The following is a 461,373-nucleotide window of genomic DNA, read 5'->3' as shown; positions in this document are numbered from 1 at the left end:
GAAGATCAGGTTGCCTTCCGCGTCGGGCGCCCGCTCTTCGAGAAAGAATACGTCGTCGAGGCTCGTGTAGAATCCTTCGGCCAGCAGGTTGAGCTGCACCTTGCCCGTGTTGCGGTAGAGATCGGCCGACAGCGTGAAGCTGTTCGAGTACTCCGGCTTGAGGTCGGGATCAAGAACGATCAGCGATACGTTGCCGCCTACGGCGTTGACGTGCAGGTCCTCGTCGTAGGCCTGCGGAGCCCGGTATCCCGACGTGTATCCCGCTCGGAGAATCACGTTCCTTACGGGCGTATAGCGGATGTTAGCCCGGGGACTGAACACCGGATTGCCGATCCGGTTGTTCTTGTCGATGCGCGCGCCGATCACGAAATTGAGCCGTTCGCTCTCCCACTCGTTCTGCACGTAGCCTCCGTAGGTGCAGCTCATCTGCCGCATGTCGCGGTCGTAACCGAGCATCCGGTCGTGCAGGTTGTTGCGATTGTATTCCATGCCGAATGTCAGGTGGGCCGGCAGGAACAGGAACTTGTGCATCCGGTAGGTATACTGCGCGCCCGCCACAAGCGTGTTGTCGGATGTTTTGCCGTAGGCGTCCGGATTTTTGTCCGTTCCGTAGTAGCTTTCCCTCCGCACGTCCTGATAAGAGGCGTACACTCCTATTTTGTGGCGTTGGTTCGGCGTGTAGAGGTCGAATTGAAGGCCGCCTCCGTTGATCGAGTGGCGGGCCTGCTCGGTGATATCCGATTCGTGGGGCGGCCGTTCGAGGTGGTCTCCTCCCCGGCGGAAATCGTTGATATGGTGGTATTCGAAAGTCAGTTTGGAATAGGCTCCTGTCTTGTAATAGGCGCGGAAGCCGGCAATCTGCGAGGCGACCTTCGGAATATCCGAGAAACCGTCGTCGTTGCGGTCGTAGTTGTCGCGGTTGCGGACCGATGCGAACAGGTAGGCTCCCGCCCGGCGGTCGTCCGACAGCATGGAAGCGTTGAGGGAGGTATTGACGTCGGCCGTGCCCGACTCCGTGAATCCCGTCGTGTTGGCCAGCGAGACCGAGTTGCGGTGCGGTTCCTTGGTGATGATGTTCACGACGCCGGCGATTGCGTTCGATCCGTACAGGGCCGAGCCGCCGCCGCGGATCACCTCGACCCGGTCGACCATGCCGGCCGGCAGTTGTTCGAGACCGTAGACCGCTGCCAGCGAGCTGAATACGGGGCGGCTGTCGAGCAGAATCTGCGAATACTGGCCTTCCAGCCCGTTGATCCGGATCTGCGAAGTTCCGCAATTCGAGCAGGTATATTCCATGCGCAGGCCGGAAACGTATCCGAGCGCGTCGGCTATGTTGCCCGAGGAGGTTTGATCGAACAGTTTCGACGAGAGTACGTTGACGACGGTAGGCGCTTCGGTACGCTTGGTGGCCTGACGGTCTGCCGTGACGACGATCTGTTCCATGATCGCCGTGGAGCGCAGCTTGAAGTCGAGCCGGGTCTGCTGTCCGGCGATGATGGCGACGGTTTGTTTTTGCCGGTCGTAACCGACGGCCGAGGCGACGGCCGTAATCGGTCTGCTTTCGGGCAGACGCGAGAGGGAATAGAATCCGGCTGTGTCGGTCGCCGTTCCCAGCGTGGTTCCTTCGATCTGGATGACCGCATAGGCGATTCCTTGATTCGTTTCGGCATCGACGATCCGTCCCGAAAGTTGGTTCGTACCGTGTTCGGGACCGTGCGCGCGCATGTGTTCCGAAGACAGACAAGAGGCCAGCAGGAGCATGACCTGTAACGTATGTTTCATGTTCTTTTTCGTTTGCGTGAGTATTGTGTAACGATAGCGACACGTCCTATCGGCCGTATGCGATCGCATACGGTCTTCGGATTCGAGCGGCCGCTTGAAAGCCGGGCGAAGTCTTCGTTCGGATGCCGGTTAGGAAAGGAAAGCCGGCCGGGGAGGGCCGCGCAGGAAAAAGGGGTGATTCTCCCATTGTTGCCTTGCGGCGACGAGATGTTCTTGCTGTCGGGCGGAAAGCTGCCGGAAAACTCTCGGGAGAAGCGCGAGCGCCGAAGTGAGGAAAGTCAGTCCGGACAGTAGTTGGATGGTCCGGCACGAGGCTGCCGAATGCGCGTGGTGCTGGGCGTCGCCGGTATACGGATGCGAATGGACGATCTTGACGCCGTCGATCTCGTGCGCATGGTAAAAGAGCGTCGTTCCGCCGTAATACCCTGCAAAGAGCGCGACGAGCGACAGTCCGATTATTTTGCGCGTCCAGTCTTTCATTCCGTCGCAAATTTAGTCAAATCGGTGGAATTTTTTACTCTCGGCGGTTCGGTTCGTTCCCTTTTGCGCTTTTTACCGGGACGGTGACTTACCGGAACGCCGTGAGAAAGCATGCGCTCGTGGAAAAGAGTTAGCATTGACAGATAATGGAGAGCAATTGTATTTCCATGTATCGAGTATGTTCGCACCCGGATTTTTTCTGTTCGCCGATCGCGGTCGGCGAACGCAGGCCGCACGACCGGTCGGTTCCTTGCCCTGAATCGCTTTCGCCGGAGGGGGCCCCGTACCAAAAAGCCGGAAACCAAGGAGAACCCGGAAGCTGGTATAAAGTATGGAATCGGGAATGGACTCGTGTCGTATGGTTCGGTTGCAGATGGTTCTTTGCGGGGAGAGGTCGCCGAGACGGTCCGCACGGCCCCGGTCCGGAATAGCGGTGTGAAAAGCGAAAGCGGCAGCCCGACCGGGCTGCCGCTTTCGTGTTGCCATGGGGAAGCGACGAGGCTTTATTTCGGTTCGACCACCTTGAGCCGGTCGCCCGTTCCGGCGGCCACCGCTCTCTGCCATGCTTCGTTGTAGCCCGGAAAATCGGGCATGGCCGGAATGTGTTGTCCGTTGCCGTTGTCCTCGAACCGTCCGTCTTTCTCTTTCTTGACGTTGCCGTCCATATACTTGACCAGCAGATAACGGTCCAGCTCCGTCCAGCGATCGAACATTTTCTGGGCCGTGCGGACCGAATAGTCCGTCAGGAAGTCGACCGCCAGTTCGGGATTCTGCTTGTAAAGCATTTCCGCCGCCGCATCGACGGCCGGAATCTCGGCCATGTTGCGATCCTCGGTTTCGTGGATCACCCGTTTGATGTCCTCGCTTATGAGGTCGTAGCGCAAATAAGCGAAATTCGTCACGCGGTTGAAAAGCCAAAAAGCCGACGTGGGCGAGTACTCGGTCAAATGGCCGTTGCCTTCGCGGAAGCATTCCGGCACGCGCGTCGAGCTGGTATAGATCGGCGTCAGGCACGATGTGCCCGAGTCGTCGACTCCGAACCACAGCAATCCTCCGATCGCGTCGGGCAGCCAGCTTCGGCTTTGGGAAACGAACCAGAAGCCCGTCTGCTGCGTGGCGATCGCCCGTTCGTTGACGTACTCCTGCCCGTCGACGGTGAAGGTCATCGGGCGCCAGCGGTACGGCAGATTGTGCCCGCCCGCTCCGATATCGTTGCGCATATCCAGCGGCGTATCCTCGTAATGGTCGCGCATCAGCCACATCACTTCCTTGGCCGACAGCTTCTCGACCGGCTTGACGAACAGCGGCATCCGGTTCGAGCGATTATGCCCCATCGCGTAGTCGAGGTATTTTTCCATAGCTCCCCGCGTCACGCGGTTGAACGTGCTCCAGACGCGGGCTTCGCAGGCCCTGAGCGCGCTGAAGTCGGCCGGCGCGAAAGCCTCGGCGAAACTGAACCCTTTGTCGGGCCCTTTGTACAGCCCTTTCGATTTGGCGAACGCGATCAGATCGGGCGAATAGAGGCAGTTCTGCGGATCGTCGAGCGGAAACTGCGTGATGCGGGCCTGGTTGGCGTGCATCGAGATGTATCCGTCGGGCACTTTCACGGCGACCCATACGGCGCCCCGGTTTACGTTAGCTCCGTCCTTCATCTCGACTCCCTTGCCGACCATTTCCATGTGCCACACTTCGTTCGGGTCGGCTATCGAGAACGACTCCCCTTCCGAGCAGTAGCCGTACTTGGTCACCAAATCGTTCATGACGGCGATCGCCTCGCGGGCCGTGCGGGCGCGCTGAAGCGTCGTGTAGATCAGCGTGCCGTAGTCGATCAGCCCGGTCGTGTCGACCAGCTCGTGTCGTCCGCCGAACGTGCTTTCGGCTATGACGAGCTGGTGCTCGTTCATGTTGCCGATGACCGAATAGGTCTCGGCCGCCTGCGGGATTTCGCCCAGATAGCGGCCCGTATCCCATTCGTATATGGGCATCATCGTCCCCGGAGCGTACTTCGCTGCCGGCCGGAAATAGAGGCATCCGTACAACTGGTGGGAGTCGGCCGTATAGGTGACCATCGTCGAGCCGTCGCGGCTCGCGCCCTTCGATACGAGGATATTCGTGCAGGCTTCGGCCTGCCGCAGAGGCAGCAGCGCCGCCGCCAGCAGGAAAATAGCCGTTCGTTTTCTTTTCATGTTTCGCGCTTTTTCGTTAATTTTGGTTGTCGAAAAACAAATGTAGTAATTTCCAGTCATAAAAATGACCCGCCGAGGGGTTTCGTTATGTCCGTAGCCGATAAAATAGCGTCGCTGAAAGCGTCCTTGCCGTCGGGCGTCACGCTCGTGGCCGTTTCCAAAACCTATCCGCCGTCCGCGATCATGGAGGCCTACGAGGCCGGCCAGCGCGTTTTCGGGGAAAACCGTCCGCAGGAGCTGGCGGCCAAGCAAGCCGAGCTGCCCGGCGACATCGAGTGGCATCTGATCGGCGGCCTGCAAACGAACAAGGTGAAGCTCGTCGCCCCGTTCGTCTCGATGATCCACTCGGCCGAGTCGGCCCGCCTGCTTCGGTTCATCGACCGGGAGGCTCGTCGCAACGATAGGGTGATCGACGTACTGCTGGAGGTTCGTATCGCGCGCGAAGAGAGCAAGCACGGTTGGGACGAGGGCGAGCTGGAGCGCTATTTGCGCTCCGGCGAGCACCGCTCGTTGGAGGGCGTGCGCTTCCGCGGGCTGATGGGCGTGGCGACCAATACGGACGAGAAAGAGATCGTGCGTGCGGAATTTACGCGTCTTCGCGACTTGTTCGTCCGGTGGAAAGGCGAATTTTTCGACGAACGGTTCGACACGCTGTCGATGGGCATGTCGGCCGACTATCCTCTGGCCGTCGAATGCGGCAGCACGATGGTCCGCATCGGCAGCGCGATATTCGGCGCGAGGCGGTACTAAAGCCGATTGTTTCCGCCATTCCGCCCGGACGGAGTAGGAAATTGGTGAGTTAACCCGCAATACGTTTGGATAAGGGCTATGATCCATACGTTTGTTGCCCTATTAACGCACAAGCATGAAAGCGGTCATAATAGGATTGTTTATCGTTTTCTGTTCGTTTACCTTAAACGGACAGGTTGTGGGTATATCGTCGGAGAATATGCCATTGGATTCTACCGACTCCCTTTTTTCTTTGCACCCCTCCATGCCGTCGCGAACAAGGGGGGAAGGGTTCGTATTTTCTGTTAAGACGCCTCATGATAATTTTTGTGTTTTATCGTTGTACAAGAATGGGATGTATAAGATTGAGTTTTTCATCGATGCATCACCGGATGTACTGCTTCAAATACCACTCGGAGATGGGCTCTGGCGAGAATATGAGAAGGGAAAGATCGAATTGACAGACCGTTCGACAGGAACTCGAATGAAGGCTATCATGGCGGATACGTTATTGCATTTCATTATGGGACCTGATCATTTTGTCAAATATCCTTTTCGGTGGGATGGGGCCGGTCCGGATCTGCGGAACCCGTGGAGCGAGACCCAACGCGGACTCCTTCTCGATACGGTACGTAACAGACGGGAAGCATATCAACGCAGACCATATGTTCATCTCGATCATCTTGTCGGAGCATACGGCGATCCTTTCGATGTCTCTTCCCTTTATTTGGTGCTGACCAAGATGCATAAATACCGTTTATACATCGGTGCTTATTCGTTCCTTCTCTCTGCCGGTACATGGTGGCGCGATAAGAATCTGATCATTTTGACCGACAGTACGATGAAGCAGAATTTTTACGGTCTGATCGGAGAAAAAGGGATTCAGAGTATGGTTTTCCCGGGCGGTAACAGGGGACAGTATCTGCCCAAATTGGATTGACGATTTGTCTTTTGAAGAATAGAGCCGGCAGACTGCCGGCTCTGTTCTTCTATGATTTGTACGGACCGGTTTCGGCACTGTAAAACCGAAAGAGGGATACGGCACTTAAAAATGCAAAGCTTTCCTCGGGCGTTCGTTTCGCCATTGTTTATTTGATACGGAGCTTCCGGCCCAGCTGCAGGATCGTCGTGCGGCTGATCTTGTTCAGGCGGCAAATCTGGTCGATCGATACGCCGTACTTGATTGCGAGCTTGCCGAGCATGTCGCCCGAGCGGATCGTATGGTAGACGGCCGTGCTTTGCGACAGCGTCGAGCGCTGGCTTTCGGCCTTCTCCTTGTTCTGCGCTTCGGCTATTCTGGCCAGAATATCGGTCGAGGTGGTGGTGCTGTCGCCTTCGGCCGACGCGAGCAGCGGAAAGTCGTCGTCTTCTTCCTCCAATATCTCCGATGCGCGGGAGTGTATGTTGAAAAACGACTTTTCGAGTGCGAAGGTCTGGTACTTGAGGCAGCCCGTCGGAAAGTCGATGATGAATTCCGGATCGAAAGTCTGGTCGCAGTAGCGCATTTCGAAATGAAGATGAGGGCCCCGGCTTCGGCCCGTATTGCCGCTGAATCCGATGACCTGCCCCGTCTTGACGTATTCGTTGACTTGTACGTTCAGCTTCGATAGATGGGCATGCCATGTTTCGAGCCCGTTGGGGTGTCGGACGATCACCAGATTGCCGAAGCCGCCCGTGTTGTACTTGGCGTAGCGTACCCTTCCGTCGAACGCGGCACGGATCGGCTCGCCCACTTTCAGCGGGATATCCACCCCGTTGTGGTTGCGACGACGGCGAGGACCGTACTTCGACAGTACGTTTCCGACGACGGGCGGAGTGAACTCGCTCAGATCCTTGACGATTTTCAAGTCGATTACGGGCGGCAGGTCGGCATACTCGATGCTCTTGTATGCGAAGACCTGAGAGGTGTCCCAGTGCTGGGCATAGACCGGCAGCGAGTCGAGCGTACGCAAGGAAGGTCGGTAGAAGCTCCATGTGTTGTTGCTGTACAGGATCACTTTCGTCTCCGGGTCGTCTGTCGGCAGCGTGTCGAGCGGCCGCTGGGGCAGTTCTTCGAGATGGGGAGCGGCCGGCGGTCCCGCCGGTTTGCGTCGCTGGGCGTCGACGCGGGTCAGGCAAAGAAAAAGACAGACCGTCAGTATAAGGTTTTTGAGCATTCGGTCGGGTTTAGAACGAAAACAAAAGTACGAAATATTTTTTACTTTCGGCCTCGGCGTTCCGTTCGGTAAGGGTGTCGTGTGGGGACAAACGCACTGTCTGTTCTTCATCGTTCAGCCCGGCACGCTGTCGTGTAGCGCGTTTCGGGACGAAACGCCCGGAATGCGAATGTCCGGGGGGCGGTCAAGGCGGGTCGGTTCCTGCCACACCCGAGCAACGGTCGGACGAAGCGGATGCCGTCGGGTTGCATGGCCGGCTTGTGGAGTATTTGACTCGAAATGAGAACGAAACGGGCGGATTTTTAGAATGTTAATAGCTTTTGAAAACTTTGACAGACCATCACCCGGCGAAAAAAGGTAATGGAAACGGGAAACGAAAAAAACGCCGCCCGCTTCGGTGTTCTCTGCCGTCGGGTCGCGGAAAGCAGGTGCATGCTCTGTTCTTCGTTAGCGTTGGGTTTCTATATGGCTCGGTCCGATCGGTTGGTCGGATGATTCGGGATACAAAGAACGCCTGATGCTTTCGCCGGAGCCGCCGTTCCGGCGAGCCGAGGCGGGTCATTTGTCCGGTCCGGTTTCGCTCAGGTAGTGTTCCGCTTCTTCGAGCGCTGCGAAGAACGGTTCGCCGAAGCGGCGGACGATCGGCTCGCGCAGCGTGCGGTAGACCGGCGTGCCGAGTTTGCGTCCCAATCGTCTCGCGCTGTCGCAAACGTCCCATCGGTGGTAGTTGAGGCCGACGGTTCCGTTGCTCAGCGTAATGAGCCGGATCGGATACAGGTGGCACGAAATCGGTTTCTGAAAAGGCGTGCGTCCTTCCTTCCATGCCCGCTCGATCGCGCACATCGTGACGCCGTTCTCCTCGAACGAGTATGCGCACTCGGCTTCGCCGATCAGCGGTGTGGTAAGGTCGCCGTCCTCGTCGAGAACCATGAAGCCCTGCCGCTCGACGGCCTCGATCCCTTCGGGCTTCATATACGGTCTGTACGCTTCCCACTCGTGTTCGAGCACTTCTACCTCGTCGATTTCGAGCGGAGCTCCGGCGTTGCCCTCGACGCAGCAGATGCCCTTGCAGTGCGACAGGTCGCAGCAGAAACGCTCGGTCAGCAGCTCGGAGCTGACGATCTTGTCGTCGATCTGGATCATCATGGCTGCGCCTGCGAGGTTTCCTCGATAATCAGGTCGAACAGTTCGGACATGCTCATGCCCATCGCGGCGGCCTGCTGCGGGATGATGCTGTGCGCGCTCATGCCCGGAATCGTGTTCACTTCGATGAAATACGGCTCGCCGTCGCGCACGATGAAATCGATGCGGACCACGCCCCGGCAGTTCAGCTTCTTGTAGGTCGCCAGCGTCATCGCGTTTACTTTCTTTACCGTTCGTTCGTCCAGATCGGCCGGGGTGATTTCCTTCGAGAATCCCTGATACTTGGCCTTGTAGTCGAAAAACTCGCTCTGGCAGACGAGCTCCGTAATCGGAAACAGATACTCCTTGCCCCCGGCGATCATGACGCCGCAGCTGATTTCGCGTCCGTCGATGCACTCCTCCATCAGCACGTGGTCGCTCTCGGCGAACGCGGCCTCGACGGCGGGAAGCAGCTGTTCCCGCGTTTTGACTTTCGTGACGCCGAAGCTGCTTCCGCTGGCGTTCGGCTTGACGAACAGCGGCAGGCCCAGCCGGCCGATCGCCTCGTCGGGATCGACCTGACTGTGACGGTCGAGCAGAATCTCGCGGGCCATGTTCAGACCCGCTCCGTGCAGGGCGCGTTTGCAGGCCGCCTTGTCGAACGTGATGACCGATGTGACGAAGCCGCAGGACGAGTACGGGATTCTCATCATGTCCAGATATCCTTGCAGCCGTCCGTCCTCGCCCGGCGTGCCGTGAATCAGGATCAGGGCGTATTCGAGACGAATTCTGCGCCCGCCGAGCGTCAGCGTGAAGTCGTTGCGGTCCAGCTCCGTCGTGGCGCCGTCCGGAGCCGTATAGGTCCAGCGGCCGTCGTGAAGAACGATTTTGTATACGTCGTATTTGTCGGTATCGAGTACCTGTTCGATCAGCGCGGCGCCCTCCAGCGCGATTTTCCATTCGGAAGAGTCTCCGCCGGCGATCAGGGCGATTTTTTTCTTCATGGTTCGAGTTATATACGGCCGCAAATTTAATGCTTCCTTTCCGAAAAACGTTACGGGTTGTACAAATCCGTGTAGCGGAAATCGAATATTTCCTGCAGCATCTCGATATAGGCGTCCGCTTCGGCGTTCGTGCCGTCCAGCTCGCGCGCCTTGCGGAAGTCGTTCAGCGCCCGGTGGAACAGTCCTGCCCGGTACAGCAGGCGCCCCCGCCGCATATACAGCGCGCTTTGCTCGGGCGTCCGGCCGATTGCGCGGTCGAGTTCTTCGATCCGGCGGATCGTCTCATCGGGCGTATCCATAGAGTCCGTTTTCCTTGATGTATTCCCACACGCCGGGAGGCAAGTCGTCGGCCGGGTTCTCTCCCCGGCGGATTCTGGCGCGAATATCGGTCGCTACGACGGGAATGGTCGGGACGTCTTTCAGAAACGTGAAGCGTTCGTCGGAAACGCTGTCCGGCTCCGTCCCGCGCGGATAGACCAGAACCTCGAAGCGGTCCAGAATCTCCCCGGACCGGTACCAGCGTCCGAACTCTCCGACAATGTCCGTGCCGACCAGCAGGGCGAACCGGCGCGACGGATATTTCGCTTGCAGTACATCGAGCGTGCGCAGTGTCAGCGACGGCTTGGGCAGCGTGAATTCGACGTCGCAGACGGCCATGCGCTCTCTGAGCGGAGACGAGCCGACGGCTATCCGAGCCATTTGCAGCCGGTGTCGCTCCTCGGCGAGCTCTGAGGGGGATTTCAGCGGATTCTGCGGCGATACGACGAACCACAGCGTAGCCTCGGGCATGGCTCGCAGAACGTTCTCGGCGATACTCAGATGACCTTTGTGAATCGGGTTGAAAGATCCCGGCAGCAGGATGGTCGGCTCGGCTTCCATGCTATCCGATGAATTCGGCGACGGTTTTTTCTGCCTCGGCGACGGCTTCTTCGAGCGAGTCGTTCACGATCACCCGGTCGAACTGCGGGGCATGGGCGATCTCCTGCTCGGCCTTGGCCACCCGCTTTTCGATCGTTTCGGCCGAGTCGGTTCCCCGGCCGACGAGCCGGCGCCGCAGCTCATCGACCGAAGGCGGCATGATGAAGACGGACAGGGCGCTTGCGCCGAACGTTTTCTTGAGATTGACGCCTCCCTTGACGTCCACGTCGAAAACGATTACGCTCCCCTTCTCCCATATCCTGTCCACTTCGCTGCGCAGCGTGCCGTAGCAGGTTCCGGGATAGACCTCCTCCCATTCGACGAACTCCCCTGCCCCCGCGCGCGCTTTGAACTCGTCGTTGCTGAGGAAATAGTACTCGCGTCCGTGAACTTCTTTTCCTCGCGGCGGCCTGCTCGTGCACGATATGGAAAATTCGAGGCGGGGAAATTTTTCGAGCAGGCGGCCGATGATCGTGGACTTTCCCGCTCCGGACGGAGCCGAGAAAATGACGACTTTTCCTTCGGTGATTCGGGACATGGCTGTAGCGTTTGATCGGATGGATTTAATTCGGGAAAGGTGCTTCTACAAGATGTTGAGCACCTGCTCCTTGATCTTTTCGAGCTCGTCCTTCATCTCGACGACCATTTTCTGCATCGTCGCTTCGTTGGACTTCGATCCGAGCGTATTGATCTCGCGCCCGAGCTCCTGCGCGATGAACCCGAGCTTGCGGCCCGCTCCCTGCTCGGCATGCGCCACTTCGCGGAAATAGCGGCAGTGGTTTTGCAGGCGGACTTTCTCCTCGGTGATGTCCAGTTTTTCGATGTAGTAGATCATTTCCTGTTCGAGCCGTCCCGCGTCGTAGGGTATGCCGAGCGATTCGACGTGTTCCCGAATCCGGGCCTTGATCGTTTCGGTGCGTGCTTTCTCGTACGGTTCGATCTCGTTTTTGATCTGCTCGATGCGGTCGATGCGGCGGAGCAGGTCGGCTATCAGCGTGGTTCCTTCCTGAGCGCGGAACTCGTCGATGCGGTCGAGGGCTTCGGCTACGGCGCTGCCAAGTGCTGTCAGTTCTTCGTCGGAAACGGCTTCGGAGTTGTTCTGCACGGTGTCGGGCAGCCTCAGTATGGCCGTCATCGCGGCCGCGTCGGCCGCCGCGCTCCCCCAGCCCAGCCCGCTCGCCTCGGCGAGTTCGCGGAGCTGCCCGGCATAGTGCGCGAAAATGTCCCGGTCGATCGTCACGCCGGTGGCCCGACCTACCGTTTCGTACGATACGAAGACGTCGATTTTCCCTCGTTGGAGCCGTTTGCCTACTCTCTGACGGATCTCGTATTCGCACTGGCGGTATGCGGACGGCAGCTTGACCGCCAGATCGAGCTGCTTGCTGTTGAGCGAGCGGATTTCGACGGTTATCTTCTTGTGCTCCGTCGCGGCTTCGGCCTTGCCGTAGCCTGTCATCGATTTAATCATCACGCTATCATTTGGAAACGCTTGCAAAAGTAAGCCAAAAAACGCGTTAAAAAAAATGGACGGTTTCGGGTTGTTGTATAAAAACGGGAAAATCTTTCGCGGTTCGGAGATTTTTTGGTAAGTTTGAAGCTGTTATTCCCGATTCTTTTAGAGTATTAACCGTATAATTTCTTTTACGACGATGAAAAAACACAATTTCAACGCAGGACCGTCGATTCTGCCGCGCGTAGCCATCGAGAATGCCGCCAAGGCTATTTTGGACTTCGAAGGCATCGGGCTGTCGCTGCTGGAAATATCGCACCGGACGAAAGATTTCGAAGCCGTGAACGACGAAGCCGAGGCGCTTTTCCGCGAATTGCTGCATATTCCCGACAACTACAAAGTTCTTTTCTTGGGCGGCGGCGCCAGCACCCAGTTTTTCGAAGTGCCCTACAATTTTCTCGAAAAGAAAGCCGGTTACGTCAATACGGGCGTATGGGCCAAGAAGGCGATCAAAGAGGCCAAATTGTTCGGCGAGGTCGAGGTGCTCGCTTCCTCGGAAGACAAGAACTTCACCTATATTCCGAAAGGATACGCCATCCCGTCGGATTTGGATTATCTGCACATTACCTCCAACAATACGATTTACGGCACGGAGTACCACACCGACATCGATTCGCCGGTTCCGCTGATCGCCGATATGAGTTCCGACATTCTGAGCCGTCCGGTCGACGTGAGCAAGTACGCGATGATCTACGGCGGCGCGCAGAAGAACATCGGTCCTGCCGGCGTGACGTTCGTCATCGTGCGGGAGGACGCGCTGGGCAAGGTTTCCCGTCCGCTGCCCTCGATGGTCGACTACCGCAATCACATCGCCAGCAAGTCGATGTTCAATACGCCTCCCGTGTTCGCGATCTATGTCGTGAAGGAGACGCTCAAGTGGCTCAAGTCGATCGGGGGCGTACCCGAAATCCAAAAGCGCAACAAGGCGAAAGCCGATCTGCTCTACGCCGAAATCGACCGTAACCCGCTGTTCGTCGGGACGGCCGTCAAGGAGGACCGCTCGCTGATGAACGTCTGCTTCGTGATGAGCGAGCCGTATGCCGATCTGGCACCCGAGTTCCTCGAGTTCGCCAAGGGCAAAGGTATGGTCGGCATCAAGGGGCACCGTCTGGTGGGCGGTTTCCGCGCGTCGATCTACAATGCGCTGCCGATCGAGAGCGTGCAGGCACTGGTCGACTGCATGCGCGAGTTCGAGAAGATCCATGCCAAATAGGCGTTTATGGGAATCCTCGTCATGTACCCCGGACCTTCGCGGGTGAAAAAAGCCATTTCGTTTGAAACCTTAGAGAACGTTACGTTTATGAAAATATTGGTAGCTACCGAGAAACCGTTTGCCAAGGCGGCGGTCGACGGTATACGAGAAATCGTCGAGGGAGCCGGATACGAGCTGGCTCTGCTCGAAAAGTACGCCGATAAGGCGGAACTGCTGGCCGCCGTGGCCGATGCCGACGGACTGATCGTCCGCAGCGATAAGGTCACGCGCGAGGTGATCGATGCGGCCCGGAACCTGAAAATCGTCGTGCGGGCCGGAGCCGGCTACGACAACGTCGATTTGGCGGCCTGCACCGAGAGGGGCATCGTCGTGATGAACACGCCCGGACAGAATTCGAATGCCGTGGCCGAGCTGGTCGTGAGCATGATGATCTTCATCTCGCGCAACCAGTTCACGCCGGGTACGGGAGCCGAAGTAAGCGGCAAGCGTCTCGGAATCCATGCCTACGGCAACGTGGGACGTATCGTGGCGCGCTACGGGCGTGCGCTCGGCATGAGCGTGAAGGCGTTCGATCCGTTCGTCGATCCGAGGCAGCTGGAAGCCGACGGCGTCGAGGCGGTCGGAACGGTCGAGGAGTTGTATGCCTCGTCCGATTACGTTTCGCTGCACATTCCGGCTACGGCCCAGACGCGGGGATCGATCGGTTACGAATTGCTGTCGAGTATGCCCAAGGGCGGCGTACTGATCAATACCGCGCGTAAGGAGGTGATCGACGAGCAGGGATTGATTCGGGCGTTCGAAGAACGCGCCGACCTGAAATATATCACCGACATCGCTGCCGAGGCACAACCTTTGCTGACGGAGAAGTTCGGCAAGCGGGTGTTCGCTACGCCGAAGAAGATGGGGGCCGAGACGGCCGAGGCCAATCTGAATGCGGGTTTGGCAGCTGCCCGTCAGACGGTCGATTTCCTGAAAAACGGCAATCGCAGGTTTCAGGTCAACAAGTAGTTCTTCGCCGAAGAACGGGCCCCCGGAACATCGTTCCGGGGGCTTTGCATCTTCGGTTGTCCGGATAGTATCATTCAAAAAATAGGAAATATGGTAAAGATCAAACCGTTCCGGGGCATCCGCCCGCCGAGGAAATACGCCGCCGAGGTGGCCTCGCGTCCGTACGACGTGCTCAATTCGCAGGAGGCTAAAAAGGAAGCTACCGAAAAATCGCTGCTCCACATCATCAAGCCGGAGATCGATTTCGATCCGATCGCCGACGAGCATTGCGAGGAAGTCTACCGCAAGGCCGTCGAGAACTTCCGGCGCTGGCGCGAGCGCGGGTGGCTCGTGCAGGACGACGAGGAGAAGTACTACGTCTATGCGCAGACGATGGACGGCCGTACGCAGTACGGGCTGGTCGCCGCCTGTCATTTCGACGATTATGTCCGCGGCAGGATCAAGAAGCACGAGCTGACGCGTCCCGACAAGGAGGAGGACCGTATGATTCACGTGCGGAATCAGAACGCCAATATCGAGCCCGTGTTTTTCTCCTATCCGGCCAATGCCGAAATGGATATGATTATTAGCGGTGTCGTCGAGAACAATCCGCCCGAGTACGATTTCACGGCGGCCGACGGTTTCGGACATCGTTTCTGGGTGATCGACGATCAGGAGATTCAGCGGCGCATTACGGAGATATTCGACGAGATTCCGGCGTTGTACGTGGCCGACGGGCATCATCGCACGGCCGCTGCCGCGCGTGTCGCCGAGGAAAAGATGCGAGCTAACGGGGCGCACACAGGTCATGAGGAGTATTGCTATTTCTTGGCCGTCATCTTTCCGGACAGCCAGTTGAAGATCATCGACTACAATCGCGTAGTGAAGGACCTGAACGGCTTGTCGCCCGAGGAGCTGCTCCGGGCGCTCGAGAAGGATTTCATCGTCGAGGACAAGGGCACGGGCATCTATCATCCCGTCGCGCTGCACAATTTCTCGATGTATCTCGACGGGCGCTGGTACAGTCTGACGGCACGCGAAGGGACCTACGACGACAGCGATCCGATCGGGGTACTGGACGTGACGGTCCTTTCGGAGCGCGTGCTGGACCGGTTGCTGGGCATCAAGGACCTGCGCACGGACAAGCGGATCGACTTCGTCGGCGGTATCCGGGGACTCGGCGAGTTGCAGCGCCGGGTCGATAGCGGCGAAATGAAGGTGGCTTTCGCGCTCTATCCGGTTTCGATGAAACAGTTGATCGATATCGCCGACTCGGGCCAGATCATGCCTCCGAAGACCACTTGGTTCGAGCCGAAACTACGCTCGGGGCTGGTCATTCACTCGCTCGATTGACGTGGCGAAGGTTTTGAAGCGAATCGCTTTATAAGAGAAAACGGACGGAATTTGTTCCCGTCCGTTTTTTTGCAGGCATGCCGTCTTGTTTTGCATGTCTGATCGGCCGGGCTTAACCAACCTATACATGGCTTTCCCGCTTGAGAGCCTTTGCAGAAGCGATGCCGGTCGCAGAGCCCATGCCGGAAGGTTTTGCCATGCGGGGAAAAGACCGGCGCGGGAAAATCTCGAAGGACTCCCGCGCCGGTTCAAAGTGTTTTCGACACAGCCGAAAAAGATCGCTTATTTTTCGTTCTGCTTTCCGTTATGTTGTTCGAGATCGCTCGTGACTTTTGCTGCTTTTGCTGCCTCGTAGCTCGAGGAAGGAGCGGACAACCAAGCAGGAGCGGGAGCTGCGCTGGAAGTGTTGTAGCTGTCCCAGTACTGCAGGGGACCCGTATAATCGCTTTGAATGGTGTTCCCCCTGTCGTCGATCAGTTGGAAAGCGACCGTATAGTCGTCGCCGTTTCTGCCGACATTAACCTCGCCGGATACGGCCGGAGCCTGATTGTCTCCCAAGTCGTAGTACCATGTGCCGAAGTTGTAGCCCCAGCCGCCTTGGCCCATATTGGCATGATAAGGTACTTCTTCTTTCGATATGACATAGCGGCCTTCCGGAATTTCGGTCGTATAATGCGAGTCGGTGAATAATTCGATTGTGATATATTCGCCTTCCCCGTTCAGTTCGACGCCCCAGTATTGGTCAGGATGTACGACTATTCCGTCGGTGTAGAGTCGAATACTCCAGCGATTGACTCCCTTGATATTCCACATCGGCGAAGGACCGTTGTACTCGATGTAGCCGAAGCCGGGCGTTTCCATCGTCAGATCCTGCGTCAGGGTTGTTTTCGTGAACTCGTCGCCTTGCCTTACGTTACCGACGTATTTTGAAAGATGCCTCTCTCCGTTGTTGAACAGGATGTTGAATTTGAGAACGTATTGCCCGTCCCCGATCTTTTCGACTTTGGAAACGACCTCGATGGCGAAATGCTCGTTTGTTTCGCCATTGACGATCTGTTTACGCATGGCATAACCGTATATGCTCCAAGGCTGTTCCTCGATGATTTCCGGAGTGGCTACGAGGATCGTCCCCTTCTGGTACTCCGTCGAGCTGTGATAAATGCCCTCGGGAATTTGTGCTTCCCATGCCTTAGGCGCCATTTCGGCATAGTAGCTGAGCGATATGGAGGTTCCTTCGATCAGGCCTTGGCTGTCGTATTCGCCGTCGTATAGGGTGATTAGATATTGTCCGATACCGGGATAGTCATAGTCGTCGTCCCCCCAGTACCATCCGGTCTGAGCGGTGAAGACCGTATGGTAGACCGGTTCGACGTCTATCTTGCCGTTGTATTCGCAGGACACCCATTTGTTTTCCTGCTGGTCGATCTTCAGGTCGGAGATGAAAGCCGCCTGATTGCCGTCCGTTATGACGAAGTAAATCTCGCCTTCGGTTACAGGGAGCTTGGTGACATTGCCGTTTACGTCCGTAGTGTAGTAGTAGGAACCGGTGACCCTTCCCTCGGCTGTCTGTCCGGACTGGATCGTGAATTTGCCCGGAGTCTCCCCTGTCGCGTACCTTCCCGGAGCGATGCTGGCATCCAGCAGATTTTCGGGCGCCACGACGTCCGAATAAAGTTCTATGTGCAGTCCGGAGGCATTCGCAGGGATTGCTTCGTTCTCGCCCGTAGGCTCTGTACAAAAGTCGAAAGTGAAAAAGCCGCATGCGTTTTGTTCGCCGACGTATGTGGCCGTCACGTATTTCATGGCGGTTTCCGTACTTTCTTTTTCCGGTCCCTGGCCCTGGCCTTCGTCGGAATCGTCGCACGCCGTATTCATCCAAAGCAGGCCCGCCATGCATAATAAGATCGGGTAAAATTTCTTCATGATAGTAAATCCGTGTTAGTTAGTAAATTAAGAAACTCGGTAGCCGAGCTTGTAGTACAAACATAAGGATTCCGATCCGATTTGTCAACCGTGTAATATACTGACAGATAATAGGCAAAGTGGCGGTTTTTTAGGTAAATGAAATAAAAAATTGCTATTCGTCGGTTGGGTCGGGATATTCCGATCGATTCGGATGTATTTCGGCTTGAGGAATTTCAATTTGTTTCTTTCGATTTTCTGTGATTTCCCAGCGGCGAGGGATTTTCTTCGCAGGAATGAATTGCTTGCAGAATCGACAGGCACGGTTTCGTCATCGGCTTGCAGGAAAACGGTAGGAAAAGCTGACGCTTTTTGTTTTTTATGTTTTTATGCGGTGAGAATGAGGCGGAAAAAGGAAAGTACATTTTCTTGAATATCGTATTTCGAATGAAAAATTATTACTATTTTTATATGCGGCGGATAAATTTGTAAGAAAATAAACGAAATTCTATGGCAAAGATTAAGGGGACGGTCGTAGTCGACGCCGAACGCTGCAAGGGATGCGAGCTGTGCGTGGTCGCTTGTCCGATGAAGGTTCTCGCGTTGAGCGGCGAGGTCAACGGCAAGGGTTATCGTTTCTCGCGGATGGTTTCGCCCGAGGCTTGTACGGGTTGCGCTTCTTGCGCGAGCGTTTGTCCCGATAGTTGCATTACGGTGTACAGGCAGAAGTTTACGGAGCCCTGACGACGTGAAAAATCATAGCGATATGGAAGAGATCAAATTGATGAAAGGGAACGAGGTGGTCGCCGAAGCCGCCGTGCGGTGCGGCTGCGACGGCTATTTCGGCTATCCGATAACGCCCCAGTCCGAAGTGCTCGAAACGCTGATGGAAATGCGTCCGTGGGAGACTTCGGGCATGACGGTGATTCAGGCCGAGAGCGAGGTCGCTGCGATCAACATGGTGTATGGCGGAGCGGCGACCGGCAAGCGCGTGATGACCTCGTCGTCAAGCCCCGGCATCAGTCTGATGTGCGAGGGGCTGAGCTATCTGGCCGGGGCCGAGCTGCCGTGCGTGGTGGTCAACGTGTCGAGGGGAGGTCCGGGGCTCGGTACGATCCAGCCTTCGCAGGCCGACTATTTTCAGGCCGTCAAGGGCGGCGGGCACGGCGATTACCATCTGATCGTGCTGGCGCCCTATTCCGTGCAGGAGATGTACGATTTCGTGCCGCTGGGATTCGATTTGGCGTTCAAATATCGCAATCCGGTGATGATTCTCTCGGACGGCGTGATCGGCCAGATGATGGAGAAGGTCGTGCTGTCGCCCGCCCGTCCCCGCTGGACCGACGACCGGATTGCCGAGCGGTGCGGCGCGTGGGCCGCCACGGGCAAGCCGTCTTCGCGCGGGCGGAACATCGTTACGTCCGTCGAGCTCGACTCGCTCGTACAGGAGCGTTTCAATCTGAAACTGAAAGCCAAGTACGATGCGATCCGCCGCGACGAGGTTCGCTTCGAGCAGACGCTTTGCGACGATGCCGACTACGTGCTCGTGGCCTACGGGTCTTCGGCCCGTATCGCGCTGAAGGTGGTCGAGATGGCCCGGGCGGACGGCCATCGGGTCGGACTGTTGAGGCCGATCACGCTCTTCCCGTTCCCGACCGAGGCGATCGACGGGCTGTCCCGCCGCGTGAAAGGATTCCTGTCCGTCGAGATGAGCACGGGGCAGATGGTCGAGGACGTGATGCTGGCCTCGCGCTTCCGCGTGCCGGTCCGCCATTACGGCCGCACGGGGGGCGTCGTGCATTCGCCCGGCGAAGTATACGATGCGCTGAAGTCGAACTTTTCATTGCAGTAAAAGGTTATGGCAGAATTTGAAGTGAACATATCGCCCGAAAACCGGGTATACGCCAAGCCGCGCCTGATTACGGACAATACGATGCACTATTGTCCGGGATGCAGTCACGGAGTGATTCACAAGCTGGTCGCCGAGGTGATCGACGAAATGGGGCTGGAGCACGATGCGATCGGGATTTCTCCGGTCGGATGTTCCGTGTTGGCTTACAATTATATCGACATCGACTGGATCGAGGCGGCCCACGGCCGGGCCGCCGCAGTCGCCACGGCCGCCAAGCGCCTCAATCCGTCGAAACTTGTGTTTACCTATCAGGGCGACGGCGATCTGGCCGCGATCGGGACCGGCGAGACGATCCATGCCTGCAATCGGGGCGACCGCATTACGATCATCTACGTCAATAATGCGATTTACGGCATGACCGGCGGCCAAATGGCTCCGACGACGCTCACGGGCATGAGGACGGCCACGACGCCCGACGGCCGCGACCCGAAGCTGCACGGCTATCCGTATAAGATCGCCGACATGCTCGCGCATCTGGACGGCGTGACCTATCTGACGCGTCAGAGCGTTCATACGCCGGCGGCCGTCCGCAAGGCGAAGAAAGCGATCCGCAAGGCGTTCGACAATTCGATGCACGGCGAGGGGCTCTCGTTCGTCGAGTTCGTCGCTACGTGCAATTCGGGCTGGAAGCTGACGCCGGTCGAGGCGAACCGGTGGATGGAGGAGCACATGTTCCCGTTCTATCCGCTCGGGGACATCAAGGGCTGATCCCGCATCGGGGTATTAACGGTTAAAAACGAAAGTATATGTTCAAGGAGGAGCTTATCATAGCCGGATTCGGCGGACAAGGGGTGCTGTCGATGGGAAAGATTCTCGCCTATTCGGGCGTCGTGCAGGGACTCGAAGTGACGTGGATGCCTTCTTACGGCCCCGAGATGCGTGGCGGTACGGCTAATGTGACGGTCATTCTGAGCGACGAGCGGATCAGCTCGCCGATCGCGCACGACTACGACACGGCCGTTATTCTGAACCAGCAGAGCATGGACAAGTTCGAGCCGAAGGTCAAGCCGGGCGGCGTGCTGATCTACGATCCGAACGGGATCGTGCGTCCGCCCTCGCGGAGCGATATTCGCGTCTATTCGATCGACGCGACGGCCGAAGCGGCCCGGCTGGGCAATATCCGGGTTTTCAACACAATGATTCTGGGCGGCTATCTGAAGGTTCGGCCGGTCGTCACGCTCGAAAACGCGTTTGCGGGACTAGCCAAATCGTTGCCCGAACGGATGGCCCGTCTGTTGCCTGCCAACGAAGCGGCCATGCGTCACGGGATGGAGATTATCCGGCTCGCTACGGCCTAACCATAGCCGAAAGCAGTTGTTGCGGAAAGAGGTGCCGATCGATCAGGAAAATCGGCTCCTCTTTTAATTTATGTGACTTAGGGGAAAACCCGGTTATATACTTCGTTGTGCCGGCCCTTGCATTCCCAAGGTTTCCGGTTCCTCGGCATCAAGTTTTCTCCAGCGGATGGACTTAGATGAGGGCTGCATCGGACGTGCGGCTTGTAGTCACAAGCTGCGACTGGCGGATACAAAAACTCCTGTTGCGAACGCACCTGGCATATAGAAGCAATGCCAAGTCGCCTTATGAAAGAAAACTGGGACGGATTTTCTGGCTCAATCACTTGCCGCACCGTGTCGAAATTTTATCGTTTTGTTTGCCCCGACTCGCAGGCTTGCTTCAGAAAGCGTTTTCTCCATACGAGAAAAACGATGCTTCCGAACAAAGGAACGAAAGTAACGATCAGTGCCCATAATAATTTATTGACAGAGCTTACTTTCAGGTTGATCAGTAAAACCAATGCGATGCACCATAGAATCACGATGCCGATCATGAATAGTTGCCAAAGACCTAACATAGAGGTTGAAAATTGGGATTTAATGTTCGTTCAGGTTCAAGAGAAAGTCGCGCATACGGAATAAACTGCCCCGGTTTTCTATATCGCACAGTTATAGAGAAAACTCTCCGTGATGGTATTATTGTTCGATCCGGTTTCCATTCGGGTGAAACTCTCTCCCTGCCGTTCGCTCTTTTCTGCATTCATTTTCTGACAACGCCCCCGGCAAGCGATACAATGCAAAGTGAAACGACGCGAAGCAGGTCAATTTTCCCGTAATCGTTCAACTTAGAGAAATCGGGTTGCGCTGCATATAGGTAAAACAAATATAATCAATCTTTTCCAAAATTCGGCCTTATGTCTAATAAATTGCGAGAAAAAATGGGCAAAACCGCAATGGGCCGAAAATACATCTTTATGAACATGGAAAAGATGTATCGGGGTTTATTCGAGCCGGTCGGGTCATTCGCCGGCTATCGGAAGGCGCAGCTTTCGATCTCCTTGAACCCTCGGAGCAATTCCTCGGTCGTCATGCGCCGGCGTCCGGCGATCTGCAGTTCCTCGATTTGGACATAGCCGTCCGCGCAGGCTACTTTGATTTCCGCCCTGCCGTCCGTTACGATGGCTCCAGGGACCTTTCCCGGCCGGCCCGCTTCGGCTTTCGCACGGAAGATTTTGACTCCGGCCGGTGTTGCGTCCGGACGGCTCAGCTCGCTCCACGCGGCCGGATACGGGCTCAGTCCCCGGATCAGGTTGCATATCCGGGCGGCAGGCTGCCGCCAGTCGATACGGCACGTTTCCTTGAATATTTTCGGAGCGCCCTTCAGGCATTCCGGGTCGACGGTCGGCTGTTCGACGGCCGTCACGGTTCCTTGCGCGATTTTTCCGATCGTTTCGACGACCAGTTCGGTCCCCGCTTCCATCAGACGGTCGTGGAGCGTGCCGGCGTCGTCGTCGGGACCGATCGGCACGCGCGTCTGGCATAGCACGGCTCCTTTGTCGATCTCGCGGTTCAGCAGGAAGGTCGTGACACCGGTCTCGGTCTCGCCGTTGATCAAGGCCCAGTTGATCGGGGCGGCGCCCCGGTACTGCGGCAGCAGCGAGGCATGCAAGTTGAACGTTCCCAGCTTCGGAGCGGCCCAAATGATTTCGGGCAGCATGCGGAACGCGATGACGATGCCCAGATCGGGCCTCATCGAGCGGAATGTTTCGACGAAAGCCGGGTCCCTGAGCTTCTCCGGCTGGTAGACGGGCAGTCCCGCCTGCAATGCGTACCGCTTGACCGCGCTCTGTTGTACGTGCAGTCCCCTGCCCGACGGCTTGTCGGGCATCGTGACGACGCCTACGACGTTATACCCCTCCTCGACGAGCTTGGCGAGCGGGGATACCGCGAAGTCGGGCGTTCCCATGTATACGATGCGCAGTTTTTTTGCTTCCATGCTTTTCAGATTGTGATTTCCACGCGGTTTCCCTCCGGATCGGCCACGACGCTTTCGTAATATCCGTCCCCCGTCGTGCGGGGCTCTCCCAAAACGGCATATCCGTCCCGCCTCAGCCGCTCGGTCAGATCCCGGACCTGCTCGGCGCTGCCTGTCGAAACGGCGATGTGACAGAAGCCTATCCTTTCGTCCTGCTCCGCACGGTCGGCGATCCGCGCGCTTCGCATCAGTTCCAGCGCCGTGTCGCCGAGACGGACCATATACGACTCGAACCCCTTGGCTCGGTTGACGTATTTCTCTCCGCTCCGACCGCCGAAATAGCGCTCGTAGAAAACGCGCATCGTTTCGAGGTCGCGAGTCCAAACGGCGATGTGGACAATTCTCATGGTGCGGGCAACCTATTTTTTGAAGAGGCCCAGCCTGTGGCCCATGACCGTCTCTTTGGTTTTCAGGTATTTCTCGTTGAACGGATTCGGGGCGATCACGATCGGCACGTTCTCGACGATGCGCAGCCCGTATCCCTCCAAACCGGCCCGCTTGAGCGGATTGTTGGTCATCAGGCGCATGTTCTTGATACCGATCTCGCGCAGGATGCCGGCTCCCACCCCGTAGTCGCGCTCGTCCACCTGAAAGCCGAGCTTCAGGTTGGCTTCGGCCGTGTCGTATCCCTGCTCCTGCAGCTTATAGGCTTTGATCTTGTTGCACAGCCCGATTCCCCTGCCTTCTTGGTTCAGGTAGACGACCGCTCCCTTGCCCTCGCGTTCGATCATCTGCATCGCCTCGTGCAGCTGCGGACCGCAGTCGCAGCGGTACGATCCGAGGATGTCGCCCGTCATGCAGGACGAGTGCACGCGCACGAGCACCGGCTCGTCCGGAGCCCATTCTCCTTTGGTCAGCGCGAAATGCTCCAGTCCGTTGCTTTTTTGCCGGAACGGAGTGAGGCGGAAATGTCCCCATTGGGTCGGCATGTCGACCGTCTCGCCCTTTTCGACGATCGACTCGGTCTGCAGGCGGAATGCGATCAGATCGGCGATCGAGACGATTTTCAGACCGTGTTTCTTCGCGATCTCATGCAATTGGGGCAGGCGCGCCATCGTGCCGTCCTCGTTCATGATTTCGACCAGCGCCCCGCCGGGCGTCAGTCCGGCCATGCGGGTCAGGTCGACGACCGCCTCGGTATGGCCGGGACGGCGCAGCACGCCGCGTTCGCGCGCCCGGAGCGGAAATATGTGTCCGGGGCGGCCCAGTTCTTCGGGCTTCGTGGCCGGATCGACCAGCGCGCGGATCGTCTTGGCCCGGTCGGCCACGGAGATTCCGGTCGTGCATCCTTGCGTAGTCAGGTCGACCGAGACGGTGAACGGGGTCTCGTGCAGCGACGTGTTGTGGGTGACCATCATCGGCAGGTTCAGCTCCTCGCAGCGCGATTCGGGCAGCGGAGCGCAGATCAGCCCGCGCCCGTGGGCCGCCATGAAATTGACGATTTCGGGCGTGATCTTTTCGCCGGCGACGATGAAGTCGCCCTCGTTCTCGCGGTCCTCGTCGTCGACCACGATCAGTACCCGGCCTGCCCGGATCTCCTCGATCGCTTCCTCTACGGAACTCAATATTCTCTCTTGAGGTTGTTTGGATGTCATATCGAAAGTCTGTGTTTATTTAGCGTGTTTCGGAACCGGCTGTGCCGGCGGGAGGCAATCCTCCCCGGAGGGCATTCCGCCGGAAAAGGCTCCGGAAGAAAGCACTGATTTTCTTATAGCGCGCAAGATACCACTCGGCGTTGAACAGGTTGGAATCGTTGGTCGCCTTATAAGTCAGGTATACCGAGATCGGAAGCAGAATGAACGTTGCGATCCACATGCCCAGAAACGAGTCCCACGAACCTTCCCGCGCCATCTTTTCGCCGGTGATCGTGATGATGTAGTAGATCACGAAAAAGCCGACCGAGACGACGACCGGCATGCCGAGCCCCCCCTTGCGTATAATGGCTCCGAGCGGAGCCCCGATCAGGAAGAAAATCATGATCGATACGGGCAGCGACATTTTCTTGTGCCACTCGACCTTGTATCGGTACAACTGGTTCAGCGCCTCCTTGGAAGTCGCCTCGTCGAACGAATAGTAACTGCGCGAATTGCGCGCCTTGTTCAGCGCGACGTCGTAGATCGATACTTTCGACCGGACGGGAAGGTTCTCGATCTTTTCGGCTAGTTCGGCCCGGGGCATGTCGACATGGGGAATCGAGTCGCTGGCCAGGCTTTTGTCGAAAGGGAAGATGAACGTATTGAGCAGCGGTTCGTACGAGGCGCTGGCCGACTCGGAGCTGATTTTCTCGAGCGAGTCGATTCCGGCCTGAAGTTCCCTGACGTTCTTGGTTTGGCTGCCGTTGAACATCGACTGGTCGGTTCGCTCGAAGTCGAAGCCGGGCACCTTCATCACCATGTTGTACACGTCGAAGATATTTTGGCGCAGTTCGCTGTTGTCGAACCATTTGTAGCCTCTCGCCTGCTCGTAGCGCTCGCCGCTGTACAGGGTGACCAGCAGATACTTCTTGTCGTCCGACAGGGAGATGTAGCCCGAGTCGGCCAGCGTCGTGGTCATATTGCCGTTCGGATCGCTCGTGTCGTAGATCAGCACGCCGTTCAGAAGTTTCGTTTTGGGGTCCTGACGGTCCACCCGGATGCTGATGTCGTCCATGCCGTTGAAAAACAGCCCGTCCTTGAATTCGATCGACTGTTTCTGCTGACGGATATCGTACAACAGGGCGGAGATTTTTTTCGTAGCGATCGGCACCAGATTATTGGCGACGAAAAAGCTGCCGACGGCTACGAACAGCACCAATATGATCAGCGGACGCATGATTTTCGGCAGGGAGATGCCGGCCGACTTGAGCGCGAGCAGTTCGTAATTCTCGCCCATGTTGCCCATCGTCATCACGGCGGCGAACAGCGTGGCCAGCGGCAGCACCATCGGGATCAGCGTGACGGCCGCGTACATCATCAGTTCCAGAATCACGTCCATGCCGAGCCCTTTGCCGACCAGCTCGTCGATGTAGCGCCACATGAACTGCATGATGAAAACGAAAAGCACTATGAAGAATGTCAGGACCATCGGCCCGGCATAGGACTTCAGTATGAGCTTGTGGACTGTTTTCATCCGTCGGTTTTACGCTTGAGGGTACGCAAAGGTAATAGTTTTACGACAATAAGCGTAAGAGTGAGGACAAATATTGTGACGGCTCCCGAAGGGACGTCGTTCCGGTAGCCGATGTACAGTCCGGCGAAAGAGCCGAGGACGGCGATCAGCGTGGAGACGGGGAGCATGCGGCCGAAAGACTGGGTCAGCTGGTTCGCGACGACGGCCGGTATGGTCAGCAGCGAGATCAGCAGCACGATGCCTGCCACGCGGATCGACATGACGATCGTGACGGCTACGAGAGCCGCCATGGCATAGCTTACGAGCCGGGTCGGCATGTTTTGGCTCCGGGAGTAGTCTCGGTCGAATGCCACGTAGAGAATCGGCCGGTAAAACAGAGCGAAACCGGCGACGATCGCCGCGTCGACCGCCCCCATCCAGAGCAGATCGGCCGACGTGACGCTCAGGATGTTGCCGAACAGAAAGCTCATAAGGTTCGGTGCGTAACCCGGGGTCAGATATATGAAGATGATGCCCAAAGCCATGCCGAGCGACCAGATCAGTCCGATGGCCGAGTCTTCGCGGATACGCTTTCCGGAGGACGTCGCCTCGATGCCCAGCGCCGAGGCGACGGCGAAAAGCAGCGCGCCGGCGATCGGATCGGCGCCGAGGTAGTAGGCCATGCCGATACCTCCGAACGAAGCGTGCGTGATGCCCCCGCTCAGGAACACCAGCCTGCGGCATACGACGTATGTGCCGACAAGGCCGCAGGCGATACCGCACAGCAGACAGGCGAGCGTTGCGTTGGCGAGGAACTTGTATTGGAGAATTTCTGAAAAGAAGCCCATAACGGTCGTTTGAAGAGGGAACCGACGGCAAAACTAACCCTTTTTTCACTAAAACGTTCGGGTCGGAGGATTTTGACCGGTGAAAAATAGACGGCAGTTTCGTACATTTGCAACTCATCAATGGAAATCACGGGTCATGTCGCAAGGGAAAAAGGTCGGATTCTATACGCTGGGCTGCAAGATGAACTTTTCGGAGACATCCACGATCGCGCGCGAGTTCGAAGCCGGCGGGTTCTGTCGCGCGCGACGGGGGGAGCCCGCCGACATCTATGTCGTGAACAGTTGTTCGGTAACCGAGCATGCCGATAAGAAATGCCGCAATCTGGTACGACGGCTGATCCGGGAGAATCCGCGCGCGCTGGTCGCCGTAACCGGATGCTATGCCCAGCTCCGGCCTCGGGAACTGGCCTCGATCGAGGGTGTCGATCTGGTCGTCGGCAACGGCGACAAGGGATCGCTTTTCGAGCGGATCGCTTCGATGCGAAGCAAGGGCGGGACCGTCGTTCACGGCTGCGAGGCTGACGAGCTGACCTCGTTTTTCGCCGCGTTCTCGACCGGGGACAGGACCCGCTCGTTCCTGAAAGTGCAGGACGGCTGCGACTATCGTTGCAGCTATTGCACGATCCCGCTGGCGCGGGGCGCAAGCCGCAACCTGCCGATCGCCGATCTGGTCGCCGAGGCGGAACGTATTGCGGCCGGCGGCCGGCGCGAAATCGTGTTGACGGGGATCAATACGGGCGACTTCGGCAAAACGACCGGCGAGCGGTTCGTCGATTTGCTGCGGGCGCTCGACGGGGTTCGAGGGATCGATCGCTACCGGATCTCGTCGATCGAGCCGAATCTGCTTTCCGACGAAGTCATCGCGTTCACGGCCGCTTCGGAGAAGTTTCAACCTCATTTCCACATTCCGATACAAAGCGGTTGCGACCGGATTCTGGGTCTGATGCGCCGCCGTTACAATACGACGAAATTCGCCGAGAGGATCGGAGCCGTGCGGCGCGCCATGCCCGATGCCTTTCTGGGGATCGACGTGATCGTCGGCTTTCCCGGGGAGACGGACGACGACTTCGCCCGGACCTACGATTTTCTGGAACGGATTGAGCCTGCGTTTCTGCACGTTTTCCCCTACTCCGTCCGTCCCGGTACTCCGGCGGCCGATCTGCCCGGACGTGTTCCGGCTCCGGTAATCGAGCGCCGGGCGGCCGCGCTCGGTGAGTTGTGCGACCGCCTGCACCGGGCGTTCTGCCGCAGCCATGACGGCCGGACGGCGTCGGTGTTGTGGGAAAGCACCCGGCGGGACGGCCGGATGTTCGGCTATAGCGAAAACTATATCAAGGTGCGCGCTCCGTTCGATCGCAGCCGGGTGAATACGATCTCTCCGGTGGTATTGCGTGCTTCGGACGATGGGGCGGCGATGGACGCGACGTTTCTCGCGTGAGGGGTGGCGAAAACGCTGTAAAATGCCTACATTTGTATTTCCGTAAAAACTCGGGCGTATGAAAAACATGGGTATTCGGGAAAAAATCCGGCTGGGATTTCTGGCGCTGGGCCTTTTGCTTTTCTTCTCTGGACTGATCTCTTTTTTCGAGCTCAGCAAGCTGAGCCGCTCGACGCAGAGCATGCTGGGCGCCAGCCTGAAAAACATGGAGTTGTCCAAGACGATGCTCGACGCCGTTCAGGATCAGAACACGGCTCTGCTTCAGATCATCGTTTCGGGCCGGAGCGACCGCGAGAGCGATTCGCTGCTGCATGCCGGACGCGAGAAGTTCGAGGCGGCTATCAGCGACGCGAAAATCTCGATCCGCGACCTGCAGGGATTCGATTCGGTCTATGCGGCCAACATCAGCTACAACGAGACGGTCGGCGCTTACCTGCGAGACAGCCTGCGAAAGGAGAACGTGGACTGGTTCGTCGATATCTACAAGACCTCCTATTCGGACCTGACCTCCTCGATCAAGAATTTCATGGTCTCGTCCCAGAATATGATGGACGCCAAGGCGAGGCGGCTGGAGGACAATGCCTACCGGGCGACGATGCCCGGATTCATCGCGCTGGTGATCGCCATCGTGATCGTGCTGATATTCTACTATTTCGTCAATCTGTACTATATCACTCCCGTGCTGAAAATCGACAGCGCTCTGAAAGCCTATCTCGATTCGAAGATGCCTTTCAAGGTGACTGTCGAGGGAAAAGACGAGGTATACAGACTGAAGGAGCGGATCGAGTCGCTGATCGATCAGAGCAAATAAAGACAGTGGCGCCATGCGGTTGAACGTCGTACTGAGATATGTAGGGTTGATCTTGCTGCTGGACGCAGCTTTTATGTTGCTGTCGGTCGTGGTATCGTTGCTCGGAGGCATGGATACCGGTTTCTACCCGTTGTTACAGAGTTTCGTATTGACGGCCATTTTAGGCGCTTTCCCGCTGATATTCGTTCCGCGCGGCGGACAGATCTCCAGCAAGGAGGGCTATGCGATCGTTGTCGGGGCGTGGCTGATGTCGTGTCTGGCCGGTATGCTCCCCTACGTGCTTTGGGGAGGCGAGTTTTCGGTTTCGGACGCCTGGTTCGAGGCCGTTTCGGGCTTTACTACGACCGGATCGACCAGCCTGAGCAATGTGGAGGCGCTGCCGCGGGGGCTTCTTTTCTGGCGAGCCTCGACCCATTGGTTGGGCGGCGTGGGCGTTGTGATGTTCGTTCTGGTCGTCCTGCCGTCGATGGGATCGACCAAGATGCGCCTGTCGAGCGTCGAGCTTTCGTCCATGGCCAAGGATAATTTCCGCTACCGGACGCAGAAAATCCTGCAGATTCTGCTGGTCGTCTATGTCGGTCTGACGTTGGTCGAGACGGTATTGCTCCGGATGGCGGGAATGAGCTGGTTCGAGGCCGTGTGCAATTCGTTTTCGACGATCGCCACGGGAGGATTCTGTACGAGGAATGCCAGTATCGCGGCGTACGGCAGTCTGTGGATCGAGATGATCGTCGTGTTTTTCATGGCCGTATCGGGGCTTCATTTCGGACTGATTTTCGCTACGCTGACCGGGAAAAGCAACAATATATTCCGTTCCGAGATCAGTCGCTACTATGTTCTGTCGCTGTTGTTCGGAGGTCTGATCGTTTCGGTCAGCCTTTGGGCGAGCGATATGTATCCGACTTTTGCCTCGTCGATGCGCTACGGCTTTTTTCAGGTCGTATCGGTGTCTTCGACGACCGGTTTCGCTACGGCCGATTCGTCAGTTTGGACGCCGTTGGCTATTATAGTGCTGATACTCTTTACGATGCAGTGCGCCTGTGCCGGATCGACTACCGGCGGAATCAAATGCGACCGTGTGCTGCTGGCGTTCAAGACGATCCGGGCGATGATGATTCGCCGGCAGCACCCCAATGCCGTGATTCGCGTCAAGCTCAACGGCGTGATACAGGAACAAAGCGTTGTCGACATGGCCATGCTGTTCATCGTGTTCTACCTGATGCTGCTGGCTTTGGGTACAATCGTTGTAGCTGCGTTCGGCATGGACCTCGAGACGAGTTTCAGCATGACGGCTTCGTGCATGGCCAATGCGGGCGTCGGTTTCGGAAAAGCCGGAAGCATGAGCAATTATCATGATTTTCCCGGAGCGATTAAGTATATTTGTACGGTGTTCATGCTGCTCGGCCGGCTCGAAATTTTCGGTCTGTTGCAATTGTTCGTTACCAATTGGTGGAAATAGGTATATGAATTTTTGAAAGAGATAACGGTATTCAATATTCTTGTAATGAATAGATTCGTTTTTTTTCTGTGTCTTTCGGCGTTTCCGTGCGTGCTTTTCGGGCAAAATGTCTCGGCGCGGGTGGCCGGATTGGAGAACGATCAAAAATACATGGAGTTGCTGGGAAGGGAACAGCAGCTCCACCGCATGGAAGATTCCGTGGTGCGCATTATCGGCGATACCCGCGAGCTGTTCTCTTCGCACTCGTCGCCCGACGAGCGGGAGAAGTACGGGGCCGAAATCTTACGTCTGGAAAAGGAACTGTATGAAATTCGCAATCGTATCGGTGTGACTGCCAATGAAATCGGAACGATCGAGCAAGAGTTCATCGTAAGCAATATGAACGGTTCCGGACCGTCCGGGACTGTCGTCGGACCGAAAGCGGCGGGCGAGCAAGTGCGTAATCTGGTCTACAACGCCTATTTCAGGGACCATTTGTCGGCTGCCGACTACCGCTCGCTGCTCGAGGCGCAGCAGAAGGAGACGTTGCCCGGTCGGCTGATCGCTCGCTACATGTCGAACTATGCCCGTCTGGACTCTTTGGCCGCGCAATACGCCGCTACGTCCGACCGGCAGCAGGCCGACGAGATCTACTCGCGTCTGTCGGTCGTGCGCTCGCTGAACGAGGCGATCGGCGATTCGCTCGCCGGCGTATGGGGATTCATATACGACAACAAAGTATATGCTTACGGTTATTTGCTCGACAAAATGGGCAAAACCGAGCTGCTGGCCGACTTCGAGGCCCGGTTCCGGAAAAACCGGCAGCAGGTCATGGCCGTGCAGGACAGCGTTGCGTCGATGGCGTTGTACGGATATCCGTTGCAGAAGCAGCTCGTGCTTTCTTATGAGAAGACGCTGGCCGATCTGCTCGGCTTTACGGCCGCATCCGATTCGTTGGAAAAATGTATGGCCGAGACGTCCCGCCTTTCGTACGGAATGCCGGAAATCGACCCGGCGCGCAGGGTGTTTATCGTTTACTCCGACATCGAGCGGACGACGCCTTCGGTCTATAATGCCCGCAATCCGATTCCTGAGAACGAGACCGATCAGTACGGCACGGTTTACCGCATACAGCTCGGAGCGTTTCAGCAAAAGCAGCCCGTTTCCATTTTCAAGGGCGTTTCCCCCCTATGCTACGACAGGACCGAGGAGGGGCGTTACCGTTACTGCGCAGGTGCTTTCCGCGAGCTGTCGGAGGCCGAGGCTGCTTGGGCCAAACTGAAGGAAATGGGATTCCGCAAGCCCGAGATCGTCGTTTGGCGCGACGGGGTGTTCGAGATGATCAGAAGCGGATCCGGAACGTCTTCGAAGGACGGAGGCCCCTTGTATCGGATCGAAATATCGGGACAGCAAGAGAATATCAGCGATGAAATACGGGAGATCGTGAGCCGTCAAGCTCCGGGCAAGGAACTGACTCGGGTTGCGACCGGTCAGGGAACCTTTCTCTATTCGGTCGGCAGTTTCGACGACCGTTTGTCCGCCGAGTCGGTTTGCGAGGCGATCAATGCCTCGGCTCCGGGGTGTGCCGCCGTACTCGAGATAGCCGAGTAGCCGGGGGCCGATTTTCAGTGCTTGCCGATTGTTTTTCCCGAAAAATAGACTATCTTGTTGAAAATTCCGGCATTTACTGTCGGGACGCAAAATGCATTTCGATCTATGTGGCTGATTATAACGCTAATCATTGTCGGCATACTGTTGCTGGTGGCCGAGTTGGTCCTGCTGCCGGGCATTAGCGTGGCAGGCATCGGGGCCTTTCTGTCGTTGGCCGTAGCTGCCGTGTACGGCTTTTTCCTGTATGGGATTCTGGGGGGCTCGGTCGTTTTGGCCGCAATTATCATTGTGGCGGTGGCTGCCGTAGTGATTTCTCTGCGTGCCAATACGTGGCAGCGGCTGTCGCTCAAGTCGACGATCGATGCGACGTCTACCCCTACTGCAGAGCAGAACGACATTCGGATCGGCCAGCGCGGGGAGACTCTGACGCGCTTGGCCCCGATGGGCAAGGTGCGGGTCGGGGACGTTACCGTCGAGGCCAAGTCGGTGGACGCCTATATCGATCCCCGGCAGGCCATCGAGGTGATCGGGTATGACAATACGGCGGTGGTCGTCCGCCGGGTTGCGGTGCAGGAAAGAGCGGAGGAGCGACCCGAAGCCTTTCCCGGGAAGAACTCCTAAGGGAGTCTTGTCCGGTTGTGTGAATTGTATTGAACTTTTAATAAATAGATTGTATGGAACTGGGAATTTGGATTGTCGTGGCCTTCGTGGCGCTCGTGCTGCTGTGGTTCATTCTTTACTTTATCCCGATCGGCCTGTGGTTTTCCGCGTTGGTATCGGGCGTGCGGATCAGCCTGATTCAGTTGGTGCTGATGCGTTTCCGCAAGGTCCCCCCCTCGGTGATCGTCAACCAGCTGATCGCGGGAACGAAAGCGGGGCTGCACCTGACCGCGAACGATCTGGAAGCGCACTATCTGGCGGGCGGCAACGTCCCCAATGTGGTAACGGCACTTATTTCGGCCCAGAAAGCGAACATTGCGCTCGATTTCCGCATGGCGGCCGCGATCGATCTGGCCGGCCGTAACGTGGCCGAAGCGGTCCAGATGTCGGTCAATCCGAAAGTGATCAATACGCCTCCCGTGGCTGCCGTGGCCAAGGACGGTATCCAGCTGATCGCCAAGGCCCGCGTAACGGTTCGCGCCAATATCAAGCAATTGGTCGGAGGCGCGGGCGAAGATACCGTGCTGGCGCGTGTCGGCGAGGGAATCGTTTCGTCGATCGGCTCGTCGGATTCGCATAAGACCGTGCTCGAGAATCCCGACTTCATTTCGCGCGTGGTGCTCGAGAAGGGTTTGGATGCCGGTACGGCTTTCGAGATTCTGTCGATCGACATCGCCGACATCGACGTGGGCAAGAATATCGGCGCTTTCCTGCAAATGGATCAGGCCAATGCCGACAAGAACATCGCGCAGGCCAAGGCCGAGGAAAAGCGCGCGATGGCCGTCGCTCTGGAACAGGAGATGATCGCTAAGGCTCAGGAGGCGCGCGCCAGGGTGATCGAAGCGGAGGCGGAGATTCCGATGGCGATCGCCGAAGCTTTCCGCAACGGCAATCTGGGCGTTATGGATTATTACAAGTTTCAGAATATTCAGGCCGACACCCGGATGCGGGAAGGAATAGTCAAGCCTGAAAAGAAATAGTTTTTCGATCTGTCGTACAAAGCGTTCCGGAACCGTCGGCTCCGGAACGCTTTGTTTCTTCGCTCGTATGTCCGCGAAAACCGCTCTCATACATAAGCCGTTCTTTTTTCGGATGTCGGCAGTTTTGATCCGGTGCCGATCGCCACGTAAAAGCCGCTGCCTTGCTGTACGGCGTGGAGCATCGGAAACGGCCGATCGGATACGTGAACGGGTTTTTCGTTTTTCAAAGGGCCCTGCCTTCGTCCGGCGTTTTACCGGGAAGATACGGACCGCTCGGCACGGACGGCTCAGCGGGCTTTCCGGAGTCGGGATTCCCCTACCGGTTTTCGAAGGCATAGGCCGCGGCCCGGTTCAGTCGTTCGTTGAAATCGAAGGTTTTCTTGAAGTCGGCCACCGCCTTCCGCGCTAGGTCGGGCTGCAGCATGTAGTCTTCGTCGACGAATTTCTCGAGATAGAAATCCTTCAGCTTCAAATAGTCCGAATATGCGCCTTCCGCAGTGAATCCTGCGGGGAATTTCTTGAGCTTGTTGCCTTGGTACAGGCGGAATCCTCTGGCTCGCTTGACCGAGGCCTCGAACGCCGCTCCGTTGTCGAGTATTTCCTCCCGTATGCTTTCGAGCACGTCCCGGTCCGGCATATAGATTCCGGCCGACAGCAGATGGCCGCCCGGAGCGTCGCTCTGCGGCTCGACGTGGAAATAATAGCCCGCAAATCCCGACTTTTTGCCTCCCCGGCAAACGTATGCTCCCATGTGGGTCTTGTAAGGGGTCTTGTCGGCGCTGAAGCGTGTGTCGCGATAAATCCGGTAGGTACAATCTTTTGCGGCGAGCCCCTGCACGGAGGAATCGAATCGGGCGATGCCGGCGATCAGCTCCTCGACGAAGGCGGCGAATTGCGATTGCGCGTCACGGTACCACGACTTGTTGGCCTCGAACCAGGTCCGGTCGTTGTGGAGCCGCAGCTGTCTGAGAAATTCTATAACGTCTTGCATGGCGAACCTCGCGTTGTTTTTTACAAACATAGCGATTATTCGTCGGTTGTCATGAATGAAGCAGGGAAACGAGCGATTTTAGAAAAATACTGGGAGAAATTGCGGCAAGTTTTTATACTTTTATATATTCGTTTCACGCGCATTGCGGCGCCCGGATAGGCCGAAGGCTCAGGTTCCGCACAGTCGAAAAACATAGAACACAGATATGAATGTCAGGATAGAAGAAAGCTGGCGCCGCTGCCTGCAGCCCGAGTTCGACAGTCCCTATTTCGCCGAGCTGGCCGAGTTCGTACGGCACGAGTATGCGAGCTGCACGGTTTATCCTCCGGCGCGGCGAATATTCCATGCGTTCGACAGTTGCCCTTTCGACCGCGTCAGGGCGGTTATCATCGGGCAGGACCCCTATCACGAGCCCGGGCAGTATTACGGGCTGTGCTTCTCGGTGCTCGACGGCGTGCCGTTCCCGCCTTCGCTGGTCAACATATTCCGAGAGATCGAGAGCGATCTGGGCAAGCCGTTTCCCTCTTCGGGCCGATTGGAGCGCTGGGCCGATCAGGGTGTTCTGCTGATCAACGCGATTCTGACCGTGCGGGCTCATCAGGCCGGATCGCACCGAGGCCGCGGTTGGGAAAGGTTCACCGATGCTGTGATCCGGGAACTGAACGAGCGTAAGGAGCATCTCGTCTTTATGCTGTGGGGCGCCTACGCCCAGAAAAAGGGCGCGTTTATCGACCGTTCCCGTCATTGCGTGCTGACGGCACCCCACCCTTCGCCTCTGTCTGCCGACCGGGGATTTTTCGGCTGCCGGCACTTCAGCAGGGCGAACGCTTATCTGCGCGATCACGGAATCGCTGAAATCGATTGGTGACGGACAGAACGATCGTAGAGGCGGTCCGGTCTGCGAACGGAAGCGGGCGAGAGAGGCCCGACGGTTTATCTGTGTGCAGCGATTGGGCGAATCGTTCTGTCGATTTGGCTGGGCGGACGGGGGTGCATTGGCAGGGAGGGATGTTCGTTTGTCGTCATATTTCAAAATTTATAAAGTGAATCGATATGAAAGTTGGGATTATCCGGTGTATGCAGACGGAAGATTTTTGCCCGGGAACGACCGATTTCAAAATGATTAGAGAAAGAAAGGGTGTTTTCGAGGGAATAACCGAGGATATAGATATTGTCGGTTTTTGCAATTGCGGGGGATGCCCTGCGAAGAAATCGGTGTTACGGGCAAGGGAGCTTGTCCGGAGAGGCGCCGACACGATCGTTTTCGCTTCGTGCATTCAGAAAGGTACGCCGCTGGGTTATCCGTGTCCCTTTGCCAAGAAAATGAAAACTCTGATCGAACGCGACCTGCCCGAAGGTATCCGTTTTTTGGATTACACTCATGAGGCACCTCCGGAGATGTAGAGGTCTCTGCAGGTTTTCTTGCGTCGTCCATCGCCGAAGTCCTATGGGACGAGTGCGGTACAGCCGATGACCGTATAAAAGATTTCCCCTGCTCTCGACGAACAGGGGAAATCCGTGACGATCGTATCGTCGATCGGAGAAGCTTTACTCCCACTCGATCGTTGCGGGCGGTTTCGAGCTGATATCGTAGACGACGCGGTTGATTCCTTTCACGCGGTTGATGATGTCGTTGGACATTTTCGCGAGGAAATCGTAGGGCAGATGGACCCAGTCGGCCGTCATGCCGTCCGTCGAAGTGACGGCGCGCAGCGCGACGCAACTCTCGTAGGTCCGCTCGTCGCCCATCACGCCTACGGACTGGACCGGCAGCAGCATCACGCCTGCCTGCCATACCTGGTCGTACAGGCCGTATTCTTTCAGTCCGTCGATGAATATCTTGTCGGCTTCCTGCAGGATGCGCACCTTTTCGGCCGTCACTTCGCCCAGAATGCGGATGCCGAGCCCCGGGCCCGGGAACGGGTGGCGGTTCAGAATGTCGGAAGGTATCTCGAGCTGACGGCCTACACGGCGCACCTCGTCCTTGAAAAGCAGTCGGAGCGGCTCGACGATCTTCAGATTCATTTTTTCGGGCAGGCCTCCCACGTTATGGTGCGACTTGATCGTGGCCGACGGACCGTTGACGGACGTCGACTCGATCACGTCGGGATAGATCGTCCCCTGAGCGAGCCAGCGCACGTCGGTCAGCTTCTGCGCCTCGGCGTCGAATACCTCGATGAAGTCCCGCCCGATGATCTTGCGTTTGCGCTCGGGATCGGTCACTCCTTTCAGGTCGGAGAGGAACTTTTCGCCGGCGCGGACGCCGATCACGTTCAGCCCCATCGACTCGTACGATTTGAGTACGTTCTCGAACTCGTCCTTGCGGAGCAGTCCCATATCGACGAAAATGCAGATCAGTTGCCGGCCGACGGCCCGATGCAGCAGCATGGCCGCTACCGACGAGTCGACTCCCCCGGACAACCCGAGCAGCACTTTGTCCGGCCCGATCTTTTCGCGCAGTTCGGCGACGGTCGATTCGACGAACGAGGCGGGAGTCCAGTCCTGACGGCAGCCGCAGATGTCGACGACAAAATGCTTCAGCAACTGCTTGCCCTCGGTCGAGTGGTACACTTCCGGATGGAACTGGATGCCCCATGTCTGCTCTCCGTCGATCTGGAACGCGGCGACCGGCACGTCCTCCGTGCTGGCGATGATCCGGTAGCTTTCCGGAATCCGGACGATCGTATCCCCGTGCGACATCCATACCTGCGTCCGCTCGGAAAGGTCCCTGATCAGCGGATTGTCGCCTTCCGTTTTCGACAGCATGGCCCGTCCGTATTCCCTCGTCGCCGAGGGAGCGACCTCGCCTCCGTAGCAATGCGAGAGGTACTGGGCTCCGTAGCAGACGCCCAACAGCGGTAGCTTGCCCTTGATCGCTGACAGATCGACGCGCGGGGCCTCCTTGTCGCGGACCGAATAGGGGCTTCCGGACAGGATGACGCCTCGTACCGATGCGTCCAGCGCCGGAATGCGGTTGAAAGGGTGGATTTCGCAATATACGTTCAACTCGCGCACGCGGCGGGCGATCAACTGCGTGTACTGCGATCCGAAGTCCAGAATCAGTATTTTTTCCTGCATATTCTCTCGTTTAAGTTTTTTCGGTTCGATTGCGCTCTTTCCGCCGGGAGTTTACGAGCGGATTTCGGCTCCGGCATGCTGCTCGAAAGCGCGGATCAGATTGCTCATCGCGCGGTCGATCGCCGAGTCGGTCAGCGTCTTGGTCGTGTCTTCGAGGATGAAGCTCAGCGCGTAGGATTTCTTGCCTTCGGGCAGCTTGTCGCCTTCGTACACGTCGAACAGCGAGACGCTGCGGAGCAGCTTTTTCTCCGTGCTCCGGGCGATGGAGTACAGCCGGGAGAAGGTTACCTCCTTGTCCACGAGCAGGGCCAGGTCGCGACGGACCTCGGGATATTTCGACAGTTCCGAGACCGTGACCGAGTGGTTCCGCGTGATCCTGACCAGCGTGTCGAAGTCGAGTTCCGCATAGTATACGTCGGCCTTGATGTCGAACAGGCTGCGAATCTTTTTCGACACGATGCCCATTTCGAGAAGTTTCTTTCCGTTCCAGCGGCAGACGATCGCTTCCGAGTAAAGGTCGCTTTCGAGCGGTTCGGTCTCGGCCGCATTCAGGTCCAGTCCGAAACGGAGCATCGCCTTTTCCGCCATGGCCCGCAGCGTGAAGAAGCCGGCGGGCTGCGCGGCGACGTTCCACGAGGGCTGACGGTCGTTTCCCGTGACGGTCATCGACACCTTGGCCCGCTCGGAGTACGGAGCCAGTCCCCCTTCCTCCTTTTTGGCCGGGTCGTAAAAGTAGCAGTTTCCGTATTCGTACAGCTTCAGGTCCGCGTTGCGGTGGTTCACGTTCAGCTGGACGGCTTCCAGCGCGTTGAACAGCAGCGTCTGACGCATGACGCTCAGGTCGTTGCTCAACGGATTCAGTATCCGTACGCAATGCTCGGCCGGATAGCCGGCCAATCCGTCGTAATAGGACGCCTTGGTCAGCGAGTTGCTCATGATCTCGTTGAAACCGTTGGCGGTCAGCATGTCCGACAGCAGGTTGACGAGCCGGTCGCGGTCGGGATGCGGAGCGTACGACAGCGTCGAGTGGACGCGTTGCGGAATCTCTACGTTATTGTAGCCGTATATGCGCAGAATGTCCTCGACCAGGTCGGCCTCGCGCCGCACGTCTACCCGGTAAGGCGGTACGGCGACGCTCAGTATGCCGTCGCGCTCGCTTTCGATCCGCACGTCGAGCGCGACGACGATCCGCCGGATCGTCTCGTCGGGAATCTCCTTGCCGATCAGTCTGCGCACCCGGTCGAGCGATACGTCGAACCGGAACGGCTCGATACGGACGGGATAGAGATCCGTGACCGGAGACGAAATCTCTCCCCCTGCCAGCTCCTTGACCAGCAAGGCCGCGCGCATCAGCGCGTAGGGCGTCATGTCGGGATCGATCCCGCGCTCGAAGCGGAACGAGGAATCGGTGCTCAGCCCGTGGCGCTTGGCCGTTTTACGAACCCAGACCGGGTTGAAATAGGCGCTTTCGATAAAGATGTCGGTCGTCGTTTCCGTGACGCCCGAGTCGAGCCCGCCGAACACGCCGGCTATGCACATCGGCTCGCGGGCGTTGCAGATCATCAGGTCGTCGGCCGAAAGTTTGCGCTCGATCCCGTCCAGCGTCGTGAAAGGGGTTCCTTCGGGACAGGTCCGCACGACGATGCGGCCGCCCTCGATTTTCGCCGCGTCGAACGCGTGCAGGGGCTGTCCCGTTTCGTGCAGAACGAAGTTAGTGATGTCGACCACGTTGTTTTTCGGATTCATTCCGATCGCGCGCAGCCGTCGCTGGAGCCATTCGGGCGAGGGAGCCACCTTCACGCCGGTTATCGTGACGCCCATGTATCGCGGCGCGGCTTCGGCATTCTGCACTTCGACGGTTATTTCTTTCCGGTCGCTGTCCTGTGCGAAGGCTTCCACCGGCGGAAGCTTCAGCTTGCAGGGCAGGCCGTTGGCTTTTAAATAAACGGCCAAATCGCGCGCTACGCCGTAGTGCGACATCGCGTCGGCACGGTTCGGCGTCAGGCCGATCTCGAGCAGGTAGTCGTCTTCCAGTTGGAAATAGTCGCGGGCAGGCGTACCGGCCGGCACGTCCTGCGGCAGCACGATAATTCCGTCGTGGGCCGTGCCGACGCCTATTTCGTCCTCGGCGCAGAGCATGCCCAGCGACTCGACGCCGCGTATCTTGCTTTTCTTGATTTTGAATCCGTTCTGCTCTCCCGTGGGATAAAGCGTCGAATTGATCGTCGCGACGATCACTTTCTCTCCGGCGGCCACGTTCGGGGCGCCGCAGACGATCTGAGTCGGCGTGCCGTCGCCCAGATCGACCGTCGTGACATGCAGCTTATCGGCATCGGGATGCTTCTCGCATGTAAGTACGTGGCCGACGACCACTCCTGCGAGTCCTCCCCGGATCGATTCCGTCTTTTCGAGTGCCTCGACTTCCAGCCCGATGTCGGTCAGAATTCGGGCGGCCTGCTCGGCGTCGAGGTCGGTTTCGATATACTGTTTGAGCCAGTTGAATGATATTTTCATAGCGCTTGATGTTTTTTTGCTCCGTTCCGGTCGCGCGCGTCGTGCGTACAAGGCCGATTGCGGGCGCTGTCGCCGGTTGAAATGTGGCGAAAGTTACGAAAAGTTTGTCAAGTAGCCAACTTCTGGCGCGTTGATTCGCGGCGGGGCGGATTTCATGCGGGACGGGAATACGAAAAGGGGGGAAGATCAACTTCCCCCCCCCCCCTTCGTATTTTACAAGACTTCGGTCGGATATAGGTTTGCGGGCCTCAGTCCGGGGCGAGATTGCATGCCCGGCGGACGGTCATTGCCGTCCGGTCGGAAGCGCGTCGCTGTATACGGCTCCGGGCAGGTCGCGCAGATTGTAGCGCGAAGCCATGGCCATGCCGTAGGCTCCTGCCGTCCGGATCGCCAGCAGATCGCCCCGGGAGGTTTCGGGCAGCTCGATGCCTGTGGCGAACGTGTCGGAAGACTCGCAGATCGGACCGACTACGGTATAGGTGCGCGGCTTGCCCGAGGAGGTCAGATTTTCGATCCGGTGGCGGGCTCCGTACAGGGCCGGGCGGATCAGGTCGGTCATACCGGCGTCCACGATGACGACTTGGGTTCTTGCGGCGGTCGTCTTGCCGTATAATGCGCGCGTCACCAAATCGCCGCATTGTCCGACCAGCGAGCGGCCGAGCTCGAAATGGACGGTTTGTCCCGGCTCGGTTTCGAGGCGGCGGTTGAAGACGGCGAAGTAGGCAGCGAAGTCGGGTATCGGTTCCCGGTCGGGGTTTTCGTAGTCGACGGCCAAACCACCTCCCATGTTCAGGTGGCGCAGGACGATTCCGCGCTCGCGGAACCAGGAGCGGATCGCGTTGACCCGTTCGCACAGGTGCTCGAACACTTCCATGCATCCGATTTGCGATCCGACGTGAAAGTGCAGACCGACGATTTCCAGATGGCTCAGTCGCTTCAACGAGGCGATCACGCGGTCGATCTCGGTGTACGAGATGCCGAATTTGTTATCGGCTTTGCCGGTCGATATGTACCGGTGCGTCATCGGGTCGACGTCGGGATTGATGCGCAGCGCGACGCGAGCTCTGCGTCCCATTCGCTCCGCGACGGCGTTGATCGCTTCCATTTCGGCGGCCGATTCGCAGTTGAACGAGAAGATATCCTGTCCGAGCGCGTATTCGATTTCGCGGTCGGTTTTCCCGACGCCGGCGAAAACGATCCCTTCGGCCGGAAAGCCCGCCTCGATCGCCGCGCGGACCTCGTTCCCGCTGACGCAGTCGGCTCCGAGTCCCGCTTGTCGTATCGTTTCGACGATGCGGGGATCGAAGTTGGCCTTCAGCGCGTAATGTATCCGATAGCCGTAGCGCGAAGCTTCGCTCACGGCCGTCGCGAGCGTACTGCGCAGCAGATCCATGTCGTAGAAGTAGAACGGCGTGGGCAACTCCTGCAGTCGTCCGATATATTTGCGTGCTCCCATATTCAGAACAGTCCGTCGTTAAGGCATTGCAATGTCCGTTTTTTGTGCTCCGTGTCGATCAGTATGGCCAGGCTGCGGTGGCTGGCTCCGTAGGAAATCATCTTGATCGGAACGCCGCGCACGCACTCGAAGACACGGGCGGCCAGACCCGCGTCGCCGTGTTCCATGCGTCCCACGACGCAAACGATCGAGTTGCCGCGCTCGATTTCGATCGAACCCAGCGCGCTCAGGTCGCGAACGATCTCGTCGATGTGGCTGTCGTTGTCGACGGTCAGCGAGACGGCGACTTCCGACGTGGTGATCATGTCGATCGGAGTTCGGTATTGCTCGAAAATTTCGAACACCTTGCGCAGAAAACCGTATGCCATCAGCATGCGCGCCGAGTGGATGCGGATGACCGTGATGCCGTCTTTGGCCGCGACGGCGTGGAACGACTTCGTGTCGTCGTCGCGGTTCGATATCGTCGTGCCGGGAGCCTCGGGGTCCATCGTGTTCTTAAGCAGCACGGCTATCCCGTGATCCTTGCAGGGTTGAATCGTGGCCGGATGCAGGATTTTCGCACCGAAATAAGCCAGCTCGGCCGCCTCGTCGAAACTCATCGTCCGGATCGGACGGGTGTTGTCGACGAAACGGGGATCGTTGTTGTGCATGCCGTCGATGTCGGTCCATATCTGTACCTCGGCCGCCTCGACAGCCGCTCCCATCAGCGCCGCGCTGTAATCGCTCCCCCCTCTGCCGAGATTGTCGATCCGGCCCTGCGAGTCGGAACAAATGAAACCCTGAGCGACGAAAAACGTGCTGTCGTCACCGGCGACGCGGGCCAGTGCCCGGCCGATGCGTTCCGTGTCGACCTTTTCTCCGGGATCCTTGACCATGAAGTCGGGCGAGTACAGGCATTCGGCCTTCAGTCCGGTTTCCTGCAGGTAGGCCGTGAAAATGGCCGAAGTCAGCAACTCGCCCTGTGCTATGATTTTCCGTTCGGACTCATATTCCTCGAAGGCGGCCGCTTCGTCGCGTATCAACCCGAAAGTTGCGTTCATTCGCGCGAGCGCTTGCTGCTTGCGTTCCCTGAGCAGTTCTTCTATGCAGCGCGTGTATTTGTCGGTCAGCATGGCGAGCTGTTCCTCGATGGCGTTCCGATCTCCGGATGCCGCCGCCCGACTGATTCTGACCAGCGAGTCGGTCGTCCCGGACATGGCCGACAGTATCGTGATACGAGCCTGCTCGCGGCGGACGATCTCGGCTACTTTTTTCATGTTTGCGGCCGAACCTACCGACGTCCCGCCGAACTTCAACACCTTAATCATATAAATTCGATCATGAAGTTGTAAAATCAAACAATACTTTTACTTTTGCACAAAAGTATGCTAAATTGTTTGTTTTTGTCCGATATTTTCATTTTTTTTGCAACAAGTTGCACTGGCGTCGAATTTTGCACATGGCGGTGCCGGACATTTTTAATGGCGGTCTCTCTGCCGGCACGTCGGCCGATGAATCGTTAAACCGTATTATATATTACATACCGATATGCTTACAATACCGAACGCGGTGGAGGAGGTCATTAAGAAAAAGCCTTTTCTCGAAGGTGCTCTCGTGGAAGGGCTGATCAATCTTTCGGCGTTGGCACGACAGCTCAAGCCCGAAATCGAAAAGAAGGTGGGCAAGGAGGTCAACGACAGCGCTGTCATTATGGCGCTCAACCGGCTGGTTCCCCGGCTCGAGCTGATGTCGGCGATGAAGTTCAAGAAAGTCGTCGAGAATATAGGCGACATCATCGTCCGGTCGAATTTGGCCGACTATGCCTTCGTGAATTCTCCCACGCTGTACGAGAGGCAGGCCATGCTGCTGGACCGCGTGCGCACGATGAAGGACGTATTTTGTACCTTTTCACAGGGGATATACGAGACGACGCTGGTCGTCAGCAGTACGATCGTCGGGCTGGTCGACGAGATTTTCGCCGATGAGAACAATATCGCCAAAACGGTCGATCTGTCGTCCATTACCGTCAAACTACCCGCCGAGAATACGATCTGTCCGGGCGTCTACTATTACATTTTCAAGGAATTGGCGTGGGATAACATCAATATCACCGAGGTCATCAGCACGACCAACGAATTTACCGTCGTTATCAGCGACAGCGACATTCACCGCGCTTTCACGATTCTGATGGAGGCCAAGCGTCAGGTGAGCATTTAGTTGTCCGAGCGCCCTTTCATTGGCGCAGAACCCCTGCTCTACCGGTACCGAACGAGCAGGTCGGCTATGGCGAAAGCTGCGTAGCATACGCTTGCCAGTCCGTTCATGGTGCCGAACGAGAGACCGATCCGCGACAGGTTCCGAGGCGTGAAGCGCATGTGCTGATAAGTCAGCAGACCGACGAACAGGGCGGCTCCGACCCAATACAGTCCGCCAGCGTCGTAGTAGGTTCCCGCTACGACGACGGCATAGACGCTTATCATATGGAGTGCGATGCTGATCGCGATACCGCCCCGGACTCCCCAGCGAGCCGGCACGGAATGCAGTCCGTGCTCGCGATCGAATTCCACGTCCTGCAATGCATAAACGATGTCGAAACCGCCGCACCATGTGATAACCAGCCCGCAGAGCAGGATCGGGAACACGGCCAACTGTCCCGTTACGGCGACATAGGCCCCGATCGGAGCGATTCCGAGCGCCACGCCCAGAACGATATGGCACCAGGCCGTAAAGCGCTTGGTCAGGCTGTACCCCGTGAGAACCAGCAGGGCGACGGGCGACAGAGCGAGAGCCAGCGGATTGATCCACCATGCTACCAGAACGAACAGCACGGCGTTCAGCACGACGAACCACAACGCGTTGCGCGCGGAGATCGTACCCGAAGGAATCTCGCGGCCGCTCGTGCGCGGGTTCTGCGCGTCGATCTGCCGGTCGGCCCAACGGTTGAATCCCATAGCCGTGTTGCGTGCCAGCACCATGGCCGAAAGCACCTTGACCAGCACCGGCCACTCGAACGGCAGACCGTTGGACTGCAGCGCGTACACGTATCCGACCAATGCGAAAGGAAGCGCGAATATCGTATGGGAAAACTTGACGAGCGACGCGTAGCGCGAGACGGTTGCGAGACAATTCATGGGAACGGCGTTTTTTACGAATTCGCAAAATTAACTAACTTTGCGTACGAATAAAAGGAACGTATGAAGAATATCCGCAATTTCTGTATCATAGCGCATATCGATCACGGCAAGAGTACGCTTGCCGATCGCCTGCTCGAAACGACCAAGACGCTTTCGGAGCGCGAACTGCAGGCTCAGGTGCTGGACGATATGGACCTCGAGCGCGAAAAGGGAATCACGATCAAGAGCCACGCGATCCAGATGGAATATGTCTACAAGGGCGAGAAGTACGTGCTGAACCTGATCGATACTCCGGGGCATGTCGATTTTTCTTACGAGGTATCCCGTGCGATCGCCTCGTGCGAGGGCGCGTTGCTCGTGGTCGACGCGACGCAGGGTATTCAGGCGCAGACTATCTCGAACCTTTATCTGGCGCTGAATCACGATTTGGAGATCGTGCCCGTCATGAACAAGATCGATATGGATTCGGCCATGATCGACGAGGTCAAGGATCAGATCGTCGACCTGCTCGGTTGCGATCCCGACAGCATTCTGGCCGCTTCGGGCAAGACGGGTCAGGGAATCGAGCAGGTGCTCGAAGCGATCATAGAGCGGATTCCGGCCCCGAAAGGCGACGAACAGGCTCCGCTTCAGGCGTTGATTTTCGACTCGGTGTTCAATCCGTTCCGCGGAATTATCGCTTATTACCGAATATTCAACGGCACGCTCCGCAAGGGCGAGCGCGTCAAACTGTTCAATACGGGCAGCGAGTATACGGCCGACGAGGTCGGCGTACTGAAGCTGAAGATGCATCCCCGCGAAGAGCTTCGCGCCGGCGACGTGGGCTACATCATATCGGGCCTGAAGACTTCGGCGGACGTGAAGGTCGGCGATACGATCACTGCGCAGCGGAACCCTTGCAGCGAGGCGATCGCCGGTTTCGAGGACGTCAAGCCGATGGTGTTCGCCGGGCTGTATCCGGTCGAATCGGACCAGTACGAGGATCTGCGCGCTTCGCTCGAGAAGCTTCATCTGAACGACGCCTCGCTTACCTACGAACCCGAGTCGTCGCTGGCGCTGGGCTTCGGGTTCCGTTGCGGGTTTCTCGGACTTCTGCATATGGAGATCATTCAGGAACGGCTGTACCGCGAGTTCGACATGGATGTCATCACGACGGTTCCGAACGTGTCGTACAAGGTCCATACGACCAAGGGCGATGTGCTCGACGTGCACAATCCCTCGGGATTGCCCGAGCCGACGCTGATCTCCTCGATCGAGGAACCCTATATTCTGGCGCAGATCATTACGAAGACCGAATATCTGGGCAATGTCATCAAACTGTGCATCGACAAGCGAGGCACGCTGCTCAATCAGGTATATATCACGCAGGACCGCGTCGAGATCAATTTCGATATGCCGCTGGCCGAAATCGTGTTCGATTTTTACGACAAGCTCAAGAGCATATCGCGCGGCTATGCGTCGTTCGACTACCACCAGACGGGATATAAGCCCAGCAAGCTCGCGAAGCTCGACATTCTGCTCAACGGCGAGCCGGTCGATGCGCTGTCGTCGCTGACTTACGTCGATCATGCCTATGATTTCGGCCGTAAGATGTGCGAGAAGCTCAAGGAACTGATTCCGCGCCAGCAGTTCGATATAGCGATTCAGGCCGCTATCGGCGCCAAGATCATCGCCCGCGAAACGGTGAAGGCCGTTCGCAAGGACGTGACGGCCAAATGCTACGGGGGCGACATCAGTCGTAAGCGCAAGCTGCTCGAAAAACAGAAGAAAGGCAAGAAGCGGATGCGTCAGGTGGGGAATGTCGAGGTTCCGCAGGAAGCGTTTTTGGCTGTGCTGAAGATGGAGTGAGTTGCAGGAGGGCTTGTCGGTTTCTCACGAGACACCCTTTTACGTTTTTGTTCCGTAGTTTGCGGTTTCGTTGCAGGGGCGGGCAGAAATGTCTTTCCGCGTTTGTCTGCTGCCGAACTTCTGCAGGGGGGCCGGTCTTGCCTTGCCTTGCCTTGCCTTGCCTTGCCTTGCCTTGCCTTCCCTTCTACACTCGTACTGCGCGGCGGTGTCTGTCCTGAAAAAAGTTGGAGTTTTTTTGCTATCGTCATTTTTTTGCCCTTTTAAGTGACGAAATAAAGGGAAAAAACCGTATATTTGCCTCTGCATTTGCGGAAATAGCTCAGTTGGTAGAGCATCAGCTTCCCAAGCTGAGGGTCGCGGGTCCGAGTCCCGTTTTCCGCTCTTAAAGCCTTGATAAAGAGGTTGTAAGAGATGGAAAAAATCCTTATGTATCGAGGATATGTAAGGATTTTTTATTTGGGGGCCGCTGAAAGAAAAAGCCAATGGAAAGCAATTTCGCGCGATCTCGTTCGTGACCGCTCGGCCTCGGGTTTCCATTCCCTGCTTCGGCGGTAGTTGAATGAACGAAGGAAGAGGCGCCGGACAATCGTCCGGCGCCTCTTCCTTACGTATCGACGGGTAATACTTCTAATCTACGATCGGAAAGTCGATGGTTTCGCTCTCCTCGTTCCAGTCGTCGTAGTCGAAATCTCCCGGATTGCCGTCCACCAATATCTTGCCCACGTTGATGTTCAGCGTCAGCCGTGTATTGGGTGACAGAGTCGCGTTCAGATTTTCGCTCAGTTTATACTCCGTACCGTCCTGCAGAGTGATGATCAGCTCCAGCGGCGGATTAGCGGCCGAGGGAAACAGCATCACCGTGATGTTGCCGTACGAAAGTCCGTCTTCCGAACGCGATAGCTCGAACTGTACGGTTTTGGTCATGTTTTCCGCCGTGCCGGTATAAAAGTTTATTTTTTCGGCGATATTGCCGATATTGACTTTCACGCTGGCGATTTCGGGAATGAATGCACTGCCGTCGGACTGTTTGATGACCATTTTCAGTCCCGAACTTACGCGCGAAAGCGAGGTTTGCAGGGCATCCGTGCCGATATGAGCCGATTTGACGGCATGTACCAGATCGTATACGGGGGAATAGAGCCCATTGCCTATGCTTCGCAGGCTGAAATAGAGCTTGGAGAGATCGGCGCCCTCGATCAGCCCCGGCGAGACGATCTGCGGCGAGTTGTGGATCGGTTCGTCGTATTTCGGCGTGCCCCAGTACACCATATTGTAATTCCCGACCGGCAGATGCAGCTCGCGATTGTATTGGCCGGATATATCTCCGTTCAGGATAGTATAGTATCCGTAGAACGGGGTCAGTTTCCCGTTGAAGTAATTTCCGTAATAGACGGACGATTCATCGTTGCAGGGGTATATTTCCAAAATACCGGTGAAGGGATGCACGCTGAGAGGTTCGGCCATGCGTACGCTGACATCGGGAGTAACCAGTGCGGGCGTAGGCTGCTCGTCGCTTTTACGGTCGTCGTCGGAACACGATGACGCAAGGAAAATCAGGCTCAGGGCCATAAAAATCAATTTCTTCATAACAATCGTAATTATATAGGTTCTTTGATGCAATTTTCATTCCAGTTATCCGCGAATCGGAAAGTAGCGGCGAGACGAACGGATAACATGCGGGCATTGACAAAAATGCCCGAACCCGTTAACAGACGGACAGAGTGTTCCGATAGCGGGCGAAAGACGTGCATGCCGGGACGGAATCCCGTGCGGACAAAAGATTGCGGGCAAGACGGCCTGATGGTTCGGGGCCTTTCGGCTTCGGGTAGCTATATATGTATTTCGGACGGTCTTATGTTTGAAGTCCGCCTCCCCTATCCGTCTTGTCTGCTGCCGGAAATAAGCCGGAGCGGCTCCGTCAGTCTATTTCCGCATCGTCGGCCGGGCGATAGACGGCACGGATACGCAGTACGGTGGTCCGTAGCGCTTTCCCGTATGGACTGGCCGGTCCCAGGTCCGGATCGTAAAACTGGTCGGAGCCGCTGGGTTTGTGGACAATCTTTCCGTCGACCTGGTGGGCCATGGTGGCGCGGGCGTACGAAGTGGCTTCCATGATGGAAATATCTCCGAGCTGAAAGGGCCTTTGCGCCGGATTGCATGACCAGTAGAACGAGTTTTGGAACTCCGGCGTGGAGGCGTAATAGGTCGTCAGCGTATTTTCCAGCTCTCGGATGGTCGGCAGGTACCATCGCATGTTGTCGTAGGAAATCATCCCGTTCCCGTCGGTTTTGTTCTTGCGGTAACAATACTCTGCCGCCGTGGAGGGTTTGACGTCCAACACCATCGCCTGCAACGGTTGCGTCGGAGAACCGTCGCCGAGAAAACCGTCGTTTTGGCCGTAAATGCCCTGTTCCATCAGGATGGCTATGGTGTTTTTTCTGCCGTTGAAGAAACCTTCTATCGCATCCCGTCGCGGTAAGAATCCGCCAAGTCCGGTATTGATATTTCCCATGTCGGACGGTCCCCATGACAATCCGTCGTATACCTGATCCGTCGTCCACGAGGAGAGAGGATCATAGTAGTCTAGATACTCTTCATAGGCTTCCGCATAGATATAATATTGGTGTACGCCACCATCCTCCACGCTGACTTTCAGCAAGCCGTGCTGTTCGAGCGTGACGGTGTGCGATTCGCCGACCGGCTGCCCGTTCTCCTTGTAGGTCAGCACGAGGTCTGCCTTACGGCTTTTCGTGCTGATATTCTCATCCGCATAAATATAGATTCGGTCGCGGTCGCGCACATCGTCGTATCTCGTATTGTCCGCCAGTTGGTCGGGATCGGTCAGCAGGTTCGTGGTGAAGAACTTGCGCTTGCCCGTTCCGGCGGCGTATGCCTGTCCCGGATGGCTGATCTGGTAGTCTTCCGCATTGCCGCTCGCCATGACGGAAGCCGGGACCCGCTCGATACGTACCCAGTCGTTCTTTTCCGGGTCTTTTACCTCTATGTCCATCGACGGATTGCGCTCCGTATCGTACAGGTAGATGTCCATCGGCGTAATGTTGAAATGAGCGTCCAGATTCTTGTGCCGCAAGAGGGAGATATAGTAAGGGTTGGTCGTCTCTACGTTGATGCGGGCGTCGAAAGTCACGTTGTTGCCGGAATGATCGTCCGTGCGGGTGATGCCCGAGATCGTCACCCGGTTGCGGTACTGGTGGTTACGCCTGACATTGAAGTCGCTCACCGGGTCGCAGCCCAGATAGATCGTACAGGTGGCGGTGTAAGTCAGGTCGTCGGCATCGGTGTAGATACCCCCGATAACCAGACGTGTTGCGGGGATCGTATCGCCGTCCTTTCTGACGGCCAGCAGCGGCTTGTAGCATTGGTAGGCGTCGGAGGCTATGCTGTCGGGATAGGGATACGCCCCTTCGTATCCCGGTTTGCGCAGGTTCTCGAAAACATAGAACGAAAGGGTCGCTTCGCCGCTTTGGTTGTAGATAATGCCGCTGGTCGGGTCCATAACGCCTTCTCTTTCGGTAACCTTTTCGGCGATTCCGTCGCCGTCCCGGTCGAGGTTACTCTCGCTGTCCGGGGCGATGAGAGGGACGGAGGTGGCCATGTTGCTCACCTTGTAGTCGGTGAGGTTCAGCGAGGGTAGCTTGCCGATTTCGCCGCTGCTCGACGACACCTTGAAAGAGAAGTCGATGCGGGCCATCAGCGCTTTCATCTCGATGACCACCTCGCCTTTCGCCTGCGTCAGATCGACCGTCGTGCTCGACTTGCCCACCATAGGCATGCCCGAGGCGGGCAGTTCCAAGAGCGTTTCGTATGAGGTCGGTTCGTAATGGAATGCCTCGAAAGCGGTTTCGTCGGGTATTCTTTCCGGGTATCCTTCCTCGGTCAGATTTCCGAACGTTCCGGGTTCTACGTTCGCCACTACGTATACGGTGGCTCGGGACGCATACGCATTGTCGGCGAATCCTTCGTTATCTATGCGCAGCGTGGAAGTTCCTTTGACGCTCTGGTATCCTTGAAAGGAATGGCCTCCGCCGTCCTGTCGCGCTTGCAGGTATTTGCCATCCGGTCCGAAAAGGAATACGTGCAGCTCCTTGATCTCGCGCTCGGCCTCGGTCTTGGGGTCGGAGGCGCGGGTGACGACCTCTGCGCGCGACATGCTTTTCGTGACTACCGAAAGCCTGAAGCCGCCTCCGTCAGCGGCGCCGCCCGGTGCGGTATACTCCCCTTTCGTGCACCCTGTCATGCTCAACGCCGCGATGGCCACCAGCGGTAAAAACGGGTATTTCCGTATCGTTCTGCCGTTCATCTTCTGTGTGTCTGTCTCCTTATTCAAATTCCAAATCGCTGTCGCCTCCGTTTTCCCATGTCTGGTTGTTATCGACCACGAAACTTATGACGAAAGCGTCGCCGATAAAATTCAGCTCTACGGTATAAATCGTGCCCGACATGGGGAGAAAATTGGCTACGTCGCCTATATATTTATCGGTATGCTCTGTCCCCATAAACGTATAATCGATATAAATTCCCGCATCGCCCAGATAGGGCGATGCAGCCAGATTGGCTACCAGCATCAGCGACTTGCCGCCGATCTTCTCCGCCGGACTGCCGTATGTCACGTTCACGTCGTCCTCCTCGCGGGCTCCGTCGAGGAAAACGAAAGTCCCGGAATAGGTGTCCGCCGGATAGCGCACTTCATCACCGGCCATGTCGATCTCTATCGAGCGGTAGAAAGTCCCTTTCAGGCGCAGGCCGCGAACGACGACGGCGTTCGTTTCGTTATGGTTGCTGACCTTGAAATTCAGGCAGGTCAGCAGATGGTAGAATCGGAGGTTCACATGTCCGTCGCCGCGCGTTACGTCCGTCGAAGCCGCCACCATCGCGTCGGGTATCCGCTCGATTTCGCGCGGGGTATTTTCCGTGCCGCCCTCGAACGGCATGGAGAATCTCATCGTAGGAGCGCCCATGCCCGCCTGTGTTTCCGGGGTGACGGCGAAGCAGTCGTCGCTGTAGGGATAGTAGGCAAAAAAGCTGTATAGGTAATCCTGTCGCTCGTACCAGTGTCGCTGCGTGCCGGTATAGTAACAAGCCGAGCCGTTGTAGGCGACTTCGGTCTTATGAAACAGGTGGGGCGTGCTGCGCGGGGCTTTGGAGTTCCACGGGTCGGGTCCCGTGCTGTAGTCGAGGTCCGTATTGTCGCCTTTCATAGCCAGACAATAGCCCAATACCCCGAACGATCCGCCTTCGGGAAACTCGTTCACGGGTCCCGCGGCGCGCGACAACAGCTCGCCGTCCAGCGCGATACCCGGAGCGCCGAAGCGTATCGGCTCGTCCGAGAGCGTCGCCGGGGCGGTGTATTCCGCTTTCTGGCAGGCGGTCAGCGCGGCCAGCAGGATTGCGACATATAGCGTTTTTTTATTCATATCCGTATCTCGTCTGTCGTCGTTATTCGGGGATCATTCTACCGTGATGTTGCCGCCCGAGGCCGAAGACCAGGGAATGACCTCCGGTTTCTCGAACAGGATGTACTCGCTGCCCACCGTGAAGGTATAGCGGTAGCTGCATCCCGCTTCCCATGTGCCAATGCCTGCGCCGGCGAGGCTGATGCTCTTTGCGAACGTGCCGCTCGTGCCGTTCCCCGCATATTCGTACTCGATCTCCAGCACGAAGCCGTCGCCCACCTGCTGGGGGAACAGCAGCGGATCGTCCGCGAAGACGGAGATTCCTGCGGGCGTCAGTTCCCGAGAGACGGTATCCCGGGCAAAAGGATTGTCGGCATCCGTTGCCTCCCCGAGGCTCCATGTCCCGTTCTCTCCGGGCTGTACGGCGCACTCCCCCGTTCCCGGCATGCCGTAGAGCTTGACCGAGCGTATCGTCGCCGAAACTCCGGAGGCTGCCAGCGCAGGATCGATACGGCCTATGATCTGTACCTGAGAGAGCAGATGACGGAAGGTGAAGGCGACGCGTTGTGCCGGTGGCTGGTATGCGAGCCCTGTTTTCTCGGCCGTCATCAGGTCTACCGACCGCGTGGCGTCGAAATCCCTGATGCGCAAGTACGGAATCTCCCCCGCGACGGTATGATTCTCCAGCTCGGCCTCCTGTCCGGCCGGATAGAGGGCATAGAAATCGTACGTCGCCTCGTCCTGCCAATATTGCAGGTCGTCGTACTGCCACGATCCGCCCGTGCATGTTACGGCCTCGCGCGTCAGAATCAGCCGGGGCGTGCCGCCTGAGGGGGTCTCGCGGGCCCATACGGAAAATGCGTCCCCGTCGTTCCCCAGCGAAGTCACTGCCGACCGCGTAACGGTCGTCGTAAAGCCGATGGCTCGGTGTGGCGCATCCGTGCCGCTCTCCGTCGAGCAGCCCGCCAGCAGCAATGTCCACGAGACCGACATTCCAATAGCCCGGATCGTATCGTTGCGTTTCATCGTTCTGACATTGATTTCCTATGGATTTTGCGGCCGGGAGGGGACAGAGGCAGGCTTCCGGCCTTTCTCCCCGATACCCGGCGGAAGCGATATGCTGTCATATCGTTTCCGCCGGGCTTACCGATCGGTTCAACCCCGCCCGACCCGTTACGATGTTTTCCGACCGTATCGTCGGATAGACCTGAATTCCTGTTTACATCGGAATCTCGACCGGTATGTCGGTCGGCTCGTCCGGCCATTCCGTTACGGTCGGATCGCCGAACTCGATCGGCTTCATTTCCAGATTCTCCCCGTCGATCGTTACGGTATAGTTATAGCACTGCCCGGCAGTCCAGCCGTTTTCCAAAGTCTGTAACCGAACGCTGACGGGCTTGCTTTTCGTTGCCGCTTCGGCGCCGTTTGTCCAGATTTCGGCCGTGAAGGATACGGTCATAGTCTGAGCAGGCACGCTTTGCGGGATGACGAGGTAGTCGTCCGTAACATTTCCTTCGGTTCCCGGAATCTCCAGCTCGCTGTTTGTGAATGCCGTGCCGTCGGTAGCTACGTTGGTATGACCGTTCCAATCCATTTCCATTTCGTTCGTTTGGTAGGAATAGTTACCCTGCAAGCTCATGCCGTAGAATTTGAAGTCCTTGATATGCAGGGTCGTGTTCTTTCCGAAAGCGCTTTTGAAAGTAAAACGGATCATGGAAAGCGCATGGCTGAAGGAGAACTGCACCTTTCGTTCATGCGTCGCATTCGATACGTGAGCGTAGATTAGGTCATGCTGACGGTCCTTGTCCGATACGAAATTCGTGAACGAGATCGCTTTGTTGGCTACGTCCGCAGCTACGGTGGCAACGCCTGTCAAATCCGGGGAATAGGCGGCAAAGTCGTAGGTTTTATCCTCCACCCAGTATCTTACGGGAGAATAAGTCCAAGAGTCTGCGGCCTTCGTTACTTTCGTTCCGATCGCTTGCTCTCCGGCCTCCGCCGTTCCGAATACGTTGTTGAAGCCTTCGTATCCGCCGAATACGAAGAAATGGTCGATTCCCTCGGTGGTAATGTTCGCGTCGTTCTGGGCCTTCGATTCCACGGTATGGCCGATCCATGCTCCTGCGAAGCCGATAGCCGAGCCCTGCGGCCGGTCTGTCGTCTCGGTCTTGCTGCAACTTGCCAGAGCCGCTGCGACTCCGGCGAGTAAAAGAAAACTTTTTTTCATCTTTTCGTTGTTTAAAATGGTTTTACATGATTGTTCGCGTGTATTTCCCGATCTACGCTCGCTTTCAATCGAGCGGCAACTCGATGTCCTCGTACGGGCCCCAGCCGTCTACTTCCACCTCGAAACCGGCATCGCCTCCGGCCTCGTCGTCCGTGACCGCGAGCCCGGCGACCGTAATCACGCCTCCGCGAGGCTGTGCGGCTACCTGCTCCGTTACGTCGAACTCGAAGCTCTTGAGCTTGCCATTGCCGAGTATCACTTCCAAGTTCAGTCCGTAGCGATTGTCCGGCCGCTGCATGGGTGCGTCCGGCGTGTAGCCCGGTGCTCCGAACGAGGCGACACGCGCCTCGACCCCGAATTTCTTCAGCTCGCCCTCGAAAAGGACTGTCGCGGTTTCGTCGCCTGTGCGTCCGTCCTGCAGATAGACCGATTCGGCCATGCCCGAGAGCGCGCCCCGTGCCAGCGCCACATGTTCCAGCCCCTGAGCGAACTCGTAGCGGATCAGGTAGGTATAGACCAGCGGTTGCAGTTTCGCCGGGAGCGTCACGGGTTCTTCCGTCGGTTTCGCTTCGTACCTCTCGATCCATTCGCCGTAAAGCATATCGGGGGCGTTGACCGTGCGCTCGTCCCCGTGCGTTTCGCTGTAAGTGGAACGGGTGCGGGTACGCGTGGTAGCCGAGGCCGAAGCCCATGAGTTCATGTCGCTGAAGACGATAAAGCGGGTATCGTCATTGTGCAGCAGGATCGATTTCCTCCCCTCGCTCATCGGCAGCTCGCCTCCTTCGGCCGACAGGTGGCGCTCGGTACGCGATCCGTCCCCGTCATAGACGAAAGCCGCGATTCCCGTAGCCGGATCGGGACAGAGGTCTTCATATCCGCAGCCGAATCTTTCTTCCGCCCAGTTGTCGTCCCAGTTCATGCCGTGATCGCGCTCCCAAACGCACTCCCATTCAGGCTGCACGACGACGCGCACGTTCAGCCCGTGCATGTCGTGGTCGTAGCACAGTTCCTTGCGGCAACCGCACAGCAGTAACGATACGCCGCACAGACAAAGGAATATTCCGCCGTATCTCCTGTTCATCGCGCACCTCCTTTCCGGTTCGCGTCCCAGAGCCGCCAGACAAAGGCGAATTTGAGCTTGACGGGGCCCAGCCAGTTCGTCCGGCTGGTCTGCTGATAGACATAGTGCCCGTCGATGGGCAGATACTCTTCGTACTTCGTGTGCAGGAAGCCTATGCCGAGTCCCGTCTCCAGGGAGAGGCGGCGGCCAAGGGGAAACATGTAGCCGTAGCTGAGCCCGACCATCCAGAAATCGCCCTTGTAGCCACGGGCGCCGTTCTCCAGGTCGTACCAGCTTCCGCCCACGAAAACTCCCAGGTAGTGGCCGTGCCACGGCTGTCTGGTTTTGAACCAGTATCGCGCTTCGGGGCTGATCGTAGCGATCTGATAGTATCTGTGCCTCGGCTTTTTCGACCACCAGGCCACCTCGCCTTCGAGGTTCACGCTCCAGCGGTCGTCGATGCGGTATTCCGCTTCCAGCGAGGGCATCCCTACCGCGTCGTATAACAGGTTGGTTTTGATCGCCAAGCGGTACAGAGGCTCATGCCGTGCGGAGACGGAAGCCGTTCCGGGAACTTGTTCCGCAATCTGTCCGGGAGCCTGCTTCGGATGCTGTTCGTTCGGAGTAGTACGACCGGCTTCATCCGTCCGGGGCCGGTCTTGTATGGACGCTGCGGGATGCGGCATGGAATCGTGGACCCGAGCTATCTCCTGGCCGGGAGCATTCCCTGTTTTGTAATGCAATTCGATCGTGCAGTTGCGAAGCTCTGCGAAGAAACGCTCCTGCAATAGGCGATAAATCTTTCCGCCGCATAATTCCATGAGTTGTTTCTTGCGTCCGTCGACGATGCGTCCCTGCTTGTCATAAATCCATACGGGCGTATTCTGCAAAATGTTCAGCACTTCGTCCCGATCCGGAACGGAAGGGTCGGACTCCACCGAAGCGGCCAGACCGTCCCAGTCCACGCCCTCGGCAGTCGTGACGATCAGCGAATCGGGAAACGATACGCGCGAACGAATATAGACCAGCACGCTCTCCGTGCGCCGGCGGCTCAAGCGTAGGTTAGCTTCGTTCATCCCGTCCGGAGAGGCATTGCCTTCTACCGAAAATACGATAAGCTTCCGAAGGGTATCGGACGCATAAGCCTTCAGCCGTCCGACAAGGTCGTCGAGAGTCCGGCGGTTATCGCGCAGCGACAGGTCCAGTACGGAATAGCCATGGCGGAAATAGATCCGTACCGGATCTGCGGCAGAGCGGGCCTGTACGTGTGCGCCGTAAAGAAAAATCAGGTATAAAAGAACAGCACAACGCTTCATATTCATCATACGTTCAACTCATACGAAACTGATAATCGGCCGGTTGCCCGCAGGGCGTTCTGATACGGCGACCTGCGGCCGCGCCGAACGGCGCGGCGGATAGCCTGATTATTCGTTGGTTAAAACGGTTGAGCGATAAATACGGAAGTATGAAACAGAATTCCTGCAAAATAAGGTGCAGCCAAACTGTTGATTAGCGGCTTTTTTTTACGAATGTTGGTAAATTCCCTTTTTTTTTCGTACCTTCGTAATTATAAATCAACGTTTTAACCAACGTTTTTGCCAATGCAAATTCCAATCGTGTTCCTGTCGGGACGGAAAGGAAGGGCGGTTCTTACGTTTGTTTTCTCCTACTCCGTCGGGTCCGGATAAATATTCGGAGAACGGAAAGAAACTTTAGCACACAAAAATGCCGGGAAATTGCGGTCGGATCGTTGCCGTTTCGTGAAATTAACTTTGCAATTCGTAAAAAAGAAGCGTGGAAAGGGCTCTTGCAGGATGCGGAGCCGGCGAGAGGATTACTCCTGGGTCGATTGTCTGCGATAGCGGTTCGGAGTAAGGCCGCCGTGACTCTGTACGAAAGCGCGGTGGAAAACCGAAGGGGACGAGAAGCCGCATAGCTCGCCGACCTGTCCCACGGGGATATCCCTGTGGCTGACGAGCATCTCCTCCGCCTCGCGCATGCGGTAACCGCGCACTACGCTGCTGAAGCTATCCCCGAAACCGTCGTTGAATACTCGGGAAAGGTAAGTGCGGTTCAGCGGCAGTACCTCCGATACATCCATAAGCTTGAAATTCCCGTTCAGGTAGGGTTTTTTCTCCGCCATCCAACGGGTCACTTGGTCGCGATACGCGGGCAGTTTTCTGAGGAATATGCTTTCGTCCCCGGGGGAATCGGCATGGTCGGCCGACAGCCGTTCTTCCCGAAGCTCTGCCTCCCGGCGTGCGTCCGTCTCGTCCAGCGTGTGACGGAAGAAATCCTCCGTGTAGGGATTGTCGTGGAAGAGTCCTTTGTAGAGGGTGTAGCAGAAGAAACACTGTACCGTGAGGTTATGTACGATAAGGCAATAGGTGCTCCCGTCGAAAAGCAGCCAGAAATAGGCTACGCCGATCAGCATCACGCCGATGCCGTAACGGCGCAGCCACGAAATATCCATGTCCTTGTCGTCGGAATAGTTGTCGCGGCACCATTGCCGGTAGACCTCCTTGTAGCGCCACGTCAGCCGGAACAGGAACGCGAGATATAGCACGATGGATGCGATCATCAGCAGACGGTACCAGACGTTGAACTCACCTATATGTTCCATGAACTGGCCCGTATCGCGCAGCATCCGCGGCTCTTGGCCGAGCAGATGCAGGCCGGCGTAATAGAGCAGCGACAGTGCGGCATAAGGAAGCAGCAGCATTCCCGCCCGTTTCAGACTGAGCCATCCCGGGCGTACCACCTCCAAAGGATAGAGCAGCAGAACGATCAGGAAAAAGTTGCCGGCTACCAGTACGAGGGTGTCCGCCGCATCGGTATTCGTGAAATTCAGGTCCGAATTTCCCATGAGCGTCCCTGCGACGCGCGTCGCATAGATAAGTCCCCATATCGACATAACGGCTGCCAGCATGCGCCGGGAACGGCTGTCTCTCCCGCGCAGAAGGAGCAGGAGCGCGCCGCCCAGACAGATGACGGCCGCCATCGTTTGCAATATCGGCAGTATATTGGCATATCCGGACATAGTGACGCGCGTCTGTAAAAGACGATGCAAAGTTAAAAAATGTAGAAAAATTCTTAACGGCCGGCTCGTCCGGTTTTCATAGGGCCGGCGCGAAAAGGGGAACGAGAGAAAAGGAACCGCCGAATATGTCCGGTATCCCCACTTCCGGATTCGCCGGCTTCATGCTGAGTTCCGAAATGTATCGGCCTCCTTTCTTTGTGACGGGTATATATTGCGAAATTTCGTGAAGATGCCGCGCGGGATGTGAGCGTCGGTCCGTCATCGACAGGCTCGCGCCTTATTGCCGGTGCGGGAGCGAAAACATGCCTTCGCGGGGGAGGTTGATTTAGCGGCTCATGCGCTTGTCCGTGATCGCCTGCCATGCCGTCGGGCGAAAAATCCGTCGGGAAATCGGTCGCTTCAAAAGTCCTGAACAGCGCTCCTGTATTCGGGCGTCGATGAGCCTCGTGTGAAGGCGCACGTCGCGCGGGGACCATGACGAACGGGTACGGAGAGGAATGCTCGGCTGCGGAGGCTTGTTACGGTTTTCGGATCGGGAGTTTCGGGAACAGTTTCCGAAAGCGTATCATGTAGGTCGTTATGTTGCCGCCGGCGATGATGAGGGTGACGGCCAGAATGATCATCGCTATGCCGCAGCCGATTCTCGGCGTCAGCGGTTCGCCGAAGACGGCGACTCCGAAAAAGACGGCCGTGACGGGCTCCAGCGCCCCGAGAATGGCTGTCGGAGTCGATCCGATGTATTGAATGGCGCCGGTCGTACATAGGAACGAGATGGCCGTCGGGAAGATCGCCAGAGCGAGCAGATTTCCCCACAAGTACCATCGGTCCGGGACGGTTATGTGTTCGCCGAAATCCAGACGGACGAAAAACAGCGTCAGTCCGGACAGCAGGATGTAGAACGTGACTTTGAGCGTTGCCACGTTCTTCAGGACCGTCCGGTTGATTCCGACGATATAAAGAGCGTACGAGAGGGCCGATGCGAATACCATGATCGTTCCGGTCAGGTTCAGCGTCGATCCGTCTCCGTTCCGGTAGAGCAATCCGATGCCGCAGAGCGCCAGTAAGATGCACAATGCGGTTTGCAGCGTCACTTTCTCCTTGAAAGCGACCGCCATGATCAGCGCCACGAGGATCGGATAGACGAACAGCAAGGTCGATGCGATGCCGGCATCCATGTAGTGATAGCTCTGGAACAGGGTCAGGGAGGAAACGGCGACCAGCAGGCCCAGCACGATCAGCGGCAGGATCTCCCGGCGCTGCAGCCTGAAGTCGCGGCCTCTGGCCTTGAGCATGACGCCCAGCAGCGGAAGCGCGAACAGGTATCTGAACAGCAGGACGGAATCCGTGTCCATTCCGTTTTCGTACAGCGGAAGGGCGAACAGCGGGTTCATGCCGTAGGTGGCAGCGGCCACCGCTCCGAGAATGTATCCTTTGGTTTTCGCGTTCATAGTTTTGTCGGTTCGGGGCAAAGATAATCGATTCCTCGCGGCTTGCGAAATTTCCGTTTTGTTCCGTCGCTTGTCTACGGCCAAGTCCGGTCCGTAACCGTACCTTGGCCGCCGGAGGAACAAACGGTTGCGAGTTTTTCCGCCGCCCGTCTCTGTTTTTTTCGGATTTTCGGTATCTTTGCAATCTCCGTATTGGCCGGTGCGATTCCTCGGTCGGCCTTGTTCTCGAACGGACGTTAAACGATCGTAATATGGCGAAGCAATTGGATGGAGCGACGGCCCGGTTGGGCACGGAGCGCGTGGGGCGGTTGCTGCTCGAATACTCGATTCCGTCGATCATCGGGATGGTCATGATGTCGCTGTACAACATCGTGGACCGGATTTTCATCGGACAGGGCGTAGGGCCGCTGGCCATTTCGGGGCTGGCGCTGACTTTCCCGCTGACGGCGCTCGTAACGGCTATCGGTACGCTGATCGGAGTCGGTTCGGCGGCTCGCATATCGATCGTGCTGGGAATGAGGGATATAAAATGGGCTCGTAATATTCTGGGCAATGCTTTCGTGCTGACGTTTCTGCTCTCGGCGGTACTGATCACCTGCTCGATGCTGTATCTGGACGATATTCTGCGCGCTTTCGGGGGCAGCGACCAGACGATTCCCTATGCCAAGGACTATTTGCGGATCGTAATTCCCGGCAGCGTGCTGTCGAATCTGAGCTACAGCTTCAGCAACATCATGCGCGCGAGCGGGTATCCCAGCAAGTCGATGTATACCATTCTGATCGGCGTGGGGCTGAATATCCTGCTCGATCCGCTGTTTATCTTCGGGTTCGGCATGGAGATCAGGGGGGCGGCCGTCGCGACGGTCATTTCGATGTTCGTCAGCTCGTTGTTCGTGCTGAGCCATTTCTTCAATCCGAAGCATCCGGTACATTTCCGCCGCGACTGCTGGGTCCCGAAAAAGAGAATCATCCGCAATATCGTGTCGATCGGCATGGCTCCTTTCCTGATGAATCTGGCGGCGAGTATCGTCAATGTCATCATGAACAATCAGCTGGTCCGCGAGGGAGGCGATCTGGCGATCGGCGCTTTCGGAATCATCAACAGCTACGGCATTCTGATCGTTATGACCGCCATGGGACTCTGTCAGGGCATGCAGCCGATCGTCGGATTCAATTACGGAGCCCAGAAGCTCAAGCGTATGAAAGACGTGCTCAAGTTGACGATCCGGATCGCTACGCTGATCATGGTGGTCGGCTTCGTGGCCTGCGAGCTGATGCCGCGACTCCTCGTCCGCGCTTTCACGACCGATCCCGGATTGATTGATATTTCGGCCCGGGGGCTTCGGCTTGCATATGTCATGCTGCCGGTCGTCGGGTTCCAGATCGTGGTCTCTACTTTTTTCCAGTCCATCAGCAAGGCTTGGAAAGCGATTTTCATGGGGCTCTCCCGGCAGGTGATTTTCTTGATACCGGCCCTTTATTTCTTTTCCCGCTGGTTCGGCCTGACGGGCGTTTGGCTCAGTATTCCGTTCGCGGATTTTCTGGCGTCGGCGGTAGCCGCGCTGTTTCTGCTTTCCGAAAAGAGGGTGTTCTATCCCAAGGCGGCCCGTCGGGTATAATTCTTGCTCGTTCGGGAAAGGTGTGTATTGATTTAAACGGGTAGAATATGAAAAATCTGATGGTCGAGCCCGGGAGCGAAGCGGCTCCCGAGCGCTTTCATATGACGATTACGGCCGGCGGGCCTTACCTCGTGTTCGGACATCCGCCTTTGCGGCAGCAGTTCATGCTTCCGAACCGGGACGGTGAGATTTGGTATTTTCAGGCCGGAGAAAAGTATTCCACCGAGTCCGAGCCTACGGCGCTGTGTCGTTGCGGCCATTCCGGCGACAAGCCTTATTGCGACGGCTCGCACGTGCGAGCCGACTGGGATCCTTCGCTGACGGCTTCCGAAGAACCGCTGCTCGACGGAGCCGAGCGGTACGAAGGGCCGGAAGTCGCCTTGACGGACAATCGCGCGTATTGCGCCTTCGCCCGGTTTTGCGATGCGAAAGGACAAGTGTGGAATTTGGTCGGCATGGAAGGGAAGCAGGCTCGCGACCTGACGGTTCGCGAGGCTGACCATTGCCCTGCCGGCCGGTTGTCGGCGTGGACCGGCGGACAGGAGCCTCACGAACCGCATTTCGAGCCGTCGCTCGGCTTGATCGAGGATCCTCAGCAGGGCAGCAGCGGTCCGCTCTGGGTTCGGGGCGGCATTCCGTTCAGTCGCGAGGACGGATTTACCTACGAAGTGCGGAACCGGGTTACGCTGTGCCGTTGCGGCCGGTCGTCGAACAAGCCTTTCTGCGACGGGTCGCACGCTTCGATCCGTTTTCAGGACGGACTGCCTTCCCGTCCCGATCCCGACGGAGAACGTTGGTAGCCGGAACGAGAGAAACGGGAGCGCATGGGAACGAGGAGAATTTCCCATGCGCTTTTTTATGATGCGCCGGGCAGCAAGGTGCGAATGCAGTATTTACCGGATTTACCGACGAAAAATTTGAAAAGCTCGGAGATTTGTCTATAAATTTTCGATTCCATAATTTAAAGTCAATAGGAGCTTACCTGCTGGTTAATTAAATTGGCTCTCTCATTTTGAAATGTTTCCTTGATATTTATCTGCATTTAACCTGATTCCATCAAAAGCTTCTTGTGTTGATCTTGCTGATATGGAGATAAAAACAAAAAATCGATAGAGTTATAAAAATAGTAGCAGATACTATTAAAAATAAATGCTCAGAATAATATCAGAGAAAAATCTGCAAAGAGCATTATAAACTGGGATGTGGTTGAAATGGTTGTTAAAAAAATGAAGACAGCCTCGTTTATTTACAACAGGCAGCTTTACCGGATATGAATTTTGATTTATCGAAATATTATGGATATTTTTGGTTTAAAGACATAACCTTCCTCGTTGAGATTCAAGATGGTGATGAGATGATTTACGATGAAATATTCAAATATCATAATATGGTAACCATACCTAAAGAGAAAGAATCTTTTACAACCATTATTGAAAATCCGGGTTGGTTATTTCGGTATATAGTTAAAAATAGCCAAGTTGGACGTTTGAACAGTTGGGGTATGGAGTTCTTATAAATTCGACTGTGAATAAAGTTATAGCATTCCGAGAGTTGCCCATTGAGGATATGATTCGTCATGAACATGGTTTGCCCCTCAGAGAGTTTTATCAACGGGGAATAGAAGATAGTCGTTTTATTATTCAAGGGACAACCAGAAGTAAATTTTTTAACAATTACGATTATGAAAAGTCGTATTAAAAAGGGCCTAATAACCTATACATTATTGTCAATAGCTTTGTACAATGTCAGTTGTCAATGTTTAAAACATCGCAAGAATTCTTATGCTGAAGGAAAATATCAAATGATCTGCTTGACAACCATTGATGACAATGTGCCTCATTGGACGTTTTCCCGGGATAATTATTCAAAAGATACGAAGATTATTGACGACGAATCTTTAGAAGTTATCATTCGAAAAGAAGACTTTACTCGACATCAATTCTATCAGGATGTGTTCCCTTTGGATACTACTGCTATGTATTTTCCTGATATGGACCATATGTATGGTCCTCTCTATGTCATTTTGTGGGATCTACTGGAACATGGTAGAGCTGAAGTTTTATTTCAGGAGAGACGCATTGATTCCATTAGACATCGTTTTTACTCTTTTTTAGGTAGTGAACAAGAATGTTTAGAATTTTGGGATAAGAATCATAACATATGGATTCCTTTGCTTGATCGACTGATTAAGATGGGCGAATAACTTATCCTCAAAAAGAGCAAGTGAGAAATCACTTGCTCTTTCTATTATTTTTTCGCAAAGTGAAACTTTGGCTGATTCGACATAGATATTATAATATTCGATCCGGTTACGGATGAATATTATTCCACAATCGAATGACGGGCCCGTTAATTGAGAAAGACTATTTGGTCAGTCCGTATGCTTATTGCAACAATAACCCTTCAAAAAATACCTCGACATGGACGGTCGCTAATTAGGGTCGACAAAAAATGATGCCCTCGCCGAATGAGATATCCGTTTCTCGCACTTGCGCCCGGAAAAACAGATAGGGAATCGAGTCGGATAAATCCGCCGGAAATATTATATTTGTGAACCGGGGCTTGGGTGTGAAGAATCCCGGCAGGTTTCACTTATAATCCGACTTGAACGAATGAACGACCGAAAAATGATTTTCCGGCTGTTGGCCGGAGCGGCTTGCCTGCTGTGGGCGATTCCGGCGACGGCCGCCGCCACGGGCGCGGATATCGTTCCGCGCAAGCTGACATGCGAATACAGGACCGATCCGTCGGTCGTGGATGCCGAGCACCCGCGGCTGTCGTGGATCAACGAAGCGGTATCCGATCGCCGGGGGGCGAGCCAAAAGGCTTGGCAAATCCGGGTGGCGTCGTCCGAGGAGAAATTGCTGTCCGGCGAGGCCGATCTGTGGGACAGCCGCAAGGTGAAGGACGACCGTTCGATCCTGATTCCCTACGGCGGCCGTCCCTTGCGCTCGTGCGAGAGCTGCTGGTGGCAGGTCCGCGTCTGGGACGATCGCGGCCGCGTTTCCGAGTGGAGCGAGCCGGCCGTATGGCATATGGGACTGCTCGACGAGTCCGACTGGCAGTGTCAGTGGATCGGAGCTCCGTGGCAGGGCGACGAGCCGCTGGCGGATACCGGCGGGGACGTTCCGCCGCGCGCCCCGCTGCTGCGCAAGGCATTCCGTGCGGATAAGCCGGTGGCTTCGGCCCGTTTTTACGGGACGGGACTCGGTTATTTCGAATTGTACATGAACGGGGAGAAAGTCGGCGACGACGTGCTCGTCCCCAATCAGACGAATTACGGCAAGCGGACGAACCTGGACCGGGGAGCGGTTCCGCTGGAGGACAATTTCAGGGAATATCGGGTCATGTACCTCGGCTACGACGTGACCGATCGGATACGCCTTGGCGAGAACGCGATCGGCGCGATGCTGGGCAACGGCTTTTACAATGCGAAGATTCACTGGGTGAGGCCGTACGGTACGCCCCGGTTTTTCGGCCAGCTGCATATCGTCTACGAGGACGGGACGCAGCAGGTGATACCGACCGATCCGACATGGAGGGTTTCCGAAGGGCCGCTGACCGATATGGTCTATTCGGGCGAGCATTACGACGCGAGGGCCGAACAACCCGGCTGGTGTTCGCCGGGCTTCGACGATTCGTCGTGGAAACAGGCCGCTCCGCGCCGGGCCCCGGGCGGAAAACTGGTCGCGCAGACCTCCCCTGCCGACCGCGTGATGGAGATTCTCCGGCCCGAGAAAATAGAGAAGCTCGGCGAAGGCCGGTATCGGGTCGATTTCGGCGAGGAGATTTCCGGCTGGGTGCACCTGCACGACGTGACGGGCGAGGCCGGACAGCGGATCGACATCCGCTACCTCTGCGAGTCGCCCAACGGATCGAACAGCTATACGATGCGGGGCGGCGCTCCGGAATCCTATCATACGCGCTTTACGTGGTACGTGTTCCGCGAGGTCGAGATCGACGGCTGGCCCGGCGAGCTGAGTCCGGGGCAAATTACGGCCGAGGCCGTCTACACCGATGTGCCGTCGACGGGCCGTTTCGAATGCTCGAACCCCTTGTTCAACCGAATCAACCGCATATGGCGGCGAAGCCAGACGGACAACATGCACGGCTGTATCGCCAGCGACTGTCCGCATCGCGAGCGGTCGGCCTATACCGGCGACGGGCAGGTGGCCTGCGTGACGGTCATGCACAATTTCGACGCGGCGGCGTTTTACAGCAAGTGGATCCGCGACATCTGGGGCGCCCAGAACGTCGAGACGGGGTACGTGCCCAACGGAGCGCCCTGGCAGCCGGGCTGCGGAGGCGGCGTGGCATGGGGAGCCGCGATGAACATCATGCCGTGGGAATTCTATGTGCATTACGGCGATCTCGACATGCTCGAAGGCTGTTTCGATGCGATGAAGGAGCAGGTACGCTACATGATGCGCTGGGTCGATTCCACAGGCGTCATGTGGATGAACTCGCCTTGCCAGTGGATGAATCTGGGCGATTGGTGTCCGGCTTTCGAATTTCCGCCGACGGAGATGGTGCACACGTTCTATCTGTGGCGATGCGCCGATCTGACGGCCCGTGCGGCCGAGGCGCTGGGCCGCAGGGAGGACGTCGTGCGGTACGACGAATTGGCCGCGCGAACGGCCGAAGCCTTTCACGACCGGTTCTACGACGAACGGAAAGGCTCCTACGGGGCTTACGGGGGCAATGTTTTCGCGCTCCGGATCGGCGTTCCGGCCGATCGGCGCGACCGGGTGATCGCTTCGCTCCGGCAGGACATCCTGTCGAACGGGGGGCATCTCGACACGGGCATATTCGGCACGCAGTTCTTTTTCGAGACGCTCTGCGACAACGGCCTAAACGAGCTGGCCTACGAGGCGATGAACAAGCGCGACTACCCGAGCTTCGGCTGGTGGATCGAGCAGGGCGCCACGACGACCTGGGAGCAGTGGAACGGCGAGAATTCCCGCAATCATCCGATGTTCGGCGGCTCGCTCGTGTGGTTCTACCGGCGGGTGGCGGGTATGAACGCCGATCCCTCTCGTCCCGGTTACCGGCATATCGTGTTCCGTCCGGTGCCGCCGGATAGCCTGACTTTCGCCCGTTACGACAAGGCGACTCCTTACGGCGAGGCGTCGATCGAATGGCGCAGGACGGACGGACGCTTTGAAATGACGGTGCAGGTTCCGGTCGGCTGCACGGCGACCGTTTGGGTGCCCGGAGCCCGGTCTTCCGATTCGGTATCGACCGATGTCGGCCGGGCAGGCAGAGACAAGAATCTTTCGTTCGAGGGCATCCGTGACGGGTATGCGGTGTACGAGGTCCGTTCGGGCCGCTACGGCTTTCGGGTCGAATAGGCCGGTTGCGGTCTTTGAGCGCGGTCCGGCCGGTTCAGGGAGCGTATTTGTCGGATAGGCGGAGTGTCCGTTTGTGCGACGAATGCGGTCAGAACAACGAGTGCTCTCCGTTTCGGAGACTGTGCGCCGGCCGATCTCTGATTACGGAGTCCTCGCACGGCTCTCCGATCATCGTGGGCGAGTTCGGATTGTGCCGCAGGAAATTGTTCGCGACCGCGTTCTCCTTGCTTCTGGTAGCGTAACAATACGTGCATCCGTTCGGGCAACTGTCGTACATGCCGATGTCGATGCTTTCGATACAGCGGCAGGTTTTTCGCTGGTTCCGGTCTTTGGTGGCGGTGATGCGGTAGCCGGCGATCCGCTCGATCAGGTCTTTGTCGATACACGGGCCGCCGGGAATGCCCGCTTGGCTCAGATCGATCTTGACTGTGCATGTTTCCAACCGGATCGGGCTGTCCGCGACCGCGCATCGGAACGAGGCGGCCATCGATTCGATCTCGCCGCGTTCCGGCGGACGGATGTCCTGCCGGTCCAGGGCCGGACGGATATGGCGGTAGTGGTCGATGAAGCCGAGCATGCAGCGTTCGGTGTGGTTGCTCAGCTTGCGGGCGAGGCGGGCGAAAGCTTCGCGGTGGAAGCGCGTGTCGTAGGTTTCGTTGATCAGAATCGGGTCGTAACGCCAGACTACTCTTTCTTTTCCGATCATTTCGGAAAGTTTTCGGAATGTCTCGATCCGCTCTTCGATCGAGGGAAGGTTGCGCTCGATGTCTTTCCCGTACGGGTTCAGCGTGAATTGGAAATAATACTTGAAGCCGTTCAGTTTGCCGAGCCTCGGCAGCATCGGAGCGGGGTTCTTCGTCCAGAAGACGATGCAATCCACTGCGTCCGGACGGAGGCTCACGCGGCTGACCGACCGCGGATTGAACGGATTGGGAACGAGTACGTGTCCTTCCCCGAGGCGGTTAAGGAACCACGGGGCGTAGAAGGCGGGAATGTCCGTCCGACGGCTGGCGCTGATGATCATACGATATGAACGGCGCGGAGGCCCTTCGTATTGCGCGTTTCCTGTTTGCGGATTCGGGAAAGCGGCCGCCGGCGTCGCACGGACAGGAGGTTTCGGAACCGCCCGTTTCCCGCCGAGAAACGTTCCCGCATGCAAGCCCCGCAGTCGCGCGGTTTCGTGAAAGTCGATTTTTTGTTAAATTTGAAGGCTTTTAACCCAAATAATCTCGTTATGAAAAAACTATGGTTGCTTCCCTTGCTGACGGCTGCGCTGATCGGATGCCGGCCCTCGCAAGAAGAACAGTCGGTGCGATGCTGGCCGAAATTACCCTCTGCGGGCGAAATGACGGTTTTGGCATGGTACGGCATTCCGTCCGATTGTACGTCGGTCGAACGTTTCGAAGAGCTCAAGAATGCCGGATTCACGCATCAGTTTACCGGGTATCCCGATGCCGAGGCTATGGCCCGCGCGCTGGATACGGCCGAGCGGGTCGGCATTCGGCTGATCGTTTCGTGTCCCGAGCTGGAAACCGAGCCCGAGGCGACCGTTCGCCGTTTCATGAATCATCCGGCGACGGCGGGCTATTTCCTGCGCGACGAGCCGTCGGCCGACGACTTCGCGGAACTGGGCGCATGGGCCGCGCGGATCCGTGCGACCGATGACGCGCACTATTGCTATCTGAATCTGTTCCCGAACTATGCGCCTGGCGAGACACTGAAGACGGACAGTTACCGGGAATACGTCAATCGTTTCGACCGGGAGGTGCCCCTGCAACTGCTCTCGTTCGATCATTATCCGGTCGTAGGCGACACATGCCGCCCCGAGTGGTACGAGAATCTGGAGATATTCTCCGACGAGGCGCGCAAGGCGGGCAAGCCGTTCTGGGCCTTTGCGCTCGCTACGGCTCACAAACCCTACCCGATTCCCGATCTGGCGCAACTGAGACTTCAGGTCTACAGCGATTTGGCCTATGGCGCTCAGGGAATTCAGTACTTCACTTACTGGACTCCGGAGAAGAATCCGACATGGGATTTCCATCATGCACCCGTCGAGCGGAGCAGCGGCCGTCGGACCGACGTATACGACAAGATCAAGCAGATGAATGCCGAGATTCAGGCTTTGAGCGGCGTGTTCCTCGGCTGCGAGGTGGTGTCGGTCCGTCATACGGGCGAGTCGATTCCCCGAGGAACCGTTCGGCTGACCGAGCTCCCTGCCGGAGTGAAGAAGCTCGAGACGACGGGTGCGGGGGCTGTCGTGTCCGAATTGCGTAACGGGGATAACCGTTTCGTTGTGATCGTGAATCGCGATTTCAAGAATCCGATGACGCTGCAAATCGAGTTGGACGAGACGGCGAGTCGGATTCTCAAGGACGGATCGGTCGTTCCGGCATCGCTTTATCACGAAACTATGGTCGTGGAGCCGGGCGACGCGATGATTTATATGCTTGAATAATCTATGTAGCCGATTGGATATGAGTGTGAAAAGAAAAGTGTGGATTGGTTGCATGGCCTGCATGATAGGCTGTTTCCCGGTATCGGCTCAGCCACGGATCGAGCCGGCCGATTTGCCGATTCTGGCTTGGCACGGTATTCCCGCGCATGAGGCGACCGTGGAGCGTTTCGAAGAGTTGCGGGATGCGGGCTTTACGCTGAACTTCCGTTCCTTCCCGAGCGCCGATGCGGTAGCCAAAGGGCTCGATGCGGCGGAAAAGGCAGGTGTCAAACTGATTATCGGTTGCCCTGAATTGGAAAAAGAACCCGAGAAGACCGTGCGCCGCTTTATGAATCATTCCGCTTTGGCCGGCTATTTCCTTCGGGACGAGCCCCGGAGCAACGAGTTCGCCGAGCTGGGAGAGTGGGCGCGGCGGATTCAGGCGGTGGATAACGAGCATTTCTGCTATCTGAACCTGTTCCCGACCGGCCCGAAGGAGCATCTCGACCAGTTGGGCGTGAAATCCTATCGCGAGTATGTCTCCCGTTTCGACGAGCAGGTGCCGCTGCCCTTTCTGACTTTCGACCACTACCCGATCACGCGGGACGGGCTGAAGGCGGAGTGGTACGAGAATCTGGAAGAGTTCTCCGACGAAGCGCGCAAGGCGGGCAAGCCGTTCTGGGCTTTCGCACTGGCGACCTCGCACGGTCCTTATCCTGTTCCGACCCCGGCCATGTTGCGGCTTCAGGTTTACAGCGATTTGGCTTACGGAGCGCAGGGGATACAGTATTTCACCTATTGGACTCCGCAGGGCGACTCTTTCTGGGACTACCGGTTCGGACCGATCGGCCTGGACGGCAAGCGCACCGTAGCCTACGACCGTGTCCGCGCGATGAATCAGGAGTTGAAGGCCCTGTCGGGCATATTCGTAGGGGCTAAGGTGATTTCTGTCCGTCATACGGGCGACCGGATTCCGCGCGGTACCAAGCGACTGACTGCCTTGCCCGCTCCGGTCAAGGTGCTTGAAACAGAAGGGACCGGAGCCGTCGTTTCGCTGCTCGAGAATAAGGGCGGACTGTATTTGCTGATCGTCAACCGCGATTACGAGCGTCCGATGAGGCTGACGTTCTATGCCGACGAGTCGGTCGGCCGCGTGCTCAAGGACGGTTCCGTTGTGCCGGCACAAGCCTATACGGGCGTTCTGGAGGTCGATCCGGGCGATGCCATGATCTATACGTGGACGAAGAAACGGAAATGAGATTCTCCTTTCGACAGGAAGTCCGCCCCGATCGGGGCGGACTTCTGCGTTTTTATTGCGGTTCGTGTTCTCGGAGGTCCGTTTGCGAACATGGCTTTGATTCGATATGGGCTTTCGATTTTTTACCGTACGGCGTGCAGGATTTTATCGGGCGAGTCGATTCGTTTATCTTTCGATTCGCTATTTTTGCGGACGATTGACAGCAAGAAACATGAAATATCGCAAAAACTTTTGTCGAAGCGTTTCGTCCCTGCTTTGGATCGTGTGGACGGTTTCGCTTCTTGCGGGCTGGGCCCCGGTTCGCGCTCAACGGGTAGACACCGTCAGCGTGTACAGCCCTTCGATGGACAAGCAAGTCAAGAATCTGGTGATTCTTCCCGAAGGATACGAGGCCGATCCGGCCCGCCGCTATCCGGTCGTTTACCTGTTGCACGGCTACAATAACCGTTACGATAGCTGGCTGCGTAAAACCAAACCCGAACTTCCCCGCACGGCTACGGCGTACGGGACGATCGTCGTCTGTCCGGACGGCGCCTCGAGCTGGTATTGGGACAGTCCGGTCGATCCGAAAAGTCGGTATGAAACCTATGTGAGTACGGAGTTGGTGGGCTGTGTGGACTCTCTTTACAGAACGATTCGCTCGCGGTGCGGACGGGCGATCACGGGATACAGTATGGGCGGTCATGGCGCGCTGTGGCTCGCGTTCCGGCATCCCGACGTTTTCGGAGCGTGCGGATCGATGAGCGGCGGCGTCGACATTCGGCCTTTCCCGAACAATTGGAAGATCAGCGAGCAGCTCGGACCCTATTCCGAAAATCCGCGCTTGTGGGACGAGTATACGGTGATCGAGCAGTTGTATCGCGTCGTGCCGTTCACGGACCGTAACCGGGAAGTCGCTTCCAAGGAGGCCCGGCCTGTCGATTACAGCCTGCAGCCCGGACAACTGGCCATCGTGATCGACTGCGGGACGGAGGATTACTTTTTCGAAGTCAATCGGCAGCTGCACGAGCGGATGCTGTACAGACACATATCGCACGAATACATCGTCCGGCCCGGCGGGCATACGCACGATTATTGGCGCGAGGCCGTCGAGTATCACATGCTCTTTTTCCGCCGGTTCTTCGACTCGCAGGAGCGCGAAGACGTTTTAGCCGGGGCCGGGCGACCGTAATCCGGGGACTCCGGCTATCGCGCCGGATCGTCGTACTCGGGGTGGCGGCGGATGTAGGCTCTGGCATAGGAACAGATCGGCCGGACCCGCAGGTTTTCGGCGCGCGCGTATTCGAGGGCGGCCCGGGTGAGAGAGGCCGCGATCCCCTGCCCTTCCAAGGCCGGAGGAACGAAAGTATGCGTCAACTCGATCTCTTCTTCGTTCCGGCGGTATTCGACGACGGCTGTCAGTCCGTTTTCGGTTCGTTCGAACCGTTGTTTTTCCGTATTGTGCGTTATCATGTCTCGTCTGTTTTTACGGTTTCAAGTTAGCGATTTTTCCGTTTGTCCGTGCCGGGAAAAATGATTTACCGGAAACGAAAGCGTCCGGCTCTTCCGAAAAGAGCCGGACGCCATTCAAAAGAAGAAAGGGTCAGAATCGCCAGCCTGCCGTGACAGCGAACACGCTGTTGCGCGTGCAGCCTGCGTCTTTAGCCAGATTCGTTACGCCGATGTTGTAGCGGGCATCGAGGATCAGGCCGAACTTGAAATCGTAGGACAGACCTACCGGAATCGACAAGTCGAACGTCTTGTACATCTCCTTGACATCGACTTTGACGTCGCCTTCCTTCGCTTTGGCCGCCAGCAGGAAGCCGGGCTGAACGCCGGCCTTCAGCGCCATGCCGCGCGTCAGGTAGAAATTGGCGAGAACGGGAATGTTCAGGTAATCCGTACGCAGCTTGACGTCGGAGTCCTTGATCTTGCTGCCTTGACGCGAATAGAGTACGTCGGCCGATACGGCGAACCAGTTGCAGGTACGGTAGTCGACGAATACGCCGCCGGTGAAACCCGCTTTGTACTTGGCTGCGTCGTCCAGCGTCTGGTTCGAGATGTTTACGCCGGCTTTTACACCGAATCCGAAACCGGTTTCCTGTGCCGAGGCGAAAGAAAATGCAGCGCATGCGGCCATAAGGGTCAAGAGAATCTTTTTCATTACAGTTTCTTTTTAAGTTAGATACGTGAACGATCGATCGGTCTTCTGACATATAACGCAGCGGGACCCGTTAGGTTACAACCGGTACGGGATTCTCAGGGAACGGCAATTTTGAAAAATAGCCGTATGGCTCTCTTTATCAGTATGTTTTTTTGTGTGGAATCCGGATATTTTTCCGGAATTCGTTTCCGTATCGCGAACAGGACGACCGGAATCTGACGTGCATCCGGCGGTTTTGCATTCTTTTTGACATACCTTTGCCGGATCGGAAACGGTCGTCCGCAATCATTGGAAATCATGAAATTTTTCAGAGTGAACAGCCGGGTACTTTTGCTTTTTGCCGGGCTCGTTTGGATCACGGCGGGAGCCAATGTCCTGCGGGTCGGTATCGAGGCATGGAGAAGTGGCGGGCCGTCGTGGCCTTTCGGTGCGGCTGCTGCGGCTGCCGTCTTTCTGCTATTCTACCTGTTTGTTTTTAAAAGGCTTTATTTCAGACACGCGAACCGGATCGAGAGCAAGGAAGGACGGAGTTGTCCGTTCTCCTTTTTCGATATCAAAGGATGGATCGTGATGGGAGCGATGATTGCGTTCGGAGCGGCTGCCCGCTCCTTCGGACTGTTTTCCGATTCGTTCGTTTCGGTTTTCTATATCGGCTTGTCTTCCGCCCTGATCGTGACCGGAATCCGATTCTTGTATCGCTGGAAAAGATTTCGCCGCCCCTGACGAGATCGATGCGTAAAATCTCTCGAGGACTCGTCTTCGACCGGTATCTTTTTTGCATGGTCCGAACATACGCCGGATGAGGTTTTCTTTGTGTATAATTATATTTTATTGTAATATAAAAATTATCGATTTGATTTATGTTTATGCTTGTCGTATCTTTGTCTCAACGAAAGAAAAGAATTATTAACAACTAAAAATAACCATTATGAAAACGTTGGATTATCTTCATCTCGATGAGAGCGCAGCCGGTAAGCTGGTTCGGTCGTTACAGCAGTTGCTCGCCGATTTTCAGGTTCATTACATGAATCTCCGCGGCTTTCACTGGAACATTCAGGGACACGGATTTTTCGTGTTGCACAGCAAGTTCGAGGAGATGTACGACGACACGGCCGAAAAGGTCGATCAGATCGCGGAGCGTATTCTGATGCTCGGCGGCGTTCCCTCGAACAAGTTCAGCGAGTACCTGAAGATCGCCAAAGTCCGCGAGATCGACGGCGTATCGTGCGGAGGCGAGGCTCTCGGCCATGTGCTCGATACCTACAAGTATCTGATCGGTCGCGAGCGCGAGTTGCTCGCCCAAGCCTCGGAAGCGGGAGACGAAGTGACCGTCTCGATGATGACCGACTATCTGCAGGAGCAGGAAAAGACGGTATGGATGCTGTGCGCCTTCTCGGCTCACAAGCATGGCGATTCTTGCGCCCGATAGCGTCGGGACTGACCATTGCGGAGGAGCGGCGGAAATGTTCTTTCCGCCGCTTTTTTTCGGGCCTTAGCCGAGGATTTTTTGGTATGCACGACGGGGAGATTTTCGGTACCGTATCTCTCCGCAGAAAACATAGCCCGAGCGCTCCAGCAGGCTGCGCATAGGTCCGTTGGCGGAATGGGTATCCGCCCGTATGTCGAATAAGTGTCTGTCGAGACACAGCCGCTCGGCCTGCTGCAAGAACAGTCCGGCCAGTCCCTTTCGCTCGAACGCTTCGTGTACGGCGAGCCGGTGTACGACCGCATAAGGCCGGTCGTTGAGCCACCGGCCCTCGATCGGCCCGTATGCGGGTTCTTCGTCGAAAAGGATTGCGCCGTAAACGACCGGACGGTTATGCAGGCACAGTACGTAGCCGTTGCCCGCTTCGATGTCGTGCCTGACGTCTTCGTCCGCCGGGTATCCGTCTTGCCATTGCGGGTTGCCTTGCCGCCCCATTCGCTCTCGGGCCAGGCGAATGATCTCCTGCGCTCGGGCGCAGTCGCCGGGTCCGGCTTTTCTGAACAGCATGTCTGCCGAAGTTCCGGTGACCGGGGGGACCGGGAGAGCGGCAGCTCCTGATTTTTCGTTTCGAGTCATAGCGGAATCGGAAAATTTCCTATCGCTTTTGAAAAGCGGAAGAAAGTTTGTAAATTTACGATAATTGTTTCCAAATCGGTTTTCTCGTGTTTCAATATAATGTTTTTACCGTCGTTTACAGCGTTTGATTCTTCTTCCGTTTTTCGCTTTACCTCCAAGTTTATATAAAACAGCCTTATATCATTTGACATAAGGCTGTTTAGATGTTTGAATAGTTAATTCGTTATTCTTCGTAATACAGTTTCAGTGTATGAATCATATCATCGGACATCATGCGTATTTCGGATATGTATTCGCCGTCAAATATATATTCGTATTTTATGGTAAATTGGTCTCCTTCCCAGTCTGTCACGGTCAGTTGCTCCGGTAGGTATTTTGTCCGTGTTCCTCCGATCCCCAGCCAATAAGTCTCGGCGACGCCTTCGTCAATGTCGTCCATGAATTCGTCGAATCCCAACAAGTCTAAATTGAGATTGTTCGGTACGGCGGTATTCGGGGTATAACCGATCGAATAGCCCTCCTCGTCGGAATATTTCTCCAGACAGTCGTTTTTTATGGTCAAAGCGATGGTATGTGTATCTTCTCTGTCTGTTTGAATCTCCGTAATTTCGGCAGTGGTCAAATAACCGTTGTCTCCGTAAAAATACTTGGTTTTGCATTCATAGTCCGATTCGCTATACCTGCTGTTTGTCGCATGTCCGTTTTCCTGATGGAATATGTCTTGAGCAAAATCAGGATCGTCGTGTTTTCCGTATCGTACCGTAACTCTGTTTTGTGCGTATTCTATCGAGGTTGTCGAGGTAGAGTTATAACCGTCGTATTCTTCTGTTTTGTCGATCTGTTTCAGCCTGCCGGCTTCATCGTATGTGTATTCCGTAGTTTGAGTTTCGCTATCGAAGGCAGAGACTATTTTGGTGATTTTCTTCGGTAGAATTGCGGGGAAATATATCTTCCCCAATTCCCATGCATCGCCGTTCTGTTTCAGCACGACGGTTTGCGCTCCGTACACTTCGGGAGCCGTAAACGTAATGGCCAATGCGGTCACGGAAGTTACGGCCGCTTTTACTTCCGCCCCTGCGGCTTTGACCTCTGTAACGCTACGCAGCCAGATTTCACAGCTTTGCGTAAAACCTTTCCCCGAAATGGTAACTTCGGTTCCCGGTCGTACGGGATTTTCTGCACTCGATACAGGCAAGGATACGTCCGTTATGGGGCATTCGGGATCGCCGCCCTCGTTTTTATCGCAGCCGCAAAACAATAAGGCTACGATAATGAAAAATAAGAATTTTTTCATAAATAATTAGTTTCTTTCTTCCCGATACCCCAAAGAAGAAATCACTTAAAAAAGAAGTGTGGGTATCGTGACTTCGTTTTTAGTTGATGGGTTCTGGTAAACCGCGAGCATAAAAACAAGCAACAATCCCACACTATACACGTAGGTATAGAGTAAGGGCTTTGGCTTGTTCTCTGCTCGAAAAATTTACCAGATTTATCAACGAGAACAAACTCAAACACTTCTCATGTTCAAGCAAATATGTCTGTCCGATTTAAACGAACAAAACAAAGATACCCAATTTTCTCGAAAAAGAAGTGTTCATCGCCTCGAATTAGGGATTGTTGCCGTTGCAAATTTACGGCAATATTTCTTATCTTCAAGGTAGAAACGTTAATGACTATTAGGGAGATATGTTGTTCGAAGGATCATCGTTACAAGAATTGGTTAGCGAATACTCTGATGAGTAAAAATGTGTATGTATCGCATTTTTGGAAGAATTCTTTATGGGACGGTAATCCCGTATCTCCGTTCGATCCGATCCCGGATGCATGGGGTAGCGGAGCTGCCGCATGGAGGATGTGCCCGAATATGTTCGCGTCAAGTGTTGTTTCCCTATAGTCGGACACCGTTTAAGCAAGGAATCAAACCCGATATGGAGGTTAAATTTACTATAGACGATTTAATGAAAGGTCGAGACCCTGTTATTGAAAAGGCGGTGGCGTTTTTACAAACAAGGAAAAATGAAACCGCATATTTGACAAGCGACGATAGGTGATATTCGAGATCGATTTATAATCCTGATACGGAAGTCTCGCGTGCTCCGCTCCGTCCGGATCGAAAACGAATAGGCCGAGCAATAAGATTCCTGTCACGGAAATGCGTTGTTCTGTCTTATTGGATCGTATCGATATTGGCCCGTCCTTTGGAGAATTCTCCGGCCGTTGCAGAAAAGCCCCAGCGTGTAATTCCGGTTTTCATACCTCGATAGATGTTTGGCACGCTCCGCCTGTAAACGCCGTGCAGGCTTGCATTTCCGGAGGATTGGATTGTAAATTAATGAAAATGAGGTGTATCTGATTCGGGGCCGATCTGTCCGGATTTTTCAATGCGCTCGGGACGAGCAGAAAGAAAGAGAGGGGATATCAATCACTCTCCCCTCTCTCCCTTCCGGCTGGCCGGAGCGTCAGTCGTGCCCCTGCGTTTTGACCATCTTGTTGTAAAGACCCATAATCAGTATGGGGGCTGCCCATTGGCCGACGAACAAGGCCGAGTGTTTTCTGCCTAAGCATTTGAGCGTCGCGGAGGCGGCCATGGCGGTCAGCCCGGCAGCCAGATAGAAGCCCGACGGAATTTTGGACGTCCGTTTCTCGATTTCGACGGTGCCTTTGCCCTCTTGCGGAGTTTTGTGTCCCATAATCTGCATTTTTATCGGTTTGTTTTGATCCGGATTTTGCAAGAATCAGACCATGCGCGGGGCATTTCGCTCCTTACGCGTGCTGTCGCCCGATATGCTGCGGGCTTTTTGTCTGGCTTCCGTGCCGTTAGAACGGAAGAATTTGTTTTTTGATCTGACCGGCGGCGATCGCTTGATTCGCGACGTCGGTTTACAGGGCCGGCCTGACGAGTATTGTGCGGTTCGGGTGGCCGGGGTCGGTTCCCCATGCGAGACAACGGGTAGAAGAAAAGCGACTGTCAATCGTCAGACCGACAGCCGCCTTGCCGTACTCGGAGCGGGAATTGAACCCGCACAAACCTTTCGGTTTATCGGATTTTAAGTCCGACGCGTCTACCGATTCCGCCATCCGAGCGTGTCCGCCGCTCAGACTGCCGAAGCCTGAGGCGGAGGCGACAAATATAGACCATATCCGGCTGAAATACAAATTTTACATTTTGTCGCGTATTCCGTCGCGCTTCTCTTTCCGGAATGCCAATGCGGATCATTGGATCGCGGGGCCGGCCATGCTTTGCGGATTTGTCTTGCCGTGTCGTCGGCTCTTGTCTTATGAAGGTTGAAAACCGTTACGGCAGGAACGGGCCGGAAGCGTGCGTTCCGGAATGTCGGGCCGCTCTCGGCGGTCACTCAGTATCTATTTGCTTGTCTGATAATAAGGGTGCGGCGGTCATATCGTCCCGCTCAGATAGCCGGCGATTTTTTCGGCGCACCCTTCTTCTGCTTCGAACCATCGCGTGTCCGTATTCCTTGCGAACCAGGTCGTTTGCCGTTTCGCGTAGCGGCGACTGTTGCGCTTGATCAGTTCGATGGCCTGCTCCCGGCTCGTCTCGCCTTCGAAATAGGCGAACAACTCCCTGTAGCCGACCGTTTGCAGCGCATTGTATTCCCGGAGAGGATACAATTCCCGGGCCTCCCGTTCGAGGCCGTCGGCTATCATGCGGTCGACCCGCCGGTCGATCCGGTCGTAGAGTACGTCGCGGGACATCCGGAGCCCGACGCGCAGGATACGAAAAGGGCGCGTTTTCGGTTCGCCTTTCCGCAGGCTGCTGTACGGTCGGCCGCTCTGCAGGCATACTTCCAATGCGCGGATCACTCGTTGAGGGTTGCTGCGGTCCATGACTTCGCAATGCGCCGGATCGAGCTTCCGCAGTTCTTCGAACAGCGACTCGAGTCCTTCGGTCTGCGCCCTGCGGACGAGTGTTTTCCGCAAATGCGGATCGACGGCCGGAAGCTCGTCCATGCCGTAGCAGACCGCGTCGATGTACAGGCCCGACCCGCCGACCAGAAACAGGATATCGTGTTCGCGGAAACGTTCCTCCAGCACCCGGAGCGCATCCTGCTCGTACCGGCCTGCCGAATAGTCCTCGCGGACGCTGCGCGTGCCGATCAGGTGGTGCGGAACGGCCGAGAGCTCCTCTTCGGTCGGCTTGGCCGTTCCGATGCTCATCTCGCGGTAAATCTGCCTCGAGTCGGACGATACGATTTCCGATCCGAACGCCCGAGCCAGCGCGATGCCGACGTCGGTTTTGCCCGTGGCGGTCGCGCCGAGCAGCACGACGAGCGTCTTGCCGCCGTTATTCGTCGTCGCCATACGCATCGTCTCCCTCGAAGTCGTTGTAGTCGCCCATCGCCTCCTCAAAAATCGACCGGTTTCGCGGGGATGCCTCCGGATCGAACTGGTCGGGCGCCTCTCCGTTGGCCAGCAACAGATTGGGGTAACTTTTGCCCGCACCGGCCTCTGCCGTGTCGATCACCTCCAGATAGTAGGCCCGGTCTCCCGGAGGGTCGAAGCGGAAGATCAGCCGGTCATGCATCCGGTGCAGGATGTCCGAGAGTCGGCTTTCGGACATCCTGCGCCGGGAGGCGGAAGAGTCCGATCCCGTTGCGCCGGAGCCGGCATGCGTATATTCGCGCTGTCTGTTCCACTCGCGGTCGGCCTCGAAAAACGATGATTCCGGTATTTTCTCGTATTGCAGATCTTCGCAGATGAAGTCGTGCAATTCCTCCAGCGTCAACTCGTACGGCACCTCGTAGTCGCGCAGGAAGCAGTCGTCCTCGTCGCTGAGCATTCTCAGTTTCAGAATTACGGGCATGGTTTCAGGCGTATTTTGTTTCGTGCGTAAAGATAGCGTGATTGTCCGATTAATCGCTCTCATGTTTCGGAAATATCGATATCGTATCGACCGAGCAGGCCCGGAAGGCCGCTGATCGAGAATCGGGCCCGGCGTATTCGGTTCGTCTCCGGGTCGATCGAATAGTTCCGCGCGGTCGAGAAATCGGCTTTTTCCAGCACGGTGCGGTCGAAAATCGCTCCGTTCAGATCGCAATCGGCAAAAACCGCTCCGCTCAGGTCCGCCGCCGAGAAGTCGGCTTGCCGAAGGCTGCATCCGCAAAACAGGCGCTTGCGGAGTTTCGCGCGGCGGAACGAGGCGTAGTCGAGAAGGCAACGTTCGAAGTCGGGCGAGAACAGGATTTGGTTGCAATCTTCGAACCTCGTGCCCAGCAGCTTGCATTCGTGGAACCGGACCGTCCGCATCGACGTGTTTTCCAGCAAGGCCATGCTCAGGTCGCAACGCTCGAACCGACAATCGGTGAACTCGCAGTCGCGCAGGTCGGCGCTTGAAAACAGGCAGCCGGTGAATAGGCAATCCTCGTAGGATCGGGCGGCGGTCCGGACGCGAAAGTCCTCTTTGTCGAAATGCTCGTGCTCGGTCATAGCTGTCGTCGGTCGGCCGGGGCCGGAGAGCCGGCCAGCAGGAATTCCATTACGTCTATTCCGTCGGGATAATCGGTCAGCGAAGGGTGCTGGGCCTGCCCGAAATCGACCCGCCGGGGATGGTCGAGCGTCGCCGATACGACGCACTGTATTTCCCGGTCGCGTTCGCGGAGCAGTCGCTCGACGCTTCCGACGCTTTCGTAAAACGTGCAGGCGATTTCGCTCAACGGCCCCTCTCCGTCGGCGCCGGGACGCATCAGGAAAAAGCCTCCGTCGATAAACTCCGTTCCGCTCAGAAGCCGCATGGCGCGGGCCTGCCGGTAATTGTTCAGGTAGCCCGTGTGAGTGATCGGCCGGGCGGATAACCGGCGGCAAAGGCTCTGCAGGTCGTATCCGCGCGGGACGAAGATCCGGCTTACGTTGCGGCATCCGAGTCCGAAATACGAAAAGACGTCGTCGTACAGCCCGTCCAGTTGCCTGTCGCTTTCCTGCCCTGAAAGCACGGCTACGCTGTAACGATGCCCCCGGAGCAGGGAGGGCGTGTCGGGATAGGCCGAGGCGAAATGCCTGCGGGCCTCGTCGCTTCCGGAAGCGATAAGGCGGTCGGGCGTCTGCCCTTCGAGCGCTCCGATCGAGAATCGGGGCTCGATTTCGCGCAGCAGATCGACTATGTGACCGATCAGGACGCGGTCCTTGGACGAGGGCTTGATCAGGCAGCGCCGGTCGCAGATCAGGACGCACAGCAGGTCGAAAAAGCCGACCAGAGGGATATTTCCGGCCATGACGATGCCGATCGTTTCGTCGGACGGCCTGCCGGCGGCCGGGTATCGGGCGAGCCATGAGCGAAGATTTCGGCCGTCGAGCATATCGGCGCATACGGCTTGTATGGCCGAGACGACGTTGGCGCGGGAAAACCACGGGTTTTCGGCTTCGCTGCGGCGGATCACAGGTTCGATCGTTCCGTCGAGCAGCTCCTCGGCGAGGCGCTCGCCCAAGCGGATAAAAGGTTCTATCGTACGAATTTCGTTCATATCGGTAGGGCGAAGTTACAAAAAAGTTACCTTTGCGCTACCGCCCGCACCGCGGTTCATGGCGGTTGCGGCGCGGCGCAATCAAACGAACGACTATGAAATTCCTTGCATTGATTCCCGCCCGGTATGCTTCGACCCGTTTTCCCGGCAAGCCGCTGGCCGATTTGGGAGGCAAGCCGATGATCCGACATGTGTATGAGAAGGCCCGAGCGTTTTTCGATACCTGCTATGTGGCTACCGACGACGAGCGGATCGAACGGGCCGTCGCCGGTTTCGGGGGTCGCGCGATCATGACCTCGACCGATCACCGCAGCGGGACGGACCGCTGCCGGGAAGCGCTAGACAAGGCGGAGGTCCTTTGCGGAGAGCGGTTCGACATCGTTGTCAATATTCAGGGCGACGAGCCTTTCGTATCCGGGGAGCAGCTTTCGCTGATCTCCGGGTGTTTCGACGAGCCTTCGACCCAAATCGCCACGTTGGTCAAGGCGTTCGCTCCGCACGAGGATATTTTCAATTCCAACTCTCCGAAGGTGGTCTTGTCGGCCGACGGTCATGCGCTCTATTTCAGCCGTTCGGCGATTCCCTTCCTTCGCGGAGTCGAGCCGTCGCAGTGGCAGAGTTCGCATACCTACTATAAGCATATCGGGCTGTATGCCTACCGCAGCGACGTGCTCCGGAAGATTACCGCCCTGCCTCAGGGCATTCTCGAGCGATGCGAGTCGCTCGAGCAGTTGCGTTGGCTGGAGAACGGCTATCGTATTCGGACGGCCGTCACGATGACTGAAAGCCTGGCGATCGACACGCCGCAGGATTTGCAGGCCGCCGTCGATTATATGCTGGGCCGGACGAAATAGTGGCAATAATTTTGCTGTTTGCTTTTTTTCGGTTACTTTTGTTGCCGTTACGACTCTCGTGTATCCGTTCGGATACGAAAAATCACTGAATTTACGATTAAATAGCAGAACCATATGCAGGATGCCGAAGCATTGAAAGGGAAAAGCCTTGCCGAATTGCGCGAAATAGGCCGGTCCATGGGAATCAAGGCCCAGATGCGCAAACAGGAACTTCTCGACCGTATTTTGGAGTTATCCGCGCGCGGAGACTCTTCTCCGGCCGGCGCGGAAGCGGCACAGCCGGAAGTACCGGTTCCGGAAGGAGAAGAAAATGTGCCCGAGAAAAAGCGGCGGGGCCGTCGTCCGAAGGGATACGTCCGGGTCGAAAGCGTCGAGAATCCGTCGGCGGACGAGGCGGCTCCTGAACAGGAGGCGCCGAAAACGCCGGAAGAAGCTCCCGTTTCCGAAGTCAGGGCCGACGCGCATCCCGAGCAGGTCGTCCGGCAGCGGACTGTTCCCGCTTTCACCGCCAGTCCTGAAAAGGGGAAGCCCGGCCGCCCCAAGAAGCGGGACCGGCTCGCTTTCGCCAAGAGTGCCAAGGCGATCCGGCCGATGTCTTCGGACGGAACGGCGGTTGAACCGGGCGATTCGGGCGCGGTTCCGGAGGATCGTGCCGAAACGCCCGCCGTGCAGGAACCGACCGCTCCCGCTCCGACTTTCGTCAGGGAAACGCAGGAGCGCCCGGAGCCGGTCTCGCGTGCGAATTCCGGTCCGAAGAAAGAGGCGAAGGAAGAGTTTCTCGGTATTGTGGAGGGACAGGGCGTGCTCGAAATCATGCCCGACGGCTATGGCTTTCTGCGTTCGACCGACTATAATTACCTGAACTCGCCGGACGACGTTTATGTCTCTCCGTCTCAGATCAAACTGTTCGGTCTGAAAGTGGGCGATACGGTTCAGGGGGCGATCCGTCCCCCGAAAGAGGGCGAGAAATATTTTCCGCTGGTCAAGGTCAACCGCATCAACGGACTCAGTCCGGAGGAGGTGCGCGACCGTGTGCAGTTCGAGTTTATGACTCCGCTGTTCCCTTCCGAGAAATTCAATCTGACGGGCAACGGGCACAACAATATCCCCTGTCGGGTGATCGACCTGTTCTCGCCGATCGGCAAAGGGCAACGCGGTCTGATCGTAGCCCAACCCAAAACCGGCAAGACGATGCTGCTGCAGTCGGTTGCCAATGCCATTGCCGACAATCATCCGGAGGTGTACCTGATCGTGCTGCTGATCGACGAACGTCCGGAGGAGGTGACCGAGATGGCTCGCAACGTGAAGGCCGAGGTCGTGGCGTCGACTTTCGACGAGCAGGCGTCCCGTCATGTGAAGGTCGCCGAGATGGTACTGGAGAAAGCCAAAAGAATGGTCGAGTGCGGGCACGACGTCGTGATCCTGCTCGATTCGATCACGCGTCTGGCTCGTGCCTACAATACCGTGCAGCCCGCTTCGGGCAAGGTGCTCTCGGGCGGTGTCGACGCGAATGCGCTGCATAAGCCCAAGCGGTTTTTCGGCGCGGCCCGGAATACCGAGGAGCGCGGATCGCTGACGATCATCGCGACGGCGCTGATCGACACCGGCTCGAAAATGGACGAGGTGATATTCGAGGAGTTCAAGGGAACCGGCAACATGGAGCTTCAGCTCGACCGCAAGCTCGCCAACAAACGCGTTTATCCGGCCGTCGACATTATGGCGTCGGGGACCCGCCGCGAGGACCTGCTGCTTCGCAAGGAAGTGCTGCAGAAAATCTGGGTATTGCGCCGCTATCTCTCCGATATGAATTCCGTGGAGGCTATGGAAGTGATCAAGAAGCACATGGAGTCGACCCGTTCCAACGAAGAGCTGCTCGTAACGATGAACCAGTAGGCCGTTTCTCGGGAATATTCTTAAGGCAGGTTGCATGCAGCGCATGCAGCCTGTTTTTCTTATTGATCTGTGTCGTACGGGAGAAACACTTCGGGCTGCTGTTTGTCGGCGGGACCGGTTGCCGGGTTCGGGATGTTTCGGCTGCCGTGCGTTCCGGCCGATAGCGATCGGAACATGGATGGTAATGCTTCGGGAGAGCGGAGGACACGTGTGGCGAATCGTTGTCGCAAGAGACGGCTGCCGGCGATGCGGCAAAAAAAAATCAGGAAAACTCGTCCGGGGAAAAATGATCGATAAGTACGAACCTCAGCGACAACCCTGCTTTACGGCCTCCCATATCTTGGTTCGCAGAGAGGTCGAAAGCAGTTTGTTGTCGACCCGTGTCGGGCATACGGCATTCGACAGGAAAACCATGTACAGGCCGGCGCGGGCGTCGATCCAGAATATCGTGCCGGTAAAGCCCGTGTGTCCGTAGCTGTCCGTGCCTCCCAACGGACTCGAGGCCGGGTCCCGCTTGTCGAATCCGAGTCCGCGCCAGATTTTCCGTTCGGCGAGCGGCGAACCGGTGAACAGTCGGATTGTTTCCTGCGAAAGAATCCGGCGGCCTGCATAGCATCCGTCGTTGAGCATCATTTCGCAGAAACGGGCCATTTCCTTGGCCGTCGAGAATAGCCCGGCATTGCCTCCTACCCCGCCCATCAGAGCGCCCAGTTCGTCATGGACGTAGCCTTGTACGGTGCCTCGGTTCAGAATGTGGTCGTCCTCGGTCGGGACGCAGTGCTCCATGTCGCAGGTTTGCAAGGGATTGTACCCGCTCAACGTGCAGCCCAGCTCCGACAGCAATGCGTGGGTCAGCCGGTCGAGGGATTCTCCTGAGACCTTTTCCGCGATCAGTTTCAGCAGCCAGAAGTTCGTGTCGCTGTACCGGTAGCTCCCCCTGCGCTCCGGCTTGTAATCCTCGATGATCTGCCGCATGATCAGCGTGTCGACGGCCGGGTTGACGTACAGTTTCGAGGTGGCCTCGCGCCAGCCGGCGCGTGGAGTACGCGACAGCAGCAACGTGTCGATGGCTACGTCGCGGGCCACGAAATAGTTTTTTCCGATCCGGTAGGGATATTCGGCCGACAGCTTGCCGCTGAAAAGGCGCCCTCCGTTCGCATTGCGGACCAGAGGCGTATAGAAAGTCTGCGCGCGCATGCCCGAGGTGTGAGTCAGCAGTTCGCCGAGCGTGACGCTTTCGGCCGTCGTGCCGGCGAACTCGGGGAGATATTTCACGAGAGGATCGTCGATTCGCAGCAGGCCCCGGTCGTACAGGCGCATGACGACGAACGTAGTGGACACTACTTTCGTGCATGAGGCCACGTCGTACAGGTCCCGATCGGTCACTTCCCGTTTCCGCGAATAGTCGTGATAGCCGTAGTTGCGGGCATAAAGAACGCCTTCCCTGTCGCCGATGACGAGCTGGGCCCCCGGGAACGCCTTGATTTGCATGGCGTCGAGTATCATCGAGTCGAGCGACCGTTCCAGTCGCTCGGGCAGTCCGCGGTCTTGTCCGTGCATTGCCGCGAGGGCGAAAGCGAACAGCAGAGTGAGCGCGTATTTCTTCACGTTCGGGAAAGTTTCGGAATTCAAATATACGAAACCTTTCGGTAAACCGTATCGGAATGCGGATTTATCTTCCGGCGAAAATCGTTTCCCGGGAAAGACCTTTCTTGCGCTCGGCAGCCTCGGCCAGCTCCGTGTAAAACCCGATTCGCTCGGCGCAGATTCTTTGCGTGAGAACCCGGAGCGCCTCGGTTCCGCGTAGCATGTAACCCAGCCGTTCGCGCGTGTAGCGGAATACGCCGCGCCGCGTTTCTTTCGGAGCGCGGCAAAGCAGTTCATAGCTTTCGGCCTCGAAGTCGTCATGACAGGGGAAAATTTCTGCGAACTCGCGGGAGTAACGCTTGACCAGTCCGCCCAGTTCGTCGAGCGGCAGCGTTCCGGGAGAATGATTCGTATGCACCGTCCATACGGTGCGGTAGAACTTGTCGCAGGCCTCGTGAAGCCGTCGGGCGCTTTGCCGGTAGTTTTCGGCGGGTAGCAGCCGGGTCGTGACGCTGTACAGCAGATTGACCGCATCGGGAAAATATTTCTCGAATCCGGCGACGGCTCCCTCCAGCGCTCGGAGCGGATCGGGCCGCGCGCAATCGCACGGAACGTGCCCGCCGTTGTCGTACAGCAGGATGCCGTTGCGGACGAGGCCGTTGTAGAACAAGTGTCCGCGTTTCGATTGTTCGGTCAGCGTGCCGACGGACTCGACGATGAATCGGGGCGTCGTGTGCCGTCGGAATCTGAAAAGTCCGTCGTAAGTTCCGGCAATTCGGCGGCGGAGTGTCCTGCTTGCTTTCTTCGTTTCGGTTCCTTTGACGAAAACGGCGATTTCGTAGTCGTGACGGTAAAGCGTATGCCGCCCGCGAACGACGCTTTCGCTCCACGAGACATAGTCTTGGCCCGCGTGGCTTCCGCCGAGGATAATCAGGCGGCAGTCGGGAATATGCCGGACCGTGAGCGAGCGCAGTACGCGCAACTCCTCTCTGCAACAGGGCGGCAGATGCTCCGTCGATGTTTTCATAGGGTTTGTCGGTTTACGGATAGGCCGACGGAGCGAATGATCCTCCTTTTGGAAAACGCTCCCTCAGCGCGTGGAAGTAATGCGAAGATCCTGCCAACATACGGCCGTCTCGCCGTTGCTGTCCTCGATCGACACCCGGATAGCGCGGACGGGCTTGTGCGGTTTCCATACGATCTGTCCGCTTTCGTTCAGCGGTCCGGCCTCGATGAAGGAGCGTCCGTCGCTCGACCACGCGACCCTCCCTTTCGTGACGATATAGCGCGTGACGTTCGGAATGCCCGTGCGCAGGTCGACGGACTCGCAATCGACCGGCTCTTCGAACGTGAACAGAATGTAGTCGCCGGCCTTACAAGGCGATGCGACGCGGGTGTAAGTCCCGAAATGGTAGTCGGACGCATTGCGCAACGGAAACCTTTTCGACGGTACGAGCGAGCTGGTGACGCGCACCGGCGGCTCGATATAGGGCGACGGGCGCAGTCCGAGCGTCAGCGTGTCGGAGCGCTGCGAGCGGTTACTCAGCGCGAGGATCAGATCGGCCGTCCGGTTCCGCTCGTCGATGTAAAGCCGCAGGTCGTTGAACGGGTTTGTTTTCTGCCCGTTGCGGATGATCGTGTAGGCCGTGTCGGGACCGTTCACTTCCATCCGGTCGATCTTCGCGTTGTCTTGCTGCTGGGATACGCTCAACAGCCAGAGCCCGTTGCGATCGACGTAGCGTTCCAGCGGAATGCGGACGGTCCGTTCGCTGCCGGCACCCAGCGCGACGGTCGTGTCGGCCGTAGCCGGAACGGCCGGGCTGTGTCCTTCGCCGTAGAAGGTGCGGAACAGATAGCGTTCGGGATTTTTCGTCCGGATCGGACCTTCGTATAAGGCCGACGCGAGCGTCGGCTCGCTCGAGTCGTTCGTATAGCGGACCTCTCCGTCGGGATGGGTGCTGCGCACCGTAATCGTTCCGTCGCGGTAGTCCGCCTCGGGCGGAAACATCCGGAAGCGGATGCCCATGGCGCTCAGGCGGTCCAGATGGCCCGATGTCAGCCGGGCGTAGAAATCGTTCCAGTTGCGTCTTCCCTTTTCGGTCCAGCCCGCCTCGGCCAGCGCGCAGAGGCGGGGATACCCTTGATACTCCACGAAACGTTCGGGACGGTCGAGCAGTTCCGCCCATTGGGCCGCCTCGATGCCGAGGACCAGTTCCGGACGGCAGCCGCCGATTCCCGTATCGTCCGGGTCGAACGAATAGACGCGGCGCGTATCGACCAGCCATGCCCAGGTATGTCCTCTCTCCCACCGGCTCTGCTTCATGTCGATATAGCAGTACTGGGCGGGCATCATCACGACGGGCTGCCCGGCGCGAACGGCTTCGGCGCAGGCCGCTGTGTCTTTCCACGCATAGATGAGTGTGCTCTTGTCCGGTCGGTTGTCCTCGAGCACCTCGTTCCACGCCGCGCAGCTTTTGCCTGTTTCGCGGACGATCGTTTCGAGCCGGCGAACGAAGTAGCTTTGAATTTCGGAGACTTTCCGCATGCCCTCGGTCTGCATCAGGGCCTTGCACCGGGGACAGTTGCTCCAGTATTTCGTGCTGACCTCGTCGCCTCCTATGTGAATGTATTTCGACGGAAACAGGGAGGCCAGCTCGGTCAGGATGTCGCGCAGCATCGCGAAGTTCTCCTCCCGCCCGGCGCACAGCACGTTGCGCATCTCTTCGGGCGGATAGTCTTCGCCGGTCTTAAGGCAGAACGTTTCGGGGTAGACGCTCGTCAGAGTCTGGCTATGGCCCGGCAAGTCGATCTCGGGAATGATCTCCACGGCGCGCGATGCGGCGAAGCGCACGATCTCGCGCACGTCGTCCTGCGTGAAATAGCCGCCGTAGCGCCTCTCGCCCGATCCGTAAGAGGGCGGTAGCGCTTCGCCGGGTCCCCGCCATGCCCCTTTCGACGTGAGTTCGGGATACTTCTTGATCTCGATGCGCCAGCCGTTGTCGTCCGTCAGATGCCAATGCAGCCGGTTGAGCTTGTGGCGGGCCATCCAGTCGATGTACGCGATGACCGTTTCCTTGTCGAAATAGGTGCGCGAAACGTCGAGCATGACGCCCCGGTAGGGAAAGCGCGGCGAGTCTTCGATCAGATAGCCCGGAATCTCGACCGTCTCGGCCCGCCCCGGGGCGGCCGTGTCGTACACTGAGGCGGGCAACAGCTGGAAAAGCGTTTGAAGCGCGTAGAAGGCGCCGGCATAGTCGCGGCCCTCGATCCGGATTTGCGGGATCGTGACGTCGAGCGTATAGCCCTCGGAAGGTAGTTCGCTTTTCCGGCTTATTACGATTTGGCGTACTCCCCGGAGGTGTTCCGTCACAGGCAGCCGGTAGCCGGTCAGGCGTTCGAGGTGGTCGTTCAGGTAGTCGGCCAGCCCGGGAAAGTCGGGGCTTACGATCTCCGTATGGCGCGTGAGCAGGAAGCTCCCGTCTCGCCTATCGGCGCGATTGGGCAAGGGAATCAGGTTCTGGCCGAGGGCCGCGGCGGTCGTCAACAGCCAGACCAAAGTCAGCACGAACTTATTCTTCATACAGCAGGTAGGGCTTTCGGGTTTGTTTGAAGCGTTCCACGTCGTCCGCCCAGCGGGCTTTGATCCGGTCGGCTCCGGCGCCTTGCAGGATCATCTGCCGGACGTAGTCCGTGCCGGTCAGTCTGTCGAACATCGGCGTGAAAAATTTTTCGCCCAGATTCAATTGCCGGTAGCAGTCGATCACGTATCCGAGGTCCACCCCCCTTTCCCATATCCGCTCGTCGGACGGGGCGGTCCGCAGATCGACGCCGTGGCAGAGCTTGTCTTTGAGCGGCGGATTCTTGGCTCCTGCGTTGCTGCGCGGCGTAAACGAGAAATCGCCCTGCAGCTCCGGGTGTCCGTATGCCTGAAACGGGAAATCCGTTCCCCGGCCCAGGCTGACCGGCGTACCCTCGAAAAAGCAGAGCGACGGATACAGGTAGACGGCCCGCATGTTGGGCAGGTTCGGAGACGGCGCCGTCGGCAGCCGGTATCGCGACCGGTGCGTATAGCCCCGGCACGGAATGACGGTCAGTTTGCAGCGCAACCCGTCCCGCAGCCAGCCTTCGCCGTCGATCATGCGGGCCAGTTCGCCGAGCGTCATGCCGTGCACGACCGGAATCGGGTGCATGCCGACGAACGAACGGTGCTTCGCTTCGAGTACCGGGCCGTCCACATAGAATCCGTTCGGATTGGGGCGGTCCAGCACGATCAGCCGCTTGCCGTTCGCCGCGCAGGCTTCCATCAGGTAGTGCATCGAAGAGAGATAGGTGTAATAGCGCAGGCCGACGTCCTGGATGTCGAACAGCAGCACGTCGAGCCGCTGCATGATCGAGTCGGGCGGACGCTTGGTCGAGCCGTATACCGACACGACGTCGATTCCGGTTTTCCGGTCGCGGTAGCTCGCGACGCTTTCTCCCGCATCGGCCTGCCCCCGGAAGCCGTGCTCGGGCGCGAAGACGACCCGAATGTCCACGCCCAGCGAGCGCAGCGTATCGACCAGATGCGTCCGGCCTACGGTTCCGGTGTGATTGGTCATGATTCCGACCCGCCGTCCCTCGAGCAGCGGCAGGTAGCGGCCGGTCTGTTCCGCTCCGGTTTCGATGCGGTCTTGGGCCGGCGCGCCGAGCGAGGCGAGCAGAAGGCCGAACAGCAGGATGATCTTTCGGTTCATTTGGCTTTCGTTCTATGGTTTCGGAACGGACGAAAGTTCGGGCCGGCGAGTTAGACGATCTGCGGCGGACCGCGGCGGAATGGCCGAACAATCTTGACAAAAATAGTATTTTTTGGCCGAATCTTTTATCTTTGTACGTAGTAATGCAAGAAATGCTATGGACCGAAGATTAGTTGCCCTGAAGCGACTGCTCGACGTGATGGACGAGTTGCGGGTCAAGTGCCCGTGGGACCGCAAGCAGACGTTCGAGTCGCTTAGAATGAATACGATAGAGGAAACCTACGAACTGGCCGACGCGATTCTGGACCATGATTTGGATAATGTGAAAAAGGAGCTGGGCGACCTGTTGCTGCATGTCGTCTTCTATTCCAAAATGGGCTCCGAGCAGCAGGCTTTCGACATAGGCGACGTGGCCGATGCGATCTGCGACAAGCTGATTTTCCGCCATCCGCACGTGTTCGGCGAGACGCGGGCCGAGGATGCGGAACAGGTGAAGCAGAACTGGGAAGACCTGAAGCTGAAGGAAAAGGCGCTGGAGCATCGGAAAAAACGGGTGCTTGCCGGCGTGCCGCGCAGCCTGCCGGCTTTGGTCAAGGCTTACCGGATTGGCGAGAAGGCCGCAGCGGCCGGATTCGACTGGGAGAAGCGGGAGGACGTATGGGAAAAGGTCAAGGAGGAGACGGCCGAGGTACAGCGCGAGATCGACCGGAGCGACTCTTCGCGCGCGGAGGAGGAGTTCGGCGATCTGTTTTTCGCGCTGGTCAATGCGGCGCGTTTGTACGGAGTCGATCCCGAGGCGGCGCTCGAGAAAAGCAACCGCAAGTTCATCCGCCGCTTCACGCATATCGAAGACCGGGCCGAGCAGCAGGGCCGTTCGCTCCGCGACATGACGCTCGGGCAGATGGATGCGCTGTGGAACGAGGCCAAGGAGATGGAAAAGAGCGGCGAGAACGAGCGGTAGCCATCGCGCCGAAATTTCTTCGGACAGCGTCCGATAGCCGTTGCCGGGCTTTTCAGAGCCGCTACCCTTGCGTATCGGCGTAGACGTCCGGATTGCGATAGGCGGGCGATTTGTAGGAATTCTTGGCATAATGCCGGGCTGCGGATCGGACGGGAAACAGCGTTTGCGCGCGAAACGGTTCTTATGTGCGGCCGAGTGAGCGGGAGGTGGGCTTTTGCGGCTCTCGGGAAGTCGGGAGGATGGCCGTCGAGCGAAATCGGTCGGGCTGTCATCGGACGGTTTTGGATACATAAACGAAATAGGGATATATATGGCACTTGTCAGACCGCTCCGGGGATTCGTTCCCGTTATCGGAGAAAATACCTTTCTGGCCGATACGGCCGCGATTATCGGCGACGTGACCGTCGGCCGGGACTGCAGTATCTGGTTCGGCGCCGTGCTGCGCGGCGACGTGAACAAGATCACGGTCGGCGACCGGGTCAATATTCAGGACGGCGTGGTCGTCCATACGCTTTATCAGCGCTCTGTCACCGAGATCGGCGACGACGTTTCGATCGGGCACAATGCCAATATTCACGGAGCCCGCATCGAGAGCCGCTGCCTGATCGGCATGGGGGCGACCGTGCTGGACCATGCGGTAGTGGGAACCGGATCGATCGTGGCGGCCAACTCGCTCGTGCTGTCGCGCACGGTGATCGAGCCGGGCAGCGTCTATGCCGGCGTGCCTGCCAAACGGGTGAAGGACGTGACGCCGGAACAGGTTCGGGACATCATCGAACGGACCGCGCGCGACTATATGATGTACGCTTCGTGGTACAAGGAGTAAAAGCCCCGGGTGTCTGAACGGTGGCAGAAGATGCCTGCTCGCCTTCGGAGCGCATATGCGAGGCGGGAGGGCGGGTCGGCCCGGGCGGCATCTACGTTTTCCGGAACCGTAAAGACGAAACGTCGGCCGTAAGCAGAAAAGTCCGATATGAAACGCATGATCCGTTACGGCATGAAGCCGGTCCGCTACAGAATTGTGGTTATCAACGTGCTGCTCGCGCTCGCGCTGACGCTGCTCGTGAATTTTTCGTTCTTTCTGATCGGAGCGGATCCCCGGGGGCGCCGCCCGCCGATCCGGACCGACTACGTCGTCGTGCAGGTCGTCTATTTTTTCGTCGCGTCGTGGGCCGTCGTGTCGCTCAATACGGTCCGTCGTTTTTCTCTGGTGCGCAAGATTTTGCTGAGCGTGGCGGCGACCGTCATTTTTTATCTGCTCGTTCCGGGTCTGAACCGGTCCGGCGAATGGTATGTTCAGCTTTCCGCAGGGCGTCTTTACAATCCGTTTCTGGTCATGAAAGCCTCGTTCATGCTGGTCGTATCGGTCCTGTACGGAAAGATATTCGAGTTGCTCTACCAGAAACAGCATATTACGATCGAGAACGAACGCCTCAAAAACGAGAATCTGCAGACGCAGTACAATATGCTGGCCAATCAGATCAGTCCGCACTTCCTGTTCAATTCGCTCAATTCGCTGTCGATGCTCGTGCGCGAGGGGCAGAACGAGAATGCCCAGCTCTATATCGACCGGCTGGCCGACACGTTCCGCTACATGCTGCGTTCGGGTCGCAGCGAGCTGGCCACCCTTTCGGAGGAGCTCGACTTTATCGAGGCCTACCTTTATCTGCTGACGATCCGTTACCAGAACAAGCTGTTCTGCGATATGAGTATAGACGAGCGGTACCGCAACTGGCGCCTGCCCGTGTTGTCGTTGCAGCCGCTTGTGGAGAACGCCGTCAAGCATAACAGTATTACGCTTGCCCGGCCGTTGCGCATCGCAATCCGTACCGAAGGCGGTATGCTCACGGTTTCCAATCCCGTTATTCCGAAAATCGATACGCCTCCGGGGACCGGAATCGGGTTGAAGAACCTCTCCTCGCGCTACCGGCTGCTGATTTCCCGCGATATACGGGTCGTCAGGGAGAATGAGCTGTTTCGGGTAGAGCTTCCATTGGTGAAACCTTAAACGATATTGAACGATATGTCGATAAAACGATTGACTTTCCTGTTGTGCGGTTTTCTTTTGTCCTGTCCGTGCGCCGGAGCGGCATCCGAGTCCTTTTCTTTGCCTGGAGAGGGAGGAACGCTTCCTGCCGTCGAGTATCCCTATTTCCCGGATCGGCAGCATGCTTTTGTCTGGCGGAACTGGACGTTGGTTCCGGCTGCACGTTTGGCCGAGGTGCTTGCAACGAGCGAGGAGAACGTGAACAGGCTGGCCGCTTCGATGGGACTGCGTCCGCAGCGCGGAATCGAACCGTACTGGAGCGATGCGAGGGGCTATATCACCGTGCTGCGCAGGAACTGGCATCTGTTGCCGTACGATCAGTTGCTTACCCTGCTGGGACTGACGCGCGAGGAATTGGCATGGCGGCTGATCGAGGACGACTTTCTGTTTGTCAAGCTGGGCAATGTCAAGCCCGCTTGCGAGCCGTTGCGTTATCGGGCTCCTGACGAGCGGGCGATGCGAGGAGCGGCCCGCATCGATTCGCTTTTGGGGACGTTCGGCCGAGAAGCTTTTGCCCGGGAAGAACCGCGTTTCTCGTTCATCGAGGAGTTCCGGCGGCCCCGGCCCGTGAAGCGGGCCGGACGGACGGAGACGGAAAGTCCGGAGGAGCGGTTCGACCTGCGTCTGATCTTTTCCTATTTTGCCGCATACGGCGATCCGCTGACCGATCCCGATCTGTCGTCCTATCCGGAGGGGCTTTTGCAGCGTTTGTCGGAAAAAGGGATCAACGGCATATGGATTCATTCGGTGCTGCGGACGCTGGTGGAGCCTGACGGTATTTTTCCGGGGGCCGACGATGCCTCGCGGCGCATCGAGGGGTTGCGCCGGCTCGTCGAGCGGGCTGCCAGATACGGCATAGGAGTATATTTGTATGTGAACGAGCCTCGTGCGATGCCCGGTTCGTTTTTCGAGGCCGATGCCCGGCGAAGATCTCTTTCCGGCACGGCCGAAGGCGATCTGAGGACTTTATGCACGTCGTTGCCGGAGGTCAGAAGCTGGCTGAGCCGTTCGTTGGAGAGCGTGTTCCGGCAGGTCCCCGGACTTGCGGGCGTTTTTTCGATCACGGCTTCCGAAAATCTGACCAACTGCGTTTCGCACGGAAACCGTGCGGGATGCAGTCGCTGTGCGGGGCGTTCCTATGCCGAGCTGATCGCCGAAGTCAATACGGCGATTTCCGAGGGGGTTCTCGCCGGCAATCCGGAAGCGCGGGTGCTGGTTTGGGATTGGGGATGGGACGACTCGCAGGCTCGCGAGATCATCCGCCGCCTTCCGAAATCGTGCTGGCTGATGTCGGTCAGCGAGTGGGCGTTGCCGATCGAGCGTGGCGGAGTCGCCTCGGCCGTGGGCGAGTATTCGCTGTCGGCTGTCGGGCCGGGGCCGAGGGCAATGGCCCATTGGCGCTATGCGAAAGAGGCCGGATTGAAGACGGTCGCCAAGGTCCAAGTCAATGCTTCGTGGGAAATGGCCGTGGTTCCAGCTCTGCCCGTGCTGGATTTGGTGGCCCGTCATGCCGGCAATCTGGCCGCCGCTTCGACGGACGGCGTGATGCTCAGTTGGAGTCTGGGCGGCTATCCGTCTGCCAATCTGGAACTGTTTCAGTCGCACGGGGACGGCGACAGCGAGGCAGCCTTGAGGCAATTGGCCGAAAAGTATTACGGGAAGCGGGCCGCACCCGAAGTGAGAAGGGCGTGGAAAGCTTTCTCGGATGCGTTCGAACAGTTCCCTTATCACGGTCTGACGCTTTACAGCGGCCCCCAGCATATGGGACCGGCCAATCCGCTCTATCTCGAGCCGACGGGTTATCGGGCCAGCATGGTGGGAATTCCCTACGATGCGCTGGACGATTGGCGCTCGGTGTATCCTGCCGAGACGTTTGTCAGGCAGATGGAAAAAGTGGCCGAAGGATTCGCATGCGGATGCGAGGCGCTGCGTTCGGCCGTTGCGCTCGCGTCGGGGAAAAAGCGACTCGCCCTGAAACGTGAGCTGGGGCGTGCCGAAGCGGTCCGTATTCACTGTGCCTCCTCGGCTGCTCAGGCTCGTTTCACGATGGAACGAGACCGTTTTCTCGCATCGTCCGATCGGGACGAAAAGCTCCTCTGCTTGGAGCGTATGCGTCGGGCCGCCGAGTCGGAGGCCGCTCATGCCCGAGAGTTGCTGCCGTTGGTGAAGGCCGATCCGGTTATCGGATACGAGTCGTCGAATCACTATTTCTATGTTCCGCAGGATCTGCTCGAGAAACAGATCAATGTCCGTTTCGTGCTCGACGGAATCGAGGAGCAACGGCGAAATCTTTCCCATTAAACACTTAATACCGAGAAAGCATGAATGTCCTGATTGTCGAAGACGAGACGGCGGCTGCCACCAACCTGAAAGCCCTGCTGCTCCAGATCGATCCTTCGATCCGTATCGAGGCCGTGATCGAGACGGTCGTCGAAACGGTCCGCTGGGTAAAGGACAATCCCCTGCCCGATCTGATTTTTATGGATATTCATCTGGCGGACGGACAGGCTTTCAAGATTTTCGAGCAGATAGACATCGAATGCCCGATCGTTTTCACGACCGCGTACGACCGTTATGCGCTCGATGCTTTCAAGGTCAACAGCATCGACTACATTCTCAAACCGATCAAGAAAGAGGAGCTTCGCCGGGCGTTCGACAAGCTTCGCAGACTGTCGGCGCCGCAGGTGGCCGAGTATGTCGAGCAGACGAACCGCTTCGTGACTTCGCGTTCGCGCGGTTTTTTGATCCCGTTCCGCGACAAGCTGGTGCCGCTGACGCCCGAAGAGATCGCCTATTTCCATACTTCGGACGAGCGGGTTTCGGTAGCGACCCTCGACGGAAGAACGCTGCCGGTGGACAGGTCTTTGGATACGCTGATGGGACAGCTTCCTGCGGCCGATTTCTACCGTGCCAACCGGCAGTTCATCGTATCGCGCCGGGCGATCGCCGATCTGTCGGTCTGGTTCGGCAGCCGCCTGACGTTGAATCTGTGCGTCAAGACTCCCGAGCGGATCGTGATCAGCAAGGCGCGCGTGCCCGAGTTCAAGCGTTGGTTCTTGGAAGGGGTATAGTTCGGGTTGGGACGTCTGCGGAAGTCCGGAGAATATGCGCTTCGATAATTTATTGGTCTGATTTATTTTGTGTCGTTTATGAAATTTATCCGTTATGTATTGGGAACATGCCTTTTTTTAGGCGTCAGTACTTTTGGTTGCGAGAGGCCATGGGCTGGTGAAGAGTATTTCTGGGAACTCCAGAACAATTCAGACAAAAATATTCGATTTTGTGTCAGTCTGAAATGGGAGGGAAAATATTTGAATGTATCGACCCGGTGGCCGGAGGTATATCCCTATTTCCAGTTGGTGAAACCCGGACAAATGAGGTCGTATACAGTTGCTGCACGACAGATGGCTCGTACTCTGAGAGATTCATTCGCCGTTTACGTATTCGATCCGGATACTTTATCTGTGTATACTATGGAAGAGTTGGAGCGGGACAGCAATTATCTGAAACGTTATCTTTTCGGAGATGTAGATGAAAACGGGCAACGTATAGGAAGCAAGAGTAATCCTATCGTTTATCCTTGAGAATGCAGGGGAGGTGCCGAGGCGGTGTCTTTTCCGTTCATTGGGCCGACGACCCGGTTTTTCGCTCTCCGGTCCTTCCCCGAGCGGCTTCCTGCGGCGGTTCACCCGCTATATTTTCCGTTTTACCGGCGCGAAAGGCGAATGGAAAGGAAAATGGGCTTTCTTTGCAGTCGGTTAAATTGTCACGGAAAATAAGTTATGAAATTCAGAGTATCGTTGATATGTTGTGTCGTGTCGCTTTGGGCGTGGGCCCTGCCCTATCCGTCGCTCGCTCAGTCCAAGGGCTCGGGCGTCGTTTCGGGGCAGCTGGTCGACGGGTCGACGGGCGAGCCTGTGATCGGGGCTGTCGTGGAGTGTGCGCCTGCCGACAAGCCCGACCAGAAGAAGTATGCCACGACGGCGGTTTCGGGACAATTCTCGCTTCCGGCTCTCGCTTTCGGGGATTACCTGCTGAAAGTGACCTATCTGGGGATGAAGCCCTATGCCGCGTCGGTGAAGATCGACAAAAAACAGGTGCAGCTCGGTCGGCTTGCGATGCAGCCCGACGTGAAGCAGTTGGGCGAGACCGTCGTGGAGGCGGTAGCGATGCGCACGACCCAGAAGGGCGATACGGTCGTCTATAACGCCGGGTCTTACAAGGTGACGCAGGATGCCAGTACCGACGAACTGCTGGCCAAGATGCCGGGCATCAAGGTCGACGGAGGAACGGTCGAAGCGCACGGTGAAGAGGTGAAGAAAGTGCTTATCGACGGCAAGGAATTTTTCGGCGATGACGTTACTACCGCGATCAAGAATCTACCTGCCGAGGTGATCGATAAGATCGAGGTGTTCGACAAGAAAAGCGATCAGGCCGAATTCAGCGGCGTCGACGACGGCGAGGATTACAAGGCGATCAATATCGTTACCAGAGACGGGGTCGACCGGGCCAAGTTCGGCAAATTCGCAGCCAGCTACGGGTTCGACGACTTGTACAACGTGGGACTGAACCTGAGCCTTTTCAAAGGTTCCCGGCGGCTCACGTTTCTCGGGATGGTCAATAACGTCAACCAGCAGAATTTCGCTATCGACGACCTGCTCGGCGTGATGAACGGCGGAGGCGGCGGACGGGGTGCCGGTAATTTCCTGATCGGCAATCAACGCGGCATATCGACCGTCCGGTCGGTCGGAGTGAACTACTCGAACGAATGGCGGGAGAAACTGAAACTGAGCGCGAGCTATTTTTTCAACTCGTCGGACAATACGACCGAGGCGCTGACGGACCGCGATTATTTCATCGGGCAACAATATCACGATATAGGCGTTTCCCGTACCCGCAACTTCAATCATCGGCTCAACGCGCGCATCGAGTACAAGATCGACTCGAACAATACGCTGATGTTCCGTCCGACGCTTCGCTTCCAGACCCACGACGTGTCGAGCAGCGATACGTCGGCGACACTGGCGGGGGGGGCCGGTGTCGAAGGGACGATCCTGAACTTTCTGAAAAGCCTTTCCAGCAATCGGTCTGCCGGCTACAACCTGTCGGGCAGTCTGATCTGGATGCACCGTTTCGGCGGTCGGCCCGGCCGTGTGCTGGTTGCCTCGTTTCAGGGCGGTCTGTCGAAAAACGATCAAGACAACGATCGCTATTCGCTGACGCGCTATTTCGATCCCGACTCGACGTCCCGACTCGACCAATATATCGCCAACTATTCGAGCGGATACAATCTGAGCGGCCGGTTGTCTTATTCCGAGCCTGTGAGCGACCGCGCTCAGCTGTTGCTGAACTATAGCCTGTCGTACAACTATTCCGACCGCGACAAGCGTTCGTACGAATTGCCCGATTACCTGTTTTTGGACAGTCTGTCGAATACCTATAACAGCGGTTATCTGACCCACCGGGCCGGGCCCGGTTTCCGCTACCGTAGCGAAAAGGCGATGTTCGTGACCAATATCGATTATCAGCATGCTACGCTGACCGGAGATCAGGTTTTCCCGACGGTTTCGCGGTCGAATATGTCGGCGGGGTTCGACAATCTCGTCTATATGGCTATGTTGGATTACAAATTTTCACGGACCAATTCGCTGCGGACGATGCTGAGAAGCTATACGAGCAATCCGTCGGTCAGTCAGTTGCAGGATGTGCTCGATGTGTCGAATCCGCTGTTCGTATCGCAGGGCAATCCGTCGCTTCGTCCGGTCTACAATCATATGCTGCACCTGCGTTATACGAATACGAACGTGACCAAGGGACGGACTTTCGTGGCCATGCTCTGGGGGAATGCCCGGTCGAACTACATTGCCAACTCGATCGAGCGGGCCGACCGTCCCGGTTATGAGGTGAAGAACGATGCGGGCGAGACGGTGGTCGTGCTCGATCAGGGAGCTCAGTATTCCCGCCCGGTCAACCTGAACGGCTATTGGAACGTACGGGGAGCGGTGGATTACGGACTTCCTGTCAAGTGGCTGGCCAGCAATGTGAATTTCAACTTGGGAGTGGGATATACTTCGCTGCCGACTATCTCCAATCTGGTACGCAGCAAGACCAATACGACCTCCTATTCCGGCGGAATCGTCGTGGGCAGCAATATCAGCGAGAAATTCGATTTCACCGTTTCGTACCGGGCTTCCTACAATATTACGCATTCGGCCAACAGCAACGAGTATTTCAACGGCGTCGGAACGGCCCGGGTGAAGTGGGTCGCATGGGCCGGCTTCACGTTGCAGGCGGACGGCAGCTATTCCAAGTATCGGGGCGTGACGGATAAGTTTACCGAAGAGTTCCTGCTGATCAACGCTTCGATCGGCAAGAAGCTGTTCCGGAACCAGCGCGGCGAGGTCAGCGTCCGGGTTTACGACTTGCTGGATCGCAACAAGGGGTTTTCCCGGAACGTGACCGAAAACTATATCGAGAACGTCACTTCCAATGTGCTGGGGCGTTACGTGAGCCTGAATTTCGTATATAACTTGCGCGTTTTTACCGGTAACGGCAAAAAGAAATTCAATATACCCGACGGCGATTCGTTGCCGGGCGGACACAGACGAGGAGGCCCTCCGGGGCCGCCGCCGGGCGGACGTCCTCCGATGTAGCGCTGCACGTCGTGCACACCGTTCGAGATACGCGCCGGACATTCTGTCCGGCGCGTATTCTATTTCGGCGATTTGCCATTCGGACGGCAGTCAAAGAGATGGATGCTTCCCCTTATTGCACGCTTGCGACGTTTTTTTTATGGCTCCGGTTCTATGAAATGGGGGTATCGGTCCCAGTATTTTCTATAAATCCTGTCTTCGCATCCGTCGAGATTGAGCTGGTCCAAGTCATGGCTGTCGTCTCCGCTTACGTGGACATAGCCGATGGGAACGTTATCTTCTTTGAGACAGAGCGCGTAATCGAAGCCTCGCTGTTCCGGGCTGTTTGCGATGTATCTGTTCCGCAGATACGCTTCCGCTTCTTCTATGTCCCTTAGCGGGAACATGGGCAGGAACCTATTCACTTCCTTATCGTTCAGGAGGGAGAACAGGGCGCCCACGTCTTCCTCCGTAAATTGCCGTAGGATCAGCCGGTCCGTTTCTATGTGGGTCATTCTGGCTTATGTTGATTGGAATGGATGTGCAAAATGCATACAACCCCTCCGGCCCTGTCATGGGGTAAGGCCGGTCGTTCCGTTTCCCGCTTTGCCGTCCAGAAGCCGAGCGACGACCGCATCGCAAGGCAGGGATACTGGTTTCGCGGATGTTCCCCGCGCTGCTACTTATCCTGTTTGTTCTTAAGCAGATCGCGGATCTCGGTCAGCAACTGCACGTCGGCGGGGGGAGCTGCCGGTGCGGGCGCTTCCTCTTTCTTTTTCTCTTGCAATTTGCTCAACAGGCGGATCAGCAGGAAGATCGAGAACGAGATGATCAGAAAGTCCAGCGTGGTCTGCAGAAAGTTGCCGTAGTTGATCGAGACGGCCGGCTTTACGACCTCGCCTCCCGGCGAGAGAACCGCTTTTTCAAGGGTGATCTTGAGGTCGGTGAAATTGACTCCCCCGATCAGCAGTCCGATCGGAGGCATGATGACGTCGGCCACCAGCGACGAAACGATTTTGCCGAACGCGCCGCCGATAATGATACCGACGGCCATGTCCACCACATTGCCGCGCATGGCGAATTTCTTGAAGTCTTCGAGGAATTTGCTTTTCATAATTCGATCTTTTAAAATGGTTGCTCGGTTGTTCTGCTCCGGGCGGATGTCGGGCGGTCCGTCCTTGCTTCTGCCTTTGTCTTATAAGCGGATCGTGCTCCCTGTCCGGTCGCTTTCGAACGCCGCTTCGAGGATCTGCATGTCCCACAGCATTTGCTCATGCGTAATGGCCGGAGCCTTCCCCTCGCGCAGCGTATCGCGGACCCGGTCGTAGAAGCGCATGTAGTTGCCCGTTACGGTCGGATAAGCGCGTCGGCCGTGCTCGTCGTGAAGCACTCCCCACTTCGAAGGGTCTTCCGTGCACCAGTCGCCGGGAGCGGGCTTCGCGCCTCTGTGCCTCAGGGCATCTTCTTGGGGATCGAGGCCGTATTTGACGTAGGCTCCGTCCGTGCCGTAGACGGCAAATCTCGGACCGGGTTCGCGGACGAGCATGCCTGCCCGTAATTGTGCGCGTATGCCCGGATATTCGAGCACGATGAGGCTGTAGTCGTCAATCCGGCTGCCGTCGCGTTGCCGGTCGAGCGTTGCCCACACTCCCTCGGGCTTGCCCAGCAGCGCGACGATCTGATCGCACAAGTGGGAGCACAGGTTATACGTGATTCCGACGCGGGTGGCGCCCGGTGTCTCTTTCCATGCGGATTGTCCGAGTCGGGGGCGGTATCGTTGGAAAGAGGACTGTATCTCGACGAGCCTGCCCAGCGAGCCTTGCCGGACGATCTGCTGGAGAGTCAGGAAATCTCCGTCCCATCGTCGGTTTTGGTATGTGATGAGCATGAGGCCTTTCCGGTCGGCTATCTCGATTAGTTCTTTCGCTTCACGAATCGTCGTGACGAACGGTTTTTCGACGATTACGTGTTTCCCGGCTTCCAAGGCGGCCCGGCACAGCGGATAATGGGTTGCGTCGGGCGTGTTGACGACGATCAGTTCGACGTCGCAACGCAGCAATTCCTCGAACGAATCGACCGATTCGACGTCGGGATATGTCGCCTGCGCGCTTTTCTTGCTCCGTTCGGCGACAGCCGTCAGCTCGAAATCGGGATGAGCCTCGATGAACGGGGCGTGGAATATCTGCCCCGACAGGCCGAAAGCGGCCAGTCCTGTCTTTATTTTCATTGCTTATTCGGTTGGTCTTTTTCGGTTCGTATGATTTCGTTCGTGCCTATTTCCCCTTTTCGACCCGGAGCAGTACGCCGCGCATGCCCAGGCAGGCCAGTATGAAGTAGAGTCCCGACAAAATCCACAAGGTCCAGAACTGAACGCTTACTTCGCTCAGCGTCGCGCCCATCGTCCGAATGCGGATGAATCCGTCTACGCCGCTGCTGCTCGGTATGATCCTGCCGAGTTGGAAAAGCCATTGCGGCATCGACTCCTGCGGAATCGACGCGCCGCTGAGCATCAGAAACGGTATGGATGTGAAGAGCAGCAACAACAGGGAATTTTCGCGCCGCCTGAACAGGGACGAGAGCGCGATTCCCAGAAACGTGCACGACAGCAGGTAGGGAATCAGAAACAGTACGACGTCGCCGGCCGCTCCGTTCGACGGATACCCGAAAACCTTGTAGTGGAACCCCATGACGTAGAGCAGCGTCGCGCAGTAGATCGAGAGGTAGGCTGTCGATTTGCCTAAGACGATCGGAATGACCGAGAGTCTCTTTTCCCCCCGCGGAATCAGCGTTTTGTAGAGTCCTCGCTCGCGCCATGTGCCTCCGACCATGCCGATGCCGATGAGCAGCGTCTGTTGTATGATGACGATCAGGATCGCTGGCATGATGAACGTGGCATATCCGCCGTAAGGATTGTACATGTTCTCGATCGTTGTCTGGACCGGATTGCTCAGCGCCGCGGCCTGACCGGGCTGTGCGCCTTTCGCCACGAAGCGGACCCACTCGATCTGGCTGTTCGAGTAGAGCACGCTGCCCATCACGTCGAAAAAGACTTGTCTGTACATCAGAAAATAGCTGGCGTCGGCGTAAATCGAGATGTTGACCCGCTCGTTGCGCATGATTTTTTTCTCGTAGTCGGAAGGAATGACGATGATGCCGTTGATTTTCCGCTCGTGGAACAGCCGCTTGGCCTCTTCGAGACTCGAAGACTTGTATGCGACGCGCAGGTTCGGCGTGGCATCGAGCGCTCTGACGAGTTGACGGCTCTGGGCCGTATGACTGTTGTCGACGACGGCTACCGGAACGTTGCGCAGCACTTCGTTCTTATAGGCCAGCGAATAGGCCGTGGAGTAGATGAAAATAGCTCCTATGACGATCAGTATGACGCCCGCGTCGCGGAATATATGGCGGTATTCGTTTCGCAGAATACTCGAAAATTCCCTGAATTTGGAACGGAACCGGTTTGTCTTCATGATCATAGTCTTCCCCAGTATTTTTCTTCCGTACAGATTTTTCTCAGGCGCAGGATCACCGTCCACGGCAGCAGCAGAAAAGCGGCCAGACCGACCAGATAGATTGCCGAATCGGCTGTCGGCGCTCCGCGCATGCCCTGATCGATGAACAGGTCCATATAGTAGGTCATGGGAAAAAGGTATCCGACGATCCGTACCGGCAAATCCATGGCCAAAAAGGGAAACGTCAGGCCCGAGAACGTGAACGAAAGCACCGAGTATCCTCCTCCGATCGACAGTCCCAGACGCAGATTGCTAAGCAGGATAACGATGAACGCGCCTATGCCCTGCGAGGCCAGTACGAAAAACAGCCCGCTCACGAGCAGCATGGAAACGCTGCCGTTGAGCGGCACGCCGACGTATTTGAACAGCAGTGTGTCCATTAGCAAGCATAGCACGAAGAAAATGACCGTGTATGGCGCCAGCTTGCCTGCCAGAGCGGCCGACGTGTGGCCTCCGGAGGCGGCGAGCCATTCGGAGGCCGTGCCGTTCTTGAGCTCGACTCCGATCGTAAAGACGGCCGTGAGCAAAGCGAAGAGCATCAGCATCAGCGGGAGGAAGCTCGGCAGCAGATAATAGCTGTAATTGGTGTACGGATTGAAAAGGATGTGTTTTTCAAAATAGATCGGCATCATCTGGTTGTAGGCTTCCGTTTCGGACAATCCCTTTTTCATCAGCGTCTGCAGCTGGATGCCGGACGAAAAAGTCGTGGCGACAGTCAGAATATCCTTGTTCAGCAATCCGTTCTTCGTCAGGTTCAGGCCGTTGATATAGGCCATGACCCGGGCCTGCGTGTTGCTGTATATGTTTTTCTCCAGCCCGCTCGGAATCTGGATAATGGCGTCGATTTTTCCCTGCTTCATCATTCGCTCTCCCTCCTTCATATCGGTGATCTGGTAGACGACCCGGGCCGAAGGGGTCGCGTCGATCATCCGGGTCAGCCGGCGTGACAACGGAGAGTTATCCTGATCCAGTACGGCGACCGGCATGTCCCGGGGGACGCCCGTCTGGAACAGCAGAATGAAGAACAGGAACGACAGGATCGGCAGTCCGAGCGACAGCATGTAGAAAAACTTATGGCTGCCGAATGATCTCAGTTCCCGGACAAATGCGTTGCGGAATGCTCTGAAATAACTCATGACTCCAAGCGGTTTAAGTTTTCGGCTCGATGCGTCCGGCGGTGCAGACGCTCGATCCGACCTTTCCGCAAGGCCGGGTTTCGGTTCCGGTGCGGAGGGTCGGCGGGCCGAATTCTCCGTCTATCGGATTTCGTCCCAGTTTACCGTGACGGTCATGCCGGGCCGCAGCCCTTCGATTCTTCCCTCGGGGCGGGCCTTGACCTCGAACGTGCGGATATCGAAGTCGCCTTTGGTTCGGGTGGCGGACCAAGTCGCGTATTCGGCCTGCACGGCCATGTAATAGACCTTCAGTTCGATCGTCCGGCCGATGCCCGGTACGTAAGCCTGCAGTACGCTGCCGATCTTGATTTTCGGCAACAGGTCTTCCTTGATGTTGAAAGTCACCCACAAGTCGTTCATGTCGAGCAGCGTGACGACCGGGTAGCCTGCGCTGATCAGCTCGCCCTGCTGGGCGATGACCGTAGAAATCTCGCCGTCGATCGGCGAGTATTGCATCGCGTCGCTGATGTACGACTCGACTTCCGAGACGGCTCCCGACGCTTGCTTGACCAGTGCTTCGGCCGCTTCGCGGTCTTCCCTGCGGGCTCCCTCGATAGCCATGTCGTACTGAGCTTTCGCTGCCGCTGCGGTCGTTTCCATCGCCTTGAGGTTGGCGGCGGCTTCATCGTATTTCTGTTCGGGTACTACGCCCGATTCGTACAGGTTTTTGACTCGTTCGTAGCTTTTGCGCGCCAGTTCCAGTCCTGCCTCGGCCTTTTTCCATATGTTCATCGCGCCTTCGATCTCCTGCACGCGCGCTCCCTTACGGGCCTTCGTGCTTTGAGCGCTGGCCGCCATGCGCGCGGCTTCGGCCTGTTGGAGCTTGGCTTCCGCTTCGGGCGTGCTCAGTACGAACAGCAGCTGGCCTTTCTTGACGCGCTCGCCTTCCTGTACGTCCATTTGCTCGATACGGCCCGCCAGCTTCGACGAGATTTTGATGTCCGTAGCCTCGACCTCGCCCTGAATGAGCGTCGGTACGGGACGAATGGCGAACCAACTGATCAGCGAGACGGCGACGATCGTAACGACGATGCCGACGGTCAGTCCGATGACATTGCTTTTTTTCATATGATCGAATATTATGTTTTTCGTTAAGAATCGGGTTTAAAAATCGTGTTCGTAGCGGATCGGCATGGCTGCGGCCCGCTTGCCGTAATCGGGGAAAAGCTCGCTTTGGCCGCAAGCTTCGAGCAGGCGTGCGAGCATCATGTCGTAGTAATAGGCCGCCTGAAGCCGTTCGATGCGGATTTTGGCCAGATTGAGCCGCGCGTCCACGACGTCCGACGACGGGGCGGCTCCTTCCTTGAACGCCTCTTCCTTGATTCGCAGGTATTCCTCGGCGAACCGGCCGGATGCGTTGACCGAAGGCAGCTGCTGCGAATAGGTGACCATCTCGTTGTAGAGCTTGTCGATCAGGGTCAGGATGTCGCTCTCGGCCTGATGTCCGACGGCTTCGACCTGACGGATCTGGGACTTGGCCGCGCTGAACTTGTATTCGCGGTTGAGCCCGTCGAAGATCTTCAGCGATACGCCGGCTCCGACGGCCCACTTGGGTATGATCGGCGAAACTTGATAATTATAAAAGGCCGCCATGCCGGTCAGGGCCACCTGCGGTGCGAAATCGGCCCGCTGGAGCCGCATGTTCTCCGTTGCCAGCTGTTTCTTATATCCGACCTGCTTGAGCAGCGGGCTGTGCTGTTTGGCTAAATCTTTGAAATAGCTTACGTTCTCTATATCGCTCAGAATGAACATCGAAGTGGCGGGTATGTATGTCGATTCGTCGCCGCCCAGCGTGTTGGACAATGCGCTGTAAAGCGTTTCGACCGTTTTCTGGGCCTTGAGCAGCTCGCGCTCGGCTTCGGCCGTATGGACTTCGGCGTAGAGACGCTCGCCCTTGGCGATGATACCGTTGGCTTCGAGCGCTTTGGCGTCCGACAGGTGATGCTGCATTCCCTCGAGTACCTGACGGCGCACCTCGACTACCTGAAGGGCCAGAACCAGTCCGTAATAGCGTTCGGTCAGTTCCGACACGAGCGATCCGCGCGTCTGGTTTCCTTTCTCCGCTACCTCCTCGATCTTGATCTTGGCCGCGTTGTTGGCCGCGTTGATTTTTCCTCCCGTATAAAGCGGCAACGTGATGTTGGCGCCCACGTTGGCGAAACTGCGGTCCTGCAGTTTCATCGACCAATCCTTGGCCAGCAGAGAGGATGCCTGCTGCAGGATGGCCGGCGGAATGTTCGGCAGGTTGCCGAGCCCTTCCAAGACGCCGCCGACCGGAGCTTTCAGATCGTTCATGTCGATTGCCATGTCATCGCCCATATAGATATAGGCGCCCGTTACGGATGCTTTGGGCAATCGTAGCCCATAGGCGGCCTTGCGTTCCTTTTCGGCGGTTTCCTTCTCGTAAGAGATGGCTTCGAGCTCGGGATTGCGGGTCATCGTCATTTCGAGCGCCTGATCGAACGTCAGAGCCTGTTTCGGCTGCCCGGTGACGGCCGCCGCCGTACAAGTCGCCAGCCACCATAAGATTAATCGCTTCATATTGTCCTGTAATTACCGTTTTACTTTATCGGATCGCGCTCAGCGATACCCGGGTGATTTTGCGGATCAGTTCCTGCGTGTCGCACGGTCGGCTGTCGAAGTCGAACCGGTACCGCGAGGCGAGGTACTGCATGGGGATTCCGACCAGCGCAATATACAAATCATTGACCGAAATATCGCCCCGGACCGTACGGTTTTTTTGTCCCGTTTCGAGCAGCACTTCGCCGATTTCTATGATTCTTTTCCGGCTTTCGGGTTTGATCTCGACCGAGAAGTCGTTCAGCAACATGATCAGGAACTTGTGCTTGGCCGGATTGTCGGCCGCGCTTTCGATCAGAAAGCCCACGATGCCGCCGACGATTCGCTCGATGTCGTCCGTTTCGCGAATGAGCGCGCGGATCCGGTCCGTGATCGCGTTCAGCGCGTTTTCGAGCAAGTCGTTGATCAGTTCGGTCTTACCCGGGTAGTGCCGGTACAAATACCCTACCGAAACATCGGCCCGCTCGGCGATCGACGCTACCGAACCGCCGAGTATCCCGTGCTCGCTGATGACCTCGACCGAAGCGTCGCGGATCCGTTCGATTTTGGTCCGGTCCACTTTTTTTGCCATAATGAATGAATGTTCATTTATTGCGAATGCAAATATCCGAACAATTATTCGGAATTGCAACCGGGAACGTTTTTTTCCGCTTTCTCAGCACGGATTATTCGTATGCGGGCGGATTGCCCGATCTTTTCGTGAGCCGACGGCTTTATGTCTTTTCTTCTTCTTATTGGGGACATTACGCGCGGCGATCGGCTGCATCGGGGCGCGTGGAGGATTCGGCGGCCGGATTCACGATTGCCCGGAGAGAATGTGGGCATTGGCTTCGAGCGCCTGTTTGGCGAGCGACTCCAGTACGCACACTTCTATCCCGGCGTCGCGGAGCAATTGTTCGCCCCGGCAGCGGACGAAGCGATCGGGCTCGCGTACGGCGAAAACGACGCGCTTCATGCGGCGGTCGATAATCTGTGCGGAGCAGGACCGAGGCTTCGAACGACGGGTCGAACAAGGCTCCATGGAGCTGTATATCGTAGCCCCTTCGAGCGTCGCGCCCGCTTGTTCGGCCTTGAGGATCGTCTCCTCCTCGGCATGGTTGTCGGGGGCCGTCTCGCGGCTGTAGCCCGTGAATACCTGCCCGTCGCGCGTGACGAGTACCGCTCCGACCGAATAGGCCTTGTCGGACGGGGGGCACTTTAAGGACAGGCCGATCGCCTGAAGGAGCCGGGTCCGATCGGTCGCCTGCTGCCCCAAGGCGTAGTCCGTGACGGTCATGTCGCCTACCTTTTTTACGTCCAGTACGGTCATGCGGCGGTCTTTGTCGAACGGAAACTTCGCCCCGATCGTCATTCGGGGGGCCGACGGCTCTCCGACAAAGAACGGGGCTACGGCGACACGCAGGTAATCGATCCGATTTTCTGACAAAAACAGGGTCAGCACCCTACTCCCTCCCTCGATAAAAAGCCGTTCGATTCCTTTCCGACCGAGTTCTCCGATCAGGTAGTCCGCTGTCAGACAGTCGCTTCCCGCATGGATGACGGTCGCTACGCGGCTCAGTGCCGCGGTGCGGTCCTGCGGCGCGCAACGGCCTACGAAAACGATTTTTTCTCCGTCGCCTTCCGTAAAAAAGCGGGAGGTCGGGTCCAGATCGGCGTTACGGCTGAGCGTGACCTTGACCGGATCGGCCGGCAGTCCCTGTTCGGCCCTGAGCTCGCGCAGCCTTTCGTCACGGGTGACTAGAGCCGGATTGTCGCGACGAATGGTTTCGGCGCCGACCAGAATCGCGTCGCTTTCGGCGCGGAGACTGCGGACTTCTTCCCAGTCGGCCGCGTGCGACAGGACGAGCCGACGGTCCGATAGGTCGTCTATATAGCCGTCGACGCTGACGGCGACGGAAGCCTGAACGATCATATTCCGGATAGTTTTTCGAAAGACAAAGTACGCTCGATTTTTCGATATACGCAAATATCGCTATTTTCGCACGATGACATGCGAAATCGGCGGTATGAGCGGAAATATTTTTTCTGAAATTCCGTTATCCATGCAACGAATTACGAACCCCTTTCATCTATAGCTACGGATGAGCGATACGACTGGAACCCGTGACGGAAGAAGAACTGATAAGGCGTTGCAGTAGGAATGACCGGACGGCGCAGCAGAAGCTGTATGAAAAATACGCTCCGAAGATGTACGGCGTGTGTTTCCGCTATGTGTGCCATCGCGAGATCGCTCAGGATCTGCTGCACGACGGCTTTATCACCGTTTTCTCCAAAATCGGGGATTTCCGGGGCGAGGGATCGCTGGAAGGATGGATCAGACGGATTTTCGTCAATACGGCCTTGGGGTATCTGCGCAAGAAAAACGTGCTGCAGGGCAGCGAGCAGATCGATGCGCTCAGGCAGGTCGAAGGAACCGAAGCATCGGCCGTGGAACGTATGGAGACCGCCGAGCTGCTGCGATGTATCGGCAAGCTGCCCGACGGATACCGCGCGGTGCTGAACCTGTTTGCCGTCGAAGGATACTCTCACCGCGAGATCGCCGAGATGCTCGGCGTGAGCGAAGGCACTTCGCGCTCGCAATATCTGAGGGCCAAGGGATGTCTGCTCAAAATACTGAAAGAAGAGGAGGTGATCTGAGATGAAAAGGGATTCGTTGGATGAAGCATTGAGGCGCAAGCTGCACGACGCGGAGGCGGGATTGCCCGTTCCGCCGTGGGCGGAGATGCAGCGCCGCATGCAACTGCATGCGAATGCGCATCCTGCCGAGCGTGTCCCTCTGTTCCGTTCGTGGAGCCGTTATGCCGCCGCCGCGGTCGTCCTGCTCGGCATCGGGTTGGGCGTTTGGCGGGTTCAGCGCACGCACTCGTGGGGTGAGAAATCTATGGCCGAAACGGTGGCGCTGCCGCTTCCCGTTTCCGGTAGCGATTCCGCCTCGGGGACGGCTCCTGCTTTCAACGATACGGCTCTGAACCGAATCATGAAGTCGGCCAGGTCGGTCCGACTGATCGATCCCCGTTCGAAAGCGTCGACTGCGCTCCTCGCCAGTCTGAGCGACGGTGCAGGTGCCCCGTCCGGCAATTCGTCGCCGTCTCGGGATAATACGGACAACGCGTCTGCGACCGGAAGCGATATGTCGTCGCAACCGGATCGGTCCGCAGAGACCGCCCCCAACAGAGAGCTGATAGCCGCTTACGAGCGCAAGTTCGCGCAAACGGATGCGCCTCTCAAGAGGCGAGGCGGCAGGAGCAAGGGTTGGTCCGCCTCTCTGTATGCCAACGCTTCTACGTTTTCAAACGCACTTTCCGCCTCCGGCAGCTCCCCGATGCTGCTGATTCAGAACGCGGGTTTGGCGGATATCGGTTCCATGAGAGTGGAAAGTCCGGTTTTTGAAGACAGCCACATGGATCACAAATTTCCCGTGTCGGTCGGGTTTTCCGTTCACAAGTACCTGACGCCCCGCCTCCATATCGGAACGGGGCTCGTATATACTTATATGAGTTCAAAGGCCGAGATCGAGGGCGCTTTCAATTACCGTTATCGCCAGAGGCTGCACTATCTGGGCATCCCGCTGACGGTCAATTATTCGGTGTTCGACCGGGGACGTTTCGACATCTATTTCTCGGGCGGAGCGATGGCCGAGTTCGCCTTGTCTGCGCGCGGGACGACCGAACTGTACAAGGACCGGGCTTTCGTTTCGTCCGAGACTCGCAAGATCGCGGCCGACGGCGCTTTGTGGTCGGTCAATCTGGGTTTGGGCGTCGGTTTCGATCTGGTGGATCATTTCGGTATTTATGTGGAACCGGCGGTCAGCTATTATTTCGAGAACAAGCGCCAGCCTGCATCCTATCGGACGCAAAATCCTTGGAACGTCAATCTGGGCGTGGGATTCCGCTATAAATTCTGACGTTTCGCCGAGATTTGCCTTGCCTGATGCAACGTTTTGCCCGGGATGCGCATCTTACATAGTGAATTCGGTTTTGTAAAAGCGATTGCGAATGTATCCGAAGTTTCGATTTTATTGAATTATTTATCGCAGGATTTCATTATGAAGCGTATTATGATTAAATTTACAAAATTTTTCACTGCGGCGGCAGTCGTGTCGTTGGTTTTCGCCTCGTGCTTGGACGACAATGACGACGATCGTCTGTACGGCGAGGAATGTTACGGAATGGTCGAGGGAACGGGCAAGAGTTTCAGCGTGAAAACCGACGGGGGAAATACGCTGAACGTAACGGAAAACTTGGACGCGAAGTTTCAGGCGGAGGACGGAATGAGGGTCCGGATGAACTTCACCGTGCTGGAACAGAAGTCGGACAGCGAGTACGACGTGCGGGCCAATGCGATCGGCTCGGTGCTGACCAAGAAACCTGTCCGGTATTCCGAACTGACGCAACAGCAGATAGACAGCATCGGAAACGATCCGATCGAAGTGGGGAGTGCATGGTTCGGAGCAGGGAAATATTTGAACGTGATTTTTTTGATCTGGGGCAGCAATAGCGAGAAGAATCCGCATTATATCAACCTGGCGGTTGACGAGGAAAATTCGACGGACGACCACGTAATCGTGACGTTGAAACATAACAGCTTCGGAGATCCCCGCCTGATGCAGGGGTACGGCCGTGTCAGCTTTGACATTGCCGGGCTGGTGCCTGCCGGAAAGAAGCAGGTGAACGTAACGCTGAAGTGGATAGGCTATGACGGCAGCATGCGCAGCGACTCGGGCGTGTTCGAGTTGAAGGACGAGCAGTCCCCGACGTTCGCCGGTACGGGCGTGCAGTCGCAGGCCGCGAAGGTATTCTATGTACACTGAAACTATTTAAGAAGCTATAGAATATAATTTGTTGGGATTTGATTTGTGAAGGAGAGCGGCGCCGTGAGGTGCCGCTCTCTGATTTCGGACTTCCGCTCCTGTTCGGACTCAGTCCGAGAACAGGGATTGTCCGATATGCGCTCCGGCCGTTATGCGTTTCAACGTATAACGGATAGCGATTTCAATCCGTGGAAACCGGGTCTCCGGTCTCCTGAATTTGCCGATACAATACCCGATTCAAGCGCTGTCCGGGCAATGTAGCGGATATAAAACGAAAATCCGGACTCTGTAATCGAGCCCGGATTTTCGATCGGTTTGCGTCCGTTATTTGTTCCGCTCTTGCTTGGACTTCTCCGGCGTTTTTTTCGCCGCGGTCTGGGGCTGTTCGGCGGCCCTCTCGGAACGTTGCCGGTTCAGGTATTGTACGACGGCGTGCTTCGCCGCGGCGATCGTTTCGCGGTTGACTTTCTCGATCACGCTGCCCTGAGCCAGATCGTCGCTGCTGATGTAACCTTCGAGAATCAGCAACTGGACGATCATGTTGTTGATGTTCGTCTCCTCGCTGTATCCGTCGGCAATGTACAGCCTGTCGAGCTTGGCGGCGAACTCCTCGGCGAATTCCGGATAGTTCGGGAAGCTCATCAGTTCCTCGAACGTTTCGCTGAAGCTGCTCAGCTCGATGTTCAGGTTAGGATTGACGAGCAGCGGGCTGAACTCGTGATCGGGAGCTACCGGATGGAAATCGACCAGATTGGAGATGTCGACCCGCTTGTTGCGGTTGTCCATGCGGCGCAGGTCGGCCTTGCGCATGTTTTCCAACTGATACAGGTAGAAATTATAGCGCCACAGTTCCGAACTGTTCATTTCCCCGCCGAAAATGTGGTAATATTTTTCGTTGATCAGACGCTTGACCTTGATTTTGCCCTCGTTGATCTCCGGCTTGTTGACGCGCACTTCCTGAATGAGCTGCTTCAATGCGGCGGCGGCTTTCTGAGGACCGGTGATTTCGCGGCCTTTCTTGCCGATCTCGGTCGACAGTACGCCGCATTGGATATGGCGTGCTCCGCCGCGGCCGTCCTTGCCGCCTCGCAGGCATTCGATCAGCCGGTGTACGGTCTCGACCTGATCCTCTTCGGCGATGAACGGCTGCCCGCCCGGCGTGCTGGCCAGCGCGTCGAAGATCGAGCTGAAGATGCGGCGATCGAGCACGATGTCGGTATACACTTTCTCCGCTTCGTCCTCGTATACGGTCGATGCGGTAAAGCGGTTCTGGATCATGTCGAACGCGACGTCTTCGATCGTGTAGCGGATACCGTCGCGGGTGAAGCTGTGGCCGACGAAGATCATCCGGACGACTTCTGTGATGTCGATCTTATCGAGCAGCTTGTACGACGAGGCGAGGTAATACTGCCGGTCGATCGGATTGTAGTCCCAGTCGAGGATGTCGTCCAGGTAGTTGCCGTGCCGCGATATGACCTCGACGATGTTCTTGTCGGCCGTGTATCGCTTGAGCGTTCGCTGGAAGTTCGGGCCGTCGCCGCTGGTGGCTTTCTCCTTCCGCTCGCCGTGGGCGTCGATGTAAAGCAGAAAGTTCTCCGGATTGTCCATGCGCGTGATGCCGCCCTCGTCCTTCGAGTAGTTGCTGGCGCTCAGCATGATGTCGACGCGGTACGGCATCGTGATGTCGCACATGCCGCTGACGGTGCTGCGCGCGTTGCGGTCGTCGACGTTGCTGTCGGCGCTGCTTTCGAAAAGGAACTTGTAGTATTTGATGTAATCCGGATCGAAATCCGTCGTGCGCGAGAAGTCGCCCACCTCGGTGCCGATGCCGTACAGGTTGCCGTCGGCATCTTGGAACTCGTGGAACATGTCTCCGGCGATCATCTTGACCGAACGGATGCCCTCGAGGTTGTTGCGCAGCCATTTCAGTACGAAAGCCGCGATCATTTCGCTCTTGCCTACCCCGCTGTCGCCGTTGATTTCGATCACGAATACGCTGCCGTCGTTCTCCTCGACCAGAAACAGCGAGCCGTGACGCGGGATACCGCCGATCTCCTTCACCTTTTCGTTGATGACCGTCAGGCGCGGTTTCTTTACGTCGCCGAAATAGTCGGCTTCCTTTTTCAGCGGAGTGACGATCGTCTTGATATTGCCCGACGGACCCTTGATGTCGAAATAGCCTATCTGCGGGAACGAAATCAGCTTTTCGGGCGCTCCGAGCAGCGAGATCACGTCCGGGACGAAATTCACGATGTCCTTCAGGCTGATATCCTCGGTATAGTTGAGCCGGTAGTTGTCGGTCAGGTACTTTAGGTATCCCTTTTGGAAAATGACCAGCTCCTTGACGATACCGTGCTTGACGACCTTGCAACGGTAGTCGTCCGAGTCCATGTTCCGGACGAAGCGCGACAGCCGGTTCGTGAAGAAAGACGAGTCGGGGCGCGTATCGATGTAGCGGATATACTCGGTAGGATGGTCGTCCGAAGGCAGCGCCTCTGCCCGACGGCTTTCGGTCCGGTCGATCTTATGGAACGGGTATTCGCGCTTCTTCGCATCGGTCACGATCCGCGTGTGTTGCTGTACGGGCTGCTCGGAACTGATCACGCCGCATTTGCTCATCAGTTCGTTGATCCAGGAAATGCGGCCGCCTTCGAATGTCTCGAGCGCCTTGTTCTCCATAGCGAATCCTTTGTAGAGCGATATGCCGTGCTGCACCATTTCGTTGACGCTCGAGTTCTGTTTCTTGAACGCCGTCTCGACGATGCGGACCATCGTGTGCGCGTAACGGTTGTAATAGTCGGTTCCGCGCGTGCGCTTGATCATGCTGATGTAGAACCGGACCACGCGCCGCGTGACGGCATATATCTCGCTCTCGGCGATCTTGATGTCCTTCTTGCGCATGATGTAGTTGCTCAGCTCCTCAAGCTGCATCGGGAGGATTTCCGAAACGAATTCCTCGGTGAACATCCGCAGTTCGGCATCGTCGCAACTCTTGATCTTCTCGTTGAAGTATTGCAGCTTCTTGCAGACCAGCTTGTAGAACGAGTTGTCGTTGTTGAGCAGGTACAGATACAGGATCTTGTCCGTGATTTCCGGCGAGCGGGCGATGCCCTCGGCTACCGTATCCATGATGTAGCCGATGCTTTTCTGCGAGATCAGCAGCCCCTTGAACTCGGGCAGGTCGCGCAGGTTGCGCATGAATTCGTCGACCCAGATATTCAGGTTGAGCTCCGAAAGCTTGATTCCCGTGATCTCCTCGAAGCATTCGCCGGCCGTGCGGATGATCTCCTTGCGGCTGGGTTCCAGACTCTCTTTCTCGAAAGGCAGGTTGAAGTGGAGCAGGATCTCACGGATGTACTTCTTGATGATTGCGTTCAGGCCCTCGAGCTTCGCTTTGTCCAAAGCCGGGTCGCCGGTAGCGTTGATCGCGAGAATTTTCATCTTGCTGTCCGAGAAGAGCAGATTCTCCATTTCGATCAGTATCTCGCGCATCACGTTCTTTTCCTCCGGATTGTCCAGTACGTGATGGTTCGGCTGGAAGGTCTTCTTATTGGTGATGTATTTCAGGATCACGGCCTTGCTGTATCGCGAGCTGACCGTGTTGAAATCCATGTCGGACAAGGCGGGCACTTTCTTGTAGACCTGTGCGAGCAGGTTTTCGTAGATTTTCGTGAAAGCGGAGCTGCGTACGAACTCGAACACGTCCTTGCAGCTGCCGACGATGTCGCCGTGCAGCTCGATCACCGAGTTGGCCGACCGTCCGATCGTCGTGATCGTCACGCCGCTGCGTTCGGGCGACGTATGGTATAGCGAGCGTACGTCGCGGATCTGCAGCGATGGGGCCTTGTCTTTCTTGTACCGGGCCGACAGCTTATAGTCGCGGATCAGGCTGTCGATGAAGTCCTGATCTTTCGGGGAGTAGAACACGCGCTCGAGCAAGTCCTTGCTCTCGACTCCCTTGTTGGCCTCGTCGGCTCGCTCGGCGGCGAACCGGGTCCAGTAGCGGATGAAGATCGAGAAAGCATCCTCGATTTCGGCCGAGAAAATTTTCATGCCTTCCTTGCCGGCGGCGATGTACCCGCCCAGCGAGAAGCGCACGAGCCCCGTCGGATACGGGACCGTGGCGACGCCCCGGTACTTGGCCAGCGCGCGGCAGAACAGCAGTACGTCGGCGTAGGAGAACGGACCGAGAATCCGGAAGTTGAACAGATACGATCCGTCGGACTGTATGTAGCCCAATTCGGTTCCTTCGGGCGCCTCCTCCAACAGGCGGGCGGCGACGCTCTTGGCCATTTTCATCCGCTTGAGCGACTCGCTGCGGAAGTTCTTGTTGATCCGGAACCGGTTCAGGTTCTCGACCAGTTTGGCCTGATAGTAGACGAAGAACGGCTCGCCCTGATACTTGAAGTCGTCGGGGAGTCCCAGCACGTCGAGCTTGTCCAGCGCGATCAGTTCGTCGAGCAGGAACAGATAAAGCGGCGAGCCCTCGAAGCCGGCCGTTTTATGCAGCTGGCGGTTCGTCTTGCTGATTTCGTTCGACTGTTCGGTCTTGTCGATCTGGTTGACGATGAAGCGGACGATCGCTTTCTTGATCTTCGAACGCGAAGCGTTCTTGGGCAGTTCGGCTTCGATCTGATCCTTGATGCTTTTGGCTACCTGTGCCGTTTGCAGCGTGTTGTTGAGCATCAGCAGCGAGTTGTTATTTCCGTGCGCGGCGCTGTTGCAGCTGCGGGCGTACTTGGCGAAGTCCGACGCCTGAGGCGTCAGCGCGACGGCGCCGAGGCGTTCGCCGGTGGCGGCCAGATTTTTGGTCGTGGAAAGCGACGAGACCGCCTTGATGCGCGACTGCGCGTTGATGTTGTTCATGATGTAGCGCGACAGCGTCCGCCACTTGGGCATCGTGCGGTCCTCGATCTTGACGCTTTCGGCGTATGCCTCGTCCAGAAACAGCGTGATCTTGCAACTGTTTAGAAAACGCAGGAAATTGTTGACCGACTCGCTGTTGAAGTCGGAATATCCCGTCGGGTTGTTCGGGTCGTTGACGATGATCGTCGTGTTTTCGCAGAACAGGTCCCACAGGCTGCCGCTGTCGTCGAACAGCGCGAGCGTCGACTTGATACGCAGCAGTTTGTCGACCAGACGGTCGTAAGCCAGACGGCCGTCGGCGTCGTTCTCGATCTCGATGTCGAACGGATTGATGTCGAAACAGTCGTCGGGCAGCAGGTCCTTGTACTCCCATGCCTGCACGGCGTTATAGACGATATAGGGCTTCGGCCGGCCGTTCGGGTTGAACAGCAGGTCGCGGATGATCATCTGTACGGAGTCCGATACCGAGGTCTGGTCCAGATTGCCCAAAGCCGACAGGAAGTTCTTGACGATCTCCTTGTCGTCGTCGCTCAGCGCGAAGTACTTGTCGCGGATGCCCAGATCGATCAGGAACTTCTCGAAGCGTCCCTTGTTGTCGGCGTCGCGGCTCGTCTTGGTGATGTACTCCTGATATTTTTCGAGGAACAGATTGATACCGAAATTCTTGTGGAAATGGTTCTTCAGCGTCCGTTCGTAGCAACTCGGGATGATGTCCAGAATCAACCGGCAGGCATAGCGGATCTTGCTGCTGAGGTTATTGAACGTACGGCTGCGCAGATAGTCGCCGAACGTCTTGATCTGATGCCGTCCGCCGCCCTCGAGGATCGTGATCACGTCGATCAGCTTGTTGCCGGCGTAGAAATAGTTCTTCATCCGGCTCTCGAACTCGTCGATCAGCTCCTGAGTCTGAATCTTCTTGTTTTCCTGCTTGTGGCAGTTTTCCAGAAAGAAAATGAAGTCGCGCAGCTTTTCGAGCGAGTATTTGTCCTGCACGACCTGACGCGAGAAAGAGTCGAGCTTGAACAGCGTGATGCGTTTCTCGATGTCGGTGTCCGACCCGGTCTGCTCGAGCAGCAGCGATTTGATTTCGCGGCCGTACTCCTCGATCTGCATTTCGAGCTTTTCGCGGAATTCCTTCAGGTAGCTCGGGTTGACGTTCTCGAGAATCAGCCGCAGATTCAGTTGCGTGTTGGCCGGCGAGCCGAGCTTTTTCGTATGGACTTTGTTCAACGTGTTGATAATGCCGTTGTGGAAGCAGAACACGAGCGACGTGTTCGAGCTGCGAGACTCTTTCGAGTCGTCGACGATCACCAGTCGGGTCAGCAGCGGGAACCATTTCGGGCCCGAGTAATGGTTGATGCGCGCGTGCTTGACCTTGACGACGAAAATCGAGGTCGTATCGGCCGTCATCTGTTCGTACAGCGTTTCGGGCGCGGGGCTTTCCAGCACGACGACGGCGTCCTTGTGGAACACGTCGCCCTTGAGCAGTTGGACGGCCTTGTCGGCATTGCCCGAGACGACGGTTCGGATCATGCCGTTCATGCCCTTGAAATTGACGGCCCACTGGCTGCGGTGCAGAAAGTCGCTGATCTCGGCCTTGGTCGTGTAGTGCGTACTTTGGCTGATCATCTGCTCGAGCGTGTCCATCAGGTAGTTCCAGTGCGCCTCGTTGATGTCGCCCGTCACGCCGATCACGTCGCGGTACTTGCGCAGGTCGCGCACATGGCCGCCTAGCTGTACCTGAGACATGAAATCGATATGGCGGCTGTTGATCGGAGGCGTGCCGACCGACAGGTCGTGGCTGTCGCGGATATTACGCAGCAACGTCTTGATTTCGGTCGTCGTGCCGTCGGTGTCGAGCAGGGCCGATATTTTCTTGGCGAATTCGCCGCGCTTGCTGCTCAGCTCGAAAGCCTTCGAGTTGTTGTGCGGAATCAGCATCAGCGACACGTGCGTGTATCCCGGGATATCTTCGCGGAACTTCAGCAGATAGCGGTTGATTTCGGCCTGTTGCTTGGCCGGATCGTCGGGCTCCTCCATGCAGAGGCTCACGAAGCTTGTGAGGTTATCGAAGATGTGGCGCGGCAGGAAGATTTCCGCACGCTGTCCCAGTGATTCGTACAGGTTCAGAAGCTGCAGCGCCTCGTTGCTCAGAAACGCTTTCGGTTCGCCTACAATTTTCATCTTTGCGGGTTCTATTGGTTTTTCGTCGGCCTCGCGGGGCGACTTCGTGTTGTTTTATCTTTCTTTCGGAGGGCGTATGTCGCTTATTGACAGTGTATTTTTGTCCTATGTAAACGACCTTTCTCTACCTGTGCAAAGATAGCAATTTTAATTGAGAATCGGAATGTATGTTAAAAAAATATTTGATTTGTTAAAAATGCATATTGTTCGATAGCGAAAGCCGGGCCTCCTTCGTGTTTCTTAAGGAAGCCCGGCATGACCGGTCGGACCTGACGCGGTCTATAGCGAGAAGCTGTACAGGGCGGCTACGGCCGACTGGTAGTCCCGCTCGATCTGGAGCAGCGTTCCGCGGCTTTCGAACAGCAGGTTCGCCTCGGTGAAATAGTCGATCACGCTGATCTGCCCCGCATCGAGCGCCTTGCCGAGAATCTCGAGGCTGTTCTGCGATGCGAGGGCCGACCGCATCGACCGCATCGATTCGGAGAGCGCGACGGCCTGATCGTACAGCATCCGGAACTGGGACGCCGCGTTCGTCCGGGCGCTTTCCAATTGAGCCTGAGACGAGACGGCCGCCGCCTTGGCCGCCTTGACCTTGTTCTTGTTCTCGAAAAGCGGCACCGACATGCCGACCTTGAATCCCGTGGCGCGGCCTTCTCCGTAGTCGTGCCGGTATCCTACCTCGAACTGGGGCAGAGAGAGTCCCCGATTCAGAGCCACGGTCCGGCGATCGATCTCGAGCGTATTTTCCATGCTTTCGAGCAGCGGGTTGCCGCTCATGTATGCCTCGGACAACACGTCGGCCGGCGGCAGCGTTTCGACCGGGGGGTAGGTCACGTCCTCGAACGAGTCGTCGCTGTCTCCGGTCATCGTGTTGAGTTGCTGGATTTTGGCTTGCAGCTCAGCTCGGTTCAGATCGGCGGCCGTACGGGCCGAGATCGACTCGACGGCGATCTTGTTCGCTTCGAGGGAGGTCGCGTCGCCCGTCTCCATTTTTCGCCTGTACGCTTCGCTCAGTCGCTCGGCGTTCGATAACCGTTCGTCGAGCAGGTCCCGCTGACGGTAGAGGTAGACGATTTCGATACAGAGCTGCTTGGCCTGCAGCAGCAGCTGTTGCCTCTGGGATTCCCATTGCTTTTCATACAGGGAGCCTTTGAGCTTGGCGATCCGGTTGCGGGACCCGTAGACGGTCGGGAAATCGATCGTCTGGACGACGGCCAGCTCGGTGTTCTGCCCTGCTCCGGCCGCTCCCCACATCTTTTCCATTTCGACCGTCGGGTTGGCCATGTATTTGCCCGTGGCGGCGTCTTGCTTCTGCGCCGCGGTCAGTTGCCGTTGCGCTTCCAGCTCGCGGCTCGCGTTTTCGACCTGACGGAGCACCTCGTCGATGCTTCGCTGGGCCGAGGCTGCCGGAGCCAGTACGAGGAAGAACAGTATGATCGGTATGCGTTTCATGCTTTCGGTTTTTTACGGTTGACAATCAGGTAGACCGACGGAATGATGAATCCGTTGAGCAGTGTCGAGCTGAGCAGTCCGCCGAGTATGACTTTGGCCATCGGGCTCTGTATTTCGTTGCCGGGCAGGCTGCCTCCCAGCGCGAGCGGAATCAGCGCCAGAGCCGACGACAGCGCGGTCATCAGGATCGGATTCAGCCGGTCCAGCGAGCCCTGCACGACGCTTTCGTGCAGCGGCATGCCCTCGCCGCGCAGGTGGTTGTAGTGCGAAACGAGCAGAATGCCGTTGCGCGTGGCGATGCCCAGCAGCGAGATGAACCCGATGATGGCCGGAATGCTCACTTCGCCCGAAGTGAGCCACAGGCTCGCAACGCCGCCGATCAGGGCCAGCGGCAGGTTCAGCAGGATGACGCCGGCGATCTTCAGGCTGCGGAATTCCTGATACAGCAGCAGGAAAATGACGAGCAGCGCGACGAGCGACGTCAGCGTCAGCGTGCGTGAGGCCGCCTGTTCGCTCTCGAACTGTCCGCCGTATTCCACATGATATCCTTCCGGCATGGGCACTTGCGTCCGGATCGTTTCGCCGATTTCGTTGACGACGCTGCGCAGGTCGCGGTCGGCCACGTTGGCCGATACGACGATCAGGCGCTGGGCGTTCTCGCGACCGATCGCGTTGGGACCCGATGTCGACACGATGTCGGCCACGTAGCTCAGGGGGACTTTCCCGTCGGTTCCGTCGAGCATCAGCTCGCCGATGCGCTCCATGTCGTTCCGGCTGGCATCCGATGCCTTGACCGTCACGTCGAACGAGCGTCCTTCGTCGTATACCTGCGAGACGACCCGTCCGCCGAGCGCCACCTCGACGAATTCGGCGAAAGCGGGCAGCGTGATACCGTAGCGGGCCAGCATTTCGCGTTTGGGCCGGATTTGCAGCTGAGGCCGCTCGATTTGCTGCTCGACGTTCAGGTCGGCTATGCCGTCGATGTCCGCGATAGAGCTTTTGATCCGGTTGCCGAGCGCGAACAGGCGGTTCAGGTCCGGGCCGAACAGCTTGATTGCGATATTGGCCTTGGTGCCCGACAGCATCGCGTCGATCCGGTGCGAAATGGGCTGTCCGATTTCGATGTTGACGCCGTGAAGCACGCCCAGCCGTCTGCGCACGTCGGCCATGAATTCGCTGCGCGATCGGTCCGCGAGTTCGTACGGCGCTTCGATTTCCGATACGCCGACGCCCAGCGCATGCTCGTCCAGCTCGGCGCGGCCCGTTTTGCGGACGACCGTCCGGATTTCGGGTATTTCGAGCAGAATGCTTTCCACTTGGCTGCCGATCTTGTCGGACTCTTCGAGCGAGATGCCCGGCATCGTCGAGGCGTTGATCGTCAGCGAGCCTTCGTTGAATGGGGGCAGGAAGCTGCGGCCCAGCGAGAGGAAAACGGCGAGCGCCCCGGCGAACAGGACGACGGTCGAGCCGAGTACGGCTTTCTTATGGGCGAGCACCCATTCGAGCACGCGGCGGTAGACGCGCTTCAGAAAGCGCGAGACGACGGGTTCCTTTTCGTTGCGGCGGAGTACCCGGTCGCCGGTCAGCAGGTAGCTGCACAGCACGGGCGTCAGCGTGACCGCCACGATCATCGACGCGAACAGCGCGACGATGAACGAGATGCCCAACGGGCGCAGCATGCGCCCTTCCATGCCGTCGAGGAAGAAAAGCGGGACGAAGGCCACGATCGTGATGATCGTCGCGTGGACGACCGACGTACGGATCTCTTTCGACGCCTCGAAAACGATGCTCAGCGTCGGCAGCCGCTGGTCCTTGGGGCGCGCGAAATTCTCGCGCAGCCTTTTGAATACGTTCTCGACGTCGATGATCGCGTCGTCGACGAGCGATCCGATCGCGATGGCCATGCCTCCGAGGCTCATCGTGTTGATCGTGAGCCCCATCCATTTCAACGCCAGAATCGACACGAGCAGCGAGAGCGGCAGCGCGACCAGCGAGATGACCGTCGTGCGGAAGTTCATCAGAAAGACCAGCAGGACGATCACGACGAAGATCGCTCCTTCGAACAGCGATTTCTGAATGTTGTCGATCGAGCCTTCGATGAAACGGGCCTGACGGAACGAGTCGGTCGATACGTGCACGTCCGCAGGCAGCGTCTCGCTCAGTTCGGCGACGGCTCGGTCGAGTTTTTCGGTCAGTTCGAGCGAGTTCGTGTTAGGCTGCTTCGTGACGGTCATCAGCACGGCCGGCTTACCGCGTTCGGATGCCGTGCCCAGCCGGGGCGTCTTGGCTCCGATCCGCACGTCGGCCACCTGTTCGAGCGTAACGGGGAGGCCGTTCTCGATACGGATCACGGCTCGTCCCATTTCGTCCTCGTCGGCCGTCGAGAGCATGCCCCGGATGATGTATTCGTTGCCGTGCTGGTTCAGAATTCCTCCGCTCGAGTTACGGGTCAGGTTCTCGACCACGCCGAGCACTTCGCCCGTCGTGACGCCGAAATGTTTCATCCGGGCAGGGTCCAGCAGGATCTGGTACTCCTTGATATCGCCGCCGATGACGGTCACCTGGGCTACGCCTCCGGTCGAGAGCAGCCGGGGGCGGATCGTCCAGTCGGCCAGTGTCCGCAGTTCTTCGAGCGAAGTGCTGTCCGAGGTCAGGCCGATAATCATCAGCTCGCCCAGAATGGACGACTGCGGTCCGAGCGTCGGCGTCCCGACGTTGTTCGGAAGCGTTTCGTTCAGCGTAGCCAGCTTTTCGGATACGATCTGGCGGGCCAGGTAGATGTCGGTTCCCCAGTCGAACTCGACCCATACGACCGAGAAGCCGGAGGTCGAGCTCGAACGGACGCGACGCACGTCGGTCGCTCCGTTCACGGCCGTTTCGATCGGGAAGGTCACGGTCCGCTCGACTTCTTCGGCCGCCATGCCGCTCGCCTCGGTCATCACGACGACCGTCGGCGCGTTCAGGTCCGGGAAAACGTCCACTTCCATTTTGCGGGCCGTGTACGTGCCTGCGACGAGCAGCACGACGCCCGCGATCATTACCAACATCCGGTTGCGTAATGAGAATTCGATGATTCGGTTCAGCATGTCCGGACGGTTCTAATGGGAATGGGTGTGGCCGGGTATGGCACCTGAGAACGAGGCCATCTTGACTTGGGCGACTCCCCGGCTGACGATCGTCTCGCCGGGCGAGAGGCCTTCGAGGATTTGCACCCGGGTGCCGTCGGACGCGCCCAGCTTGACTTCCCTTTTGACGTATGTTTCCGGATCGAGCTGCACGAAAACCGAGTAGACGCCCTGGTCCTCCGTTACGGCGCTGAGCGGAACGGCCAGCGTTTCGGGCCGGGGCGCCGAGAGCAGAAAGACCTCGACGAAAGAGCCGGGGATCACCTCTCCGCCGTTGTTGAACTCGAACGTGACGGGAATGTAGGCCGACGTCCCGTCCGAGCCCTTGCCGACCGACAGCAGCCGTCCGCCCATCTCGGCGAGCGAATAGACGCGGCCGTCGTAAGGCGTTTCGAAATTGGCGCTCGTCACGGCGCGCAGTCTGCCTGCGTATTTCTGCGACACTTCCGCTCTCAGTACGAGCTTGCGGTTTTGCGAAACGGTTGCAAGCGATTGGCCTACCGTGACGTAGTCTCCTTCGCCGACCGACAGGCTCTTGATGAAGCCGCCGATGGGGGCCGTGGCGCGGGTTCCCTTGGCCGACGATTTGCTTGCGAGCGCATCGTAAGCCGTCTTGGCGTTTTCGTATGCCAGCCGGGCTTGCTCGTATTCGGTCTGCGTGATGATTCGGTCGCCGATCAGCTTTTCGGCTCGCCGGAAAGCGGTTTCTGCCTGCGTGTATGCCGAGCGGATGCGTTGCTCGTAATCGCCTTCGGCGATTTCCTTCGACGAGATGGTGAAAAGGGTTTCGCCCCGGGATACGGCCGCTCCGTCCGAGAGTTTCTTGTCCGCGAACGAGACGATGCCGCTGACGGGCGCCGCTACGGCGGCCTCGTCGCCTTGCGCTGCCAGAATCCGGCCGCTTGTCTCGATCACGTCGCGGAACGGGGCGGGCTCGACGGTCAGCAGCTCGAAATCGGTACGCGCGGCCTGTTCTTTCGTAAACGCGATTTCGCCGGCATGATCGTGCTCCTTTTCCTCGTGGTCGTGGCCCGTGTGATTCTCGCTGGCATGATCGTGCCCTTCCGATTCGTGATCGTGGAGCTCGGTTCCGTGGTCGCGCGCTTCGGCCTCGCGGGAGCTCCCCTGTCCGTCCGGGCCGGAGTGTCCGCAACTCGTCATGAGTGCTGCGGACAGTATGCTGATTATTAGTAATCTGTTCATGGTTTGAAAATTGGATATAATATACGGATGTAGTACGACTTTTCATCGGCGGATGAAAAGTCCGTTTTCCTGAAAGGGAAACAGTCGGGTTAGGCCGGGAAAACGGGAGGAGCCCGTAACGAGAGCGAATGCCCGTTGCCATGCGAGACGAAGGGTTCCGTGAAAGGCGGATAAGAAAGTCGCAGGCCCGAATCTTCCGGACCGGCGAATGTACGGAAGAAGGCAATCGCGAAAGTGTCGGGAGCGATAGGCGGAATCGGTTCGATATGCGATTGATCGTCCCGGCCCGACATGACGAAAATCTGATGGCAGTTGTCGACGTCCTGACTGCGTGCGTGCGTCGGATCGGCGCATCGGTCGCATGCCTGCGACGTCGCGAAGCAGATGCTGTACCCGTGATGGTGGTGGTGATGGGGAACAGCCAGCAAGGCCAGCATCAGCATGCCGGTCGCGATCAGTATGACTTTTGCCGCTTTTCCCCTCATGGTACGCCTGTGAATAACGCGTTTTCGCAAAAGTAGGAAATTTCTCCGAAATCGGAAAATTCGCTACTTTTGCCAATATTGAAACGTTGCATTCATCCGAAACGTATATGGCGTGGTTTTATCTGATTTTAGGCGGCTTTTTCGAAATGGGCTGGACGGTGGGACTGAAACTTTCCCAGTCCATGCAGCCTCGGTGGCTTTATATCGCGATGGCCGTGCTGTCGATGAGCCTGAGTCTGTTTCTGCTCTATCTGGCCCAGCGAACGATCGCCATAGGTACTTCCTATGTGGTCTGGACCGGGATCGGTGCCGTTTCGACGCTGCTCATAGGCATTCTTTTTTTCGGGGACTCGGCCGGCTTGTGGCGTCTTTTCTCGGCCGCGTTGATTATCGGCGGCGTAGTCGGGCTGAAGTTGACGGCCTGAGGGAGTTTACCGTCTTTTCTCCGATTCCAGCGTGATGACCGTGATCGAAGGGTTCGTCCCGATGCGCATCGGGTACATCACGTATCCCATTCCGTCGTTAATGTACAGGTGTTTGCCGTTTTCCGAGTACAGTCCGCTCCAGCGTTCGTAGAGGAATTTGGCGGGCGACCAGCTCCACGGGCCGAGCGTCAGCTTGAACTGCATGGCGTGCACATGGCCCGAGAGGGTCAGATCGGGGTCTCCGGCCGAGCGCGCTTCGTCCCATTGCTCGGGCGTGTGGGCGAGCAACAGGTTGTATGTGTCGGGGGGAACGTTCCGGAATACTTCCTGCATGTCGCATCCGGCCATGCCCGTGTCGCGTCCGTGATTGGTTCCGGTTTCAGGAAAGTTGACGCCCGTTACCAGAATGCTATCCGCTCCCCGGCGGATCGGAGCCGATTCGTTGACCAAAGGTTTCCATCCCATCGCCCGCTGCTTGGCGAGCAGTTCTTCTACGCTTTGGCGGGGCGTGAAATTTTCTTTCGGCCGCATGTAGAAACCCAGGTCGTGGTTGCCGAGAACCGAATAGACCCCGTCCCGGCCGTGCAAGGTCGAGAGTATGCTCATCACCCGGTCGTCCAGCTCGTGCGAATCGATGTTGACCAGATCGCCCGCGTTGACGACCATATCGGGATGTTCGCGGTTGATCAGGGTGACCATCCGCCGGATCAGGCGGCGGTTCCGGGGTTGCGTTCCGGTGTGCAGGTCGGTGAACAGGGCGATGCGGTAGCCGTCGAAAGCGGCGGGGAGCTTGTCCGAGCGCAATGCGATCCGGTGGACGTCTATGTGCGTGCGGCCGAAAGTAGCGCCCCAGATCAGGACGGACAGCGTCAGGGCTGCGGCAGCTAGTCCGATGCGCGAAAAGATACGCGAGGGACGCTTGCGCAACCGGGAAACCGGATAGTCGATCCATGCCAGGGCGGCGTAGACGATCTTGGGAACGATGCTCGCGAAGAAGAGCCAGATGACCCACATGATCAGCCGCATGTACTGTTCCGACTCGGCCTCCGAGGTGCGGCGGTAGAGCGCCAATGCGACGACGATCACCGCATCGATCGTGATCGATGCGGTGAGATACGTTCGCCGGAGCGCTCGGCGGGCAGGGTACTTTCGGGCCAGCCGACGGAACAGCAGCCAGTCGAGCGAGACGGATAGGACGGCCAGCGCAAGGATGAAATACGTGAGCATGCGAAGGTGAATTTCGGTTCTATGCCTCGGCAAATATACGGTTTTTCGATCAGTATATTGCGCAGGAGCGCTAAGCGTTAAGTCGTAATTTTCGCGGATTCTTTCTTCGCGCGGTTTCCGTTTCGTCCCGTTTTGCTATTTTCGCGCGTCGTAAAGGTTCATTAAAATATTGCGCATGACACGTTTTTTCTCCCGATTTCGCAACGAGGACTGGATGGCCACGCTGATCGGTTTGGCTCTGACCGTTCTGATCCTCGCGCTGCCGTCGTTCGTTCCCCGTTTCCCCGCCTCTTTGGCTACGCCCGGCGCATGGGTTGCCTTGGGCGGCATGTTTCTGCTGACGCTGGCAGGTTCGATGCTCGGTATGATTCCCTTGGGCATAGCCGTCAGGCGATTCGTCGTTGCTTTCGTGGCCGTATTCGCTCTGGCTGCCTTGGCCCAGACGGTTTCGGCTTGGAACCCCGTCAAGACATTGGGGCTCGAGTCGGTTTTCTTTTCCGTCCTGTTCGGTCTGCTGATCCGCAATACGGTCGGTCTGCCCCGCTGGCTCGAACCGGCCGTGCGCAGCGAATATTACATCAAGATCGGACTGGTACTGCTTGGCACTTCCGTGCTGTTCGGCGAGATCATGAAAGCCGGCTTTTTCGGGATCGCCCAAAGCGTCGTAGTGGTTTTCTCGGTTTGGTACTTCACGTTCTGGCTGGCTTCCAGAATGAAGCTGGACAAGGAGATGGGCGTCATGCTGGCCAGCGCGGTGTCGATCTGCGGCGTTTCGGCCGCCATCGCCACCTGCGGGGCGATCAAGGGCGACTCGCGGAAACTGTCGTTCGTCGTTTCGCTCGTGCTGGTCGTGGCCGTGCCGATGATGTACCTGATGCCCTGGCTGGCGCGTTCGCTCGGCCTGTCGCAGGAGGTGGCCGGAGCATGGATGGGCGGTACGATCGATACGACCGGCGCCGTCGTCGCCTCGGGCAAGTTCTTGGGCGATGTGGCCGAAACGTACAGCGTGATCGTCAAGTCCTCGCAGAACGTGCTGCTCGGCGTGGCGGCTTTCGCCATATCGATCTACTGGTCGCTCAGGGGGACCAATCAGGCCGAGCGGCCTACCGCGCGCGTGCTGTGGGACCGTTTCCCGAAGTTCGTGATCGGATTCGTGCTGACCTCGCTTCTGTTCAGTTTCTGTCTGGAGCCGGCGCGCGCCAAAGAGCTGGGCGCTTTGGCCAAGGGCGTGCGCGAGGCGCTGTTCTCCGTCGCTTTCGTCTGCATCGGGCTGGAGACCGATTTCAAGATTCTGCTGGGCCGCGAGAACCGTCGGAGCGTTTCGACTTTCCTGATAGCCCAGAGCTTCAATATCGTCGTGACGCTTGTCATGGCTCTGTTGCTTTTCAGCTGGCTGGCCGGGTAGGCCGGGATGCGGAAGTCGCAATAAAAAGCCAGGGCAATACGCCCCGGCTTTTCTTTTCTTAAGAATGACCCGAAATAGCAATCGCTTGCCGGCTATCTGCGCCGGATGACGATTCCGTTGGCGACGGGCCGCTCGCTGCGGAATATGAGCACCTTGTCCGACGGTACGTTGACGAGGTTCCTCGACTTAGTCCATAGCGTCGACGATCCGCCTCCGTCCAGATTGACGGCCTGTTCGAGGCCGAGCAGATGTGCGACGTACGCCAGTTCTTGGAAGCTCATGCCGGCGGCTTTCTCCTTGCGTCCGTCCACGGTCAGCAAAACGACCGTGCCGTCTTTCTTAACGCCGATGCAGGAGCGGGGATGCCTGTCGCGGGACGAGTTTCCGACGATCGTTCGTCCGTTCTCGATCAGCATGGGGCCGGCGACCAGAACGCTGGGAAAGCGGTCGAACCATTCCGGGTCGGTCGACGGTACGTAAGCGAAATGAAGCAGGCCCAGCGAGTCGATGCCCAAGGCGCCCGTGCTGCCGGCCGTATGGCTCTGGCGGGGATATTTCCCGTTGATCTTGATCAGATCTGCGGCTTCGGCCCGGGTAGTTTTCGTTTTGAAGTATCCGCCGTTGATCGCGGCGACCCCGTTGTTCTTGACGCCCATCTGAGAGGTTTTTTCGATCAGGGTATCCTGTACCAGAAGCGGATAATAAAGACTCGGATCGACTTCCACGACGGAAATCCGCTGCAGCGTGTCGAAAACGCGCGTCTGAAGCTTTTTGCACAGGATGCCGTTTTCGTCGATCAGCACCTTCCACGGGCCGTCCGTAATGGCCAAAGAGTCTTCGGCTCTTTGGGCCGAGGCCGCCGCAGCCGTTGCGGACAGCCAGAAAATAAGAAGCGCCTTGAATAATTTCATAATAGATAATTTGATTAGAGTGTTATGATTTTTTTGAGTATAGTTTGCTCAGGTTTTCCTGAACCCGCTCGTCGAACAGATAGTCATCGTACTCCATGTATTTGTCGATCATTCCGTTGGGCGTAATTTCGATGATGCGGTTGGCCACCGTGTTGATGAACTCGTGGTCGTGCGAGGTCATCAGGACGATTCCCTTGAACGAGACGAGCGCATTGTTGAATGCCTGGATCGATTCCAAATCGAGGTGGTTCGTCGGCGAGTCCAGTATCAGCGTGTTGGCTTGCTGGATCATCATGCGCGCGATCATGCAGCGCATCTTCTCGCCTCCGGAAAGCACGTTCACCCGCTTGTGGATCTCGTCGCCGCTGAAAAGCATCTTGCCCAGATAGCCGCGCAGATAGAGTTCGCTCGTGTCGTCCGAGAACTGGGCTATCCAGTCGAGGATACTGAGCTGGTTGTTGAAAAACGACGCATTGTTCAGCGGCAGATAGGCGGGCGTGATCGTGACGCCCCACTCCACCATGCCCGTGTCGGGCTTGTCGTTCCCCGCGATGATTTCCATGAGCGCCGTGACGGCCCGCGGCTCGCGGGACAGGAAAGCCACCTTGTCGCCTTTCTCGACGGCGAAGGAAATATTGCTGAACAGCGTCTCTCCGTTCACCGTCTTGCTCAGCGAGTCGACGGCCAGTATTTTCGTTCCCGCCTCGCGAGAGGGCTGGAAAATGATGCCCGGGTACTTGCGCATCGAGGGTTTGATCTCCTCGATATTGAGCTTTTCGAGCATCTTCTTGCGGCTGGTCGTCTGCTTCGACTTGGCCACGTTCGCGCTGAAACGCTGGATGAACTCGAGCAGTTCTTTCTTCTTCTCCTCGGCTTTCTTGTTCTGGTTCGCCAACTGGCGCGCCGCCAGCTGGCTCGACTCGTACCAGAAGCTGTAGTTGCCCGAGAACAGGTTGATGTCGCTGTAGTCAATGTCGATGATGTGCGTGCTGACCGAGTCCAGAAAGTGACGGTCGTGCGAAACGACCAGCACGGTATTCTCGTAGTTCGACAGGTAGTTCTCGAGCCACATGATCGTATTTACGTCCAAATCGTTTGTCGGCTCGTCGAGCAGCAGATTGTCGGGCTTGCCGAAAAGGGCTTGGGCGAGCAGCACGCGGACTTTCTCCTTGGCGTTCAGACTGCCCATTTTCTCGTAGTGCAGGGCCTCCCGGATGCCCAGTCCGCTCAGCAGCTCCGCCGCGTCGCTCTCGGCGTTCCATCCGTCCATTTCGGCGAACTTCTCCTCCAGCTCGCCGGCCCGGATTCCGTCCTCCTCCGAGAAGTCGGCTTTAGCGTACAGGGCGTTCTTCTCCTGCATCAGCGACCAAAGCGGCTGATGGCCCATGAGCACCGTGTCGAGCACCGTGCACTCGTCGTATTCGAAGTGGTCCTGCTTGAGTACCGAGAGTCTTTCGTGAGGCCCGAAGGCGACCGATCCGCGCGTGGGCGTCACTTCGCCGCTGAGCACCTTGAGGAAGGTCGACTTCCCTGCGCCGTTGGCTCCGATCACGCCATAGCAGTTGCCCGGGGTGAACTTCAGATTGACATCCTTGAACAGGACCCGCTTGCCGTATTGAACTTCCAAGTTCGAAACCGTAATCATCTTTTTGTCGTCGTATTTGATATCCGCGGCAAAAGTACTATTTCCCGAGCGTTATTCCAACCCCGGGCGGCAGGGTACGGGAGCCTCTCAATCGAGCGGAGTGAGGGTGATGTTGCGGAACTGGATGGGGCCTCCTTCGCTTTGCAGGCCGATGAATCCCTGACGGTTCGACAACCCGGTGATCCGGTTCTGGAGCCGGCCGTTGACGTGCACGGTGATCGTGCTGTCCGAGCAGACGATCTCGGCCGTGTTCCATTCTCCGACCGGTTTCTCCGTCGAGGGCTCGAGTTTCGGGAGTATGATCAGCGTCGAGTCGGCCCGCAACTCGGCGCTTTCCGTGCCCGAGGAGTGGATCAGGTCTCCGGCTTTGCCGTTCCATAACTGGCATTCGTAGCAGTTCGGCCAGATGCCGTCGCGCTGGATGTGCAGGAAGATGCCGCTGTTGGTCGCCGAATCGGGCCAGCGCCATTCGGCATTGAGCCGATAGTCGGCGTACGGTATTTCGGTTCGGATGTAGCCGAACTTTCCCGAGAGCGAGATCGCTCCATCCTCGACGGTGAATTCCGTCGAGGGATGGAGCGTAGAATCCTCGAGCACGGCGGTCCATCCGTTCAGGTCTTTGCCGTTGAAAAGCGAGATGGCAGCGGGTTTCGGTCCGCAAGAGATCAGGATCGCAGCGACGGCGACCGCAAGAATCGATTTTTTCATTATGCTGTCTGGTTTGAGCGTTCGTCGGAGGTTTCCCATCGTATGGCGGCTTTGCAGGCGGCGGTCCCGTCTTCGAACCTGATTTCGAAACGGTCCCTGTCGGTCCCGCGTTCGCAGCATACGACCAGTTGCTGTCCGTAGCGGGTTTCGTGCACGAAGTTGACGTCGAGCCGCTTCATCCGGCAGCCGGTCAGTTTTTCGAGCGGCAGCGCGTCGAGCATCCACTGGATGTATTTCATGCTGTTGGTGTGCTGGTTGAAGTCGATGTCGCTGTACCGGACGCGCCGGCTGTCGCACGGTACGCCTTCGATGCGGCCTATTTTGGCCGGTTTGTCGATCGGGCACGGGATAGCGAGCAGCGCTCGGGAATAGTCGACGTTATCTCTCAGATCCAGCGGCTGTCGGGTCTTCACGTCGATCATCGCCCAAAGGGTGGAAGCCGCCGCGATCCGTTGTCCTCCGGCATCCGTGACGATGAAATTGCGGGTAGTCATCAGACGGCCGATCTCGCCGACCCATGTGCCGACCGTATACCGCTCGTATTCGGCCGGCAGCCGGTCGATCTCGACGGCCATGCGCGACAGGACCCAGGTCGAGTCTTTGCTTTGCAGGTTGCGGATTCCGAACCCGATCCGGTCCGCGTCTTCGCCGGCGGTATGCAGAATACTGTCGCCGAGGGTGATGATCGTGGCCCTTTTGGTCAGGTCCACCTCGCGGGGCTGCACCGCATAGTCGTATCTTGCGTATGGAATTTCCTGTTTCATCTGGCATATTGAATCGTACCGCTTCGGAAAACGGTCCGTATGGCGGACCCGCTCCTGCGACCGGTGCGGCGGGATGCAACGGGCTCCCGACCGGTTCACGAAGATAGCAAAAGATTTTTATAATGGAATGCGGATCGTTCGGTTCTTCACTTTTGGAAAATCGAGGTTTGTTCGTATTTGTCTGAATATTATTTTTTTGGCTGTGAGCCCTTCTTCGAGTCGAGGGAGTCGATCGTTTCGAATACGCCTGCCGCCCAAAAGCCATGCTATATGGCAAGATTTATAATCTGCGGTTTGGAATTGTCGCTCTCGGTGCGAGGATTTCCGACCGCGTCAGAATAAGCCGCCGGAGGCCTGTTCCAAGGCCAGCAGACCTTTCTTGGCTTCCAGTCCCCCGCCGTACCCTACCAGTTTACGGTCGCTTCCGATGACCCGATGGCAGGGAACGAAGATCGAAATCGGATTGGCCCCGTTGGCGGCGGCTACTGCGCGCACGGCTTTGGGGCATCCCAGTTTTCGCGCCAGTTCGCCGTAGGAAACGGTTTTGCCGTAAGGGATATTCTGCAATTCTCGCCACACCGAGTTTTGGAAATCCGTTCCGGTAAATATCAGGGGAATGTCGAATGCGGTTCTTTCCCGGGCGAAATATTCGTCGAGCTGGGCGATCGCTCGATCGATCGTATCCGAAGCGCCGTCTTCGTAAACGGCGTGCAGGGCATGTCGTATTCGCCTGTCATTGACGTCTCTGCGTTTCTCGTGCGCCCAATCGCAGATGCACAGCTTGCCATCGAAGGAACCGACGAGCAACTCCCCTACCGGAGAAAGGTAGCGTTTGATCCGGATAGCGTTCATGTTTTCGTTTTTAAATCGTTATATTCTGATTTGAGATAAGTTCCCTCCGGCGTGTCGGACGGTTTAGGGGGCTTGTTTTTCCGTCGGACCTTGTTTTTCAAAGGTTTGCAATCTTTTATTCCGTCCACGGCTCCGCTCGCTACGGCCCAAAGGTATAGGCTGGCGACGGAGGCATAGGGAGAGTATCGCTTCCGGTAACGGTCGAACTTAGTCCGGTCGATGCTGCGGTGACGGTAAGTCATGCGCAGTCCGCGAATGATCGCCAGATCTTGGAAGCTGAATACGTCGGGACGCTGCATGGAGAATATCATCAACATTTCGGCTGTCCATACGCCGACTCCCTCGAGTTCCGTCAGTTTGGCGCAGACTTCTTCGTCCGGCAAGGTCTCGAGGGCTTGGATGTCGAACTCTCCGCTGACGATTTTCTTGGCTGCCGATTTGATATAAGCCGCTTTCCTGAAAGAGATGCCGAACCGTTGCAGTTCTTCTTCCGGCATGCGGTCGATGGCTTGCGGCGTAATTTCCCGCAGCCCGTGCTTCATTCTTGCCCAGATCGTCTCGTGCGCTCTGGTGGATATCTGTTGTCCGACGATGGAATGTACGAGCGCGGCGAACAAGTCGGGAATGACGGTTCTTTCGATTTTCCCGACCTTTTCTATGACCTCTGCCAGCCGTTTGTCCCGCCTTTTCAGGTATTCCGTTTCCTTATCGCCGTATCGGAAAAAATCGTCTCGTTTCATGGCTTTCGGTTCTTTCGTGTGAGGGTCTGGAAAGTATTTTATCGGCTTTTCGTATGAGGGCCGAGACGCGGCGAAACGGCTCGCATCGTTATCCGATGATTTACAAAAATACGGATTTCCACGCGATCTGCACATGAATGCGGTATGAAATCGCCGTATTCTTAAATATTTTTTCGCATTATAAAGCGGTGAGTTCGCGCAGGGGATGATTGGACGGCATGTGCGGGGCGCAGGGTTTATCCGTAGCGTTGAAAAGAATGTGAATTTTCGTCTTATTGTTATGACGGAATGATCGGAATGATTATTATGGCGAGGATTTTCGTATATTTGTGCAGGTGGCGGATAATACGATGAAGCCGTCGGCCGTTCTTATCGTGCGGACCGGCGAGGATCGGGCCGCCTGCGTTTTGATTATTAAAAAAGAAAGGACGATGAGAAAAAAGCTGTTGTTTCTGGTTTCTGTCTTTGTCGTAGCGTTGTTTACGATCTCGATGGCGCAAGGTCCCAAGAAAACGACCGAGCCTAAGACCAAGACTACGACCGAATGCTGCCCTCAAGATTGCGATCATAGCAGAGGCTACTGCGCGGACTGCGCCTGTGGCGACGAGTGCAGGAAAGACCGGTGCGCCGATTGCTCGACGTGCGCCTATGCGGAACACTGCAGAAGCGAATGTCCGTCGGACGCCAAACGCGATTGCCGGCCTGCGCGCCATTGCCGGCCTGCCGGTCATTGCTGCGGCAGAAGGTAGGCCCGCGGAACGGACTATGCCATGACGAAAGCGCGACCGTACGGTCGCGCTTTCGCTTTCAGTTCAACAGGGTTCGCGTTTTCGGACGGAATCATGCCAACGGGACGATTTCTTCGTCCATCGGCGTCAGCTTTTCGAGCCCGCCGGCCGTCACGGCGAAGCTGTTCTCGATGCCGACTGCTCCTACGCCGGGAATGACGAACTTCGGCTCGAGCGCGAAAACCATGCCCTCCGCAAGGATTTCCTTCGAGCGGGGAGCCAGCACGGGCATCTCGTTGATTTCGATGCCGATGCCATGTCCGACGAAGCCTGCCTGCTGGCGGTGCCCCATGAAGTATTCCGATAGTCCGGCCTCGGCGGCCGTATGTACGGCGATGACGTAAAGCTCGGATGCCGGCGTACCGGGCCGTGCGGCCTCGGCGATTCTGCGCTGAATTTCCAGAGAAGCGTCGTGGGCTCTGTATGCCAGATCCGGGAGCTCTCCCACCGAGAATACGCGCGTCATGTCGGTCATGTAACCTGTAAAATTGCCTCCCATATCAACCATGACGCTCATGCCGTCGCTCAGGACCGTGCCGTTCGCCCCGACCGGCAGCGACGTGTCGAGGCCTCCGCCGCCGAGCGCGAAATCGTAAGGCGATGGCGTGTCGGCATTGTCTCCGGCCAGCACGCTCCCGCCGAAGATTTCCATGCTTTGGCCGAATATGCGGAAAATGCCGCGCGAGCCTTTCAGACGGCTCTCCCGCTCGATCTCGACCGACAGTTCCAGATCGGTCATGCCGGGCCGGAACAATTCGGGAATTCTTCGGTAGACCTCGGCATGGAGCCGGCCCGACAGCCGGAGCCGCCCGAGCTCGAAAGGCGTCTTGACGCTTCGCACCGTGCGCAGCAGCCGGGTCCCGTTGCCGATCTGCTCCGGAGAGAAGATTTTTTCGTAGCGGAGGTATTCGCCCATCGGAATAGAGTCGGTTTCCAGCAACAGTTTCCGAGGGAGGGCGATCCCACGCTCCCGGAGGCGATCGCCTATCTCCTCCGGCTTGCGGATGTACAGGACGTTTTCCCCTTTCAGGCCGACAGGCCGGCGGACGAAAAAGAGCGGTTCGCCCTCGCTGGGGATATATGCCATGCCGGCGAATACGCGTCCGCTGACGTAGTACAGGTTGACGTTCGTGGTTACGAGCAGCGCGTCGGCCTGCTGTCGGGCGAGCTCTTCCCGCACGGAGCTCCAGCGTCTTTCCAGTTCGTTCTTCAGTTCGATATCATACATGGCGGTCGGATTTAGCGGGTGGATGCCCGATCGAAAAACGGGTTCTTCGAGGAGACGCTCAGCGGAATGGCGTAGATCGAGTGGCATCCGGCGAGCAGTCCGATGCTCGGGGCCGCCTTGCCTGCCGAGAACATCACGCGGTTGTCGACCCTCAGGTCGGCGGCCTTGGCCGTCATCGAGCCGATGGCGATGCCCAGATCGACCATGTTCAGCGCGCAGGGAGCGGCCGGATGGCCGTTCTTTTTCTCGCAGGTCGGATAACCGCAGTAACCGCAATTGAGCGACAGGGATTGCAGGCGCGTTCCGACCAGAATGACGGCGTCGGCCTGACGGATGTTTTCGGCGTCGCGCAGGAAAAATTTCATGCCGGTCTGCTCCGACGCGAGGCGGGTCGCCTCGGCCAGAGCCTCGATCGTCTCGCCGGTGACCGCGACGATCTCGATCAGGTCGATACCCTTGCCCTTGGGGGCCGTGCGTCCGGCGATCATGATCTGCCGGGCGACTTCCGCAACGGTCTCCTTGCGGCACTCTCTTTCGTCGATAACCATACTTTGCATCTGTTTTTTGATTCCTGTTATGCCTTTCGATGTCCGGGCGACGGAACCCGTTTCGGGACGGCCTGCTCCGTCTGCCCGGCGGCCAGTTCTCTGATTTTGTCTTCGGTCAGGCGGAAAACCGTCCATTCGTCCATCGGCACGGCTCCGAGCGAACGGTAGAAGGCGATCGACGGTGCGTTCCAATCCAGTACGACCCACTCCATCCTCCGGCAGCGCCGCTCGGCGGCGAGCTTGACCAAATGAAGCAGCAGCCTTTTCCCGTATCCGCGCCCTCTGTACTCCTCGTCGACGTATATGTCTTCCAGATAGAGACCGCGTTGTCCCCGGAAAGTCGAGAAGTTATGGAAGAACAGAGCGAACCCTACGGGTCGCCCGTTCAGCTCGCCCAGCACGACTTCCGCCTGTCTTTCTTCAAAAAGGGATTTGCGGAGTGCTTGCTCGGTCGTATCCACTTCGCTCTCGAGCTTTTCGTAGCGGGCCATTTTCATGATGAATCCGTAAATCGTGGCCGAGTCTTCCGGCCCGGCAGGGCGGATGTTCAGTTCGTTCATCGGTGAATCGGTTTTAGTCCTCTGATGCGCCGACCGTTTTCGGCTATGTAAACTCCGCTTAGGATCAGTGCGGCTCCGCCGAGAGCGACGGGCGTGATCCGTTCGTTCAGTACGATGGCCGAACTGATCAGCGCCACCAGAGGTACGAGATAAATATAGTTGCTTGTTTTGACTGTGCCCAAATGCTTGACCGCCGTATTCCAGACTGCGAAACAGAACAGCGAGGCCACAAGTCCCAGAAAGAGCAGGTTGCCCGCCACGACCGGATTGCGGAACAGTGCGGTGTCGAACCGGAGCGGCGTGAAGGCGAAAACGGGCAACAGGGTGACAACGCCGTAGAAGAATACTTTGCGCGTGATCTCGAGCGTCGAGTGGCGTCCGTCCAGCTTTTTCAGGCAGATGTTATAGAGCGCCCATGTCAGTGCGGCAGCCAGCGTGAGCAGATCGCCCGCAGGCTGTATCTTCAGAATGAAGCTCCCGTTGAAGACGACGAGCGCGACACCGGCGAGCGCCAGAACCGATCCGGCGGCAAGCGGGCGTCCGATTCGCTCGCTGCGGCCGAGCCATAGTCTCGAGAGCAGGACCGTCAGAATCGGAGCGGTAGCCAGCAGCAGCGCTACGTTCGAGGCGAGCGTTATTTGCAGGGCCATGTTCTCGGTCAGAAAATAAAGCGAGCCGCCCGTGAGGCCGGCCGCCGCGAATAGCGCTTCGTCCCGCCAGCTTTCGGGCAGTCTGAGAGTCGGCTTGTACAGTTTCAGCGCGAGGTAGGCGATCAGAAAGCGGTAAAACATGATTTCGGCCGGCGTCATCCCCTCGGCCAGCAACAGCTTCGTCGAAACGAAAGTCGTTCCCCATATTGCTACGGCCGTCAGAGCCAGTATGTGATATATTCCCTCTCCCCTGTCCATGAAGCCGACACTGTTTGGAGGCAAAAATAAGAAAAATATCGGTGCGCCTGCCGGCGAGTCCGTTTTCGGACAGTCCTGAAGTATATTCCCGCACGCCATTCCGGGCTGTTTTCCGCATACGGAGATATTTTATAACTTTGCAGAGCCGGCGGTTTCCTTTCCCGCCTTATCGAATCGGTGTGTATTCAAGCAAATATTCGGAATATCTATGAAAAGCGTATTGTCCGTTCCCTCCTTTCTGATCGCTATCTTCGCTTGGGGCGCGCTCTCCTGTTCGAGCACCAAGGATGACATCCGGGTCGTTCCCGACAGCAAGCTGCTCAAACTGATGATCGGTACCTCGAGTTTCGAGAACGATGCCGTGACGGCCGTCATGCGCAACGACTCGATCGTGCCCGATTTGTTGACGCTGAATTCCCCGGCCCATTCGATTGCGAAGGTTCACAGCTGGATATGGGTCGTGTGCGAGGGGTACGTTCGGGTCGTCAAACCTTCCGATTATTCGACGCTCGGTACGATCGCGCATATGTCCGAGGATCTGGATTTTCGGTATATCGTGCCGGTCAAAAGCGGGCAGGTGGCGGTCTCGGACGCTGCTCTGGGGGCCGTCTTCCTGGTCGACGAGAAAGATTTCAAGATCACGAAGGAAATCCTTTTCAACCGTCCGGTCGGACAAATGATCGTAACGGGCAGTAAGCTATACGCCGCAGCCGGCGACCGGATATGCGCTTTCCAGCTGGATAAGACTTACCAGACTTCCGAGCTCGGGATTCCTGCCCGGCCCGATTCCAAGCTCGTGTCCGATAAGTTCGGCGCGCTTTGGGCCCTGTCGGCCGATTATCTGTACTGCGTGTCCGACACGACGATGGCAGCGCATTACTCTTTGTCCGCGTTGGGAATCGATGCGTCGGAGGGCTATCTGGAGATCGACTCCGAACGCGACGAGATGTATTTCAACGCGCTCAAGAACGGCAAACTCTCGGTATTCGAGATTACGGTCGGGGATGAAAAAGGACGGATCGAGTTGAATCCGACTCCCCTTTTCACGCTCGACGCGGTCGAGGATATGACCGGTATGGTCATGTCGCCGCGCAATACGCTTTACATAGGAGATGCGAAGTCGGGAACCGGGAGCGGGGTCGTGTACGAGTACGACCTGTACGGACGGATATTGAATACGTACGCCGTAAACGGTACGCCCGGAGCGCTCTTTGCCGACAGGTAGCGCGTATCCGGAAGGGTCTGCGGCGGGAAACGCCCGGCCGCCTCGGGGATGCTTTTTTAAGCATCCCTTTTTTCATGTTTCGATCGGCCGTTGCATCCCTCGGAAAAGAGCGGATGCCGGTAAGAATGCGCGAGGCGGAGCATAGGCTCCGCTTTTCGCAGACTGTGCAGGTGGCACGGTTTATGGAGTCGTCGAAGGAGAATCTATTCAATCAATTATATCGTATAATCCTAAAAATTAAAGGTATGAACAATGTGAACGAACAAAGGGCCACGATCGAAACGCCGATCTTCGGCTCCGAGAAAATGCGGAATTCTGCGCCGACAGAGACGATTCCGATGCATCCGACCTCGCCCGAGATCGCCTATCAGATGGTCAAGGACGAGACCTTTCCGCAGACCCAGCCGCGCCTGAATCTGGCCACTTTCGTAACGACCTATATGGACGACTACGCTACGAAGCTGATGAACGAGGCCATCGATATCAATTATATCGACGAGACCGAGTACCCGCGCGTGGCCGTAATGGCCGCCCGCTGCATCAACATCATGGCCAATCTGTGGCACTCTCCCGAGCAGGCCAAATGGAAAGCCGGGGCGCTGGCTATCGGTTCTTCGGAAGCCTGCATGTTGGGCGGCGTGGCCGCGTGGCTTCGCTGGCGCGCGAAGCGCAAAGCGCAGGGCAAGCCGTACGACAAGCCGAATTTCGTGATTTCGACCGGTTTCCAGGTCGTGTGGGAAAAGTTCGCGCAGCTGTGGCAGATCGAGATGCGAACGGTTCCCCTGACGCTCGAGAAGACGACGCTCGATCCGCAGCTGGCTCTCTCGATGTGCGACGAAAATACGATCTGCGTCGTGCCGATCGAAGGCGTGACGTGGACGGGTCTGAACGACGACGTCGAGGCGCTCGACCGGGCGCTGGAGGATTACAATGCCCGGACCGGCTACGATATTCCGATTCATGTGGATGCCGCCTCGGGCGGCTATATCCTGCCGTTTCTGGACCCGGACAAGAAATGGGATTTCCGGCTGAAGTGGGTGCTCTCCATCAGCACTTCGGGGCATAAGTTCGGACTCGTATATCCGGGCCTCGGCTGGGTCGTATGGAAGGACAAAAAATACCTGCCCGACGAAATGTCGTTCAGCGTCAACTACCTGGGGGCGAACATTACGCAGGTCGGACTGAATTTCTCGCGTCCGGCCGCGCAGATTCTCGGACAGTATTACCAGTTTATCCGCCTGGGCTTCGAAGGCTACAAGGAGATTCAGTCCAACAGCATGGACATCGCCCGTTACGCTCACGAGCAGATCGGCAAGATGGCTCCGTTCGAGAACTACAGCGACGACGTCGTGAATCCGTTGTTCATTTGGTACATGAAGCCCGAATACGACCGTACGGCCAAGTGGACGCTTTACGATTTGCAGGCGGCTCTTCAGCAGAACGGCTGGATGGTACCTGCCTACACGCTGCCTAACAATCTTCAGAACTATGTCGTGATGCGCATCGTGTTCCGTCAGGGCATGAGCCGCGATATGACCGACATGCTGCTTACGGACATGCAGAATGCGATCACCGAGTTCGAGAAACTCGAGTATCCTACGCAAACTCGCGTAGCCCAGAACAAACAGCAGAGGGTGGTCGGCAAGGTCTTCACGCATACCCATGTCAAGGCGGGTCGTTAGCCTCCGGCGGGAAAATGCAGGGCTATCTGTGCGCATCGTGCGTACGGATAGCCTCTCGTTGTTCGTTATGCACTGTTAATCAAAAGCTTAATAGAATTATCGTATGGCAACAAGTAAAAGTACCACAGCTACGGGTACAGGGTTCAAATTGAGTGTGATGACACTCGCGATTATGAACGTGACGGCCGTCGTAAGCCTTCGGGGACTGCCCTCGGAAGCCGTTTACGGGCCGTCTTCGGCGTTTTACTATCTGTTCGCGGCCATCGTTTTCCTCATTCCGACGGCTCTGGTCGCCGCCGAGCTGGCGGCGATGTTCTCGGACAAGCAGGGAGGCGTGTTCCGCTGGGTCGGCGAGGCGATGGGCGCCCGGACGGGCTTTCTCGCTATTTGGCTCCAGTGGATCGAGAGCACGATCTGGTATCCGACCGTGCTGACGTTCGGGGCCGTGGCGATCGCCTTTATCGGCATTCATCCGCAGCACGACATGATGCTGGCCTCGAACAAGATTTTCACGCTGATCGTCGTGCTCGTCATCTACTGGCTGGCTACGTTCATCGCGCTGAAGGGACTGACGTGGGTCGGCAAGATTTCCAAGATCGGGGGTATGATCGGAACGATCATTCCGGCGGGTCTGCTGATCGTTCTGGGCATCGTCTATCTGAGTACGGGAGGCCACAACAACATGGATATGAGCCAAGGGTTCTTTCCCGATCTGACCAAGTTCGACAACCTGGTGCTGGCTTCCGGAATCTTCCTGTTTTACGCGGGCATGGAGATGATGGGTATTCATGTGATGGACGTCAAGAATCCGAGCAAGAACTATCCGAAGGCCATTTTCATCGGCTCGCTGATTACGGTCTGCATTTTCGTTCTGGGCACTTTCTCGCTGGGCTTCATCATTCCGGCCAAGGACATCAACCTGACGCAAAGCCTGCTGATCGGCTTCGACAATTATTTCCAGTATCTGCATATGAGCTGGGCCTCTCCGATCATTGCCGTTGCGCTGATGTTCGGCGTGCTGGCCGGCGTGCTGACTTGGGTCGCCGGTCCCTCCAAAGGTATTTTCACCGTCGGCAAGGCGGGCTATCTGCCTCCGTTTTTTCAGAAGGCCAACAAGGCCGGCGTGCAGCGTAACATTCTGATTATTCAGGGTTGCGTCGTGACGGTGCTGAGCCTGCTGTTCGTCGTGATGCCTTCGGTCCAGTCTTTCTATCAGATTCTTTCGCAGCTCACCGTGCTGCTCTACCTGATCATGTATCTGCTGATGTTCACGGCGGCGATCATGCTCCGCTACAAGATGCCCAAAGCCGAGCGCCCGTTCCGTGTCGGCAAGGGCAACGGACTGATCTGGTTCATCGCCGGACTGGGCTTCTGCGGCGCTTTGCTGGCATTCATTCTGAGCTTTATTCCGCCCAGCCAGATTTCGACCGGCAGCAATGCCGTATGGTTCTCGGTGCTGATCATCGGGTGCGTCGTAGTCGTCGTGGCGCCTTTCATCATCTACGCTTCGCGCAAGCCCTCGTGGCAGGACCCCGAAGCCGCCAAGGAGTTTCAGCCCTTCCATTGGGAAAAAGGCGCTCAGGACGTACAGCCGGCTGCGGTTCCGGCCGGCACGAGTTCCGCAGGCGTGCCCGTGACTCCGACGGCTACCGGAACGGCTCCGTCCGGTGCAGCCTCTGCCGCCAAGCCGGTATCGCCCACGGCAACCGGTTCGACGGCGACCAACCGGAGCGAAAACGATAAAAAAATTTGATCATGCAACAGTTCGATACTCAACAAATGAACGAGGCCGTCAACGAGGCTTACGAGAAATTCAGAGGAGACGACGGCGGTAAGAATGCCGATTACATACCTTTTCTGGCCAATGTCCCGTCGCAACTTTTCGGCATTTCGGTCTGCCTGCCCGACGGAGAGATCGTCGAGGCCGGCGATACGGATTACGTGTTCGGCGTCGAATCGGTGTCGAAGGTTCCGACGGCTATCCTGGCCATGGAGCAATACGGGCCCGATACGGTGCTCGACCAGATCGGCGCCGATGCGACCGGGTTGCCTTTCAACTCGATCATGGCCATCCTGCTCGAGAACGACCACCCTTCGACTCCGCTCGTCAATGCGGGCGCCATCGCGGCGTGCAGCATGGTGAAGCCGGTGGGCGACGCGAGCGGCAAATGGAAAGCGATCACGGACTTTCTTGAAAAGCTGTGCGGCAGTCCGCTCGTGTTGCAGGACGAGCTTTACAAGTCGGAGTCGGAAACGAACTTCAACAACCGTTCGATCGCATGGCTGCTGAAGAATTACGATCGCATCTACGACGACCCGGACATGTCGCTCGATATTTATACCCGTCAGTGCTCCATGGGCGTGACGGCCCGCCAACTGTCGATCTGCGGCGGCACGATCGCCAACCGCGGGGTCAATCCGGTAACGCACGAGCGGGTGTTCGATGCGGCGATTACGCCGAAGATCGTCTCGATGATCGCTACGGTGGGCTTCTACGAGCATACGGGAGACTGGATCTTCTCGTCCGGCATTCCGGCCAAGACCGGCGTGGGCGGCGGGATCGTCGGCGTGCTGCCCGGCGTGATGGGTATCGCGGCGTTTTCTCCCAAGCTCGACGGCTCGGGCAACTCCGTGCGGGCTCAGCATGCGATCAAGTATATCACGAACAAGCTCGGATTGAACCTGTTCGGCTGATGCCTCTTATCTATCGGCAAGTATTCGGCGGTTCCGGACGGAAGGCGTTTTTCGGAGCGCATTCTTTCCGGAGCCGCTTTTTATGGGGTCTTTCCTCTCCCCCGTCCGGATCGTTTTGACCCTGAGAAATGAATCGTCCGACTCATCCGCACTCATTTTCGGCTCATCTGGCGCTGGTCGTCGCGAACGTGCTGTTCGGGATGAACTTTTCGTTTTTCGTATCGATCATCCGGCACTATATGGCGTTCGAGACCCTTTTTTTCGCAAGAGTCCTTTTTTCGGCGGTTTGTTTCATCCCGCTGACGTTTCTCTATAAGCGCTTCCGGATTACGCGAAGGGATTTCATCGGGATTCTGATTCCGACGGTGCTGGTCATTTACGGGCATGAATTCATGATGCTGTGGGGCGCGAAATACACCAATCCGCTCGATGCCTCGACGCTGGCTACGATGGCGCCGATCGTTACGCTCGTCGTGTCGTCGCTGATTTTCCGGGAACGGCTCCACTGGGCCAAGATCGTCGGTATCGGGATGGGTATAGCAGGCTCGGCCGTACTGATTCTGGGCAACGGATGGCCGAAAATGCAGAGCGAGGAGTTGGGCAACCTGTTCATGCTGGTCAGCGTCGTCGCCGCCGCAACGAACACGGTGTTCATCAAGCCCGAACTCGTGCGGCTCGGCACGATGACCGTCACGGGCTGGTACTACGTGATCGGCGTGCTGATCGCCGGGCCTTTCTTCGGGCGCGACGTTTTCGAGTTCGACTACGGCTCGCTGCCGCCGCTTGCCGTTGCGGAGATCGTTTACGTGCTGGTTCTCGGGACTACGCTGCCCAATTACCTGCTTTATTACGGGACGGAAAAGCTCACGTCCGTCCATACGGGACTGTATGCTTATCTTCAGCCGATAGCGGCTACGGCGCTCGGTCTGTACCGGCATCAGATCGAGCTCGGATATGACAACCTGGTCGCGGCGATTCTGATTTTCGTCGGCATCGTTCTAGTTATCATTACTTACGTGAAATTCAGATTTCCCGCTCCCGGCGCGGGAAAAACGTCCGGCGGAGACCGTTCGGAACCGGTGTCCGTACCCGGAGTTTCCGTCCCGCCGCCGGCAGACGGAGAAAGGGGACGGAGCGATGCTCCGCAGGGTCGTTCGGAACCTCCCGTCCCGTCGCAGGATCGATAAGGGAGGAGGCGGAATTTCGGGGGAAACGACGGGACGTTTGTGTCGTTTCGGATAATCGGAGTATGTTTAGGACGGAAAACCGGCAGCGTTTGCCGGAGCCGTGCATGCGTGGCGCGGGCGGATGTCCGAGGCCGTCGGCGGAATCTCTCGGCGGAGGCCGGGCGGAGAGGCGACGAGCAGTCCGGGTTCCGGTCCGGCGAAGTGCGAAAACGAATCGAATACGCGATGATGTTGAGGGAAAAGGGGATATCGATCAGAGAGGAAAATCCGGAGGATCGCCGGACGATCGGCCGGGTGGTCGAGCGCGCTTTTCGTGCCGAAGAGCGGAGCGATCATCGGGAGTATCTGCTCGTGGAGCGTTTGCGCGGTTCGGAGGCATTCGTCGGTCGGTTTTAAGCGTTGAACGTTCGTGATCCGTCTGCTGCCCTTTCAAAAATTGCGCCTGAACTCCGGAGCGGAAATCCGGTGTTTTTTCTTGGGGGACCGAACGGCGGGGCTCGGCCTGTTCGGTCGGGTCTCCTGAAACAGATATCGTTTGGATATTCGGCCGCAAACGTTTACCTTTAGCGAGAAATGGGCCGGGCCGGACGCGCTCGGCCGACGCATGAAAAATTATAATCGATGAAAAAAGGATTGCTATTTCTGGCGGCGTTTGTTCTGTTGACATTCGGCGCGCAGGCACAGAGTGCCGAATTCAAGGCTTCGGTCCGCAAACTGATGGCGGTTTCGGGCAGCGACGCCACGCTTAAAATGATTCCCGAGCAAATACTCTCGATGATCGAGCAGCAGGCACCCGCACTGCCCGAATCGGTCAAGGCCGAGATACAGGCGATGTTCAGCGAGGAAGCGCTTTTGTCGCTGATGGACCGGATGGTTCCGATCTACGCCAAGTATTATACGCAACAGGATATGGACGATCTGATCGCTTTTTACGATACGCCGCTGGGTAAGAAGCTGTCGACCGTTCAGCCTCAGATTACGCTCGAAAGCATGTCCGTAGCCCAGCAATGGGCCGCCGAGATCGGACAGAAAGTCGCTTCCAAGATCATGCAGAGCAGCACTTCCGAATAGCGGTGGTCTGCGGGAGCGTTTCCGATGCCTTCTCTTTCTTACGGGCCGGGATTTTGGAAAAATTTGATCGGTGTGAAAGCGAGTTTCGGTTGCAGTCGGAATTCGCTTTTGTATTTCCTGCGTTTTAGCAGGCGAATTTTAAAGACATATCGTAACAGAACGATGGGCAAACAAATACCGACATTCGAAAAAGCATTCGGTATTTTGGAACTTCCTGAATATTTGAATGGGTTAGAATGTCGACGGTTACGTCTTATGAAGTCTGATAAGGAGAAACCGATATTGATAGAAACGTGTCGTCGGTTGCAAGATCTGTACGATGAAATATGCGCTGCTCGCTTTGCTCTAATTACCGCTTGTCAATCCAAATATCCCGAATATATATCATCCGAGGATAACGGGGGCGGGCATTTATGGATACAGTCTCAATTTGTCAATACAGCTATCTTATGGTATGATGCCGCTTTTGACATATTGTTGCAGTCAATTTGGATATATTTTAAACTATATGAAAATTTGAAACGGCCGCTCACCCTGAATTCGGAAAATTTCGACTCGATATTGGCGAAATGTAAATTAGAAAATATTGACAAGTCCGTTATAGGTGAGCAATTGCATAACCGGTTGCTTGAATTTTCCCGTAATTATAAACCGACCGTATCGTTTTGGGCAAATACCCTGAAACACCGTAGAATGATTCGATACAGGGAGTTGTCAAATAGGAAACACGTACATTTTCTGACGATTCCGTGTCGTTCGGGTGAAAGTATGTTAGACGCTGTGAAAAGAGGTGCAGTCAGTGAGTACGATTCGATCAAAGCCTTGAATATCTATGATATGGGCGATGTGATAAACGAGCTTATCGACTATCATAAAGATCTGGACGGGTTGGCGAACTGCATGTCGGATTATATCGAAATTTGAAATATAAATCGATTGCCGGTGGTTTTTCCATGGAATCGAACGGTCGTTTCTATGCCAGACCGTTCAATGAATTGCATGTGGGGGAAATTGGGAAAAAGCCGCTAAGCAGTGAGCGCGTAGCGATAGAGGAAAGGCTTATTTTTGTACGGTTTCAGTTACAGCAGAAGCGACCGTCGGGAAAGGGCCTCCATGAAGCGTTCCTTGTACGATTCCGAGACCGGGATATATGTCTTGCCGAAGACGATGCGGTTGCGCTCGATCGTTTTCACCCGGTCGATCTGAACGATATACGAGCGGTGTACCCGCACGAAACGGTCCGGAGGCAGCGACTGCTCGATCGCTTTCATGCTCGTCTGCGTCACGAGGCTGCCTCCCTCGGCCGTATGGATGCGGACGTAGTCTTTCATACCCTCGATATACAGAATGTCGTCGAGCCGGATTTGCTGCATTTTGTAGTCGGTCCGCACGAACAGGTTACGGGCGGCCGGAATCGCCTCGGGCGAGGCCGGAGCAGTACCGGTCGTTCCGGCCTCGAACCAGCGGCGGGCCTTGCCGGCCGCCCGGAGGAACTCGGCGTAGCTGATCGGCTTGAGCAGGTAGTCCAGCGCATCGGCGCGGAACCCTTCGAGCGCGTACTGTTCGAAGGCGGTCGTGAAAATTACGCGCGACCGCTCGCCGAGCGTACGGGACAGTTCAAGGCCGTTCATCTGCGGCATCTGGATGTCGAGGAAAAGCAGGTCTGCCGGGTGCTCCTGCCACATGGAAAACGCTTCGACGGCGCTCGAACAGATGCCTTCGAGCGAGAGAAACGGCGTCTGCCGCACGTAATCGCCCAGCAGTTGCGCTGCCAGAGGCTCGTCGTCGACTACCATCGTGCTGATTCGGTTCATAGGTCGATAATGAGTTGTGCCACGAAACTCCCGTTCAGGTTTTCGGTCCGCAGGATATGGCGGTTCGGATAGAGCAGATTCAGCCGCTTGCGCAAGTTCTGCAGGCCGATGCCCGAACCGTTTCGGTCTGCGTCGGTTTTCGGGAAGTCGCTGTTTTCGATCGTGCAGACCAATGTCCCTTCCTTGACCATGCGGATCGAAATGTGCACGAACGACGGCTGCGACGGGCTGACACCGTGTTTGAACGCATTCTCGACCAGCGTAATGAACAGCAGCGGTGCGATCGTGTACCCGTCCGCCTGTTCGGGCAGATCGACGGTCGTTTCCACGCGATCGGGCAGGCGCAGCTCCATCAATTCGACGTAGTTGCGGACGAACTGAATTTCCTTTTCGAGCGGAATGTAGTTCTGGTTGTTCTCGTAAAGCACATAGCGCAGCATGTGGCTGAGGCTATGCACGGCGAACTGGGCTTTCGTCCGGTCGATGGGAATCAGCGCATAGATATTGTTCAGCGTGTTGAACAGGAAATGGGGATTCAGCTGGCTCTTCAGGTTCTTCAGCTCGGCCTGCGTTCTCTCCTTCTCGATTTGCTGCTTCTCGGCTTCGATGCGATACCAGTTGCCCGTCATCCTGATAGCGACGGCCAGCCCGACCGTCAGGGCCATCAGCATGGCGTTCCATGCGATGAAAAAGTAGACGGGCGGCGGATCGCCCCGGTTCTCGCGCGGCGGTTCGGTCTCGATATAGAAGCGGCACATCTCGTGCCAGATATGCTGTATGAGCAGGACCGTCGCGATCAGCAGCAGATTGGCCAGAATGAAGCGCCCCAGTCGTTTGCGGAACAGCAGTCGCGGGGTCAGTATGCCGTAGTTGACGTAGAAGACCGTCATGAAAGTCAGCGGCATGATGACGAAGCCGACGTACCGTTCGAGCGATACGGACGCGTTGTCGCCGTACGCGAACAGGAACGGGGAGCAGAACAGCAACCCCCATGCGATCGTGTGAATGACGATCCCGAATATTTTCTCTTTGGTCAGACCGGCTACTTCCATGATTGTTCCATGTAAAGATAATGAAAAACGCGATTATATGTTTTTTTTGTGCGACTGTATGCCGGCTTTGCCGTGCGTCCCGAATCGGGATTTATGCGCCGAGGCGGGCGAGGTCCGAGGTTGCGAGTTGCCGTCCGGCGCGAAAAGCGGGGGACGAGGCTCGGCGCGTACCTAAAAACGCTCGCAGGGTGCGCTCGATTGTTTCGGGGCGAAGGCGGTCTGCACGGCTTGCAGGCGCTCTACTCGTAGCGGATCGCTTCGATCGGGTCCAGATTGGAGGCCTTGCGGGCCGGGTACCAGCCGAAAAATATGCCGGTCACGGTACATACGGCGAACGACAGCACGACCGAATACAGCTGGACGTAGACGGGCCATCCGATCCAGTACTTGATGACGGCCGAAGCCGTGATTCCGAGCACGACGCCGATCACTCCTCCGGTCACGCTGATGATGACCGCCTCGATCAGGAATTGCCACAGGATGTGCCGCCCTTTCGCGCCGATCGACATTCTCAGGCCGATTTCGCGCGTGCGCTCGGTTACCGAGACGTACATGATGTTCATGATGCCGATACCGCCCACCAGCAGGGAGATGCCCGCTATGCAGGCCAGCAGCACCGTCATCAGGTCGGTGGTCGAGCTGAGCATCGAACTGAGCTCTTCCTGCGAGCGAATCTCGAAATCGTCCTCGTCGCCGGGCTTGATCTTGTGGTTCTGCCTCAGAATTTCGGCGATTTCGTCGATCGCCTTGTCCGACGCCTCCTCGGTCAGGGCCGAGAGGAAGATGCCGTGCAGGTAGGTGATCGCTAGCACCCGTTTCTGTACGGTCGTGTAGGGTGCGATGATCAGGTCGTCCTGGTCCTGCCCCATCGAATTGTAGCCTTTGGACGACAGCACTCCGACGATTTTCAGCGGGATTTTGTCGAAACGGATCGTCTTGCCGAGCGGGTCCTCGCCCGAAACGAACAGATTGTCGACGACCGTCTTGCCTACGACGCAGACCTTGGCGGCCGTTTTCACGTCGTGATCGGTAAACATCTCGCCTTCGCCGACCGAGTACTTGCGGATCGTCATGTAGTCGCCGTTCACGCCGTACAGCGTGGTCGGCGCGTTGTTGGCGCCGTAGATCGCCTGACCGCTGCTGCTGACCGTGGGCGAGCAGGCGCTGATGTACGATGCCTCGCGCTCGATCGTCCGGTAGTCCTCCAGCTTGAGCGTCTGCATGCTGCTGGCGCTCTGCCGCACTCCGCCGAAGCGGCCGTTGCCGGGGTGTACCATGATCATGTTCGAGCCCATTTCCGAGATCTGCTCGCGGATGCTCCGCTTCGATCCTTGGCCGATGGCCAGCATCGCGATGACCGAAGCGACGCCGATGATGATGCCCAACATCGTCAGGAACCCTCTGAACTTGTTGTTGGCAAGGGCTTTCAGTGCGATTTTTATCAGATTCTTGTAGTTCATCTCCTTGGTCGTTTACATGCCGTTGTCCACCGGAATCGTGTCGAGTACCGCTTGGGCCGACCGGATGTTCCCGTTACGGACGTCGTCGGTAATGTGCCCGTCGCGCAGCACGATATTCCGGCTGCTGAACTGCGCGATCTCCGGGTTGTGCGTGACGAATACGATCGTGCTCCCCTCGGCGTGCAGACGCTGGAACAGCGTCAGAATCTCGAACGAGGTCCGCGTATCGAGGTTGCCGGTCGCTTCGTCGGCCAGAATCATCACCGGATTGTTAACGAGCGCCCGCGCGATCGCCACGCGCTGCTGCTGTCCGCCGGACATCTGGTTCGAGCGGTGGTGGATGCGGTCCGACAGTCCTACCTCTTTCAGGGCTTCGGTCGCCCGTTCGCGCCGCTCGCGGGCCGATACGTCCGGATTGTAGAACAGCGGGAGTTCGACGTTCTCGAGCGCCGTGGTTTTGGGCAGCAGATTGTACGACTGGAACACGAATCCGATTTTGCGGTTGCGGAGCGTCGCGCGGTCGTTGCGCCCCATCTCGCGGACCGAGACGCCGTCGAGCCAGTATTCGCCCGAGGTCGGCGTGTCGAGGCAGCCCAAAATGTTCAGCAACGTCGATTTTCCCGAGCCGCTCGTGCCCATGATCGTCACGAACTCGCCCTTCGCGACCGAGAACGTTACGCCCCGCAGCGCGTGAACCGTCTCGCCGCCGACCTGAAAGTCCCGGCGCAGATTCTCGACTCGTATGATATGATTGTCCATGGTTTTGCGTTGATTCGGTTTCGTGGTTCTGAAACTTTCGTGTGTCCGGCGGCAGGACCGCCGGTGTAGTTGCGCCGTAGCGCGGCGTCTCTGTTCGTGGGTGCCGGAGTCACTCGTCGATACCGGCTCGGTTTGAATGATCGTTCCGGAGAAAAGCGGGGCACGGTTGCCGGCATTCTCTGCCGGGCGGAAGAGGGCCGCCTTTCGGGGGAGACCGGCGCGACTTGCTACTTCTTCTTTTGTCCGGGAGGCGACGGCATGAACGGATTCGACTGGCCGTTCATATCGCCTTCCGCTGCCGGAATTCCCAAACTTTCCGACGTGACGACCCGGTCCCCCTCCTTGATCGGGCCGGTCACTTCGGTATAGATGCCGTCCGTTTCGCCTATCGTCACGCCGACCGGCTCGATTCCGCTGCCCGTTTCGACCCACAGGGTTTTGGAGCGGCGGCTTGAAGAGTCGGACATCGCCGCGGTCGCGCCGTCGGGTGTGAAACGGAGGGCTTTCGAAGGAACGAGCAGCACGCCGTCTTTTTGGAGCGTGTAGATCGTGATGTTGGCTGTCAGACCCGGCTTCAGTTTCAGGTCGGGATTCGGAGCGTTCACGACCACTTCATACGTCACGACGTTCGATTCGGTGGTGGCTTGCAGCCGGACCTGCGTCACGGTCCCTTCGAACACGTCGTCCGGATAGGCGTCTACGGTGAAGGTCGCCCGCTGCCCGTCCTGCACGCTGCCGATGTCGGCCTCGTCCACGTCGGCGATCACGCGCATCCGGCTCAGATCGTTGGCAATCGTGAAGAGCGTCGGGGTCTCGAAGCTCGCCGCCACGGTCTGACCTTCCTCGACCTCGCGGCCGATCACGACTCCGTCGATCGGAGCGGTGATCGTCGCATAGCCCAGGTTCTGCCGTACCTTGAACATATCGGCCTTCGACTTGTCGTAAGCGCTTTTGGCCTTGTTATAGTTGTACTCCGCCGTTTCGAAGTCCGTATCGCTGACCATGCCCTTGTCATGCAGCCCCTTGATCCGGGCGAAGTTTTTCTCCTGATACTCGTATTCGGTCTTGTTCGATTCCAGCGTGGCCGTGCTCGACTCCAGCTCTGCCTCCAGCGTCGAACGGTCTATCTCGGCGATCACTTCGCCCTTCTTGACGATCGAGTTGTAGTCGACGTAAATGCGGTCGATGATGCCCGATACCTGCGTACCTACCTCGACCTGGATGATCGGCTCGATCGTACCGGTGGCGGTCACGCTGTGAACGAGCGTTCCCCGACGCACGGTCGCGCTGTTGTATGCCGTTTGGGGCTTCGAGTCTTTCCGCAAAAGCCGGAAGGCGGCGACGACCGCGACGGCTACGAGCAGAAGGACGATTCCGGTTTTCATTCCTTTTTTCATGGCGATATGCGTGTTTTTTGATTACAATTCGATGGGTACGTTGCGATAGAAGTCGAGCAGGCGGATCGACAGGACGGCCTGATACTTGGCCTGTATCTGCTCCTGCTGGGCCGCCAGATAGTTGTTCTTCTCGGTCAGCAGTTCGACGGTGTTTTTCATGCCGGCTTCGAATTGCCCGAGTACGAGCGAATAGCTCAGGCCCGCCGAGCGGACTTTGTCCGTCGCGGCCCGGTAGCGACTCTGAGCCGAGACGGCATCTTGATAAAGCGACTCGACGGTCGTCAGCAGGCTCTTTTCCGCATCGGCATAATTCAGTTCGGCCTGACGGGTTTCGAGCCTCGCCTTGGCGCGGGACGTGCGGGCTTGGCGGTTGTTGAAGATCGGTACGCTGACGGTGATGCCGGCGCTTTCGTTGAGCTTGTTGTTCAGTTGGTTGTAGAACGAGTAGTTGGTCCCCGAGGTGTTTCCGGTCCCGATGGCCGCGCTGGCGGTAACGGTAGGCAGGCCGTCGGCCTTGGCCACCCGCTCGCCGGCCAGAGCCGACTGGATGTTCAACCGGCCGCTTTCCATTTGCGGCATGACTTCCAGCGCCGTCCGATACACCTCTTCCATGCGGGGAACCTCGGCCAGTACGGTCGAGCTGTCTATTTCGGGAAATACGACGTCGAACGTACTGTCGATTCCCAGCTCGAGCAGCTGCTTGAGCTGCAGCCGTGCTTGCGCCAGATCGTTCTCGCTGACGGTTAGCTGGTAGCAGTCGCTGCTGTACTGAGCCTCCATTTGCGCGTAGTCGCTGCGGGCGATCGAGCCGGCTTCGAGCAGCGCTTTCGACCGTTCCATCTGGGCCGCCGACGACTCGACGGTCTGGGCGTTCGTCTTGACCGTCTCGTTCGCATACAGAATTTCGAGATAGGCCTGCGTGACGGCGATTTCGATGTCGTTGCGGGCGACTTCCACCTCGTATTCCCTGCTGCGGTTGACGATCTGCTGCTGGCGCAGCGAGTGTTTCAGCTTGCCTCCGTTGTAAAGCGTCAGGCCGGCATTGAGCGCGTAGTTGCCCGAGTAGGTGCCGTCGGAACTGAAGTTCTCGTTCTCCTTTTTCTGATGAATGACGTTCTGCGAGGTCGTGAATCCGAGCGTGGGCGTCCGGTCTGCCTTGGCCTGTTGCAGGTCGACCCGGGCGCTTTGCAGCGAAATCTGCGAAGACTGTACCTGAATGTTGTTCTCGCGGGCGTAGTCGATGCACTGTCTGAGCGTCCAGCCCTGTCCGGAGGTCTGCCCTGCGGCGGACAAGGCCGACATCAGGCCGAGCAGGCAGATCAGAGCCGTTCCGATTGTTCGTTTCATAGGGTCTGCAATTTTTCTTGCAGGCAAACTTAAGGCGGCCGTGCTTTCCGGACAATTGAAATAGACGAATCGGCCGATTTTGCCGACCGAGACGGGTTTTCTTCCGACCGGCGCTCGCATGCGGAAGGCGCTTTGCCCCGACGCGCGGAACCGGAGCGCAGCCGGAAGGACGATCCGTTTGTTCCCGTACCGGTCGAGACGTTCGGGAAAGTGCCGGTTCGCTGGCTGCGGTTTTGAAAGGCCGGGCGGCTTCCGTATCTTTGCCGTCGTCAAATGGCAAGGATATGGCAATGAAAACGATCGAATACGTCCCTGTCGGAGGCGTATGTACGAAATCGATCCGCGTGACGGTGAAGGACGGCCGGATCGCCGAAGTCGTCTTTACGGGCGGTTGTCACGGAAATACGCAGGGCGTCGCCTCTCTGGTTCGGGGAATGGACGCCGGCGAGGCGGTCCGGAGACTGAAGGGCATCGATTGCAGGGGCAAGGGCACTTCCTGTCCCGATCAGCTGGCCCGTGCGATCGAGATGCTCGCGGGAAAATGACGGCCTCCTGTGTGCAGGGAGCCCTCACATGTCCGTCGTATGCCTGTCGGGCGAAACGGTCGGCGATTCGCCTGAGGACATTCGGATAGCGCGGCAAGACGGCGTTTACGGTTATTCGTATGATAAAGTGCCTTATAGTTCGGAGGGCGGGAGACGCTTTGCCGGCAGGAGTCGCGCATGTCCGGTTATCCCGGGCTGACCGTTAACGGGCTTTGCCCGCCGTTTTTCGGAGTATTTTCCGCAATTTACTTTTCAGGCGTTCGGGGTATCGGAGTGGCAGAGTTCCGAATCTTTTCGTTCCTCCGATTTCGATGCTCTCGATCCGGTAGCCGCCCGTACGGAGTATTTCGCGTAGGGCGCGGACAGTGCCTCTGCTTTGCTTCATCCAGATGTTGAACGGGTATGGCGTGGTGCAAGCGGCGACGATCAGGGCTCGCTTCCCTTTCTGACGGGCTACGGGAATGCCCCGGGCGCTTTCGCCCATGAAGACGGGAACGTTCCGGTCGAACAGGTTTTTCAGCGGCGCGCTCATGCCTCCCCAATGGGTCGGCGATCCGATGACGAGCAAGTCCGCATTACGGATCTTGTCGGCCAGATCGTGTCCGTCGTCGTGCGGCAGCGAGCACTCGCCCGTTTCGCGGCATCGCATGCAAGCCGTGCAGGGAGCGATCCGGCAGTCGTCGATATGGACCAGCTCGGCGTCCGGCCCGAGAGTTTCCGAAGCGACTCGCATCATCGTGCCGATCGTCCCGTTTCGGCGAGGGCTACCGTTGATTATCAGCGATCTCATCCGATTGCTTTTCTTTTTCGCAGGCCGAACGCCGCGCGCATCCGTCGCATCCTCCGCAGCCGCATGCCCCGCAGCCGCACTGCGATTTTCTGCGACGACCGAACCGTCTGAATATTCGGTAGATCGCCCATGCCGCCGCTGCTCCGATAATGATTTTTGTTATGATTTCCTGCATGTCGTCGCTCCCGTTAGAAAAGGCTTCCTATCTGATAGACGAGCAGAGACAATAACCATGCTAAGGCCGTTGTGTAAAACAGGGTAAACAGCGCCCAACGTCCGCCTGCCTCTCTGCGGATCGCCGCCATGGCGGCGATGCAGGGGAAGTAGAGCAGGATGAAAATCATCAGCGTGTAAGCGACCAGTGGTGTGTAGACATGCTCTCCTGCTTTTGGGCCCGATGCGTAGGTCTGCTTTTGCAGATTCCGCGCGAGCATCGTTTCGTCGTCGCCGCTGTTGTTCAGTACGGCCATCGTACTGACAATGACTTCCTTGGCTGCCAGTCCGCTGGCCAGACTGACTCCGATCCGCCAGTCGAAACCGAGCGGTCGGATAGCCGGCTCGATGAAGTGCCCGATCCGGCCGATGTACGATTTTTCCTGATGTTCGGCGTATTGGCTGTTGTCGAGGTGCTGTATCTGCGCCTGTTTCTCCTCGGCGCTTTGGTCCGAGGCGGCGACCAGAGCTTTCTCGGCCGCGTAGTCGGTCGAGTATTCGACATTTCGCGGGTAGTGTCCCAGCGCCCAGATGATGATCGAGGCGAGCAGGATCACGGTTCCCATCTTTTTCAGGTACTGCGCGCCTTTGTCCCACATATGCCTTACGACGTTGTGTACGGTCGGGATGCGGTACGGCGGAAGCTCCATGACGAACGGAGCTTCTTGCTTGGCGAACAGCAGTTTCTTGAACAGAACGGACGAGAGTACGGCGATCAGGATGCCGATCAGATAGATCGAGAACAGCACGAGTCCCTGATTATGCGGAAAAAAGGCCGAAATCAGCAGTACGTACACGGGCAGACGCGCGCTGCACGACATGAAAGGAATGATCAGCATGGTCATCACGCGGTCCTTCCTGCTTTCGAGCGTCCGCGTGGCCATAATGGCCGGAACGTTGCAGCCGAATCCCATCAGCAGCGGGATGAACGACTTGCCGTGCAAGCCGATCTTGTGCATCAGCTTATCCATGATGAAGGCGGCGCGCGCCATGTAGCCCGTATCCTCCATCAGCGAAATGAAGAAAAAGAGGATCAGTATGTTCGGCAGAAAGACGATGACGCCCCCCACTCCGCTGATGATCCCTCCTACGAGCAATTCGCGCAGGGAACCCTCGGGCATAAGGTCGGTCACCCGGTCGCCGAGCCATTGCACGCCCGCTTCCATCCATTCGGCCGGTATGCCTCCCAGCGAGAACGTGGTCTGGAAAGTGATCCACATCAGCAGCAGAAAAATGGGCAGTCCCCAGATCCGGTGCGTCATCACGCGGTCGATTCGGTCGGCCGGGACATGCTTCTTCCCTGCATTTCGGGAGCGATAGGTTTCTTCGAGGGCGCCGGCGATAAATCCGTACTTGGCATCCGTGATGATCGTTTCGGCGGGTTCTCCGTAGCGGTGCTCGAGCTTTTCGCGGAGCCGGGCGGCCGTGGCGTCTATCTCGTCGGAGTTGGCGGCCCGGGAGGCGACGATCTCGCGAATGTTCTTGTCGTCGCCCAGCAGCCTGATCGCCAGATAGCGAGACGAGTAGCGTGCCACCAGATCCTTGTTTTCCCATATTTTGGCCTGCAGGGTCCGGATGCTTTGCTCTATGTCGGCGCCGTAGTTGATATGGATATGGCGCACGACGGGTTCGTTGTCCTCGAATACGTCGATGACCGTCTTGAACAGGGCGTCGATCCCTTCTTTCCGGTTGGCGACGGTCGGGATAATGGGTATGCCGATCATGCGGCCCAGATCGCGGTAATTCAGCGTATCTCCCGAGCGTTCCAGCTCGTCGTACATGTTCAGCGCGATGACCACTTTCAGGTTCATGTCGATCAGCTGAGTGGTCAGCAGCAGGTTGCGCTCGAGGTTCGATGCGTCGACGACGTTGACTACCACGTCGGGCATTTCGTTCAGCAGATGGGCGCGCACGTACAGTTCCTCGGGCGTGTACTCGGTAATCGAGTAGGTCCCCGGCAGATCGAACAGGCGGATCGTGTAACCGTCCTGTCGGAAATGGGCCTCCTTGGCGTCGACCGTGACGCCGCTGTAATTCCCTACCCGTTCGTGCGAGCCCGAGGCCGTGTTGAACAGCGAGGTCTTGCCGCAGTTGGGGTTGCCTACGAGCGCGACGTTGATCGTTTTCCCTGCTTCATGCAGAAAACGGTTGACCGACTCGTCTCGGAATGTGGCGTCGCCGTGTCGGCTCGAAGGCCCGAAGGCGTTCTCTGCCACCGTGACTTCGATAAGCTCCGCCTCGCTCTTGCGGAGCGCGATGCGGTAGCCCATGATCTCGTATTCGATCGGGTCGAGCAGCGGGGCGTTCTTGATGACCTTGACGGCCTTGCCCCTTACGAATCCCATTTCGGTGATGCGGTTTCGGAACGACCCGTGTCCGAATACCTTCGTAATGACTCCTTGTTCGGAAGTCTTCAGTTCGGACAAGCGTTTATATAGGATCGGTTTTTCCATGCGTGTCAGCTTCCGGTCAGTTTTCGAGGGCAAAGATAGTTCGTCCGCACGCCGGTCGGAATACCTGCATATGGGGAGAGTTCCGTCCGGAAATACCTACAAACGGTTATCTGGTCATTGCCGTGCAAAGATAGAACAGTATCGCGAATCGGCCGCATCCGTCGCAGAAAAAAATGTCCGGCAGATGGACGGTTTCCGTCCGGAAAATTCACGAAGGAGGGGCCGGAATGCGAATTTTTTCCGGAAAAAACCGTATTATTGTATTTTAGAGTTGCTGCGCCTCGAGAGGCGAGACAAGTATTACTTAACCTAAACTTTTAATATTCTATGCGAAGGAAGATTCTTGCCAGCCTGTTGCTGGCGGGTGCGCTGTCGGGTCTGTACAGGCTCGGCGCCCAGACTCCGGAACCGGTCGCATTGACCGTTCGTCCCACCGAATCGAAGGAATTTACATTCAAGCAAGTCGACCGCGATGTCTACGAGGTGACGACCGCGCCCGGCAGCGCGGTCATCCGCTTCGAGCCGGTCAAAGGTTCTTTGGCAGAGGGTATTTCGGTGCTCAGCTTCGACTATTTCTGCGCCAGCGGCATGGAGTTCATGGTCGTGATGGTCAACGACGACCGTTCGCGTATCGAGGAGAACATGATCCGGCTGCCGATAGCCGAAGGATGGAGCACCTTCTCGGTCGACGTGACCGACAAGCTGAAGAGGCTGCAAGGTCCTGACGATTATCTGAGCCTGCTGATCGTTCCGAATGCGGCGCGGCCGACGACGATGCGTATCCGCAATGCCCGGCTGAGAGCCTATACGGAGAAAGAACGGGAGCAGGCCCGGCTGAAGACCGAGCGGGAGCGGCGCGAGAAACAACTCAATGCCGATATCGAGGTCTATCTGAAGAAAAACTACCCGTGCGAGGTGTCTCGCGTCACGGTGAACGACGACCGCGTAGAGGTCAGCGGAGATATCAAGGGAATGTCCGGCGAGGTCTACCTGTGCGAGGTGCCGATGTTCCGCGAACTGACCGAAAAAGACTTTCTGACTGTTCAGCGTGTGAAAGGGCCGAAGAAGTTCAAGGCCGATTTCGACCGCTATGCGGAGGTGGACGGCCAGCGCTACGACCGGCTGTACTCGCGCTGGGTGCTGGCCCAGAAATCGCAGAACGGCATGCTGATCTGCTCGCACGGCCATTATGCCGACGACGTGAAGGCCAAGTACGATCTGCCCCATGAGGTTCCCGCCAGCAAGAAGGGAATCGGCGGTTTCGGAGCGAATCGTTTCGCTTCCGACCTCGACAGTCTGGACATTACCAGCGTCACGGTCAACATGTGGCTCGGCTTCATGAGCCTGACGCCCTCGGACGATGCGATTCCGTTCGACTATAACGGTCGGACGTATTATGCCGACCGCAAGGCGATCGAAGGTTTCGACAAGACGTTGCAGTATACGGCCGCCCGAGACGTAATCGTCAACGCGATCGTTCTGATCGCTCCCGAACGCTCGTTCGCCGACAAAACGGCCGGACGGCTGTTCGAGCATCCCGACTTCGATCCGGCGGGTATCTATACGATGCCGAACATGACGACGCTCGAGTCGCTGAACCTGTATGCCGCCGCGATCGATTTTCTGGCCGAGCGCTACAGCCGTCCCGACAAGAAGTACGGCCGCGTGCATCACTGGATCGCCCACAACGAGGTCGATGCGGGTTGGGTGTGGACCAACGCGGGTATCAAGACGCCGCTGCGCTTCATGGATATTTATATCAAGTCGATGCGCCTGTTGTACTATACGGCCCGCAAGTACAGCCCTCATCCGGAAGTGTTCATCACGCTGACGCACTACTGGCAGTCGCGCCACAACGAGTACTGCTATCCGTCGGCTCAGTTGCTCGAGCTGCTCGTGGACTATACGCAGGCCGAGGGCGATTTCAAATGGGGTGTCGCTCATCACCCCTACCCCCAGTCGTTGTTCGAGCCCAAATCGTGGCTTGACGATCAGGCGACGTTCGATTACGACACGCCTCAGATTACGTTCAAGAATCTGGAGGTGCTCGACGCATGGATCAAGCAGCCCCGCGCGCTGTATCAGGGCAAGATCAAGAGAACGGTTTTCCTTTCCGAGCAGAATCCCAACTCGAAGGACTACTCCGAGGAGGCTCTCCGGGAACAGGCCGCCGGTATGGCCTACGCGATGAAGAAGCTCGAGGCGTGCGACGGAATCGATGCTTACCAGATGCACGGCTGGTTCGACCAGCGGGCCGAGGGCGGCCTGCGGATCGGCGTGCGGCGCTTCATGGACGACGAGACCGATCCGGGCGGACGCAAGCCGGCATGGTTCGTATTTCAGGCTTTCGGGACGGATCGAGAGGACGAAGTATTCGAGTTCGCCAAGGACATTATCGGCATCGACGATTGGGATCAGGTGATCTACAAGGCGCCTATTCCGATGAGGCCCGAACTGAACGATTGAACCGAACTTTTGATAGAGATGAGTAAGTCGAATTTTCTGAAAATAGGCATATTGTCGGTCGCTTGCAGCTTGGGGTCGCTTGCTTTGCGGGCGGTTTCTCCCGAGCCGCTTTCGACACCAGCGAAGGATCTTCGGTCCGATACGTGGACGGCGACCGACGCGCTGGGCCGCGCGTTGCCCGGCTTCGACGAGTGCGGACCGCGCAAGGGGAACCGGGTGGTCGGCATGTTCTATTTCGTTACGCACAATAACAACGGCGCCAAGCAGGGGCCGTTCGACGTGACGAAGATTCTGGCGGCCGATCCGGAGCATCCGAAATGGGGAGGCGGCACGCACTATTGGGGCGAGCCCGAGGCCGGCTACTATATTATGAAAGACGAGTGGATCGTTCGACGTCATGCGCGCCAGTTGTGCGATGCGGGCGTCGATCTGATCGTGCTGGACAATACGAACGACCATATTTACGAGGACGTGTTCTGTTTTATCGCCGACGTGTTCCGGCGGATGCGCGCCGAAGGCGAGCCGACGCCGCAGATCGCGTGTCTGGCCAGTCAGAAATCGGTCGAATTGCTTTGGGACAAAATTTACAGCCGGGGCCTTTACGCCGACTTGTGGTTCCGATGGAAAGGCAAGCCGCTGCTGTTGTTCGGGCAGCATGTCACAGGGAATCGCCAGCAAGTGAACGACGTGCGTTTCCCGAAAGCGATTACCGATTTCTTCACTATTCGCCAAAGCTGGGCATGGACGACGCTCCGCTGGTACGACGACGGTCACGACGAATGGCCTTGGGTCGACCATTATCCTCAGTCGGTCGGCTGGAGCGAGTCGCCCGACCGGGCCGAATACGTACCTGTGGCCGTAGCCGAGCATCCGCTGTCGAACATCGGCCGCAGCTTCCATGACGGCGTGCAGCCCGAAACCGACCGTTACGACGTGACGCCCGATACCGACAAGGGACTCTATTTCGCCGAGCAGTGGAGCCGGGCTTTGGAAGTCGATCCCGAGTTCGTTTTCGTGACGGGCTGGAACGAGTGGACGGCCGGCCAGATGACCCGCCGTCATGAAGACTACGACGAGGAAATGCGTCAATGGGACTTCTTTCCGGGGGCGAACTGCGGCAAGGGGGGACGGAAGATCGAAATGGGCGAATCCTATTTCATCGACCAGTACAATCAGGAGTACAGCCGCGACATCGAGCCGATGAAAGGCGGTCACGGCGACAATTACTACTATCAGCTGATGGCGGCCGTCCGCAGGTACAAGGGTGTAGCCGAGCCGGTCGCGGCGGGACCGGAGCGGACGATCGACCTGAACGGCGGATTCGACCAGTGGAAGCAGGTGGAGAATTCCTATTTCGATCATGTGGGCGACACGTATCACCGCGACAGCCCGGGCAATTTCGCGGCCGGGCCCTATGTGAACCGGACCGGACGCAACGATATCGTCGAATCGAAGGTGGCCCGGGACGACCGCTTCGTCTATTTCTATGTCCGAACGGCCGATCCGCTCACGCCGCATACCGATCCGTTGTGGATGCTGCTGTTCATCGATGCCGACGGCGATCACTCGACCGGTTGGGAAGGCTACGACCTGCTGGTCAACGAGTCGTTGCACGACGGCCGCCGCACGGGCGTGAGAACCTATGGACGCGACGACTGGGGGAAGCCTGCGACGATCGATTATCGCTATGAGGGGAACGAGCTGATGGTGGCCGTGCCGAGAAAATTTTTCGGCTCAGGCAAGCTGTCGTTCGACTTCCACTGGGCCGACGGCATTCAGAAGTTGGGCGATATCGACGAGTTCCTGCTCAACGGCGATCAGGCTCCTTCGCGCCGGGCCAACTACCATTTCGAAGAATAGGATAAACCGAACGAACGATGAAAAAACTGATTATTTCGATAGGACTCGCCTCGCTTTGCGCGGGTCTGTGGGGCGTACGGCAGGTTCGTGCGGCCGACAACGGTTTGGAGCCGAAGTTCAAGCAGAGCAGCTATGTGAACGAGTCGGTTACGCTGAAAAACCGCTACGTTACGCTTCATTTCTTCAAGCGGATTAAGGGCTGGGGCTGGGCCGAGATCGAGACTCCCTCGGGCAAGTTGATGGCCGTGATGGATCATTTGGGCGAGCTGATGATCCGCGATCAGGACATTCCGATGCGCCTCGAGGCCGATTCGGTGTCCCGTGTCAGCACTCCCGAAGGCGAGAGTCTGGTGTTTCGGGTCAAGTCGGTCGTCGTGCGCGACATGCTGAAGGGGACCTCGTTCGACAACTGGATGCACTACCCGCTTGCCGAGCCGGCCATTACCGGCGTCGTGACGATTGCGCTCGAGGACGACTCGCCTTTCGTCAAGTTGAATTACGACCTCACCGCTACGGGCAACTATCATGTGCGCTATCTGCGCGGCCCGTGGCTCAAGGTCGGCGAGTCGTCGTTCGGCACGGCCAAAGACGACGCGATCCTGCCGGGAGTCGACTGGGCCGTAGGCGACGAATGGACGAGCGGAACGGACTTTTTCAAGGACCCGTGGGCATTGCGGGTGGCTCCCCACCCCAACAAGGTTTCCGTACCGGTCATGGCGATCAGCCATGACGGCGACGCGATCGGTCTCTCATGGAATCCGAATGAGGTGGCCGCTCGCTGGTTCAACTATCGTACGCAGCATCCGCAGCCGGTATTCGCCTCGCCGAACTTCGTCGACCGGATGAACAACCAGCTGATGGGCCTGATGATACCCGATGCCTCGACCGAAGGACACGAGAACGAGCTTTGGGCCGAAAATGCGCTCGAACTGCGCATCGGTCAGAAAATTGTTTTCAATGCCGAGCTCTGGCTTACGAAAGGCAACAGCGTCGACGTGGTGACCGAATGGGTGCTGCGCAACGGACTGCCCGAGCCCGCCGCTCCGAGATGGGACTATCGCGATGCGCTCGACCGGATGGCCGAGGCATACAACACGAACCTGTGGCACGAGGGGCGCGGTTTCGGCGTCGTGCAACGCTCGATCGAGGAAGCGGGCCCGAACGTGCCGGGTTTTCTGGTTCGTTACATGCAGGAGAATAAGAAGTCGGAAGTCGTCAAGCAGTTGCAGGCCAAGATCGAGTCCGTGAGACCGAAAGGCGGTTCGCAGCCCGAGACGGACGAGGCTCGGAAGAAACGTCTCGAAAAACAGGGTGACGAGATTCTGGCGATTCAGCGTGCCGACGGCTCGTTCGCATTCGAGCCCGACGGCCGCCATTTCCGTAAGGACGATTTCAAGGTGGCCACGTCGTTCGTCGAGCCGATGGGTCTCGACGGAGCGACGGCGCTCGACATCACGATTCTGCCCGCGATGGATCTGCTCCGCATCGGGCGGGAAACCGGCGAGCGGCGCTTCTTGGATGCCGCGCGCAAGGCGCTCGACTATTGCCTTCCGATGACCCGGCCGGAGGGCGGCGATTTCTGGGAGACCCCTCTCCATGCGGCCAACCTGTTCGCCGCCGGCCATGCCGCCATTGCGAACTATCAGGCTTACGAGCAGTTCGGCGACGAAAAGTACAAGCAAAAAGCCGTCTACTGGATTCGCACGATTCTGCCGTTCACGCACCTGTGGGAGCCCGAGGACATGCCGTCGCTCTATTACACGAAGCCGGTGCTCAGTTCGAGCGACTGGTATTTCGCCAACTGGGTGCGCGACCATGTGCAATGGGAAGTGCTGGGCGTATTCGCCCAGTCGGCCCGCGAGAACATCCGCTGGGACGAGATCGATCCCGAGATCGACTGGCTCAAGTTTCAGCGCGGTATCACGAACGCGGCGCTCCAGTGGATGAGCGTGCACACGGATGACAACTGGCGTCCGCACAACATTCCTGAGACTTACGAGCGTTACCGGCAGGGCGAGTTCGACTATTGCTTCCCCGATACGCACAATTCGGTGACGGGTCTTTTCGGCGGCATGTTCATCGCCCCGGGGCCGATTGCCGACAACATCTACTATCTGCTCGACCGCGAGGCCGAGGCTGCCAAAAGCAGGAAATAATAGCCGTTACGGACCGAAACGGGCGGGGCCTGCCTTGCGGGCGGGCCCCGTTCCTTTGAAACGAGATACCAGTATGGATTACCATAAAATGATTCTGGCGGCTGCGATGCCGCTGTATGCGGCGACGCTTGCCGCCGGGGCGGAGCCCGCTTCCCTCGTCCGTCCGATGATGGGAACCGGGGCGGCCGGCTGCGTCGTGCCGGTGGCGGCTGCTCCGTTCGGGATGGTGCAGCTCGGTCCCGACACCTATTTCACCTCGTCGGGCTACCACTACGACCACGATGTGATCTATGGCTTCAGCCATACGCACAAGTCGGGCGGCGGCGGAACCGATTTTCAGGACATTATGTTTTTCCCGGTGGCGGATAGCGCATGGCAGCGGCTGGAGGTTTATCCCGATCGTGTCGGCAGCCGTTTCTCGCATGAGCAGGAGCATGTCGAGCCCGGGTATTACCGGGTCAGGCTGCTCGACTCGGACATCGAGGCCGAGCTGACGGCGACTTCCCGCTGTGGCATGCACCGGTATGCTTATCCGGACGGCGCGGCGCGGCAGCTGATCGTCGACCTGAAGCACGGTTGTCAGCACTCGACGACGATATTCGCCGACGAGGATTTCGATACGGTGAAGGTCTCGAGGCTCGAGTGGGTCGACGAGCGCACCGTGCGCGGGTTCCGCATCTCGAACGGCTGGGCGCCCGAGCAGCATGTCTATTTCTATGCGGAGTTTTCGGAGCCGATCCGTTCGTGCCGCTTTTTCGACCATGGGCGGTCGGTCGAAGGGATTCGCGAGCTCGAGGGAACGGATGTCCGGGCCGTGCTGAATTTCGGTGGCCGGGACGGACGACCGCTCGTGGCGCGTGTCGGGATTTCTCCGGTCAGCATGGAAGGGGCCCGGGAAAATCTGTCGGCCGAAATCAAAGGCTGGAACTTCGACCGGGTGCGCTCCTCCGCCTATAGTGCGTGGAACGAGCAGCTGTCAGCCGTTCGGATCGAGGGCGGGGAACCGTCCCGCCGGGAAGTTTTCTATACCAGCCTTTATTACGCTATGCTCTACCCTATGCTCTATTCCGACGTGACGGGAGAGTATCGGAGCTCCGACTCGAAAGTGTACCGGGGCGACTTCCGCTATTTCGCAGGCGTGTTGAGTCTGTGGGATACGTTCCGGGCGCAGAATCCGTTGATCGCTATTCTGCGGCCCGACGTCACGCGCGATTTGATGAAAACGATGCTCGAGCACTATCGCCATTGCGGCCAGTTGCCTATCTGGACGCTTGCGGGAGTCGAGAATATGTGCATGATCGGGTACCATTCGATGCCGGTGATAGCCGATGCCTATAGCAAGGGAATCCGCGATTTCGATGTAGAGGCCCTGTACGAGGCGATGAAAGCATCGTCCGACCGCGATACCTTCGGCTATTTCCTGAAAGCGTTCCGCGGCGCGCGTCATTACAACCGCTACGGCTATGTGCCCTGCGATCTGGAGATCACTTCCGTGTCGAAGACGCTCGAATACTGCTACGACGACTGGTGCATCGCGCAGATGGCGCGCATGCTGGGTCGCGAGGAGGATTACGAGCGCTACATCGAGCGCGCCGGCCGTTACCGCAATCTGTTCGACAGTTCGCTGCGCTTCATGCGAGGCAGGCTTTCCGACGGAAGCTGGCGCACGCCGTTCGACCCGTTTCTGTCGAATCATTACCGCGAGGGGGACGACTTCTGCGAGGGGACCTCGTGGCAGTGGACGTTTTTCGTGCCGCACGATGGAAAGGGACTGATCGATTTGTTCGGCGGACGGGAGCTTTTCGTAGCCAAACTCGACTCGCTCTTCACGGTCAGCTCCGAGATACACGGCGACAATCCGGCGCCGGACATTACGGGCCTGATCGGACAGTACGCCCAAGGGAACGAGCCCGGTCACCACACGCTGTACATGTACAATTATGCCGGCGAGCCGTGGAAAGCCCAGCGGCGGATCGCCGACGTGCTTTACACGCTGTACGATGCTTCGCCCGAAGGAATCTGCGGCAATGACGATACGGGGCAGATGTCGGCTTGGTACGTGATGAGCTCGATGGGCTTCTACCCGGTAACGCACGGGCGGGCGGTCTATTTCGTCGGCACGCCCATTTTCCCCGAGGTGAAGCTTCGTCACGGGCGGGGCGTGCTGACGGTCCGAGCGAACGGCGTTTCGCGCGAGAACCGCTATATCCGGTCGGCTTCGCTCAACGGACGGCCCTTCACGAAAAACTGGCTGAGCCACGAGGAGCTTTTCGGCGGCGATGCGACCCTGACTTTCGAAATGGGAGCTCGGCCGAACCGCGATTGGGGAAGCTCGCCCGGCGATCTGCCTCAGTCGATGTGCGACGAGGCTTTTGCGGAATGAGTTCCGGAATCGTCGCCTGTTCGGCGGCCGGAGTTTTCGCGAGGCCCTTTCGGCGTTTTCGCGAACAGAACGTGGATTATCTGAATAAAATGATTCGATGAAAAGGATTAATTGTTTGTTTTTTATTGTATTGGCTTGCGTCGTCTCGCCTCGTGCATGGGCGTTCGCCCGTCCCGATAAGGAGTACAAGGTTTTCCAGTTTCCGCGTACGGCGATTCCGCGCATCGACGGCGATTTCTCGGACTGGGAAATCGTGCCCGACTCTTATTCGGTCGGATTGTCTGAGCTGTACGATACGCACGGCGGGCGGGGAGCTCGACTCGATCCGCGCGAGTTCGACCTGACGGTGAAGGTCGGCTGGGTGGCCGGCGAGAATCGTCTCTATTTCTACGTGGAGGCCTACGACGACTGCTGGGACTTTGCCGATGAGGGGCTGCGGCAGGATATTTTCGAATTGGTGGTCGATGCCGACCTGTCCGGAGGGCCGTTCATCAAGGAGGACAACGGCAATCGGAACAAGCTGCCGGTCTCGGACCTTCATTTCAAAGGACACGGAGCGCATGCGCAGAATTACCATATCTTCACTCCGGTACAGCCCGGCAAGGATTGGGCTATGGTGTGGGGCTCGACTCCGTGGATCAAGGACTTCCCCTATGCGAACGTGGCGTACGATTACGATTTCGCGCAAGGCGAGAGCGGTACGCTTCGCATGGAGTTTTGGATCACCCCGTTCGATTATGCGGCTGTAGAGGGCATTTCGCGTTCGGTCGTGTCGCGGCTGGAAGAGAACGAGCTGATCGGCCTGTCGTGGTGCATGATCGATTTCGATACGGATAAGCCTCAGGCCGACCCGGTCATGTGTCTGTCGCACGATTTCCGCATGATTCGCGACGGGTCGTTTCTGAACGCTTTCCGGCTCATGCCGCTGGAAGATTCGCTGTGTCCCGTGATCGAGGCCGATTGGTCTTTCGAGGAAATCGACCGAGACCGAAGGCTTATCCGTTTCGAGGACCGTTCACGAGGAAAGATCGAGAAGCGGCGCTGGAATTTCGGCGACGGGACCGGAGCCGACGAACCCTGCCCCGTTCACCGCTATCCGAAGGCCGGCGAATGGACCGTTACCTTGTATGTAGAGGGCCCCGACGGCTCGGATCGAAGGATCAAAGTCTGGGAAGTCGTTACCAAGTAGCCGGCTTTTACGATGGGTACGATCATGCCGTGATTCGGCTGCCGACAGAATTTTTTCGTACTCGGCCGGGGTGAGATCCGGCGAAAAACCTAATACAACGAAGCCGGGGAGCTGCTTTTCGGACTCCCCGGCTTTTTCTGTGCGCTGATCCGTGAATATGGCGGACGCGACGGAATCCAGTCGTGCGTATAGGCGTTGATGTATAGCGGTATGGGCAAAAGAGGCTTCGAGCTCGGCCGGCAACTCGGATTGTTGAGAAGCGTTACAGGGTGCGCAGGAAAATGCCGGACGACTCCACGGCTCGATATCGATGCCGCGGTCCGTTCGCGGCGTATTGGGGACAGGGCGTTTGCGGGAATCCGATGCTTGCCATGACTGCTAAAGGCAGAGCTTTCTGATGCGGCGATGCGGTTCTGAAAAGTACCTCCGTCTTTCGAAACGGGGTGATAAAAAAAAGCATGCAGACACGACGCGCGTGTCTGCATGCTTTTTTACGGAGATTCGCTCGTATTATTTTGCAGAGTCTGCGGGTGCAGGGTTCGCTGCCGGCTCTGCGGACGGGAGAGACGAGGGCAGCAGATTCTGATTGCTTTCGATAGCCTGCTCCAATGCCTTCTCTACACCGCTTTTGCTCGAACTGATATTGGCCGACGGCATGGTCATCGTGGCCAGCAGGCTGAGGATGACGATCGCGATGGCCAGTCCCCATGTGAACTTCTCGAGAAAATCCGCCGTCTGACGGACTCCCATCACTTGGTTCGACGCGCCGAAATTAGCCGCCATGCCGCTTTTGGGACTTTGGGCCAAAACCGCAAGTATAATCAGAACACTCGCTATCAGAATCAGTACTATGCAAAAAATATACATCCTGTAAGGTTATTTAAACGTTTGTAATTTTCTTCCCATTCACTTTCCGGACTTTTTCGTGTCCAGCCCGGCAATAATCTCGGCAAAATAAACACTTTTTTCCGGATATAGCAAACTTAATCGGGCATAAATCTCTTTCGCTTTGGCGTAAAGCCCCTGCCGCGCATAGATGTCGGCCAGCTCTTCCGAGATGAGCTCGGGATCTTCGCGGACCGATTCGCGGGCGAGGTCCTCACCCGCCGGGAAAGACGCCGGGTCGGGGACGATGCGGCGGAATTCGCGCGACAGAAACCGGTCGATCACGTCGGCTTCGCTCCGGGCGGTGTCGGGGCGGGCGAGCAGAATTTCCGGCCATCCGGCGATTTGCAGGCGCAAGCGCAGCTGCGGGTCCTCGGCCGTCGTCCTGCTTTGCAATATCAGCCGGGCCGTGTCGAACCAAGGGTAACGCTTCAGGACGTCGGCCAGTTGGTCGTCTGTCAGCCGCTCGAGCCGGGCCGGCTGAACGACAGGGCGTTTCATTATACGTGTTACCATTGAGATACGGCTGCGTTGAATATGTCTTCGACCAGTTGTTCGACGATTTCGGGTATCAGCGTAGGCTCGGCGTTCTGGAGCAACTGATCGCTGTTGTAAGGGGCGAAGGCGGAGAACGTCTTGTCGTAGTTTTGCGACGGATCGATCGTGTTGGTGAAACGGACGCGTACGGTGATCGTCAGGTTGTTCCGGACGGCGTACTCGTTGCCCGATATGGCGGCCGGCGTCGATGTGTAGTTCGTGATCTCGCCTTCGAAGTTCAGGTCTCCGCCTTCGGGAACCAGCGTCAGCCGGGTCTGGCGCGAAAAGCGGTCCTGCAGCGCCTCCGTCAGCGTGGAACTGAGTATGGGTGCGACCAGCAGCGCGTTATTCGGGAAGCGGGGGATGCTGACGGTCTTGACCTCGGGCGAAATGGATGCCCCGGAAAAGGAATAGGTCACCTTGCATCCCGCAAAGAGCAAAGTGCAAGGTATCAACAATATCGATTTCTTTATATTGATCATCGCTTTCGTTTTGTCGAGTGATGGGTTACGACGGAGAAACGTTTTGGAAAGGCCGCTTATTTCATGGCTTGATGCAGGAATCGTCGATTCCCAGCTCTTTCATTTTTCTGTACAGCGTTCTTTCGGATATGAAAAGCTCGCGGGCCGCGTCCCTGCGCTTGCCGCCGTGGTGACGCAACGCGCGGACGATCGCTTCGCGCTGGGCTTTTTCCTTGGTCATTTCCTCGTGCGGAGGCTCGTCGATCACTTCTTCCGTATCGGTGAATATTTCTTCGGCCGGCCTGACAGGCGAGGTTACCGGATAGTTGCTGCGCGGAAGCAGAGCCGCGATGTCGCTTTTCGGGGCCTCGTACTTGCGCTCGGCGATCAGTTCGGCGAGCATCCGCTTGACGTCGTTCATGTCGCTTCGCAAGTCGAAAAGCACTTTATACAGCAGCTCCCGCTCGTCGCTGCGGTCCTTGGCTGCGGACGGCTCCGTCAGCATGGGCACGCCGCTGCGCTCGGTTTCGGCGGGCAGGTAGCGGCGCAGAATCTCTCCGGTGATCGTTCGGGTCGGCTCGATAGCCGAAATCTGCTCGGCTACGTTTTTGAGCTGGCGGATATTGCCGGGCCAACCGTAGCTTTCGAGCATTTCTCTTGCCTGCTCGTCCAGCGAAATGGCCGGCATGCGGTACTGCGTTGCGATATCGACGGCGAACTTTCGGAAAAGCAGATGGATGTCTCCTTTGCGCTCCCGCAGAGGAGGAATGAGTATGGGGACCGTATTGAGCCGATAATAGAGGTCCTCCCTGAAGCGCCCTTCGGCTATGGCATTGCGCAGATTGATGTTGGTCGCCGCGACGACCCGAACGTTGGTCTTCTGCGCTTTCGACGATCCGACGCGGATGAACTCGCCGGTTTGCAGCACGCGCAGCAGCCGGACTTGGGTCGTGTGCGGCAGCTCGGCCACTTCGTCGAGGAAGATCGTGCCTCCGTCCGCTACTTCGAAATAGCCCTTGCGGCTTTCCGTCGCGCCCGTGAACGCTCCCTTCTCGTGTCCGAAAAGCTCCGAGTCGATCGTCCCGTCGGGAATGGCTCCGCAGTTGACCGCGATGTAGTTGCCGTGCTTGCGGCTGCTGTTGGCGTGGATTATTTGAGGGAAAAACTCCTTTCCTACCCCGCTTTCGCCCGTCACGAGGACCGACAAATCGGTAGGAGCCACCCGCAAAGCCACCTCCAGTGCCCTGTTCAGTGCGTCGTTGTTGCCTATGATTCCGAAACGCTGCTTTACTATGGTCAGATCCATGGGTCGTAATCTACGTGTTCGGTACGGTTATTCCGCTATCGGCTGAACCTGCGTCGTGTCGGGCGACGAGGATTCGATCAGCGGCAGGATATCGGGTCCGCCGTGAGTGACCGTCAGCCCGAATATGATGGCGGCCAAAGCCGCTACGGCGGCCAGAATGGCTATGACGATGAATCCGTCGGCTTTGGACTTGGGGGCTTGTCTGCCCACCGGGCGCGACGGACGGTATCCCGTGCCGGCGGGCCGTCCTTGGGGCGGCATAGGCGGCCGGGGCGGCTGGATTCCGGGGCGGACATTCGGCATGGGTGTTCGGAAAGTCTGTTCTTGCCGGTCTGCCGGAGCTTGCATGGGGGTAGGACGGGGATTGCCGTAAAGGGCGTCTTGCACCGACCGGGAAGTGACCGGGTTGCTCGGGCGGGTATCGGGCGGATATTGCGCCTCCGGCTTGCGGGCGGGCGATTGCGGGGAGGCTGCTGCTGCGCCGAGTTTGTCGGTTTTTTCCGTCGGACGCGCCTGCTGCTGAATCTTCGTATGCCGTGCCGGCTCGGCCGATGGTGCCGGGAACGAGGCCGGGCCGACCGGGGATGCCGTATCGGCGGGCCGGACGGCTGCTGCTTGCGCCGGCGCGGCGCCGAGTTCCAAATAGCATATTCCGTTGGAGTCGGTCATCAGCCTGCCGACGCCTTCGATAACGTACGCGCCCCGCGCGGCTATGCTTTCCTTGATCTCTGCGATATATTCGTCTATGACCGCCTGTGCGTCGGCCGAGTCCATACCGTATTCGGAAACGAGCAGTTGTTGGAGCACGCCGTCGTCCTTTTTCAGAAAAGGCACGAACACGATCGCCTCGCTGTTCTCTTTTCGGATGAACGCTCCGAAGTGAGGAACAACCAGTCGCTTGTTGGTTTGCAGGTATTCTGCTATGATTTTGTTGATCATGTTTCGGAGGTATTAAAATTGTTTTCAAAAATATGCTTTTTTCATTACAGTAGCAAACGGCTCTGCAAATTCGGAACGCAAAATCCTTGCGGAAAAAGCGCGAAGCGCGCGGATCGGATTATTTCGGTCGGATTTTCGGTCGGATTGTTGTTTTTGTCGTAAGGAATTATCTTCTTTGCATCATTAATTATATTGTCAATGTAATCGAGTCGGATCGGCTTTTAGTTGGGGATGTAGCTGATCCGGATCGGTTCGAGCAAATCGAATTGACTGATGAAGAACAAGTATATCGATCTGATCGAGCAGACTTTCGAGTTTCCTCAGGATGAGTTTTCGGTGACGGACAACGAACTGAATTTTCACGAGGTTCCGCTGATGGACGTAATCAAGCAATACGGAACGCCGCTGAAGATAACCTATCTGCCGAAGATTACTTCGCAGATTCAACGCGCCAAACGCCTGTTCAATGTGGCGATGGCCAAGGTTGACTATAAAGGCAGCTATAACTATTGCTATTGCACCAAGAGCTCGCACTTCTCGTTCGTGCTGGAGGAGGCGCTCAAGAACGACATCAATCTCGAAACGTCGTCGGCCTACGATATCCATATCATCAATGCGCTGTACGACGGCGGCGTGATCGATAAGGGCATTTACATCGTATGCAACGGATTCAAGCGTCCGCAGTATGTCGAAAACATCGCCTCTTTGGTCAACGGCGGCTTTGAGAATACGATTCCGATCATCGATAATAAGGAGGAGCTCGAGTTGCTCGACGCGGCGATCGATACCCGGTGCAAAATCGGTATCCGGATCGCCTCGGAGGAGGAGCCGAAGTTCGATTTCTATACGTCGCGGCTGGGTATCCGTTATAACGATATCGTCGAGTATTATCGTGCGAAAATCAAGGGGAACAAGAAATTCCGGCTCAAGATGCTGCACTTTTTCATCAATACCGGAATCAAGGATACCGCGTACTACTGGAATGAGCTGAGCAAGTGTCTGAACGTTTATTGCGAGCTGAAGAAAATCTGCCCGGAGCTCGACTCGCTGAATATCGGAGGCGGTTTCCCGATCAAGAACTCGCTCGCTTTCGACTACGACTACGAGTACATTACCGAGGAGATCGTCGCCCAGATCAAGAACATATGCAATCAGGCCGGAATCGACGAGCCGAACATCTTCACCGAGTTCGGATCGTTTACCGTCGGCGAGAGCGGCGCGACGCTTTTCTCGATCATCAACCAGAAGCAGCAGAACGATCGCGAGTGCTGGTATATGATCGACAGCTCGTTCATGACGACGCTGCCCGACATCTGGGGGATAAACCAGCGGTACATTCTGCTCGCCGTCAATAACTGGGACCGCGAGTACCAGCGGGTTTTCCTCGGAGGGCTGACCTGCGACAGCGAGGACTATTACAACGGGGAGTCGCACTCGAATGCGATCTTTTTGCCGAAACTGGGGGGAGGACCGCAGTATATCGGTTTTTTCCACACGGGGGCCTATCAGGAATCCGTCGGCGGCTACGGCGGCATTCAGCATTGCCTGATCCCTGCGCCGAAGCACATCATCATCGACCGCGACAAAGGCGACAACGAGTATTATACCCGGTTGTTCGCCAAAGAGCAGAGCTACCGGTCGATGATGCGGATTTTGGGCTATTGATCCTCCGAGCGGAGACACATGCGTGCGAGGCGGGAATCCCGCCTCGTTTCGTAATCGGGGCTTGCCGGTTTTTCGCGTGACCGGATGCGTCGCGGCCGGCTGGCGCAGGGCTCCTTGTCGTTGGGAAACAGAGGAATCGATGAAAGAACGGTTGCCGGCATGGGGGTAACCGGCCGATTCTGAATAAAGAATGAATATCGTCGTGTGTTGTCGCTAACCGACCGGACGGATGTCGTAATCATGATTCCGTACCAGGCTATGCAATGAGGAACGCTTCCGGGGGATGAAATGTGCCGATCCCGGAATCCCTGTCGGATATGGTAGAGGTTTCGCTCGTGCCGTGTCCTTATTGTTCGTGCAGAGACGAAGCGAGCTTCTCGCGCCAAGGGGCAGGGATTTCGATCGATTCCTGACGTTCGAAATCGAATGCGACTAAGACCGTCGTGCACTCGGTTCTCACTTCGCGAGTGCGGGTGTCGACGATCTGTTGCCTGAGCGTAAAGCTCTTATGACCGATCCGGTCGACGCATGTCGTGACGACGATCGGGTCTTCCATCCGAATCTGTCCCCGGTAATCTGTGCGGGTCGAGACCATGATCAGTCCCTCGGATTTCCATACGGGCTTCATGCCGAGCACGCGGCGGAAAAAGTCGCTTTTGCCCAGGTCGAAATAGTGCTGCTGGTTGACGTTATTGACGTGTCCCAGCATATCGACGTCGGCAAAGCGCATTTGGATTTTCGTTTCGATCATCGCTTACGGGCGGATTACGTTCACTTCGCCGGAGAGGCCTACGCGGATGATCGAGGAGGCTTTGCGCGTAGGATGTCCTTCGAGCGAAGGGTCGACGATCAGGTCTACTCCCTGCCTGATATCTTGCGAAATTTCACTGTACGTGCGCGGAGCGGGCTGGCCCGAGATGTTGGCCGAGGTGGATACCAGCGGCCGGTTCAGCTTGCGGATCAGCTTCTTGCAGAACTCGTGCTCGGGAATCCGGATGCCGAGCGTACCCTCCTCGGGAATCAGATTCTCGGCGACGGCGCAGGCTCCCGGCAGGATCAGCGTCAGCGGCTTGTCGGCCACTTCGTACAACTGCCATGCGATATCGGGGACTTTCCTGATATAAAGCGACACTTTGTCGGGGTGATCCAGCAGTACGAGCATGCTTTTTTTCTCGCCGCTTCGCTTGAGCCGGTAGATGCGCTCGACGGCTTCGTCGTTGGTCGCGTCGCATCCGATGCCCCAGACCGTGTCCGTCGGATAGAGGATGATACCGCCTTTGCGCAACACTTCGAGAGCCTGATAAATCGGTTCGTCAGTCATATTCTCACATCGGTTTGAGCCGCACAAAAGTACGCTTTTTTTTGTCTATTTTTAAAAAAGGGCTTAGCTTTGTACTCCTGAAAAACAAAAAACGAACCGGAACACACTATGGGAAGAGCATTTGAATATCGTAAGGCGCGCAAGTTGAAAAGATGGGGCAACATGGCCCGTACGTTCACCAAACTCGGCAAGGAGATCGCCATAGCCGTCAAGGCGGCCGGTCCCGACCCGGCGGGTAATACGCGCTTGCGGGTTCTGATTCAGAATGCCAAGGCCGCCAACATGCCCAAGGAGAACGTCGAGCGGGCGATCAAGCGGGCCACCTCGAAGGAGATGGGCGACTACAAGGAGATGGTGTACGAAGGGTATGCTCCGTTCGGCATCGCGATGGTGATCGAGACGGCAACCGACAATACGACCCGCACGGTGGCCAACGTGCGGAGCTATTTCAACAAGGCCGGGGGCTCGCTCGGCACGACAGGATCGGTGGATTTTCTGTTCGATCATAAGTGCGTTTTCAAGATGACCAAGCAGGACGGTATCGATCTGGACGAGCTGGAGCTGGAACTGATCGACTGCGGGGTGGACGAAGTGTTCGCCGACGGCGAGGAGATCGTCATATACGGCCCGTTCGAGGCCTACGGCGCGATTCAGAAATACATCGAGGATCACGGTTACGATCTGATCAGCGGTGAGTTCGAGCGCATTCCGCTCGATACGAAGGAAGTGACGCCCGAGCAGCGCGAGTCGATCGAGAAGCTGATCGAGAAGTTCGAGGAAGACGAGGACGTGACCAACGTGTTCCATAATATGAAAGAAGCCGAGAGCGAGGAGTAAGCCCTCGTGTGTGAACTCAAGGAGAGCGGGAGATACGGTCATATCTTCCGCTTCTTGTTTTCCGGCTGTTTTTCGGTTCGTGCCGTGCGTACGTTTGGTCCTGTCGGCGACGTATGTGGGCGTAGGGTTGCGGCGAAAGGCTGTATCGGCTCCGTTTCTCGGCGAAAAATCGCGTGCTGTCGGGCTGTTATTGCCACGTTCCGTTTTTTTGCCAACTTTGTATTGTCGCCGTGCGGAGGAAAAGCCGGCGCTTAACCGATAAATCGAAAGAAAATACCGCATGAGACGGATCGGAGTTCTGTTGTTCGGCTGGCTGACGGCGTCGGTGGCCCTGTTCGAGCCTTTGCGTTTGGAAGGAAAGGTATCGAAGTCTGTGGACGTATGCGTATACGGGGGAACGTCGGCCGGAGTTATTGCCGCGTACGCGGCCCGGCAATCCGGCAAAAGCGTATTGTTGATCGAGCCGGGGAGGCATTTGGGAGGCATGAGTTCCGGCGGGCTCGGCTATACCGATATAGGAAACAAATATGTGGTCCGGGGCCTTGCCCTCGATTTCTATCGTCGTCTGGGCCGGCATTACGGCAAGTTCGAGCAATGGATTTTCGAACCTAAGGCGGCAGAGGCGGTTTTCAACGAGTATATCGAGAGAGCGGGAGTCGAGGTTTGGTACGAGAGCCGGATCCTGAGCGCCGCCGTTACGGACGGGATGATCCGTAGCATCCGGTTGGAGAATTCCGTTTCGCCGAGCCGGCGACTCCGGCGCGAAGTGCGCGCAAAGGTATATATCGATTGCAGTTACGAGGGCGACCTGATGGCCCGGGCAGGAGTCGGCTATTCCGTCGGTCGGGAGGACAACGGGCGTTACGGCGAGACTTACAATGGAGTTCAGCTGATGGACAGACATCAGTTTCCCGACGGAATAGACCCTTATGTGATCGAGGGCGATTCGTCCAGCGGACTGTTGTACGGAATCAGCCCGGAACCGGTCGAAGCCAACGGAACGGCCGACCGGAAAGTGCAGGCGTACAATTACCGTATTACGTTGACCGACCGGCCCGAAAACAGGGTGGAGATCACCAAGCCGGACCATTATGATCCGCAGCGATACGAGTTGCTTCTGCGGCTCAAGCGGCATCAGCCGTGGCAGTCGCTTCGCGATGTTTTCATCTGGAACGAAATGCCGAACGGCAAGACGGACATAAATAACTTCGGAGGGTTCTCGACGGATGTGATCGGCGAGAACTGGAATTATCCCGAGGCCGGATATTCCGAGAGGGAGCGTATCAGGAAGTTTCACGAAGATTACACCAAAGGACTGCTCTATTTTATCGGTCACGATCCGCGTATTCCCGATTCCGTTCGGCACGAAATGCAACGGTGGGGCTATCCGGCCGACGAGTATGCCGACAACGGGTACTGGTCTCATCAGTTGTATGTCCGCGAAGCGCGGCGCATGGTCGGCGAACTCGTCATGACGCAGCATCATTGCGAGGGAAGGCAGGTCGTGCCGGATCCGGTCGGTTGGGCCGCTTACGGAATGGATTCGCACAATTGCGATCGCCATGTGGTCGGCGGTATGGTTAAGAATGAAGGGAACGTGGAGATAGGGCTCACCGCTCCCTACCCCATTTCCTACCGCGCTATCACGCCGAAGCGCGACGAGGTCGGGAATTTGTTGGTTCCCGTGTGCTTGTCCGCATCCCATATCGCGTACGGATCAATCCGGATGGAACCCGTTTTCATGGTTTTGTCTCAGTCCGCTGCCATTGCGGCCTGCCTTGCGATCGACCGGCACGATGGATGCGTTCAGGATGTCGATGTCGCGACCGTCTTGGAAAGATTACTCCGCGATCCTCTCGCAGACGGGAGCCTGCCCGATATTTTCGTCGATAACCGCGATGCGTCGTCGGTTGTCGTGAACGGCGAATGGGAAACGGTCGCGAATCCATGGAGGGCGTACGGTCCCGATTATCTTTCGGACCGATCGGCCGGCGCGCTTCCGAAATCGGTGCGCTACGTACCGGAGATCGTGTCGGAAGGGCTGTACGACGTATACCTGTACGTTCCTAAAATACCGGGCGGCTCTTCCCTGCTTCCTGTCACCGTATACGACGGCAAGGAATCGAGTCGGACATGCATTCGGGCGGGTGAAATCGTCGTGACGGGACAAACCGGAGGCGAATGGGTCCGGGTCGGCCGATACAGATTCTCCGCCGGGAACCGGGGCTATGTGGAGGTGTCCAATAAAGGGGCCGACGGAACGGTGGTGGCCGATGCCGTCTTGTTGGTTCATGCCGATTCGGGCGATCGGTAGGCAGCGGATGCGCGTGCGGTGGCGTGTCGGCTCGGGCCGTCCGTGTGCGACATGCGGAGAGTCGCTCGGTTCCGAAACGCGTTCTTCTTGCGGTAGCGGACGGAAAGCATCCGCTTTCCATTCGGGGCGAACGAGTGTGCGATGCTCCGTGCTGCCGGTTTCTTCGTTATCGGGCGTCGCTTCGTTTGGAGCGCTCGTATGAGCCGATGATCAGCCGGATCGGCAGATCGTGGCCGAGATAATTCCATACCCATCCCCAGAAAACCTTGACCTTGCCTTGTATTCCGAGCAGGAACATGATATGTACGAAACTCCACGTAAGCCATGCGACGAAACCGCCGAACTGAATGTTTTTCCATTCGACGAACGCGCGATTGCGCCCCACCGTCGCCATGACGCCCATGTTGCGATAGCGATACGGTTTCATCTCTTTCCCCCTGAAAGAGGACATCAGGTTTTTGGCCAAGTGCTTTCCTTGCGAGATGGCGACTCTCGCCAGCTGCGGATGTCCGTTTTCGTACGACAGATCGTCGTGCATGATGGACAGATCGCCGATAGCGAAAATATCGTCGTATCCCCTGACCCGGTTGAAGGCATCGACGCCGATGCGGTTTCCTCGCTCGGGCTTCTCTTGATCGATCCCTTCGATCGTACTGCACTTGATGCCGCTGGTCCAGACCAGGTTGCACGTCGGAATGCGCTCGCCGTCGTCGAAAACGGCCTGGCCTTCCCTGTAGTCGGTCATCTTCTTGTTCAGCAGCACTTCGACTCCCTTGCGTTTCAGCGTATCGAGCGCCTCGGTCGAGGTTTTTTCCGACATGGCGGCTAAAATGCGGTCCTGACCTTCCACCAGATAGATGTGCATGTGAGACATATCGAGGCGCGGATAGTCGCGCGGCATGACGTACCGGCGCATTTCGGCCAGCGCCCCGGCGATCTCGACGCCCGAGGCGCCGCCCCCGACGATCACGACGTTGAGTCTCGATACGCGCTCGGCGTCCGTGGCGGCCGTCACGGCCAGCTCGAAATTGCGCAAGACCCGGTTGCGGATGTTCAGCGCGTCGGTGATGTTCGACATGGCCAGCGCTTCCCGCTTGACCGCGTCGATACCGAAAAAGTTCGGCACGCAGCCCGTGGCCAGGATCAGATAGTCGTATTCGACCTCTCCGGCGGTAGTCAGCAGTATTTTGCGGGTCGGATCGACGCTTTCGATGTAGGCCATCCGGAAATAGAAATCCTTCCAGCCGTTGAATATCTTGCGGAACGGAAAGGCGATATCCCCCACATTGAGCTGCGAGCTGGCCACCTGGTAAAGCAGCGGCTTGAACATGTGGTAATTGTGCTTGTCGATCAGTACGACCTGACAGCGGGTACGGCGCAGGGCCCGGATGACCGCGAGACCTGCGAATCCGCCGCCTACGACGACGATGCGTTTTTTGCTTGTGTGCGGAATATTGAGTGCCATGATCGGTGTCATTCGGTTTGCATATCGTCCGTTTCGTGCAAAAAGTCTGCCGGTCGCTCTGCGCGTCGGACCAGTCCGCGCTCGGCGGCGAGGCGTTCCATGAAAGCGAACGCCTCGTCGTAGTCGTTGGCGATCGCGCCGTCGAGGATCGCGTCCTTGATCGCGCTTTTGATCTCCCCTACTTCCCGGCATGGCGGGAGGCCGTATAGCTGCATGATCAGCTCCCCGGTGATCGGCGGCTGGAAGTTGCGTATGCGGTCTTTTTCTTCGATTTCGCGCAGTTTGGTTCGCACGAGCTTGAAATTCCGCAGATAGCGCCTGACTTTGGCGTCGTTGGCCGAAGTGATGTCGGCCTCGCAAAGCGTCATCAGGTCGTCGATGTCGTTTCCGGCTTCGAAAAGCAGTCGCCGGACGGCCGAATCGGTCACGATCTCCTCGGAGAGAATGATCGGTCGCAGATGCAGGAAAACCAGCTTCTGGACGTATTTCATCTTTTCGTTCATCGGCAGCCTCAGCGAGCGGAAGACGGAAGGAACCATTTTGGACCCGACGACCTCGTGGCCGTGAAAGGTCCAGCCGGCCTTGGGGTCGAAAGCTTTCGTACGGGGCTTGCCTATGTCGTGCAACAGGGCGGCCCACCTCAGCCACAGGTCGTCGCTGCGACGGGCGACGTTGTCGAGGACTTTCAGCGTGTGAACGAAATTGTCTTTGTGCGACCGTCCTCCGATTCTCTCGACGCCTTTGAGCCGGGCGAGTTCCGGGAAAATCAGCGGAAGAAGCCCCGTGCGGTCGAACAGATCGAACCCGACGGACGGCACGGGCGAGAGCATGATCTTGTTCAGCTCCGTGGCGATCCGCTCTTTCGATACGATAGCGATCCGCTCCTTGTTGCGCCCGATCGCGTCGAACGTTTCGGAGTGGATGTCGAAGCCAAGCTGGGCGGCGAAACGCACCGCCCGGATCATCCGCAGCGGATCGTCCGAGAACGTGACGTCCGGATCGCAGGGAGTGCGGATCAGCCGGCGCTCCAGATCGCCCGTGCCGTCGAACGGATCTACCAGCTCGCCGAACGTCGCGGCGTTCAGGGAAAAAGCCATCGCGTTGATCGTGAAGTCCCTGCGGAGCTGGTCGTCCTCGATCGTGCCGTCCTCGACGATCGGCTTGCGCGAGTCGGCCCGGTACGACTCCTTGCGCGCTCCGACGAACTCCACTTCCCACGCTCCGCAGCGCAGCATGGCCGTGCCGAAGTTCTTGAACACCGACACGCGGCTGCCCGTACGGCGGCCCATCGCTTCGGCCACTTCGATTCCGCTGCCTGCGACGACGACGTCGATGTCGGTGCACGGCCGGTGCAGGAACCAGTCGCGCACGTAGCCGCCGATGACGAATGCCTGCACGCCTTTCGCATCGGCGATTTCGCCGATGCGGCGGAAAAGCGGGTCTCGGAGGGCTGCGTTCATCGGGCGTCGGCTTTCAGCTGTTTGAGGTAAAGCTGGATCGTGTTCTCGAATCCGAGATAGATCGCGTCGCATATCAGCGCGTGCCCGATCGATACCTCGAGCAGGTTCGGGATTCGCTCGGCGAAAAAGCGCAGATTCTCGAGACTCAGGTCGTGCCCGCCGTTGACTCCCAGCCCGCAGCGTACCGCCTCGCGGGCCGTCTCGACATACGGGGCGATGGCCGCTTCGCGGTCGGCTGCGTAGCCTTTGGCATACGCCTCGGTGTAGAGTTCGATGCGGTCGGCTCCGGTTTCGGCCGCGGCTGCGACCAGCTCGGGACGCGGGTCCAGAAAGACGGATGTCCGGATACCGGCGCTCCGGAACCGGCCGATCACCTCGCGCAGGAAGCTCTTATGCTTCACGGTGTCCCATCCGGCGTTCGACGTGATTGCATCGTGGGCATCGGGTACGAGCGTGACCTGCGTCGGACGGACCTCGAGCACCAGATCGACGAAAGGGCCGATCGGATTTCCCTCGATATTGAGCTCGGTGGCGATCGCGCGCTTGATATTGCGTACGTCCGCGTAGCGGATATGCCGCTCGTCGGGTCTCGGGTGGACCGTAATGCCTTGCGCTCCGAAACGCTCCGCGTCGAGAGCCGCCTTGACGACGTTCGGCAGATCGCCTCCCCGGGAATTGCGCAGCGTGGCGATCTTATTTATGTTCACACTCAGCTTTGTCATATTTTTCCTTAATTTTGCGTGGGTAAAGTTACACACTTTTTAATTAATCGGCGTTTTATGGATATCGTTTTGTACAGTCGTCCGCAGTCCTCCTATACGGCGGAGGATGTCGCCGCGCTTTTCGATGCGCTGGACCGCAGCGGCATGGGCTGGCGGGTCAACAGGGACTTTGCCTCGCTGGCCGAATCGCTCGCCGGCCGGTCGTTCGCTCCGGACGGATTGTATGACGACGCCTCGCAGATCGACGACCGGGCTCAGGTCATGGTCAGCTATGGCGGAGACGGAACGTTTCTCGATTGCGTCCGGATGCTCGGCGGCCGTCCCGTGCCGATCATCGGGATCAACTCAGGACGGTTGGGCTTTTTGGCTAACGTGTCGAAAAGGCATTTGGAGACCGCATTCCGGGACTTGAGGGAGGGGAACTATTCCGTGGTGTCCCGGACGCTGATCCGGGCCGAGGGCGATTTCGGAAGCAGCCCGGAATATCCGTTCGCATTCAACGAGTTGGCTATTCAGCGTCAAAGTCCGAACATGATTTCGACCACGGTTTTCGTCAACGATGAGATGATAGCCACCTACTGGGGCGACGGGGTGCTGGTCTCCACTCCTGCCGGGTCGACGGCTTATTCGCTCAGCGTCGGCGGCCCGGTCGTCGCGCCGGACTGCCGTTGCTTTCTGATCTCGCCGATCGCTCCGCACAATCTGACGATGCGGCCCGTCGTCATTCCCGATACGGCCGTCATCCGAATCTGCGTGGCGACGCGGGGTACCGATTTCTCCGTCTCGCTCGACAATCAGACCTATTCGGCCGCGGACGGGGCTTCCTTTCGCATCGTCAAGGCCGATAAGTCGATTTTTTTGGTCCGTCTTCAAAATATATCGTTCTACGATACGTTAAGGAATAAAATGATGTGGGGAATCGACAGCAGGGAACCGTGTCGAACCGGGAGGTAATCGGACGAATCTCCCGGACGTATAGGATATTTCACGGTAATAATGCTATATTTGCACTTTAATCGAACGTAACCGAATGAATCAGGCAGACCCCGAAAATATTCCCCGACACGTAGCCGTCATCATGGACGGCAACGGCCGATGGGCCAAAGAACGCGGACAGGAAAGGGTCTACGGTCATGTCAACGGGGTGGAGAGCATGCGAAAAGTGATTCGCGCCGCCATGAAGTGGGGAGTGAAGTATCTGACGGCCTATGCCTTCTCGACCGAGAATTGGGGGCGTCCCCGAGAGGAAGTCGATGCGTTGATGGAGTTGCTGTGCAGGACGATTGCCGATGAGACCGACGAGCTGGATGCCAACGGCGTGCGGATACGCTTTATCGGACAGACGGACGTGCTGTCGGACGTCGTGCGGGAGTCGATCTCGCGCAGCGAGCGGAGTACGAAGCACAACGACAAGCTCCACTTGATCATCGCGCTCAATTACAGTTCCCGCTGGGAGATCGTGCGTATGGCGCAGCGTGTCGCGGCGCAGGTGCGCGACGGCGACTTGCAGGTTTGCGACATCGATGCCGAGGTCGTTTCGCGCAATCTCGAGACGGCCGGTATTCCCGATCCCGATCTGCTGATCCGAACGAGCGGAGAATTGCGACTGAGCAATTTCCTGCTGTGGCAGCTTTCGTATAGCGAGCTTTATTTTACGGAGACTTACTGGCCCGATTTCGATGAGGCTCAGTTCGACCGGGCGATCGAGGAGTATCGGAAAAGAGAGCGCCGGTACGGAGTATTAACCAAATAGTGTACATTACATTCAGCGTAGCAAATGAGAAACAGACTAAGGATTCTGACGATCGCTTTGTTTTCACTGGCAAGCGTTCCCGCAGCGGCTCAGATAGACTCGACGGCTCAGGTTCGGAATGCTCCGATGCTCGATTACGAACACCCCAAGCAATATATTATCAATAAGGTGAAAGTCAGTGGGATCAAGTATCTCGATCCGGAGGTCGTGGCTTCGATATCGGGCCTTACCAAGGGCGATACGATCATGATACCGAGCGACTATCTGTCGTCTACGCTGAAAACAATGTGGAACCAGCGGATCTATTCCGACGTGCAGATACTTACGGAGCCCGTAGGCGACAGCGTCAATATCGAGATCGTCCTCAGGGAGAGACCCCGGGTTTACGACTGGAAGATCGAGGGAGTCCGCAAGGGACAGATGAGCGAGTTGCTCGAAACGCTCAAGCTGAAGAAAGGCGGCGAGCTTTCCGATTTTGTCCTGAACAGCTCGAAAGACGCCATTCGCAAGTATTTCGCCGAGAAAGGGTTTTACAATGCGGACGTCAGCGTGCGGCTCGAGAACGATACGACGCTCGAAAACGTCGTGAACGTATTTTTCGTCGTCGACCGCAAGAACAAGGTCAAGATCGGCAAGATCGATTTCGAGGGCAACACGGCGCTCTCCGACCGGCAGTTGCGCCGCTCGTTCAAGAAAACGCACCAAAAGAGCGTCAACATATTCAAAGGGGCCAAATATAAGGAAAAGGACTACGAAGAGGACAAGGAGAACCTGATCGACTTCTACAACTCGCGGGGTTACCGCAATGCGACGATTCTCAGCGACTCCGTGTACCGGATCAACGACAAGCGGCTCGGAATCGCCCTGAAAGTCGACGAGGGGAATAAGTTCTATTACCGGAACGTGTCGTGGACCGGCAACAGCGTCTACGAGACGCGGCAGCTGAACGACATGCTCGGAATCAGCAAGGGCGAGACTTACGACAAGAAGACGCTCCACAAGAGACTGGGTATCGGCAAGCATGCCGATTACGAGGACATGTCCTCGATCAGCTCGCTGTATCAGAACAACGGCTATCTGTTCTCCAGCATCGATCCCGGAGAGGTGGTCGTCGGAGAGGACTCGATCGATATCAACGTGAAGATATTCGAGGGCAAGCAAGCCAAAATCAACGAGGTCAGGATTTCCGGAAATCACCGGGTCAACGACCGGGTGATTCGTCGCGAACTGTACGTGCGGCCCGGCGAATTGTACAACCGTGCGCTGCTGATGCAGACGATCCGTCAGCTGAACCAGATGCAGCACTTCGACCCGGAGAAGACGAGTCCTGGCATCGATTTGGTTCCCAATTCCAACGAGCTGGTCGATATTTCGTTCCCGCTCGAGGAGGTGGCCAGCGACAAGTTCGAGATATCGGGCGGTTGGGGCTCCAACATGTTCGTCGGCTCGGTCGGCGTGCAGCTGAACAACGTGTCGCTGAAAAACTTCTTTAAGGGAAGCGAGTGGCGTCCCTACCCTCACGGGCAGAACCAGCAGCTGGCTATCCGGGGACAGACCAACGGTTCTTACTACAAGGCTATTTCTCTGAACTTCACCGAGCCGTGGCTCGGCGGCAAGAAGCCCAACTCGCTGACCGTCGGCCTGTACTACTCGGACGAGACGGACGCCTATTACGCATGGCAGTCCGGAAACCGGCACTTCCGCACGATCGGCGTGTCGGTGGGTATCGGCCGCCGGCTGTCGTGGCCCGACCGCTATTTCACCATATATAACGAGATCAGTTATCAGGCATACAATCTGAAAGACTGGTCGAGCTTTCTGGTAACCAACGGTACGTCGAACATTTTCGCGCTGAAGACGGTGCTCGCCCGCAATTCGGTCGACTCGCCGATCTATCCGCGTACGGGTTCCGAGTTCTCGCTGTCGCTGACGCTGACGCCGCCCTACTCGCTGTTCCAGAAGAATGTCGACTATGCCGACCCGAACCTTCCGGACTACAAGCGGTACAAGTGGATCGAATATCACAAGTGGCAGTTCAAGGCCCAGTGGTACTACCCGCTGACCAACAACAACAAGCTGGTGCTGATGGCCCGTGCCGAAATGGGATATCTGGGCTCTTACAACAAGAACAAGCCGTCGCCTTTCGAGGGATTCGACGTGGGCGGCGACGGCATGTCGGGATACAATGTATACGGCGTGGAGATCGTCGGCCTGAGAGGCTACGAGAACAGCGCGCTGACTCCCTATACCTATACGGCCGACGGTCGTGCGGACTATGCTCGCGCCTATAACAAGTACACGATGGAGATACGCTACCCGTTTATCCTGAAGCCGTCGTCCACGATCTATGGTCTGGTATTTGCGGAAGGCGGTAACGCATTCAAGTCGTGGAAGGAGTTCGATCCGTTCCTGATCAAGCGGTCGATCGGCGTCGGCGCGCGGATTTATCTGCCGATCGTCGGCATGCTCGGAATCGACTGGGGATACGGGTTCGACAAGGCGGTCGGACAGACCGAACGTAGCGGCAGCCAAGTCCATTTCATTATCGGTACACAGTTCTAACTTAACGGGATACGGCTATGAAAAAGCTCATTGTTTTGTTTGTTTTGGCCGTGGCTGCTACGGGCAGCGCACTGGCACAGAGTAGTTACGTATTCGTCGATTCGGAAGCGATTTTCAAGTCGCTGGACGATTACAACGCGGCTATCAAGCAGCTGGACGACCTGTCGGCCCAATACCAGAAGAATATCGACGAGGCGTATGCTACGCTCGACCAGATGTACGAGACCTACCAGTCTCAGAAGGGCTATCTGTCCGAGATCAACCGTAATGCGCGGGAGGAAGAGATCATCAAGCGCGAGAAGGATATCAAGAAGTATCAGCAGGAAGTTTTCGGTCCCGAAGGCGATTTGATCAAGAAACGCCTCGAGCTGATCAAGCCGATACAGGAGCGCGTCTTCGCCGCCATTAACCAGTATGCCGAGACCAACCAGATCACGATGGTGATCGATAGGGCGAACAATCAAACGCTTCTTTATTACGCTCCGGCCTTGGATAAAACGAATGCAATTATTACCTTGCTGAAACAATAATTAACTTAATGTCATTTATGAAAACACTTTTTAAGCTGACTTTGGCCTTGGCTGTTGTCGCTGTATGCGGTTCGACCGCTTCAGCTCAGAAATTCGGATACATTAACATGGCCGAGTTGGTGACTCTGATGCCGGAGAGCGATTCCGCTTCCGTGAAACTGCAGGCATTGCAGAAAGAGCTGGGCGACCAGCTGGATGCCGTACAGGTAGAGTTCAATACCAAGTATCAGGAATACCAGAAGAATCAGGCGACCTATTCCGAAGCCGTCAATCAGCTCAAGACCAAGGAACTGAACGACCTGCAGAACCGTTATCAGGAATTGCAGCAAGTGGCTTCCCAGCAGTTCCAGAAGACGCAGGGCGATCTGCTCACTCCGATTTACGACAAGGCCCAGAAAGCCGTTGAAAAGGTGAGCAAGGACAATGGCTTTACGCTGGTGTTCAACGTTACCTCCGACCCTCTGGCCTACTACAATTCGGCTACGGTGACGGACGTGCTTCCGCTGGTGAAAAAGGAGCTCAATCTGAAGGATAAGCCGGCTGCCGAGCAGACGACGGCACCCGCTCAGTAGTGCCGATAGTAATCAAGCCGAAAAGACCGGGCGCGTTCGCAAGAACGCGCCCGGTCTTTTCGGTACTGTATATTCCCCCTCGGATCGGAATGCTATCCGACCCAGTCCGTCCATTTTCGGTCCGGATCGGAGCCCGAGCGGACCATGGTTTCGATGAACTGCATGCCTCGGATACCGTCCTCGACGGACGGGAAATCGGTCCATTCGGGCTGCGGCTCCCTACCCTCCCGGCGAGCCCGGACCGTGCGTGCGAAATTGCGGTAGATGTTGGCGAACGCTTCGATGTAGCCTTCGGGGTGACCGCCCGGCGTGCGAGTATTGGCCCGCGCGGCAGCACCCATATAGCCGTTGCCCGTGCGCACGACTTCCATCGGGCGGTCGGGCCATTTGACGTACAGCGAATTGGGCTCTGCCTGATGCCATTCCATGCCGCCTTTTTCTCCGTATAGGCGGATCGAAATGTCGTTTTCTTCGCCGGCAGCCACCTGTGTGGCGATCAGTACGCCGCTTGCACCGCCGTCGAAGCGGAGCAGGGCCGCTCCGTCGTCGTCCAGCGAGCGACCCTCGACAATGGCCGACAGATCGGCGCACAGGCTCGCGCAGCGCTGTCCGGAAACATATTCCGCCAACTGAAGGGCATGCGTGCCGATGTCGCCCATGCAGCCCGCCTTTCCGGCTCTCGCCGGATCGGTCCGCCATCCGGCATTCGAACCGGGTTGCAGTTCCGCTCGGTCGGACAGCCAGCCTTGGGGATATTCTACGTATATTTTCCTGATTTTCCCGAATACGCCGCTTGCAACTCTTTCCCGAGCCTCTTTGACGGCCGGATAGCCCGAGTAGGTATGCGTGAGCGCCAGCGTGCGGCCCGTTTCGCGGATTTTTTCCCGCAACCGATAGGCTTCGTCAAGACTGTATGTCATCGGCTTGTCAAGCACGACGTCGAAACCCCGGTCGAGCGCGGCCATAGCCGGATCGAAATGGAGAAAGTTGGGCGTTACGATCGATACGAAGTCCATTCGCACGCCTTCGGGCAGCGCGGCTTCGCGCTCGATCATCTCGCGGAACGAGGCGTAGATCCGCTCGTCGGATAGAAAGTATTCCCGCCCGGAAGCCAGCGAGACGTCGGGCCTGCTGCTGAAGCAGCCGCAGACCAGCTCGATCTGGTTGTCCATCAGGGCTGCCGCCCGGTGTATGGCTCCGATGAATGCGCCGTTGCCGCCGCCGATCATGCCCATTCTCAGTTTTCTGTCCATCTTCTGAAATATTAATGATTTCTAACAAAGTTAAAAAAAACTTCACAATCCGTTCCTTTCCGTCTCGTTTTGCCGGGAACTTGCACTATCTTTGATTTGAGCCGATAGGATATATTATGGAAGCAAGCATTTTCCGGATACCTTTACCCGATGATTACGAAGGTAGCGTGGCGGCGACTTTGGTCCGCTTTGCGGCCGGGCGCGCTCCGTCGCGGGCCGTATTGTATTTGCACGGATATGTCGACTATTTTTTCCAGACGCACATGGCGCGATGGTTCGTCGCGCGCGGATGGAGCTTCTATGCGCTCGATCTGCGCAAGTACGGCCGCTCGCTGGAGGCCGGCCAGACTCCGTATTATTGCCGCGATCTGCATGAGTATTATCCCGAGATCGACCGTTCGATCGAGCGGATGCGTCAGGACCGGATCGAACGGATCGTTCTGATGGGCCATTCGACCGGAGGATTGCTCGCTTCGCTGTACGCTTCCGACGGCCGGCGTCGTGCCGACATAGAGCGACTGATTCTCAACAGTCCTTTTTTCGAGTTCAACGCGTCATGGTTCAAAAGGCGCGTAGCCGTTCCTGTTGCCGCCGTTCTCGGACGGCTGTGGCCCTATGCTCATAAGAAAAACGAGCTCTCTCCGTTCTATTTCGACAGCGTTTATCGGGGGGCGCGCGGGGAATGGGATTTCGACACGCAGTGGAAACCGCGCGACGGCGTACCGCTCTATTTCATTTGGCTCGGCGCGATCCGCAAGGCGCAGCGACGATTGCGGCGCGGTCTCGGACTGCGTATTCCCGTACTCGTTCTTTCTTCGGCGGATTCGTGTCGCGCCAAAACATGGAACGATTGCTTCCGTTCGGCCGATGCCGTGCTGAACGTTGCGGATATAAGGCGTTATGCAGGTTGTCTGGGCTCCTGCGTGACGAGTGTGACGATCGAGGGAGGATTGCATGATCTGGTGCTTTCGGCCGCTCCGGTCCGGGAAAAAGTCTTGGAAACGATGACATCCTGGCTCGATTGCCCTGAAAGCCGATCAGACCCTTCGTCCGGAGAATCTTCGGCATAAATGCCGTTCACGCAGAAAGAGGCAGCGTTTTTTTTCGGCCAAGCCGGATGATCGTCGTGCTGTTTTCCTGACATTCTCTGTCATGCTTCTGAAATCGATTCGCATAGACGGGTTCGATATGCGGCGGGTACAGACTTGTATCATCGGATATTTTCTAATACCGTTCAGGAAACCGGAGGGTGGACCGAACTCCTTGTTACCCCCGTTGAAAACGACGAACCGCGTGCCGTTTGAAAGGCACGCGGTTCGATGCAGGAAACGGGCCTGCCGTTTCTATTTCCGCTTGTTTCTGGCGGCGGCCTGCTGTCGCGCCAGTTGCTCGCGCTGCTTCATAAGCTCTTCGTAGCGTTGCTGGAACTTGCTCATCTTTTTCGGTTTTCTCGCGTTCTCCTTCATCCGCTGGTGAAGCTTGTCCTCGTTGACGATATAGCGGAATCCGAAGGTCTGCCCCATCGTGATGATATTGCTGACCAGATAGTAGTAGCTCAGGCCGCTCGAGTAGTTATTGAACCAGAAAAGCAGCATCAGCGGCATCAGGTAGAGCATCATGAACTTCATGCCGGCCATCTGCGGACCTGCTTGGGCGGTCTGCGAGTAGCTGATCTTCGAGGTGATGAAAACCGATACGGCCATCAGCAACGCGAACAGGCTGACGTGGTCGCCGTAGAACGGGATGTCGAACGGAAGATGCAGAATGCTGTCGTAGGACGACAGGTCGTCGGCCCAGAGGAACGATTTGCCGCGCAACTCGATCGAGGCCGGGAAGAAACGGAACATCGCGATCAGGATCGGGAACTGGATCAGCAACGGGAGGCACCCGCCCATCGGATTGACGCCGGCGCTCTTGTAAAGCGCCATCATCGCCTGCTGCTTTTTCATCGCGTCCTCCTGCTTCGGGTATTTCTCGTTGATCTTGTCCATCTCGGGTTTCAGTAACCGCATCTTGGCCGTCGAAAGGTAGGACTTGTAGGTCAGCGGCGAGATGATGATCTTGATGAAGATAGTCAGCAGCAGAATGATCAGGCCGTAGTTTGCGATGTACTTACCCAGAAAGTCGAACGTCGGAATCACGAGCCAGCGGTTGACCCAGCCGATAATCCAGCCGCCCAGCGGCACGAGTCGCTGCAAATGCAGGTCGTCGTACTTTTTCAGCGTCGAGTACTTGTTCGGACCGAAGTAGAAACTGAAGCCGTAGCTGTCGGTCTGCGGAGTGTACGGAACCGAAAGCTGGGCATGGAACTGCTTGATATTTCCGCTGCCCGACGCGAATGTTTCGTATTGCAACGTGGCGTTCTGGAAGTCGTTTCCGGCGATCAGGATCGACGAGAAGAACTGCTGCTTGAAGGCCACCCACTTGATCTTCGAGTTGACCGTCTCGTCCTTGGTCTCCTTCGACATGCCCAGTTCCTCGATCGTGTTGTCGCCCGGGAAATTATAGGCGATCGTCGTGTAGTTGTTCTCGTTATCGAAGCCCTTCTCGTTCTGAGGCCCCACGTTCTGCCAGTTGATTTCCAGATCGCCCTGATTCGGCGCCAGCAGGTCGTCCATTCCCACGAACCGGACGTCGAAGTCGATCATGTAGTTGTCCCGACGGATCGTATAGAGGTATTCGACATACGATGCGGAATCGACGTTCAGCCGCATGGCGAAGTTTTTCTGTTCCTCGCCGGACGCGAAAGCCAATCCGTTCGCATCGACCGGTTCGAAATAGTACTCGCTCGTGTTGATCTGGGTGTTGTTGTATCCTTTCTTGATGAAGAAGGAGAGATCGAACACCGAGGTAGAGTCGGCGAACAGCAGGAGCGGAGTTTGACGGTAGGTCTTATAGTCTTTCAGCTCGACCGACGCGACGCGGCCTCCCTTATTCGAGAAGCGGATTTTCAGCAGGTCGTTCTCGATCGTGTAGAATGTTTCAGTGCCTTCGGTCGCCGCGTACAGATAACGGCCCAAATGTTCCTCGCGCTGTTGTTTCTCCCGCAGAGCCGCGCTGTCCGCCGTCGGGGAAGGCGATGCGGGATCGATTTCGGACGCGACCGTCTCGACCGGCAGCGAGGCTCTGGCCGCCGAGTCGATCGAAGCCTGCTGCCTTGCTATTTCCGCCTGCTGCTTGCTGCTATGCCATGTGAATACAAAAAGAATGACGCCTATGATAAGTAGACCCAATAGCGATTTCTTGTCCATGTTCTGTGCGTGAGATTATTTGCTGCCGTTGTTATCTTTACAGTACTGGGTCGACGCTTTGACGAACGATACGAAAAGCGGATGCGGATGCAGGGCCGTGCTCTTGTATTCGGGATGGTATTGTACGCCGATGAACCACGGATGGTCCTGCATTTCGACCACTTCGACCAGATTGGTGTCCGGATTGACGCCGACCGGTTTCAGACCGGCCCGAACGAACTCCTCGAGGTAGTCGTTGTTGAACTCGTAGCGGTGGCGATGACGCTCGACGATGTCCTTGCGGCCGTATGCCGCATAGGCCTTCGATCCTTTCTCGAGGGTGCACGGATAGCCTCCCAAACGCATCGTGCCTCCTTTCTCGGTAACTCCCTTCTGCTCTTCCATCAGGTCGATGACCGGATGCGACGTGCTGGCCATTTCGGTCGAGTTGGCGTCTTCGTAGCCCAACACGTGACGGGCGAACTCGATCACGCAGCACTGCATGCCGAGACAGATGCCGAAAAACGGGATTTTCTTTTCGCGGGCGTACCTTACGGCCAGTATTTTGCCCTCGATGCCCCGGTGTCCGAACCCCGGAGCCACCAAAATGCCGCACATGCCCTTGAGCTGTGAGGCGATATTTTCCTCGGTGATTTTCTCCGAGTTGATGTATTGCAGCTTGACCTTGGTATGATTGGCCGCACCGGCATGAATGAACGACTCGGAGATCGACTTGTAGGCATCCGGAAGCTCGGTATACTTGCCCACCAGAGCGATATTGACCTGAGTCTGCGGGTGCTTGACCTTATCGACGAACTCGATCCATGCTTTCAGGTCGGGTTCTCCGTTGTCGGGTAACTGCAATTTGTTGAGTGCCACGATGTCGAGCTTTTGGTTCAGCATCATCAGCGGGACCTCGTAGATCGTCGGCACGTCGATCGATTCGACTACCGCGTTCACGTCCACGTTGCAGAACAGCGCTACCTTACGGCGGATCTCGTTGGTCAGATGCTTTTCGGTGCGCAGCACCAGAATGTCGGGTTGCAGCCCGTTCTCGAGCAACTGCTTGACCGAGTGCTGCGTAGGTTTCGTCTTCAGCTCGCCCGAGGCTGCCATGTAGGGGATCAGCGTCAGATGCACCACCAGCGAGTTGCTGTACCCCAGCTCGTAGCGCAGCTGGCGGACCGCCTCGATATACGGCAGGGACTCGATGTCGCCGACCGTGCCGCCGATTTCCGTAATGATGACGTCGTAGATTTTCTTCGCGCTGAGCAGCTTGATGCGGCGCTTGATTTCATCCGTAATGTGAGGAATGACCTGCACGGTCTTGCCCAGAAACTCGCCCCGTCGCTCCTTGTTGATTACGCTCTGATAGATGCGGCCCGTGGTCACGTTGTTGGCCTGAGAGGTCGGAATGTTCGTAAACCGCTCGTAATGTCCCAGATCGAGGTCGGTCTCGGCGCCGTCCTCGGTTACGTAGCATTCGCCGTGCTCGTAAGGATTCAGCGTGCCGGGATCGACGTTGATATACGGATCGAGTTTCTGGATGGCCACCTTATAGCCGCGAGCTTGCAGCAGCTTGGCCAGCGAGGCGGAGATGATGCCCTTGCCCAAAGAGGAAGCCACGCCTCCGGTTACAAAAATGAATTTCGTCTTGTTCGTGTTAGCTACAGCCATGATGTTACTCTCCTTGCTTGTCTATCAGATTAATCTTTTCGATGATGGTCGCCATTTCCTGCTTGGCGCGCTCGATCTTGTCGTTCACGTCGCGGATCATTCCCTCCGCGTTCTTGCTTTTCGAGAAAAAGCCGATGTTGTTTTCGAGCAGCGCGATGTCGGCTTCCAGTTGCTTCATCTTGTTGTACAGCCGGTCCCGTTCGTGGCGGATGCGGCGGTCGCCTCCTTCGGACAGGCTCGACAACTTGCCCCGGAAACGCTCCATGTGGCGTTCCCGCTCGCTGCCGCGAAGCCGCGCGAAGATATCGTCCACCAGCGAGCGGTACTCGCTTTGGATCGCGTCCTTCTGTTTGATGGGAACGAACCCGATCTCGGCCCAGCGGCGTTGGAGTTCCTTGATCGCCTCGAAGCCCTTGTCCCGTTCCTCGACCGAGAAATTTTTCAGTTCCTCGAGCAATTCCCGCTTTTTCGACAGGTTTTCCTCGTATTGGGAGTCGATCTCCGAGAAATGGGCCGCCTTGCGCTCGAAGAAATGGTCGCAGGCCGTGCGGAAGCGTTTCCAGACGGCATCGGAATGGCGGCGCGAAACGGGACCGATCTCTTTCCACTTTTTCTGCAGGGCGATCAGCTCGTCGGTCGTCTTTTTCCATTGCTCGCTGTCCATAACGGCTTCTGCCGCCGCACAGATTTCGTTCTTCAGGAGCAGGTTGTTCTCCATCTCGGCCTTAGTCTGCAGGTAGAAGTTCCGCTTGTTCTCGAAAAAGCGGTCGCAGGCCGTGCGGAAGCGCTCGTATATTTTCGTGTTGTCCTTTTTGGGAGCGAAGCCGATCGTTTTCCATACCTTTTGAATTTCGATCAGCTGTTCCGACGCCTTGTTCCACTCCTTGCGGGTCGTCGGCGAAGCCTCCGAGAGTTCCTCGGTGCGGACGCAAAGCTGGGTTTTCAATTCCAGATTGCGCTTCTGCTCCTCCTTGATGTTGTCGAAATACTCCTGATGCCTTTTGTTGATTTTCGAGCTCGCCTCGCGGAAACGGTCCCACAGCGGCTCTTTGTATTCGTTGGCGACCGGTCCGATCTCGCGCCATTGCTCGTGCAGTTTCTGCAATTTGTGGAAAGCCGTGATGACGGAAGTTTCCAGTACGAGCGCATCGGCTTCCTCGCAAAGCTGCAGCTTGGCCTCGTAGTTCTTCTTCAGGTCCAGATCGCGCAGTTCCTTGTTGATCTTGATGAAATTGTAGAAATTCTCAACGTACATGTTGTACGTTTCCCACAAGTCTTTCAGGTGGGTCTGGGGCACGGGGCCCGTCTCCTTCCAGCGACGCTGCAACTCGCGGAAGGAATTGAACGTATGGTTGAGCGTTTCGTTGCTGTCGATCAGTTCTTTGAGCTCCTCGATGATCTGCAGCTTGGTCCGGTAATTGGCTTCTTTCTCCTCGTCCAGACGGGCCATGTACTCGTTCCGCTTGCGGCGGTACTCGGCGAACAGCTCCTTGAGGCGCTGCTCGGCCGCGTCCGTAGGCGGTACGAATTGCTCGATCAGGCCGCCCGACTCGACGAACTGCCGGCGCAACTGTTCCGTCTCGCTCCGGTATATTTTGTAAAAGGCTACCTTGATCGCCTCCGCGTCGTTGCGTATGATCTGTACCGGCTGGGTCGAGAGCAACGTTTCGAATGCCGACAAGAGTTCCTCTTTCGTTTTGCCCGTATAGTCGCCGGATTCTTTTTTCAGGTCGGCGCTCTCCTCCTCGCTGGCTTCGCCCAGATCGAATTCGGGAGCGCTCGCGGCCAGTGCGGCGTCCTCGTCCGAGAAGTCGACTCTTTCCGCGGAAGTATCCGCGTCCGTTTGCGTATCGCCCGGCTCTGCGGCTTCGGACTGCTGTTCGGTTGCAGCCGCGTCCGGCCGTTTTTCGTTTCCGGCTTCAGTGCTCGGCGCCGGATCTTGGGCCGGTTGTTCTTCATCGGCGATCTCGGAGGATGCCGGGGCGGATTGAGGCATATCTTCAATGCCGGGGGCATTGACTTGTTCCACGGGAACAGACGGATCTTTCTTGTCGGTGTCCATCGCTTTGCTGTTTATTGTTGAGTATTCTTTTCGTAGCCTGTGGCTAAAGTGACAAATGTACATGATTTTTCGGGAAAAATCACACGGCGTCTCCAAAAAGTTAAGGGATGGGAGCGAACCCGCGAAATTCGCCGGGATTCTTAACGTTATGTTCACATTAATTGATTAAAATTGCAACGTGAAACCGTATGCGGCTCGATGTGCCGATACTACAAAAACAACCATGGCCTATCGCATCTTGCTTGTCGACGACGAAGCCGACATTCTTGAATTCATACGCTACAATCTGGAAAAGGAGGACTACGAGGTATTTACGGCCTCGAACGGACGCGAGGCGGTCGAGACGGCGCTGCGCGTCGTGCCTCATCTGATTCTGCTCGACGTGATGATGCCCGAGATGGACGGGGTCGAAACCTGCCGCGAGATTCGCTCCCACGACTCGCTGCGCCGGACGCTGATAGCCTTTCTGACGGCTCGGGGCGAGGACTATTCCCAGATTGCCGGGTTCGATGCGGGCGCCGACGACTATATCGCCAAGCCGATCCATGTCAGGGTGCTGCTCAGCCGGATCAGGGCCATGCTCAAACGATTCGACTCAACGGTCCGAGATGCCGACGGGCAGTCGTGCGGCGTCGTGATCGATCGGGAGCGCTATCTGGTCTTTTGCGAGGGCCGTCAGTTGACGCTTCCGCGCAAGGAGTTCGAGCTGTTGAGCCTGCTCTGTTCGAAACCTCAGAAGGTATTCTCGCGGGAGGAAATTTTCGCAAACGTTTGGGGCAGCGACGTGATCGTGGGCGACCGGACGATCGACGTGCATGTCCGCAAACTGCGGGAGAAGCTCGGAGACAGGCATATCGTAACGGTCAAGGGCGTAGGGTACAAGTTCGAGGATTAAGACGCGAAGGCGGGTCGCCGGAGGCGTCCGTAGCGCATATTTGTTATGGAATACATTCATTATCTGATCGATTTCGTTCTGCATATCGACGTGCATCTGGCCGCGCTGGTGGCTCAGTACGGAATATGGGTTTATGCGATTTTGTTCGTCATCGTATTTTGCGAGACCGGGCTGGTCGTTACTCCTTTTTTGCCTGGCGATTCGCTGCTGTTCGTAGCCGGGGCTTTGGCCGCCCTGCCGACCAACGGCCTGAACGTGCATCTTTTGGCGCTCGCGATGGCCTTTGCCGCCGTGCTGGGCGATGCATCCAACTATGAGATCGGGAGATTGTTCGGAACCAAACTTTTCCGTAATCCGAACTCGAAGATTTTCAAGCAGAGCTATCTGGAAAAGACGCATGCCTTCTATGACAAGTACGGCGGGAAGACGATCGTCATCGCCCGCTTCGTGCCCGTCGTCCGGACTTTCGCGCCGTTCGTCGCGGGTATGGGGCGGATGAGCTACCGTCACTTCGCGGCATTCAACGTGACGGGAGGCATTCTGTGGGTGGCGCTGTTCATCTATGCCGGGTATCTGTTCGGGGGACTGGATATCGTACAGCGCAACCTGAAGCTGCTGATCGTGGCGATCATCGTTCTCTCCGTGTTGCCCGCCGTCATCGAGGTATGGCGGGCCCGCAGGGGAAGAAGGAAGACAAAATAGTTAGGAAAACCTTTTTGTTTCGTCGGCAAATCATTACCTTTGTATGATATTGCAGACGAATATGAAAGCTCTTTTGCTGGTCGGTGCCGGCGGCTTCGCCGGAAGCGCGCTGAGATATCTCATTTCGCGGCTGATGCTGCCTTGGGCGGTGTCGTCCGGCTTTCCGTTTTCTACGTTGACGGTCAATGTGGCGGGCTCGCTGCTGATCGGCGCGCTGATGGGTCTCGGATTGTCCGGCGGTTGGGCCTTGCTTTGCATCGTCGGTTTTTGCGGAGGGTTTACGACGTTTTCGACTTTTTCGCTCGAGACCGTCACGTTGCTTCGGGCGGGCAGCTATCTTCCGGCCGCGCTGTATATGTGGTCGAGCATGGTGCTTTCGATTGCGGCCGTCTGCGGCGGCTACTATCTGGGAACTAAATTCAATACCTTTGAATAAATTACAATAGCGATGGAATTTGTTGAAAAAATCAAACAAAAGGCCAAGAGCAATCTCAAGACGATCGTATTGCCCGAGGCCGAGGAAGAGAGAAACCTGAAGGCTGCCGACCGGATTCTCAGCGAAGGCTTCGCGAAGCTGATCCTGATCGGCAATCCCGAGAAGGTGCATCACCTGGCTTCCGAACTGTATCTCGAGAATATCGCCGGCGCGGAGATCGTCGATCCCAACGACAATCCGAAAAAGCAGCAATACGTCGATCTGATGCTGAAGCTGCGCGCCTCGAAAGGCCTGACCGCCGAGCAGGCCGAGAAGCTGATCGTCAATCCGCTCTATCTGGGTGCGCTGATGGTCAAGGCCGGCGATGCCGACGGCGAAGTGGCCGGAGCGAACAATCCGACGGGCGACGTGCTCCGGCCCGCTTTCCAGTACGTGAAGACGCTGCCGGGCATCAGCGTCGTGTCGGGCGCTTTCATCATGATGCTTCCGGATACGATGTTCGGCGAGAACGGCATGATGGTTTTTGCCGACTGCGCCGTGCATCCGAATCCGACGGCCGAGGAGCTGGCTCAGATCGCCGTGATGACCGGACGCACGACCCGCGCGATTGCCGGGTTCGAGCCTCGTATCGCGATGCTGAGCTTTTCGACGAAAGGATCGGCCAAGCACGAAATGGTCGACAAGGTGGTCCGCGCTACCGAACTGGCCAAGCAGATGGACCCGTCGCTCGCGATCGACGGCGAATTGCAGGCCGATGCGGCCATCGTTCCGGGCATCGGGGCCAGCAAGGCACCGGGCAGCAAGATCGCCGGCAAGGCGAACGTGCTCGTCTTCCCTACCCTCGAGGTGGGCAACATCGCCTACAAGCTCGTACAGCGCATGGCGCATGCCGAGGCGATCGGCCCGATCCTGCAGGGAATGGCCGCTCCGATCAACGACCTTTCGCGCGGATGCTCGGTCGACGACATCGTGTCGCTGGTAGCCATTACGGCTTGTCAGGCCGGGGGAATGGAGTGATTTGTTTTTTCCTTGACAGACAGAATTTAATACATGATTATATAAAGCGATGAAAATCCTTGTTCTGAATTGCGGCAGCTCGTCGATCAAGTATCAGGTGATCGACATGAAGAGCGCCGACGATTATACGCTGCTCGTGAAGGGAATCGTCGAGCGAATCGGTCTTTTGGACGCGATACTGACCCATAAGCCGACCGGAAAGTCCAAGTATGAGATCGTGAAGAGCATTCCCGACCATACTTCCGGAATCAGCCTGATTCTCGACGCGCTCGTCGATCCGGAGCACGGCGTGCTGGAAAGCATTTCCGAAATCGCGGCGGTCGGCCACCGGGTGGCCCACGGCGGCGAGTACTTTAAGGATAGCGCGGTGGTGGATAAGGCCGTCAAGCAGAAGATCGAGGCATGTTTCGAACTGGCCCCGCTGCACAATCCGGCCAACCTGAAAGGTATTTTGGCCATGGAGAACATTTTGCCCAATACCCCGCAGGTCGCCGTGTTCGACACCTCGTTCCACCAGACGATGCCGCCCAAGAACTTCATGTACGCGCTTCCCTACAGGTATTACGACCAGTACCGCGTGCGCCGCTACGGATTTCACGGTACGAGCCACAAGTACGTCGCGCAGATGGCCTGCCGGCTGACGGGTGTCGATTACGGACATTCCAAGATCGTGACCTGCCATATCGGCAGCGGCGCGTCCGTTACGGCCATTCTGGACGGCAAGTCCTACGACACGTCGATGGGATTCACTCCGGTCGACGGCCTGATTATGGGGACCCGGTGCGGCAGCACCGATCCCGGAGCGCTGATCTACATCGCCGAGAAGGAGGGACTGAATCTGGATCGTCTGAGCGGCATGATCAACAAGGAGTCGGGTATGTTGGGCATCACGAACGTCTCGTCCGACATGCGCGACATCCGCGCGGCCGCCGAGAACGGGAACGCCCGTGCGCAGCTGGCGATCGAGATGTTCGCCGCGCGGATCAAGAAGTTCGTCGGCTCGTATGCCGCGCTGATGGAGGGAATCGATCTGCTTGTCTTTACCGGGGGGATCGGCGAGAACGATCCGACCACGCGCGAGCTGGTATGCCAAGGCTTGGAATTCATGGGTATCCGGTTCGATTTCCAGTTGAACAAGCAGGTGCACGGCGAGGATACGCTCCTGTCGACGCCCGATTCGAAAGTGAAGGTGGCCGTGATAGCCACCAACGAGGAGCTCGTGATCGCGTCGGACACGTTCCGACTGACGAAAAAGCGCTCCGAGTAGTTTCCCGCCCGCCGTTCCGTTGCGGGGCTGGCAGGGCTTTGCAGATAAGTTTCCGGGCCGGTTCGCTGTCCGGTCATTGTTCTCCGGCCGTTTGGCCGGAGAATTTTTTTCGTTACATTTCGTCCGTTAAACAGGCAAATCATGATAACGAAACTCGATCAGATCGTCCGGGCCGTTCAGGGCCGGGGCAGGAAGAAGCTGGCAGTGGCTTACCCCCAAGATTCGCACACGCTCGAGGCCGTGAACGCCGCTACGGACATGGGTATCGTCGAAGCTATTCTGATCGGCGACAGGGAGCAGATTGTCAAAGTCTGCATGGCCGACGGGATCGACCCGGAGAAGTTTTCGATCGTAGACGAAAAAAATGATGCTGTTTGCGTCGAGACCGCGGTGCGAATGATACGCGATTCGATGGCCGACGTGCTGATGAAAGGGCTCGTGTCGACGGACAAGTACATGCGCGGTATTCTGAACAAAGATTTCGGACTGCTGCCGCCCAAAGGCGTGCTGAGCCATGTCGCCGTACTGGAATTGCCTATGTATCACAAGCTGTTGCTCGTGTCGGACGTGGCGGTGATACCCTGCCCCGATATGAATCAGAAAATCCGTATCGCCAAGTATCTGATCGGAACGTCCCGGACGCTCGGCATCCGGGCTCCGAAATTGGCCGTCATCGCACCGAGCGAGCAGATGTTGCCCGGCATACAGTCGTCGGTCGATGCGGCGATACTCGCCAAAATGGGCGACCGGGGACAGCTGGGCGATGCGTTGGTCGACGGTCCGCTGGCGGTCGACGTCGCGCTCGTTCGCGAAGCGGCCGAGACCAAAAGGCTGACGAGTTCCGTCGCGGGCGATGCCGACTGCCTGCTGTTTCCGAATCTGGATGCGGCCAATGCCTTCTTCAAGGCGGCGACCAAACTGTGCGGCGCCCGGTTGGCCGGTATGGTCGTAGGAACGCGGTGCCCGTGCGTATTGACCTCGCGCGGCGACTCGCCCGAGTCGAAGCTCTATTCGATCGCGCTGGCCGCTTTGTCCGCCGATTAATTACCCGGCAGAAAGAAGCAATGGATAGGCAATATGTCATACTGGTCGTCAATCCGGGGGCCACGTCGACCAAAGTGTCGGTTTACGACGATCTGCGCGAGCGCGTGTCCCGCACGATACGGCACTCGGCCGACGAGCTGAAGCCTTATGCGTGCGTTGCGGACCAGTTCGGCTTTCGGCGCGATCTGGTTCTGGAGGCTCTGCGGGAGGAGGGCGTCGAGTTCGCTTCGCTCTCGGCCGTGATCGGCCGGGGAGGCTTGGTCAAGCCGATCGAGTCGGGAGTCTACGAGGTAAACGACGCGCTGCGGCGCGACTTGGGCCATGCTCCGCAGGGCGAGCATGCCTCGAATCTGGGCGGGTTGATCGCGGCCGATATCGCATCGCGTATTCCCGGAGCGCGGGCATTCATCGCAGACCCGGTCGTCGTCGACGAGCTGGACGACGTGGCGCGCGTGGCCGGCCATCCGCTTTTCCGGCGCGTGTCGATTTTCCATGCGCTGAATCAGAAGGCGACAGGCCGGCGCTATGCACGGGAAAACGGCCGGGCATACGAGGATATGAATCTGATCGTCGCGCACATGGGCGGCGGTATATCGGTCGGCGCTCATCGCCGGGGGCGGGTCGTCGACGTGAACAATGCGCTGGACGGCGACGGCGCACTCTCTCCGGATCGTTCCGGATCGCTTCCCGCCGGACAGTTGGCCGATCTTTGCTTCGGCGGGAAATTTTCGGCCGAAGAGGTGCGCCGAATGATATGCGGTCGGGGAGGATTGTCTGCGTGGGTCGGTTCGAACAGCGTGCGCGAGATCGTCGAGCGGATGAAGGCCGGCGACGACGATTGCCGCCGAGTGATCGAAGCTATGGCCTATCAGGTGGCCAAGCAGATCGGCGCGATGGCTGCCGTGCTCGAAGGCCGGGTCGATGCGGTGCTGCTGACCGGCGGTATCGCTTATAGCGAAACGGTCTGCGATCTGATCCGCCGGCGGACGGCGTTCGTCGCGCCCGTTGTCGTCATGCCGGGCGAGGACGAGATGGGCGCATTGGCCGAGAACGCGCTGCGCGTGCTGCGCGGAGAGGAGCGTCCGAAAATTTATGAATAGAGGGCTCTTTCGGAAATCGGCTTGCCGGTCTGAAGTCGGGCAGTCTCCCGAAGAGTCGCTCCGCTGTTTCGGCTGTCCGATACCGGAACCGCTTATTCCGTATGATTTTCCATAAAAAGCGCGCCTATGCTCGAGGCAGAGGCGCGCTTCGCTCGTATCGCAGAATCTTCCTCCGGCAATCAATCCTTTCTGTAAGCATTGTATTGACTCAGGGCTTTGTGCTCCAGATTCAGCACGTTTCCTATTTCGAGGAAAGACGCGCCTGTAGCCGCTCCGAAGCTGCCGCCCAATACGACGATCAGGTCTTCCTTGGAGAGCCATTTCCGGTCTTCGAGATAGTAGAGTATGTTCAACAAGAAGCCTTCGCGGCTGACGGAAGGCTCGCAATAGATCGCATGGACGCCGTACGAGAGAGCCAGTTGACGCATCGTGCTCTTGCGGTAGCAGACGGCATAGACCGGCATCTGCCCCCGGAACGCCGCTACGTAGCGTCCGGTACGGCCCGACAGCGTGTCGATGACGATCGCCTTGACGCGCAGGTTGATCGAAGCCCGTACGGCGGAGCGCGCGAGCTGAGCCGTGATTTCGTTGTTGATGCGCACCAGATTCATATCGATGTTCGGACCGTTGTTCACTTCGTCGTTCTCGATCTCTCGCGCTACGCGGGCCATCGTGGCGACGGCCTCGACCGGATAGAGCCCGTTGGCCGTTTCACCGCTCAGCATCACGGCGTCCACCCGCTGATAGATCGCATTGGCCACGTCGCTGATTTCGGCCCGGGTCGGCCTCGGATGCTCGATCATCGTATGAAGCATCTGCGTGGCGATGATGACGGGCTTTTTGCTCTCGATGCACTTCTTGACGAGCAGCCGCTGCGTGACCGGAATCCGCTCGGCCGGAATCTCGACGCCCAGATCGCCCCGGGCGACCATAATACCGTACGTCTCGTCGAGTATCTCGTCGATATTGTCTACGCCTTCGCTGTTCTCGATTTTCGAGATGATTTTGATCGAGCTGTTGCGGTCCTTGAGTATCTTCTTGACGGCCAGAACGTCCGACTTTTTCCGGACGAACGAGTGGGCGATGAAGTCGATATCCATGTCGATCGCCCAATTGATGAACTCGTGGTCCTTGTCCGTCACCGAGGGAAGGTCGATCGGTACGCCGGGAATGTTCACGCTCTTGCGGGGTTTGATTACGCCGCCGTTATGCACCTCGCAGACCAGCTCGTCATCGGCTTTGTCGACCACTTGCAGTTCGAGTTCGCCGTCGTCTATCAGGATGATCGATCCGGTCGGAACCGCATCGTATATCGTCGGGTCGTTCAGATATATCGTTTGATCGCTCGACGGACGGTCTTCGGCCGTGCCCTTCATCCGGACAAGCTGTCCCTTTTCGATGGGAATGCCGCTCTCGAAGCCGGCGGCCATGCCGGTCAGGCGGATTTCGGGTCCTTTGGTGTCGATGATGATAGCGATCTTCTCGGAGACGCGGCGGACGTTTTCGACGATCGTCGCCGCGCTGCGGGTCGTGACGTGAGCCGTGTTGATACGCACGGCGTTCATGCCGGCCTCGTACAGGGAGCGGATGAACTCTACCTCGCAGCGCTTGTCCGAGATCGTGGCGATTATTTTGGTTCTTTTATCCATAGCTTTCGATTTCCGTTTGTCTGTTCCGGGCGCGCCGGCGGCCGGAGACGGTTCATTCCATGAAACTGAGCAGACCGAGCCGGTACGAGTCGAGTCCGAAGCCCATGACCGACCCCTTGCATTTGGGCGCGATCAGCGAGACGTGGCGGTACTCCTCCCGGGCCAGAATACAGGAAATGTGCACCTCGACCACCGGCGTGCGGATGCCTCCGATCGCATCGGCGATTGCGATCGAGGTATGGGTATAGGCTCCGGCATTGATCACGACTCCGTCGTAGACGTCCTGCGAGGCGTGGAGCCGGTCGACGATCTCGCCTTCGATGTTGGACTGGTAGCAGTCGATCGTCACCCCGGGGAATCGTCCGCGCAGTTCTTCCAGATAGGACTCGAACGTCCGTTCTCCGTAGATGCCTTTTTCGCGTTGTCCGAGCAGATTCAGATTGGGACCGTTTATGATCAGCAGTTTCATGGGATCTTCTTTTTAGGCGGCCTGAGCCGTTTGCGAAATTCATTGCAAAAATACATCAGCGAATCGAATAATTAGCATATTTTTGCGATAAATTAACCATTTGAAAATACGGGCCCATGCAACTGAACGAATTGGGCGAATTCGGCCTGATCGGCCTGATCCGGGAAAAATTCGCTTCTGTTTCCGCCGCCGGGTACGAGGGTATCGGGGACGACTGCGCGGTGATGCCCTGCGGCGACGGCACGTCGCTGGTCGTGACGACCGACATGCTGATCGAAGAGGTGCATTTCCGCCTGTGCACGACCGATCCCTATCGTTTGGGACGCAAATCCCTTGCCGTAAATCTGAGCGATATAGCGGCCATGGGGGCCGCTCCGGCGGCTTCTTTTCTTTCGATCGCCTTGCCTCCGGACACGGCGGTCGAATGGGTCGAGCGGTTTTTGGACGGCTATCGCAGCCTGTCGTCCGAGTTTTTCGTTCCGTTGCTCGGAGGAGACACGACCGCTTCGCCGGGGCAGCTCGCGATTAGCGTGACGGCTGTCGGGCGCGTGCCCGACAGCGAGATCAAACGCCGCGCTTCGGCTCGTCCCGGAGACCGGATTTTCGTCACGGGTACGCTGGGCGATTCGGCTCAGGGGCTGGCCGATCTTCGGGAAGGCAGGCCCGGGACGGAGTTCGTCGCGGCTCATCTCGACCCGAAACCGTACGTGCGCGAAGGCGTTTGGCTCGGAAAGCAGCGGGCCGTCCGAGCGATGATGGACCTTTCCGACGGGTTGGCTTCGGATCTGGGACATATACTGAAGGCTTCGGGGGCCGGAGCGGAGATTTCCGTCGAGCGCATACCGACCCGTACGACGGTCGAACTGGCCGTAACGGGCGGAGAGGACTACCGTTTGCTGTTGACGACCGATCCCGATGAAGCGGACGCGCTGATCGAGCGGTACGCGCAGAGGTTCGGGACTCCGCTTTACGAGATCGGCCGGATAATCGAAGGTAGCGGTATCCGGTGGAAAGAGAACGGCCGCGCGATCCGTCCGCGTTGGCAGGGATTCCGCCATTTCTGAAAACGACCGCAAATTCGTACATTCGCGCTATGGAACGATTCAAAAGGGTACTTTCGGTCGCCGGCTCGGACAGCGGAGGCGGAGCCGGCATTCAGGCCGATCTGAAAACGATCGCGGCCTGCGGCTGCTACGGCATGACCGCCATAACGGCCGTGACGGTTCAGAATACGCAGGGCGTACGCGGAGTGTATGCCGTTCCGGCAGACGTAGTCGCAGGACAGATCGATGCCGTGCTGGAAGACATAGGGGTCGATGCGGTGAAACTGGGGATGCTTCCCTCGGAGGAGATAATCGCCGAGACGGCCCGCCTGATCCGGAAGTACGGGGTCTGGCATGTCGTGATGGATCCCGTGATGATCGCTACGTCGGGAGATCGCTTGGTCGCCGAGTCGGCCGTCGAGGCGATATTGCGCCATATTTTCCCGCTGGCGGCTCTCGTAACGCCGAATATTCCGGAAGCTGAGTATCTGACCGGACTGAAAATTCGCTCCGAAGACGACTTCCCTCGTGCTGCCGGCCGGCTCGTGGAGAAGGGCGCGCGCGGAGTGCTGCTCAAGGCCGGGCATTTGCAAGGAGCCGAACTGACCGAATACCTGTACACGGCGGACGGCGTCGAACAGCGTTACCGCTACGAGCGGATCGACACGCCGAACACGCACGGCACGGGCTGTACGCTCTCCTCGGCCGTCGCGTCGTTTCTCGCGCAGGGGCACGAGTTGCCGGAGGCCGTCCGTCGTGCGGAGGACTATGTGCATGGGGCGATCATGGCCGGGCGCGAGTATCGGACCGGGTGCGGGCACGGTCCCGTTCATCATTTTTACAGGTTCTGGAAATAGGCTTTTGTCGCATAAACGCTATTTTTGTAAAAACCGCTGACTCGGATGATTCTCGGAAAATTCTTCAAGGACAGGCGCCTGTGGCTGATTACGATCGCCGTGTTCATACTGGTGATAACGGTATTCGACAAGAACAACCTGATCGAGGCATGGCGTCTCAAGCAGAAGATCAACGAGCTGGAGGCGCAAAAGGACTATTATCAGAATAAGATCACCGAGGACAGCACGATTCTGGAGAACCTCAAGGACGACTGGTTTCTGGAGCAGTACGCGCGGGAACACTATCTGATGAAACGCGAGGATGAAACGATCTATTTGCTCAAGTGACGCTCGACCGATGACGATCGGAACATGGATAGGAAAATACGCGATCGTCCGGCATGTGCTGGTCGGAGGCACGGCTACGGTTGTTCATTTCGGAACCTATTATGCGCTGACGGCCCTGAGCGTGAATTATAATCTGGCCTTTACCGCAGGCGTCGCGCTGAGCCTCGCGTTCAATTTCGTCGCCTCGAGCCGGTTTACGTTCCGAACCGGACTTTCCGCCGGTCGCGGGCTTCGTTTCTGCGGAGCTCATGCGGTCAATTATCTGTTGAGCGTCGGTCTGCTCAATCTGTATGTCCGGCTCGGAGTCTCGGAATACGTGGCTCCCCTGCTCGTCTGGCCGGTTGCCGTTCCGATCAACTACCTGATGGTCCGCTATTCGCTGACCGGCGGGGCGGGAAGGCGGTCTGAGGGTTCCGATACCCGTAAACCGATATCCGAATGAAAAAAATCTGCCTGCTGATTCCCTGTTACAACGAGGAGGCGACCGTAGCCAAGGTCGTGTCCGATTTCCGCCGTTGTCTGCCGGAAATGGAAATTTACGTCTACGACAACAATTCGACGGACGGGACGACCCGCGAGGCGCTCGGGGCCGGAGCCCGCGTCGTCGCCGAACCCGCCCAAGGCAAAGGTAACGTCGTCCGCAGCATGTTTCGCGACATCGATGCCGACGCCTATGTCATGGTGGACGGAGACGATACGTATCCGGCCGAGGCACTGATGCGGGTTTTGCAGCCCGTGCTCGACGGCCGGGCGGACATGGTGATCGGCGACCGGCTGTCGAACGGTTCGTACGAGCGGGAGAACCGCCGGAATTTCCATTCGCTGGGGAACAATCTGGTCCGGTCCGCCGTAAACCGCTTCTTCGGGACCTCGCTCTCCGACATCATGACCGGCTACCGGGCGTTCAGCCGCCGCTTCGTGAAAAATTTCCCAGCCTTGAGCGGCGGGTTTCAGCTGGAAACCGAGATGACCATTTTCGCGCTGAGCCATCACATGCGGATCGTCGAGGTGCCGATCGATTTTACCGAGCGCCCCGAAGGGAGCTTCTCGAAGCTCAGCACGTTCCGCGACGGAGCGAAAGTGCTGTTGTGCATTTTCAACATGTACCGTCATTATCGGCCGCTGGCCTTTTTCTCGTGGGCGGCGCTGTTGCTGGCGCTGTTCGCGATCGCGGTCGGCGTGCCGGTAGTGATCGAATACGTCCGCTTCCATTTCGTGTACAAGGTGCCGTCGGCCGTTTTGGCCAGCGGGCTTTTCGGCATCTCCGTAATGGTTTTCCTGTGCGGGGTGATTCTCGACACGATCTCGCACAACGAGCGGGCAGCCTTTGAGCGTCAATTGAAAAATCGGAATACATGACAAGACGGATTCGGACCGGAGAAACCAAGACTTTCCGGGCATTCATCGATTTTATGAAGAAAAAGCCGCAGCGCGTCGAGCTCGGCATATGGGCCGCTGTTCTGCTCGCGCTGGGGGTTGCTCTGCATCTGCTCTATCCCGCCCCTTTCGTTTTTCCCGACTCGGGGTCCTACGTGAACTCGGCCGCGAGCGGTACGTTCAATGTCTACCGTCCGATGGGCTATTCGCAGTATCTCGGCCTGCTGCACGGAATCTCTCCGAGCCTGACTTTCGTTTTTGTCTTTTCCTATGCGATCCACGCGCTTTCGACGCTGTGGCTGCTGTTTTCGGCCAAATACCTGCTGGAAATACGCGACCGGCGGATATTCGGAATCTTTTGCCTTTTCGCCGTCGCGGCGCCCCGGCTGCTGTTCTGCACCAACTTTCTGATGAGCGACAGCCTGTTTCATACGCTGACGGTCCTTTTCGTTACGACGGCTCTTTGGGTCGCCTGCAGCCGGAATCCGATGTGGCTGATATGGCATCTGTCCGTTTTTGCAGTGCTCTACGAGGTGCGTTATGCCGGCATGTTCTATCTGCCGATCACGCTTTTGGCCGTCTGGTCCATGCCGTCCGGCTCGGTCCGGACCCGCGTGGGGTACATGGCCCTTCCGGTGCTGGTCTTCGGATTGCTTTATATGTCGGCCAAGCGCACATACATGCAGCAGACCGGCGTCGACACCTTCTCGGCATTCAGCGGGTGGCAGCTGCTCAACAATGCTTCGGTGCTGATTCCGGAAGCCAATCGGGAGCTCACGCCGGAAAGTTTCGCGTCGCAGGATTTGCAGACGCTGCATGCGTTCATGCGGACTTGTCCCGACTCGGTGTTCAGCGAGCGGAATATGCTCGAAACATTTTGCATGTGGGATAACAAGTTGCCTTACAAGTATTTCCTGTTTCATGTGGTGAAAACGACCGGACGACCCTATGCGAACGCATGGGTCGCCTTGGGCGTGCTGTACGGCGAATACGCTCGCGAGTTGATCCGACGTTACCCCATGTTATATGTCGAGCGTTTCCTTTGGCCGTCGGTCGCCAGTCTGTTCCGGCCGATGGATATTACCGAGGAACGTTTCGCACTGGAGAACGAGCCGATGTACCGCGACTACTACGGGCTGACGGCCGAACGCTACGAACACGCTCATCGGGTTTTCGCAGCGCTGAATCCGGTACGCAGGGCGATGCACTACGTTTATTGGAGCGCGCTGGGCCTTAGTCTGGCTTGTTTGGCGATAGCATGGAAATCGCTCGGAAGAGCGGACCGGAAAAGGAGGCAGCTCCTGTTGATGCTGGCGGCTTTCGTCGTGGTCTATCTGGGAGCTTCTGCTCTGGCTTCGCCCAATACGGCGTGGCGTTACACGATGCCCGTCTTTCTGCCTTCGCTGGCGCTGACGGCCTCGCTGGCGGATTATTTCCTCGATATGCGGCGCAGCAGGCGATCGGCTGTCAAGGAATCCGCATGAATTTGTGGGCCTGTACGGAGATGTTCCATCGGGGATTCGCCTTGGCGTATTCGACGACCGGCCCGACGATCCGGTCGTAACGGCTCCATTCGGGTTGCAGGTACAGTCTGCACCCGGCGGCTACCCGGGCGGCGTTGGTCTCGGCCCATCGGAAGTCTTCCTCGCTTTCGACGATCACTTTCAGTTCGTCGGCTCTCGGATAAATACTGTCTACGGGGGGCTGCTGTCTTTTGGGAGAGAGGCAGATCCAGTCGAAACGGCCTGTCAGTTCGTGCGCACCCGAGGTTTCGAGGAATATTTCGAGACCCCGTTCCGTCAGCCGCTCCGTCAGATAGTCCAGCGGATAGAGCGAGGGCTCCCCTCCCGTAATGACGATGGCCTGCGCCGGATAGCTGCAGGCCCTCTCGACGATCGAATCGACTTCGACCGGCGGGTAGAGCCGGGGATTCCACGTCATTTTGGCGTCGCACCAGCGGCATCCCACGTCGCATCCGCCCAAACGGATGAAATAAGCCGGCTTGCCGGCGTGGAAGCCTTCGCCTTGTATCGTATAGAAATCTTCGACGAGCGGCAGTTTCCTGCCCCCGCAAAACGGATCGTTATTCATCGGTTGCCTCGTAAATATCTTTCAGATTGCGTCCCAACTGATCGTAGTCGAGCCCGAACCCGACCAGGAAGCGGTTGGAAACTTTCAGCGCACAGTAATCGATCCCGATCTCCTTGCGGTACACTTCCGGCTTGAACAGCAGCGTGGCGACGGCGATGCTCGCGGGAGCCTTCGCCTTGAGCAGGTTCACCGTGTGCTCGATGCTGGCGCCCGTATCGACGATGTCCTCGACGATGACGACGTGCCGTCCGCGAATATCGGTGCTCAGCCCGATCAATTCATGTACTTTCCCGGTCGAAGCGGTGCCGCTGTACGAGGCGATTTTGACGAAAGACGCTTCGCAGTCCAGCGTGATGCGTTGCATCAGCTCGGCCATGAACATGAACGAACCGTTGAGTACGCCGACGAAAAGCGGCGTCTCTCGTCCGGCATAATCCTTATTGATACGGTCGGCGACCCGGCCGATCGCATCGCAGATACGCCCGTTGGGTATGGCGAGCCTGAAATTTTTGTCGTGAAGCCGGATCGTTTTCATGGGCGAACGGATTAATGGGAAGATCGTCTGAAAATTTGCGCCGTCCCGTTGCGGTATTCGCGGGTTTCTTCCTTATCTTTGCGCAAAAGTAATACGAATCGCAGAATAATCAAACGCCATAACGCAATGACACCGAAAGTCAGTATCATCATGGGCAGCACTTCCGACATGAAAGTCATGGAGGCTGCCGCCGCTTTTCTCGACGAAATGGAGATTCCCTACGAGATCAACGCCTTGTCGGCGCACCGGGTGCCCGAAATGGTCGCCGATTTCGCCAAGAACGCTCACCGGAGAGGTATCCGGGCGATTATCGCCGGAGCCGGCGGAGCGGCCCACCTGCCCGGCGTGATAGCCGCCCATACGCCGGTTCCCGTAATCGGCGTGCCGATCAAGTCGTCCAACTCGATCGACGGCTGGGACAGCATCCTGTCGATTTTGCAGATGCCCTCGGGTATTCCCGTGGCGACCATGGCGCTGGACGGGGCGCGTAACGCCGCGATTCTGGCCGTTCAGATTCTGGCTGCCGGAGACGAGGCTCTGATGCGCAAACTGATCGCCTTCAAACAGGACCTCGCCCGGAAGATCGAGCGCGCCAATGAGGAGCTTTCGCAGGTCAGCCGGCCTTTCAAGACGAACTAAAGCGCGATGGAAGCGCCTGTGCTATACGCGTTCCTGCTGACGCTCGGGGCCGGTCTGGCTACGGGTATCGGCAGTGCGATCGCGTTTTTCGCGAACCATACGAACCGGAAATTCCTTTCCTTCTCGCTCGGCGTATCGGCCGGGGTGATGATCTACGTGTCGTTCGTCGAAATACTGCACGGTGCCCAGATCTCGCTGGAGGAGATACTGGGCGTGCGCGGAGGCATGTCGGTCTGTGCGCTCGCTTTTTTCGGAGGTATGTTGCTGTCGGCCCTGATCGACCGGATCGTCCCTTCGGCCGAGAACCCGCATGAGTTCAAGAGCGTGGAAAATATGGACGCTCCCGCGCCGCCCCGGCACAGAATGATGCGCACGGGATTGCTGACGGCGCTGGTCGTGGGCATTCACAATTTTCCGGAGGGAATAGCCACATTTATGGCTTCGGTCGATTCGACCGAGATAGGTCTCGCTATCGCCGCCGCCATAGCGATTCACAACATTCCGGAAGGGATCGCCGTCTCTGTCCCCGTCTATTATGCGACCGGCAGCCGCAAGAAGGCGTTCTGGTACTCGTTTCTGTCGGGAATATCCGAGCCGGTCGGCGCGTTGGCAGCCTACCTCGTGCTGATGCCTTTCATGTCTCCCGTGCTGCTGAACTGCGTGTTCGCCGCCGTCGCCGGCATCATGGTCTTCATTTCGCTGGACGAGCTGCTGCCTGCCGCGCGGGAGTACGGCCAGCCTCATATAGCGATTTACGGCTTGTTGAGCGGCATGGCCGTGATGGCCCTCAGTTTGATTCTGCTATCCTGAGAAAGAGCCGGCATCGGCGTATTTCGGCGCTCCCTTCCCGGGAGGGCAATGGCCGTTGCTCTGATTTCCGAAGGGAAGCCGAGCCGTGCGATCGTCGGTCGGATACCGGATTCCCTATCGGTAGTCGACAGGGGCGGCTTGCTCGGGGATGTAACGGAGCGGATCTTTACGCTGCTCGCTGCTGATATGGAAATAGTCGGCCTTCCTGAACCCGTCTCCGCTGAGGGCTATGCCCAACCGGATATTGATCGTGCCGAATACGAGATTTTCGTTCTTGATCCGCACGCCTACCCCTATTGTCGAGAAAAAACGGTTGCCGAACAGATTCATGTCGTTGCCGATCAGGCCCAAATCGGCGAATCCGTACATCGCGAAACGGAATTCGTGAATCTTCCACGGCGTGAAAACGACGGTTTCCGAGGTTCCGACCAGGCGATGACAGCCGTAGACATCCTCTCTCAGTCCGCGCAGGCGCGCCTCGTCGACGAAGCCGATGCTCTCGCGGAACCCGTCGAGCCGGTTCCAGCCTCGGGTGTAATTGAAATTCAGGAACTGCCGGACCTTGTAGCGCCCTGTTCCCAGCAAATTGGAGAAATAGTTGATATTGGAGACCAAGGCCGTGCGGTAGAACTTCCCGTCCCGCGTGTTGATGTAGCTGCCCAATTCGATGCTCCAGCGCATGTAGCCGAACGAGGTGAAGTAACCCGCGCTGAAATCTCCCCCGACGTACCACCGGTTTCCGAATTCGCCCCATGTGTGGCCGCCGGTCAGCGTGAACCGGAATCCGTAGGCGATATCCTCGTTGACGCCGTAGCCGTAGATCAGATTGGACGTACGGAATCGCTCGCGGTACAGTCCGACGCTCAGCAGAACCGACCGCTTGTTGTGAAAGTACGGGTTCAGCGTGTCGGCGACATCCGGTCGCTGGGTAAACCGCAGGTCGTTGTAGCGGCCCGTAAAAAAAAAGCTGCTGTTCAGCCCCCTGATATAGCGGGATTTGCCGAACCATAGGTTCCACTCCCTGTCCCGACTCTGCACGGTGCTGTCGAGCGGATAGATGCCGATAGGCTCTTTTTGGTAGTAGAAGGAGGCTCCGGCTCCGTAGTCGGTCGGCCGGATGAATTCCTTTTTTATCTCGGCTCCGTAGTCCGTATGGTCGAAACCGTGCCCGGCGATCAGGCGGCCGCTGAAAAAGGTTCCCATGATATTCGGATTCTCGTACTCGAATACGTTTCCTCCGTAATGGCCGTTCTTGTAGTTGATATAGGTGCTTATTGCGAACATGTGTCCCCAGCCCAGTATGTTGTCGTCGTACAGTTTCACGAACGAGTTGCCGTTACTGCTGACCTCGGCGTCGAGGCTGATCGTCCATTTGTCGCGCGTGGTGACGATCAGATCGACCGTCGAGGTGTCCGCATCGGCCGGAACGGCTTCGATACTCACGTCCGATATGTAGTCCCGCGAGCGAATCAGTCGCCGGTTCCGTATGATCGTGGCTGCGTCGAAGACATCTCCCGGCCGGATGAACAGGTCCTTGCGTATCTGGCTTTCGCGGGTAAGCCTGTGGATGGCGTTGACTTTCCGCTCGCCCCATCGCTCGGTATCGCGGTCGAAGACGTTGTTGCGGACGATGACGACTTGCCCGATCGTTTTCCCGTCGTACCGACTGAAATACTCCATATCTTTCCGGGCGGCTTCCAGCTCGGCCTGTCGGTCGCGTTTAGGAGCCGAAATCGTGTTTTGTATCAGCCGGGACAATCCGCTCCTTTTCTTTTCGTCGGCGACGGTGTCGGCTGCCGCAGGCATATCCGTCCCGCTGTTCGCCCGGGCGTGCGGGCAAAACAGCAGGATAGCCAATATGATCGGAGCGAGTTTCCCCATCGGACGCAATCTACACTTTAAAGATAACGCAAATTCGACGCAAAATGTTACGGGCACAGGAAGCGATTCGCTTTTGTGCCCGTAACAATATCCGTTCCCTGAATCGAAGCGCTATCTGACCAAGCCGGAAAATCCCATGAACGCCATAGCCAGTATGCCTGCGGTGAGCAAGGCGATCGGCATCCCTTTCATCGCGGCGGGAATATCTTCCATCTCGAGCCGCTCGCGCAAACCGGCGAACAGCACCAGAGCCAGCGAGAATCCGATCGCCGTGGCCGTCGCGAAGACGACCGATTCGCCCAGATCGTACTCTTTTTGGACGAGCAGGATAGCGATGCCCAATACGGCGCAGTTGGTCGTGATCAGCGGCAGGAAAATGCCCAGAGCCTGATAGAGCGCGGGACTGAGCTTCTTGAGGACGATTTCGACCATCTGTACCAGCGCGGCGATCACCAGAATGAAAATAATCGTCTGCATGTACTCGATATGCAGCGGTACGAGCACGTAATATTGGATCAGATAGGCCACTACCGACGAAATGGCCATGACGAACGTGACGGCCGCCCCCATGCCCACGGAGGTACTTACCCTGCTCGACACGCCCAAGAACGGGCAGATGCCCAAAAACTGCGACAGGACGACGTTATTGACGAAAATGGAGGCTATGATTATGACGAAATATTCCATGACTATCCTTGTTTGTGTTTAGCCGTCAGTTTGTTGAAGATCGTCATCAGGTAGGCCAGCGCGATGAACGCTCCGGGAGCCAGAATGAAGACCAGCATGCCGTCGCCCGCGATGAGTTTATGGCCGAAAATCGCTCCGGCTCCCAGCAGTTCTCGGACGGCTCCGAGGAGCGTCAGCGACAGCGTGAAACCCAGGCCGATGCCCAAACCGTCCAATGCCGAGTCGAGCACTCCGTTTTTCGAGGCGAACGCTTCGGCGCGCCCCAGAATGATGCAGTTGACAACGATCAGAGGGATGTAAACGCCCAATGTCTTGTACAGGTCGGGCATGTAAGCCTCCATACAGAGCTGGACCACCGTGACGAACGATGCGATCACGACGATGAAAGCCGGAATGCGTACCTTGTCCGGGACGACGTTTTTGATCATCGATATGACGATGTTCGACAACGTCAGGACGAACAGCGTGGCCGCTCCCATGCCCATGCCGTTCAGGGCCGAAGTGGTCGTGCCGAGCGTCGGGCACATGCCGAGCAGCAGCACGAAAGTCGGATTTTCCCGAATCAGACCCTTGATCAGAATTTGCAGTTTACTCATGGCTCGTTCCCGTTTGATGTATCGACTCGAAAACATGATAGGCGCGCGTCAGCGCGTCGGCATATGCCCGCGATGAGATCGTAGAGGCCGTGATAGCGTCTACATCGCCTCCGTCCTTTCGGACGGCCAGCCGGAACGTTCGGGGATTCTTCCCCTCGAACTGGACCGAGAAGTCCGACTTGCTGCGGTCGATCTTGTCGCCGAGTCCGGGCGTCTCGTTGTGGGACAGCGTTTCGACCCGGTGAATCGTACCGTCGGGAAGGAATCCTACCATCAGGCGGATTTCACCGCCGAATCCGCTGTTGGAAAATGTCTCGATCGCATATCCGACCGTGTCCTGTCCCGACAGGGCCGTATAGACCGTAACGGTCTTGCCGTCCAGCGAGTCGATCGTTTTCGTCTCGTCCGGATTGTTGTCGAACGGCGGCACGACCAGCGCGACCGCACTGCCGATCTTCGCGCTCTTGGCTGCGGCGATGGGCTCTTGGGTGATCTCGTAGATCGTTCCCACGGCCGCCGCCGAAACGAAGGTGATGGCCAGCAGCGTAAGAACCATATTTTTCAACGAACTCTCCATATTCGTATTCTTTGAATGTTACCGGACCGCAGCGGCTCCGAAGCGCTTCGGCTTGACATACTTGTTGATCAGCGGCACGACGGCGTTCATAATCAGAATAGCGAAAGACATGCCTTCCGGATAGGCGCCCCATACGCGGATCAGAATCGTGATGATCCCGATCCCCGCTCCGTAGATCAGCATGCCCCGCGACGTCATCGGCGAGGTTACGTAATCGGTGGCCATGAACAGGGCGCCGAGCAAAGCGCCTCCCGTCAGCAGATGGAAGAGCGGATTCATGTAGTGCAGAGGATCGGCAACCCATAGAATGCCGGAGAAAACGGTCATCGATCCGAGCACGGCTACCGGGATATGCCAGGTGATGACCCGGCGGCAAAGCAAGTAGATGCCGCCGAGCAGCAATGCCAAAGCCGCTATTTCGCCCAGCGACCCGCTGCGGAAGCCCAGCAGCATGTCTCCGTAAGAATTCAGACGGTCCGTCAGATCGGCCGTCGTCTGACCGCCGGCAAGCGCTTCTTTTACATAGCCGAGCAGCGTCGGTCCCGATACGGCATCGACGCTCATCTCGGCGCTGATCTCTACCGGAATCGAAGCTCCGGACAGCGAGTCGACTCCGGACGGAGTCACATAACTGGTCATTTGAGCGGGAAACGAGATCAGCAGGAAAACCCGTCCCACGAGCGCCGGATTGAACGGATTTCTTCCCAACCCCCCGAATGACATTTTTCCTACTCCGACGGCTACCAAAGCGCCGATCAGCACGATCCAGATAGGAAGCGAGTTGGGCAGGTTGAATCCGAGCAACAGGCCCGTCACGACGGCCGAGTAGTCGCCGATGGTGACGGGACCTTTCAGCATGAAGCGTTGGATCAGATACTCGAACGCTACGCAGGCTGCCACCGACACTCCCGTCACGATCAGGGCGCTCGTCCCGTAGACGATCGTAGCGACGATCAGCGCAGGAATCAGCGCGATCACCACGTCCTTCATCAGCCGGCGGGTCGTCATGGCTCCGTGTATATGAGGCGACGGGGATACGATTAGTTTTTTCTCCATGAATATATGCTTGGTTCTTCTTGTTTGCGCAATCCGTTTTTGCCGGTCTCCTAACCTATCGGGCTTTTCGCGCCCGAAGAATTTTGGCCACTTCCGACTTGCCCAGCCGGATATAGTCCAGCAGCGGCAGGTAGGCAGGACAGGTGTACGAACAGCAACCGCACTCTATGCAATCCGTGACATGGGCCGCTTCGAGCTCCTCGTAGCGTAACCGGCGGGCGAACCCGTACATCAAGTAAGGTTCGAGTCCCATGGGGCATATGCCGACGCATTTGGCACACTTGATGCAACTTTGCGGCGTTTTTCTCACGGAGCCCTTACGACGGATCAGCAGAATACCGGACGTTCCTTTGGTGACGGGAGCTTCCGGATTGGCTACGGCCCGGCCCATCATCGGGCCTCCGTTCACGATCTTGCCGGTGTCCTCGGGCATTCCTCCGCCGTATTCGATCAGCGACGAGATCGGCGTGCCGATCCTGACCTTCAGGTTCGCCGTACGGGACATTGCCCGGCCGGTAACGGTCACGACGCGTTCGATCAGCGGCTTGTTCTTCTGCACTGCCTCGTATACGGCCAAGGTCGTACCCGCATTTTGCACGACGGCCCCCACGTCGATCGGCAGGCCTCCTGAAGGTACTTCGCGGCCCAGTACGGCCTCGATCAGTTGTTTTTCTCCCCCCTGCGGATAACGTACTCGCAGCGGGACGACTTCGATATCCGGATAACCGGCGCTCAGTTGTCGCAGATGCTCGATCGCGTCGGGCTTGTTGTTCTCTATGCCTATGTAAGCCTTGTCGACTCCGAGAGCCCGGGACAGAATGTCGGTTCCGACGAGCATTTCGGCTCCCCTCTCCAGCATGACGCGATGGTCCGCCGTCAGGAACGGTTCGCATTCCACTCCGTTGACGATCAGAAATTCGGCTTTTTTCCCTACGGGGACCGAGAGCTTGACATGCGTGGGGAAAGTGGCTCCCCCCATGCCGACGATCCCTGCATTTTTAATGCGCGTTATGATCTCGTCGCGAGTCAGATGACATTCTTTAACTAAAGATTCGCTTCGGTCGATGATGTCGAGCCACTGGTCTCCTTCGACGGCGATCGTAATAGCCGGCCGGCGGACTCCGCCCGCATCGGGAACTTCCCCGACGGCTGTCACGGTGCCCGAAACCGACGAGTGGACGTTGGCCGATACGAATCCGTCGGCCGCAGCGATCAACTGCCCCGTCACGACACGATCCCCCTTGGCTACGCACGGTACGGCCGGAGCTCCGATATGTTGCGATAGCGGAATGACGGCGACCGTAGGCGGCGGTAACTCAACGATGGCCTCCGCTCGGCTTATCTTGAATCCGGGAGGATGAACACCACCTTTGCTGAATCCCTTCAACATACTGTATTTCGTTAAATTTCGGTTTGCAGTCTAAACTGATGGAGCAGATGTGCTTGCCTTTATTTCCGTTCCGCTTGGAGCGGGCCGGGCCGGAAAGTTGACCTGAAGGATCGCTCCGGTCGGACATTCTTCCACGCATTTACGGCATAAGCGACATTTGTCCGCATCGATATATGCTAAATTGTTCTGTAATGTAATCGCATCGAAAGAACATGTTTTCTGACATTTGCCGCATCCGATGCAGGCAGAGGCGCAGGCTTTCCGCGCTATGGCGCCTTTGTCCTTGTTTACGCACCCGACGTAGACCCTGCGGCCTTTCATTCCTTTCTTGCGAAGCTCGATAATTCCTTTGGGACAAGCCTTGACGCACGCGCCGCAGGCAGTGCAAAGCGCTTCGTTCACAACGGGCAACCCGCTTCGCAGGTCGATCGACAAGGCTCCAAAAGCGCAGGCCGACACGCAATCGCCTCCTCCGAGGCAGCCGTACGAGCATCCCGTTTCCCCGCCGTACAGGGTCGCCTCGATCGCGCAGGAGGCGGCTCCGTCGTATATATTGGTCCGGGGACGCTTTTCGCAATTGCCGTTGCAACGAACGACCGCGACTGCCGGTTCTTTTTCCGGGGCGACTTTCCCCAGATATTCGGCGATCTTCCTCATCGTCTCGGCGCCTCCGGCCGTACAATACAGCGACGACAGATCGTCGCTGCCTACCAGCGCGTCGGCCAATCCCCGGCAACCCGGATATCCGCATCCGCCGCAATTGGCTCCGGGCAGCATGCTTTCGACGGCATCGATACGAGGATCTTCGTAGACCTTGAATTTCTGTGCGACGAAATAGAGCACGACCGCCGCGAGAACTCCGACGATACATAGCGTCAAGACAGTGAATAACAGCACTTCACTCATGATGTTTTTCTGACTTTAAACGTAATTTCCTTTTCGAGACGGTGTCGGAGCAGGTAAAGCACGCAATAATACAACGCCAATATCCCCAGCGACGTCAATCCCGAAACCAATTCCCCTGCTCCGGCTTGCAGCAGAACGAGCAAGGCGGTCATGACCGACAGAAAAGGAAGCACATAAGCCCATACGACTGCTTTGATACCCATGGCTTGCTCGGTGACGACCTCGACCGTTTCCCCTTTTTCGAAATAGGAAGCTTGTGCCGAAGGAATAGCCAGCGTTTTATCTTCGCTCTCACCCATGGCGCATTGTTTCCGAACACGGCAACCGCCGCAGGCGCTCTCGCTGCGAATGGTGACTAGTATGGCATCGGGGAAAATCTCCGTTACGACTCCCCTGTGTGTAATGACTCCGCTCACGGTCGACTCGCTCTTTGATATAAACCGTCTAGCATCCGTATTTGTTAGTCAGCGGCATGGTGCGTCCCGTTCTCATCGGACGGGTCGACAGCCGTAACGTGGGACAGCTTTGGTATCGTTTGAACTCGCTTTTGACGACCAGATTGTATACTTTGTACACTTCGTCCTCGTCGAAGCCCGCGTTGATGATTTCTTCCCGGCTCTGGCCCTCTTCGATCATTCGGTACAGTATGGCGTCGAGCACATCGTAGGGCGGCAACGAGTCGGAATCTTTCTGCTCGAGCCGCAACTCGGCGGACGGCGCTTTCATGATCGTGTTCAGCGGGATGATCTCGCGTTGACGATTGATATAGCGGGCCAAATCGTATACCTCGCTTTTATACAGGTCTCCTATGATGCTCAGCGCGCCGACCGTATCGCCGTAAAGCGTGCCGTAGCCGACCGCTATCTCGCTCTTGTTGGAGGTGGCGAGCAGAACGTTGCCGAACTTGTTCGATATGGCCATCATCATCATGCCCCGGATGCGCGCCTGCATATTTTCCTCGGCTACGTTGAAAGGCAGTTCGCCGAAGACCGGACCGAGCGTTGCCGTAAGCGCGGCGAACGTCTCGTTGATCGGAACGATCTGGTATTCGACGCCCAGATTTTCCGCCAGCTCGCGCGCGTCTTCCACCGAATGGTCGGAGGAAAATTGAGAAGGCATCAGTAGAACCCGGATGTTTTCGGGACCCAGCGTTTCGGCAGCCATCGAAAGAACAACGGCCGAATCGATACCTCCCGAGAGGCCGAGACAGGCCGTTTTGAATCCGCTTTTTGCGAAAAAATCGCCGAGGCCGAGCTTAATCGCCCGATAAACATTATAGGTTTTGTTTTGCTCGGGTATCTTTTTCGGCGTTTCGTTGCCGTCCACATCCACTGTCTGAAAGTCCTCCTCGAAACTTTTCAGCAGGGCGATCGCCTCTCCTCGGCTGTTGAAAGCCGCCGAAGAGCCGTCGTAGACAATATCCGTTTGTCCGCCGACGCTATTGACATACAGAATGGTCTTGCCTGTCATGAAAGCCAGTTGTCGGTAAAAATCGTAGCGTTTCTCAACGACTCCGCGCGAATAGGGACTATGGGCCAAATTGACGATCAGGTCTGCGTATTCGCCGTATTCCTGCTCGGTCTTGATATCCTCCCCCACGACGACGGCGATCTTCTTGCCGCGAATCTTAATGTACTCGCAGCCTTTCGACGACGATATATGGCACATTTCGTCGCGTGATTCGATCGTCTTTTTCCCGACGTACCGCTTGATTTTCCGATCCTCGATCAAAGCCGCCACGCTGATCGTCTTGTTCATGCACTGCGCGGGCATGCCGACCAATACGGAAATGCCTTCGCAACAGCGCGCGATCTCTTCGAGAGTCTCCTCGCACAGTTCCAAAAATGTGACTTTATTCAGTAGATCGTATGCCGGAGCGCCGCTGATAGCCTGTTCTGAGAATACGACCAAATCGGCCGATTCGGACTTGGCCTGCTCGATGCATCGGACAATTTTTTCCTTGTTCGACTTGAAGTCCCCAATCGTGTAATTTTGTTGGGCAAGAGCTATTTTCATTGCGTCCGGGTTTTATCATTGGATAGACTACGCAAAGATATAATTTTTAGTCTAGAACTAAAATTTGTTCGGAATATTGTTTAATTGAATTTTATGTATATCTTTGCACCGTCAAACGGAAAAGGTGCCATAGCTCAGTTGGTAGAGCAAAGGACTGAAAATCCTTGTGTCCCTCGTTCGATTCGTGGTGGCACCACTGGAAATCAAGGAGTTGCAGAAATGCGACTCCTTTTTTTGTGCCTTTCCCGAAGCGGTTGTACGGTGGTTTGGGACTCAGAGTTAAACCGAGAGTTAAACCGAGAGTTAAACCGAGAGTTAAACCGAGAGTTAAACCGAGAGTTAAACCGAGAGTTAAACCGAGAGTTAAACCGAGAGTTAAACCAGGCTCCGCAATGGGTACAGGTGTATTAATGTTTTGTGTTACAAATCCAAAACACTCTCAAATAGTGAGCATCCTTTAATGATTTAGGGCGTGCAAAAACGGCAAAAAGAAATATGTCAGCCTTGGCATATCTGTTTTGCCTCAGTATTGGGATTCCGATAAGAATAAGCCCAAACGACACTGTCCTAACAAGAAAAGGTCATAGCTGAGAAAAGCAGGCTGTATTCGGAGCGCGTCATTGAATTGATTAGTGAACACAGGGAGTTTACTGCAACAAGGTTGGTTGAACAAATCGACAGTTATTCGCCCTGTCGGATGGTTGGCGATATGTTTTTGTTGCAAATACAGCGATTGAAAAAACAACATCGTGAAGGTTACGTCCTATCTCATCAGGAAATCCATCATTCATTGCTATCATTCATTGCTAAAATTCAACGGCCACTTGAATCTATTTCTCCGATATTGATACGGCATGGCTGAAGCGTTATGAATCGTGGTTGCGTGGACAGGGATTTTCCGAGAATACGATAGGCCGACGTTTTCGCACGTTGCGGTTGTATATAATGTCGCTATTGAGGGAAAGGTGCCAAGTCGGAACACTACCCTTTCAAGTCTTATAAAGTGTCGAAATTGCACCGAGCGACCGCTAAACGTGCTATCGGCAAAGCGGAAATATTTCGGATCATCAACTATGCCAGCGATCGTCCTTATGTCCGACTGGCCGTCGATTTGTTCGCTTTCAGCTATTATATGGGAGGAATCAATTTCGTAGACATGGCTTATCTTACCCAGCAAAATATAGTGGAAGATAGATTGATCTATATAAGGCGCAAGATGCATAAAATGATAAAATTACCTTTGTTATCTCAAGCAATGGAGATAGTTGTCCGTAACCGTCGAGACCAATCGCCTTATCTGTTTCCGATTTTGTCGTTTTATCACACGACGGAGCAACAGCAACGGAATCGTATTCATAAAGTAATTACTAAAGTAAATTCGTGTTTGAAGTTGATAAACAAATAATTAAATATTGGTGTCAATTTGGCCACCTACGTTGCAAGACATTCATTTGCGACTGCGCTTAAACGTTCGGGTGTTTCAATTACGAATGATCTGCATACGGTTCCGGCAGATTACAAGGCGGAACAGACTTTGTAAAGGGGACTTGAATGATCCCCTTTACAAAAATTTGTCCTTATCGGTTTTTAACGCAACATGGCATAATCACGTTCGATGACTTCTCTAAATGTGGCTACACCAGATTCGGATAATTCAACATTCATGGTTTTTCCTCCAGGCAGATATACCCTGACCGTATTGTCGTCAAGGAAAGTCATAAACTCTACGGGTTTGTTTTTAGCCATTGCGGACCATGTCTTCGTACCTTTGTCATAGATTAAATCGACACTGGTTTTGGTGTTGCGATTAACGATGCGATAGCCGTTACGTTTGTACCGTACCAAATATTCCCCCTTTTTACCGTGAATGGATTTTTCTGTTTCAGTTTCTGCCAGAGGATTGTCGCCGCTCCAAAACTCGATGCTGTTGACGACCAAAACATCGGCGATTGTGGTTACTTCATATACAGGTATTACCCAGAAACAAAAGAAGACGACTTCATTGACGAACTTGCTATTGGAAACTTGTTTGTTCCAACTCAATACTTTATTGCTCAGTTTGAACGATCCGATACAAGAGGTGAAGGCGATACAGGAACAAAGTAAAGTCACCATCATTACCGTAAATGTTTTTCTTTTCATGTTGACAAAATTTAAGTTAATAATGAGTTCTATTCAAAATGCCAGAGCGTAACCGTTTTTGCAGAAAACATATCAAAAATAAGCCAAAAAAGTCTTATGAAGGAAGGATTTATTTTTTCATGGTTTAATTACTTTTATTACAAGGTCTATAAGGATGAATTTGTCACCTAAAACGAACCTTGCTCTATGCTTGTTTTGAAATAGTATGCGTGCCACCTTGGTTTTAAGAGGGGAAGATATAATGAATATTTCGACATAAACGGCTTTATTATTCAGTCCTGAATTTGTTACGCAATTAGACCATATTTAAGTTACCTGAAAAAAATGGAGATACTTGCCAAATTTTTTCGCAATCGATTAAAGAGTATAAAATTGCTGCCGAGAAATATGAAGCGTTACTGAAAAAAGGCTCTTGACAAGTATCACAACCGCAGCGCGAAGCTGTTACTCGAAGAAGCTTTTGCAGAGATGAGATTATGAAAAATGCGACACAACAGACACTTGATATTCTTGCAGGATTAGGATAGAACAAGGATAGTTTCCGCAAATTGGGTTTGACATTTGAAGGAAAAGCTTTCTATGATATTCTTGCGCACCCGTACAACAAACACAATTTCGAGTATGGCGAAGATAAGAATGTAGAAGGTGTGATAAGTGTAAGACTTTTTCCGGGAAAGATCAAGGAGCTTATTGACGTTCAATCATCATATGCAGATTGACTGAACAATTCAAATATTAAGGGCTGAACTGAATCAAAAAATATTCTTCTGTCTCGTTAAACAAAAGTTATCCTCCGCAATATAACGACGGAGTCTTTGACCAAGTTATGGAACATTAAGAAGAACAACAAGTAACAATATACGGCGCAGGGAAAGCATAAATTATCGTTCCACTTATATTCGTTTTGATACCATAAACAAACAATCCACCTCGCAAAATACGAGGCGGATTCGGGTTGTTATCCCTCTTGGCGGGAATTAGCAGGGTGATAATATATTATCTGAATTACTTTCCGCTTTGATATCCTAAGTATCAAAGAATAGAATAGACATAGAAATATCTCCTAAATTATTTTTGAAAGGTAGAATTCGACAGCAAAATCAAATCGGTACGATTGAGTTTTCAAATACGCGATTCTCGAAGGGGTAACGACCCGTCCCGTTTCGTTGCAAACACATTTTCAGTGGTAATCGAAAGATCGGCTCCCCGGGTTCTGCAGAGCTTGCGGCTTCGTAACGATCAGCATGTATGGGACTTTCTGCGGATCGAACCATTGCAGCACCTCGACGGTTTTGCGTCGGGTGACGCTGATGCAGCCGGCCGTACCGCGGTCGAAGCCGCTCTCGATATGGAAGAAGATCGCGCTTCCCTTGTACTTTTCGATCGGGCGCATGTTGTATTCGACCACGGCGGCATAGCGGTATACCTCGTCGTCGCGGCGAAGGTATTCGAAATTGTCGGTCCGGGGCGTCTGTTGCGTCATCTGGTTGTAAAGCGGATCTTCGGGATCGCTGATCCAATAGTGCTGTTTGCTCACGACGACGAACGGCCACGACAGATCGATATCGCGCTCGTATCCGAACGCGAATCCCATCGGATAGGCTCCGCTGGGCGTTCGGCCGTCTCCTTCTCGTTTCTCGCCGTAAGGCGCGATGCCGGCCCGGCCGACGTTCGAGCGAAGCGGATAGGCAGTCTCCCGCCATTGTCCGTTCTTTTTCTCGTAACGGCGGAAAACGCAGGAAACCCGGTCGGGCCGGTCGTTGTATACGAGTATCAGCTGACGGCAACTGTCCGGCAAACGAATCTGCTCGTTCAAGAAACTTTCGACGAACGCGTCGTCGCGGCCGGGCGCCTCTAAAGAGGCGACATAGGTTCCGATCCGGTCGATCCGGCTGCCGAGCGTTTCGGCGAGCCGTCTGTCAGAGCCCGCGAGGCGGCGGTATCGGACAGCGGCAGCGCTCAGGGCGGCCGTATCCTGAATCGCATAGCCGAAGCTCTCGCAGACGATACCCGATACGAGATCCGAGCGCGGATCGGAACAGCCGGAAGCGTTCAGCAATCCGGCATCGTCCGCCGATTCGTACAGACGCATCCGGTTTATTTTCTCCATGTAATCGTCCGCCGGGCAGGGATCGTAATGATCCATAAGCGCAACGGCCGGGTCCAGCGCCGTCCATACGGCGGTTCCTATTTCTTCGAAAAACACGGGCCAGCGACCGAGAGGGAAACGGTCGGCCGTCATGATCGATTCGCCGAGAAAAACGGTACATTGAGCCGTATCGGGAGCATCCTTCCGAAACGTCAGCGTCAAATCGTTCGTTTTCCCGAACCCACGCCGGAGCGACTTCTTCAGCGTTTGCATCCAGTCGGACGAACCGTCGATTCCGATGCGTTCGCCGTGTATCGCGGAAGCCAAAGCCTCCGTATCGAACGGCCGTATTTCCGAAACGGGGATTCGCGCCGGGTCGGAAAGCGCCGCCAGCTTGAGAGCAACGGTATTGCGGCAGTTCATCAAGCCTTCGCGGAGACTGTCTGCAAGGGCGTGGCAACCGGGCAGGCTGTCGGGAAGACCGAGCGTTCGTACGAATGCGATCCGGGCAGGGGCAAGCACGCGTGCGGCCCACAGGACGATCAGAGCCAGCGCAAGGCCGGACGCTATCATGCCGAGACGGCGTACGGAGCGGCTGTGCCGCTTGGGCTCGTTAAGGTTAGTCATGATTGTTCTGTATTCGTGTGAGCGGAAATAACCGTTTCGGCGGATTCGGATCGTTCGCCCCGCGAGACGACGCATGCGGCCATCGCATCGCCCGAGACGTTCACCGCCGTAATCAGCATGTCGAGCGGACGGTCCATCGCGATAATCATGGCGATTCCTTCGGCCGGTATGCCGACCGAGACGAGTACGAGCGTCAGCACGGCCATGCCTCCGCTGGGTATGCCCGGCGTTCCGATCGACGAGACGGTCGTCAGCACGACGATCGAGAGCATCTGAGCGAGCGAAAGCTCGATGCCCATCACCTGCGCGACGAAAACGGTGGCGATGGCGTGGTAACAGCTCGTGCCGTTCATGTTGACCGTCACGCCGGTCGGCAGCACGAACGAGATCACGTTATGCGGGAGTCCCAGCCTGCGCATCTGCTCGATATTGACCGGCAGACAGGCCGCGCTGGAGCAGGACGTAAAGGCGAGCATTTGGACCGGCAATACGGCGCGGACATAGTCCGGGAGCCGAATGTCGGTAAAAAAACGGATGATCAGCGGATAACAGACGAGCAGGATGACGCATAGTCCGATGACGACCGTCAGCGCATAATAGCCCAACGCCAGCAGCAGGTCCGAGTCGCCGGCGAAACCGACGATCAGGTCGGCCATCAGCGCCATGACGCCCAACGGTGCCAGCTTCATCACGTATCCGATGATCTTCAGGATGATTTCGTTGAGCGACTCGACCAATTTTTTGACTGGGGCGGCTCTTTCCCTGCCGACAGCTACCATGGCTATGCCGAAAGCGATGGACAGCAGAACGATCTGAAGCATGGCCGAATTGTCGCCGGCCGAACGGACGACGTTTTCCGGAACCATATCCACGAAAAATTGGAGCGGACTGTCTTCGCGCATGTTCTCGGCTGCGGTAGCCTTTTCCGAAACAGACTGTTCGTAACGGCTTCGGAACTCGGCGGTTTTCTCGCGAGGGAATACTTCTCCGGGACGGATCAGATTGACGACGACCAGACCGATGACAATGGCGAAGACGGTCGTCGACAGATAGATGCCCAGCGTCTTGAGCCCCATGCGCGACAGATGCTTCGTATCGCTCAGATTCGTGATTCCGCTGATCAGGGAAACGACTACCAACGGAACGGCGACCAGTCGCAGCAACCGGATAAAAATTGTTCCCCAAGGCTTGATCCATTCCGTGAGCAGATGCTCCCACCCTCCCGTTACGGCCCAGAAGCCGAGTCCGGTTCCCACGAGCATTCCGATCAGAATCGTAATGTAAAGCGGCAGTTTTTTCATAATAGTCATAGCCGGGAAACGGCCCGGTCCGGAAATACGTTCCGCTTCCCGTCGGGGCCTGTCCGGCGCTCGCAATGCAAAGATGAAACAAAATTCAGGATCAGACAATATCTGCAAGAAATATAACGATTCGTCGCAGAACGACCGAAAATTCAACAACTTTTTCCGAAAATTCGCTGGAAATTACCCGACTTGTCCTGTTCCATCGGCAATAATATTTTCTTTGAAACGTTTATGCTCAGGATTGCCTCGAAAGCCGTACGCATTTTCAACGGAATGTTAAGAAAATATTGCGGAAGCATCTCCGATCCGTAAAATTATTAGCATCTTTGTGCGATTAATTTGATTTCAGATATAATTCAACATGATGAAAATGAGCATTTTGTACAGCTTGTTTGCCGTTTGTTCGCTGGCTTTTTGCCAATGCGACAAAGACGGAGGCTCTGCGAGCGGCGGAAATCTGCCTTTCGAGCTATCCGTCAGTCAATGGAACGTACCCTCTCAGGGGGCGACCGAGGAGGTCGACCTGCAGGCCCCGGGCGAGTGGAAAGTCAAGACCGATTACATCGCCGGAGGAGAGCGGTGGCTCTCTGTCAGCAAGACGTCCGGCGCCGCCGGGCAGCACAAGCTGACGCTTTCGGCAGGCAATAATCCGTCCAACAGTACGGACCGCGAAGCTTTGCTGACGGTTACGTGCGGCAATGAACAGAAGACAATCTCGGTCACTCAGCGCACGCACGAAGAAGTCGTTCCCGAACAAGGGCGCTATGATGTAAAGGCCGGAGATACGCTGCTTACGGTCAACGTATCGGCCAATGTAGCTTATCAATGCTCGATTGTTCAGGAAGGAAACTGGATCGCGCAGGTTCAGAACAAATCGGCAATGGAAACATCTTCGGTGCGGTTCCAAATATCGGCCAATACGGACGAGCAAGAACGTACGGCCGTGGTGAAATTTACGGCTGACAACCTCGCGCCTACGGAAATCACTATCGTACAGGCCGGCCAGACCGCCGGTAAGGAACTGACGCTTTTCCAGCTCAATATCTGGGAGGAATGCGGGCACAACTCGACGGACGGTTACAGCGCGTTCCAGTCGCTCGTGGACCAGATAGTCGCTCTCGAACCCGACTTCGCGACTTTCTGTGAGCTGTACAAAAACGGGGACGACATGGTCATGAAGAAACTCGTGGCAGCCTTGAAGGAGCGGGGGCTGACCTATTACGCCGAGACCGGGTTCGGCAAAGGCGGCGGCGGAGCGCGCGGACTGCTGTCGAAATATCCGATCGAGGAAACGGAGCTGATCAATTCATGGATGTTCAAGGGCGTATGCAACGTGGACGGCAAGCGGATCGCTATTTATCCGTCTCATTCCAACTACGTTTACTATTCATGCTACTATCCGCGCGGATATAACGACGGCGGCGGAAACAGCGGTTGGGAAAAGTTACCCGACGGTCCGAATACCGACGTAAGCGAGATTCTCGAGCGCAATGCGCTTTCGGGACGTCCGGAATCGGCTCGGGAGTTCGTCGAAAATGCGAAAAAAGAGTTGGATAAAGGGGCTATCGTCATTCTGGCAGGCGACCTGAACGAGCCCTCGCATCTGGACTGGGTCGAGTCTACGAAAGATATGTTCGAGCATAACGGTTGCATCGTACCTTGGCAGACCTCGCTGCTGCTGACCGAGAGCGGTTTCATCGATGCTTTCCGGCAGATGTATCCCGATCCGGCAACGCACCCGGGCCTGACGTGGCCGGTCAACAACGAAGGCATTCCCGTATCGGATCTGGCATGGGCCGCCGAAGCGGACGAACGCGACAGGATCGATTACATTTACTACTATCCCGACAGCCGATTCAGTCTGGTGGATATCAAAATGGTAGGTCCTACCGGAACGATCGTCCGGGGCGAACGCGTGGCTGCCGATACGCAGGAGCCCATTATCGATCAGGCCGGCGAGCATTGGCCGAGCGACCACCGGGGACTGCTGATGACGATCCGATGGAACGAATAAGCTCGGGGTAAAACCGATTGCCGAAAGCCTTTCCGACTTCATGACGGAAAGGCTTTCGTTTTTACGCCCGCATCCTTTCCCGGCCGGGCATGCTCTTGCGGACTACGGGCTGAGTCCGAACGTATGCGGATACAGAGCGGGAAAATATCGGGCGATCCGTCGCACGGACCGAACCGAATCCGTTAAAAATCCTTATTTTTGCCTCGTCATCGCACTGAAATGGAAACGGATGTCTTGTCGAAGCTGTCCAAGGAGCAGCTCGAAGAGTTGGTGAGAACGTACGCGCGCAACATGCTGGCTTTGGACGGCGTGTGGTTCCAGTCCGTCGAGCGCGAGCTCGGAATGGACCGGGCCATGAGGCACGACGAGCGGGTGTGGCAAGCCTTCACCCAAACGGAGGCACGGCGCATCAAAGGATTCCTGCAGTTGCCCGACAGGCCGGGACTGGACGGACTGGAGCGGGCGCTTTCGCTCCGCTTCGCGGCATTCGCCAACCGGCAGGTCGAACTGATACGGGAAAGCGATTCCCTGACATTCCGTGTGGTAGATTGCCGGGTACAGTCTGCACGCAAGCGAAAAGGGATGCCGTTGCATCCGTGTCTGTCCGTAGGAATCCGCGAATACGCATTTTTCGCCAAAACGATCGACGATCGCATAGTATGCGAACCGGTAAGCTGTTTCCCTCGGGTGAGCGACCCCGGATGCGCCTGCTCGTGGCGCTTCACGATGGGGAATCCGGGAAACGGACAGGAGGAAGCCCCGGACGACAACGGTCAAGGAAAAGTTTAACCGGCCCGACGCTGTCCGAGAACGAGGACAACAGGGAACGCTTCGGCGGTCCGAACGGGCGTAATATTCGAAGATATGATGAAATACGGTTTGAAATGGATGCTGCTCGCGGCAGCGGGAATCCTGCTGTCCGCACAGCGGTCCGAGGCGCAGACGTACGTAAAGCTCAACGGGCTGTACGCATTGGTCGGGGTGATCAATCCGGCCGTCGAGTTCCGGCTGAGTCCCCATTCCACTTTCCAGTCCGAGTTCGTTTGCTCGCCGTGGAAATCCATCGAGCATAACGGAGCGCACAAGCCGATGCTTTTCGGAATCTTCATGAACGAGTACCGCCGCTATTTCAAGCAACACAATACGGGGTGGTATGTCGGGGCGAATGTCGGCATGATGGCGTTCAAGATGTCGAAGCCCACGTTCGCCGGCGGCAAGCTCGGGCTACAGGATCGCTACAGCAAGGGTTACGGTCTGATGTTCGGCGTCTGCGGCGGATACGAGTACCGTTTTGCCGACCGGTGGCTGCTGGACGTCTATTTCGGGTGGGCTTACATGGCAAGCTGGTACAACGGATACAATCTGGACGGCACGGTCCAGTGGCATCCGCATCGCCGGGACGAGCCCGAGCATCCCGACCCGTTCAACGGCTCGGGCGAGTGGCTGCCCAATAAGATCGGCGTATCGATCGGTCTGATGATTTTCAATCCAGACAAGCACCGAAAGAAACGGTAGCCGGCAAGCGATCGCACGACAATCCGGCCCTCTGCATAAGAAAATGCAGAGGGCCGGATTGTTTTGTACTCGGAATGCTTTTGTCGCGTCGACTACCGGAACCGCCCATATGTGTTTTCCGTTTTCAACTTTTGTAGCGGAAATCGAAGCAAGGTCGGATCCGGAGACAAGTCCGCCGCTTTCCTGTCCGATCGACGCACGGGCCGAAATCGCATATCGAAGCCACGAAGCGGGGGCGAAACATGGCGTGAAAATTGAACGTTCCCCTCGACGACGAAAGAGTCGGAACAAGAATCGAGCACAGCGCATGGAAACAGCAGACATAGGCCTGATCGGACTGGCCGTCATGGGAGAGAATCTCGCTTTGAACTTCGAAAGCAAGGGCTACACCATAGCCGTGTACAACCGTCGCTCGCCGGGACGCGAACATGCCGTAGACCGGTTCGTCGAGGGGCGTGGCCGCGGCAAGCGGCTCGTCGGAACGCATTCGATCCGAGAACTGGTCGAATCGGTGAGACGGCCTCGGCGGATTCTGATGATGATCCGGGCCGGGGAGCCCGTCGACGAGGTGATCGGACAGCTGATGCCTTATCTGGAGCGGGGAGACGTGGTGATCGACGGGGGCAATTCCGACTATCTCGATACGCAGAGACGGGTCGCGCAGGCGGAAAAGGCAGGGCTGTCGTTCGTGGGATGCGGCGTATCGGGAGGCGAACTGGGCGCTTTGCACGGTCCTTCGCTTATGCCGGGCGGATCGGCTGCGGCATGGCCACTGATCAAAGAGCCGTTTCAGGCCATCGCGGCCAAGCTCGACGACGGCTCGCCGTGCTGCGAGTGGATCGGACCGGGCGGATCGGGTCATTTCGTCAAAACGGTCCACAACGGCATCGAATACGGCGACATGCAACTGATAGCCGAGACCTACTCGTTGCTGAGAAATCGGCTCGGCATGGATAACGAGTCCCTCGCCTCGCTGTTCGAATCGTGGAATCGAGGCGAACTGAACAGCTACCTGATCGGCATCACCGCCGAAATTTTCCGCTTCAAGGACGACGACGGGGCATATCTGCTCGATCGTATCCGCGACGTGGCCCGGCAGAAAGGGACGGGCAAATGGAGCGTGTCGGCCGCTCTGGACCGGAACGATCCGCTGACGCTGATTGCCGAGGCGGTATTCGCCCGCATGCTTTCCGCCTTGCCGGACGAGCGCAGGACCGCTGCGGAAAGCTATCCGGACCCTCAGGCCCAGTCCGTAGTCGAGACGCTGACGGCAGGACAGATCCGGGCCGCGCTGTATGCCTCGAAGCTGGTCTCGTATGCGCAGGGATTTTCGCTGATGCGCCGCGTGTCGGAACTTTACGACTGGCGACTGGACTACGGAACGATCGCGAGGATATGGCGCAACGGCTGCATCATCCGCTCGGCCTTTCTCGAAAAAGTGACCGAGGCTTTTCGGACCGATCCCGATCTGCGCAGCCTGTTGTTCGACGATTTTTTCCGGGACAAGATCGGACAGACTCTGCCGGCATGGCGTCGGGTCGTGGCGCACGGTGCGCTGGGTGCCGTCGCCCTACCCTGCATGAGTTCGGCCCTGAGCTATTTCGACGGGTTGCGCACGCTCCGTTCTCCGGCCAATCTGCTTCAGGCCCAGCGCGACTATTTCGGGGCGCACCGCTACGAGAGAATCGACCGGGACGACGGGACGACGTTTCATACCGACTGGACGGGCCGGGGCGGAAATACCAGCGCCGAAAGCTACGAGGCATGAGTGCGAATAAGGAATCATACGACCAATTGCTGGTCATTTTCGGCGCTTCGGGCGATCTGACCTCCCGTAAGCTGCTGCCGGCCTTTTCCGAGCTTTTCTCGCGAGGGCTGCTGCCGGACCGCTTCGCGATTCTGGGTGCCGCGCGAAGCGATTTTTCCGACATCTCGTTCCGACGGTCGCGCCGTCAGGTATTGAAGGGCGACCGCGCGGACGAATTTCTCGGGAAAGTCTATTACCTGCGTTTCGATCCGGCCGATCCGAGGGCCTACCCAAAGCTTGCGAAGCGTATCGTCCGGCTCAGGGGGGAATTGCGTCTGCCGGATCGGATACTCTACTATCTGGCCACGCCGCCCTCCATGTATCCGGTGATCGCGCAGGGTCTTCTCGAAAGCGGACTGAATGTACCGGAAGGGGAAGGCGGATGGCGCCGGATCATCGTCGAAAAACCGTTCGGCAGCGATCTGGAGACGGCGCGCAGACTGAACGGACTGCTCCGAGGAATATTCGCCGAGCGCGAGATATACCGGATCGACCACTATCTGGGGAAGGAAACCGTCCAAAACATTCTGGTACTGCGTTTTTCGAACGGAATCTTCGAGCCGCTGTGGAACCGGAACTACATCGACCGGGTGGAAATACGGGCTACCGAAACCCTCGGCGTAGGAAACCGGGGAAAATACTACGACGGAGCCGGCGCCATGCGCGACATGGTGCAGAATCATCTGATGCAGCTCATGGCCTTTGCCGCTATGGAAGCGCCCGCCGTGTTCGAGCCGGAACCCATGCGGGACGAGATCGTCAAGGTCTTCCGCTCGCTGCGTCCCTATACGGCGCAGCGGATGGATCGCGACATCGTGCGGGCGCAATACCGGGGATACCGCGAGGAAAAGGACGTTTCGCCGGACTCGACGACCGAGACGTTCGTCGCGATGAAATTCTACATCGATAACTGGCGCTGGGGCGGCGTGCCTTTTCTGCTGTACACGGGAAAGAAGCTGGACCGGAAAGAGTCGGAAATCGTCGTCCGCTTCAAATCGACGCCCCAGCGGCTGTTCGCCGGCCAATGCTCGGGCAGCTCGTGCAACAAGCTGACGATCAGAATTCAGCCCGACGAAAGCGTGTCGCTGGGCTTCGGACTGAAAATGCCGGGGGCCGGATTCCGAGTCAAGCAGGTCAGTATGGATTTTCGCTACGATTCGTTGTCGCACAACTATTTGCCCGACGCTTACGAAAGATTGCTTCTCGACGCCATACTGGGCGATTCGACGCTTTATGCGCGAAGCGACGCGCTGGAGGCGAGCTGGAAAATCATCGATCCGGTTCTGCGTCACTGGGCCGAGCATCCGTCCCGCGGACTGCGCTTTTATACGCCGGGTTCGCAGGGACCCGAGGAGGCGCTGGCGCTCGAGAGGCCGGACGACTCGCTATTGTGCGAGGAAAACTGAAAAAATATGCAACTATGAATATTCACTCGTATTCCGTCGCCCACGAGGCGATCGAGGCACTGACCCGGCGAATGGCCGACCGGATGCTCGGCTCCGCCGGAAGCTTCCATGTGGCCTTGTCCGGCGGAGAAACGGCCAAACGGCTATTCCAGTTTTGGAGCGGACCTTTCGCCGACCGGCTCGATTGGGATCGGATTCGCTTTTACTGGGTGGACGAGCGCTGCGTGCCGCCCGACGATCCGCAAAGCAACTTCGGGACCGCCGAACGCCTGCTGTTCTCGCCTCTGACCGTGCCAGCCTCGCATGTGCACCGAATCCGGGGAGAACAGCCTCCCGAAACCGAAGCCGAGCGCTATACGCATCTGATCGGACAGGAGCTGTCCGGCCCGGACGGCATGCCCCGTTTCGACTGCATCGTACTCGGCATAGGCGAAGACATGCACACGGCTTCGATATTTTCGGAAACGTCCTTTCTGCTGACAGCCGAACCCGGCTATCGGGTGTCGATCCATCCCCGTTCTGCTCAAATGCGCATCACGATGACCGGGTCTCTGATTCTCGCCGCCCGCCTGCTGCTGGTCCCGATGTTGGGAGAGCGTAAGATTGCAACGGCCCGCCATCTGGCCGAAAGACCGAACGACCGGTCTCCTGCCGGCTATTTGCTGTCGCGGGCCGAACAAGCGGAGCTTTTCGTCGGCGCATAGAGCGTATGCTTTGCAAAAAACGGGCTCCGGACTGTTGCGGCCGATGCAAATTCGTCTGCCAGAATACGCGTAGCGGCTGCATAAGAAATATGCAGCCGCTACGCGTTCCGAAGATCGGATTCAGAGCAAGTCGAGCAGTTGAGCGGGACAGTCGATGACGAACGTCGCTCCGTTTTGTTCCAGTTCGGCGCGCGGACGAAATCCCCAGCTCACGCCGACCGAGCGCAGACCGCCGTTGCGCGCCGTCTGCATATCGACGCACGAATCGCCGACATAGAGCGTTTCGGCGGGAGCGAAGCCCGTCCTCGAAAGAATATCGCGCACGATCGTCGGGTCGGGTTTCGGCGCGATCCCTTCCCGCTGGCCCAACACGACGCGGAACGTTTCCTCGCCGAAAAAATGAGCGACGAGCTTTTCCGTAGCGGCCTGATACTTGTTCGACGCTACGGCCCGGACGATTCCCCGCCTTCCCAGTTCCGAAACCGTTTCCCTGATACCGGGATAAGGCTTGGTCAGGTCGGCGCTATGTTCCGTGTAATATTCGACGAAGTCGCGGCGCAGCCTTTCGACGTTCTGCGCGCTCCTTTCCGCTTCGGGCAGCGCGCGCTCGATCAGTTTGGCGACGCCGTTGCCGACGAAATAACGGTACGCCGCGAGCTCGTGCTCGGGATAACCGTTCCGGCGCAGCGCATAATTGGTACTCGCCGCCAGATCGTCGATCGTATCGAGCAGCGTGCCGTCCAAGTCGAAGATGACCAGTCGTGTCATGTCTTTGTCGTTTTAGCAGGGCAAAAGTAATCATTTCGGACCGAATTCCCCAACATGCCGTTGCGACGGCAGCGGGTTCGACCGGGAGGCGGAATGCCGGTCCGGAAGTGTCGCACGGCGACCGGTGCCTGCAGGCAGGGCGTCAGAACGGATAGCCTATGGCCAAATGGAATCCCAACCCGTCTTTGAAGCTCGATATGTTGTAGTAATGGGGCTTGTCCGGGTTCGGATAAGGCGTATGGATCGCTATGCCGAGGTCCGCCCTGAGGATGATGAATTTCAGATCGTAGCGCAGTCCGAATCCGGTCCCCAAAGCCACTTCGTTCAGCAGTCCTTTCCACTTGAGCGTTCCCCCGGGACGGTTCGGGTCGTTCTTGAGCAGCCAGATATTGCCTGCATCGACGAACAGCGCGCCGTGCAGGTCCCCCATCAGCGGGAAACGGAACTCGACATTGGCCTCCATCTTGAAGTCGCCGGTCTGATCCAGATAGCTATTCCGGTCGCTTTCTTTCGGATGATAACTGCCGGGGCCCAGCGAGCGGACCGTGAAAGCCCGGATGCTGTTCGCTCCGCCGATATAGAACTGCTCGCTGTAGGGCATGACTTTCGAGTTGCCGTACGCATAGCCCGCGCCTATCAGCAAACGGGTGACCAGCCAGCTTTTCCTGCCTGTCTTGAACGAGTACCGGATTTCGCTGACCCCTTTGATGAACTGGGAAAACTGATTTCCGAACAGGTATTTCGCTCCCCGCTTGCCGAACAGCTCCATGGCCCCGTAGAGCAGGTTGCCGGCCGAAGTAATCGAGTTTTGCCAGAATATGCGCTTGTTCTGCCTCGGCCCGAACGTATTGTCGTAGGTATAGGTGTAATTCATCGAGGGAATGAACTGATCGCGGAAGCTCAGCGCGATGGCCGGGTTCTCGTCCATCGTCCGGTCGAACTCGGCGGTCGTGTGCAGCAGCTTGTTATACACCAACTTCAGGACGGTGAACGAGTGAAAGCTGCGCGGCGATGTCTGGAAATCGTAGCTGGCCGAGCCGCCGAACGAGATCAGCTGAAAGAACTTGGGCCGGTTCATCAGATCGACCCCGATCTGGAACGACGTTTTGGCCGGATACCTCGTTCCGCGCGAGATGAACTGCGGGACGAGCAGGCGCTTGATGTCGAGCATCGCGTTGAGTCCGAACTCGTAGGAGTTGAGCAGCGACGACTTCTCGTCGCCCCGCTTGCTGTTGCCCGTCTGCCACTCGTAGGCTCCGTTCAGGGCTACGGTGAACACCTCCCCGCCGTGAAAGAAATTGTTGTTGCTGACCTTGAACGAGGCTCCGGGCCCCAGAAAGCTGTTCGACTTCGACGACACGTTGACCTCCAGCTCGGCCTCGAGCGGATAATCGAAGCCCGCGTCGATCGTCACGTCCAGTCTGTCGCCGCCCTGAAGCGAGTCGAGAGGAGTCACGCTCAGGTTGACGTACCGGAAAATGCCGAGCTTGTTCAGATTGGTCTGGGTCGCGTTCTGAGCGTCGACCGTAAAAAGCTCTCCCGGACGCAGGTTCACGTTGCGGGCGAGCACTTTCGGGCGGATTTTCCGGGGCGTGTCGAAAAAGACCCGCATGTCCCGCACGCGCATCGAATCGCGCGATTTCGGACGGATATTCTGCAGGTTGACCGTGATATCCCCTATCCGGTAAGATCGGGTCGCCTGAGCAGGGATGCCAGGTTTGAGCAGCAGACGCAGGTCCACTTCGCGGCGTTTCCGGGTCGTATCGGCCTGATATTCGAAATATTCGGGACGGAAATAGTAGTAGCCTCTGTTGCGAAGAATCCGGGAAAGCCGGGTGCGCTCCGCAGCCAGCGTATCGATATTGTACTGAGCTCCCGTTTTCAGCAGCGACGAACTCTGCAGGCTGTCGACCAGCGCGGTCAGCGGTCCCCGGACGGCCGGATAGGCGATCCGGCTGTAGCGCCACGGCGGCGCTGCGTAGACACGGTAACTGAGCCGGGCTTTCCTGCCGTGCTTCTTATAGCGCGTCTCGTACTCCGCCCGGGAGCCGAAATAGCCGTAGTTGGCCAGAATGTCGCTTACCATTTGGACGCGCAGCTCAGGCTGTACCGAAGAGACCAGCACGGGGTCCTTGGCCAGACGCTCGTAAAGCCAGTGCTTGAATCCCTTCGTCTTTTCGGTATGCAGATAGTTGTACGCCCACAGTCCGACCGGAAGCGGAGTTCGTATGTAGGGACTGTACAGAGGATTGTTCGGTTTGACCGAGAGCGGGTTCTTGACGGCGGATTCGACATAGGAAGGCATATGTACGCCGGAGTCTGCCTCGATCGTGATTTTGCGGACTCCCGTATAGAGCACTTCGTCCTGCCCCAAACGCTTGGTCGTGGAACAGCCGGCAACGAGGGCGGCGGCCGTCAGAAAAGCGATATGCAGTCTGTATCGTTTCATCTGTTTAAGGTTCGTTTGCCGGCGGAACCGGTACGGGTTCTTCGACTCCTGTCGTTTCGTTTCCGGCCGCGTCCGTCTTGCGTACGACATCGCCGGCGGACGCAGCGTCGTTCGTCGCAGGGTTTTCCGTCTCGACGGAATCGGGGGCCTGCACGCGGTTGCGCATGATCCGGAACAGGTCGGAAAGCTTGAGCAGCTTCTTGCGGATCACGAAGCCGAGCCCCGTCTGAGTGACCTCTCCTTCCAGAATGCTTTCGTACCCGGTGTGCCGGAACAGCTTGAGGAACATGTTGTCGCGCTTGGTGAGCCGATATTCCAGCGAAACGTCGTCGATCAGGTTTTCCTTCAGGTTTTCGTCCGGATCGGCATCGGAACTGATTTTGCCTCCGATCACCGCTTTCAGCCGATTGTTGAACAGACTTTTGGACAGCTGATAGGAGTAGTCGGTCCGGTTGCCGCGACCGCCGGTCGCCTCGTCGTCGTAAGAGTCGATTCCGAAGCTCAGATCGACGCCCTTGAGGCTGTTGGCCGCCCATTGGTTCAGCTCTTTCTCGATGAAGTTGTTCAACGGGTTCGACGAGTTGGTCTTGGCGGTCGTTCCGGGACCCGTGTAAGTATTGTATATCAACAGGTTCATTGCCTGAGTAGCCCGCTGTTCGGCCGTCAGGGACGACAGCTCGTTCTGCATGGCCAAATCCTCCGGAGCCGACAGATCGAACGTAATCGATAGATTTTCGAGCGTATTGCGAATGCGGATGCTGATATTGAAGTTGACAGGACGGCTGCTCTGTCCCTCGGTCGATACGTTCGTGCGCATCGTCTCGACAGCCGTGATGTTCAGCATCGGATCCTCCATGTTGCCGGTCCACTCGACGGAACTGCCCTGCGTGATCTTGAAGACGAGTTCCGAGATGACGGGCGGGCTGTAGCGGACGGTTCCGCCGCTGACGACGTATTTGCCCGAAAAGCGCGTGTCGCCGAGGCGGTTCATCGTATAGGTGAGGTCTCCCCCGCCCTGCAAATCGATTCGATTCTGACCGTCGTCGGACAGATCGACGGCCAGCTTGGCCGAACTGTTCACGCTCACGTTGACCAGCATGTCGATGCCTCCGATCCGGATCGGAGCGACCGAATCGGCCGCCTGTACGGCCGTCGTATCCCGGAACGAGACGAACGTGACCAGATCCTGCTTCTTATTCTGCACTTCGAGCGGCGAGTCGCGCATGACATAGGTAATCTCCGTCCCGTTGAGCAGGCTGGCGTCGCCGCGCACGGTCAGCTCGTCCAAAGGCCCCTTGACCGTCGCGTCCAAATCCAGATAGCCCGTGCCGTATACCATCGAACGGCGGTTCTTGCGCACGTCGATCATTTCGAAATCGCGGGCCTTCATGCGCAGGTCGGTCGTGATCTGCGAAAAATCCCCTAAAGAGATCCGGCCGTCGATCGTAAGCGGCTTTTTGTTCGGCGAAACGATCGCGAAATTCGTGAACAGCACTTCGTTGTCGCGGATTACGATCGGCGTTTCGGACAGGCCGAACGAAGTTCCGATCATCGGCACGCCGACGTTCGTTCCGGCGAATGTCAGCTCGCCGTCGATGCGCATGTCGGAAGTTTTTCCCCGAATGCCCGCCTCTCCGCGCAGCATGCCGGCGAGCGAAACGGTTCCGGCCGGCATGAAGGCATTGGCGGCCGCAAGCGGAATCCCCGGAACGGTCACGTCGAAGTCGAGCGGGCTGTCGCTTCCTGCGCGATAGACGCCGTTCGCGGCCAAGGCGCGCTCGCCGTCTATGTCGACGCTCAGACCGGCATTCTGTCCGAGACTGTCCGGTCGGTAGTTCAGCGCGACTTCCAGATCGCCTATCCGTTGCCTGTCATAGGTAAGACTGTCGACCGTCAGCGTACCTCCGATCTGGAATCCGGCCGCTCGGGTCCGGAGATCGAGGTTTGTGCCGAACCGGCCTCCGAGCGGAGGAGCTCCGGGAAAGAGCGCGAGCGTCGAGCCGATATCTATGCCGACGATATTCAGTGTCAGCGCCTGAAGCGTGGAATCCACCGAAGGCAGCGTGCGCAAGCTGAAACGTTGTCCGGGACGGGTCAGAGTCAGGTCGGCCTCGATTTCCCCGCCGGCGCGGTAAGCGATGCGGTTATCCTCGTTGACGCTCCATTTTTCAAAACCGAGCGTCGGATGCTCCGGGAACATGCTGATCGTCAACACACTGTCAATCCATAGCGCGTTCAGTCCGAAATCGAACCCGAGCTCGCCGGAGCGCGTCCGCTGCCTGCAATTCAGGCTGGCCCGGTTGCCCTGAGCCCGGCCGAACAGGGCGATCTGGGCCACGTTATCCATGTTGCCCGGACTGTTGGCCAGTCTCAGGAGATAGTTCAGACCGGAGCCGTTCTGCCATATTCCCGTCGTGATCGTATCCAACACGATGCCTCCGCTCGAGAAACGATCGATCCGGAGAATCATCCGCAGCGGTTTCGGTTCGATCGTGGATGTTTTGACCGACAGCGAGTCGAAATGCATACCCTTGCTTCTCAGAAAATTGTTGACGATATTGTCCGGACCGGCCGTCAGGCTGAGGCGCAGCGACGGCATGCTGTCGCGTATAGGCCGCATATCGAGGCTGCCGATCTGCAATTGCTCGGCCACCCGCTGCGACGTGCGGTTCAGGTTACGAACCAAGGAGTCGGTTCCCTCGGGAGAGAAAAAGTCCATGCGCAAGTCTCCCGAGCGCAACGCGGCCTCTACCCGATCCCGGCCTGCATAGGCTTCCAGCGATATGGGACGAATCTTGTCGAGCTGCCACTTGTTGCGCACCTCGATCCGATCCGTGGCCAGACCGAGCGTATAGCTCCCGCTGTCCGTAGCCGAAGCGGTCAGATCGAGCGACAGGGCACAGGAGAGTCTGTCCCGGGTCAGATTCATCCGGTGCAGATCGCAACTGTCTATACGACCGTTGATACGGACCTGTCGGAATCGTTCGGTCAGACGACCGCTCAGATCCAGTCCCAGTTGCAGAGCCTCGTTCGAAGCGGAGATTCGCCCGGTCAGGTCGTTGTTCCGGAGAGCCGCTTTCAGACCGATTCCCCTGTAGTCGAATCCGTTGTAGTCGAATTGCCCGATCTCCAGCGAAGCATCGGCTGCGGTCGACGCCGCTAGCGGTTCGAACCCGCGGCCGTCCGCCTCGAGGCGCATGCCGAGCAAGCCGAGAGAGTCTTTCGGCAGGAAACGTCCGACCGGGAATCGCTCGGCGGTCAGTTCGGCTCGGTATCGCTCCGTCCGGCGATCGAGCATGCCCTTGACAGCCAGCAGGCCGGAATCGACGGCCAACTCGACGGCGGGGTACAGGGTTCCGGCATCGGCTTTCAATGTCCCCGAGAGCCGGATGTCCTTCGGTATGGAGACTCGGTTCCTCAGCGAGGTGTCGGACAGCAGGACCGTTACGAAGCCGAGATCGTCGAATAAGCCCTTCAGCCGGAGGTTTCCGGAAAGCCGCTCGGGCTCGGTCGGCGAAACAAGCGTTCCGTCGAGCGAAAGGGAAGCGATCCCGGGAACGGCCACTTCCGCCGGAGCGATGCGAAGCCGTCCGAGCGTACCCGAAAAATCGGCTCCGGCACGAAGCGTTTTGCCGGCAGCCAGATTTCTCAAAGTGTCGCCGACCGGAAACAGATGCGCGATTTCGGGCAAATCGACGTCGGCTTTCAGACTCAGGCGAAGCCGTGCCTGCGGAGACCGATCGAGAACGGATGCGTCGGCCGAAGCATCGGCACGGACGGAGGAGGAGGCGGTCCGAAGCCGGAAATCCGTTAGGAACAACCGGGCGCTGTCCATTCCGAAACGTCCTTTCATGGAACGGACTGTCAAGCCGCTGCGCTCCTCGAGAGACAACCGGTCGACGTCGATCCGGACAGCGCTGCCTCGATTGTAGATCGAATCGGCAGCCAAATTCAATCGGGAAACGGCCACATGGCTGAAGTCAAGTCCGGCTTTAGGTGCCCTGTATAAAGATCCGTATTTCAGAGAATTGTCGGTTATCTGTACGTGATCGACACGAATGATCCAAGGCAAAGTATCGGAAGTTTCGGGCGTAACGGTATCCCCCGTAGCCGGGGAAACACGAGTCGTATCGGTCAGAAAAACGTAGTCTCCCTGTCGCAGATAGACGGTCCCGACCGCCACTTGTTGCGTGCCCAGATCGACGGCGGCCTGTGCTATGCGGCCCGACTGCAACGCGACGCCGAGCCGCATCGAATCGGGAGAGGATCCGCTCATCGAAAAACGGATGTCGGTCAGCTTCAGTCGTCCCGCCAGCAGTTTCCATGGAAGCGAGGTCGTATCGGCGGCGACCGTGTCGGCCGGAGTTTCCGGTTTGCCGAGCATAATGGCGATATCGCCGCCGGTCAGCTCGGCCGAGGCGATGTCGGCCAGCCGCTCCCCCAAATCGACCCGGTTCGTCCGTAACAAAAATGCGTCCAGACGCGCCCTCAGATCGAAAGCGGAGGCCGTGTCCCTATAATGCACCTGCGTACTGTCGAGCACGAAGCGGCGGATGACGACCTCCTTACGCAGTAGCGGCCATAGCGCGACATGCGCGTCCAGCCGCTCGCAGCGAAGCAGCGTGTCGCCGTCGGGCCGGACGGCATATGCCCGATCGACGACCAGTTTCAGCGGAAAGGAAAGCCGTATGCGCTCGGCCGAGAGGTGCATCTGCGTTTTTCGCTGGATGTAGTCGAATCCCTCGCTTTTGACGAAATCCTGCACGAAAGGCATGTAGAGCAACAGCAGGATGAGGAGAACGATCGCCACGAGGACCGAGACGACTTTCAGCGTATATTTCAGAATCTTTCCAATCATGATCGACGGCTCGCTGGCAGACACCGGACTGCTGAAGGCCTTGCCAATTTTCAGGCCAAAGTAACTCTTTTTCATCGATTTTTACAATCCGTCTTGCACGGAGTGCGCAAACGGCTGCCGTCGTATGCGCCGCGCTTAAAAAAATTGCGGACGAATTCGAATCGTAAATCGAGCCTGTCTGTGAAAAAATCGCTACTTTTGCAAAAAATCGAACGTTTTATGCCGATAAAGAGCGAGGTGGCGCAGTTGCTGCTGCATTGTCCCGACAAGCCGGGAATTCTAGCCGAGGTGACCGACTTCATCACGGTCAACAAAGGCAACATCGTTTATCTGGACCAATATGTCGACCATGCGGAAAACGTGTTTTTCATGCGGATCGCCTGGGAGCTGGACGGTTTTTTGATTCCCAAGGAAAAGATCGAGGACTACTTCCAAACGCTTTACGGCCGCAAGTACCAAATGATTTTCCGGCTCTACTTTTCGGACGTCAAACCGCGCATGGCGGTCTTCGTTTCGCGCATGTCGCACTGCCTGTACGATATGCTGGCCCGGTATACCGCCGGAGAATGGAACGTGGAGATTCCCCTGATCGTCAGCAACCACCCCGATCTGGAACATGTGGCCCGCCGTTTCGATATTCCGTTTTACCTGTTCCCGATCACCAAGCAGAACAAGGAGCGGCAGGAAGCCGAAGAGATGCGTCTGCTGGCGGAGAACCGAATCAATTTCATCGTGCTGGCCCGCTACATGCAGATCGTTTCGGAGAAGATGATCGAGGCGTATCCCAACCGGATCATCAATATTCATCATTCGTTTCTGCCCGCATTCGTCGGCGCGCGCCCTTACCATGCGGCCTACGAGCGGGGCGTGAAAATCATCGGCGCTACGAGCCACTACGTGACCACCGAGCTGGACGCCGGACCGATCATCGAGCAGGAAATCGTCCGGATTACGCACAAGGACACGATCGAGGATCTGGTCAACAAGGGAAAGGATCTGGAAAAGATCGTGCTGTCGAGAGCCGTCCAAAAGCACATCGAGCGAAAGGTACTGGTGTACAAAAACAAGACGGTCATTTTCAACTGACGACCGTTACGGCTCGGGACGGCATAGCATGAAACCGTTCTGAAATCAGTCGGGATAGGCAGTGACTTCCGTAAAAAGAGTTATGACCGTCCCTTCCTTGCTCCATGCTCCCAGCGCGCGGTCTCGGCTCACCAGCGTATATTTCGACAAAGGCGCGACGGTAATCGGAAATTCGAGTCCCCGGAAGGCGGACTCGCCCTGTTTTCCGTCCAGAAAAGTCATCGTCACGGCAAAGTCTCCCGCCTTCACGTGCACGGGACATTCGCTCAGGTCGAGATCGACCCAGCCCGTATAGCCGTCGGGCAGATCGAAACGAATGTCCTTATCTCCCAGAATATCTTTCGGCAAGCCGTTTTCCGCAGAATAGAAAGTCAGCCTGAAAGAGGCGCTTTCAAAACCGTTCTTTCTGACGAAAAAGGACAGCCTGTTCACCGTGCAGTCGTACCGACTGCTGAGCAGCATGCCGCACTCTTCACCGAGAGGCTCCGGAGAGCTGAAACAGACGGTCGCGGCCGACAGCAGATCGGTCCCGATCTTGCTTCGTCCTATTTTCATACGTCGGCTTCGGGAAGTACGGACTACGGTTTCGGGAATCGGGCTGTCGTTCCGCTTCAAAGCGAAGGAGAATTCCCGAGAAAAATCGATCTCCGATACGGGAATTTTCCGGGGAGCGTATCCGACGCAGGAGAACAGCAGCGTATCGGCATTGCCCGCCGCATCCGCTACAGGCAGCACGAAATTCCCCTCGGCATCCGACATCGTTCCGACATTTTTCCCTTCGATGCCGATACTGACGTAGGGCACGGCCGAACGATCCGCCGAATCGAGTACGCGACCGCGCAACAGGTCCTGCGAACGTGCGGAGGAAAGACAACACGCCAGCACGGAAATACAAATGCAAATTCTCATACCGTATCGGGTTTACACCGAGAACGATACGGCATGAGAATTTATTGTGAATCAGAACGGATATTTACTCCGGTTGCGTTTCGCGGTCGAATACGTTGACTTGCAGTTTGGCGTAGGCGCGCGCCGTCTTTTCTCTCGCCTGTTCGACGCTCTCGGCGCGCGCGAGCAGAACGGCCATGCGCCGGTGGCCTTCGATCTCGGGCTTACCGAAAATCCGAATCTGCGTATCGGGTTCCGAAAGCACGTTCTCGAGGTTGGCGAATTCCATCCGGTTTGTGTCTCCCTCGACCACGACGGCCCGCGACGCTGAAGGGCCGTGAAAGGCGATGTTGGGAATCGGCAGTCCCAGCACGGCGCGTACGTGAAGCGCGAACTCCGACAAATCCTGCGAGATCATCGTCACCATGCCCGTGTCGTGCGGACGCGGAGAGACCTCGCTGAAAATAACCCGATCGCCCCGGACGAACAGCTCCACGCCGAACAGTCCCCAGCCACCGAGCGCCTCGGTAATCCGGCGGGCGATCTCCTCGGCCTGCGCACGAACGGCCGGATTCATCGGCTGCGGCTGCCACGACTCGCGGTAGTCTCCGTCCTGCTGATAATGGCCGATCGGCTCGAGGAACGAAGTCCCGCCGCAATGACGTACCGTGAGAAGCGTGATTTCATAGTCGAAATCGACGAACCCTTCGACGATCACGCGTCCGGCTCCCGCCCGACCTCCTTTCTGCGAATTCTCCCAGGCCAGGTCGATCTCTTCGGAAGAACGGACGACGCTTTGCCCGTGCCCCGACGAGCTCATTACCGGCTTCACGACGCAAGGCGTCCCGATTTGCCCGACGGCTTCGACGAACTCCTCGTAGTCGGAAGCGAAACGGTACGGCGAAGTCGGGATGCCGAGTTCCTCGGCAGCCAGCCGGCGGATGCCTTCGCGATTCATCGTGAGGCGGGTGGCCCGGGCCGTCGGGATCACGTTGTAGCCTTCCTTTTCCAATTCCAGCAGCGTATCCGTGGCGATCGCCTCGATCTCGGGAATGATGTAGTCGGGCTTTTCCTTCTCGATGACGGCGCGCAACTGCGCCCCGTCGAGCATCGAAAGCACGTAAGAGCGATGAGCTACCTGCATGGCGGGAGCGTTCGCGTAACGGTCCAGCGCGACGACTTCGACGCCGTACCGCTGCAACTCGATGGCGACCTCCTTGCCCAGTTCGCCGGAGCCGCAAAGGACGGCTTTCTTTCCCAGCGGGGATAATGTTGTTCCTATTTTGACCATAGTGACGTATTGTTTAGGGCAGACAAAGTTAGCAATAAACGACATAATCCGTCTTTTTTCGGCGGATAAATATCCCGGAGGCCGTTTCTATCCGGAAAAATAATCGGTATATTTGTACGCTCATCAAAAAGCGAACGTCATGGAGGATACCCGTCAAAGCGTCTCGAACGCGGAAGAGATCGATTTGCTCAAACTTGCCAAGTCCGTTTGGCGCAAACGCGCGTTCATTCTGAAGATTGCGGCCGCCGGTGCCGTTGTCGGGCTCGTGGTCGCGTTCAGCATACCCCGGGAATACACTACGACGGTCAAGATGGCTCCAGAGGGCGTGAAGACCTCCGCTGCCGGCGGCATGGCCGATCTGGCCGCTATGGCCGGCATCAATCTGGGCGGCCAGAACCAGTCGGGAGACGGCATCAACCTGATGCTCTATCCCGATATCGTGAGCAGCACGCCCTTCATCGTGGAGATGAGTCAGATTCCGGTCCGGGGAAAAGAGATGCCCTCGCCGGTTTCGCTGTACGACTATGTGGACCAAGAGTTGTCGGCGCCTTGGTGGAGTCATGTCATCGGGGCTCCGATGCGTCTGATCGGCTGGATTTTCTCCTCCGAGGACGACGATACGGCCGAAGCGCTGAATCCCTATGCGCTGTCCCGCAGACAAAGCCTTGTCCTGAACGCGTTGCAGCACAGAATAGCCATCTCCGTAGACAAGAAAACCGGCGTCATTACCGCGACGGCCACGATGCAGGATCCGCTCGTAGCTGCTCAGACAGCCGACTCGATGGTCGGCAAGCTGGAAGCGTACATGTCCGAGTACCGCACCGAAAAGGCCAAACGCGATCTGGCCTTTACCCAAAACCTGTTCGACGAGGCGCGGCAACAATACTACGAAGCCCAGCAGCACTATGCCCGGGCCGTGGACGCTAACCGCAACATTGCGCGCCAGTCGGCGCAAGTCGAATTGGACCGGTTGCAGAACGAGCAGCAGCTGGCATTCGGCGTTTACAGCCAACTGGCGCAACAGCTCGAAAATGCGAAAATCAAAGTGCAGGAGCAAATGCCCTGCGTCACGATCATCGAGCCGGCATCGGTACCTGTCAACCGCTCCAATATGGGAAAACCGACCATACTCTTTATCTTCGTTTTCCTCGGCTTGATGGCGGGGATAGGCTATGTCGTCATCAAAGAATTGTTTTTCCAGCCCGCCGATTCCGAATAGAGCCGCGCCCGACCGCACGCCAGCCGTCAGTTGAAAAGCAGCATGAAAGTCGTCTTGCCTGCCAGCGAATGCTTCAGCATGATGCTGCCGTTGTGCATGCGCATGATTTGCCTCGATACGCTCAGGCCGATGCCCGAACCGTTCGGCTTGGTCGTAAAGAAAGGAACGAAAATATTGGCCGCCACATCGGCCGGTATGCCGCAGCCGTTGTCGGTCACGTCGACGGCCACCTGCTCGGCCTCGGTACAATAGGCGGTTACGACGATCTCCCCGTCCGGTTTTCCGGCCACGGCATGAGCGGCGTTTTTCAGCAGATTCAGCACCACCTGTCCGATCAGGTCCTCGTCGGCATAGACCAGCAGATCGCTCGGAGTAACACGAAGCCGAACGGAAGCATTTTCCTTTTGCATGTACGGTTCGGCCAGTTTCGCCATGCGCTCGAGAAACGGTTTTACATAAAACGACGTGGGCCGGGGAGTCGGAATGCGGGTTACCTTGCGATAGGCTTCCACGAAGCGGATCAGGCTCCTGCCGGTCGAATTGATCGCTTCCAGTCCCTCGCGAACCTCTCCCTCCACTTTGTTTTCCATTCCCAGCAGCGTATCGCTGAGCGACGTGATCGGAGTGATCGAATTCATGATCTCGTGCGTCAGCACGCGGATCAGGCGAATCCACGACTCGGTCTCCCGCTCGTCGAGCTCGTTGTTGATGTCGTTGACCGCCAGAATGCGCAGCCTCTTCCCCCGGATCGTGATTTCCGACGCGTTGACCGCCAGATAGACCGTACCGCGCTCGTTCGAGTAGGAAGCCTGTTTTCTCTCCCCTCCCCGGATCGCGAAGAAAAGTTCCCGCAGCGAGCGATCTATCGTGGCCAGTTGATTGATATGGGTAAACCGGGGAAGTCCGATCAGCCGCCGGGCTTCGTTGTTGATCTGGTACACGTTTCCGGTCTCGTTGAGAACAATCACGCCCGTATGAACGCTATTGAGAATCAGTTCGTAGTACCTTTCCTTGTCGATAACTTCGTTCTTAGCCTTGACCAACAGATCCTTGATGCGGTTCAGCGTCAGATTCAGCAGGTTGTCGCTGACCGGAGCGTCGTACTCGGTGAACTTGAACGAATAGTCTCCGTTTTCTATCGAGTTGAACATGAAAGTCATCTTGCGGATATTCTGGAAATGCAGCCTGAACAAGGCCGAAAACAGAAATATAAGCGCCGGAACGGCCACGAGCAGCAGCATCCATTGGCGATAGACGACCGACAGCGTCGTGCCGACTATCGCGGCAGTCAGCAAAAGCAGCAGTCTGGCCAACCGGTATGTCGATCCCTTGAACATAACAAATGCTACAACCCGTATTTCTTGATCTTGTTATAAAGCGTCTGCCGTGTAATTCCCAACTGGGCGGCCACTGCGGACATATTGCTTTCGTGGAGCCGGATGGCTTGGCGAATCATGTTTCGCTCCATTTCCTCCAACGTGGAAACGCCGCCGGCATTCGGCTCTTCCTGCTGAGGCGTCATCAGCAGGCTCTCCTGACCGATGGTCATCGAGTCGCAGATGATGACGGCTTTCTCGACGGTATGCTGCAATTCCCGGATATTGCCGTACCAGTCGTATTCTTGCAGTTTCCGGCAGGCTTCCCCATCGATCCTTATTCCCTGCTTGCCGTATTTGGCCGCGTATTTTTCCAGAAACAGGCGGGTGAGCGGAACGATGTCCTCGCGCCTCTGCCGCAGAGGCGGAATCTCGATATGAATCGTGTTGATACGGTAAAGCAAATCCCGGCGGAATCGCTCCTGAGCGACCATCGCCTGCAAATTCTGGTTCGTGGCGCAGATCAGTCGCACATCGGTCTCGACGGGCCGGTTGCTGCCCACTCTCACGATCGTACGGCTCTGAATGGCCGATAGCAATTTGGCTTGCAAATGATAAGACAGGTTGCCTATCTCGTCGAGGAAAAGCGTCCCGCCCTGAGCGATCTCGAACTTTCCGATCCGGTCGGTATGAGCGTCCGTAAAAGCGCCCTTGCAGTGTCCGAACAGCTCGCTTTCGAACAGCGACTCGGGCAACGCTCCCATATCGACGGCCACCATCAGCTCGTCCCTGCGCAGCGAGCGACGGTGTATTTCCCGGGCCATCACTTCTTTTCCGGTCCCGTTCTCGCCGGTAATCAACACATTGGCATCGGTCTCCGCTACTTTCTCGACCAGCCTGCGGATACGGCGCATTGCTTCCGACTCGCCCCAGAACATCGCCTCGGAAGACGAAAGCCCTTGACTGACTTCCGTCAGATACTTGACTTTCCGTTTCGACTGGCCCAGATTGTAGACCGACAGCAAAGTGGAAATCAGCTTGTCGTTGTTCCACGGCTTGACGATAAAATCGGCGGCCCCGTCCTTGATGGCATTGACGGCCAGATCGATGTCGGCATAGGCGGTAAACAGCACGACCGGAAGCGACGGATTGGTTTTCTTGATCCGGGACAGCCAGAACAGACCTTCGTTTCCGTTGTTGATTCCTGCCGAGAAATTCATGTCGAGCAGCACCAGATCGATCCTCTCTTCGCGCAGAATCGTCGGAATCCGGTTCGGAGAGGAAATCATGACCGTTCGGGCGAAATATTTTTCCAGCAATAGCTCGAGAGCTTTCAGAATGCTTTTATTGTCGTCGACTACCAGAATGGTTCCCTGCCTGCCCATATGCGTTCCGTTTTCAACTCTCGTAAAGGTAAGCATTATTACCGGAATACGGCTTCCCCTGTCAAAAAACAGGACACGCCTGTCTAAAAAATTGACAACAAAGAATTTGCAAAATCAGCATATAGTCCTAACAAACAATAAGATACGCACACAGGCACGATATTGGCACCGATATCGAATCATAAATTAAAAAAACAAATATCGGTATGAGAAAAACCGTCCTCGTCATCGTATGGTCTGTTTTACTTATCGGCGGACTACAGGCTCAATCCGCAGAGAAAGTCTGGACGCTGGAAGAATGTATGCGCTACGCGATCGAAAATAGTCACGAAGTCAAAAAGCAGCAATATACTAACGCCAACTACCGCCAAGACTACATCTCGGCCGTGGCTCAAATGATGCCGTCGGTCAGCGGCAGCGTAGACGTTTCGTCGAATTTCGGCCGTTCGCTGGACCCTGCGACCAATACCTATGCCTCGAATGTCAATTTCAACAACTCGTACGGAGTCGGCGCTTCGATCGGAGTATTCGGCGGATTCACCGCGATCAACAATCTTCGATTGACCAAGGTCGCCCGCCGGCAGGGAGAGGACGAGCTGCAAAAGGCTTCCGACGACATATCGCTCAGCGTCATGGAGAACTATTTTCTGGTGGTCTACTACGAAGGCGTCGTCCGCATGTCCGAGGAGCAATTGGAGGAAAGTCGCCTGAAACTGCGCCAGACCGTGGAACAGGAGGCTTTGGGACTGAAGAGCCGGGCGGACGTGGTGCAGGTGGAGGCCGAGGTGGCGACCAACGACGCCGCACTGACCAGTGGCCAGAATAATCTGACCAATTACCTGACCCTGTTGAAAACGAAAATGAACTACCCTTTGAACGACACGCTTCGGATCGACACGCAGGTCGATCTGCTTGCTCAAGAAATGTCCGAAACGGCGGAAAGTATCTATTTCGACGCCCGGAGGCAAAATCCCACGGCCAAGATCGCCGACTTCAACCTTCGGCAAAGCCGATTGAGATATTCGATCGCCAAAGGCAATTACTATCCTTCCTTATCCATATCGGGCGGATACCAGACCAACTATTTCATCGCGGACATGGATCATACCGATCAGTCGCCCTCGTTCAAAAATCAGTTCCGCGATAACCGGGGGGAATATATCCAGGCCTCGCTCAGCATTCCGATTTTCAACTCGCTTTCGCGCCGCACGAACGTCAACCGCTCACGCAACAACATGCTGATTCAGGAACAGAACAGAAACCAGACCCTGCAACAGTTGCAAAGCGACATCCGCAAGGCCGTCGACGACTGCCAAGGCTATGCCAAGCAGTACGAGCAGATGAAAAAACGCGTCGAGGCGAACCAACTGGCATACGACGTCATGCGTCGCAAGTACGAAGAAGGGCTGGTCAGTCCGCTCGATTTGCAGACGAGCGCCAACCTGCTGCTGTCGGCCAAGGCCGACCAACTGAAAACGAAACTCGACTACATCATCCAGTGCCGTCTGGTAAAATATTACAAGGGAATTCCCCTGATCGAGCAATTGCAATAGCAAACCGAACCTAACATAACGAAATAAAACGCATATCATGGACATCGCTATCGAAAAGAAAAAAGGATTCAAAAAGAAGCATATTCCGTACGTATTGGGAGCCCTGTTGCTGGCATTCGTCGTCTGGCTGATTGCCAGCGACCACTCGTCCACGCTGAAGGTGGACAGTCGCTCGGTCACGATCGGGAAGGCCGAGAAAGGCCCGTTCAAGGACTATATTCGCATCAACGCGCAAGTACAGCCGATGACGACGATTCACCTCAGCACGACCGAAGGCGGAGTCGTCGAGATGCGCAACGTGGAGGAAGGAGCCGTCGTCCGGAAGGGAGACGTGATCGTCACACTGAGCAACCTTTCGCTCCGCGTGTCCATTCTCCGCTCGGAGGCCGAGCTGGCCGAAAAGGAAAATATTCTGCGCGATACCAAACTGAAGCTCGAGCAGGACAAGCTCGACCTGCAACAGCAGCGACTGGATGCAGAGGTGAAATTCAGACAGGACAAGCGCAAATTCGAGCAATACGAAAAACTTTTCGAGGAACGACTGATCTCCAAAGAGGAATACCTACAAGCCAAAGAGGCTTACTCGCTCGCCGAACTGAGGCTCGAGATCCTTATCAACAGACAGAGGCAGGATTCGCTTCAGAGAGAAGTGCAGATCGAGCAGCTGGAAAACAGTCTCGACAACATGCGCGAAAATATGGTGCTCGTACGCCAGCAACTGGAAAATCTGAGCGTCAAGTCTCCGATCGACGGCCAGGTAGGCCGGCTCGACGCAGAGCTCGGACAGTGGATCTCGGCCGGCACGAAGATCGCCCAAATCAACGACCTGACCGATTTCAAGCTGCAGGCTCAGGTCGACGAGCATTACATCGACAAGGTACAGACGGGACTCAGCGCAAGCTACGAGGAAACCGGCGGCACGAAATATTCCCTGCTCGTCAAGAAAGTCTATCCCGAAGTGCAGAACGGCCAGTTCAAGACCGACCTCCATTTCGTGGGCGATCGGCCCGAAAACATCCGCACGGGCAAAAGCTACTATATCAATATCGAGCTGGGCGAGCCGACCGAAGCGGTGATGATTCCGCGCGGGACGTTCTACCAGAAAACGGGAGGCAACTGGATCTACGTGCTCTCGCCGGAAGGCGACCGGGCTTTCAAGCGGCCGATCAGGATCGGTCGCCAGAACCCGCAGTCCTACGAGGTAATCGAAGGACTCGATCCGGGCGAGAAAGTCATCGTTTCGAGCTACGAAACCTACGGGGATAACGACATTCTCGTACTGAAATAGGAAAGGAACGAGCGTCCCGCGCAGCATCCGAAATCTCCATGCGTATTCGAAATATGAAAATTCATTCCGACATACCGGCTCCCGTTGCAGCGGCAGGTTCTACGGCTTCCGGACCGCCGCTGCGATGCAGCCGCATGTTATCCGCGAATCAACGGCGCCGTATTCTTCGCATGCGGACCGAATTAAACGCACCCCGAACGACATGAACTTTCTTCCTCTTTTTCTCAAGCAACTTCGCAATTCCCGGGCCTCGACTTTATTGAACCTGTTGGGTCTGACAATCGCCCTGAGCTCTTTTATCATTCTGATCGCTCAGGTACGGTATGAACTGACCTACGACACGCATTTTCGAGATGCCGACCGGATTTTCCGGATCGAAATAGACGTGCCGACCGAACTCGGCGTTTATTCGCCGCTGTTATGCCGGCCGCTCGGCGAACGGATGCTCGCTTCGTCGCCCGACATAGAGGCCGGCGGCGTCATGGCTATCCCGCGACGCGTTTCCGTTCACGATTTCGCCAAAGGAGAGGAAGACGGAGCAGGACTTACCCTATACCGAATATCCCGCTCCATGTTCGACGTCCTCGGAACGGAAATCGTTGCGGGCGACATCGACCGGTTCGACGACCCGCAAAGAACGGTCATTCTGTCTCAGAGCGCCGCCCGCTCGATTTTCGGCTCGGCCGATCCCATCGGGAAATCCGTAGTCGTCAACGGCGACGAAACCCATCCCGGAGAAGTAATCGCCGTTTGCAGGGATTGTCCGGACAATTCGAGTTTCCGAACCAACAGCTTGTTCACGAATATTTTCGACGAGTCGATAGAAGACTACGGAGAGTTCAGCTATATTTATTTCATCAAAGCCGTGCGCACCGGCAATCCCGCTCGGATCGCAGCCGATCTCGGGCAAAGCGTCGAATCCCTGAGCGCCCGCTCTCAAGACGAAAGCGCCTTTCGAGTCCGATGCACACCCGTGTCGCAGATGCACTTCATGCGCGATATCCGTTTCGATTTCGTAGACAAGAGCAACCCGGCTACGGTCTATACGCTGCTGACGATCGCCGTACTGATCCTGCTGATCGCAATCATCAATTTCGTCAACTTCGCTACGGCCCGGCTACCGATGCGAATCAGACAGATCAATACGCGCAAAGTACTGGGCGAGTCGAACGGATCGCTTCGTCGGGGATTGCTTGCCGAGTCGGTTCTGACGGTCTTCGTCGCCTATCTGTCAGCCCTGATACTGACCGAATATCTTTCCACGACCGCCGTCGCTTCTTTGGTCAATGCGCCGATCAATCTGGCCGAAAATGCGGACGTGGCGCTGGGCACGGGGCTCGTCGCGATTGTCCTCGGAACGCTGGCCGGCTTGTATCCTGCCGCTTACAGCACTTCGTTCCCGCCCGCGATGATTCTGAAAGGCTCGTTCGGCCTTTCGGTCCGGGGGCGCAGGCTGCGGACGACGCTGATCTCGTTCCAGTACGTCGTCTCGATCGTCCTGATCGTAGCAGCCTTGTCGGTGTGGAAACAGAATCGTTTCATGCTGGCTTACGATATGGGGGTCCCCCGCGAAAACATACTGGTCGCCGAACTCGGCCGACCGGCGGCTAACTCGGCGGAAACACTCGCTCAAAAGCTGAAAACCGATCCGAGAATCGTCGACGTGACATTCGCCAACGGTCCGCTGATAGCGCCTTCGCGCATGAATTGGAGTATGCAGTACCGAAACAAGCACATCTCATTCGACTGCTATCCGGTCGCCCCGAATTTTCCGAAATTCATGGGAATCGATATAATCGAAGGGCGCGATTTTACGGCGAACGACGAACAGAAAGAGAACGCGAGTCTGATTTTCAACCGAACGGCTCAGCTGCGCGACGGCATAACCGTCGGAGACCGGATATGGGGCGACGAAATCGTCGGCATCGCCCGCGATTTCAACTTTATGCCCTTGCAGTACGCGATCGATCCGTTCGCATTCATGGTACGCGGAAAATCGTACGCATTCAAGTCCATGAATTATCTGTTCGTCAAAACCCGGACGGCGGACTATCCCGAGCTTTTCCGACATATTCGGGAGACGATCCGGCAATTCGACGGAGGATGGAACGACGACGTGCGTTTTCTGGACGAACACATCGGCTCGCTCTACCAGAAAGAAAAAGCCACCGCCCGGCAAATCACGCTGTTCTGTCTGTTGTCGGTATTCATCTCGCTCGTCGGAATTTTCGGCCTGATCCTTTTCGAAACGGAATTCAGGCGCAAGGAGATCGGACTGCGCAAGGTTTACGGCGCAACGACAGGCGAAATTCTCGGAATGATCAACATGCCCTATATCCGTCTGGTACTGATATGTTTCGCCCTCGGAGCCCCTATCGGCTATTTCGTCTCGCGCAACTGGATCGACAACTTCGCGTACCGGACCACGATCGGCCCGTGGATATTCGTGTCGACGGCCGCTATCGTACTGCTGCTTACCGTTGCGACGATCACCGTCCGAAGTTACCGGACGGCCGCCGAGAATCCCATCAAGTCAATTAAAACGGAATAAATTATGTGTGAGAACCTCTTGCGCTACTACAAGCAGAACAAGTTGGCCGTATCGCTCAGCATAGCGGGCCTGACACTCGCTCTGACCTCGTTTATCGTAATCATTGCTCAAGTCAGCTATGAACTGACTTTCGATGCGCATTACGAAAATGCCGACCGGATTTTCCGGGCGGAATATACGGACGGTACGCTCGAAGGATTGTACGAATCCGGACTCAAGCGCATGCGCGGCGACGTACTGCTTGCCTCCTCTCCCCATATCGAATCGGGAGGTATCGTATATAGCTATGGCAATACGCGAGTTTACGACGAACAGGAAGGAAAAACCGGATCGCTCGGTATCGACTTTTATCTCGTCTCGCCTTCGCTGCCCGATCTTTTTGAATTTGAAACAGTCCAAGGCGACCTGAAGCGTATCGGAGAACCGCAAGCGGCCGCTTTGTCCCAAAGCGCTGCGACTGCGCTGTACGGCCATAGAAATCCGATAGGACGCCGTTTGGTAATCGACGATGAGACTAAGGAGATCGTAGCCATATATCGGGATTTTCCGAAAAACTCCAGTTTCGTTCCCTGCAGCATCATCGGAGCTTTAGGAGATCACGGAATCGAAAACGGATATGGAGCCTACGAATATTATATCCGGGTTGATGACCCGGAGCATTTGGAAACGATACGAAAAGCGGTTAATCCGCTTTGGATCGAACAGGAACAAGACGAAACGCTGAAATTGCGTTTCACGGCTCTGCCGAAAATTCACTTCACGCACGACATGCTCTATGTCAGCCAACAGACGGCAAGCTATGCGACCGTATATTCCCTGTTGACGATCGCCGTATTGATCATACTGATCGCGATGATCAATTTCGTCAATTTCACCGTGTCCCGAATCCCGTCCCGCATTCGTCATATCAATACCCAAAAGATTCTCGGCGAAACCAATGCGAGGCTCCGACTGCGTTCTATCGCCGAGTCGGTCGTTTTATCGCTCGTTTCATTATTCCTCGCTCTGCTGCTCGCCCGATATTTGTCGACGACCCGGGTAGCTTCGCTGGTCGACGCGTCGATTGATCCGCTATCGAATCTCCGACTGATTTTCTATGGCATACTAGCCTCGCTCGGTGCGGGGATCATCGCAGCCCTGTACCCTGCCTTTTACAGCACGTCGTTCCCTCCGATTTTCGCACTCAACGGATCGTTCGGCCTTTCACGCAAAGGAAAGATCATGCGAATCATGCTGATATCGTTTCAGTACGTCGTTTCGATCGCGCTGATCATAATCTCTCTCTCGATCGGCGAGCAAAACCGATACATAAGGAATTTCGATATGGGATTCAGACGGGACAATATTCTGACGACCCGACTGTCGTTTCAATTCGACCGGCAAGACGCTCTTGTAGAAAAGCTGAAGAGCAATCCCGATATCCTCGACGTCACTTTCGCTTGGGCCCAACCGGTACTCGAGTCCCGACCGTATTGGTCCATAGATTACAAAGGGGAAAACTTTCGCTTTGACTGGTATCCCGTTGCGCCGAATTTTCTGTCGTTCATGGGCATTCCGATACGGGAGGGGCGCAATTTCAGCGATTCGGACAAGAAACACCCGAATGGACATTTCATCTTTAACCGAACGGCCCAGTTGCAACGAAACGTGTCGGTAGGCGACCGTATTTCGGACATCGAAGTGATTGGAATAGCGGAAAACGTTCATTATCAGCCATTGCAATATGCGGTTAGTCCTCTTGTCTACTATGTCAGCGGAAATATGAAATTGACACACATGTTCGTCAAAGTCCGAACGACGGATATCCCCGAAATTTCGGCCTTCATACGCGAAACGGTCCGCTCGTTCGATCCCGATGCCGACGCGGACATACGCTTCCTCGACGAAAATATCGGCGCCCTCTATCAGAAGGAGGACCGACTCGCCGCGATGCTCACGCTGTTCAGCCTGCTGTCGGTCGGCATCTCGATCGTCGGCGTTTTCGGGCTGATCCTGTTCGAGACGCAGTTCCGCCGCAAGGAGATCGGACTGCGCAAAGTCTACGGCGCGACCATCGGAGAAATTCTGCGCATGTTCAATAAGCGCTACATGAGAATCGTGCTGGCATGCTCCGTCGTGGCGATTCCGGCCGGCTGGTACGTCGTCGACCGCTGGCTCGAAAGCTTCGCGTACCGGACACCCGTAAAGTGGTGGATTTTCGCCGTTGCGGTGGGAAGCGTCGCGCTCGTCACCGTGCTGACCATTACGCTGCAAAGCTATCGGACCGCTACTGAGAATCCGGTCAGGTCGATCAAGACCGAATAGCAGCCTACCCTGCCGATATGAAAACTACGATCAAACGACCTAAAACCGAATAACTCTCTGTCTTATGAGACACACATTCAATCTCAAGTTTTTTCTGCGCTTTCTGAACCGTCACCGACTCTATACGGCGATCAACGTGTTCGGATTCTCCGTGTCGCTGATGTTCGTGATTCTGATCGCGGCCTATGTAGCCAAAGAACTGTCGGCCGACCGTCATCACGTCAACGGCGACCGGATCTACCGGTTCGAGCATCAAGACTTCGCCTACAGCGCTTATGCGGCAGGGCGAGTGCTTCAGGATCGTTTCCCGGAAATCGAAAGTTACTGCGTCGTCTCTTACGAAAACAAGACGTTACGTATCGGCGAGGAATATATGCAAGTAGCGGTCGACTGCGTCGACTCGTCGTTCTTCCATATGTTCACGATCGAACTGGAGCAAGGCGATCCCCGTCACGTGTTGGCGACCCGGGACGGCGTCGTCATCAACAGCAAGTTCGCCAAAACGCTCTTCGGCGAAGAATCGCCGATGGGCAAGGTGCTCGACATCGACGACCGGCAACTGACCGTCACAGGCGTATTCGCCGACTTCCCGTACGGCATATTCCGCACTCCGCAATTGATTACAAGCATTTTCAATACGGATAACCTTTGGTGCATAGAATCTTATATGGATTGCCATTCATGGGAATTGTTCCTGATGGCACGCCGGAACGCCGACTTGCCGGCCAAAACCGAACCGATCCGGCAATGTATCAAGGAAACCGGCGACTACGCTTTCTCGCACGATGAAAAAGCGATACTCCGGCCGATGAAGGATATTTTCTTCGACGGTTTCCATTTTCAGAACGGAGGCAATAAGAAGTTCGTCCTGATTCTGGCGGTCGTCGGACTGCTGATCCTCGTTTTCGCCGTCATCAACTATATCAACCTGTCGGTGGCCCAAACCGGTTTCAGAGCCCGCGAGATGGCCATGCGGCGCATGCTGGGCGGAACGCGACGGCAACTGTACTCGAGCATCGTGGCCGAATCGATTCTGCTGTGTCTGTTTTCGTTCTTGCTGGCTTTGCTGTTCTCTGTGGCTGCGGAAAATGCCTTTGGCTGGCTGGTCCGTACGGACGTTTCCGTCCGGGAAGCGATCGATCCGTACACGGCGGCGGGCGGTCTGCTGTTCATCCTGTTGCTGGGGATCGTTTCCGGAAGCATTCCAGCCGCGCTGATCTCAAGCTACCGGCCGATCGAAGTGATGAAAGGAACGTTCCGGCAGAAAACCAAAATGGTTTACAGCAAGATTCTGATCGTGTTCCAGTATTTCATCACGATCGCGCTGATCGGCTGCACGCTCGTGATGATCCGCCAAATCCGGTTCATGCTCCGCTTCGATATGGGCTACGGGACCGAAGCGCTCATTCAGGCCGACGTTCCCGGCAATCTGATGTCGAGCTACGCTCCGCTGAGAAACGATCTGATGACAATCGGCGGAGTGGAGAGCGTGTCGCTGGCGACTTTCACTCCTTCGTCGGGCGGTAACAACGACACGGATCCGTCGGACCCGGACCATCCGATCAGTTATCAGGTTTTCATGGGCGATACCGCGTTCATTCGCACCTGCGGATTCGAGATCGTCCGGGACAACGACGCGCGAACCGACCAGGGGACATGGCTGAACGAAGAAGCGATCCGAGCGAACGGACTGACCGTCGATGCGGATGAGTTCAGCAAAAATCACATCCCGATCGCCGGCGTCCTGCGCGATTTCCGCTTCAGGGACCTGAGCCAACCGGTAGGCCCCGCAAAGGTGTATGTCGTTGGCGACGACAATTATTGCATGAACGTTCTGGTACGCATCAGCACGGCCAACGATCCGGCGCTCACGTTCCAGCAGGTCAGCCAAACGATCGAAAAGCATACGGACGGACGGCCTTTCTCGTGTCACTTTACCGATCAACTGATACGCGACTGGTATGAAAACCAGTTGAGAACAGCCAACGCCGTCGGTTACCTGACTCTGATCGCTATTCTGATCGCCGCGCTGGGACTGCTGGCCATGTCGACCTACTATATCCGTCAACGCTCGCAGGAAATCGCCATGCGGAAGGTGTACGGCTCGACGAACGCCGAGGTGCTGCGGCTGCTGATCGCGGGTTTCATGAAAATGGTCGCCGTGGGATTCGTATTGGCCGTGCCTGTCACATGGTATATCATGCGCGAGTGGCTCAGCGCCTACACCGAACGCATCGCTATCGGCTGGCTCACGTTCGCCGCCGCCGGACTGACTGCCGCCGCGATCGCGCTTCTGACCGTCTACTGGCAGAGCTGCCGGGCCGCCAACGCCAATCCGGTCGACTCGGTGAAAAAATAATGGGCAAAGAACTATCCGATAGTTTACACCAATAAATTATATTCAATTAACCTCAAAAAAATCGTACCATGTTAAAAGTCGAAGAACTGAGCAAAAGTTTCCGTACGGAAGAGATCGAAACGATCGCGCTGAACAAAGTGTCGTTCGAGGTGCAACAAGGCGAGTTCGTCGCTGTCATGGGTCCCTCGGGCTGCGGCAAATCTACTCTGTTGAATATTCTGGGCCTGCTGGACAATCCGACTTCGGGCAAGTATTTCCTGCTCGGCAAGGAAGTCGGTACGCTGAAGGAGCGCGACCGGACGCTCTACCGCAAGGGAAAGATCGGTTTCGTGTTTCAGAGCTTCAACCTGATCGACGAACTGAACGTCTACGAAAACGTGGAACTTCCGCTGATCTACCTGAGAGTCAAGGCTGCCGAAAGAAAAAAAATGGTCAATGCCATTTTGAACCGAATGAACATCAGTCACCGTGCGCGCCATTTTCCTCAGCAACTGTCGGGAGGCCAACAGCAGCGAGTCGCCATCGCCCGGGCCGTCGTATCGAACCCGAAACTGATTCTGGCCGACGAGCCGACCGGTAATCTGGACTCGAAAAACGGCAAAGAGGTCATGGCTCTGCTGACCGAGCTGAATAAAGAAGGTACGACGATCGTCATGGTGACTCACTCCCAGCACGATTCGACGTTCGCCCACCGAGTGCTGAACCTATTCGACGGCGAACTCGTTACCGACGTGAAGGCTTTCATGTAAGCTCTCCGCCGGTGGATTTTTCCCAAACAGGCCGCAGCGAAAACTGCGGCCTGTTTGGGAGTTGTCCTGCCGAAACGGCTTACATCGATTTTTTCACTATCTTTATCGTTCGAATCAAACATTTCACAACCCGAACGATCATGAAAAAACAACTGCTGACCGCCGCGATCCTTTGCTGTCTTGTTATCGCCGGATCGACGGCCGCCCCGAAATCCGCGAAGAAAAAACCGAAAATTCCCGTTTCGCGGGTACAAACGCATATGGACGGCTATCTGGGCGATCGGATCGACGCTTGTATCCGGGTCCGCGTATGCAGCGAAGACCCCGATCTGCTGGTCGCTCCGATGCGCCGGCAAACGGAAACCAGCCTGTGGCAGTCCGAATTCTGGGGTAAATGGACTCTCGGAGCCATCGCATCCTACCGTTACAACAAAGATCCCGAGCTGTTGCGCAAAATAGAGGGCGGAGTCGAATCGCTGCTCGCCGCCCAGCAACCCGACGGATACATCGGCAACTACGCGCCGGAGGCCCAACTGACCAACTGGGACGTGTGGGGCCGCAAGTACACCATGCTCGGTCTGCTCGCCTACTACGACCTGACGGGCGACAAGAAAGCGCTCGACGGGGCGGTACGTCTGGCCGATCATCTGCTGACGCAAATTCCGGCCGTCAGGCAAATCGAGCGGACAGGCATTTACCGGGGCATGTCGTCGTGCTCGATTCTGGAACCGATCATGCTGTTGTACAACCGCACGCTGGACGAAAAGTATCTCGACTTCGCGCGGTATATCGTCGATCGTATGGAATCGGCCGACGGACCGCAACTGATAGCCAAGGCGCTCGACGGCGTTCCCGTGTCGGAACGCTTCCCGCTCGACGATCCGTCTCGGGGATGGTTCGTTTGGGAGAACGGACAGAAAGCCTACGAGATGATGTCGTGCTACGACGGACTGCTCGAACTGTATAAGGTTACGAACGATCCCCGCTATCTGAAAGCGGTCGAGGCGACCGTGACGAGCATCATCGCCGACGAGATCAACATTGCCGGATCGGGGAGTTCGTTCGAATGCTTTTACAAGGGAAAGGCTCTCCAGACGGAACCGGCCTATCATACGATGGAGACCTGCGTCACGATGACATGGATGAAACTGTGCTACGATCTGCTCCGACTGACCCGCAATCCGCTTTATGCCGACCAGATCGAGCGAAGCGCCTACAACGCGCTGGCCGCCTCGATGAAGGAGGACGCCTCGCAAATAGCCAAGTACAGCCCGCTCGAAGGCGCGCGGTCGGCCGGCGAAGAGCAGTGCGGCATGCACGTCAACTGCTGCAATATGAACGGGCCCCGCGCTTTCGCTTTGCTGCCCGAGGCTGCCGTAACCGACTACGGCGACGAACTGTTCGTTAACCTGTATGGTCCCATGTCGTCGACCGTCAGACTCGACGGAGGCGAGGTGCTGCTCGAACAAGCGACGAGCTATCCCGAACAAGGCGATATCGAGATCATGATCGACCCGCGCAAAAGCTTCGAGTTCACCGTTTCCCTGCGCATACCGGCATGGAGCGCCGTCTCGATGGTCACGGTCAACGGCCAGTCCGTGGACGGCGCGACTCCCGGCGAATACCTCCGCCTCAAGCGGAGATGGGAAGCCGGCGACCGAATCGGGGTGAAGCTCGATATGCGCGGCCGGCTGATCCGTCGGGGAGGATTTCAGGCGATCGAGCGCGGACCGGTCGTATTGGCCCGGGACACGCGTTTCGGGGACGGTTTCGTCGATGAGACAGTCGTCGTTCAGGCAACGGACGGTTTCGTGACGCTGCTGCCTGTCGAGGAAAAACCCGAGAAAATGTGGATGGCGTTCACCGCCCCGATGATCTTGGGGACCGACCTCGAAGGCGAGCTGGCTGAGCCGCGCCAGATCATGCTGTGCGATTTCGCCTCGGCAGGCAATACTTGGAACCGAAATATCCGTTACCGGGTATGGCTCCGCCGGACGCTTAACCTGATGAAACCCGACGGCAACGAACGATAAACGCTCTCGTATTCAGTTCCCGCAGAATGCTTTCGTAGAGACAAGACCGTTATTTGTCATAGAGATGCCGGACCGTACGAGTCCGGCATCTTTATGTTTCTTCATGCGATTGAACGTAAAATGCACATATAGCCGTTAGGAACGACATATCGACTGACGATAAAATCAATCGATACGTCGCCTCCGCAGACGGGATCGGTACGAGTCGCCTCGCTTCCTGTCGTGAATGCGAACCACAGACAGGACAATACTGTCCGGTCGCGGCTAAAAGGAGAAAACCATTTTCCGGCTCAGACTCAGCCGATCGCAAAGCGCCATTTCCCCGTTTCGACAAGAAAAAGGCCCCGATTTCAGTCGGGGCCTTCCAATCTAAATATCTCCTTATACAGACCTATATTTGAGACAGCGTCCCTTCGAACTCACCCGAAACAGTATGAGGCGTTTCGGCATTATCTTTCAACTCGAAACGCAAATGAATCGCATTCGTTTCGGCATCGAAAGAAAGAACTTCCACCTCTCCGTCCACCAGAGGATTATTGGTCGCATAATTGGTCACGTACCAGCAACCGTAGCGGATCATCGGATTCGTATCGGTCTTGATGGCAAATGCGGCGACTGATGCTTTGCTCAGCGAAGCAAATTCGCTCGGATAACGGTTCATCATGGGATACTTCCCTACCGGCAGTGTCTCTCCGTCAGACTTCGTTTTGTCGACGATAAGGCCGAGATCGATGCAATTCATGTAGTTATTATCGCTATAAAGCTGGATATATACGTAATCGAAATCGGGATATTCATAGAAGAACGAAGGCCAGAAAGTCAGGTATCCCTCGGTAGGCAAAAGCGTAACCGTCACATCCTCGGCCAGCTCGCTCTGAGGAAGTTCCAACTCGTCGGCCGGCCGGCCTTCCGAGGAAAGATTGTCGACGACGAGCGCTCCCGAATATGAAAACTCGAGTTCCGTACCGTCCTGAAGCTCCAACCTGCCATTCACGTCGAACATTTTGTTCTCCTTTTCCTCGACGGTAAACTCTCCGCCCGTTACAAGCGAAATTTCCTGATTCTGAGCATCGGACAGTTTCATAACGATCGAACCGCTCAAATTCTCGCCGTCAATTTCACCGGGATAAAACTTGCCTGCGACGAATTCCCCGTCAGCGGCCATGGTATAAGTTCCCGCTTCGATCTCCAACGACGCCAAATCGGTCACGGGCGAACCGCTCAGCATGAGATACAGATACTCGACAGGAGGATTTTCATCCATCACGCCTTTCGTCGAAAAACGTATCTGATAGGATGCGATCTGTAGTTCGCTGTCGGTTCCGTAATAACTGCCCACAGCACTCTGATAGGAAATCGTTTGCGGAGGAATCGGCACTAAATTCTCGATCTCGATAACACCGCTGTAGCGCACTTCCACCTGTGAGCCGTCCGAAAGCGTAAAAGAGCCTAAAAGCGTATAGCTCGAACCCGAGCGCACGACAGTCAGTTGACCGGTGCTGATCAACAGAGCGGCCGAACCGCTTCCGAAATAGGAACCGCTGGGCGTATCCCCTGCTTTTGCACCCTGGGCTATTTGGCCCGCCGTCAATGTCGATGACTGAACTACGGAATAAGTCCCTGCAGCGATCGTCAGATCGTTCACATCACTGACCGCTCCGGTCGCAAGCGTAATGACCAGCGGCTCATAACTCGCCGAAGAGGCAGAGCTAAGGCTTATGCGAAACAGAGCCATCTGCTCCGTACCTTCCAGATAACTGCCGGAAGCATTCTGATAAGCCACTTCGACAGGCAAAGCAGGTCCTTTCTCATCGTCGTCGCATGATACTGAAAAAAGCGCGCAGCCGATCAGCAATGCCCCATAGATAAACTTTTTCATAACGTCATAAATTTGATGAATAGTAAGATAATACAAATATAACAAAATTTCAAATTTTAAAAAGCCGATCAAACTTTCTCAACCCAGTAAAACGTTCTGTTCTCCCCATATTCGGACGAACCGAACGGAGCACGGGCTACCTCCCCTCCCCTCGCAAAACGGCCGGCAGACCGTTATGAGCATTTCACTTTACCGTTATTTCGTTATGTCATTCTTTTCGGCTACGAACAACAACGGGGAAATACCCCGGCGCTTTCCGGGAAATGCTCGGGGAAGGAACCGATTGCATGCGGAACATCGGAAAACGCGCCTCGACCCACACGCATTGATCGGGAAGGAACAATATTGTTACAGCCGAACGCACATAGACTGCCGTTGCCAAAACTCCGATATCACCAACATCTTTATCATGACTATTTTCCATTTCTCCGCCCTGAATTGCACGGGATTTTTCTCTCAACCGTCAAGTTTCCGCCGGAGATTCTGCCCGAGAAAAAATAGCAACCGCACTTCGAGAAACACATATGCCTCAATTTTACATATCGGATCAAATACGGTCTTCTTATATCAACATATGCATATTGACGAAAGCATACTCGTAGTAACACTGTGAACAAAGACAAAGACAAACACAGATTACAATTTGAAACAGCAAACCGCATATCCTCAATTTTGTAATATAACCAAAATAGAAACAATAAGAGAATATTTTCTACAAACAGCGGATCATTGGCATACGTACTTTGAGTTCAAAATCAATCGGTTAATACTGAAATGCAAATCCTTTCCAAACAGAATACATCAAGATTTATCCTCCGTTTTTCCTCTATTTTTTCAGACGATATCTTTTTTTTAGAAAATCGTGCACAGGCTAAAAATCGGGGGAAGAAGCCTCGAAATCGGCATTTCGACTCGCCGAACGGTATGTTTTTTGACGAATCGGCAGAACAAAATTCGATTCCATGAAAAATGTCCGTACCATTTTCTTATTTCCGATTATCTCCGCTGTCATGATCTGGGGATGCCGTCAAGAAAAAAGCGTATCTTCTCCTCCGCTCCGCTTGCCGGTCGCCGAAGTCATCGCCGGGGACGTCCCGGTTACGATGAGTTTCGTGGGGCAGACTTACGGACGCAACGACATTTCGATTCAAGCGCGGGTCAGCGGCTTCCTCCGCAGCATCCATTTCAAGGAAGGCTCGTTCGTCCGCAAGGGCGAGTTGCTGTACGTGATCGAGCCGCAGCCTTACGAAGCGCAAACGGCCCGCAGCACGGCCGCAGTCCGGCAAGCCGAAGCGGAAATGATCGCCGCCAGACAGAACTACGACCGGGTCAAACCGCTGGCAGAGACCAGCGCCGCCAGCAAAAGCGATCTGGACCAGGCCGTAGCTCGCCTCTCGGCCGCCCGCGCCTCGCTCAACGCAGCCCAAGCCTCGCTCGACTACACACGCATAGAGCAGGGCTATACGCGCATCTCCTCTCCGCTCAACGGCATTATCGGCCGAACGCTGGCCCGCGTGGGAGACTATGTGGGCGAAGGGTCTCAGTACACCGTTCTGAACACTGTCTCGCAGGTCGATTCCATACGCGTTCTCTTTTACATACCGGAACAGACCTATTACGACATGCTCAGCCGGGACAGAACCCGGATGTACGATATTACGCTACGTATCGCAGGCAATGTCGTCTATCCGCAGAAAGGCCGTTTCGACTTCATCGGCCGGGCCGTCCAACAACAAACCGGATCGCTGGATGCGCAGGTCACGTTTCCCAATCCCGACACGCTGCTCCGGCCGGGACAGTTCGCCCGGATCGAGGTCGTGGCCGACACGGTTTACGGAGCGCTCCTGATTCCACAGACGGCCGTCGTCCAGACGCAGAACGTATATAGCGTCTACGTGCTCGACAAAGACAACCGCGCACGGCAGCGGATCGTCACGCTCGGAGGGACGTACGGCGACCGACGGATCGTCACTTCCGGAGTGAACGCCGGCGAACGGATCGTCACCTCCGGATTCCATAAACTGCGCGAAGGGGCTGTCGTCGAGCCGGATCCGACGGCCGATTCAACCGTAAAGCATTGAAAAATATGGGAAATATCTTCGTCAGACGTCCGATCTTCGCAATGGTCATAGCCATTATGATCGTCGTGCTCGGACTGATCGCCATACGGAACATGCCGATCGAGCAGTATCCGGACATCACCCCGCCCGTGGTCGAGGTATCGGCCGAGTATCTCGGAGCCGACGCGCTGACGATCGAACAGAGCGTCGCCACGCCGCTCGAAGAAAGCGTCAACGGCGTGAGCGACATGATCTACATGCAATCGACCAACTCGAACAACGGCAGCATGTCGCTGCAGGTGTCGTTCGCCGTCGGCACGGATCCCGACATGAATACGATCTTCACGCAGAACCGCGTATCGTCGGCCACGCCCATGCTCCCGCAGGTCGTCATCAAGCAAGGAGTCACGACCGAGAAAACGATGAGCAGTTTCATTCAGGTACTGTCGCTCTACTCGGACGGCAGATACGACGAAAACTTCTTGGGCAATTACGCGATCCTGCATATCAAGGACCGGCTGGCGCGGATCAACGGTGTGGGAAGCGTCCAGGTCATGGGCGGAGGCGCCTATGCGATGCGCATTTGGGTCAAGCCCGACCGAATGGACTATCTGGGAGTGACCGTCGCCGACATCGCTTCGGCCATCGAACAGCAGAGCGAGGTGATACCCGGCGGCCAGCTCGGCGCCGAGCCTAACGACGGCTCGGTCCAGTTCACCTATACGGTACGCATGCCGGCCCAGTACAACACGGTCGAGCAATTCGAGCGGATCGTTCTGCGCGCCGAGCCGGACGGGTCGCTCGTGTATCTGAAAGACGTGGCCGACGTCGAGTTGGGCTCGCAGACTTACGACGTCTACTCGACCTACCAGCAACAGCCCTCCAGCATGATCATGATCAACCAGTCGCCGGGCAGCAATGCCGTCGAGGTAGGTAAGGAGGTCAACGCCGCGATGCGGGAGCTCTCGCAGTCGTTCCCCGAGGGAATGCACTATCACACGATCGTCGACTCGACCCGGACGATCCTGCTCGGCATCCACGATATCGTCGTCACGCTCGCTCTGGCACTGCTGCTGGTCGTCTTGGTCATCTACCTGTTCCTGCAGAACATTCGGGCCACGATCGTGCCGATCATCGCGATTCCGGTCTCGCTGGTCGGGGCATTCATGGTCTTTCCGCTGTTCGGCTTTTCGATCAACGTCTTCTCGCTGCTCGGTCTGGTGCTTGCCATCGGCCTGGTCGTCGACGACGCGATCGTCGTCGTGGAAGCGGTGCAGGTCAACATCGAAAAAGGCATGAACGGGAAAGACGCGACGATCGCCGCGATGAAAACGGTAGCCTCCCCGATCATTGCGACGACCACGGTACTGATGGCCGTCTTTCTGCCCGTCGGCCTGATGCCCGGAGCGGCCGGCAAGCTGTACGGACAGTTCGCCATCACGATTGCCATCAGCGTCGCGCTGTCGGGTATCAATGCCCTGTCGCTGAGCCCTGCGCTCTGTTCGATCCTGCTGCGACCTCAGAGCGGGAAAAAAAACAAAGGATTTTTCGGCTGGTTCAACCGCCGTTTCGGCCGGAGCGTAGACAGCTACCTGAAAACCAGCAAAATCATGGTTCGACACAGCGCCCGAACACTGATTTTCATCGCGATATCCGTCATAGCCGTGCTGCTTCTGCTGAAAACGGTTCCCACCGGATTCCTGCCCAACGAGGATCAGGGCTATCTGATGGCGGACGTACAGCTGCCGGAAGCCGCCTCGCTGAACCGGACCAAGGAGGCGATCGACCGGATCAACTCCATCCTGCGCCGGAACGACAACGTTCAATCGGTGACCTCCGTTGCCGGATTCAGCGTTCTGTCGGGCAACCAATCGCCGAACAGCGGCCTGATTTTCATCCGACTGAAAGACTGGAGCCAGCGCAAGATGACGGCCGGGCAGATCACGACCCGGCTCAACGAGCAGCTCTACTATGAGATCAACTCGGCTCAGGTATACACGTTCGGACCTCCCTCGATACCGGGACTGGGCCCCGGCTCCGGCTTCACGATCATGATCCAGGACAAAGGCGGCAACACGCCCGGCTATCTGGCCGACTATACCGATCGCTTCATAGCCGCCGCCCGGCAGCGGCCCGAAATAGCGACTATCAGCACGACCTTTCAGGCCGACGAGCCCCAGAAGGCCATCTCGATCGACAACGAGAAAGTGCTCAAGGCCGGCATCTCGCTCGACGAGCTGCACTCGCAGATCAGCTCGTATCTGGGCGGCATGTACGTCAATAACTTCAACCGTTTCGGCCGCATGTACCAGACTTACATTCAGGCCGAGGACGAGTACCGGCTCAACGAGTCGAAGCTGGACATGTTCTATCTGACCAACGACCGAGGCGAAAGCGTGCCGCTGTCGGCCTTCATTACCGTGAGGGACACGACGGGACCGCAGTTTACGAATCGCTTCAACCTGTACCGGGCCGCCGGCGTGACGGGACTCCCGGCGTCCGAATATTCGACGGCTCAGGCCATGAAGGCACTGGAAGAAGTCGCCGAGGAGGTGCTTCCCTCGGACATGGGCTACGCTTGGAGCAACATGTCGTATCAGGAAGCGCAGAAAAGCGGAGCAGGCACGGTATTCCTGTACGCGGTCGTCTTCGTTTTCCTGATCCTCGCAGCGCTGTACGAAAGCTGGACGCTTCCGCTCAGCATTCTGCTGGGTATTCCTTTCGCGGTATTCGGGGCTCTGGCGTTCACTTATCTGGGACACCTGTTCAATCCGGTCTACATCAACGACATCTTTCTGCAAGTATCGCTCATCATGCTGATCGGACTAGCAGCCAAGAATGCGATTCTGATCGTCGAATACGCGCGCGACAAGTTCGACGAGGGAATGGACCTGCAACAAGCCGCGCTGGAAGGAGCCAAGCTGCGTGTCCGCCCCGTCGTCATGACGGCCGTAGCCTTCCTGATGGGCGTGCTTCCGCTGATACTGGCCACGGGAAGCAATGCCGTCGCCCGCAACATCATGGGCCTCGCGCTTTTCGGAGGCATGCTGGTCGCTACGGTCATCGGGCTGTACGCCTACCCGGCCCTGTTCGTACTCGTCGGCCGCATGAGCCGATACGAGCAGAAACGAAAAACGAAAAACGAAAAACGAAAAGTCATGAGAAATCCGAAATACCTTCCTCTGCTCCTCGCCTCGGCAGCCCTGTTCGGCTGCACGGTAGGCCCGCGGTTCGAGCCCCCTGCGGTCGCAATTCCGCAGCGCTACATCGGTCAGGCATCCGATGCGGCCTCGGACCTCGGGTGGTGGGAACTGTTCAACGACACGACGCTCGTCAGGCTGGTCTCGACCGCCCTCAGAAATAACCGCAACATAGCCGTAGCCCTGTCGCGCGTCGAGCAGGCCCGGCTCACGCTCAAGGCCACGAAAGCGAGTCTCGGACCTTCGGTCGGATACGGTCTCGATGCCCAGTACGGCACCGAGTCGTACGTGGGCCTGACCACCGACAAGCCGGAACAGAGCTACATGATCAAGCCGACGATCAGCTGGGAGGTGGATCTGTTCGGCAAAATCCGCCGGATGAGCGAAGCCGACCGCGCTCAGATGCTTGCAACCGACCGGGCAGCACAGGGCGTGATGGTTTCGCTGGCGGCCGAGGTGGCGACGACTTATTTCGACTACCTGCAGTACGAATATGCCGAATACATTTCACGCTCCACGCTGCGATCCCGCGAAGATACCTACCGGCTGATGGAATCGAGCTACCGAGCCGGCACGATCAACGAAATGGAGCTGAGCCAAAGCAGAGCGGCCGTCGCAACGGCACAAGCCGCCATCCCCCGGTTCGAGCGAGCCCGGCAACAAGCGCTCCACGCGCTCAGTCTGCTGCTCGGGCAAAACCCGTCCGACGATCTGATCGGAAGACACGCGTCGCTCGCCGAGCTGGATATGCCGGAGGAAATTCCGGCGGGCCTGCCGTCCGATCTGCTCGAGCGAAGGCCGGACATGCAGGAAGCCTACTATCAGGTCATGGCCGCGAACGCCGAGATCGGAGTGGCCCAAGCCATGCGCTTCCCGAGCATCGCGCTGACAGCCAACGGAGGAACGCTCAGCGACGACGTCTCCCGGCTGTTCGGCAGCAAGTCGTACCTATGGTCGGTAGCCGGAAACCTGACCGGCCCCGTCTTTCAGTTCGGAGCCAACAAAAGGCGCGTGCAGATCGCAAGGGAAAAGCACAGGGAAAGCGTGCTCAATTACGAGCAATGCTACTTGCAGGCGCTTCGCGAGGTAGAGGATGCGCTGACAGCCGTCAACACCTACCGCGCCCAGATCGAAGCGATGAAAACGCTCGTCCGGTCGGCCGAGCGCGCCGATACGGTAGCCATGCAGCGGTACCGAGGCGGACTGACCGATTATCTGGACGTGCTCGACGCCGAGCGCACGCTGTTCGAAGCGCAAACCGACTATGCCGATGCGGTCGGCAGCGCGATGAGCAGCTACGTAACGCTATACAAAGCTCTGGGCGGGGGAATTACCATGCCTGCGACGGAGGCGAACTGACCCGCGGTTCATTGCCCTCCTGCGCCCATCGCCCGGGCCCAAGCCGTCGAGCGATACGCTTCGTTATGCGAAGGCAACCCTGGTTGCGGGATATAAGTGGACAAGCCGCAACACGTCCGCACGTCGAAGAACCCGTAACTGCCGTATTCGACCGCGCTGTATATCCGGTCCGTATAGTCCGAGAAAAGCACCGTCCGGGACAGTTGCTCATCGAAGTCCGTGTACTGAGGAACCGGCACCAGACGGGAATAATAGTCGGCCAGATCGAAAAATTTGTGCGTATGCATCCTCTCGAACGGCTGCACCTCTCCGGCGCTCACATCAGCGAGATTCCCTGCCGACCATACATCGCGGGCAGCGGCGGCCAGTCCATCGAGCTGATCGGCCCGAATCAGGGTAATACTTCCCGACCGGTTGTAGCCCGACTGCGCGCGGTAATAGGCCATAAACTGCCGGCAGACTTCCTCCAGCTGCAACCGCTCGGAGAAAATAAGAGGAATGATTCGGTCATAGGGAAACCCGCTGCCGAGGATTTCGGCCGGCGAGGCGATCAGATAGTGCGCGGCATGGCGCATCTCGTACAAGACTTCCACCCCGCCCATGAAACAGGCATCGAACAGAATGAAATCGAAAGTGAGGCCGTCGGGCAGCGCGGCTACCAGGTCCGGAATTTCCATATGCACGGACGAACCGTTCTCCGTGTCCGCGCCGAAATGCTTCGTCACAGGGTATGCTTCGGTGTCTCTCGGACAGCACAGACCGCTGCTCGTACCGGTCTCCTCTATCCCGGCCGGAATCCACCCCATGCCATGAGACCAAAGAATCAGACCGTACGACTCGGCCGGATATAGCGTCAGCGCACGGTCGACCACCCGTCGGAGCACGGCGGCCGAAGCGGAATTTTCCTTTCCGTAGGTTTCGATCACGCGCTCCGTCCCGTCGCTCTCGATCTTCGACAGACGGGAAGTTCCGTTCGCCTCGTCGATATAGACGAGCAAGTTACCGTCCAATCCCTTCATGGCCGACTTCATATCGTTCAGGTTTTGCAGGGCAAAACGGTACAGATTGTTGTCGGACGCCAGATAAACCAGCACCGTGCGATCTACGTCGGGAGCCGGAAAGTCGTCGTCTTTCTCGCAGGCAAACGTGAAAAAGGCGAGCGTCAGAAGCAACAGGCAACGGTATATTTTTCCCATGACAGTTTCATTACAGCCGAGTGCCGTCGCGCGCCTCCGCGCTTCGGCATACCGATCCTCCGGAGAGATGGTTTCATCCGCAAATATACGAAAATCTTTCCAAGGAAGAGGGCGAAAGGCGCTACCACGAACGACCGGCTCCTCCGCCACCGGAAAGGCCTCCTCCGAACCCGCCGAAACCTCCCGGCCCGAAGCCGCCTCCTCCTCGGTGCGATCCGCCGCCGAGAATGATCGGAGGAATCCAGCCTCCGCCCCGGCTGCCGCTCGATCCTCCCCCGCGACCGCCTCTGCGGCCGGCAAGAATCATAAAAAGAATCAGAGGTATCAGGACGAACAGCACCGCGGCATCGGCTCCGTCCCCGCTCCGTTCGTCGTATTGCTCGGCCGTGAACTCCCCGCGAGAAAGCTGCATCAGCACATCGGCCGTCCGGTCGATCCCTCCGTAGATATCCCCCTCCCGGAACCGGGGAATCATTTCGTTGTCGAGTATCCGTCCCGCCGTAATATCGGGAATGACCCCTTCGAGACCGTATCCGACCGAAATATAGGCCTCGCCTCTCGAACCGGGAACAGACGGTTTGACCAATACCAGAATGCCGTTGTTCTTACCTTCCCGACCGACGCCCCATTTGTCGTGCAACCGTTGCGCGAAATCGGAAGGGGCATAGTCCCCCAGATCGTCGACGGTCACGACGGCGATTTGCGTGGAAGTCTCGCGGTCGAAATCGACCAGTTTCCGCTCGAGCGCCTGCCGTTGGGAGTCGCTCAGCAAGCCTGCGAAATCGTTGACCAACCGGCGCGGAGACATCGGCTCGGGCAAATCCTGAGCCGAAATACCGGCGGGCGCAAGCGCGGCCCAGAACAAGAACATCCGCAAAAAACGCAATATCGGTCGCATCATGCCTTTCGATTAGAATTGCACTTCCGGAGCCTTTTCCGCTCCTTGCTGCGCTTCGAAATAGTTCAGCGAAGCAAAACCGAACATGCCGGCGAGCAAATTGCGCGGGAACATTTTGACATAGGTATTGAACAACTGGGCAGCCTCGTTATACTTGCGGCGCTCGACGGCAATCCGGTTTTCGGTTCCCTCCAGCTGCGTCTGCAAATCGCGGAAGTTCTGACTGGCCTTCAGATCGGGATAGCTTTCCGAAATGGCCATCAGACGGCTCAGTGCCGAGGAAAGCTCGCCCTGAGCCTGAGCGAACCGGGCCATCGCGGCCGCGTCGTTCACGTCGATACGGGTCTGAGTCGCCTGCGCCCGGGCTTCGACAACCTCGCTCAATGTATTTTGCTCGTGAGAGGCGTAGCCTCTCACGGTATTGACCAGATTCGGGATCAGGTCCATTCGGCGCTGATACTGGTTCTCGACATTTCCCAATTGAGCCGTCGCAGCTTCGCGGCGCAACACCATGTCGTTGTAACTGCTCTTGAGCCACGAGTACGTGCCGATGACAAGCACCGCCGCGACAGCCAGGATAATCCACCCTTTTCGTTTCATATGATTTCCGTATTAGTTCGTTGCTTTGCCATTCACTCGACCGTGCGGACTTCGGGAACCACCCTCCTTTTCAGCGGGATTCCGTTGATTTCCCAGCCGTTGCTACGCTTCTCGGGCAATTTGTCGGGTTTGTGCCAATAGATGCGGCCGAAATCGAAATAGTATCCCTTGACGCCTTTCTGCTTGACAAGCGGGGGCATCCATGCCACCGTACGGCTGATCACTTTCTCCTTGCCGGCCGCCAGATTCATGCTGGCAAGCAAGTCTCGGGCATGAGAAAAGTAGAGAACATGCCAGGGCGACTGTTCGCTGAGCCCGCCGCCCGATGACTCGATAGCCGCCAAAATCCCTTTCAGACGGCTGTAATTGATCCGCTCGTTGACCGAGTCCCCGACGGCACCGTAAGCATATACCAGAAAATTAAGCGTGCTCGGATCATACGGTTCGCTGCGCATCACTTCGCGGCCGTACTCGACGATCTTCAGATAATCGGCCTCCGCCAGCGAATCTTTGGCCAGAATGTTCAGTATACGGTCTTTGGCAGCCGGAGTCTCGAAAGGCTTATAACCCGGCTGCCAGGCATAACCGTAGTACAGATGGCGGTAATCCTCGAGCGTCAACGTCGTATCGCCCGACATATAGCGCATATAGATCGCCGGATAGTAATAGGGCGAGCCCTTGTCGATCGTTTCGCGCAGAATCGCGTCGTTGTCCGGCGCTTGCTGAGCGGCGAGCGGAAGGGCGGCGAAAGCCAGCAGGACTCCATACAGTAAGGCCGTACGCTTCATATTTTCCGTGTTTTACTGTTCAAACGGCAAAAGTATAAAAATATTTGACGACGGCGAAACAAAACCCGGAGCCGGGGATTCAGGCTCAGGCCAGCTCGTTCTCCTCGATCAGCCGCGACATTTTCCGTTCGAGCGACTCGGACGCACGGACCAAAGGCAGACGGAGCCGGTTACGAATCAGGCCCATGCAAGAAAGGGCGCACTTGATTCCGACCGGATTTCCCTCCTCGAACAGCGCGTCGATCGCTTCGATCATCTGCATATGCAGCGCGGAAGCCTCGTCGAAGCGACCGTCGAGCGCCTCATGGGCCATCCGGCAGAATTTGCCGGTAAACGCGTTTGCCGCCACCGAAATAATGCCGTCGCCTCCCAGCGCCGCCATCGGAACGGTCAAACTGTCGTCGCCGGAGATCACGGCAAATCCCTCGGGACGGTCTTTCAAAATGTATGCCGCCTGCGACAGGTTGCCGCTCGCCTCCTTGACGCCGATGATGTTTCCGCAATCGTGCGCGAGCCGCAGCACGGTCTGGGCAGTCATGTTCACGCCGGTACGGCCCGGCACGTTATAAAGTACGATCCCGCAAGGCGAGGCTTCGGCCAACGCCTTGTAGTGACGGTAGATTCCTTCCTGCGAAGGCTTATTGTAATAAGGTGTCACCGACAGCACGGCATCGACCCCGTCGAGATTCGCCGAACGGAGGGCCGAAACGACATCGGCCGTCGAATTGCCTCCGAGGCCCGCTATCACGGGCACACGCCCTGCGCTTCTCTCGACGACGAAGCGTAGGATCGCTTCTTTCTCGCTTCCGCTCAGCGCGGGAGTCTCGGCCGTCGTGCCGAGCGCCACCAAATAATCGGCTCCGCCGCCTATCACACGCTCGATCAGTTTGTCCAATGCCGCGAAATCGACCCCGTCTTCGTCGGTAAAGGGCGTGACCAAAGCTACTCCGACCCCCCGAATGTTAGTTTTCATCGTAAAATGTTAATTTTACAGCAAAAATACATATTTTATCAAAACAATGTGCCTTGCTTCACATTATTTTGATCGGAAGCCGCCATTTTATCGACCGATTCTTCCGGAGGCTCCGGGCCCGGCGGGTTTTCTTTGTCTCCGGGAGCGACCGCCGCATCCGGCATATCGCCCGAGAGCATCCGCACGAAGTCTTCCTCGCCGATAATCCGCACGCCCAGTTTGCGCGCCTTGTTCAACTTCGCCGGACCGATACGGTCCCCGGCGAGCAGATAGTCCGTATTGGCTGAAACTCCACTCTGATTTCGGCCGCCGTGCGATTCGATCAATTCCTTGAGCTGATCGCGCGAATGCTCGGAAAAAGTTCCCGAAATGACGAATTTCAGTCCGTCGAGCGCATTGGAAAGCAGTTGCTTCTCCCCGATCTCGAACCGCAAGCCGCTTTCACGCAAGCGGGCCACGATCTTCCGGTTCGCTTCGTCGCGAAAATAATCGACGATGCTGAGCGCGATTTTGTCGCCCACCTCGTCCGCCGCAGCCAGCTCTTCAGGCGTAGCGTTCATCAGTGCATCCATGCTGCGGAAATGCAAGGCGAGATTTTTGGCCGTCGTCTCTCCGACGAACCGGATGCCGATCGCGAACAACACCCGCTGAAAGGGCACATCGCGCGAGGCGTCTATGCTGCGCAGAATGTTATCGGCCGACTTGTCGCCCAATCGGGGCAGATCGACCAGATCCTCGCGCCTGAGCCGGTACAGGTCGGCCACGTCGGAAATCAGCCCCGCGTCATAAAGCAACTGGACGGTTTCGTCTCCCAATCCGTCGATGTTCATCGCCTTGCGGGAAATGAAATGGACCATGCGGCCGACGATCTGCGGAGGACAATGGCTCTGATTCGGACAATAGTGGCGGGCCTCGCCCTCGTACTTGACCAGTTCGGTCCCGCAGCACGGGCAATGCGTGATAAATCGGAAAGGCTCGCTTTGCATCGGGCGCGACGAAAGATCGACTCCCGTTATCTTAGGGATGATCTCGCCCCCCTTTTCCACATACACATGGTCGCCCAGCCGGATATCGAGCAGCGCGATCTGTTCGGCATTGTGCAGCGAGGCGCGCTTGACGACCGTACCGGCCAACAGAACCGGCTCCAGATTGGCTACGGGCGTAATCGCTCCGGTCCTTCCGACCTGAAAATCGACCGACAGCAGCCGAGTCAGCGCCTGCTCGGCCTTGAACTTGTAGGCGACGGCCCAACGCGGCGCCTTGGCCGTATAGCCGAGGCGGTGCTGAAGCGCGAAACTGTCGACCTTGATCACGACGCCGTCGGTTGCGAACGGCAGCTCCTTCCGGGCCTTATCCCAACGACGGATGTACTCGTCGATTTCGTTCATGTCACGGCACAGGGCGATCTGGTCCGAGATTTTGAATCCCCACTCACGGGCCGCCATCAGGCTGTCGTAATGCGTTCCGAACGGCAAGTCGTCGCCGACGAGCGAATAGAGCGTACAGTCGAGCTCGCGCCGGGCCGTCTCGGCCGAGCTCTGCTGCTTGAGCGAACCGGCGGCCGCATTGCGGGGATTGGCGAAAGGCGTCTCGCCTATATCCTCCCGCTCGCGATTCAGTCGCTCGAACGAACGGAAGGGCATCAATATCTCGCCCCGTATCTCGAAATAGGCAGGATAGCCCGCCCCCCGCAACTGCAACGGAACGGAACGTATCGTCCGGACATTGGCCGTCACGTCATCCCCGCGCGTACCGTCGCCGCGCGTCACGGCCCGCAACAGACGGCCGTTCTCGTAAGTCAGGCTGATTGCGGTTCCGTCGAACTTCAGTTCGCATACGTACTCGGCCTCGCCGACCTCCTTGCGAACCCGCGCGTCGAACTCCCTGATCTCGTCGAGCGAGTAGGTGTTGGAAAGCGACAGCATCGGATAGCGGTGCTCGACCGTAGCGAATTCGTTGGTGGAGTCGCTCCCCACGCGCCGGGTCGGCGAGTTGGGATCGTCGAACTCGGGATGGGCCGCCTCCAGCTCCTGCAACTCGCGCAGCAGGGCGTCGAACTCATAGTCTCCGATCAGCGGATCGTTCAGCACGTAGTACCGGTAATTATGCTCGTTGATCTGTCTTCTCAACAGCTCTATTTTCTCGCGCATTTTTTCAACAATTAGGTAGTAAAGGTATTCATTTTGCTCCGAATTCAAAGCCGACCGGCCGATCGAAATCGGCCGTCCGTCCCGCTGCACGCCGCATTTTCGCAAGCCAAATGCCGGATTACGACAAATTTGAGTTTTTTTCCGGGGTTGCTGTTTTGATTACCAAATTTTGCTTATACTTGCAAAAAATTTTTTTGAAGCAATGATTTCCGAAAAGAAGCAAAAGAGAAGGGTAGTAGTCAGTTATAAGAACCTCTCTGCTGAACTTCGCGAAGAAGTGAGGAAAAAATATCCTTTCGGCTACACCGACCATATGATCCGGATCGACAAAGGACCGGGCGACTTTTTTTATGCCATCGTACTCGAGACGGAAGACACCAGCTACCTGATCAAAGTGGATGTGAAAGTCGACGATCAAGTCGAAGAGGAGGAAGACAAGGATTTCTTCGGCGATGAGGAAATTAAGGACGACGAAGGTATCATGGAAAGCGACGTAGCTGACGACAGCGACGAATAGATAGCAATCGGCACAGGCATAGCAAAAGGCGGGTAAGTTTTACCCGCCTTGCTTATTTCGCTTCGCCGGCCATATCCGATCCGCACGAGCCGAGAACCGGCTACCTCGCCCTTCTGTCCCGTCTGCCGGAATCTGCCGCTGCGCCAGCGGGCCCGGAGACACGGAACGCAAGCAGAAACCGGCAGCCCGCCCTCGGCATTTTTCGGCCGTCCGCTCTCCGAACCGACCGGAAACGGCCTACTTCTGAAACACCTTGGTCGACCGGATCACCAGATCGTGCACGGGCCGGTCGCTCGGATCGGTCTCCACGCGAGCCATTCTGTCGATCACGTCGAACCCGTCGACTACTTCGCCGAAAACCGTCAGCGAACCGTCGAGATGGGGCGCTCCGCCGATCGTCCGATACGCTTCGCGCCTCTCTTCCGGAATCCTGTAACGGCCCAGCAGGCTCAACGTATCTTCCACCATGCGCCACGCGCGACGCTCCAGTTCGCCTTCTTCGGCGGCAACCGTCGTCGAACGGCCGCTCAAGCGCTTCTTGAACAGATGAAAAAGCCAATTCCTCCGAATCTCGTTGATCTGCTTTTCTGCTTCGTCCAGCTCCTCGTCCGTCATTCTACGTCCCTGAACGAAGCAGAACTGGGTTCCGGCCGAGGCTCGTTCCGGATTCGTCTCGTCGCCGGCCTTCGCATCGATCAACGCTCCCCGCTTGTTGAAATGCCCGGAACGTATTTCGGCCGGAACCGTATATCCCCCGTCGTTGCCTCCGTAAAGCACGCCGGGTTCCCGTTTCCGACTGTCGGGATCGCCGCCTTGCACGACGAACCCTTCGATCACGCGGTGGAAAAGCACTCCGTCGTAGGCGCCCGAACGGCACAGTCTGATAAAATTGTCCCTGTGAAGCGGCGTATCGCCATACAGCTCTACGGTCACGTCCCCCATTGCGGTGGAGACCGTCACGTACACAGGCTTCGACATATCCAGCGGCTTGTCCGCACAAGCCGCAAAAAGCGGTCCGATCAGCAAAGAAAGCCATATCGTTCTCATAAGGATTGTATTTAGTATGAGCGTATATTTCGCTCCGGCGCGGCGGCCGGACCGAGTCCGGATTCAAACAACGGGAGCGGCCTCCCGATGAAGCCGCCCCCGGATCGTTTCTCTCGAAAGATTTATTTATCCCACTCCAGAATCTTACGGAAGTCGTAAACCGCCGGATCGGCCACGTACTTCTTGGCGGCCTCGTAGTCGGCAGGAGTGATATAGTTCAGGATATTGTCTACGACCATCTTGAACTTGTCCGAACGGATGTCGACCAAACGGGGCGGAATCTTGCCCGTCTCGGGGTCCTGCAGATCTTTGAGATAGAGCGGTGAGATTTCCCCGGCCGGATCGGCATAGACCATGCAGCCCGTCTTGCCCTCGCTGAACAACTTGTAGGTTCCCATCCCCAGCAGGGAGCAGTAAACCAGGTCGTAAGCTACCGGCGTCTGGCAACGGACCTCGTATCCGATCTCGACCGGACGCGACTTGACCTTGATTTTCAGCTCGGCGAGCTTCTTCTCGAGCATTTCGTTGAAGATATGCGCCTTGGACACCTTGCCGAGCTCGGGATGCCCGTGATCGTCATAGGAGAAGTGGATACCCGACTTCTTGATCTCGGCATCGCTCAGCGAATGGAATACGCCCTCGGAAATCATCGCGGCACCGTAATCGATTCCCATGATCTTGCGCTTGATGATCGACGATACGACCAAATTGACGATCTTCTCGACGGTGATCTCCGTTTTGTTGAACATTTCGGGAATCACGATCATCGGATAATGGCAGGCCGTGCCGATACCGAAAGCGAGATGTCCGGCCGAACGTCCCATAGCAGCCACGACGAACCAGTTGCCGCTCGTGCGGGCATCGGTATAGACCGTGCGGCCGATGATCGACCCCATGTCCTTGGCCGACTGGTAACCGAACGTAGGCGAGCCGGCCGGAAGCGGCAGGTCGTTGTCGATCGTTTTGGGAACATGAATATTGGCGATCGGATATTTTTTGGCCTCGAGGAACTTGGCGATGCGGTTGGCCGTCGACGCCGTATCGTCGCCCCCGACGGTGACGAGCAGTTTGATGTTATTCTTGACGAACAGGTCCAGATTGAAATCCTCCTCGAAGTTCTTGTCCGTCGGTTTGAAGCGGCTCATCGTCAGGAACGATCCGCCCCGGTTGAAAATATCGTCCGCCAACAGGAAATCGATCTCCGTAATACGCGGATTCTTCGTAAACAGGCTCGAATATCCGCAGTGCAGGCCCAGCACGCGATAGCCCTTCTCGAGGAAAGTCTTCGCCACGCTGCCCACAACGGTATTCATCCCGGGGGCGGGACCGCCGCCCGTCAAAATTGCAATTGCATCCATCTTCGCTTACTTTAAAGTTTAAGTTCGTTAGCACACCCGCGAAAACCGCCGAAACGGCCTCGGGCGATCCAAAAATACGATTTATTTTTAATATTTTTTAACAATCGGCCGCTTTTTTACCCGTTGCTGCGCTAAAAATACCGGCATCCGCAAATCCGGCTACACGTTCGGCGCCACCCACGCATACGGAAACCAAGGGCAGACGGTCATCTATTTTTTCAGCCTGCACGCCATGGCATCGGCCAACGCATCGCATGCCGCGTATTTTTCGCAGGTCGGTCGGCCGAGGATCTCGGCCGACGGAGCGACCGTCTCCCACCCTATCTGTTCGGCGAATGCGTTCAGGTTCTTTACGCCGCCGCCGTTCCAACTATACGTTCCGAACACGCCTAACAGCCTGTCTTTCGGGCCGGCATGCAGCAGATCGCGGGTCAGGTTCTCCATGAGCGGGAACATCTGCGTGTTGTAGGCGCAACTGCCCAGCAGCACGCCCCGGCAGCGCCATATCTCGCTGATAAGATAGGATACGTGCGTCTTCGACACATCGTAAACCCGAATGTCCCGTACTCCGGCCTCGGCGATCCGGCGGGCGACATGATCGGCCATCTGCGCCGTATTGCCGTACATCGACGCATAGATCACGACGGCGGCATCGTCCGCCTCGTAGCGGCTCCAGCGATCGTACAGGCCGATCACGCGGGCCGGATCGCTGCGCCATACCAGTCCGTGAAGCGGACAGATCGCGCCGATCCGCGCCGAGGAAAGCTTCGCGAGCGCCTTCTGAACCATTCCGCTGTACTTCCCGACGATATTCGAGTAATAGCGGCGCATCTCGCTTTCGTAGCGGGCGAAATCGACTTGGTCGTCGAATACGCCGCCGTCCGTCGCGCCGAACATGCCGAAAGCGTCGCCCGAGAAAAGCACGCCGTCGGTCGTATCGTAGCTCATCATCGTCTCGGGCCAGTGCACCCAAGGCGTAAAGACGAACTTCAGATTATGATACCCCAGCGAAAGCGTGTCGCCGTCCTTGACCTCGACCAGATTGGGCAGCTTGCCGAAGTAGGCTTCCAGAACGCGGAAAGTTTTCGCATTGCCCACGATCCGCACGTCGGGATATTGGCGGATCAGGTTCTCGATCTCGCCCGAATGGTCGAGCTCCATGTGATGAATGACCAGATAGTCGAGCGGGCGTCCCTCGAGCGTATCGGCCAGCCAGTCCAGATAGCTGCGGTCGCTACCGCTCTCGACGGTATCCATCAGGGCGCACTTCTCGTCCTTGATCAGGTATGAATTGTACGAGACGCCCTCGGGCAGAGGCCACATGTTCTCGAAAAGATGCTTCCGTCTGTCATAGACTCCGGTCCAGTAAATTCTCTCGCTCAGTTTTTGTCCACAGTACATACGCGATACGTTTTGAATGAATGCCGAGACCGTCAGCGGCCCCGACGACATGGCAAACGCTCAGCGGACTCCCGCCCGCAAGCGAGCAGAAACCGTCCCGCAGAGGCCCGGGAGCCTTCGTCGCAACAATTCTGCCGTCCCGCCCGTTTATAGAACGGCGGACACGGTCTCGCGTCGCCATTTTTAATTACCTTTGCAAAGGTACGAATTATTTGGGAATCGGGTATGAAGAAAGCGATACTCATCGCGATACTCCTGTTGGCCGCCGCACGGCCTTCGTCGGCTCAGGCTCTGACCGAGTACGGGCAGGCGAGGAATGTCGTTATCGACGGTGATACCGTCGTGCTGATACAGCTCAGTCCCTCTTTCGTATTCCGGAAAGCGGTCGACACGCGGCGCTTCGCGCGCCTGATATACAACCTCAAGCGGGTCTACCCGATCGCCAAAGAGGCCAACGCGACGCTCCACGCGATGGAAGCCCATATGGAAACGCTGGCGACCAAGCGGGAGAAGCAGATTTTCGTCAAGGAGATGGAGCGGGCGCTGAAAAAGAAATACACGCCCGTGCTGAAAAAGATGACCCTCTCGCAAGGCAAACTGCTGATCAAGTTGATCGACCGGGAGACGGACCAGACCTCCTACGAACTGGTCAAGGAACTCCGGGGCGGCTTTCGCGCGTTTTTCTGGCAAAGCATCGCACGGCTGTTCGGCGCCAACCTCAAGGACACGTACGACAAGGAAGGCGAAGACATGATGGTCGAGGAACTGATCAGGCTGTACGAGGCCGGGCTTCTCTGAGCAAGAAACTCTCTCTCGAACCGGAGACGGTTTTCGTATAAAGAGGAAAAGCCGACCGGCACGCCTGCAAACCCGGAGCGTACGCGACAACAGACCGGCCGCACGTGTCACGGACAGACACGGACCGACCAGCATATCGCCGGAACACGTATCGGCAGAAACTCCTATTTCTGAAATATATCCGCGTACTTATTGATGAAGTACACCGGCGTACAGCTCCATGCATGGCAATAGCTGTTGACCGGGAAGAAGTTGTAAGGCGACTTGAAATGGTCCGTCGGATCGTATACCTCCCAGAACGTATCGGCACCCAAAGCGGCCATTCCGCCCCAGTATTCCGTCAGTCTCCGCCGGGCTTCGTCGTTCATGCCGCATCGGATCATCGCCTCGATCAGATAATGATAGGCATAAGGCGATCCGGGATAGCACGCATCCGGGTCGGCCAATACGGTACGCAACGCGCGCTCCCCTTCCCGAGGCGACAACGTGCCGGAAAGAATCATCCACACCTGTCCCAGATACGAGCGCTGACGGTCCGGACCCGAAACGACGACGCCTTCGAGACGGTCATAGAAAACTCGACGGGAAGCCGCCTTCATTCGGGATACGATCCGGGGCCAACCGGCCACCTCGCTCTCGCGTCCCAGCAGCTTGGCCAATTCATAGCTCTGCTCTATGGCGAAAGTCATCAGGCCCTGCATCGGAGCATGCCGGTTCAGGTCGTCCTTCCAGTCGAACACCAGCCACCAGGCCGGCTGCTTCTCCATATCGTACACATCGTCCCGCAGATAGGTCATCGCATGCTCCACCTGCCGGACCACGACCGGCCACAACGCCTCGGCCGTCGCCCTGTCGCCCGTAGCATTCAGATACTCGTAAAGCGTCACGCCGTACAGCAGACTGTAATCCATGCAGTGCTGCCCGGTCTGGGGATGCGGCTCCGGATACTCGAATACCGTGGCGTGCAACAACCCCTCCTCGTCGGCCAAAGCGGCGAGCAGATAGAGGCAGCGGCGCGTCAGGCCGTGATTCCGGAACGAATACGTATTGGCCAGCGATTCCAGGTAAAGGTCCCCGATCCAAAGCCGCCGGTCGCGCTTGGGCCCGTCTTCGTACACGGTCTGCATGCACTCGGCGAGCGTGGCCAGCCCGATGCGGTTGATCCGGACGATCGTCGGGTCGGCGGTCGAAGCCAGCGGCTTCGGCTCGCCCGATGCCGAAGTGACGGACCGGAACCGCATGCCGGTCACGGCGAAATCGAACGAGGACCAAGCCAACAACTCGATTTTCACATAGCGGAACGCCACCCGGCGAGAGAGTTCGACCGTCGCAGGCGCGTCCATGACGGTCACCACCTCGTCCTGCAGCCAAGCCCGGCTCAGCCCGCCGGGGTACGGATCGAAAGGCGTGTTCAGCTCCGCAGGAACCTCGGCGAACGTCAGCCGGAAGCGCAGCGGGGCATCCGCATCGGCGCTCAGCCGTCCTATGTCGAAAGAGAAATAGCCGGTCATATGTCGTCCGAAATCGACGATTACTTCCTTACGCTCCTTGAAAGAGTGCCCGTAGAGGGAGTCCATGTCGCCCGCCGGAATCATCCGCCACCCCTGAAAAGCCCCGGTATCCCGAACGCTTTCGACCAGACCGACCGGAGTCTCTATCCGTTCGGTCAAAGGGGGAATGCTTTCCGCAGCCTCACGCAGCCAAGTATCCCGTTCGGAAGCGAACCATGCCCGTTGAGCGCCGGCCGTCGTCGCGACCAGCAGCGCCATCGCCCAAAGCGACTGTCGTATCATGCTCATAATTCTGAATTGTTATGGACAGCAAAGGCCTGTTCCCGAGGGACAGGCCTAACAAAGATAGCTTTTTGACTTCAATTTCCCAACGAGCGGACGAATTCCTCGGCTTCGGGGGTGATCCGGCGGTCCGTGCGATCGTTCCACCCTTCGGAGGAGAGACGCTTGCGCGCCTCATCGATTGCTCCGGTGATCGGATAAGTCGGCTTCGGCATACTTTCGTAGCGCTCGCGCTGGGAAGGCTTCACCGAGCGGTCGAACACATCCTGTTTGGCCGGTCTCCGCACGGCCTCCCACCGGAAGCCCTTCATGACGAGCGGCTGGGTCTCGGGAATCTTGTCCATCGGATAGATCGTATAGGACGGCTTTCCCTTATAGACGATCTGATCGAGTTGCCTGTCGATGAAATGGAATGTGATGTCGGCGCATTCCGCGACGAGAAAACCGTTGACATAACGGTCGGTACTGTCGCCGTCCTCCATGAAATAGTAGGTCTGTCCGTTTCCGTTCACATCCATCTTGTATATTTCGCCCTTTCGGAAATAGGCCTCCATGACCTTTCCCTTCACCTGATTGTAATACCGCTCGGGCTCCACCTCCGAGCACATCAGCGGTTCGCCCGTAAAAACGGCCTTGTCGATCGTCTGATTCTTGGTAAATATGTCGACGACTTGCGAAGTAATCTGATTCTGCTCGCTCCACAGCACCGGATCGACGTACATATGAATGGTCGAGTCGGCCGAAAAGGCGACCAGCGAGTCGCACACGGCCTGAAAGTCGGTACGATAAGTACGGACCTTGTTGTACGCCCTGATAATCCGGACCAGCGAATCGCCGGCCTGCGGCTGTACGGAATCCGAGGCGATCTCTTCCCGGGACGAAAGAGAATCCGCGGCACGCAGGGACGAATCGGCAGCCAGCGCAATCGAGTCCCGTCGGGCCTGAGCGGCCGAATCGAGCGCATGCAAAGCGAGCGTGTCGGCGCTCGTCGATTTGCCCTTGGCAAAGCGCCGGGCCAACTCGCGACGCTGACGCTGTTCCTCCTTCTCCCGGATTTTCTCGGCCTCCAAACGGGCCTTTTCCCTTTGTGCCTTGATTTTTTCTTTGATACGGACCGCGCGCTCCTCCCGTTTCTGTTTCTTGGCCTGCTCTTTTTCATAACGGAGACGGGCCGTCTCCAGTTTCTTGAGCTCTTTCTCCGTCAACGGGCGCCCCACGCTGTCGGCAGGCTGAGCGGACTGAAGCGAGTCGACGGCCATGACCGATCCGGTCGAATCGGCCTCCGAAGAAACTTCGGCCGAAACCTCCGCCTCGTTCTGCTCCTGACGCTTTGCCGCAGGCCCGGTCAAGGGCTCCTGAGGCAGACCCGGACCTGCGCCCAAGCTGTCGCGGGCCCGACCGGAAACGTTTCTGCCGGACCCGGGTCTATGCCGGACCAGCGAGTCGCTCGCCGAAGAATCGGCAGCGGCCGTCAGCGAGTCTTTCGGCGGAGCGAAACGATTGACCGTATAGAGAAAAATCGAATCGGCCCGCATGAAAACCGTATCGGCCTGCTCGCCCTCGTCGTATCCCGCGACTACCGGATCGCGAGTCAGCAGCGCCTTGCGCTCATTACCCCAATATCGGGCGTAATCGCCGAAAGCGAGTGCGCGCTGCTGCTCGTCGACGATCTGCACATTGCTGAGCATCAAGGCATCCTGAGACCCGGGGCGATATACGATCGTATCGGCCCACATCTGCTGGGTCTCGGTCATGATATACGAGCGATCGGTAAACGTATACCGGTCGTCGCGCCGGTCGTAAATGCCCCGGTATGCCGTCAGAAACTCGTTCTGCGCGTTCCAGATATATGAAAGCGTATGAAACGACGCGATCTCGGTATTCATGTTGTATGAAACCGAGTCCGACTCCATCACGTAGTCCGGATTGCGCATCTCGACGTTCCTCACGCCGACCAGATCGCGCGTATCGACGTAATAGTACCCGTCGGAAGACTCCATCAGATTGTCCTTCTGCGACATGGTCCCCCCGCCCCAGTAATGGCCCACGTTGGTCAGCGTATTGAACGAGAAGTGGTAGGTATACAGCGTGGCGTCCTTGTCGATCATCTTGATCAGCGGCGAGTAGATATGCGCCTCGTTCGACAGGCCGTCGTAATCGGCCTTGTCTCCGAAAATGAACGTGCTGTCCTTGTTGACCACGACATTCTTGTAACAGTCCATCCGCCGGTCGTTATAGCGAATTGCGCTGTCGCAGGTAATCACGGCTCCGTTGTGGTGAAAGACTACATGGCCGACCAACAGCAAAGCCGTCGAATCGCCCACCTTGAGGCTCGACATCACGTCGGCGCGGAAATCGACCGCCGCCGGAGACTGGGCCCGAAGAACGAGCATGCCTGCGGCCGCCGCGGCCAACAATAGAATAAGAAGACGGCGAATCATGCGAACTTCCGGCAGGCTATTTCAATAAGAACGAATGCTCGAACTCGCAGTCTTTGAAATCCTCGTCGATCCGGATATACATACCGTCGACCTTCGACTTCAGCCACCGGACGAACTCTCTCTCCTGCTTGACGGCCAGAGCGAGCTTCTCCAACTGTACGTAATCTTCCTTGATATTGGCCGGATGAGCGGGAATAACCTCTTTGAGCTTGACAACCTTGCAAAGCGTCCGTTGCCTGTAGTCCTGCGTGGTGTAAGGTTTCGACACGCCGTCTATCTCCAACTTTTCGAGCGCCCGGAAATCGTCCGGATTCAGGTAGTCCTTGTAAAACTTGACCGAAGCCTCCGTCGGATCGCCGTAGTTCATGATCTCCAGCTGTTCCAGATTCGAGGCGAGCCCCCCGTTCTGCTTGGAATACTTGTCCTGCGAATATTTCATGGCGGCTTCCTCGAACGTGATCGTACCGTCCACGATCTGCCTTTGCACGCTGTCGAGCACGTTGTAGGGCTCTTCCATATCCATGTCGGTATACTGAGGCTTGAGCAGAATATGACGGGCATGGTACTGACTGCCTATCTTTTCTATCAACTGAATCAGGTGAAACCCGTAATCGGTCTCGACAACGCCCGACACCTGCCCCGGCTTGAGTTTCATCATGGCCTCGGCAAACTCGGGAACGAGCATCTCCTTGGTCATTAACCCCAGATCCCCGCCCCGGATCGCCGACTGCGGGTCTTCGGAGTAGGTTCTGGCAAGCATATCGAACTTGTCGCCGTTGATAATCCGCTCCCTAAGTTCCAGCAAACGCTCCTGCGCCCGAAGCTTCGCCTCGTCGGCATTGCTCGGATAACGCACGATCTGCGCAAACACATACTGCTCGGGAATGATAGGCACGCTGTCCTTGGACATGCCTTTGACGAACTTTTCCACCTCGCCGGGCGTGACGTGCACCTTATCCTTGATCGTACGCTCCATTTCGCTGGCATAGGCTCCCTCCTCGATCGTCTCGCGCAACTCTTCTCTGATATTGAATATCGGCTTATGATAGTACATCTCGAGCGCCGCGACCGATCCCCGTTCCAGAATCTGCTCGTCCACGAGCTGCTGCACGCGTTCGGCGACACGGTCCATAGGGACCGTCAGCGAGTCGATCTGAGACTGGTTGTAGAGCAGCTTTTGGATAATCAGGTGCTCCAGTGCCTCGCAACGCGGATCGCGCTGCGAGGTGTAGCCCTGCTGCTTGCTCTGTTCGACCAAAGCCTTACCATATCGCTCCACCTCGGAATAAAGTACCACCGACTGACCGACAACGGCCACCACCTTGTCCGCCGTAAACTTGTCCTGAGCGTTGCTGCCCGAAACCGCGCAGGCGAACAAACCGGCCGTCGCGGCCACCCATTTACTGAATATCATCGCTATCGTCTGTTTTTACATTCACTATTATTTCCTTATTCTCCATCGCGTGCCGGTAGAGGCTGTCTTCATGCGCCCGCACGATCTCTTCCTTTCTCTGATTGAAAATCACCCGGCGGATCAGATCCTGCACGCTCTCCTGAGGAGCCCGGTCTCCGGGCCGCCGGAACACCAGAATCCGCACGTAATATACGTCGGAGGAAGTCTCCATTTCGCTGACCCGGTCGGTTGTCAGCAAATCGTCGTAATTTTCCGTCCTGTCGGTCGGAAGCAGGGAGAGCAACGTGGAAAAATCGGTCCAGCCGTTGAGCTCCGTCAACTCGAAATTGTTCTTGACGCAAAGGTCCACCAGATCCTGATAACGGTCTTCGCCCGAAGCCATCATCAGCTCCTTGATCTTGTTTTTCGGACCGTAGCTGCGGGGGAGCCGCACGACGCGCGCCTTGAGCAGCGTCTTGTCGAGCACGAAGTCGGCCTGATTCTTCCGGTAGTACTCGCCGATCTGAGAATCCGTGAACAGCGTATCGATCAGCTTGTCGACATAATATTGGTCGACTTTATGAGTCAGCAGCGAATTGCGGTACTCCTCGACCATACGGTCGATGTCCTGCTGACTGCTCTCGAACATGCGCTCCGCTTCCTGAATCTTCAACTGCATCTTCACCCAGCGATCGACATAGGAGCCGAGTATCTTCACGCTGTCCTCCGGCGCCATGTCCGGAGTGAAGATGAACGAAAGATCGTGGACGTACAGCTTCTCGCCGCCTACCTCGGCCAGCACCTTGTCGCCTCCGGCGAAAGGATTCGCAAAACGCTTGCACGACACCGGTATCGTCACCATCAGAAGAAGCGCTATTTTCAGGATCGACCTCATATTTTCCGTCGCAAAGATATGATCTTCTGCGTTAACAACGACTAAAGTCCGTTTATATTATCGTCAGACGAGGAAACTTTCTCCCTTCCGGTCGCTTCCTCTCGGTCGGCCGAGCCGACGAAACGCCCCGCCTTGTCCCGGGACAGGGTCCGCACGATCGTAATCAAGGCTACCACGAAAACCGCACAGGCCAAAGCGTACACGATATAATAAATCGTATCGTTACCGATCATCTGGCGGGTCGACACGATCCGCTCCCCGCTCAGCACCCATGAAAAATACGAGATGGCATTGTTGATCATATGGATCAGAATGACCGGCACCAGCGATCCGGAACGATAGTAAATGAACCCGAGCACGATTCCGACGAAAAAAGCATTGATTACCTGCTGCGGTATGATATGCACGATTCCGAAAACGCAGGCCCCGATCAGAATGCCCCGCAGCGGGCCGAGCTTTTCGGTCAGCGAGTCCTGCACGATACCCCGGAAAAGAATTTCCTCCAAAACGGGGGCCAGCACGATCGACGTGAGCATCATCCAGCCGCCGAGTCCCATCTGCCGGTTAAGCAACTCGAGCATTCCCTTGGGCATCCAGTCGACGAGCGGCTCGACCACCAGCGAGGTGGCGATCGTCATCACGAGTCCCCACAAGACGACCGCAGGATCGACCCGTCGGACTCCGAAACGAAGCAGCTTGGTCCCGCGTGCCGTCCGATGGCGCCTGACCCAAAGCGCGTACAATATGGTCACGGCGAATTGAACGCCGTAACAGACAAATGCGCTGAATCCTTCCGAAACGCTCCCCGTGCGCACCAACAAAACGCCCAGCATATTGCACAAAACCGTCGCGGCGACGAAAACGCCCAGCAACGCCAGCATGTCGCTCCACGTCGGATAGATTCCGTATTTGCTTTCAGCCCTCATGTAATCTCACGAATGATTCGACGGAACAGCCAATTCCGTGCCTGTTTGATTTCAGTATTCGCCCCCGAGCGTCGCGACCATCACGGCCTTGATCGTGTGCATCCGGTTCTCGGCCTGATCGAAAACGATCGAGGCATCCGACTCGAAGACCTCCTCGGTCACTTCCATTTCGGTCAGACCGAATTTTTCGAATATGTCCTTGCCGACCTTGGTTTCCAGATTGTGAAACGCCGGAAGGCAATGCATGAATTTGGCTCCGGGATTATGCGTGGCCTCCATCACGGCCCCGTTGACCTGATACGGCCGAAGCAAATCGATCCGACGCTGCCACATTTCGTCGGGCTCCCCCATCGAAACCCATACGTCGGTATAGACGAAATCGCATCCGTCGACGCCGGCGACCAGATCGTCCGTCACGGCGATCTTCCCTCCGCTCTGCCCGGCCAGCGTCCGGCACTGCCTTACCAGCGAAGCATCGGGAGCGCACTCGACGGGCGAGACCGCCCGGAAGTCCATCCCCATCTTGGCCGAGGCCACCATCAGCGAATTGGCCACATTGTTGTGCGCGTCGCCCAAAAAACAGATTTTCCATTCCGAGAGCGGCTTCTGCGTATGCTCGCGCATCGTCATCATATCCGCCAGAGCCTGCGTCGGATGAAATTCGTTGGTCAGGCCGTTCCATACGGGCACGCCCGAGTATTCCGCCAGCGTATGCACGATACGCTGGGCGAACCCTCTGTATTCGATCCCGTCGTACATGCGTCCCAACACCCGGGCCGTATCTTTGATGGACTCCTTCTTGCCTACCTGAGAGCCGGTCGGTCCCAGATAGGTCACTCGCGCGCCCTGATCGTAAGCGGCCACTTCGAAAGAGCATCGCGTACGGGTCGAATCCTTCTCGAACAGCAGCACGATGTTCTTGCCCTGCAGCGTCTTTCTTTCCCGACCGGTATACTTGTCGTTCTTCAGCCGAACGGCCAGCTCCAGCAAATACCCGATCTCTTCGGCGGAGAAATCGAGCAGGGTCAGCAAACTTCTCTTGCTCAGATCAACCATTCCTATGATTTTTTACATTTCTTCTTTTTACTGTGGCGAACCGGTTTCCGCTTTCGTCAGTCGCAGAAAAGCCCGTTCCGGGTTCAAAGATAAAAACTTTAATCCATAAATCATTGCGCGCGGGCACATATCGTACCGATTCGGGGAAAGCGGCGAAACCCGGCCTGAGAAATTGCGAAATTTTACCTATCTTGCACCGGATTTCCCGGTTGCCGGAAACGTCCGCATCTCGGGTCTTTCGAAACGATACGCACTGAAGATCAAGACCGTTAAAGCACAACCTCGCTATGGGAAAAATCGTTGCACTGGCCAATCAGAAAGGAGGCGTCGGGAAAACGACGACAGCCATCAACCTGGCGGCAAGCATGGCCGTACTCGGCAAAAAGATTCTGCTTGTCGATGCCGATCCGCAAGCCAACGCCACGTCGGGCCTCGGACTGGACATCAACGGCCGGAGCATATACGACTGCATCACGGGCGAAGCGCAGCCCGAGGACGTAATCCAAGCTTTCGCCGACATAAAGAAGCTGGACATCCTACCGTCGAGCATCAATCTGGTCGGAGCCGAAACCGAACTGCTCGAAATCGAGGACGGACAAAAGCGGATGCGAAACCTGCTCGCCCCTCTGCGCCAGCGTTACGACTTCATTCTGATCGACTGCTCCCCTTCGCTCGGACTCGTTACGCTCAACGCGCTGGTCGCGGCCGACAGCGTACTGATCCCTGTCCAGTGCGAGTATTTCGCGCTGGAAGGTCTCGGCAAGCTGCTCAACACGATCCGCATGACCCAATCGAAGCTGAATCCCCAGCTGCAGATCGAAGGCTTTCTGCTGACCATGTACGACGCCCGTTTGAGACTGGCCAACCAGGTAGCCGGCGAGGTGCGCGAACACTTCGGCGATCTGGCGTTCCAAACGATCATCCAGCGCAACACGAGACTCTCCGAAGCACCCAGCTTCGGGAAACCGGCGCTATTGTACGACGCATCCTCGTCGGGCAGCGTCAACTATCTGAATCTGGCCAAAGAATTCATCAAGAAAAACCGAAAAAAATAACGGAACCCCACCATGAACGCGAAAACCAAAGGCTTGGGCCGTGGTCTGGGCGCAATTTTTGAAATAGAAGGCTCGGCATTGCCCGAGAAAACGAAGCGCAGCGCTTTCGAGGAGATCGAGATCGACCGGATCGCCCCGAATCCCAAACAACCGCGCACCCATTTCGGCGAACAGGCTTTGGACGAGCTGGCCGAGTCGATCCGCACGCTCGGCGTCATTCAGCCGATCACCGTGCGTAAGGAAGCGGACGGACGATATACGATCATCAGCGGAGAGCGCCGCTGGCGCGCCTCGAAGCTGGCCGGACTGACTTCGATGCCGGCCTATATCCGCGAGGCGGACGAGGAATCCATGCTCGCGATGGCCATCGTCGAGAACATTCAGCGACAGGACCTCAATGCGATCGAAGTCGCGCTGAGCCTTCAGCGGTTGGTCGACGAGTGCCACCTGACGCAAGACTCGCTCGGCGAACGAGTAGGCAAAAAACGCTCGACCGTAGCCAATTACCTCCGGTTGCTTAAACTTCCGGTCGAAGTGCAGCTGGCCGTCCGCGAAGAATTGATCTCGATGGGTCATGCCCGGGCGCTGATCAACCTGGAGTCCGAGCAGCAACAGATCGCCCTGCTCAAGAAAACGATCAAGAAAGGTCTGTCGGTCCGTCAGGTCGAAGAAGCGGTCAAGGAACTCAACTCGGCAAAGCCCCGCAAGGCCGAAGCCGACGAAGAATTCCCCGAAAGCTACTCGCGGCTGGTGGAGCACCTCGAAAGGCTTTTTACGCAGGAAATCAGCATCAAGAAAAACAATAAAGGAGGCGGAAAGATCGTTATCGGATTCGGTTCGGACGACGACATAGAGACGTTTATCGGAAAACTGAATGGTATCGAGAAATAGGAACATATTTCTACGGGGAGCGGCTTTTGCCCGAACAGCGGCCTTTTTGCTCGCATCGGTGCTAGTGTGGACTCACGCCCGAGCCCAAGCCCCGGAGGAACGCTACAAAATCGTCAACGGAGTTCGTACCCGGATCGTCGTATCCGACAGCGCATCGACCGCAAAAGCCGACACGGTAGCCATAACCCAGCAGAGCCTGTCGCCCGTCGAGCTCGACACGACGACGACCGCCCGACAGCGCCGTCAACTGGCTCGCATGGCACGCGACACGTCGAGCGTTCGGTACAGCAAGCTTTTCCGGGACACGATGCCGATTTCGCGCGTATGCTGGATATCGGCGGTCGCCCCCGGCTTCGGCCAACTGTATAACAAACAGGCATGGAAGATACCGATTCTGTACGGGACCGTCGCCACGACAGCCTACTTCGGCTTCCGAGAAAACAGCAAGTTCCGCGACTACAAGCGCCAGTACGACGCGCTGAGACGGGACAATGCGCCTCAAGAAGACGTCGATCCGATACAGAGCGAAATGATCCGCCACAACACGGGGCGCACACTGCTGTGGATAGGCTCGATCGCCTCCTATATCTACTTCATCGGCGATGCCGCGCTGAACTATCAGGGGTCTGTCAACAGCGTGAAAAAAGCTACGACGCTCTCTACTATATGCCCGGGAGCCGGCCAGCTCTACAACCGCAGCTACTGGAAACTGCCGATCGTGCTCGGGGGACTGGCGACGATGGGGTTCGTCATCGACTTCAACAACCGGGGCTATCAGCGGTTCAAGCTCGCCTATGACATACAGGCCGCCGGAGGAACGAACGAATTCAACGGCCGGTACACGCTCGACTATCTGGCCAAAATGCGGAAAAACTACCGCCGTAACCGGGACTTGTGCATCATCATCACGGCCGGACTGTATCTGCTCAATATCGTCGATGCCCATGTGGATGCACAAATGAAAGACTACGACATCAGCGACGATCTCTCCATGACGCTCGAACCTACGCTCATCAACCTGTATACGATGCAGACGAGCAATGTCAACGGACTGGGACTGGCATTCAAACTAACTTTCTGATTCCGAATGAAACCGAAACCGCTGACCCTCCTTTTCGGCATGTTCTGCGGTCTGTGGACGGTTGCCGTCGCAGATGCGCCCGACGCACGGGAGAAACTGCACATCCGGACGACACCGGCAGGTTACGACTCGATCGTCGCCAGCTGGAAAGCCAACGCCGTATCCGAGACGTTCGACAATTATGCCCGCGATTTCATCGGGCTCGACACGTCGCGCTTTCTGCCGGCTCTCTCGACCGTCACGGAAACGGTCTGCCGTCAGCGGCTCAAGACGATCGTCTCGCCGATCCATCTTCCGTACAACGAAATCGTCCGCAAACAGATCGCCGCCTACACGACGACCCACAAGGCGCTTACGCGGCGCATGCTGACCTACTGCCGGTATTATTTCCCGATCTTCGAACGGGAATTGGAGAAAAACGGACTGCCGCTGGAACTCAAATTCCTGCCCGTAATCGAATCGGCGTTGCAACCGACCGCTACATCGCCGGCCGGCGCCGTAGGTTTGTGGCAGTTCACGCTCGTGACAGGCCGCTATTACGGGCTCGAAATCTCTTCGATGGTAGACGCCCGACGCGATCCGGTCGCTTCGACGCAGGCCGCCTGCCGCTATCTGAAAGACCTGTACGACATGTTCGACGACTGGACGCTCGCCCTCGCGTCGTACAACTACGGTCCCGGCAACGTAATCAAGGCACTGAAGCGAGCCGGCGGAAAGGCCTCGACCTACTGGGACATTTACCCTTACTTGCCTCAAGCGACACGGGATTACATCCCGGCGCTGGTCGCCATGACCTATCTGTACCATTATTACCCGGACTACGGTATCACGCCGAACGATCCGCCGATTCCTCTGGCGACCGACACGGTCATGATCGACCGCCATCTGCATCTGGATCAAGTGGCCAAGGCGCTCGGCATCCCCGAAGAAATGATTCGGCTGCTGAACCCCCAGTACAAACAGGGAATCATTCCGGCCACGACCAAGCCCTACCCGCTCGTGCTGCCGCAACGCGAAATCTCCCGGTTCATCGATTGCCAGAGCGCGCTGTTCGCCCGCAACGACGACAGCGACGAGGAGCGTCTGAACGGACAGAAGCAGGCGGAATACGGACAGACCGGCGAGGACTACAAACCGAAAGAACCGGTCGGCACGAAATATAAGGTTAAGAAGGGCGACACGCTCGGGGCCATTGCCAAGCGATACGGTACGACCGTCAAAGGAATCATGCGCCGGAATAACCTGCCGGATACGCGACTGCGAATCGGCCAAATACTATACATCGGCAAATGACCAGCGAGCGAAACGACACGATTGCCGCCGTCGCGACGGGTACAGGCGGCGCCGTCGCGCTGATCCGGATCAGCGGAGAACGGGCCGTGCCGATCGGTGACGTGCTGTTCAGAAACATACAAGGGAAGCCCCTGTCTACGCAGAAAGGATATACGATCCATTACGGGACGATTCGCGACGGCGAAACCGTTATAGACGAAGTGCTGGTCTCTCTTTTCCGCGCTCCGCACTCCTATACGGGCGAGGACATGATCGAAATATCGTGCCACGCCTCCGACTACATTCTTCGCCGCGTGATGGAACTGGCGATCCGGCACGGCGCCCGGACAGCGCGGCCGGGCGAGTTCACGCTACGGGCGTTTCTGGCCGGCAAAATGGACCTGTCGCAGGCCGAAGCCGTCGCAGACGTCATCGCGTCCGACAACCGCGCCGCACACGATTTGGCGTTCAGACAAATGCGAGGAGGCTACTCGGACGAGTTCGGCCAACTCAGGGAAAAACTCGTACACCTCGTATCTCTACTCGAGCTGGAACTGGACTTCGGCGAAGAAGACGTGGAGTTTGCCGATCGGGAACAATTGCTCGAAATATTGACGGCCGTCGAACGGAAAATAACCCGATTGATATCCTCTTTCGCACTGGGCAACTCTGTCAAAAACGGTATTCCCGTAGCCATTGCCGGCGCTCCGAACGTCGGCAAGTCCACCCTGCTGAACGCCTTGCTGAAAGAAGACAGAGCCTTGGTATCCGACATCGCAGGCACGACGCGCGACGTCATCGAAGAGACGCTGAACATAGACGGGCTGCCGTTCCGCTTCATCGATACGGCAGGTATCCGCGAAACCGACGACCCGCTCGAAAGCATGGGTATCGAGCGAACGTACGATCGGATAGGCAAGGCTGCCGTCGTACTGCTGGTAGCCGATGCCCGCGACGACGCGGAAGAAATAAGCGCCCTCTACGCCGGGATTCCGCTCCGGGCCGAACAACGGCTCATCATCGTCCTGAACAAATGCGACCGGCTGGATGCGCAAGAACTCGCATCCAAGCAGGCAACTCTCCGAGAACGGATATCCGTTCCCGTCGAATGGCTGTCGGCCAAGTTCGAAACTCATTTGGACGGACTGCTCCGTTCGCTGCGCGAGAGCGTACGCACGGACGATCTGGACAACGCGGGAGCAACCGTAGTTTTCAACGCCCGCCATCACGAAGCCCTGCTTCATGCCTCCGAATCGCTCGCCCGAGCCCGACAGGGCATAGAGGAAGGCTTGCCGGGCGACCTGCTCTCTCAAGATATCCGCGAGGTACTCCACCATCTCGGCACCATTACAGGAGAAATTACGACGAACGATATTCTCGGTTCGATATTTTCCCGGTTTTGCGTGGGCAAATAACCATATGTAATTAATTGATTATAAATATGTTAAACAATACACAATGGGAAGTAAAAGAAGAAATAATCCAATTTCGATAATATTGATAATCACCACATTAAACACACAGGGATAATAAAGCATTGTATCAATTTTTCCTGATTTTGTCCCCCGTTTGTTCCCTGAACGGATACAAGGGACAAAATTCTGTCCCTCGTGCAATTTAACGGTGGTAAATAGGCAAATTTTATCAGTACCATGTAAAACTTATCCAAGTTACAGATAATATCCCAATAGAACTGAAATTGTTTTCCAGCCATAATTACTTCTAACAATCAAACAGTTAACATATTTGAATATAACAGCAGAAATCATCATCTATGAAATTTCATACAATACATTTGATAAATATTGCAAACCATTATTGCGAAGTATTCGAATCATAGCATATTGGACAGCCTCTTAAGTCTCACATGGTTTTTTAGAGGATGATTTGAAAGATTCAATGAAAATATTTGAAATATTGCAGCATTATTCTATACATTTGCGCCACTTTTGAAAATTTACAATACTGCAAAATAGAATAGACATATTATCCCGAACGACAATTCGAAGCAACAAATGTTTCGAAGTTCGGTCGTATGTTCTTCATGTTTGGAGCATTGAAACGCCTGTAAATATCATAAATACTTTCCGACGAACACATATAGGAAATAAGATGCGATAGATGCTCGTATCCTGATCTTAGAATAAATAACAGAATAGTCGGAGAGTCCCTACCAGCAAATAACGTCATAATTTTCCGCCCTGCCCGTTCCGGTCGATAAATTATCAAAATAAAGATAAACAGCTATCTTTGCAAGTAAAGAATGGTATTATGGCAGTTATGTCGAAAATTCTAATCATAGACGACGAACCGCAACTACGGGGGTTGTTGGCGCGTATCATTTCTCTGGAGGGATACGATGTCTTGCAAGCGGAAAATTGCGCATCGGGACTGAAGATACTACAACGCGAAACTCCCGACGTGGTATTGTGCGATGTGAAATTACCCGACGGTAACGGAGTCGATCTGGTGGCGAAAATCAAAGCGGCGGTACCGGAATCCGAAGTGATTCTTCTGACGGCTTACGGCAACATACCCGACGGAGTACGGGCTATCAAGAACGGCGCGTTCGATTATATCACCAAGGGAGACGACAATAACAAAATCCTTCCGTTGCTGAGCCGTGCGACGGAGAAAGCGCAGATGCAGCGGCGCCTGGCGCGTTTTGAAGCAAAAATGTCCGACGAACATTCGTTCGACCGTATCATCGGTTCCTCCGGAGCGCTCCGTCAGGCCGTGGATCTGGCACGCAAAGTCGCCGCGACGGACACGTCGGTGCTGCTCACGGGCGAAACCGGAACAGGCAAAGAGGTCTTCGCGCAAGCGATCCACCACGCCGGTTCCCGTGCCAAAGAGACATTCGTCGCCGTCAACTGCTCGGCCTTTACGAAAGACCTGCTCGAAAGCGAACTTTTCGGATACCGTGCCGGCAGCTTCACGGGTGCGACAAAAGACAAAAAAGGGCTATTCGAAGAAGCCGACCACGGCACACTGTTTCTCGACGAAATCGGAGAAATGCCTGTCGAACTGCAAGCCAAGCTGTTGCGCGTACTCGAAAGCGGCGAATTCATCAAGATCGGCGAAACCCTACCGACCAAGGTCGATCTGCGTATCATCGCCGCCACGAACCGTAACCTCGAAAAAGAGATCGCCGCCGGCAATTTCCGCGAGGACCTTTATTTCCGGCTGTCCGTGTTCCATATTCACCTGCCCTCTTTGCGCGAACGTCCGGGCGATATAGGCGGCTACATCGACTTTTTCGCCGCACAATTCGCCTCGAAAATGGGCAAGCGCATCAAGACGATCGACAAGGCCTATATCGAGGCCCTCGAACGCCACGCATGGCATGGCAACGTCCGCGAATTGCGCAATGTAGTGGAACGCAGCCTGATTATGGCTGATGGGGATACGCTGACCTCCGACTGCCTTTCGCCGGAATTCCGCATGACTTCCGAAGGCGGCGCCTCGGCCGATTCCCTGACCCTCGAAGAGATCGAGCGCCGCCATATCCTTCGCGTGCTGGAGCACACGCATGGCAACAAAGCCGAAGCCGCGCGACTTTTGGACATCGGTATCGCAACGCTCTACCGCAAACTGGAAAGCTACGGAGTAAAGTGACCTACCTGCAGAAAAGACTGCTCGCTCAAAACGATCAAGCTGTCTTCTCTTAAAACGCGTAAGATAAGGATATAATCTGGAAAGCCCTTTCCTCCCGTCAGAGAGAATATTTAATATTGCTCTTATCTTTGCAATAGCGAGAAAAATAGAAACCGGCGATTCTCGTCTTATCGAAAAAACGACCCATATGCCTGTCAACCGGAAAAAACCGTCGCGCTCACGAATAGACCGGGAAAAACGAACCGTAGAATACATGGTCGGCCTGTACTGCAGGAAAAAGGAGGGACATCCGATACCGTGCGCCGAATGCGCCGCCCTGATCCGGTATGCGCACGACAGGCTGGACCGATGCGTTTTCGGCGAAGCGAAAACGAGTTGCCGCCGCTGTCCCGTTCATTGTTACCGGCCGGCCATGCGGGAAAAGATGAGACGCGTCATGCGTTTCTCGGGGCCACGCATGCTGCTTTACTCTCCCCGGAGGGCGATCGCTCACTGGCTCGGGGAAATCTTCGGACGATGATTGTCTGTCATGGGCCGGCCGACAAACCGTGATCCGGCCCCCGCCCTTTATCTCCCGCATCCGGGCACGAACGCCGAAAATAGCTGCTCACACCGAATCCGGCAGTTCTCGTATTCCGGTTCCGGCAACAAATTTCCACCGCGTCGCTACGGCATGTGTATCCGTTCAATAGAGCCGGAAGCGCTTCCGAAACGAATCGCCGAGAAAACTGTGGTACGAACGTTGTTCCCAGAAACGACGTAAGCCGGCCAAACCGGAACAAATCGAAAAAACGCATTGGGAATGAACAGAAAAAATACGACCGCTCGGACCGACAGTCAGCCGGACTGCTCGGGACCGGAGCATGTCAGCACCAGAACGCAACTGACGCCTTGCGACACGCCTCCGGTTCCGAGGAGAACCGAGCAAAACTCGGACGAGGTCGTCCCCGAACGGACCGTCGAACAGGATGTCACCGCGATCAATCCGGACATCAACAGCATGGACAGCCGAGGATAACCCCTCTCGATCGTTTAACGTAAAAAGCATAGAATCATGAAAAAAGAAGGCCCGTACGAGTATCGCAGCGACAGCTACGAAGACCGGCTGAGCGACCGGATAGACGAATTCGACCGGACGGTCAGAGACACGAAGAAAGAGATAAGGCAGGAAGCCCGCGACGCCAAGCAGGAAGTAAGACAACAAAAACGGGATCAAATCCGAGACCTCAAGGAGCGCGTAGGCGAAGTCAAGGACCATGCCGAGGAGTACTCGAACCGGTATGAAAACCGCGTCGACGATATCGACAAACGCGCCCGCGAGCTGAAAAAAGAAATCCGTCAGGAAGCCAAGCAGGCTAAAAAGGAGATCAAAGAGCGCAAAAATCGTTTCAAGGAAGGCGTAGAAAGCATTCGGGACGACTTGACCGACGAATCGCAGTACCATGACTATCGCACGTCGGGAACGGCTCCTATGAGCTCCGAGGGCAACTATCGGGCAAGAGACGCTTACGGCACCGTAAACAATTACGAGGAACGGATACTGGACCATGCCGACCGAACCGCCGAGCGAATGCAGCAAGACGTAAACGACGTGGCCGAGCGCATACGCAAGAAAGTAGACCGTCTGTAACTCATAAGGTAAGTAGTAGAGGCCGGGGGATTAGCCCGGCCTCTGCTACGTTTCAAAAACGAATAAACGAACGCGCACTTTTCCAAACGTCCCGTCCCGTTTCCGCCATCGGGCCAAAGCGTCGGACCGTAACAGGAAAACGGTATAATTTTCGCAGGACAATCCCGAAAAACGACTTTATGAATTCGCACGAACGAGCCGGAGAACTCCAAGCCGAGCCAAGCGCAGACTCCCATAACGCATGGTGGAAAGAAGCCGTGGTCTATCAGATCTATCCGCGCAGTTTCATGGACAGCGACGGCGACGGCATCGGCGATCTGCAGGGAATCGTTTCCCGCCTGGACTACGTCAAGAATCTGGGCGTCGACGTGATCTGGCTGAATCCGATCTACGATTCGCCGAACGACGACAACGGGTACGACATACGCAACTACCGCCGGATCATGGCCGATTTCGGCACGATGGACGATTTCGACAACCTGCTCGCCGAAGTCCATTTCCGGGGAATGAAACTCGTACTCGATCTGGTCGTCAATCATACGAGCGACGAACATCCGTGGTTCGTCGAAGCCCGCAAATCGCGCCTGAATCCCTTCTACGACTTCTACCACTGGTGGCCGATCGAGAACGGAGAGCCTCCGCGACGCAAAAGCTTTTTCGACGAGGAAGGGAACGCATGGAGGTACAATTTCGCGACGATGTCCTACTACCTGCACTATTTCTCCCGCAAACAGCCCGACCTGAAATGGGAGAATCCCCGGGTTCGGCATGAAATCTACGAACTGATGAGATTCTGGTTCGACAAAGGGATCGACGGCTTCCGGATGGACTCGATCCCCTACATATCGAAAGACATCTCGTACCCGGAAGTCGACTCGCGCAAATATCCCGACATGTTCGACTACTATTCCCAAGGGCCGCATCTGCACGATTACCTACGGGAAATGAACGAGCAGGTCACGAGCCGGTATGCCGTAATGACCGTCGGCGAAGGCTCGGGCGTCAAGCCGCCGGACCTGCACCGTTTCGTCGAGCCGTCGCGGCGAGAGCTGAACATGCTTTACACGTTCGAGATTCCCGACTTGCGCAAGACGACCAAGCCCGACGCACCGGATACCGGGATCGACTATAGCCTGCTGGCGGTCAAGAAGATGTTCGCCGAACTGGACCGAGCGGCCGGCGACGGCTGGCCGGCCGTCTATTTGGGCAACCACGATCAGCCCCGCATGGTCAGCCGCTTCGGAAGCGATGCGCCGGAGCATCGCGAAAACGCGGCCAAGATGCTCGCCACCTTCCTGCTCACGATGCGCGGGACGCCTTTCTGGCTGGCCGGAGACGAAATCGGCATGAGCAACATCCGCTTCGAGAACATCGACGACTACAACGACATCGATACGCGAAACCGTTACTTGCAGATCCGAAAGGAAGGAGGCGACCCGAAAGCCTTTCTCGAGGAGCAGAAGCAAACGGCCCGCGACAATGCCCGAACGCCTTTCCAATGGGACGGCAGCGAACGGGCGGGATTCACCACAGGAGTGCCTTGGCTGAAAATCAACCCGAACCGAAAACGGGTCAACGCGGAGGACGAGCAGAACGACCCCGATTCGGTGCTGAACTATTTCAAAAAGGCGATGCGGCTCCGCAGGTCGAACCGCGAACTGATAATCGGAAGCTTCCGACTGACCGACGCCGACAACAAGCAAGTATTCGCCTACGTGCGCGAAAGCAACCACGAACGGTTCCTCATTCTGCTCAACTTCACGCCGAAAGAAGCCTGCGCCACGGTCGATACCGACACGACGGATGCGGAAGTCCTGCTGAGCAACTACAGCGATCGCACCCGCATCGAGCCGTCCGGCCCGATCGCGCTCCGGCCTTTCGAGGCGATCGTCTGCCGCCTGCCGCCCGATGCGGCTCCCCAAACGGCAACTCTGTAGCGGGCGTACATAGAAAGAAGGGTCGCATCTTGCAATCCGGCGGATCGAATGGTCGTCATAACGCATGCGACAGACGGCAAATATTTCATATATTTGTAACCAGTCGCGGATCGGGAAGAAATGCCCGCCCGACAGTAATATCTCGCATCTTATGCAGAAAGACGATCCATTCCGTACCGCGACGATTCAATGGTTCTCAGAATCGGACATCGACGAGCTGACCGACGTTTGGGAAGCGTCGGTACGCAAGACCCACGATTTTCTGAACGAGCACGAAATCCTTTTATACCGGCAGGCCGTACACGACCGCTATCTTGTCACGCTCTCCCCTTTCGGCATCCGCATAGGGAAAACGATCGCGGCGTTCTGCGCCGTGCAGGACGAAACGATCGAAATGCTTTTCGTCGCACCGGAACATCAGGGACGCGGGTTGGGCTCCCGCCTGCTCGATCGGGCAATCCAAGAACTGAGAGCTACGCGAGTAGACGTGAACGAGCAAAATCGCCCGGCCAAGACATTCTACCTGAAAAGAGGATTCCGGATAACGGGACGCGACGAATTCGATCCGCACGGAATCAGGCATCCGATCCTCCATCTGTCGCTACACGAAAACCTGCCTCCGAGCGGTTCGGAACAAAATGAAACCTGTTAGCCCGTCCCCGGCCGACAAAGCGATTCCGTCTCCACGTAAAGGGAATATATTTTTATACCGGTTTCGGCACGACTTGACAAAAAACAATTATCTTTACAACGTTTTCTTATTAAAAGTCAAGATTATGAAAAAAATCTTATCCCTCGCGCTCGCCGCAGTGTTGACCTCGACCGCGTGTAAGGACAATACGCCGAACCGATTCGACGGGGTGATCGTAGACGCCTCGATGAATACCGTTACGGTGAAGGCCCTCACGGGAGACGACACGCACACGTTCTCGCTCGAAGAAGCGGACAAGACGGATGCGAACGGCCTGCTCATCGGCAACCTGATTTCGGTCACTTATCAGGGGAAAATGTCGGAAGTCACCCCGGCGACCCAGGTCGCCACGGACGCGACCTATGCGAAAGCCATAGGCAAATGGACCATGCCCGATCCGATCGATTCGACGAAGCGGATGGGAGTCGAACTGCAAATCGAAGGCAAGGCCGGCTCCATCAACATGGCGACGCTCCCTATCGAATCGTGGGAGTTGCAGGGCGAGGCAGACAAGGTGATCCTCAAAGGCCGAAGCATCGGCAACGGACAGACCAGCGATTATACCCAAACAGCCACGATCGTCGAGAAAGACGGCAAGACATTCCTGAGCCTCGACGGAACGGAGACCGTGTTGGAAAAAGAAAATTAAGCGGCTGCGAACCCTTAGTCTTCCTCAAGCCCCGTTTTCAGACGGGGCTTTTCCGTGAGCGCTCACCCAAACGGCGGTCCTCTTTGCACCAAAGCTTCTGAACCGGCCCCGGTAATATCGTGCGCATCTCGTTCTTCTGAACGCCCGCTGTCAAACCGAAAACGCCGCGCAACCGGGCAATCGGCTACAGAAGCATATTATAAAGCCACGCTGCCAACGCCGCGCCGCACAGAGGTGCCGCGACCGGAATCCACGCATAGCTCCAGTCGCTTCCGCCCTTGCCTCGGATCGGCAACAGGGCATGGACAACGCGCGGCGCTAAGTCTCTGGCAGGATTGATCGCATAGCCCGTCGGACCGCCCAACGAAAGGCCGATCACCCAGACCGTGAACGCGACCGGCAGGGCGCCGACCGAGCCCAGTCCAACGGGCAACGTGGAGATATTGTCCGACAGCGTGATCTCTCCGACCGTAATGTAAAAGATGATGAACAGCAACGAGAACGTCCCGATCATCTCGGTGAGAAAATTCCAGCCGGTGCGCCGAATTTCCGGAGCCGTACAGAAAACGGCCAGCTTGGTCCGAGGGTCCGGCGTCGCTTCGAAATGAGGCCTGTAGGCCAGCCAAACCAGAACCGCCCCGAGCGCGGCCCCGATCATCTGGGCCGACACGTACGGGAGCACCCGCTCCCAAGGAAACTGTCCCGTCAGCGCAAAAGCGAACGTAACGGCCGGGTTCAGGTGAGCGCCGCTGTAGGGAGCCGCCACGACGACCCCGACGAACACGGCCAACGCCCATGCCGTCGTAACGACCATCCAGCCTCCGGCATGTCCCTTGGTTTTGTCGAGTACCACGTTGGCGACTACGCCGTCGCCCATCAGGATCATAAGCATCGTCCCGAGTAATTCCGCTGTAAAAGGTGTCATAACTCCATTGTATTCGTTTCGTAGGGTTTCTTCCGTTTCGCCCTTTCGCTTTCCTGTCAGGCCCGCAATCCGGGCATAGTACGAGCGACGGGCCGCAGCGTCCGGCGCGCCGAGTCTTCTCATATCAAGGCAGGACCGGCTGTCATCTCCCGCCTATGAGCAGGGTTCAGGGAGCGATTAGGCCCCGTCGCCCGCCGGCCTGAGGGGCCGCAATGAAAAGCGGTACGCCCCGTCAGTCGTCCTTGGCCCAGCCTCCGGCGCGGCCGACGGCTTCATGCCAGCGCTCGATCCTGCGCTCGGCCTCGGACTGCGGCATTTCGGGCTCGAAGCGTCGCTCGACCTCGGCGTAGCGGCCGATCTCCTCCGTATCCTTCCAGAAGCCGACGGCCAGTCCGGCCAGATAGGCCGCTCCCATCGCCGTCGTTTCCAGAATCTTCGGCCGGACGACCCCGCCGCGCGTCAGGTCGGACTGGAACTGCATCAGGAAATTGTTCGCCACGGCACCTCCGTCCACTTTCATTTCCGTCGAGCGCCGCGTCGCGTCGTGCTCCATGGCCCGGATCACGTCGTACACCTCGAAAGCGATGCCCTCGAGCGCCGCACGGACTATATGGGCCCTCGTCGTTCCTCGGGTCAGACCGACCAGAAGTCCCCGCGCGTACTGATCCCAATAGGGCGCGCCCAGGCCCGTCAGGGCCGGAACGAAATAGACTCCGTCGCTGTCGGCGACCGACAGCGCCAACTCTTCGGTCTCGTGCGCCGAGCGGACGATTTCCAAGCCGTCGCGCAGCCATTGAATCGCGGCTCCGCCGACGAAGACGCTCCCCTCGAGCGCATAAGTTATTTGCTCCCCTATCTTCCATGCGATCGTAGTCAGCATCCCGTTTTGGGAAAAAACCGGCCGGTCGCCGGTATTCATCATCACGAAGCAACCCGTTCCGTAGGTCGTCTTGGACATGCCCTGCTCGACGCAAAGCTGTCCGAAAAGAGCGGCCTGCTGGTCGCCGGCAATGCCCGAAATGGGTATCTTCGTCGAAAAGAGCGTCGTGGCCGTATCGCAGTAAACTTCGCTGCTGGCCTTTACTTCGGGCAGAATCGCTCGGGGAATATCGAACAATTCGAGCAGATCGTCGTCCCACTGCTGCGTGTGGATATTGAAGAGCATCGTACGCGACGCATTCGACACGTCGGTCACATGCGCCCCACCCCGCGTAAACCGCCAGACCAGCCAGCTGTCGATCGTTCCGAAGCAGAGCTTGCCCTTCTCCGCGCGCTCGCGCACGCCCTCGATGTTATCGAGAATCCACTTGATCTTGGTCGCCGAGAAATAGGCGTCCAGAATCAGGCCGGTCTTCTGATGAATCGCCTGCTCGTAGCCCTTGCCTTTGAGCTCCTCGCAGTAGGCGGCGGTCCTGCGGTCCTGCCACACGATCGCGTTATAGACCGGCAGCGATGTCTCCCGATCCCAGATCACGGTCGTTTCCCGCTGGTTGGTGATCCCTATGCAGGCGATGTCCAGCCCGGTCAGATTCGCTTTGGCGACCGCCTCGGCGGCAACCGACGACTGGGTGTACCATATTTCCGAGGCATCGTGCTCGACCCATCCGGGACGGGGAAAGATCTGCTCGAAACCGCGCTGAGACGAGGCCACGACCTGCCCCTGCCGATTGACGATAATGGCCCGGGACGAAGTAGTTCCCTGATCCAGGGCGAGTATGTATTTTTCACTGTCCATTTCGATATGATTTTTGAATTGTCAAACTCGTTCCCGTTGCAATACGTACCCGTCGCACAAAGACTGGAAGCTGCGAGTCTCGGACTCGATCCACTCTCCCGGACGACCCAGCTCGCGCGCCATGATCTCCGCCACGGGACGGGCCATTTCCCGCGCGGCCCGGGCATCGAGGAACAGGGCCCGGATACGCCTCGACAGCACATCCTCGACATGCAGCGCCATCTCCTCGCGCACGGCCCACACGACCTGTCCGACGCGGAATCCGAAACGGGGATGCAGTTGCCGGCCGTTTTCCTCCGAACTGCGGATCAGCGCTTCTACCTTTTCCAAATCCGATCCGTAGACATAAAGATAATGATCGAAATCGGTCGTCTCGCGATATCCGTGAATGCGCAGATTCTCGGTCACGCAGCGGGCCCGAGCAACGAGTCCCAGCGAAATGGCCCGGTCGACCGTATCCTGCGCCATCCGGCGATAGGTCGTCCACTTGCCTCCGATGATCGTGATCAGGTTCGACCCGGACACCATAATTTTGTGACTGCGCGAAATTTCCTTCGTACTTTCCCCGCTCGATTTCGGGGCGGCCAGCGGACGAAGTCCGGCGAAGACGGACAGCACGTCCTCGCGCCGGGGACGGCCGCTCAGGTAACGGTCGGCCGTACGGAGAATGAAATCGATCTCCTCCTCCAGCGGACGGGGCTCGAGCGACGGCCGCTCGACCGTCGTGTCGGTCGTGCCGACCACCACGTAGTTATGCCACGGAACGGCGAACAGCACACGGCCGTCATCGGTTTTCGGGATCATCACGGCCTGTTCGCTACGAAGGAACTTTCGGTCGAGCACCAAATGGACTCCCTGACTGGGACGCACCAGATGAATGCCGGTCGGGTCGTCCATCTGAAGGATCGAATCGACGAAAACGCCCGTCGCATTGACAACGGTTTTCGCATCGAGCCGAAAGCGACGGCCGCTTTCGAGATCGACCGCCTCGACGCCCGAAAGCCTGCCGTCGGTCTTGAGCAGCTTTTCGACCCGGACGTAATTGACCGCGACGGCTCCGTGCTCGACAGCGGTCTGAGCCAAATTGACCGCCATGCGCGAATCGTCGAATTGCCCGTCATGATACAGGATACCGCCCCTCAGCTTGTCGGCGGACAGCGCGGGAACCGCTTCCAGCGCGCGTTTGCGGCTCAGATAGCGGGACCGACCGAAGGAAAGGCGGCCGGCCATCAGGTCGTAAAGCGTCAGCCCGATTCCGTAAAAGGGAGCTTCCCACCATCGATAGCAAGGAATGACGAACGACTGGTCCCTGACCAGATGAGGCGCGTTGCGACGCATCAGCCCCCGCTCCTTGAGCGCCTCGAGCACCAGCCTCACGTCGCCCTGAGCCAGATAGCGAACGCCTCCGTGTACGAGCTTCGTACTTTTGCTCGACGTCGATTTGGTAAAATCGGCCTGCTCCAGCAAAGCCACCCGGAATCCGCGCGAAGCCGCATCGACGGCGATTCCCAGCCCGGTAGCGCCCCCTCCGATCACGACGAAATCCCACGAGCGCTCGCGCTCCAGCCTTTCCAACAATTGGTCCCTATTCATACGATTAAGATTTGAACTCTGAACGTCCAACAAATAGAATGCTAAACTCGATCCGGTCGACCAAAGACAAGCGACAGACTGCTTTTTTCCTCCTTCCGCCCCGTTGTTTCTCAGACACTTCTCGCCGCAGGTTCCCCGATTGTCCGCGTCCGCAAGCAACGATATACAAATATAAAATAATCGGCGACATTTCCCAAACGGCATACCATTTTTTGTCCGTTCCGTTCATTTGACTATCTTTGCCCGCATGGAGCCCATACGAATCGAGACGACCGAGCACCCCCTGTTCGCCCAGATTTGGAAACTGTATAACGACAGCTTTCCTCGGGTCGAGCGACGGACGCTCGAGCACCAAAGAACGGCTTTGCGATCGGAACTTTACAGTCTGCTCGCTTATACCGACGAAGGGAAACTCGTCGGACTGGTCGGTTACTGGGAGTTCGACTCTTACGTATATATCGAGCACCTGTGCATCGATCCGTCGCTTCGGAGCGGAGGGTACGGCAGTCGGATCATGAAACATCTGTGCGGATCGACCGACAAGACGGTCATCCTCGAAATCGAGCCCGTAGTCGACGAACCGACTACGCGGCGGCTTCGCTTTTACGAAAAACTCGGGTTCCGGACGAATCCTTACCGCCACACGCAGCATCTCTACCACGAGGACGATCCCCGCGGATTCATGCTGACCGTGCTTTCCTACCCCGGAACGATCACGCAGCCCCAATACGACCGGTTCGACCGCGATCTGCGCAGCATCGTCATGAAGCGGGACTAGATCAAGCGTTCCGTGCATTCGCGCGGATACAACGGTATGGGTATTCCGTCCTTGCGCCGTCGGAAATTCGTTTCCGATCACGAAACACTCAAAAAAACGAAGGGAGGCCCTGCAAAGCCTCCCTTTCCACGATCGCTCGTCTGCGGGTGTTGCCCGCAGACAGTTCGACTATTTCTTGAAGTAACGATTGTAAAGGCCCTCAAAACCTTTGCCGTGACGCGCTTCGTCCTTGCACATTTCATGTACCGTATCGTGAATCGCATCCAGGTTCAGCTTCTTGGCCAGCGTAGCGATACGCTTCTTGTCCTCGCATGCGCCGCACTCGGCCTCCATACGGGCCTTGACATTGGTCTTCGTGTCCCACACGATCTCGCCCAGCAGCTCGGCGAACTTGGCGGCATGCTCGGCTTCCTCCCATGCATAACGCTTGAAAGCCTCGGCAATCTCGGGATATCCCTCGCGGTCGGCCTGACGGCTCATCGCCAGGTACATTCCCACCTCGCTGCACTCGCCCGAGAAATGCGCGCGCAGACCTTCCAGCACTTCCGGATCGACGCCCTTGGCCACGCCGATCACATGTTCGTCGGCCCACGTCATGGCCTCGCCCTCGACCACTTCCTTGAATTTCGAGCGGGGCTGCTTGCACTGCGGGCAAAATTCGGGAGCTTCCTCTCCCTCGTGCACGTAACCGCATACGGTACAGATAAACTTCTTTTTCATAGCCATCTTTCTGTTTAAGTTTGATTTTGTTATTCGTTCAGCCTTCCGACTGCATTCGGCAATTTTCGCAATATCCCTTATAATAAAGCTGCACCTCGTCGACCGTCCCTTCCTCGAACCGGACTGTCAGACTCCGGGAGTCGACCGGCAGCGGCAGGTCGCGCACGGCGCCGCAACCCCGGCAAAGCCAATGGGCATGGGGCCGGATATCTCCGTCGAAACGGGTATTTTTCCCGTCGATGTCGAGAGACAGTACGGCGCCTCGACTTGCCAACAGTCTCAGCGTATTATACACGGTCGTTCTCGACAGAGTCGGCATCGTCGGGCTCAGGGCGGAGAATATCTCGTCGGCCGTCGGATGCGTACAATGCGTTTTCAGGTATTCCATCACGGCCAGACGCTGAACCGACGGCTTGATGCCGTGGCCGAGCAGACAGTCCTGCATATCCCGAGCCTTCATTTGTATCGATTACAATTTTAAAAACAATGCAAATTTATCTCTTTTTTCACAACAGACAAACCTTTTTCGACTATTTTTATTGAAAAAAGTCAGCTCGGTATTCTTCGCAAGAATGGTGGAAGTGCGCTATCCTGCAAATTATTTCCTGAACACGAAGTAAACCGCCAGAACGAGGCAAGCGAATGCCGCGGCATGATTCCAACGGAACGTTTCCGTTTTGAACATCAGCAGGGCGAAAACGGTGAAAACCGTCAGCGAAACGACTTCTTGGATCACCTTGAGCTGGAACAGCGTGAAAGGTCCCCCGTTCTCGCGAAAACCGATCCGGTTCGCCGGTACCTGAAACAGGTATTCCAAGAACGCAATACCCCAGCAGAAGACGACCACCAGCAAAAACGGAAGGTTGTCGAACCACTTATGACCCTTGAGCCGCAGCTGCCCGTACCAGGCGAAAGTCATGAATATATTGGAAATAACGAGCAGGCCGATCGTAAGATAAGGTTTCATTGTACGCAAAAACAGTTTCGGAGCGCCAAATTTACAAACTATTCGTAAATTTACGGAACGCAAACGACAGTACGAATCGAAACGACTATGACGGACCAATATCTGACACGGGACAAGACGCTGGAGGTAACCTGCGTGGGCCACGCCTCGATCATGATGCGCTATGGCGAACGGATCATTCATGTCGATCCTTACGGCGACGTGGCCGACTACGGCCAGCTGCCGGATGCCGATCTGATTCTGATCACGCATCACCACGGCGACCATCTCGACACGCTGGCGATCGCCGAAATCGAGCGGCCGACGACGCAAATCATCGGCAGTCCGACCGTGATCCGCGAGCTGAAGCGGGGGAAAGCGCTTCGCAATGGCTCCCAGACCGTATGGAACGAGATTCCGATACGCGCCGTCCCCGCCTACAATCGCATCTCGATGCGTTCGCCCGGAGTTCCGTTCCATATCCGAGGCGAAGGCAACGGCTATCTGCTCGAAATCGAGAGGCTTCGCATATACATCGCCGGCGATACCGAGCTGATCCCCGAAATGGAGCATCTGGGCCCGATCGACATCGCTTTCCTGCCGAAGAACCTGCCGTACACGATGAGCGACCAGATGTTCATCGAGGCCGCCCGGCTGATCCGCCCGGCCGTACTCTACCCCTACCATTACTTCGAGATAGACCGAACCGCCTTGCAAGAGGCCCTGCCCGACATTAAAATACGGTGACAACGGTTTGCCGAAGCACAAACCGTATGCGACGGGAAGAAGAGAAACGATTCTCACAACACCGTGACGCCGTGCTATAACGCTTGCGCACAAGAGAAACTAAGGGAGCTCGTAAGCACGGTTCTGTTTCCCGGTTTTTGCGGGCATTCCTTCGCCGAGAATGCGGCCCGATTACTCAATCTGCAGCCGGAATCGATCGGCAAACTGTGCAAGACGAAGCAGTCACCGTACGATACGGAGGCTATCGTTCCTAATACCGGCGAAAACCGCTCGATTTCGATATGACCGATTCAAACTTTACCGTATGCGTTGTGCAAGCGCAAACCGTCGGGTACGAAACAAATCCGGGGAAGAATCGCTACCGGGAAGAGTCGGACATTCGTAAGCAGGCAATTTTCAGCCTATTCGGCACCATCGCTACGGCGATAGAGGAGTCGCGCCAGTCCGAACAGATAACGTCGAAATCCCGGGACATAGGCCAGCAGGCGGTCGAACCAACCCAGATGCGGAGCAATGAATTTAATCACGAGTCCGACGTAGATCATCGCGAAAAGCGTTCCGACACCTATGACATTCCATTGCCAACTTCCGAAAAACAGATAGCAACTCGCCACGGCGAGCAGTACGAGGGTCGTATCCACTCCGATCTTGACTTTTGCGAACGGACGGCGCGTCACCTGACTGATGACGATCGAAATTCCTTCGCCCGGCATGGTTACCGAACCGCACCGGACCTCGAAGGCGATGCCGATACCCATGATCGTACAGCCTGCCAACTGGGTGAGCAACTGCGAAGTCAGCGTCGTGCATTCCAGTCCGGATGTCAATGCCATATTCAGGTCGATCAGCCACCCGAAAATAAATCCTATGACCAGCTGGAAAAGCTGCATGGGGTCGAATCTCCTTCGCAGGATAAGAATCTGACAGAGTACCAGGACCGCATTCATCGCAATCGTATATCCGCCGATCGTCCATGCCGGAACACGGCTTATCGGGCCGGCCAGCGAAAAAACGAACGGCAGCGAGGAGATCACGCTGCTGCCCAAACACGATTTTACGCAAAGAACGACTCCCAATGTCATCAGATACAATGAGATCAGGAGCAGAAAATGTTGCCAGAGAAAAGATAAGGTCTTTTCTTTTTTCGTCATAGATGTTGTTAAATATCGTTTCTTCGCCATATGGCGGATCCGGATCGCAGGAATAGGGAACACGCCGTTTCAAAAAACACGAGCAGTTGAAAAGAAGAACGCACCGAGGTCGTCCCTGCCAAACTGGATCGTCCAGAACAGCATAGTCTATTTCAGACCTTCCGGTTCTTCCAAATATCTCGCATATTACGACTGATTATCACTCATTTTCAGGCACTGGAGACATCAGCTTTCTTAAAAACCGCTATCTTATACATTCAGTACATTCAAGCATGCAGATATTTTTTAGAGGAAGTTCATCTTGTTTCCCTCTCACCTCGTCATATCCGTTCGGGGGAAAGATTCTATTCTCTTTTTCCGCGATGTCTGTCTCTATCGGCAAAATGCACGCGGGCTAACCGGCAGCCGTATGTACAGCCCAAACGACACACACAGAAGAAATTGCGGATTCTCCGGCTCAAGACGGCCGAGCAGAGAATTGGTCTGTCCCCATTACGCGCGGGTCTGGCCGTCTCCGTCGATCAGATACTTGTATGTCGTCAGCTCGCGCAGAGCCATCGGTCCCCGGGCGTGCAACTTCTGCGTACTGATACCGATCTCGGCGCCCAAACCGAACTGGGCTCCGTCCGTAAAGGCCGTAGAAACGTTGGCATAAACGCAAGCCGCGTCGACACGCTGCTGGAATTCTCGAATCGTTCCGGCATTCTCGGACACGACCGCCTCGCTGTGACGCGACGAGTAGCGAGCGATATGCTCTACCGCCTCGTCGAGCGACCCGACCGTGCGGATCGACATACGGTACGCGAGGAACTCGGTCCCATAGCTATGCTCGTCGGCATGTCGTAACAACGCTCCGGGATAACGTCCGTCGAGCGCCTCGTAGGCCGGGGAATCGGCAAGAATCACGACCTGTCGCTCCGCCAGCGGGCCGCAAAGCTCCGGCAGATCGGCCAAACGCTCGCGGTGCACGACGAGGCAGTCGAGCGCATTGCACACGCTCACGCGGCGCGTCTTCGCATTGAAGACGATACGGGCACCCTTTTCCAGATCGCCCTCGCGGTCGAAATAGGTATGGCAGACACCGGCCCCGGTCTCGATCACAGGAACCCGCGCATGGTCGCGTACATAGTCGATCAGTCCCTTGCTGCCGCGCGGAATCACCAGATCGATCTGTCCCACGGCCTCCAACAGGGCGGTCGTCGCCTCGCGCCCGGGAGGCATCAGCGTGACGCAATGCTCGTCGAAACCGTTTTCGCGCAATACGTCCCGGATCAGCTCGGCAATGGCGGCATTCGAGTCGCGGGCATCGCTTCCGCCCTTCAGTACGCAAGCGCTTCCGGCCTTCAGGCAAAGCGAGAACACGTCGAAGCCTACGTTCGGCCGGGCCTCGTAAATCACGCCGATCACGCCGAACGGAACGGACACTTTCCGGATTTTCATGCCGTTTGGCCGCATCCGCTCGTCGAGCGTCAGCCCCAGCGGCGAAGGCAGCGAGGCCACGTTGCGCATGTCGGCCGCAATACCGGCAATCCGCTCCGGAGTGAGCTGCAATCGGTCGTACATCGGATCGGAAGGATCCTTGCGCGCCAAATCCTCGCGGTTGGCCGCGAGAATATCGTCCGATCGGCGCTCCGCCGCATCGGCTACGGAGAACAGCACCCGGTCGATCCGTTCCGGCTCGATCCGGTTCAGCCAGCGCGAAGCCTCGACGGCCCGTTCGAAAAGAGATTTCGGTTCCATATGCTTTGTTTCGCTTAATCCATATAAAGATAATCGTAATGCACGAGCGGTCGGCCGCCTTTGCGCCCCGCCACCTGCCGGGCCCGCTCGCTGTCGCATGCGACGCGGCCGACGCCGATCGCGATGCCGTCGGGCGAAACGATCTTCACGATGTCGTCCTTCTCGAATTCGCCCTCGACACGACAAACGCCCACCGGAAGCAGGCTCGTCGCCTCGGGGCGCAACAAAGCCTCGTACGCCCCCTCGTTGATATGCAATTCTCCCTTGGCGAAACCCTCGCTATGAGCGATCCACTTCTTGACCTGCGAAATCGAATGCGAGGCCGGAACGAAACGGGTCGATACGACGTCCGATCCCGGCGACAGCAGGTCGGTCAGTATACCGTCGCGCTTGCCGTTGGCGACCGTCACCTCGATTCCCTCGTCCGCCACCTTGCTCGCCATGCGGTACTTGGTCAGCATCCCTCCCCGCCCGAACTGCGAGCGACCGGTCTGAATATACCCGCTCAGATCGTCGCGGTGCGGCTCGACCGTTCGGATGACGGCCGAAGCGGGATCGGAAGGATCGCCGTTATATATTCCGTCTATATTGCTCAGAATGATCAGGGCCTCGGCATCCATCATCGCCGCGATCAGGCCCGAAAGCTCGTCGTTGTCGGTGAACATCAGCTCGGTTACCGAGACCGTATCGTTCTCGTTGACGATCGGAATCACGCCGTGATCGAGCATGACCGTCATGCAGTGCTGCTGATTCAGGTAATGGCGCCGGGTCGAAAAGCTCTCTTTGGTCGTCAGCACTTGGCCGCAGAGGATGCCGCGGTCGCGCATCAGCTCGTAATAGCGATTGATCAGCTTGACCTGTCCGACGGCCGAGAACAGCTGGCGCGCCGAGACCGAGTCGAGCTTGCGCTCCGTCCCCAACTCGCTACGGCCCGCGGCCACGGCTCCGGACGAAACCAATATGATCTCGACTCCCCCCCTATGCAACTGCGCGATCTGGTCGGAAAGCGCAGACATGCGCGTCGTATCGAGCGTACCGTCATCCCTCGTCAGCACATTGCTGCCCACCTTGACAACCACCCGTCCGAATCGATATCGTTCCATAAAATCTTCTCCTTGCCTCTTTCCGCTTGAATTCCTTTTCGATCTCCCGTCGGTCTCGTCGCGCCGGTTCTACCGGCTTTCGAGCAATCCGGCCCGCACCGCGCCTTCGAAACCGTCCCTCGTCATGGCTTCCAGTCCCTTGAGCGTAATGCCTCCGGGCGTTGTCACTTTATCGATCTCCTGCTGGGGCATCGTGTCGTTGCATTCGAGCAGCGCCAAAGCGCCCCTCATCGTCTGCATCACCACCTCGCGCGACTCGGCCGCCGAGAACCCGAGCTCGACGCCGCCACGTATCGAAGCGTCTATATACTTGAGCGCAAAGGCAATTCCGCAGGAGGCGAGCGACGTACCGGCCGTCATCATTTCCTCGGTCACGACGAATGTTCGGCCCAACTGGTCGAACATCGCCACGACGGCATTCAGCTGCTCGCCGGTCGCGCCGCTATGCGCGATAAAGGTAACGCTGCGTCCCAGCGAAATGGCCGTATTCGGGATGATGCGGTAAAGCACGGGCGCAATCCCGCTGCCGTTATCGAGCATCTCGGTCAGACGCTCGAACGAAACTCCCGCCACGACCGAGGCCACCTGCTGGCGCCGGTAATCGAGCACGTCGCGCACGCCGGCCGCAATTTCCTCCAGCAGCCACGGCTTGACGGCAAACAGGACAAGATCGGCGCTTTCGACGGCCGCCCGATTGTCGGACATCGTAACAATGGCGGAATTACACTCTTTGATTCTGTCCAAAGTCCGGGCGGTTCGGGCCGTTACGGTAATATCGCCGGCCGCTATCATGTTCCCGGCAGCCAGCCCTCCGGCGATCGCACCGCCCATGTTACCGCCGCCGATAATCGTAATTTTCATAGATTCGCTCTTTTGAACGCTCAAAGTTAAGAAAAATATCGGTTAAGCCGAGCCGGCCGGCTCCTCATTCGATATCGGGTCCGTTGGATTTCGTATTTTCCCTGAAAAAATATTTGGCGGCGCTGAAAGCACAGGATAACTTTGATCTCAGTAAGGACATAAACCGAGACAACCATGACAGAGAATATCGGATATAAGCTAAGACGTTTGCGCGAAGACAACAACATGTCGGTCAGCGACATATCGTCGCAATCGGGCGTTCATCCGTCTCAGATCGAATCGATCGAAAAAGGGGAGCTGATTCCCTCGGTCGCTACGCTCGTCAAGCTCTCGCGCTCGCTGGGAGTGCGTCTGGGAACTTTCCTCGACGGAATGGAGTCGACCGAGCCGGCCGTTACCCAAAACGGAAGCCAGGCCCCCCGCCCCACGATCAATCTGGCCGAGGGCAAGGGCAGTGACATGGAACATCTGAAATTCTACGCCTTGGCGCAAAACAAGGCCGACCGGAATATGGAACCGTTCATCGTCAACGTGGAATACACGGTTCCCGACGCGAAGCCGTCGAATCACGAGGGCGAGGAGTTTCTGTACGTACTGAACGGCGACGTGGAACTCGCGTACGGTCAGGAAAAATATCTGCTGCACCCGGGCGACAGCATCTATTTCGACTCGATCGTTCCCCACAGTCTGTCGAGCACGGAGCCCGGCGCCAAAGCCAGGATACTGGCCGTAGTCTACACTCCGTATTAATCCGTTGGCTTTCGTAGAAAAATGGAATTGATCGACTATACGCTGGGCGGCATCCTCGAGAAATGGGTGCGCGAACAGCCGGATCACGAATTCATGATATACCCCGACCGGGGACTGCGCTTCTCGTACAAGGAGTTCGACGAGCGAGTCGATATTTTCGCCAAGGGCCTGCTCGCCATCGGCGTGCGCAAGGGCAGCAAGGTCGGCGTATGGGCCAAGAACGTGCCCGACTGGATGACGCTGATGTTCGCGACGGCCAAGATCGGCGCCGTGCTGGTCACCGTCAATACGAACTACAAGGCCGCCGAGCTCGAGTACATTATGAAGAACGCCGACATTCATACCATGTGTATGGTGAACGGCTACCGCGACAGCGACTACGTGCAGATACTGTACGATCTGGTGCCCGAGCTGAAAACATTGCCCCGGGGCCATCTGCATAGCGAACGTTTTCCCGAACTGCGCAACGTAGTATACATCGGACAGGAAAAGCAGCGGGGCATGTACAACACCTCCGAGCTGATGACGCTCGGATCGCTGACGGACGACGCGATGCTCAGCGAAGCGAAAGCGCAGGTCGGCTGCCACGACGAAATCAACATGCAATACACTTCCGGCACGACCGGCTTCCCGAAAGGGGTCATGCTGACGAGCCACAACATTCTGAACAACGGGCAGACGATCGGCGACTGCATGCACTTCACGTCGGCCGACCGGCTGCTGATCTGCGTGCCGTTGTTCCACTGCTTCGGATGCGTGCTGGGCGTCTGCTCGGTCATCACGCACGGATCGACCATGGTAATGGTCGAGGACTTCGATCCGCTGAAGGTGCTCGCGTCGGTCCACAGAGAGCGCTGCACGGCGCTGCACGGCGTGCCGACGATGTTCATCGCCGAGCTGAACCACCCGATGTTCGACATGTTCGATCTGTCGTCGCTGCGAACGGGCATTATGGCCGGAGCCCCCTGCCCTATCGAGACGATGAAGCAGGTCATGGATAAAATGTACTGCAAAGAGATCATCAGCGTTTACGGCCTGACCGAGGCATCGCCGGGCATGACCGCTTCGCGCGTGACGGACTCGATGGAAATCCGGGCGACGACCGTAGGCTGCGCGTTCCCGAACGTCGAAGTGAAAGTGCTCGACCCCGCGACGAACAAGGAGTGTCCTCCGGGCACGCCGGGCGAGATGTGCTGCAAGGGCTACAATATCATGAAGGGCTACTACAAGAATCCGGAAGCGACGGCGGCCATCATCGACGAGAACGGATTTCTGCACTCGGGCGATCTGGGCGTCATGGACGAGAACGGCTACTTCCGCATTACGGGACGTATCAAGGAGATGATTATCCGGGGCGGCGAGAATATCTATCCGCGCGAGATCGAGAACTTCCTCTATAAGATGCCCCAGATCGAGGCGGTCGAAGTGGCCGGCATTCCGAGCCCGAAATACGGCGAGGAGGTCGGAGCGTTCATCAAGATCAAGGAGGGAAGCTCGCTGACCGAGGAAGAAGTAAGACTGTACTGCCGGGGACAGATCGCACGTTACAAAATCCCGAAATACATCTTCTTCGTCGACGGCTATCCGATGACCGCCAGCGGCAAGATTCAGAAATACAAGCTGAAGGACGTCGGTCTCCGTCTGTTAAAAGAAAAAGGAGTCGAAGTCATTTAATCGAGAACTGCAGGATTTTCCTGCAGTTTTTTGCTTTTTAAATCCGTCCGCCGCTACAGGGACTTTTCCGTCCGTAACATACCCCGTTTCGACTTTTGTCGGCGACGGCTACTTACACTGAGTAGGATTCATCGAAATAACGGAAGCCGTGTGCCCATCAGACAGGAATGAGCACAGCGAAACAATTTCGCGGATAAGGCGGCTTCAGGTCCACTCCGTCCGCGCCGACGACCACCTTCTCCGTCGTCTGTGCACCGGAAGCTGCATCGAACCAGCGCACTTCGAAACTCCGTCCCGAATCCGCCGGACGATAGATCACGGGCACGCCGAGCGAAAAAAACACCACCTCGATCCCATTGGCGGCACGGGACGAATACACACCCTCGCGGACGGCTTTCCGCGGACGGAGGTCCCAAAAGCGGACGCATCGCTCGATCTGGCGGATCGTACCGATACAATGCATCGAAATCTCGCAAAGTCCCAACCCGGCCGGCGGACGATGGAAACGACTCGAGGCCAGTCCTCCCAACACATTTCGGCAGAACGTAGCGACCGCATGTTCCGAATCTCCTCCGTGCGTTCGGGCACCGCTACCGTAGATCTTCACGCTATTCAAGGGCCGGGGCGACTGCCGGACATACTCGCGGACATAAAGGATGCCGTCCCAATTGGCATCGCCTTGAGCATGCGCATTTTGCGAAATATCCACAAAATCATACCGTGCAGGATAATCCAGCGTTTGTTTGTGCATGGCCGAGCGCATATTCCAGTCGTCCCACATTTCGGTCAGGCAGACCGTCCTATCGCCGGCGGCCTCGCGGATGAAAGCGGCCCAATACGCGGACCACTCCTCCCGTCCGCTCGTTTCGTTGTCAATGCAGTAAAGCACATGGGGATATTTCAGCGAAATGTCGAGCAGTTTGCGAACGAACGCCTGCTGATATGCGAGCAGAACGGCATTGTCGTCCAGCGCGGGTACGCTGAAAAAGAACGGTTGCCGATTCAGGCCAGGATGAAACGGATACGACTCGGCGAGCCCGGACTCGGCGGACGTGTAATTCACATTGTTTTTGGGGTTATACGGGTCGCTGTCCCAAAATCGCTGGGAATGATCGAAACGATCCCAAATCTCGATTTGGACGATAACGTCCCGCTTTCGAGTATAACGGAGCAATCGTTCGAACCTTTCCCAATACTCGGGATTCCACCGGTTCAAATCGTACCTGCCGTCGGACATCCTTTCATAGGCCCTTACGTCCCCCGCATCCCGGTCGCTCATCGTATTGCGTACGTAATTGCCCCCTGCGGCAATCAGAGAATCGAGATGGGTTTCAAGATTCGGACTTTGGAACAAATTGTCATTACCGGAAGCTCCCAACAAAAGGACCGGCCGTTTTTTGTACTGCCAGTAAAGAGGATTCTTGCTTCAAGGTTGAATCCGTTTTGACCCGGAAGCGGCCGATACCGACAGAAAGGACAGGAAAAGAAAGATGCACAAACGACCCATGACGAAATGGATTAATACTTACTTTCGCCAAGTTAAGAATTAACAGCGATATTTCCAAGGCCCTCCCTTTCTGCTCGAACCGTTTCAACAGCCCTGATCAACAATGGGTTAAATATCCGATTCCCCGATCAGGTATTTTTTGAAAGTTTCAAAATCGGCCGGTAACTCGACCGACAGCTTCTTCCCTCTCATGAACTCGGCGAGGCGAGCCGGAATTTCGATGCTCCGGCCGATAACCGGCTCCACGCGGTCGCGGAACTTGGCCGGATGCGCCGTTTCGAGAAAGACTCCCGTCTCGTCCTCGCGCAGCCCTTCGCACAAAGCGAGGTAACCGCATGCCCCGTGCGGATCGAGCAAATACCCCGTCCGCTCAAGCGTCTCGGCAATCGCCCGGCAAATCTGCTCGTCGTCGTAGCGGGCAGCGGATATGTCGGCCCGGATCGCTTCGAGAGAACGGCCGTACAAGTCGAGTATGCGGGCGAAATTGCTCGGATCGCCTACGTCCATCGCATTGGCGATCGTAGCGACCGACGGCCGGGGCTCGTAATTTCCCGTCTGCAAATAGTGATAGAAAATATCGTTCCGGTTATTGGCCGCAATGAACCGCTTCACTGGCAATCCCATCCTTTTGGCGAACAGTCCCGCCGTCAGATTGCCGAAATTGCCGCTCGGCACGCTGACGACGATCGGTCCCGACAGGCCGGCCTCGCGCAGCCGGGCATAGGCGTTGAAATAGTAGAACGCCTGCGGCAGAAAGCGCGCGACGTTGATCGAATTAGCCGAGGTCAGCGAAAGGCGCTCGCCGAGCTCCCGGTCCATAAACGCGGCCTTGACCAGCCGCTGACAATCGTCGAACGTGCCGTCGATCTCGAGCGCCGTAATGTTACGACCCAGCGTCGTGAACTGCTTCTCCTGAATCTCGCTGACCTTCCCTTTCGGATAGAGTACGACTACGTCGATACCCTCCACGTCCAGAAACCCGTTGGCTACGGCGCTGCCCGTATCGCCCGACGTGGCGACCAGTACCGTGACGCGGTCTCCCCCGCGCCCGAGAAAATAGGAAAGCATGCGGGCCATGAAACGGCCGCCGACATCCTTGAACGCCAGCGTCGGTCCGTGAAAAAGTTCCAAAGACCAGACGCGGTCCTCGACCCGGACCACCGGCGCGTCGAAACTCAGCGTATCGGTCACTATGCGCTGCAAAGCGTCCGCATCGACATCCTCGCCGAAGAACGCCTCGGCCACGCGGCAGGCGATCTGTACGAAAGAAAGGCCCGGCATCTCGCGGAAAAACGACTCGGGCAAACGCTCGATGCGCCCGGGCATGTAGAGCCCCCTGTCCGGGGCCAGTCCGCGCACGACGGCCTCCTTGAGCGAGGCTTCCGCGGCACGGCGGTTGGTACTGTAGTAATTCATCTGTTTTCTATTGAAATATCCGGACCGTTCCGGCCGGCTATCCGAACGCGCCGAGGCGGCCGGTCGATCCGGCAACCGAGCGTGCGCGCTATCAGTCGCCGTCGATAAACAAATTCATAAACTCGTCGCCCGACAGGTTTCCGTAACTGCCCTCCTGCGCGGACCGCTCGTCGAAACGCTGCACGCCGTCGCCCGACACACCGGTACGGTAAATCGTGAACGGTACCGGCTTGGCCGTATGCGTCCGCAGGGCGCAGGGCGTCGGATGATCGGGCAGAATGGCCATCGACACGGGCTCGTCCCAGCCGGATATCTCATCGAGAATCGTCTTCACGACCCGCGAGTCGAGGTACTCGATCGTCCGGACCTTCAGCTCGGCATCGCCCTCGTGTCCGGCCTCGTCGCTCGCCTCGATATGCAGAAAAACGAAATCGTGCGTGCGCAGCGCATCGAGCGCGGCCCGTGCCTTGCCTTCGTAATTGGTCGTATACAGCCCGGTCGCCCCCTCGACGTCGACCGGCTTCAGGCCGGCATAAACGCCGATACCCTTGATCAGGTCGACGGCCGAAATCACGACTCCGTCACGGATGCCGTAACGCTGCATCAGCGTTTCCATTCGCGGACGGTAACCCGGCGACCAGGGCCAAATGCTGTTGGCAGGCTCCTTGCCGGCCGCCACTCGGGCCCGGTTGACCGGATGATCCTTCAGTAACTCCTGCGAACGCTCGACCAACTCGTTGATGCGGACGGCCGTCGCCTCGGCTTCGGGGACCAAGGCCCGGACCAGCACATCCCGGTACGGAGTCCCCGGCACGTCGTGAGGAGGCGTCGTCGCAATCCGCTTGTCGCCGCCCTTGAGCTTCAGCAGATGACGATAGGACACGCCGGGAAAAAAATTAGCGTCCCCGCCGCCCAGCTCCTTCTGGAGAAAAACGATCAGCTCGGCGGCCTCCTCGCTGGTAATATGCCCGGCCGAATGGTTTTTGATCCGTCCCTGCTCGATCGTCAGCAGATTGCAGCGCATGGCCATCTCGCCGTCCTCGATCCGCACGCCCATGCTGGCCGCTTCGAGCGAACCGCGCCCCTCGAACACTTTCGGCAGGTCGTATCCCAGAACAGAAAGGTTGGCGATCTCGCTGCCGGGAGCGAACCCGGCAGGAACCGTGGCGAGCATTCCGCTCCGCCCCAACGCCGCGACCCGGTCGATCGACGGCTTGCAGGCGGCCTGAAGAGGCGTTCTCCCCCCCAAAGAGCCGATCGGCTCGTCCGCCATGCCGTCTCCCAGAATAATGATGTATTTCATCTGCAACTCGTTTATTGTCTTTTCCAAAGCCTCTCCTCCGACAATGCTCTGCGCCTCATATCGTCCTCGCCCCCGGTCTCACCGTACGCGAAAGACTCCCGTCCCGCAGCGAAGGCCGCCTCCGTCTTCTCTCTTTCCGGCAGTCGGAATCGAAGAATCGTCCGGCCGCAATCACGCCGCCGGAGCAGGAGCTTACCGGATATTGGCGATGCTGATGATATCGGCGAACACGCCGGCAGCAGTCACGCTCGCCCCGGCTCCGTAGCCCTTGATTTGCATCGGGTACTCCTTGTACCGCTCGGTCGTCAGCAGAATCACGTTGTTGCTGCCGGCCAAGTGATAGAAAGGACTCTCGCTATCCACCTCGCGCAGCGATACTTCGGTCCGGCCGTTCTCCATGCAGGCCACGAAACGCCAGCGCAACCCGGCGGCTTCCAGCCTCCGGCGGCGCTGCTCGAAATCGGCGTCCACCTCGGGAATCCGGCGCCAGAACTCCTCGACCGACCCCTCGAAATACTTCTCGGGAATGAACAACTCTTTCTTGACATCGGCCTGCTCGACGCGGTAACCCGCCTCGCGCGACAGGATCACGAGCTTGCGGATCACGTCCGTACCGCTCAGATCGACCCTCGGATCGGGCTCGGCGTATCCGGCCTCCTGCGCCATACGGATCGCCCGGCTCATCGGAACGGTCGCGCTCATCTCGTTGAAAATGAAGTTCAGCGTACCCGACACGACCGCCTCGATCTTGATAATGCGGTCACCGCTGTTGATCAGATCGCTGATCGTGTTGATGATCGGCAGGCCGGCGCCCACGTTCGTTTCGAAAAGAAACTTGACGCCCCGCTTGCGCGCGATCGACTTGAGCTCGGCATAACGCTCGTAGGACGACGAGGCGGCGATCTTGTTGGCCGCCACGACCGACACGTTGTGCTCGAGCAGATCCTTGTAGATTCCGGCCACTTCGGCGCTCGCCGTACAATCGACGAAAACCGAGTTGAAGATGTTCATCCTCAGAATCTCGTCGCGGAAACGCTCGGGCGACGATTCGTTCCGGGAATGCTCCAGCTCCTGCTTGTAAGTCGTCAGGTCGAGTCCGTCGCGGTTGACGACGAAGCGCCGGGAGTTGGTCGCCCCGACGACGCGGATTTGCAGCGAGTTGTTCTTCATCAGTGTCTGCTGCTGCAACCGTATCTGCTCGAGCAGATTGCTGCCCACGAGCCCGACGCCGGCGATGAAAATATTGAGCACCTGATAGTCCGACAGAAAGAACGAATCATGGATCACGTTGAGCGACTTGCGCAAGCTCTCGAGCGAGACGACGAACGAAATGTTGGTCTCCGACGCGCCCTGAGCGCAGGCGATCACATTGATGCCGTTGCGCCCCAGCGTACCGAAAAGCCGTCCCGCGATGCCGGGCGTATGCTTCATGTTCTCGCCCACGATCGCGATCGTGGCCAGATTGGGCTCCTGCTTGATCCGGTTGATCTCTCCCATGGCGATTTCCTGAGCGAACTCGGCCGAGAGCACTTCGACCGCCACCGCAGCGTCGGCGTTGCGGACGCCTATCGACGTCGTATTCTCGGAAGCCGCCTGCGAGACGAAGAACACGCTGATGCCCGATTTGGCCAGCGTCTTGAATATCCTGTAATTGACGCCGATCACGCCGACCATGCCCAGTCCCTGAATCGTAATCAGGCAGGTGTCGTTGATCGACGAAATCCCCTTGATCGCCCGGCTGGGGTCCTTCACATGCTCGCGCGAGATGAACGTGCCGGGCGAATCGAGATTGAACGTATTCCTGATGACGATCGGAATATTCTTGTGGTAGGCGGGGAAAATCGTCGGCGGATAGATCACCTTCGCGCCGAAATTGCACAGCTCCATCGCCTCGACATAGCTCAGACGCTCGATCACGTAGGCGTTGTTGATCACTTTCGGGTCGGCGGTCATGAAACCGTCGACGTCGGTCCAGATTTCGAGCATCGCGGCATCGAGGGTCGAGGCGAGAATCGCCGCCGTATAGTCCGAACCTCCTCGGCCGAGGTTCGTAGCGTCCCCGCTCGCCAGATCGCTCGCGATGAAGCCGGGCACGACCACCGTGTGCGGCATCTGCCGGAACGTCTCGCGGATCAGTTCCTCGGTCGATGCGAAGTCGACGATATGCCGCCCGAAATAGGGCTTCGTCTTGACGAACCGGCGCGCATCGTAACGGACCGCTCCGGGAAGTGCTCCGCAAACGATCACCGATGAAAGCCGCTCGCCATAGCTGACGATCGCGTCGGTCGTTTTCGGCGAAAGGTCCTTGATCAGATAGACTCCTTTGAAAATATTGGAGAGCTCGTCGAGCAGGCGGCCGATTTGCTCGCGAACCGACGGCAGGTTCTCCTTCAGCACGACCGTATCGGCCAACCCGTAATGCCGCGCGACCATTTCCGCCAACGAAGCGGCATAGCCGTCATCGCCCGCAGCGGCCGTCCGGGCCGTCTGCAAAAGCTGGTCGGTTATGCCGCCCAAAGCCGATACGACGACGATCGCGTCCTCCGTACATGCTCCGACCACCTTCTTCACCTGTGACAATCCTTCTGCGGAACCTACGGACGATCCGCCAAACTTCAACACTTTCATCGGTTCTTCTCTCTGTTTTTTTGATTTCGAGCGACCCGACCGCCTCCGCGATCCGCCGCACCTTCTTTACATCAGTGGGTTCGATATTCGTTATGCAGGAAAACTCCCGCCGTCTCCCGGCACGCCATGCGCACACGCCGGTCCGGCCGCTCATTTTCGGACTTTTCCAATTTGCAATTTTAGAAAAAAATACAGAAATTTCCTAATTTTAACGTTTAGATAAAATCTATATAGCATGATCGGACCGGACGGAACAAAAATCGGCCGACACGCAAGCGCCTACGGCATATTTTGCTATATTTGCTCCGGATTTAAACCTTTACGACTATGAAACTGAAAGAGATACTGGCTATTTCGGGACAAAGCGGGCTGTACAAGTTCGTCGCGCAGAGCAAGAACGGCATCATCGTCGAGCAACTCGGCAGCGGCGTCCGCTCCTGCGCCTCGGCATCCGCCAAGGTCAGCTCGCTGGGAGAAATCGCCATTTTCACCGAGAACGACGACGCTCCGCTGGCGCAGGTATTCCAACAGATTTACGACAAGCATGCCGGCCAGCCCGTCCTGAGCCACAAATCCGCTCCGGAAGATTTGAAAAAATTCTTCGCCGAAGCCCTTCCCGAATACGACCGCGACCGCGTGCACGTATCGGATATCAAGAAAGTGGCACTGTGGTACAACCTGCTTTTGGAAGCGGGAATGACCGACTTCAAGGACGACGAGCAAGCGGACGGGAAAACGCAAGACGCGGAATAGAACCGTTGTTTCCGCAGCGAGACGCCCGACGTTCTCCGAAAGTCCAATGGTAAGCGAGCCCCGCGACGGTTATTCTATCCCTCGCGGGGCTCGCTTGCTATACGTTAAAATTCAGGCAGCCGCGTTTATCCCTTACCGCGACACACCTGCCCGATTTCCGGCAAACGCGTATTCCGATTCGGCCCAATGGCATCCGGAGTCGCCGGGACGACGAACGGGTACGATATTTGACAGCGAACAGATCATCGATCTTCGCCGGGATTTTTTCTCCGGCAAGCCAAAACGCCTTGCCATGTCATACATCGATTCGTTTCATACTCCGTCCAAACGCCGCGGCCCGAGCGCCGCAGCCTTTATGATCGCTTTTGCGGCCGCTGCCGGGGCTCTGTTCGTCCCGGCCCGTTCGGAAGCCTGCACGAGAGCCGTATATCTGGGTCCCGACGGCATGATCGTCACCGGCCGCACGATGGATTGGAAGGAAGACCCTCAGTCGAACATCTACCTGTTTCCGCGAGGCATGCATAAAAAGGGCGGTCTCGGCGAGCATTCGGTCCGGTGGACCTCCCGCTACGGCAGCGTCGTCACGGCCGGATACGACATCGGCACTTGCGACGGCATGAACGAGCGGGGACTCGTGGCCAATCTGCTGTTTCTGACCGAGTCGTCGTACACGCGGCCGAACGACGACCGCCCGGTGATGGGCCTGAGCATCTGGACCCAGTATGTGCTCGACAACTTCGCCACGGTCGACGAGGCCGTCGCCGCGCTGAGCCGGGACGAGTTCCGCATCGACGCGCCCGACCTGCCGAACGGGAGCCGGTCGACGCTTCACTTGTCGATATCGGACACGACCGGCAACAGCGCCATCTTCGAATACATCGAGGGAAAGCTGATCGTACATCACGGACGGCAATGTCAGGTGATGACTAACTCGCCCACCTACGACAAACAAATCACGCTGAACGACTATTGGGAGCAGATCGGCGGTCTGGTCATGCTTCCGGGAACGAACCGGGCGACCGACCGTTTCGTCCGGGCCTCGTTCTATATCAATGCCGTAGAGCAGACGGCCGACCCGCGCACGGCCGTAGCCGCCGTTTTCAGCGTAATGCGCAACGTTTCGGTCCCGCTCGGCATATCCCTGCCCGAAAGGCCCTATATCGCCTCCACCCGCTGGAGGACCGTATCGGACCAGAAAAACCGCGTCTACTTTTTCGAATCGACCCTCAGCCCCGATATTTTCTGGATCGACCTGAAAGGACTCGATTTTTCCTCCGGAGCTCCGGTCAAGAAACTGTCGCTCACCGGAGGGGAAATCTACGCAGGGAATGCGGCCGGGGAGTTCCGGGAAAGCGAGCCTTTCCCATTTCTGTTCGGCGTCTGAGCGACTGGGAAACGGTTTCCCTTCCGGATCATGCCCGTCCCGCACACAGCGCTATTCCGACCTACCCGGCCTCGCTCTTTCGCAACAAGGATCAGCGGATGTACCGTTCCGACCTTAGAAGAGCAACCATCCGCCCCTTGCCTTCCGCTAACAGAGGCGAAACTCCCGAGCGGACGGGATTCCATATTACTGCCCGGCGAACGCGCCTCGTCGGAGCTCCCGCACGGAACGCGGTCCGACGCGCAAAAAACAGCGATGCTACGAAAATCGCAGCATCGCCGAAATTACGTATTCCGTACGCAGAGGCCCTCGTCGATCGCTCGATCCGCAAGTCGCCTCTCGTCGCTTTTGCCCCGCCGAGCCTATTTGGCCTGAGCGGCCAGATCGGACGGATCTTTCATCACCATGTTCTTGTCGACCCGGATAGCCACGTTGCTATCGACTTCGACCAGAACGTAAGTCTCCTTCACCTCTTTGATCGTACCGTAGATACCGCCGGCCGTTATGATTTTCTGCCCTTTCTCGAGCGCGTTGCGGAATTTCACCAGCTCTTTCTGACGCTTCTGCTGAGGACGGATCATAAAGAAATACATCACGGCGAAAATCAGCACCATCATAATCAGAAAAGAGGCGCTTCCTCCGCCGGCAGGAGCGGCAGCTTGAAGCATAACTGTCATCAAATCCATATTCATCAAGTATTATAAATTGTTTCTTGCAAAGTTAAGCGATAATTCGGATTTACCAACGCGCAGGAAAGGTAAATTCGGTTTCATTCGTCTGTCCGAAAGATTACCGGGCCACACAGCCCGTTACGACGATCGTGAACGGCTTCGGAGAAGCCGATGTGCGCAGCGTGATATGCTTGATCTGATCGCCCGCGAATCCCTTGCTGTCGAACTCGAACGAAAAATCGGAAAGGGCTCCGGGCTGTACGGGATGTCGGTCGAACTCGGCCGACGTGCAGCCGCAACTCGTCGAGACGGACAGGATCACCATAGGTTCCCGGTATCCGTTCTCGAGCAGCAGACGCTGCCGGACGATCTCGCCTTGACGCATGCGTCCCAGATCGACCGTATCGCGCGACATCGAGTCTGCAAGCAGAATCGTTCTCGATGCAACGGCCTCGCGGGTACCGTCGTTCAGAGACGTGCGGTCCACGCAGCCGACGGCACAAACGACCGCCACGAGAAAAAGAATCGACTTTGTCATCCTACCTTGCGATTTTTACGGAACATCGGCCGGAGAGCAACTTCGGTGCCACTCCGCTACTGCTCGAGCAGGCCGCGTCCGGACTTCCGAATGCGTCCCTCGGCGGTCAGCTCCTCGACGATCTTGTCCAGCACGCCATTGATGAAGACGCTGCTGCCGGGCGTACTGTAATACTTGGCTATCTCGATGTACTCGTCGAGCGTTACCTTGATCGGAATCGAGGGGAACGACAGCAATTCCGCCGTCGCGGCCGCCATGATCAGATTGTCCATGAAAGCGATACGCTCGACATCCCAGTTGCTCGTATACTTGTCGATATAGCCGATGTACTCGCCGTAACCCACCAGCGTCTTGCGAAACAGCTCCTTGACGAAAGCGGCATCGTCTTCGCTCTTGTACTGGGGGAGCAACGGCACATCGGTCTGGGAAGCCCGCATGTCGTCCAACGTACGCAGCACCATGATTACGGCGAAATCGGCATCGTCGGCCCACAGGATCGATTGCTCCTCCAGCGCCTCCTCCAGCGCCTCGCTCTCGCCGACAGTCCGCGTATAAAAACTCTCGACCAGTCTGACATCCTCCTTGAACGAACGCGCAGGAGCATCCATGTACTTTCGGTAATAGTCGCTCTCCACCATGGCATGGTACAGCTTCTTGACAAGCTCCGGCGCCTGCACCCACCCGAGCTTCTTGCGCTGCAGATAGTCGGTGAGCGCATCGCTCTCTCTCAACGCCGCCACCACGCGGTTATCGACGAATTTGGTATTGGGGTTCAGTTCCTCGGGTGTGGGCAGATGCTTGCGGCGGCCCAGTTCGATCCGATTCTCGGCGTAATTTGCGACCTCGACGACAAGCCACAGCATCTGGTGATAGAGCTCGTAGGTCTTGTCGATGCTCAGCATAAGATTCTTTTCCGAAACGATCAGCGAATCCGACTCCGACTTGAAATGAGAATAGAGCGCCTTGACGGCCTTGATTCTGAGTAATCTTCTGCTTAACATCTTCTCTTAGAACTTAGCGGAGCGCAAAGCTAAGGATTTTTTCGGGAAAGCGAAAAAAACGCCTCCGGAATTTTTATCTTTGCTGGAAATTTTCAGCCTTGTGAGACATTACGATCTGATCATAGCGGGCGGCGGCGCGGCAGGAATCATGGCGGCCGGAGTCGCAGCCTCGGCGGGACGGAAAGTCCTGCTGTGCGAGCGGATGGAAAAACCCCAACGCAAGGTCCGCATCTCGGGGAAAGGCCGCTGCAACCTGACCAACATGCGCTCCGAGGCTGAGTTTCTGAAAAAGATCCGCCGTTCGGCCGAATTCTTCGCACCGGCCCTGCGTCGTTTCTCGAACGCCGAGACGGTCGAGTTTTTCCGCCGCATCGGCGTGCCGCTTTCCGTCGAGCGGGGAAAACGGGTTTTTCCCGCGAGCGGGAAAGCGTGGGACGTGGCCGAAGCGCATATCGGCTGGTGCCGCCGGCAGGGAGCGGAGATCGCCTGCCTGACACGCGTCAGGGAAATCCACACGGACGGAGGGCGGATCGCGGGAGCGACCGTGCAAACTCCTCAGGGAACGGAGAGAATCGCAGCGCCGAACGTCCTGCTGGCTACGGGCGGAGCTTCCTATCCGGCTACCGGTTCTTCCGGCGACGGCTATCTGCTCGCTCACAAACTCGGTCACACGATCGTCGAAATCCGGCCCTCGCTGACTCCGCTCGTGTCGGGTCTGCCGGAAACGGACCGACTGAAAGGACTCGCGCTGCGCAATGTAGCGGCGAAACTGGTCGTCGACGGCGAAACGACGCAACAAGAGTTCGGAGAGCTGGAGTTTACCCCCTTTCTGAGCGGACCGATCGTGCTGCGAATGAGCCGCCGGGCGGTCGACGCGCTGATCGAGGAATGCCGTGTCGAGCTGGAGATCGACCTGAAGCCGGCGCTCGACCGGTCCAAGCTCGCGGACCGGATCGCCCGCGAAATCGGGTCGCTGGGACCGCAAGCCGAGATTCGTCAACTCCTGCGCAGGCTCCTGCCTCCGCAACTGATCCCGCTGGCCGCCGCGACATGCCGTCTCTCCCCGTCACAGCTCCTCGCCTCGCTCGACAAACGCGACGGGGAACGCATAGCAAGCATTCTGAAAAGCCTCCGCATCCCCGTATCGGACTACCGTCCTTTTTCGGAAGCGATCGTAACGGCCGGCGGAGTCTCGACCGAAGAAGTCGACCCGGAGACGATGCAGTCGCGTCTGGTCGGGGGACTCTATCTGGCCGGCGAGCTGCTCGACATCGATGCGGACACGGGAGGATACAACCTGCAAATCGCCTATTCCACCGGGCATCTGGCCGGCGAGCTGCTGGCGTCACAACCGATATGACATGGACCTGTTCAAAAAAGCGAAACAACGCATCTTCAGGGGATACTTCCGGCTCGGAGCCCATATCCACGTAAGGCACTGGCGCGGACACGGCATCCATTCTCCCTTCATGTACGGAATCGTCCGCAACGTATTCATGAAAAGCAAGATAACCGGCCCCGACACGCGGCTGTACGACGAGCTGCGGCGCGAGTGCATCGGCCGCAAGCATGCCGTCAAAATACAGAACCTGTACACGCATTGTCGTATGGAAAGCCATACGCTGGTCCCCGGCCTCGGCTCTCAAGCTCGCGCAGGGCGCAATCTTTGCATACTGATGCCCGACGCATCGGCCGAGACGATCGTCGAAAAGGTACGGGAAAGCGCCGGAAAGGACGATTGCCTGATCCTGCTGGCACCTCACCGCAACGCACGCAGATGGCGCATGGCGCAGCAGATCCGCACGCACTACCCTTGCGTGAGCGTCGACCGGCGGGTCATGATGATCTACTTTTTCAATCCCAAGCTGCAACCCCAGCACTACAGAATCTGAAACCCAAAAAACGAACTGCCATGAAAATATACACCAAAACCGGAGACCGGGGAACCACGTCGCTCGTAGGCGGGCAGCGCGTTCCGAAAAACCACCCCCGACTGGAAGCATACGGCACGGTCGACGAACTGATGGCCCAGACGGCCCTGCTCCGCGACAACCTGCCCGACACGGAGGCGATGAAACCGTACCGCGACGACCTACTCCGGATACTCGACCATCTGATGAGGGCGGCCTCCTATCTGGCCACCGAAGGAGACGCGCCCAAATATCTCCCTCCGCTGGGCGACGATCAGGTCGGATTCCTCGAAAGCAGGATCGACGCCATGCAGGCGACGCTCCGGCCGATCTCCACGTTCACGCTGCCGGGCGGCCATCCGGTCGTCTCACTCAGCCACGTCTGCCGGACAGTCTGCCGCCGCTGCGAGCGACGGACGCTGACGCTCGCCGAAGAATACTCCGTTCCTCAAAGCGTTATGCAATACCTAAACAGACTATCGGACTACTTTTACACGTTGGGGCGTAAGCTGACCGACGAATTTCACGTAAAAGAGACATACTGGGTGTACGATAAATGAAAAAATTTCTATTTTTGCACAACTTGAATCCCCAACGCGCGACAACAATTAAAAACTTACCGATATGTACTGGACACTTGAGTTGGCTTCTAAGCTCGAAGATGCGCCGTGGCCGGCCACCAAAGACGAGCTGATCGACTACGCGACCCGCTCGGGCGCTCCGCTCGAAGTCATCGAAAACCTGAACGAAATCGAGGACGAGGGCGAAATCTACGAGAGCATCGAGGACATATGGCCCGATTATCCGAGCAAGGACGATTTCTTCTTCAACGAGGAGGAATATTAGTGTATTTTTAAGCACGAAAAACCGATATTAAGCCTCTGTCAATCAATTAAATTGACAGAGGCTTAGTTTATTAAACAACAGCATTCGCCCTTGTCAGCGGGAGAGAAACGACAGACATGCCGGCACGGTGTGTCACCGTGCCGGCGGCTCGTTGCTCGGAACAGGTGCCTCGGATCCATGCCAGCAGCGTACCCTCTTTCGTAACGATCATCGGCGTACGGTCTGTGCGCCGGTTTGCTGGAAAGCAGTATCTCGTAGTCGCCCCCCCCCCGAGCACGCGGCCGCCCAGCTTCGATCGAGAGATAGCAGCATACTGTGTCGCTTTCCGGTGCGGCGGCGCGGACATGACAACCCGGGCGACGCCGTGCGGCACGAGGTCGTGGTCGAACCGGATTCCTGCAGGAACTTTTTCGCTCCGCAGATTTCCTGTCCGGAGTATCAGCGGGAACAGCAGTCCGAGTCTTCCCCGGATGACTCCTCCCGTCATCGTCCGACAGCGGATTTGAAGGGCGAGCACTCCAGCAGCGTCTCTTCGGGAATCCCGGCCGACTGCGGCCAAAAGAACTCCTGTTTCGAATCGTCGCACCAGAAGATCGGCAGCATCAGGGGCAGATACCGGAACAGGTGGCGGCCGTCGGTCAAGCTTGGGAAGACCGCGATGAAGGCATTCGTGCGCATGCGCTCGTCCCAAGCAAAGCGCCACGAGAGATAAAGATTCTGCATCCGTCCGGGACGGGTTGCCACATCCACGCCCTCATCTTCCTTATCGGGAGTGAAATGGCCCGAGTCGAGTGTCAGTTCGCCCAGTTCCATGATGCCCTCGGGGACTTGAAGAACGCTCATGGCTTTGAAACACTCGCTGCGGCGGATCGAGCGGTGGGGAATCGTCACGCGGACCACCACCCAGGCCGAATCGACGTGCCACACGGCCCGTTCGACCTCGAAACGCACCTGCGGACGTTCGATAGGCTTCAGACGACGGTTCACCACATCGGCATCTTCCGAGCCGTGCAGCCAGGTCGATTCAGTGGCTGCGAAGGTCGGTTCGATCTCCGCAAGGCGGCGGGAGGTTGCACAGCCCGAGGCCGCAAGCAAAAGGACGGATGCGATTAGATGTCGGATTTTCATGGTTTGTAAGATTTTGATTACGTGTATCGGGCCAGCAGCCAGATGGCGAGCCCGATAACGAGTGATACGGCCAGAAAGCGCACGATGTCGCGCCGGACGGAGGGTTCCTCCTCGGGTCGGCAGCGAAACATCCGAGCCAGCTCCTCGAAACTTTGGCAACGGAAGATCGCCCGCCGGAAATCGGAGGTATTGCGCCAGCACGACTCCCCGAACCACTCCGACCGGGGATATTCGCGGACGATCCACGCCTGCAGTTCGCCGAGTGTACAATCGCGAACGGTCTTCTCGAAGTCGGTTTCGTAGCGGATCATGCGTCGGTCGGCCGGGCCGATCTCCCGACAGCGGCGGATGACATACCGCCGTCCGGAAGCGTCGACCGCCTCCTGTCCGGCCCAACCGTCAGCCTCGGCGAGTTGCCGGCGCGTCGTCACGTTCTCCTCCCGCCAGAAGACATAGACCGTATGTTCCGCGGGGTCGAGATAGAAGACCGGGTATTTCAATGCGGCTTTCATGCCTTTTTCGGCTTGTCCGGTCTCCGGCCGTTACCATGAATAGCGCATCCACGGGCTCTTCGGGTCGCTCAGCAAAACGTCGGCCGTCTTCTTCATCACCGAGTTGTAAGCCCGTTTGCCGCCCCACAACGAGCGACCGAGGAGGTAGCTCATCGCCAGTTCGCGCCACGACCCGCACGCTTCGTGCGCCAACGCGTCGGCCCGGCCGATGTAGCGCCACGCCTCCTCCTCGGAGAGGTAGCCCATCTCGCAGCAGGCACGCGCCAGAAAGACGATGCGCCCGGCATCCCAGCCCGTCACGCCGCAGCGCCCGAGCTCCTCTTGCGAGGCGACGACGCCGCACGACATAAGCTCGTCGAAGGTCTCCCGAAGATTTTCGAGTTGCGAAGTTACTTTGTCGTAATCCTCCTGCGTGGCCATCCGCCGCCGGAGCAGGGCATCCTGCCTGTCCCGGTCGTCGAGATTGAAAGCCTCCAGCACCGTGGGCCAGCAGCAACGGAATCCCTTTTCGCAGAGGTAGTCCAACTGCCCGCGAGCCTCCTCGGCGGAGCCGATGCCCCACCAGTCGCCCAGAATTTCGGGTAGCACGTCGACGATTCCCGTTTCCAGCGAATTCTGCCACGCCCCCTGCTGAGAGGCGTACATCGCCCCGACGGCCAGCTGGCGGCACCGTTCGTCATCGAGCGTCGATTTCGGATTGAGACAGATCTCTTTGAAGGCCCGACGCAGCTTGCGCACCGTTGTCCAGATCTTGCTGCTTTTACGGTAGAGCCACGTCAAGGAGCCGACCGCCACGGCGGCCAGCATGATATAGAATTCGAGTCCCCGTTCCATCACTTCGCGAATTTTGCGTTCCTATTCGTTCCACGGGATCTGCCGCCAGGGCGACGCCTCGTTTTCGAACAACTCGGAGACGATCTCCCATGCCGTCTGGCACTCCTCTTCGTCGCCGTGCCAGACGCCGCGACCGAAGGCAAAGCTGCGTCCGTACTCCTCCCACGAAGCGAAGTTCTCGCGGGCGGCGCCGGCGGCCACCTGCATCACCCGCCACATCTCCGATTCGGAGAGGTAACCGCAATGGAAGGCCCAGCGCCCGAGGTTGGCGATGCGCACCAGATCCCAAGCGATGGCCGTCTGCGGCAGCGTATCGGCCGTGCAGCAATCGTTTTCAATCATGCACTCCGCGATGAGTTGCACATCTTCGGCCTTCTCCTCAGTATCCCCAGCTCCGGGCCTGTCACCGCGCATGAGCGCCAGCGCTGCATCGGCATCGGCATGGTGTCCCTCGTGGAGGAGCCATCGTACGATTCCGAGCGTCGAGTCGCGATCCGTAATGTCCCACCAGCTCTGCAACTGCGCGCGATAGGTTTCAGGAGCAACTTCGCTTTCGACGGCATCCACACACTCGCCGTTGTAGACCAGCAAAGGTGCGGCGAAGGCCATCAACCGTTGCTGCTCCGATGTCAGCCGACACTCCTCGGCGCGGCGGATCTCCCAGCCGTTCTCCTCGCCCAGCCAGTCGAGGGCAGCGGCATTCGTCTCGCGCAATTGATTCAACAGGTTGCCGTCCTGCAGCGCCTGCGCCGTCGCGGCGGCCTGTGCCATGTTGCGCCGTGCGGTTTCGGCCACGGTGGCGGCATCCACACCGCCGAGCGTTTCCATCGCGGCCTGCTGCGCCTGAATTTCGGCCAGATCGGGCACGGCGGCCTGCATCTGCGCCATGATCTGCGCCTGCATGTCGTCCATGTCGGGCATCCCCGGAATATGGCCCATCATCGCACGCATCTGCTCCAGAGCTGCCTTCTGTGCCGCCCGGGCAATCTCCTCCGGGCTCCGGGGGTTCATCTTCTCGTTTGCCATTCTCGGTATGTTTTAAGGTGTTCGACAATCTTATCCTTCGGCACCGGCGACGAGCAGCAGTTCGACAATCTCCACGAAGCCTCGCTCGCCGGCATAATAGAGGGCCGTATGCTGGAGATTGTCAGCCACATTGACTTCGGCATTGCATTCCACGAGCAGACGCACAACCTCGTTGTTCCCGGCGCGTGCTGCCAGAAGCAGAGCCGTTTCACCCACTCCGTTGCAGGCGTCAATCGCCGCGCCGGCCTCGAGCAGCGCCTTGGCTAAGAAACGGTTGCCCGCCTGCGCGGCCCGGTGCAGCGGGGATAAGCCACAGGGAAGGGATCGGTTTACGTCGGCACCGGCGGCAAGGAGCATTCGGGCGATGTGAAGATTTCCGCGTCCGCACGCCATCAGCAGCGGCGTTTCGCCCGCGTCGTTCGGCGCATCGAGCTGCGCCTTCGAAGCGGCAAGCAGCGTGCGAACAACCTCTGCCTGATCGTTGCAGACAGCCTGATGCAGCGGCGTGTTGCCCTCGGCATCGCGCACCGCGTCGTCCGGACGGCTCAAACGTGCCACCGCCTCGCGCAATCCGTACACCGTGGCGTAATCCAGCGCCCGGTGTCCCGACCGGTCGGTGACCTCGGTATCGGCCCCGCGGTCGATCAGCCACAACGCGGCATCCGTACGGTGATTCTCCAAGAGCCGCATCAACGGCGTGCAACCCTCGTTGTCAACAGCATCGGGATCGGCCCCGGCATCGATGAGCCGGGCAAGGATCTCACGGTTTCCATTTCGGGCTGCGGCGTGCAGGGGCGTCCCGCCCCGGTTGTTGGTCAACGAGGGATCGGCTCCCCGGTCGAGCAGCAGCACGGCCAGATCGCGGAACCCCTCGCGGCAGACGTAGTGGAGCGCCGTGTTGCCTTCGGCATCGCGCCGGTCAAGGTCGATGCCTCCGCGTTCGATGAAGATCCTGACGATATTTTTCTGCCCGTTGCGACAGGCGTTTAGGAAAGTCTGACAGTGGTCCATTGGATGCGTATCAAAGTTTTTTCAAGAAATATCTGACGAGTGTCTCGTTGTTGCTGCGCATGGCGATGTCGAGCGACGTGAGCCCCCGGTTGTCGGTCGCCGATACATCGGGCCGCCCAAAGTCGAAGAGCAGCTCGGCCGCCTGCCGCGCCGCCGGATGCGAATACCCTTCGGCCACATAATGCAGCACCGTGCGTCCTTCGTTGTCGACGGCACAAGGATCGGCCCCGGCCTCCAGCAGCCGTTCGAGCATCTCGAACTGATATGGCCCGGCGCTCCCCGGGCCAAGAAGGTGCATCAACGTCGTGCGCCCCAGCGCATCGCGGGCATTCACCTCGATCTTTTGTCCCAGCAGGCGCCGCAACGTCCACATGGCCAACTCGCAGTCGTCATGTCGGCACGTGAGCATCAGAGCACTCTCCCCTTGGAGTGCTTGCGGTGCATCGGGATGCCATCCGTTCCGCACGAAAAGCTCCAACAACGGCGCGTAACGCTCCATGCCGTCCGAGCCGCGACACCCCCGCTCAATCCAGAATCCGAAGGGGCTTTCGCCTTTTTCGGTACGACGATTAGGGTCGGCCCCAGCTCGGAGCAGCAGCGCCGCAGCCTCGGTCTCACCCCACATCAGGGCGCAAAGCAGGGGCGTCTTGCCCGTAAAATCGGACATCTCCGGGTCGTCGCATACTTCCTGCCGATCGGCACCCGCCGCAAGCAATTTTTCGAACGTCTTCCAGTCGCGTCGGCGCAGCGCCAGAAAGAGATTCATGCCGCCCGTCTCGAGCGCCCGTTCGTCGTAGGGATCCTCGCCCGAGAGCAGGGCGCTGACCGTATTGGCACCCCACGCCGCAGCAAGATCGAAAGGCGTGCGGCCCACCGCGTTCCGTTCCCCGAGGTCGAACTGCCCGCTGTCGAGCAGCAGCGCAACACTCAGATGGCAGCGCAAAGCCTCCTCGCGCTGCGCCTCCAATTCGCGCTGCGTATCGGCTTTTTGTTTCTCGGAGGTCCACCTTTCGGCGAAACCCTCGATGCGCTGTTCGGCCCGGCGAATATCGTCGGTCGTCTCGGCAACCCGCTGGCAGAGTACATGCAGGGCGTTGTCGCCGTTGCGATCCGTGGAGTCAAGCCGCTGTCCCGAATCGACCAGCGCCGCAATCAATCCATGATAACGGTTGCGGGCCGCCTCAATCAGCGCTGTCGTATTGCGTCCCGAGCGCGGGAGGTTGGCGCCGAGTTCGAGCAATCGCCGTCCGGCATCGGCAATCTCGTCGTCCGGCATCCTCCGTCCCGAACGGCACAGGGCCAGGCAGAGCAACGGGGTGCGTCCCGCAGCGTCGCGCGCATTCACTTCGGCCCCGCGCCCTATGAGGCTCGTGATGGCCTCCCGGTCGGCGAATTCCGCTGCAACATGCAGCGACGTGCGGGCCTCGTTGTCCTCGTCGCGGGCATCGGTCGGAATCCCTGCGAGAAGTTCGCGCCGGCGCGCCTCTTTCGCAACGTCAGGGTAACGGTAGAGTTCATACAGTTCCCGGAGTGGTGTCATGGATCGATTCGTTTCAGCAGATTTTCAATCTGTTCGTATCGGTGTCCGAGGCGGGTGGCTATCGTACGCACCTCCTCGTAACGGCCCAAGCGGAAGGCGGCCTCGGCGCGCAGACGTAGTATCAGCATGAGCGCGTCGTCGCGCGTCGTCTCCGGCAGCAGCGGACAGCGAGACAGTTCGCTCGCGGCCTCCCAGTGACGGAATGCTTCGGGAAGGGGCTGTGGCGTCAGTCCGTATCCGCCCGTGTCGGCACCGCGTGTCGGGATGTCGGCCAGCAGCCGCTCCGCAAGGCAGAGCAGCCGGTAACACTCCTCGTACCAACCCACCATGAAGCAGCACAATGCGCTGTTATAGCGTGCAGTCCCATTCTCCGAACCGCAGCGTTCGAAGCAGCGGTAGGCTGCAGCCCACTCTCCGCAAGCGACATACAAGACTCCCGCCCCGAACAACCGTTCCGCATTCGGAGCCGATCGCCTCGGAACACCTCCGAGCGCTTCCATGTCGTCGGATTTATTCGTCGAGCGAGACTTCGCCCGCAGCATCGGCCGTGAAGGCCACGGTGTAGTAGTTCGTTACCGTGAAGCGTCCCTCGTATTCGGTCGATTCGTTCTCGTTGATATAGTTGAATTCGAACTGCACCTCCAGCTGTTTCGACTCCTCGCGGAACTCCTCGCTGCGGTTCCAGCGATCGACCTCACGCAGCATGACCGGCCAGTTGCGGAAACGGAACATCTCGGCCGACTTCAGAGAGAGACGCTGCCCTTTCTCGTCGGACTGCACGATCGAAACGGCCCCTTCGGTAATCTTCTCGAGGTATTCGAAGTTGATAGCGTCGAGGTTGAGCGGCGTCGAGCATTCGTAGGAATAGGTCCGACGGTCGCTTTTCTTCGGACCGTCGGTCGTGAACTTTCCGCCCGTGAGCAGGAACGAGAGATTGTAGTCGTTGTTCTCGGCATCGATGTAGTACACGTCGATCTGCGTGAGGATATTCTCCAGTTTGCGGTCGTGGCCGTCCTCGTTCCATTCCACCTCATAGATCTTGTACTTCGATGTGTCGACGTTCGTCGTGATGAGCTCTTTGATTTTGGCGATGCCCTCGTCGGAGGTCATCGTGAAAGTCTCGCCCGAGCCGCAGGCGGTGAGAGTCAAGGCGGCGACAGCGGCCACCGCTGCGATTTTCATAAGTCTGGTCATCATGTCCGTATGTTTTTATATATTTTATCCCAGAAGCGTGCGGAAGGTCTCGAACTCCTCCCATGAATCGAAATATTTGGTCTCGAAAACAATATAGTTGTCCGGCAGTTTGACTTTGCACTGGTGCTCCTCCTCGTCGTCTTTCACATACTCGATGTCGGTGGTGAGGAACGAGCGGTATTGGACCTGCCCCTTTTCGACCTCGGGGTAGGTTACACGGTTGCCGTCGATGGTGATCTTCCCACCCTGAGCCTTCAGCGCGCGGGCATTGCGCATCCCCCGCCATGTAAAGAAGAGCAGCAGCACGCCGCCCACAATCAGAATCGTCGAGAAAACGGTCGGGGAAAGGATTCTCAGATGCCGGATGCGAATGCCGAAAGGGAAAAGGGCCGGAATGACGATCATCCCAACCCCGAAGGCCAAGTTCGACCATTGGTTCGTAAAGATGCTCGCAGGAGTGTAGTTGAAGCTCCTTTGGATGCGTTCGAAGGGTTTGTTTTCCATAAAAATTACCGATTGGTCAGTTTTTCACGAAGACAAAGATAGCATAAAAAGCAAAAAACATGACCCACCGGTCATATTTTTGCTTTTAATTATTGAAAAAGGCCGTGCGGAACTTTCTATCTCTTCAACAGCCCGTATATGTAAAGGAAACGGTTATGAAGAATCTTGACATCGAGACCGTCGGCAAACGACATTTGATAGGCAAGCCCGATAAAGACCTGCCGGAACAGGGCGGCGGCCTCCTGGGTGTCCGTATCGGCCCGCAGTTCGCCGTGCTCGATGCCTCTACCTATGACGTCACACCAGAGCAGATACTCCTTTTCCATGCATGCATTAAGTTTGCGCTTGCCGTCAGGATAATAGAAGAGCACCTGCTGGTAGAGGTGGAAATAACCGGCGTTGGCTGACCGCCCGGGCATCTCTTCTCGCCGGATGTTGCCCAGACGCACGATTTCGGCCATCGTGCGCTGCACGCCTTCGACGTATTTGTCGATGAAATCCCGCAACGACCCGTCCGAGGGCGCGAATTTGTTCTCGGGGTCCTGGATATGGAAGAGATAACGGTCGGCCACGGCGATGAACAAGTCAAGTTTTGTGGGGTAATAGTTGAAGATTCCTGTTTTGGTCAGCCCGACGCTTTGGGTAATCATTTGCAGACTGACGCGCTCGTAGTTCATCGACATGAACAGCTGCAGGGCGCTCTGCAGAATTTCCTCCCGGTTGGTTTTCATGACTTGAGAATATTTATCTTTTAAAGATACAATCATTATTCGGGAAAACAGTCATGTTCTTTCATCGAATATCATCTCTTTTTACGATGTCGGTAGTTCCATGTGCAGGGTATCCCCCATTTCATGCCGGTATTATGAAGTTCAACAACGCAGTTACACGACTGTCTCACCTTGCTTTGCAAGGTTTGCCAGAAACAACGATCGCATATTGAAAAATTTGTTTTCCCGACCTTTTTCTCTCATCGCCTCAGACCGTCTCGGATGGTGCAGTTTGTTTGTGCATGCTTCATTGAAGTAAATATGATAAGTCTGACACAATCGATACGAATACGAGAAGGAATATTAAAGACACCCGCGAAAGGCAAGCCTTACGCATTTCATATGATCGTGTCCCGAATACGTAAAAAGGTCTCACGGCTTTCGCACCGCTCTCTTAGGGACATGGATCGGCATAAATACGGACGATATACCGAAGCGGAGGAACATAATCGATCGGCATCCGCCGACAAGTCATGCGTCGAGCTGCTCGAGGAACCGGGATTCGCAGCAATGCCTGACAATCGTCGGGAATGAGGAGTTGTTCTGCAAAAAGTGTTCTTTGGCGACGCACCAGAATGCCCGAAATATAGCTCCGTGTAAGCCACGATTCCCAAATACCTTGCGGCGGGCTGTTCCGGTGACGATCGGGCCGGTCCGGCCGCTACGACTCGAATGCAGCCGCGACCTGCCTGAGATAATCCGTAATCGGCAAGTGCTGCGGACAGATTCTCTCGCATTTGCGGCAAGCGATACACTCGGAAGCCTTTCCACGGGTACCCGCATAAGTCTCGTAATAGGCCCGCTGAATCGAAAAGCCCCGGTTGAGCGACTGCTTTTCGGCATTGAACAGCGCGAAATACTCGGGAATGGCGATCTGCTTCGGACAGCCCGGCACGCAATAGCGGCACGCCGTGCACGGGATGGCTATCGAGCGACGGATAATCCCGACGGCCTCGGTCACGACGGCTCGCTCCCTGTCCGACAGAGGCTCGAAACTCTGCATATAGGACGTATTGTCCAAAAGTTGCTCCAGAGACGACATGCCGCTGAGAACCATCATGACGCCGTCGAGGCTTGCCGCGTAGCGGATGGCCCACGACGCCGGCGAAAGATCGGGCCTCAGGTCGCGGAAAAGCCGCTCGGCCTCGGCCGGAACACGAGCCAGCGCGCCTCCCTTGACGGGCTCCATCACCACGACCTGTTTGCCGTGACGGCGAGCTACCTCGTAGCACATGCGCGACTGAATGCTCTCGTTGTCCCAGTCGAGGTAGTTGATCTGCAATTGCACGAACTCCGTTTCGGGGTGCGCCGTCAGGATCTCGTCCAGCAGTTCGGCCCGGTCGTGGAACGAAAAGCCGACGTGGCGAATGCGGCCCTCGGCCTTCTTGCGGGCGACAAAGGCGAAACTGCCGAGCCGCTCGGCAGTCGCATAGTTCGTGCCGTTGAGACTATGCAGCAGATAGTAGTCGAAATAATCGACTCCGCACTTGACCAGCTGCTCGCCGAAAATACGCTCCTGATCGTCTTCCTTTTTCAGAAACATCGTCGGCAGTTTCGACGCCAGCGTGAACGAATCGCGGGCATGGCGTTTGACAAGCGCCTCGCGCGCCACGCACTCGCTCGTAAAGTCATGATACATGTAGGCCGTATCGAAATAGGTGAAGCCCCACTCGATAAAAGCGTCCACCATCCGTTCGACCTGACGCATATCCACCGCACGGTCGTTCTCGGGCTCGATGAGCGGAAGACGCATCATTCCGAATCCCAGTTTCCCGGCCATGTCTATCTACGGATTAAACGGTTGATAAAAAGCCATCCCCCGAGAATCTGAAGCAGCATGCCGGGAATTCCGATACGGAAATCCTGTACGGCCATATGCCAGCTGCCGGTCAGAGCCCACTCGCCCAGCGTGCCGGCAACCTGATAGAACGCTACCACAGCGGCAAGCAGCCCGAGCGACGCCTTGCGAAAACGAGCGGCAGCGAAACCGGCCGCTCCGGCCAGAAGCACGGATTTAAGCCCGATAGCGGGCAAGGCCGCCGCTGCGGGCATGCCGAAAAGCGCCGAATTCAGCCAAGGCGACGCGACGGCCGTCAGAAGTCCCACGCGCCAGCCGTACTTATAAGCACCGACGAGCGTAAAGAAATAGATCGGCAGCCACCGGACGCCGCCCAGAGGGAACAAATGGCACAACTGCGGAAGAAGCACGTTGCCTGCCACGAAAAGGAATGCGGTCCAATAGGTCTTTGCCTGGCCGTATCCCAACGAATAGAGTCTTACAGTAGTCGTTTGCATATCTGCATATATTTGATTGGTTCGTTCTAAAAACGGATATTCGCTCCGGCCATGACCGTCGCCCGAGGCATCGGAAAGCCGGCGACCGTCTCGTACCTCTGCGCCAGCAGCTTTTCTCCCCGAACCCAAAAGCCGAGCCAATCGGCCGCACGGAACGAGCCTCGCACGTTCCACAATACGAAATTTTCCGTAGCATAGTCGCCCGTGTCACCGAGCTTTACTTCGGTATAAAGATCCGCAACGTATTGAACGCCCGACGAAACATTCCACCGCCCCTTCGAGAACGTCGCCCCGGCATAGAGCTTGTGTTCGGGCGAAGCCAGCACGGGCCGCTGCATGTGCAGATAGCTGTAGTTGGCATCCAGCGACCACGACCTCGAAACGAGGCAGGAAGCCTCGAACTCGACGCCCGCATTCCGGATCCGCCCGGTATTGACGTTCATGGGACGTCCGCCGACCGGCATCCGCACGATCAGGTTCTCGCCGTCGATAAGAAAGACGTTGACTCCGTAAGAGAGACGTCCTCCGAACGGTTGCTGGGAGAAAGAAAGCTCGTAGCTCCACAGCCGCTCGGGCTTCAGGTCGGGATTGGCCGGAGGAAACATATACAACTCGCGGATGGTGGGATAACGAAATCCTTTGGCTGCCGAAAACTTGAGCAGCGCGCGACGCGGCAGGACGAACGACAATCCGGCTTGCGGCACCCACTCCGTACCTACGTGCGAATGATGATCGAGGCGCAGCCCGGCGTCGAAAGTCAGCCAGCGGGTCAGGCTTTGGCGAAAATCGACATACCCCGCCGTTTCATGCTGTATCTTGTCCGCCTGCATCTCGCGCCCGCCGCCCCCGACCGGCTGATTCCACGCCTCGCCGCCGAAACGGAAATAGTCCGCACCCACCGTCAGGCGATTTCCCTCGAACAGCCGGACGCTCTGATACCACGACAGACCCAGCATGTCGTCGCGCGAACGGAAGCGATAGTCCAACGGCTGCTCGTCGGGATGGTACCCGTCGTTGATCCAATGTTTTCCCCAATTATAGAAAAAGCTCAGGGTTCCCGAGGTTTTCGCGTATCGGTTCTCCAGCGCGAGCGAAGTCATGCCGCGGGTTATCCGCTGATCGTTGTCGATCAGCGGATCGAACGTCTCGCCGGGATTCGAAGCGTTGAAACGGGTCACGTTCACGTCCGCCCATGCGTTCCAATGGTCGGAAATTTCATAGCCCAGCTTGGCATAGCCGCCGTACTGCTCGAAGCCCATGTTCGCCCGATGCCCGTCGGTCCGGTTGTAAGAGCCGCTGACGACGCCCGTGAAGCGTCCCTTGCGTATCCGGTTGGTCAGTTCGGACTGCAACGTATTGTAAGAACCGTAGCCGGTATGCAAATAATTCTTAACGCCGTCCTCGCGCATCTTGCGCGTGACGATGTTCACGACTCCGCCCATAGCGTTCGAGCCGTAAAGAACCGATGCCGGACCGCGCAGCACCTCGACCCGCTCGGCCATCAGCGACTGGTATGCGTCCGATATCGGATGGCCGAACAGCCCCATATACTGCGGGTGACCGTCGATCAGCACGAGCATCCCGGTCGTCGGAACGCCCGATTGCGCCGGACCGCCTATGCCGCGCAGCGACATCTGGCCGGCCGCTCCGCCCGAAACGCCGTAACCCATGATGCCGCGTCCGGTGGAGAACAGCCCCGGAATCCGCTCCGAAAGAATCGGCAGCAGCGAAGGCATGTTGGATTGCTCGATCCGCCGCCGGTCCACAACGGAAACGGTCATCGGCAGATGCCGGATATCGGTCTCGCTGCGAGTGCCGGTCACAACCACCTCCCCCAGATCGTGCGCCGGTCCCGGCAGTGCATCGGGCTCCGTCGCCGCCGCACGCGCCAGACCGACGAAAGGAATCAGGCACAGCGTCCAAATGATCGAATGACGTTTTTTCATAGAGCCGTCAACAACTGTCTGCTCAACGGAATTCGGCCCGAACGGGAACGTATCCGGTCTCGGAAACCCTCGTTTCACGCACGCCACGTTTTCCGACCGCCGATTTTCCGGTACAAAAATAAAAAAGACCGACGAAACATCGGTAGACGCATTACAGAAAAATCTACCCCGATTCCTGATTCACAAGCCCTACGCCTCCGATGTCCCGCATCCGGCGCATGCGAATCGGTTCGGAACAGGCCGGCCATCGCGTATCCCGGACCTCCGGTCCCGCATCCTTTTTCCGGGCGCATCGCAATACCCGGCCGTTCCTTTCATCCGCCTCCCTACCCCGGCCTTTGGAATGTCGGACGCAATGTATTATATTGCAAGGAAACGATGTGCCGAACTCTCCTCGAAAGATGAAAAAACTTCCGCTCGCCTGCCTTCTGCTGACGCTCTACGCCGGAATCCCCGGCTGCAACGACCGACCGGACCGGCAATCGCTGCAAAACATCGAAGCCTTCGCCCGCATGTACGGGCTCGTCCGATGGTTCCATCCGTCGGACGAGACGCAGCGGGTCGACTGGAACCGATTCGCGCTGTACGGAGTAGAACGGGTGGCAGCATGCGAATCGACCGAGGAGCTGGAGAGGGAGCTCGAACGTCTGTTCCGGCCGCTCGCTCCCGGAATCGGCTTTTCGGACCACGGGCGGGACGAGGGACTGCCTGCCCGCATAACGCCTCCCGACACCTCCGGCAGGCAAGTCGTGGCATGGCAGCACAAGGGCGTGGATACGGAAACGGCCGTTTTTCTCGACGGACAGATATTCAACGACATCTACACCAGCAAGCGGACGAACCGGCCGCTTGAGTACCGCAACGACAAGCGGCTGGTACTTTTCGGCCAATTGTTTCCGGCGGCCGATTACGGCGACCACGAAATCAAGGTCAGGGCACGCATCCGGAAAAACGCGCCGTCGGACGATCTCCGTCTCTCCTTCAAGGTAGCCACGAGACCGCAGTGGCGGGACGTCGTGCCGTTCGGTCCCGATGCCGACCGGTGGCTCGTTCAAAACGACGGACAGTGGGAAACCTACGAGCGCAGCTTGTCGGTCGCCGCCGAAAATCGAGGAGAGGCCATCCGATGGGGCATATATGCCGACGGAGAAGGCTCCTTCTCGGTCGGGGCGATCGAGATGGAAAACCTAAAAACGGGCAAAAAATCGCCTTCCCCGGTTTACGAAAGCCGTAGCTACCGGTATCGGACCGACTCTTCGGGAAGATACGACATCCGGGTGTACGACCTGCTTCCGGCCCGCATGCAGCTTTTCGAAGGACACGCCTCGTGCGGCGAATACCGATCGGAACGGCTGACCGAGGGGCTGTATGCTCACGTACCGCTGGCCCTGTACGACACACGGAGCGGAACCTATCCGTCGGGCGATCCGGAAACACTGGAGGACCTCCTCCGCGCGACGGAATCCGCCGCACCGTCGGATCGCGCGAAAATGTATGCCGACCTTATCGTGGCATGGAATGCGATAAAATATTTCGGCCCCTATCTTGCGGAAATGCGGCTCGACTGGGACGAGGAGCTGCGCAAGGCGCTGTCGCGGGCTTCCCGCTGCAAGCGATACGACCTGAAACCGCTGCGACTGATGATGGCACAGATCGAAGACGCCCATGTGCGCTACGTCGAGCCTGCCGCCAGCAAAGCTTGGGAGCGCTTTTTACCGCTGCAAGTCCGTAAAATAGGAAAGCAGATTGTCGTGACCGACTCGAAAGACTCTTCGTTGCGAAAGGGCGATATCGTTCGGACGGTCGACGGAGCGGATGCGACGGACGATTTCCGCCGCTGCGAGGAGATGATCTCCGGAGGTCCTCACTTCAAAGCATGGATGGCTGCAAGAGAATGGCAGTGCCGTCCGGGGCAGGGTCGGATTACGCTCGAAATCGAGCGAGAAGGCCGCCGGCAGACGATTACGACGCATTGCCTGAAAACGCCCGAGTACGCCGAATGGCTCCGGTCGCTGCGGCAGCAGCGGCCGAGCCGGTGGATAGACGGTCGCACGCTCTATCTGAATCTGGCCTGTACCGGACTCGACGAGGCAAAAGATCTGTTGAAAAACCGGCAGCCGGGACAGACGGTAATCGCGGATATGCGCAACGGTATCGGATTTCTGTTTCAAGACCTGATCGCCCCGCTCTGCCCCGACGTCCGCCGGTCTTTCCGACAGGGGACTTCGCTGGTTCCCTGCCTCACGCATCCCGAAATTCCCGAGCTGAAAGACACGCTGCCGGACATCGCGCCTCCGGAACCGAACCGGAAAAACATTTTCCTGACCGGTCCCTCCAACCTGAGCCACCACGAAAGCGTGCTGGACTTCGTCCGCTATGCCGGGCTGGGCTATCTCGTCGGAACGAACACCGGAGGCTGCACCGGTCCCATAAACTATCTCCCGTTGCCATCGGGATATGAAGTCGCTTTCACCGGCACGAAGGTTCTGAGCAATCTGGGCCGCAGCCGCTACTTCTACCGGACGGGAATCCGTCCCGACCGCTATGTCGAGGAGACGGCCGACGATATCCGTCTCGGACGGGACGTCGCGCTGGAGGAAGCCTTGCGGATAGCAGGAGCCCCGCCCTCGGCCGGGAATCCGTGACCGTCCGCATCGAGAAACCGATCGGATCAGCGATTGGTCGCAACGACGGACCGGACCGGTCTCAGCCAGTTGCCTCTCCAAAGCCGGAGAAGAAAAATCGCCCCGCGAAAACAAAGCTCGGCACACATGGCGATCCATACGCCGCGCAGCCCCAGCACCGGCGCGAGCAGAGCCGCCAGCGTCAGACGCACCGCCCACATGCTGAAAAAGTTCATGAAACTGGGAACGAGCGTATCGCCCGCTCCCACGAACGCGCCGTAAGCGACGATCGAAGCCGCGAACATGGGTTCCGCAAACGCCTCGATTCGCAGAATGGCCGTGCCCAGCGAACGGATCTCGGCATCCGGAGTCATAACCCCGATCATCTGCGGCGCGGCCAGATACATGACCAGCCCCGTGACAGCCATCACGGCCATGCCGATCCCCACCGTCATGCCTGCCAGTTTCCGGGCCAGTCCCTGTCGGCCTGCCCCCACGCCCTGCCCTACCAGCGTCGTCGCGGCATCGGCTATCCCGTAGCCGGGCATGTAGCAGAGACTCTCGGCCGTAATGGCGAACGCGTTGGCTGCAATGGCGGCGGTTCCGAGAGGCGCGACGATGACCGTAGACATGATCTGGGCTCCGCATATCACGATGTGCTCGCAGCCGACCGGTCCCCCGATACGGAGCGCCTCGGCAAGACAACGTCTCGTAGGACGGAAACTACCCGGCCGGCGAAGGAGCGCGAGCTCGGGCGAGCGCAAGCAGAGGTAGCCCGTCATCAGGCAGGACACGACGACGACGGCCAGCGCCGTCCCCGTCGCCGCTCCGGCCACTCCCATATCCGCTCCGGGCAGGGAAACCGTCCATCCGCCGAAACGCAACTCCCTCGACGGAAAGATAAGCAAGATGTTGAACACGACGTCCAGAACGCACATCAGGATGCTCAGCATGCTCGGAATCCGCATGTTGCCGCTGCAACGGAGCATGCCGCCCGAAAGAAAATTGAGCTGAAGGAACGGCAGGGACAACGAATAGATCAGAAAATAGCGGGCCGCATCAGGCACGATAGAGGCGTTTCCTCCGAGCCAGCCGGGCAACGAGCCGCTCACCGAGCAACCGATCCCCGACAGTAGCAAGCCGAAAAGAGGAACGGCGACGAAGGACTGACGCAGGACGGCCCTCGCCCCTTCCATGTCATCGGCACCGATCCGGTGCGCCGCCTGAACGGAAAAGGCGGTGGCCGCCGCCGCGCACACCCCGTTGAAAAGCCAAGTGGTCGTAGATACGAGACCGATGGACGCCGAGGCTTCGGCACCGAGACTGCCCACCATCGAGGCATCGATGTATAGCATGACGATCGAAGAGAGCTGGGCCAGCATCGACGGAACGCTCAACCGCACGATCAACTCGAGCCGCTGCCTCCAGCTCATCGGCCTGCCGGAACGAATCGACTCCAGCAATACGTACTCTTTTCTTCTCTTCCCGGAGGACATAGCCACTCAACTTGCCGGATTATCCTCTATCTGCCGAGCACTTTTCTCAGCCGCAGCAATCCTTCTTCGAGCAGCGATCTGGGACATGCGATGTTGAGCCGGATAAAATCCTCGCCTCCGGGGCCGTAGATCGTCCCGGGACTGATCATCAGCTTCGCTTCGGCGAGCAGCCTGGCCGCGATCTGCTCGGAGCTCACTCCCGTCGTCCGGCAATCGATCCACACGAGATACGTGCCCTCGAGGGGCAGTACCGGATATTGCGGCAAATACTCGGCGAAGAACCCGCACAGCATGCGATAGTTGTCCGCAAGGTATTCCCTCAACCGGTCGAGCCACTCCTCGCCCCGATCATACGCGGCCATCAGCGCCTCCACGCCGAAAGGATTGACGTCGCACACCTCGTTGTCGTTGATCGCACGATCGATTCCGGTCCGCACGTCGGCATCGGCCGAGACGATATTGGCGATCTGCATTCCGGCCAGGTTGAACGCCTTGCTGGGCGAGTTGCAGGTAACCGAGCCATGCAGGAAATCGTCCGACAGCGAAGCGAACGGGGTATAATCGTGTCCTTCATAGGTCAGTTCGCAGTGGATTTCGTCCGCCACGACGCGCACGCCGTGACGGAGGCATATTTCGCCGAGGCGGCGCAACTCCTCCCGGGTCCACACCCGGCCCACGGGGTTGTGCGGATTGCACAGCAAAAGCAGCTTGGCCTTCGGATCGGAAGCCTTCGTCTCCAGATCGTCGAAGTCGATCGTATACGCTCCGCCTTCGTAGCGCAGCCGATTGGCCAATAGCTCGCATCCGTTGTTGCGGATCGACGAGTAGAAACAATTGTAGGCAGGCGTCTGCACGATCACCCGGTCGCCCGGAACCGTCAGCGCCTTGATAACGGCCGAAAGGGCCGGGACGACTCCGGTCGTATAGAGTATCCAGTGCGGATCGATCCGCCAGCCGTGCCGACGGGCGAACCAGTCCGTTACGGCATCGTAATAAGCGGCGGGCACCCTCGTATATCCGAAAACGCCGTGCGACACGCGTCGCCGCAAAGCCTCGACGATACAGGGAGCCGCACGGAAGTCCATGTCTGCCACCCACATCGGGAGCACGCCCTCCTGCTCGGGCGTGTCCCACTTGTAGGAATTCGTTCCGCGACGCGGAACGACGGTATCGAAATCGTACTTTTCCATCGCCCTCAAGCCGAAAAACAGTTTCTCTCGCCTCCGACCCGTATCTCGCAGTCGGCCGGCGCCTTGACATGCGCATCGAGAATGATCTCGCCGTAGCCGCCGGCCGTGATCGAACCGCTGCGAGGATTTTTCACGCTGCGGACGCAACCTTTGATGTCGGCCCGAAGCGTCGAGTACTCGAACGCCAGATCGCAATCGTCGTCCATCGTGCAGTTCTCCATCACCAGGTCCTGCGCATAGCACAGGGGCTGCGTGCCGGAAATCCGGCAGTTCACCAGCTTCAGCCGCTTCGAGTGCCAGCCGAGGTATTCGCCGTCGAGCACCGAATCGTAAACCGTCACGTCCTCCGAATTCCAAAACGCATCCTTCGAATGAATCTCGGCATCGCGGATCGTCACGTTACGGCAATATTGGAAAGAATAGTTCCCGTTCTGCACGTAATCCTCGATCCGGATATTCTCACCGTGCAGGAAAAGGTAGTCGGCACGGTCCGCCCGAACGTTTTTCAGGTCCACGTTACGGCAATGCCACAGCGTCTCCTGCGCGTTAGGAATCTGCACGTTCTCGAGCCGGACACCGTCCATCTCGCGAAACATCTTCGGCGCCTCGACCCGGGTGTCGCTCATGCGCAGATCGCGCGAATACCACAGCGCAGCGCGGGCTCCCTCCGTAAAAAGACATTTCCTTATGACAAAGCCGTCGTTATGCCAGAAAGGATATTTTCCCTCGAAGCGACACCCCACGGCCTCGATGTTACGACACTCCTTGAGCGCCGACTCGCCCGCATGAACGGTCACGTCCTCCAGACAAAGGTCGCACGAGGCGAAAAGCGGGCGTTCGCCTCCGAATTCGTTACCGACAATCCGTTTCATCTTGTTATATTTTAAACTTTCAATCTGCAATAAACGTGCGTCTCGGCACAGTCCGAACGAGTTCGACTCTGCGCTCGGCCTGCAGTTCCTTTCGCATTCATAACCCACTATGCCGAACGCTTCCGATCCGGCCACCGCCGCCACGCCTCCCTCACCTGAGCGACCGAGCCTCCGTCGCACCGTCCGGACGGCCGCCGGCCATCATAGCCTCGCGAAAAGCGCCGTACAATCCAAACCGCAGGACCGCCGTTCTCCGACGCGGGGCGTCCGGGACCCGACCGGCGTTCAACAGGCCGACGGACCGATCGAAATACGTCATGCGCCATTCCGTTCGTCCGTGCGAACGTTCCCCCGACCATTTTCCCGCACGGGATGCTCCAGTCAAAGAATCTCGCATCCCGTCGTCCGGCCGCCGCAGATATGGCACAAATCGAAAGAACGACCATTCCAATGAATAATCGCCCCATTACCGCACGGAGTCATGCCGACCCGCTCACGGCTCGATCGGCGCTCCGACCTCCTCGTCGGTGGCCTCCAGCTTGAAAAACACGGGACGAAGTCCGTCGTTGCAACAAGCGATAGCCACTCCCGGCTGGCGGATCCAATCGTTGTAATAGAACGACCGCGCTCCGTTAGCCAAAGCGAAGACATACTGGTATATCGTTCGCCAAGCTCCGTCACAGAAGCCGTCCGGCTTAGCATGAGCCGCATAGAACACCTGCCCCTGTTTCATCACGGAGCAGGGCTTGAGGCCGGGCATCCCGTACTCGAGAGCCAAATCCTCGTTGAAAGTCGCGCGCAGCACGGTAATTTTCACCTTCTTCATGATCGTCTCTATTTTCTTTCATGTATTCGTCGAATGGCTCGAACCGAATTCCGCAAGACCGGATCGCCGCCCCGAGTGGCAAACACCGCACGGTCTCCGCATCACTGCCCGGAGCCTGTTCCGCATTCCGTTCCGCCGCCGACATACCGGACAGCGACCTCGCTCCGGTTCAGATCGTCCGAATTACCCGGGCAGGAACGCCTCCCACGATCGCGCGCTCGAGAACATTTTTGGTCACAACCGCTCCTGCCGTCACGACAACGCTCTCGCCGATGGTAACGCCGGAAAGAATCGTCGCGTTCGACACGATCCAAACGTTTTTCTTCAGAACGATAGACGCATAGTCGTTCCTCAAAACGCGGTATCTCGGCCGTATCGAGGAGATTCCGCGCCTCGACATGCTGTAAGAATTCATTCTGTGCCATTGTCGTACCTCATATCTCCAAACTGTTTCGCGACGATATTCCGTGCCATACCGTAAAGCCACGATATCCCGGCGAACGAACCCACCCGTTTCCGTAGCACCGCGCATGAACTCGGTCGCACAGCGTGTCGGAATTTCCGTCGCGACGAGGGCTTGACGAAATGATCGACATATTTCTCGCTCGTACGGTTCGTTATTTATCCGGCACAAAAATAGAAAGACATATGCCTCGATCGTGTAGACAGATTATCGGAAAACGTACCCCGATTACGGATTCGCGTCCGGAGCGGCCGCCGCATGTCCCGATCCGCCATACACGGAATTCCGCGCCATCCTCGCGCGCCGTATACGATTTACGGAGATTCATACCCCGATCACGGTTTCCACGGCCGTCATGAAACCGATTCGGAAGAAATGCACTACATTTGTCTTCGACATAAAATCCGAAGGCCATGCAAACGAACGAGATCATTCAGGTGAACACGATCGACCAGTACAACAAGCTGTTCGGCATCGAGACCCGGCACCCGCTGATCGGAATCGTCGATCTGAACAGACCCGAGCAACTGATTCCCTACAAGATGAACATCGGGTTCTACGCCTTGTTCCTCAAAGAGGAAGTATGCGGCGAACTGACCTACGGACGCGGCAGGTACGACTATCAGGAGGGCACGGTCGTAGCGCTCGCTCCCGGCCAGATCGTCGGTCTGAACAACCCCTCGGGAGTGAAGCCTCCCGCCTCGAAGGGCCTGCTGTTCCATCCCGATCTGATCCGGGGCACGGCGCTCGGGCAGGAGATCAGGAACTATCAGTTCTTTTCCTACGAGGCCAACGAAGCCCTGCATCTGTCGCTGGAGGAACGTCGGATCGTCGCCGACTGTCTGAACAAGATCGCAACGGAACTGGAACATCCGATCGACAAGCACAGCCGCCGCCTGATTACGGCCCATATCGGCGTGCTGCTCGACTATTGTCTGCGTTTCTACGACCGCCAGTTCACGACCCGCAGCGAGCAGAACCGCGACGTCATCGTACGGTTCGAGCGACTGCTGGACGAATATTTCGAAAGCTCGATGCCGCAAAGCGAGGGACTGCCTTCGGTCCGATACTTCGCGGAAAAGGTATTCCTCTCTCCGAACTATTTCGGCGACATGGTACGCAAGCAAACCGGGAAAACGGCCTCGGAGTACATACAGACGAAGATAATCGAACGGGCCAAGGAAAATCTGCTCTCCTCGGACAAAACGACGAGCCAGATCGCACTCGAACTCGGATTCCAGTACCCGCAGCACCTGAGCCGGATGTTCAAGCGCATCGTCGGATGTACGCCCAACGAATTCCGGACCCGGGACTGAATCCGAACACCCAACGAAACAATCCGCCGGGGAACGCGGCTATGCGATATCGCATGAACCCGGACCGGACGGTTGCGCCGGTCCTCCCTGCGGCAGGAATCGCCATGACAAACAAATCGACCGATTCGAAGATTCATATCGCCAGGGAACCGGCCTCCGGAGAGATCGTTCCCTTTATCCGCCTCCGGGGATGGTATACCGTCGTTCTGAGGGATTCTATGCCGGAAAGCGAAACGGCATACGGCCGGAAACTCTACGATTTCGCCGAAGGAACGCTGACATTCGGCAGCCCGGAAACATCGCCGGCAACCATTCATATGAAAACGGACGCTCCCATCAGACGGTTCCTCGCATTCCGTCCCGACCTTCTGTGCCCGGCATACAGGCGACAGGCCATGAAGGATTACTCGTTTTTCGCCTATGACCAGAGCGAGGCGCTGCACCTGTCGCACAGGGAAAAGCAAACGATCGTCCGATGTATGGACGACCTCGGCGAGGAAGCCGGCCATTCGGCAGACACTCACAGCGATTCGCTTCTGTCGGGACTTTTGGAATGCTTGCTGGACTACTGCATGCGCTACTATGAAAGGCAATTCATCACGCGCGGTCCGGCCAACGAACAACTGATGCGGCAATACGAATCGGTTCTGGACGGCTATATCCGGGCCGGGAAACTGAGAACGCGCGGGTTTCCTACGGCCGAATACTGTTCGCAACGGCTCGGACTATCGTCCGCATACTTCTCGGATATGGTGGAGCACGAAACGGGCAAGCGGCCGGAGACATACGTCGAACTCAAGCGCATGCAAATAGCCCGGCAAAGACTCCTGACCACGAAAGCGCCCGTCCGTGCGATCGCCGAGGAGCTGGGATTTCCGTCCTCGCAATTCTTTTGCTCGCTGTTCAAAAAGATCACCGGCCTGACGCCCGACCGTTATCGGACGCTCTGCTGACCGTATATGCCGTAAACATTTTTTCTGCCGTCGGACCTCGCACGGCAGCTTTCGTCGTTTCTCGCTCCGGTACATTCATCGGGTGCGGAACCGAAGCGCCGGTTTACATAGCCGACGACCGCTAACCGCACGACTACATCCAGCCGGTCCAAACGGTTGCGAAGGTTCCGCTCCCCTTCCGCAAACCGAGCCGTCCGGTCCGCCCTCTCCGTAAAAGGCACGGGAAAACCGTCCGGAAGTTCCGTCGCCGGCGACCAACAAGACAAGCGAGTCCATTGCCGGCACGAACGCCGTCATGCTCCGTCCCATCACGGAATCCGTCGACAATATTCCGCCGACCCGTTGACCCGCAGCCCGAAAAGTACGATCTTTGCATATCGCATTCAGTCATCAAAGAAATCGGATTATGAAAAACGCCACATTCAAAAACGGGGACCCGATTCCGCAGCTCGGACTGGGAACCTGGCGATCGGAACCCTCGGAAGCTTACCGGGCCGTCAAGGAGGCTTTGCGCATCGGATACCGTCACATCGACTGCGCGGCGATTTACGGAAACGAAAAAGAAGTGGGACAGGCTCTGCGCGACTCTTTCCGGGAAGGAATCGTCCGGCGGGAGGAACTGTTCGTCACCTCGAAACTGTGGAACAGCCACCACGCTCCTCAGGACGTCGAACCGGCCATCCGGCAGACCTTATCCGATCTGGGGCTCGACTACGTCGACCTGTACCTGATCCATTGGCCGCTCGCCTTCCGGAAAGGAATCGGTATGCCGCAAAGCAAGAACGACCTGATCCCGCTCTCGCAGATTCCGCTCTCGCTGACATGGGAAGCGATGGAAAAACTGGTCGACGGAAAACTGACACGCCACATCGGCGTATCGAACTTCAGCATCGAGGCGATCGAGAAACTCAACGACGGGGCACGCATCCGGCCTGAAATGAACCAAATCGAAATTCATCCGTACATGCAACAGGACCGTCTGGTCGATTACTGCCGCGACACCGGTCTGCTCGTAACGGCCTACTCCCCGCTGGGCAGCCGCGGCAACCGCGTACTGAAAGATCCGGTGGTCGTCGCCGTGGCGCAAAAGCACGACTGCACGCCGGCACAGGCGGTACTGGCATGGCTCATGGCCCGCGACATCGTCGTCATTCCGAAGTCGGTCCACGAGCAGCGCCTGCGCGAAAACTTCGAGGCAACCGACGTCGCTTTGGACGAGGACGATATGCGCCGCATGGCCTCGATCGAACGACACGAACGCATGAGCGACGGCTCGTTCGCCCTGTTCGAGGACGGCCCGTATACGGTCTACGACCTGTGGGGAGCGGAATAACGGCAGACTGTGGCCCGCAAGAGACGATAGGAATCAGTCCGGCCAAGCCGCTCTGCATCGCCAAGGATGCGATCGACCTGTCGCCCTCGGTCCAAAGTCGGCCGGAAAGTCCCGGGCGAACAGTCCGTTCGTACTTTCCGCCCTGCTTTCCCTGCGAACAAGCCTCGGGCGGCCGGACGGAACGGCTCCCGGGCATTTCTCCGTCCGAAGATCGCCGTCGGGAAAATACCCGCGCGGAAGCCGTGTTCCGATTGCGCCCGGTCATACGGTCCCAATCCGCGCCACGCCTTTCCGGGCGAGCTTTCCGCCCATAAAAAGCGGGGCCGGCAGAAAATCTGCCGGCCCCGCATCCGTAACGGGTCCGCTTCCGACCGCCTGCGCCACCCGTCTCCGAACCGACAGACGGCAGCAAGCACGCCGAAGCGAACATGTCCTATTCTATCTCGACCAACTGGCTGTCGACGGCTACCGTTTCGCCCTCGGCTACCAATACCTGCTTGACCGTACCGGCATAGTCGGACATGATGCTGTTTTCCATCTTCATGGCCTCCAGAATCACGACGTCCTGTCCCTTGGACACCGTATCGCCCGGAGCGACGAGCACCTTCAAAATACGGCCCGGCATCGGAGAGGTCACCACGTTGCCCGTAATCGGAGCGGCGGCAGGCTTGGCGGGCTCCGCTTTCGGGGCCTCGGCGGCCGGAGCGGCGGCGGGCGCCGAAGCCTCTTCCTTCGGCTTCGACGCCTGATAACGCGCTTTTTTCACGCCGGTCAGATAATTCTTGGCTACCAATGGGAACAATTCGAGCAACAGCACCTCCTTCTCGTTCTCGGCCAGCTTGACGCCGCCGGCTTCTTCGAGCACGGGATTCGGCTGCATCTTGTACTTCGACGTGTCGTAAGGCGTCTCCTCGCGGACTCCGGCGATCTTCAGCCGGAACTCGGGATCGACCTCGACCGGCGTCTTGCCGTATTCGCCCTTGACCAAATTGACGAACTGGTTCGACACGTTCGAATACATCGGCTTCCCGTTCTTGATGTCCAGCGCACAGTTGACGGCCTGAGCGCCGACGATCTGGCTCGTCGGGGTCACCAGCGGGGGCAGGCCGGCGTCGAGACGCACGCGGGGAATCAGCTTCATAGCGCTCTCGAGGATCGACTCGGACTTGAGCTGCTTGAGCTGCGCCACCATGTTCGTGTACATGCCGCCCGGTATCTCGGCTTTCTGGACCAACTCGTTCGGTTTCGGGAAGTTGAAATAGCGCTCGATCGCGTGGCAGGCGTCGATCAGCTCGGCCTCGTTCCCGCTCTTGGCCGCCGCAACGGCCCGATCGAATTCCTTGTCGATATGTTCGGGCAGCTTGTCGGTCAACGGGTTGAAAGGATTGGGGAAAACCTTCACGGCGTCCACCGCGTCGAGCTCCTTGCGGATGGCATAAAGCTCCTTGTTGATCTTGGCGACCGCCTCCATGTTGATGTCGAGCTCGACGCCCATCTTCTGACAGAAAATCCAAATCAGTTCGATGGCCGGAGCCGCCGGACCGCCCGCGAAGTTCCATATATTCGTATCGACGATATCGGCTCCTGCCTCGATAGCGGCCACGACGGAAGCCAGACCGTAGCCCGGCGTGCAGTGGGTATGGAAGTCGATCGGAATCGACAGGTGCTTCTTGAACAGCTTGATCAGACCCGACACGCGCTTGGGAGGAATCAGCCCGCTCATGTCTTTGATCGTGATCATGTCGGCGCCGAGGGCGGCCATCTGCTGGGCCTTGCTCAGGAAATACTCGTCGGTGAATACGGCCTTGGGCAGCCTTTTGCCCTTGAGCATGGCTTTGAAGCGCTCCATACCGCTGAAATGCGGATCGATCGTATAGCAGACGGCGCAGTCGGCGATGCCGCCGTACTTCTTGATGTATTTGATCGTCGATTTGACGTTGTTCACGTCGTTCAGCGCGTCGAAGATGCGCATGATGCCGAGCCCCGACTCGATCGCATTGCGGCTGAATCCCTCAATGATCTCGTCGGTGTAGGGAGCGTAGCCGAACAGGTTGCGGCCTCGCGAAAGGGCCGTCAGCTTCGACACGTCGCCCACCACGGCGTGAATCTTCTCAAGGCGGTCCCAAGGATTTTCGTTCAGGTAGCGCATCACCGAGTCGGGTACGGCGCCGCCCCACACTTCCATTGCGTAGAAATTGGCGTCCTTATAGAAAGGCAGTACACGGTCGATCTGCTCCTGTTTCATCCGCGTGGCGAACGCCGACTGCTGTCCGTCGCGGAGCGTCAAGTCTCTTATCAAAAGTTTTTGTGCCATAGTGAGAGCTAAGATTTTAGGGTTAAAGATTTTTCATGTTTCCCGAGGGGCGGCACGGACGGATCGCATTCTCCTTTCCGGCTTCCGGCGCGCGGCCACTGTTAGTCCGCTAACAAAAATAGTAAATTTTACGCACATTATATCCGTCGCGCGCAATTTATTTGCTATGGCCAGAATATTTTGCAATTCGTCTGTTTCTTCCTACCTTTAGGGCTCAAATAAAACGAAGGGAGAGATCATGATGGAAAGGAACTACAAGCTGCCGAAGGAAGGCGGCCTCGAACCCGGAGCCGACCCGGCCGACATCATCCGGAAATTCGAAAAAATCTACACGAACATTTACGAGAACGAAGCCAGCGGGGCGGCCTACGTCGCCCGGGAAATCGCCGATTGCATCCGCGAGAAACAATCTATCGGCGAAATGTGCGTGCTGGGCATCACCACCGGCAAGTCGCCCGTAGGCGTATTCCGGGCCTTGGTCGAACTGCACCGTAGCGAGGGTTTGAGTTTCCGGAACGTCGTCGTATTCAGTCTCGACGAGTTTTTCCCGATCACGCCCGAAGAGCTCCAGAGCCGCAACTACTCGATCCACGAGAGCTTGCTCGATTTGGTGGACATCGCCCCCGAGAACATCCATATCCCGGACGGTACGCTGCCGCAGGACGAAGTGGCCGCTTTCTGCCGCGAGTACGAGTCGAAGATCGAGGAGTACGACGGCATCGACCTGATGATTCTCGGCACGGGCGTTCAGGGACAGATCGGCTTCAACGAGCCCGGCTCGTACACCAATACCCGCACCCGGCTGGTAGCTCTCGGCAACGAAAGCCGCAAGTCGGCCGCCTCGATCTTCTACGGTATCGACTACGTACCGCACAAGGCCATCACGATGGGTCTCGGCACGATACTCGGCGCCAAGCGCATCATCCTGATCGCATGGGGCGAGGAGAAGGCGCAGGTCATCAAGGACACCGTCGAGGGTGAGAAGCAGCTGATCGTTCCGGCGACCTGCCTGCAGGATCATCCGAACGTCGAGGTAGTCGTCGACGAAGGAGCGTCCTCGCAACTGACGCGCGTCAAAACGCCGTGGCTCGTAGGTCGCTGCCTGTGGCCGTCCCGTTTCATCCGCACGGCCGTGCTGTGGCTGTGCGAACAGGTCCGCAAACCGATTCTGAAACTGACCTATCAGGACTACGTCGACAACCGGCTCGGACAGTTGCTCGAAATCTCGGGCATGGCCTACGACGAAATCAACATACAGGTATTCAATGACTTGCAGCACACGATCACGGGTTGGCCGGGCGGCAAGCCGAACGCCGACGACTCGACCCGTCCCGAGCGGGCCTTCCCCTACCCCAAGCGCGTGGTGATTTTCAGTCCGCATCCGGACGACGACGTGATCTCGATGGGCGGTACGTTCCGGCGCCTGATCACGCAGGGACACGACGTGCACGTAGCTTACGAGACATCGGGCAACATCGCCGTGCACGACGACGTCGTACTGCAGACGATCGACACGGCCCGCGAATGCGGATTCGAAGACAAATACGACGAAGTGAAGCGCATCATCGCAGGCAAGCGCAAGGGCGAACCGGAACCTTTGGAACTGAGGAAGCTCAAGGGTTCGATCCGCCGCGCCGAGGCCAAGGCCGCCTGCCGCCACATGGGGCTGAACGACCGGACCAACGTCCATTTTCTGAACCTGCCGTTCTATGAAACCGGAGGCGTCAAGAAAGGATTGCTGACCGATCGGGACATTTCGATCGTCGTCGATCTGCTGCGCAAGATACAGCCGCATCAGATTTACGCCGCGGGCGACCTGTCGGACCCGCACGGCACGCACCGTACCTGCATCGAGGCCGTACTGGAGGCGATGCATGTCGTGAAGGACGAGCCGTGGGTCAAGGACTGCCGCTTCTGGCTCTACCGGGGCGCATGGCAGGAGTGGGACCTCGACATGGTCGACATGGCCGTGCCGCTGAGTCCCGACGAGGTGGTCCAGAAGCGTCACGCCATCTATCGCCACCTGTCGCAGAAAGACGTGATGCCTTTCCCCGGCGAAGACAAGCGCGAGTTCTGGCAACGGGCCGAGGAGCGCACGCAGAACACGGCCAAGCTGTACGACCGGCTGGGCATGGCGGAGTATCAGGCCATCGAGGTATTCGTTCAGCTGAAGAATCCGGCGCAACTGTAGCCTCCCGTTCCCGATTTTTCGGCCCGGCGAATCTTCGCGCTCCATTTCAAGAAACGCGACTTTCGCCGGACTCCCCGAGGGCACTCCCCTCGAAAACAGAAAAGAGAAACGAACCAAATAAGCAAACATAAGACATGAGAGTCATCATCGAACCTACCAACGAACAAGGATCGGCCTGGGCCGCCGCCCATATCGCCCGGCGGATCAACGAACATGCGAAATCGACGGACCGCCCGTTCGTACTGGGTCTGCCCACGGGCTCCACTCCGCTGGGGACCTATCGCAAGCTGATCGAAATGTGCAAGGCCGGACAGGTCTCGTTCGCCAACGTCATTACGTTCAACATGGACGAATACGTCGGCATTCCGAAAGACCATCCCGAAAGCTACCACTCGTTCATGTGGAACAACTTTTTCAGCCACATCGACATCAAGCCCGAAAACGTGAACATTCTCAACGGCAACGCGCCCGATCTGGAGAAAGAGTGCGCGGACTACGAGGCGCGGATCGAGAAGGCGGGAGGCATCGATCTGTTCATGGGCGGCATCGGATCGGACGGACATCTGGCCTTCAACGAGCCGTTTTCGTCGCTCGGCTCGCGCACGCGAGTCAAGTCGCTCACGAAGGACACGATCATCGCGAACTCGCGCTTTTTCGGCCATGACGTGAATCTGGTCCCCAAAACGGCGCTGACCGTCGGCGTGGCGACCGTCATGTCGGCCCGCGAGGTGCTGATCCTCGCTTTCGGACACAACAAGGCCCGTGCGTTGGCAGCCGGCATCGAGGGCGGCTACTCCCACCAGTGGACGATCAGCGCGCTGCAGGTTCATCCCAAGGGGATCATCGTATGCGACGAAGACGCGACGGACGAGCTGAAAGTCGGCACGTACAAATATTTCAAGGATATCGAGGCTAAAAATCTCGATCCGGCCTCGCTCGGAGCATAGCCGCGCTCTATCGGAGCCGCCGGTCCGGCGGCTTCGAGTGCGGATGCAGGCAGGCGAGAGACCATTTCCGGACGCGCGTCCGGTCGATTTTTCCGACCGGACGCGCATTTTATTCCTACGCATAACGAAGTACGGCTTGGGGCCGTACTTTTCGGAGCCTTCTGTGTTCGAAAGGCGCCCTGTATTTTTTAATAAAGTCGAGCCCGGACGAAGCGGCCGCCCCGAGGAAAAGGAACGGATCGCGGATATTTCCGCTGTTATATTCCATCTCTTTTGCGTATCTTTGCGATCTACACGAAATTCACCGACAGAAAACCTATGGCGGACGAAAAAATCATATTCTCGATGGTGGGGGTCAGCAAGACTTTCACGAACCAGAAAAAGGTACTGAACAACATTTACCTGTCGTTTTTCTACGGCGCGAAGATCGGCATCATCGGCCTGAACGGGTCGGGCAAGTCGACGCTGATGAAAATCATCGCCGGAATAGACAAGAACTTTCAGGGCGAAGTCGTCTTTTCGCCCGGATACACCGTCGGCTATCTCGAGCAGGAACCGCATTTGGACGACACGAAGACGGTCCGCGAGGTGGTCGAGGAAGGCTGCGCCGACGTGGTCGCGCTGCTCAAGGAGTACGAGCAGGTCAACGCCCGTTTCATGGAGCCGATGGACGACGAGCAGATGGCCAAGCTGATCGAGCGACAGGGCGAGCTGACCGAGCAGATCGACCACAAAAACGGCTGGGAGCTCGATGCGACGCTCGAACGGGCGATGGACGCACTGCGCTGTCCCGACGCTGACGAGCCGGTGAAGCACCTCTCGGGCGGCGAGCGTCGCCGCGTGGCGTTATGCCGGCTCCTGTTGCAGCAACCCGACGTGCTGCTGCTGGACGAGCCGACGAACCATCTCGACGCCGAGAGCATCGACTGGCTCGAGCAGCACCTGCGACAGTACAAGGGAACGGTGATCGCCGTCACGCACGACCGTTACTTCCTCGACAACGTGGCCGGATGGATACTCGAACTCGACCGGGGCGAAGGCATTCCGTGGAAAGGCAACTACAGCGGCTGGCTCGAGCAGAAGTCGCAGCGGCTGGCTCTGGAGGAAAAGCAGGAGAGCAAGCGCCGCAAGACGCTCGAGCGCGAGCTCGAATGGGTCCGCATGGCTCCCGCCGCACGGCACGCCAAGAGCAAGGCGAGGCTGTCGGCCTACGACCGGATGCTGAACGAGGACACCAAGCAGAAGGAGGAAAAACTCGAAATATTCATCCCGAACGGTCCGCGTCTGGGCGACCGGGTGATCGAGGCGCAGGACGTGGCCATGGGCTACGGCGACCGGTTGCTGTACGAGCACCTGAACTTCTCGTTGCCGCCGGCCGGCATCGTCGGCGTGATCGGCCCCAACGGCGTGGGCAAAACCACGCTGTTCCGACTGATTATGGGCATCGAAAAGCCGCTGCACGGAACGTTCAGCGTCGGCGAAACGGTCAAGCTGGCCTACGTCGACCAACAGCATGCGTCGATCGACCCGGAGAAAACCGTCTATCAGGTCATTTCGCAGGACAGCGAGCTGATCCAGCTGGGCGGCCGCAGCATCAATGCGCGTGCCTACGTATCCCGGTTCAACTTCAGCGGAGCCGATCAGGAGAAGAAATGCGGCGTGCTGTCCGGAGGCGAGCGCAACCGGCTGCATCTGGCCCTCGCGCTGAAAGAGGAGGGCAACGTACTGCTGCTGGACGAGCCGACGAACGACATCGACGTGAACACGCTCCGAGCGCTGGAGGAAGGTTTGCAGAACTTCGCAGGCTGCGCCGTCGTCATCTCGCACGACCGCTGGTTTCTGGACCGCATCGCGACCCATATTCTGGCCTTCGAGGGCGACTCGCAAGTCGTATTTTTCGAGGGCGGATACAGCGAGTACGAGGAGAACAAGCGCAAGCGGCTCGGCGACGACCAGCCGCACCGCGTCAAGTACCGCAAGCTGATGGCCGACTGAGTCCCGCAAAACGGGATCGACGTTCCGATGTCTGCCGCACCGTAACGTCGAGAAGGAGAAGCGCCCGACGCGCTCGCACGGAAGACGTGTCCGCAGAAACGATTGCGCGCCGACGAGACGGTACGCCCGCACGGCGGATCGCTTCGGAAAACGGGAAGAAGCATTGCGGGTCTTTTTCGCTTCGTTCGACAGGGTAAAAACCGCCGAACCGACCGAACGCTCGGCGGCACAGATGAACAAGAAACTACGATAAACGACAATATGTGATATGGCACAAAAACCGTCCATTCCGAAAGGCACGCGCGATTTCGGCCCGGAGGAGATGATCCGGAGAAACTACATTTTCGATACGATCAAGGGCGTCTTCCGACTATACGGCTTCCAGCCGCTCGAAACTCCCGCGATGGAAAACCTCTCGACACTGCTGGGCAAATACGGCGACGAGGGCGACAAGCTGCTGTTCAAGATACTGAACTCGGGCGACTTTCTGAGCGGAGTGAGCGACGAGCAGCTGCACGGCAACCCGAACGCCCTCTCGACACGGCTGTGCGAAAAGGGGCTGCGGTATGACCTGACCGTCCCGCTGGCCCGCTATGTCGTACAGCATCAGGGAGAAATATCCTTCCCGTTCAAGCGTTACCAGATCCAGCCCGTCTGGCGGGCCGACCGGCCGCAAAAAGGGCGATACCGCGAGTTCTACCAGTGCGACGTCGACGTGATCGGCAGCCGCAGCCTGCTCTGCGAGGTCGATCTGGTCGAGATCGTCGCCAAAGTTTTCCAGCGGCTCGGCATTCGAGTAACGCTTAAGGTAAATAACCGTAAAATATTGTACGGCATAGCCGAAACGATCGGTCATGCCGACAAGATGATCGATATTACCGTGGCGATTGACAAGCTCGAGAAGATCGGACTCGAGGCCGTGAACGGCGAGCTCCGCGAAAAAGGCATCGACGAACGGGCGATCGAAGCTCTGCAGCCGATCCTGTCGCTCGAAGGCGCGAACGGCGCGAAGCTGGCCCGGCTGAGGGAAATCCTCGCAGACAGTCCGGTCGGACTGGCCGGCGTAACCGAAACGGAAACGATTCTTTCCTATGTCGAAACGCTTGGCACGGAATTGGAAATCGAACTGGACTTGTCTCTGGCACGCGGTCTGAACTACTACACGGGGGCGATCTTCGAGGTCAAGGCCCGCGACTTCGCGATCGGGAGTATCTGCGGCGGAGGCCGGTACGACGATCTGACCGGCATATTCGGCATGCCGAATACCTCGGGCGTAGGCATCTCGTTCGGAGCCGACCGGATCTACGACGTGATGACCGGCCTCGACCTGTTCCCCGACGATACGAAAGGGACGACCCGTGCGCTGATGCTCAATTTCGGAGGCGAGGAGGAGCGCGTATCCCTGAGACTGGCGAAAAACCTGCGCGAGGCGGGCATCGCGTGCGAAGTCTACCCCGAAAGCGCGAAGATGAAAAAGCAGATGGAATACGCCAACCGGCGCGCCGTGCCGTGGGTCGTGATCGTCGGCAGCGACGAGCTGGCCTCGGGCCGCGCTACCGTCAAGAACATGGCCACCGGCGAGCAACAAGCCGTAGCTTTCGACGAACTGATCAACCGCATCGAATAATGAAAACAATCGCTCATAACCTGCTCCTGTTCGCAGCGCTCGCGCTGCCCGCGCTCTGCGCCGCGCAGCCCAAGCCGACGGACGACCCGCAGCGGAACCTGCAGAAGTTCGACAACTTCTACCGCTATCTGAACATGACCTATGTCGATACCGTTCACAACGGGCAGCTGGTCGAGAATGCGATCCGCGAAGTGCTTTTGCAACTGGACCCTCACTCGGCCTACGTATCGCCTGAGGAAATGGTCGAGGTAAACGAGTCTTTCGACGGAAGTTTCAGCGGGATAGGCATCGAGTTCAACGTACTGAACGATACGATTATCGTCGTGAACGTCATATCGGGAGGCCCTTCCGAGAAAGTGGGGCTGTTGCCGAACGACCGGATCGTCGAGGTGAACGGCCAGAATGTCGTGGGAACCAAACGAATCGACGTGCCGAAAATCCTGCGGGGTCCGAAAGGAACCAAAGCGGAAACGAGAGTCGTCCGGCGCGGCGTGGAAGAGCCGCTCGACTTCACGATCGTCCGCGACAATATCCCGATCAATACGGTCGATGCGGCCTACAAGGTCGACCCGTCGACCGGCTACATACGCGTGAACCGGTTCGCGAACAACACGTTCAAAGAATTCGCCGAGGCCATCGACAAAATGGGCCCGATCGATGCGCTGATCCTCGACCTGCGAGGCAACGGAGGCGGCCTGATGGATCAGGCGATCCGGATGAGCAACTACTTCCTGCCGCAAGGCTCGGTGATCGTTTCGACCGAAGGCATGAAGGTCCCGTCCGACCGGATCGTCGCCCCGAGCGACGGGCCGTTCAAAGGCAAGGTGATCGTACTGGTCAACGAAACGTCGGCCTCGGCCAGCGAGATCGTGTCGGGAGCCCTTCAGGACTGGGACCGGGGGCTGCTGATCGGTCGCCGGACGTTCGGCAAAGGGCTTGTCCAGCGCCAGTTCCCTCTGAACGACGGCTCGGCAGTCCGGCTGACCGTAGCCCGCTACCACACTCCTACCGGACGGGTTATCCAGCGGCCTTTCCGTTACGGCGACCGCGAAGGCTATTACGAAGATTTCAACCGCCGGTTCCAAACCGGCGACTCGGCCGTCAAGGAGGAGGTCGATTCGACGCAGGTCTACAAGACCCTCAGGCTCGGGAGGACGGTTTACGGCGGAGGAGGCATCACCCCGGACATCGTTGTCGAGGCCGACACGAGCGGCTATACGGAATACTGGGGCAACCTGATTCGCAAAGGAATCATCAACGAGTTCGTCGTCGAGTATATGGATAAGAACCGGGCCGCCATATTGGCGGAATACCCCACCCCGGATCGCTTCATTCATGAGTATGCGGCCGGTCCCGAAGTAACCGGCGAGCTGATCCGCGCCGCCGAGCAAAAGGGCATTCCGTACGACGAAGAGCAGTTCAGAAAATCGGAAACGGACATCCGGACGCAACTCAAGGCGCTTTTCGCCCAGAAACTGTGGAGCGTCAACGAGTTCTACCGCGTGATCAACGCCGAACAGGACCCCGAGTTCGCCAAGGCGCTCGAAGCGCTGAAAAACTGGGAGAGCTTCAGCCAAGGCATATCCGGATAGCGGAATCCGCTACCTGCCGCACAGCGATCCGTTCGTGAAATTTAGCCGGGGATTTGCTTATCCGTTATATTATGCTTATTTTTATGTTAGTATAACCTACAATACTAACACCTAAAACAGCAAGCATGGAGAATCCCGACTTCAAAAAGGAAAGCGAAGGCGAAGGGGCCGAGGAAGTATATTCCAAAGCCGTCAGGGCAGGTCGCCGAACTTACTTTTTCGACGTAAAAGCGACGAGAAACGACGATTATTACATCACGGTCACCGAAAGCAGGAAGAAAACGGGAAAAGACGGAGGCTTCACGTTCGAGAAGCATAAGATTTACCTGTACAAGGAGGATTTCCGCAAATTCGCCGAAGGGTTTCAGGACGCTGTCGACTACGTCGTGAAAAGCAAGCCCGAGTGTTTCAATCCCGACGGCACGGCTATCGTCCCCGCTCAGAGCACGGACGAACCGTTCGGCAAACCGTAACGGTTTCGGAAAGGTGGCCCCTGCGAGGGCTGCCTTTTTCGTTCGGAACGCACGCGACGGAGACGGAGCTCGACAGCCTGTCCGGACCGAAGAGGCGACCGGCGCAATTCCGCTCGCGGCAAGGCAGCGCAGGAAATCAAGATAAGGGGCCTCCGTATTTTCCGTGCGGACATACGCAAAGCGGAAACGACAAACGCCTTTCCCGATTCCCGGATTCGGCGGCCGGTTTCCTGAACGCTTCTACGAACGAACACATGAAACGAAAAAGGGAAAACAATAGCCGTTATAAGAAAGCGGCGAACTATTACAGTTCAATGAACAGAACGTAACTTTCCAAACGCCTTCACGCCCCGATGGCGTGCGACAGCAAGAGGGGTAACAGGCAGGCGCGAACCATAGGCAACTATCAGAATTCAACGGACAGAACATCTTTCCCAAACTTCCTTACTCCGAAAGCATGGGTTGCGAACGACGGGTACTCCTGGCATTCAGCGGAGGTAACGACAGCTGTGCAGCGGTCGGGATTCTCCGCGCTCATGGCTACGAGCCGATGCTTCTCACGCTGGACATGACCGGCGACCGTTCCCTGCTGGCTCGGGCCCGGAGGGCCGCCGAGGCACTGGATACGCCGCTTCTTACGGCCGACGTGCGGACTTCCTTCACCCGGCAGGTCGTGGACTATTTCGCAAGCGGCTACCTGACCGGAGAAACGCCGGCCCCCTGTACGGAATGCAACTCCCGCATCAAGTGGAACACGCTGCGCGACGTCTCGATCGAACGAGGAATCGGACATATCGCCACAGGCCATTATTTTCGCCTGTCGAGACAGTACGGCAAAGTGTTCGTGCGCCAGGCGGCCGATCCGGCCAAGGATCAATCCTATTACCTTTGGGGCGTCTCGCAATCCTGCCTCGAGCGGGCGATCGCCCCGATGGGAGAAACGCTGAAACGCGAAGCCGGAGAGAGACTTCCTGCCGGGCTGAAATCGCCCGAGAGCATGGGAATCTGTTTCCTGCGAGGGGAAAACTACCGCGAATTCCTGAGACGACGAGCGCCGAACGGAATCCGGCCGGGAGAAATCGTCGACCGGAACGGAAAAAGAATCGGCACGCACGACGGGTGCGCGTTCTATACGGTCGGACAGAAGCGCGGATTGGGCCTTCCCCCTTCGCTGGCCGTCGTGGCCATCGACGCCGCCCGGAATCGGCTGATCGCAGGCGAAGACGAGGAATTGCGGCGGCGCCGTCTGACAATCCGCGCATGGAACGTTCCGGACATGGAACGGCTCTGCCGCTCCCGGGAACTACGCGTCGTGATCCGGGGTATCGGCCGCAATCCGGACGGATTCGCACACGTCCGTCCCGAGCGCGACCGACTGCATGTCGAGCTCGAGTATCCGGCATGGGCGCCTGCGCCCGGACAGCCGGTCGTCTTCTACGAACGGGACATCGTGCTGGGCGGCGGCATTCTGGCGGGCAGCGGATAGACCGTCCCGCTCATTTCAGCCATAAAGGCAACGGAACCGGGTTCCCGACCGACGAAAATATGTGCACGCGGACGCCGGGACAAAGTTCTCGATGCACGCAGGGTTGCGACCCGCATGAAAGGCCGTACCGCAGCATGTCTCGAATGTGCAAAAAACGGAGCCCTATTCTATTTACCGTACCGGCTTTCGAGTCTGTTCCCCCAATATTTCCGGGTTCCCCGTATGCCTCCTCCGACGAGAGAGAGTTCACGGCAGGCCTAACCGGATGCGAACATGCGGCCGCATGCCGCGGCCCAATAATATAATCGGGGGATGGCGAACATGCTTGACACTGTAAAAACAACTCAATTAATTAGCTAAGTACAAATAATTAGCTAAGTACAAACGTACGACATGGAAGCACATAATTTCAAACGGGCACTTCAGGGAAGGACGGGAAAACGGATTGACCGAGACGCCGCACCAGAAACGTCGTCATGACTCACGCCGTTACGTGCCCGCCATCCGCCGGACCGGCGGACGAGCCGGAAGAATTCCGGCCGAATCGCATATTTGCGGTCACGGATTCCGCCGTTTGAAAAATTATTGGTAAACTTGCCGCTGGCAAAACAACGTTTTATCCTGCATGAACCCTCTGAAAAGACTCTACAACTGGATACTCGGCTGGTCGGAAAGCCGTTGGGGCGCCTTGGCGCTGTTCCTGCTGGCCTTCGCCGAATCGAGTTTTTTTCCGATCCCTCCCGACGTGCTGCTGATCGCCCTGTGCCTCGGCTGCGCGGCCAAGGCTTTCCGCTATGCGGCGATCTGCACGGTCGGATCGCTGCTCGGAGCGGTCGCCGGCTATGCGATCGGCTATTTTCTCTGGCAAACCCCGTCGGGCGAATTCACCGCGATAGCCGATTTTTTCTTCCGCATCATTCCGGGATTCACGCATGCCGAATACGATAAGATCAGCAACCTGTACAACGAATACAACTTTTGGGTCGTGTTCACGGCCGGGTTCTCGCCTATTCCCTACAAGCTGATTACGATCACGGCCGGCGTGTTCAGGCTCGATCTGCCGATGTTCGTATTCGCGTCGATCGTCAGCCGGGGGCTGCGCTTCGTGCTGATAAGCTGGCTGATCTGGAAATACGGCGCACCGATCAAGACGTTCATCGACAAGTATTTCAACCTGCTGGCCATAGGTTTCACCGTATTGCTGGTAGGCGGCTTCTTCGCCATCAAATACGCTTTCTGACCATGAAACTGTACGGACTGATAGGCTTTCCGCTCGGACATTCGTTTTCCCGGCGCTACTTCACGGAGAAATTCGACCGGGAGGGAATCGCCGATTGCGAGTACCGCAATTTTCCGATCGAGTCGATCGAAGAGGTGAGCCGATTGCTGAGTCGACCGGAACTGCAGGGATTCAACGTGACGATTCCATACAAGCAGCAAATCATACCCTATCTGAGCGCCCTGAGCGACGAGGCCCGGGCCATCGGAGCGGTCAACTGCGTGCGGCTCGGCCCTGACGGGCCGGTAGGCTACAACACGGACGCTTTCGGATTCCGCCGCTCGCTGCTCTCGCTGCTCGGCGGAGCCCGACCGGAGCGGGCGCTCGTGCTCGGAACCGGCGGAGCCTCGAAGGCGGTCGGTTATGTGCTCGGAGAGCTCGGCATTCCGTTCGACAGCGTGTCGCGCGACAGCAACAAGTGCCGTTTCACGTACGGGACCCTGACTGCGGACGCGGTGTCGGACCGCCGGCTGATCGTCAACGCGACGCCGCTGGGAACCTACCCAGCCACGGAAGGATACCCGCCCATTCCTTACGAGGGAATCGGCCCCGGACACTTTCTGTTCGATCTGGTCTACAATCCGCCGCTCACGGAATTTCTGCGGAGGGGAGCCGAACGGGACGCCGCAACGCGCAACGGCTACGACATGCTCGTCGGGCAAGCCGAACGGGCATGGGAAATCTGGAACGGGAAACCGTGACGGCCCCGGATCGGGAAGCAGCCATGCGCTTTTCCTGAAGCAAATTCCGCAAGCGGCGGATCCCCCGGAACGCATTGCATCTGCTGTACGACGAACGCATGGAATGCGTTTTTGCCGCCGTTTCCGTTCATGCTATGAAATCAAGCGAACCCGAGTCCTCCGTTTCGGGAACACGACGGATTCGTCGCCCTCTCGTCCAGAAAACCGAGAGAAAATCGGCCGAATGCAGAAAACCGACGGAAATAAAATAGCAGGGACGAATTCGAGAATTCGTCCCTGCTATTTTTATCGATCTCGGACGGAACTACTCCATCTCGATCATCAGCGCATGATTGGGAATATTGTCCCCTTCCTTCACGTCGACTTTCTTGACCGTGCCGGCAAAGGGCGCGCGAATATTGTTGTGCATCTTCATCGCCTTGAAGACGACCAGCATATCGCCGGCCTCGACCTTCTGCCCCTCCTTGACGCACACTTCGACGATTGTACCCGGAATCGAGGACTTGATGTGCTTCGGGTTCTCGGGTTGCCACGGCTTGCGCTCCAGATGCTTTTTCGTAAGCGTGGTCCGGAACGTCCCGTGCATGGTTTCCAACGTATCGTAATGCTTCTTTTCCATAGTCTGCGCCGGATTAGAACGGAGGATTGCCGTGCTTTTTGCTCGGCTGCGAGCGATTCTTGTGAGCCGATACCTTCAGCGCGTGCTCGATGAACATGCGCGTCTCGGCGGGAGCGATCACCGAATCGATGTAGCCTTTGGCCGCCGCGACATACGGGTTGGCGAACTTCTCCTTGTACTCCTGAATCTTCAGCTTGCGCATCTCGGCCGGATTCTCGGCTCCGACGATGTCCTTCTTGAAGATGATGTTGGCAGCGCCTTCGGGACCCATCACGGCAATCTCGGCCAAAGGCCAAGCGAACACGAAATCGGCGCGCAGATGACGCGATCCCATGGCGATGTATCCTCCGCCGTAAGCCTTGCGCAGCACGACGGTGATCGACGGAACGGTCGCCTCGCTGTAAGCGTACAGCATCTTGGCTCCGTGACGGATCACGCCGGCATGCTCCTGATCGACGCCCGGCAGATAGCCCGGCAGGTCCTCGAGCGTGACGATCGGAATGTTGAAACAGTCGCAGAAGCGGATAAAGCGCGCGGCCTTGTCCGACGAGTCGCAGTCGAGCACGCCGGCCATCACCAGCGGCTGGTTGGCAATGAAACCGACCGTCTCGCCCGCGATACGGCCGAAGCCGACGACGATGTTGGCGGCGAACAGCTCCATCACCTCGAGGAACTCGCTCTCGTCGACCAGCGCCTTGATCACGTCGCGCACGTCGTAGGGCACGGTCGGATCGCTCGGAACGATCGAAGTGATGTCGTACTGAGGCAGCGGAGCCGCCGGAGCGATCTTCTCGGCCTTGGTCGTATTGTTCATCGGAATCATCGAGATCAGCTTGCGTATCTGCACGAAGCACTCGTCCTCGCTCTGGGCGAAGAAATGCGCGTTGCCGGTCATCTCGCTGTGTACCCGGGCGCCGCCCAGCTCCTCCATCGAGATCTCCTCGCCGAGCACGGTCTTGATGACCTCGGGCCCCGTGATGAACATTTTCGATATGTTCTCGACGACGAACACGAAGTCGGTCAAGGCGGGCGAATAGACGGCTCCGCCGGCGCAGGGACCCAGAATCACCGAAATCTGAGGGATCACGCCGCTCGAAAGCGTATTGCGGAAGAAAATCTCGCCGTAGCCCGCCAGCGCGTTGACCCCTTCCTGAATGCGGGCTCCGCCCGAGTCGTTGATTCCGATCAGCGGAATGCGCATGTTCAGCGCATAATCCATGATCTTCGTGATTTTACGGGCGTGCATGAAGCCGAGCGAGCCGCCGGCCACGGTAAAGTCCTGTGCGAAGATAGCGATGGGCTGACCGCAGATCATGCCCGTGCCGATGATGACGCCGTCTCCCGGAAGCGACTTGTCCTGCATTCCGAAATCGCGGCCGTCATGCTCCACGAACATATCGTATTCGTGGAACGAGCCCTCGTCGAGCAGCGCGATAATACGCTCGCGCGCGGTCATCTTGCCCATGGCCTTCTGCTTCTCGATGGCCTTGGTCCCTCCGCCGAAATAGATCTTCTCCTTTCGTTGCTCGAGTTCGAGAACTTTCTGATCCTCTACTGACATAAAGTAAATTTGGTTAGTTAGTAATTCGTGTTATGTTTCGAACGCTGTAAACACATAACCCGACGCGAATTTACGCTTTTTTTGCCAAATTCGGAAATCCGCCCGATCGACCCGACGGGCAATCAGACCATATCTTCCTGATAGACAAATACATCTCCGAAATCGGAATCGATCGGGGCGCCGCCGTCGAATATTCCGTATACGGCCGCTCCGGAACCGGTCATCGAAGCATAGACGGCCCCCCGGCGATACATCTCGTTGCGGAGCCGCTCCAGCTGCGGATGAGCGCGGAACACGACAGGCTCGAAATCGTTGCGCACCGTCTCCCGCCACCGGCCAACAGGAGCGTTCAGACACTCGAGCAACGGACGGTCCGTACGGCGCGGCGCGATACCGGCATAAGCCTCGGCCGTCGAGACGGACTCGGCCGGCTTCACGATCAGCAAGCGCTTCCCTCTCAACGAGAAATCGACCGGTTCGAGAATCTCTCCGCGACCGGTGGCCAAAGCCGGACGGTTCGCAACAAAGAAAGCCGTATCGCTGCCTATGCCGGCACAAAGCTCCTCCATGCACTTTCGGCTAAGGTTCAGGCCGAACAGTTCGGATAATCCCTTGACTACGAAAGCGGCGTCGGCCGATCCCCCACCCAAACCGGCTCCCATGGGCACGATCTTGTGCAAATGGATGCGTACGCCCCCTATCGGAAAGCGCTCGTGCAGCGCACGATAAGCACGCAGGCAAAGATTTTTCTCGGGAGGACAATCGACGGCGAGCCCCGAGGAGACGAACTCGGCTCCGTCGCCGGGAGCGTGCACGATCTCGACGATGTCGCAAAGCCCCCGCACGGGGACCATCCAGGTCTCGATGTCGTGATAACCGTCCGCACGACGCGCTACGACGCGCAGCCCGATATTGATCTTACAGTTCGGAAAGAACAGCATGCGTATTCGGTTTCGGTAATTTCGGGTAAAAGTAATGAAAAGTCCCGAGAAAGCAGCGAATTTCCAATTTTAAAGCCCTTTTGCTATCTTTGTAGACGCAACCGCACACGCATGGAATTCCGCACGCCAGTCCATATCGCGCCTTTCGGCTTCCGCATCGGCCACTCGCACAAAGGGCTGCTGGTCGGGTCGTGCTTCGCCGACCGAATCGGGCGGATCATGCGAAACCATAAGTTGCCCGTCACGGTCAACCCGTTCGGGACGCTGTTCAATCCGGCCTCGATCGCCGCCACGCTGAAACGGCTCGAGGAACGCCGATCTTACGATGCGGGCGATCTGACACGATACGAAGAGAGGTGGATCAGCTTCGATCATCATGGCGCATTCGACGGAAGCGACTGCGAACAGACGCTACGCCGGATCAACGAGGCTCTCGAAACCGGCGCCGAAGCGCTCCGCACGGCCGACTACGCCATTCTCACGCTGGGTACGGCCTGGGTGTACGAACTGCGCGACACGGGCCGGATCGTGGCGAATTGCCACAAACTGCCCGCAGCGATGTTCCGCCGTCGGAGAATGAGCGCAAGCGAAATCGTCGAAACCCTCGGCGAAGCGATCACCCGGTTCCTGCCCGGCAGAAAAACGATCCTCACCGTCAGTCCGGTACGTCATCTGGGCGACGGAGCGACCGAGAACACGCTGAGCAAGTCGACGCTGATTCTGGCCGCGCACGCGCTGACGGAAAGTCTGCCCGACTGCCGCTACTTCCCGGCTTACGAAATCCTGATGGACGACCTGCGCGACTACCGTTTCTATGAGCGGGACATGGTGCATCCGTCCGAAACGGCCGTCGAATACATTTGGGAGACATTCCGCCGAAACATCCTCGACGAGCGGAACGACAGGCTTTTCGACCGGGCCGAGGCACTGCACCGAGCCATGGAGCACCGTCCGTTCGACCCGTCGGGCGAGGCCCATCGCCGATTCCGAAACCGGCAGGCCGAGGAAGCCCGGGCGCTGCAGCGACAGTATCCTGATTTGGATTTCAGCGAGGAAATCAAATTTTTCGAATCATGAGCGCCACGCTGAACGAACGACGGACGATCGCCTGCCCCCGATGCGGCTCTGCCGTACGCATCCCGTTGTTTTGGATCGCCGGCATCGAAGGGATCTTCCGATGCAAGTCGTGCGGACTGGCTTTCAAGACGGGCTACAAAGCCGGCGCCGCACTGAGCGCTACGGGCCTGGTGCTGAGTCTGTGCACCGTCCAGTTGCTGGTCTATCTGCTCGGTTCCTATTCGCTGTTGCTCGGCTTGGCGCTGATCGTGCCGCTGTGGCTCTTTTACGGGTTCCACCTGCGCAAGCGCTACATGTTGTACCGGGTCCGGCGGCGCATGCGCCGAAATACGGACGACGAGCAGCGTGCGGCATAGCATTTTCCGGCTATTCCGCCCGTAGTCCGTTCCGCGAAGAACGAAGAGGCGCAATATCCAAAACTTTTCATACCTTTGCAGTCAAACGAACCACACCCGATGAAACCTTTCAAATACCTGATAATCTGCGCCACTGCATGGATCGGCTGTCAAGAAGCGCGCGCCCAGCAAGCGATCAAGCCCCGGCTGGTCGTCCAAATCGTCGTGAGCCAAATGCGTTACGACTATCTGGACCGTTTCCGCGACAATTTCTGCGACAATGGATTCCGCGCTTTCATGGAGAAGGGAACTAACTTCACGAACGCCCGCCACAGCTATATGCAGACCAATACCGTAGCCGGGCTGGCTACGATCGTCACGGGGACTCCCCCGTCGGGTCACGGCGTGATCGCGGAAAGCTGGTATAATTTCACGACGGGCGACAGCGTCAATCTGATCGCGGACAGCCGCGCGACGGGACTCGAGTGCGAAGACGGCGAGGGCCGCTACTCGGCTCTGAACCTGACCGCCGCCACGCTGGGCGACCGGCTCAAGGAAAGCGACCCGAAATCGAAATCGATCGCGCTGGCTGCCGATCCCTATTCGGCTATCGTTTGCGGAGGGCCGTCGTCGGACGTCTACTGGATGAACACGGGACACGGCACATGGGTATCGAGCAGTTATTATTTCGAAAAATTGCCCTACTGGGTCAAAAAATACAACGAGACGGCTTTCGCTTCGACGCTGCTCGATCGGGAATGGACACCCGACAAGTCGTTCGAGTCGTACAGGAACACCGACACCACCGTGCTCAGCTTCATTCCCGACACCCAATCGGGCATCGGAAACTTTCTGCGCGGCATCGTCAGGATATTCAAAAAGGACGATCCCCGGACGGACTACGCCATGCTGCAATACATGCCCGCAGGCAATACGCTGGTCAGCAGCTTCGCCCGCGAGACGATCGTGCAGGAAGAACTGGGCAAGGACAACCACACCGACCTGCTGACGATCTGCTACGATACGCCGCGCCTGATCTGCGAACGCTTCGGCCCCCGCTCGATCGAAGTCGAGGACATGTATTACAAGCTCGACCGCGAGATCGGCGAGCTGGTCACTTTCATCCAAGCCCAGTTCGAGCCGGGAGAAGTCGTGATCGCTCTGACCTCGGACCACGGGAGCAGCGACACGTTCCGCGAACAGAGCCGTATCCCGATGGGGCTGTTCAACGCCGAGCAGTTCAAGATCATCATGAACGGCTTTCTCAGCGCGCAGTACGAGCCGGGCGAGTGGGTGCTCGGCTACCGCGACCGACAGCTTTATCTGAACCGCGAGCTGATCTACAAATACGGATTCGATCTGGCCGAGGTACAGACCCGCGCGGCAGCCTTCGCGCTTCAGTTCCGCGGCGTATCGGGCGCGCTCACGTCGACCGATATGCAGAGCGGCTATTTCGGCAAAGGATACGGCGAAAAGATGCAGAACGGCTTCTACCCGAAACGCTCGGGCGACGTGACGATCAACCTGATGCCGGGCTGGATCGAACAGCGCACGGGCATCGTATCGCTGTCGGGCTCGCTGTACGAATACGACACGCACGTTCCGATGATGCTTCTGGGCGGATCCGTTCCGGCAGCCACCGTCGAGCGCGACGTGACGGTCAGCTCGCTGGCCCCGACTCTGGCACATATCATGCGAATCACCGTCCCGAACGCCGCCACGGGCGCAATTCTGGACGAAGCGGTTCCTAACGAAAATAAGCGATGACTATCAACGAAGCACAAGACGAAATCATCGGCGAGTTCTCGGTCTTCGACGAGTGGCTCGACAAATACGAGTACCTGATCGAACTGAGCGGCTCGCTGCCGGCAATCGGCGAGGAGCACAGAAACGAGCAGTTCCTGATCCGGGGATGCCAGTCGCGCGTATGGGTCGACGCCGAGCTGCGCGACGGCAAGATTTACTTTACGGCCGACAGCGACGCGATCATCACCAAAGGGATCATCGCGTTGCTGATCCGCGTGCTCAGCGGCCGCACGCCGCAGGAGATCGTCGACTCGGACCTCTATTTCATCGACCGGATCGGGCTCAGGGAGAACCTCTCGCCCACCCGGGCCAACGGATTGCTCGCGATGATCAAGCAGATGAAACTGTACGCGCTGGCGTACCAAAACAAACAGTAGACGATCCGCCATGACGACACCGGAGGACATTATGCGCATCGAGCAGGACATCGTCCTGACGCTGAGAAACATATACGACCCGGAAATTCCGGTCAACGTGTACGATCTGGGACTGATCTACGAAATAGACGTCGAACCCGGCGGAGAGGCCAATATCCGCATGACGCTGACGGCTCCGAACTGTCCGATGGCCGACCAGTTGCTCGAGCAGATTCACGAGCAGGTGGGCAAGGTCAAGGGCGTCACGTCGGTCAACGTCACGCTGACGTTCGACCCGCCTTGGGACCGCAGCATGATGTCGGAAGAGACGTTGCTCGATCTGGGCCTGATGTAGCCCTTTCACCCCAAAAATCGCCCGATATGCCCGTCAGCCCGAACGAAGCCTTTTTGCGACTTGTGTGGACACACGGTCTGTACACCCGGCTCGATCCGCCCGGAATCGAAGTGATCGACCCCGGGTCGGCCGGTCCGGAAGACGGCATCGACGCGGTGAATGCACGGATCGCCCTCGAGGGAACGGAAATCAGCGGTCCCGTTGCGATCCATGAACGCGCTTCGGACTGGCGCAAGCACCTGCACCACATCGACAGCAAATACGACCGCTGCATCCTGCATGTCGTGGCGCACGACGACGCGGTCGTCTGCCGGACAGACGGATCGGTCGTGCCTACCGTCACGATGAGTTGCCCCCGTGAATTGGAAGAGAGGTATCTCGGACTGCTCGAAGGGAGCGACTCCTACCGGTGCGGCCAGACGCTGGCACAAATGCCGGGAGTCAAGCTGTACGGACTGCTGACCGAGCTGACGGTCGAGCGTCTCGAACGAAAGTACAACGACTTTCTGAGCCTCTACCGCGAAACGGGCAACGACTGGAACGAAACGTTCTACGTCATGCTGTTCCGCACGATGGGCGCCGGATCGAACCGCGAGCCCTACATGAAGCTGGCGCGAACGGTACGCTATACGGACCTGTGCAAAGTGCGCGAGTCCGTCGCGTCGGTCGAGGCCCTGCTGCTGGGAGGCGCCGGCCTATTGCAGCCGATCGAGTTTCCCGACCGCTACACGGCCATGCTACAGCAGGAATTCCGCCATTTGTCCCATCGGTTCGAGATCGCGCCGATGCACCGTAGGGAATGGAATCTCGGCAGTCACAATCCGCGTCACGCCCCGCTGCTGCGTATCGTCGAGCTGGCCGCCCTGCTCTGCTCGCAGGAGTTCATGTTCTCCCGACTGCTCGGCTGCCGCACGCCGGAACAAGTGAGAGAGGTCCTTTCGGTGCAGGCGTCGGAGTACTGGACCACCCATTATCTGCCCGGACGGCGCAGCCGGTACAGCGTCAAGTCGTTCGGCGACATGATGCTCGACAATCTGACGATCAATCTGGTAGCCCCGATGATGTTCACCTACGGCCACGTCACCTCGGACGAGGGACTGAAGGAAGCGGCCGTCGACCTGCTGGAAAAAACCAAGCCGGAAAACAACGTCTACATAAGAGGCTGGAAGTCAAGAGGCGTCGAGGCGGAAAGCGCTTTTTTCACGCAAGGGCTGCTGCAATTGTCGAAAGAATACTGCGAGAAAAAACGCTGCGCCGCATGCAATATAGGCAGGAAGATGCTGTGTTGTCAATAAAAAACACTAAATTTACGCGTTCATTTTCTAAACATTAAATATTACCGATACATGAATTTAGTAGCAAGCCTGATCAAGCTGATGTTCGGAACTAAAAGTGAGAAGGACCGCAAGCTGATCGCTCCCTATGTAGAAAAAATCCTCGCCATATATCCGTCCATCGAGCAACTTTCCAACGACGAGCTACGTGCGCGCAGCGCCGCGCTCAAAGCGGCCGTCGCCGACCATATCCGCGAGGACGAGCAGCAGATCGCCGATCTGAAAGCGCAACTGGAGAACCTCGATACTTCGCTCGAAGACAAGGAACGCATTTCGAAGCAGATCGACTCGCTGACCGAGACGATCGACAAAAAGATCGAAGAGAAGCTCGAGGAGATTCTTCCCGAGGCTTTCGCGATCGTGAAGGATACGGCGCGGCGCTTCAAGGAAAACAGCGAAATCGTCGTGACGGCCTCCGACTTCGACCGCGAGCTGGCCGCATCGAAGGATTTCGTCCGCATCGACGGCGATCGGGCCGTGTACAGCAACACGTGGACGGCCGGAGGCAACAAGATCACATGGGACATGGTGCACTACGACTGCCAGCTTTTCGGCGGCGTCGTACTGCACAAGGGCAACATAGCCGAGATGGCGACCGGCGAGGGCAAGACGCTCGTCGCGACGCTTCCGGTCTTCCTGAACGCGTTGGCGGGCAAGGGCGTCCACGTCGTAACGGTCAACGACTATCTGGCCCGGCGCGACTCGGAATGGATGGGGCCCCTCTACGAATTTCACGGACTGTCGGTCGACTGCATCGACCGGCACCAGCCCAACTCGCCGGCCCGGCGCAAGGCCTACATGGCCGACATCACGTTCGGCACGAACAACGAATTCGGTTTCGACTACCTGCGCGACAATATGTCGAACTCGCCGGAGGATCTCGTGCAGCGCAAGCATCACTACGCGATCGTCGACGAGGTCGACTCGGTGCTGATCGACGACGCCCGGACTCCGCTGATTATTTCCGGTCCCGTCCCCAAAGGCGACGACCAGATGTTCGAGCAGTACCGGGGAGCCGTCGAGAATCTGTTCAACTTGCAGCGCAATCTGGTGACCCAACTGGTCGCCGACGCGAAGAAGCTGATCGCCGAAGGCAAGAACGAGCAGGGCGGCATCCTGCTCTACCGCGCGCATAAGGGACTTCCGAAATATAAGCCGCTGATCAAATACCTGAGCGAGCCGGGAATCAAGTCGCTGATGCAGAAGACCGAGAACATCTACATGCAGGACAACAACCGGCGGATGCCCGAAATCGTCGACGATCTCTACTTCGTCATCGACGAGAAGCTGAACTCGGTCGAACTGCAGGACAAGGGGCAGGAAGTGCTTTCCAAAAACGTCAACGAAGAAAAGTTCTTCGTGCTGCCCGACATGGGGTCGATCGTGGCCGATATCGAGAAAAGCGACATGAGCGCCGAGGAGAAGGCCGCCAAGAAGGACGAGGCGCTGAACGACTACGCGATCAAGTCGGAGCGGCTGCATACGGTCAACCAGTTGCTCAAGGCGTACAGCATGTTCGAGAAGGACGTCGAATATGTCATCATCGACAATAAAATCAAGATCGTCGACGAGCAAACGGGCCGTATCATGGAGGGCCGCCGCTACTCGGACGGACTGCATCAGGCTATCGAGGCCAAAGAGCGGGTGAAAGTCGAAGCCGCTACGCAGACCTTCGCCACGATCACGCTGCAGAACTATTTCCGCATGTACCACAAGCTGGCCGGCATGACCGGTACGGCCGAAACGGAAGCCAGCGAGTTCTGGAATATTTACAAACTCGACGTGATCGTCATTCCGACGAACCGCCCGGTCATCCGGGACGACCGTGACGACCTGATCTACCGGACCAAGCGGGAGAAGTACGCCGCCGTCATCGACCAGATCGTCGAACTGGTCGAGCAGGGTCGGCCGGTGCTGGTCGGCACGACCTCGGTCGAAATTTCGGAACTGCTCAGCCGCATGCTGAAGCTACGCGGAATCAAGCATAACGTACTGAACGCCAAGCAGCACCAGCAGGAGGCCCAGATCGTGGCCGAAGCCGGCAAGCGGGCGCAGGTCACCATCGCGACGAACATGGCCGGACGAGGAACCGACATCAAGCTGTCGGACGAGGTGAAGGCCGCCGGCGGTCTGGCGATCATCGGCACCGAGCGCCACGAGTCGCGGCGCGTCGACCGTCAGCTCCGGGGCCGCGCGGGCCGTCAGGGCGACCCGGGCTCGTCGCAGTTCTTCGTATCGCTCGAGGACAATCTGATGCGGCTGTTCGGCTCGGAAAGGATCGCCCGTCTGATGGACCGCATGGGTCTCAAGGAGGGAGAAGTCATTCAGGCCGGCATGATGTCCAAGGCGATCGAACGCGCGCAGCGCAAGGTCGAGGAGAACAACTTCGGCATCCGCAAGCGGCTGCTCGAATACGACGACGTGATGAACTCCCAGCGCGAGGTGATATATACCCGTCGGCGCCATGCGCTATACGGCGAACGGATCGAGGTCGACCTGAACAATATCATGGTCGATTTCGCAGAAACGTTCGTCGACACTTATTACGACAACGACACCGACTACGAAGACTTCAAGTTCGAGCTGATCCGCCAGGTGGCCGTCCAGCCGTCGTTCGACCAGAACGAGTTCACCGGAGTGAAAAAGGAAGTGCTCGTCGGCATGCTCGTCAAGGACTTTCAGGAGGCTTACGCCCGCCGTATGAGCGCAGTCGCGGCGACGGCCAATCCCGTTATCAAAAACGTATACGAGCAGCACGCCGCCCAATACGAGAATATTTACGTGCCTGTCTCGGACGGGCGCCGCGTATTCCAGATTCCGGTGAATCTGAAGAAAGCCTATGAAAGCCAGAGCAAGGAGGTGTACAAGAGCTTCAGCAAGATCGTCATGCTGCTCACCATCGACGAGAACTGGAAAGAGCACCTGCGCGAAATGGACGATCTGCGCCAAAGCGTGCAGAACGCCTCCTACGAGCAGAAAGACCCGCTGCTGATCTATAAGTTCGAGTCGTACAACCTGTTCAGCAAGATGCTCGACAAGGGCAACCGCGAAGTGCTCTCGACGCTGTTCAAGGCATTCATCCCGGTCAAAGAAAATCCGGAGAGCGCCATGCGCCAGCAGCCGCCCGTCCAGCAGCCCAAGACCGACATGTCGCGCATGCAGACTCTGCGCTCGGAGGCCGCGGCGGCAGCCGGACAAGCCGACCGGGGCAAGCCTTCGCCCGTGCATGTGGAGAAAAAGGTGGGACGCAACGATCCCTGCCCGTGCGGCAGCGGCAAGAAATACAAGCATTGTCACGGAAGAATGGACGCATAGCGTCCGTCGCCCGGACCTTTTTAGAAAGCCGGCCTTGCATACGCAAGGCCGGCTTTCGTTTTCCGGGCAAGCAACCCTTGTCCGCCCCTACACATTTCTGCGACCTGCCAAGCCGGTATCGGCCAAAAGCTGCAGGGCCCCTGCCTGCTCCGAATTCCGAACGTCCAAACAAACGAGACGGCAAGATCCTGACAGACGACACGACGGAAAGAAACACCGTCAAGTGGTCCCAAAAGAAATCGGCCGATGCCCCGAAACAGCATTGCCGAACTCGTTTCAAGCCTTATGCACACCGTGACGCTTTACTATACCTGTCCTCGAGTTTTCGATGTTTCCGGCATGAAGTCTCCCTCCGGCGTAAGGAATTCAAGGCAGGGGCTAACCGAATGCACGACTGTGGACCACAAATCGCGAACGACGGATATAGAAATTCCGAGCGCAAACGCATTTGGCACATGTGAGGTATATCCTTGCCGACATGCGTAGCACGGCCTTGAAATTCATTTCGGAAAACAGGTGATCGCAACCTATCTGCCCGCCGGCCTTCTTCTTCACGATGTTCCCCCTCCGGACCCGCTATCCACGAAATTTCACGGCAGCAAAGCCGCGCCCGCAAAATGGGACAAAAGGCGAAGCAACATTCCCCGACATAAAACCGAAGAAAGAAATTTCAAGCCATATCTCGGTCCCCGCCGAATCATTTATACGAAACAGGCGGAATTCCGGCAAGAACATCTCAATCTGCAAGCAAGGAAGCAGCCGTCGATACCGAAGCGTGCTTTCCGCTAAAACAGCAGCGTATACTCCTTTCCCGCGTCGGTACTCATATCGTACGTATACTTGGCAGGCCGAACGGTCGGAACCGACTCGGCAACGGGCGACACCACAGGCGGCACGGTCGGCTGAAGGGCGAACAGCGGATTCGGATTCTCCGCTCGGGCAACCCGGAAATCGGTTCCTTTGCACGACTTCAGAGCCGTCGCGGTCCGCAGGCGAAAATTTCCGCCTACCGACGACCGGATTACCGCCCGCCTCAGACGACCGCTCTCCCACTCCATCTCCACGATCTCGAAACCGCCCCGGGCCCGCAGTCCGCACACGCGTCCCGTGCGCCACACATCGGGCAAAGCGGGCAGAAGTTCGACGGCCCCGTCGTGGCTTTGGACCAGCATCTCGGCTATACCGGCCGTGCACCCGAAATTCCCGTCGATCTGGAACGGCGGGTGCGCGTCGAAAAGATTCGGATAGGTACCTCCCGACTCGGGGCCTCCGCCTTCGGGCGATATCTGGTCGGTAATCAGCTTATAGGCATGATTTCCATCCATGAAGCGGGCCCACAGGCAGACTTTCCAGCCCATCGACCATCCGGTCGAGGCATCGCCCCTATGTATCAACGAGATGCGCGCCGCATCGAAAAGCTCCGGGGTCCGATAAGGCGAAATCTGGCGTCCGGGATAGAGTCCCCACAAATGGGACACATGACGGTGGCGATCTTCGGGATCGTCCCAATCCTCCATCCACTCCTGCAACTGTCCCCAGCTTCCTACCTGCATCGGCGCGAGCCGAGAGCGGGCCGTCCGGAGCTCGTCGGCCAGAGCCGCATCCCGTCCAAGGGTCCGGGCCGCTTCGATCGTATTGGAAAACAAGTCGAAAACCATCTGGTTATCCATCGTCGCGCCGGCTACGACGGCATGACGGATTCCCGCCTTCGCGGGAGTGTTCTCCGGCGAAATCGAAGGTACGCAGATCAGCCAGCCGTGCCGGGGCTCCTCGGTCAGAAAATCGAGAAAAAACTCGCAGGCTTCCTTCATCATCGGATAGACCTCCGCCAGATAGGCCGTATCGCCGCTGAAAAGGTAACGGTCCCACAGATGCTGGCAGAACCAAGCGTTCGACGTGGGCCACATGCCGCTGAGCGGCGTATCGACCATGCCGCTGATACGCCAGATGTCCGTATTGTGGTGGACCGTCCATCCCCGCGCCCCGTACATCTGCGAGGCCGCCTGCCGGCCCGTAACGCTCAGGTCGCGGATCATGTCGATCAGCGGAGCGTGCAGTTCGGTCAGGTTCGCAGGCTCGGCCGGCCAGTAGTTCATTTCCGTATTGATGTTGATCGTGTACTTGCCGTCCCATGCCGGAAATCTCTGATGATTCCAAATGCCCTGCAAATTGGCTGGCTGACCGCCGGGCTGAGAAGAACAGATCAGCAGATAGCGACCGAACTGAAAATAGAGCGACGCGAGCTGCGGATCGAAACGGGAGGCGAACTCGCGCACCCGCACGTCGGTCGTCTTATCGGCCTGAGCGTTCGTTCCCAAATCGAGCGATACCCGTTCGATCCACGGACGGTAAGCCGCGATGTGGTCGGCTTTCAGCCGGGAATAGCGCTTTTTCCTCGCACCCGACAGATAGGACTCGGCCCGTTCGGCCGGATCGCCGGAAATGTCCCGGTAGTCGTTGAAATTGGTTGCGACCGAGACCAGAATCGTGACGGCATCGGCATCCGTTACCGTAATTCCGACGCTGTCGGCCACCGCTTTCCCTCCCTCAGGCAGGATCTCCGCCACCGTGCGGTACCGTACCATCCCGGGAATCGTCTCGTGTCCGTCGGTCCGGCCGTCGATCAGCAGACGATTGTCGCCCGAGGCGGTTACCCGATAATTATCCATAGGCGTAGCGAACGAAGTCCGAAACGAAATCCGCCGACGCTCGGAAGCGGTCAGGCGGACTACGGCCACCTGATCGGGGAAGGAGGTGAACATCTCCCGCTCGTAACGCACGCCGTCCACGACATAGCGCACGGTCGCTACGGCCGTCTCCAGATTCAAATCCCTATAGAACTCCGAGCAAGCCTGATGTCCCGGAAAATCGAGCAGCAGCGACCCGGCCGTCTGGTACGGCATCCCGTGAGACGCGTGCAACGAAAACTTTTCGTCGCACAGCTCGAAAGCCTCGTCGTACTTTCCCCCGAAAATCAGCCGCCGGACCTCGGGCAGCGCGGCCAAAGCCTCCGGACTGACATTGTTATGGGGACCGCCGGCCCAAATGGTCTCCTCGTTAAGCTGAAGCTCCTCGCGGCCGCTACCGCCGTACACCATGACGCCCAAACGGCCGTTGCCCAACGGAAGCGCCTCCTCCCAGCGGGAAGCAGGCTCGTCGTACCAAAGCTTCAGCGTCCGGGAAGCCGGTCCGGCAGAAAGCATGCACGGAAAAAAGAACGAAACGGAAAGCAAAAAAAGAAATCTCATGGTCGTAAACGATCGATTATTTCACAAACATTTTATTGAAGCCCGTCCTGCGACAGATGCGTGCTGATCGGCCGGGGATCGTCCGAAGCCGGAAAATCCAGCCCGAAGAGCTCTCGGCCCAACGGGCGGACGGCGGAACCGTCCAGTTTGCTCGGATCGTAGCCCGTCTCGCACTCGAAAGGCATCACGTAAGCCAGCACGGACCAGCCCCAGAACCGTTTCAAGCCGAGTCCCTCCCCGCTCTCTCCGTCGTAGAACTCGCGGGTTACCTCATTGCGCTTATAAACCAGATCGACCGTCTTGCGGGCCAGTTCGCGGGCGACGTCCGCATATCCGTAGTCGAGCAGCCCGTGCATAATCATGTAATTGATCGGAATCCACGTCGTACCCCGCCAGTTGCACCCCCAGTCGCGGATATCTCCCTGAACATAATCGGGCTCGGTCTTGGCATAGCAGGCTACCGGAAATTCCGTCCAAAACTCATCGGGGTCGGTCAGATGCTCTCTCACCAGCCGCTCGGCCCGGCGAGGCGGAACGATTCCGGCCCACAGGGGGATGAATCCCGCGGCGGACTTCACCCGGACCGGCTCGCCGGTATGCTCGTCCCGGTCATAGTAAAAGCCGTCCTCCTCGTCCCAGAAGACCGTATTGATCTTGTCGGCCAGCAGGGCGGCACGCACGCGGAACCTTTTCGCGTCCTCCGCCTTGCCGAGCTTCTCGGCCATCAGCTCCATCGCCCGGAGCTCCCGGTAAATATAGCAGGCCAGATCGACCCCTTCGTATCGAAATTCGTCCAGCCGGCCGGCCCGGCTGATCTGGTTGTCCATCCCGCTGTGGTCGGAACTGTTCCAGACGGGCAGCCCGTTGCGGTCGAAATCGCAGTAGCGCATCCAGTAATCGATGCTCAGCATCAATTGTTCGTAATACGAGACCGATTTGAACGCCGGACCTATCTGCATCCGGCCCCGGTCGCCGCGCTCCTCCAGCCAGGCATAGTCGCACGTCTGCCGGGAGCCCAGCTCGGCGATTTGGGCCAGAAAGGGCTTGAAATGCTGCCTTTCCCGTTTCTCTATCAGCGTACGGGATATGAAGCCGTTGACGCACTGCCGGTTCAAAAAGCTTTTCAGATTGGTAAAACAGTAATCCGATATTCCGAAATAGCTCATATAGAGATTCTCGAAATACAGGTCCCAGTCGTACATTTCATGGTAGGCATACCCGGTCAGCAGCTTCCGCCCGTCGGGCTCGTACAGCACGACGCCGCGAGCCGCTATATCCCGGTTCACCTCTTCGATCCGGCGCAGGAAGTCGTCCCCGGCCCCGATTTCATATTGGCTGACGACCTTTCGGAACGTTTTTGCCGGCGTCTGTCCCTGCATATGGGTCAGCAGAAGGGAGCCGAGAACCGGCAGGCAGAAGAATCTGAGCATCGATGTTTTCATAAGCAAGTCCATCTATCACGGCACCGATCAAATTTACGCATTTATTTGGTAAAACGCCATGGGTTTCATGGCCGGAACATTTCTTCCGAAGTTTCGTCTCGCATTTGAAACCCATTTTCAGTCCCTCCCCCGATGCAAAGAACACCGGAGTTTAGAGGAAATATGGCCTCAGGCATGTCAAATAATCAACGAAAGGAAGGCTTCATGGACAAGGGAATTAGAAATCCGCCGGATCGCAACGGCCATGACTGTAGACTACGAGCGAATGACGCCATGAAAATTTTCGCAAGTCGGAAGCCTGTCCTACACCGATACCTCGATTATACGATCGGCACGGACATGCGCAACCGAAACCCGACAGGATTTCACCGATAGGCAGGGAAACGTTTCCATATCGTGAACGCCCAAGAGAGCGCTTCGATACACGGCCCCGCTTGAAAATATCGTTAATTTATCGGCAAAAGGCGGTTTCAAGGCTCGCTTCTTCCGATAATTTTTCTAATTTTATACTGTACACCAAACCTAAATAAACAAGAGATGAAAAAAATTCTGATTCCGGTCTTGCTTTTGGGCTCGCTGTCTCTGAGCGGTCAAATCCGCAACGACGAAGTCTTCGAACTGCCCGAGATGGAAATAAGCGACCTGCGCAACGACATCCGGATTCCGGACGTCGACGGTTTCCATGTGCTCAAATGCGACTTTCACACGCACACGATCTTCTCGGACGGCCGCGTATGGCCGACCATGCGCGTCGACGAGGCATGGAAAGACGGCCTCGACGCCATCGCCATCACGGACCATATCGAAGTCCGCCCGTGGAAACCGTTCGTATCGGGAGGCGATCTGAACTCGTCGTTCGACATCGCCAAGCAGCGGGCCGACCAGATCGGATTCATCGTGATCAAAGGCATCGAGATCACGCGCGCGAAACCGCTGGGGCATATCAACGCGCTGTTCATTACCGATGCCAATCCGATCGAGACGCCCGAACCGCTGGACGCCGTGAACGAGGCTTACCGTCAGGGCGCCTTCATCATGTGGAACCATCCGGGCTGGCCCGACGACCAATGCACGATGTACGACGTGCACGAGCAGCTGATCAAGGAGGGTAAGATCCACGGCGTCGAGGTATTCAACTCGGCCGAATACTATCCGAAAGCGATCGACTGGTGCCGCGACCTGAAACTGGCTTTCCTCGCAAACAGCGATATCCACAGCACGACGGGCGACAGTTACCATCCCAAACCGCTGGGACGCCCGGTGACGCTCGTTCTGGCCAAGGAACGCTCGGAGGCCGGTATCCGCGAAGCGATGTTCGCCGGACGGACGATCGCCCTGTTCAACGACCTGCTGGCCGGCCCCGAGGCGCTGCTGACCGGCTTGGTGAAGGCTTCCATCGACAGGCGTGTCATCAGCAGCGACGAGCAGGGAGAACTGGTCGAACTGACCAACCGCTCGGACATCCCGTTCCGGGGCACGGTCGAGGGAAGATCGATCAGCCTGCCCGCAGGGAAAACGATCCGGACGAGACTCCCGGCCCGGTGCACGATCAAAATGAAAAACTGCTACACGGGGAACGGGCAAGCGCTCGAAATAGCTTATCCGTTCCAATAACTCACGTCCCGGAACAAGCGATCCGGACAATTTCGGAAAGAACGGTCGAACGCTGTCTTCTCAGCGTTCGACCGTTCTTCATGCCACCGACCGGGACGCCTCTGTATAATTCCGCTCGAACACCGGTCGCATGGGCACAGGAAACCCGCCTCGGACACATATCAAAAAATCGCAAGTTATCGCTTCCGTCGTCATTCTTCAGCCGAACCATCTCGAACTTCACCGATCCGATAACTTCGTCGCACATTTCATGCACTTCGACGAATCGTTCCCATGCTCTCGCCGGTCGCTCGCTCCGCCCAAACTTGCAGGCAGGAACCGTCGTAAACGGGATCGTTTCTCTTTCGGGCAGAAAGCGATTCCTCCCGTAACGCCTGCCGCAAGGCGGGCATCCTCATTTCCCTCGAGCTACCATTCCGTAATCCGGTCGGGACCGCCGATCCGATAGCTCCGAACGATTTCATATCTTAGGATTCATACCGAACCATTTCAACAGACCGCACCGCAAGTCGTAAAAGACTCCTTACTCGGAAAACCCGGTATTCGCCGGCGCAACAAGCTGCAGAATCTTTCTTACGTCCGTACCTCTGATCCTTCATTTCCCTGTGCTTAGGATCGCGGACGGTCTGTTGCGTACTCCGCGCGTTCGGAACGCTTGCGGACGACATAGACGATCTCGCTGCGCAACCCGTACAACTTGACCGCCTCGGGCGACAGACTGCGCACGTAGTCGATCTCCTCGACGTCGAAGCCGGCCTCGGAGAGACGCCGGCCGTAGTCGCGGCCGTAATCGCGCAAATGGTCTTTCTGCCCGAAATGCCGCTCCCGCTCCGCGGGGTCGGTGATCGACGGGTCCTCGTAAGTCGTCTCGCGCTCCGTGTTGACCGGCGAGAGCATGATGCCCCATCCGCCCGGTCGCATCACGCGGTACATTTCGCGCATCGCGCGGCGGTCGTCATCGACATGCTCGAGAATATGGTTGCAGAATATCACGTCGAACTCGCCGTCGGGAAAAGGAATCCGCTGAATGTCCATCTTGACCTTCGCCAGCGGGGACTCCAGATCGGCCGTCACGTAATCGAGCGCCGGCAGCTTCTCGAAACGCTTCAGGAAGCAGCGCTCGGGCGCGACATGCAGCAGACGGGCCGGCGTCTCGAAGAAAGCGGTCTCGTTCTTCAGATAGAGCCACATCAGCCGGTGACGCTCGAGCGCCAGACAACGGGGACACAGCGCATTCCCGCGCGGATTCACATAGCCGTACGGCATAAAGCGTCTATAGCGCGCGCCGCAGACCGGACATTCCACGCCGCGCCCCGCATAGGCAAGACCCAGCACCGGCGTGCACAGATGCACCACCCGCTGGATATACCGTCGAGGGACATGCCTCAGTACGAATCGGATCAGTCTTTTCATGGTCGCCGGCGTTATTCTTCCTTCAAGGCTTCGGATACTTCCTGCTCGGCCTTGCGCAGCTTCTCGTGGCATAGTTTGATCAGCTCGGCGGCGCGCTTGACCTGCGCCCCCAACTCGTCTACGCTCATCTGCCCATCGTTGAACTTTTCGAGGATTCGCTCCACTTCCTCGACGGCCTGCGTGTAAGTTAATTTCGGAGGTGTCATATTGGTTTGATTTTATCGATTTGCGCTTCGAACGTGCGGGAATGCGTCTCGATCTCGACCCGGTCGCCCGGATGCAGCGCGAGCGGATCGGCCAGCGCCCCGCCTTTCTGGCGAACCACCGAAAAGCCCATCTCCAGTATCCGCCGGGGATCGCGCGAAGCGACCAGATCGCCCGTCAGCGCAAGTTCGCGGCGACGCACGGATAGGAAATCGAAGCTGCGATGGCGCAGCATCGACGCGAGATTGTCCGCCCGGAGCCCGTGATTCGCCAAAGCGAAACGGGCAGCCTGAGCGACTCCGGAACGCAGCGTTCCGAGCCGATCGCCGCTCCGGCGGACCGCTTCGGTCGCACGGTGTCCTAGCTCCGCGCCTGTCCGCTGCAGACCCAGCGAACACTCATGTACCAGTCGCATGGTCTGCTGCTCCAGGCGCATCGCCCGCTCGCGCAGAAAGGTCGTACAGCCGCCGAGCATCTCTTCCGCCCACTCGGCCAGCCGGCCGCGAAGCGAGTCGAGCAGGGCCTCGAACTCGGCCATCTTGTTTTTCAGATAGACGGCGACGGCCGTCGGAGTCTTGAGCGACACGGCGGCCACCAGATCGGCCACGCTCCGGTCCTTGTCATGGCCGATCCCGGCGATCACCGGCAGCGGGAACTGTGCCAGATGGCAGCACAGCCGATAGCTGTCGAAACTGCCCAGATCGCTTTGCGATCCGCCTCCGCGAATCAGCACGACCGCATCGAAGTCGTCCAGCGCGTCGGCCACGGTCTCCAAAGCCCGGACGATCGACTCCTCGGACTCGGCTCCCTGCATGAAGGCGTCGAACAGCGTCACTTCGAAACGATAAGGGCCGGACGACAGTTCCTTCATGAAGTCCTGGTACCCGGCCGCGTTGCGCGACGAAACGACGGCCAAACGCTGCACGACGGCAGGCATCGGCAACTCGCGGTTCATGTCGAACACTCCGTCCCGCTGCAACTGCTCGATCGTCTGCCGGCGCTGGCGCTCCATATCGCCGAGCGTATAGGAAGGATCGATGTCCGTGATCTGAAGCGACAGTCCGTAAAGCTCATGGTAGGAGACGAGCGCCTTGACGAGCACCTTCAGTCCCGCGCAAAGCGTCTGTCCCCCGGTGGCAGCGCCGAAATAGGAAGCGATCATCCCGTACGTGCTGCGCCAGATCACCGCGCTGATCTTCGCCTTCGGGACATGATTGGCCCCCCCCTTCTCGACCAGTTCCAGATAGCAGTGCCCCGAATAGTTGACTTTCAGCTCGCTGATCTCGGCCGTCACCCAATACGGCAGCGGATGGGCGTCGTCGATGCTTCGCTTGATAAGCGACTGAAGCTCGCTGAGGGTTATATGCTGCGGCATGGCTGGCTATCGTTCGTTTCTCAGTTATTGACCCGGAAAACCTTCTGGACCCCCTTGATCCGCATCAGCGAATAGATCACCGCATCGACGACCTGCGTGCTGGTCACTTCGATGTTGATCAGGCCCGAGAGCGTGCCGCCCGAAGAATTCAGGCTCATCGAGCGGATATTGATCTTCAGGTCGCGGTTGATGACCTCGGCGATCTTGTTCACGAGTCCCGTCAGGTCGTCGGCCTGAATGCGGATCGCGGCACGGAACGCGCCCTTGGCTCCCTCGGCCTGCCAGCGGGCCGGAAGCACGCGATACGGATAGCGCTCCTTGAGCCTCTGGGCGTTCGGGCAATCCTGCCGGTGAATCGTAATGCCGCCGCTGACCGTCGTAAAGCCGAAAATCTCGTCGCCGAAGATCGGATTGCAGCATTTGGCCAGTTTGTACTCGATATTGCTCAGCGACTCGTCGATAATCAGCGCGTCGTCGCTCTCGACGCTCACCTTCGTAACCGGCACCTCGCGGACCGGTCTTTCGTCGAGACTGTCGGACAGATAGCGCGTCAGCACTTCCTTGATGTCGGCCAGCACGATCTTCTGTTGCGCGATCTGGCCGTACAGCTCGGTTCCCGTCTTCAGCTTGTAGTATTTGCAAAGCACCATGACGGCGTCGTCCATCGTGACCGAGAGCTTCCAGTTCTTGATCTTGCGTTCGAGCTCCTCGCGGCCGAGACTGGCCGCCTGAGCCTGCTGCTCGCGCATATAGGCCTTGATCCGACTCCGGGCCTTGGCCGTCGTGACGATATTCAGCCAGTCGGCTTTGGGCTTCTGCTGCTTGGACGTCAGAATCTCGACGATATCGCCGTTGTGCAGCACCTCGCGCAGCGAGACATTGCGGTGATTGACCTTACCCCCGACGCAAGTCATTCCCAGACCGGAATGGATATCGAAAGCGAAATCGAGCACCGTCGCACCCTCGCTGAGCTTGCGCAAGTCGCCGTTGGGAGTGAAAACGAACACCTCGCCCGAAGAGAGCTTCGCATCGAACTTTTCGGCGAGCGACTGCGTCTGCGTCGTCTCCATGATCTCGCGCAGCTTCGAGAACCACTGCTCGGTCCCCAGACCGCCCCCCTTGACACCCTTGTAACGCCAATGGGCGGCCACACCGCGCTCGGCTATCTCGTCCATCCGCTCGCTGCGGATCTGTATTTCGACCCAACGGCCCGTATCGGTGACGACCGTCGTATGCAGCGATTCGTATCCGTTCGACTTCGGAATCGATATCCAATCGCGCATACGGTCCGGATTGGGCGTATAGAAATCGGTCACGATCGAGTAGATACTCCAGCACTGCGCCTTCTCCTGTTCCCGGGGACAATCGATGATGATCCGGATCGCGAACAGGTCGTACACCTCGTCGAAGCCGATGCGCATCCGCTTCATCTTGCGCCAGATCGAGTAGATCGACTTGGTGCGGCTCTTCAGGTGATACCGGATGCCCTGCGCCCGCATCTTCTCCTCGATCGGCCGGACGAAGCCTCGGATGAATTGCTCGCGCTCGGCTGCCGTCTCGGCGATCCGTTTCTCGATATAGGCGTAATCGGCCGGCTCGAGGTACTTCAGCGCGATGTCCTCCAGTTCCGACTTGATATTGTACAATCCCAGCTTATGAGCGATCTGCGCATAAAGGTTCAGGCTCTCCCACGACTTTTTCTTCCGCTTCTGCTCGGGAAATATGTCGAGGATACGCATCACCTCGAGCCGGTCGGCCAGCTTGATCAGAATGACCCGGGGATCGGTCGAGTACGAGACGATCAACTCGCGGAAATTGTCGATCTGATCGTTGGCCACCTTCGGGTCGACGTCCGATATGTTGCACAACCCCTGCAGAATGCCGACGCACTGCTCGCCGAAGCGATTGCCGATCTTGTAGACGTCCATCAGCTGCAGCCGCACGACATCGTGCAGCAGCGTCGAGATCGTCGAGTTGCGTCCCAGCCCGACCTCCCGGATCACGATCATCGCCGTATTGATCGAATGCGCGACCAGCGGCGTGCCGTCGTGGCGGGCCATGCCCTTCAGGCGGTCGACCGCCAGACGCAACGCTTCGTGGACCAAGGCGTACACCTCGTCGTCAAAAATGGAACGGGCCGTTTCCAGAAACGGCCGGTAATACTGCGGCTCGAGATCGATCTCCCTCTCAATTTCTTCCATGTTTCCAACGGATCTTTCCGCGCTAAAGTTAGTAAAAATCTTCCGGACTTTCCGCCGTGCCCGGTTGGGGGCGGTCCCGTTCCGTCTTTCAAACGAAACGGTCGGCCGGCATATTGCCGCGAAAAGTCGTTTTTTGCGTTCTTAAAGTCGGAACCCGTCCTCTGAAAAGACGCGGAAAGCCGCCTGCAGGACGGCTTTCCGCGCGGTTTCCGTCGCACGGCCTACCGTCGCGCGAGCTTGCGCGGTCTGAGCATGTTCTCGGGCGAGAGCACGCTGTCGAGCTCCTCTCGGCTCATCAGCCCCTGCTCGAGCACCAGATCGTATATGCCTTTGCCGGTGCGGAGCGCCGTCTTGGCCAGCTCGGTCGAGGTTTCGTAGCCCAGATAGGGATTGAGAGCCGTCACCACTCCGATACTGTTACGCACCATCCGGCGACAGGTCTCCTCGTTAGCCGTGATGCCCGTGACGCACCGGTCGCGCAGCGTGTTCATGCTGCGGATCAGCATCTCGATGTTCTCGAACAGGCTGTATACGATGATCGGTTCCATGACGTTCAGTTCCAACTGGCCGGCCTCGGAGGCGATCGTAATCGTCAGATCGTTTCCGATTACCCTGAAAGCCACCTGATTGACGACTTCGGGGATCACCGGATTGACCTTGCCGGGCATGATCGACGAGCCGGGCTGCATCGGCGGCAGGTTGATCTCGCCCAGACCGGCCCGGGGGCCGGAAGACAGCAGCCGCAAGTCGTTGCATATCTTCGACATTTTCGTCGCCAGCCGCTTCAAGGCCGACGAATTCATGATGAACGCGCCCGTATCGTTCGTGGCCTCGATCAGGTTCGTCGCCGCGACGACGGGCAGGCCGGTAATCTCGCGCAGATAACGGATGCACAGCGGCGAGTAGTCGGGATCGGCATTGATCCCGGTCCCGATAGCCGTCGCGCCCATGTTCACCTCCAGAAACAGGCGATAGTTCTGCTCGATGCGGTCGATCTCCTCCGACAAATTCGCGGCATAGGCCTCGAACTCCTGCCCGAGCGTCATCGGCACGGCATCCTGTAGCTGGGTGCGTCCCATTTTGATCACATGCGCGAACTCCGCCCCCTTGGCCCGGAACGCATCGACAAGCCAGCGAAGCGTTTCGACCAACTTTTGAAGACTGAATATCAAAGCGATACGCACAGCCGTCGGATAGGCGTCATTCGTAGACTGCGAGCGGTTCACATGATTGTTCGGATGGCAGTAGCCGTACTCGCCCCGCTCGTGCCCGAGCAACTCCAGCGCGCGGTTCGCAATCACCTCGTTGGCATTCATGTTCGTCGACGTACCGGCGCCACCCTGCACCATGTCGACCACGAAATGCTCGTGCAGCCTGCCCTGCTCGATCTCGCGGCAGGCATCGACAATGGCCCGTGCCGTCGGACCGTCCAGCAGTCCCAGATCGCCGTTCGCCCGCGCCGCGGCTTCCTTGACCATCGCCAGCGCGCGAATCAGCTCGGGGTAAAAATGAAGACGCACGCGACCGATGTCGAAATTCTCGATCGCGCGCATAGTCTGTATTCCGAAATAATACTCGACCGGTATGTCTTTCTCGCCGAGCAAATCGTGCTCGCGACGAAACCGGCCGGAAAGCGGACTAATTGTAATATCCATAACGGAATCGGTTTTGATCCGTTACAAATCTAACCATTTAATCGAAAACATGGTAACGGTTTCCCGCAAAAACATACAAGAAAAAAGCCTGTTTTCCGCTCTTCGGATATTCAGGGTCACAAAGACTCAAACCCCTCTTTATCCGGATCGTTCCCGATATTTCCGCACTTTCGGTACGACCAGCGGCAGCGCTGCCGGCATCCCGTTCCGTAGGCGCTTTAAAGAATACGTACGGCAATGGCGTGCCGGACATCCGACACGCCATGATGCTGTTTCGGTCGCGCGATCTTCCCGTCGGCTCTGTCCGTGCATGCAATGGCACGAACTTTCTGCCGGGAAGAGAAAACCGATATTCTGCAATTCCGGTTGACTTTCGTAAACGATCGTATTCGGCAACTCCTATTTCAGATACGAGTCGAGCAAGCCGGCCATCTCGGCGGCCAGTTCGGCCGATTTCTCGGCAGCCGCCTCGGCGAAACGCTCGGTCGAATCGGCATAGATAATGCCGCGAGAGGAATTGACAAGCAATCCGCAGCGGCCGTTCATCCCGTAACGGGCGACCTCTTCGAGACTGCCGCCCTGCGCCCCCACGCCGGGCACCAGCAGGAAATGATCCGGAATCAGGCGACGGATTCCCCTCAGCATTTTGGCCTGCGTGGCTCCGACGACGAACATCAGGTTGTCGGTCGTTCCCCAGCCGCATGCCGTATCGATCACTTTCTCGTACAGATAGCCGCCGTCCTCCATACGCTGCAGCTCGAAATCGGCCGCGCTCGGATTGGACGTAAGCGCCAGAACGACCGCCCATTTCCCCTCGTATTGCAGGAAAGGCCCGACCGTATCGTAACCCATATAGGGAGAGACGGTCACGGCGTCGGCCAGATTTTCGGAGAAAAACGCCCGGGCGTACATCTTCGACGTATTCCCTATGTCGCCCCGCTTCGCGTCGGCGATAATCAGCATATCGGGATAGCGCTCGCGGATATATTCGACCGTCCGGCGGAAGCTCTCCCAGCCCTTCGCGCCGCTCTCCTCGTAAAAGGCCATGTTCGGCTTATAGCAGACGGCATAGGGAGCCGTCGCGTCGACGATCGCCCGGTTGAAAGCGAAAACGGGATCGTCCTGCGAAAGCAGGTGGCGAGGAATCTTGTTCACATCGGTATCGAGCCCCACACAGAGAAAGCTGCGTTTGGAGCGGATTTGCGAAAAAAGCTGTTCGGATGTCATATATATCGTATTAACATGATGCACTTTACACATTCGTTCCTCGTTCCCTTCTCCTGAACGGCCCTGCTGTTTCGGAGCGGGCCCCCACACCCCATGCCGGCAATCCGGACTTTCGCTCCTCGAAACGATTCAATCTGCGCCCCGCGATGCGCAAAACGATGCGGACACCCCTATCGGGCAGCGATTCCGGGCCGGCGAGCCGATCACAGGCAAGAACGGATTATCGCCCGGCAAATATTCGCGCTCTGCAAAATCAGGGGAACTGCGCGCCGTACGACAACAGCGCGATCGTTCGTACCGTTTCCGACCGCCGCAACCGACAGAACGGCCGCTTCTCCGGAAAGCCGACCGGCCTCCCGACTCCAGCTCCGATCTCCGCCGTGACCGCAACGCATGGGGAAACACGAACTAAACTTCGCTCGCCTTCAGACGCTCGGCATTCTCGGCTACCTGCAACTTATCGAGAATCTCCTGCAGATCGCCGTCCATCACGGCGCTCAGATTATAGAGCGTCAGGTTGATCCGATGATCCGTCACGCGGCCTTGCGGATAGTTGTACGTGCGAATCTTGGCGCTGCGGTCGCCCGTCGAAACCATCGTCTTGCGCTTCGAGGCGATTTCGTCCAAGTATTTCTGGTACTCGAGATTGTATATGCGCGTGCGCAACTCTTCGAAAGCCTTGTCGAAGTTCTTGAGCTGCGACTTCTGGTCCTGACACTGCACGACGATTCCCGTCGGGATATGGGTCAACCGGATGGCCGAATAGGTCGTATTGACCGACTGGCCGCCGGGACCCGAAGCGCAGAAAATATCCTTTCGGATATCGTTCATATTGATCTCCAGATCGAACTCCTCGGCCTCGGGCAGCACGGCTACCGAAGCGGCCGACGTGTGCACGCGGCCCTGCGTCTCGGTCTGCGGCACGCGCTGCACGCGGTGCACGCCCGATTCGTACTTCAGCACGCCATAGACGCCCTCGCCCGTAACCTTCATCACGACTTCCTTGAAGCCTCCGGCCGCGCCTTCGTTTGCGCTGTTGATCTCGTACTTCCAACCGCGCTTTTCTACGTATTTGATGTACATGCGCAGCAAGTCGCCGGCGAACAGGGCGGCCTCGTCGCCTCCCGTGCCGCCGCGGATCTCGACGATCGCGTTCTTGCCGTCCTGAGGATCGGCGGGAATCAGCAACAATTTGATCCGTTCCTCGAGCGAGGCGAGCTCGGGCTCGAGTTCGAGCACTTCGGCACGGGCCATTTCGCGCAACTCGTCGTCTTTCTCCGTAGCGAGGATCTCCTTCGCCTCGGAGAGATGGTTCAATGCCGTGCGGTATTTCTCGCTCGCTTCGACTACCGGCTGAAGCTCCTTATACTCCTTGTTGAGGGCGACGAATTTCTTCATGTCGGCAATCACTTCGGGATCGGTCATCTGCTGACCGATCTCCTCGTACTTTATCTTCAGCCCGTCGAGACGGGCAAGCATCGAATTTTCTGGCATAGGAAACGGGGCTTAATCGTATCGCGTCCGCGCCGCATCGTCCGACCGAGGCGCAGGAACCGTCGATTACGCGACCACAAAGGTAATCGTTTTTTTGATTTTTCGTATCTTGCGCGCCACGCGAGAACAACATGAAAAAGAAACTGCTGGAAATCGCCGCATACACGTTCGTCGCTTGGGGACTCGTCGGGGTTTTCGTTCCTCTGATACCGACGACTCCGTTTCTGCTGTTGGCGGCATACTGTTTCGCCCGGAGCAATCCGATGCGCAATCGCTGGCTGTACCGCAACCGGATTTTCGGGCGTTACCTGCTCGATTACCAGCAGGGACGCGGCATACCGAGCGGGGTCAAGGCCTCGGCCCTGATCACGATGTGGAGCTCGATGATGTTCACCGCCATCGTACTGATCGACCGCTGGTGGATCAGAATTCTGCTTTTTGTCGTATCTTTGTTCGTCACGATCCACATACTCCGAATAAAAACCGGCGGCCATGAAGCCCGAAATTCTCCTTCTCGTCCCGACTCTGCCTGAAATCGAGCCCTTTCTCCGTCAGCAGGGAAAGGGCTACGGCCCCGTGGTCACGGGCATAGGCCCTTACCGATGCGCGGCGGCGACGCAGGAGGCCATCATACAGCGGCGGCCGGACATGATGATCTTATGCGGCATCGCAGGGAGATATCCCGCCAGCGCGCTGGCGGTAGGCGATGCCGTGCTCGTCGGAAGCGAGCGGGCGGCGGACATGGGTTCCTTCGAAGGAAAGGGGTTCGTTCCGAAGTTTTCCGAACGGTACGACTGTCCGCATATTCCGGCGGATGCTCCGTTGCCGGTCGTCGCCTCGAACAGCGTGAGCGGAGCGGCCTCGCCTCATGTCGATCGGAGCGCCGCACAGATCGAGAATATGGAAGGGGCCGCTTTTTTCGACGTCTGCCTGCGCGAGCAAATACCTTTCTGGGAGCTCCGCACGATCTCGAATACGGTCGGCGAGCCTTTCGGCCAATGGAATATTCCGCTGGCGACCGACGCGCTGGCCCGAGCGATAGGCCGCCTGCTGCAAACGGCGGAAAATACGTACCGCACCGCGCGGCCTTCCGACGACACATAAGTCTACGGCCGGACGGTATCGCCTCCGGCCGAGCGGCGAAAGCCGCATACTGCGCGGCACCGTCCGCTTACCAAGCGCAGACAAAGCGCATAGAAACGCAATAAACGAAAAGCATGAAACTCAAACTGAGCATATCGACCTGTCCGAACGACACGTTCATGTTCGACGCGATGCTTCACCGGCGGATCGACACCGAAGGACTCGACTTCGATCTGACCATGGCCGACATCGAGCAGCTCAACGCCGCGGCGCTCGCCGGAGAGCCCGACATAACGAAACTGAGCTACGCGAGCTTCCCCCTCGTCGCGGACCGCTACCGGATACTCGGCAGCGGAAGCGCGCTCGGTCGGGGCAACGGGCCACTGCTGGTCAGCCGGCACAAGCTCTACCCGGACGAACTGCGCGACGCCCGCATCGCGATCCCGGGCGAGCACACGACCGCAAACCGGCTGTTGTCGCTGTTTTTCCCCGAAGCGTCCGACAAACGGGTTTACCTGTTCTCCGATATCGCCGACGCCGTTCTGAGCGACGAATGCGACGCCGGCGTACTGATCCACGAAGGCCGATTCACGTACCGCGGGAAGGGATTGCGGCTCGTAGCCGATCTGGGAGAGGAGTGGGAGAAACGCACTTCGCTGCCGTTGCCGCTCGGAGCCATCGTCGTTTCGCGCCGACTGGACGAGCAACTGGCCCGGACGGTCGAGCGCGTACTGCGCCGCAGCGTGGAATACGCCTTTGCTCATCCCGAAGCATCGGCCGGCTTCGTGCGCAGCCATGCCCAAGAACTGAGCGAGGAGGTGACGAAAAGCCATATCGAGCTGTTCGTGAACCGCCATTCGGCCGATCTGGGCGAGGAAGGCCGCCGGGCCGTCGTGCGGCTGCTGGAACTCGAAAACGAGGAGGCATTCCTATGATACGGGAAACGCTCGAACGGCTCCGGGCCGAAGACAACCTGAGAGAACTGCCGAGGATAGAAATCCGAGGAAAATACGTCGTCTGCGACGGCAAGCGATACCTGAACCTGTCGTCGAACGACTATCTGGGACTCGCCTGCAGCGACGCCGACCGGAAATTCATGCAACGGCAGCCCGACGACGGGGCTTTTCTGCTGAGCAACCCCTCGTCGCGGCTCGTCACCGGCAACAGTTCCGACTATGCGCGACTCGAGTCGGCCTTGTCGGAACTCTTCGGCGGCCGCTCGACGCTGGTCGCGGGATCGGGCTATCTGGTCAACGCGGGCGTCCTGCCGGCTCTGACGGGCAAGGGCGACCTGATTCTGGCCGACAAGCTCGTCCATGCGAGCCTGATCGACGGACTGCGGCTCGGCGAAGCCGAGTGGCGGCGGTTCAGGCACAACGACACGGAACATCTGGAATGCCTGCTGGCCAGACACCGCGACGCCTATCGGAACGTATGGATCGTCACCGAGTCGATTTTCAGCATGGACGGCGACTGCGCCCCGCTCCGCAAGCTCGCGGAGCTCAAAGACAAGTACCGCTGCAAGCTATATGTGGACGAGGCGCACGCATTCGGCGCCTATGGCCCCGGCGGCCGGGGACTGGCCGCTCAGGAAAGCGTCGAGGACGCCTGCGACATCCGCATCGCGACGCTCGGCAAAGCCATAGCGTCGCAGGGAGCCTTCGTCATCACGGACCCGCTGACACGCGACTTGCTGGTCAACCGGATGCGGACGCTGATCTTTTCGACCGCGCTGCCGCCGATCTCGCTGCGGTGGTCCGAGCACGTCGTGCGCGCATTGCCTTCGATGGACGACCGGCGCGAGCGGCTCCGCGAATACGCGCGCACGATCACGGGCGACGACCGGCATACGCACATCATTCCGATCATGGCCGGCGAGAACGCCCGGGCCATCGAGATGAGCCGCCGCTTGCGCGAGGCGGGCTTTTGGGTCGTGCCGATCCGCTACCCGACCGTGCCCAAAGGTACAGCCCGGATTCGGGTGTCGCTCAGCGCGGCACTCGAACGAGCAGATATCCTCCAATTCGTCGAAGCATGCAAAAACATTGGCTGAAGCGCATCGGCGCGCCCGATCTGATCGTCGTCGCCCTCGGCTGGGCCTCGGAGCCCCGGCTGGTACAAAACATTCCGACCGAGGGGTACGACGTGCTGGTCCTGTACGACTACCGGACGCTGGAGCCGCTCGCGGCAGCCGATACGGCCTCCTATGGACAGATCACGTTGCTGGCCTGGTCGTTCGGCGTATGGGTAGCCGAGCAGGTTTGCCGGGACATTCCGTTTCGCCGTGCCGTGGCCCTCAACGGCACTCCGCTTCCGGTCGACGCCCGCTACGGCATTCCGCCGCAGGCGATGGCCGTAACGCGGCAAGGCATCCGCCGGACGGGAACCGACCTGTTCGACCGCCGCGCCTACGGCACGTATTATGATCGGTTGTCGGAAACGCTGCACACCCGTCCGCTCGAAGAACTGTGCGACGAGCTCGACGCGTTGAGCGAAGCCGCCGCCGAACCGTACCGCCCGAACATCGAATGGAGCGCGGCCGTCGTAGGAGGCGCCGACAGGATATTTCCTCCGGCCCATATGGCCGCTTACTGGAAAGAACTGGCCATCCCCGTACCCGACATGCCGCACTACCCTTTCGGTGACCGGACCGCAATGGAAAAACTGTTGAAAAGCAACGAACCATGACAACCGACAAACAACTGCTCAAAAGCCGTTTTTCGGCCAGACTGCGCGACTACGACTCGCTGGCCGTCGTGCAAGACGCCATATGCGGCCAGCTGGCCGAAATGACCGGCCGCAACTGCACCCGTCCGGTCGACAGCGCACTCGAGATCGGGTCCGGAACCGGATTCCTGACGCGCCGCATGCTCGAGCTTTATCCACATGCGCTGTGGACGATCAACGATCTGGTCGAACAATCGGCCGATTTTCTCGAGCCCTACGCGGCCGGACACGACGTACGCTATCTGTGGGGAGACGCCGAAACGATCGCCCTGCCCGACAGGTTGGATCTGATCGCTTCGGCCTCGGCCGTTCAGTGGTTCGACGATCTGCCGCGCTTCGCACGGAAAGCGGGGAATCTGCTCGAAACGGGAGGATATATCGTGCTGAGCACGTTCGGGCCCGAAAACTTCCGGGAAATCAAGGCCGTGACGGACGAAGGTCTGGACTATTACACCCGGGAACAACTGCAAGAACTGTTCGAGTCGGCCGGGTTCCTGACGCTCGAGACGCTCGAATACACGCGAAGCCTCGCGTTCGACACGCCCCTCGACGTATTGAGGCACATCCGTGCGACAGGCGTCAACTCGATCCGGCACGCACGCTGGACAAAGCGGGAGCTGAGCGATTTCGAGACCCGATACCGCAACGGCTTCCGGAACGCCGAGGGACAGGTCACGCTGACCTATCACCCGGTACTGCTGATCGCCGAAAAGCTTTGAGCCGGCCGCTTTTCGGAACGGCCGGCTCGTCCGCCGCCGGGAGATAGAAGCCGACGGCTTCGGCCCCCTGTTAAAATACATAAATAGCCGGATTTCAGGAAAAATCGCTATCTTGGTCATAAATCGCATCCGCCCATGAAAAAAGCAGCGTTTCTGATTTCGGCGATTCTGGCAGCCGGCTGCGGCGTACCGGAAAACGCGTTCCTCGTCGAAGGATATGTCCCCACGCTGAAAGACAGTACCCGACTGATCCTGACACGATTCGAAGGCGAAATGCTGATCCCCGTCGACACGGCCCATGCCACGAACGGCCGCTTCTCTTTCCGCTATCCCGCTACGGGCAAGGGCCGGCTCGCCATCCTCACCTTTTCCGACGATGTGTCGGACATGTTCCTGCCCCTGTGGTCGGCCCCCGGAGAGAAAGCCGTCATCACGGGAGACAACAACTACAAGCGCACATGGAGCGTGAAAAGCCGAATCCCCGAACAGAGGGAAGCCGAACGATACAAACAGGCCGCCAAAAAGGAATACGAAAAATTGCAGCAAATTTCCATGGAATACCGCAAACTGTCGAATACGCACGGTGTCTCGGCAGACAGCATCGCCGATAAAAGGCAAGCGCTGAAGCATACGGAAGACAGTCTGCAATATCTGATCTACGACAAGACGCTCGAACAGCTCGACCGCTCGGAACCCGACTCGCCCGTTTTCACGGACGAGCTGAGCGGCATCTGCCTGATGATACGCCATTACGAAGCCTTCGCCGGCCTGAGAGAACGGGCCGAGATTCAATACGACCGGCTGCCGGAAGAAATCAAGCGATCCCAGGCAGGCAAGGAAATGCACTCAACCCTCCATCCGCCGGCAAAGGTCCGTACGGGCGACCGGATGGCCGATGCAGAGTTGGTCGATTCGAACGGGGAAACGCACCGGCTATCGGAATATCTGGGCAAATACGTTTTGCTCGACTTTTGGTCTTTCGGATGCGGTCCCTGCCTCTTGTCGCTGCCGGAATTGAAAGCCGCATCCGAATCGTACCGGGACAGGCTGACCGTTATCAGCATCACCTCCGATCCGAAAGACCTGTGGCAAACGGCCTCCGAGGAGCACGGCATCACATGGGTCAACCTCAACGCCTCGAACGATCCGGCCGTCAGCGCCCGGTACGGGGTCAACGGCATCCCGCATCAGGTAATCATCTCTCCCGCAGGCATCGTCCTCGACTCGTGGGCCGGATACGGGCAAGGGCTCCTCGAGCAACGGCTGAAAACATACCTATCCGATTGAAACGGGAAAGGTCCGGAAGCTGCCGCAGGACAACTTCCAGACCTGATTACGAAACGCACGGGAACCGTGACATTTTCAGGACGCCGGTCCGGCCTCGCATGCCCCTTTCCGCGCCGACCGACGGAGGATTCGGACAACGTACAGGCCGAATCGCCGATGTATCTTAAGAAAAAAGCATAGCAGGGCGTATAAGCCGGGTTCTGTACCCTCTCTTTCGAGGGGCCTCTACCATTTATCTAGGCCGGCGGTCACCCGCACGGCTCGTCAGCAACCTACCCCCCGACATCGGGCGAGCAACCCTACAACTGCCGGTATACATGGTCTTGCAACCCGCGAGACGTACTGGCCGGAACGTGTCGCCACTTCCGCGGTGGGCTCTTACCCCGCCTTTTCACCCTTACCGTCCCATTCGGGACGGCGGTCGTTCTCTGTTACGCTGCTATCCCCTCGCGAGGATCTTCCCGTTAGGAAGCGCGGCGCTCTGCGTTGCCCGGACTTTCCTCCCCTCCCGTTTCACGAATAGGTCTGAATTCCGCTTTTCGGGAGCAGCGGTAGAGCCTCCCTGCTATGCCGACGGCAAAGGTAATCATTCCTGCGGACCTGCGCCAAATTATCCGGCCGTCGGCCGAAAATATTTCCTTTGGAAATTCGGGTTTCCCAAAAGCAATCGTACTTAGGCTTTGCAGCTCTCTCGGGCACAATCGTCCCCGAGTCGGGCAATACGGAAACCCCTCTGCCGCACCGGCAACGATTCTGCAAACTGCCATTACGACGGCATATCGAACGGAATACAAACGCCGCTCTGTCTGTCGCGAGCATTTCGGACGCGCAGGTGCCGGACGGGTTATTTCCGCAGCTCGAACTCGGCGAGCGTCTTACCTTGCAGATCGAGCGCCCGGACACGCATCGTGCGTCCCGAGACGTCGACCCGCACGACGGTCCCCGTACCGTTGACGATCACGGGGAAAAGAATGTCTCCGGCCGAGGGCGGCGCATCGAAAGGCTTTTCGGGCGCATCGACGATCATCGGAACGCGCAGCTTCTCCTCCGTAGGCTGTATCAGCTCGTAGCGGTGCGTATGTCCCGAAACCATCAGATCGATCGAGGCGCGGTTGAAAAGCGGCAGGAACTCGTCGGTGATCTGCTGCACGCCGTGCCGCTCGGGATGATCGGGATCCATGCGGGAAACGGGCGGAAAATGGTTCATCACCACATGCCAGCGGGCCGTACGGTACTCCTTGGAACGGATCAGCTCGGCGAACCAGCGGGCCTGCTCACTCCGGTAGGAATCGAAATCGTTCAGACCGGCATAGACGGGAAAGTCGTCGGGCTTGTCTTCGCCGCAGTCCAGTACGACGAACATCACGTCGCCCTCGCGGAACGCGCCGTAGAAAGTCCCGTTCGTGCTCGGAGCATAACGAGCGTACTCGCGCGCCTTATTGCCGCGCGTCTCATGATTGCCGCGCACGAGCACGAAAGGCCGCTCGGAAGCGAACAGTTCGACGCTCTTGTCGATGAAACCGCGGAACGGAACCGCCTCGTCGTCGTAGTAGTTCATCATGTCGCCCACATAGAAAATCCGATCGGCGCTTTCGACGCCGGCCAAGGCGAGCAGGCGGGCGAGTTTGGCCGAGTCGCCGTGCATGTCGCTCAGAGCGATGAACGAACACTCCTCGGAACGAGGATCGGGCGTACGGAAAGCGTACCAGCGCGAGACGATGCTGTCGCCGAAGGTTACCCGATAGGGTTGGAAGTCGTCGATCCGCTTCGAGCAGAGACGATAGTCGTAAGCCGTCGCCGGCCGCAGCGAGTCGGTCCGGATCGTACAGAACGTGTTGTAAGCATCCCTAAGCCCGTCCTTAACTGCATAATGGCGGGTTATCTCCCCTTCGGGCGAACGGAGCTCGACCCAAGAAAAGCCCTTGTCGGAAGTGGTGAACACGAAAGTCACGCCCGTAGGCGTCAGTTCCTGCAAATAGGGGCCGTGGCTGAAACCGTAGGGAGCGGCGGCCGCAACGGAAACAGTCAGAAGAAAAGACGCCAAGGCGAAGATTCGGATTTTTTTCATCGTGCGAAGGATTAAGAGGTTGATCGTTCAAATTTAAGAATTATTCGGAAACGGACGAGGACAAACCGTCCGTTTTTATTTCCTTTGCAGTAAAATTCCGGTCATCCGGACTGCCCATGGAACGCAACATCCGCATATCCGACTACGACTACCCGCTGCCCGAAGGGCGCATCGCCAAATTTCCGCTCGAGCGGCGCGAGCAGTCGAAGCTGCTCGTCTGCCGCGACGGCCGCATCGCCGAGGACCGCTTCGAGCGGATCGGGCGGTTTCTGCCCGAGGGTTCGATGCTCGTATTCAACAACACGAAAGTGATCCGAGCCCGGCTGATTTTCCACAAGGCGACCGGCGCGCGCATCGAAATATTCTGTCTCGAGCCGCACGCCCCCGCCGATTACGAGCGCGCCTTTGCCGCGCACGGCCGCTGCCGCTGGCAATGCATCGTCGGCAATCTGAAAAAATGGAAAGACGGACCGCTGCAGATCGCATTCGGGCTCGGCGGACGGACCTACCGGCTCGAAGCGACCCGAACCGGGGACGGCGGCGGGCATCAGATCGTCGAGTTCGTCTGGGACGCGCCGCTCGCGTTCGGGCAACTGCTCGAGGAGCTCGGACGGATTCCGATCCCGCCTTACCTCTGCCGCGAGAGCGAGGAGCTGGACAACAGCCGCTACCAGACGGTCTACTCCCGGTTCGAGGGATCGGTCGCCGCTCCGACGGCCGGGCTGCATTTCACGCCGGAGGTGATCGGACGACTCCGGGCCGAAGGCCATCCGACAGCCGAAGTGACCCTGCATGTCGGCGCGGGCACGTTCCTGCCCGTAAAGGCCGGCAACGCGGCCGAGCACCCGATGCACACCGAACACTTCGAAATCACGCTCGACGCGTTGCAAGGCATCCTCGAGCATATCGACCGCATCACGGCCGTCGGCACGACGAGCATGCGCACGCTCGAATCGCTCGCGGCGCTCGGTTGCCGGGTTCTGCTCGACGGAACGCCCGACGAGCGCAGGAGTGTCGGCCAATGGGAAATCTACGACATGCCCGAGCGGATCGGAGGGCGCGAGTCGCTCGAGGCGTTGGCCGGGTACATGGGACACGCCCGGCTGCAAAAGCTGAAAGCCTCGACGCAGATCATGATCGTACCGGGCTATCGCTTCCGCGTCGCGAGCAGCCTGATCACGAACTTTCACCAACCGCAGAGCACGCTGCTGTTGCTCGTATCGGCATTCATCGGCGAACGGTGGAAAGAAGTCTACGACTATGCGCTCGCCCATGATTTCCGTTTCCTGAGTTACGGCGACAGCTCGCTGCTTTTCAGACAGAACGGGCAATAGAAGCAAGACAAACGAACCGGAATCCGACGAGGCCATGAAAGAAAACGCATACAAGCCGTCCGACTGGCTGCCCACGTCCGTCAAGGAAGTCCGCGCACGCGGATGGGACACGCTGGACGTCATTCTGTTCACGGGCGACGCCTATGTCGATCATCCGTCGTTCGGTCCGGCCGTGGTCGGCCGCCTGCTGGAGGCCGAGGGCCTGCGCGTGGCGATCGTGCCGCAGCCCAACTGGCGAGACGACCTGCGCGATTTCCGCAAGCTGGGACGCCCGAGGCTGTTCTTCGGCGTATCGGCAGGCAACATGGACTCGATGGTCAACCATTACACGGCCAACAAAAGGCTGCGCAGCGACGACGCCTACACCGCAGGAGGACAAGCTGGATTCCGGCCCGACTATGCGGCCACGGTCTACACGCGCATCCTGAAGCGGCTGTTCCCCGACACGCCGGTCGTGCTCGGCGGCATCGAGGCCTCGCTGCGGAGGCTCACGCACTACGATTACTGGAGCGACTCGCTGAAGCCGTCGATCCTTATCGACAGCGGAGCCGACCTGCTGGCCTACGGCATGGGCGACCGGGTGATGCCGGAAATCGCCCGAGCCGCGCGCAACGGTTTCAACATGCATCTGCTCAAGAAGCTGCCTCAAGTCGCTTTCGTGGCCGACCGGAAATATGCCGACTCGCTGGGCGACGAGCCGCTGAGGCTCTACCCGTTCGAGCGATGCCTGAAAGACAAGCGCGCCTTCGGCGAAAACTTCCGGCGCATCGAAACCGAGTCGAACCGCATGGAAGCCCGCACGCTCGTCGAAGAGACGGAGGGCCGTTTCGTAGTCGTCAACCCGCCCTACCCCAAACTGTCGGAGCAGGAACTGGACCGCAGCTTCGCACTGCCCTACACCCGGCTGCCGCATCCGCGTTACAACGGCAAAGGCGACATCCCGGCATACGAAATGATCAAGTTCTCGGTCAACCTGCACCGGGGCTGTTTCGGAGGGTGCAGTTTCTGTACGATTTCGGCCCATCAGGGCAAGTTCGTGTCGAGCCGCAGCGAGCGGTCCGTTCTGGACGAGGTCCGCGCGATCACCGCCATGCCCGGATTCAAGGGCTACCTGTCCGATCTGGGCGGCCCGTCGGCCAACATGTACCGGATGGGAGGACGCAACGAGGCGCTCTGCCGGCGGTGCAGCCGCCCGTCCTGCCTGTTTCCCGCCCCCTGCCGCAACCTGCGCAACGACCACCGTCCGCTGATCGAGCTCTACCGCCGGGTAGACCGCGTGCCGGGCATCAAAAAGTCGTTCATCGGCAGCGGCATCCGATACGACCTGTTCGAGAAAGACGACTGGGAATATCTGCGCGAGGTGATTCGCCGCCATGTGTCGGGACGACTGAAAGTCGCTCCCGAGCATACCGAGGACGGCGTGCTGAAGCTGATGCGCAAACCCTCGTTCGCGCTTTTCCGAACGCTGAACGAGCGATTCGGCCGGATATGCCGCGAAGAGGGCCTCAACTACCAACTGATCCCCTACTTCATATCGAGCCATCCGGGATGCACCGAAAGGGACATGCGCCGCCTGAGCGACGAGACCCGGCGCCTGCACTTCCGGCTGGAGCAGGTGCAGGACCTGACCCCCACGCCGATGACTCTCTCGTCGGTGATGTTCTACACGGGCGAGAATCCCTACACCGGAGAGAAAGTCTACGTGGCGCGCTCCCAAGAGGAGAAGCGGCGGCAGAAAAGCTATTTCTTCGAGTGGCAGAAAGACCGCAGGAAAAAATAATTTTACGGACCCGCCCGCGCCGCAAGCGCCAAAATCGCTATCTTTACCCTCTCACCGCACAAGATACGAAAATGGCCAAACGGTACAACCCGAACGAAAACAACGCCGCGGCAGCCGCCGCGCTGACCGATCAGGGCGCGCTGATTCCCCCTCAGGCGATCGAGCTGGAAGAAGCGGTACTCGGCGCGCTGATGCTCGAGAAGGACGCGATCATCGAGATTCAGGGCGTCCTGACGCCCGAGGCGTTCTACAAGGAAGCGCACCAGACGATCTACAAGGCGATCATGGACTTGTCGATGGAGCTCAAGCCGATCGACCTGTACACCGTCAGCGAGAAGCTCAGGCAGACCCGCAAGCTGACCTCGGTCGGAGGCGCGTCCTACCTGGCGCAACTGACCCAGAAGGTCGGCTCGGCCGCCCACATCGAGTTCCATAGCAAAATCATCGCGCAGAAGTATGTCCAGCGCGAACTGATCCGCGCGGCGACCGAAATACAGAAAAAAGCCTACGACGAGTCGATGGACGTCACGGACCTGATCGACCTGGCCGAAGGCGAGATATTCAAGGTGTCGGAAGGACACGTCAAGCGCGACGTGCAGAAGTCGCGCGACATCATTACCAAAACGCTTCAGGTAATCGAGGAGGCGTCGAAGCGCGAAGGCGGATTCAGCGGCGTGCCGACCGGGTTCACTCACCTCGACCGGCTGACGCTCGGCTGGCAGCCGTCGGATCTGATTATCATCGCGGCGCGTCCGTCGATGGGCAAGACGGCCTTCGTGCTGTCGCTGGCGCGCAACGTGGCGGTCGATTTCGAGAAAGGCGTCGCATTCTTCTCGCTCGAAATGAGCGCCGAGCAGTTGATGATGCGCCTGATCGTCGGCGAGAGTGGCCTCGACTCGCGCGACGTGCGCAACGGCCAGCTGACGCCCGACCAGTGGAAGCACCTCGAAACGTCGATCAAGCCGCTGGCCGCGGCTCCGCTGTTCATCGACGACACTCCGGCGCTGTCGATCTACGAGTTCCGCTCGAAAGCGCGGCGGCTCAAGACGCAGTACGATATCCAACTGGTCATCATCGACTACCTGCAGCTGATGACGGCCCAGACCGACTCGCGCGGCAACCGCGAACAGGAAGTGGCGATGATCTCGCGATCGCTGAAGGCGATCGCCAAGGAGCTCAACATCCCGATCATCGCCCTCTCGCAGCTCAACCGATCGGTCGAGTCGCGGGGCGGCAACAAGCGTCCGCAGCTCTCGGACCTGCGCGAATCGGGAGCCATCGAGCAGGACGCCGACCTGGTAGCGTTCATCCACCGCCCCGAATACTACGGGCTGACCGTGGACGAGGACGGCGCGCCCACGCAGGGCATGGCCGAGATCATCGTCGCGAAGCACCGTAACGGAGCCGTCGATACGATCAAGCTGCGTTTCCGGAAGGAGCAGGCCAAGTTCATGGACTACGACGACCTCTCGGGCGAAGGCTACAGCGCGATGGACAGCAGCATGAACACCGAATTCGGCTCGGCCATAGGAGGCGGAGCCGGCTCGCTCGACAAGATCAACGACTTCGGCGGCTACGGCGAATTCGGCATTCCGTCCGGCTCGGGAAGCGGCCCGGGCGGACTGGGAGGCACGTTCGGCGCGGCGCCTCCCGACGACGAGGGCTCGCCGTTCTAATCTTCCTCGCTCGTTTCCGGCGAGTCGACGGGAAACCGGCCATGAAAGCCGGAGTCCGCGCAGAGCGTGAAACTCAGCCGCAGCGGATTCAATTCCGACCGCTCCCCCGGATTTATCCAGGCTCGAACGGCTCGTTCCGGTCGTCTCTGCACAACGCCAAGCCGTCGAGACCGCACGCTATCGGTCGACGAACCGATCGGAACGATCGCCGGAGAAAAACCGGATGCATTGCGGGAAAATCGTCCGCTGCGTTTATTAATGAACCCTCTAACCTATCAAACCTGACCCGACCATGAAAAGAACCTTCGTTTTGACCTCGCTGCTGGCATTCGCCGCGCTCTCGCCGAACGATTCGGGCTACGGAGCCTCTCCGAGTCCGGACGCAGCGGGGCTTTGCGTCCCCGTTCGGGGTTCGTTCTGCGGAGAAAAAGTTCCCGAGTCTCCCGATCCGCTCGTCGCATACCGCTGGGAACGTCCGCTGGCTTCCGACGATCTGGAGCATTACGAGCTGCACCCCCTGTCGATCGAGATGCGGACGGCATCCGGCAAAACGCGGAGCATCCGGCCCGGCCGGCCGATCCGGATCGACGAGCCTTGCACCCTGATGCTCGATTTCGGACAAGTGAACGCCGGATGGCTCGCATTCGACTCCGACGACCTGGCCGGAGAAGTCGAGATGAGTATCAGCGAATATACCGAGCCGGCCGTGCTGAACGCCGGCGCCCAGCATCCCGTCAAAACGGCCGCCGCCGAGCGTCAGGACGGAAATACCTATCTGCTGAGACTGAACGACGAGCTCTACGAGGGCGTCCGCTACGGGTGGATTCATGTCCGGTCGGCAGATCGCCCGTTCACGATCTCTGCGATCCGCCTGACATGCCAGATCAAGCCGACGAACTACGAGGGCAGCTTCGCCTGCAACGATCCCTCGCTGACCCGCATCTGGTACACCGGAGCCTACACCGTCAAGCTGAACCTGCTCAAGGACTACTTCGGCGCCATCCTGATGGAGCGCAGCGACCGGCACTCATGGACGGGCGACGCCCACCCGTCGCAGGCAGCCTCCATGGTGGCCTTCGGAAACTACGATTTCGTAAAGCAAAACCTCTTCTACACCTCGACCCAGTTCAACGGCATCGCGGGCTACTCGCTTTACTGGGTCCTGAGCCTGGTCGACTATTTCGACTATACGGGAGACCGGCAGACGTTCGACCAGCTGAAAGAAAACGCCTGCAACAAACTGGACATCGCCTACGAGCATTACGGCAAGAGTCCCGACCTACAATTTTTCGGCTGGGACGAACGGCTCGGAGCCGGATTCGAGAATCCGAACTGCCCGGAGTCCCAGAATGCGTATAAGATGCTGTCGCTGCGCGCGTGGAACGAATTCAGTCGGGCCGCAGGGGCCGCAGGCTACGCCGACATCGCCGAGAAGTACGCCGCTTACGTCGAACAGAAAAGCCGGGAGCTGCGGGAGCATCCCGATCCGTTCGGATCGTTCGGCCTTTTCGCGGCGTCGGATGCCGTGAACGCCGGCTTCACCACGCCCGCCGAGCAGCAGCGCCTGTGGCAAAACGCCTTCTCGGACCGGCAGCAGCGCCTTTCCTACTCTCCGTTCAACCAATACTTCGTCATTCAGGCGATGGCCCGCATGGGACGGCATGCCGAAGCGCTGACGACGATCGACGACTGCTGGGGCGGCCAGTTGCGATACGGCGGGACCACGTTTTTCGAAGTGTATCGCCCGTCGTGGAACGAGTCGCTCGCTCCGAACGGCGCGCCGGTCAACAACCAATGCGGCTATACGAGCCTGACTCATCCGTGGAGCGCCGGCGTCACGAAATGGCTGTCCGAGGAAATTCTCGGCATCAGGCCCCTTTCGCCGGGATTCGGAAGCTTTCTCGCCGCTCCGCACCTTACGCCCGACGTGCATTCGGTCCGCGGCAGCATGCCGACTCCGCACGGAACCGTCCGCTACTCCTTCGATCTGAAAACGGGCAGGGGACGCCTCGTAGTCCCGGACGGGACACGGGCTACGGTCGGGATTCCGAAGTCGGGCCGAACGGTCCGCTCGGTGCTGCTGGGCAAACGGCCCGCCGAGCAGGCGTCCGACAAGCGCACCGAGGACTCGCTGTTCGTATACTATCACGGGATACGGCCCGGCGAATACGAGATCCGCGCCGCGTATTCCGGCAAGTTGCGCCGCCCCCGGAAAGAGCCTTTCCTGTACGCCTGCCCGCAACCCGCCGTGCAGGACTCGACGACGCGGGGCGACTGGCCGGGCCGATACGGAAGCAAGGGTTACGTCTTCTGCCACTACGAACCGGACGGTTCCCACCGAATCCGACTGCCCGAATTCACCGACTCGATCCGCTTCGCCAAAACGGGCGGGCTGCATATCGCGACGCGAACGGACGACCGCCGGGCCCCGGTATCGGAAGACGGAAGCGGAACGCGGAACGCGGGCACGGTCGTCACGCTCGATCCGGCTCCGTGCAACCAAACCATGACCGTCGATATCCGCAACAAGCACGACGGACCGTACCGGCTGGCGCTCTATTTCGTCGATTGGGAAAAGACGGGTCGCCGGTCGGCGGTAGAAGTATTCGATCTGGACGACAAACGGCTGCTGATGCCCGTCCAGATCGTCCGGGACTATCGCGAAGGACGGTACGTCGTCCTGTCGCTCGAAGGCTCCGTACGGCTGAGGATCAATCAGGTGCGGGGAACGAACGCATCGCTCTGCGCGCTGTTCTTCGACTGATCGCCGACCGGCATACCATCCGCGAGGTCGCATTCGGAAGAGTTCTATGAACGGCCCGAAACCGGCAATGCCGGACGGATCAAGGCCTGCCGCGCCACGACTGGGCGACAAGCGCGGCAGGCCACTTGCTATTTTCGGCAAACTCTCGTATCTTTACCTGTAGCAAATCGCATATACCCAACGATGTATCACAAATCATTTCACCCGTATGTTCGTCAAAAGCCATGGCAGCGCGGTGCTCGGTATCGACGCGCTGCCGATCGCCGCAGAGGTCAATATCACGGCCGGCATCGGCATGTATCTGGTCGGCCTGCCCGATAACGCGGTCCGAGAAAGTCAGGAACGCATCCGGGCCGCATTCGAGAACTGCTCGTACAAAATGAGCGGCAAGAAAGTCGTCGTCAACCTTTCGCCGGCCGACATCCGCAAGGAGGGATCGGCCTACGACCTGACCATTGCGCTGGGTATTCTGGCCGCGACCGAGCAACTGCCCGCCGAAAGGCTCTCGCGGTATATCGTGATGGGCGAGCTGTCGCTCGACGGCTCGGTGCTGCCCGTGCGAGGAGCCCTGCCGATGGCTCTCGCGGCCCGCGACAAGGGATTCGCGGGCGTGATCCTGCCCCGGCAAAACGCCCCGGAAGCGGCCGTCGTGTCGTCGATCGACGTCTATGGCATATCCCACCTGAGGGAAGTCGTCGACTTTCTGCGCGGAGACCGGGAACTCGAGCCCGTGCAAGCCGATACGCAAGCGCTTCTCCGGCAGCAGGGCGGAGCCTACGAAGCCGATTTCAGCGACGTCAAGGGACAGCGGGTCGCCAAGCGAGCGCTCGAAATCGCCGCGGCCGGAGGCCACAACGTGCTGATGATCGGTTCTCCGGGCTCGGGCAAAACGATGCTCGCCCGGCGGCTGCCGTCGATCATGCCGCCGATGACGCTCGACGAGGCGCTCGAGACGACGAAAATCCACTCGGTGGCCGGACGCATCGGAGCAGGCAGCGGACTGATCGGACAACGCCCGTTCCGATCCCCGCACCACCTGACCTCGCGCGTCGCGCTGATCGGCGGCGGAAGCACGCCCCAGCCGGGAGAGATATCTCTCGCGCATAACGGAGTTCTGTTTCTCGACGAGCTGCCCGAGTTCGGCCGCACGCTGATCGAAACGCTGCGCCAGCCGATGGAGGAAGGACGCGTGACCGTATCGCGGGCGAAATACACGGTCGAATATCCGGCCGACTTCATGCTCATAGCCGCGATGAATCCCTGCCCGTGCGGATATTACGGGCACCCTTCGCGGGAATGCGTCTGCTCGAAAAGCGCCGTGTACCAGTACATGAACCGCATCTCGGGTCCGGTGCTCGACCGGATCGACCTGCACGTGCACGTTTCGCCGCTCAGCTTTTCCGAACTCTACGGCGAGCGACCCGAGGAGAGCAGCGCAACGATCCGGCTCCGGGTCATCGCGGCCCGGGCGGCGCAACAGGCCCGATTCGCCGGACTGCCGATTCATTGCAACGCCTCGATGGGAAGCAAGCAAATCCGCGCATTCTGTCCGCTGCCTGCCGAATCGGAAACCATGCTGCGCCGTGCCATGGAACGCATGCACCTTTCGGCCCGGGCTTACGACCGCATCGTCAAAGTAGCCCGAACGATCGCCGATCTGGCCGGAGAGGCCCGGATCGCGCCGGCCCACATCGCCGAAGCGATCCGCTACCGCAGTCTCGACCGCGAATCGGCGAGATAACGCTCCTTCCCGATACGCCGGAAAGAGCCACCCGGACGCGAGCCGCAGGACCCGCGGATCGGACAATGCAATCCAAAGGCGTACCCGGCTCGATAAACAAAGCCATACGCAGCGACAAGAAAACGGAATATCCGCCGTATCCGAAAAGATACGCATGCGAGCCGCCCCGTCTCCCGGTGCGTCAGGGGTAAGAAACCCAAGCTTCGGCCTATAGCACGTTCCGGCCTCCGAGCGGAGCTCTCATGTCGGACAGCGACCGCCGGGACGTAAAAACAGGGCCACCGAGTCATCCCGATTCCGGCGCTTATCGGGTTCGACGACAAGGGACAATGATCGTCAAGACCCATACACGACAAACCGCTTCTTCCGAACGCCGCGGGATAAAAGCCGGCCGAAGCGACCGGGTAAGCCCGACGAAAACGCACCCATGCTACTGAACGACAAAATACGGATCACGCCTTTCGCCCGAATCCTGCCCCCTCTGGCAGCAGGCATCGCCTGCCAGCGGTTCGCAAGCGCGCCGCTATGGGCCGTCGCGCTGATCGCTGCCGCCATTTACGCCGGAGCTTGGCTCACGCGGAAAATTCCGGCAGGCCGCGCCTACGTCTACGCTTCGCTGTTCTGCACGGGTCTCCTGCTCGCCGACCTCTCCTCGACGAAAAGGCCGATGCCCCGAAACGAGCGGCTGGCGATGATCGTCGAAATCGACCGGACGCCGTCCCTCTCCGGACGCTGGGCCGTCACGACCGCACGGGCGGGAATGTATCGCTGCTTCGGCAGACAAGCAGGGACGACGCCAGCCCGCTGGCAGCCGACCGACGAGAAAATCGAACTGCGGTTCGACACGGGATTCCATGTCTCCGTAGGCGAGCAGATGGCCGTCGCGGGCTATCTGAACCCGATCGACACCTCCGGCAGCCGGTATGGAGCCCTGATGCGAAGCCGGGGCCTGACGGCACGGGCCTACGTCACCCGAGGAAACCTGATAGCCCGCATGGACGGCAACGGGCGAACGGCCATGCGGAGCGCCGCGCTGTTCCAACGGGCGGCGGTCGAGCGGCTGTCACGGCTTCGTCTGTCGGAAACCGACCGGAGCATGGTCTGCGCGCTGGTCGCTGGCGAAAGACGCACCATGGACCGGGACCTGCGGGCCGCCTATGCCCGCACGGGCACGGCGCACATACTGGCCGTATCGGGCCTGCACATGGGATTCGTGATGCTGCTCGTCAATCTGGCGCTCGGCTGGGTCGTACTGCTGCGGCACGGCCATCTGATCCGGAACGTTCTGGCGATCCTCGCGCTATGGACCTATGCCGTTATGGCCGGACTGTCGCCGTCGGTCGTCCGCTCGGCCCTGATGCTGTCGGCCGCGCAAGCGGCGCTCGGTGCCTCGGTCAGCGGCAACGGCTACAACGTCGTGCTCGGCACGGCGACGCTGATGCTGGCCGTCCGGCCGAGCTATCTGTCCGACGTAAGCTTTCAACTCTCGTTCGCCGCCGTGCTGTCGATCCTGTTTTTCTATCCCCGCCTTTACCGCAGGCGTCTGAGCCGGCACCGGGCGCTCGACGCGCTGTACAGTTCGCTGCTGCTCGGCGCGGCGGCCCAGATCGGCACGCTGCCCCTGATAGCCTATCACTTCGGAAACGTTCCGCTCGTCTCGCTGGCAATCAATCCGGTCGTAATTTTCGCGGCTTTCGTCGTAATCGGAGCCTCGCTGCTCTGGCTGCTGTGTCCGCTACCGCTGTGGAACCCATTTCTGAGCCGCATCGTCGAAACGGCCCTGACCGTTCAAAACGGCATGGTCGCGCATGCCGCCGCGTCTCCCGCCGCCGCGATCGAGGGCATCGTCCTTCCGGAATGGGCGGTAGTACTTGCGTACGCCCTGCTGGGAATGCTGGCCGTGGCGGTCAAACTGCGCGAAGAGAAACGGACGGACGGCCCGACGAGACGCATTCGGAAGAGAAAAGTTGCGCATTAGCCGTTTTTACCGGATATTTGCCTTATGACAGAACAGGAACTCGACATTCTGGCGCAAGACTCTTCCCGGGAGCTCATCGAACGGCATATCGACGAAGACCCGGCCCGGGCGGCCCTCCGCCTCGGGCCGCATGCCGCTCTGCTGTCGACGCAGATCAAATACCTCCAACGGGCCAAAACGAAACTGCCTTCCTATCACCGGGCCCGCTGCATCATTCCGCCGCTGGCGTTCGAGCAGGCCAGCAGCGAAGCGGCAGCCGAAGCGAAGACTTACGAAGGCGGACTGTGCATCGATCTGACCTGCGGCCTGGGCGTCGACTCGCTGATGCTGTCCCGACGATTCCGGCGCGTCGTCTCTCTAGAGCGCGATCCGGTACTGGCGCTCGTCGCCCGGTACAATTTCGAGCGGCTCGAAGCGCGCAATATCGAGGTAATCTGCACGTCAGCGGAAACGTTCGTCGCGGAATTCGCCGGAACGGCCGACCTGATTTACGCCGATCCGGCCCGACGGGACGGGGCGAACCGCCGGCTGGTCCGGCTGGAGGAGTGCTCGCCCGACGTCCGTTCGCTGATGCCCCGCCTGCGGCAAATAGCCCGACGGATAGTCGTCAAGGCATCCCCGCTGTTCGATACGGACGAGGCTTTCGCCCTGTTCGGAGGCGAGGTGTCGGTCGAGGCCGTGTCGCTGCGCGGCGAGTGCAAGGAGCTGCTGATCGATCTGCCCGGCACGGACCGGCCGGAAGGACCCGGTCTATTGCGAGCCACGGCAATCGGCCGGGGCACCCGGACCTTTCGCCCGGAGCAGCTGCGAGACGGAAAGCCGGACGCCGGATTCGACCCTCCTTACGACTATCTGCTCGTTCCCGACGTCTCGCTCTACAAAATCCGGGCGGCCCGCTGCTACCTGCAATCGGCAGGCGCATTCGCCGCCTCGGAAACCGGCTACGGGTTTGCACGACATTTGCCCGACGACTTTCTCGGACACGCGTATCCGATCGAAGAGATCGTGCCGTACCGTCCCAAGGCTTTGAAAGCTCTGTTCAAAGCACGCGGAATCGAGCGGCTGAATCTGCTGAAAAGGGATTTTCCGCTCGACGCCGAGCAAATCGCCCGGGCGACCGGCATCCGGCAGGGCGGCAACGGCATGGCGGCCTTCACGACAGTGGACGGACGACGGATCGCCGTCATGCTGTCGGAAGAAGGACGCGAAAGGGACAGGCAACTTTGAGAACAATTCATTACATTTGTAGAACGATAGACACGCAATGAGCGAATGGATTAAGAAAATCGTCCAGTACATCACCAAGGACATCTGGGTGAAGAAAGAGCACGAGTACAAGTCGCGCCACACGCGGTGGGCCGTCCAGCAGTTCAAGGTCTTCATCTTCACGGCTCAGGGCATCGGGCAGCACAGCATTCTGGTCCGCTCGGCCGCGCTGACTTTCTATACGCTGATGTCGCTCGTACCGATCGCGGCCCTGGTCTTCAGCGTCATGAAAGGTTTCGGATTCGAGGCCCGACTGAACGAGTACCTGCACGAGCAGTTCCCGCAGTACAGGGTCCTGATAGATCAGGTGCTGACATTCGCCAACGCGATGATCCAGCGGACCAAAGGCGGCGTGATCGCGTCGGTCGGCGTGGTCGTGCTGTTCTGGTCGGTCATCAAGGTATTCAACTACGTCGAAAGCTCGTTCAACAGCATCTGGGAAGTGCGACGCTCGCGCTCGCTGACGCGCAAGTTCAGCGACTACACGACGGTCATCGTCATCGCGCCGATTCTGTGGGTCATCTCGAGCAGCATCGGCATCCAGATACAGCAGCACCTGCTCCATTACACCTCGACCCCGATCGTCAACGTCCTGCTCGGTACGCTGTCGACGCTCGTCATCTGGACGATGTTCACGTTCGTCTACCTGGTCATGCCCAATACGAAAGTGAAACTGCGCAGCGCGTTGACGGCAGGAATCATGGCGGGCACGATCTTCGTCTTGTTCCAACTGGCCTACGTTTTCATCCAGTCGCGACTGACGAACTACAACGCTATTTACGGCAGCTTCGCGGCCGTACCCCTGTTCCTGATCTGGCTTCAGACGAGCTGGCAGATCGTGCTGTTCGGAGCCGAGCTCTCGTTCGCCTATCAGAATATCCGGAAATTCGAGTTCGAGAAAACCGCCGGAGAGATGAGCCTCGAATACAGGAAAAAGGCACTGCTGGTCATCATGCACCAGATCGTCAGGCATTTCATGGCCGGAGGAAGCGCCATGTCATCCGAAGAGATAGCTCGGAACCTGAACCTGCCCGTACGCGTCGTGCGCGACACGGTTTTCGCGCTGGAGAAAGCGGGCCTGATCGTCCCGGTCGTCAGCCCGGACGAAAAGACGGGACTGTACGTGCCGGCGCGCGACATCCATACGATCCGCGTGTACGACGTCATTCACCGGGTCGAAACCTCCGGCCATGCCGCGTTCGAGCCCGAGCAGAGTCCCGAGTTCGAGACCATGGACGCCATCGTGCAGGCGCTGAACCGGGCGGAAAGCGACAGTCCGGCCAACCGCCTGATCATGGATATCGAAATCGGCGGAAAAAAAGAGGAGCGGGCATGAAAACGGTCGTCGTCATCGGAAGCGGGAACGTGGCCGAAGCGCTGGCCGGAGCAATCGCCGCCAGTCCGTACGGACTGGCGCAGCTTTACGCCCGCAACCGCGACCGGGGCGAACGGATCGCCCGCTCGTACGGCTGTCCGTTCGCCAGCGATCCGCAAGAGTTGGCTCCGGCCGACATCTATCTGATCGCCGTAAGCGACCGGGCGGTCGGAGAAGCGGCCGAAGCGCTCGATTTCGGCCGAGCCGTCGTGGCCCATACGGCCGGCAGCGTACCGCTCGACGGGCTGCCGGGAAAAATCCGGAACCGGGGCGTGTTCTATCCTTTGCAAACTTTCACGGCCGGGCGGCATATCTCTCTCGGCGACGTGCCGCTGCTCGTCGAAGGCTCCGATCCGCAGACGACCCGTACCCTGCTTCGTCTGGCACGCGCGCTCAGCTCGAACGCGAGGCAAGCCTCGTCGGAGGAACGGGCGAAGCTGCATCTGGCAGCCGTCTTCGCAAGCAATTTTTCGAACCACATGTACGCGATCGCCCAGCAGTTGCTCGACCGGTACGGACTTCCGGCCGATCTGCTGAAGCCCCTGATGCGCGAGACGGCCGCCAAAGCGCTCGAAAGCGCTTCGGCGGCGGACGTGCAGACCGGTCCGGCCCGCCGAGGCGACATGTTGACGCAAAAACGCCATCTCGACATACTGGACGATTGCCCCGAACTGCAGAACATATACGAAAACATAAGCCGACACATATGGGAAATTTCAAAGAAGACATAGCCCGCATACGGGCCTTCGTATTCGATGTAGACGGCGTGATGACCGACGGCGGCATCACCGTCACGCCCGAAGGCGAGTTTTTGCGCACTTTTTACGCCAAGGACGGTTACGCGCTGTCGCTGGCCCTGAAAAAGGGATACCGCATCGCCATCATCACCGGGGGACGGGGCAAAGCGCTTCAGGTGCGCTTCGACATGATCGGGATCGAACATGTCTACACGAACTGTCACCACAAGCTCAAGGCGTTGCACGAACTGTGCGGCATCTGGAGCATGGAGCCCGACGAGATCATGTACATGGGCGACGACGTGCCCGATCTGGAACCCATGACGCACGTGGGCATGCCGGTTTGCCCGGCCGATGCCGCCATGGAAGTGATCGGCATATCGCGCTACGTCTCCCAGTTCAACGGAGGAGCGGGCTGCGTGCGCGATGTCGTGGAGCAGGTGATGCGCGCGCGAGGCGACTGGTACAAGCTCGGCGACGAGCCGATACCGGTCGCGTCGAGATAACCGATCCGTCGCCCGGGAGAAAGCCATCCCCGCACGAATCCGCGCAAGGCCCTGCTCCGAACGGGGCGAGCCGGGCAGGAAGGTCGTGCCCAAAGACGACTGAACGAAGAAACGGCGGCAACCTCACGAGCGGCCGGATGCAAGGCCAGCGGGCCCCCCGGTTCAATGGGGACACGAACGGCCCGAATCCGATGATCCGAAAGCCCCGGCCGAAACACTACCGGTCCGACAGCGGATGATGCAGATCGACGTTCTTGCCGAGGCTTTCGCCATCGAGGTGGGTGTAAATCTCGGTCGTGACGATCGACTCGTGCCCGAGCATCTGCTGCACCTGACGGATACTCGCGCCGCCCTCGAGCAGATGCGTGGCGAACGAATGGCGCAGCGTGTGCGGGCTGATATGCTTCGTGATACCGGCCGCGCGAGCTGCCTCGCGAATGATATGGTAAATCATCACACGGGTCAGTCCGCGTCCCTTGTTGTTCAGGAACAGCGTCTCGGCATGACGCGGATCGACGCGCATCGTTGGTCGCTGCTCCAAATAGAGCGTAACGAACCGGACTGCCTCGTCACCGACCGGCACCAAGCGCTGCTTGTCGCCCTTGCCGACGACACGGACGTAGCCCTCTTCGAAAAACAAGTCTCCGATGCGGAGCGTCACAAGCTCCGTGACACGCAGTCCGCAACCGTAGAGCATCTCCATGATCGCACGGTTGCGATGGCCGAACGGCAGGCTCAGATCGATCCCGTCGAGCATAGCGTCAACCTCGGCAGCCGACAGCACATCGGGCAGCTTACGGCCGATTTTGGGCGTGTCGATGAACTCGGTCGGAAGGCTGTCGATCCGGTCGTTGATCAGCAGATAGGTGAAAAAGCTCTTGATTCCGCTCAGAACGCGCGCCTGCGTCGTCTTCTCGACCCCCTTGTCGTACAGATACGCCAGAAACGACTCGACATGCTGCTCGCGCACCTGCTCGGGATCGGAAATCGAAAACTCGCTCTCCATGTAGGCGGCCATCTGTCTCAGATCGCGGAGATAGGCCTCGACCGTATTGTCGGACAGTTTTTTCTCGAGCTTGATGTAATAGGTGTATCCCTCGATTTCGTTTTCCCAAGCAACCATGAAGCAAGCGGGTTTTGTTCTCAAAATTACTATTTTTGTTCCGCAATGCAAACCATTCGACAGCGATGAACCATATCGAAGTGACCGTAGAGTGCGCCGACGAGCGGCGACGTGAAATCCTGCTCGCCGAACTGGCGGACTTTCCGTTCGAATCCTTCTGCGAGGAAGCGGACTGCCTGAAAGCCTATATCCGCGAAGCGGACTATCGCCGAACAGTCGCCCGGATTGACGGATATCTGAAGAAAACGGGCTACCGTTACCGATCGGAAACGATCGAGGACCGGAACTGGAACGAGTTGTGGGAATCGAACTTCGAACCGATCGACATCGAGGGCAAGTGCCGCATTCGCGCGCCGTTCCATCCGAAAAACCCGGCTGCCGAATACGAGCTGGTCATCATGCCGAAAATGGCTTTCGGTACCGGTCACCATGCAACGACCTACCTGATGGGGGCCGAAATCATCGACTGCCGGTTCGACGGACAGCGGGGTCTGGACATGGGAAGCGGAACCGGCGTGCTGGCCATGCTGGCCGTACTTCGCGGCGCAGAGCGGATGGATGCGGTCGACATAGACGACTGGGCCTACCGCAATGCGAGCGAAAACATAGCCGACAACGGCATGGCCGACCGTATCCGGCCGCTGCTCGGAGACCGGAGGGCGATCGAAGGCAAGCGCTACGACTTCATACTGGCCAACATCAACCGGAACGTCCTGCTCGCCGACATGGATGCCTATGCGGCTGCGCTGCACTCAGGCGGCATGCTGTTCTTGAGCGGTATCCTCGAGACGGACGTCGACGCCGTGACCGACCGGGCGCAGCAGTTCGGCTTCGAGCGATTGCGGACCCGGACGCGCTCGGGCTGGGCCGTCGTCCGCTTCAAGAAGAAGTAATGTGCGCGGTCGGAAACGGCCCGAGACCGGAGCGCCCCGCAAGAGAAACGAATGCGTGAACGGCTGTCTTTCCGCAATCCCCAAGGCCGCCGTCGAAATACCTCGGCAGAGAGCGATCGGCAGTCGGCGTATCCGATCAGCGGATCAGGTTGTCGTACCCGTCCGGTGGAGCTCCGGAAGCGCTGTATCGCAAGCATTCCGAACGATGCCACATCGATAACGGAAACCGGAAGCCTATCGGTAGCCGCTCTGTCCTCACTCTTCCGAACCGGATATCGACGACAGGCTGCCGCCGGCAGATAGCGGCGCCCCCCCGACAGAACGGTCCGCCGCCTCGAAAGGATAGAAAACCCGAAGCCGCGTCCCGGCTCACCGGAACCGGTATTCCGGGGCGGAGTACGCCTGCGGACTCGTCTCGGGCGCGATCACGGCGACAGATTCGCCCGAATCCTGCCCGAAACTCCGATGTCGGAAAAAGCTGTGTCTCAATTTTCCGAGAAGATCGGCAAGTAAAAAATTCGACATTGTGGCCTACACCCGGGCAATATTGCATCATATTTGCTTCCGGTCAGATCACAAAACAAAAATTTATCTGACTATGAAGAAAATTGCCTTTACCGTTATCGCCCTGCTCGGATTGGGCACGGCATCGTTTGCTCAGAATTCGTATGACGGCGTTCGTCCCACGACGAACCGGAGTCAGGACCTTCCCCGAAACAGAGTGCTCGCCGACAACGGCGTAGACTCTCCTTTCTTGCGCCGCTTCGGCTTCGGCGTCAAAGTCGGCCTGAACGTGTCGAGCATGAGCGATCTGGACGATTCGAACTCGAAACCGGGATTCACGGCCGGCGTATTCGCGGATTATCGGTTCAACGACTGGTTCGCCCTGTCGGCCGACCTGCTCTACTCGCGCGAGGGAACGACAATCAAGAGCGACGGCTACAAACAGACGATGAAGTCGAATTATCTGAATATCCCTATTTTGGCCAACTTCTACGTGCTGGACAAGCTGGCGTTCAAAGTCGGGGTGCAGCCCGGCATTTTCCTGTCGGCCAAAATCAAGGACAACTCGAGCGGTAACGACGAAACCGTGTCCGTCAGCGACCTGTACAAAGGGATGGACTTCTCGTTCCCGATCGGCGTAAGCTACGAATTTTTCAACCGGCTGATCGTCGAAGCGCGCTACACGATCGGCGCGGCCAAAGTGCTCGACTCGGGAAAATTCAACGAAGCATACGATATCGCCCCCAAGTCGCGGAACAACTATTTCACGATTTCGGCCGGCTACCGTTTCTAAACGAATCGGCATAAAAGGCCGGAGCTCCTCATCTGCTGGAGCTCCGGTTTTTTGCACCCGATACGCGCAGAGAAACGCTCTTGAAAACAGCAGTACCCTTCCGGAACATTTCCGGCTCGAGCCGGAATGCCGTCCGGCCGTCTGCAAAACAGAGGAGGCGGCTACACGCACTTCCTGTTTTGCTCGCGGATCAGCCACCGCAAATCGTCGACGGTAAATCCGTCGAGCGAACCCGTGACGACCGTCGCCTCGCGTAACGGGCAGGGATCGCCTACGCCTACGCTTCGCATTCCGGCCTTCAGCGCCGCCTCGATACCGGCCGCTTCGCAGTCGAAAGCGACGCATTCCGAAGGATCGGCCCCGAGCAGCGCCGCTTGTTGTAAAAGCGGTTCCGGATCGGACTTGGCATACGAGACGAGGCTTCCGTCGAATACGCAGTCGAACAGGGAACGGATACCCGTTCGTTCGAGAATCGCCGGCGCATCGCGACCGACCGAGCCGAGTCCGACGGAAATTCCCTCGCGCCGGAGCCCTTCGAGCAGGGAAACCGCACCGGGCAGCACATCGGCCTCGGTCATCCGCTCGACGTATTCCCTGTACCAAGCAGCTTGGCAAGAGGCCATTCTTACCTTCTGTCCGGCATCGAAGCGACCGGTCAGACCGCCCACCCGCAGCAGGATTCCGAGCGCCTCGAAACGGCTGACGCCGCGAAGCGACTCGTTCTGCAACTCCGTAAACTCGAATCCGAGTTCGGCGGCCAGCCTTTTCCATGCGAGGAAACGACAGCGGGCCGTATCGACGATCACGCCGTCCAGACTGAACAAACAGGCTTTTATCATAACTTTACGAAATCAATCGGTTATTCGATTCAAAGCAAGACGGCTTATCGGCGCGAGCGGAGCGACAAGGTCCGCGACCGATCGATACCTTATTTCAAAGCACCGGTCGAAAGAGGGGAAAATCTACGAGGCAAGCGCAGCCCGATTCGTCCGGCCTACCGAACGGACCTTACCGGGAAACCCGATACCGTCCGGGGCGAACTCTCCGAAAACAGGCCCTTCCGCCTCAAGATCAGGGAAGGTAAGCTATCAGGGCCGAAGAAGCCGGCACAGGGACGCTGTCCCCCGAAAAAACAGCCAGCGCCTCGGAGGCGATCCGGCCGTCCAGACATACCGCATGCCAGTCGCCCGGCGGAATCCGCACTCGTTTCTCGGCCCGCGCACCGTTGTACACGACCAGAATCTCCCGCCACGGATCGCCCCCCGCATGATCGACGAGCCTGTAAGCCACCACGTGCGTATCGCCCGTGTCGAGAAACCTCAGATGACGCTCGATCTCCGCCGCGGTAGCCAACCGGAAAGCAGGATGAGTCCTGCGCAGGGCGATCAGCCCCCGGTAATAATCGAACACATCCTTATGGTCCGCCTTGAAGGACCAGTCGATCCGGTTGACCCGGTCGGGAGAGTCGTGGCTGTTGGACACGCCGCCCTTGGTCCGCAACATTTCCTCGCCCGCAAAAAGCGAGGGGATGCCCTGTGCGGTCAGAACGACGGTCTGAGCCAGCTTGTCGAAGCGGACGAGCTCCTCCTCGGTCATGCCTTCGGGTGCCGACGCACGGAGCTTGTCGACGAGCGAGAGGTCGTCGTGACACGAAACGTAGTTGATCGTTTCCGCCGAATGCCCCCCATAGGCGACGGGCGAATCGCCCGAGGAATCGAAACCGACCTGAAAATGGGCCGTGGCTCCGACGACTCCGAAGCGGACATTCCGGTCCAGACCGGATTTCCCCGACACGAAGCCCGGCTCCGTCGAATCCCCCCACCCTCCTCTGAGCGCATCGCGCAGATCGTCGCCGAACACGGCGATCCGGGGCAGCCGCGGCCCGGCGCGCTTGACAGCCCTCAACGACTCGTCCAAAGGCGAGCGGGCCGCCGTCCACCCCTCCCCGTAGAGCAGAATCGACGGATCGATCCGGTCGAGCGCGCGCCTCACCTCGTTCATCGTCCCGATGTCGTGCACACCCATCAGATCGAAGCGGAACCCGTCGACATGATACTCCTCGGCCCAATAGCACACGGCATCGACGATCAGCCGGCGCATCATAGCCCGTTCGGAAGCCGTCTCGTTCCCGCAGCCCGTCGCGTCGGAAAAAGACCCGTCGGCCTCGTGCCGATAGTAGTATCCCGGTACGGTCAGCGAGAAATTCGATTCCTCGGTCCGGTGAGTGTGGTTGTAGACCGCGTCCATCACCACGCGAATCCCGTTGCGGTGCAGACTCCGGACCATTTGCTTGAACTCGCGGATCCGCACGGCGGGGTCGTACGGGTCGGTCGCATAGGAACCCTCCGGGACGAAATAGTTTTTCGGGTCGTAGCCCCAGTTGTATACGCCGTCCTGCAACCGGCTCTCGTCGATCGACCCGAAGTCGAAAGAGGGCAACAGATGGACATGCGTGACGCCTAGCTCCTTCAAGTGGTCCAGCCCCGTAGCGAGGCCTTCGGCCGAGCGCGTGCCTTCCTCGGTCAGCGCCAGATACTTTCCCTTGTGTTTCACGCCCGAATCGGGAGCGATCGACAGGTCGCGGTGGTGCATCTCGTAAATCACGATATCGGTCGGAGAGCTCATCGGCGGACGCAAGTCTTTCTCCCACCCTTCGGGATCGGTCTCGCGCAAATCGACGATCGCGGCACGGTCGCCGTTCACTCCGACGGCCTTTGCCCGGACGCCCGGCGTCTCGGACAGCCATCGCCCGTCATAAAATATACCGAACGTATAGAACAGCCCCTTGCGGTCTCCCGGCAGTTCGGCCGTCCACGTGCCGTCGGACGAAGCATCCATCGGCCAAGTCAGCAACGGACCGCCGCCCTCGCCCGCGCCGTACAGCCTCAGGCGAACCCGCTCGGCCGAAGGCGCCCACAGCCGGAACGAGGAGCCCTCGGGCGAATAGGTCAGCTCGAGGTCGTCGCCCCGGTAGACGGGATAGCGGTCGTATGTCGTTTCGTCTTTCATCGAAAGAGCGTTTTTCATATTATCATGCGGAAAGAGCGGATGTCTTGTCCGGCAGCCGTTCGAGCCGAAAGCGCCGGGAATCTCCGCCAGCCGCTCCGCCGCGATCCGGACCGTGTCCGATGCCGCCGAAACACAACGGCGCGGCGAGCCTTCCGGGAGGATAACGAATCAAATACCGGGCAAAGTATCCGCTTCCTGCCCCTCTCGCGGGTGCGGCCGATACGCCGCCGGAGGTTGTCGTTCAAGCCGAGCGTTTTAAACCGACCGGTATTTTTCGTAATTTTGCCAAAGCGGCTTCAAGCTATTGGGACGGGACGGAAACGTCTGCGGCCCCGTTCGTGCCGCCGAACGTATCCAAACCGATCATGCCATGAAAGAGTCCGTAAAAAAGATCGTAGTCTTCACCGGCGCCGGCGTGAGCGCCGACAGCAGCCTGTCCACCTTCCGCGACGCGGACGGTCTGTGGGACAAATACCGCATCGAGGACGTCTGCACGCCCGAGGCACTGGCCCGCAACCGGGAAAAGGTCGTCGAGTTCTATAACATCCGGCGGCGCGAGCTGCTCGGATGCAGTCCGAACGCAGGTCACGAGGCCATTCGCCGACTGGAAGATCATTTCGACGTGGACGTGATCACGCAGAACATCGACGACTTGCACGAGCGGGCCGGCAGCTCGCGCGTGCTGCATCTGCACGGAGAACTGCGCAAGCTGCGCAGCAGCATCGACGAATCGCTCATCGTACCGATCGACGGCTGGGAGCAGAAACCCGACCAAAGGGCGCCCGACGGATCGCTGCTGCGGCCGTTCGTCGTATTTTTCGGCGAAGGAGTTCCGATGTTCGACCGGGCGGCACGCATCGCCGCAACGGCCGACCTGATGATCGTCGTAGGCACTTCGCTGGCCGTTTATCCGGCCGCATCTCTGGTCCGGTACATCCGGCCGGAAGTGCCCGTATTTCTGGTCGATCCGGGCCTGCCCGACACATCGGGCATCCGCAACCCCGTCGAGCATATCCGGGCCGGAGCCGCGCAGGGCATGCCGCTGCTGGCCGACCGGCTGATCGAAGAGTACGGTGGCCGGACATCGGTCTGACAATCAGCTTGTCACCGGCTCCGGCATACCGCGTACGGAATACAGGGGACGGTCGTGCCGCGTTTTTTCCCAGCCATGATATCCGAGGCTCCGAAGCCGGCGAACAGGACAGGACGCCGGCCGGAACGGCGGACTCTCCGCAACCATTACGCATCGGACCGAAATCCGATGCGGAGCGACGCCGGCAACCGAAAAAAAATCCGTGCGGTAAACCGCTCACGGCAAAACCCATAGCCGCCCATCCGGTCCGAATTTCGCGGCGAGCTCTCCGATTCAGCCCTCGATCGAGTATCTTTGCAGAAAACCCTATTCCACGAAGCATGAGTTTCGGTCACGAAATCAAAAGCCTTCTTTCCGGCTGGAAAGCGACAGCCGTCCTGCTGACGCTGACAGCGGCCGCCATGGCGGCCGCCACGCTGATCGAGGCCCGGATCAATCCGACGGCGGCACGGGCTGTCGTATACCATTCGTGGTGGTTCGGCCTGCTGTTGTTGCTGCTCGCGGTCAATTTCATGCTGACGGCACGCAGAATGCGACTGGCACGCCGCCGCCGATGGGGCGTCTTGCTGCTGCACTACGGACTCGCCGTGACGCTGGCGGGAGCATTCGTCACGCATGCGTGGGGATACGAAGGCTACATGCACATCCGCGAGGGCGAGACCTCGAACCGGATGATGACGACCGACCGCAGCGTGCGCGAAGTACCTTTCGAAATCACGCTGAACCGATTCACGTTGAGCCGCTACCAAGGATCGCAGAGTCCCTCGTCGTACGAAAGCGATGTCACCATCCGCTACAAGGGAAAGGAGCGCAACCGGAAAATCTACATGAACAACATCGCCCGCGTCGGCGGATTCCGCATCTACCAGTCGTCTTACGACCGCGACGAGCGGGGCACGATCCTGTCTGTCAACCACGACCCGGCCGGTACGGCCCTGACCTACGCGGGCTACGCGCTGTTGTTCGCAGGGTTGGTCGCCTCGCTGGCAAGCCGGAAGTCCCGGCTACGGACCTTGTACCGGTCGCTCGGAACGACGGTCCGCCTGCTGGCTGTCGCCGGACTGCTGCTCTCGGCCGGCTGTTCGGCGGATGCCGGGAGCAGAACTTCGGACGACGTTCCCGACCGGGCGATCGCCGCGCGTTTCGGCGCATTGCCCGTACAATCCCTCGACGGACGGATCGAACCGCTCGGCAGCTATGCCTCGGAAGTATTACGCAAACTCTATCACGGAGAACGCTATCGCGGAATGAACGCCGACCAGGTGCTGCTCGGCATCGTGACCGACTCGGCGCGCTGGAGCCGCGAGCCGCTAATCCGCCTCGACTCGAAACCGCTGCGCGAAGCGCTGGGCACGAACCGGACGCACGTCTCGTTCGCCGAGTTGTTCGACGGCGTTCCGCCCGACGGTTACCGGATCGGCAAGCAGGCGGAAGCGGTCTATGCGAAAGCGCCGGCCGAACGGACGAAACTGGACAAGGAGTACCTGAAATTGGACGAAAAGGCGAACATCCTATACGGATTGCTCGGCAGACGAACGTTGCGGATTTTTCCTGTCCCGGACAGCGACCGGTGGCTGGCGCCGGGCGAGCGATCGCAAAATATGACGGCGACCGACTCGGCACGGACCGTCGAGCTGTTCGGCAGACTTGTCCGGGCCTCGGTCTCCCGCGACACAACCGAAATCGGCCGCGCGCTCGACGCCGTCCGCCGCTACCAGACGGAATTTCGACCCGGGCTGCACTCCCGCCGAATCACGGCCGAACTGCTTTACAACCGCCTCTCCCCGTTCCGTTGGGCCATGCGGGGTTACCTGATTCTCGGGGCCGCGCTGCTGGGAGCCGCCCTGTGGGAAATATTCGGCAAAAACCGGCGCCGCGCGACCCGGATCGCCGGTATCGCGGCGGCAGCCGTCGCAGCCGTATTCGCATGGCAGACGTTCGGCCTCGGGCTCCGTTGGTACGTCAGCGGCCATGCGCCATGGTCGAACGCTTACGAAACGATGGTCTATGTCGGCTGGGCGACCGTACTCTCGGGTTTGGTCTTCGCCCGCCGTTCGCGTCTCGCACCGGCCTTGGCCGCGCTGATGGGAGGCGTCGCGCTGTTCGTGTCGAACCTGAACTGGCTCGACCCGCAGATCACGCCGCTGGTTCCGGTGCTCAAATCCTACTGGCTGATGATCCACGTGTCGGTCGTCACGGCCAGCTACGGCTTTTTCGGTATCTGCGCGGCCTGCGGCATCGCCTCGCTCGCGGCAACCGCCTTCGGCCGAAATCTCAGGGAGCTGCGCGCGATCAACGAAATGGCGATGATCGTCGGGCTGGCGTTGCTGACCGCGGGCATTTTCTTCGGCGCCGTCTGGGCCAACGAGTCGTGGGGCCGCTACTGGGGCTGGGACCCGAAAGAGACATGGGCGCTGATCACGATGTTCGCCTACGCGCTGGCGACCCATTCCCGGCATATTCCCCGGCTCGACGGTCCGTTCGCGTTCGACGTGCTGTCGGTCGTTTGTTTCTCGACCGTGCTGATGACCTTTTTCGGCGTAAACTACTACTTGTCCGGACTGCACTCTTACGGACACAGCGGAGGCGTTTCGCTGACCGTTCCGCTGATCGGGGCCTCCGTCGTCATAGCGCTGATCGCGGCGGCGGCCGGCCGATATTTCAAAACCTCGAAAAAAAGATGATTCCGGCATGAAAAAGCTGTTCGCGCTGCTGACCCTGATTCTGACCGCCGCGACGCTCGCCCGCAGCGGACGCGACGGAGAACGGGCCTACCTGTACGATCCGCTGCCGGTCATCCTGCCCGAAGGGATCAACCATCTGCTCGATAACTCGCAGTCCGAACTGGAAGAGATGAAAGGATTCGACCGGGTCGTCGAACGGTTCATGCAACGATGGGAGATCACCGGCGCGTCGATCGCCGTGATGAAAAACGGACGACTGTTGTACAGTAAGGGCTACGGCTGGGCCGACAAGGAACGGAACGTGCGCACCGACGTCAAGCACATTTTCCGCATCGCCTCGCTGTCGAAACTGATCACGGCGACAGGCATCATGAAACTGCAGGAAGACGGCCTGCTATCGCTCGAAGACCGGGTGTTCGGCGAACAGGGCATTCTCTGCGACTCGGCTTTCCGAGAAATCCGCGACCGCCGGATCGAAAAGATCACCGTCGAGCACCTGCTCCGGCATCAGGGCGGCTACTCGATCCGTGCCGGCGATCCGCTGTTCTGCTCGGTGAGCGTCGCCCGACAACTGGGCATCCGTCCTCCGGTCAGCTTCGACGACATGGTGCGCTACGCCGCCCAGACCCGACTGCGCTACGAGCCGGGCAGCAGCAACGTCTACTCGAACCTGGGCTACGTCGTGCTGACCAAGGTGATCGAGAAAGTAAGCGGCATGCCTTATGAAAAGTTCATACAGGACAGCATCCTCTCCCCGATCGGATGCCACGACATGCATATAGGCCACTCGTTCTACGAAATGAGATTCCCCAACGAGGTACGCTACTACGAGCCGGCGGACACGGAGCCGGTCGAGCTCTTCGACGGCAGCGGCCAACTCGTACCCCGGTGCTACGGAGGATGCGACCTGCAGGTACTGAGCGGAGCCGGCGGCTGGGTCGCCTCGCCTACGGAACTGATGAAGTTCATTACGGCCATCGATCCAGACGACTCGAAGCCCGACATTCTGAAGCCCCGGACCATCGCCTACATGACCGAGAAGGACAAAAGAAAGTTCCCGATCGGCTGGATGAAAACCACCGAAAGCGACGACTGGTCGCGCACCGGCTCGCTCTCGGGATCGAGCGCGCTGCTCAAACGGCAGCACGACGGATACAGTTGGGTGTTCATCACGAACACGAGTTCGTGGTCGGGCTCGCGATTCACGCGCAAGATTTCGGCGATGATGAAGCAGGCTATGAGCAAGGTCAGACAATGGCCCGACCGGGACCTGTTCTCCGTCGAACGGCAGCAGCCTTCCGGACCGCAACCCGACACGGTGCGGCTGACGCATACCGCCCGGACGAAAATCGCGTCTCCGCATCCCCGCTCAGGCAGCCGACCGCCCATATAGCGGTTCGCCCGAGACAAGACTAACCGGAACGGCCGACGCGTATTCTGCCGATTGCACGACGGCGCGTAATTTCGAGCGAGCGATCCCCCGACAATCCGTCCGACGATCCGCCCTCATTCTCAGGTGCAGCCGGAAAAAGAGCCGCCGGACGTCCCGCGAAAATCAATACTGCTCCTGTTCGCTCGGGAAATCGCCGCTCTTGACATCCTCGACATAACGACTGACGCCCGTCATCATCTGCGTATAAAGATCGGCGTAGCGACGCAGGAAACGGGGGGAGAACTCGTTGTTGATTCCCAGCATATCGTGAATGACGAGCACTTGTCCGTCGGTACCTCCTCCGGCTCCGATGCCGATCGTAGGAATCTCCAGTTCCTGCGAAACACGCGTTCCGAGCACGGCCGGAATCTTCTCGAGCACCAGACCGAAACAGCCGGCTTCCTCGAGCAGATGAGCGTCGCGGACGAGCTTGTCGGCCTCGGCCTGTTCCTTGGCCCGAACGGCATAGGTTCCGTATTTGTGAATGGATTGAGGAGTCAGGCCCAAATGCCCCATGACCGGAATGCCGGCGCAGAGAATGCGCTGTACCGACTCGAGGATCTCCTCGCCTCCTTCGAGCTTGACGGCATCGGCCTCGGCCTCCTTCATGATACGGACGGCCGACGCGAGCGCTTCGCGCGAGTTGCCCTGATAGGTGCCGAACGGCATATCGACGACCACCAAAGCCCGCTTGACGGCCCTCGTCACGCTGCGCGCATGATAGATCATATGGTCGAGCGTCATCGGAACGGTCGTCTCGAAACCGGCCATCACGTTGGCGGCCGAATCCCCGACCAGCACGACGTCCACCCCGGCGGCATCGACGATACGGGCCATCGAGTAGTCGTAGGCCGTCAGCATCGAAATCTTTTCCCCGCGACTTTTCATCTCCCGCAGGCGATAGGTCGTCACCACCCTCGTTTTGCTGTCTGTCGACATGGCTTCTTCGTTTTTATTCCGGACAAATTTAGAATTATAATCGGCAACGAGCAATCTTTCGCCGATTTATTCGCCCGGCGCCAGCCACCGGCGGTAGGCCTCCCACAGCACGATGCCGGCCGCCACGGAAACGTTGAGCGAGTGCTTGGTTCCGCCCTGAGGTATCTCGACGGCCCCGTCGCACAGATCGGCCACGCGCTGCTGCACTCCGTCGACCTCGTTGCCGAATACCAGCGCGTACCGGATTCCGGATTCCGGAGCCCAGCGCTCGAGCGAAACCGAGCCCTCGGCCTGCTCGACGCACAGTATGCGATACCCGTCGGCCCTCAGTACGGCGACGGCATCGGCCGTATCGGCGAAATACGTCCACGGCACGGTCAGTTCGGCCCCCAGCGCCGTCTTGTGAATATCGCGCGACGGAGGCGTGGCCGTAATGCCGCACAGACAGAGCCGCCCGACGGCAAACGCGTCGCACGTACGAAAAAACGATCCGACGTTATTCATGCTGCGCACGTTGTCAAGCACGACCGCAACCGGACATTTCGGCGCGGCGGCATATTCTTCGGCGGAAAGCCGTCCCAATTCGTCGTTGGTCGTTTTTCTCATATTCGAGCGTTTTTCACCCGCAAATATAGCTTGTATTAAATAAAATAATTTATTAATTTTGGGTGTTTTCGTTTTTTTGCCAAAAGCGAAAGCCGGTCCGACAGCGACGACGCCATGCGCCGGACCGGCTGCGATCTATCGAACCCGAACTCAAGACAACCTAAAACTACCGTCCTATGAACAACACCCCTCTTATCTTCTGGATCGTTCCGCTGGCCTCCCTCGTGGCTCTCGGATTCGCATGGTATTTCTTTCGCGCGATGATGCGCTGCAGCGAGGGAACGGACCGCATGAAAGAGATCGCGGCCCACGTCCGCCAAGGCGCGATGGCCTACCTGCGGCAGCAATATAAGGTCGTAACGGTCGTCTTTCTGATTCTGGCGCTGTTCTTCGCCTTCCTCGCCTACGGACTGGGCGTGCAGAACCCGTGGGTTCCGTTCGCATTCCTCACGGGCGGCCTTTTCTCCGGCTTGGCCGGTTATATCGGCATGCGGACCGCGACTTACGCCTCGGCCCGTACGGCGCATGCCGCGAGCCAGTCGCTGAACCAAGGGCTCAGAGTAGCTTTCCGCAGCGGCGCGGTGATGGGTCTGGTCGTCGTCGGCCTCGGTCTGCTCGACATCTCGGTCTGGTATCTGGTTCTGAACCACTTCATCGACGCGACGGGTCCCCAAAAGCTGATGATCATTACCACGACGATGCTGACTTTCGGCATGGGAGCCTCGACACAGGCGCTCTTCGCGCGGGTCGGCGGAGGTATCTATACGAAAGCGGCCGACGTCGGAGCCGATCTGGTCGGCAAGGTCGAGGCCGGCATCCCCGAGGACGATCCGCGCAACCCGGCGACGATAGCCGATAACGTGGGCGACAACGTAGGCGACGTGGCCGGTATGGGAGCCGACCTTTACGAAAGCTACTGCGGTTCGATTCTGGCGACCGCGGCGCTCGGAGCCGCCGCCTTCGCGGGCGACATGCAGATACAAGCCGTGCTGGCCCCGATGCTGATCGCCGCCGTCGGCATCGTACTGTCGGTCATCGGCATCTTTCTGGTCCGCACGAAGGAGGGCGCCACGATGAAAAACCTGCTCGGCGCGCTCGGCACGGGCGTCAATACGAGCTCGGCGCTGATCGCGGTTTGCACGTTCGGCATTCTCTACGCGCTGCAAATCGAAAACTGGGTCGGCATCTCGTTCTCGGTGATCGTAGGCCTCGTGGCCGGTATCATCATCGGACAGTCGACCGAATACTATACGTCCCATTCTTACAAACCGACGCGGAAAATCGCCAAAAGCGCCGAGACGGGACCTGCGACGGTCATCATCTCCGGTATCGGCATGGGCATGATATCGACGGCCATTCCGGTCGTCACGATCGCAGTAGCCATCGTTCTCGCCTTCCTCTGCGCGACGGGCTTCGACATCCACAACATGATTTCGGCCGGTAACCTGAGCAAGGGGCTGTACGGCATCGGCATCGCTGCCGTCGGCATGCTTTCCACGCTCGGCATCACGCTGGCAACGGACGCCTACGGACCGATCGCCGACAACGCCGGCGGCAATGCCGAAATGAGCGGCCTCGACCCGAAAGTGCGCCAGCGCACCGACGCGCTCGACGCGCTGGGCAATACGACCGCAGCGACCGGCAAGGGATTCGCGATCGGCTCGGCCGCACTCACGGCGCTGGCCCTGCTGGCCTCATACATCGAGGAAGTCAAGATCGGCATGCAGCACGTCGGGCAAAGTTCGCTCGAGTTGGCCGACGGAACGATGAAAGCCGTAGCCGACGCAAACATTCTGGACCTGATGGACTATTTCCAAGTCACGCTGATGAATCCGAACGTTCTGGTGGGAGCCTTCATCGGCGCGATGATGGCATTCCTGTTCTGCGGGCTTACGATGAATGCCGTAGGTCGCGCCGCCCAGAGCATGGTGGAGGAAGTACGGCGACAGTTCCGTGAGATCAAGGGCATACTCGAAGGAAAAGCGACACCGGACTATGCCCGCTGCGTGGCGATCTCGACCAAGGGCGCGCAGCGCGAGATGCTGTTCCCGTCGGTACTCGCGATTCTCGTACCGATCGCGGTCGGCTTTATCTTCGGAGTGGCAGGCGTGATGGGACTGCTGATAGGCAGCCTGAGCGCGGGCTTCGTGCTGGCCGTTTTCATGGCCAACTCGGGCGGAGCCTGGGACAACGCAAAGAAATTCATCGAGGAGGGCAACCTCGGCGGCAAGGGATCGGACAACCACAAGGCTACGGTCGTAGGCGACACGGTGGGCGACCCGTTCAAGGATACGTCGGGCCCGTCGCTGAACATCCTGATCAAGCTGATGAGCATGGTCTCGATCGTCGTAGCCGGACTGACCGTCTCGTTCCATCTGCTGTAAGCCGCTTGCCGGAGCTTTACGAGGCTTTTTTTACTCCCCGCGCATCCGGGCATCTTACTATTGTTTATGTAAAATTTATTATAGCGTAGAACTTCTATTCAAGTTCTACGCTTTTATTGCCTTATGAATAAGTATTTTCTCTGTTTTTTATTCATTTGCTTATCCCCTGAGTTCGTATTGTCCCAAACGGTTGTTGAACGAAATATCAAAACGGGAAACGAAACCGCTACTGTCAGGGTATGGATTCCTCATACGACAGAACGGGATACAATAACAAATGTGTTATATGTTTTTGATGCGGATTATTGTTTCGACATAGTCGCGTCTCATGTCAATTATCTTTTCAATATGTGCCGCACGATACCCCCTGTTTGTGTTGTCGGCGTTTATTACCCGGGACAAAGAGGCCGGGCATGCGTCGGATTGAATCAAGACAACATGACGCTGAATTCTACGGGTGAATCGTTTTTGCATTATATACAGGATGACGTTTTCCCGGCAGTACAGGACATCATAAAATGTTCTTCATGTTACAACATTTTTTTCGGACACTCCTATTTGGCTGATTATGGCTGTTTTTTGATGAAGAATAAGTCTGAAATGTTCGATTCGTATTTGCTTTTGGCTCCTGAAAGTGGCATGGTACCTATTTTTGAGAAAAGCGATGTTGCCGATAAACGAATCTATATTGCTATTGGAAATCAAGATGCCAAAAGGAGAGTCAAGTTCTCCCGACATCTATCGACGGCTGTAAAAAGGGTTGCCGACAATACGAACGTAAAGATGCAGATTTTCAACACTGCTACCCATATGTCAATTATTCCCGTAGCACTTACTTCTGGCATCAACTACCTATACAAGGATTTGGTGAACAAAGATAATATGTCCGAATTTATCAACAGGAAGAAAGGCATTGTAGAAAATTATGAGACATTGTGTTCCTTCAATGCCTTTTATCATTGTAAATTGAGAAATGATGCAAGGACCATATTAGACCTTCTGGAATTGTCCAAACCTTGTTCTGTAGAAGAATTTGAAACGGTTCTGGAACATTTACCGGCAACTAATGGGAATCACCATGAAATAATCGCTTTCGAGTACTTGAATTTAAAATGTTATGATAAAGCTGAAGCGTATTTCAATAAAGCTATTGATTTATATATAAAAGAAGGGGCGAGGAATTTCATGAACAACGCTTATGACGGACTGATTCAATTATATGTAGAGAAGAAAGAACCGTCGTCTAACGTGGACCTGATCTACGAAAAGGCTATGAGTTCAATGCCCGGAGATTTTGATTTATATTTCAAAAGAGGAAGGTTCAATATCGAGAGCGAATTTAATAATGAAAAAGGTATAATTTTTCTGCAAAAATACCTGTCGAATTATAACGAATCGTACAGACTGTATCCTTTGTGCGATGTTTTTTATTATATCGCCTTGGGATATTTTCGATTGGGAGCTTTTCAGGAAGCACAAAGTTGGATTGATAAATCTTTAGAGAAAAATGCGGGTTGTAAAAAATCCAAATTGTTAAAAAATGAAATTTACAGCAAAATCAGGTGAAAATGATTCTTATTTTCAGCATTTCTACAGACTCAACCACAACTGAAGTTTTGATTGGTTAAAAGCCTTTGACCCGAATATATCCATTGTTCGTATTAACAGTGATTTGCAAGATGTTAAATTTAAGCAATGACATATACTCATTGAAAAACTGCACTGATTCCTTGCTTGTACTCGTTTTTACGCAATGACGTCAGTAATAAAAAAACAGGTTAGAAAACTAATCTAACCTGTTGATTTCAGCTCGTCGGGGTGACTGGATTCGAACCAGCGACAACACGCCCCCCAGACGTGTACTCTAACCGGGCTGAGCTACACCCCGCTTCTGAAAAGCAGTGCAAATGTAGAATAAAAAAATCGGTTTTCAAAATTTTGTCCGGACTGTTTTTACTATCCGGCCATTTCCCTTGTTTCAGAAAACCGGGAAACGCGTGCATTACGGGAGAAAAGTCTCTGTCGGAACGGCAGGCGCGAGTTGCACGGCTTGGACTGAACCCGCTCCGGGATGTTACAGGGAGAAGGTCTGACGGGCCGATCCCGTCAGACCGAAACGATGCAACGTCCGGATACCGAACCGAAAAGCGCCATTTCAAACGGACCGGCGCATATCCGGGCTACCGGCCGGTAGCCATTTCGAGTTCGATCGCCCCTTCGCCATCCGGAGAAACGGAGAAAACAGCCCCCTGAAGGTTGGATTCGATAGTTCCCGCCGTACAACGGAAACCGTAGTTGAAGTCCTTGATCCGGGCTCGGATTTCCCGGGATGCGATTTTAGTGAACGGCAGCCGCTTGTCGCGAGCGGTCGTCAGCATCAGCCGGTAGGGAGCGCTCGGAGGCAGTTCGATCCGAATCGAGCGCTCGTTCAGCCGAATGACGCATCGGCCGCCTTCGTCGAGCGGCATCGCGATCCGCAGCTCGCCTTCGGCCGACCGCTCCACCTCGGGCTCGCCCACCCGGGCCCGTACAGGACTCTCCGACAGATTGCCGAACATCAGCCGCAGGCCGGCCGTATCCCGCACGCTGCTCCAGTTCAGTCCGTCGACGACGGGCAGGGTGGTATAGAAGCATTGGGTCGACGGATTGGCCTCGTTCAGGTAGTCCGATTCCAGCCGCTGGTCGAACAGGTGTATGTCGCGGAAACGGAAGGTGCCGTTTTCCCATACCGGATTGGCCCGATAGTTACGACAGTCGTACCAGACGCTGCCGCGGCCGGCTTCCTTGCAGTCGCTGAGAGCGACCACGCTGGTCGGCGGCGTCGTTTCGAAACGCTCCCTGAACCACCGGCCCGTCTCGGCCAGCGTTTGTACGGTCAGCTTGCCGGCTCGTGAAAGCGAGTCGATCACACGCACCTGATACTCGAGTCCGCGTTGCATCCGAGGCCACGTGAACGAGTTCTCTTGACCGGCCTGCACGTACTGGTAGGCCAAGCACTCCCCCTCGGTCATCATGCCGAAAAACCAGTCGATCCACCGGGGATTGCCGCCGCCCGACTCATAGACCGGCTCGAGCGTCTCGACACCCTGCGCAGGCTCGCCTATACCGCTGTCGTACTGGTTGATCGGATCGCTGCCGAGCATGCGGAAAACCGGAACGCCGATTTGTCCGTCGCGAGTCTGGGCCGGCATATAGGCATTCAGTTTGCTCGGATAGTATCCTTGGTTCCAGTATCCTCCCCAAAGCGTGTATCCGTCGGTTCCCACCTGGTCCCGACAGTTGCACGAGGCGACGATGCCGTACCGGTCGGCCATGTATTGCAGCGTGCGGGCATCGATGAACCACGAGCCCACCGAGGCCGGATAACGGCCGAAAACCTCCTTGAACTTGGCCATGTACGTATCGACGAGCTTCTCGCGCTCCTGCGGTTCGTAGCCCGACGAAAAGCCGACATTGGCATGCCAGTCCCACGGGTAGGCTCCCCGCCACTCCATTCCGGCCGCTTCGACATGGGGCTGGGTGATTTCCCACCAGCCGCCCACTTCGGAGCCCTCGGCGAGAGCCTGTTTCATCAGGGCCTGATATTTCGGATTGATCAGCGCGTCGTATTGCAGCAGAAAAGTTCCTTTCAGGCCATGCCTGCGGAGCAGCTCGGTCTGGGCGAGCGTAGTCCGGTACAGCTCCTCGTCGGATATATTCACCGGGCGGGGTTCGGTATTCCGAACGAAATTGATCAGATTGACGATACGGGGCGCGCGTTCCTCGGTCGTCCGTCCGCTCCGGGCGCACGAGAAAAGAAAAACCGTCGCCGAAAGAGCGAGCAGAGCAATGGGCACAAAAAGAGATTTCATAAGACTGAAATTTAGACGATTATACTCGTTCATCTGTTTTTACGCGCTGTAAATCCGGGAACGGAGAACGGCTTGCACAGCCCTACCGTAGCCGAAACACGGATAAGTCAGCCGGACCGTTCCGCTTACAGAACGATTTCTACAGGTACCCAACGGTTCCCGACGCGCTCGATCACTTCGCGGATACCCGCTTCCCTCAGGGCCGCCATCGCTTCGTGCCGGCCATCGTCGATCAGCTCGGGACGGTGCGCATCGGAGTTGACCAGCACGGGGATTCGCAGCTCCCGCAACAGGCCGAAGTGCTCCCGGTTCGGAAAGAAAACTCCGCAGGCGTTATATTTTTTCGTATTGATCTCGACCATCAGCCCTCGGGCGGCGATCCGCTCGAAACACTCCCTTGCTTTGTCCCTGTACCAACCTCGGGAGGTGATCCCCGGTTCGCAGCGTTCGGCGTTGTAGGATATTTTGTCGACGTGACCCACGAAATCGAATCCTCCGGCCTCGACCATCCGGATCAGCTTGTCGAAATAGGCGGTCGTCAGCCGCCGCAGATCGCCGCCGAAACGCCCGCTCAGCATCTCCGCAAAACGTTCCGGCGAGGTATCGATATCGACGATGCCGCCGTCGTCGGCGTGCATCAGGTGGACCGACCCGATCCGATAATTGAGCGGAAGCTGCCGGAAGTAATCGGAGGCAGGATTGTCGCACTCGTCCAAATAATCGATCTCCATGCCGGCGTACAGCTCGATCCGCCCGGCATACGAACGCTTAAGCCGTTCGATTTCGGAAAGATAGGTCGTCACGTCGCCCCGGTCGAGCGTCCAGACGGCCGGGAAAGGCAGCGGCGCGTGCGAGGAGATGCCGTAAGAGGCGAATCCGCGGCGCACGGCCTCGCGCACGAAATCCTCCATCGGTGCTCTCCCGTCGCACAGCGAGCAATGGCTGTGATAGTTGGTAAGATTGCGTGTCATGGCCGCCCTCGTCGCGTCAGGGTTTCTTTTTGAATACGCGGTGCTGCCCCAGATTGACCGTAAAGAGCACTTTCTGCTGCCAGCCCCATTTATGACCGTCGTAATGATGCACGGAGGCGACGCGCAATTTCATCGTTTCGTTGCAGAGCGGCTGCCAATAGAGTTCGAGCCGGTCGTAGATCCGGTTCGTACGATACCAAGGCTCGCCCCAATAGAGACCCGGACCGTAGTCGAGGGACGGGTTGTCGGTCATGTAGTAGGGCATCAGATTCTTGCCGGCATACAGCGTATTGAAAATACCGAACTTCCACTTCTGCGCCTTGATCTCCAGCTGGAATCCGTGCGGCGTGACATACTCCCCGACATACTTGCGGTCGTTCTGGAAAGCCTGAAGCCATCCGGCTTGCACCGACAGTTTCTCCATCCGGGCGACTTCGGCCAGATCGAGTCCCACATGCGGGTGGATCAGCACGTTGTCCACCACTCCGTCTTCGAGATAGGTTCCCGCGTGGTGGTACATCGTCAGATGATAGCCGGCATAGAACAGGCCGTAACGGATACGTCCGGCTGAAAACAGCAGAAATTTTTCGCGTTTTTCATTGGTTATCATACTGTTCCAGTCGCAACCGAATTCGACGTATCCCCGGCCGCCCCGGTATTGCAGCAACAGTCCCGTCAGGTTCGGATCGAAGTACCTGACCGAATCGCTCAGAAAGGCGCTCGGATAGTCGCCTATCTCCTTATAGCGGGGAATCACGCCGGCATAAGCCTTGAACTTGGGCGAATCATACTGATAATAACCGAAGATTTCGTTGTCGGTCTCGAACGGCTTGGCGCCGAAATTGGCCAGCATGCTGTACCCCAGCATGATCGAATGACGTCCGTCCCAGCTCACGCCCAATTCGGGAGCGATCCGGGCGCCGAACAGCGACTGGGGCCAGTTGAGTTCGCTCTTATACTCCCTGTTATCGAAGAAAAAATCGAAGTAGGCGCCCCAGACGAGCTCCTGAGCGACGGCACGCGGCAGAGCGAGACCCATAAGGACCGCCGAGACCGCGGCAATTCGTGCAATGCGTTTCATCATGGATTCATGTAAGTTCGGGCCGTCCGGCGCCCCAGTGCGGCGACGGTTTCCGGCATATGACGGAACAAAGATACACGATAATATCGAAACCGGCGCATCCGGACCGTCCGATTTTCCGGGCCAGAGCGCAAATACGCCGTATTTCGCTCCCGAGAGGAGCTGACCGAGCGCAGAGACGAGAGTCCGCTCGCCTTCGTTTTTTTGCGTCGGACACGGTCCCTTGGCGAATAGTTCCCCGGACAAAGGCCATAGCGCCGCGGGCCATTCTGCAATCGGACAATGACGGGGAAGCTTTATGACGCTCGTTCCGAGGAATCCCCAAAATACCTCGCAGGCAGTTCCTCATACGCATCGGATTCGGATATATGTCCGGGACTGTCCGGCTCGTACCTACGGGAAAGGACTCATCGGGAAGGGAGTCGATTCTCGATCTGCTCAGGTCCGCTTTCCGGCAGGCAAAACGGCCGCTTTCGGGCAGCGGCATACTTCCGTCGCGTCCCCGCACTATCCGGTTCATTCTCTGCCGGCGGGGCAAAAGCCGCCAAACGATGCGCACAGGAAAAACGATCGTCCCGACGCACGCCACCTCCGCTAGGCACGGCCGCACCCCTTCGTCCGTTCGATTCCCGGAAGAGCGGCACGCCCTTATCCGGGCGCTTTCCCGAACACGTCCCGCTAATAGACTTTTCTCAACATGATTCCGTTGAGAACGGCCTCGCCCCGACGGACAGGAAAATCGACACGGATGCCCTGCCCTTCTTCCGAGCATACGTCGTAGCTGATCGACACGGCCCGGTCGACTCCGTAGCGCGCAGCCAGATCGACATCCTCTGCCAACGTCCGGCCATTGACGACGATATCGAAGCTACGGTCGGCCTGCGAGGCGCGGTCGAGCTCGGCAAACAACAATGTCAGCCGGTAGTTGCCGTCCGGCACGTCGAAACGATAGGACTCTACGCCTCGCAACTGGGTCTGGTACAGCGGATCGAGCGCCGTACCCATGATATTATGATCGCTGCCAAGGCGCTTGCCGTCCCGACGATAGACGCGGCCGCCCACATACCCCCAGCTTCCTTCCCTATACGGCTGGTCGGGCAACCACAGGTAATCGTTTTTAGTCGCATCATTGAAAAAACAGGGCGAGCCGCAGTTAACGGCGATCTCTTCGAACGGCATCCGTCCGCTGCGGAAATCATAGGGTTGCATCCGGAAATCGATCTTCAGCACATCGCGCAACTCCCGCCCGTCGTCCGAGCGCGAATGCAGCTCCAGCACGTTCTCGCCGGAACGGTACGGAACGCGAAACTGCGCGCAATGCTCCTCGACGGGCTGCACGCCGAGACTGCGGCCATTTAAGAACAGCTCCACCTGCCGCGTATTGGCAAACACTTCGACCGGCTGCGTGCAGACGCCGGCGTCCGGCGCATCCTCGCGTCCGCCCCGGACCTTCCACTGCTGCGTAGGAATCGATACGAAAGGCTCCTTCGACAGCACGGCCTTATAGTAATAATAGCTCGCCTTCGGCCGGCGGTCGGCCGTGACGAGCGCTTTCTCGTTGATATGCGGAATGGCATCGACGCGCGACTCGGAATTGAAATCGTTGAAGTTCCAGACCGTAGCTCCGGCAACGAAGTCGTTCTCCATCAGCACTTTCAGATGATGCTTGAAATAGAGTATCTGAAACTCCTCGCTGTGGTCGTACAGCGAAGGTTCGAACGAATGGATGCGCACGTCGGCTCCCGCCCCGTACTCCGACAGAAACATCGGCTTGCCGGGCTCGGCGCTCCGGTAGCGATCCAGGAAACCCTGCAAATCGCCGAGCTCGCCCTCGTACCAGCCGATATACTTGTTATAGCCGATCAGCTCGGCCTGATGAAACCCTTTCCGGACGTTCGTCACCGGATCGTAGCACAGCACGATCATCGACTCGCGCGTCGGATCGGCATCCTGAACGAACCGCTCGAGACGGCCCAGAAAAGCCGCCAGATAGGCGTCGTACTCCTCTTTCTGCACGTCGGTCCACTGCCGGCTTTCGGGACGCGGCTGGGTTACCTCGTTACTCGTGTTCCAAGCGACGATACAGGGATGATTGTAATCGCGCCGAATCATCTCGCCGATCTGCGACAGGCTGTTGCGCTCGAATTCCTCGCTGCACGTGATATAGCAGATGACCGGTATCTCCTCGAAACAGATCAGGCCGTATCGGTCGCACATCTCGAGCACCGCCGGATCGTGCGGATAGTGCGAGATGCGCAGGCAGTTCGACCCCATCTCCTTCATCAGTTTCAGGTCGTGGCGGTGCATCTCGGCCGTCAGCGCATTGCCGTAATGCAGATAGTCCTGATGCCGGTTCGTACCGATCAGCTTCAGCGGCTCGCCGTTCAGAACGAATCCCCGCTCGGCGTCGAACGAGAACGTGCGGACTCCGAGCGGATTGGTCACGCGATCCAGCACGCGGCCGTCGGAGCCGACCAGCTCCGAGCGGACGCTGTACAGATACGGATCGTCGGGTCCCCACAGCCGGGGAGAGTCGAGCGTCACGGTCCGGGTCGAAACGGCCTGTCCTCGCTTCAGTTTCTCGGATACGGAAGCCGCGCTCCGTCCGTCGGCATCGAACACCGTGTGGCGCAGCGAAATTCCCCGCATACCTTCCGGCAAACGGAAATCGGAGCGGATCTCGACCGTAGCGCTCCCGGCCGAAACGTCCGGAGTGCTCAGATATACGCCGGTCCCGGCACTCAGCACATCGAAGTGCGCCGGATCGGTGCAGATCAGTTCCACGTCGCGGTAGATACCTCCGTAAAACGTGAAATCGGCCGCGAGCGGCGGAATCTGCTCGTTATACGAATTGTCGACGCGGACGGCGATCCGGTTCGAGGCACCGGCACGAAGCAGTTCGGTCACGTCGTAAGCGAAAGGCGTATATCCTCCTATATGCGGCTCGCCCGCGCTACGGCCGTTCACCCACACGGAGGCGACCGTATTGGCCGCCCCGAACGAGAGGAATATCCGGCGGTCTCCGGCGAGCGAGTCGATCGGCAGGTCGCGCACGTACCAGCCCGCCCCCCGGTACCAACCGTACGGCTCGTCCTCGACGTCGGCCACGTTCCATGTATGAGGCAGATCGACCGTTTCCCAGCGGGAGACATCGTACCCGGGCTCCTCGGCTCCGGGACATTCGCCTTTGAAGAATTTCCAGTGTTCGTTGATCGTGTAGCGGAGCCGGGGACCGGCAAGCGCAGCGCAGGCCGTAAAGAGCAGGCCGGCGAGCATCAGCATCTTTTTCATCGGATTTCAGGTTAGTCGGTTAAGTCGAGTAAAAATAGCGATTTTTTCGCCCGCCGACGCATTTCGCGACTCTTTTCCCGCCGACGGGAAGACACGTTTTCAACAAGGTATTTCCGGTTAATCGTTAAGGCGCGAAACACACGGTTCACAGAGCTGCCATCGGAATCTCTCGCCGATAACGACATGGCACGCCCCCTCATCCGCCCGGTCCGGCCTTGCATGCGGAGCGCACACTCAGGTCCGCCGGCAACGGAATCAACGGCTCATCCTTTTCAGAACCAGAGCCGAACGGGAGAGGTTATAGATCAGGATATGCGGCCGGGTCGCGCCGTCGGGGCATACCTGCGGAAAGCTGAACGCCTTGACCGAATGGTCGATCCGGCCGTACCCGCCGAACTCGCGGTCGTCGGTGCTCATCAGCACGCGGTAGCGCCCCGCCTCCGGCACGGGAACCGGATAATCGGGCAGGCTCCGGTCGGGATGCCAGTTGAACACGAATACGATATCCCGGTGGCTGAAAACGACCGTCTTGTTCTCGGTATCCATCTTGTGATTGTAGGCATAGCCGCTGCTCAGGATCGAGTACCGGCGGACGAGCTTCAGCATCGCGCGGTCGAACTCGCCCAGATAGCTGTATCGTAAAAAACCGTTCTCGGCCAGACTCCACATCCTTCGCGCGTGCGCATAGCTCCAGCCGTTGCCTTCGCGGGGAAAGTCGATCCACTCGGGATGTCCGAACTCGTTGCCCATGAAATTCAGGTAGGCCTGCCCGGCCAGCGAGATCGTGAACAGACGGATCATTTTGTGCAGCGCCATGCCCCGGTCGATCAGCAGGTTTTCGGCCGCGCGGTTCATATCGGTATACATCTGCTTGTTCATCAGTCGGAAAGCAAGCGTCTGATCGCCCACGAGGGCCTGGTCGTGCGATTCGCAATAGGCGACCGTTCCCACGTCCGGCAGGCGGTCGGTCATCGTGTTCCACATCCGCCAGATATCCCAATCCTCGTCGGGCACTTCCTTGAGCAACTTGATCCAGAAGTCGGGAACGGCCATGGCGAGCCGATAGTCGAACCCGACGCCGCCGTCCCGGACCGGGTAGCACATACCGGGCATGCCGCTGACATCTTCCGCGACGGTCACCGCGTGCGGACGCAGCTCATGTATCAGGGCGTTCGCCAACGTCAGATAGCAGATCGCCTCCGGGTCCGTTTCCCTGAAATACTTGGCCGGATCGTCGAACTCCGTGAGCCCGTGATGCGTGTAGATCATCGACGTGACGCCGTCGAAGCGGAAGCCGTCGAAATGGAACTCCTCCATCCAATACTTGACGTTCGACAGCAGGAAATGGCGCACCGGCTCCTTGCCGTAGTCGAACAGCTTGGAATCCCAGAACGGATGATCGCCCGCCGGGCCGGCGGGAGAATAGAGGTGATTCGTCCCGTCGAGCTCGTTGAGCCCTTCGTTCAGGTTCTTGACATAGTGCGAGTGAACCAGATCCATGATAACGCCCAGACCCAAGCCGTGCGCGGTCCGGATCAGCTCCTTGAGCTCCTCGGGCGTGCCGAAGCGCGACGAGGGCGCGAAAAAATTGCTCACATGATAGCCGAAGCTCCCGTAATAGGGATGCTCGGCTATGCCCATCAGCTGAACCGTGTTGTACCCGTCGCGCTTGACGCGCGGCAGCACGTCGCGGGTGAACTCCGCGTAGGTACCTACGCGAGGCTCCTCCTGCGCCATGCCCACATGGCATTCGTAGATCAGCAGGTCGCCCACCGAAGCGATGTCGAAAGCGTCGCCCTGCCAGTCGAACGGAACGGGCGGAGCCCAAAGCTGACCCGTGAAGTTTTTCGACACGGGGTCCTGAACGACGCGCCGGATATAGGACGGTATGCGTTCCAGCCAGCCGTTGGCGCCGTGCACGAGCATCTTGACCAGCGAGCCGTGCACGAGCCGGTCGCCGAAGCTCTCGTCGGGCAGGAAAATGCTCCAGACGCCGTCGGGATCCTTGCGCAACCGCAGTTGCGTACGCTGCCAGCCGTTGAAGTCGCCGAACAGGTAGACGTCCTCGGCCCCGGGCAGCCACTCGCGGAAATGCCAGCCCTTCAGAGCCGGATCGTACTGAAAACCGTAATAGAGGTAGCCGTTGGCATAATCCCGCAGCGAATCGCCTCCCTGCCCGATCTCGTCCCGTCGCCTGCGGTAGAGGTCATAGCGGCTCCGAAGAGCGCTTTCGTAAGTTCTCAGCCACGGGTCGCGCTCGACGATCGGCAGTTCTTCCAGTGCGTTTTCCATAGATGCCTCGCGTTATCGTTATCGGATACTAAAGTTAGGCAAATTTCACAGAACGGGCAATATATACGAAGATTTTATCATATATTTGTCTGATTGAAACAATTCCAAAACTCATAAACCCAATCTGACTATGTTCAAAAACCATCCTAAGGGATTGCTGCCGGCTGCGCTGGCCAACATGGGGGAACGGTTCGGTTTCTACACGATGATGGCGATTCTGACCTTGTTCCTGATGTCCAAATTCGGGCTCGACAAAACCAACGCCGGCATTATCTATTCGGTATTTTACTTTTCGATCTACATTCTCGCGTTCGTGGGCGGCCTGATCGCCGACAAGACCAGAAACTACAAGGGGACGATTCTGACGGGACTGGTAATTATGGCGGCAGGTTATCTGCTGATCGCGATTCCGACGCCCACGCCGGTCCGCAACCTGCCTCTGTATCTGACCGTCACATGCATCGGACTGTTCACGATCGCGTTCGGCAACGGTCTGTTCAAAGGAAATCTTCAGGCGCTCGTAGGACAGATGTACGATAACGAGAAGTACGGCAAGATGCGCGACTCGGGGTTCTCGCTCTTCTACATGTTCATCAACGTAGGGGCCATCTTCGCTCCTATGGTGGCTATCGGAGTGCGGAACTGGTGGCTCTCGACCAAGGGATTCCTCTACAATCCCGACCTGCCGGAGCTGTGCCACGGCTTCCTCGGGGGCAACCTTTCGCCCGAAGCCTCGGAGCGTTTCGCCGCGTTGGCCGCCGAAGTCAGCAGCAACGGCGCGCCGACCGACATGACGGCTTTCGCCGACAGCTATCTGAGCGCTTTCGCCACCGGCTTCCACTATGCCTTCGGGGTAGCCATCGCAGCCATGCTCATATCGCTGGTCATCTTTCTGGCGAATAAGAAAAGCCTGCCCGATCCCCGTCAGGCTCAGGCTGCGGGCACGGGCTCTCGGATCGATCCGGGCGAAGTACGCATGGCGGCCAAGGAGGTCAGGCAGCGTATCTGGGCTTTGATCGCAGTATGCGCCGTCGTGATTTTCTTCTGGTTCTCGTTCCACCAGAACGGATTGACACTGACCTATTTCGCTAAGGATTACACCCGACTCAGCATCGGCTCGCTGGGGCTCTCCGCCGAGATATTCCAGTCGATGAACCCGTTCTTCGTCGTATTTCTCACGCCGCTCGTGCTGGCCTTTTTCGGTATGATGCGGGCCCGGGGCAAAGAGCCTTCGACGCCCGCCAAGATCGCGATCGGAATGGGAATCGCCGCCGTCGCCTACGTAGTGATGATGCTCGGCTCGCTCGGCGTGCCGCCGGCTGCCGAGGTAGAGCGCATGGGAGGCCTTTCGGAGGCTCAGCGCGTGACGCCGTTCCTGCTGATCGGAACCTACCTGATCCTGACCGTTGCCGAACTGTTCATCAGCCCGCTCGGCATCTCGTTCGTGTCGAAGGTCGCTCCTCCCCAATATCAGGGCATCATGCAGGGCGCATGGCTTGGAGCTACGGCGGTCGGCAATCAATTGCTGTTCATCGGAGCGATTTTCTACGAGACGATTCCGATTTGGATGACGTGGGGCGTGTTCGTCGCCGTCTGCCTGATTTCGATGACGGTCATGTTCGCTATGCTCCGCTGGCTCAACCGTATTACGAAATAACGGCTCCCGCCGAGGACTCTTTTTCGTTCTGCGGAACGAACCGGTCTCCATACGGAGAACTTTGATAGAAAAATACGACAGCCCGACCTTTCGGGCTGTCGTATTTTTATGAACGGAACGAGGGATTTTCTTTTCCGTTATCCGCGCCGGATTCACGAAAAACGAAAATCAAACGAGGCAGGAAGCGATGAGAGTTCAGGATTTTCGCCACTTTCTGCCAGCCATCTGCGGTTTGCGGCCGCAAACCACGTTCCGAAGACCGAGGGTTCGCGTGTTCACCCCGGCTGCCGTACTCGCCCCGGTTGCCATACCGTCATTCTTTCCGCCCGAGGTCCTCGATCTCACCCATCCCCTTCCTTTTCCGGTACGATCTGCCTCTCGCCCCGGAAAAACACGCTACGCCGCCGATTTCCCTCATCGGCACGGAAATCCCCCTGCCGTCCCCCAACAGCAGCGCTTCACCGTCCTGCCGGCAGGGCCGGTATCGCTTTCTTCCCGGCAGGTCAGTACCCGAGCTTACCGACCCATTCGCGGATATCGCCGGCGCTCGCCCGATTCAACAGTTTCCCTTCTTTCCAATCGATGTCGGGATATGTCTCTTTCAACGCCGCCGCGCTATTCGCGATGCCGCTGCTCCCCGAGGTGGCGAACGGTATGACCGTTTTGCCGTTCAGATCGTGACTTTCGACGAACGTATTGACGATACGCGGCGCAAGATTCCACCAAACGGGATAACCGAGAAAAATCACGTCGTAGCCGTCCGCGTTCAATGCCTCGCCGCCGATTGCCGGACGCGACGCCGGATCGCTCATCTCTACCGAACTGCGCGACTGCTTGTCGTTCCAATCGAGGTCTGCGCTCGTATAAGACTCTGCGGGCGTAATCGCATAGAGCTCTCCGCCCGTCGCCTGTGCCACTTTGCCGGCCACGCGGGCCGTCGTTCCCGTCGCCGAGAAATAGGCGACCAGGACTCTATGGTTCGGATACCCTCCACTCATGTCCTGTTCCTGCTGCGCATATGACGTCGCAGCCGCTCCTACCATTGCCAATAATGCGAGAATGACCTTATGCATAAGAAAACCTATTTTCATTTTTGAAGCCGATCGTATTCCTCATCCGTAACCGGCTCCAGCCACTCGTTGGAAGCGTTCTCGCCTGCAATCTCGAATGCGAGATGCGCGAACCAGCTGTCGGCTGCCGCACCGTGCCAGTGCTTTACGCCGGCAGGAATGTGGATGACCGTGCCGGGGAGAATCTCTACCGCCGGTTTGCCCTCTTCCTGATACCAGCCGCGCCCGGCCACACCGATAAGCATCTGCCCGCCGCCTTTCGCGGCTTTATGAATATGCCAGTTGTTGCGGCAGCGAGGCTCGAAAGTCACGTTGGAAATATTCACCTGCTCACGCGAAACCGGTGCGAGGTAACTGTTGCCGGTGAAATACTTGGCATACGCCGTGTTGGGTTCGCCGATGGGGAAAATCATTTCACGTTGGAATGCCGCCTTGGCATCCTCGCCGGTCGTCTCTTCCGCCCATACGTCTTTGGCCAGACGGAATGCCGCCCATGCCTTCGGCCAACCCGCGTAAAAACCGATATGCGTGATGATTTCGGCGATTTCGGTGCGGGTGATGCCGTTGTTCTTCGCCGACTGCAAATGATATATTAGCGAGTTGTCTGTGATACCTTGACTGATAAGAGAGGTAATCGTTACCAAGCTGCGGTCGCGAAGACCGAGCTTGTCGGTGCGGCTCCATACCTCGCCGAAAAGAACGTCGTCGTTGAGTTCCGCAAACTTGGGAGCGAACTCGCCTAATTGGTCGCGCCCTGCTGTCTGTACTATCTTTTCCTGTGCCATAACATTGAATGTCAGAATGCTGAATATTGAGATTAAAATGATTCGGTTCATTATTCCTTACTGAATGAAATTATTGATTCGGTTTGCGGGGTTGAGCGGCGTCTGGTCGGACAGCACCAATGACTTGACCATGTGCAGCGTCCCCTGTTTGTATTTTTGGAAATGCTCCGAGGCGATGTGCTTCTCGTATGCTTCACGGCTCGCATAGGTCTCAAGAATGGTTACCTTGCAAGGGTTTTCCTTTTCACTGACTGCGTACATTGTCAATACGCCCGGTTCGGTACGCAGGGAGACTTCGCCCACCTCGGTTGCGTATTTCATGTACTCGTCGAGATGCTGCGGATAAACCTCGATTTTCGACAGGCGCACGATACCGTCGGCCGTCATGGATTCTTTGACGCACATGCCCGGCGCCTTGCCCAGATTCAGACATTTGCCGATCACCTCTCCCGTAGCGAGGTAAGAATAAGTCGGAAACTCGAACAGCACGGGTTTCAACCGCGTATAGTCGAGTCTGCCGGCACTGTCGAGCACTTCGGGAGCGGCATAGGTGTTGGCAACGGAGCAGATGAAATTGTCGAATCCGTCCGTTTCGTAAATATCCACCACATCGCATTCCATCGTCAGCGGCGACGCGTCGATTACGGGCGTGCCGTTCTCGCCCCAATGGTATTCGAATATGTTTGATTTATCGACCGATGCGCCGCTCACGCTGCCCACATAGTCGGCTTTCGGCAGCATTTCTCGACCGACAAGGTTGATAGAAAGTTTTTTGGAATCTTTTATCCCTTGATTGGTATAATGGTTTTTGCTCATGCTCACGAGAATCCGGTCGTGACCGATAATGCCCGTATGCCCCACGACGAGCCAGTTCACCTTGCCCTCGACCTCCGCACCGACGACCGTCATCGGTTTGGGATAGAGAGCAAGCAGGCTTCCGATATTTTTCTTTCCCATTTCCGTGCCGTTTTGTTTGTTTATCTCCTTTGCCGGTTGCGTATTGCACGACAATAAAAGAGAGAGGGACAAGATGGTCGATATCGATTTTCTCATCCTCAAAATTGTATTAAAGACTTTGACGTAACACATCGATCACATCCTCACGAGTAAGGACAACATAACCGGTTTCGTTGATAGGGCATGCATCGGCCATACCTTCGAGTTGCGACGGATCGGCACCGCAGGCCGTGATGTCCATTGCCAGTCCCAGTTCCCGCATCCAGTCCTCCATCCGTGCGAGCCCTTCCGATGCGATTTCCTTGTCCGTCTTTCCGGCGGGAACAATATCCCACACGGAGGTTGCCAGTCGGCGGAATTTTTTCGCCGCATCTTCGGAACGCTCGATGAGCAGACGGTAATAAGCCCCGCTGACAGCCGAGAGCGTGTGTCCGTGCGTTGCGTCGGTATAGGCGGCAACAGCCTGCCCCAGCATGTGTACCATCCAGTCGGTGGGCTTCCCGCAGGCGAGAAGCCCGTTCAAAGCCCATGTCGCGGTCCACATGATGTTGCTGCGCGCTTCGTAATCCTCCGGATTGCCGAGCACTTTCCGGGAACTGACAACAAGGGAGCGTATCAGCCCTTCGGCGATGTAGTCGGTCGTATTGTCGTCCGTCCCCGAAAGGTATTGTTCCTGAATATGCGACATGATGTCGTAAATACCGGCCACCGTATGATGCTTGGGAACGGTATAGGTGTAAACGGGGTTGAGAATGGAGAAATCGGGATTGCGGAAGTAATAGAACTTCTTCCGGTTCTCGCTGTGCTTGGAGATGACGGAACAACTGTCCATTTCCGATCCCGTTCCCGCCATCGTGAGCACGCAGCCGACAGGAATCCAGCGACAGGTCATTTCTCCGAAATTGTTGAAATAATACTCCCACGGGTCCTGTTCGCAGTAGGCGGAACCGGCTACCGCCTTGCCATAGTCGCAGACGGAACCGCCGCCGACGGCAAGGATAAAATCCACCGCCTCTTTCCTGGCAAGTGCCACGCCCTCCATGACCTTTTCGATCGTGGGATTGGGCATGACGCCCGACAATTCGACCGTCTGTTTTCCCGCTTTGCGGAGTTCCGCCTGTACCGCATCGTAAATACCGTTTTTGCGGATGGAACCGCCGCCGTACACCAGCATGACTTTTTCTCCGTACTTGCCCAGTTCTTTACTCAAATTCTCCAATGAATTTTCCCCGAAGTATAGTTTCGTAGGGTTGTGAAAAGTGAAATCGCCTAACATATATCAATTCGTTTTAAAGTTATTTCTTGTCGTCGATATTTTTGATAAACTTTGCCGGAACGCCTCCGACGACAGTATTTGCCATCACATCTTTCGTTACGACCGCTCCTGCCGCAACAACGGCATTGTCACCGATGGTCACGCCTTGCAGAATGGTCGCGTTCGAGCCTACCCATACGTTCTCGCCCAGCACGATGGGTGCGGGATAAGTATGGCTGCGTTCTTCGGGTGCAAGCCCGTGATTGAGCGTGGCAAAGACCACATTATGCCCGATCTGGCAACCGTCGCCTATCGTGACTCCGCCGTGATCCTGAAAATGGCAGCAGGCATTGATGAATACATGCTCGCCTACGGCGATGTTTTTCCCGAAATCCGCATAAAGCGGAGGGAAAACGCGAAGCGATTGCGGTACTTCATAACCGAACAACTCGGAAAGCAATTCGCGCACTTCGTCTGGCGTACGATAAGCCGTATTCAACCGGAACGTAATACGACGCGCCTCGTCGCTCATTTCGTCCATAAAACGATGGATTTCCTCCGTGTCGAGAGCTTGCCCCGTCTTCACGTATTCTTTGAAATCTTTTGTCGTCATATTACTCTCTTTCAAATTTCACTCGGATGTCGCCACCGACATTCAGGACCTCGATACCGTCGCCGTCGATACGGCCTATTTTAATCAGATCGTTACTGTATGACCAGTTCTTGCAGAAAATCGCCACGTTGCCCCACGGCGCATAGATCGTGATGTCTCCGGGCATAGGGGCGCAACCGCGCGTTACGCCTTCAGTCGGAAGGGCCGGAGAAGGATAGAAGATTTTCTCGGTCGTATTGTTGTAACCTTCCAGCGTGGCCTCCAACGGAAGACGGGAAAGGAAATCCCGCGTGGCGACATTATCTTCCAGCGTGGCGGTAATCGTGCGGTCGCCGACCGTGATGTTCACTTTCAGGGAGGTTGCGGCCGGAGTATCGGGTTCTTCCGGTTCTTCCCGGCTCACCCCGATTTCGTCGAGCCATACCGGAACACGTGTCGCCATTTGCGACAGACTCTCAGAAGTCAGCAACAGGGTTCGGTCGATGATCGTCGCATCGGGGCAAAGACTGCGGGCCTCGCTGACCGAAGCGGAAATGCCGCTGCTGCCGCTGGTGGCGAACAATGCGATTCGTTTTCCGGCAAGTTTCGAGGCATGGGTGTGCAGGAACGTCTGCATCGGTGTCGCCATGCTGCCGTACCAGATCGGATAACCGACGAATACGATGTCGTAATCGTCAAAATTCTCCATCGAGGTTTTGACAGGCGGAAAATTGCCCTGACGGATAGCCGCCAGCTCTTCCTGCGCTCGTTCCAGCATAGCGTTATAATCGTTATCGTAAGGCTCCTGCGGCTCCACTTCAAGCATATCGCAATCGAGTGTCGCCTGAATCCGTTGCGCCACACGTTCGGTGTTGCCCGTGCGCGAGGCATAAAGCACCAAATAGCGTCCGCTATCGCCGAGTGCCGGCGTATCGGGTTTATCGCCGTTTTCTTCGTCCGGTCGTTCGGACGCTCCGGACTGTCCCGGCGCAAACGGCTCGCCGCCATCTCCGCCGCAGGCCGCCATAGACAGCAGAGCAACCGACAACAGCGGAATCCACAATAACTTTTTCATCGGTCATCCATTTTACATTCAACATCATACAATCGTTCCACCTCAGAGGAGACACGCCGATCGAGGATCAAGCTACGGCCGGCGTCCATCGCCGCGATAGCAGCCATATCTCTGCCGCAAGCGTAAAATCCCCTATTCCGAAGTTCTCCCCTATTCGCCGCCGATACACCGTCTTGGGAATGGCGACGACTCCGCGCCGCCAATGCCATCGCAGCACGACCTGCGCCGTCGACCGGTCCGTATTTACCGACCGATTCCTGTCAACGTTTCGTCCGCAAACAATCCGTTCCTCGGCCAAAGGTCTCTACGCCTCCATCTGTATCGCGACCCGCACCGCCTCGGTCTGCCGGACTTGGGAATGCTACTTCGAGCTGATCGGCAGTCGAAACGACTCTTTCGTATTCGGCGGCAGGCGGCCGAAATCCGATGCCGTTTTCAGAAAGTTTCTGCGATCCATGTGCGACGGTTTATCTCTTATCCATTAAATATTTCCGGAAAAATTCGTCTATCCTGTCGAACGGTATCGCATCCGGATTGTCGTACAGATCGACATGGTTGGCTCCGGGAACAATCAGCAGTTCCTTGTTGTCTCCGGTCAGCCTCTTGTACGCATCCTCGCTGAAATATCGGGAGTGAGCCTTCTCGCCGTGAACCAGCAGCACGGGGCTGCGGATCTCCCCGATATAGGAAAGAATCGGCATGTTGATGAACGACAGGGCGCTGGTTTCGGTGATTCCTCCGTTGGAGTTCGGAGAGCGGCGGTGATAGCCTCTCGCAGTCTTGTAATAGTCGTGATACTGACGCACGAAAAGCGGAGCGTCCTCGGGAACCGGATCGACTACGCCGCCGTTGAGTTTGTAACTGCCGTTGCGGTAGTCTTCTGTGCGCTGAGCGTTGAGCCGTTCGCGCAGCTCGTAACGGTCATCGGCGCTCATGGCGTCGAAATATCCGTCGGCATTCACGCGGCTCATGTCGTACATGGTAGAGGTTACGGTAGCTTTGACGCGCGGATCGTTGGCCGCGGCATTGAGCGCGAACCCGCCCCAGCCGCAGATGCCTAAGATTCCGATACGTTCCGGATCGACGTCCTCACGGGTCGAGAGATAGTCGACCGCCGCGCTGAAATCCTCCGTACTGATTTCGGGCGACGTGAGATAACGCGGCGTACCGCCGCTTTCGCCATAATAGGAAGGATCGAAAGCGATGGTCAGAAAGCCCTGCTCGGCAAGAGTCTGGGCATAGCGGCCCGACACCTGCTCTTTCACCGCCCCGTAAGGACCGCTGACAGCGACGGCAGCCAAAGGCTCCCGTCCGTTTTTCGGCTTATAAAGGTCTGCGGCAAGCGTAATGCCGTAGCGATTGTGGAACGTGACTTTCGAATGCTCCACCCGATCGCTCTGCGGAAATGTCTTGTCCCACTCCCGCGTCAATTCCAATGCCTCCATATCCGTCGATTTAACAGTTGTTTCTTGCGCCGCGACATGCGTCAAGGTCAGTAATGTCAGCATGACGATTGCTTGTATCCTCATAGTTATCCTATTTAAACATTATTCATACAATATCCTTCGCCCCGCATTTTCAGTTTCAGCCGGTACGAATCGTCCCCGCACAGACACACATTCGAGCGCAGTCATCGTCCGTTCCGCCAACCTCGCACAAGGGTCGCGCTTTTGCAATGCCACACAACACCCATCCGCCCCCGATCGTCCGACCGACAGAAGCCGGCGCGGCCGACACCGGCATCATGCGGCGATAACGCAATACCTTCCGCTATTTTCTTCTATGCAAAGATAAGGGCGCATTCCGTCCGGACGGTAGACCGATTCCGGATAATACTACCCTTTTTACAGATTCTTTAGCAGCCTGCCGCTGCTGCCCGGCATCGTACCGGTCTCCGACGACGGAAATGACAGCGACGGCATCTTCCGGCGCTTTCCATGCCTCCGGACGCAAGAGAAAATTGCGGCGCGAACAGGGCGACCGATTTCTATTAGTACGGAAGTAATCTTCACCACCATCCGTATTTTCTGCTATCTTTTTGCGAATGGCAGCACAAAGAAATGCCGTGAATTTTCGTCCGTCAATTATATTGCCGACGAGATATCAAACGAAGAATCTCAGACTGATACTCTCGCAATTGAACAGTCTATCAATGCCCATAGATTCGGAAGCCATACCGAGAGTGCCGCTTCCGACGCAGAAAATCCGGGGAGGACACCCAACCGGGATAAATTTCCTCGCTCATTGACCAAATTACCTGCAAATCCGTTTGCAGGTATCGAGATATTTTTGAATATTGCATACAGGTCGTGCATACGGAGAACGCCAACGGGTAATATCTGTTTTCAAAATATGAAAAAATCCTTCTTTCTTTATTATTAGGGGTCTTTACGATTCCGATCTACTGTCAACTCCCGGCCGGTTTTGCGATAGTAAAAATAAATAAAAGCATCAAGGACTTCAAGCTAGACTCTATAAATCTGTCCAGCCCGCTTAATAACTATTTATCAAGGACTTGGATTCGCATTAACGGCAAACCAAAATACTGATCAGCCATTTCAACCTTTCAATTTAACCTTTCACAAAACCGTCCAGACGAGGACATTAGCGATCATACCAAACAATATATCTTAAACGAACAGATCAAAGGCATTATAACTTATTGTGATTCCGCAGCATCGGTTATCTCATACAATGAATCGGATAATCTGTTTTTTATCAATTACTGCTGGATTGAAGATGGGAAATGGGTAAATGGCGGTCAAAATCTGGCATCTACCGAAGATGAGGTTTTGGATATAGTTATAAAAGACTTACCCATCCAATATGCCAATATTCCCCGTATAGCTCTGATTAAACAAAAGCCATCCAATGTCAAGCCATTCTATGACTTTATATCTGCAATCAGGCAGTCTCCCGAAGAGTTTCTTCTCCACCAACTCGAATCTCACAAACTCGTGATAAATGGTGAGTATCACAGAAGAAAGGTTTCATGGGATATGCTCAAGCGGCTTATTGCAATGCCTGATTTTGCACATAAAGTGGGAACAGTATTTTTGGAACTTCCTTCGTGGTGTCAGTCCAAAATGGATGAATTTATGGCATCTGAAACGCTTAAGCAAGAAATAATTCTGGAAATATTCAGAGAAGAACAGCCTCTCGGATGGTGGGATAAAGGAGAATTTGAATTTATCTGTGATTTACGGCGTATCAATATGAATCTGCCGGCGACTAAAAAGATTAAAGTCATATTGGCCGATTATCAGTTGCCGTACTCTAAATTAACAAAGTCTGAAGAATGGAAAGAACAGGAAGACAGAAACGCACATATGGCTCATATCATATCCAAGACGATCCTTTCATCGGATGATCATCGTGGCAATTTATTCCTTGTCGGTTGTGGACATGCATACAAATCCGAACAAAAGGGAATCGGTTCTTCTGCTCATAACAAAACCGCTTTCGAATCCGCAGGAGCACAACTTGCGAAAATACTGGGAGATAAGAATGTTTTCTGTGTTTTTCAACATGTTCTTTCCAGTGATAACAATGGCAATAACAAATCTTTGCTTCGAGGAGGTATTTTTGACAAAGCCTTCGAACTAAATGGAAACCGTCCGATTGGATTCGAACTGGAAAATTCTCCTTTCGGTGATGAACCCTTTGACGGGATCCATGAAATCAAATACAATATAATGACCGGCAGTTATGCAGACAATTTTGACGGCTATTTATTTTTGCATCCATTGGACAATGAACCGCAAGCCGCTCCATTGACCGAGGTATTCACCGATGAATTCGTTGATGAAATAAAGAGAAGAGCCAAATTGATGGGTAACGAGAATAACAGAAATTTCTGGTTTGGCCGTAAAGCCACAGAACTTACTAAACAATACATCGTTGAAATTCTATTAAAAGATAATTAAATACACTTATTTCTAATAGCATAAGCATCGCACGCCACCGATAGCCCGCAAGCCGTCGGGGGACGCATGTCCCGAACAAAAAGATCTCGGACACAGGCAAACTTACAGTCTGCGCAGCTCGACCTCGCGGCGATCGACGTAGTTGGGGAACCGGAAAGCCGGCATGCCCATCGCCATGCCGGCATGGATCTTCCCGTCGATTCCGAGCAGCTTCTCGAGACCGTGTCCGGCCTGTCCGGCGGCCGAGCAGACGAAGCCCGTGTAGAACTGGCTGACCCCTAAGCTCTCGGCCATGAGCGAAGCGTTCTGATAGGCCAGATTCGAATCCTGACAGCCGAAGCGCGAGCCGTCGGGCGTATGGATCAGCAGCACCGCCGTAGCACCGCGCAGAATCAGATCGCGCCCCTCGCCGTACTCGCCGATCAGCCGGTGAAAGTTAGGCAGGTACCTGTAAGCTCCGCCGACAAAAACTTTCAACAAAGGCTTCAGCAGCGGATTCTCGAGCTTGCGGACCACCGAAGCGAAAGTCTCGACCGTAAAGGCGGTGATGCGCCTCAGCGTATCCGGATCGGTGACCAGCGTAAACGCCACCTGTTGCAGATTGCTGGCCGTCGGCGCGCGGTGGGCCGCCTCGACGATCATCCCGAGCGCCCGCTCGGGAACGGGAGACGATGTGAACGCGCGGTTCGAGCGCCGGGAGCGGCACAGCGCCAGCATCTGCTCGGGCGAGGGAAGCCCGCCGCGATCCACGGGATGCACTTTTTCCTCGGGAAAGTCGCCGTGCCGGACCGAGCCGGTCGGACAAGCCGCGACGCAATGTCCGCAGACGATGCAGGTGTTCGGGTGCTGCACGCCGATCGGCCGCTTCGGGGCGGCTTGCGTGAAAATGACCGACGGACACACCCGCACGCATCGGCCGCACCGGATACAGGTCGCGTCGTCTATGCTCAAAGATACTTCCATAACGATATTATATCAATCTCAATCCTCGCGAATCAACCGCATGCCGCCGAAATCCGGAACCACGAAGCGCAACCCGTTTCCGACCCGCTCCTCCGAGGTCGAACCGGAAGCCGCTATAAACGGAGGACCGAAACCCGCTGTCGGCTCATAGGATTCCGCGCGAAGACGCTTTCCCCGCACCGACGCAACATCCGGCAGACATCCGACGGGAAACGGCATACCGCGTGCCGATCCGCCCCTGAAGACTAACTTTCGGCGTCTTTCTTTCTCTCCTCCCTGCGGGGTCCCCGGCCATGACGGCGCCCTCGGGAACGTCCGGCGGAACCGCCGCCTTGGTCCGGACGCGACTCGAGTGCGGGACGGGAGTCTCCGCCACGGTCCCGGCCCCGGTTGCGGCCTCCCCGGCCCGAGGCGTTCCGACCGCCGCGTCCCCCGCGACGTTCTCCGGCACCGGGGTCGTAGGCGGGACCCGACCCCAGCTGCTCCGGCAGCGCGGCCTTGGGAATTTCCCGCTCGATGAAGGTCTCGATTCGGTGGAACTTGCCCTGCTCCTTCTCGTTGACAAACGTAATGGCCGTGCCGGTCGCCGCGGCCCGGGCCGTCCGGCCGATGCGGTGAATGTAGTCCTCGGGGTCGTGCGGAACGTCGAAATTAATTACCGTGCCGATGTCCTCGATGTCGATCCCGCGCGCCACGATGTCCGTAGCCACCAGCACGTC

Annotated in this window: 369 protein-coding genes, 4 tRNA genes, 1 other RNA gene and 1 pseudogene (2 of these 375 only partly in view); 172 read left to right on the top strand and 203 right to left on the bottom strand. The window is 57.5% G+C overall.

All coding sequences use genetic code 11. The annotated features are described in order from the left end of the window. The 3 genes from NQ491_RS02370 to NQ491_RS02360 form a co-directional block, all read right to left on the bottom strand. On the bottom strand, window positions 1-1,782 hold the 5' portion of the coding sequence (locus tag NQ491_RS02370) for a TonB-dependent receptor (protein ID WP_019244943.1). The gene continues 519 nt to the left of window position 1, outside the view; the window shows 1,782 of its 2,301 coding nt (coding positions 1-1,782); the start codon lies at window positions 1,780-1,782; its stop codon lies off the left edge, out of view. Window positions 1,783-1,911: 129 nt separating this feature from the next. Next, window positions 1,912-2,262, bottom strand: a complete 351-nt coding sequence (locus NQ491_RS02365; RefSeq protein WP_019244944.1) for a hypothetical protein — start codon at window positions 2,260-2,262, stop codon at window positions 1,912-1,914. 503 nt (window positions 2,263-2,765) lie between these two features. Further along, window positions 2,766-4,448 (bottom strand): dipeptidase, encoded by a 1,683-nt coding sequence (locus NQ491_RS02360; RefSeq protein ID WP_019244945.1) that lies wholly within the window; start codon window positions 4,446-4,448, stop codon window positions 2,766-2,768. A gap of 87 nt (window positions 4,449-4,535) precedes the next feature. On the opposite strand from NQ491_RS02360, the gene NQ491_RS02355 reads away from it, so the two are divergent. Both NQ491_RS02355 and NQ491_RS02350 read left to right on the top strand, forming a co-directional pair. Beyond that, entirely contained in the window at window positions 4,536-5,198 is a 663-nt protein-coding gene (locus NQ491_RS02355; RefSeq protein ID WP_019244946.1) for a YggS family pyridoxal phosphate-dependent enzyme, read from the top strand. A 115-nt stretch (window positions 5,199-5,313) separates the two neighbouring features. Then, window positions 5,314-6,117 carry a hypothetical protein gene (locus NQ491_RS02350; protein WP_147524881.1) on the top strand — a complete coding sequence of 268 codons (804 nt, stop codon included), beginning with the start codon at window positions 5,314-5,316 and terminating at the stop codon, window positions 6,115-6,117. A gap of 148 nt (window positions 6,118-6,265) precedes the next feature. Here NQ491_RS02350 and NQ491_RS02345 read toward each other — a convergent pair whose 3' ends face one another. The 7 genes from NQ491_RS02345 to NQ491_RS02315 form a co-directional block, all read right to left on the bottom strand. Then, window positions 6,266-7,333, bottom strand: coding sequence for a M23 family metallopeptidase (locus NQ491_RS02345; protein ID WP_019244950.1), 1,068 nt, complete (start codon window positions 7,331-7,333; stop codon window positions 6,266-6,268). Between the two features lie 558 nt (window positions 7,334-7,891). Further along, a complete protein-coding gene (locus tag NQ491_RS02340; protein ID WP_026089499.1) occupies window positions 7,892-8,476 on the bottom strand; it encodes a DUF3109 family protein in 585 nt (194 codons plus the stop codon). Beyond that, complete coding sequence (locus tag NQ491_RS02335) at window positions 8,476-9,459, bottom strand: D-alanine--D-alanine ligase (RefSeq protein ID WP_019244952.1); 984 nt, start codon at window positions 9,457-9,459, stop codon at window positions 8,476-8,478. Before NQ491_RS02335 ends, NQ491_RS02340 begins: the two co-directional genes overlap by 1 nt. A gap of 50 nt (window positions 9,460-9,509) precedes the next feature. After that, on the bottom strand, window positions 9,510-9,758 hold the full coding sequence (locus NQ491_RS02330) for a hypothetical protein (protein ID WP_019244953.1): 249 nt from the start codon (window positions 9,756-9,758) through the stop codon (window positions 9,510-9,512). After that, entirely contained in the window at window positions 9,742-10,338 is a 597-nt protein-coding gene (gene nadD, locus NQ491_RS02325) for a nicotinate (nicotinamide) nucleotide adenylyltransferase (protein ID WP_019244954.1), read from the bottom strand. Before nadD ends, NQ491_RS02330 begins: the two co-directional genes overlap by 17 nt. A gap of 1 nt (window position 10,339) precedes the next feature. Then, window positions 10,340-10,915, bottom strand: coding sequence for a guanylate kinase (gmk, locus tag NQ491_RS02320; protein WP_019244955.1), 576 nt, complete (start codon window positions 10,913-10,915; stop codon window positions 10,340-10,342). A 45-nt stretch (window positions 10,916-10,960) separates the two neighbouring features. Next, the gene (locus NQ491_RS02315) at window positions 10,961-11,845 is read right to left on the bottom strand and encodes a YicC/YloC family endoribonuclease (protein WP_019244956.1); all 885 of its coding nucleotides are present in this window, start codon (window positions 11,843-11,845) and stop codon (window positions 10,961-10,963) included. A gap of 181 nt (window positions 11,846-12,026) precedes the next feature. Here NQ491_RS02315 and serC point away from each other — a divergent pair, with 181 nt between their 5' ends. From serC to NQ491_RS02300, 3 genes are all read left to right on the top strand, one after another. Then, window positions 12,027-13,100, top strand: a complete 1,074-nt coding sequence (gene serC / locus NQ491_RS02310) for a 3-phosphoserine/phosphohydroxythreonine transaminase (protein WP_019244957.1) — start codon at window positions 12,027-12,029, stop codon at window positions 13,098-13,100. Window positions 13,101-13,187: 87 nt separating this feature from the next. Next, window positions 13,188-14,108, top strand: coding sequence for an NAD(P)-dependent oxidoreductase (locus tag NQ491_RS02305; RefSeq protein ID WP_019244958.1), 921 nt, complete (start codon window positions 13,188-13,190; stop codon window positions 14,106-14,108). A 90-nt stretch (window positions 14,109-14,198) separates the two neighbouring features. Then, window positions 14,199-15,440: a DUF1015 domain-containing protein gene (locus NQ491_RS02300; protein WP_019244959.1), complete on the top strand. Its 1,242-nt coding sequence runs from the start codon at window positions 14,199-14,201 to the stop codon at window positions 15,438-15,440. A 282-nt stretch (window positions 15,441-15,722) separates the two neighbouring features. On the opposite strand, the gene NQ491_RS02295 is transcribed toward NQ491_RS02300, so the two are convergent. Beyond that, complete coding sequence (locus tag NQ491_RS02295; RefSeq protein WP_147524882.1) at window positions 15,723-17,243, bottom strand: hypothetical protein; 1,521 nt, start codon at window positions 17,241-17,243, stop codon at window positions 15,723-15,725. A 609-nt stretch (window positions 17,244-17,852) separates the two neighbouring features. Between NQ491_RS02295 and NQ491_RS02290 the strand changes: the two genes are divergently transcribed. The 4 genes from NQ491_RS02290 to NQ491_RS02275 are packed head-to-tail and all read left to right on the top strand — an operon-like array spanning window position 17,853 to window position 20,552. Then, window positions 17,853-18,086: a 4Fe-4S binding protein gene (locus tag NQ491_RS02290; protein ID WP_019244961.1), complete on the top strand. Its 234-nt coding sequence runs from the start codon at window positions 17,853-17,855 to the stop codon at window positions 18,084-18,086. 22 nt (window positions 18,087-18,108) lie between these two features. Beyond that, entirely contained in the window at window positions 18,109-19,194 is a 1,086-nt protein-coding gene (locus tag NQ491_RS02285; RefSeq protein WP_019244962.1) for a 3-methyl-2-oxobutanoate dehydrogenase subunit VorB, read from the top strand. Between the two features lie 6 nt (window positions 19,195-19,200). Then, on the top strand, window positions 19,201-19,962 hold the full coding sequence (locus tag NQ491_RS02280) for a thiamine pyrophosphate-dependent enzyme (protein ID WP_019244963.1): 762 nt from the start codon (window positions 19,201-19,203) through the stop codon (window positions 19,960-19,962). A 38-nt stretch (window positions 19,963-20,000) separates the two neighbouring features. Beyond that, window positions 20,001-20,552: a 2-oxoacid:acceptor oxidoreductase family protein gene (locus NQ491_RS02275; RefSeq protein WP_019244964.1), complete on the top strand. Its 552-nt coding sequence runs from the start codon at window positions 20,001-20,003 to the stop codon at window positions 20,550-20,552. Window positions 20,553-20,896: 344 nt separating this feature from the next. On the opposite strand, the gene NQ491_RS02270 is transcribed toward NQ491_RS02275, so the two are convergent. The 6 genes from NQ491_RS02270 to NQ491_RS02245 all read right to left on the bottom strand — a co-directional run bounded on the left by NQ491_RS02270 (window position 20,897) and on the right by NQ491_RS02245 (window position 26,501). Next, window positions 20,897-21,109 carry a PLD nuclease N-terminal domain-containing protein gene (locus tag NQ491_RS02270; protein ID WP_019244965.1) on the bottom strand — a complete coding sequence of 71 codons (213 nt, stop codon included), beginning with the start codon at window positions 21,107-21,109 and terminating at the stop codon, window positions 20,897-20,899. 452 nt (window positions 21,110-21,561) lie between these two features. Further along, window positions 21,562-22,527, bottom strand: coding sequence for a methionyl-tRNA formyltransferase (fmt, locus tag NQ491_RS02265; RefSeq protein ID WP_019244966.1), 966 nt, complete (start codon window positions 22,525-22,527; stop codon window positions 21,562-21,564). Between the two features lie 5 nt (window positions 22,528-22,532). After that, on the bottom strand, window positions 22,533-22,913 hold the full coding sequence (locus tag NQ491_RS02260; RefSeq protein ID WP_026089500.1) for a VOC family protein: 381 nt from the start codon (window positions 22,911-22,913) through the stop codon (window positions 22,533-22,535). 12 nt (window positions 22,914-22,925) lie between these two features. Continuing rightward, window positions 22,926-24,161 carry a bifunctional 3,4-dihydroxy-2-butanone-4-phosphate synthase/GTP cyclohydrolase II gene (locus NQ491_RS02255; protein WP_034282573.1) on the bottom strand — a complete coding sequence of 412 codons (1,236 nt, stop codon included), beginning with the start codon at window positions 24,159-24,161 and terminating at the stop codon, window positions 22,926-22,928. Between the two features lie 19 nt (window positions 24,162-24,180). Then, window positions 24,181-25,674 carry an LptF/LptG family permease gene (locus NQ491_RS02250; RefSeq protein WP_019244969.1) on the bottom strand — a complete coding sequence of 498 codons (1,494 nt, stop codon included), beginning with the start codon at window positions 25,672-25,674 and terminating at the stop codon, window positions 24,181-24,183. Next, window positions 25,671-26,501: a metal ABC transporter permease gene (locus NQ491_RS02245; RefSeq protein WP_019244970.1), complete on the bottom strand. Its 831-nt coding sequence runs from the start codon at window positions 26,499-26,501 to the stop codon at window positions 25,671-25,673. The genes NQ491_RS02250 and NQ491_RS02245 overlap by 4 nt, the downstream gene beginning before the upstream one ends. 136 nt (window positions 26,502-26,637) lie before the next feature. On the opposite strand from NQ491_RS02245, the gene mtaB reads away from it, so the two are divergent. The 6 genes from mtaB (at window position 26,638) to floA (ending at window position 33,439) form a co-directional block, all read left to right on the top strand. Further along, window positions 26,638-27,939: a tRNA (N(6)-L-threonylcarbamoyladenosine(37)-C(2))-methylthiotransferase MtaB gene (gene mtaB, locus NQ491_RS02240; protein WP_019244971.1), complete on the top strand. Its 1,302-nt coding sequence runs from the start codon at window positions 26,638-26,640 to the stop codon at window positions 27,937-27,939. A gap of 58 nt (window positions 27,940-27,997) precedes the next feature. Further along, entirely contained in the window at window positions 27,998-28,750 is a 753-nt protein-coding gene (locus tag NQ491_RS02235) for an MCP four helix bundle domain-containing protein (protein WP_019244972.1), read from the top strand. 13 nt (window positions 28,751-28,763) lie between these two features. Continuing rightward, on the top strand, window positions 28,764-30,209 hold the full coding sequence (locus NQ491_RS02230) for a TrkH family potassium uptake protein (protein ID WP_019244973.1): 1,446 nt from the start codon (window positions 28,764-28,766) through the stop codon (window positions 30,207-30,209). A 150-nt stretch (window positions 30,210-30,359) separates the two neighbouring features. Then, window positions 30,360-31,799, top strand: coding sequence for a hypothetical protein (locus tag NQ491_RS02225; protein WP_147524883.1), 1,440 nt, complete (start codon window positions 30,360-30,362; stop codon window positions 31,797-31,799). 105 nt (window positions 31,800-31,904) lie between these two features. Continuing rightward, window positions 31,905-32,420: an NfeD family protein gene (locus NQ491_RS02220; protein ID WP_019244975.1), complete on the top strand. Its 516-nt coding sequence runs from the start codon at window positions 31,905-31,907 to the stop codon at window positions 32,418-32,420. Between the two features lie 53 nt (window positions 32,421-32,473). Then, a complete protein-coding gene (floA, locus tag NQ491_RS02215) occupies window positions 32,474-33,439 on the top strand; it encodes a flotillin-like protein FloA (RefSeq protein ID WP_019244976.1) in 966 nt (321 codons plus the stop codon). A gap of 316 nt (window positions 33,440-33,755) precedes the next feature. Here floA and NQ491_RS02210 read toward each other — a convergent pair whose 3' ends face one another. Beyond that, a complete protein-coding gene (locus NQ491_RS02210; protein ID WP_026089502.1) occupies window positions 33,756-34,430 on the bottom strand; it encodes a DUF2461 domain-containing protein in 675 nt (224 codons plus the stop codon). A 205-nt stretch (window positions 34,431-34,635) separates the two neighbouring features. Between NQ491_RS02210 and ung the strand changes: the two genes are divergently transcribed. Both ung and NQ491_RS02200 read left to right on the top strand, forming a co-directional pair. Then, window positions 34,636-35,298, top strand: coding sequence for a uracil-DNA glycosylase (ung, locus tag NQ491_RS02205; protein WP_019244979.1), 663 nt, complete (start codon window positions 34,636-34,638; stop codon window positions 35,296-35,298). Between the two features lie 185 nt (window positions 35,299-35,483). Further along, window positions 35,484-35,834 carry a CGGC domain-containing protein gene (locus tag NQ491_RS02200; RefSeq protein ID WP_019244980.1) on the top strand — a complete coding sequence of 117 codons (351 nt, stop codon included), beginning with the start codon at window positions 35,484-35,486 and terminating at the stop codon, window positions 35,832-35,834. A gap of 144 nt (window positions 35,835-35,978) precedes the next feature. On the opposite strand, the gene guaA is transcribed toward NQ491_RS02200, so the two are convergent. The 4 genes from guaA to NQ491_RS02180 all read right to left on the bottom strand — a co-directional run bounded on the left by guaA (window position 35,979) and on the right by NQ491_RS02180 (window position 42,782). Continuing rightward, complete coding sequence (gene guaA, locus NQ491_RS02195; RefSeq protein WP_019244981.1) at window positions 35,979-37,508, bottom strand: glutamine-hydrolyzing GMP synthase; 1,530 nt, start codon at window positions 37,506-37,508, stop codon at window positions 35,979-35,981. Window positions 37,509-37,559: 51 nt separating this feature from the next. Next, a complete protein-coding gene (pheT, locus tag NQ491_RS02190; RefSeq protein ID WP_019244982.1) occupies window positions 37,560-40,022 on the bottom strand; it encodes a phenylalanine--tRNA ligase subunit beta in 2,463 nt (820 codons plus the stop codon). Window positions 40,023-40,305: 283 nt separating this feature from the next. Further along, window positions 40,306-41,478 (bottom strand): diaminopimelate decarboxylase, encoded by a 1,173-nt coding sequence (lysA, locus tag NQ491_RS02185; protein ID WP_019244983.1) that lies wholly within the window; start codon window positions 41,476-41,478, stop codon window positions 40,306-40,308. Window positions 41,479-41,480: 2 nt separating this feature from the next. Next, on the bottom strand, window positions 41,481-42,782 hold the full coding sequence (locus NQ491_RS02180; protein WP_026089503.1) for an aspartate kinase: 1,302 nt from the start codon (window positions 42,780-42,782) through the stop codon (window positions 41,481-41,483). Between the two features lie 223 nt (window positions 42,783-43,005). Between NQ491_RS02180 and NQ491_RS02175 the strand changes: the two genes are divergently transcribed. After that, complete coding sequence (locus NQ491_RS02175; protein ID WP_026089504.1) at window positions 43,006-43,674, top strand: aspartate kinase; 669 nt, start codon at window positions 43,006-43,008, stop codon at window positions 43,672-43,674. Between the two features lie 38 nt (window positions 43,675-43,712). On the opposite strand, the gene NQ491_RS02170 is transcribed toward NQ491_RS02175, so the two are convergent. Further along, window positions 43,713-44,588 (bottom strand): UbiA-like polyprenyltransferase, encoded by an 876-nt coding sequence (locus tag NQ491_RS02170; RefSeq protein WP_019244986.1) that lies wholly within the window; start codon window positions 44,586-44,588, stop codon window positions 43,713-43,715. Window positions 44,589-44,651: 63 nt separating this feature from the next. On the opposite strand from NQ491_RS02170, the gene lepA reads away from it, so the two are divergent. Next, window positions 44,652-46,439, top strand: coding sequence for a translation elongation factor 4 (lepA, locus tag NQ491_RS02165; protein ID WP_019244987.1), 1,788 nt, complete (start codon window positions 44,652-44,654; stop codon window positions 46,437-46,439). A gap of 308 nt (window positions 46,440-46,747) precedes the next feature. Continuing rightward, a tRNA-Gly gene (locus NQ491_RS02160) sits at window positions 46,748-46,820 on the top strand. A gap of 246 nt (window positions 46,821-47,066) precedes the next feature. Here the strand turns inward: NQ491_RS02160 and NQ491_RS02155 are convergent. The 9 genes from NQ491_RS02155 to NQ491_RS02115 all read right to left on the bottom strand — a co-directional run bounded on the left by NQ491_RS02155 (window position 47,067) and on the right by NQ491_RS02115 (window position 59,628). After that, the gene (locus NQ491_RS02155; protein WP_019244988.1) at window positions 47,067-48,026 is read right to left on the bottom strand and encodes a FimB/Mfa2 family fimbrial subunit; all 960 of its coding nucleotides are present in this window, start codon (window positions 48,024-48,026) and stop codon (window positions 47,067-47,069) included. Window positions 48,027-48,357: 331 nt separating this feature from the next. Then, on the bottom strand, window positions 48,358-50,760 hold the full coding sequence (locus NQ491_RS02150) for a fimbrial protein (RefSeq protein ID WP_019244989.1): 2,403 nt from the start codon (window positions 50,758-50,760) through the stop codon (window positions 48,358-48,360). 19 nt (window positions 50,761-50,779) lie between these two features. After that, the gene (locus tag NQ491_RS02145; protein ID WP_019244990.1) at window positions 50,780-51,874 is read right to left on the bottom strand and encodes a fimbrillin family protein; all 1,095 of its coding nucleotides are present in this window, start codon (window positions 51,872-51,874) and stop codon (window positions 50,780-50,782) included. Window positions 51,875-51,907: 33 nt separating this feature from the next. Then, the gene (locus NQ491_RS02140) at window positions 51,908-52,879 is read right to left on the bottom strand and encodes a fimbrillin family protein (RefSeq protein WP_019244991.1); all 972 of its coding nucleotides are present in this window, start codon (window positions 52,877-52,879) and stop codon (window positions 51,908-51,910) included. Window positions 52,880-53,072: 193 nt separating this feature from the next. Then, window positions 53,073-54,080, bottom strand: a complete 1,008-nt coding sequence (locus tag NQ491_RS02135) for a fimbrillin family protein (protein WP_019244992.1) — start codon at window positions 54,078-54,080, stop codon at window positions 53,073-53,075. Between the two features lie 64 nt (window positions 54,081-54,144). Next, complete coding sequence (locus NQ491_RS02130) at window positions 54,145-55,161, bottom strand: DUF5119 domain-containing protein (protein WP_019244993.1); 1,017 nt, start codon at window positions 55,159-55,161, stop codon at window positions 54,145-54,147. Further along, window positions 55,158-56,456: a DUF3575 domain-containing protein gene (locus tag NQ491_RS02125; protein WP_315968571.1), complete on the bottom strand. Its 1,299-nt coding sequence runs from the start codon at window positions 56,454-56,456 to the stop codon at window positions 55,158-55,160. Before NQ491_RS02125 ends, NQ491_RS02130 begins: the two co-directional genes overlap by 4 nt. 518 nt (window positions 56,457-56,974) lie before the next feature. Then, complete coding sequence (locus NQ491_RS02120) at window positions 56,975-58,141, bottom strand: AraC family transcriptional regulator (RefSeq protein ID WP_232423179.1); 1,167 nt, start codon at window positions 58,139-58,141, stop codon at window positions 56,975-56,977. Between the two features lie 557 nt (window positions 58,142-58,698). After that, window positions 58,699-59,628 (bottom strand): DMT family transporter, encoded by a 930-nt coding sequence (locus tag NQ491_RS02115; RefSeq protein ID WP_019244996.1) that lies wholly within the window; start codon window positions 59,626-59,628, stop codon window positions 58,699-58,701. 251 nt (window positions 59,629-59,879) lie between these two features. Here NQ491_RS02115 and NQ491_RS02110 point away from each other — a divergent pair, with 251 nt between their 5' ends. The 5 genes from NQ491_RS02110 (at window position 59,880) to NQ491_RS02090 (ending at window position 66,598) form a co-directional block, all read left to right on the top strand. Further along, the gene (locus NQ491_RS02110; protein ID WP_019244997.1) at window positions 59,880-61,247 is read left to right on the top strand and encodes an MATE family efflux transporter; all 1,368 of its coding nucleotides are present in this window, start codon (window positions 59,880-59,882) and stop codon (window positions 61,245-61,247) included. Window positions 61,248-61,294: 47 nt separating this feature from the next. Then, on the top strand, window positions 61,295-62,047 hold the full coding sequence (locus tag NQ491_RS02105; RefSeq protein WP_019244998.1) for a CDGSH iron-sulfur domain-containing protein: 753 nt from the start codon (window positions 61,295-61,297) through the stop codon (window positions 62,045-62,047). Between the two features lie 470 nt (window positions 62,048-62,517). Beyond that, window positions 62,518-62,763 (top strand): hypothetical protein, encoded by a 246-nt coding sequence (locus tag NQ491_RS02100; protein WP_019244999.1) that lies wholly within the window; start codon window positions 62,518-62,520, stop codon window positions 62,761-62,763. A 165-nt stretch (window positions 62,764-62,928) separates the two neighbouring features. Further along, window positions 62,929-63,450: a hypothetical protein gene (locus NQ491_RS02095; protein WP_147524856.1), complete on the top strand. Its 522-nt coding sequence runs from the start codon at window positions 62,929-62,931 to the stop codon at window positions 63,448-63,450. 409 nt (window positions 63,451-63,859) lie between these two features. Continuing rightward, on the top strand, window positions 63,860-66,598 hold the full coding sequence (locus tag NQ491_RS02090) for a family 78 glycoside hydrolase catalytic domain (protein WP_019245001.1): 2,739 nt from the start codon (window positions 63,860-63,862) through the stop codon (window positions 66,596-66,598). Window positions 66,599-66,686: 88 nt separating this feature from the next. Here NQ491_RS02090 and NQ491_RS02085 read toward each other — a convergent pair whose 3' ends face one another. Then, window positions 66,687-67,622 carry a DUF1848 domain-containing protein gene (locus NQ491_RS02085; RefSeq protein ID WP_019245002.1) on the bottom strand — a complete coding sequence of 312 codons (936 nt, stop codon included), beginning with the start codon at window positions 67,620-67,622 and terminating at the stop codon, window positions 66,687-66,689. A 210-nt stretch (window positions 67,623-67,832) separates the two neighbouring features. On the opposite strand from NQ491_RS02085, the gene NQ491_RS02080 reads away from it, so the two are divergent. From NQ491_RS02080 to NQ491_RS02070, 3 genes are all read left to right on the top strand, one after another. Continuing rightward, entirely contained in the window at window positions 67,833-69,053 is a 1,221-nt protein-coding gene (locus NQ491_RS02080) for a beta-galactosidase (protein ID WP_026089507.1), read from the top strand. A gap of 19 nt (window positions 69,054-69,072) precedes the next feature. After that, the gene (locus NQ491_RS02075; RefSeq protein WP_034282602.1) at window positions 69,073-70,290 is read left to right on the top strand and encodes a beta-galactosidase; all 1,218 of its coding nucleotides are present in this window, start codon (window positions 69,073-69,075) and stop codon (window positions 70,288-70,290) included. Between the two features lie 211 nt (window positions 70,291-70,501). After that, window positions 70,502-71,461, top strand: a complete 960-nt coding sequence (locus NQ491_RS02070) for an alpha/beta hydrolase (RefSeq protein WP_019245006.1) — start codon at window positions 70,502-70,504, stop codon at window positions 71,459-71,461. A gap of 14 nt (window positions 71,462-71,475) precedes the next feature. Here NQ491_RS02070 and NQ491_RS02065 read toward each other — a convergent pair whose 3' ends face one another. Both NQ491_RS02065 and NQ491_RS02060 read right to left on the bottom strand, forming a co-directional pair. Beyond that, window positions 71,476-71,742 (bottom strand): GNAT family N-acetyltransferase, encoded by a 267-nt coding sequence (locus tag NQ491_RS02065; RefSeq protein ID WP_019245007.1) that lies wholly within the window; start codon window positions 71,740-71,742, stop codon window positions 71,476-71,478. 130 nt (window positions 71,743-71,872) lie between these two features. Then, window positions 71,873-72,433: a porin family protein gene (locus NQ491_RS02060; RefSeq protein WP_019245008.1), complete on the bottom strand. Its 561-nt coding sequence runs from the start codon at window positions 72,431-72,433 to the stop codon at window positions 71,873-71,875. Between the two features lie 297 nt (window positions 72,434-72,730). On the opposite strand from NQ491_RS02060, the gene NQ491_RS02055 reads away from it, so the two are divergent. Then, a complete protein-coding gene (locus NQ491_RS02055; RefSeq protein WP_019245009.1) occupies window positions 72,731-73,156 on the top strand; it encodes a hypothetical protein in 426 nt (141 codons plus the stop codon). 205 nt (window positions 73,157-73,361) lie between these two features. Beyond that, the gene (locus tag NQ491_RS02050) at window positions 73,362-73,862 is read left to right on the top strand and encodes a Dps family protein (protein WP_019245010.1); all 501 of its coding nucleotides are present in this window, start codon (window positions 73,362-73,364) and stop codon (window positions 73,860-73,862) included. A 63-nt stretch (window positions 73,863-73,925) separates the two neighbouring features. On the opposite strand, the gene NQ491_RS02045 is transcribed toward NQ491_RS02050, so the two are convergent. From NQ491_RS02045 to NQ491_RS02010, 8 genes are all read right to left on the bottom strand, one after another. After that, a complete protein-coding gene (locus tag NQ491_RS02045; RefSeq protein ID WP_019245011.1) occupies window positions 73,926-74,426 on the bottom strand; it encodes a GNAT family N-acetyltransferase in 501 nt (166 codons plus the stop codon). A gap of 292 nt (window positions 74,427-74,718) precedes the next feature. Continuing rightward, on the bottom strand, window positions 74,719-75,789 hold the full coding sequence (locus NQ491_RS02040) for a DUF4784 family protein (protein WP_019245013.1): 1,071 nt from the start codon (window positions 75,787-75,789) through the stop codon (window positions 74,719-74,721). A gap of 1,165 nt (window positions 75,790-76,954) precedes the next feature. Then, on the bottom strand, window positions 76,955-77,185 hold the full coding sequence (locus NQ491_RS02035; protein WP_026089509.1) for a hypothetical protein: 231 nt from the start codon (window positions 77,183-77,185) through the stop codon (window positions 76,955-76,957). A gap of 308 nt (window positions 77,186-77,493) precedes the next feature. Next, window positions 77,494-77,579, bottom strand: a tRNA-Leu gene (locus NQ491_RS02030). A gap of 312 nt (window positions 77,580-77,891) precedes the next feature. Further along, window positions 77,892-78,815, bottom strand: a complete 924-nt coding sequence (gene miaA, locus NQ491_RS02025) for a tRNA (adenosine(37)-N6)-dimethylallyltransferase MiaA (RefSeq protein ID WP_019245015.1) — start codon at window positions 78,813-78,815, stop codon at window positions 77,892-77,894. Beyond that, complete coding sequence (locus NQ491_RS02020) at window positions 78,799-79,317, bottom strand: IS1096 element passenger TnpR family protein (RefSeq protein WP_019245016.1); 519 nt, start codon at window positions 79,315-79,317, stop codon at window positions 78,799-78,801. Before NQ491_RS02020 ends, miaA begins: the two co-directional genes overlap by 17 nt. Before the next feature lie 59 nt (window positions 79,318-79,376). Continuing rightward, window positions 79,377-79,940, bottom strand: coding sequence for a pentapeptide repeat-containing protein (locus NQ491_RS02015; protein WP_019245017.1), 564 nt, complete (start codon window positions 79,938-79,940; stop codon window positions 79,377-79,379). Then, window positions 79,937-80,971, bottom strand: coding sequence for an aldehyde dehydrogenase family protein (locus tag NQ491_RS02010; protein ID WP_019245018.1), 1,035 nt, complete (start codon window positions 80,969-80,971; stop codon window positions 79,937-79,939). The genes NQ491_RS02015 and NQ491_RS02010 overlap by 4 nt, the downstream gene beginning before the upstream one ends. A 95-nt stretch (window positions 80,972-81,066) precedes the next feature. Between NQ491_RS02010 and kdsB the strand changes: the two genes are divergently transcribed. Together kdsB and rho are read left to right on the top strand one after the other, a co-directional pair. After that, window positions 81,067-81,825, top strand: coding sequence for a 3-deoxy-manno-octulosonate cytidylyltransferase (gene kdsB / locus NQ491_RS02005; RefSeq protein ID WP_019245019.1), 759 nt, complete (start codon window positions 81,067-81,069; stop codon window positions 81,823-81,825). Window positions 81,826-81,939: 114 nt separating this feature from the next. After that, on the top strand, window positions 81,940-83,718 hold the full coding sequence (gene rho, locus NQ491_RS02000; protein WP_019245020.1) for a transcription termination factor Rho: 1,779 nt from the start codon (window positions 81,940-81,942) through the stop codon (window positions 83,716-83,718). Between the two features lie 306 nt (window positions 83,719-84,024). Here the strand turns inward: rho and NQ491_RS01995 are convergent, their stop codons facing one another. The 4 genes from NQ491_RS01995 to NQ491_RS01980 form a co-directional block, all read right to left on the bottom strand. Further along, window positions 84,025-85,350 (bottom strand): serine hydrolase domain-containing protein, encoded by a 1,326-nt coding sequence (locus tag NQ491_RS01995; RefSeq protein ID WP_019245021.1) that lies wholly within the window; start codon window positions 85,348-85,350, stop codon window positions 84,025-84,027. A 40-nt stretch (window positions 85,351-85,390) separates the two neighbouring features. Beyond that, on the bottom strand, window positions 85,391-86,332 hold the full coding sequence (locus tag NQ491_RS01990; protein WP_019245022.1) for a hypothetical protein: 942 nt from the start codon (window positions 86,330-86,332) through the stop codon (window positions 85,391-85,393). A gap of 63 nt (window positions 86,333-86,395) precedes the next feature. Next, on the bottom strand, window positions 86,396-88,885 hold the full coding sequence (locus NQ491_RS01985; protein ID WP_019245023.1) for a beta-N-acetylhexosaminidase: 2,490 nt from the start codon (window positions 88,883-88,885) through the stop codon (window positions 86,396-86,398). Next, entirely contained in the window at window positions 88,875-90,038 is a 1,164-nt protein-coding gene (locus NQ491_RS01980; RefSeq protein ID WP_019245024.1) for an exo-beta-N-acetylmuramidase NamZ family protein, read from the bottom strand. The genes NQ491_RS01985 and NQ491_RS01980 overlap by 11 nt, the downstream gene beginning before the upstream one ends. Window positions 90,039-90,195: 157 nt before the next feature. Here NQ491_RS01980 and mazG point away from each other — a divergent pair, with 157 nt between their 5' ends. The 6 genes from mazG to NQ491_RS01950 all read left to right on the top strand — a co-directional run bounded on the left by mazG (window position 90,196) and on the right by NQ491_RS01950 (window position 99,699). Further along, complete coding sequence (gene mazG, locus NQ491_RS01975) at window positions 90,196-90,999, top strand: nucleoside triphosphate pyrophosphohydrolase (RefSeq protein ID WP_034282606.1); 804 nt, start codon at window positions 90,196-90,198, stop codon at window positions 90,997-90,999. 310 nt (window positions 91,000-91,309) lie between these two features. Further along, a complete protein-coding gene (locus NQ491_RS01970) occupies window positions 91,310-91,825 on the top strand; it encodes a gamma carbonic anhydrase family protein (RefSeq protein ID WP_019245026.1) in 516 nt (171 codons plus the stop codon). A 147-nt stretch (window positions 91,826-91,972) separates the two neighbouring features. Then, complete coding sequence (locus tag NQ491_RS01965) at window positions 91,973-93,007, top strand: sensor histidine kinase (protein WP_019245027.1); 1,035 nt, start codon at window positions 91,973-91,975, stop codon at window positions 93,005-93,007. Window positions 93,008-93,106: 99 nt separating this feature from the next. Next, entirely contained in the window at window positions 93,107-95,347 is a 2,241-nt protein-coding gene (locus NQ491_RS01960) for a hypothetical protein (RefSeq protein ID WP_147524857.1), read from the top strand. 20 nt (window positions 95,348-95,367) lie between these two features. Beyond that, window positions 95,368-96,117, top strand: a complete 750-nt coding sequence (locus NQ491_RS01955) for a LytR/AlgR family response regulator transcription factor (RefSeq protein WP_019245029.1) — start codon at window positions 95,368-95,370, stop codon at window positions 96,115-96,117. A 711-nt stretch (window positions 96,118-96,828) separates the two neighbouring features. After that, complete coding sequence (locus NQ491_RS01950) at window positions 96,829-99,699, top strand: outer membrane beta-barrel protein (RefSeq protein WP_074431104.1); 2,871 nt, start codon at window positions 96,829-96,831, stop codon at window positions 99,697-99,699. Between the two features lie 137 nt (window positions 99,700-99,836). Here the strand turns inward: NQ491_RS01950 and NQ491_RS01945 are convergent, their stop codons facing one another. The 9 genes from NQ491_RS01945 to NQ491_RS01905 form a co-directional block, all read right to left on the bottom strand. Further along, window positions 99,837-100,193, bottom strand: coding sequence for a GNAT family N-acetyltransferase (locus NQ491_RS01945; RefSeq protein WP_019245031.1), 357 nt, complete (start codon window positions 100,191-100,193; stop codon window positions 99,837-99,839). Window positions 100,194-100,357: 164 nt separating this feature from the next. Continuing rightward, the gene (gene mscL, locus NQ491_RS01940; RefSeq protein WP_026089511.1) at window positions 100,358-100,795 is read right to left on the bottom strand and encodes a large-conductance mechanosensitive channel protein MscL; all 438 of its coding nucleotides are present in this window, start codon (window positions 100,793-100,795) and stop codon (window positions 100,358-100,360) included. A gap of 78 nt (window positions 100,796-100,873) precedes the next feature. Then, complete coding sequence (locus NQ491_RS01935; protein ID WP_019245033.1) at window positions 100,874-101,905, bottom strand: Gfo/Idh/MocA family oxidoreductase; 1,032 nt, start codon at window positions 101,903-101,905, stop codon at window positions 100,874-100,876. A gap of 46 nt (window positions 101,906-101,951) precedes the next feature. Further along, the gene (locus tag NQ491_RS01930; RefSeq protein WP_019245034.1) at window positions 101,952-103,154 is read right to left on the bottom strand and encodes an ABC transporter permease; all 1,203 of its coding nucleotides are present in this window, start codon (window positions 103,152-103,154) and stop codon (window positions 101,952-101,954) included. Continuing rightward, window positions 103,151-104,326 carry an ABC transporter permease gene (locus tag NQ491_RS01925; protein WP_019245035.1) on the bottom strand — a complete coding sequence of 392 codons (1,176 nt, stop codon included), beginning with the start codon at window positions 104,324-104,326 and terminating at the stop codon, window positions 103,151-103,153. Before NQ491_RS01925 ends, NQ491_RS01930 begins: the two co-directional genes overlap by 4 nt. A gap of 120 nt (window positions 104,327-104,446) precedes the next feature. After that, window positions 104,447-105,433 carry an HlyD family secretion protein gene (locus tag NQ491_RS01920; RefSeq protein WP_019245036.1) on the bottom strand — a complete coding sequence of 329 codons (987 nt, stop codon included), beginning with the start codon at window positions 105,431-105,433 and terminating at the stop codon, window positions 104,447-104,449. A 36-nt stretch (window positions 105,434-105,469) separates the two neighbouring features. Then, complete coding sequence (locus NQ491_RS01915; protein ID WP_019245037.1) at window positions 105,470-106,906, bottom strand: TolC family protein; 1,437 nt, start codon at window positions 106,904-106,906, stop codon at window positions 105,470-105,472. Between the two features lie 25 nt (window positions 106,907-106,931). Then, on the bottom strand, window positions 106,932-107,516 hold the full coding sequence (locus tag NQ491_RS01910; protein ID WP_019245038.1) for a TetR/AcrR family transcriptional regulator: 585 nt from the start codon (window positions 107,514-107,516) through the stop codon (window positions 106,932-106,934). Between the two features lie 225 nt (window positions 107,517-107,741). Then, window positions 107,742-108,857 carry a dihydrofolate reductase family protein gene (locus NQ491_RS01905; RefSeq protein WP_019245039.1) on the bottom strand — a complete coding sequence of 372 codons (1,116 nt, stop codon included), beginning with the start codon at window positions 108,855-108,857 and terminating at the stop codon, window positions 107,742-107,744. Between the two features lie 191 nt (window positions 108,858-109,048). Here NQ491_RS01905 and NQ491_RS01900 point away from each other — a divergent pair, with 191 nt between their 5' ends. The 3 genes from NQ491_RS01900 (at window position 109,049) to NQ491_RS01890 (ending at window position 111,755) form a co-directional block, all read left to right on the top strand. Continuing rightward, window positions 109,049-109,582: an RNA polymerase sigma factor gene (locus NQ491_RS01900; protein WP_026089512.1), complete on the top strand. Its 534-nt coding sequence runs from the start codon at window positions 109,049-109,051 to the stop codon at window positions 109,580-109,582. A gap of 16 nt (window positions 109,583-109,598) precedes the next feature. Next, window positions 109,599-110,849: a porin family protein gene (locus NQ491_RS01895; RefSeq protein WP_157365656.1), complete on the top strand. Its 1,251-nt coding sequence runs from the start codon at window positions 109,599-109,601 to the stop codon at window positions 110,847-110,849. Between the two features lie 153 nt (window positions 110,850-111,002). Continuing rightward, window positions 111,003-111,755 carry a NigD1/NigD2 family lipoprotein gene (locus tag NQ491_RS01890; protein WP_157365657.1) on the top strand — a complete coding sequence of 251 codons (753 nt, stop codon included), beginning with the start codon at window positions 111,003-111,005 and terminating at the stop codon, window positions 111,753-111,755. 324 nt (window positions 111,756-112,079) lie between these two features. On the opposite strand, the gene NQ491_RS01885 is transcribed toward NQ491_RS01890, so the two are convergent. The 5 genes from NQ491_RS01885 to NQ491_RS01865 all read right to left on the bottom strand — a co-directional run bounded on the left by NQ491_RS01885 (window position 112,080) and on the right by NQ491_RS01865 (window position 125,070). Then, a complete protein-coding gene (locus NQ491_RS01885) occupies window positions 112,080-118,805 on the bottom strand; it encodes an aminotransferase class I/II-fold pyridoxal phosphate-dependent enzyme (RefSeq protein WP_019245043.1) in 6,726 nt (2,241 codons plus the stop codon). Between the two features lie 279 nt (window positions 118,806-119,084). Next, the gene (locus tag NQ491_RS01880) at window positions 119,085-120,257 is read right to left on the bottom strand and encodes a TolC family protein (RefSeq protein WP_019245044.1); all 1,173 of its coding nucleotides are present in this window, start codon (window positions 120,255-120,257) and stop codon (window positions 119,085-119,087) included. Next, window positions 120,254-123,343 carry an efflux RND transporter permease subunit gene (locus NQ491_RS01875; protein WP_019245045.1) on the bottom strand — a complete coding sequence of 1,030 codons (3,090 nt, stop codon included), beginning with the start codon at window positions 123,341-123,343 and terminating at the stop codon, window positions 120,254-120,256. The genes NQ491_RS01880 and NQ491_RS01875 overlap by 4 nt, the downstream gene beginning before the upstream one ends. Before the next feature lie 12 nt (window positions 123,344-123,355). Then, window positions 123,356-124,585: an efflux RND transporter periplasmic adaptor subunit gene (locus NQ491_RS01870; protein WP_026089513.1), complete on the bottom strand. Its 1,230-nt coding sequence runs from the start codon at window positions 124,583-124,585 to the stop codon at window positions 123,356-123,358. An 89-nt stretch (window positions 124,586-124,674) separates the two neighbouring features. Beyond that, window positions 124,675-125,070: a hypothetical protein gene (locus NQ491_RS01865; RefSeq protein WP_019245047.1), complete on the bottom strand. Its 396-nt coding sequence runs from the start codon at window positions 125,068-125,070 to the stop codon at window positions 124,675-124,677. Between the two features lie 107 nt (window positions 125,071-125,177). Here NQ491_RS01865 and NQ491_RS01860 point away from each other — a divergent pair, with 107 nt between their 5' ends. Next, entirely contained in the window at window positions 125,178-125,495 is a 318-nt protein-coding gene (locus tag NQ491_RS01860; protein WP_019245048.1) for a DMT family transporter, read from the top strand. 6 nt (window positions 125,496-125,501) lie between these two features. On the opposite strand, the gene NQ491_RS01855 is transcribed toward NQ491_RS01860, so the two are convergent. Next, the gene (locus tag NQ491_RS01855; protein ID WP_019245049.1) at window positions 125,502-126,722 is read right to left on the bottom strand and encodes a metallophosphoesterase; all 1,221 of its coding nucleotides are present in this window, start codon (window positions 126,720-126,722) and stop codon (window positions 125,502-125,504) included. A gap of 175 nt (window positions 126,723-126,897) precedes the next feature. Between NQ491_RS01855 and NQ491_RS01850 the strand changes: the two genes are divergently transcribed. Continuing rightward, window positions 126,898-128,127 (top strand): YeiH family protein, encoded by a 1,230-nt coding sequence (locus NQ491_RS01850; protein ID WP_019245050.1) that lies wholly within the window; start codon window positions 126,898-126,900, stop codon window positions 128,125-128,127. A 92-nt stretch (window positions 128,128-128,219) separates the two neighbouring features. On the opposite strand, the gene NQ491_RS01845 is transcribed toward NQ491_RS01850, so the two are convergent. From NQ491_RS01845 to NQ491_RS01800, 10 genes are all read right to left on the bottom strand, one after another. Continuing rightward, window positions 128,220-129,038, bottom strand: coding sequence for a phosphodiester glycosidase family protein (locus NQ491_RS01845; protein WP_019245051.1), 819 nt, complete (start codon window positions 129,036-129,038; stop codon window positions 128,220-128,222). A gap of 22 nt (window positions 129,039-129,060) precedes the next feature. Beyond that, window positions 129,061-130,683, bottom strand: a complete 1,623-nt coding sequence (locus NQ491_RS01840; protein ID WP_019245052.1) for an ABC-F family ATP-binding cassette domain-containing protein — start codon at window positions 130,681-130,683, stop codon at window positions 129,061-129,063. Between the two features lie 87 nt (window positions 130,684-130,770). Continuing rightward, window positions 130,771-131,391, bottom strand: coding sequence for a 3-keto-disaccharide hydrolase (locus NQ491_RS01835; protein WP_019245053.1), 621 nt, complete (start codon window positions 131,389-131,391; stop codon window positions 130,771-130,773). Beyond that, window positions 131,391-132,155, bottom strand: coding sequence for an acyl-[acyl-carrier-protein] thioesterase (locus NQ491_RS01830; protein ID WP_019245054.1), 765 nt, complete (start codon window positions 132,153-132,155; stop codon window positions 131,391-131,393). The genes NQ491_RS01835 and NQ491_RS01830 overlap by 1 nt, the downstream gene beginning before the upstream one ends. A gap of 333 nt (window positions 132,156-132,488) precedes the next feature. Then, window positions 132,489-133,007: a methylated-DNA--[protein]-cysteine S-methyltransferase gene (locus NQ491_RS01825; RefSeq protein ID WP_019245055.1), complete on the bottom strand. Its 519-nt coding sequence runs from the start codon at window positions 133,005-133,007 to the stop codon at window positions 132,489-132,491. Further along, window positions 133,004-133,747 (bottom strand): DNA-3-methyladenine glycosylase family protein, encoded by a 744-nt coding sequence (locus tag NQ491_RS01820; protein ID WP_019245056.1) that lies wholly within the window; start codon window positions 133,745-133,747, stop codon window positions 133,004-133,006. Before NQ491_RS01820 ends, NQ491_RS01825 begins: the two co-directional genes overlap by 4 nt. 840 nt (window positions 133,748-134,587) lie before the next feature. Beyond that, complete coding sequence (locus tag NQ491_RS01815; protein ID WP_019245057.1) at window positions 134,588-135,763, bottom strand: M24 family metallopeptidase; 1,176 nt, start codon at window positions 135,761-135,763, stop codon at window positions 134,588-134,590. Between the two features lie 11 nt (window positions 135,764-135,774). After that, a complete protein-coding gene (locus tag NQ491_RS01810; protein ID WP_019245058.1) occupies window positions 135,775-136,311 on the bottom strand; it encodes a ferredoxin domain-containing protein in 537 nt (178 codons plus the stop codon). A gap of 26 nt (window positions 136,312-136,337) precedes the next feature. After that, window positions 136,338-136,871 carry a GNAT family N-acetyltransferase gene (locus tag NQ491_RS01805; protein ID WP_019245059.1) on the bottom strand — a complete coding sequence of 178 codons (534 nt, stop codon included), beginning with the start codon at window positions 136,869-136,871 and terminating at the stop codon, window positions 136,338-136,340. After that, entirely contained in the window at window positions 136,868-137,779 is a 912-nt protein-coding gene (locus tag NQ491_RS01800) for a DMT family transporter (protein WP_019245060.1), read from the bottom strand. Before NQ491_RS01800 ends, NQ491_RS01805 begins: the two co-directional genes overlap by 4 nt. Before the next feature lie 208 nt (window positions 137,780-137,987). On the opposite strand from NQ491_RS01800, the gene NQ491_RS01795 reads away from it, so the two are divergent. From NQ491_RS01795 to NQ491_RS01760, 8 genes are all read left to right on the top strand, one after another. After that, a complete protein-coding gene (locus tag NQ491_RS01795) occupies window positions 137,988-139,004 on the top strand; it encodes a YncE family protein (RefSeq protein ID WP_019245061.1) in 1,017 nt (338 codons plus the stop codon). A 245-nt stretch (window positions 139,005-139,249) separates the two neighbouring features. Beyond that, on the top strand, window positions 139,250-140,686 hold the full coding sequence (locus tag NQ491_RS01790; RefSeq protein WP_019245062.1) for a glutamate decarboxylase: 1,437 nt from the start codon (window positions 139,250-139,252) through the stop codon (window positions 140,684-140,686). Window positions 140,687-140,789: 103 nt separating this feature from the next. Beyond that, entirely contained in the window at window positions 140,790-142,439 is a 1,650-nt protein-coding gene (gadC, locus tag NQ491_RS01785) for a putative glutamine/gamma-aminobutyrate antiporter GadC (protein WP_026089514.1), read from the top strand. Window positions 142,440-142,441: 2 nt separating this feature from the next. Continuing rightward, entirely contained in the window at window positions 142,442-143,380 is a 939-nt protein-coding gene (gene glsA / locus NQ491_RS01780; protein ID WP_187119355.1) for a glutaminase A, read from the top strand. 128 nt (window positions 143,381-143,508) lie between these two features. Further along, window positions 143,509-144,567: a DMT family transporter gene (locus tag NQ491_RS01775; RefSeq protein WP_019245065.1), complete on the top strand. Its 1,059-nt coding sequence runs from the start codon at window positions 143,509-143,511 to the stop codon at window positions 144,565-144,567. Window positions 144,568-144,792: 225 nt separating this feature from the next. Beyond that, entirely contained in the window at window positions 144,793-144,963 is a 171-nt protein-coding gene (locus tag NQ491_RS01770; protein ID WP_157365658.1) for a hypothetical protein, read from the top strand. A 225-nt stretch (window positions 144,964-145,188) separates the two neighbouring features. Beyond that, window positions 145,189-145,638 carry a DUF2059 domain-containing protein gene (locus NQ491_RS01765; protein WP_019245067.1) on the top strand — a complete coding sequence of 150 codons (450 nt, stop codon included), beginning with the start codon at window positions 145,189-145,191 and terminating at the stop codon, window positions 145,636-145,638. Between the two features lie 162 nt (window positions 145,639-145,800). Then, complete coding sequence (locus NQ491_RS01760) at window positions 145,801-146,562, top strand: hypothetical protein (RefSeq protein ID WP_147524859.1); 762 nt, start codon at window positions 145,801-145,803, stop codon at window positions 146,560-146,562. A gap of 155 nt (window positions 146,563-146,717) precedes the next feature. Here NQ491_RS01760 and NQ491_RS01755 read toward each other — a convergent pair whose 3' ends face one another. From NQ491_RS01755 to NQ491_RS01730, 6 genes are all read right to left on the bottom strand, one after another. After that, window positions 146,718-147,452 carry a LytR/AlgR family response regulator transcription factor gene (locus NQ491_RS01755; protein WP_019245069.1) on the bottom strand — a complete coding sequence of 245 codons (735 nt, stop codon included), beginning with the start codon at window positions 147,450-147,452 and terminating at the stop codon, window positions 146,718-146,720. Further along, a complete protein-coding gene (locus NQ491_RS01750; protein ID WP_019245070.1) occupies window positions 147,449-148,504 on the bottom strand; it encodes a sensor histidine kinase in 1,056 nt (351 codons plus the stop codon). The genes NQ491_RS01755 and NQ491_RS01750 overlap by 4 nt, the downstream gene beginning before the upstream one ends. A 239-nt stretch (window positions 148,505-148,743) precedes the next feature. Continuing rightward, window positions 148,744-149,964, bottom strand: coding sequence for an ABC transporter permease (locus NQ491_RS01745; protein WP_019245071.1), 1,221 nt, complete (start codon window positions 149,962-149,964; stop codon window positions 148,744-148,746). A gap of 12 nt (window positions 149,965-149,976) precedes the next feature. Continuing rightward, complete coding sequence (locus NQ491_RS01740; protein ID WP_019245072.1) at window positions 149,977-150,723, bottom strand: ABC transporter ATP-binding protein; 747 nt, start codon at window positions 150,721-150,723, stop codon at window positions 149,977-149,979. Between the two features lie 227 nt (window positions 150,724-150,950). After that, on the bottom strand, window positions 150,951-152,108 hold the full coding sequence (locus tag NQ491_RS01735) for an efflux RND transporter periplasmic adaptor subunit (RefSeq protein WP_026089517.1): 1,158 nt from the start codon (window positions 152,106-152,108) through the stop codon (window positions 150,951-150,953). Window positions 152,109-152,141: 33 nt separating this feature from the next. Next, window positions 152,142-153,467 carry a TolC family protein gene (locus tag NQ491_RS01730; protein WP_034282659.1) on the bottom strand — a complete coding sequence of 442 codons (1,326 nt, stop codon included), beginning with the start codon at window positions 153,465-153,467 and terminating at the stop codon, window positions 152,142-152,144. Between the two features lie 290 nt (window positions 153,468-153,757). Between NQ491_RS01730 and NQ491_RS01725 the strand changes: the two genes are divergently transcribed. Next, window positions 153,758-154,012, top strand: a complete 255-nt coding sequence (locus NQ491_RS01725; RefSeq protein WP_019245075.1) for a TIGR03905 family TSCPD domain-containing protein — start codon at window positions 153,758-153,760, stop codon at window positions 154,010-154,012. Window positions 154,013-154,214: 202 nt separating this feature from the next. Here the strand turns inward: NQ491_RS01725 and NQ491_RS01720 are convergent, their stop codons facing one another. Together NQ491_RS01720 and feoB are read right to left on the bottom strand one after the other, a co-directional pair. Then, window positions 154,215-154,802, bottom strand: coding sequence for a flavodoxin family protein (locus NQ491_RS01720; protein ID WP_019245076.1), 588 nt, complete (start codon window positions 154,800-154,802; stop codon window positions 154,215-154,217). Between the two features lie 188 nt (window positions 154,803-154,990). Continuing rightward, window positions 154,991-157,468 carry a ferrous iron transport protein B gene (gene feoB / locus NQ491_RS01715; RefSeq protein WP_019245078.1) on the bottom strand — a complete coding sequence of 826 codons (2,478 nt, stop codon included), beginning with the start codon at window positions 157,466-157,468 and terminating at the stop codon, window positions 154,991-154,993. A gap of 327 nt (window positions 157,469-157,795) precedes the next feature. On the opposite strand from feoB, the gene NQ491_RS01710 reads away from it, so the two are divergent. From NQ491_RS01710 to NQ491_RS01690, 5 genes are all read left to right on the top strand, one after another. Then, on the top strand, window positions 157,796-159,934 hold the full coding sequence (locus NQ491_RS01710; RefSeq protein ID WP_147524862.1) for a DUF5722 domain-containing protein: 2,139 nt from the start codon (window positions 157,796-157,798) through the stop codon (window positions 159,932-159,934). An 18-nt stretch (window positions 159,935-159,952) separates the two neighbouring features. Further along, window positions 159,953-161,794, top strand: a complete 1,842-nt coding sequence (locus NQ491_RS01705; RefSeq protein WP_019245080.1) for a glycoside hydrolase family 71/99 protein — start codon at window positions 159,953-159,955, stop codon at window positions 161,792-161,794. A gap of 17 nt (window positions 161,795-161,811) precedes the next feature. After that, complete coding sequence (locus tag NQ491_RS01700) at window positions 161,812-163,950, top strand: glycoside hydrolase family 88 protein (RefSeq protein WP_019245081.1); 2,139 nt, start codon at window positions 161,812-161,814, stop codon at window positions 163,948-163,950. Window positions 163,951-164,023: 73 nt separating this feature from the next. Beyond that, window positions 164,024-166,333, top strand: a complete 2,310-nt coding sequence (locus NQ491_RS01695; RefSeq protein ID WP_019245082.1) for a GH92 family glycosyl hydrolase — start codon at window positions 164,024-164,026, stop codon at window positions 166,331-166,333. A 97-nt stretch (window positions 166,334-166,430) separates the two neighbouring features. Beyond that, the gene (locus NQ491_RS01690; RefSeq protein WP_026089519.1) at window positions 166,431-167,522 is read left to right on the top strand and encodes a PKD domain-containing protein; all 1,092 of its coding nucleotides are present in this window, start codon (window positions 166,431-166,433) and stop codon (window positions 167,520-167,522) included. Window positions 167,523-168,032: 510 nt separating this feature from the next. Here NQ491_RS01690 and secG read toward each other — a convergent pair. The 5 genes from secG to NQ491_RS01665 all read right to left on the bottom strand — a co-directional run bounded on the left by secG (window position 168,033) and on the right by NQ491_RS01665 (window position 171,650). After that, window positions 168,033-168,389: a preprotein translocase subunit SecG gene (gene secG / locus NQ491_RS01685; RefSeq protein WP_019245084.1), complete on the bottom strand. Its 357-nt coding sequence runs from the start codon at window positions 168,387-168,389 to the stop codon at window positions 168,033-168,035. 39 nt (window positions 168,390-168,428) lie between these two features. Beyond that, entirely contained in the window at window positions 168,429-168,908 is a 480-nt protein-coding gene (locus NQ491_RS01680) for a hypothetical protein (protein ID WP_019245085.1), read from the bottom strand. A gap of 8 nt (window positions 168,909-168,916) precedes the next feature. Then, window positions 168,917-169,426: an LptE family protein gene (locus NQ491_RS01675; RefSeq protein ID WP_019245086.1), complete on the bottom strand. Its 510-nt coding sequence runs from the start codon at window positions 169,424-169,426 to the stop codon at window positions 168,917-168,919. A gap of 61 nt (window positions 169,427-169,487) precedes the next feature. Then, window positions 169,488-170,711, bottom strand: coding sequence for a sigma-54 interaction domain-containing protein (locus NQ491_RS01670; protein ID WP_019245087.1), 1,224 nt, complete (start codon window positions 170,709-170,711; stop codon window positions 169,488-169,490). 27 nt (window positions 170,712-170,738) lie between these two features. Beyond that, window positions 170,739-171,650, bottom strand: coding sequence for a hypothetical protein (locus tag NQ491_RS01665; RefSeq protein WP_026089520.1), 912 nt, complete (start codon window positions 171,648-171,650; stop codon window positions 170,739-170,741). 273 nt (window positions 171,651-171,923) lie between these two features. Between NQ491_RS01665 and NQ491_RS01660 the strand changes: the two genes are divergently transcribed. After that, window positions 171,924-173,315: a type III PLP-dependent enzyme domain-containing protein gene (locus NQ491_RS01660; protein WP_019245088.1), complete on the top strand. Its 1,392-nt coding sequence runs from the start codon at window positions 171,924-171,926 to the stop codon at window positions 173,313-173,315. Between the two features lie 346 nt (window positions 173,316-173,661). On the opposite strand, the gene NQ491_RS01655 is transcribed toward NQ491_RS01660, so the two are convergent. Both NQ491_RS01655 and NQ491_RS01650 read right to left on the bottom strand, forming a co-directional pair. Then, window positions 173,662-174,066 (bottom strand): acyl-CoA thioesterase, encoded by a 405-nt coding sequence (locus tag NQ491_RS01655; protein WP_019245089.1) that lies wholly within the window; start codon window positions 174,064-174,066, stop codon window positions 173,662-173,664. Between the two features lie 3 nt (window positions 174,067-174,069). Continuing rightward, window positions 174,070-174,636, bottom strand: coding sequence for an L-threonylcarbamoyladenylate synthase (locus NQ491_RS01650; RefSeq protein WP_019245090.1), 567 nt, complete (start codon window positions 174,634-174,636; stop codon window positions 174,070-174,072). Between the two features lie 108 nt (window positions 174,637-174,744). Between NQ491_RS01650 and NQ491_RS01645 the strand changes: the two genes are divergently transcribed. Both NQ491_RS01645 and NQ491_RS01640 read left to right on the top strand, forming a co-directional pair. Continuing rightward, the gene (locus NQ491_RS01645; RefSeq protein ID WP_019245091.1) at window positions 174,745-175,473 is read left to right on the top strand and encodes a YebC/PmpR family DNA-binding transcriptional regulator; all 729 of its coding nucleotides are present in this window, start codon (window positions 174,745-174,747) and stop codon (window positions 175,471-175,473) included. Between the two features lie 280 nt (window positions 175,474-175,753). Then, window positions 175,754-177,787, top strand: a complete 2,034-nt coding sequence (locus NQ491_RS01640; RefSeq protein WP_019245092.1) for an FAD-dependent oxidoreductase — start codon at window positions 175,754-175,756, stop codon at window positions 177,785-177,787. Window positions 177,788-177,953: 166 nt separating this feature from the next. On the opposite strand, the gene NQ491_RS01635 is transcribed toward NQ491_RS01640, so the two are convergent. Genes NQ491_RS01635 through NQ491_RS01625 form a run of 3 tightly spaced genes read right to left on the bottom strand, consistent with a single transcriptional unit; the run spans window position 177,954 to window position 181,434 of the window. Further along, window positions 177,954-179,264, bottom strand: coding sequence for an NAD(P)/FAD-dependent oxidoreductase (locus tag NQ491_RS01635; RefSeq protein ID WP_232423180.1), 1,311 nt, complete (start codon window positions 179,262-179,264; stop codon window positions 177,954-177,956). Further along, window positions 179,261-180,712 (bottom strand): CCA tRNA nucleotidyltransferase, encoded by a 1,452-nt coding sequence (locus NQ491_RS01630; RefSeq protein WP_019245094.1) that lies wholly within the window; start codon window positions 180,710-180,712, stop codon window positions 179,261-179,263. Before NQ491_RS01630 ends, NQ491_RS01635 begins: the two co-directional genes overlap by 4 nt. Next, window positions 180,709-181,434 carry a pyridoxine 5'-phosphate synthase gene (locus NQ491_RS01625; protein ID WP_019245095.1) on the bottom strand — a complete coding sequence of 242 codons (726 nt, stop codon included), beginning with the start codon at window positions 181,432-181,434 and terminating at the stop codon, window positions 180,709-180,711. The genes NQ491_RS01630 and NQ491_RS01625 overlap by 4 nt, the downstream gene beginning before the upstream one ends. Window positions 181,435-181,491: 57 nt before the next feature. On the opposite strand from NQ491_RS01625, the gene NQ491_RS01620 reads away from it, so the two are divergent. The 5 genes from NQ491_RS01620 to NQ491_RS01600 all read left to right on the top strand — a co-directional run bounded on the left by NQ491_RS01620 (window position 181,492) and on the right by NQ491_RS01600 (window position 186,851). Then, window positions 181,492-182,388, top strand: a complete 897-nt coding sequence (locus NQ491_RS01620; RefSeq protein WP_019245096.1) for an NAD(+)/NADH kinase — start codon at window positions 181,492-181,494, stop codon at window positions 182,386-182,388. Window positions 182,389-182,464: 76 nt separating this feature from the next. Continuing rightward, window positions 182,465-183,187, top strand: a complete 723-nt coding sequence (locus NQ491_RS01615; protein ID WP_019245097.1) for an isoprenyl transferase — start codon at window positions 182,465-182,467, stop codon at window positions 183,185-183,187. Between the two features lie 24 nt (window positions 183,188-183,211). Then, complete coding sequence (locus tag NQ491_RS01610) at window positions 183,212-185,749, top strand: BamA/OMP85 family outer membrane protein (protein WP_026089522.1); 2,538 nt, start codon at window positions 183,212-183,214, stop codon at window positions 185,747-185,749. A 17-nt stretch (window positions 185,750-185,766) separates the two neighbouring features. Next, complete coding sequence (locus tag NQ491_RS01605; protein WP_019245099.1) at window positions 185,767-186,279, top strand: OmpH/Skp family outer membrane protein; 513 nt, start codon at window positions 185,767-185,769, stop codon at window positions 186,277-186,279. 17 nt (window positions 186,280-186,296) lie between these two features. After that, window positions 186,297-186,851: an OmpH/Skp family outer membrane protein gene (locus tag NQ491_RS01600; protein WP_026089523.1), complete on the top strand. Its 555-nt coding sequence runs from the start codon at window positions 186,297-186,299 to the stop codon at window positions 186,849-186,851. A 92-nt stretch (window positions 186,852-186,943) separates the two neighbouring features. Here NQ491_RS01600 and NQ491_RS01595 read toward each other — a convergent pair whose 3' ends face one another. After that, window positions 186,944-188,104, bottom strand: a complete 1,161-nt coding sequence (locus tag NQ491_RS01595) for a Gfo/Idh/MocA family protein (RefSeq protein ID WP_026089524.1) — start codon at window positions 188,102-188,104, stop codon at window positions 186,944-186,946. A 116-nt stretch (window positions 188,105-188,220) separates the two neighbouring features. On the opposite strand from NQ491_RS01595, the gene NQ491_RS01590 reads away from it, so the two are divergent. Next, window positions 188,221-189,174: an alpha/beta hydrolase gene (locus NQ491_RS01590; protein WP_034282612.1), complete on the top strand. Its 954-nt coding sequence runs from the start codon at window positions 188,221-188,223 to the stop codon at window positions 189,172-189,174. Window positions 189,175-189,447: 273 nt separating this feature from the next. On the opposite strand, the gene yidC is transcribed toward NQ491_RS01590, so the two are convergent. The 3 genes from yidC to NQ491_RS01575 are packed head-to-tail and all read right to left on the bottom strand — an operon-like array spanning window position 189,448 to window position 195,073. Then, window positions 189,448-191,355: a membrane protein insertase YidC gene (gene yidC, locus NQ491_RS01585; RefSeq protein WP_019245103.1), complete on the bottom strand. Its 1,908-nt coding sequence runs from the start codon at window positions 191,353-191,355 to the stop codon at window positions 189,448-189,450. Window positions 191,356-191,370: 15 nt separating this feature from the next. After that, window positions 191,371-193,011, bottom strand: a complete 1,641-nt coding sequence (locus NQ491_RS01580; protein WP_019245104.1) for a CTP synthase — start codon at window positions 193,009-193,011, stop codon at window positions 191,371-191,373. 4 nt (window positions 193,012-193,015) lie between these two features. Continuing rightward, window positions 193,016-195,073 carry a DUF349 domain-containing protein gene (locus NQ491_RS01575; protein ID WP_019245105.1) on the bottom strand — a complete coding sequence of 686 codons (2,058 nt, stop codon included), beginning with the start codon at window positions 195,071-195,073 and terminating at the stop codon, window positions 193,016-193,018. 223 nt (window positions 195,074-195,296) lie between these two features. Between NQ491_RS01575 and NQ491_RS01570 the strand changes: the two genes are divergently transcribed. The 7 genes from NQ491_RS01570 to buk all read left to right on the top strand — a co-directional run bounded on the left by NQ491_RS01570 (window position 195,297) and on the right by buk (window position 201,534). Further along, a complete protein-coding gene (locus NQ491_RS01570; protein ID WP_019245107.1) occupies window positions 195,297-195,968 on the top strand; it encodes a response regulator transcription factor in 672 nt (223 codons plus the stop codon). Between the two features lie 54 nt (window positions 195,969-196,022). Beyond that, window positions 196,023-196,670 carry a DedA family protein gene (locus NQ491_RS01565; protein WP_198283032.1) on the top strand — a complete coding sequence of 216 codons (648 nt, stop codon included), beginning with the start codon at window positions 196,023-196,025 and terminating at the stop codon, window positions 196,668-196,670. A gap of 61 nt (window positions 196,671-196,731) precedes the next feature. Next, window positions 196,732-197,106, top strand: a complete 375-nt coding sequence (gene crcB / locus NQ491_RS01560; RefSeq protein ID WP_019245109.1) for a fluoride efflux transporter CrcB — start codon at window positions 196,732-196,734, stop codon at window positions 197,104-197,106. 12 nt (window positions 197,107-197,118) lie between these two features. Beyond that, window positions 197,119-198,123 (top strand): phosphate acetyltransferase, encoded by a 1,005-nt coding sequence (gene pta, locus NQ491_RS01555; RefSeq protein WP_019245110.1) that lies wholly within the window; start codon window positions 197,119-197,121, stop codon window positions 198,121-198,123. Window positions 198,124-198,172: 49 nt separating this feature from the next. Beyond that, window positions 198,173-199,390 carry an acetate/propionate family kinase gene (locus tag NQ491_RS01550; RefSeq protein ID WP_019245111.1) on the top strand — a complete coding sequence of 406 codons (1,218 nt, stop codon included), beginning with the start codon at window positions 198,173-198,175 and terminating at the stop codon, window positions 199,388-199,390. Window positions 199,391-199,531: 141 nt separating this feature from the next. Continuing rightward, the gene (locus NQ491_RS01545) at window positions 199,532-200,434 is read left to right on the top strand and encodes a phosphate acyltransferase (protein ID WP_019245112.1); all 903 of its coding nucleotides are present in this window, start codon (window positions 199,532-199,534) and stop codon (window positions 200,432-200,434) included. Between the two features lie 20 nt (window positions 200,435-200,454). Continuing rightward, a complete protein-coding gene (gene buk, locus NQ491_RS01540; protein WP_019245113.1) occupies window positions 200,455-201,534 on the top strand; it encodes a butyrate kinase in 1,080 nt (359 codons plus the stop codon). A 179-nt stretch (window positions 201,535-201,713) separates the two neighbouring features. On the opposite strand, the gene pyk is transcribed toward buk, so the two are convergent. Then, window positions 201,714-203,183, bottom strand: coding sequence for a pyruvate kinase (pyk, locus tag NQ491_RS01535; RefSeq protein ID WP_019245114.1), 1,470 nt, complete (start codon window positions 203,181-203,183; stop codon window positions 201,714-201,716). A gap of 52 nt (window positions 203,184-203,235) precedes the next feature. Then, window positions 203,236-203,652, bottom strand: coding sequence for a type II 3-dehydroquinate dehydratase (gene aroQ, locus NQ491_RS01530; RefSeq protein ID WP_019245115.1), 417 nt, complete (start codon window positions 203,650-203,652; stop codon window positions 203,236-203,238). A 116-nt stretch (window positions 203,653-203,768) separates the two neighbouring features. Here aroQ and thiL point away from each other — a divergent pair, with 116 nt between their 5' ends. From thiL to NQ491_RS01500, 6 genes are read left to right on the top strand one after another with little or no spacing between them, the layout of a single operon-like run. Then, entirely contained in the window at window positions 203,769-204,716 is a 948-nt protein-coding gene (thiL, locus tag NQ491_RS01525) for a thiamine-phosphate kinase (protein WP_019245116.1), read from the top strand. Between the two features lie 29 nt (window positions 204,717-204,745). After that, the gene (gene thiD, locus NQ491_RS01520; protein WP_019245117.1) at window positions 204,746-205,552 is read left to right on the top strand and encodes a bifunctional hydroxymethylpyrimidine kinase/phosphomethylpyrimidine kinase; all 807 of its coding nucleotides are present in this window, start codon (window positions 204,746-204,748) and stop codon (window positions 205,550-205,552) included. Between the two features lie 45 nt (window positions 205,553-205,597). Beyond that, a complete protein-coding gene (locus NQ491_RS01515; protein ID WP_019245118.1) occupies window positions 205,598-205,879 on the top strand; it encodes an FtsB family cell division protein in 282 nt (93 codons plus the stop codon). Window positions 205,880-205,889: 10 nt separating this feature from the next. Further along, window positions 205,890-206,321: a GtrA family protein gene (locus tag NQ491_RS01510; protein ID WP_019245119.1), complete on the top strand. Its 432-nt coding sequence runs from the start codon at window positions 205,890-205,892 to the stop codon at window positions 206,319-206,321. Continuing rightward, the gene (locus NQ491_RS01505) at window positions 206,318-207,238 is read left to right on the top strand and encodes a glycosyltransferase family 2 protein (protein ID WP_019245120.1); all 921 of its coding nucleotides are present in this window, start codon (window positions 206,318-206,320) and stop codon (window positions 207,236-207,238) included. Before NQ491_RS01510 ends, NQ491_RS01505 begins: the two co-directional genes overlap by 4 nt. Beyond that, window positions 207,235-208,740, top strand: a complete 1,506-nt coding sequence (locus NQ491_RS01500) for a hypothetical protein (protein WP_019245121.1) — start codon at window positions 207,235-207,237, stop codon at window positions 208,738-208,740. The genes NQ491_RS01505 and NQ491_RS01500 overlap by 4 nt, the downstream gene beginning before the upstream one ends. Here NQ491_RS01500 and NQ491_RS01495 read toward each other — a convergent pair. Further along, window positions 208,724-209,347: a 7-carboxy-7-deazaguanine synthase QueE gene (locus tag NQ491_RS01495; protein WP_019245122.1), complete on the bottom strand. Its 624-nt coding sequence runs from the start codon at window positions 209,345-209,347 to the stop codon at window positions 208,724-208,726. The genes NQ491_RS01500 and NQ491_RS01495 overlap by 17 nt on opposite strands. Further along, window positions 209,340-209,882, bottom strand: coding sequence for a hypoxanthine phosphoribosyltransferase (gene hpt / locus NQ491_RS01490; protein ID WP_019245123.1), 543 nt, complete (start codon window positions 209,880-209,882; stop codon window positions 209,340-209,342). The genes NQ491_RS01495 and hpt overlap by 8 nt, the downstream gene beginning before the upstream one ends. 126 nt (window positions 209,883-210,008) lie before the next feature. Between hpt and purE the strand changes: the two genes are divergently transcribed. Both purE and zupT read left to right on the top strand, forming a co-directional pair. Beyond that, window positions 210,009-210,521: a 5-(carboxyamino)imidazole ribonucleotide mutase gene (purE, locus tag NQ491_RS01485; protein ID WP_026089527.1), complete on the top strand. Its 513-nt coding sequence runs from the start codon at window positions 210,009-210,011 to the stop codon at window positions 210,519-210,521. A 6-nt stretch (window positions 210,522-210,527) separates the two neighbouring features. Further along, entirely contained in the window at window positions 210,528-211,331 is an 804-nt protein-coding gene (gene zupT, locus NQ491_RS01480) for a zinc transporter ZupT (protein ID WP_019245125.1), read from the top strand. Window positions 211,332-211,445: 114 nt separating this feature from the next. On the opposite strand, the gene NQ491_RS01475 is transcribed toward zupT, so the two are convergent. From NQ491_RS01475 to NQ491_RS01435, 9 genes are all read right to left on the bottom strand, one after another. After that, entirely contained in the window at window positions 211,446-213,212 is a 1,767-nt protein-coding gene (locus NQ491_RS01475; protein ID WP_019245126.1) for a BamA/TamA family outer membrane protein, read from the bottom strand. Window positions 213,213-213,323: 111 nt separating this feature from the next. After that, window positions 213,324-213,899: an electron transport complex subunit RsxA gene (gene rsxA / locus NQ491_RS01470; RefSeq protein WP_019245127.1), complete on the bottom strand. Its 576-nt coding sequence runs from the start codon at window positions 213,897-213,899 to the stop codon at window positions 213,324-213,326. 2 nt (window positions 213,900-213,901) lie between these two features. After that, complete coding sequence (locus tag NQ491_RS01465; RefSeq protein WP_019245128.1) at window positions 213,902-214,495, bottom strand: RnfABCDGE type electron transport complex subunit E; 594 nt, start codon at window positions 214,493-214,495, stop codon at window positions 213,902-213,904. Further along, the gene (locus NQ491_RS01460) at window positions 214,488-215,051 is read right to left on the bottom strand and encodes an RnfABCDGE type electron transport complex subunit G (RefSeq protein ID WP_232423181.1); all 564 of its coding nucleotides are present in this window, start codon (window positions 215,049-215,051) and stop codon (window positions 214,488-214,490) included. The genes NQ491_RS01465 and NQ491_RS01460 overlap by 8 nt, the downstream gene beginning before the upstream one ends. Before the next feature lie 39 nt (window positions 215,052-215,090). Further along, window positions 215,091-216,128, bottom strand: a complete 1,038-nt coding sequence (locus NQ491_RS01455) for an RnfABCDGE type electron transport complex subunit D (RefSeq protein ID WP_026089528.1) — start codon at window positions 216,126-216,128, stop codon at window positions 215,091-215,093. A 55-nt stretch (window positions 216,129-216,183) separates the two neighbouring features. Further along, window positions 216,184-217,518 (bottom strand): electron transport complex subunit RsxC, encoded by a 1,335-nt coding sequence (gene rsxC, locus NQ491_RS01450; protein ID WP_019245131.1) that lies wholly within the window; start codon window positions 217,516-217,518, stop codon window positions 216,184-216,186. A 30-nt stretch (window positions 217,519-217,548) separates the two neighbouring features. Continuing rightward, window positions 217,549-218,424, bottom strand: coding sequence for a Fe-S cluster domain-containing protein (locus NQ491_RS01445; RefSeq protein WP_034282617.1), 876 nt, complete (start codon window positions 218,422-218,424; stop codon window positions 217,549-217,551). Then, window positions 218,421-218,840: a SoxR reducing system RseC family protein gene (locus NQ491_RS01440; protein WP_074431105.1), complete on the bottom strand. Its 420-nt coding sequence runs from the start codon at window positions 218,838-218,840 to the stop codon at window positions 218,421-218,423. The genes NQ491_RS01445 and NQ491_RS01440 overlap by 4 nt, the downstream gene beginning before the upstream one ends. 28 nt (window positions 218,841-218,868) lie before the next feature. Next, window positions 218,869-220,440: an NAD+ synthase gene (locus NQ491_RS01435; protein WP_019245134.1), complete on the bottom strand. Its 1,572-nt coding sequence runs from the start codon at window positions 220,438-220,440 to the stop codon at window positions 218,869-218,871. Window positions 220,441-220,563: 123 nt separating this feature from the next. On the opposite strand from NQ491_RS01435, the gene NQ491_RS01430 reads away from it, so the two are divergent. The 3 genes from NQ491_RS01430 to NQ491_RS01425 all read left to right on the top strand — a co-directional run bounded on the left by NQ491_RS01430 (window position 220,564) and on the right by NQ491_RS01425 (window position 221,442). Beyond that, window positions 220,564-220,636, top strand: a tRNA-Phe gene (locus NQ491_RS01430). Between the two features lie 322 nt (window positions 220,637-220,958). Continuing rightward, window positions 220,959-221,027, top strand: a complete 69-nt coding sequence (locus NQ491_RS11275; RefSeq protein WP_232423184.1) for a hypothetical protein — start codon at window positions 220,959-220,961, stop codon at window positions 221,025-221,027. A 292-nt stretch (window positions 221,028-221,319) separates the two neighbouring features. Beyond that, window positions 221,320-221,442, top strand: coding sequence for a hypothetical protein (locus NQ491_RS01425; RefSeq protein ID WP_232423182.1), 123 nt, complete (start codon window positions 221,320-221,322; stop codon window positions 221,440-221,442). A 585-nt stretch (window positions 221,443-222,027) separates the two neighbouring features. Here NQ491_RS01425 and NQ491_RS01420 read toward each other — a convergent pair. The 3 genes from NQ491_RS01420 to NQ491_RS01410 form a co-directional block, all read right to left on the bottom strand. Further along, on the bottom strand, window positions 222,028-222,582 hold the full coding sequence (locus NQ491_RS01420; protein ID WP_026089529.1) for a DUF3332 domain-containing protein: 555 nt from the start codon (window positions 222,580-222,582) through the stop codon (window positions 222,028-222,030). Window positions 222,583-223,762: 1,180 nt separating this feature from the next. Next, the gene (locus tag NQ491_RS01415) at window positions 223,763-225,298 is read right to left on the bottom strand and encodes a L,D-transpeptidase family protein (RefSeq protein WP_019245138.1); all 1,536 of its coding nucleotides are present in this window, start codon (window positions 225,296-225,298) and stop codon (window positions 223,763-223,765) included. Next, on the bottom strand, window positions 225,295-226,599 hold the full coding sequence (locus NQ491_RS01410; RefSeq protein ID WP_019245139.1) for a dicarboxylate/amino acid:cation symporter: 1,305 nt from the start codon (window positions 226,597-226,599) through the stop codon (window positions 225,295-225,297). The genes NQ491_RS01415 and NQ491_RS01410 overlap by 4 nt, the downstream gene beginning before the upstream one ends. A 373-nt stretch (window positions 226,600-226,972) precedes the next feature. Between NQ491_RS01410 and NQ491_RS01405 the strand changes: the two genes are divergently transcribed. The 6 genes from NQ491_RS01405 (at window position 226,973) to pgl (ending at window position 234,048) form a co-directional block, all read left to right on the top strand. Then, window positions 226,973-228,616 carry a BACON domain-containing protein gene (locus tag NQ491_RS01405; RefSeq protein WP_187119356.1) on the top strand — a complete coding sequence of 548 codons (1,644 nt, stop codon included), beginning with the start codon at window positions 226,973-226,975 and terminating at the stop codon, window positions 228,614-228,616. A gap of 219 nt (window positions 228,617-228,835) precedes the next feature. Then, a complete protein-coding gene (locus tag NQ491_RS01400) occupies window positions 228,836-229,405 on the top strand; it encodes a DUF6125 family protein (RefSeq protein ID WP_019245142.1) in 570 nt (189 codons plus the stop codon). Window positions 229,406-229,480: 75 nt separating this feature from the next. Then, window positions 229,481-230,131 carry a DUF3575 domain-containing protein gene (locus NQ491_RS01395; protein WP_019245143.1) on the top strand — a complete coding sequence of 217 codons (651 nt, stop codon included), beginning with the start codon at window positions 229,481-229,483 and terminating at the stop codon, window positions 230,129-230,131. 307 nt (window positions 230,132-230,438) lie between these two features. Further along, window positions 230,439-231,899, top strand: coding sequence for a decarboxylating NADP(+)-dependent phosphogluconate dehydrogenase (gnd, locus tag NQ491_RS01390; RefSeq protein WP_019245144.1), 1,461 nt, complete (start codon window positions 230,439-230,441; stop codon window positions 231,897-231,899). Beyond that, window positions 231,896-233,344, top strand: a complete 1,449-nt coding sequence (gene zwf, locus NQ491_RS01385) for a glucose-6-phosphate dehydrogenase (protein WP_019245145.1) — start codon at window positions 231,896-231,898, stop codon at window positions 233,342-233,344. The genes gnd and zwf overlap by 4 nt, the downstream gene beginning before the upstream one ends. Window positions 233,345-233,358: 14 nt before the next feature. Next, complete coding sequence (pgl, locus tag NQ491_RS01380) at window positions 233,359-234,048, top strand: 6-phosphogluconolactonase (protein ID WP_019245146.1); 690 nt, start codon at window positions 233,359-233,361, stop codon at window positions 234,046-234,048. A gap of 120 nt (window positions 234,049-234,168) precedes the next feature. Here the strand turns inward: pgl and NQ491_RS01375 are convergent, their stop codons facing one another. The 3 genes from NQ491_RS01375 to NQ491_RS01365 form a co-directional block, all read right to left on the bottom strand. Continuing rightward, entirely contained in the window at window positions 234,169-234,816 is a 648-nt protein-coding gene (locus NQ491_RS01375; RefSeq protein WP_019245147.1) for an HAD family hydrolase, read from the bottom strand. 142 nt (window positions 234,817-234,958) lie between these two features. After that, window positions 234,959-237,265 (bottom strand): translocation and assembly module lipoprotein TamL, encoded by a 2,307-nt coding sequence (tamL, locus tag NQ491_RS01370; RefSeq protein ID WP_019245148.1) that lies wholly within the window; start codon window positions 237,263-237,265, stop codon window positions 234,959-234,961. Between the two features lie 4 nt (window positions 237,266-237,269). Then, the gene (locus NQ491_RS01365) at window positions 237,270-242,198 is read right to left on the bottom strand and encodes a translocation/assembly module TamB domain-containing protein (protein WP_019245149.1); all 4,929 of its coding nucleotides are present in this window, start codon (window positions 242,196-242,198) and stop codon (window positions 237,270-237,272) included. A gap of 144 nt (window positions 242,199-242,342) precedes the next feature. Between NQ491_RS01365 and purU the strand changes: the two genes are divergently transcribed. After that, window positions 242,343-243,209, top strand: coding sequence for a formyltetrahydrofolate deformylase (gene purU / locus NQ491_RS01360; protein ID WP_019245150.1), 867 nt, complete (start codon window positions 242,343-242,345; stop codon window positions 243,207-243,209). A gap of 45 nt (window positions 243,210-243,254) precedes the next feature. Here purU and NQ491_RS01355 read toward each other — a convergent pair whose 3' ends face one another. Then, window positions 243,255-244,118 (bottom strand): carboxypeptidase-like regulatory domain-containing protein, encoded by an 864-nt coding sequence (locus NQ491_RS01355; protein WP_081587390.1) that lies wholly within the window; start codon window positions 244,116-244,118, stop codon window positions 243,255-243,257. Between the two features lie 64 nt (window positions 244,119-244,182). Beyond that, window positions 244,183-245,388 (bottom strand): formate-dependent phosphoribosylglycinamide formyltransferase, encoded by a 1,206-nt coding sequence (gene purT / locus NQ491_RS01350; RefSeq protein WP_019245152.1) that lies wholly within the window; start codon window positions 245,386-245,388, stop codon window positions 244,183-244,185. Window positions 245,389-245,527: 139 nt separating this feature from the next. Here purT and NQ491_RS01345 point away from each other — a divergent pair, with 139 nt between their 5' ends. After that, window positions 245,528-246,607 (top strand): GNVR domain-containing protein, encoded by a 1,080-nt coding sequence (locus NQ491_RS01345; RefSeq protein ID WP_019245153.1) that lies wholly within the window; start codon window positions 245,528-245,530, stop codon window positions 246,605-246,607. A 26-nt stretch (window positions 246,608-246,633) separates the two neighbouring features. Here the strand turns inward: NQ491_RS01345 and NQ491_RS01340 are convergent, their stop codons facing one another. Beyond that, complete coding sequence (locus NQ491_RS01340) at window positions 246,634-247,944, bottom strand: sensor histidine kinase (protein ID WP_019245154.1); 1,311 nt, start codon at window positions 247,942-247,944, stop codon at window positions 246,634-246,636. Between the two features lie 8 nt (window positions 247,945-247,952). Continuing rightward, window positions 247,953-249,308 carry a sigma-54-dependent transcriptional regulator gene (locus NQ491_RS01335; RefSeq protein WP_019245155.1) on the bottom strand — a complete coding sequence of 452 codons (1,356 nt, stop codon included), beginning with the start codon at window positions 249,306-249,308 and terminating at the stop codon, window positions 247,953-247,955. 206 nt (window positions 249,309-249,514) lie between these two features. Here NQ491_RS01335 and NQ491_RS01330 point away from each other — a divergent pair, with 206 nt between their 5' ends. From NQ491_RS01330 to NQ491_RS01300, 7 genes are all read left to right on the top strand, one after another. Next, a complete protein-coding gene (locus NQ491_RS01330) occupies window positions 249,515-250,861 on the top strand; it encodes a TolC family protein (RefSeq protein WP_026089531.1) in 1,347 nt (448 codons plus the stop codon). Between the two features lie 37 nt (window positions 250,862-250,898). Next, a complete protein-coding gene (locus NQ491_RS01325) occupies window positions 250,899-252,149 on the top strand; it encodes an efflux RND transporter periplasmic adaptor subunit (protein WP_019245157.1) in 1,251 nt (416 codons plus the stop codon). A gap of 202 nt (window positions 252,150-252,351) precedes the next feature. After that, complete coding sequence (locus NQ491_RS01320; protein ID WP_019245158.1) at window positions 252,352-254,700, top strand: FtsX-like permease family protein; 2,349 nt, start codon at window positions 252,352-252,354, stop codon at window positions 254,698-254,700. Window positions 254,701-254,703: 3 nt separating this feature from the next. Next, window positions 254,704-257,004 carry an ABC transporter permease gene (locus NQ491_RS01315; protein WP_081587392.1) on the top strand — a complete coding sequence of 767 codons (2,301 nt, stop codon included), beginning with the start codon at window positions 254,704-254,706 and terminating at the stop codon, window positions 257,002-257,004. 64 nt (window positions 257,005-257,068) lie between these two features. Beyond that, the gene (locus tag NQ491_RS01310; protein WP_019245160.1) at window positions 257,069-259,363 is read left to right on the top strand and encodes an FtsX-like permease family protein; all 2,295 of its coding nucleotides are present in this window, start codon (window positions 257,069-257,071) and stop codon (window positions 259,361-259,363) included. A gap of 68 nt (window positions 259,364-259,431) precedes the next feature. Continuing rightward, window positions 259,432-260,112 (top strand): ABC transporter ATP-binding protein, encoded by a 681-nt coding sequence (locus NQ491_RS01305; protein WP_019245161.1) that lies wholly within the window; start codon window positions 259,432-259,434, stop codon window positions 260,110-260,112. 140 nt (window positions 260,113-260,252) lie between these two features. After that, window positions 260,253-262,145: a glycoside hydrolase family 127 protein gene (locus tag NQ491_RS01300; RefSeq protein ID WP_019245162.1), complete on the top strand. Its 1,893-nt coding sequence runs from the start codon at window positions 260,253-260,255 to the stop codon at window positions 262,143-262,145. 391 nt (window positions 262,146-262,536) lie between these two features. Here the strand turns inward: NQ491_RS01300 and NQ491_RS01295 are convergent, their stop codons facing one another. Then, the gene (locus tag NQ491_RS01295; protein WP_147524865.1) at window positions 262,537-264,096 is read right to left on the bottom strand and encodes a hypothetical protein; all 1,560 of its coding nucleotides are present in this window, start codon (window positions 264,094-264,096) and stop codon (window positions 262,537-262,539) included. Between the two features lie 938 nt (window positions 264,097-265,034). Here NQ491_RS01295 and NQ491_RS01290 point away from each other — a divergent pair. Continuing rightward, the gene (locus NQ491_RS01290; RefSeq protein ID WP_259800665.1) at window positions 265,035-266,105 is read left to right on the top strand and encodes an efflux RND transporter periplasmic adaptor subunit; all 1,071 of its coding nucleotides are present in this window, start codon (window positions 265,035-265,037) and stop codon (window positions 266,103-266,105) included. A 5-nt stretch (window positions 266,106-266,110) separates the two neighbouring features. Next, entirely contained in the window at window positions 266,111-270,643 is a 4,533-nt protein-coding gene (locus tag NQ491_RS01285; protein WP_019245165.1) for an efflux RND transporter permease subunit, read from the top strand. 8 nt (window positions 270,644-270,651) lie between these two features. On the opposite strand, the gene NQ491_RS01275 is transcribed toward NQ491_RS01285, so the two are convergent. From NQ491_RS01275 to ligA, 6 genes are all read right to left on the bottom strand, one after another. After that, on the bottom strand, window positions 270,652-271,839 hold the full coding sequence (locus NQ491_RS01275) for a clostripain-related cysteine peptidase (protein WP_019245166.1): 1,188 nt from the start codon (window positions 271,837-271,839) through the stop codon (window positions 270,652-270,654). Between the two features lie 121 nt (window positions 271,840-271,960). Then, window positions 271,961-272,740, bottom strand: coding sequence for a TPM domain-containing protein (locus NQ491_RS01270; protein WP_019245167.1), 780 nt, complete (start codon window positions 272,738-272,740; stop codon window positions 271,961-271,963). Between the two features lie 9 nt (window positions 272,741-272,749). After that, window positions 272,750-273,337: a LemA family protein gene (locus NQ491_RS01265; RefSeq protein ID WP_019245168.1), complete on the bottom strand. Its 588-nt coding sequence runs from the start codon at window positions 273,335-273,337 to the stop codon at window positions 272,750-272,752. A gap of 32 nt (window positions 273,338-273,369) precedes the next feature. Then, window positions 273,370-274,125, bottom strand: coding sequence for a DUF4919 domain-containing protein (locus NQ491_RS01260; RefSeq protein WP_019245169.1), 756 nt, complete (start codon window positions 274,123-274,125; stop codon window positions 273,370-273,372). An 85-nt stretch (window positions 274,126-274,210) separates the two neighbouring features. Beyond that, the gene (dapA, locus tag NQ491_RS01255) at window positions 274,211-275,098 is read right to left on the bottom strand and encodes a 4-hydroxy-tetrahydrodipicolinate synthase (RefSeq protein WP_026089533.1); all 888 of its coding nucleotides are present in this window, start codon (window positions 275,096-275,098) and stop codon (window positions 274,211-274,213) included. Between the two features lie 38 nt (window positions 275,099-275,136). Continuing rightward, a complete protein-coding gene (gene ligA / locus NQ491_RS01250) occupies window positions 275,137-277,248 on the bottom strand; it encodes an NAD-dependent DNA ligase LigA (RefSeq protein ID WP_034282691.1) in 2,112 nt (703 codons plus the stop codon). A 202-nt stretch (window positions 277,249-277,450) separates the two neighbouring features. Here ligA and NQ491_RS01245 point away from each other — a divergent pair, with 202 nt between their 5' ends. After that, window positions 277,451-277,765 carry a hypothetical protein gene (locus NQ491_RS01245; RefSeq protein WP_034282621.1) on the top strand — a complete coding sequence of 105 codons (315 nt, stop codon included), beginning with the start codon at window positions 277,451-277,453 and terminating at the stop codon, window positions 277,763-277,765. A gap of 237 nt (window positions 277,766-278,002) precedes the next feature. Here the strand turns inward: NQ491_RS01245 and NQ491_RS01240 are convergent, their stop codons facing one another. From NQ491_RS01240 to NQ491_RS01230, 3 genes are all read right to left on the bottom strand, one after another. Continuing rightward, complete coding sequence (locus tag NQ491_RS01240; RefSeq protein WP_019245174.1) at window positions 278,003-278,812, bottom strand: peptidylprolyl isomerase; 810 nt, start codon at window positions 278,810-278,812, stop codon at window positions 278,003-278,005. A 122-nt stretch (window positions 278,813-278,934) separates the two neighbouring features. Next, a complete protein-coding gene (locus NQ491_RS01235; RefSeq protein ID WP_019245175.1) occupies window positions 278,935-280,170 on the bottom strand; it encodes a 6-phosphofructokinase in 1,236 nt (411 codons plus the stop codon). A gap of 210 nt (window positions 280,171-280,380) precedes the next feature. Further along, window positions 280,381-281,571: an FprA family A-type flavoprotein gene (locus tag NQ491_RS01230; protein ID WP_034282693.1), complete on the bottom strand. Its 1,191-nt coding sequence runs from the start codon at window positions 281,569-281,571 to the stop codon at window positions 280,381-280,383. A 225-nt stretch (window positions 281,572-281,796) separates the two neighbouring features. Here NQ491_RS01230 and NQ491_RS01225 point away from each other — a divergent pair, with 225 nt between their 5' ends. Continuing rightward, complete coding sequence (locus NQ491_RS01225) at window positions 281,797-282,369, top strand: DUF4294 domain-containing protein (protein ID WP_019245177.1); 573 nt, start codon at window positions 281,797-281,799, stop codon at window positions 282,367-282,369. A 164-nt stretch (window positions 282,370-282,533) separates the two neighbouring features. Here NQ491_RS01225 and NQ491_RS01220 read toward each other — a convergent pair whose 3' ends face one another. The 6 genes from NQ491_RS01220 to argF form a co-directional block, all read right to left on the bottom strand. Beyond that, window positions 282,534-284,168 carry an alpha-L-rhamnosidase-related protein gene (locus NQ491_RS01220; protein ID WP_051012971.1) on the bottom strand — a complete coding sequence of 545 codons (1,635 nt, stop codon included), beginning with the start codon at window positions 284,166-284,168 and terminating at the stop codon, window positions 282,534-282,536. Window positions 284,169-284,239: 71 nt separating this feature from the next. Next, window positions 284,240-286,603: an OstA-like protein gene (locus tag NQ491_RS01215; RefSeq protein WP_034282623.1), complete on the bottom strand. Its 2,364-nt coding sequence runs from the start codon at window positions 286,601-286,603 to the stop codon at window positions 284,240-284,242. Between the two features lie 16 nt (window positions 286,604-286,619). Beyond that, window positions 286,620-288,017, bottom strand: coding sequence for a peptidylprolyl isomerase (locus tag NQ491_RS01210; RefSeq protein ID WP_019245180.1), 1,398 nt, complete (start codon window positions 288,015-288,017; stop codon window positions 286,620-286,622). Next, entirely contained in the window at window positions 288,004-288,891 is an 888-nt protein-coding gene (locus NQ491_RS01205) for a hypothetical protein (RefSeq protein WP_019245181.1), read from the bottom strand. The genes NQ491_RS01210 and NQ491_RS01205 overlap by 14 nt, the downstream gene beginning before the upstream one ends. 41 nt (window positions 288,892-288,932) lie before the next feature. Then, window positions 288,933-289,817, bottom strand: a complete 885-nt coding sequence (locus NQ491_RS01200; protein ID WP_019245182.1) for a CPBP family intramembrane glutamic endopeptidase — start codon at window positions 289,815-289,817, stop codon at window positions 288,933-288,935. Between the two features lie 51 nt (window positions 289,818-289,868). Then, on the bottom strand, window positions 289,869-290,873 hold the full coding sequence (gene argF, locus NQ491_RS01195; protein ID WP_019245183.1) for an ornithine carbamoyltransferase: 1,005 nt from the start codon (window positions 290,871-290,873) through the stop codon (window positions 289,869-289,871). Between the two features lie 287 nt (window positions 290,874-291,160). Between argF and NQ491_RS01190 the strand changes: the two genes are divergently transcribed. From NQ491_RS01190 to NQ491_RS01135, 12 genes are all read left to right on the top strand, one after another. Continuing rightward, window positions 291,161-291,928, top strand: coding sequence for a ParA family protein (locus tag NQ491_RS01190; protein ID WP_019245184.1), 768 nt, complete (start codon window positions 291,161-291,163; stop codon window positions 291,926-291,928). 12 nt (window positions 291,929-291,940) lie between these two features. Further along, window positions 291,941-292,819: a ParB/RepB/Spo0J family partition protein gene (locus NQ491_RS01185; protein WP_019245185.1), complete on the top strand. Its 879-nt coding sequence runs from the start codon at window positions 291,941-291,943 to the stop codon at window positions 292,817-292,819. A gap of 46 nt (window positions 292,820-292,865) precedes the next feature. Beyond that, window positions 292,866-293,900, top strand: a complete 1,035-nt coding sequence (locus NQ491_RS01180; RefSeq protein WP_034282626.1) for a DUF5683 domain-containing protein — start codon at window positions 292,866-292,868, stop codon at window positions 293,898-293,900. Window positions 293,901-293,906: 6 nt separating this feature from the next. Then, window positions 293,907-295,193, top strand: a complete 1,287-nt coding sequence (locus NQ491_RS01175) for a transglycosylase SLT domain-containing protein (protein ID WP_019245187.1) — start codon at window positions 293,907-293,909, stop codon at window positions 295,191-295,193. Next, on the top strand, window positions 295,190-296,587 hold the full coding sequence (gene mnmE, locus NQ491_RS01170) for a tRNA uridine-5-carboxymethylaminomethyl(34) synthesis GTPase MnmE (protein WP_019245188.1): 1,398 nt from the start codon (window positions 295,190-295,192) through the stop codon (window positions 296,585-296,587). Before NQ491_RS01175 ends, mnmE begins: the two co-directional genes overlap by 4 nt. 865 nt (window positions 296,588-297,452) lie before the next feature. Then, a complete protein-coding gene (locus NQ491_RS01165) occupies window positions 297,453-298,790 on the top strand; it encodes a sigma-54-dependent transcriptional regulator (protein ID WP_026089537.1) in 1,338 nt (445 codons plus the stop codon). Window positions 298,791-298,977: 187 nt separating this feature from the next. Further along, on the top strand, window positions 298,978-299,310 hold the full coding sequence (locus NQ491_RS01160) for a nitrous oxide-stimulated promoter family protein (protein ID WP_034282628.1): 333 nt from the start codon (window positions 298,978-298,980) through the stop codon (window positions 299,308-299,310). 282 nt (window positions 299,311-299,592) lie between these two features. Next, on the top strand, window positions 299,593-299,808 hold the full coding sequence (locus tag NQ491_RS01155; RefSeq protein WP_019245191.1) for a hypothetical protein: 216 nt from the start codon (window positions 299,593-299,595) through the stop codon (window positions 299,806-299,808). Window positions 299,809-299,844: 36 nt separating this feature from the next. Further along, on the top strand, window positions 299,845-300,420 hold the full coding sequence (locus NQ491_RS01150; protein ID WP_019245192.1) for a hypothetical protein: 576 nt from the start codon (window positions 299,845-299,847) through the stop codon (window positions 300,418-300,420). Between the two features lie 179 nt (window positions 300,421-300,599). After that, complete coding sequence (locus NQ491_RS01145; RefSeq protein WP_081587393.1) at window positions 300,600-302,357, top strand: glycoside hydrolase family 13 protein; 1,758 nt, start codon at window positions 300,600-300,602, stop codon at window positions 302,355-302,357. 151 nt (window positions 302,358-302,508) lie between these two features. Then, on the top strand, window positions 302,509-303,009 hold the full coding sequence (locus NQ491_RS01140) for a GNAT family N-acetyltransferase (RefSeq protein ID WP_051012975.1): 501 nt from the start codon (window positions 302,509-302,511) through the stop codon (window positions 303,007-303,009). Between the two features lie 124 nt (window positions 303,010-303,133). Then, a complete protein-coding gene (locus tag NQ491_RS01135) occupies window positions 303,134-303,697 on the top strand; it encodes a lipocalin family protein (protein ID WP_019245195.1) in 564 nt (187 codons plus the stop codon). 184 nt (window positions 303,698-303,881) lie between these two features. On the opposite strand, the gene NQ491_RS01130 is transcribed toward NQ491_RS01135, so the two are convergent. The 3 genes from NQ491_RS01130 to NQ491_RS01120 all read right to left on the bottom strand — a co-directional run bounded on the left by NQ491_RS01130 (window position 303,882) and on the right by NQ491_RS01120 (window position 307,950). Beyond that, the gene (locus tag NQ491_RS01130) at window positions 303,882-304,622 is read right to left on the bottom strand and encodes an MIP/aquaporin family protein (RefSeq protein ID WP_026089540.1); all 741 of its coding nucleotides are present in this window, start codon (window positions 304,620-304,622) and stop codon (window positions 303,882-303,884) included. 232 nt (window positions 304,623-304,854) lie between these two features. Then, window positions 304,855-306,357 carry a glycerol kinase GlpK gene (gene glpK / locus NQ491_RS01125; protein WP_019245197.1) on the bottom strand — a complete coding sequence of 501 codons (1,503 nt, stop codon included), beginning with the start codon at window positions 306,355-306,357 and terminating at the stop codon, window positions 304,855-304,857. A gap of 21 nt (window positions 306,358-306,378) precedes the next feature. Next, window positions 306,379-307,950, bottom strand: coding sequence for a glycerol-3-phosphate dehydrogenase/oxidase (locus NQ491_RS01120; protein ID WP_034282632.1), 1,572 nt, complete (start codon window positions 307,948-307,950; stop codon window positions 306,379-306,381). 247 nt (window positions 307,951-308,197) lie between these two features. On the opposite strand from NQ491_RS01120, the gene NQ491_RS01115 reads away from it, so the two are divergent. Continuing rightward, window positions 308,198-308,728: a GNAT family N-acetyltransferase gene (locus NQ491_RS01115; RefSeq protein ID WP_019245199.1), complete on the top strand. Its 531-nt coding sequence runs from the start codon at window positions 308,198-308,200 to the stop codon at window positions 308,726-308,728. A gap of 168 nt (window positions 308,729-308,896) precedes the next feature. On the opposite strand, the gene NQ491_RS01110 is transcribed toward NQ491_RS01115, so the two are convergent. The 3 genes from NQ491_RS01110 to NQ491_RS01100 all read right to left on the bottom strand — a co-directional run bounded on the left by NQ491_RS01110 (window position 308,897) and on the right by NQ491_RS01100 (window position 310,415). Further along, the gene (locus NQ491_RS01110; RefSeq protein WP_019245200.1) at window positions 308,897-309,448 is read right to left on the bottom strand and encodes an NADH peroxidase; all 552 of its coding nucleotides are present in this window, start codon (window positions 309,446-309,448) and stop codon (window positions 308,897-308,899) included. Window positions 309,449-309,485: 37 nt separating this feature from the next. Then, a complete protein-coding gene (locus NQ491_RS01105) occupies window positions 309,486-309,908 on the bottom strand; it encodes a Fur family transcriptional regulator (RefSeq protein ID WP_019245201.1) in 423 nt (140 codons plus the stop codon). Window positions 309,909-310,046: 138 nt separating this feature from the next. Then, entirely contained in the window at window positions 310,047-310,415 is a 369-nt protein-coding gene (locus NQ491_RS01100; protein WP_019245202.1) for a DMT family protein, read from the bottom strand. Window positions 310,416-310,502: 87 nt separating this feature from the next. Here NQ491_RS01100 and NQ491_RS01095 point away from each other — a divergent pair, with 87 nt between their 5' ends. Further along, a complete protein-coding gene (locus tag NQ491_RS01095; protein WP_019245203.1) occupies window positions 310,503-311,141 on the top strand; it encodes an MBL fold metallo-hydrolase in 639 nt (212 codons plus the stop codon). Window positions 311,142-311,542: 401 nt separating this feature from the next. Here the strand turns inward: NQ491_RS01095 and NQ491_RS01090 are convergent, their stop codons facing one another. From NQ491_RS01090 to NQ491_RS01075, 4 genes are all read right to left on the bottom strand, one after another. After that, complete coding sequence (locus NQ491_RS01090) at window positions 311,543-312,292, bottom strand: YczE/YyaS/YitT family protein (RefSeq protein WP_019245205.1); 750 nt, start codon at window positions 312,290-312,292, stop codon at window positions 311,543-311,545. A gap of 492 nt (window positions 312,293-312,784) precedes the next feature. Continuing rightward, a complete protein-coding gene (locus NQ491_RS01085) occupies window positions 312,785-314,032 on the bottom strand; it encodes a glutamate-5-semialdehyde dehydrogenase (RefSeq protein WP_019245206.1) in 1,248 nt (415 codons plus the stop codon). Window positions 314,033-314,046: 14 nt separating this feature from the next. Then, window positions 314,047-315,135: a glutamate 5-kinase gene (gene proB, locus NQ491_RS01080; RefSeq protein ID WP_019245207.1), complete on the bottom strand. Its 1,089-nt coding sequence runs from the start codon at window positions 315,133-315,135 to the stop codon at window positions 314,047-314,049. A 69-nt stretch (window positions 315,136-315,204) separates the two neighbouring features. Beyond that, window positions 315,205-315,996 carry a pyrroline-5-carboxylate reductase family protein gene (locus NQ491_RS01075; protein ID WP_019245208.1) on the bottom strand — a complete coding sequence of 264 codons (792 nt, stop codon included), beginning with the start codon at window positions 315,994-315,996 and terminating at the stop codon, window positions 315,205-315,207. Window positions 315,997-316,170: 174 nt separating this feature from the next. Here NQ491_RS01075 and NQ491_RS01070 point away from each other — a divergent pair, with 174 nt between their 5' ends. Both NQ491_RS01070 and NQ491_RS01065 read left to right on the top strand, forming a co-directional pair. Then, entirely contained in the window at window positions 316,171-316,746 is a 576-nt protein-coding gene (locus tag NQ491_RS01070) for a helix-turn-helix domain-containing protein (protein ID WP_026089541.1), read from the top strand. 21 nt (window positions 316,747-316,767) lie between these two features. After that, window positions 316,768-318,420, top strand: coding sequence for an AMP-binding protein (locus NQ491_RS01065; protein WP_019245210.1), 1,653 nt, complete (start codon window positions 316,768-316,770; stop codon window positions 318,418-318,420). Window positions 318,421-318,577: 157 nt separating this feature from the next. Here NQ491_RS01065 and NQ491_RS01060 read toward each other — a convergent pair whose 3' ends face one another. The 4 genes from NQ491_RS01060 to thrA all read right to left on the bottom strand — a co-directional run bounded on the left by NQ491_RS01060 (window position 318,578) and on the right by thrA (window position 325,274). Then, a complete protein-coding gene (locus NQ491_RS01060) occupies window positions 318,578-319,699 on the bottom strand; it encodes a hypothetical protein (protein WP_019245211.1) in 1,122 nt (373 codons plus the stop codon). A gap of 336 nt (window positions 319,700-320,035) precedes the next feature. Next, window positions 320,036-321,343, bottom strand: coding sequence for a threonine synthase (gene thrC, locus NQ491_RS01055; protein WP_019245212.1), 1,308 nt, complete (start codon window positions 321,341-321,343; stop codon window positions 320,036-320,038). Window positions 321,344-321,434: 91 nt separating this feature from the next. Next, window positions 321,435-322,646, bottom strand: coding sequence for a cofactor-independent phosphoglycerate mutase (locus NQ491_RS01050; protein WP_019245213.1), 1,212 nt, complete (start codon window positions 322,644-322,646; stop codon window positions 321,435-321,437). A 192-nt stretch (window positions 322,647-322,838) separates the two neighbouring features. Further along, window positions 322,839-325,274, bottom strand: coding sequence for a bifunctional aspartate kinase/homoserine dehydrogenase I (gene thrA, locus NQ491_RS01045; RefSeq protein WP_026089542.1), 2,436 nt, complete (start codon window positions 325,272-325,274; stop codon window positions 322,839-322,841). Window positions 325,275-325,601: 327 nt separating this feature from the next. On the opposite strand from thrA, the gene NQ491_RS01040 reads away from it, so the two are divergent. Continuing rightward, window positions 325,602-326,027, top strand: a complete 426-nt coding sequence (locus tag NQ491_RS01040; RefSeq protein WP_019245215.1) for a DUF5606 family protein — start codon at window positions 325,602-325,604, stop codon at window positions 326,025-326,027. A 355-nt stretch (window positions 326,028-326,382) separates the two neighbouring features. Beyond that, window positions 326,383-327,411: a linear amide C-N hydrolase gene (locus tag NQ491_RS01035; RefSeq protein ID WP_026089543.1), complete on the top strand. Its 1,029-nt coding sequence runs from the start codon at window positions 326,383-326,385 to the stop codon at window positions 327,409-327,411. Between the two features lie 362 nt (window positions 327,412-327,773). Here NQ491_RS01035 and yajC read toward each other — a convergent pair whose 3' ends face one another. From yajC to NQ491_RS01020, 3 genes are all read right to left on the bottom strand, one after another. Next, window positions 327,774-328,097, bottom strand: coding sequence for a preprotein translocase subunit YajC (gene yajC / locus NQ491_RS01030; protein ID WP_026089544.1), 324 nt, complete (start codon window positions 328,095-328,097; stop codon window positions 327,774-327,776). 103 nt (window positions 328,098-328,200) lie between these two features. Further along, on the bottom strand, window positions 328,201-328,620 hold the full coding sequence (locus NQ491_RS01025) for a DUF1573 domain-containing protein (protein ID WP_019245218.1): 420 nt from the start codon (window positions 328,618-328,620) through the stop codon (window positions 328,201-328,203). A gap of 56 nt (window positions 328,621-328,676) precedes the next feature. Further along, the gene (locus NQ491_RS01020; protein WP_019245219.1) at window positions 328,677-329,621 is read right to left on the bottom strand and encodes a transcription antitermination protein NusB; all 945 of its coding nucleotides are present in this window, start codon (window positions 329,619-329,621) and stop codon (window positions 328,677-328,679) included. Window positions 329,622-329,721: 100 nt separating this feature from the next. Here NQ491_RS01020 and NQ491_RS01015 point away from each other — a divergent pair, with 100 nt between their 5' ends. The 4 genes from NQ491_RS01015 to NQ491_RS01000 all read left to right on the top strand — a co-directional run bounded on the left by NQ491_RS01015 (window position 329,722) and on the right by NQ491_RS01000 (window position 332,377). Further along, window positions 329,722-330,981: a BaiN/RdsA family NAD(P)/FAD-dependent oxidoreductase gene (locus NQ491_RS01015; RefSeq protein ID WP_147524867.1), complete on the top strand. Its 1,260-nt coding sequence runs from the start codon at window positions 329,722-329,724 to the stop codon at window positions 330,979-330,981. 1 nt (window position 330,982) lies between these two features. Then, complete coding sequence (locus NQ491_RS01010; RefSeq protein ID WP_019245221.1) at window positions 330,983-331,513, top strand: hypothetical protein; 531 nt, start codon at window positions 330,983-330,985, stop codon at window positions 331,511-331,513. Between the two features lie 20 nt (window positions 331,514-331,533). Next, complete coding sequence (locus NQ491_RS01005; protein WP_019245222.1) at window positions 331,534-332,091, top strand: cob(I)yrinic acid a,c-diamide adenosyltransferase; 558 nt, start codon at window positions 331,534-331,536, stop codon at window positions 332,089-332,091. Between the two features lie 64 nt (window positions 332,092-332,155). After that, complete coding sequence (locus tag NQ491_RS01000) at window positions 332,156-332,377, top strand: DUF2795 domain-containing protein (RefSeq protein WP_026089545.1); 222 nt, start codon at window positions 332,156-332,158, stop codon at window positions 332,375-332,377. Window positions 332,378-332,860: 483 nt separating this feature from the next. Here NQ491_RS01000 and NQ491_RS00995 read toward each other — a convergent pair whose 3' ends face one another. The 13 genes from NQ491_RS00995 to NQ491_RS00935 form a co-directional block, all read right to left on the bottom strand. Beyond that, window positions 332,861-333,505, bottom strand: coding sequence for a hypothetical protein (locus NQ491_RS00995; RefSeq protein ID WP_147524868.1), 645 nt, complete (start codon window positions 333,503-333,505; stop codon window positions 332,861-332,863). A gap of 17 nt (window positions 333,506-333,522) precedes the next feature. Then, entirely contained in the window at window positions 333,523-334,017 is a 495-nt protein-coding gene (locus NQ491_RS00990; RefSeq protein ID WP_019245226.1) for a hypothetical protein, read from the bottom strand. 30 nt (window positions 334,018-334,047) lie between these two features. Next, the gene (locus NQ491_RS00985; protein ID WP_019245227.1) at window positions 334,048-334,851 is read right to left on the bottom strand and encodes a DUF1266 domain-containing protein; all 804 of its coding nucleotides are present in this window, start codon (window positions 334,849-334,851) and stop codon (window positions 334,048-334,050) included. 21 nt (window positions 334,852-334,872) lie between these two features. Beyond that, window positions 334,873-335,877 (bottom strand): DUF1266 domain-containing protein, encoded by a 1,005-nt coding sequence (locus tag NQ491_RS00980; RefSeq protein ID WP_019245228.1) that lies wholly within the window; start codon window positions 335,875-335,877, stop codon window positions 334,873-334,875. 30 nt (window positions 335,878-335,907) lie between these two features. Beyond that, the gene (locus NQ491_RS00975) at window positions 335,908-336,888 is read right to left on the bottom strand and encodes an ankyrin repeat domain-containing protein (RefSeq protein WP_019245229.1); all 981 of its coding nucleotides are present in this window, start codon (window positions 336,886-336,888) and stop codon (window positions 335,908-335,910) included. 10 nt (window positions 336,889-336,898) lie between these two features. Then, a complete protein-coding gene (locus NQ491_RS00970) occupies window positions 336,899-338,428 on the bottom strand; it encodes an ankyrin repeat domain-containing protein (protein WP_019245230.1) in 1,530 nt (509 codons plus the stop codon). Continuing rightward, window positions 338,425-338,928, bottom strand: coding sequence for a hypothetical protein (locus tag NQ491_RS00965; RefSeq protein ID WP_074431109.1), 504 nt, complete (start codon window positions 338,926-338,928; stop codon window positions 338,425-338,427). Before NQ491_RS00965 ends, NQ491_RS00970 begins: the two co-directional genes overlap by 4 nt. 10 nt (window positions 338,929-338,938) lie before the next feature. Further along, a complete protein-coding gene (locus tag NQ491_RS00960) occupies window positions 338,939-339,625 on the bottom strand; it encodes a hypothetical protein (RefSeq protein WP_147524869.1) in 687 nt (228 codons plus the stop codon). Window positions 339,626-339,646: 21 nt separating this feature from the next. Next, window positions 339,647-340,126: a hypothetical protein gene (locus NQ491_RS00955; protein WP_026089547.1), complete on the bottom strand. Its 480-nt coding sequence runs from the start codon at window positions 340,124-340,126 to the stop codon at window positions 339,647-339,649. Window positions 340,127-340,242: 116 nt separating this feature from the next. Further along, window positions 340,243-340,857 (bottom strand): TetR/AcrR family transcriptional regulator, encoded by a 615-nt coding sequence (locus NQ491_RS00950; RefSeq protein WP_019245234.1) that lies wholly within the window; start codon window positions 340,855-340,857, stop codon window positions 340,243-340,245. A 700-nt stretch (window positions 340,858-341,557) separates the two neighbouring features. After that, window positions 341,558-342,676 (bottom strand): aldo/keto reductase, encoded by a 1,119-nt coding sequence (locus NQ491_RS00945; RefSeq protein ID WP_019245235.1) that lies wholly within the window; start codon window positions 342,674-342,676, stop codon window positions 341,558-341,560. A 2-nt stretch (window positions 342,677-342,678) separates the two neighbouring features. Further along, window positions 342,679-343,191, bottom strand: a complete 513-nt coding sequence (locus NQ491_RS00940; protein WP_026089548.1) for a hypothetical protein — start codon at window positions 343,189-343,191, stop codon at window positions 342,679-342,681. 26 nt (window positions 343,192-343,217) lie between these two features. Further along, complete coding sequence (locus NQ491_RS00935; RefSeq protein ID WP_019245237.1) at window positions 343,218-345,137, bottom strand: TonB-dependent receptor plug domain-containing protein; 1,920 nt, start codon at window positions 345,135-345,137, stop codon at window positions 343,218-343,220. A 401-nt stretch (window positions 345,138-345,538) separates the two neighbouring features. On the opposite strand from NQ491_RS00935, the gene NQ491_RS00930 reads away from it, so the two are divergent. Then, on the top strand, window positions 345,539-347,782 hold the full coding sequence (locus NQ491_RS00930; protein WP_019245238.1) for a S41 family peptidase: 2,244 nt from the start codon (window positions 345,539-345,541) through the stop codon (window positions 347,780-347,782). A 26-nt stretch (window positions 347,783-347,808) separates the two neighbouring features. Here the strand turns inward: NQ491_RS00930 and NQ491_RS00925 are convergent, their stop codons facing one another. The 5 genes and pseudogenes from NQ491_RS00925 to NQ491_RS00905 all read right to left on the bottom strand — a co-directional run. Continuing rightward, window positions 347,809-349,257, bottom strand: coding sequence for an MATE family efflux transporter (locus NQ491_RS00925; protein WP_026089549.1), 1,449 nt, complete (start codon window positions 349,255-349,257; stop codon window positions 347,809-347,811). Between the two features lie 26 nt (window positions 349,258-349,283). After that, entirely contained in the window at window positions 349,284-350,447 is a 1,164-nt protein-coding gene (locus tag NQ491_RS00920) for a MalY/PatB family protein (RefSeq protein ID WP_019245240.1), read from the bottom strand. A 5-nt stretch (window positions 350,448-350,452) separates the two neighbouring features. Further along, window positions 350,453-351,319, bottom strand: coding sequence for a DUF3737 family protein (locus tag NQ491_RS00915; RefSeq protein ID WP_019245241.1), 867 nt, complete (start codon window positions 351,317-351,319; stop codon window positions 350,453-350,455). Window positions 351,320-351,812: 493 nt separating this feature from the next. After that, window positions 351,813-352,145: a TIGR04076 family protein gene (locus NQ491_RS00910; RefSeq protein WP_019245243.1), complete on the bottom strand. Its 333-nt coding sequence runs from the start codon at window positions 352,143-352,145 to the stop codon at window positions 351,813-351,815. 169 nt (window positions 352,146-352,314) lie between these two features. Beyond that, window positions 352,315-352,485: pseudogene (locus NQ491_RS00905) on the bottom strand (acyltransferase); the annotation flags it as partial. A gap of 536 nt (window positions 352,486-353,021) precedes the next feature. Between NQ491_RS00905 and NQ491_RS00900 the strand changes: the two are divergent. The 3 genes from NQ491_RS00900 (at window position 353,022) to NQ491_RS00890 (ending at window position 356,210) form a co-directional block, all read left to right on the top strand. Continuing rightward, window positions 353,022-353,924 (top strand): helix-turn-helix domain-containing protein, encoded by a 903-nt coding sequence (locus tag NQ491_RS00900; RefSeq protein ID WP_019245245.1) that lies wholly within the window; start codon window positions 353,022-353,024, stop codon window positions 353,922-353,924. Window positions 353,925-354,028: 104 nt separating this feature from the next. Beyond that, a complete protein-coding gene (locus NQ491_RS00895; RefSeq protein WP_157365660.1) occupies window positions 354,029-354,877 on the top strand; it encodes a helix-turn-helix domain-containing protein in 849 nt (282 codons plus the stop codon). A gap of 406 nt (window positions 354,878-355,283) precedes the next feature. Continuing rightward, on the top strand, window positions 355,284-356,210 hold the full coding sequence (locus tag NQ491_RS00890; RefSeq protein ID WP_019245247.1) for an aldo/keto reductase: 927 nt from the start codon (window positions 355,284-355,286) through the stop codon (window positions 356,208-356,210). Between the two features lie 433 nt (window positions 356,211-356,643). Here NQ491_RS00890 and NQ491_RS00885 read toward each other — a convergent pair whose 3' ends face one another. Next, complete coding sequence (locus NQ491_RS00885; RefSeq protein WP_026089550.1) at window positions 356,644-358,524, bottom strand: biotin/lipoyl-containing protein; 1,881 nt, start codon at window positions 358,522-358,524, stop codon at window positions 356,644-356,646. 241 nt (window positions 358,525-358,765) lie between these two features. On the opposite strand from NQ491_RS00885, the gene NQ491_RS00880 reads away from it, so the two are divergent. The 9 genes from NQ491_RS00880 to NQ491_RS00840 all read left to right on the top strand — a co-directional run bounded on the left by NQ491_RS00880 (window position 358,766) and on the right by NQ491_RS00840 (window position 370,815). Further along, entirely contained in the window at window positions 358,766-360,715 is a 1,950-nt protein-coding gene (locus NQ491_RS00880; RefSeq protein ID WP_019245249.1) for a PIG-L family deacetylase, read from the top strand. 134 nt (window positions 360,716-360,849) lie between these two features. Beyond that, window positions 360,850-361,662, top strand: a complete 813-nt coding sequence (gene nagB / locus NQ491_RS00875; protein ID WP_019245250.1) for a glucosamine-6-phosphate deaminase — start codon at window positions 360,850-360,852, stop codon at window positions 361,660-361,662. 318 nt (window positions 361,663-361,980) lie between these two features. Further along, entirely contained in the window at window positions 361,981-363,657 is a 1,677-nt protein-coding gene (gene ettA, locus NQ491_RS00870) for an energy-dependent translational throttle protein EttA (protein ID WP_026089551.1), read from the top strand. 268 nt (window positions 363,658-363,925) lie between these two features. Next, window positions 363,926-365,284, top strand: a complete 1,359-nt coding sequence (gene hisS, locus NQ491_RS00865) for a histidine--tRNA ligase (RefSeq protein WP_019245252.1) — start codon at window positions 363,926-363,928, stop codon at window positions 365,282-365,284. Further along, entirely contained in the window at window positions 365,284-366,876 is a 1,593-nt protein-coding gene (locus NQ491_RS00860; protein WP_019245253.1) for a S41 family peptidase, read from the top strand. Before hisS ends, NQ491_RS00860 begins: the two co-directional genes overlap by 1 nt. A 125-nt stretch (window positions 366,877-367,001) precedes the next feature. Continuing rightward, a complete protein-coding gene (locus tag NQ491_RS00855; RefSeq protein WP_019245254.1) occupies window positions 367,002-367,349 on the top strand; it encodes a DUF3276 family protein in 348 nt (115 codons plus the stop codon). 457 nt (window positions 367,350-367,806) lie between these two features. Further along, entirely contained in the window at window positions 367,807-368,835 is a 1,029-nt protein-coding gene (locus NQ491_RS00850) for a tRNA(5-methylaminomethyl-2-thiouridine)-methyltransferase (protein ID WP_019245255.1), read from the top strand. Window positions 368,836-369,460: 625 nt separating this feature from the next. After that, the gene (locus NQ491_RS00845) at window positions 369,461-370,075 is read left to right on the top strand and encodes a YqaA family protein (RefSeq protein ID WP_019245256.1); all 615 of its coding nucleotides are present in this window, start codon (window positions 369,461-369,463) and stop codon (window positions 370,073-370,075) included. A 2-nt stretch (window positions 370,076-370,077) separates the two neighbouring features. After that, window positions 370,078-370,815, top strand: a complete 738-nt coding sequence (locus NQ491_RS00840) for a shikimate dehydrogenase family protein (RefSeq protein ID WP_019245257.1) — start codon at window positions 370,078-370,080, stop codon at window positions 370,813-370,815. 304 nt (window positions 370,816-371,119) lie between these two features. Here the strand turns inward: NQ491_RS00840 and NQ491_RS00835 are convergent, their stop codons facing one another. The 3 genes from NQ491_RS00835 to ispE form a co-directional block, all read right to left on the bottom strand. Then, a complete protein-coding gene (locus tag NQ491_RS00835) occupies window positions 371,120-371,434 on the bottom strand; it encodes a biotin/lipoyl-containing protein (RefSeq protein WP_019245258.1) in 315 nt (104 codons plus the stop codon). 13 nt (window positions 371,435-371,447) lie between these two features. Continuing rightward, window positions 371,448-372,995 carry an acyl-CoA carboxylase subunit beta gene (locus tag NQ491_RS00830; protein WP_019245259.1) on the bottom strand — a complete coding sequence of 516 codons (1,548 nt, stop codon included), beginning with the start codon at window positions 372,993-372,995 and terminating at the stop codon, window positions 371,448-371,450. Window positions 372,996-373,117: 122 nt separating this feature from the next. Then, the gene (ispE, locus tag NQ491_RS00825) at window positions 373,118-373,936 is read right to left on the bottom strand and encodes a 4-(cytidine 5'-diphospho)-2-C-methyl-D-erythritol kinase (protein WP_019245260.1); all 819 of its coding nucleotides are present in this window, start codon (window positions 373,934-373,936) and stop codon (window positions 373,118-373,120) included. Window positions 373,937-374,047: 111 nt separating this feature from the next. Here ispE and NQ491_RS00820 point away from each other — a divergent pair, with 111 nt between their 5' ends. The 7 genes from NQ491_RS00820 to secA all read left to right on the top strand — a co-directional run bounded on the left by NQ491_RS00820 (window position 374,048) and on the right by secA (window position 382,514). Continuing rightward, window positions 374,048-375,013: a GSCFA domain-containing protein gene (locus NQ491_RS00820; protein ID WP_019245261.1), complete on the top strand. Its 966-nt coding sequence runs from the start codon at window positions 374,048-374,050 to the stop codon at window positions 375,011-375,013. After that, window positions 375,010-375,369 carry a hypothetical protein gene (locus NQ491_RS00815; protein WP_019245262.1) on the top strand — a complete coding sequence of 120 codons (360 nt, stop codon included), beginning with the start codon at window positions 375,010-375,012 and terminating at the stop codon, window positions 375,367-375,369. The genes NQ491_RS00820 and NQ491_RS00815 overlap by 4 nt, the downstream gene beginning before the upstream one ends. A gap of 99 nt (window positions 375,370-375,468) precedes the next feature. Beyond that, window positions 375,469-377,115 carry an alkaline phosphatase family protein gene (locus NQ491_RS00810; protein ID WP_019245263.1) on the top strand — a complete coding sequence of 549 codons (1,647 nt, stop codon included), beginning with the start codon at window positions 375,469-375,471 and terminating at the stop codon, window positions 377,113-377,115. Beyond that, window positions 377,112-377,531, top strand: a complete 420-nt coding sequence (locus tag NQ491_RS00805) for a SufE family protein (RefSeq protein ID WP_019245264.1) — start codon at window positions 377,112-377,114, stop codon at window positions 377,529-377,531. Before NQ491_RS00810 ends, NQ491_RS00805 begins: the two co-directional genes overlap by 4 nt. 10 nt (window positions 377,532-377,541) lie before the next feature. Then, window positions 377,542-377,865 carry an iron-sulfur cluster assembly protein gene (locus NQ491_RS00800; RefSeq protein ID WP_026089553.1) on the top strand — a complete coding sequence of 108 codons (324 nt, stop codon included), beginning with the start codon at window positions 377,542-377,544 and terminating at the stop codon, window positions 377,863-377,865. A gap of 26 nt (window positions 377,866-377,891) precedes the next feature. Then, entirely contained in the window at window positions 377,892-379,160 is a 1,269-nt protein-coding gene (locus NQ491_RS00795; protein ID WP_051012972.1) for a DUF2851 family protein, read from the top strand. Between the two features lie 51 nt (window positions 379,161-379,211). Next, window positions 379,212-382,514: a preprotein translocase subunit SecA gene (secA, locus tag NQ491_RS00790; RefSeq protein ID WP_019245267.1), complete on the top strand. Its 3,303-nt coding sequence runs from the start codon at window positions 379,212-379,214 to the stop codon at window positions 382,512-382,514. Between the two features lie 785 nt (window positions 382,515-383,299). On the opposite strand, the gene NQ491_RS00785 is transcribed toward secA, so the two are convergent. Both NQ491_RS00785 and NQ491_RS00780 read right to left on the bottom strand, forming a co-directional pair. After that, window positions 383,300-385,762: a glycosyl hydrolase family 95 catalytic domain-containing protein gene (locus NQ491_RS00785; RefSeq protein WP_019245269.1), complete on the bottom strand. Its 2,463-nt coding sequence runs from the start codon at window positions 385,760-385,762 to the stop codon at window positions 383,300-383,302. Window positions 385,763-385,794: 32 nt separating this feature from the next. After that, a complete protein-coding gene (locus NQ491_RS00780; protein WP_019245270.1) occupies window positions 385,795-387,204 on the bottom strand; it encodes an amylo-alpha-1,6-glucosidase in 1,410 nt (469 codons plus the stop codon). 537 nt (window positions 387,205-387,741) lie between these two features. Here NQ491_RS00780 and NQ491_RS00775 point away from each other — a divergent pair. After that, window positions 387,742-388,818: a PHP domain-containing protein gene (locus NQ491_RS00775; protein ID WP_019245271.1), complete on the top strand. Its 1,077-nt coding sequence runs from the start codon at window positions 387,742-387,744 to the stop codon at window positions 388,816-388,818. Between the two features lie 609 nt (window positions 388,819-389,427). On the opposite strand, the gene NQ491_RS00770 is transcribed toward NQ491_RS00775, so the two are convergent. The 7 genes from NQ491_RS00770 to prfA form a co-directional block, all read right to left on the bottom strand. Then, the gene (locus NQ491_RS00770; protein WP_019245272.1) at window positions 389,428-390,231 is read right to left on the bottom strand and encodes a class I SAM-dependent methyltransferase; all 804 of its coding nucleotides are present in this window, start codon (window positions 390,229-390,231) and stop codon (window positions 389,428-389,430) included. Window positions 390,232-390,242: 11 nt separating this feature from the next. Beyond that, window positions 390,243-390,437, bottom strand: a complete 195-nt coding sequence (gene xseB, locus NQ491_RS00765; protein ID WP_019245273.1) for an exodeoxyribonuclease VII small subunit — start codon at window positions 390,435-390,437, stop codon at window positions 390,243-390,245. After that, the gene (xseA, locus tag NQ491_RS00760) at window positions 390,434-391,810 is read right to left on the bottom strand and encodes an exodeoxyribonuclease VII large subunit (RefSeq protein ID WP_019245274.1); all 1,377 of its coding nucleotides are present in this window, start codon (window positions 391,808-391,810) and stop codon (window positions 390,434-390,436) included. The genes xseB and xseA overlap by 4 nt, the downstream gene beginning before the upstream one ends. A 20-nt stretch (window positions 391,811-391,830) precedes the next feature. Continuing rightward, entirely contained in the window at window positions 391,831-394,011 is a 2,181-nt protein-coding gene (locus NQ491_RS00755) for a RelA/SpoT family protein (RefSeq protein ID WP_019245275.1), read from the bottom strand. 221 nt (window positions 394,012-394,232) lie between these two features. Continuing rightward, a complete protein-coding gene (gene aspA, locus NQ491_RS00750; RefSeq protein WP_019245276.1) occupies window positions 394,233-395,666 on the bottom strand; it encodes an aspartate ammonia-lyase in 1,434 nt (477 codons plus the stop codon). A gap of 399 nt (window positions 395,667-396,065) precedes the next feature. After that, on the bottom strand, window positions 396,066-396,893 hold the full coding sequence (gene pyrF, locus NQ491_RS00745; protein ID WP_019245278.1) for an orotidine-5'-phosphate decarboxylase: 828 nt from the start codon (window positions 396,891-396,893) through the stop codon (window positions 396,066-396,068). A 408-nt stretch (window positions 396,894-397,301) separates the two neighbouring features. Then, window positions 397,302-398,387, bottom strand: coding sequence for a peptide chain release factor 1 (gene prfA, locus NQ491_RS00740; protein WP_026089554.1), 1,086 nt, complete (start codon window positions 398,385-398,387; stop codon window positions 397,302-397,304). Between the two features lie 131 nt (window positions 398,388-398,518). On the opposite strand from prfA, the gene NQ491_RS00735 reads away from it, so the two are divergent. From NQ491_RS00735 to NQ491_RS00705, 7 genes are all read left to right on the top strand, one after another. Next, on the top strand, window positions 398,519-398,920 hold the full coding sequence (locus NQ491_RS00735; RefSeq protein WP_019245280.1) for a YbaN family protein: 402 nt from the start codon (window positions 398,519-398,521) through the stop codon (window positions 398,918-398,920). Continuing rightward, on the top strand, window positions 398,880-399,491 hold the full coding sequence (locus tag NQ491_RS00730) for a nucleoside phosphorylase-I family protein (RefSeq protein ID WP_019245281.1): 612 nt from the start codon (window positions 398,880-398,882) through the stop codon (window positions 399,489-399,491). Before NQ491_RS00735 ends, NQ491_RS00730 begins: the two co-directional genes overlap by 41 nt. Before the next feature lie 113 nt (window positions 399,492-399,604). Then, window positions 399,605-400,405, top strand: a complete 801-nt coding sequence (locus tag NQ491_RS00725; protein ID WP_019245282.1) for a 1,4-dihydroxy-6-naphthoate synthase — start codon at window positions 399,605-399,607, stop codon at window positions 400,403-400,405. Further along, window positions 400,402-401,523, top strand: a complete 1,122-nt coding sequence (locus NQ491_RS00720) for an aminotransferase class I/II-fold pyridoxal phosphate-dependent enzyme (protein WP_019245283.1) — start codon at window positions 400,402-400,404, stop codon at window positions 401,521-401,523. Before NQ491_RS00725 ends, NQ491_RS00720 begins: the two co-directional genes overlap by 4 nt. Further along, window positions 401,505-402,158 (top strand): alpha/beta fold hydrolase, encoded by a 654-nt coding sequence (locus NQ491_RS00715; RefSeq protein WP_019245284.1) that lies wholly within the window; start codon window positions 401,505-401,507, stop codon window positions 402,156-402,158. Before NQ491_RS00720 ends, NQ491_RS00715 begins: the two co-directional genes overlap by 19 nt. Beyond that, a complete protein-coding gene (gene bioC / locus NQ491_RS00710; RefSeq protein WP_019245285.1) occupies window positions 402,155-402,916 on the top strand; it encodes a malonyl-ACP O-methyltransferase BioC in 762 nt (253 codons plus the stop codon). Before NQ491_RS00715 ends, bioC begins: the two co-directional genes overlap by 4 nt. Window positions 402,917-403,051: 135 nt before the next feature. Then, window positions 403,052-404,203, top strand: coding sequence for a TlpA disulfide reductase family protein (locus tag NQ491_RS00705; protein WP_019245286.1), 1,152 nt, complete (start codon window positions 403,052-403,054; stop codon window positions 404,201-404,203). Window positions 404,204-404,376: 173 nt separating this feature from the next. Here the strand turns inward: NQ491_RS00705 and rnpB are convergent. Beyond that, window positions 404,377-404,771: RNase P RNA component class A (gene rnpB / locus NQ491_RS00700), an RNA gene on the bottom strand. Window positions 404,772-405,047: 276 nt separating this feature from the next. After that, window positions 405,048-406,271, bottom strand: a complete 1,224-nt coding sequence (locus tag NQ491_RS00695) for a metallophosphoesterase family protein (RefSeq protein WP_019245287.1) — start codon at window positions 406,269-406,271, stop codon at window positions 405,048-405,050. A gap of 116 nt (window positions 406,272-406,387) precedes the next feature. Here NQ491_RS00695 and NQ491_RS00690 point away from each other — a divergent pair, with 116 nt between their 5' ends. From NQ491_RS00690 to NQ491_RS00645, 10 genes are all read left to right on the top strand, one after another. Then, complete coding sequence (locus NQ491_RS00690) at window positions 406,388-407,605, top strand: S-adenosylmethionine:tRNA ribosyltransferase-isomerase (protein ID WP_019245288.1); 1,218 nt, start codon at window positions 406,388-406,390, stop codon at window positions 407,603-407,605. Window positions 407,606-407,639: 34 nt separating this feature from the next. Next, entirely contained in the window at window positions 407,640-409,385 is a 1,746-nt protein-coding gene (locus NQ491_RS00685; RefSeq protein ID WP_019245289.1) for a YgiQ family radical SAM protein, read from the top strand. A gap of 71 nt (window positions 409,386-409,456) precedes the next feature. Then, entirely contained in the window at window positions 409,457-411,061 is a 1,605-nt protein-coding gene (dnaB, locus tag NQ491_RS00680; protein ID WP_019245290.1) for a replicative DNA helicase, read from the top strand. A 292-nt stretch (window positions 411,062-411,353) separates the two neighbouring features. Next, complete coding sequence (locus NQ491_RS00675) at window positions 411,354-413,825, top strand: alpha-L-rhamnosidase C-terminal domain-containing protein (protein ID WP_019245292.1); 2,472 nt, start codon at window positions 411,354-411,356, stop codon at window positions 413,823-413,825. Window positions 413,826-414,033: 208 nt separating this feature from the next. Next, a complete protein-coding gene (locus tag NQ491_RS00670; RefSeq protein ID WP_019245293.1) occupies window positions 414,034-415,566 on the top strand; it encodes a YifB family Mg chelatase-like AAA ATPase in 1,533 nt (510 codons plus the stop codon). Between the two features lie 427 nt (window positions 415,567-415,993). Continuing rightward, entirely contained in the window at window positions 415,994-417,544 is a 1,551-nt protein-coding gene (locus NQ491_RS00665; protein WP_019245295.1) for a ComEC/Rec2 family competence protein, read from the top strand. A gap of 24 nt (window positions 417,545-417,568) precedes the next feature. Then, window positions 417,569-418,771: a THUMP-like domain-containing protein gene (locus tag NQ491_RS00660; protein ID WP_019245296.1), complete on the top strand. Its 1,203-nt coding sequence runs from the start codon at window positions 417,569-417,571 to the stop codon at window positions 418,769-418,771. Window positions 418,772-418,808: 37 nt separating this feature from the next. Next, entirely contained in the window at window positions 418,809-420,146 is a 1,338-nt protein-coding gene (locus NQ491_RS00655) for a YhjD/YihY/BrkB family envelope integrity protein (RefSeq protein ID WP_019245297.1), read from the top strand. Continuing rightward, entirely contained in the window at window positions 420,143-420,916 is a 774-nt protein-coding gene (locus tag NQ491_RS00650; RefSeq protein WP_019245298.1) for a Rossmann-like and DUF2520 domain-containing protein, read from the top strand. Before NQ491_RS00655 ends, NQ491_RS00650 begins: the two co-directional genes overlap by 4 nt. Then, window positions 420,892-421,428 (top strand): KdsC family phosphatase, encoded by a 537-nt coding sequence (locus tag NQ491_RS00645; protein WP_019245299.1) that lies wholly within the window; start codon window positions 420,892-420,894, stop codon window positions 421,426-421,428. Before NQ491_RS00650 ends, NQ491_RS00645 begins: the two co-directional genes overlap by 25 nt. A 217-nt stretch (window positions 421,429-421,645) precedes the next feature. Here NQ491_RS00645 and xerA read toward each other — a convergent pair whose 3' ends face one another. Next, entirely contained in the window at window positions 421,646-422,551 is a 906-nt protein-coding gene (xerA, locus tag NQ491_RS00640; RefSeq protein ID WP_019245300.1) for a site-specific tyrosine recombinase/integron integrase, read from the bottom strand. A gap of 65 nt (window positions 422,552-422,616) precedes the next feature. On the opposite strand from xerA, the gene prmA reads away from it, so the two are divergent. Next, window positions 422,617-423,444, top strand: coding sequence for a 50S ribosomal protein L11 methyltransferase (prmA, locus tag NQ491_RS00635; RefSeq protein WP_019245301.1), 828 nt, complete (start codon window positions 422,617-422,619; stop codon window positions 423,442-423,444). Between the two features lie 598 nt (window positions 423,445-424,042). Continuing rightward, window positions 424,043-424,741, top strand: coding sequence for a porin family protein (locus tag NQ491_RS00630; RefSeq protein WP_019245302.1), 699 nt, complete (start codon window positions 424,043-424,045; stop codon window positions 424,739-424,741). Between the two features lie 161 nt (window positions 424,742-424,902). Here NQ491_RS00630 and NQ491_RS00625 read toward each other — a convergent pair whose 3' ends face one another. After that, on the bottom strand, window positions 424,903-425,580 hold the full coding sequence (locus NQ491_RS00625) for an HAD-IA family hydrolase (protein ID WP_019245303.1): 678 nt from the start codon (window positions 425,578-425,580) through the stop codon (window positions 424,903-424,905). A gap of 232 nt (window positions 425,581-425,812) precedes the next feature. Beyond that, window positions 425,813-427,768: a type I pullulanase gene (gene pulA, locus NQ491_RS00620; protein WP_019245304.1), complete on the bottom strand. Its 1,956-nt coding sequence runs from the start codon at window positions 427,766-427,768 to the stop codon at window positions 425,813-425,815. Window positions 427,769-428,120: 352 nt separating this feature from the next. On the opposite strand from pulA, the gene NQ491_RS00615 reads away from it, so the two are divergent. The 3 genes from NQ491_RS00615 to NQ491_RS00605 all read left to right on the top strand — a co-directional run bounded on the left by NQ491_RS00615 (window position 428,121) and on the right by NQ491_RS00605 (window position 432,920). Beyond that, window positions 428,121-428,843, top strand: a complete 723-nt coding sequence (locus tag NQ491_RS00615) for a Sir2 family NAD-dependent protein deacetylase (RefSeq protein ID WP_019245305.1) — start codon at window positions 428,121-428,123, stop codon at window positions 428,841-428,843. Window positions 428,844-429,163: 320 nt separating this feature from the next. Further along, window positions 429,164-431,527, top strand: a complete 2,364-nt coding sequence (locus tag NQ491_RS00610; protein ID WP_019245306.1) for a cytochrome c biogenesis protein CcsA — start codon at window positions 429,164-429,166, stop codon at window positions 431,525-431,527. Between the two features lie 7 nt (window positions 431,528-431,534). Beyond that, complete coding sequence (locus NQ491_RS00605) at window positions 431,535-432,920, top strand: serine hydrolase domain-containing protein (protein ID WP_019245307.1); 1,386 nt, start codon at window positions 431,535-431,537, stop codon at window positions 432,918-432,920. Between the two features lie 162 nt (window positions 432,921-433,082). Here the strand turns inward: NQ491_RS00605 and panB are convergent, their stop codons facing one another. Both panB and NQ491_RS00595 read right to left on the bottom strand, forming a co-directional pair. Continuing rightward, a complete protein-coding gene (gene panB / locus NQ491_RS00600; protein WP_019245308.1) occupies window positions 433,083-433,898 on the bottom strand; it encodes a 3-methyl-2-oxobutanoate hydroxymethyltransferase in 816 nt (271 codons plus the stop codon). Window positions 433,899-433,964: 66 nt separating this feature from the next. Further along, a complete protein-coding gene (locus tag NQ491_RS00595; protein WP_019245309.1) occupies window positions 433,965-434,504 on the bottom strand; it encodes an RNA methyltransferase in 540 nt (179 codons plus the stop codon). A gap of 176 nt (window positions 434,505-434,680) precedes the next feature. On the opposite strand from NQ491_RS00595, the gene NQ491_RS00590 reads away from it, so the two are divergent. Both NQ491_RS00590 and NQ491_RS00585 read left to right on the top strand, forming a co-directional pair. Next, on the top strand, window positions 434,681-436,888 hold the full coding sequence (locus NQ491_RS00590) for a sodium-translocating pyrophosphatase (RefSeq protein ID WP_019245310.1): 2,208 nt from the start codon (window positions 434,681-434,683) through the stop codon (window positions 436,886-436,888). Window positions 436,889-437,326: 438 nt separating this feature from the next. Next, window positions 437,327-438,454 (top strand): tetratricopeptide repeat protein, encoded by a 1,128-nt coding sequence (locus tag NQ491_RS00585; RefSeq protein WP_259800664.1) that lies wholly within the window; start codon window positions 437,327-437,329, stop codon window positions 438,452-438,454. Between the two features lie 247 nt (window positions 438,455-438,701). On the opposite strand, the gene NQ491_RS00580 is transcribed toward NQ491_RS00585, so the two are convergent. From NQ491_RS00580 to NQ491_RS00555, 6 genes are all read right to left on the bottom strand, one after another. After that, window positions 438,702-438,776, bottom strand: a tRNA-Pro gene (locus tag NQ491_RS00580). Between the two features lie 292 nt (window positions 438,777-439,068). Further along, entirely contained in the window at window positions 439,069-440,739 is a 1,671-nt protein-coding gene (locus tag NQ491_RS00575) for a polysaccharide deacetylase family protein (RefSeq protein WP_019245311.1), read from the bottom strand. A 125-nt stretch (window positions 440,740-440,864) separates the two neighbouring features. Then, entirely contained in the window at window positions 440,865-441,710 is an 846-nt protein-coding gene (locus tag NQ491_RS00570) for a histidinol-phosphatase (RefSeq protein WP_034282739.1), read from the bottom strand. A gap of 16 nt (window positions 441,711-441,726) precedes the next feature. After that, entirely contained in the window at window positions 441,727-442,794 is a 1,068-nt protein-coding gene (locus NQ491_RS00565; RefSeq protein WP_198283033.1) for a hypothetical protein, read from the bottom strand. Between the two features lie 675 nt (window positions 442,795-443,469). Then, on the bottom strand, window positions 443,470-446,082 hold the full coding sequence (locus tag NQ491_RS00560; protein ID WP_019245314.1) for a glycoside hydrolase family 2 TIM barrel-domain containing protein: 2,613 nt from the start codon (window positions 446,080-446,082) through the stop codon (window positions 443,470-443,472). Between the two features lie 255 nt (window positions 446,083-446,337). After that, complete coding sequence (locus tag NQ491_RS00555; RefSeq protein WP_019245315.1) at window positions 446,338-448,374, bottom strand: alpha-amylase family glycosyl hydrolase; 2,037 nt, start codon at window positions 448,372-448,374, stop codon at window positions 446,338-446,340. A 130-nt stretch (window positions 448,375-448,504) separates the two neighbouring features. Here NQ491_RS00555 and NQ491_RS00550 point away from each other — a divergent pair, with 130 nt between their 5' ends. Further along, window positions 448,505-450,031: a peptide MFS transporter gene (locus tag NQ491_RS00550; RefSeq protein WP_019245316.1), complete on the top strand. Its 1,527-nt coding sequence runs from the start codon at window positions 448,505-448,507 to the stop codon at window positions 450,029-450,031. Between the two features lie 503 nt (window positions 450,032-450,534). Here the strand turns inward: NQ491_RS00550 and NQ491_RS00545 are convergent. The 7 genes from NQ491_RS00545 to NQ491_RS00515 all read right to left on the bottom strand — a co-directional run bounded on the left by NQ491_RS00545 (window position 450,535) and on the right by NQ491_RS00515 (window position 457,294). Continuing rightward, entirely contained in the window at window positions 450,535-451,104 is a 570-nt protein-coding gene (locus NQ491_RS00545; protein ID WP_026089558.1) for a flavodoxin, read from the bottom strand. A 14-nt stretch (window positions 451,105-451,118) separates the two neighbouring features. Then, window positions 451,119-451,937 carry a carboxymuconolactone decarboxylase family protein gene (locus NQ491_RS00540; RefSeq protein WP_019245318.1) on the bottom strand — a complete coding sequence of 273 codons (819 nt, stop codon included), beginning with the start codon at window positions 451,935-451,937 and terminating at the stop codon, window positions 451,119-451,121. Window positions 451,938-451,943: 6 nt separating this feature from the next. Beyond that, window positions 451,944-452,939 (bottom strand): flavin reductase, encoded by a 996-nt coding sequence (locus tag NQ491_RS00535; RefSeq protein WP_026089560.1) that lies wholly within the window; start codon window positions 452,937-452,939, stop codon window positions 451,944-451,946. Between the two features lie 13 nt (window positions 452,940-452,952). Continuing rightward, on the bottom strand, window positions 452,953-454,053 hold the full coding sequence (locus NQ491_RS00530; protein ID WP_232423186.1) for an iron-containing alcohol dehydrogenase: 1,101 nt from the start codon (window positions 454,051-454,053) through the stop codon (window positions 452,953-452,955). Window positions 454,054-454,138: 85 nt separating this feature from the next. Continuing rightward, window positions 454,139-454,711, bottom strand: a complete 573-nt coding sequence (locus NQ491_RS00525) for a DapH/DapD/GlmU-related protein (protein WP_019245321.1) — start codon at window positions 454,709-454,711, stop codon at window positions 454,139-454,141. A 1-nt stretch (window position 454,712) separates the two neighbouring features. After that, window positions 454,713-455,765 (bottom strand): cyclophilin-like fold protein, encoded by a 1,053-nt coding sequence (locus NQ491_RS00520; RefSeq protein ID WP_019245322.1) that lies wholly within the window; start codon window positions 455,763-455,765, stop codon window positions 454,713-454,715. Window positions 455,766-456,232: 467 nt separating this feature from the next. Next, a complete protein-coding gene (locus NQ491_RS00515) occupies window positions 456,233-457,294 on the bottom strand; it encodes an alpha/beta hydrolase (protein WP_026089562.1) in 1,062 nt (353 codons plus the stop codon). A 1,263-nt stretch (window positions 457,295-458,557) separates the two neighbouring features. On the opposite strand from NQ491_RS00515, the gene NQ491_RS00510 reads away from it, so the two are divergent. After that, a complete protein-coding gene (locus NQ491_RS00510) occupies window positions 458,558-459,691 on the top strand; it encodes a hypothetical protein (protein WP_019245326.1) in 1,134 nt (377 codons plus the stop codon). A 102-nt stretch (window positions 459,692-459,793) separates the two neighbouring features. On the opposite strand, the gene NQ491_RS00505 is transcribed toward NQ491_RS00510, so the two are convergent. Together NQ491_RS00505 and NQ491_RS00500 are read right to left on the bottom strand one after the other, a co-directional pair. Then, window positions 459,794-460,654, bottom strand: coding sequence for a nitroreductase family protein (locus tag NQ491_RS00505; protein WP_019245327.1), 861 nt, complete (start codon window positions 460,652-460,654; stop codon window positions 459,794-459,796). A gap of 245 nt (window positions 460,655-460,899) precedes the next feature. Then, window positions 460,900-461,373 carry the end of a DEAD/DEAH box helicase gene (locus NQ491_RS00500; protein WP_019245329.1) on the bottom strand. The gene runs 885 nt beyond the window's last position, so 474 of the gene's 1,359 nt are visible here — the last part of the coding sequence; the start codon falls outside the window, past its right edge; the stop codon is at window positions 460,900-460,902.

Source organism: Alistipes ihumii AP11, assembly GCF_025144665.1.
Taxonomy (GTDB): domain Bacteria; phylum Bacteroidota; class Bacteroidia; order Bacteroidales; family Rikenellaceae; genus Alistipes_A; species Alistipes_A ihumii.
Note: the sequence above shows the minus strand (reverse complement) of the source record. Positions and strands in the feature narration are given on the sequence as shown.

Coding starts and splice junctions, on each gene's coding strand:
- NQ491_RS00815 (WP_019245262.1), top strand. CDS start 375,010: ATGAGCGCCACGCTGAACGAACGACGGACGATCGCCTGCCCCCGATGC.
- NQ491_RS01590 (WP_034282612.1), top strand. CDS start 188,221: ATGGAAGCAAGCATTTTCCGGATACCTTTACCCGATGATTACGAAGGT.
- NQ491_RS01740 (WP_019245072.1), bottom strand. CDS start 150,723: ATGGACAATCATATCATACGAGTCGAGAATCTGCGCCGGGACTTTCAG.
- NQ491_RS00585 (WP_259800664.1), top strand. CDS start 437,327: ATGACGCTGAATTCTACGGGTGAATCGTTTTTGCATTATATACAGGAT.
- NQ491_RS01035 (WP_026089543.1), top strand. CDS start 326,383: ATGATCGCTTTTGCGGCCGCTGCCGGGGCTCTGTTCGTCCCGGCCCGT.
- zwf (WP_019245145.1), top strand. CDS start 231,896: ATGAGTGCGAATAAGGAATCATACGACCAATTGCTGGTCATTTTCGGC.
- NQ491_RS00570 (WP_034282739.1), bottom strand. CDS start 441,710: ATGACACGCAATCTTACCAACTATCACAGCCATTGCTCGCTGTGCGAC.
- NQ491_RS01130 (WP_026089540.1), bottom strand. CDS start 304,622: ATGACACCTTTTACAGCGGAATTACTCGGGACGATGCTTATGATCCTG.
- NQ491_RS00910 (WP_019245243.1), bottom strand. CDS start 352,145: ATGAAGAAGGTGAAAATTACCGTGCTGCGCGCGACTTTCAACGAGGAT.
- NQ491_RS00895 (WP_157365660.1), top strand. CDS start 354,029: ATGACAAACAAATCGACCGATTCGAAGATTCATATCGCCAGGGAACCG.
- NQ491_RS02285 (WP_019244962.1), top strand. CDS start 18,109: ATGGAAGAGATCAAATTGATGAAAGGGAACGAGGTGGTCGCCGAAGCC.
- NQ491_RS00685 (WP_019245289.1), top strand. CDS start 407,640: ATGAAAGAAAACGCATACAAGCCGTCCGACTGGCTGCCCACGTCCGTC.
- NQ491_RS02345 (WP_019244950.1), bottom strand. CDS start 7,333: ATGCTCAAAAACCTTATACTGACGGTCTGTCTTTTTCTTTGCCTGACC.
- NQ491_RS01330 (WP_026089531.1), top strand. CDS start 249,515: ATGAGAAAAACCGTCCTCGTCATCGTATGGTCTGTTTTACTTATCGGC.
- NQ491_RS01610 (WP_026089522.1), top strand. CDS start 183,212: ATGAGAAACAGACTAAGGATTCTGACGATCGCTTTGTTTTCACTGGCA.
- glpK (WP_019245197.1), bottom strand. CDS start 306,357: ATGGACAGTGAAAAATACATACTCGCCCTGGATCAGGGAACTACTTCG.
- NQ491_RS01990 (WP_019245022.1), bottom strand. CDS start 86,332: ATGAAAACATCGACGGAGCATCTGCCGCCCTGTTGCAGAGAGGAGTTG.
- hisS (WP_019245252.1), top strand. CDS start 363,926: ATGGCACAAAAACCGTCCATTCCGAAAGGCACGCGCGATTTCGGCCCG.
- NQ491_RS01065 (WP_019245210.1), top strand. CDS start 316,768: ATGGAATTGATCGACTATACGCTGGGCGGCATCCTCGAGAAATGGGTG.
- gnd (WP_019245144.1), top strand. CDS start 230,439: ATGGAAACAGCAGACATAGGCCTGATCGGACTGGCCGTCATGGGAGAG.
- rsxA (WP_019245127.1), bottom strand. CDS start 213,899: ATGGAATATTTCGTCATAATCATAGCCTCCATTTTCGTCAATAACGTC.
- NQ491_RS01580 (WP_019245104.1), bottom strand. CDS start 193,011: ATGGCTGTAGCTAACACGAACAAGACGAAATTCATTTTTGTAACCGGA.
- pulA (WP_019245304.1), bottom strand. CDS start 427,768: ATGAAAAACGCTCTTTCGATGAAAGACGAAACGACATACGACCGCTAT.
- buk (WP_019245113.1), top strand. CDS start 200,455: ATGGATAGGCAATATGTCATACTGGTCGTCAATCCGGGGGCCACGTCG.
- NQ491_RS02250 (WP_019244969.1), bottom strand. CDS start 25,674: ATGAAAACAGTCCACAAGCTCATACTGAAGTCCTATGCCGGGCCGATG.
- NQ491_RS01190 (WP_019245184.1), top strand. CDS start 291,161: ATGGGAAAAATCGTTGCACTGGCCAATCAGAAAGGAGGCGTCGGGAAA.
- NQ491_RS01620 (WP_019245096.1), top strand. CDS start 181,492: ATGGATATCGTTTTGTACAGTCGTCCGCAGTCCTCCTATACGGCGGAG.
- NQ491_RS00880 (WP_019245249.1), top strand. CDS start 358,766: ATGGAAAGGAACTACAAGCTGCCGAAGGAAGGCGGCCTCGAACCCGGA.
- NQ491_RS01185 (WP_019245185.1), top strand. CDS start 291,941: ATGAACGCGAAAACCAAAGGCTTGGGCCGTGGTCTGGGCGCAATTTTT.
- bioC (WP_019245285.1), top strand. CDS start 402,155: ATGACAACCGACAAACAACTGCTCAAAAGCCGTTTTTCGGCCAGACTG.
- NQ491_RS00855 (WP_019245254.1), top strand. CDS start 367,002: ATGGAGAATCCCGACTTCAAAAAGGAAAGCGAAGGCGAAGGGGCCGAG.
- NQ491_RS01260 (WP_019245169.1), bottom strand. CDS start 274,125: ATGAAGCGTACGGCCTTACTGTATGGAGTCCTGCTGGCTTTCGCCGCC.
- NQ491_RS01085 (WP_019245206.1), bottom strand. CDS start 314,032: ATGGAACCGAAATCTCTTTTCGAACGGGCCGTCGAGGCTTCGCGCTGG.
- NQ491_RS01865 (WP_019245047.1), bottom strand. CDS start 125,070: ATGAGGGGAAAAGCGGCAAAAGTCATACTGATCGCGACCGGCATGCTG.
- NQ491_RS01605 (WP_019245099.1), top strand. CDS start 185,767: ATGAAAAAGCTCATTGTTTTGTTTGTTTTGGCCGTGGCTGCTACGGGC.
- NQ491_RS00625 (WP_019245303.1), bottom strand. CDS start 425,580: ATGATAAAAGCCTGTTTGTTCAGTCTGGACGGCGTGATCGTCGATACG.
- gmk (WP_019244955.1), bottom strand. CDS start 10,915: ATGTCCCGAATCACCGAAGGAAAAGTCGTCATTTTCTCGGCTCCGTCC.
- NQ491_RS01495 (WP_019245122.1), bottom strand. CDS start 209,347: ATGAATAACGATCCGTTTTGCGGGGGCAGGAAACTGCCGCTCGTCGAA.
- NQ491_RS00985 (WP_019245227.1), bottom strand. CDS start 334,851: ATGGAACGGGGACTCGAATTCTATATCATGCTGGCCGCCGTGGCGGTC.
- NQ491_RS02085 (WP_019245002.1), bottom strand. CDS start 67,622: ATGATCATCAGCGCCAGCCGTCGGACGGACATTCCCGCCTTCTACGCC.
- floA (WP_019244976.1), top strand. CDS start 32,474: ATGGAACTGGGAATTTGGATTGTCGTGGCCTTCGTGGCGCTCGTGCTG.
- NQ491_RS00545 (WP_026089558.1), bottom strand. CDS start 451,104: ATGCATAAGGTCATTCTCGCATTATTGGCAATGGTAGGAGCGGCTGCG.
- NQ491_RS02335 (WP_019244952.1), bottom strand. CDS start 9,459: ATGAAGAAAAAAATCGCCCTGATCGCCGGCGGAGACTCTTCCGAATGG.
- purU (WP_019245150.1), top strand. CDS start 242,343: ATGCCGATAAAGAGCGAGGTGGCGCAGTTGCTGCTGCATTGTCCCGAC.
- NQ491_RS01690 (WP_026089519.1), top strand. CDS start 166,431: ATGAAAAGGATTAATTGTTTGTTTTTTATTGTATTGGCTTGCGTCGTC.
- NQ491_RS02105 (WP_019244998.1), top strand. CDS start 61,295: ATGAAAAATCTGATGGTCGAGCCCGGGAGCGAAGCGGCTCCCGAGCGC.
- NQ491_RS01575 (WP_019245105.1), bottom strand. CDS start 195,073: ATGGACACCGACAAGAAAGATCCGTCTGTTCCCGTGGAACAAGTCAAT.
- NQ491_RS01820 (WP_019245056.1), bottom strand. CDS start 133,747: ATGAAACGAGACGATTTTTTCCGATACGGCGATAAGGAAACGGAATAC.
- nagB (WP_019245250.1), top strand. CDS start 360,850: ATGAGAGTCATCATCGAACCTACCAACGAACAAGGATCGGCCTGGGCC.
- NQ491_RS01815 (WP_019245057.1), bottom strand. CDS start 135,763: ATGTATGATATCGAACTGAAGAACGAACTGGAAAGACGCTGGAGCTCC.
- NQ491_RS01810 (WP_019245058.1), bottom strand. CDS start 136,311: ATGGTTATCGACGAAAGAGAGTGCCGCAAGGAGACCGTTGCGGAAGTC.
- thiD (WP_019245117.1), top strand. CDS start 204,746: ATGGAACGATTCAAAAGGGTACTTTCGGTCGCCGGCTCGGACAGCGGA.
- NQ491_RS02355 (WP_019244946.1), top strand. CDS start 4,536: ATGTCCGTAGCCGATAAAATAGCGTCGCTGAAAGCGTCCTTGCCGTCG.
- NQ491_RS02055 (WP_019245009.1), top strand. CDS start 72,731: ATGAAATTTTTCAGAGTGAACAGCCGGGTACTTTTGCTTTTTGCCGGG.
- NQ491_RS01410 (WP_019245139.1), bottom strand. CDS start 226,599: ATGAAAAAACTGCCGCTTTACATTACGATTCTGATCGGAATGCTCGTG.
- NQ491_RS01710 (WP_147524862.1), top strand. CDS start 157,796: ATGCGAAGGAAGATTCTTGCCAGCCTGTTGCTGGCGGGTGCGCTGTCG.
- NQ491_RS02200 (WP_019244980.1), top strand. CDS start 35,484: ATGAAAGTTGGGATTATCCGGTGTATGCAGACGGAAGATTTTTGCCCG.
- NQ491_RS02095 (WP_147524856.1), top strand. CDS start 62,929: ATGAAAAGTCGTATTAAAAAGGGCCTAATAACCTATACATTATTGTCA.
- NQ491_RS02135 (WP_019244992.1), bottom strand. CDS start 54,080: ATGAAAAAAAGTTTTCTTTTACTCGCCGGAGTCGCAGCGGCTCTGGCA.
- NQ491_RS01110 (WP_019245200.1), bottom strand. CDS start 309,448: ATGAAAAAGAAGTTTATCTGTACCGTATGCGGTTACGTGCACGAGGGA.
- fmt (WP_019244966.1), bottom strand. CDS start 22,527: ATGGAAGCAAAAAAACTGCGCATCGTATACATGGGAACGCCCGACTTC.
- NQ491_RS02075 (WP_034282602.1), top strand. CDS start 69,073: ATGAGTGTGAAAAGAAAAGTGTGGATTGGTTGCATGGCCTGCATGATA.
- NQ491_RS01400 (WP_019245142.1), top strand. CDS start 228,836: ATGGAAACGGATGTCTTGTCGAAGCTGTCCAAGGAGCAGCTCGAAGAG.
- NQ491_RS00550 (WP_019245316.1), top strand. CDS start 448,505: ATGTTCAAAAACCATCCTAAGGGATTGCTGCCGGCTGCGCTGGCCAAC.
- NQ491_RS02100 (WP_019244999.1), top strand. CDS start 62,518: ATGAATTTTGATTTATCGAAATATTATGGATATTTTTGGTTTAAAGAC.
- NQ491_RS00885 (WP_026089550.1), bottom strand. CDS start 358,524: ATGGCACAAAAACTTTTGATAAGAGACTTGACGCTCCGCGACGGACAG.
- NQ491_RS00890 (WP_019245247.1), top strand. CDS start 355,284: ATGAAAAACGCCACATTCAAAAACGGGGACCCGATTCCGCAGCTCGGA.
- NQ491_RS01290 (WP_259800665.1), top strand. CDS start 265,035: ATGATCTGGGGATGCCGTCAAGAAAAAAGCGTATCTTCTCCTCCGCTC.
- mnmE (WP_019245188.1), top strand. CDS start 295,190: ATGACCAGCGAGCGAAACGACACGATTGCCGCCGTCGCGACGGGTACA.
- NQ491_RS01850 (WP_019245050.1), top strand. CDS start 126,898: ATGACACGTTTTTTCTCCCGATTTCGCAACGAGGACTGGATGGCCACG.
- NQ491_RS01655 (WP_019245089.1), bottom strand. CDS start 174,066: ATGATCGAAACGAAAATCCAAATGCGCTTTGCCGACGTCGATATGCTG.
- NQ491_RS00560 (WP_019245314.1), bottom strand. CDS start 446,082: ATGAAAAAGATGCTGATGCTCGCCGGCCTGCTCTTTACGGCCTGCGCT.
- NQ491_RS01445 (WP_034282617.1), bottom strand. CDS start 218,424: ATGAGTGAAGTGCTGTTATTCACTGTCTTGACGCTATGTATCGTCGGA.
- ispE (WP_019245260.1), bottom strand. CDS start 373,936: ATGCTGTTCTTTCCGAACTGTAAGATCAATATCGGGCTGCGCGTCGTA.
- NQ491_RS01795 (WP_019245061.1), top strand. CDS start 137,988: ATGAAAAGCGTATTGTCCGTTCCCTCCTTTCTGATCGCTATCTTCGCT.
- NQ491_RS00860 (WP_019245253.1), top strand. CDS start 365,284: ATGAAAACAATCGCTCATAACCTGCTCCTGTTCGCAGCGCTCGCGCTG.
- NQ491_RS01435 (WP_019245134.1), bottom strand. CDS start 220,440: ATGAAAATAGCTCTTGCCCAACAAAATTACACGATTGGGGACTTCAAG.
- NQ491_RS02080 (WP_026089507.1), top strand. CDS start 67,833: ATGAAAAAACTATGGTTGCTTCCCTTGCTGACGGCTGCGCTGATCGGA.
- NQ491_RS01325 (WP_019245157.1), top strand. CDS start 250,899: ATGGACATCGCTATCGAAAAGAAAAAAGGATTCAAAAAGAAGCATATT.
- NQ491_RS01140 (WP_051012975.1), top strand. CDS start 302,509: ATGCAGAAAGACGATCCATTCCGTACCGCGACGATTCAATGGTTCTCA.
- NQ491_RS01505 (WP_019245120.1), top strand. CDS start 206,318: ATGAAAAAAATCTGCCTGCTGATTCCCTGTTACAACGAGGAGGCGACC.
- NQ491_RS01635 (WP_232423180.1), bottom strand. CDS start 179,264: ATGACACCGATCATGGCACTCAATATTCCGCACACAAGCAAAAAACGC.
- NQ491_RS01200 (WP_019245182.1), bottom strand. CDS start 289,817: ATGAGGGCTGAAAGCAAATACGGAATCTATCCGACGTGGAGCGACATG.
- NQ491_RS00705 (WP_019245286.1), top strand. CDS start 403,052: ATGAAAAAAGCAGCGTTTCTGATTTCGGCGATTCTGGCAGCCGGCTGC.
- NQ491_RS01475 (WP_019245126.1), bottom strand. CDS start 213,212: ATGGGGAAACTCGCTCCGATCATATTGGCTATCCTGCTGTTTTGCCCG.
- NQ491_RS01830 (WP_019245054.1), bottom strand. CDS start 132,155: ATGAAACAGGAAATTCCATACGCAAGATACGACTATGCGGTGCAGCCC.
- NQ491_RS02130 (WP_019244993.1), bottom strand. CDS start 55,161: ATGAACAGGAGATACGGCGGAATATTCCTTTGTCTGTGCGGCGTATCG.
- NQ491_RS01700 (WP_019245081.1), top strand. CDS start 161,812: ATGAAAAAACTGATTATTTCGATAGGACTCGCCTCGCTTTGCGCGGGT.
- NQ491_RS00805 (WP_019245264.1), top strand. CDS start 377,112: ATGACTATCAACGAAGCACAAGACGAAATCATCGGCGAGTTCTCGGTC.
- NQ491_RS01165 (WP_026089537.1), top strand. CDS start 297,453: ATGTCGAAAATTCTAATCATAGACGACGAACCGCAACTACGGGGGTTG.
- NQ491_RS01730 (WP_034282659.1), bottom strand. CDS start 153,467: ATGAAACGAACAATCGGAACGGCTCTGATCTGCCTGCTCGGCCTGATG.
- NQ491_RS02305 (WP_019244958.1), top strand. CDS start 13,188: ATGAAAATATTGGTAGCTACCGAGAAACCGTTTGCCAAGGCGGCGGTC.
- NQ491_RS00730 (WP_019245281.1), top strand. CDS start 398,880: ATGAAGCCCGAAATTCTCCTTCTCGTCCCGACTCTGCCTGAAATCGAG.
- NQ491_RS01000 (WP_026089545.1), top strand. CDS start 332,156: ATGTACTGGACACTTGAGTTGGCTTCTAAGCTCGAAGATGCGCCGTGG.
- NQ491_RS01115 (WP_019245199.1), top strand. CDS start 308,198: ATGGAGCCCATACGAATCGAGACGACCGAGCACCCCCTGTTCGCCCAG.
- NQ491_RS00965 (WP_074431109.1), bottom strand. CDS start 338,928: ATGGAAGCGCTCGGAGGTGTTCCGAGGCGATCGGCTCCGAATGCGGAA.
- NQ491_RS01695 (WP_019245082.1), top strand. CDS start 164,024: ATGGATTACCATAAAATGATTCTGGCGGCTGCGATGCCGCTGTATGCG.
- NQ491_RS01010 (WP_019245221.1), top strand. CDS start 330,983: ATGGACCTGTTCAAAAAAGCGAAACAACGCATCTTCAGGGGATACTTC.
- NQ491_RS00770 (WP_019245272.1), bottom strand. CDS start 390,231: ATGAAAAGACTGATCCGATTCGTACTGAGGCATGTCCCTCGACGGTAT.
- NQ491_RS00990 (WP_019245226.1), bottom strand. CDS start 334,017: ATGAAAGCCGCATTGAAATACCCGGTCTTCTATCTCGACCCCGCGGAA.
- lepA (WP_019244987.1), top strand. CDS start 44,652: ATGAAGAATATCCGCAATTTCTGTATCATAGCGCATATCGATCACGGC.
- NQ491_RS01420 (WP_026089529.1), bottom strand. CDS start 222,582: ATGAAAAGAAAAACATTTACGGTAATGATGGTGACTTTACTTTGTTCC.
- NQ491_RS00735 (WP_019245280.1), top strand. CDS start 398,519: ATGAAAAAGAAACTGCTGGAAATCGCCGCATACACGTTCGTCGCTTGG.
- NQ491_RS02315 (WP_019244956.1), bottom strand. CDS start 11,845: ATGATTAAATCGATGACAGGCTACGGCAAGGCCGAAGCCGCGACGGAG.
- zupT (WP_019245125.1), top strand. CDS start 210,528: ATGGAAGCGCCTGTGCTATACGCGTTCCTGCTGACGCTCGGGGCCGGT.
- lysA (WP_019244983.1), bottom strand. CDS start 41,478: ATGGGAGCACGCAAATATATCGGACGACTGCAGGAGTTGCCCACGCCG.
- pta (WP_019245110.1), top strand. CDS start 197,119: ATGGAATTTGTTGAAAAAATCAAACAAAAGGCCAAGAGCAATCTCAAG.
- dapA (WP_026089533.1), bottom strand. CDS start 275,098: ATGAAAACTAACATTCGGGGGGTCGGAGTAGCTTTGGTCACGCCCTTT.
- NQ491_RS01145 (WP_081587393.1), top strand. CDS start 300,600: ATGAATTCGCACGAACGAGCCGGAGAACTCCAAGCCGAGCCAAGCGCA.
- NQ491_RS00925 (WP_026089549.1), bottom strand. CDS start 349,257: ATGTCCTCCGGGAAGAGAAGAAAAGAGTACGTATTGCTGGAGTCGATT.
- NQ491_RS02220 (WP_019244975.1), top strand. CDS start 31,905: ATGTGGCTGATTATAACGCTAATCATTGTCGGCATACTGTTGCTGGTG.
- prmA (WP_019245301.1), top strand. CDS start 422,617: ATGAACCATATCGAAGTGACCGTAGAGTGCGCCGACGAGCGGCGACGT.
- NQ491_RS00835 (WP_019245258.1), bottom strand. CDS start 371,434: ATGGAAAAGAAGCATTACGATACGTTGGAAACCATGCACGGGACGTTC.
- NQ491_RS02245 (WP_019244970.1), bottom strand. CDS start 26,501: ATGGGCTTCTTTTCAGAAATTCTCCAATACAAGTTCCTCGCCAACGCA.
- NQ491_RS01305 (WP_019245161.1), top strand. CDS start 259,432: ATGTTAAAAGTCGAAGAACTGAGCAAAAGTTTCCGTACGGAAGAGATC.
- NQ491_RS02280 (WP_019244963.1), top strand. CDS start 19,201: ATGGCAGAATTTGAAGTGAACATATCGCCCGAAAACCGGGTATACGCC.
- NQ491_RS01970 (WP_019245026.1), top strand. CDS start 91,310: ATGGCACTTGTCAGACCGCTCCGGGGATTCGTTCCCGTTATCGGAGAA.
- NQ491_RS01950 (WP_074431104.1), top strand. CDS start 96,829: ATGAAATTCAGAGTATCGTTGATATGTTGTGTCGTGTCGCTTTGGGCG.
- NQ491_RS00945 (WP_019245235.1), bottom strand. CDS start 342,676: ATGGCCGGGAAACTGGGATTCGGAATGATGCGTCTTCCGCTCATCGAG.
- NQ491_RS02350 (WP_147524881.1), top strand. CDS start 5,314: ATGAAAGCGGTCATAATAGGATTGTTTATCGTTTTCTGTTCGTTTACC.
- NQ491_RS01760 (WP_147524859.1), top strand. CDS start 145,801: ATGGGCAAACAAATACCGACATTCGAAAAAGCATTCGGTATTTTGGAA.
- NQ491_RS00780 (WP_019245270.1), bottom strand. CDS start 387,204: ATGAAAACATCGATGCTCAGATTCTTCTGCCTGCCGGTTCTCGGCTCC.
- NQ491_RS02090 (WP_019245001.1), top strand. CDS start 63,860: ATGAACGACCGAAAAATGATTTTCCGGCTGTTGGCCGGAGCGGCTTGC.
- NQ491_RS00590 (WP_019245310.1), top strand. CDS start 434,681: ATGAACAACACCCCTCTTATCTTCTGGATCGTTCCGCTGGCCTCCCTC.
- NQ491_RS01650 (WP_019245090.1), bottom strand. CDS start 174,636: ATGACTGACGAACCGATTTATCAGGCTCTCGAAGTGTTGCGCAAAGGC.
- NQ491_RS02330 (WP_019244953.1), bottom strand. CDS start 9,758: ATGGATACGCCCGATGAGACGATCCGCCGGATCGAAGAACTCGACCGC.
- NQ491_RS00540 (WP_019245318.1), bottom strand. CDS start 451,937: ATGAACCGAATCATTTTAATCTCAATATTCAGCATTCTGACATTCAAT.
- NQ491_RS01755 (WP_019245069.1), bottom strand. CDS start 147,452: ATGAACCGAATCAGCACGATGGTAGTCGACGACGAGCCTCTGGCAGCG.
- NQ491_RS02120 (WP_232423179.1), bottom strand. CDS start 58,141: ATGGCGGCCGTCATCTGTCTGGGCGGCGCGCTCCTGCTCCTTCTGCGC.
- NQ491_RS01375 (WP_019245147.1), bottom strand. CDS start 234,816: ATGACACGACTGGTCATCTTCGACTTGGACGGCACGCTGCTCGATACG.
- secG (WP_019245084.1), bottom strand. CDS start 168,389: ATGTATATTTTTTGCATAGTACTGATTCTGATAGCGAGTGTTCTGATT.
- yidC (WP_019245103.1), bottom strand. CDS start 191,355: ATGGACAAGAAATCGCTATTGGGTCTACTTATCATAGGCGTCATTCTT.
- NQ491_RS02150 (WP_019244989.1), bottom strand. CDS start 50,760: ATGAACGGCAGAACGATACGGAAATACCCGTTTTTACCGCTGGTGGCC.
- NQ491_RS01630 (WP_019245094.1), bottom strand. CDS start 180,712: ATGAACGCAGCCCTCCGAGACCCGCTTTTCCGCCGCATCGGCGAAATC.
- NQ491_RS01225 (WP_019245177.1), top strand. CDS start 281,797: ATGAAGAAAGCGATACTCATCGCGATACTCCTGTTGGCCGCCGCACGG.
- miaA (WP_019245015.1), bottom strand. CDS start 78,815: ATGGCGACGACGAATAACGGCGGCAAGACGCTCGTCGTGCTGCTCGGC.
- NQ491_RS02170 (WP_019244986.1), bottom strand. CDS start 44,588: ATGAATTGTCTCGCAACCGTCTCGCGCTACGCGTCGCTCGTCAAGTTT.
- NQ491_RS01725 (WP_019245075.1), top strand. CDS start 153,758: ATGAAAACGATCGAATACGTCCCTGTCGGAGGCGTATGTACGAAATCG.
- rsxC (WP_019245131.1), bottom strand. CDS start 217,518: ATGTTGAAGGGATTCAGCAAAGGTGGTGTTCATCCTCCCGGATTCAAG.
- NQ491_RS01600 (WP_026089523.1), top strand. CDS start 186,297: ATGAAAACACTTTTTAAGCTGACTTTGGCCTTGGCTGTTGTCGCTGTA.
- NQ491_RS01365 (WP_019245149.1), bottom strand. CDS start 242,198: ATGAAAAAGAGTTACTTTGGCCTGAAAATTGGCAAGGCCTTCAGCAGT.
- NQ491_RS02360 (WP_019244945.1), bottom strand. CDS start 4,448: ATGAAAAGAAAACGAACGGCTATTTTCCTGCTGGCGGCGGCGCTGCTG.
- NQ491_RS01645 (WP_019245091.1), top strand. CDS start 174,745: ATGGGAAGAGCATTTGAATATCGTAAGGCGCGCAAGTTGAAAAGATGG.
- NQ491_RS00695 (WP_019245287.1), bottom strand. CDS start 406,271: ATGAAAAAAATCCGAATCTTCGCCTTGGCGTCTTTTCTTCTGACTGTT.
- NQ491_RS01215 (WP_034282623.1), bottom strand. CDS start 286,603: ATGATTCGCCGTCTTCTTATTCTATTGTTGGCCGCGGCGGCCGCAGGC.
- purE (WP_026089527.1), top strand. CDS start 210,009: ATGACACCGAAAGTCAGTATCATCATGGGCAGCACTTCCGACATGAAA.
- NQ491_RS02045 (WP_019245011.1), bottom strand. CDS start 74,426: ATGCTGTTCAGAAAAGCCGGACCCGGCGACTGCGCCCGAGCGCAGGAG.
- NQ491_RS01245 (WP_034282621.1), top strand. CDS start 277,451: ATGATTTCCGAAAAGAAGCAAAAGAGAAGGGTAGTAGTCAGTTATAAG.
- NQ491_RS01460 (WP_232423181.1), bottom strand. CDS start 215,051: ATGGTTCTTACGCTGCTGGCCATCACCTTCGTTTCGGCGGCGGCCGTG.
- NQ491_RS00610 (WP_019245306.1), top strand. CDS start 429,164: ATGAGTTTCGGTCACGAAATCAAAAGCCTTCTTTCCGGCTGGAAAGCG.
- nadD (WP_019244954.1), bottom strand. CDS start 10,338: ATGGAAGCCGAGCCGACCATCCTGCTGCCGGGATCTTTCAACCCGATT.
- NQ491_RS02295 (WP_147524882.1), bottom strand. CDS start 17,243: ATGAAATACGTGACGGCCACATACGTCGGCGAACAAAACGCATGCGGC.
- NQ491_RS01175 (WP_019245187.1), top strand. CDS start 293,907: ATGAAACCGAAACCGCTGACCCTCCTTTTCGGCATGTTCTGCGGTCTG.
- NQ491_RS02290 (WP_019244961.1), top strand. CDS start 17,853: ATGGCAAAGATTAAGGGGACGGTCGTAGTCGACGCCGAACGCTGCAAG.
- NQ491_RS01935 (WP_019245033.1), bottom strand. CDS start 101,905: ATGAAAATAAAGACAGGACTGGCCGCTTTCGGCCTGTCGGGGCAGATA.
- purT (WP_019245152.1), bottom strand. CDS start 245,388: ATGGTCAAAATAGGAACAACATTATCCCCGCTGGGAAAGAAAGCCGTC.
- NQ491_RS00920 (WP_019245240.1), bottom strand. CDS start 350,447: ATGGAAAAGTACGATTTCGATACCGTCGTTCCGCGTCGCGGAACGAAT.
- NQ491_RS01265 (WP_019245168.1), bottom strand. CDS start 273,337: ATGAAACGAAAAGGGTGGATTATCCTGGCTGTCGCGGCGGTGCTTGTC.
- NQ491_RS01150 (WP_019245192.1), top strand. CDS start 299,845: ATGAAAAAAGAAGGCCCGTACGAGTATCGCAGCGACAGCTACGAAGAC.
- NQ491_RS01825 (WP_019245055.1), bottom strand. CDS start 133,007: ATGAACGCTATCCGGATCAAACGCTACCTTTCTCCGGTAGGGGAGTTG.
- xseB (WP_019245273.1), bottom strand. CDS start 390,437: ATGACACCTCCGAAATTAACTTACACGCAGGCCGTCGAGGAAGTGGAG.
- NQ491_RS01050 (WP_019245213.1), bottom strand. CDS start 322,646: ATGAAATACATCATTATTCTGGGAGACGGCATGGCGGACGAGCCGATC.
- NQ491_RS01980 (WP_019245024.1), bottom strand. CDS start 90,038: ATGAACCGAAAGATCATCCTGCTGTTCGGCCTTCTGCTCGCCTCGCTC.
- NQ491_RS01155 (WP_019245191.1), top strand. CDS start 299,593: ATGAACAGAAAAAATACGACCGCTCGGACCGACAGTCAGCCGGACTGC.
- mtaB (WP_019244971.1), top strand. CDS start 26,638: ATGTCGCAAGGGAAAAAGGTCGGATTCTATACGCTGGGCTGCAAGATG.
- NQ491_RS01075 (WP_019245208.1), bottom strand. CDS start 315,996: ATGAAAATTACGATTATCGGCGGCGGTAACATGGGCGGTGCGATCGCC.
- NQ491_RS00505 (WP_019245327.1), bottom strand. CDS start 460,654: ATGGAAGTATCTTTGAGCATAGACGACGCGACCTGTATCCGGTGCGGC.
- NQ491_RS00795 (WP_051012972.1), top strand. CDS start 377,892: ATGCCCGTCAGCCCGAACGAAGCCTTTTTGCGACTTGTGTGGACACAC.
- NQ491_RS01405 (WP_187119356.1), top strand. CDS start 226,973: ATGAGCATTTTGTACAGCTTGTTTGCCGTTTGTTCGCTGGCTTTTTGC.
- NQ491_RS01100 (WP_019245202.1), bottom strand. CDS start 310,415: ATGAAACCTTATCTTACGATCGGCCTGCTCGTTATTTCCAATATATTC.
- NQ491_RS01355 (WP_081587390.1), bottom strand. CDS start 244,118: ATGAGAATTTGCATTTGTATTTCCGTGCTGGCGTGTTGTCTTTCCTCC.
- NQ491_RS01660 (WP_019245088.1), top strand. CDS start 171,924: ATGAAGAACAAGTATATCGATCTGATCGAGCAGACTTTCGAGTTTCCT.
- NQ491_RS01230 (WP_034282693.1), bottom strand. CDS start 281,571: ATGTACTGTGGACAAAAACTGAGCGAGAGAATTTACTGGACCGGAGTC.
- pheT (WP_019244982.1), bottom strand. CDS start 40,022: ATGAAAATATCATTCAACTGGCTCAAACAGTATATCGAAACCGACCTC.
- pyk (WP_019245114.1), bottom strand. CDS start 203,183: ATGGATAAAAGAACCAAAATAATCGCCACGATCTCGGACAAGCGCTGC.
- thrC (WP_019245212.1), bottom strand. CDS start 321,343: ATGAATTACTACAGTACCAACCGCCGTGCCGCGGAAGCCTCGCTCAAG.
- gadC (WP_026089514.1), top strand. CDS start 140,790: ATGGCAACAAGTAAAAGTACCACAGCTACGGGTACAGGGTTCAAATTG.
- NQ491_RS01955 (WP_019245029.1), top strand. CDS start 95,368: ATGAATGTCCTGATTGTCGAAGACGAGACGGCGGCTGCCACCAACCTG.
- NQ491_RS02040 (WP_019245013.1), bottom strand. CDS start 75,789: ATGAAAAAATTCTTATTTTTCATTATCGTAGCCTTATTGTTTTGCGGC.
- NQ491_RS01205 (WP_019245181.1), bottom strand. CDS start 288,891: ATGAGGTCGATCCTGAAAATAGCGCTTCTTCTGATGGTGACGATACCG.
- ung (WP_019244979.1), top strand. CDS start 34,636: ATGAATGTCAGGATAGAAGAAAGCTGGCGCCGCTGCCTGCAGCCCGAG.
- hpt (WP_019245123.1), bottom strand. CDS start 209,882: ATGAAAACGATCCGGCTTCACGACAAAAATTTCAGGCTCGCCATACCC.
- NQ491_RS02010 (WP_019245018.1), bottom strand. CDS start 80,971: ATGAACGAAATTCGTACGATAGAACCTTTTATCCGCTTGGGCGAGCGC.
- NQ491_RS00940 (WP_026089548.1), bottom strand. CDS start 343,191: ATGCAAACGACTACTGTAAGACTCTATTCGTTGGGATACGGCCAGGCA.
- guaA (WP_019244981.1), bottom strand. CDS start 37,508: ATGCAGGAAAAAATACTGATTCTGGACTTCGGATCGCAGTACACGCAG.
- secA (WP_019245267.1), top strand. CDS start 379,212: ATGAATTTAGTAGCAAGCCTGATCAAGCTGATGTTCGGAACTAAAAGT.
- NQ491_RS01675 (WP_019245086.1), bottom strand. CDS start 169,426: ATGATCAATATAAAGAAATCGATATTGTTGATACCTTGCACTTTGCTC.
- NQ491_RS02060 (WP_019245008.1), bottom strand. CDS start 72,433: ATGAAAAAGATTCTCTTGACCCTTATGGCCGCATGCGCTGCATTTTCT.
- NQ491_RS02270 (WP_019244965.1), bottom strand. CDS start 21,109: ATGTTAGGTCTTTGGCAACTATTCATGATCGGCATCGTGATTCTATGG.
- NQ491_RS01335 (WP_019245155.1), bottom strand. CDS start 249,308: ATGGGCAGGCAGGGAACCATTCTGGTAGTCGACGACAATAAAAGCATT.
- NQ491_RS00690 (WP_019245288.1), top strand. CDS start 406,388: ATGGAACGCAACATCCGCATATCCGACTACGACTACCCGCTGCCCGAA.
- mazG (WP_034282606.1), top strand. CDS start 90,196: ATGGACCGAAGATTAGTTGCCCTGAAGCGACTGCTCGACGTGATGGAC.
- NQ491_RS00515 (WP_026089562.1), bottom strand. CDS start 457,294: ATGAGGATACAAGCAATCGTCATGCTGACATTACTGACCTTGACGCAT.
- NQ491_RS01860 (WP_019245048.1), top strand. CDS start 125,178: ATGGCGTGGTTTTATCTGATTTTAGGCGGCTTTTTCGAAATGGGCTGG.
- NQ491_RS00810 (WP_019245263.1), top strand. CDS start 375,469: ATGAAACCTTTCAAATACCTGATAATCTGCGCCACTGCATGGATCGGC.
- NQ491_RS01455 (WP_026089528.1), bottom strand. CDS start 216,128: ATGGAGAAAAAACTAATCGTATCCCCGTCGCCTCATATACACGGAGCC.
- NQ491_RS00930 (WP_019245238.1), top strand. CDS start 345,539: ATGAAAAAACTTCCGCTCGCCTGCCTTCTGCTGACGCTCTACGCCGGA.
- NQ491_RS00995 (WP_147524868.1), bottom strand. CDS start 333,505: ATGAAAATCCGACATCTAATCGCATCCGTCCTTTTGCTTGCGGCCTCG.
- NQ491_RS02255 (WP_034282573.1), bottom strand. CDS start 24,161: ATGACATCCAAACAACCTCAAGAGAGAATATTGAGTTCCGTAGAGGAA.
- NQ491_RS02140 (WP_019244991.1), bottom strand. CDS start 52,879: ATGAAACGCAACGATACGATCCGGGCTATTGGAATGTCGGTCTCGTGG.
- NQ491_RS00900 (WP_019245245.1), top strand. CDS start 353,022: ATGCAAACGAACGAGATCATTCAGGTGAACACGATCGACCAGTACAAC.
- argF (WP_019245183.1), bottom strand. CDS start 290,873: ATGGTTGATCTGAGCAAGAGAAGTTTGCTGACCCTGCTCGATTTCTCC.
- NQ491_RS01840 (WP_019245052.1), bottom strand. CDS start 130,683: ATGATTACGGTTTCGAACTTGGAAGTTCAATACGGCAAGCGGGTCCTG.
- NQ491_RS02035 (WP_026089509.1), bottom strand. CDS start 77,185: ATGGGACACAAAACTCCGCAAGAGGGCAAAGGCACCGTCGAAATCGAG.
- pgl (WP_019245146.1), top strand. CDS start 233,359: ATGAATATTCACTCGTATTCCGTCGCCCACGAGGCGATCGAGGCACTG.
- NQ491_RS01510 (WP_019245119.1), top strand. CDS start 205,890: ATGACGATCGGAACATGGATAGGAAAATACGCGATCGTCCGGCATGTG.
- NQ491_RS02145 (WP_019244990.1), bottom strand. CDS start 51,874: ATGAATAAAAAAACGCTATATGTCGCAATCCTGCTGGCCGCGCTGACC.
- NQ491_RS01915 (WP_019245037.1), bottom strand. CDS start 106,906: ATGAAGCGATTAATCTTATGGTGGCTGGCGACTTGTACGGCGGCGGCC.
- NQ491_RS01625 (WP_019245095.1), bottom strand. CDS start 181,434: ATGACAAAGCTGAGTGTGAACATAAATAAGATCGCCACGCTGCGCAAT.
- prfA (WP_026089554.1), bottom strand. CDS start 398,387: ATGCCAGAAAATTCGATGCTTGCCCGTCTCGACGGGCTGAAGATAAAG.
- NQ491_RS01875 (WP_019245045.1), bottom strand. CDS start 123,343: ATGCTGAACCGAATCATCGAATTCTCATTACGCAACCGGATGTTGGTA.
- NQ491_RS01515 (WP_019245118.1), top strand. CDS start 205,598: ATGATTCTCGGAAAATTCTTCAAGGACAGGCGCCTGTGGCTGATTACG.
- NQ491_RS01395 (WP_019245143.1), top strand. CDS start 229,481: ATGATGAAATACGGTTTGAAATGGATGCTGCTCGCGGCAGCGGGAATC.
- NQ491_RS00520 (WP_019245322.1), bottom strand. CDS start 455,765: ATGAAAAAGTTATTGTGGATTCCGCTGTTGTCGGTTGCTCTGCTGTCT.
- NQ491_RS00830 (WP_019245259.1), bottom strand. CDS start 372,995: ATGTCAGTAGAGGATCAGAAAGTTCTCGAACTCGAGCAACGAAAGGAG.
- NQ491_RS00955 (WP_026089547.1), bottom strand. CDS start 340,126: ATGGAAAACAAACCCTTCGAACGCATCCAAAGGAGCTTCAACTACACT.
- NQ491_RS01300 (WP_019245162.1), top strand. CDS start 260,253: ATGAAAAAACAACTGCTGACCGCCGCGATCCTTTGCTGTCTTGTTATC.
- NQ491_RS01750 (WP_019245070.1), bottom strand. CDS start 148,504: ATGGAAGTAGCCGGTCTGACCAAAGAGAAAATATTCGGGATCGTCATT.
- NQ491_RS01220 (WP_051012971.1), bottom strand. CDS start 284,168: ATGAGCATGATACGACAGTCGCTTTGGGCGATGGCGCTGCTGGTCGCG.
- xseA (WP_019245274.1), bottom strand. CDS start 391,810: ATGCCGCAGCATATAACCCTCAGCGAGCTTCAGTCGCTTATCAAGCGA.
- NQ491_RS01615 (WP_019245097.1), top strand. CDS start 182,465: ATGAATCAGGCAGACCCCGAAAATATTCCCCGACACGTAGCCGTCATC.
- NQ491_RS00630 (WP_019245302.1), top strand. CDS start 424,043: ATGAAGAAAATTGCCTTTACCGTTATCGCCCTGCTCGGATTGGGCACG.
- ettA (WP_026089551.1), top strand. CDS start 361,981: ATGGCGGACGAAAAAATCATATTCTCGATGGTGGGGGTCAGCAAGACT.
- NQ491_RS01090 (WP_019245205.1), bottom strand. CDS start 312,292: ATGACGAAAAAAGAAAAGACCTTATCTTTTCTCTGGCAACATTTTCTG.
- pyrF (WP_019245278.1), bottom strand. CDS start 396,893: ATGACATCCGAACAGCTTTTTTCGCAAATCCGCTCCAAACGCAGCTTT.
- yajC (WP_026089544.1), bottom strand. CDS start 328,097: ATGGATTTGATGACAGTTATGCTTCAAGCTGCCGCTCCTGCCGGCGGA.
- NQ491_RS01680 (WP_019245085.1), bottom strand. CDS start 168,908: ATGAAACGCCCTGTCGTTCAGCCGGCCCGGCTCGAGCGGCTGACAGAC.
- NQ491_RS01595 (WP_026089524.1), bottom strand. CDS start 188,104: ATGGACAGAAAACTGAGAATGGGCATGATCGGCGGCGGCAACGGCGCA.
- NQ491_RS00665 (WP_019245295.1), top strand. CDS start 415,994: ATGCTACTGAACGACAAAATACGGATCACGCCTTTCGCCCGAATCCTG.
- NQ491_RS00650 (WP_019245298.1), top strand. CDS start 420,143: ATGAAAACGGTCGTCGTCATCGGAAGCGGGAACGTGGCCGAAGCGCTG.
- NQ491_RS01415 (WP_019245138.1), bottom strand. CDS start 225,298: ATGACTAACCTTAACGAGCCCAAGCGGCACAGCCGCTCCGTACGCCGT.
- tamL (WP_019245148.1), bottom strand. CDS start 237,265: ATGAAACGATACAGACTGCATATCGCTTTTCTGACGGCCGCCGCCCTC.
- NQ491_RS01805 (WP_019245059.1), bottom strand. CDS start 136,871: ATGAACGAACTGAACATCCGCCCTGCCGGGCCGGAAGACTCGGCCACG.
- NQ491_RS02065 (WP_019245007.1), bottom strand. CDS start 71,742: ATGATAACGCACAATACGGAAAAACAACGGTTCGAACGAACCGAAAAC.
- NQ491_RS01040 (WP_019245215.1), top strand. CDS start 325,602: ATGAAACTGAAAGAGATACTGGCTATTTCGGGACAAAGCGGGCTGTAC.
- NQ491_RS00660 (WP_019245296.1), top strand. CDS start 417,569: ATGACAGAACAGGAACTCGACATTCTGGCGCAAGACTCTTCCCGGGAG.
- NQ491_RS01500 (WP_019245121.1), top strand. CDS start 207,235: ATGACAAGACGGATTCGGACCGGAGAAACCAAGACTTTCCGGGCATTC.
- NQ491_RS02225 (WP_147524883.1), top strand. CDS start 30,360: ATGGAGTTGCTGGGAAGGGAACAGCAGCTCCACCGCATGGAAGATTCC.
- NQ491_RS01905 (WP_019245039.1), bottom strand. CDS start 108,857: ATGATCGTTCAGGCTTCCGTCGCCGTCAGCGTCGACGGCTATATAGAC.
- NQ491_RS01765 (WP_019245067.1), top strand. CDS start 145,189: ATGAAAAAAGGATTGCTATTTCTGGCGGCGTTTGTTCTGTTGACATTC.
- NQ491_RS00525 (WP_019245321.1), bottom strand. CDS start 454,711: ATGACGACAAAAGATTTCAAAGAATACGTGAAGACGGGGCAAGCTCTC.
- NQ491_RS01835 (WP_019245053.1), bottom strand. CDS start 131,391: ATGAAAAAATCGATTCTTGCGGTCGCCGTCGCTGCGATCCTGATCTCT.
- NQ491_RS01790 (WP_019245062.1), top strand. CDS start 139,250: ATGAACAATGTGAACGAACAAAGGGCCACGATCGAAACGCCGATCTTC.
- NQ491_RS00535 (WP_026089560.1), bottom strand. CDS start 452,939: ATGAGAAAATCGATATCGACCATCTTGTCCCTCTCTCTTTTATTGTCG.
- NQ491_RS02110 (WP_019244997.1), top strand. CDS start 59,880: ATGGCGAAGCAATTGGATGGAGCGACGGCCCGGTTGGGCACGGAGCGC.
- dnaB (WP_019245290.1), top strand. CDS start 409,457: ATGGCCAAACGGTACAACCCGAACGAAAACAACGCCGCGGCAGCCGCC.
- NQ491_RS01910 (WP_019245038.1), bottom strand. CDS start 107,516: ATGGCAAAAAAAGTGGACCGGACCAAAATCGAACGGATCCGCGACGCT.
- NQ491_RS00595 (WP_019245309.1), bottom strand. CDS start 434,504: ATGAGAAAAACGACCAACGACGAATTGGGACGGCTTTCCGCCGAAGAA.
- NQ491_RS02275 (WP_019244964.1), top strand. CDS start 20,001: ATGTTCAAGGAGGAGCTTATCATAGCCGGATTCGGCGGACAAGGGGTG.
- NQ491_RS01310 (WP_019245160.1), top strand. CDS start 257,069: ATGAGACACACATTCAATCTCAAGTTTTTTCTGCGCTTTCTGAACCGT.
- NQ491_RS01770 (WP_157365658.1), top strand. CDS start 144,793: ATGATGTTGAGGGAAAAGGGGATATCGATCAGAGAGGAAAATCCGGAG.
- NQ491_RS02260 (WP_026089500.1), bottom strand. CDS start 22,913: ATGAGAATTGTCCACATCGCCGTTTGGACTCGCGACCTCGAAACGATG.
- proB (WP_019245207.1), bottom strand. CDS start 315,135: ATGGAACGATATCGATTCGGACGGGTGGTTGTCAAGGTGGGCAGCAAT.
- NQ491_RS00555 (WP_019245315.1), bottom strand. CDS start 448,374: ATGGAAAACGCACTGGAAGAACTGCCGATCGTCGAGCGCGACCCGTGG.
- ligA (WP_034282691.1), bottom strand. CDS start 277,248: ATGCGCGAGAAAATAGAGCTGTTGAGAAGACAGATCAACGAGCATAAT.
- NQ491_RS01550 (WP_019245111.1), top strand. CDS start 198,173: ATGAAAATCCTTGTTCTGAATTGCGGCAGCTCGTCGATCAAGTATCAG.
- NQ491_RS01465 (WP_019245128.1), bottom strand. CDS start 214,495: ATGAGTAAACTGCAAATTCTGATCAAGGGTCTGATTCGGGAAAATCCG.
- NQ491_RS01120 (WP_034282632.1), bottom strand. CDS start 307,950: ATGAATAGGGACCAATTGTTGGAAAGGCTGGAGCGCGAGCGCTCGTGG.
- NQ491_RS01670 (WP_019245087.1), bottom strand. CDS start 170,711: ATGGATCTGACCATAGTAAAGCAGCGTTTCGGAATCATAGGCAACAAC.
- NQ491_RS01025 (WP_019245218.1), bottom strand. CDS start 328,620: ATGACAAAGTCGATTCTTTTTCTCGTGGCGGTCGTTTGTGCCGTCGGC.
- NQ491_RS01845 (WP_019245051.1), bottom strand. CDS start 129,038: ATGAAATTATTCAAGGCGCTTCTTATTTTCTGGCTGTCCGCAACGGCT.
- NQ491_RS00615 (WP_019245305.1), top strand. CDS start 428,121: ATGAAAGAGTCCGTAAAAAAGATCGTAGTCTTCACCGGCGCCGGCGTG.
- NQ491_RS01275 (WP_019245166.1), bottom strand. CDS start 271,839: ATGGGAAAAATATACCGTTGCCTGTTGCTTCTGACGCTCGCCTTTTTC.
- crcB (WP_019245109.1), top strand. CDS start 196,732: ATGAAAGCTCTTTTGCTGGTCGGTGCCGGCGGCTTCGCCGGAAGCGCG.
- NQ491_RS01890 (WP_157365657.1), top strand. CDS start 111,003: ATGATTAAATTTACAAAATTTTTCACTGCGGCGGCAGTCGTGTCGTTG.
- NQ491_RS01930 (WP_019245034.1), bottom strand. CDS start 103,154: ATGATCATGAAGACAAACCGGTTCCGTTCCAAATTCAGGGAATTTTCG.
- serC (WP_019244957.1), top strand. CDS start 12,027: ATGAAAAAACACAATTTCAACGCAGGACCGTCGATTCTGCCGCGCGTA.
- NQ491_RS00775 (WP_019245271.1), top strand. CDS start 387,742: ATGAAAAAAATTCTGATTCCGGTCTTGCTTTTGGGCTCGCTGTCTCTG.
- NQ491_RS02155 (WP_019244988.1), bottom strand. CDS start 48,026: ATGAAGAAATTGATTTTTATGGCCCTGAGCCTGATTTTCCTTGCGTCA.
- NQ491_RS01720 (WP_019245076.1), bottom strand. CDS start 154,802: ATGAGATCGCTGATAATCAACGGTAGCCCTCGCCGAAACGGGACGATC.
- NQ491_RS00970 (WP_019245230.1), bottom strand. CDS start 338,428: ATGACACCACTCCGGGAACTGTATGAACTCTACCGTTACCCTGACGTT.
- NQ491_RS00935 (WP_019245237.1), bottom strand. CDS start 345,137: ATGAAAAAACGTCATTCGATCATTTGGACGCTGTGCCTGATTCCTTTC.
- NQ491_RS02230 (WP_019244973.1), top strand. CDS start 28,764: ATGCGGTTGAACGTCGTACTGAGATATGTAGGGTTGATCTTGCTGCTG.
- NQ491_RS01285 (WP_019245165.1), top strand. CDS start 266,111: ATGGGAAATATCTTCGTCAGACGTCCGATCTTCGCAATGGTCATAGCC.
- NQ491_RS00845 (WP_019245256.1), top strand. CDS start 369,461: ATGAACCCTCTGAAAAGACTCTACAACTGGATACTCGGCTGGTCGGAA.
- NQ491_RS00840 (WP_019245257.1), top strand. CDS start 370,078: ATGAAACTGTACGGACTGATAGGCTTTCCGCTCGGACATTCGTTTTCC.
- NQ491_RS01945 (WP_019245031.1), bottom strand. CDS start 100,193: ATGACCCACATAGAAACGGACCGGCTGATCCTACGGCAATTTACGGAG.
- NQ491_RS01210 (WP_019245180.1), bottom strand. CDS start 288,017: ATGATATTCAGTAAATGGGTGGCCGCGACGGCCGGTTTGTTCGCCTGC.
- NQ491_RS01925 (WP_019245035.1), bottom strand. CDS start 104,326: ATGAGTTATTTCAGAGCATTCCGCAACGCATTTGTCCGGGAACTGAGA.
- NQ491_RS01885 (WP_019245043.1), bottom strand. CDS start 118,805: ATGAAAATTGTAGGCGAACCGAAAGCGTTTCTGAGCAACGAGGCGCTG.
- NQ491_RS01965 (WP_019245027.1), top strand. CDS start 91,973: ATGAAACGCATGATCCGTTACGGCATGAAGCCGGTCCGCTACAGAATT.
- NQ491_RS00715 (WP_019245284.1), top strand. CDS start 401,505: ATGCAAAAACATTGGCTGAAGCGCATCGGCGCGCCCGATCTGATCGTC.
- NQ491_RS01320 (WP_019245158.1), top strand. CDS start 252,352: ATGAACTTTCTTCCTCTTTTTCTCAAGCAACTTCGCAATTCCCGGGCC.
- NQ491_RS00565 (WP_198283033.1), bottom strand. CDS start 442,794: ATGATGAAACGCATTGCACGAATTGCCGCGGTCTCGGCGGTCCTTATG.
- NQ491_RS02125 (WP_315968571.1), bottom strand. CDS start 56,456: ATGAAGCGTTGTGCTGTTCTTTTATACCTGATTTTTCTTTACGGCGCA.
- NQ491_RS02020 (WP_019245016.1), bottom strand. CDS start 79,317: ATGCCCGTAATTCTGAAACTGAGAATGCTCAGCGACGAGGACGACTGC.
- NQ491_RS01020 (WP_019245219.1), bottom strand. CDS start 329,621: ATGTTAAGCAGAAGATTACTCAGAATCAAGGCCGTCAAGGCGCTCTAT.
- NQ491_RS00960 (WP_147524869.1), bottom strand. CDS start 339,625: ATGATGACCAGACTTATGAAAATCGCAGCGGTGGCCGCTGTCGCCGCC.
- NQ491_RS01745 (WP_019245071.1), bottom strand. CDS start 149,964: ATGAACTACAAGAATCTGATAAAAATCGCACTGAAAGCCCTTGCCAAC.
- NQ491_RS01570 (WP_019245107.1), top strand. CDS start 195,297: ATGGCCTATCGCATCTTGCTTGTCGACGACGAAGCCGACATTCTTGAA.
- NQ491_RS02115 (WP_019244996.1), bottom strand. CDS start 59,628: ATGAACGCGAAAACCAAAGGATACATTCTCGGAGCGGTGGCCGCTGCC.
- NQ491_RS01060 (WP_019245211.1), bottom strand. CDS start 319,699: ATGAGCGACCGGGATGCGGGGGACGTAAGGGCCTATGAAAGGATGTCC.
- NQ491_RS01270 (WP_019245167.1), bottom strand. CDS start 272,740: ATGATGCGACCGATATTGCGTTTTTTGCGGATGTTCTTGTTCTGGGCC.
- NQ491_RS01855 (WP_019245049.1), bottom strand. CDS start 126,722: ATGCTCACGTATTTCATCCTTGCGCTGGCCGTCCTATCCGTCTCGCTC.
- xerA (WP_019245300.1), bottom strand. CDS start 422,551: ATGGTTGCTTGGGAAAACGAAATCGAGGGATACACCTATTACATCAAG.
- thrA (WP_026089542.1), bottom strand. CDS start 325,274: ATGAAAGTGTTGAAGTTTGGCGGATCGTCCGTAGGTTCCGCAGAAGGA.
- NQ491_RS00675 (WP_019245292.1), top strand. CDS start 411,354: ATGAAAAGAACCTTCGTTTTGACCTCGCTGCTGGCATTCGCCGCGCTC.
- NQ491_RS00605 (WP_019245307.1), top strand. CDS start 431,535: ATGAAAAAGCTGTTCGCGCTGCTGACCCTGATTCTGACCGCCGCGACG.
- NQ491_RS01920 (WP_019245036.1), bottom strand. CDS start 105,433: ATGAAAAAAAGCAATGTCATCGGACTGACCGTCGGCATCGTCGTTACG.
- aspA (WP_019245276.1), bottom strand. CDS start 395,666: ATGGATATTACAATTAGTCCGCTTTCCGGCCGGTTTCGTCGCGAGCAC.
- NQ491_RS01345 (WP_019245153.1), top strand. CDS start 245,528: ATGGAGGATACCCGTCAAAGCGTCTCGAACGCGGAAGAGATCGATTTG.
- NQ491_RS00785 (WP_019245269.1), bottom strand. CDS start 385,762: ATGAGATTTCTTTTTTTGCTTTCCGTTTCGTTCTTTTTTCCGTGCATG.
- NQ491_RS00725 (WP_019245282.1), top strand. CDS start 399,605: ATGAAACTCAAACTGAGCATATCGACCTGTCCGAACGACACGTTCATG.
- NQ491_RS01135 (WP_019245195.1), top strand. CDS start 303,134: ATGAAAAAAATCTTATCCCTCGCGCTCGCCGCAGTGTTGACCTCGACC.
- thiL (WP_019245116.1), top strand. CDS start 203,769: ATGCAACTGAACGAATTGGGCGAATTCGGCCTGATCGGCCTGATCCGG.
- rho (WP_019245020.1), top strand. CDS start 81,940: ATGCAGGATGCCGAAGCATTGAAAGGGAAAAGCCTTGCCGAATTGCGC.
- NQ491_RS00975 (WP_019245229.1), bottom strand. CDS start 336,888: ATGGACCACTGTCAGACTTTCCTAAACGCCTGTCGCAACGGGCAGAAA.
- aroQ (WP_019245115.1), bottom strand. CDS start 203,652: ATGAAACTGCTGATCATAAACGGTCCCAATCTGAATCTGCTCGGACAA.
- NQ491_RS01775 (WP_019245065.1), top strand. CDS start 143,509: ATGAATCGTCCGACTCATCCGCACTCATTTTCGGCTCATCTGGCGCTG.
- NQ491_RS00720 (WP_019245283.1), top strand. CDS start 400,402: ATGATACGGGAAACGCTCGAACGGCTCCGGGCCGAAGACAACCTGAGA.
- NQ491_RS02300 (WP_019244959.1), top strand. CDS start 14,199: ATGGTAAAGATCAAACCGTTCCGGGGCATCCGCCCGCCGAGGAAATAC.
- NQ491_RS01340 (WP_019245154.1), bottom strand. CDS start 247,944: ATGTTCAAGGGATCGACATACCGGTTGGCCAGACTGCTGCTTTTGCTG.
- NQ491_RS01735 (WP_026089517.1), bottom strand. CDS start 152,108: ATGAAAACCGGAATCGTCCTTCTGCTCGTAGCCGTCGCGGTCGTCGCC.
- NQ491_RS00645 (WP_019245299.1), top strand. CDS start 420,892: ATGGGAAATTTCAAAGAAGACATAGCCCGCATACGGGCCTTCGTATTC.
- glsA (WP_187119355.1), top strand. CDS start 142,442: ATGCAACAGTTCGATACTCAACAAATGAACGAGGCCGTCAACGAGGCT.
- NQ491_RS02015 (WP_019245017.1), bottom strand. CDS start 79,940: ATGACCGAGCACGAGCATTTCGACAAAGAGGACTTTCGCGTCCGGACC.
- NQ491_RS02050 (WP_019245010.1), top strand. CDS start 73,362: ATGAAAACGTTGGATTATCTTCATCTCGATGAGAGCGCAGCCGGTAAG.
- NQ491_RS02210 (WP_026089502.1), bottom strand. CDS start 34,430: ATGCAAGACGTTATAGAATTTCTCAGACAGCTGCGGCTCCACAACGAC.
- NQ491_RS01160 (WP_034282628.1), top strand. CDS start 298,978: ATGCCTGTCAACCGGAAAAAACCGTCGCGCTCACGAATAGACCGGGAA.
- feoB (WP_019245078.1), bottom strand. CDS start 157,468: ATGGAAAAACCGATCCTATATAAACGCTTGTCCGAACTGAAGACTTCC.
- NQ491_RS01105 (WP_019245201.1), bottom strand. CDS start 309,908: ATGAAGGCTCGGGATATGCAGGACTGTCTGCTCGGCCACGGCATCAAG.
- NQ491_RS02235 (WP_019244972.1), top strand. CDS start 27,998: ATGAAAAACATGGGTATTCGGGAAAAAATCCGGCTGGGATTTCTGGCG.
- NQ491_RS01240 (WP_019245174.1), bottom strand. CDS start 278,812: ATGAGAACGATATGGCTTTCTTTGCTGATCGGACCGCTTTTTGCGGCT.
- NQ491_RS01235 (WP_019245175.1), bottom strand. CDS start 280,170: ATGGATGCAATTGCAATTTTGACGGGCGGCGGTCCCGCCCCCGGGATG.
- NQ491_RS01545 (WP_019245112.1), top strand. CDS start 199,532: ATGATAACGAAACTCGATCAGATCGTCCGGGCCGTTCAGGGCCGGGGC.
- NQ491_RS00950 (WP_019245234.1), bottom strand. CDS start 340,857: ATGAAAACCAACCGGGAGGAAATTCTGCAGAGCGCCCTGCAGCTGTTC.
- NQ491_RS01315 (WP_081587392.1), top strand. CDS start 254,704: ATGTGTGAGAACCTCTTGCGCTACTACAAGCAGAACAAGTTGGCCGTA.
- NQ491_RS01705 (WP_019245080.1), top strand. CDS start 159,953: ATGAGTAAGTCGAATTTTCTGAAAATAGGCATATTGTCGGTCGCTTGC.
- NQ491_RS01095 (WP_019245203.1), top strand. CDS start 310,503: ATGACGGACCAATATCTGACACGGGACAAGACGCTGGAGGTAACCTGC.
- NQ491_RS01985 (WP_019245023.1), bottom strand. CDS start 88,885: ATGAAGAATAAGTTCGTGCTGACTTTGGTCTGGCTGTTGACGACCGCC.
- panB (WP_019245308.1), bottom strand. CDS start 433,898: ATGTCGACAGACAGCAAAACGAGGGTGGTGACGACCTATCGCCTGCGG.
- NQ491_RS01800 (WP_019245060.1), bottom strand. CDS start 137,779: ATGGACAGGGGAGAGGGAATATATCACATACTGGCTCTGACGGCCGTA.
- NQ491_RS00820 (WP_019245261.1), top strand. CDS start 374,048: ATGGAATTCCGCACGCCAGTCCATATCGCGCCTTTCGGCTTCCGCATC.
- NQ491_RS00670 (WP_019245293.1), top strand. CDS start 414,034: ATGTTCGTCAAAAGCCATGGCAGCGCGGTGCTCGGTATCGACGCGCTG.
- kdsB (WP_019245019.1), top strand. CDS start 81,067: ATGAAATTCCTTGCATTGATTCCCGCCCGGTATGCTTCGACCCGTTTT.
- NQ491_RS00915 (WP_019245241.1), bottom strand. CDS start 351,319: ATGAAACGGATTGTCGGTAACGAATTCGGAGGCGAACGCCCGCTTTTC.
- NQ491_RS00850 (WP_019245255.1), top strand. CDS start 367,807: ATGGGTTGCGAACGACGGGTACTCCTGGCATTCAGCGGAGGTAACGAC.
- NQ491_RS00980 (WP_019245228.1), bottom strand. CDS start 335,877: ATGGCAAACGAGAAGATGAACCCCCGGAGCCCGGAGGAGATTGCCCGG.
- NQ491_RS01880 (WP_019245044.1), bottom strand. CDS start 120,257: ATGAAACGCATACCGATCATACTGTTCTTCCTCGTACTGGCTCCGGCA.
- NQ491_RS02365 (WP_019244944.1), bottom strand. CDS start 2,262: ATGAAAGACTGGACGCGCAAAATAATCGGACTGTCGCTCGTCGCGCTC.
- NQ491_RS00575 (WP_019245311.1), bottom strand. CDS start 440,739: ATGAAATCTCTTTTTGTGCCCATTGCTCTGCTCGCTCTTTCGGCGACG.
- NQ491_RS01070 (WP_026089541.1), top strand. CDS start 316,171: ATGACAGAGAATATCGGATATAAGCTAAGACGTTTGCGCGAAGACAAC.
- NQ491_RS02340 (WP_026089499.1), bottom strand. CDS start 8,476: ATGATCCAGATCGACGACAAGATCGTCAGCTCCGAGCTGCTGACCGAG.
- NQ491_RS02070 (WP_019245006.1), top strand. CDS start 70,502: ATGAAATATCGCAAAAACTTTTGTCGAAGCGTTTCGTCCCTGCTTTGG.
- NQ491_RS01870 (WP_026089513.1), bottom strand. CDS start 124,585: ATGAACAGATTACTAATAATCAGCATACTGTCCGCAGCACTCATGACG.
- NQ491_RS01665 (WP_026089520.1), bottom strand. CDS start 171,650: ATGATCAACAAAATCATAGCAGAATACCTGCAAACCAACAAGCGACTG.
- NQ491_RS01640 (WP_019245092.1), top strand. CDS start 175,754: ATGAGACGGATCGGAGTTCTGTTGTTCGGCTGGCTGACGGCGTCGGTG.
- NQ491_RS01005 (WP_019245222.1), top strand. CDS start 331,534: ATGAAAATATACACCAAAACCGGAGACCGGGGAACCACGTCGCTCGTA.
- NQ491_RS00755 (WP_019245275.1), bottom strand. CDS start 394,011: ATGGAAGAAATTGAGAGGGAGATCGATCTCGAGCCGCAGTATTACCGG.
- NQ491_RS00655 (WP_019245297.1), top strand. CDS start 418,809: ATGAGCGAATGGATTAAGAAAATCGTCCAGTACATCACCAAGGACATC.
- NQ491_RS02175 (WP_026089504.1), top strand. CDS start 43,006: ATGCTTACAATACCGAACGCGGTGGAGGAGGTCATTAAGAAAAAGCCT.
- NQ491_RS00800 (WP_026089553.1), top strand. CDS start 377,542: ATGACGACACCGGAGGACATTATGCGCATCGAGCAGGACATCGTCCTG.